At 65.0% G+C, this 453,944-nt stretch carries 409 protein-coding genes, 3 tRNA genes, 3 pseudogenes and 3 riboswitches (1 of these 418 running past the window's edge); of the genes and pseudogenes, 200 read left to right on the top strand and 215 right to left on the bottom strand.

Features of this window, described 5'->3' with window-relative positions:
- The first annotated feature begins 119 nt into the window (after positions 1-119).
- The 3 genes from C8C93_RS09415 to C8C93_RS09405 all read left to right on the top strand — a co-directional run bounded on the left by C8C93_RS09415 (position 120) and on the right by C8C93_RS09405 (position 4,763).
- Positions 120-1,049 carry an adenylate/guanylate cyclase domain-containing protein gene (locus tag C8C93_RS09415; RefSeq protein ID WP_199727006.1) on the top strand — a complete coding sequence of 310 codons (930 nt, stop codon included), beginning with the start codon at positions 120-122 and terminating at the stop codon, positions 1,047-1,049.
- A 118-nt stretch (positions 1,050-1,167) separates the two neighbouring features.
- Entirely contained in the window at positions 1,168-3,732 is a 2,565-nt protein-coding gene (locus C8C93_RS09410) for a penicillin acylase family protein (RefSeq protein WP_121506696.1), read from the top strand.
- A gap of 23 nt (positions 3,733-3,755) precedes the next feature.
- A complete protein-coding gene (locus C8C93_RS09405; RefSeq protein WP_121508721.1) occupies positions 3,756-4,763 on the top strand; it encodes an asparaginase in 1,008 nt (335 codons plus the stop codon).
- A gap of 70 nt (positions 4,764-4,833) precedes the next feature.
- On the opposite strand, the gene C8C93_RS09400 is transcribed toward C8C93_RS09405, so the two are convergent.
- On the bottom strand, positions 4,834-5,460 hold the full coding sequence (locus C8C93_RS09400; protein ID WP_121506695.1) for a hypothetical protein: 627 nt from the start codon (positions 5,458-5,460) through the stop codon (positions 4,834-4,836).
- A 195-nt stretch (positions 5,461-5,655) separates the two neighbouring features.
- Here C8C93_RS09400 and C8C93_RS09395 point away from each other — a divergent pair, with 195 nt between their 5' ends.
- Positions 5,656-6,387 (top strand): hypothetical protein, encoded by a 732-nt coding sequence (locus C8C93_RS09395; protein WP_121506694.1) that lies wholly within the window; start codon positions 5,656-5,658, stop codon positions 6,385-6,387.
- A gap of 215 nt (positions 6,388-6,602) precedes the next feature.
- On the opposite strand, the gene C8C93_RS09390 is transcribed toward C8C93_RS09395, so the two are convergent.
- The 5 genes from C8C93_RS09390 to C8C93_RS09370 all read right to left on the bottom strand — a co-directional run bounded on the left by C8C93_RS09390 (position 6,603) and on the right by C8C93_RS09370 (position 12,307).
- Positions 6,603-7,877, bottom strand: coding sequence for an acyl-CoA dehydrogenase family protein (locus tag C8C93_RS09390; RefSeq protein ID WP_055393845.1), 1,275 nt, complete (start codon positions 7,875-7,877; stop codon positions 6,603-6,605).
- A gap of 54 nt (positions 7,878-7,931) precedes the next feature.
- Positions 7,932-9,017, bottom strand: a complete 1,086-nt coding sequence (locus tag C8C93_RS09385; protein ID WP_121506693.1) for a phosphotransferase — start codon at positions 9,015-9,017, stop codon at positions 7,932-7,934.
- Between the two features lie 35 nt (positions 9,018-9,052).
- Entirely contained in the window at positions 9,053-9,772 is a 720-nt protein-coding gene (locus tag C8C93_RS09380; protein ID WP_055393849.1) for a Crp/Fnr family transcriptional regulator, read from the bottom strand.
- A 189-nt stretch (positions 9,773-9,961) separates the two neighbouring features.
- Positions 9,962-10,741: an oxepin-CoA hydrolase, alternative type gene (locus C8C93_RS09375; protein WP_055393851.1), complete on the bottom strand. Its 780-nt coding sequence runs from the start codon at positions 10,739-10,741 to the stop codon at positions 9,962-9,964.
- A 42-nt stretch (positions 10,742-10,783) separates the two neighbouring features.
- Complete coding sequence (locus C8C93_RS09370; protein WP_121506692.1) at positions 10,784-12,307, bottom strand: 3-hydroxyacyl-CoA dehydrogenase; 1,524 nt, start codon at positions 12,305-12,307, stop codon at positions 10,784-10,786.
- A 72-nt stretch (positions 12,308-12,379) separates the two neighbouring features.
- Here C8C93_RS09370 and C8C93_RS09365 point away from each other — a divergent pair, with 72 nt between their 5' ends.
- The gene (locus tag C8C93_RS09365; RefSeq protein ID WP_233559286.1) at positions 12,380-14,602 is read left to right on the top strand and encodes a hypothetical protein; all 2,223 of its coding nucleotides are present in this window, start codon (positions 12,380-12,382) and stop codon (positions 14,600-14,602) included.
- 41 nt (positions 14,603-14,643) lie between these two features.
- Here C8C93_RS09365 and C8C93_RS09360 read toward each other — a convergent pair whose 3' ends face one another.
- The 4 genes from C8C93_RS09360 to thiO form a co-directional block, all read right to left on the bottom strand.
- Complete coding sequence (locus C8C93_RS09360; protein ID WP_121506691.1) at positions 14,644-15,567, bottom strand: thiamine phosphate synthase; 924 nt, start codon at positions 15,565-15,567, stop codon at positions 14,644-14,646.
- Positions 15,560-16,372, bottom strand: coding sequence for a thiazole synthase (locus tag C8C93_RS09355; protein WP_121506690.1), 813 nt, complete (start codon positions 16,370-16,372; stop codon positions 15,560-15,562). The genes C8C93_RS09360 and C8C93_RS09355 overlap by 8 nt, the downstream gene beginning before the upstream one ends.
- A gap of 84 nt (positions 16,373-16,456) precedes the next feature.
- On the bottom strand, positions 16,457-16,654 hold the full coding sequence (gene thiS / locus C8C93_RS09350) for a sulfur carrier protein ThiS (RefSeq protein ID WP_121506689.1): 198 nt from the start codon (positions 16,652-16,654) through the stop codon (positions 16,457-16,459).
- Positions 16,651-17,781: a glycine oxidase ThiO gene (gene thiO, locus C8C93_RS09345; RefSeq protein WP_121506688.1), complete on the bottom strand. Its 1,131-nt coding sequence runs from the start codon at positions 17,779-17,781 to the stop codon at positions 16,651-16,653. Before thiO ends, thiS begins: the two co-directional genes overlap by 4 nt.
- A gap of 287 nt (positions 17,782-18,068) precedes the next feature.
- Here thiO and thiD point away from each other — a divergent pair, with 287 nt between their 5' ends.
- A complete protein-coding gene (thiD, locus tag C8C93_RS09340; RefSeq protein WP_121506687.1) occupies positions 18,069-18,917 on the top strand; it encodes a bifunctional hydroxymethylpyrimidine kinase/phosphomethylpyrimidine kinase in 849 nt (282 codons plus the stop codon).
- Positions 18,918-18,985: 68 nt separating this feature from the next.
- On the opposite strand, the gene C8C93_RS09335 is transcribed toward thiD, so the two are convergent.
- From C8C93_RS09335 to C8C93_RS09275, 13 genes are all read right to left on the bottom strand, one after another.
- Positions 18,986-20,266 (bottom strand): cytosine permease, encoded by a 1,281-nt coding sequence (locus C8C93_RS09335; protein WP_121506686.1) that lies wholly within the window; start codon positions 20,264-20,266, stop codon positions 18,986-18,988.
- A gap of 72 nt (positions 20,267-20,338) precedes the next feature.
- A riboswitch (TPP riboswitch) is annotated at positions 20,339-20,443 on the bottom strand.
- A gap of 37 nt (positions 20,444-20,480) precedes the next feature.
- Positions 20,481-21,362, bottom strand: a complete 882-nt coding sequence (locus C8C93_RS09330) for a helix-turn-helix domain-containing protein (RefSeq protein ID WP_121506685.1) — start codon at positions 21,360-21,362, stop codon at positions 20,481-20,483.
- A gap of 12 nt (positions 21,363-21,374) precedes the next feature.
- On the bottom strand, positions 21,375-21,734 hold the full coding sequence (locus C8C93_RS09325; RefSeq protein ID WP_121506684.1) for a nuclear transport factor 2 family protein: 360 nt from the start codon (positions 21,732-21,734) through the stop codon (positions 21,375-21,377).
- A gap of 129 nt (positions 21,735-21,863) precedes the next feature.
- Positions 21,864-22,919 carry an NAD(P)/FAD-dependent oxidoreductase gene (locus tag C8C93_RS09320; protein WP_121508719.1) on the bottom strand — a complete coding sequence of 352 codons (1,056 nt, stop codon included), beginning with the start codon at positions 22,917-22,919 and terminating at the stop codon, positions 21,864-21,866.
- A 124-nt stretch (positions 22,920-23,043) separates the two neighbouring features.
- On the bottom strand, positions 23,044-23,373 hold the full coding sequence (fdxA, locus tag C8C93_RS09315) for a ferredoxin FdxA (RefSeq protein WP_055393870.1): 330 nt from the start codon (positions 23,371-23,373) through the stop codon (positions 23,044-23,046).
- A gap of 114 nt (positions 23,374-23,487) precedes the next feature.
- Positions 23,488-24,852 carry a sulfate adenylyltransferase subunit 1 gene (locus C8C93_RS09310; RefSeq protein WP_121506683.1) on the bottom strand — a complete coding sequence of 455 codons (1,365 nt, stop codon included), beginning with the start codon at positions 24,850-24,852 and terminating at the stop codon, positions 23,488-23,490.
- Positions 24,852-25,805, bottom strand: a complete 954-nt coding sequence (cysD, locus tag C8C93_RS09305) for a sulfate adenylyltransferase subunit CysD (protein WP_121506682.1) — start codon at positions 25,803-25,805, stop codon at positions 24,852-24,854. Before cysD ends, C8C93_RS09310 begins: the two co-directional genes overlap by 1 nt.
- Positions 25,806-25,819: 14 nt before the next feature.
- Positions 25,820-26,443, bottom strand: a complete 624-nt coding sequence (locus C8C93_RS09300) for a phosphoadenosine phosphosulfate reductase family protein (protein ID WP_121506681.1) — start codon at positions 26,441-26,443, stop codon at positions 25,820-25,822.
- Between the two features lie 25 nt (positions 26,444-26,468).
- Complete coding sequence (locus C8C93_RS09295) at positions 26,469-26,858, bottom strand: DUF934 domain-containing protein (protein ID WP_121508718.1); 390 nt, start codon at positions 26,856-26,858, stop codon at positions 26,469-26,471.
- 198 nt (positions 26,859-27,056) lie between these two features.
- Positions 27,057-28,841, bottom strand: coding sequence for a nitrite/sulfite reductase (locus C8C93_RS09290; RefSeq protein ID WP_121506680.1), 1,785 nt, complete (start codon positions 28,839-28,841; stop codon positions 27,057-27,059).
- 29 nt (positions 28,842-28,870) lie between these two features.
- Positions 28,871-29,674, bottom strand: a complete 804-nt coding sequence (locus C8C93_RS09285) for a sulfite exporter TauE/SafE family protein (RefSeq protein WP_055393880.1) — start codon at positions 29,672-29,674, stop codon at positions 28,871-28,873.
- A gap of 113 nt (positions 29,675-29,787) precedes the next feature.
- Entirely contained in the window at positions 29,788-31,758 is a 1,971-nt protein-coding gene (gene mnmC / locus C8C93_RS09280; protein ID WP_121506679.1) for an FAD-dependent 5-carboxymethylaminomethyl-2-thiouridine(34) oxidoreductase MnmC, read from the bottom strand.
- A 31-nt stretch (positions 31,759-31,789) separates the two neighbouring features.
- Entirely contained in the window at positions 31,790-32,062 is a 273-nt protein-coding gene (locus C8C93_RS09275) for an oxidative damage protection protein (protein WP_015013765.1), read from the bottom strand.
- Positions 32,063-32,220: 158 nt separating this feature from the next.
- On the opposite strand from C8C93_RS09275, the gene C8C93_RS09270 reads away from it, so the two are divergent.
- The 8 genes from C8C93_RS09270 (at position 32,221) to C8C93_RS09235 (ending at position 39,625) form a co-directional block, all read left to right on the top strand.
- A complete protein-coding gene (locus tag C8C93_RS09270; protein WP_121506678.1) occupies positions 32,221-33,243 on the top strand; it encodes a sulfate ABC transporter substrate-binding protein in 1,023 nt (340 codons plus the stop codon).
- A gap of 186 nt (positions 33,244-33,429) precedes the next feature.
- Complete coding sequence (gene ssuE, locus C8C93_RS09265) at positions 33,430-34,020, top strand: NADPH-dependent FMN reductase (protein ID WP_121506677.1); 591 nt, start codon at positions 33,430-33,432, stop codon at positions 34,018-34,020.
- A gap of 174 nt (positions 34,021-34,194) precedes the next feature.
- Positions 34,195-35,163 carry a sulfonate ABC transporter substrate-binding protein gene (locus C8C93_RS09260; RefSeq protein ID WP_121506676.1) on the top strand — a complete coding sequence of 323 codons (969 nt, stop codon included), beginning with the start codon at positions 34,195-34,197 and terminating at the stop codon, positions 35,161-35,163.
- 24 nt (positions 35,164-35,187) lie between these two features.
- Positions 35,188-36,213, top strand: coding sequence for an aliphatic sulfonate ABC transporter substrate-binding protein (locus tag C8C93_RS09255; protein ID WP_121506675.1), 1,026 nt, complete (start codon positions 35,188-35,190; stop codon positions 36,211-36,213).
- Between the two features lie 43 nt (positions 36,214-36,256).
- On the top strand, positions 36,257-37,435 hold the full coding sequence (gene ssuD, locus C8C93_RS09250; protein ID WP_121506674.1) for an FMNH2-dependent alkanesulfonate monooxygenase: 1,179 nt from the start codon (positions 36,257-36,259) through the stop codon (positions 37,433-37,435).
- A gap of 24 nt (positions 37,436-37,459) precedes the next feature.
- Positions 37,460-38,323, top strand: a complete 864-nt coding sequence (gene ssuC / locus C8C93_RS09245; protein WP_121506673.1) for an aliphatic sulfonate ABC transporter permease SsuC — start codon at positions 37,460-37,462, stop codon at positions 38,321-38,323.
- A 187-nt stretch (positions 38,324-38,510) separates the two neighbouring features.
- Complete coding sequence (locus C8C93_RS09240; RefSeq protein WP_121506672.1) at positions 38,511-39,320, top strand: ATP-binding cassette domain-containing protein; 810 nt, start codon at positions 38,511-38,513, stop codon at positions 39,318-39,320.
- Between the two features lie 89 nt (positions 39,321-39,409).
- A complete protein-coding gene (locus tag C8C93_RS09235) occupies positions 39,410-39,625 on the top strand; it encodes a molybdopterin-binding protein (RefSeq protein WP_010461298.1) in 216 nt (71 codons plus the stop codon).
- Between the two features lie 231 nt (positions 39,626-39,856).
- Here the strand turns inward: C8C93_RS09235 and C8C93_RS09230 are convergent, their stop codons facing one another.
- On the bottom strand, positions 39,857-41,071 hold the full coding sequence (locus C8C93_RS09230) for an alpha-hydroxy acid oxidase (protein WP_121506671.1): 1,215 nt from the start codon (positions 41,069-41,071) through the stop codon (positions 39,857-39,859).
- Positions 41,072-41,163: 92 nt separating this feature from the next.
- Positions 41,164-41,970 carry an IclR family transcriptional regulator gene (locus C8C93_RS09225; RefSeq protein ID WP_121508717.1) on the bottom strand — a complete coding sequence of 269 codons (807 nt, stop codon included), beginning with the start codon at positions 41,968-41,970 and terminating at the stop codon, positions 41,164-41,166.
- A gap of 97 nt (positions 41,971-42,067) precedes the next feature.
- On the opposite strand from C8C93_RS09225, the gene C8C93_RS09220 reads away from it, so the two are divergent.
- The 3 genes from C8C93_RS09220 to C8C93_RS09210 all read left to right on the top strand — a co-directional run bounded on the left by C8C93_RS09220 (position 42,068) and on the right by C8C93_RS09210 (position 45,130).
- On the top strand, positions 42,068-43,042 hold the full coding sequence (locus C8C93_RS09220) for a tripartite tricarboxylate transporter substrate binding protein (RefSeq protein WP_121506670.1): 975 nt from the start codon (positions 42,068-42,070) through the stop codon (positions 43,040-43,042).
- 548 nt (positions 43,043-43,590) lie between these two features.
- A complete protein-coding gene (locus C8C93_RS09215; RefSeq protein ID WP_121506669.1) occupies positions 43,591-44,001 on the top strand; it encodes a GreA/GreB family elongation factor in 411 nt (136 codons plus the stop codon).
- 136 nt (positions 44,002-44,137) lie between these two features.
- Entirely contained in the window at positions 44,138-45,130 is a 993-nt protein-coding gene (locus C8C93_RS09210; protein ID WP_121506668.1) for a universal stress protein, read from the top strand.
- Here C8C93_RS09210 and C8C93_RS09205 read toward each other — a convergent pair.
- Complete coding sequence (locus C8C93_RS09205; RefSeq protein ID WP_121506667.1) at positions 45,099-46,433, bottom strand: PLP-dependent aminotransferase family protein; 1,335 nt, start codon at positions 46,431-46,433, stop codon at positions 45,099-45,101. The two genes, C8C93_RS09210 and C8C93_RS09205, sit on opposite strands and share 32 nt — an antisense overlap.
- Before the next feature lie 132 nt (positions 46,434-46,565).
- Between C8C93_RS09205 and C8C93_RS09200 the strand changes: the two genes are divergently transcribed.
- Complete coding sequence (locus tag C8C93_RS09200) at positions 46,566-47,177, top strand: DJ-1/PfpI family protein (RefSeq protein WP_121506666.1); 612 nt, start codon at positions 46,566-46,568, stop codon at positions 47,175-47,177.
- Between the two features lie 108 nt (positions 47,178-47,285).
- On the opposite strand, the gene C8C93_RS09195 is transcribed toward C8C93_RS09200, so the two are convergent.
- On the bottom strand, positions 47,286-48,890 hold the full coding sequence (locus C8C93_RS09195; RefSeq protein WP_121506665.1) for a methyl-accepting chemotaxis protein: 1,605 nt from the start codon (positions 48,888-48,890) through the stop codon (positions 47,286-47,288).
- Positions 48,891-49,208: 318 nt separating this feature from the next.
- On the opposite strand from C8C93_RS09195, the gene C8C93_RS09190 reads away from it, so the two are divergent.
- Positions 49,209-49,799 carry a hypothetical protein gene (locus C8C93_RS09190; RefSeq protein WP_147433746.1) on the top strand — a complete coding sequence of 197 codons (591 nt, stop codon included), beginning with the start codon at positions 49,209-49,211 and terminating at the stop codon, positions 49,797-49,799.
- Between the two features lie 59 nt (positions 49,800-49,858).
- On the top strand, positions 49,859-50,530 hold the full coding sequence (locus tag C8C93_RS09185) for a hypothetical protein (RefSeq protein WP_121506663.1): 672 nt from the start codon (positions 49,859-49,861) through the stop codon (positions 50,528-50,530).
- Between the two features lie 48 nt (positions 50,531-50,578).
- Here the strand turns inward: C8C93_RS09185 and C8C93_RS09180 are convergent, their stop codons facing one another.
- The 4 genes from C8C93_RS09180 to C8C93_RS09165 form a co-directional block, all read right to left on the bottom strand.
- Entirely contained in the window at positions 50,579-51,070 is a 492-nt protein-coding gene (locus C8C93_RS09180; protein WP_233559282.1) for a hypothetical protein, read from the bottom strand.
- A 167-nt stretch (positions 51,071-51,237) separates the two neighbouring features.
- Positions 51,238-51,897, bottom strand: a complete 660-nt coding sequence (locus tag C8C93_RS09175; RefSeq protein ID WP_121506661.1) for a YkgJ family cysteine cluster protein — start codon at positions 51,895-51,897, stop codon at positions 51,238-51,240.
- Positions 51,898-51,933: 36 nt separating this feature from the next.
- Positions 51,934-54,237 carry an ATP-dependent DNA helicase gene (locus C8C93_RS09170; protein ID WP_121506660.1) on the bottom strand — a complete coding sequence of 768 codons (2,304 nt, stop codon included), beginning with the start codon at positions 54,235-54,237 and terminating at the stop codon, positions 51,934-51,936.
- The gene (locus C8C93_RS09165) at positions 54,234-55,127 is read right to left on the bottom strand and encodes a hypothetical protein (protein ID WP_121506659.1); all 894 of its coding nucleotides are present in this window, start codon (positions 55,125-55,127) and stop codon (positions 54,234-54,236) included. Before C8C93_RS09165 ends, C8C93_RS09170 begins: the two co-directional genes overlap by 4 nt.
- A 376-nt stretch (positions 55,128-55,503) precedes the next feature.
- On the opposite strand from C8C93_RS09165, the gene C8C93_RS09160 reads away from it, so the two are divergent.
- Positions 55,504-55,776 (top strand): hypothetical protein, encoded by a 273-nt coding sequence (locus tag C8C93_RS09160; protein ID WP_121506658.1) that lies wholly within the window; start codon positions 55,504-55,506, stop codon positions 55,774-55,776.
- A gap of 286 nt (positions 55,777-56,062) precedes the next feature.
- Positions 56,063-56,335 carry a hypothetical protein gene (locus C8C93_RS24955; RefSeq protein WP_147433745.1) on the top strand — a complete coding sequence of 91 codons (273 nt, stop codon included), beginning with the start codon at positions 56,063-56,065 and terminating at the stop codon, positions 56,333-56,335.
- A gap of 111 nt (positions 56,336-56,446) precedes the next feature.
- On the opposite strand, the gene C8C93_RS09155 is transcribed toward C8C93_RS24955, so the two are convergent.
- Positions 56,447-57,358 carry a LysR family transcriptional regulator gene (locus C8C93_RS09155; RefSeq protein WP_121506657.1) on the bottom strand — a complete coding sequence of 304 codons (912 nt, stop codon included), beginning with the start codon at positions 57,356-57,358 and terminating at the stop codon, positions 56,447-56,449.
- Positions 57,359-57,517: 159 nt separating this feature from the next.
- Here C8C93_RS09155 and C8C93_RS09150 point away from each other — a divergent pair, with 159 nt between their 5' ends.
- The 5 genes from C8C93_RS09150 (at position 57,518) to C8C93_RS09135 (ending at position 60,981) form a co-directional block, all read left to right on the top strand.
- Positions 57,518-58,402 (top strand): NmrA/HSCARG family protein, encoded by an 885-nt coding sequence (locus tag C8C93_RS09150; protein WP_121506656.1) that lies wholly within the window; start codon positions 57,518-57,520, stop codon positions 58,400-58,402.
- A gap of 14 nt (positions 58,403-58,416) precedes the next feature.
- Positions 58,417-58,989 carry a flavodoxin family protein gene (locus C8C93_RS09145; RefSeq protein ID WP_056419935.1) on the top strand — a complete coding sequence of 191 codons (573 nt, stop codon included), beginning with the start codon at positions 58,417-58,419 and terminating at the stop codon, positions 58,987-58,989.
- Between the two features lie 169 nt (positions 58,990-59,158).
- Complete coding sequence (locus C8C93_RS09140) at positions 59,159-59,899, top strand: SDR family NAD(P)-dependent oxidoreductase (RefSeq protein ID WP_121506655.1); 741 nt, start codon at positions 59,159-59,161, stop codon at positions 59,897-59,899.
- A 124-nt stretch (positions 59,900-60,023) separates the two neighbouring features.
- On the top strand, positions 60,024-60,461 hold the full coding sequence (locus C8C93_RS24950; RefSeq protein WP_147433744.1) for a hypothetical protein: 438 nt from the start codon (positions 60,024-60,026) through the stop codon (positions 60,459-60,461).
- 259 nt (positions 60,462-60,720) lie between these two features.
- Positions 60,721-60,981 carry a hypothetical protein gene (locus C8C93_RS09135; RefSeq protein ID WP_121506654.1) on the top strand — a complete coding sequence of 87 codons (261 nt, stop codon included), beginning with the start codon at positions 60,721-60,723 and terminating at the stop codon, positions 60,979-60,981.
- A gap of 244 nt (positions 60,982-61,225) precedes the next feature.
- Here C8C93_RS09135 and dgoD read toward each other — a convergent pair whose 3' ends face one another.
- From dgoD to C8C93_RS09070, 13 genes are all read right to left on the bottom strand, one after another.
- The gene (dgoD, locus tag C8C93_RS09130) at positions 61,226-62,374 is read right to left on the bottom strand and encodes a galactonate dehydratase (RefSeq protein WP_121506653.1); all 1,149 of its coding nucleotides are present in this window, start codon (positions 62,372-62,374) and stop codon (positions 61,226-61,228) included.
- 55 nt (positions 62,375-62,429) lie between these two features.
- Positions 62,430-63,089, bottom strand: coding sequence for a 2-dehydro-3-deoxy-6-phosphogalactonate aldolase (locus C8C93_RS09125; RefSeq protein ID WP_121506652.1), 660 nt, complete (start codon positions 63,087-63,089; stop codon positions 62,430-62,432).
- A complete protein-coding gene (locus C8C93_RS09120; protein WP_121506651.1) occupies positions 63,086-64,135 on the bottom strand; it encodes a 2-dehydro-3-deoxygalactonokinase in 1,050 nt (349 codons plus the stop codon). The genes C8C93_RS09125 and C8C93_RS09120 overlap by 4 nt, the downstream gene beginning before the upstream one ends.
- Positions 64,136-64,146: 11 nt before the next feature.
- Complete coding sequence (locus C8C93_RS09115) at positions 64,147-65,085, bottom strand: dihydrodipicolinate synthase family protein (RefSeq protein WP_121506650.1); 939 nt, start codon at positions 65,083-65,085, stop codon at positions 64,147-64,149.
- 113 nt (positions 65,086-65,198) lie between these two features.
- Entirely contained in the window at positions 65,199-66,932 is a 1,734-nt protein-coding gene (locus C8C93_RS09110; protein ID WP_121506649.1) for an IlvD/Edd family dehydratase, read from the bottom strand.
- A 34-nt stretch (positions 66,933-66,966) separates the two neighbouring features.
- Entirely contained in the window at positions 66,967-68,001 is a 1,035-nt protein-coding gene (yjfF, locus tag C8C93_RS09105; protein WP_121506648.1) for a galactofuranose ABC transporter, permease protein YjfF, read from the bottom strand.
- The gene (locus tag C8C93_RS09100) at positions 67,998-69,047 is read right to left on the bottom strand and encodes an ABC transporter permease (RefSeq protein ID WP_121506647.1); all 1,050 of its coding nucleotides are present in this window, start codon (positions 69,045-69,047) and stop codon (positions 67,998-68,000) included. The genes yjfF and C8C93_RS09100 overlap by 4 nt, the downstream gene beginning before the upstream one ends.
- Positions 69,048-69,208: 161 nt before the next feature.
- Positions 69,209-70,750, bottom strand: coding sequence for a sugar ABC transporter ATP-binding protein (locus C8C93_RS09095; protein ID WP_121508716.1), 1,542 nt, complete (start codon positions 70,748-70,750; stop codon positions 69,209-69,211).
- 8 nt (positions 70,751-70,758) lie between these two features.
- Positions 70,759-71,988: a multiple monosaccharide ABC transporter permease gene (mmsB, locus tag C8C93_RS09090; protein ID WP_121506646.1), complete on the bottom strand. Its 1,230-nt coding sequence runs from the start codon at positions 71,986-71,988 to the stop codon at positions 70,759-70,761.
- Positions 71,989-72,047: 59 nt separating this feature from the next.
- Positions 72,048-73,643 carry a multiple monosaccharide ABC transporter ATP-binding protein gene (gene mmsA, locus C8C93_RS09085; RefSeq protein ID WP_121506645.1) on the bottom strand — a complete coding sequence of 532 codons (1,596 nt, stop codon included), beginning with the start codon at positions 73,641-73,643 and terminating at the stop codon, positions 72,048-72,050.
- Positions 73,644-73,753: 110 nt separating this feature from the next.
- The gene (gene chvE / locus C8C93_RS09080; protein WP_121506644.1) at positions 73,754-74,824 is read right to left on the bottom strand and encodes a multiple monosaccharide ABC transporter substrate-binding protein; all 1,071 of its coding nucleotides are present in this window, start codon (positions 74,822-74,824) and stop codon (positions 73,754-73,756) included.
- Positions 74,825-74,976: 152 nt separating this feature from the next.
- The gene (locus tag C8C93_RS09075; protein WP_121508715.1) at positions 74,977-75,942 is read right to left on the bottom strand and encodes an ABC transporter substrate-binding protein; all 966 of its coding nucleotides are present in this window, start codon (positions 75,940-75,942) and stop codon (positions 74,977-74,979) included.
- 78 nt (positions 75,943-76,020) lie between these two features.
- Positions 76,021-77,472, bottom strand: coding sequence for an aldehyde dehydrogenase family protein (locus C8C93_RS09070; RefSeq protein WP_121506643.1), 1,452 nt, complete (start codon positions 77,470-77,472; stop codon positions 76,021-76,023).
- Positions 77,473-77,604: 132 nt separating this feature from the next.
- On the opposite strand from C8C93_RS09070, the gene C8C93_RS09065 reads away from it, so the two are divergent.
- A complete protein-coding gene (locus C8C93_RS09065) occupies positions 77,605-78,567 on the top strand; it encodes a LysR substrate-binding domain-containing protein (RefSeq protein ID WP_108497702.1) in 963 nt (320 codons plus the stop codon).
- Positions 78,568-79,526: 959 nt separating this feature from the next.
- Here the strand turns inward: C8C93_RS09065 and C8C93_RS09055 are convergent.
- Positions 79,527-80,348 (bottom strand): SDR family NAD(P)-dependent oxidoreductase, encoded by an 822-nt coding sequence (locus C8C93_RS09055; RefSeq protein ID WP_121419873.1) that lies wholly within the window; start codon positions 80,346-80,348, stop codon positions 79,527-79,529.
- A gap of 119 nt (positions 80,349-80,467) precedes the next feature.
- Here C8C93_RS09055 and C8C93_RS09050 point away from each other — a divergent pair, with 119 nt between their 5' ends.
- Complete coding sequence (locus C8C93_RS09050) at positions 80,468-81,418, top strand: SMP-30/gluconolactonase/LRE family protein (RefSeq protein ID WP_121506641.1); 951 nt, start codon at positions 80,468-80,470, stop codon at positions 81,416-81,418.
- 187 nt (positions 81,419-81,605) lie between these two features.
- Positions 81,606-82,559 (top strand): aldose 1-epimerase, encoded by a 954-nt coding sequence (locus tag C8C93_RS09045; RefSeq protein WP_121506640.1) that lies wholly within the window; start codon positions 81,606-81,608, stop codon positions 82,557-82,559.
- Between the two features lie 97 nt (positions 82,560-82,656).
- Here C8C93_RS09045 and C8C93_RS09040 read toward each other — a convergent pair.
- From C8C93_RS09040 to C8C93_RS09025, 3 genes and pseudogenes are all read right to left on the bottom strand, one after another.
- Positions 82,657-82,881, bottom strand: a pseudogene (locus tag C8C93_RS09040) (DUF1801 domain-containing protein); the annotation flags it as partial.
- On the bottom strand, positions 82,872-83,363 hold the full coding sequence (locus C8C93_RS25230; protein ID WP_199727136.1) for a hypothetical protein: 492 nt from the start codon (positions 83,361-83,363) through the stop codon (positions 82,872-82,874). The gene C8C93_RS25230 and the pseudogene C8C93_RS09040, both read right to left, overlap by 10 nt.
- A 13-nt stretch (positions 83,364-83,376) precedes the next feature.
- Positions 83,377-83,913, bottom strand: a complete 537-nt coding sequence (locus C8C93_RS09025; RefSeq protein WP_121506639.1) for a GrpB family protein — start codon at positions 83,911-83,913, stop codon at positions 83,377-83,379.
- A 177-nt stretch (positions 83,914-84,090) separates the two neighbouring features.
- Between C8C93_RS09025 and C8C93_RS09020 the strand changes: the two genes are divergently transcribed.
- From C8C93_RS09020 to C8C93_RS09010, 3 genes are all read left to right on the top strand, one after another.
- Positions 84,091-85,956, top strand: coding sequence for a midcut-by-XrtH protein (locus tag C8C93_RS09020; RefSeq protein ID WP_121506638.1), 1,866 nt, complete (start codon positions 84,091-84,093; stop codon positions 85,954-85,956).
- Between the two features lie 350 nt (positions 85,957-86,306).
- Complete coding sequence (locus C8C93_RS09015) at positions 86,307-87,443, top strand: diguanylate cyclase (RefSeq protein ID WP_121506637.1); 1,137 nt, start codon at positions 86,307-86,309, stop codon at positions 87,441-87,443.
- A 181-nt stretch (positions 87,444-87,624) separates the two neighbouring features.
- Entirely contained in the window at positions 87,625-87,840 is a 216-nt protein-coding gene (locus C8C93_RS09010) for a hypothetical protein (protein ID WP_121506636.1), read from the top strand.
- Between the two features lie 1,222 nt (positions 87,841-89,062).
- Here C8C93_RS09010 and C8C93_RS09000 read toward each other — a convergent pair.
- Positions 89,063-90,019, bottom strand: a complete 957-nt coding sequence (locus C8C93_RS09000; RefSeq protein ID WP_121506634.1) for a LysR family transcriptional regulator — start codon at positions 90,017-90,019, stop codon at positions 89,063-89,065.
- Positions 90,020-90,116: 97 nt separating this feature from the next.
- Between C8C93_RS09000 and C8C93_RS08995 the strand changes: the two genes are divergently transcribed.
- A complete protein-coding gene (locus C8C93_RS08995; protein ID WP_199727004.1) occupies positions 90,117-91,361 on the top strand; it encodes an MFS transporter in 1,245 nt (414 codons plus the stop codon).
- 111 nt (positions 91,362-91,472) lie between these two features.
- Here C8C93_RS08995 and C8C93_RS08990 read toward each other — a convergent pair whose 3' ends face one another.
- Positions 91,473-92,069 (bottom strand): molybdopterin-dependent oxidoreductase, encoded by a 597-nt coding sequence (locus C8C93_RS08990; RefSeq protein WP_121506632.1) that lies wholly within the window; start codon positions 92,067-92,069, stop codon positions 91,473-91,475.
- Between the two features lie 231 nt (positions 92,070-92,300).
- On the opposite strand from C8C93_RS08990, the gene C8C93_RS08985 reads away from it, so the two are divergent.
- Positions 92,301-93,497, top strand: a complete 1,197-nt coding sequence (locus tag C8C93_RS08985; RefSeq protein WP_233559280.1) for an MFS transporter — start codon at positions 92,301-92,303, stop codon at positions 93,495-93,497.
- Between the two features lie 18 nt (positions 93,498-93,515).
- Here C8C93_RS08985 and arsB read toward each other — a convergent pair whose 3' ends face one another.
- From arsB to C8C93_RS08965, 4 genes are all read right to left on the bottom strand, one after another.
- Entirely contained in the window at positions 93,516-94,538 is a 1,023-nt protein-coding gene (gene arsB, locus C8C93_RS08980; RefSeq protein ID WP_055397562.1) for an ACR3 family arsenite efflux transporter, read from the bottom strand.
- A gap of 243 nt (positions 94,539-94,781) precedes the next feature.
- Positions 94,782-95,294: an arsenate reductase ArsC gene (locus C8C93_RS08975; protein ID WP_121506630.1), complete on the bottom strand. Its 513-nt coding sequence runs from the start codon at positions 95,292-95,294 to the stop codon at positions 94,782-94,784.
- Between the two features lie 13 nt (positions 95,295-95,307).
- Positions 95,308-95,823: an ArsI/CadI family heavy metal resistance metalloenzyme gene (locus C8C93_RS08970; protein ID WP_121506629.1), complete on the bottom strand. Its 516-nt coding sequence runs from the start codon at positions 95,821-95,823 to the stop codon at positions 95,308-95,310.
- A gap of 51 nt (positions 95,824-95,874) precedes the next feature.
- A complete protein-coding gene (locus tag C8C93_RS08965) occupies positions 95,875-96,201 on the bottom strand; it encodes a helix-turn-helix transcriptional regulator (protein ID WP_121506628.1) in 327 nt (108 codons plus the stop codon).
- Positions 96,202-96,496: 295 nt separating this feature from the next.
- Here C8C93_RS08965 and C8C93_RS08960 point away from each other — a divergent pair, with 295 nt between their 5' ends.
- Together C8C93_RS08960 and C8C93_RS08955 are read left to right on the top strand one after the other, a co-directional pair.
- Positions 96,497-97,552: a methionine ABC transporter ATP-binding protein gene (locus tag C8C93_RS08960; RefSeq protein WP_121419886.1), complete on the top strand. Its 1,056-nt coding sequence runs from the start codon at positions 96,497-96,499 to the stop codon at positions 97,550-97,552.
- Between the two features lie 14 nt (positions 97,553-97,566).
- Complete coding sequence (locus C8C93_RS08955) at positions 97,567-98,232, top strand: methionine ABC transporter permease (protein WP_055397552.1); 666 nt, start codon at positions 97,567-97,569, stop codon at positions 98,230-98,232.
- A 168-nt stretch (positions 98,233-98,400) separates the two neighbouring features.
- Here C8C93_RS08955 and C8C93_RS08950 read toward each other — a convergent pair whose 3' ends face one another.
- The 3 genes from C8C93_RS08950 to C8C93_RS08940 all read right to left on the bottom strand — a co-directional run bounded on the left by C8C93_RS08950 (position 98,401) and on the right by C8C93_RS08940 (position 101,451).
- Entirely contained in the window at positions 98,401-99,174 is a 774-nt protein-coding gene (locus C8C93_RS08950) for an N-acetyltransferase (RefSeq protein WP_121506627.1), read from the bottom strand.
- 55 nt (positions 99,175-99,229) lie between these two features.
- Positions 99,230-100,189: a tripartite tricarboxylate transporter substrate binding protein gene (locus C8C93_RS08945; protein ID WP_121508714.1), complete on the bottom strand. Its 960-nt coding sequence runs from the start codon at positions 100,187-100,189 to the stop codon at positions 99,230-99,232.
- Positions 100,190-100,359: 170 nt separating this feature from the next.
- Positions 100,360-101,451 carry a tartrate dehydrogenase gene (locus C8C93_RS08940; protein WP_121506626.1) on the bottom strand — a complete coding sequence of 364 codons (1,092 nt, stop codon included), beginning with the start codon at positions 101,449-101,451 and terminating at the stop codon, positions 100,360-100,362.
- A 166-nt stretch (positions 101,452-101,617) separates the two neighbouring features.
- Between C8C93_RS08940 and C8C93_RS08935 the strand changes: the two genes are divergently transcribed.
- Together C8C93_RS08935 and C8C93_RS08930 are read left to right on the top strand one after the other, a co-directional pair.
- Positions 101,618-102,601, top strand: a complete 984-nt coding sequence (locus C8C93_RS08935) for a LysR substrate-binding domain-containing protein (RefSeq protein ID WP_121506625.1) — start codon at positions 101,618-101,620, stop codon at positions 102,599-102,601.
- Positions 102,602-102,703: 102 nt separating this feature from the next.
- A complete protein-coding gene (locus C8C93_RS08930) occupies positions 102,704-103,291 on the top strand; it encodes a DUF1566 domain-containing protein (protein WP_121506624.1) in 588 nt (195 codons plus the stop codon).
- 39 nt (positions 103,292-103,330) lie between these two features.
- On the opposite strand, the gene C8C93_RS08925 is transcribed toward C8C93_RS08930, so the two are convergent.
- The 3 genes from C8C93_RS08925 to C8C93_RS08915 form a co-directional block, all read right to left on the bottom strand.
- Positions 103,331-103,732, bottom strand: a complete 402-nt coding sequence (locus C8C93_RS08925) for a carboxymuconolactone decarboxylase family protein (protein ID WP_121506623.1) — start codon at positions 103,730-103,732, stop codon at positions 103,331-103,333.
- Positions 103,659-104,138, bottom strand: a complete 480-nt coding sequence (locus tag C8C93_RS08920) for a MerR family transcriptional regulator (protein ID WP_055397539.1) — start codon at positions 104,136-104,138, stop codon at positions 103,659-103,661. Before C8C93_RS08920 ends, C8C93_RS08925 begins: the two co-directional genes overlap by 74 nt.
- A gap of 148 nt (positions 104,139-104,286) precedes the next feature.
- Positions 104,287-105,177 (bottom strand): LysR family transcriptional regulator, encoded by an 891-nt coding sequence (locus tag C8C93_RS08915; RefSeq protein ID WP_121506622.1) that lies wholly within the window; start codon positions 105,175-105,177, stop codon positions 104,287-104,289.
- A 96-nt stretch (positions 105,178-105,273) separates the two neighbouring features.
- Here C8C93_RS08915 and C8C93_RS08910 point away from each other — a divergent pair, with 96 nt between their 5' ends.
- The 4 genes from C8C93_RS08910 to C8C93_RS08895 all read left to right on the top strand — a co-directional run bounded on the left by C8C93_RS08910 (position 105,274) and on the right by C8C93_RS08895 (position 109,592).
- Positions 105,274-105,744, top strand: a complete 471-nt coding sequence (locus C8C93_RS08910; RefSeq protein ID WP_233559279.1) for a cyclophilin-like fold protein — start codon at positions 105,274-105,276, stop codon at positions 105,742-105,744.
- A gap of 253 nt (positions 105,745-105,997) precedes the next feature.
- A complete protein-coding gene (locus tag C8C93_RS08905; RefSeq protein ID WP_233559588.1) occupies positions 105,998-106,993 on the top strand; it encodes an alpha/beta hydrolase in 996 nt (331 codons plus the stop codon).
- 3 nt (positions 106,994-106,996) lie between these two features.
- Entirely contained in the window at positions 106,997-108,238 is a 1,242-nt protein-coding gene (locus tag C8C93_RS08900; protein ID WP_121506620.1) for an MFS transporter, read from the top strand.
- A 214-nt stretch (positions 108,239-108,452) separates the two neighbouring features.
- Positions 108,453-109,592, top strand: coding sequence for a zinc-binding dehydrogenase (locus C8C93_RS08895; protein WP_121506619.1), 1,140 nt, complete (start codon positions 108,453-108,455; stop codon positions 109,590-109,592).
- Between the two features lie 259 nt (positions 109,593-109,851).
- Here C8C93_RS08895 and C8C93_RS08890 read toward each other — a convergent pair whose 3' ends face one another.
- Together C8C93_RS08890 and C8C93_RS08885 are read right to left on the bottom strand one after the other, a co-directional pair.
- Positions 109,852-110,145, bottom strand: a complete 294-nt coding sequence (locus tag C8C93_RS08890) for a DUF4148 domain-containing protein (RefSeq protein ID WP_121506618.1) — start codon at positions 110,143-110,145, stop codon at positions 109,852-109,854.
- A 344-nt stretch (positions 110,146-110,489) separates the two neighbouring features.
- Positions 110,490-111,491 (bottom strand): IS1595-like element ISCsp2 family transposase, encoded by a 1,002-nt coding sequence (locus C8C93_RS08885; RefSeq protein WP_121506617.1) that lies wholly within the window; start codon positions 111,489-111,491, stop codon positions 110,490-110,492.
- Between the two features lie 79 nt (positions 111,492-111,570).
- Here C8C93_RS08885 and C8C93_RS08880 point away from each other — a divergent pair, with 79 nt between their 5' ends.
- From C8C93_RS08880 to C8C93_RS08865, 4 genes are all read left to right on the top strand, one after another.
- On the top strand, positions 111,571-111,879 hold the full coding sequence (locus C8C93_RS08880) for a hypothetical protein (RefSeq protein WP_055397526.1): 309 nt from the start codon (positions 111,571-111,573) through the stop codon (positions 111,877-111,879).
- A gap of 323 nt (positions 111,880-112,202) precedes the next feature.
- Positions 112,203-113,291: a DUF6817 domain-containing protein gene (locus C8C93_RS08875; RefSeq protein WP_121506616.1), complete on the top strand. Its 1,089-nt coding sequence runs from the start codon at positions 112,203-112,205 to the stop codon at positions 113,289-113,291.
- A 219-nt stretch (positions 113,292-113,510) separates the two neighbouring features.
- Positions 113,511-114,314, top strand: coding sequence for a MetQ/NlpA family ABC transporter substrate-binding protein (locus tag C8C93_RS08870; RefSeq protein WP_233559278.1), 804 nt, complete (start codon positions 113,511-113,513; stop codon positions 114,312-114,314).
- 300 nt (positions 114,315-114,614) lie between these two features.
- Positions 114,615-116,924 carry a bifunctional diguanylate cyclase/phosphodiesterase gene (locus C8C93_RS08865; RefSeq protein ID WP_121506614.1) on the top strand — a complete coding sequence of 770 codons (2,310 nt, stop codon included), beginning with the start codon at positions 114,615-114,617 and terminating at the stop codon, positions 116,922-116,924.
- Between the two features lie 356 nt (positions 116,925-117,280).
- On the opposite strand, the gene C8C93_RS08860 is transcribed toward C8C93_RS08865, so the two are convergent.
- Positions 117,281-117,928 carry an FMN-dependent NADH-azoreductase gene (locus C8C93_RS08860; protein ID WP_121508712.1) on the bottom strand — a complete coding sequence of 216 codons (648 nt, stop codon included), beginning with the start codon at positions 117,926-117,928 and terminating at the stop codon, positions 117,281-117,283.
- Between the two features lie 154 nt (positions 117,929-118,082).
- Here C8C93_RS08860 and C8C93_RS08855 point away from each other — a divergent pair, with 154 nt between their 5' ends.
- Together C8C93_RS08855 and C8C93_RS08850 are read left to right on the top strand one after the other, a co-directional pair.
- Entirely contained in the window at positions 118,083-119,030 is a 948-nt protein-coding gene (locus C8C93_RS08855; RefSeq protein WP_055397516.1) for a LysR family transcriptional regulator, read from the top strand.
- A gap of 138 nt (positions 119,031-119,168) precedes the next feature.
- Positions 119,169-120,038 (top strand): HDOD domain-containing protein, encoded by an 870-nt coding sequence (locus C8C93_RS08850; protein WP_055397514.1) that lies wholly within the window; start codon positions 119,169-119,171, stop codon positions 120,036-120,038.
- Positions 120,039-120,097: 59 nt separating this feature from the next.
- Here C8C93_RS08850 and C8C93_RS25565 read toward each other — a convergent pair whose 3' ends face one another.
- From C8C93_RS25565 to C8C93_RS08825, 5 genes are all read right to left on the bottom strand, one after another.
- Positions 120,098-121,264, bottom strand: a complete 1,167-nt coding sequence (locus C8C93_RS25565; protein ID WP_121506613.1) for an ankyrin repeat domain-containing protein — start codon at positions 121,262-121,264, stop codon at positions 120,098-120,100.
- On the bottom strand, positions 121,261-121,824 hold the full coding sequence (locus C8C93_RS08840) for a sigma-70 family RNA polymerase sigma factor (RefSeq protein ID WP_121506612.1): 564 nt from the start codon (positions 121,822-121,824) through the stop codon (positions 121,261-121,263). The genes C8C93_RS25565 and C8C93_RS08840 overlap by 4 nt, the downstream gene beginning before the upstream one ends.
- A gap of 89 nt (positions 121,825-121,913) precedes the next feature.
- A complete protein-coding gene (locus tag C8C93_RS08835; protein ID WP_121506611.1) occupies positions 121,914-122,681 on the bottom strand; it encodes a hypothetical protein in 768 nt (255 codons plus the stop codon).
- Positions 122,682-122,838: 157 nt separating this feature from the next.
- Complete coding sequence (locus C8C93_RS08830; protein WP_121506610.1) at positions 122,839-123,720, bottom strand: hypothetical protein; 882 nt, start codon at positions 123,718-123,720, stop codon at positions 122,839-122,841.
- Positions 123,721-123,865: 145 nt separating this feature from the next.
- Positions 123,866-125,518, bottom strand: coding sequence for a methyl-accepting chemotaxis protein (locus C8C93_RS08825; RefSeq protein ID WP_305000489.1), 1,653 nt, complete (start codon positions 125,516-125,518; stop codon positions 123,866-123,868).
- Positions 125,519-125,790: 272 nt separating this feature from the next.
- On the opposite strand from C8C93_RS08825, the gene C8C93_RS08820 reads away from it, so the two are divergent.
- The 6 genes from C8C93_RS08820 to C8C93_RS08795 all read left to right on the top strand — a co-directional run bounded on the left by C8C93_RS08820 (position 125,791) and on the right by C8C93_RS08795 (position 131,238).
- Positions 125,791-126,375, top strand: a complete 585-nt coding sequence (locus C8C93_RS08820; RefSeq protein WP_121506609.1) for an alpha/beta hydrolase — start codon at positions 125,791-125,793, stop codon at positions 126,373-126,375.
- Between the two features lie 231 nt (positions 126,376-126,606).
- Complete coding sequence (locus tag C8C93_RS08815; protein WP_029413810.1) at positions 126,607-127,611, top strand: sulfate ABC transporter substrate-binding protein; 1,005 nt, start codon at positions 126,607-126,609, stop codon at positions 127,609-127,611.
- Between the two features lie 37 nt (positions 127,612-127,648).
- On the top strand, positions 127,649-128,518 hold the full coding sequence (cysT, locus tag C8C93_RS08810) for a sulfate ABC transporter permease subunit CysT (RefSeq protein WP_121506608.1): 870 nt from the start codon (positions 127,649-127,651) through the stop codon (positions 128,516-128,518).
- Positions 128,515-129,417, top strand: coding sequence for a sulfate ABC transporter permease subunit CysW (cysW, locus tag C8C93_RS08805; RefSeq protein ID WP_121506607.1), 903 nt, complete (start codon positions 128,515-128,517; stop codon positions 129,415-129,417). The genes cysT and cysW overlap by 4 nt, the downstream gene beginning before the upstream one ends.
- Before the next feature lie 13 nt (positions 129,418-129,430).
- Positions 129,431-130,555 carry a sulfate/molybdate ABC transporter ATP-binding protein gene (locus C8C93_RS08800; RefSeq protein WP_121506606.1) on the top strand — a complete coding sequence of 375 codons (1,125 nt, stop codon included), beginning with the start codon at positions 129,431-129,433 and terminating at the stop codon, positions 130,553-130,555.
- 146 nt (positions 130,556-130,701) lie between these two features.
- Positions 130,702-131,238 carry a disulfide bond formation protein B gene (locus C8C93_RS08795; protein ID WP_121508711.1) on the top strand — a complete coding sequence of 179 codons (537 nt, stop codon included), beginning with the start codon at positions 130,702-130,704 and terminating at the stop codon, positions 131,236-131,238.
- 133 nt (positions 131,239-131,371) lie between these two features.
- Here the strand turns inward: C8C93_RS08795 and C8C93_RS08790 are convergent, their stop codons facing one another.
- The 3 genes from C8C93_RS08790 to C8C93_RS08780 are packed head-to-tail and all read right to left on the bottom strand — an operon-like array spanning position 131,372 to position 134,293.
- On the bottom strand, positions 131,372-132,580 hold the full coding sequence (locus C8C93_RS08790; RefSeq protein WP_121506605.1) for a GGDEF domain-containing protein: 1,209 nt from the start codon (positions 132,578-132,580) through the stop codon (positions 131,372-131,374).
- A gap of 1 nt (position 132,581) precedes the next feature.
- Complete coding sequence (locus tag C8C93_RS08785) at positions 132,582-133,244, bottom strand: glutathione S-transferase (RefSeq protein WP_233559587.1); 663 nt, start codon at positions 133,242-133,244, stop codon at positions 132,582-132,584.
- Positions 133,245-133,291: 47 nt separating this feature from the next.
- Complete coding sequence (locus C8C93_RS08780) at positions 133,292-134,293, bottom strand: rhodanese-related sulfurtransferase (RefSeq protein WP_121506603.1); 1,002 nt, start codon at positions 134,291-134,293, stop codon at positions 133,292-133,294.
- Between the two features lie 92 nt (positions 134,294-134,385).
- Between C8C93_RS08780 and C8C93_RS08775 the strand changes: the two genes are divergently transcribed.
- On the top strand, positions 134,386-136,017 hold the full coding sequence (locus tag C8C93_RS08775; protein WP_121506602.1) for an HD family phosphohydrolase: 1,632 nt from the start codon (positions 134,386-134,388) through the stop codon (positions 136,015-136,017).
- 75 nt (positions 136,018-136,092) lie between these two features.
- On the opposite strand, the gene C8C93_RS08770 is transcribed toward C8C93_RS08775, so the two are convergent.
- Positions 136,093-138,087 carry a histidine kinase gene (locus tag C8C93_RS08770; RefSeq protein ID WP_233559277.1) on the bottom strand — a complete coding sequence of 665 codons (1,995 nt, stop codon included), beginning with the start codon at positions 138,085-138,087 and terminating at the stop codon, positions 136,093-136,095.
- Positions 138,074-138,790 (bottom strand): DNA-binding response regulator, encoded by a 717-nt coding sequence (locus C8C93_RS08765; RefSeq protein ID WP_121506601.1) that lies wholly within the window; start codon positions 138,788-138,790, stop codon positions 138,074-138,076. Before C8C93_RS08765 ends, C8C93_RS08770 begins: the two co-directional genes overlap by 14 nt.
- A 167-nt stretch (positions 138,791-138,957) precedes the next feature.
- Between C8C93_RS08765 and C8C93_RS08760 the strand changes: the two genes are divergently transcribed.
- Together C8C93_RS08760 and C8C93_RS08755 are read left to right on the top strand one after the other, a co-directional pair.
- Positions 138,958-141,807 carry an IPTL-CTERM sorting domain-containing protein gene (locus C8C93_RS08760; protein WP_121506600.1) on the top strand — a complete coding sequence of 950 codons (2,850 nt, stop codon included), beginning with the start codon at positions 138,958-138,960 and terminating at the stop codon, positions 141,805-141,807.
- 90 nt (positions 141,808-141,897) lie between these two features.
- The gene (locus tag C8C93_RS08755; RefSeq protein WP_158603257.1) at positions 141,898-144,648 is read left to right on the top strand and encodes an IPTL-CTERM sorting domain-containing protein; all 2,751 of its coding nucleotides are present in this window, start codon (positions 141,898-141,900) and stop codon (positions 144,646-144,648) included.
- Between the two features lie 49 nt (positions 144,649-144,697).
- Here the strand turns inward: C8C93_RS08755 and C8C93_RS08750 are convergent, their stop codons facing one another.
- Complete coding sequence (locus C8C93_RS08750; RefSeq protein ID WP_121506598.1) at positions 144,698-145,567, bottom strand: LysR family transcriptional regulator; 870 nt, start codon at positions 145,565-145,567, stop codon at positions 144,698-144,700.
- A gap of 96 nt (positions 145,568-145,663) precedes the next feature.
- Here C8C93_RS08750 and bla point away from each other — a divergent pair, with 96 nt between their 5' ends.
- Together bla and C8C93_RS24945 are read left to right on the top strand one after the other, a co-directional pair.
- Positions 145,664-146,569, top strand: a complete 906-nt coding sequence (gene bla / locus C8C93_RS08745; RefSeq protein ID WP_121506597.1) for a class A beta-lactamase — start codon at positions 145,664-145,666, stop codon at positions 146,567-146,569.
- A 47-nt stretch (positions 146,570-146,616) separates the two neighbouring features.
- Positions 146,617-146,859 carry a hypothetical protein gene (locus C8C93_RS24945; RefSeq protein WP_147433229.1) on the top strand — a complete coding sequence of 81 codons (243 nt, stop codon included), beginning with the start codon at positions 146,617-146,619 and terminating at the stop codon, positions 146,857-146,859.
- 27 nt (positions 146,860-146,886) lie between these two features.
- On the opposite strand, the gene argA is transcribed toward C8C93_RS24945, so the two are convergent.
- The 3 genes from argA to C8C93_RS08730 form a co-directional block, all read right to left on the bottom strand.
- Positions 146,887-148,233: an amino-acid N-acetyltransferase gene (gene argA / locus C8C93_RS08740; protein WP_055397476.1), complete on the bottom strand. Its 1,347-nt coding sequence runs from the start codon at positions 148,231-148,233 to the stop codon at positions 146,887-146,889.
- A gap of 83 nt (positions 148,234-148,316) precedes the next feature.
- The gene (locus C8C93_RS08735) at positions 148,317-150,347 is read right to left on the bottom strand and encodes an AAA family ATPase (RefSeq protein ID WP_233559276.1); all 2,031 of its coding nucleotides are present in this window, start codon (positions 150,345-150,347) and stop codon (positions 148,317-148,319) included.
- A gap of 19 nt (positions 150,348-150,366) precedes the next feature.
- Positions 150,367-150,618: a hypothetical protein gene (locus tag C8C93_RS08730; protein ID WP_055397472.1), complete on the bottom strand. Its 252-nt coding sequence runs from the start codon at positions 150,616-150,618 to the stop codon at positions 150,367-150,369.
- A 162-nt stretch (positions 150,619-150,780) separates the two neighbouring features.
- Between C8C93_RS08730 and C8C93_RS25560 the strand changes: the two genes are divergently transcribed.
- Positions 150,781-150,912 (top strand): hypothetical protein, encoded by a 132-nt coding sequence (locus tag C8C93_RS25560; protein WP_255424281.1) that lies wholly within the window; start codon positions 150,781-150,783, stop codon positions 150,910-150,912.
- Positions 150,913-150,947: 35 nt separating this feature from the next.
- Here C8C93_RS25560 and C8C93_RS08725 read toward each other — a convergent pair whose 3' ends face one another.
- Positions 150,948-152,810, bottom strand: a complete 1,863-nt coding sequence (locus C8C93_RS08725) for a serine hydrolase (protein ID WP_121506596.1) — start codon at positions 152,808-152,810, stop codon at positions 150,948-150,950.
- 139 nt (positions 152,811-152,949) lie between these two features.
- Here C8C93_RS08725 and hrpA point away from each other — a divergent pair, with 139 nt between their 5' ends.
- Complete coding sequence (gene hrpA, locus C8C93_RS08720; protein WP_121508708.1) at positions 152,950-157,026, top strand: ATP-dependent RNA helicase HrpA; 4,077 nt, start codon at positions 152,950-152,952, stop codon at positions 157,024-157,026.
- Positions 157,027-157,049: 23 nt separating this feature from the next.
- Here hrpA and C8C93_RS08715 read toward each other — a convergent pair whose 3' ends face one another.
- Positions 157,050-157,406 carry a hypothetical protein gene (locus C8C93_RS08715; protein WP_121506595.1) on the bottom strand — a complete coding sequence of 119 codons (357 nt, stop codon included), beginning with the start codon at positions 157,404-157,406 and terminating at the stop codon, positions 157,050-157,052.
- Between the two features lie 232 nt (positions 157,407-157,638).
- Between C8C93_RS08715 and C8C93_RS08710 the strand changes: the two genes are divergently transcribed.
- Complete coding sequence (locus tag C8C93_RS08710) at positions 157,639-159,324, top strand: long-chain fatty acid--CoA ligase (RefSeq protein ID WP_121506594.1); 1,686 nt, start codon at positions 157,639-157,641, stop codon at positions 159,322-159,324.
- A gap of 103 nt (positions 159,325-159,427) precedes the next feature.
- On the opposite strand, the gene C8C93_RS08705 is transcribed toward C8C93_RS08710, so the two are convergent.
- Positions 159,428-159,802: a PilZ domain-containing protein gene (locus tag C8C93_RS08705; RefSeq protein ID WP_121506593.1), complete on the bottom strand. Its 375-nt coding sequence runs from the start codon at positions 159,800-159,802 to the stop codon at positions 159,428-159,430.
- Between the two features lie 224 nt (positions 159,803-160,026).
- Between C8C93_RS08705 and C8C93_RS08700 the strand changes: the two genes are divergently transcribed.
- The 4 genes from C8C93_RS08700 (at position 160,027) to C8C93_RS08685 (ending at position 165,125) form a co-directional block, all read left to right on the top strand.
- The gene (locus C8C93_RS08700; protein ID WP_233559274.1) at positions 160,027-162,891 is read left to right on the top strand and encodes an EAL domain-containing protein; all 2,865 of its coding nucleotides are present in this window, start codon (positions 160,027-160,029) and stop codon (positions 162,889-162,891) included.
- Positions 162,892-163,138: 247 nt separating this feature from the next.
- Positions 163,139-163,630: a hypothetical protein gene (locus tag C8C93_RS08695; RefSeq protein ID WP_228895041.1), complete on the top strand. Its 492-nt coding sequence runs from the start codon at positions 163,139-163,141 to the stop codon at positions 163,628-163,630.
- 143 nt (positions 163,631-163,773) lie between these two features.
- Positions 163,774-164,550 (top strand): 2OG-Fe dioxygenase family protein, encoded by a 777-nt coding sequence (locus C8C93_RS08690; RefSeq protein ID WP_121506591.1) that lies wholly within the window; start codon positions 163,774-163,776, stop codon positions 164,548-164,550.
- A 137-nt stretch (positions 164,551-164,687) separates the two neighbouring features.
- Complete coding sequence (locus C8C93_RS08685; protein WP_055397444.1) at positions 164,688-165,125, top strand: universal stress protein; 438 nt, start codon at positions 164,688-164,690, stop codon at positions 165,123-165,125.
- Between the two features lie 191 nt (positions 165,126-165,316).
- Here the strand turns inward: C8C93_RS08685 and C8C93_RS08680 are convergent, their stop codons facing one another.
- The 4 genes from C8C93_RS08680 to C8C93_RS08665 form a co-directional block, all read right to left on the bottom strand.
- Positions 165,317-166,300 (bottom strand): tripartite tricarboxylate transporter substrate binding protein, encoded by a 984-nt coding sequence (locus C8C93_RS08680; RefSeq protein ID WP_055397442.1) that lies wholly within the window; start codon positions 166,298-166,300, stop codon positions 165,317-165,319.
- A 176-nt stretch (positions 166,301-166,476) separates the two neighbouring features.
- On the bottom strand, positions 166,477-167,661 hold the full coding sequence (gene bktB / locus C8C93_RS08675) for a beta-ketothiolase BktB (RefSeq protein WP_055397440.1): 1,185 nt from the start codon (positions 167,659-167,661) through the stop codon (positions 166,477-166,479).
- Positions 167,662-167,754: 93 nt separating this feature from the next.
- Entirely contained in the window at positions 167,755-168,516 is a 762-nt protein-coding gene (locus C8C93_RS08670; RefSeq protein WP_121506590.1) for an SDR family NAD(P)-dependent oxidoreductase, read from the bottom strand.
- 39 nt (positions 168,517-168,555) lie between these two features.
- The gene (locus tag C8C93_RS08665; RefSeq protein WP_121506589.1) at positions 168,556-169,071 is read right to left on the bottom strand and encodes a MarR family winged helix-turn-helix transcriptional regulator; all 516 of its coding nucleotides are present in this window, start codon (positions 169,069-169,071) and stop codon (positions 168,556-168,558) included.
- 87 nt (positions 169,072-169,158) lie between these two features.
- Between C8C93_RS08665 and C8C93_RS08660 the strand changes: the two genes are divergently transcribed.
- Complete coding sequence (locus tag C8C93_RS08660; protein ID WP_121506588.1) at positions 169,159-170,043, top strand: EamA family transporter; 885 nt, start codon at positions 169,159-169,161, stop codon at positions 170,041-170,043.
- Between the two features lie 118 nt (positions 170,044-170,161).
- On the opposite strand, the gene C8C93_RS08655 is transcribed toward C8C93_RS08660, so the two are convergent.
- The 5 genes from C8C93_RS08655 to C8C93_RS08635 form a co-directional block, all read right to left on the bottom strand.
- On the bottom strand, positions 170,162-171,823 hold the full coding sequence (locus C8C93_RS08655; protein WP_121506587.1) for a methyl-accepting chemotaxis protein: 1,662 nt from the start codon (positions 171,821-171,823) through the stop codon (positions 170,162-170,164).
- Between the two features lie 85 nt (positions 171,824-171,908).
- Positions 171,909-172,982 (bottom strand): sulfotransferase, encoded by a 1,074-nt coding sequence (locus C8C93_RS08650; RefSeq protein WP_121506586.1) that lies wholly within the window; start codon positions 172,980-172,982, stop codon positions 171,909-171,911.
- Positions 172,979-174,004, bottom strand: a complete 1,026-nt coding sequence (locus tag C8C93_RS08645; RefSeq protein ID WP_233559272.1) for a hypothetical protein — start codon at positions 174,002-174,004, stop codon at positions 172,979-172,981. Before C8C93_RS08645 ends, C8C93_RS08650 begins: the two co-directional genes overlap by 4 nt.
- Before the next feature lie 27 nt (positions 174,005-174,031).
- Positions 174,032-174,712 (bottom strand): adenylyl-sulfate kinase, encoded by a 681-nt coding sequence (cysC, locus tag C8C93_RS08640; RefSeq protein ID WP_055397584.1) that lies wholly within the window; start codon positions 174,710-174,712, stop codon positions 174,032-174,034.
- 57 nt (positions 174,713-174,769) lie between these two features.
- Complete coding sequence (locus tag C8C93_RS08635; RefSeq protein ID WP_055397429.1) at positions 174,770-175,324, bottom strand: acyl-homoserine-lactone synthase; 555 nt, start codon at positions 175,322-175,324, stop codon at positions 174,770-174,772.
- A 219-nt stretch (positions 175,325-175,543) separates the two neighbouring features.
- On the opposite strand from C8C93_RS08635, the gene C8C93_RS08630 reads away from it, so the two are divergent.
- Both C8C93_RS08630 and C8C93_RS08625 read left to right on the top strand, forming a co-directional pair.
- Entirely contained in the window at positions 175,544-176,257 is a 714-nt protein-coding gene (locus tag C8C93_RS08630; protein WP_055397427.1) for an autoinducer binding domain-containing protein, read from the top strand.
- Between the two features lie 58 nt (positions 176,258-176,315).
- A complete protein-coding gene (locus C8C93_RS08625) occupies positions 176,316-176,759 on the top strand; it encodes a DUF4902 domain-containing protein (protein ID WP_055397425.1) in 444 nt (147 codons plus the stop codon).
- 65 nt (positions 176,760-176,824) lie between these two features.
- On the opposite strand, the gene C8C93_RS08620 is transcribed toward C8C93_RS08625, so the two are convergent.
- On the bottom strand, positions 176,825-177,511 hold the full coding sequence (locus C8C93_RS08620) for an RluA family pseudouridine synthase (protein WP_121506584.1): 687 nt from the start codon (positions 177,509-177,511) through the stop codon (positions 176,825-176,827).
- On the bottom strand, positions 177,498-179,723 hold the full coding sequence (locus tag C8C93_RS08615; RefSeq protein ID WP_121506583.1) for an ATP-binding protein: 2,226 nt from the start codon (positions 179,721-179,723) through the stop codon (positions 177,498-177,500). The genes C8C93_RS08620 and C8C93_RS08615 overlap by 14 nt, the downstream gene beginning before the upstream one ends.
- A gap of 307 nt (positions 179,724-180,030) precedes the next feature.
- On the opposite strand from C8C93_RS08615, the gene C8C93_RS08610 reads away from it, so the two are divergent.
- Positions 180,031-180,693, top strand: a complete 663-nt coding sequence (locus C8C93_RS08610; protein ID WP_121506582.1) for an NAD(P)H-dependent oxidoreductase — start codon at positions 180,031-180,033, stop codon at positions 180,691-180,693.
- Between the two features lie 63 nt (positions 180,694-180,756).
- On the opposite strand, the gene C8C93_RS08605 is transcribed toward C8C93_RS08610, so the two are convergent.
- The 4 genes from C8C93_RS08605 to C8C93_RS08590 form a co-directional block, all read right to left on the bottom strand.
- Positions 180,757-182,109, bottom strand: coding sequence for an MFS transporter (locus C8C93_RS08605; RefSeq protein ID WP_370108530.1), 1,353 nt, complete (start codon positions 182,107-182,109; stop codon positions 180,757-180,759).
- Positions 182,099-183,379 (bottom strand): acyltransferase family protein, encoded by a 1,281-nt coding sequence (locus tag C8C93_RS08600; RefSeq protein ID WP_121506580.1) that lies wholly within the window; start codon positions 183,377-183,379, stop codon positions 182,099-182,101. Before C8C93_RS08600 ends, C8C93_RS08605 begins: the two co-directional genes overlap by 11 nt.
- A gap of 72 nt (positions 183,380-183,451) precedes the next feature.
- Positions 183,452-184,492, bottom strand: coding sequence for a MerR family transcriptional regulator (locus C8C93_RS08595; RefSeq protein WP_121506579.1), 1,041 nt, complete (start codon positions 184,490-184,492; stop codon positions 183,452-183,454).
- A 4-nt stretch (positions 184,493-184,496) separates the two neighbouring features.
- The gene (locus C8C93_RS08590; RefSeq protein WP_370110807.1) at positions 184,497-184,898 is read right to left on the bottom strand and encodes an FKBP-type peptidyl-prolyl cis-trans isomerase; all 402 of its coding nucleotides are present in this window, start codon (positions 184,896-184,898) and stop codon (positions 184,497-184,499) included.
- Between the two features lie 232 nt (positions 184,899-185,130).
- On the opposite strand from C8C93_RS08590, the gene soxC reads away from it, so the two are divergent.
- A complete protein-coding gene (soxC, locus tag C8C93_RS08585) occupies positions 185,131-186,378 on the top strand; it encodes a sulfite dehydrogenase (RefSeq protein WP_121506577.1) in 1,248 nt (415 codons plus the stop codon).
- Complete coding sequence (locus C8C93_RS08580; protein ID WP_233559271.1) at positions 186,371-187,024, top strand: c-type cytochrome; 654 nt, start codon at positions 186,371-186,373, stop codon at positions 187,022-187,024. Before soxC ends, C8C93_RS08580 begins: the two co-directional genes overlap by 8 nt.
- A gap of 6 nt (positions 187,025-187,030) precedes the next feature.
- On the opposite strand, the gene C8C93_RS08575 is transcribed toward C8C93_RS08580, so the two are convergent.
- The 7 genes from C8C93_RS08575 to C8C93_RS08545 all read right to left on the bottom strand — a co-directional run bounded on the left by C8C93_RS08575 (position 187,031) and on the right by C8C93_RS08545 (position 195,420).
- Positions 187,031-187,642 (bottom strand): Crp/Fnr family transcriptional regulator, encoded by a 612-nt coding sequence (locus tag C8C93_RS08575; RefSeq protein ID WP_158603256.1) that lies wholly within the window; start codon positions 187,640-187,642, stop codon positions 187,031-187,033.
- A 23-nt stretch (positions 187,643-187,665) separates the two neighbouring features.
- Complete coding sequence (gene gcvP / locus C8C93_RS08570) at positions 187,666-190,557, bottom strand: aminomethyl-transferring glycine dehydrogenase (protein WP_121506575.1); 2,892 nt, start codon at positions 190,555-190,557, stop codon at positions 187,666-187,668.
- Between the two features lie 77 nt (positions 190,558-190,634).
- Positions 190,635-191,009 carry a glycine cleavage system protein GcvH gene (gene gcvH, locus C8C93_RS08565; RefSeq protein WP_121506574.1) on the bottom strand — a complete coding sequence of 125 codons (375 nt, stop codon included), beginning with the start codon at positions 191,007-191,009 and terminating at the stop codon, positions 190,635-190,637.
- Positions 191,010-191,094: 85 nt separating this feature from the next.
- Entirely contained in the window at positions 191,095-192,237 is a 1,143-nt protein-coding gene (gene gcvT, locus C8C93_RS08560) for a glycine cleavage system aminomethyltransferase GcvT (protein ID WP_121506573.1), read from the bottom strand.
- A 49-nt stretch (positions 192,238-192,286) separates the two neighbouring features.
- Positions 192,287-192,414, bottom strand: a riboswitch (glycine riboswitch).
- 13 nt (positions 192,415-192,427) lie between these two features.
- Positions 192,428-192,527, bottom strand: a riboswitch (glycine riboswitch).
- A gap of 5 nt (positions 192,528-192,532) precedes the next feature.
- Positions 192,533-193,810: a TRAP transporter large permease gene (locus tag C8C93_RS08555; RefSeq protein WP_121506572.1), complete on the bottom strand. Its 1,278-nt coding sequence runs from the start codon at positions 193,808-193,810 to the stop codon at positions 192,533-192,535.
- Positions 193,807-194,301 (bottom strand): TRAP transporter small permease, encoded by a 495-nt coding sequence (locus C8C93_RS08550; RefSeq protein WP_121506571.1) that lies wholly within the window; start codon positions 194,299-194,301, stop codon positions 193,807-193,809. Before C8C93_RS08550 ends, C8C93_RS08555 begins: the two co-directional genes overlap by 4 nt.
- 147 nt (positions 194,302-194,448) lie before the next feature.
- Positions 194,449-195,420 (bottom strand): TRAP transporter substrate-binding protein, encoded by a 972-nt coding sequence (locus C8C93_RS08545; protein ID WP_121506570.1) that lies wholly within the window; start codon positions 195,418-195,420, stop codon positions 194,449-194,451.
- 381 nt (positions 195,421-195,801) lie between these two features.
- On the opposite strand from C8C93_RS08545, the gene C8C93_RS08540 reads away from it, so the two are divergent.
- The 10 genes from C8C93_RS08540 (at position 195,802) to C8C93_RS08495 (ending at position 208,648) form a co-directional block, all read left to right on the top strand.
- Positions 195,802-196,260 carry an Lrp/AsnC family transcriptional regulator gene (locus tag C8C93_RS08540; protein ID WP_121506569.1) on the top strand — a complete coding sequence of 153 codons (459 nt, stop codon included), beginning with the start codon at positions 195,802-195,804 and terminating at the stop codon, positions 196,258-196,260.
- 264 nt (positions 196,261-196,524) lie between these two features.
- Positions 196,525-197,439 carry a LysR family transcriptional regulator gene (locus tag C8C93_RS08535; RefSeq protein ID WP_121419953.1) on the top strand — a complete coding sequence of 305 codons (915 nt, stop codon included), beginning with the start codon at positions 196,525-196,527 and terminating at the stop codon, positions 197,437-197,439.
- 319 nt (positions 197,440-197,758) lie between these two features.
- Positions 197,759-198,598, top strand: coding sequence for a putative hydro-lyase (locus tag C8C93_RS08530; protein ID WP_255577604.1), 840 nt, complete (start codon positions 197,759-197,761; stop codon positions 198,596-198,598).
- A 25-nt stretch (positions 198,599-198,623) separates the two neighbouring features.
- Positions 198,624-199,589: a TRAP transporter substrate-binding protein gene (locus C8C93_RS08525; protein ID WP_121506568.1), complete on the top strand. Its 966-nt coding sequence runs from the start codon at positions 198,624-198,626 to the stop codon at positions 199,587-199,589.
- 110 nt (positions 199,590-199,699) lie between these two features.
- Positions 199,700-200,209: a TRAP transporter small permease gene (locus tag C8C93_RS08520; RefSeq protein ID WP_121506567.1), complete on the top strand. Its 510-nt coding sequence runs from the start codon at positions 199,700-199,702 to the stop codon at positions 200,207-200,209.
- Between the two features lie 21 nt (positions 200,210-200,230).
- Complete coding sequence (locus tag C8C93_RS08515; protein WP_121506566.1) at positions 200,231-201,529, top strand: TRAP transporter large permease; 1,299 nt, start codon at positions 200,231-200,233, stop codon at positions 201,527-201,529.
- Positions 201,530-201,572: 43 nt separating this feature from the next.
- Complete coding sequence (locus tag C8C93_RS08510) at positions 201,573-202,538, top strand: TRAP transporter substrate-binding protein (protein WP_055402383.1); 966 nt, start codon at positions 201,573-201,575, stop codon at positions 202,536-202,538.
- A 34-nt stretch (positions 202,539-202,572) separates the two neighbouring features.
- Complete coding sequence (locus C8C93_RS08505; protein ID WP_055402385.1) at positions 202,573-203,145, top strand: hypothetical protein; 573 nt, start codon at positions 202,573-202,575, stop codon at positions 203,143-203,145.
- A 44-nt stretch (positions 203,146-203,189) separates the two neighbouring features.
- Complete coding sequence (locus C8C93_RS08500; protein WP_121506565.1) at positions 203,190-206,843, top strand: hydantoinase B/oxoprolinase family protein; 3,654 nt, start codon at positions 203,190-203,192, stop codon at positions 206,841-206,843.
- Positions 206,844-206,974: 131 nt separating this feature from the next.
- Positions 206,975-208,648 carry a methyl-accepting chemotaxis protein gene (locus C8C93_RS08495; RefSeq protein WP_121506564.1) on the top strand — a complete coding sequence of 558 codons (1,674 nt, stop codon included), beginning with the start codon at positions 206,975-206,977 and terminating at the stop codon, positions 208,646-208,648.
- 82 nt (positions 208,649-208,730) lie between these two features.
- Here the strand turns inward: C8C93_RS08495 and C8C93_RS08490 are convergent, their stop codons facing one another.
- Positions 208,731-210,431: an electron transfer flavoprotein-ubiquinone oxidoreductase gene (locus C8C93_RS08490; RefSeq protein ID WP_121506563.1), complete on the bottom strand. Its 1,701-nt coding sequence runs from the start codon at positions 210,429-210,431 to the stop codon at positions 208,731-208,733.
- 139 nt (positions 210,432-210,570) lie between these two features.
- On the opposite strand from C8C93_RS08490, the gene C8C93_RS08485 reads away from it, so the two are divergent.
- Positions 210,571-211,353: an SDR family oxidoreductase gene (locus C8C93_RS08485; RefSeq protein WP_055402392.1), complete on the top strand. Its 783-nt coding sequence runs from the start codon at positions 210,571-210,573 to the stop codon at positions 211,351-211,353.
- Positions 211,354-211,373: 20 nt separating this feature from the next.
- Positions 211,374-211,805 (top strand): thioesterase family protein, encoded by a 432-nt coding sequence (locus C8C93_RS08480; protein ID WP_121506562.1) that lies wholly within the window; start codon positions 211,374-211,376, stop codon positions 211,803-211,805.
- A 73-nt stretch (positions 211,806-211,878) separates the two neighbouring features.
- Here the strand turns inward: C8C93_RS08480 and C8C93_RS08475 are convergent, their stop codons facing one another.
- Both C8C93_RS08475 and C8C93_RS08470 read right to left on the bottom strand, forming a co-directional pair.
- Positions 211,879-212,451, bottom strand: coding sequence for a peroxidase-related enzyme (locus C8C93_RS08475; protein WP_121506561.1), 573 nt, complete (start codon positions 212,449-212,451; stop codon positions 211,879-211,881).
- Positions 212,452-212,496: 45 nt separating this feature from the next.
- Complete coding sequence (locus C8C93_RS08470) at positions 212,497-213,300, bottom strand: IclR family transcriptional regulator (RefSeq protein ID WP_370108519.1); 804 nt, start codon at positions 213,298-213,300, stop codon at positions 212,497-212,499.
- A gap of 146 nt (positions 213,301-213,446) precedes the next feature.
- On the opposite strand from C8C93_RS08470, the gene C8C93_RS08465 reads away from it, so the two are divergent.
- From C8C93_RS08465 to C8C93_RS08435, 7 genes are all read left to right on the top strand, one after another.
- Entirely contained in the window at positions 213,447-214,442 is a 996-nt protein-coding gene (locus C8C93_RS08465) for a tripartite tricarboxylate transporter substrate binding protein (protein ID WP_121422712.1), read from the top strand.
- A gap of 195 nt (positions 214,443-214,637) precedes the next feature.
- Complete coding sequence (locus C8C93_RS08460) at positions 214,638-215,324, top strand: RraA family protein (protein WP_121506560.1); 687 nt, start codon at positions 214,638-214,640, stop codon at positions 215,322-215,324.
- Complete coding sequence (locus C8C93_RS08455; protein WP_233559270.1) at positions 215,267-216,262, top strand: NAD(P)-dependent oxidoreductase; 996 nt, start codon at positions 215,267-215,269, stop codon at positions 216,260-216,262. The genes C8C93_RS08460 and C8C93_RS08455 overlap by 58 nt, the downstream gene beginning before the upstream one ends.
- 73 nt (positions 216,263-216,335) lie before the next feature.
- Entirely contained in the window at positions 216,336-217,334 is a 999-nt protein-coding gene (locus C8C93_RS08450; protein ID WP_121506558.1) for a tripartite tricarboxylate transporter substrate binding protein, read from the top strand.
- A 188-nt stretch (positions 217,335-217,522) separates the two neighbouring features.
- Positions 217,523-218,479, top strand: coding sequence for a tripartite tricarboxylate transporter substrate binding protein (locus tag C8C93_RS08445; protein WP_121506557.1), 957 nt, complete (start codon positions 217,523-217,525; stop codon positions 218,477-218,479).
- 3 nt (positions 218,480-218,482) lie between these two features.
- Positions 218,483-219,385 (top strand): amidohydrolase, encoded by a 903-nt coding sequence (locus tag C8C93_RS08440; RefSeq protein WP_121506556.1) that lies wholly within the window; start codon positions 218,483-218,485, stop codon positions 219,383-219,385.
- Positions 219,386-219,402: 17 nt separating this feature from the next.
- The gene (locus tag C8C93_RS08435; protein WP_121506555.1) at positions 219,403-220,326 is read left to right on the top strand and encodes an SMP-30/gluconolactonase/LRE family protein; all 924 of its coding nucleotides are present in this window, start codon (positions 219,403-219,405) and stop codon (positions 220,324-220,326) included.
- A 35-nt stretch (positions 220,327-220,361) separates the two neighbouring features.
- Here the strand turns inward: C8C93_RS08435 and C8C93_RS08430 are convergent, their stop codons facing one another.
- A complete protein-coding gene (locus tag C8C93_RS08430) occupies positions 220,362-221,486 on the bottom strand; it encodes an NADH:flavin oxidoreductase/NADH oxidase (protein ID WP_121506554.1) in 1,125 nt (374 codons plus the stop codon).
- 139 nt (positions 221,487-221,625) lie between these two features.
- Between C8C93_RS08430 and C8C93_RS08425 the strand changes: the two genes are divergently transcribed.
- From C8C93_RS08425 to C8C93_RS08415, 3 genes are all read left to right on the top strand, one after another.
- Positions 221,626-222,576 (top strand): LysR family transcriptional regulator, encoded by a 951-nt coding sequence (locus tag C8C93_RS08425; protein WP_121419967.1) that lies wholly within the window; start codon positions 221,626-221,628, stop codon positions 222,574-222,576.
- An 80-nt stretch (positions 222,577-222,656) separates the two neighbouring features.
- Positions 222,657-224,852: a catalase/peroxidase HPI gene (katG, locus tag C8C93_RS08420; protein ID WP_121506553.1), complete on the top strand. Its 2,196-nt coding sequence runs from the start codon at positions 222,657-222,659 to the stop codon at positions 224,850-224,852.
- A gap of 126 nt (positions 224,853-224,978) precedes the next feature.
- Positions 224,979-225,368 carry a carboxymuconolactone decarboxylase family protein gene (locus C8C93_RS08415; RefSeq protein WP_121508704.1) on the top strand — a complete coding sequence of 130 codons (390 nt, stop codon included), beginning with the start codon at positions 224,979-224,981 and terminating at the stop codon, positions 225,366-225,368.
- 3 nt (positions 225,369-225,371) lie between these two features.
- Here C8C93_RS08415 and C8C93_RS08410 read toward each other — a convergent pair whose 3' ends face one another.
- Positions 225,372-225,914 (bottom strand): PAS and helix-turn-helix domain-containing protein, encoded by a 543-nt coding sequence (locus C8C93_RS08410; protein ID WP_055402413.1) that lies wholly within the window; start codon positions 225,912-225,914, stop codon positions 225,372-225,374.
- Between the two features lie 89 nt (positions 225,915-226,003).
- Between C8C93_RS08410 and C8C93_RS08405 the strand changes: the two genes are divergently transcribed.
- Together C8C93_RS08405 and C8C93_RS08400 are read left to right on the top strand one after the other, a co-directional pair.
- Positions 226,004-226,711: a CoA transferase subunit A gene (locus tag C8C93_RS08405; RefSeq protein ID WP_055402415.1), complete on the top strand. Its 708-nt coding sequence runs from the start codon at positions 226,004-226,006 to the stop codon at positions 226,709-226,711.
- A gap of 64 nt (positions 226,712-226,775) precedes the next feature.
- Positions 226,776-227,417: a CoA transferase subunit B gene (locus tag C8C93_RS08400; protein ID WP_121506552.1), complete on the top strand. Its 642-nt coding sequence runs from the start codon at positions 226,776-226,778 to the stop codon at positions 227,415-227,417.
- A gap of 119 nt (positions 227,418-227,536) precedes the next feature.
- Here the strand turns inward: C8C93_RS08400 and C8C93_RS08395 are convergent, their stop codons facing one another.
- A complete protein-coding gene (locus C8C93_RS08395) occupies positions 227,537-227,830 on the bottom strand; it encodes a DUF4148 domain-containing protein (RefSeq protein ID WP_121419969.1) in 294 nt (97 codons plus the stop codon).
- 82 nt (positions 227,831-227,912) lie between these two features.
- Entirely contained in the window at positions 227,913-228,200 is a 288-nt protein-coding gene (locus tag C8C93_RS08390) for a DUF4148 domain-containing protein (RefSeq protein WP_121419970.1), read from the bottom strand.
- A 468-nt stretch (positions 228,201-228,668) separates the two neighbouring features.
- Between C8C93_RS08390 and C8C93_RS08385 the strand changes: the two genes are divergently transcribed.
- Positions 228,669-229,979, top strand: coding sequence for an HD-GYP domain-containing protein (locus C8C93_RS08385; protein ID WP_121506551.1), 1,311 nt, complete (start codon positions 228,669-228,671; stop codon positions 229,977-229,979).
- Between the two features lie 9 nt (positions 229,980-229,988).
- On the opposite strand, the gene C8C93_RS08380 is transcribed toward C8C93_RS08385, so the two are convergent.
- A complete protein-coding gene (locus tag C8C93_RS08380; RefSeq protein WP_121506550.1) occupies positions 229,989-230,594 on the bottom strand; it encodes an IPTL-CTERM sorting domain-containing protein in 606 nt (201 codons plus the stop codon).
- A gap of 187 nt (positions 230,595-230,781) precedes the next feature.
- On the opposite strand from C8C93_RS08380, the gene imuA reads away from it, so the two are divergent.
- The 3 genes from imuA to C8C93_RS08365 are packed head-to-tail and all read left to right on the top strand — an operon-like array spanning position 230,782 to position 236,462.
- A complete protein-coding gene (gene imuA, locus C8C93_RS08375) occupies positions 230,782-231,666 on the top strand; it encodes a translesion DNA synthesis-associated protein ImuA (RefSeq protein ID WP_121506549.1) in 885 nt (294 codons plus the stop codon).
- Complete coding sequence (locus tag C8C93_RS08370) at positions 231,629-233,182, top strand: DNA polymerase Y family protein (RefSeq protein WP_121506548.1); 1,554 nt, start codon at positions 231,629-231,631, stop codon at positions 233,180-233,182. The genes imuA and C8C93_RS08370 overlap by 38 nt, the downstream gene beginning before the upstream one ends.
- Before the next feature lie 16 nt (positions 233,183-233,198).
- Positions 233,199-236,462 (top strand): error-prone DNA polymerase, encoded by a 3,264-nt coding sequence (locus tag C8C93_RS08365; protein WP_121506547.1) that lies wholly within the window; start codon positions 233,199-233,201, stop codon positions 236,460-236,462.
- Between the two features lie 41 nt (positions 236,463-236,503).
- Here the strand turns inward: C8C93_RS08365 and C8C93_RS08360 are convergent, their stop codons facing one another.
- Together C8C93_RS08360 and C8C93_RS08355 are read right to left on the bottom strand one after the other, a co-directional pair.
- Positions 236,504-237,019 carry a M23 family metallopeptidase gene (locus C8C93_RS08360; protein ID WP_121506546.1) on the bottom strand — a complete coding sequence of 172 codons (516 nt, stop codon included), beginning with the start codon at positions 237,017-237,019 and terminating at the stop codon, positions 236,504-236,506.
- A gap of 43 nt (positions 237,020-237,062) precedes the next feature.
- Positions 237,063-239,354, bottom strand: coding sequence for an AsmA family protein (locus C8C93_RS08355; protein ID WP_233559269.1), 2,292 nt, complete (start codon positions 239,352-239,354; stop codon positions 237,063-237,065).
- 204 nt (positions 239,355-239,558) lie between these two features.
- Between C8C93_RS08355 and C8C93_RS08350 the strand changes: the two genes are divergently transcribed.
- Positions 239,559-240,476, top strand: coding sequence for a pseudouridine synthase (locus C8C93_RS08350; RefSeq protein ID WP_121506545.1), 918 nt, complete (start codon positions 239,559-239,561; stop codon positions 240,474-240,476).
- A 153-nt stretch (positions 240,477-240,629) separates the two neighbouring features.
- Positions 240,630-242,660, top strand: coding sequence for a methyl-accepting chemotaxis protein (locus C8C93_RS08345; protein ID WP_121506544.1), 2,031 nt, complete (start codon positions 240,630-240,632; stop codon positions 242,658-242,660).
- Between the two features lie 46 nt (positions 242,661-242,706).
- Here C8C93_RS08345 and C8C93_RS08340 read toward each other — a convergent pair whose 3' ends face one another.
- Complete coding sequence (locus C8C93_RS08340) at positions 242,707-243,069, bottom strand: hypothetical protein (protein WP_121506543.1); 363 nt, start codon at positions 243,067-243,069, stop codon at positions 242,707-242,709.
- Between the two features lie 232 nt (positions 243,070-243,301).
- Here C8C93_RS08340 and C8C93_RS08335 point away from each other — a divergent pair.
- Both C8C93_RS08335 and C8C93_RS08330 read left to right on the top strand, forming a co-directional pair.
- A tRNA-Gly gene (locus tag C8C93_RS08335) sits at positions 243,302-243,374 on the top strand.
- A 193-nt stretch (positions 243,375-243,567) separates the two neighbouring features.
- Positions 243,568-244,713, top strand: coding sequence for an ROK family protein (locus C8C93_RS08330; RefSeq protein ID WP_121506542.1), 1,146 nt, complete (start codon positions 243,568-243,570; stop codon positions 244,711-244,713).
- 68 nt (positions 244,714-244,781) lie between these two features.
- Here C8C93_RS08330 and C8C93_RS08325 read toward each other — a convergent pair whose 3' ends face one another.
- The 7 genes from C8C93_RS08325 to C8C93_RS08295 form a co-directional block, all read right to left on the bottom strand.
- Positions 244,782-246,272, bottom strand: a complete 1,491-nt coding sequence (locus tag C8C93_RS08325; protein ID WP_121506541.1) for an NAD-dependent succinate-semialdehyde dehydrogenase — start codon at positions 246,270-246,272, stop codon at positions 244,782-244,784.
- A gap of 277 nt (positions 246,273-246,549) precedes the next feature.
- The gene (locus tag C8C93_RS08320) at positions 246,550-247,371 is read right to left on the bottom strand and encodes an ABC transporter permease (RefSeq protein ID WP_121506540.1); all 822 of its coding nucleotides are present in this window, start codon (positions 247,369-247,371) and stop codon (positions 246,550-246,552) included.
- 21 nt (positions 247,372-247,392) lie between these two features.
- Positions 247,393-248,658, bottom strand: a complete 1,266-nt coding sequence (locus C8C93_RS08315; RefSeq protein ID WP_121506539.1) for an ABC transporter permease — start codon at positions 248,656-248,658, stop codon at positions 247,393-247,395.
- A 34-nt stretch (positions 248,659-248,692) separates the two neighbouring features.
- Positions 248,693-249,724 carry an ABC transporter substrate-binding protein gene (locus C8C93_RS08310; protein ID WP_010458579.1) on the bottom strand — a complete coding sequence of 344 codons (1,032 nt, stop codon included), beginning with the start codon at positions 249,722-249,724 and terminating at the stop codon, positions 248,693-248,695.
- Between the two features lie 66 nt (positions 249,725-249,790).
- Positions 249,791-250,891 carry an ABC transporter ATP-binding protein gene (locus C8C93_RS08305; protein ID WP_121506538.1) on the bottom strand — a complete coding sequence of 367 codons (1,101 nt, stop codon included), beginning with the start codon at positions 250,889-250,891 and terminating at the stop codon, positions 249,791-249,793.
- Between the two features lie 43 nt (positions 250,892-250,934).
- Entirely contained in the window at positions 250,935-252,227 is a 1,293-nt protein-coding gene (gene gabT / locus C8C93_RS08300) for a 4-aminobutyrate--2-oxoglutarate transaminase (RefSeq protein ID WP_121506537.1), read from the bottom strand.
- Positions 252,228-252,860: 633 nt separating this feature from the next.
- Positions 252,861-254,669, bottom strand: a complete 1,809-nt coding sequence (locus C8C93_RS08295; RefSeq protein ID WP_147433743.1) for a right-handed parallel beta-helix repeat-containing protein — start codon at positions 254,667-254,669, stop codon at positions 252,861-252,863.
- Between the two features lie 477 nt (positions 254,670-255,146).
- On the opposite strand from C8C93_RS08295, the gene C8C93_RS08290 reads away from it, so the two are divergent.
- Positions 255,147-256,565: a PLP-dependent aminotransferase family protein gene (locus C8C93_RS08290; RefSeq protein WP_121506535.1), complete on the top strand. Its 1,419-nt coding sequence runs from the start codon at positions 255,147-255,149 to the stop codon at positions 256,563-256,565.
- 155 nt (positions 256,566-256,720) lie between these two features.
- Here the strand turns inward: C8C93_RS08290 and C8C93_RS08285 are convergent, their stop codons facing one another.
- The 9 genes from C8C93_RS08285 to C8C93_RS08245 form a co-directional block, all read right to left on the bottom strand.
- Positions 256,721-257,395 carry a GntR family transcriptional regulator gene (locus tag C8C93_RS08285; protein ID WP_055398092.1) on the bottom strand — a complete coding sequence of 225 codons (675 nt, stop codon included), beginning with the start codon at positions 257,393-257,395 and terminating at the stop codon, positions 256,721-256,723.
- Between the two features lie 67 nt (positions 257,396-257,462).
- Entirely contained in the window at positions 257,463-258,482 is a 1,020-nt protein-coding gene (locus tag C8C93_RS08280) for a TRAP transporter substrate-binding protein (RefSeq protein WP_108498414.1), read from the bottom strand.
- Between the two features lie 58 nt (positions 258,483-258,540).
- Positions 258,541-259,806, bottom strand: a complete 1,266-nt coding sequence (locus C8C93_RS08275; RefSeq protein WP_056744573.1) for a TRAP transporter large permease — start codon at positions 259,804-259,806, stop codon at positions 258,541-258,543.
- Between the two features lie 37 nt (positions 259,807-259,843).
- Complete coding sequence (locus C8C93_RS08270) at positions 259,844-260,479, bottom strand: TRAP transporter small permease (RefSeq protein WP_121506534.1); 636 nt, start codon at positions 260,477-260,479, stop codon at positions 259,844-259,846.
- 148 nt (positions 260,480-260,627) lie between these two features.
- Positions 260,628-261,995, bottom strand: coding sequence for an FAD/NAD(P)-binding oxidoreductase (locus tag C8C93_RS08265; RefSeq protein WP_233559268.1), 1,368 nt, complete (start codon positions 261,993-261,995; stop codon positions 260,628-260,630).
- Positions 261,992-262,252 carry a 2Fe-2S iron-sulfur cluster-binding protein gene (locus C8C93_RS08260; RefSeq protein ID WP_199727090.1) on the bottom strand — a complete coding sequence of 87 codons (261 nt, stop codon included), beginning with the start codon at positions 262,250-262,252 and terminating at the stop codon, positions 261,992-261,994. The genes C8C93_RS08265 and C8C93_RS08260 overlap by 4 nt, the downstream gene beginning before the upstream one ends.
- A 23-nt stretch (positions 262,253-262,275) precedes the next feature.
- Positions 262,276-263,391, bottom strand: a complete 1,116-nt coding sequence (locus C8C93_RS08255) for an FAD-binding oxidoreductase (protein WP_121506533.1) — start codon at positions 263,389-263,391, stop codon at positions 262,276-262,278.
- 27 nt (positions 263,392-263,418) lie between these two features.
- A complete protein-coding gene (locus tag C8C93_RS08250; RefSeq protein ID WP_121506532.1) occupies positions 263,419-264,354 on the bottom strand; it encodes a 4-hydroxyproline epimerase in 936 nt (311 codons plus the stop codon).
- Positions 264,355-264,388: 34 nt separating this feature from the next.
- Positions 264,389-265,306: a dihydrodipicolinate synthase family protein gene (locus tag C8C93_RS08245; protein ID WP_010458555.1), complete on the bottom strand. Its 918-nt coding sequence runs from the start codon at positions 265,304-265,306 to the stop codon at positions 264,389-264,391.
- Between the two features lie 254 nt (positions 265,307-265,560).
- Here C8C93_RS08245 and alaS point away from each other — a divergent pair, with 254 nt between their 5' ends.
- Together alaS and C8C93_RS08235 are read left to right on the top strand one after the other, a co-directional pair.
- Complete coding sequence (gene alaS / locus C8C93_RS08240; protein WP_121506531.1) at positions 265,561-268,188, top strand: alanine--tRNA ligase; 2,628 nt, start codon at positions 265,561-265,563, stop codon at positions 268,186-268,188.
- Between the two features lie 100 nt (positions 268,189-268,288).
- Positions 268,289-271,282 (top strand): HD domain-containing phosphohydrolase, encoded by a 2,994-nt coding sequence (locus C8C93_RS08235; protein WP_121506530.1) that lies wholly within the window; start codon positions 268,289-268,291, stop codon positions 271,280-271,282.
- A gap of 52 nt (positions 271,283-271,334) precedes the next feature.
- Here C8C93_RS08235 and C8C93_RS08230 read toward each other — a convergent pair whose 3' ends face one another.
- The 5 genes from C8C93_RS08230 to C8C93_RS08210 all read right to left on the bottom strand — a co-directional run bounded on the left by C8C93_RS08230 (position 271,335) and on the right by C8C93_RS08210 (position 276,331).
- A complete protein-coding gene (locus C8C93_RS08230; protein WP_121506529.1) occupies positions 271,335-272,387 on the bottom strand; it encodes a GGDEF domain-containing protein in 1,053 nt (350 codons plus the stop codon).
- Positions 272,388-272,420: 33 nt separating this feature from the next.
- Positions 272,421-273,182 (bottom strand): tRNA (guanosine(46)-N7)-methyltransferase TrmB, encoded by a 762-nt coding sequence (gene trmB / locus C8C93_RS08225; RefSeq protein WP_055398104.1) that lies wholly within the window; start codon positions 273,180-273,182, stop codon positions 272,421-272,423.
- Positions 273,179-274,156 carry a tRNA glutamyl-Q(34) synthetase GluQRS gene (gene gluQRS, locus C8C93_RS08220; RefSeq protein ID WP_121506528.1) on the bottom strand — a complete coding sequence of 326 codons (978 nt, stop codon included), beginning with the start codon at positions 274,154-274,156 and terminating at the stop codon, positions 273,179-273,181. The genes trmB and gluQRS overlap by 4 nt, the downstream gene beginning before the upstream one ends.
- Positions 274,153-275,157: an FAD-dependent oxidoreductase gene (locus C8C93_RS08215; protein WP_233559585.1), complete on the bottom strand. Its 1,005-nt coding sequence runs from the start codon at positions 275,155-275,157 to the stop codon at positions 274,153-274,155. Before C8C93_RS08215 ends, gluQRS begins: the two co-directional genes overlap by 4 nt.
- 235 nt (positions 275,158-275,392) lie before the next feature.
- Positions 275,393-276,331, bottom strand: a complete 939-nt coding sequence (locus C8C93_RS08210; protein ID WP_055398106.1) for a LysR substrate-binding domain-containing protein — start codon at positions 276,329-276,331, stop codon at positions 275,393-275,395.
- 104 nt (positions 276,332-276,435) lie between these two features.
- Here C8C93_RS08210 and C8C93_RS08205 point away from each other — a divergent pair, with 104 nt between their 5' ends.
- The 4 genes from C8C93_RS08205 to C8C93_RS08190 all read left to right on the top strand — a co-directional run bounded on the left by C8C93_RS08205 (position 276,436) and on the right by C8C93_RS08190 (position 279,257).
- Positions 276,436-277,137: a pirin family protein gene (locus tag C8C93_RS08205; protein ID WP_121506527.1), complete on the top strand. Its 702-nt coding sequence runs from the start codon at positions 276,436-276,438 to the stop codon at positions 277,135-277,137.
- 47 nt (positions 277,138-277,184) lie between these two features.
- On the top strand, positions 277,185-277,598 hold the full coding sequence (locus C8C93_RS08200) for a DoxX family protein (protein ID WP_055398108.1): 414 nt from the start codon (positions 277,185-277,187) through the stop codon (positions 277,596-277,598).
- A gap of 110 nt (positions 277,599-277,708) precedes the next feature.
- The gene (locus tag C8C93_RS08195; protein ID WP_055398109.1) at positions 277,709-278,263 is read left to right on the top strand and encodes a flavodoxin family protein; all 555 of its coding nucleotides are present in this window, start codon (positions 277,709-277,711) and stop codon (positions 278,261-278,263) included.
- A 109-nt stretch (positions 278,264-278,372) separates the two neighbouring features.
- A complete protein-coding gene (locus C8C93_RS08190; RefSeq protein WP_121506526.1) occupies positions 278,373-279,257 on the top strand; it encodes a pirin family protein in 885 nt (294 codons plus the stop codon).
- Between the two features lie 81 nt (positions 279,258-279,338).
- Here the strand turns inward: C8C93_RS08190 and C8C93_RS08185 are convergent, their stop codons facing one another.
- The 4 genes from C8C93_RS08185 to C8C93_RS08170 form a co-directional block, all read right to left on the bottom strand.
- Entirely contained in the window at positions 279,339-280,106 is a 768-nt protein-coding gene (locus C8C93_RS08185; protein WP_121422718.1) for a sulfurtransferase, read from the bottom strand.
- A gap of 119 nt (positions 280,107-280,225) precedes the next feature.
- Entirely contained in the window at positions 280,226-281,080 is an 855-nt protein-coding gene (locus tag C8C93_RS08180; protein ID WP_121506525.1) for a MinD/ParA family protein, read from the bottom strand.
- Positions 281,081-281,090: 10 nt separating this feature from the next.
- Positions 281,091-281,864: a GGDEF domain-containing protein gene (locus tag C8C93_RS08175; RefSeq protein WP_055398112.1), complete on the bottom strand. Its 774-nt coding sequence runs from the start codon at positions 281,862-281,864 to the stop codon at positions 281,091-281,093.
- A 118-nt stretch (positions 281,865-281,982) separates the two neighbouring features.
- Positions 281,983-283,674: a SulP family inorganic anion transporter gene (locus tag C8C93_RS08170; protein WP_121506524.1), complete on the bottom strand. Its 1,692-nt coding sequence runs from the start codon at positions 283,672-283,674 to the stop codon at positions 281,983-281,985.
- A gap of 142 nt (positions 283,675-283,816) precedes the next feature.
- On the opposite strand from C8C93_RS08170, the gene C8C93_RS08165 reads away from it, so the two are divergent.
- The 4 genes from C8C93_RS08165 (at position 283,817) to C8C93_RS08150 (ending at position 286,830) form a co-directional block, all read left to right on the top strand.
- On the top strand, positions 283,817-284,308 hold the full coding sequence (locus C8C93_RS08165; protein ID WP_055398114.1) for a BON domain-containing protein: 492 nt from the start codon (positions 283,817-283,819) through the stop codon (positions 284,306-284,308).
- Between the two features lie 86 nt (positions 284,309-284,394).
- Positions 284,395-285,633, top strand: coding sequence for a PLP-dependent transferase (locus C8C93_RS08160; RefSeq protein WP_121506523.1), 1,239 nt, complete (start codon positions 284,395-284,397; stop codon positions 285,631-285,633).
- A 109-nt stretch (positions 285,634-285,742) separates the two neighbouring features.
- Complete coding sequence (locus C8C93_RS08155; RefSeq protein WP_233559267.1) at positions 285,743-286,591, top strand: DUF2189 domain-containing protein; 849 nt, start codon at positions 285,743-285,745, stop codon at positions 286,589-286,591.
- 47 nt (positions 286,592-286,638) lie between these two features.
- Positions 286,639-286,830 (top strand): hypothetical protein, encoded by a 192-nt coding sequence (locus tag C8C93_RS08150; RefSeq protein WP_121506522.1) that lies wholly within the window; start codon positions 286,639-286,641, stop codon positions 286,828-286,830.
- A 4-nt stretch (positions 286,831-286,834) separates the two neighbouring features.
- On the opposite strand, the gene C8C93_RS08145 is transcribed toward C8C93_RS08150, so the two are convergent.
- Positions 286,835-287,515 (bottom strand): arylesterase, encoded by a 681-nt coding sequence (locus C8C93_RS08145; RefSeq protein ID WP_121506521.1) that lies wholly within the window; start codon positions 287,513-287,515, stop codon positions 286,835-286,837.
- A 15-nt stretch (positions 287,516-287,530) separates the two neighbouring features.
- Between C8C93_RS08145 and C8C93_RS08140 the strand changes: the two genes are divergently transcribed.
- From C8C93_RS08140 to C8C93_RS08125, 4 genes are all read left to right on the top strand, one after another.
- Complete coding sequence (locus C8C93_RS08140; RefSeq protein WP_121506520.1) at positions 287,531-288,244, top strand: ABC transporter ATP-binding protein; 714 nt, start codon at positions 287,531-287,533, stop codon at positions 288,242-288,244.
- A gap of 142 nt (positions 288,245-288,386) precedes the next feature.
- The gene (gene rlmB, locus C8C93_RS08135) at positions 288,387-289,133 is read left to right on the top strand and encodes a 23S rRNA (guanosine(2251)-2'-O)-methyltransferase RlmB (protein ID WP_055398120.1); all 747 of its coding nucleotides are present in this window, start codon (positions 288,387-288,389) and stop codon (positions 289,131-289,133) included.
- A gap of 16 nt (positions 289,134-289,149) precedes the next feature.
- Entirely contained in the window at positions 289,150-289,890 is a 741-nt protein-coding gene (locus C8C93_RS08130; protein WP_121506519.1) for an NAD-dependent deacylase, read from the top strand.
- A gap of 140 nt (positions 289,891-290,030) precedes the next feature.
- Positions 290,031-291,197, top strand: a complete 1,167-nt coding sequence (locus tag C8C93_RS08125; protein ID WP_121506518.1) for an ABC transporter substrate-binding protein — start codon at positions 290,031-290,033, stop codon at positions 291,195-291,197.
- 86 nt (positions 291,198-291,283) lie between these two features.
- Here C8C93_RS08125 and C8C93_RS08120 read toward each other — a convergent pair whose 3' ends face one another.
- Both C8C93_RS08120 and C8C93_RS08115 read right to left on the bottom strand, forming a co-directional pair.
- Positions 291,284-293,041, bottom strand: coding sequence for a hybrid sensor histidine kinase/response regulator (locus tag C8C93_RS08120; protein ID WP_121420007.1), 1,758 nt, complete (start codon positions 293,039-293,041; stop codon positions 291,284-291,286).
- A complete protein-coding gene (locus tag C8C93_RS08115; RefSeq protein WP_158603255.1) occupies positions 293,028-293,678 on the bottom strand; it encodes a response regulator transcription factor in 651 nt (216 codons plus the stop codon). Before C8C93_RS08115 ends, C8C93_RS08120 begins: the two co-directional genes overlap by 14 nt.
- Before the next feature lie 194 nt (positions 293,679-293,872).
- Here C8C93_RS08115 and C8C93_RS08110 point away from each other — a divergent pair, with 194 nt between their 5' ends.
- The 6 genes from C8C93_RS08110 to C8C93_RS08085 all read left to right on the top strand — a co-directional run bounded on the left by C8C93_RS08110 (position 293,873) and on the right by C8C93_RS08085 (position 298,591).
- Positions 293,873-294,241, top strand: coding sequence for a hypothetical protein (locus tag C8C93_RS08110; protein ID WP_121506516.1), 369 nt, complete (start codon positions 293,873-293,875; stop codon positions 294,239-294,241).
- Between the two features lie 38 nt (positions 294,242-294,279).
- Positions 294,280-294,771 carry a hypothetical protein gene (locus tag C8C93_RS08105; protein ID WP_121506515.1) on the top strand — a complete coding sequence of 164 codons (492 nt, stop codon included), beginning with the start codon at positions 294,280-294,282 and terminating at the stop codon, positions 294,769-294,771.
- A gap of 28 nt (positions 294,772-294,799) precedes the next feature.
- Complete coding sequence (locus tag C8C93_RS08100) at positions 294,800-295,354, top strand: DUF3617 domain-containing protein (RefSeq protein WP_121506514.1); 555 nt, start codon at positions 294,800-294,802, stop codon at positions 295,352-295,354.
- A 5-nt stretch (positions 295,355-295,359) separates the two neighbouring features.
- Positions 295,360-296,202: a hypothetical protein gene (locus C8C93_RS08095; protein WP_147433742.1), complete on the top strand. Its 843-nt coding sequence runs from the start codon at positions 295,360-295,362 to the stop codon at positions 296,200-296,202.
- A gap of 33 nt (positions 296,203-296,235) precedes the next feature.
- Positions 296,236-297,276, top strand: coding sequence for a VWA domain-containing protein (locus tag C8C93_RS08090; protein WP_121506512.1), 1,041 nt, complete (start codon positions 296,236-296,238; stop codon positions 297,274-297,276).
- An 82-nt stretch (positions 297,277-297,358) separates the two neighbouring features.
- On the top strand, positions 297,359-298,591 hold the full coding sequence (locus tag C8C93_RS08085) for a Yip1 family protein (protein ID WP_121506511.1): 1,233 nt from the start codon (positions 297,359-297,361) through the stop codon (positions 298,589-298,591).
- Positions 298,592-298,753: 162 nt separating this feature from the next.
- Here C8C93_RS08085 and C8C93_RS08080 read toward each other — a convergent pair whose 3' ends face one another.
- Entirely contained in the window at positions 298,754-299,368 is a 615-nt protein-coding gene (locus C8C93_RS08080; RefSeq protein WP_121506510.1) for a chromate transporter, read from the bottom strand.
- Positions 299,365-299,964, bottom strand: a complete 600-nt coding sequence (locus C8C93_RS08075) for a chromate transporter (protein ID WP_121506509.1) — start codon at positions 299,962-299,964, stop codon at positions 299,365-299,367. The genes C8C93_RS08080 and C8C93_RS08075 overlap by 4 nt, the downstream gene beginning before the upstream one ends.
- Before the next feature lie 281 nt (positions 299,965-300,245).
- Here C8C93_RS08075 and C8C93_RS08070 point away from each other — a divergent pair, with 281 nt between their 5' ends.
- Positions 300,246-301,091 (top strand): fumarylacetoacetate hydrolase family protein, encoded by an 846-nt coding sequence (locus C8C93_RS08070; RefSeq protein WP_121506508.1) that lies wholly within the window; start codon positions 300,246-300,248, stop codon positions 301,089-301,091.
- 54 nt (positions 301,092-301,145) lie between these two features.
- Here the strand turns inward: C8C93_RS08070 and C8C93_RS08065 are convergent, their stop codons facing one another.
- Both C8C93_RS08065 and C8C93_RS08055 read right to left on the bottom strand, forming a co-directional pair.
- The gene (locus C8C93_RS08065; RefSeq protein ID WP_055401176.1) at positions 301,146-301,433 is read right to left on the bottom strand and encodes a DUF6150 family protein; all 288 of its coding nucleotides are present in this window, start codon (positions 301,431-301,433) and stop codon (positions 301,146-301,148) included.
- A gap of 465 nt (positions 301,434-301,898) precedes the next feature.
- On the bottom strand, positions 301,899-302,525 hold the full coding sequence (locus C8C93_RS08055) for a hypothetical protein (protein ID WP_121506507.1): 627 nt from the start codon (positions 302,523-302,525) through the stop codon (positions 301,899-301,901).
- Between the two features lie 182 nt (positions 302,526-302,707).
- Here C8C93_RS08055 and C8C93_RS08050 point away from each other — a divergent pair, with 182 nt between their 5' ends.
- A complete protein-coding gene (locus C8C93_RS08050) occupies positions 302,708-304,024 on the top strand; it encodes a sodium:proton antiporter (protein WP_121506506.1) in 1,317 nt (438 codons plus the stop codon).
- A gap of 271 nt (positions 304,025-304,295) precedes the next feature.
- On the opposite strand, the gene C8C93_RS08045 is transcribed toward C8C93_RS08050, so the two are convergent.
- From C8C93_RS08045 to C8C93_RS08015, 7 genes are all read right to left on the bottom strand, one after another.
- Positions 304,296-305,243, bottom strand: coding sequence for a phytanoyl-CoA dioxygenase family protein (locus C8C93_RS08045; protein WP_121506505.1), 948 nt, complete (start codon positions 305,241-305,243; stop codon positions 304,296-304,298).
- Positions 305,244-305,451: 208 nt separating this feature from the next.
- Positions 305,452-306,783, bottom strand: coding sequence for a type II toxin-antitoxin system HipA family toxin (locus C8C93_RS08040; RefSeq protein WP_121506504.1), 1,332 nt, complete (start codon positions 306,781-306,783; stop codon positions 305,452-305,454).
- Between the two features lie 43 nt (positions 306,784-306,826).
- Positions 306,827-307,129: a helix-turn-helix transcriptional regulator gene (locus C8C93_RS08035; RefSeq protein ID WP_121506503.1), complete on the bottom strand. Its 303-nt coding sequence runs from the start codon at positions 307,127-307,129 to the stop codon at positions 306,827-306,829.
- Between the two features lie 220 nt (positions 307,130-307,349).
- A complete protein-coding gene (locus C8C93_RS25635; RefSeq protein WP_121506502.1) occupies positions 307,350-307,457 on the bottom strand; it encodes a YXWGXW repeat-containing protein in 108 nt (35 codons plus the stop codon).
- Positions 307,458-307,480: 23 nt separating this feature from the next.
- On the bottom strand, positions 307,481-307,963 hold the full coding sequence (locus C8C93_RS08025) for a GreA/GreB family elongation factor (protein WP_121506501.1): 483 nt from the start codon (positions 307,961-307,963) through the stop codon (positions 307,481-307,483).
- Between the two features lie 733 nt (positions 307,964-308,696).
- The gene (locus C8C93_RS08020; protein WP_233559266.1) at positions 308,697-309,407 is read right to left on the bottom strand and encodes a hypothetical protein; all 711 of its coding nucleotides are present in this window, start codon (positions 309,405-309,407) and stop codon (positions 308,697-308,699) included.
- Between the two features lie 354 nt (positions 309,408-309,761).
- A complete protein-coding gene (locus C8C93_RS08015; RefSeq protein ID WP_121506499.1) occupies positions 309,762-310,724 on the bottom strand; it encodes a LysR substrate-binding domain-containing protein in 963 nt (320 codons plus the stop codon).
- Positions 310,725-310,820: 96 nt separating this feature from the next.
- Here C8C93_RS08015 and C8C93_RS08010 point away from each other — a divergent pair, with 96 nt between their 5' ends.
- The 4 genes and pseudogenes from C8C93_RS08010 to C8C93_RS07995 all read left to right on the top strand — a co-directional run bounded on the left by C8C93_RS08010 (position 310,821) and on the right by C8C93_RS07995 (position 316,001).
- A complete protein-coding gene (locus C8C93_RS08010; RefSeq protein WP_121506498.1) occupies positions 310,821-312,185 on the top strand; it encodes a D-serine ammonia-lyase in 1,365 nt (454 codons plus the stop codon).
- 59 nt (positions 312,186-312,244) lie between these two features.
- Positions 312,245-313,231: pseudogene (locus C8C93_RS08005) on the top strand (Bug family tripartite tricarboxylate transporter substrate binding protein).
- A gap of 43 nt (positions 313,232-313,274) precedes the next feature.
- On the top strand, positions 313,275-314,834 hold the full coding sequence (locus C8C93_RS08000) for an amidase (protein ID WP_121506497.1): 1,560 nt from the start codon (positions 313,275-313,277) through the stop codon (positions 314,832-314,834).
- Between the two features lie 21 nt (positions 314,835-314,855).
- Entirely contained in the window at positions 314,856-316,001 is a 1,146-nt protein-coding gene (locus C8C93_RS07995) for an FAD-binding oxidoreductase (protein ID WP_121506496.1), read from the top strand.
- A 33-nt stretch (positions 316,002-316,034) separates the two neighbouring features.
- On the opposite strand, the gene C8C93_RS07990 is transcribed toward C8C93_RS07995, so the two are convergent.
- The 3 genes from C8C93_RS07990 to C8C93_RS07980 form a co-directional block, all read right to left on the bottom strand.
- Positions 316,035-316,250 carry a putative motility protein gene (locus C8C93_RS07990; protein ID WP_121420030.1) on the bottom strand — a complete coding sequence of 72 codons (216 nt, stop codon included), beginning with the start codon at positions 316,248-316,250 and terminating at the stop codon, positions 316,035-316,037.
- 240 nt (positions 316,251-316,490) lie between these two features.
- Positions 316,491-317,906 (bottom strand): dihydrolipoyl dehydrogenase, encoded by a 1,416-nt coding sequence (locus C8C93_RS07985; protein ID WP_121506495.1) that lies wholly within the window; start codon positions 317,904-317,906, stop codon positions 316,491-316,493.
- Between the two features lie 209 nt (positions 317,907-318,115).
- The gene (locus tag C8C93_RS07980) at positions 318,116-318,709 is read right to left on the bottom strand and encodes a YigZ family protein (protein ID WP_121506494.1); all 594 of its coding nucleotides are present in this window, start codon (positions 318,707-318,709) and stop codon (positions 318,116-318,118) included.
- Between the two features lie 216 nt (positions 318,710-318,925).
- On the opposite strand from C8C93_RS07980, the gene C8C93_RS07975 reads away from it, so the two are divergent.
- On the top strand, positions 318,926-319,117 hold the full coding sequence (locus C8C93_RS07975) for a hypothetical protein (RefSeq protein WP_121506493.1): 192 nt from the start codon (positions 318,926-318,928) through the stop codon (positions 319,115-319,117).
- 84 nt (positions 319,118-319,201) lie between these two features.
- Here C8C93_RS07975 and C8C93_RS07970 read toward each other — a convergent pair whose 3' ends face one another.
- Positions 319,202-320,110 (bottom strand): proline dehydrogenase family protein, encoded by a 909-nt coding sequence (locus C8C93_RS07970; RefSeq protein WP_121508698.1) that lies wholly within the window; start codon positions 320,108-320,110, stop codon positions 319,202-319,204.
- Between the two features lie 256 nt (positions 320,111-320,366).
- On the bottom strand, positions 320,367-321,332 hold the full coding sequence (locus C8C93_RS07965; RefSeq protein WP_121506492.1) for a helix-turn-helix domain-containing GNAT family N-acetyltransferase: 966 nt from the start codon (positions 321,330-321,332) through the stop codon (positions 320,367-320,369).
- Positions 321,333-321,508: 176 nt separating this feature from the next.
- On the opposite strand from C8C93_RS07965, the gene C8C93_RS07960 reads away from it, so the two are divergent.
- Complete coding sequence (locus C8C93_RS07960) at positions 321,509-323,911, top strand: YgiQ family radical SAM protein (protein ID WP_121506491.1); 2,403 nt, start codon at positions 321,509-321,511, stop codon at positions 323,909-323,911.
- Positions 323,912-324,389: 478 nt separating this feature from the next.
- Here C8C93_RS07960 and C8C93_RS07950 read toward each other — a convergent pair whose 3' ends face one another.
- From C8C93_RS07950 to C8C93_RS07940, 3 genes are all read right to left on the bottom strand, one after another.
- A complete protein-coding gene (locus tag C8C93_RS07950) occupies positions 324,390-324,851 on the bottom strand; it encodes a hypothetical protein (protein WP_121420036.1) in 462 nt (153 codons plus the stop codon).
- Between the two features lie 196 nt (positions 324,852-325,047).
- On the bottom strand, positions 325,048-325,737 hold the full coding sequence (locus C8C93_RS07945) for a cold shock and DUF1294 domain-containing protein (protein ID WP_121506489.1): 690 nt from the start codon (positions 325,735-325,737) through the stop codon (positions 325,048-325,050).
- A 15-nt stretch (positions 325,738-325,752) separates the two neighbouring features.
- Positions 325,753-326,643 (bottom strand): CoA transferase, encoded by an 891-nt coding sequence (locus C8C93_RS07940; protein ID WP_121506488.1) that lies wholly within the window; start codon positions 326,641-326,643, stop codon positions 325,753-325,755.
- Between the two features lie 139 nt (positions 326,644-326,782).
- Between C8C93_RS07940 and ygiD the strand changes: the two genes are divergently transcribed.
- Complete coding sequence (gene ygiD / locus C8C93_RS07935; RefSeq protein ID WP_121506487.1) at positions 326,783-327,688, top strand: 4,5-DOPA dioxygenase extradiol; 906 nt, start codon at positions 326,783-326,785, stop codon at positions 327,686-327,688.
- A gap of 99 nt (positions 327,689-327,787) precedes the next feature.
- On the opposite strand, the gene C8C93_RS07930 is transcribed toward ygiD, so the two are convergent.
- Positions 327,788-328,390, bottom strand: a complete 603-nt coding sequence (locus C8C93_RS07930; protein ID WP_121506486.1) for a nucleotidyltransferase family protein — start codon at positions 328,388-328,390, stop codon at positions 327,788-327,790.
- Positions 328,383-329,579: an amino acid aminotransferase gene (locus C8C93_RS07925; protein ID WP_121506485.1), complete on the bottom strand. Its 1,197-nt coding sequence runs from the start codon at positions 329,577-329,579 to the stop codon at positions 328,383-328,385. The genes C8C93_RS07930 and C8C93_RS07925 overlap by 8 nt, the downstream gene beginning before the upstream one ends.
- A 105-nt stretch (positions 329,580-329,684) precedes the next feature.
- On the opposite strand from C8C93_RS07925, the gene uvrB reads away from it, so the two are divergent.
- The 16 genes and pseudogenes from uvrB to C8C93_RS07845 all read left to right on the top strand — a co-directional run bounded on the left by uvrB (position 329,685) and on the right by C8C93_RS07845 (position 342,135).
- Complete coding sequence (uvrB, locus tag C8C93_RS07920) at positions 329,685-331,775, top strand: excinuclease ABC subunit UvrB (protein ID WP_121506484.1); 2,091 nt, start codon at positions 329,685-329,687, stop codon at positions 331,773-331,775.
- A 242-nt stretch (positions 331,776-332,017) separates the two neighbouring features.
- Positions 332,018-332,554, top strand: coding sequence for a Fe-S cluster assembly transcriptional regulator IscR (gene iscR / locus C8C93_RS07915; protein WP_008904778.1), 537 nt, complete (start codon positions 332,018-332,020; stop codon positions 332,552-332,554).
- 110 nt (positions 332,555-332,664) lie between these two features.
- A complete protein-coding gene (locus tag C8C93_RS07910) occupies positions 332,665-333,885 on the top strand; it encodes an IscS subfamily cysteine desulfurase (protein WP_055395862.1) in 1,221 nt (406 codons plus the stop codon).
- A gap of 39 nt (positions 333,886-333,924) precedes the next feature.
- Complete coding sequence (gene iscU / locus C8C93_RS07905) at positions 333,925-334,329, top strand: Fe-S cluster assembly scaffold IscU (RefSeq protein ID WP_121420096.1); 405 nt, start codon at positions 333,925-333,927, stop codon at positions 334,327-334,329.
- Positions 334,330-334,355: 26 nt separating this feature from the next.
- Entirely contained in the window at positions 334,356-334,679 is a 324-nt protein-coding gene (iscA, locus tag C8C93_RS07900) for an iron-sulfur cluster assembly protein IscA (protein ID WP_008904781.1), read from the top strand.
- Positions 334,680-334,766: 87 nt separating this feature from the next.
- On the top strand, positions 334,767-335,285 hold the full coding sequence (hscB, locus tag C8C93_RS07895) for a Fe-S protein assembly co-chaperone HscB (RefSeq protein WP_121506483.1): 519 nt from the start codon (positions 334,767-334,769) through the stop codon (positions 335,283-335,285).
- Between the two features lie 80 nt (positions 335,286-335,365).
- Positions 335,366-337,236, top strand: a pseudogene (hscA, locus tag C8C93_RS07890) (Fe-S protein assembly chaperone HscA).
- 41 nt (positions 337,237-337,277) lie between these two features.
- Entirely contained in the window at positions 337,278-337,616 is a 339-nt protein-coding gene (gene fdx / locus C8C93_RS07885; RefSeq protein ID WP_055395870.1) for an ISC system 2Fe-2S type ferredoxin, read from the top strand.
- Positions 337,616-338,329: a DNA polymerase III subunit epsilon gene (gene dnaQ, locus C8C93_RS07880; RefSeq protein WP_121506482.1), complete on the top strand. Its 714-nt coding sequence runs from the start codon at positions 337,616-337,618 to the stop codon at positions 338,327-338,329. The genes fdx and dnaQ overlap by 1 nt, the downstream gene beginning before the upstream one ends.
- 37 nt (positions 338,330-338,366) lie before the next feature.
- Positions 338,367-338,441 (top strand) — tRNA-Val (locus C8C93_RS07875).
- 48 nt (positions 338,442-338,489) lie between these two features.
- Positions 338,490-338,564, top strand: a tRNA-Val gene (locus tag C8C93_RS07870).
- A 187-nt stretch (positions 338,565-338,751) separates the two neighbouring features.
- A complete protein-coding gene (locus C8C93_RS07865) occupies positions 338,752-339,789 on the top strand; it encodes a histone deacetylase family protein (RefSeq protein WP_121420100.1) in 1,038 nt (345 codons plus the stop codon).
- 29 nt (positions 339,790-339,818) lie between these two features.
- Positions 339,819-340,916: an NAD(P)/FAD-dependent oxidoreductase gene (locus C8C93_RS07860; RefSeq protein WP_121506481.1), complete on the top strand. Its 1,098-nt coding sequence runs from the start codon at positions 339,819-339,821 to the stop codon at positions 340,914-340,916.
- Between the two features lie 146 nt (positions 340,917-341,062).
- On the top strand, positions 341,063-341,365 hold the full coding sequence (locus tag C8C93_RS07855; protein ID WP_008904788.1) for a DUF883 family protein: 303 nt from the start codon (positions 341,063-341,065) through the stop codon (positions 341,363-341,365).
- A gap of 42 nt (positions 341,366-341,407) precedes the next feature.
- Positions 341,408-341,803 (top strand): phage holin family protein, encoded by a 396-nt coding sequence (locus C8C93_RS07850; protein WP_055395878.1) that lies wholly within the window; start codon positions 341,408-341,410, stop codon positions 341,801-341,803.
- Entirely contained in the window at positions 341,803-342,135 is a 333-nt protein-coding gene (locus tag C8C93_RS07845; RefSeq protein ID WP_121506480.1) for a hypothetical protein, read from the top strand. Before C8C93_RS07850 ends, C8C93_RS07845 begins: the two co-directional genes overlap by 1 nt.
- A 106-nt stretch (positions 342,136-342,241) precedes the next feature.
- Here C8C93_RS07845 and C8C93_RS07840 read toward each other — a convergent pair whose 3' ends face one another.
- Positions 342,242-343,294: a quinone-dependent dihydroorotate dehydrogenase gene (locus C8C93_RS07840; protein ID WP_121506479.1), complete on the bottom strand. Its 1,053-nt coding sequence runs from the start codon at positions 343,292-343,294 to the stop codon at positions 342,242-342,244.
- Positions 343,295-343,331: 37 nt separating this feature from the next.
- Here C8C93_RS07840 and rpiA point away from each other — a divergent pair, with 37 nt between their 5' ends.
- The gene (gene rpiA, locus C8C93_RS07835) at positions 343,332-344,021 is read left to right on the top strand and encodes a ribose-5-phosphate isomerase RpiA (RefSeq protein WP_121506478.1); all 690 of its coding nucleotides are present in this window, start codon (positions 343,332-343,334) and stop codon (positions 344,019-344,021) included.
- 88 nt (positions 344,022-344,109) lie between these two features.
- Here rpiA and C8C93_RS07830 read toward each other — a convergent pair whose 3' ends face one another.
- The 5 genes from C8C93_RS07830 to C8C93_RS07810 form a co-directional block, all read right to left on the bottom strand.
- Entirely contained in the window at positions 344,110-344,763 is a 654-nt protein-coding gene (locus C8C93_RS07830) for a DUF4124 domain-containing protein (protein ID WP_370108469.1), read from the bottom strand.
- A gap of 76 nt (positions 344,764-344,839) precedes the next feature.
- On the bottom strand, positions 344,840-346,909 hold the full coding sequence (locus tag C8C93_RS07825) for a M3 family metallopeptidase (RefSeq protein WP_121506477.1): 2,070 nt from the start codon (positions 346,907-346,909) through the stop codon (positions 344,840-344,842).
- 72 nt (positions 346,910-346,981) lie between these two features.
- Complete coding sequence (gene folD / locus C8C93_RS07820) at positions 346,982-347,836, bottom strand: bifunctional methylenetetrahydrofolate dehydrogenase/methenyltetrahydrofolate cyclohydrolase FolD (protein ID WP_121506476.1); 855 nt, start codon at positions 347,834-347,836, stop codon at positions 346,982-346,984.
- A 72-nt stretch (positions 347,837-347,908) separates the two neighbouring features.
- Positions 347,909-348,535: a response regulator transcription factor gene (locus C8C93_RS07815; protein WP_007848524.1), complete on the bottom strand. Its 627-nt coding sequence runs from the start codon at positions 348,533-348,535 to the stop codon at positions 347,909-347,911.
- On the bottom strand, positions 348,532-351,093 hold the full coding sequence (locus tag C8C93_RS07810) for a PAS domain S-box protein (protein ID WP_121506475.1): 2,562 nt from the start codon (positions 351,091-351,093) through the stop codon (positions 348,532-348,534). The genes C8C93_RS07815 and C8C93_RS07810 overlap by 4 nt, the downstream gene beginning before the upstream one ends.
- Positions 351,094-351,260: 167 nt before the next feature.
- On the opposite strand from C8C93_RS07810, the gene aceE reads away from it, so the two are divergent.
- From aceE to C8C93_RS07780, 6 genes are all read left to right on the top strand, one after another.
- Positions 351,261-353,984 carry a pyruvate dehydrogenase (acetyl-transferring), homodimeric type gene (aceE, locus tag C8C93_RS07805; protein ID WP_121506474.1) on the top strand — a complete coding sequence of 908 codons (2,724 nt, stop codon included), beginning with the start codon at positions 351,261-351,263 and terminating at the stop codon, positions 353,982-353,984.
- Between the two features lie 17 nt (positions 353,985-354,001).
- A complete protein-coding gene (gene aceF, locus C8C93_RS07800) occupies positions 354,002-355,687 on the top strand; it encodes a dihydrolipoyllysine-residue acetyltransferase (protein ID WP_121506473.1) in 1,686 nt (561 codons plus the stop codon).
- A 19-nt stretch (positions 355,688-355,706) separates the two neighbouring features.
- Complete coding sequence (gene lpdA, locus C8C93_RS07795) at positions 355,707-357,551, top strand: dihydrolipoyl dehydrogenase (RefSeq protein WP_121506472.1); 1,845 nt, start codon at positions 355,707-355,709, stop codon at positions 357,549-357,551.
- A gap of 183 nt (positions 357,552-357,734) precedes the next feature.
- Positions 357,735-360,563, top strand: a complete 2,829-nt coding sequence (locus tag C8C93_RS07790; protein WP_121506471.1) for an EAL domain-containing protein — start codon at positions 357,735-357,737, stop codon at positions 360,561-360,563.
- Positions 360,564-360,830: 267 nt separating this feature from the next.
- Positions 360,831-362,909, top strand: coding sequence for a hypothetical protein (locus tag C8C93_RS07785; RefSeq protein ID WP_147433741.1), 2,079 nt, complete (start codon positions 360,831-360,833; stop codon positions 362,907-362,909).
- Between the two features lie 197 nt (positions 362,910-363,106).
- Positions 363,107-364,528, top strand: coding sequence for an aspartate kinase (locus C8C93_RS07780; RefSeq protein WP_121506469.1), 1,422 nt, complete (start codon positions 363,107-363,109; stop codon positions 364,526-364,528).
- An 85-nt stretch (positions 364,529-364,613) separates the two neighbouring features.
- Here C8C93_RS07780 and C8C93_RS07775 read toward each other — a convergent pair whose 3' ends face one another.
- The 7 genes from C8C93_RS07775 to C8C93_RS07745 form a co-directional block, all read right to left on the bottom strand.
- Positions 364,614-365,969: a four-carbon acid sugar kinase family protein gene (locus C8C93_RS07775; RefSeq protein ID WP_121506468.1), complete on the bottom strand. Its 1,356-nt coding sequence runs from the start codon at positions 365,967-365,969 to the stop codon at positions 364,614-364,616.
- 3 nt (positions 365,970-365,972) lie between these two features.
- Entirely contained in the window at positions 365,973-367,253 is a 1,281-nt protein-coding gene (locus tag C8C93_RS07770; protein ID WP_121506467.1) for a ribulose-bisphosphate carboxylase large subunit family protein, read from the bottom strand.
- Between the two features lie 120 nt (positions 367,254-367,373).
- The gene (locus C8C93_RS07765) at positions 367,374-367,916 is read right to left on the bottom strand and encodes a VOC family protein (RefSeq protein ID WP_121420116.1); all 543 of its coding nucleotides are present in this window, start codon (positions 367,914-367,916) and stop codon (positions 367,374-367,376) included.
- Positions 367,917-368,011: 95 nt separating this feature from the next.
- Positions 368,012-368,806: a transporter substrate-binding domain-containing protein gene (locus tag C8C93_RS07760; protein WP_121506466.1), complete on the bottom strand. Its 795-nt coding sequence runs from the start codon at positions 368,804-368,806 to the stop codon at positions 368,012-368,014.
- A gap of 55 nt (positions 368,807-368,861) precedes the next feature.
- On the bottom strand, positions 368,862-369,644 hold the full coding sequence (locus C8C93_RS07755) for an amino acid ABC transporter ATP-binding protein (RefSeq protein WP_121506465.1): 783 nt from the start codon (positions 369,642-369,644) through the stop codon (positions 368,862-368,864).
- Positions 369,645-369,658: 14 nt separating this feature from the next.
- Complete coding sequence (locus tag C8C93_RS07750; RefSeq protein ID WP_121506464.1) at positions 369,659-370,348, bottom strand: amino acid ABC transporter permease; 690 nt, start codon at positions 370,346-370,348, stop codon at positions 369,659-369,661.
- Entirely contained in the window at positions 370,345-371,028 is a 684-nt protein-coding gene (locus tag C8C93_RS07745; protein ID WP_121506463.1) for an amino acid ABC transporter permease, read from the bottom strand. The genes C8C93_RS07750 and C8C93_RS07745 overlap by 4 nt, the downstream gene beginning before the upstream one ends.
- 270 nt (positions 371,029-371,298) lie before the next feature.
- Here C8C93_RS07745 and C8C93_RS07740 point away from each other — a divergent pair, with 270 nt between their 5' ends.
- The 4 genes from C8C93_RS07740 to C8C93_RS07725 all read left to right on the top strand — a co-directional run bounded on the left by C8C93_RS07740 (position 371,299) and on the right by C8C93_RS07725 (position 375,057).
- Positions 371,299-372,375, top strand: coding sequence for a LacI family DNA-binding transcriptional regulator (locus C8C93_RS07740; protein ID WP_121508696.1), 1,077 nt, complete (start codon positions 371,299-371,301; stop codon positions 372,373-372,375).
- 366 nt (positions 372,376-372,741) lie between these two features.
- Positions 372,742-373,506 (top strand): glucose 1-dehydrogenase, encoded by a 765-nt coding sequence (locus tag C8C93_RS07735; protein WP_121506462.1) that lies wholly within the window; start codon positions 372,742-372,744, stop codon positions 373,504-373,506.
- A gap of 5 nt (positions 373,507-373,511) precedes the next feature.
- On the top strand, positions 373,512-374,537 hold the full coding sequence (locus tag C8C93_RS07730; RefSeq protein ID WP_147433740.1) for an AraC family transcriptional regulator: 1,026 nt from the start codon (positions 373,512-373,514) through the stop codon (positions 374,535-374,537).
- Positions 374,538-374,547: 10 nt separating this feature from the next.
- The gene (locus C8C93_RS07725; RefSeq protein WP_121506460.1) at positions 374,548-375,057 is read left to right on the top strand and encodes a hypothetical protein; all 510 of its coding nucleotides are present in this window, start codon (positions 374,548-374,550) and stop codon (positions 375,055-375,057) included.
- Positions 375,058-375,630: 573 nt separating this feature from the next.
- On the opposite strand, the gene C8C93_RS07715 is transcribed toward C8C93_RS07725, so the two are convergent.
- The 3 genes from C8C93_RS07715 to C8C93_RS07705 form a co-directional block, all read right to left on the bottom strand.
- Complete coding sequence (locus C8C93_RS07715) at positions 375,631-375,984, bottom strand: hypothetical protein (protein ID WP_056061850.1); 354 nt, start codon at positions 375,982-375,984, stop codon at positions 375,631-375,633.
- A gap of 257 nt (positions 375,985-376,241) precedes the next feature.
- Positions 376,242-376,925 carry an NAD-dependent epimerase/dehydratase family protein gene (locus C8C93_RS07710; RefSeq protein ID WP_233559265.1) on the bottom strand — a complete coding sequence of 228 codons (684 nt, stop codon included), beginning with the start codon at positions 376,923-376,925 and terminating at the stop codon, positions 376,242-376,244.
- A gap of 51 nt (positions 376,926-376,976) precedes the next feature.
- A complete protein-coding gene (locus C8C93_RS07705; RefSeq protein WP_121506459.1) occupies positions 376,977-377,396 on the bottom strand; it encodes a RidA family protein in 420 nt (139 codons plus the stop codon).
- Positions 377,397-377,539: 143 nt separating this feature from the next.
- On the opposite strand from C8C93_RS07705, the gene C8C93_RS07700 reads away from it, so the two are divergent.
- Complete coding sequence (locus tag C8C93_RS07700; protein WP_121506458.1) at positions 377,540-378,487, top strand: LysR family transcriptional regulator; 948 nt, start codon at positions 377,540-377,542, stop codon at positions 378,485-378,487.
- A 30-nt stretch (positions 378,488-378,517) separates the two neighbouring features.
- Here the strand turns inward: C8C93_RS07700 and C8C93_RS07695 are convergent, their stop codons facing one another.
- On the bottom strand, positions 378,518-379,279 hold the full coding sequence (locus tag C8C93_RS07695) for a DeoR/GlpR family DNA-binding transcription regulator (RefSeq protein ID WP_121508695.1): 762 nt from the start codon (positions 379,277-379,279) through the stop codon (positions 378,518-378,520).
- A 93-nt stretch (positions 379,280-379,372) separates the two neighbouring features.
- On the opposite strand from C8C93_RS07695, the gene C8C93_RS25225 reads away from it, so the two are divergent.
- Together C8C93_RS25225 and nudK are read left to right on the top strand one after the other, a co-directional pair.
- Positions 379,373-379,537, top strand: coding sequence for a hypothetical protein (locus C8C93_RS25225; RefSeq protein WP_199727135.1), 165 nt, complete (start codon positions 379,373-379,375; stop codon positions 379,535-379,537).
- A 20-nt stretch (positions 379,538-379,557) separates the two neighbouring features.
- Entirely contained in the window at positions 379,558-380,154 is a 597-nt protein-coding gene (gene nudK / locus C8C93_RS07690; protein WP_233559584.1) for a GDP-mannose pyrophosphatase NudK, read from the top strand.
- Positions 380,155-380,230: 76 nt separating this feature from the next.
- On the opposite strand, the gene C8C93_RS07685 is transcribed toward nudK, so the two are convergent.
- Positions 380,231-380,482 (bottom strand): GlsB/YeaQ/YmgE family stress response membrane protein, encoded by a 252-nt coding sequence (locus tag C8C93_RS07685; RefSeq protein WP_055394624.1) that lies wholly within the window; start codon positions 380,480-380,482, stop codon positions 380,231-380,233.
- Positions 380,483-380,780: 298 nt separating this feature from the next.
- Here C8C93_RS07685 and C8C93_RS07680 point away from each other — a divergent pair, with 298 nt between their 5' ends.
- The 3 genes from C8C93_RS07680 (at position 380,781) to C8C93_RS07670 (ending at position 383,029) form a co-directional block, all read left to right on the top strand.
- Positions 380,781-381,734 (top strand): class I SAM-dependent methyltransferase, encoded by a 954-nt coding sequence (locus tag C8C93_RS07680; protein ID WP_121506456.1) that lies wholly within the window; start codon positions 380,781-380,783, stop codon positions 381,732-381,734.
- A gap of 172 nt (positions 381,735-381,906) precedes the next feature.
- Positions 381,907-382,428 (top strand): exosortase H, encoded by a 522-nt coding sequence (gene xrtH / locus C8C93_RS07675; RefSeq protein WP_121506455.1) that lies wholly within the window; start codon positions 381,907-381,909, stop codon positions 382,426-382,428.
- On the top strand, positions 382,418-383,029 hold the full coding sequence (locus C8C93_RS07670) for an exosortase H-associated membrane protein (RefSeq protein WP_055394618.1): 612 nt from the start codon (positions 382,418-382,420) through the stop codon (positions 383,027-383,029). Before xrtH ends, C8C93_RS07670 begins: the two co-directional genes overlap by 11 nt.
- A gap of 57 nt (positions 383,030-383,086) precedes the next feature.
- On the opposite strand, the gene C8C93_RS07665 is transcribed toward C8C93_RS07670, so the two are convergent.
- Positions 383,087-383,572, bottom strand: coding sequence for an EVE domain-containing protein (locus tag C8C93_RS07665; RefSeq protein WP_121508694.1), 486 nt, complete (start codon positions 383,570-383,572; stop codon positions 383,087-383,089).
- A gap of 374 nt (positions 383,573-383,946) precedes the next feature.
- On the opposite strand from C8C93_RS07665, the gene C8C93_RS07660 reads away from it, so the two are divergent.
- Positions 383,947-385,662, top strand: a complete 1,716-nt coding sequence (locus C8C93_RS07660; protein ID WP_233559263.1) for a DUF3592 domain-containing protein — start codon at positions 383,947-383,949, stop codon at positions 385,660-385,662.
- A 10-nt stretch (positions 385,663-385,672) separates the two neighbouring features.
- On the opposite strand, the gene alkB is transcribed toward C8C93_RS07660, so the two are convergent.
- From alkB to ada, 3 genes are all read right to left on the bottom strand, one after another.
- Complete coding sequence (alkB, locus tag C8C93_RS07655; RefSeq protein ID WP_121506453.1) at positions 385,673-386,326, bottom strand: DNA oxidative demethylase AlkB; 654 nt, start codon at positions 386,324-386,326, stop codon at positions 385,673-385,675.
- Positions 386,327-386,411: 85 nt separating this feature from the next.
- A complete protein-coding gene (locus tag C8C93_RS07650; protein WP_121506452.1) occupies positions 386,412-387,167 on the bottom strand; it encodes a 2OG-Fe(II) oxygenase in 756 nt (251 codons plus the stop codon).
- Positions 387,164-388,297, bottom strand: coding sequence for a bifunctional DNA-binding transcriptional regulator/O6-methylguanine-DNA methyltransferase Ada (gene ada / locus C8C93_RS07645; protein WP_121506451.1), 1,134 nt, complete (start codon positions 388,295-388,297; stop codon positions 387,164-387,166). Before ada ends, C8C93_RS07650 begins: the two co-directional genes overlap by 4 nt.
- A 366-nt stretch (positions 388,298-388,663) precedes the next feature.
- Here ada and C8C93_RS07640 point away from each other — a divergent pair, with 366 nt between their 5' ends.
- Positions 388,664-389,137 (top strand): hypothetical protein, encoded by a 474-nt coding sequence (locus C8C93_RS07640; RefSeq protein WP_121506450.1) that lies wholly within the window; start codon positions 388,664-388,666, stop codon positions 389,135-389,137.
- Positions 389,137-389,724 (top strand): DUF3592 domain-containing protein, encoded by a 588-nt coding sequence (locus C8C93_RS07635; RefSeq protein ID WP_121506449.1) that lies wholly within the window; start codon positions 389,137-389,139, stop codon positions 389,722-389,724. Before C8C93_RS07640 ends, C8C93_RS07635 begins: the two co-directional genes overlap by 1 nt.
- Before the next feature lie 95 nt (positions 389,725-389,819).
- Here C8C93_RS07635 and C8C93_RS07630 read toward each other — a convergent pair whose 3' ends face one another.
- From C8C93_RS07630 to C8C93_RS07600, 7 genes are all read right to left on the bottom strand, one after another.
- The gene (locus tag C8C93_RS07630) at positions 389,820-392,645 is read right to left on the bottom strand and encodes a DEAD/DEAH box helicase (protein WP_121506448.1); all 2,826 of its coding nucleotides are present in this window, start codon (positions 392,643-392,645) and stop codon (positions 389,820-389,822) included.
- Between the two features lie 42 nt (positions 392,646-392,687).
- Positions 392,688-393,410, bottom strand: a complete 723-nt coding sequence (locus C8C93_RS07625) for a hypothetical protein (protein ID WP_233559262.1) — start codon at positions 393,408-393,410, stop codon at positions 392,688-392,690.
- Positions 393,411-393,465: 55 nt separating this feature from the next.
- On the bottom strand, positions 393,466-394,794 hold the full coding sequence (locus C8C93_RS07620) for a HAMP domain-containing sensor histidine kinase (RefSeq protein WP_121506447.1): 1,329 nt from the start codon (positions 394,792-394,794) through the stop codon (positions 393,466-393,468).
- Between the two features lie 4 nt (positions 394,795-394,798).
- A complete protein-coding gene (locus tag C8C93_RS07615) occupies positions 394,799-395,488 on the bottom strand; it encodes a response regulator transcription factor (RefSeq protein WP_121506446.1) in 690 nt (229 codons plus the stop codon).
- A gap of 14 nt (positions 395,489-395,502) precedes the next feature.
- The gene (locus C8C93_RS07610) at positions 395,503-396,048 is read right to left on the bottom strand and encodes a cytochrome b/b6 domain-containing protein (protein ID WP_121506445.1); all 546 of its coding nucleotides are present in this window, start codon (positions 396,046-396,048) and stop codon (positions 395,503-395,505) included.
- Between the two features lie 50 nt (positions 396,049-396,098).
- Complete coding sequence (locus C8C93_RS07605) at positions 396,099-396,356, bottom strand: PepSY domain-containing protein (RefSeq protein WP_121506444.1); 258 nt, start codon at positions 396,354-396,356, stop codon at positions 396,099-396,101.
- 169 nt (positions 396,357-396,525) lie between these two features.
- Positions 396,526-397,440, bottom strand: coding sequence for a DMT family transporter (locus C8C93_RS07600; RefSeq protein WP_121506443.1), 915 nt, complete (start codon positions 397,438-397,440; stop codon positions 396,526-396,528).
- 136 nt (positions 397,441-397,576) lie between these two features.
- On the opposite strand from C8C93_RS07600, the gene C8C93_RS07595 reads away from it, so the two are divergent.
- Positions 397,577-398,020 (top strand): Lrp/AsnC family transcriptional regulator, encoded by a 444-nt coding sequence (locus C8C93_RS07595; protein WP_063460211.1) that lies wholly within the window; start codon positions 397,577-397,579, stop codon positions 398,018-398,020.
- 16 nt (positions 398,021-398,036) lie between these two features.
- Here the strand turns inward: C8C93_RS07595 and C8C93_RS07590 are convergent, their stop codons facing one another.
- Complete coding sequence (locus tag C8C93_RS07590) at positions 398,037-398,939, bottom strand: helix-turn-helix transcriptional regulator (protein ID WP_199727000.1); 903 nt, start codon at positions 398,937-398,939, stop codon at positions 398,037-398,039.
- Positions 398,940-399,088: 149 nt separating this feature from the next.
- On the opposite strand from C8C93_RS07590, the gene C8C93_RS07585 reads away from it, so the two are divergent.
- Complete coding sequence (locus C8C93_RS07585) at positions 399,089-399,565, top strand: DUF3237 domain-containing protein (protein ID WP_121506442.1); 477 nt, start codon at positions 399,089-399,091, stop codon at positions 399,563-399,565.
- A 56-nt stretch (positions 399,566-399,621) separates the two neighbouring features.
- The gene (locus C8C93_RS07580; RefSeq protein ID WP_121506441.1) at positions 399,622-400,623 is read left to right on the top strand and encodes a tripartite tricarboxylate transporter substrate binding protein; all 1,002 of its coding nucleotides are present in this window, start codon (positions 399,622-399,624) and stop codon (positions 400,621-400,623) included.
- 60 nt (positions 400,624-400,683) lie between these two features.
- On the opposite strand, the gene C8C93_RS07575 is transcribed toward C8C93_RS07580, so the two are convergent.
- Both C8C93_RS07575 and C8C93_RS07570 read right to left on the bottom strand, forming a co-directional pair.
- On the bottom strand, positions 400,684-401,187 hold the full coding sequence (locus C8C93_RS07575; protein ID WP_121506440.1) for a hypothetical protein: 504 nt from the start codon (positions 401,185-401,187) through the stop codon (positions 400,684-400,686).
- A gap of 75 nt (positions 401,188-401,262) precedes the next feature.
- The gene (locus C8C93_RS07570; RefSeq protein ID WP_055395928.1) at positions 401,263-401,514 is read right to left on the bottom strand and encodes a GlsB/YeaQ/YmgE family stress response membrane protein; all 252 of its coding nucleotides are present in this window, start codon (positions 401,512-401,514) and stop codon (positions 401,263-401,265) included.
- Between the two features lie 280 nt (positions 401,515-401,794).
- Between C8C93_RS07570 and C8C93_RS07565 the strand changes: the two genes are divergently transcribed.
- Positions 401,795-402,181, top strand: a complete 387-nt coding sequence (locus C8C93_RS07565) for a hypothetical protein (RefSeq protein ID WP_055395930.1) — start codon at positions 401,795-401,797, stop codon at positions 402,179-402,181.
- A gap of 20 nt (positions 402,182-402,201) precedes the next feature.
- Here C8C93_RS07565 and C8C93_RS07560 read toward each other — a convergent pair whose 3' ends face one another.
- On the bottom strand, positions 402,202-402,777 hold the full coding sequence (locus tag C8C93_RS07560; RefSeq protein ID WP_121506439.1) for a C40 family peptidase: 576 nt from the start codon (positions 402,775-402,777) through the stop codon (positions 402,202-402,204).
- Positions 402,778-402,980: 203 nt separating this feature from the next.
- Here C8C93_RS07560 and C8C93_RS07555 point away from each other — a divergent pair, with 203 nt between their 5' ends.
- The 6 genes from C8C93_RS07555 (at position 402,981) to C8C93_RS07530 (ending at position 409,633) form a co-directional block, all read left to right on the top strand.
- Positions 402,981-404,135 carry a PQQ-dependent sugar dehydrogenase gene (locus tag C8C93_RS07555; RefSeq protein ID WP_233559261.1) on the top strand — a complete coding sequence of 385 codons (1,155 nt, stop codon included), beginning with the start codon at positions 402,981-402,983 and terminating at the stop codon, positions 404,133-404,135.
- A gap of 145 nt (positions 404,136-404,280) precedes the next feature.
- Positions 404,281-405,897 (top strand): thymidine phosphorylase family protein, encoded by a 1,617-nt coding sequence (locus C8C93_RS07550; RefSeq protein ID WP_233559260.1) that lies wholly within the window; start codon positions 404,281-404,283, stop codon positions 405,895-405,897.
- Positions 405,898-405,899: 2 nt separating this feature from the next.
- Positions 405,900-406,814, top strand: coding sequence for a ribose-phosphate diphosphokinase (locus tag C8C93_RS07545; RefSeq protein ID WP_121506437.1), 915 nt, complete (start codon positions 405,900-405,902; stop codon positions 406,812-406,814).
- A gap of 87 nt (positions 406,815-406,901) precedes the next feature.
- Positions 406,902-407,507 (top strand): isochorismatase family protein, encoded by a 606-nt coding sequence (locus tag C8C93_RS07540; protein WP_055396123.1) that lies wholly within the window; start codon positions 406,902-406,904, stop codon positions 407,505-407,507.
- A gap of 112 nt (positions 407,508-407,619) precedes the next feature.
- Entirely contained in the window at positions 407,620-408,807 is a 1,188-nt protein-coding gene (locus C8C93_RS07535; RefSeq protein ID WP_121506436.1) for a hypothetical protein, read from the top strand.
- A gap of 196 nt (positions 408,808-409,003) precedes the next feature.
- The gene (locus tag C8C93_RS07530) at positions 409,004-409,633 is read left to right on the top strand and encodes a hypothetical protein (RefSeq protein WP_147433739.1); all 630 of its coding nucleotides are present in this window, start codon (positions 409,004-409,006) and stop codon (positions 409,631-409,633) included.
- A gap of 201 nt (positions 409,634-409,834) precedes the next feature.
- Here the strand turns inward: C8C93_RS07530 and C8C93_RS07525 are convergent, their stop codons facing one another.
- The 3 genes from C8C93_RS07525 to C8C93_RS07515 are packed head-to-tail and all read right to left on the bottom strand — an operon-like array spanning position 409,835 to position 413,127.
- Positions 409,835-410,761 carry a Fe-Mn family superoxide dismutase gene (locus C8C93_RS07525; protein WP_121506435.1) on the bottom strand — a complete coding sequence of 309 codons (927 nt, stop codon included), beginning with the start codon at positions 410,759-410,761 and terminating at the stop codon, positions 409,835-409,837.
- Between the two features lie 33 nt (positions 410,762-410,794).
- Entirely contained in the window at positions 410,795-412,162 is a 1,368-nt protein-coding gene (chrA, locus tag C8C93_RS07520; protein WP_121506434.1) for a chromate efflux transporter, read from the bottom strand.
- Positions 412,159-413,127, bottom strand: coding sequence for a chromate resistance protein ChrB domain-containing protein (locus C8C93_RS07515; protein ID WP_121506433.1), 969 nt, complete (start codon positions 413,125-413,127; stop codon positions 412,159-412,161). The genes chrA and C8C93_RS07515 overlap by 4 nt, the downstream gene beginning before the upstream one ends.
- A gap of 272 nt (positions 413,128-413,399) precedes the next feature.
- Here C8C93_RS07515 and C8C93_RS07510 point away from each other — a divergent pair, with 272 nt between their 5' ends.
- Positions 413,400-415,334: a propionate--CoA ligase gene (locus C8C93_RS07510; protein WP_255424302.1), complete on the top strand. Its 1,935-nt coding sequence runs from the start codon at positions 413,400-413,402 to the stop codon at positions 415,332-415,334.
- A 75-nt stretch (positions 415,335-415,409) separates the two neighbouring features.
- Here the strand turns inward: C8C93_RS07510 and C8C93_RS07505 are convergent, their stop codons facing one another.
- From C8C93_RS07505 to C8C93_RS07480, 5 genes are all read right to left on the bottom strand, one after another.
- Positions 415,410-415,664, bottom strand: a complete 255-nt coding sequence (locus C8C93_RS07505) for a hypothetical protein (RefSeq protein ID WP_147433738.1) — start codon at positions 415,662-415,664, stop codon at positions 415,410-415,412.
- 432 nt (positions 415,665-416,096) lie between these two features.
- Positions 416,097-419,915, bottom strand: coding sequence for an EAL domain-containing protein (locus C8C93_RS07495; RefSeq protein WP_121506429.1), 3,819 nt, complete (start codon positions 419,913-419,915; stop codon positions 416,097-416,099).
- Positions 419,916-420,069: 154 nt separating this feature from the next.
- Complete coding sequence (locus C8C93_RS07490) at positions 420,070-420,996, bottom strand: DMT family transporter (RefSeq protein WP_055401926.1); 927 nt, start codon at positions 420,994-420,996, stop codon at positions 420,070-420,072.
- Positions 420,993-421,550 (bottom strand): methylated-DNA--[protein]-cysteine S-methyltransferase, encoded by a 558-nt coding sequence (locus C8C93_RS07485; RefSeq protein WP_121506428.1) that lies wholly within the window; start codon positions 421,548-421,550, stop codon positions 420,993-420,995. Before C8C93_RS07485 ends, C8C93_RS07490 begins: the two co-directional genes overlap by 4 nt.
- Positions 421,551-421,615: 65 nt before the next feature.
- Positions 421,616-423,199: a DNA-3-methyladenine glycosylase 2 family protein gene (locus C8C93_RS07480; protein ID WP_199726999.1), complete on the bottom strand. Its 1,584-nt coding sequence runs from the start codon at positions 423,197-423,199 to the stop codon at positions 421,616-421,618.
- A 157-nt stretch (positions 423,200-423,356) separates the two neighbouring features.
- Here C8C93_RS07480 and C8C93_RS07475 point away from each other — a divergent pair, with 157 nt between their 5' ends.
- The 3 genes from C8C93_RS07475 to C8C93_RS07465 are packed head-to-tail and all read left to right on the top strand — an operon-like array spanning position 423,357 to position 426,942.
- Complete coding sequence (locus C8C93_RS07475) at positions 423,357-424,745, top strand: phosphomannomutase/phosphoglucomutase (RefSeq protein WP_121506426.1); 1,389 nt, start codon at positions 423,357-423,359, stop codon at positions 424,743-424,745.
- Positions 424,746-424,804: 59 nt separating this feature from the next.
- On the top strand, positions 424,805-425,581 hold the full coding sequence (locus C8C93_RS07470; RefSeq protein WP_121506425.1) for a carbon-nitrogen hydrolase family protein: 777 nt from the start codon (positions 424,805-424,807) through the stop codon (positions 425,579-425,581).
- 20 nt (positions 425,582-425,601) lie between these two features.
- Positions 425,602-426,942 carry a 3-deoxy-D-manno-octulosonic acid transferase gene (locus tag C8C93_RS07465; RefSeq protein ID WP_121506424.1) on the top strand — a complete coding sequence of 447 codons (1,341 nt, stop codon included), beginning with the start codon at positions 425,602-425,604 and terminating at the stop codon, positions 426,940-426,942.
- A 27-nt stretch (positions 426,943-426,969) separates the two neighbouring features.
- On the opposite strand, the gene C8C93_RS07460 is transcribed toward C8C93_RS07465, so the two are convergent.
- The 6 genes from C8C93_RS07460 to C8C93_RS07435 are packed head-to-tail and all read right to left on the bottom strand — an operon-like array spanning position 426,970 to position 434,620.
- A complete protein-coding gene (locus C8C93_RS07460; RefSeq protein WP_121506423.1) occupies positions 426,970-428,307 on the bottom strand; it encodes a TolC family outer membrane protein in 1,338 nt (445 codons plus the stop codon).
- A gap of 56 nt (positions 428,308-428,363) precedes the next feature.
- Entirely contained in the window at positions 428,364-428,705 is a 342-nt protein-coding gene (locus C8C93_RS07455) for a rhodanese-like domain-containing protein (RefSeq protein WP_121420154.1), read from the bottom strand.
- Positions 428,706-428,736: 31 nt separating this feature from the next.
- Complete coding sequence (locus C8C93_RS07450; protein ID WP_121506422.1) at positions 428,737-429,450, bottom strand: protein-L-isoaspartate O-methyltransferase; 714 nt, start codon at positions 429,448-429,450, stop codon at positions 428,737-428,739.
- Positions 429,451-429,485: 35 nt separating this feature from the next.
- The gene (locus tag C8C93_RS07445; RefSeq protein WP_121506421.1) at positions 429,486-432,677 is read right to left on the bottom strand and encodes an efflux RND transporter permease subunit; all 3,192 of its coding nucleotides are present in this window, start codon (positions 432,675-432,677) and stop codon (positions 429,486-429,488) included.
- A gap of 24 nt (positions 432,678-432,701) precedes the next feature.
- A complete protein-coding gene (locus C8C93_RS07440) occupies positions 432,702-433,889 on the bottom strand; it encodes an efflux RND transporter periplasmic adaptor subunit (protein ID WP_121506420.1) in 1,188 nt (395 codons plus the stop codon).
- A gap of 2 nt (positions 433,890-433,891) precedes the next feature.
- Entirely contained in the window at positions 433,892-434,620 is a 729-nt protein-coding gene (locus tag C8C93_RS07435; RefSeq protein ID WP_121506419.1) for a TetR/AcrR family transcriptional regulator, read from the bottom strand.
- A gap of 93 nt (positions 434,621-434,713) precedes the next feature.
- Between C8C93_RS07435 and msrA the strand changes: the two genes are divergently transcribed.
- Complete coding sequence (msrA, locus tag C8C93_RS07430; RefSeq protein ID WP_121506418.1) at positions 434,714-435,253, top strand: peptide-methionine (S)-S-oxide reductase MsrA; 540 nt, start codon at positions 434,714-434,716, stop codon at positions 435,251-435,253.
- Positions 435,254-435,288: 35 nt separating this feature from the next.
- Here the strand turns inward: msrA and C8C93_RS07425 are convergent, their stop codons facing one another.
- Positions 435,289-436,221 (bottom strand): SAM-dependent methyltransferase, encoded by a 933-nt coding sequence (locus C8C93_RS07425; protein ID WP_158603252.1) that lies wholly within the window; start codon positions 436,219-436,221, stop codon positions 435,289-435,291.
- Positions 436,222-436,420: 199 nt separating this feature from the next.
- Between C8C93_RS07425 and C8C93_RS07420 the strand changes: the two genes are divergently transcribed.
- The 9 genes from C8C93_RS07420 to C8C93_RS07380 all read left to right on the top strand — a co-directional run bounded on the left by C8C93_RS07420 (position 436,421) and on the right by C8C93_RS07380 (position 445,597).
- Positions 436,421-437,281, top strand: a complete 861-nt coding sequence (locus tag C8C93_RS07420) for a helix-turn-helix domain-containing protein (protein WP_121506416.1) — start codon at positions 436,421-436,423, stop codon at positions 437,279-437,281.
- 169 nt (positions 437,282-437,450) lie between these two features.
- Positions 437,451-437,876 carry a Fur family transcriptional regulator gene (locus tag C8C93_RS07415; protein ID WP_121508690.1) on the top strand — a complete coding sequence of 142 codons (426 nt, stop codon included), beginning with the start codon at positions 437,451-437,453 and terminating at the stop codon, positions 437,874-437,876.
- Positions 437,873-438,556: an ATP-binding cassette domain-containing protein gene (locus tag C8C93_RS07410; protein WP_121508689.1), complete on the top strand. Its 684-nt coding sequence runs from the start codon at positions 437,873-437,875 to the stop codon at positions 438,554-438,556. Before C8C93_RS07415 ends, C8C93_RS07410 begins: the two co-directional genes overlap by 4 nt.
- Entirely contained in the window at positions 438,553-439,791 is a 1,239-nt protein-coding gene (locus C8C93_RS07405) for an FtsX-like permease family protein (protein WP_121506415.1), read from the top strand. Before C8C93_RS07410 ends, C8C93_RS07405 begins: the two co-directional genes overlap by 4 nt.
- Before the next feature lie 59 nt (positions 439,792-439,850).
- Positions 439,851-440,102 carry a hypothetical protein gene (locus C8C93_RS07400; RefSeq protein WP_121506414.1) on the top strand — a complete coding sequence of 84 codons (252 nt, stop codon included), beginning with the start codon at positions 439,851-439,853 and terminating at the stop codon, positions 440,100-440,102.
- Between the two features lie 60 nt (positions 440,103-440,162).
- Positions 440,163-440,855: a DUF3299 domain-containing protein gene (locus C8C93_RS07395; RefSeq protein WP_370108430.1), complete on the top strand. Its 693-nt coding sequence runs from the start codon at positions 440,163-440,165 to the stop codon at positions 440,853-440,855.
- A gap of 45 nt (positions 440,856-440,900) precedes the next feature.
- A complete protein-coding gene (locus tag C8C93_RS07390) occupies positions 440,901-441,383 on the top strand; it encodes a hypothetical protein (protein ID WP_370108429.1) in 483 nt (160 codons plus the stop codon).
- Between the two features lie 281 nt (positions 441,384-441,664).
- Complete coding sequence (locus C8C93_RS07385) at positions 441,665-443,803, top strand: TonB-dependent receptor domain-containing protein (RefSeq protein ID WP_233559259.1); 2,139 nt, start codon at positions 441,665-441,667, stop codon at positions 443,801-443,803.
- 171 nt (positions 443,804-443,974) lie between these two features.
- Positions 443,975-445,597 carry a sensor domain-containing diguanylate cyclase gene (locus C8C93_RS07380; RefSeq protein ID WP_121506411.1) on the top strand — a complete coding sequence of 541 codons (1,623 nt, stop codon included), beginning with the start codon at positions 443,975-443,977 and terminating at the stop codon, positions 445,595-445,597.
- 306 nt (positions 445,598-445,903) lie between these two features.
- Here the strand turns inward: C8C93_RS07380 and C8C93_RS07375 are convergent, their stop codons facing one another.
- Positions 445,904-446,254, bottom strand: a complete 351-nt coding sequence (locus C8C93_RS07375) for an RNA-binding protein (protein WP_055401895.1) — start codon at positions 446,252-446,254, stop codon at positions 445,904-445,906.
- Between the two features lie 123 nt (positions 446,255-446,377).
- Entirely contained in the window at positions 446,378-446,587 is a 210-nt protein-coding gene (locus tag C8C93_RS07370; protein WP_055401919.1) for a hypothetical protein, read from the bottom strand.
- 423 nt (positions 446,588-447,010) lie between these two features.
- On the opposite strand from C8C93_RS07370, the gene C8C93_RS07365 reads away from it, so the two are divergent.
- The 5 genes from C8C93_RS07365 (at position 447,011) to C8C93_RS07345 (ending at position 452,236) form a co-directional block, all read left to right on the top strand.
- A complete protein-coding gene (locus C8C93_RS07365; RefSeq protein WP_121506410.1) occupies positions 447,011-447,580 on the top strand; it encodes a hypothetical protein in 570 nt (189 codons plus the stop codon).
- A gap of 128 nt (positions 447,581-447,708) precedes the next feature.
- The gene (locus C8C93_RS07360) at positions 447,709-448,434 is read left to right on the top strand and encodes a response regulator transcription factor (protein ID WP_055401899.1); all 726 of its coding nucleotides are present in this window, start codon (positions 447,709-447,711) and stop codon (positions 448,432-448,434) included.
- A complete protein-coding gene (locus tag C8C93_RS07355; protein WP_121420168.1) occupies positions 448,431-449,822 on the top strand; it encodes a HAMP domain-containing sensor histidine kinase in 1,392 nt (463 codons plus the stop codon). The genes C8C93_RS07360 and C8C93_RS07355 overlap by 4 nt, the downstream gene beginning before the upstream one ends.
- A 166-nt stretch (positions 449,823-449,988) precedes the next feature.
- Positions 449,989-451,083 carry an ABC transporter ATP-binding protein gene (locus C8C93_RS07350; protein ID WP_121506409.1) on the top strand — a complete coding sequence of 365 codons (1,095 nt, stop codon included), beginning with the start codon at positions 449,989-449,991 and terminating at the stop codon, positions 451,081-451,083.
- A gap of 196 nt (positions 451,084-451,279) precedes the next feature.
- A complete protein-coding gene (locus C8C93_RS07345; RefSeq protein ID WP_121506408.1) occupies positions 451,280-452,236 on the top strand; it encodes an AEC family transporter in 957 nt (318 codons plus the stop codon).
- A gap of 102 nt (positions 452,237-452,338) precedes the next feature.
- Here the strand turns inward: C8C93_RS07345 and C8C93_RS07340 are convergent, their stop codons facing one another.
- Together C8C93_RS07340 and C8C93_RS07335 are read right to left on the bottom strand one after the other, a co-directional pair.
- Positions 452,339-453,292 carry an alpha/beta fold hydrolase gene (locus C8C93_RS07340; RefSeq protein ID WP_121506407.1) on the bottom strand — a complete coding sequence of 318 codons (954 nt, stop codon included), beginning with the start codon at positions 453,290-453,292 and terminating at the stop codon, positions 452,339-452,341.
- Between the two features lie 37 nt (positions 453,293-453,329).
- Positions 453,330-453,944, bottom strand: partial view of an SDR family oxidoreductase gene (locus C8C93_RS07335; protein ID WP_233559258.1) — the 3' portion only. The gene runs 210 nt beyond the window's last position; the window shows 615 of its 825 coding nt (coding positions 211-825); its start codon lies off the right edge, out of view; it ends in the stop codon at positions 453,330-453,332.

The following is a 453,944-nucleotide window of genomic DNA, read 5'->3' as shown; positions in this document are numbered from 1 at the left end:
AACCGCGCCTTTCGCTGCGGCTGCGGCCTCAGGCAACACTTGTTGGCGCTTTGAAGGGTGCGCAGCCAGGGCGCTTGCACTAAACTGATTCACATGATGTTACCAACGGGCCCGCGTTCATGAGTGTGTTGTCGACGATGGTCTTTGCGGACATCTCAGGCAGCACTGCCTTGTATGAAGCGCTGGGCAACGAACGCGCTACCGAGGCCGTGACGCAGGTCACCCAGTGGATTGGTGACACCATCGAGGCCCACGGCGGCCGGGTGGTCAAGAAGCTCGGGGATGGGGTGCTGGGGGTCTTTGGCGATGCCTCCAGTGCGGTGTCTGCAATGGCCACCATGCTGCGCCAGCACAAGGTCCGCCTGGACCGCTGGCCCCACCCCTTGCGCATGGAGATCCGCGTGGGCGTGGCCAGCGGCGAAGTGGTGGATGTGGATGGCGATTGTTATGGCGACGCCGTCAACGTGGCTTCCCGGCTGTGCGAACGGGCCGGGCCCGCTGAAATCTGGGCTACCGAAACCACCGTGCTGCTTGCGGGCACGGCGCCCGATGTCTGGTACCGCAAGCTGGGCATGATGGACATTCGGGGCAAGGCCGAGTTGCTCATGCTCTACCACGTCGAATGGCGTGAGGACGAAGCGCCCGATTCCCTCACCATGCAGGCGGCACTGGTCAGCAACTTTGCACCGGTCGATTCCATCCTGGGGCAGATCCAGTTCTCCTGGCATGGGGTGGACCGCACCTTCACCTCGTCGGATGCCCCGGTCATGGTGGGGCGGGCCGAGCATGCCCAGCTGCGCATCAACGACCCGCGCGTGTCGCGCCTGCATGCGCGCATCGACTGGCGCAACAGCGGGTTCGTGCTGACCGACATGAGCAGCTTTGGAACCTGGGTGCGGTTCGAGGGCAGCGACTCGCCCGTGCGCTTGCGGCGCGATGCCTGCATCCTGCATGGCGCGGGGCACATTGCGCTGGGCGTTTCGTTCAACGAGCCCAGTGCGCCGGTCATGAGCTTTCATGTGGCGGGCGGCAGTGTGCACTTGAGCTGACACACGCAGAGCTGGCGGCTCCTTCTGCATTGCGGTGTGGCCGCAGCGCGGGCGCGGAGCCACCATGGCTTTGCGTGCACAACATCAACAACAAGACCAACGGCAGGAGACAAGAAACATGGCATGGATGAAGCGGACAGCCCTCGGGCTGGTGGCAGTGGCGCTGCTGGCAGGCGCGGGCGCGGCGGTGTATGTGCAGCGCAGCTTTGCGCAACTCGATGGTTCCCTGGCTGTGGCGGGGCTCAGCGAAGCAGTACAGGTGCGGCGCGATGGCGCCGATGTCACCCACATCCAGGCTCAGACCCCGCAGGATGCCTGGTTTGCAATGGGCTATGTACATGCGCAGGAACGCACCTGGCAGTTGGAATTCAACCGCCGGGTCATGCACGGCCAGCTGTCCGAGGTTTTTGGCCCTGCCACGGTCGAGACCGACAAGCTCATGCGCAGCCTGGACATCATGGGTGTGGCCCGGCGGCAGTACGCTGGGCTGCCGCTGTATGCCCAGGAGGCCTTGCAGGCCTACAGCAAGGGCATCCATGCCTTCCACCAGAAACGTCCCCAGGCCATGCCACCGGAGTTTCTGGTGCTGGGCGTGCAACCCGGAGGCGCCGCAGGCGCGGTGTGGGAGCCCGAGGACAGCGTGGGCTGGGCGCTGATGATGGCGCTGGACCTGGGTGGCAATTGGGGCACCGAGTTCGCACGCCTGTCGGTGGCGCGCACGCTGGACACCGACCGGCTGTGGCAACTGATGCCACCCTATCCGGGGGAGCCGCCCGCTGCGTCCGCAGACCTGGCGGCGCTGTATCGCCAGCTGGGGGTTTATCGTGCACCTGCCGCCGGTGCTGCAGCGGCTGCAGTGGCGCCTGCCAACCGCGAAGGTCCGTTGTCCCGGCAGATCAGCGCCGGCATGCTGGCCTGGGCCGACGAACTGACCCGCAACGCAGGCACCAACGAGGGCAAGGGCAGCAACAACTGGGTCATTGCGGGCACCCACACCGTGAGCGGCAAGCCGCTGCTGGCCAACGACCCGCACCTGGGCCTGTCGGCCCCCGCCATCTGGTACTTTGCGAGCTTGCAGGCCCCTGCGGGCAAGGCGTCTGACGGCACACCCTTGGGCCCCATTGATGCCGTAGGCGCCACCTTGCCTGGCATGCCCTTCGTGGTGCTGGGCCGCACCGACAAAGTGGCCTGGGGCTTTACCAACACCGGCCCCGATGTGCAGGACTTGTATCTGGAGCAGATCAACCCCGCCGACGCCACGCAGTACCGCACGCCCGACGGATGGGCCCCGTTCACGGTGCGCAACGAAACCATCCGCGTCAAGGGAGAGGCCGACCTGTTGCTGCAGCTGCGCAGCACGCGCCATGGCCCCGTGCTGAGCGACGTTCAGAAGTCGCACGCCGAGGTGCTGGACCTGGGCAAATATGTGATCGCGCTGCGCTGGAGCGCGCTGGACGATGACAACCAGACCGTGCTGGCGGGCTTCAAGACCAACCAGTCCAAGAGCGTGGATGAGCTCTTTGCGGGGCTGGCGCACTACCACTCGCCCATGCAAAGCGTGGTGGCTGCGGACGATCAGGGCAACATCCGCTTCAAGGCCGCAGGCCGTGTGCCGCTGCGCGATGCCGCCAACGACATTCGGGGCGTGGCGCCTTCGCCGGGCTGGGACGCGCGCTACGACTGGAAGGGCTGGCTGCCGTATGAGCAAACCCCGCAGGATGACGGTGTCAGCGGAGGGGCGGGCGTCCAGGGCGCCCGGGGCTGGATCGCCACGGCCAACCAGCGCGTGACGGCGCCAGGCTACCCCCACTTTCTGACGCAGGACTGGGCCTTGCCCTACCGCTACGAACGCATTGCGCAGCTCATCGAGGCCACGCCCAAGCACGACGCGGCCAGCATGCAGGCCATCCACCGCGACGTGACCTCGCTCGCCACGCGGCGCCTCCTGCCGCAACTGCAGCAGGCGCAGTCCACGCACCCGCTGGCCGCCGCTGCGCAGAAAGAGCTGCAGGGCTTTGACGGCGTGATGGACGCGGGCCGCGCCGCGCCGCTGATCTTTGTGGCCTGGACGGACGAACTGGCGCGCGGCCTCATCATTCCGCGCATTGGCGAAGACCGGTTCACCGCTACGTATGGCAAGCGCGACTACCGCGCGGCCATTGAAGGCATTCTGGAGCGCAACGACACCTGGTGGTGCCAACCCGCATCGTGTGCCGAGCAATCTGCCGCTGCTCTGGGCCGCGCGCTCGACCGCCTGCAGGCTGCGTATGGCGCGGACCCGGCCCAGTGGCGCTGGGGCGCGGCGCACCCGGCGCTCAGCGCGCACCGGCCCTTCGGCAACGTGCCCGCACTCGCGCGTTTCTTCGATGTGAGCGTGCCCTCGCACGGCGATTCGTACACCGTGAACGTGGGCCAGTACAACGCGGGCGAAGCCTCTGGCCCGTACGTGAACCGCCACGCCGCCTCGCTGCGCGCGGTGTACGACCTGGCCGATCTGGAACAGTCGCGCTTCATTTACCAAACCGGTCAGAGCGGGCTGGTGTTCTCGCCGCGCTACCGCGACATGAGCACCACCTGGGCCGAGACCGGCTATCGCGCGCTGCAGCGCCAGCCCGCGCGCTGGATGCACGAGCTCACACTCACGCCTTCCACTGCCGCCAGCAACGCCGCTACTGCGCAGTGATGCAGGCTGCAAGAAAGCACACCATGGGTTTTGTACCGTTGATCGAAGTCAACCGCGGCGGACTGGTCGAGTGCCAGCACTGGGGCGCAGTGGCCGTGGCCGACCGCGACGGCAGGGTATCGGCCCAGGTGGGTGACCCGTACACCGTCACTTTCACCCGCTCCACCATCAAGGCGTTCCAGGCGCTGCCTTTCATGCAGTCGGGCGGAGCCCGCGCGCTGGGCTGGGGGCAGGGCGAGCTGGCGCTGCTGTGCGCCAGCCACAACGGCGAGCCCATGCATGTGGCGCAGGCCGAGCGCATGCTGGCCAGCGTGGGCAAGGACTACCACGCGCTGCGCTGCGGGTGCCACCGGCCGCTGTTTGCCGAGCTGGGGCTCGCCTCGCTGCCACAAGGTTTTGTGCCAGACGAACGCCACAACAACTGCAGCGGCAAACACGCGGGCTTTGTCGCGCACTGCGTGCAACAAGGCTTGCCGCTGGACGATCACCTCGACCCAGCGCATCCGCTGCAGGTGGCCATTCGCGACCACGTTGCGCAAGCGGTGGGGCTGGCACCAGAACAGCTGGCCATGGGCATTGACGGCTGCTCGGCGCCCAACTACGCCATGCCGCTGGCCAGCCTGGCCCGGGGCTACGCTCGCCTGGCCGGTGGTGCACCGGACACGGACCTGGACCAGAGCCTTACCGAACTGGCCGATGCCATGGTCGCCCGGCCCGAGCTGGGCTCGGGCACCGGCCGGCACGACCTGGATTTCATGCGTGTGGGTGAGGGCGACTGGGTGTCCAAGACCGGCGCCGACGGCGTGCAGGTGGTGGGCAGCCGTAGCCGGGGCGAGGCCTTCGCGCTCAAGGTCATGGACGGCAACATGGTGGCGCAGGTGGCCGCCGCAGTGGAGGTCATGGACCAGCTCGGCTGGCTCGACGCCCGGCAGCGCGAGGCACTGGCGCCGCGCCGGTCGGGCCGTATCCTCAATGCCCGGGGCCTGGAGGTCGGCGGACGCAGGGCCGTGTTCCAGCTACGGCCTGTCTGAACCGGGCAGCCTGACGCCGCGCGGCGGCAGGCCGGATTCGAAAAAACAAGTAAAAAATGGCCCTAGCGCTTTATGGGTAAGCGCTAGCAGCTATAAAAAAAGCAGCAAATGGCTCTGTGTCCGGCAGCACATACACCACGCCGCGTGCCTGGCCGAACACAGGCGCGATGAACTGGTTGTAGAACGCCTCGGGTGCGTTCACGCAGCCGTAGCTGATGCGTTTGTCGCTCACGCCCCGGCTTGCCAGGCGTTGCTGGCGGCGCTCAGCGGCATGAACGCTGCGCACGCGGTGCAGCGAGACGGCGGATTCATAGTCGATCCACACAATGTCGTCGCCGCGCAGGTTTCGCCCGGGTTCTGTCACGAACCGGCCAGCGGGCGTGGTGCGCTCCTCCGGGCGGATCTGTGACAGTGGCCGCCGCCCAATGTCCGGCGCAGACCGGTCGCCCAGCGCAGCGCCCAGCAGCACCGGAGCACTGCTCAGCCACTGCCCCTGGGCCGAGAACACATGGATGCGGGCGGCGGGCTTGTCGATCACGGCAAAAGGCAGACCCTGGTGGTCGCCGGTTTCGGTGGCCCAGCGCACCAGCTGGCGGGCCGTGGCCGAGGTGTCCCTGGGCAATTCCGCTGCGGCCGCAGGCAAGGTCCCCAGTACACCCGCAGCAGCCATGGCGGTCAGGGCAAAACGGCGGTTCATAGTCAAAAGTGGCATGTCGTTCATCCAAGCGCCGTACCAGGCCCCCACCTGCCGAAACTGGCGCGCCCCAGGCCAGTCCACCGGGTGCGTCCCCCTCAGGGGGAAGGCGCCGCAGGCGACTCAGGGGGAATTTCAATTTTCGCCCAATAATGCCTGTACCCGCGACTCTTGCGAAGCCTTGCGCTTCGGCCTCTCATGTTTGACCGCCTCCGCAAAGCATTCGGTACTTCCGGCTCCCCGGGTTTGGACCTGGGCCGGCCTGCCACCAACCGGGACGTGGCCCGCTGGGCTGCGAAGCAGCAGCTGGCCATCGTTGCACATTCCACCGAGGGACATTTCGATCTGGGCGGTGACATCCACGGCCACCCGTGGCGGCTGGAATGCGGCGCACCCACACGCGACTATGTGACGGGCCTGGAGCTGCGCGGGCGCGCCGACGTGGGCGCCGACCCCGATGCCGCCGTGATGGTGATCAACCGTCCCTTGCAGGAAATTCTGGAAGGCACGGCCTACACCGCCATCACCGATACGCTGCAGACCGCGGTGAGCAGCAGCCTGCCCGAAGAAATGCGCTGGTTGTCCATGTACGAGGAAATGGCCTGGCCCGGCCTGCCCGTGTCATTCCGCGAGCATTTCGCGGTGGTGGCAGAGCGCATTGAGCTGGCCCAGCGCTGGATCCATGCGCCCGTGGTCTCGCAGCTGCTCAATGCCGTGGAGGGGGAAGGGGGCTCCGAACGGGCGAAATCGCCCATGGTGCTGATGCTGGCGCGTGGCAAGGTCTACCTGCGCATGGAACACACGCAGCGCAGCCTGGCCGAGATAGCGCATGCCAAGCAACTGCTGCTGGTGGCCGGGCAGGCGGCCCTGCAGAACCTGCCGCCCATGTCGGTGGCGGGGCCGGACGACGTGCCCAACATCACCCGGTAGCGTTCCAGCCAGCGCCTGCGCCAAAGAAAACGCACAACGGAGCCTGTGGCCCCGTTGTGTGTTCTGCAATATGTTCCCGCAGGCTATGACGCTGGCACGCTGCAAGCCAATGCCCTGCGCAAGGGTCGCCCAGCCGCGTTGGGTGCGGTTCCCTCCCGCGCGTAGTGCGAGAGAGGAGGGGAAAGGCCCAAGGGGCCTCTGGGGGTGATTTCCAGTCAGCTCCCCCGGGTGACGGGCACGGCCGCATCACGGCCGTAGGTGCCGTACTTGCCCAGCTCCCACTTGGCAATGGCGTTGCGATGCACCTCGTCCGGGCCGTCTGCAAAGCGCAGCGTGCGTGCACCGGCGTAGGCATAGGCCAGCGGGAAGTCATCGCTCATGCCGCCGCCGCCATGCACCTGCATGGCCCAGTCAATCACCTGGCAGGCCATGCTGGGTGCCACGACCTTGATCATGGCGATCTCGGTCTTGGCGACCTTGTTGCCAGCCACATCCATCAGCCAGGCGGCCTTGAGCGTGAGCAGGCGCGCCATGTCGATCTTGCAGCGCGCTTCGGCAATGCGCTCTTGCGTCACGGTCTGCTGGGCCACGGTTTTGCCAAAGGCCACGCGCGACGAAGCACGCTTGCACATCAGCTCCAGCGCGCGCTCGGCCAGGCCGATCAGGCGCATGCAGTGGTGGATGCGCCCGGGGCCGAGGCGGCCTTGAGCGATCTCGAAGCCACGGCCTTCCCCCAGCAGGATGTTGGAGACGGGCACGCGCACGTTCTCGAACGTCATCTCGACGTGGCCGTGGGGCGCATCGTCATAGCCCAGCACGTTCAGCGGGCGGACGATGGTGATGCCCTTGGCATCGGCGGGTACCAGCACCATGCTCTGCTGCGAATGGCGGGGTGCGTCGGGGTCTGTCTTGCCCATGGTGATGAACACTGCACAGCGCGGGTCGGCCGCGCCGGAGATCCACCATTTGCGGCCGTTGATCACGTACTCGTCGCCCTGGCGCTCGATGCGTGTCTCGATGTTGGTGGCGTCGCTCGATGCCACGTCGGGCTCGGTCATCGCAAAGGCCGAGCGGATCTTGCCGTCGAGCAGCGGCTTGAGCCAGCGGGCCTTGTTGGCATCGTCGCCGTAGCGGGCAATGGTTTCCATGTTGCCGGTGTCGGGTGCCGAGCAGTTGAACACCTCGCTGGCCCATGGCACGCGGCCCATGATTTCGGCCAGCGGTGCGTATTCCTGGTTGGTCAGGCCCGCGCCTTCGTAGCCCGAGGCGGCGGCGCTATCGACCGGCAAAAACAGGTTCCACAACCCGGCAGCCTGCGCCTTGGGCTTGAGGTTCTCGATAGTGTTCAGCGCGCTCCAGCGCTTGCCTGCGGCTGTGTTGGCGGCCAGTTCGTCTTTGTAGGCAGACTCGTTCGGATAGATGTGGTCATCCATGAACTGGAGCAGCTTGGCCTGCAGTTCCTTGGTTTTGGGCGAGTAGTCAAAGTCCATGGGTTTCTTCTCCGTTGGTAATCGAGGGGCGGCGCTTGTACTTGCGTCGTGTGTTTAGCCGCGCTGGGCAAACGACCAGGCCAGTTGGGCCATGGGCCGCGCGGTGTCGCCCGATGCCTTGGCCTGCGCGCTGGACGCCGTGCCAGCCTCCACCCGCTTGGCAATGCCTTGCAGGATGGCCGCGATGCGGAACATGTTGTAGGCGAGGTAGAAGTTCCAGTCGGCACGCAGTGCCTCGGGCGTTGTGATGCCGGTGCGCTCGCAGTACAGGCGGATATAGGTGTCTTCGTCGGGGATGCCCAGCGCGGCCAGGTCCAGCCCTGCGATGCCGCGCCCGAGCGAGGCGGGGATGTGCCAGCTCATGCAGTGGTAGCTGAAGTCCGCCAGCGGATGGCCCAGCGTGGACAACTCCCAGTCGAGCACGGCAATCACGCGCGGCTCGGTGGGATGGAACATCAGGTTGTCCAGGCGGTAGTCGCCGTGCACGATGGACACATGGCCCTCGTCCCGCGCGCTGGCGGGCATGTTGGCGGGCAACCACTCCATGAGGCGGTCCATCTCTTCGATGGGCTGCGTGATAGACGCCACGTATTGCTTGCTCCAACGGCCGATCTGGCGGTCAAAGTAGTTGCCGGGCTTGCCATAGCTGGCCAGGCCCCGGTCTGCAAATTTCACCGTGTGCAGTGCGGCAATCACGCGGTTCATCTCGTTGTAGATGTCGCCGCGCTCGGCTGGCGTCATGTCGGGCAGAGATTGATCCCACAGCACGCGGCCCTGCATGCACTCCATCACGTAGAAGGCGCGGCCGATGACGGATTCGTCCTCGCACAGCACAAACATGCGGGGCACGGGAACGTCGGTGCCATACAGGCCGCTCATCACCGCAAACTCTCGCTCGATGGCGTGGGCAGAAGGCAGCAGTTTGGCCACGGGGCCAGGCTTGGCCCGCATCACGTAGCTGGCACCGGGCGTTATGAGCTTGTAAGTGGGGTTGGACTGCCCCCCTTTGAACATTTCCACGGTCAGGGGGCCTACGAAGCCTTCCATGTTCCGTGCAAGCCACGCGGTCAGCGCTTCGGTATCAAAGGCGTGCTGATCGGAAACAGGACGGGTGCCGACGAAATGGTCAAAGTTGCTCATGGAGGAATGGGGGAGAGGTTCGGTCAGTCAACGAGTCAGTTGTCGGTTTCAGCAATGCGCATCAGGGCTTCGCGGTCACGCACCACCAGTCCGCCCGGCTCGATGCGAATGGCGTCCTCGCGCTCCATGGCCTTGAGTTCCTGGTTCACGCGTTGGCGCGATGCGCCCAAGAGCTGCGCCAGTTCTTCCTGCGCCAGTTGCAGGCTGATGCGCATCTCGCTGCCGTCCGACAGGCTGGGCACGCCGTAGCTGCGCACCAGGTGCACAAGCTGCTTGGCCAGGCGCGAGCGCAAGGGCAGGGTGTTGAGGTCTTCCACCAGCCCGAACAGCTGGCGAATGCGCCGCGCATGCAGTCGCAGCATGGCTTCGTACAGCTCGGTGTGCACCGCCAGAATCTTGCGGAAATCGGCCTTGGCCACACACAGGATCGTGGTGTCTCCATGCGCATAGGCGTCGTGTGTGCGCCGGTCCCCGTCGAAGATCGCCACGTCGCCGAACCAGATGCCCGGCTCCACATAGGTCAGCGTGATCTGCTTGCCCGAGATGGAGGTCGAGCTCACCCGCACCGCACCGCGCGCGCAGGCAATCCACTCCTCGGGCGGATCTCCGCGTGCGGCAATGAGGCCGCCGTCCTTGAAGCGTTTGACGTATGCACATCTGAGGATGTCGTGGCGTAGAGAAGGTGAGAGAGATGAAAACCAGCGACCTGAGTTGATCGCTTCACGTTCTTCGATAGTAAGAATCGGGTCGTCCATGGCCTGTCTTTTGGGTGACTAGAAACAGACCCATTGTCGCGTCAGGGACCTTCGTGCTGCGTCAGGGTTGTCACCTGCGTGTCTGCGCTGTGGGCGCCCAAAAGAAAACCCCCGGACGCTGCAGCGCAGCGGGCCGGGGGATGGTGCGTGGCGGTGGGTGCTCTGTGGGTACGGCACCCAGGTCCAATGCTATTCGTAGCGGGGCACGCGTTTCTCTAGGAAGGCAGAAATACCGGCCCCGCCGTTCGCATGGTGCAGGTTCTTCACGAAATGGTCGCGCTCATGGGCCAGGTGGTGTGTGAGCTGGGCATGGGGCGCTTCGTTGAGCAGCTCCTTGATGCTCGCGAGGGCGTTGGGTGCACGCGCGTTGAGCTGCTCGGCCAGTGCCAGGGCGGTCTCCAGCGCGCTGCCGGTTTCTGCAATGCGGTTGACCACCCCGAGAGCGTGCAGGCGTTCTGCGCTGATGCGGTCACCACACATGAGGATCTCGGTTGCCACCTGGCGGGGCAGGGCGTGCGACAGGCTCCAGCTGGCGCCGCCATCGGGCGACAGGGCCACATTGCTGTAGGCCATCACAAACACCGCGTTGCGGGCCGCCACGATGAAGTCGCAGGCCAATGCCAATGAAAAGCCCGCACCGGCCGCCGCGCCTTCCACGGCTGCAATCACAGGCTTGGGGTAGGTGCGGATGGTCTCGATCCAGTTGTGCAGGCCTTCAATGCTCTGTGCCTGTACCTCGGGGGCTTCCTGGCGGTTGGCCAGCAGGCGCTGCAGGTTGCCGCCCGAGCAGAACATGCCATCGGCCCCCGTGATGACCACGCTGCGAATGTCAGGGCTGCTTTCGGCCACACCCAGCGCCTCCACGCCCGCTGCGTACATCACCGGGTCGATGGCGTTGCGCCGCTCAGGGTTGCGAAGGGTCAGGATCAGGGTCTGGCCCTGGCTGGTGCTCTGGAGTTCTGCGGGCATGGTGGCCTTGGTTGGGGAGCGGCTCTTGCTCTGTTCGCGCGATCAGGGTTCTTCGACGTGGGTCAGGCTCAGGCCGATGGCGCCGCGCCTGCGCAGCCAGGGGCTCGGGCGGTAGCGTGTGTCGCCGTACACGGTCTGCATGTTGAACAACACTTCGAGGATGTTGGTCGGCCCCCAGCGGTCGCCCATGGCCAGGGGGCCCAGGGGGTAACCCAGGCCCAGTGTCACAGCGGTTTCCAGATCCTTGGGGGAGCAGATGCCTTGCTGGCAGATGTCGCTGGCGATGTTGACGATGGTGGCCACGACACGCTGCGTGACAAAGCCGCCGCTGTCGCGGATCACGCTCACGGCCTTGCCGTCGCGGGCAAACAGCGCATGCGCTGCGTTGCGGATGTCCACGCGGGTGGCGGGGTTGGTGGCCAACACGCGGCGCTTGGTAGCGGCGTCGTCTATCAGCATGTCGATGCCGATGGTGCGCGCCGGGTCCAGGCGCTCCACGACCGCCACGGTGGTGATGTCAAACCCCAACGGCGCGACCAGCGTGATGGCCTGGGGCGAGGGCGACTGGCCGGTTTCGATGGTGGCGCCCAGGTCCTTGAGCAGCTGGTACAGCTCCGCGCGGCGCGCGGCACGGGGCGAGACCCACACGGGGGGAATCTCTGCCACCACGGGCGGCGGCGCCTCTGCCGGTATCTGCGCCACGCCGTCCACGTAGCGGTAAAAGCCTTCGCCCACCTTCTTGCCCACCACGCCGCCTGCCAGGCGCTGCGCGGTGATCACACTGGGGCGAAAGCGCGGCTCGTCGTAGTACTGGCGGTAGATGGATTCCATCACCGGGTGGGAGACGTCCAGCGCCGTCAGGTCCATCAATTCAAAGGGGCCGAGCTTGAAGCCGACCTGGTCGCGCAGGATGCGGTCGATGGTGGCGAAGTCGGCCACGCCTTCGCCCACGATGCGCAGGGCCTCTGTGCCAAAGCCGCGCCCGGCGTGGTTCACGATGAAGCCGGGGGTGTCTTGTGCCTGAACGGGGGTGTGTCCCATTTCCCTCGCATACGTGGCCAGGGCGGTGCACACGGCTGCATCCGTCTTGAGCCCGGCAATCACTTCCACCACCTTCATGAGCGGCACGGGGTTGAAGAAGTGGAAACCTGCCAGGCGCTCGGGCCGCTGCAGGCCCGCGCCGATGGCGGTGACCGAGAGGGATGAGGTATTGGTGGCCAGCACCGCATCCGGGCGCACCACAGCTTCCAGTTCGGCGAACAGCGTCTTTTTCACATCCAGCCGCTCCACGATGGCTTCTACCACCAGGTCGCAGCCTGCCAAGTCGGCCACGACCTTGACGGGGTGCAGCCGCGCGGTCAGGTCACCGGCCTGCGCGGCATCGATGCGGCCTTTGGCCACCAGTTTGTTCCATTGCTCCTGAAGCGCCGCCTTGGCCGCATCGGCGGCGCCGGGGTTGGCATCGAGCAGAAAAACCTGGCTGCCAGCCTGTGCGGCGATTTGTGCAATGCCCCGACCCATGGCGCCGGTGCCCACGATAGCGATGTTGGGAAACTGAATTTTCATAGCGCCATTATGGCTCTGGCGTTGCGCGGGACTTATGTGCAAGAATGGGTTGCACCAAAAACAGAACATATTGTGAAAATCCGTAACGCCATTTTGGGGACCAGTCTGTGGGCGGTCGCTGCAGGCGCCTCGGCACTGTCCTTGGGCGGCAGCAGGGGCGTGGTGGTGTTGGGTGCCCCGGTAGATCTTTCCTTCGATATCCAGCCCGACCCAGGCATCGATCTGGCCTCTTCCTGCGTGACGGCCAAGCTGGTGGCCGGCGATACGGTGATTGGCGATGCCAAGGTGCGGGTAGTGCCATTGCCCGACATGCGGGGGCGGTCTCCGGCCGTGCGGGTGCAGGCCGCCATCGCGGTGGACGAACCGGTATTGATGGTCACCTTGTCGGCGGGGTGCACAGGCAAGGTCACGCGCACCTACACATTTTTTGCCGAGCTTCCATCCACGGTGGCACGGTCCGCATCGCCGGTCGACGTCTCGCGGCTACCTTCCCTTGCGGCCGGTGGGGTCGAAGCACCCCGTCCGGCCCAGGGTGCAGCAGGGCAGCGCGCTGCAGGGGCTGCCACTGCGCCTGTGGCGCCTTCTCCGTTGGCATCCGTGCCCTTGTCTTCCGAAAACCGGCCCGAGCCCGTACCCAGCACCCCGTCGGTGGCCAAGCCCGCCGCGCGGACGGCCCCGGTACGGCCCCCAGAGCGTCCGGTGGCGCGCCCCCAGGCCAGCGCTGAAAAAAACAAGCTGCCTACAGCCCCCAAGCCTGCTGACCGGGCTCGCTTGGTCGTCGAGCCACTCGACCTCTGGGTAGACCGTCCGCTGGCACTGCGCACCTCGCCTGAACTGCTGGTGATGCCATCAGACCAGCCCTCGGCCCAGCGTGCCCAGGCGGCAGCGCTCTGGAAAGCGATGAATGCCCAGCCCGAGGATGTCAACCAGGAGGCTGACCGGCTCAAGGCCCTGGAATCCGACGTTGCTGCCCTGCGGGCGCAGGCCGCCCGCGACCGGGCCAGCGCAGCGCAATTGCAGCAACAGCTGGAGCAGGCAGAGAGCGAGAGATTTCCTGCCACCGTGGTCTACGCGCTGGGCGGGTTGCTGCTGCTGGCACTGTTGCTCGCTGTGTGGGCCTGGGGGCGGATGCGCAGCGCCTCCGAAAAGGCGGTGCGCGCATGGCGCGATTCGGTGGCTGCGCTGGGTGGCCGAGATGCCGTGGTCGAGCATGGGGCTGCGCTGGGCCTGCCCCCCGACCCCAGCGATCACTGGCTGCCGTCCGATGAGTCCGCCGAAGCCCGGGAACCTTCCCCGGGCTCAGCTGCTGCCCCGCTGGTACCTCCTTTTGTGGCCACGGCCCCTTTGCCCAGTGCCCCGGTCCCCCTGAAGGCGACCGTTCCCCCGCCAGCACCTGCCGCTGTAGTCACGCAGCAACCCGCGCTGCACATCGTCAGCCCGGAAGAGCTTTTCGACATCCAGCAACAGGCCGAGTTTTTTATCTCGGTGGGGGAACACCAGCAGGCCATCGAAGTGCTGAAAACGCACATCGCTGAGCGCGGTGCCACTTCGCCGCTGGCGTATCTGGAGCTTTTGCGGCTGTACCACACGCTGAGCCGGGTGGAGGAGTTCACGCAACTGCGTACGCAGTTCATGCAATCGTTCAACGCGCAGGTGCCGGAATTTGCCAGCTTCCACCGCACGGGCCGCATGCTGTATCACTACACCGATGCGCTCGCTGACATCGAGGCTGAATGGACGTCTCCGTCCGTGCTGCAGCTGCTCGAAAAGCTGCTGTTCCGGCAGAACGGTGTCGGTTCGGTCGAGCCCTTTGACCTTGCGGCTTACGACGACCTGCTGCTGTTGCTCTCCATTGCGCAGACCACGCCAGCAAGTGCCCGAGGGGAGCCTGCGCCCCGCAAGCGCACCACACCGCTCGCCGCACCTCGGGACGAAACCCAGGTGCAGCAAGCGCCAGCCCCGAAGGTGCCTGCGACAACGGCGGCATTACCGCAGGACTCGCGCGCGGCCAGCCTGGAGTTCGACTTTGACGGGATGCCTCCCGCTACAGGGCAGCCATCTCAGGCATCGGGTGTCGCAGCGCCCTCCGCACTGGATGGCGACACGCGCGGTGCGCCGCTGGATCTGGACCTCGACCTTGATCTGTCAGAGCCGCCCCACCTCACCCTGAGCGATCTGCCGGCCGTGCCGGTGACCGCGCCCCCGGCCGCGGGTCAGGCCGTCGGTTTTGGCATGGACAACGACCTGGTCGAACTGCGGCTGGAACTGGAGCAGAAGAAAGGCGACCGCAAATAGGCCGATAGGCAGACAGGCCGATAGGCCAATGGATCGTCCCTTCAGCGGCTCGCGCGCTGGCTGTTTTGTTCCATAAGGCGCATCAAGTGCGTGGCGGTGGCTTCAGGGTCTGGGGCATTGACAAGGGCCCGCACCACCGCAATCGACCCCACGCCCGTGGCCTGCACCGGCGCAAACTGCTCGGCGCCGATGCCGCCAATGGCCACCTGGGGGTAGTGGCGCAGCAGGCGCGCATACACACCCAACCGGCCCACACCCTGCGGGGCCGTGGCCATCTTCTTGAGGGTGGTCGGAAATACGGCGCCCATGGCGATGTAGCTGGGGCCTACTGCATCGGCACGCACCATTTCTGCGTAGCCATGGGTGCTGACACCCAGGCGCAGGCCCGAAGCGCGCAGTGCTTGGAGTTCGTCGGAGGCCAAGGCATCCAGATCTTCCTGGCCCAGGTGAATGCCATAGGCACCCGCCTGGATGGCCGTGCGCCAATGGTCGTTGATAAACAGCAGCGCACCCGTGCCCTGCACGGCCTGTACGGCGGCGTGCACTTCCCGGTCAATGGCGGCAGCGTTGTCCGACTTGAAGCGAAGCTGCACGGTGGGCACGCCCGCACGCGCCATGCGGCCTACCCAGTCGGCGTCGGGCAACACGGCGTACAGGCCCAGGTGCTCAGGGCATGGGGTGAACGCCTGGGCACGTGGCACGGGTTGCAGGCCAAAATCCTCTGGCGCGTCGGGCCATTGCTCAGGCTGGAAGGTGCCGGTGCGCAGACTCTGTGCCAGCCAGGCCTGGGCCAGGCACTCCGCGTCGTGGGCAATAAAGCCCAGCGTGCTGCAGGCCTGCAGGGCTGCCAGGTAGGCGGCTTCCTGCCGCGTGGGTTTCGGGGCGGGCTCGGCGCCAAAGCCCGCGAAGGTGGCGGCGTGGTGCGCAAGAATGGCCTGCACCATGGCGCTGGTGTCGTCACGCATGTTGTTCATGGTGCCAGAAGGGGGTGCCGAGCACGGGCGTACTGGGCTGGGCCGCATCCTGCGCTGCCATGGCACCTGCCTGGCGCGCGGCGCGCCCGGCATTCACTGCGTCGGCGAAGGCACCGGCCATGGCCACAGGGTCTTGCGCCAGTGCGACCGCAGTATTGAGCAGCACGCCGTCATAGCCCCATTCCATTACCTGGCAGGCGTGGGATGGCAGGCCCAGCCCGGCATCCACCAGCATCGGCACGTTCAGCCGTTCACGCAGCGTTTGCAAGGCATAGGGGTTGACGGGGCCGCGCCCGGTGCCGATGGGTGCCGCCCAGGGCATCACAGCCTGACAGCCTACATCCACGAGGCGCTGACACAGCACCAGGTCTTCCGTGCAGTAGGGCAGCACCTGAAAGCCTTCCTTGATGAGATGTTCGGCCACGCCCACCAGGTTCAGGGTGTCGGGCTGCAGCGTGTAGTCGTCGCCAATCAGCTCCAGTTTGATCCAGGGGGTGCTGAACACCTCGCGCGCCATCTGTGCCGTGGTGATGGCCTCTTGCGCGCTGTGGCAGCCTGCCGTGTTGGGCAGCACAGGCACTTTGAGCTTGCGCAGCAGCTCCCAGAAGCTGCTGCCGCTTTCGGCCGGGTTGCTGCCCTGGCGGCGCAGCGATGCGGTGACCATGGCAGGCTTGGCGCGCAGCACGGCGGCTTCGAGCACTGCGGGGGATGGGTAGCGCGAGGTGCCCAGCAGCAGGCGGCTGGCGAACTGCTGGCCGTAGAGCACCAGGGGGTCTTGGGGCGTTGAAGTGGTCATGGTGTTTACTATGCTTTTGATAGCTGCTAGCGCTTGTCCATCAGGCGCTAGGTGCCAATTTGGCTTCAAGTTTCAGGCGGCGGATCAGCCCCCCGTCACGGGCGAGATGATTTCCACACGGTCGCCGGGCTGCAGGGCCTGAGCGGTGTAGCGGGTGTTGGGCACAAAGGTCGTGTTCACGGCCACGGCAAAAGGCGGGCGGGCCGCGATGGCGGCCACGGCGTCGGCCACGGTGGCGCCCTCGGGCAGTTCGTGCGGGATCTGGTTGATGGAAATGTTCATGCGAAAGCGGCGGCCGCGCTGGGTGGGGGCAGGGGGGCGGGCTCCAGGTCCAGCGCGAGGTCAAATCGTTGCGAAAGCTGCGATTTTCCTGCGTTCAGCACTTCCAGCGTCACATCCAGCATCGCGGGCGCGATCATGAAGCCGTGGCGGTACAGGCCGTTGATTTCCAGCACGCCCTTGCGCGGCTGGCGGATGGCGGGCAGGTTGTCGGGCAGCGTGGGGCGGCACTGCGTGGCCAATTCCAGGATGCGGCCCTCTGCAAAGCCGGGGTGCACGGCGTAGGCGGCGGAGAGCAGCTCCAGTGTGGAGCGCACACTGGCGGGCGAGAGGTCGTCCGATTCGATTTCGGTGGCGCCGATGACGAACAGATTGTCTTCTTTGGGCGCAATGTAGATGGGGTAGCGCGGGTGCACCAGCCGCGTTGGGCGCTGCAGCCTGACATCCGGCGCGTGGATGCGAACCACCTCGCCGCGCACGCCGCGCAGTGCACTCCACTGGCCCTTGGCGCCCAAGCCACGGCAGTCCAGCACCCAGTCGGGTTGGCCAGGGGCGCGGGGTGCAAAGGCCTCGGGCGACTGGGGGCTGTGCCAGTGCGTGCGCACCGACAGCCGCTGCATTTCCACCACCAGGGCGGCCAGCAGCTGCCGGTTGTCGAGCTGGCCTTCGCCGGGCAGGTACAGGCCCTGCGCAAAACGCTGCGCGAGGGTGGGTTCCGCCTGGGCCAGCGCGGCGCCGTCCAGCTTTTGCAGGGCGGGCAGCTCTGGCACCTGGTGCTGGTTGGCCTCCAGCTGGCGCGTGAGCCGCTGGGCTTCGGCCGCGTCCTGCCGGTGCCACACGATGAGCGTGCCGGCCTGCTGGAAGAACACGGGCTCGGCCAGCGCCGCCAGCAGCTGCGGCCAGCGGGTGAGGGCGTGGTGGCCCATACGCACCACGCCGGGCTCGGTGATGGCCGATTCGGCCAGCGGCGCCAGCATGGCCGCGGCCACGGTCGCGGCCGAATGTTCGGCGGCCGGGCTGCCCGCGTCGTAGATGTCCACACGGTGACCCTGGCGGGCCAGCTCCACCGCAAGCAGGCGGCCCATGAGGCCCGCGCCCAGAATCGCAAAAGAAGAGGGTTGAAGTGGCATAGGTCCGTCGGTGTGTCCGTGTTGGCTGGCAACCATGGACAAAACGGGGGCAGCGCCGCTCTTGGAAACTCCCCACGCCAGCATGACCTGGATCGGGTAGCGGGGCCACGTTGCAGGCAGTGCCATGCAGCGCTGCGTGCGAGCCCCAGGGTATTTCTCAGTCGCACACCGAAGAACCTGTTCAGGTTCTGAATGGAGGGACACCCCTGTTTCGTCCGGAAAAAATCAATTACAGCACAACCCTTGGCCGCTCTTTTTGCGCTAACGCATAGGCCATAATTTTTGCCATGACTTCATTGACCCCACCGACCTCCGCAGCGCGCCGCTATGTGCGCGTGCTTTCCATTGCCGGTTCTGACAGCGGCGGCGGGGCGGGCATCCAGGCCGACCTCAAGACCTTCAGCGCCATGGGCTGCTACGGCATGACAGCGATCACGGCCATCACGGCGCAGAACACCTGCGGCGTGACGGGCATCCACGGCATTCCGCCCGAGATGCTCAAGGCCCAGATCGACGCCGTGGTGCAGGACATTGGCGTGGATGCGGTCAAGATCGGCATGCTGCATTCGCCCGAGGTGGTGCGTGTGGTGGCCGATGCCATCCGCACCTACCAGCTACCGCACGTGGTGCTCGACCCCGTGATGGTGGCCACCAGTGGCGACCGGCTCATCGCTTCAGAAACCGTGAGCGTGCTGGTGCAGGAGCTGTTTCCGCTGGCCGAGGTGATCACCCCCAACCTGGACGAGGCCGGCTGGCTGCTGGGGCGCAGTATCAAGGGCGTGGAAACGCTGGACGAAGCCGCGCAGGCACTGTGCGCTCTGGGTGCACGTGCGGCGCTGCTCAAGGGCGGCCACCTGCCTGGAGACTGGGTGGTGGACGTTCTGGCCACCCGCAGCGGTGTGCGGCAGCGGCTGGAGTCTGCACGCATTGCCACGCCCAACGGGCACGGCACCGGCTGCACCCTGTCGTCGGCCATTGCGGCACACCTGGCGCAGGGCCTGCCCTTGCAGCAGGCGGTGGAGCGCGCGCGTGCCTACATTCTGGGCGCCATCGCCGCAGGGGCTGATGTGACCACTGGCCGCGGCCACGGCCCGCTCAACCACGGCTATGCGCCTGTGGCGCAGTTGGTGCTGTAGAAATTTAAGAGTTTTTGGCCGCTAGCGCTTATCTGGTAAGCGCTAGCAGCTCACAATTCGATAGCTATTCAACGGCCCCGTGGCCGTGTGGCCCAGGCCAGCAAAAAGCTGAACACCAATGCCGGCAGCGCCGAGCCCGCACCCGGCAGCACCTTGGGAGCCAGGTGGTAGACGGCAATCCCCACCAGCCAGATCGCCACGGGCGCCGCATTCACCTTGCGCGCCGCTGCCAGCAATGCAGGTGCATCGGTGCCAAACGCCAGCCGCCCCAGGATCACGCCAAACAGCGGCACAAACACCGAGCTGAGCAGCAGCAGGAAGGGCTCCAGGCTGTGCATGGGCAAGACCAGCGCAAGGCCAGTGCATACCGCAGCCATGGCGAGGCCCCACTTGCGCACGCCCCAGCGCGGCAGCAGGCTGTGGGCCGACACCGCACCCGAATAGGTGTCGCCATAGGCGTTGTCCACCTCGTCAATCAGGATCAGTGACAGCGCAATCAGCCCGCCCTGGGCCAGCAGCAGCGCCTGCACCAGATCCTTGCTGGGCAAGGTCAGCGCCACCAGCACACCCAGCGAGTAGCACCAGATGTTGGCCAGCGCGTAACCCAGCCAGGTGCCACGCAACGCGGAGCCGCCGTTCTTGCCGTGGCGCGCATAGTCGGCCACCAGTGGCAGCCACGAAATGGGCATGGCGATCACCAGATCCAGCGCAGGGAACACGCCCATGCCGCCCGCGCCCTGGCGGTTCCACAGCGCATCAAACCCCTGGGCCTGCGCCAGCGACAAAAACTGCCACGACAGCCATAGCAGCGACAACACCACGAGCGGCAGCGCCACGCGCGCAATCACCTTGCGCACCAGCTGCACCATCGATCCGCTGATCAGCAGCATCACCACGCCGCCCCACAGCAGCGTGGCCAGCACCGGCCAGTGCGCACCGGCCATGCTGCCCGACTGCTGACCGATGGCCACGGTGGCATCGCGCATCACCACCAGCTCGAACGTGCCCCAGCCCACCAGCTGCACGATGTTCAGGATGATGGGCAGGCTGGCAAAGGTGCGACCATACACGGCGTGCATCAGCCCGGCGCTGGCCAGGCCGCTGTCGCAGCCCAGCTTGGCCACCCAGCCCAGCAGGCCCGCGCCCACGATGGAACCGGCGACGATGGCAATCAGTGCCTCCTTGGTGCCCAGCGCGGGCATCAGGTACGCCCCCACCTGCATGACCAGCAGGCCCACGCCCAGGCTGAACCAGAGCGAGGCGTGGTCATGCCATTGGAAGACGCGGCGGTCGGGGGAGACGGGGGCCAGCGCTTCGTTGTGGGAGGGCGCGGCGGGCGATGAGGACATGGATGGCTCCGTGGCAGTACAGAGCAGGGGCGGCCCGCCAGCGCGCCCCAAAGTCATTTCATTCAGGGCTGGGCCAAAGCGGACGTGCTTCCCTGCGCGAGGATGATCTCAATCAGGTTCAAAGGGACTCTCTCAGTCGGTTCCGGCAGGCCGGTCTCGACACCCCTAGCGTTGGCGCCCCCGAAGGAGCGCGGTTGCCATTGTAGAGGGTGGGTCAGCGCCCGGCCTGGGTGAGGGGGATGGCGTAGTACATCACCGAGTCGCCGGACGTCGGGTGGTATTGCGTGCCGTAGATTTCCAGATCCGGTCCCAGGCTGTGCGACTGGCTGGCCGACAGCAGCCAGCTGGAGTAGATGTAGTTCACCGTCGCATCGACGTTCTGGGCAGGACCTCTGTGGGTGAAGCGTGCATAGGTGGACGCGGGGATTTCCATGGCCACCATGCCCGGTGGCAGTGCACCGGGGCCACTCACTTCGATGCAGGCCAGGTAGCGCAGCTCTTCCGTGTGCGGCCCCGCCGGGGCCACGACGCCATAGCAGACCCCGGGCACGGTGTTCGCAATCTCGTCCAACCGGGGCAGAAACTTCGCCCACAGAGGCGGCAGTTTCTGGCCCAGGTTGTTCTTTTCGGAATCGATGCCGTAGTAGTCGGTGGGCAGCCCGACCAACTGCATGGCGGGCTGCTGCTGGATTTCGGGTTCCAGCGAGATGTTCTGGTGAATGTGCGCGAGGTAGCTTTGGTCAAACCGGATCTTGCGCACGAACAGCGAGCGGTTGCCCATCTTGCGGTACTGCGACGGTGTGAGCCGAAAGCAATCACGGAACGCTCGCGTGAAACTCTCCTGCGTCACGTACCCCGATGCCAGCGCAATGTCGAGCACGCTCAGCCGCGTGTTGGTCAACTGCTCCAGCGCCCGCGAGAACCGGCGCGAGCGGATGTAGGTCTTGAGGGTTTCGTTGGTCAGCGCCTTGAAGATCCGCTGGAAGTGCCACTGGCTCATCCCGGCAGCCCGCGCCACCTCGGAAAGCTGGATATCGGATTCGAGATGGGCTTCGATGAAATCGATGCCCTCCTGGATTTGCCGGAGATAAAGCACGGTGGCGTCCGTTCAAGGGGTTTCAAAGAAACCGGTCATGGCAACCAGCCGGTTCTGGTCGTTGTACCGGCCGTAGCTCACGCCTTCACCGATCACCTGGCCGCTGCCATCCACCATGTTCCACTTGGCGATGCTTTGCTGGTTGTGGCTGGCGAAGTAGTGGGTCACAAAATGGCCGCCGGGCACCTGGCTGTGAAAGTTGTCCATGTAGGCCGTCAATTGGTCCCAGCCATGGGCGGTGGCCAGCGGGTCGTTGTAGGTGCAGGTCGGGTCGAGGGACTGAGAAAACAGGGCCTCCCTGTCTGCGGCCGAGTCGGTCTTCCACGACGCGGTGTAGGTGTCCCAGATGGATTGAAGGGGTTGTTGGCTCATGGTGTGCTCCTGATGGGCGGTGAATGGAGACGCCATCGTGCCGGGCGCTTGAGCGCCTTTTTGACATTTTGTGCTTATTTGTGGGCGCGTCGTTTGGGCACGAAACGACGGTGCCCCGACTCGCCTGGACTACGTGCTGGCGGAAGGCACAGACGCCGGAGCCACACCGAGCAGCTGGTGCAGCCTTGGGCTCGTGGTGGTGTACTGCAGCGCCACCTTGTCGCCCTTGAGCGCCTCGGCGGCGCCAAAAGCCGCCAGCGTGGCCTCGTGGAAACCGCACAGGATGAGCTTGCGTTTGCCGGGGTAGGTGTTGATGTCGCCCACGGCGTAGATTCCGGGCACGCTGGTGCGGAAGGCCTCGGTGTCCACCACCAGCTGTTTGCGGTCTATGGCCAGGCCCCAGTCGGCGATGGGGCCGAGGCGGGGCGAGATGCCGAGCACGGCCACCAGCAGGTCGATTGCCAGGGAGCGGGTGCTGCCATCGGCGTCCACGACCTGCAAGGCCGTCAGCCGATCACCTGTGGTGTCGATGCCGGTGATCTGCGCGGCCTCGACATGGATGCGGCCTGTGTCGCGCAGTTGCTGCAGACGCTGCAGCAGGGCGTCGGGCGCCTGGAACACGTCGCGGCGGTGCAGCAGGCTGACGCGGGCGGCCTGGCCTTGTTCGGCCAGTTCCACGGCGCGGGCCACAGCGGGCTCGTCGCCGCCGTGCACGACCACATGGCGCCCAGCCACACCCACGCTGGCGGGCAGGTTCTGGTAGTGGACCTGGGTGCCCACAAAGCGCTCGATGCCTTCCACCTTGAGCGTGCGCGGCACAAAGGCGCCCACGCCTGCGGCAATGAACACGCTGCGGGCCAGCAGTTGCGTTCCTTGCGAGGTTTCGACCAGCAGACGCCCATCGGCCTGCACGGTGAGTGCGGACACTAGCGTGTTCAGGTGCCACTGGGTCTTAAACGGCGCAATCTGCTGAAGCAGCAAAGCGGCCAGCTCACGCCCGGTGCAGACCGGGATGCCCGGGATGTCGTAGATGGGTTTGTCGCCGTACAGCTCGACGCACTGGCCGCCCGCATGGGGCAGGGCGTCGATCAGGTGGGCTGTGATGCCTTGCAGGCCCAGCTGGAAGACCTGGAACAGGCCCACGGGCCCCGCGCCGATGACGACAGCGTCGGTTTCTTGAATCATGCTCAAGCCACGCGCACAGCGCCCGAAACTGGCGCTGCCAAAGACCTGTTCCACCGTGGAACTGGCTTTGCCAGGCCACTGGTGGCGTCCCCCTTGGGGGATGGCGCGAAGCGACTCAGGGGGGTCACTTGACCAGTTCGTTGACCTTGCCCGGCTTGCCGTTCCATTCGTCGGCGTCGGGCAGCGCCGGCTTGCGCTTGGTGATGCTCTTCCAGCCGTCGGCAAAGGCCAGGTCGGCGTTGAGCTTGATGAAAGCAATCTGGTCGGCCGGCAGATCTTCTTCGGCAAAGATGGCGTTGGCCGGGCATTCGGGGATGCAGACGGCGCAGTCGATGCATTCATCGGGGTCGATGACAAGCATGTTCGGGCCTTCGCGGAAGCAGTCCACGGGGCACACGTCCACACAATCGGTGTACTTGCACTTGATGCAGTTTTCGGAGACGACGTGGGTCATGACAGGAGTTGTGTGGGTCGGTGAAAACCCTCAATTTTAGAAGCTTTCACCGACCTTTGGTTACAGGGTCCCTCACCCCGATGGGGTGACTGGGGTTACGGGCGCTGATCTAGATCAGTTCACCAGCACGGCACCGGCCGTTTTGTGGCTCGCGGTGTCCACCAGGATCAGCGATCCGAGCACCCGGGCTTTGCCAAAGGGGGCGGCCGGAATCGCCTCTTGCAGCAGCAGGTCGACATGGCCGATGGCATTGGGGTCGAGCTGGGTGGCGGCCTCTTCGGCCAGCGTGTTGATGTTGAGCTTGTGCACCACGGCCTTGACCTTGGCCTTGACCCAGCGGTGGCCGTGCAGCGCCCAGTACACGCGGCCTGCGACCAGGGGCTCGTCGTCCATCCAGGCCACCGTGGTGCGCAGCTCGCGGCTGGCGGGCCATGCAGGCACGCTGGCGGGCGTGTCGAAGTCGTCTTCGGCGGGGGTGGCGACGGCAGGCGCCGCCAGAATCCAGTCGCCCCGCGAGACATCCACCTCGCGGTCCAGGATGATGCCGGCACTGGTACCTGCGGGCACGTCCTTGGGGCGACGGGCATGGTCCAGCACTTGCGCCACGGTCGCCAGCTGGCCGCTGGGGAAGATCTGTACAGCGGTACCGGGCGCAAAGCTGCCCGCAGCCACGCGGCCCCAGAACACACGGCGGCCTTGCGAGGTGTCGGAGGACGACGAGAATTTCTCGACCCACTGCACCGGGAAGGCCGGCGCCAGCGCTGAGTCTGCGGGGGTGTTGGGCAGTGCTTCCAGCACTTGCAGCAGCGTGGGGCCGTCATAACCGCACCAGCCCGCATGGGCGTCCACCACGTTCCAGCCCTTGAGGGCCGACACCGGCACCATGGCGCGCACGGTGATACCTGCCGCTTGGGCAAAGGATTGCAACGCGCCCTGGATGTGCTGCCACGCCAGCGCGGGGTCTTCCACCGCGTCGAGCTTGTTGACGGCAAACACCAGCGAGTGCACGCGCAGCAGGTGGGCCAGCAGGCTGTGGCGGCGGGTTTGCGGCAGCAGGGCCAGGCCCGCGTTCTTCCAGTCGAGCTTGGTGGCATCGACCAGCACCACGGCGGCGTCGGCGCTGCTGGCGGCGGTGACCATGTTGCGGGTGTATTGCTCGTGGCCGGGTGCATCGCCAATGATGAACTTGCGCTCTTCGGTGGCGAAGTAGCGGTAGGCCACGTCGATGGTGATGCCCTGTTCGCGCTCGGCGCTCAGGCCGTCGGTCAGCAGGGCCAGGTCGGTCTCACCCTGGCGCTGCACCCCGGCCAAGTGGTCCTGCAGCACGGCTTTGCTGTCCACCAGCAGGCGGCCGATCAGCGTGCTCTTGCCGTCATCGACGGACCCGCAGGTGATGAACTTGAGCGCGGAAATATGGTCATTTTTGCCTGTAGCGCTTGTAGGGATTGCGCTGGAAGCTATCGAATTCATAGTTGTCATCAGAAATACCCGTCCTTCTTGCGCTTTTCCATCGAAGCATCGCTGGTCTTGTCGTCCATGCGGGTGGCACCGCGTTCGCTCACGTCGGCTGCCAGGGTCTCAATGACGATCTCGGCCGCGGTGGCGGCGGTGCTTTCCACCGGCGCGGTGCAGGTGATGTCGCCCACGGTGCGAAAGCGCACGTCGCGCGTCTCCACCACGTCGCCGTCGCGCGGCGGTGTCAGTTCGGTCACGGGCATCAGCAGACCCTTACGGTCCACCACCTGGCGCTTGTGGGTGTAGTAGATGCTGGGCAGAGCGATGTTTTCGCGGTCGATGTACTGCCACACGTCCAGCTCGGTCCAGTTGCTGATGGGGAACACGCGGAAGTGCTCGTTTGGCTGCAGGCGGGTGTTGAACAGTGTCCACAGCTCGGGGCGCTGTGCCTTGGGCTGCCATTGGCCAAAGCTGTCGCGGTGCGAAAAGATGCGCTCTTTGGCGCGGGCCTTTTCTTCGTCGCGGCGGGCGCCGCCGATCAGCGCGTCAAAGCGGAACTCTTCAATCGCTTCGAGCAGCGTGACCGACTGGTGCACGTTGCGCGACTCGCCCGGGTGGGCCAGGCGCACGGTGCCGCGCGCCATCGAGTCTTCCACGCTGCGCACGATGAGGTCGGCGCCCAGCTCCTTGGCGCGGAAGTCGCGGAAGTCCGTCACTTCAGGGAAGTTGTGGCCCGTGTCGATCATCAGCAGCGGGTAGGGGATGCGGCCCGCGCCAAAGGCTTTTTCGGCGCACTTGAGCATGACCAGCGAATCCTTGCCGCCCGAGAACAGCAGGGTGGGGCGCTCGAAGGCGGCGGCGACTTCGCGCAAGATGAAGATGGTTTCTTCTTCCAGCGCGTCCAGGTGGGAGTTGTTGAGGTGGTAGCTCATGTTGTTGGTTTTCTCAAGCAGCGCTGAGTCTGTGCGGGCGTTCATGGTCGGGCCTGGGGTCAGTGGGCCAGGTGCAGGCCACACTCGCGGTTGTCTTCGCCCTTGGTGGGGTCCACATAGTCGAAGTTGTTGGGCAGGCCGTGCTTCACGCAGTATTCGTGCAGCTCCTTGGACGACCAGTGCAGCAGCGGCGCGACCTTGATCAGGCCGTCGGGGTTGATGCTGACCGGGTCCATCTGTGCACGCACGGCGGTGTCGGTGGCGCGCAGTGCGGTAAACCACACCTTGGGGGCCGTTTCGCGCAGGGCGCGGGCAAAGGGCTCCAGCTTCACTTCTTCGGTAAAGGCTGCGTGGCGTGGGTCGTCCAGCGCGGGGGTGGCGCCTTCCACGGCTTCACGGTGCGCGCGTGAGCGGCGTGGCAGGTAGATCTGCAGCTTCAGGCCCAGTTGCTTTGTCACCTCGTCGGCAAAGCGGTAGGTGGCTTCGGTGTTGTAACCGTTGTCCATCCACACCACGGGCACGTCAGGGTTGACTTGCGTGACCATGTGCAGGATCACTGCCTCAAAGGGGCGGAAGTTGGTGGTGACGATGGCGGGCTGGCCCAGCCCCAGCGCCCAGGCCACCAGGTCTGGTGCGTTGCGGCCGAGGTCGGCGTTGATGCGTGCGAGATCGATTTGGCTCATGGTGCAGGGCTTGTGGGTTGGGTTCTCAGGCGGCGGCGCGGTGGGCAAACAGCGGCTGGGGATTGACGGCGTCGCCCTGGTAGAAGCCTGGGAACAGTTCAAACTGGCGCTGGGCATCGGCGGCATCCACCCCCTCGGCCAGCACCGCGCTGCTAAAGCCCGTGCGCTGCATTTGCACGAGTTGGTCGATCAGCACATCACCCGTGGCGCGGATTTCGCCAGCAAAGCCACGGCGGCGGCGCAGCAAAAAGGCCTGGCTGAACGCACGGCCATCGGTGAAGTTGGGGAAGTGCAGGTCCACGCGTTCCACGCCTTCCAGCGGCAGGGCTGTGGCGTCGGCATCGTTGGCCAACGCCACCACGCGGGCGTCGCCTTCCGCCGGGGGCTGGTGTTCGTGGGATGCAAGAAGTTTCAGGTTCATCATCGTTCGGATTTCGGTGGCAGGGCGGCTTCAGAGGCTGGGAGTTTTTTGCCAGTGCCCGAAAGGTGCGTCAAAACGCCGCTGATCGAGGCGCAAAGCACAGCCATAGCTCGGGCTATGGCGCGCATTTGCAACGACGAGCAGCGGTGTTTTGGCGTGCAAGGCGGGCATAGGAAAAAGACTCTCAGCCTCTTAGGCTGTGGCCAGGGTTTCGTCTTTGTGGCGGGCAAGCTTTGCGGCTTCCTTGAACGGGTCCAGGCCGGTGCGGCGCACGGTGTTCTGGAAGGTCTCGCCGCTTTCGCGCAGGTCGCGGTAGGTGCCGAGCACGGCCTCGATCACGTCGGGCACTTCGGCCGCCGAGAACGATGGGCCGATCACCTTGCCGGCCACGGCAGCGCCCGACAGGTCAGAGCCGTCGGAGCCGCCCAGCGTGACCTGGTACCACTCCTTGCCGTCTTTATCGACGCCCAGGATGCCGATATGGCCGCTGTGGTGGTGGCCGCAGCTGTTGATGCAGCCGCTGATGTGCAGGTCGATCTCGCCGATGTCGTCCAGCTCGTCCAGGTCCTGGTAGCGCTGGGTGATGGCCTCGGCAATGGGCAGCGAGCGGGCGTTGGCCAGCGCGCAAAAGTCGCCGCCGGGGCAGGCGATCATGTCGGTCAGCAGCTGCACGTTGGCGCTGGCCAGGCCCAGGGCCTTGGCTTCTTGCCAAAGGTCAAACAGGCGGCTGGCGTGCACCCAGGGCAGCAGCACGTTCTGGTCGTGCGTCACGCGGGCTTCTCCGGCGGAGTATTTGTCCACCAGGTCAGCCAGGGCGATCAGTTGTTCGCTGGTGGCATCACCTGGCGACTGGCCGGGGCGCTTGAACGACAGTGTCACGGCGCGCAGTTGCGGGTTTTGGTGCGGGTGCACATTGCGCTGCAGCCAGCGGCCGAACATCACGTGCTCTGCCGCCAGGGCGTCCAGCGATGCCTGCAGTGCTGCGGGGGGCACATCGGCAATGTTGGCCAGCTTCGGCGTCACAAAGCAGGCGGCCACGCGGTCAAACTCAGCCTGCGGAATGGTGTGGGGGCCACCGTCGATCTCGACGATCTGGCGGTACTCTTCTTCCACATCGTCGATGTACTGCTGGCCTTCGGCCTTGACCAAAATCTTGATGCGGGCCTTGTACTTGTTGTCGCGGCGGCCGTGCTCGTTGTACACGCGCACGATGGCCTCGATGTAATTCATGATCTGGTTCCAGGGCAGGAACTCGCGGATCACGGTGCCAATCACCGGCGTGCGCCCCATGCCACCGCCTACAAACACCTTGAAGCCGATCTCGCCAGCGTCGTTCTTGAGCAGGTGCAGGCCCACGTCGTGCCAGCCCGTGGCGGCGCGGTCGTCCTTGGCACCGCTGATGGCGATCTTGAACTTGCGTGGCAAAAAAGCGAACTCGGGGTGCAGCGTGGTCCACTGGCGGATGATTTCCGCATAGGGGCGCGGGTCCACGACCTCGTCCACGGCAATGCCGGCCAAGGCATCGGTGGTGGTGTTGCGGATGCAGTTGCCGCTGGTCTGGATGCCGTGCATGTCCACAGTGGCCAGCAGGTCCATCACATCCGCACTTTTGGACAGCGGAATCCAGTTGAACTGCACATTGGTGCGGGTGGTGAAGTGGGCGCAGTTCTTGGGCAGGAAGGTGGTGCCCAGCTTGCCCTGGCCTTCCATGGCGGCCTTGAAGACGGCCGCTTCGGGTTCGTCGTATTCGCGGGCGATCTGGGCCAGCACGCGCAACTGGCGGCTGGCGATTTCACCGTAAGGCACAGCCACGCGCAGCATGGGGGCGTAGCGCTGCACATACCAGCCGTTTTGCAGGCGCAGTGGGCGGAAGTTGTCTTCGGGCAGCTTGCCGGTCTGCCAGCGCGTGAGCTGGTCACGGAATTGCCGTGCCCGCTGTTGCACAAATTGTCGGTCGAATTCTGTGTATTGGTACATCGTGGTCAGTGCAGTTCAGTGCGTGCAACTCAAATCAAGATCAGTTTGAAGCCCGCCCAGGCGAGCAACAGCGAGAGGATGGAGCGAATCAGGCGCTCAGGCGTGCGGGTCACCAGGCGCGAACCCAGCCAGATGCCCGGCAGTGAGCCAGCCAGCAATTGTGCAAGCAAAGGCCAGTCCACCGAGCCCAGCGAGGCGTGTCCGAGGCCCGCCACCAGAGTCAGGGGCACGGCGTACGCAATGTCGGCGCCAATGATGCGCGGCAGGGGCAGCATGGGGTAGACCAGCAGCAGCACCGTGACGCCAATGGCGCCCGCGCCCACCGAGGTAAAGGTGACCAGCGTACCGATGACGGCACCCATCAGCACGGGCAGGCTCCAGTGGCGAGGGCGTGTGGGGTCGCCCGTGTGGCTCTTGCGGGCTGCGGCTTCGGCCGCCTGGCGCTGGGCAGAAAACGCCACCACCTTATAGAGCGTGGCCGCTGCCGTCAGCAGCAGGGCAAAACCCAGGGTGGTGGTCATCACACGCTGCGCGGTGCTGCTGGCCGGGCCCATCACCTTGAGCGCCCACAGCGCCAGCAACGCGGCCGGAATGCTGCCTGCGCAAAGCTGGCCCACCACTTTCCAGGGCACCAGGCGCTGGCGGGCCAGGCTGACGGTGCCGCCCATCTTGGTGAAGGCGGCAAAGAGCAGGTCGGTGCCCACGGCCATGTGGGGCTTGATGCCAAAGAAGAAAATCAGGATCGGCGTCATCAGCGAGCCACCGCCCACGCCGGTCAGGCCCACAATCAGCCCGACCGCAAAGCCCGCAAAAACAAACGCCAATTCATGCATGGGTGCGAATGTAGGGGAGAGGCTTATGGAAACAAACTATTGTTTCGCTCTGCTGATATGTCAATTTGCTTATAAGCAAGTGTGGGCGCGGCTTTTTAACGCGTTTTCAGCATTTACAGACGCTCCGTTCCCAGCGCCCTGGCCAGCTTGGCGTCCAGCGGCAGGGGTTCACCTTGCAGGCGGGCTGCCAGCAGCTCGCCACAGAGCAGCGCCAGCGTCAGCCCCCGCGCGCCCATGGCGGTGTTGACCCACAGGCCCGGAAGGTCCGTGGCGTCCACAGGGCCGACGATGGGCAGGCGATCCGGCGCGGTGCAGCGCACGGCGGCCCAGGTTTTCAGAGCAGGCGGCGCTGCCGGCCCCCCTTTGGGTTCTGACGCTGCGGTGGGGGGAGCGAGCGACCCTTGGTGGAACGCGGGCGCCAATTGCGGTGCAATTGCGGGCAGCAGTGCCTGCAACTTGCCCCAGTTGGTGGCATGGGCCGCCTGAACGTCGGCGACGCTGGGCGGCAGGGCCTGCACATCCCGCTCAAACGTGGAGCCCATTACCCAACCCCAGCCCTGGCGGCCACCCGCATCGCCGCCGAGCGGAAAGCGGGGCACCAGGTTGCCGTTGCCGTTGGCCGGAAACGGCAGCAGCAGCGCCGCAGGGTCTGTATGGTCCCCCCACGACACCTGCCCCCGAACCGGCTGCAAAGGCCAGCGGTGGTTGAGCAGCTCCAGACTGCCAGCGCCCGCCGCAATGACCACCGTGGGTGCCTCAGCCAGCACCTGGCCCTGGGCATCCAGCGCCTGCCAGACCGTGGTGGCCGGGTGGTCATCGGCGGCGCGGGGCTCTGCGCGTCGTAGCTGTGCCACCTGGCACCTCCCTTGCCAGCGTATGCCGGGCTGCGCCAGCAAGGCCGTGGCCAGGCGGGCAGGGCGCACCCAGCCTGCCTGGTGGTGCCAGCAGGCCGTGGCATCGGGCGGTAGCTGAGCGGCAGCCAGGGCGGCGGGGGACGCAGGCTCGCTCCAGGCGGCGCCTGGCCCTTGGTCCCAATCGGGCGACAGGCCGGGCGTGCCGTCGGTGCGATGCTCCAGCACCCCGCAATGGGCCCAGCCCATGCCCTCGCTCAGCAGCCAGCGGGCCTGCTCCAGCGTGGTGCGGATACCGCTGCGCGACAGGCGCGAGAGCACACTGTCATCCGGCGACACATGGGGCGCAAACACCCCGGCGGGCAGGGCCGATGCGCCTGCGGCGGGCTCGGGTGCCTGGTCCAGCACCGTGACCAGCCAGCCGCGCCGGGCCAGGCTGGCGGCGGCGGCGGCGCCTGCAATGCCCCCGCCGATCACGATGCAGGGGCCGGGTGGGGATGGGTCGGGTGTCGCCCCCGCTTGGCGCGTGGTGCGAGGCTCCCAGCGCGGGTTGTAGGTGGCGTGCAGGTTGTCGCGCTTGGGCGGCACGCCGGGCACGCGGTTCACTTCAAAGCCACATTGCGCCAAGCCATCGCGCACAGCGCGTGCGATGGTCCAGGTGGCGAGCTGTGTACCGCGACGGCAACAGCGCGCCACGGCCTTCAGAGTGTGCAGGTCCCAGCTTTCGGGGTTGCGCTGGGGGCTGAAGCCGTCGAGGTAGATGGAGTCCACCGTCAGGTTCTGCTGGCGCAGCATGGCCTGGGTGTCGCCCACATACAGGGTGAGCAGCACCCGGCCCTCGTCAAAACGCAGGCGGTGCACGCCCGGCAGCAGGCCCCACCACTGGCGGTGCAATGCCTCAGCCAGCGGCGCCAGTTCGGGGTGGACCGAGGTGGCGCGCAGCAGGTCGCCTGCACTCACGGGCCAGGCTTCGGTTGATACGAAATGCAGCAGCGTGGGACGCTGCAGGTCGGCCCGCCACGCGGCCCAGGTCACCAGGAAATTCAGGCCAAAGCCAAACCCTGTCTCCAGAATGCGCCACTGCGATTGCCCCGCCCATGCCTCGGGCAGGCCGCAGCCGTGCAGAAACACGCGGCGGGCCTGATCCAGGCCGCCGTTTTCACTGTGGTAGCGGTCGCCGAAGCGGGGGCTGTAGGGGGTGCCGTCCGGCAGCCAGTCAACGGGCTCGGACATGACAGGCTGAACTGTGCGTATGCAGGCAGCTTTATGCGCTGGGGGGGACGTAGCCCGCTGCGGCGTCTGCACCGCTGCCGAAGAAATGGTTCTCCATCTGGCGGGCCAGGTACTGGCGCGCGCGCGCATCGGCCAGGTTCAGGCGGTTTTCATTGACCAGCATGGTCTGGTGCTTGAGCCAGCCGGCCCAGGCTTCCTTGCTCACGCTTTCCCAGATGCGCTTGCCCAGTTCGCCGGGGTAGGGCGGAAAGTCGAGGCCTTCGGCTTCCTTGCCGAGCTTGATGCATTGAACGGTGCGTGCCATGGGAATTCCTTGCAGTGGGGGTGAGCGAAAAAGGCTTCGCTCAGATGATTTAGATATTAAGAACTGAAATCTCAGTAGTTCCAGTTTTGAAGAGGGCCTTCCAGAATGCGTTCCATCGGTGATTTGCACCGCAACACATTCACAAAAGAGGCCCTTCCATGAACTTTCGCCGCGACTTTATCAAGTTTCCCTTCGCCGCCGCCCTGGTGGGCAGTTTGGCCCTGACGGCATTGCCGTCGTTTGCACAGTCTGTGACGTTGCTCAATGTGTCGTACGACCCGACGCGCGAGCTGTACGTGGAGTTCAACCAGGCGTTTGCCAAGCACTGGAAGGCCAAGACCGGCCAGGACGTGACCATCAAGCAAAGCCATGGCGGCTCGGGCAAGCAGGCACGCTCCATCATCGACGGGCTGGACGCCGACGTGGCCACGCTGGCCCTGGCGGGCGACACCGATGCGCTGCACACCAATGGCGGCTGGATTCCGAAAGACTGGCAAAAGCGCCTGCCGCACAACAGCTCGCCCTACACCAGCACCATCGTGCTGGTGGTGCGCCAGGGCAACCCCAAGGGCATCAAGGACTGGGACGACCTTGTGCGCGCCGACGTGAAGGTGATCACGCCCAACCCCAAGACCTCGGGCGGCGCGCGCTGGAACTACCTGGCCGCGTGGGAGTTTGCCAAGCGCAAGTACGGTGGCGACGCCAAGGCCAAGGACTTCGTGGCCAAGCTGTATGGCAACGTGCCTGTGCTGGACACCGGCGCGCGCGGCTCCACCATCACCTTTGCGCAGCGCAATCAGGGTGACGTGCTGATTGCCTGGGAGAACGAGGCCTACCTGCTCGAAAAGGAGTTCGGCACCAAGTTCGACGTGATCGCGCCGTCGATCTCCATCCTGGCCGAACCCGCCGTGTCGGTGGTGGACAAGAACGTGGACAAGAAGGGCACCCGTGCCGTGGCCGAGGCCTATCTGCAGTACCTCTACACCGAAGAAGGCCAGGACATTGCGGGCAAGCACTTCTACCGCCCCGCCGTGTCTGACAAAGCCAAGGCCAAGTACGCCAAGCAGTTCCCCAAGCTGAACCTGTTCACCATCAACGACGCGTTCGGTGGCTGGGACAAGGCGGCCAAGGACCACTTTGCGGACAACGCGAGCTTTGACCAGATCTACACGCGCAAGTAAGTAAGCCAGCAAGCCCGCCCGCCTCTGTGCGCGGGTGGGCAGTGCCCCGATCTCCACGCAAGAAACCCAGCCCGGGCGGGCCGGGTAGGGCGCTGCACGTCCCTTTTATAAGAAAAAACAGCCTTCTGCGCGCGTCCATCAAGCGCTGATAGCTATCAAAACAGTAGTAATCAAGGAATCCACACTATGTCCGCCTTGCTCATCGCTGGCAGCCCTTCGGAGCGTTCCCGCTCCGCCGCCTTGCTCGACGCCGTGGCCCAGCGCCTTTCGGTGCGCGGTGCGCTGGTGGACCGCATCCACATCCGCGACCTCTCGCCCCAGGCGCTGCTGCTGGCCGACTTTGGCCACCCCACGGTGGTGCATGCCATCGACCAGGTGGCCGATGCCAGCGTGCTGGTGGTGGCCACCCCGGTCTACAAGGCGGCCTACAGCGGCGTGCTCAAGGTGTTTCTGGACCTGCTGCCGCAAACGGCCCTCAAGGGCAAGGTCGTGCTGCCCCTGGCCACGGGCGGCAGCCCGCACCACATGCTGGCGCTCGACTACGCGCTGCGGCCCGTGCTGCAGTCGCTGGGCGCCAAAAGCATCCTCCCGGGCATTTACGCCACCGATGCCCAGGTCACGCTGACGCCCGAGGGCAGCTACCACCTGCAGCCCGACATCGCCACGCGGCTGGACGACGCGGTAAATGTGCTCGTGACCGAAACCCTGCGCCCATCGCCCGCCCAGGCCACGCGGTTTGCGCCGGTTCCGTTCTCGCAGGTGCGATGTAGCGTCTGACAACGGCCTGGCGCTGCGGCCCTGCCGTGGTGCCAGCGCCTGCCTTCCTCCCCCTTCGTCCCTCTTTTTTGATTTTGTTGCTGCGCCGGGTGCGCGGGCAGGGCGGTGTGCCGCCTGCTGCCAACCCAGTCCGGTCGCCCATCCCACAACTGTTTTGAATCTGGAATCCGCACCATGAACGAACTGAACCGCTTCTCCCTGCAACGCCGCCAACTGCTGGCTGCGGTTGCTGCCACTACGGCAACGGTCGCAACGCCCCAGGCCTGGTCGCAAAGCGCTGGCCGCGTGCTGCGCGTGGGCCACCAAAAGGGCTGGCTCTCCATCCTGAAGGGCCGTGGCACGCTCGAAAAGCGCTTGGCCCCGCTGGGCGTGAAGGTGACCTGGACCGAGTTCAACGCGGGCCCCGTGCAGCTTGAAGCCCTCAATGTCGGCTCCATCGACTTCGGCGACGTGGGCGAAGCCCCGCCCATCTTTGCCCAGGCCGCTGGCGCGCCGCTGGTCTATGCCGGTGCCACCGTGCCGCGCCCTGCGCTGGAGGCCGTGATCGTTCCCGGCGGTTCGCCGATCCGCAGCGTGGCCGACCTCAAAGGCAAGCGCGTGGCCTACAACAAGGGCTCCAACGTGCAGTATTTCCTGGTCAAGCTGCTGGAGAAAAACGGCCTGAAGTACGGTGACGTGCAATCTGTCTTTTTGGCCCCCGCTGACGCGCGCGCCGCGTTCCAGAAGGGCGCTGTCGACGCCTGGATCATTTGGGACCCGTTCCTGGCTGCCGCGCAAAAGACGCTGGACGCGCGCCTGCTGGCCGACGCCACCGGCGTGGTCAACAACCGCGGCTACTACTTCACCTCGCGCGACTTCGCCACCAAAAACGCCGATGTGCTGCGCGTTGCCATCGAAGAGATCAACGCCATCGACACCTGGGCCTCCAAAGACAAGGAGGCCGCTGCCGCCGAGCTGTCGGCTGTGCTGGGGCTCGACAAATCCATAACCGACCTGTACCTGAGCCGCGCGCGCTACGGCACTGCGCCCGTCACCCGCGAGATCCTGGCCGAGCAGCAGGTCATTGCCGACACCTTCTTCGACCTCAAGCTCATCCCCAAAAAGCTCAACCTTCTGCACGCTGCGCCGGTTGACCTGCTGTAACCCGCGCTGCAAGGACACGTCGCCATGACACACCTCACCCCCGCCCTGAACGCAGAGCGCCGCCGCGCGCTGCAGCTGCTGGGCGTCACCGCGTTCAGCTGGGCGCTGGCCAGCCGCTACGCCCAGGCACAACCCAGCGCCGTGCAAGGCCCCGAGCTGCTGCGCATCGGCTACCAAAAGTCTGCCGTCAACCTCGTCATCCTCAAGCAGCAGGGCGTGCTGGAAAAGCGTTTCCCGGGCACGCGAATCAGCTGGCTGGAGTTTCCGGCCGGGCCGCAGTTGCTGGAGGCGCTGTCGGTGGGCAGCCTGGAGTTTGGCCTGACCGGCGACTCGCCCCCCGTGTTTGCCCAGGCCGCTGGCAAAGACTTGCTGTACGTGGGTGCCGAGCCGCCCAAGCCCGACAGCTCCGCGCTGCTGGTACTCAGGGATTCGCTCCTGCGCACCCTGGCCGACCTCAAGGGCCGCCGCATTGCCGTGCAAAAGGGCAGCAGCGCCCACTACCTGCTGGTGCGCGCAGTCGAAAAGGCAGGGCTGCAGTGGGCCGACATCCAGCCCGTGTACCTGGCTCCGGCCGACGCGCGCGCCGCGTTCGAGCGCAAAAGCGTGGACGCCTGGGCCATCTGGGACCCGTTCTACGCTGCCACCGAGCTGGCCATCCAGCCCCGCGTGCTGGCCACGGGGCGCGACCTGGCCAGCAGCAACAACTCCTTCTACCTGGCGGCCCGCCCCTTCGTGCAGGCCCATCCCCAGGTACTGCGCGTGCTGTTTGAAGAACTAAGCCGCGCCGACCGCTTGGCGCAAGAGGCGCGCAAGGACGCGATCAAGCTCATTGCCGACTTCAGCGGCCTGGACGCTGGCGTGGTGAGCCTGTTCATCCAGCGCCGTCCGTCGTCACCCGTGGGCCTGCTCAGCACCGCCACCGTGGCTGACCAGCAGCGTGTGGCCGATGCGTTTTTCAAGCTCGGCCTGATTCCCAAGCCTGTGAACGTGGCCGACATCGTGTGGCGACCTGCGGTTGCGCAACTGGCCGCTGCCACCTCCAAGCCCTGAGTCACATCCACCGCATCCAACCCATATCTACCCCGAGGCATTCATGAAAATTTTCTGGTTCATCCCCACCCACGGCGACAGCCGCTACCTGGGCACCGCCAAAGGCGCACGCCAGCTCAACCACGACTACCTCAAGCAGGTCGCGGTGGCGGCCGACAGCCTGGGCTACGAGGGTGTGCTCATCCCCACCGGCCGCTCGTGCGAAGACCCGTGGGTGGTGGCGGCCAGCCTGCTGCCCGTCACGCGCAACCTCAAGTTTCTGGTGGCCGTGCGCCCTGGCCTGCACCAGCCCGCGCTGGCTGCGCGCATGGCGGCCACGTTCGATCGCCTGTCCGGCGGGCGCCTGCTCATCAACCTGGTCACAGGCGGCGACCAGGCCGAGCTGGAGGGCGACGGCGTGTTCCTGGACCACGCCACGCGCTACGAACAGTCGGCCGAGTTCATCCGCATCTGGCGCGAGATTCTGGCGCGCAGCCACCGGGGCGAGAGCCTGGACTTTGAAGGCCAGCACCTCTCGGTGAAAGGGGCCAAGCTGCTCTTTCCGCCGCTGCAGCAGCCCCACCCGCCCGTGTACTTTGGCGGCTCGTCGCCCGCCGCACACGACCTGGCGGCCGAGCAGGTGGAAACCTATCTGACATGGGGCGAGCCACCGGCTGAAGTCGCCAAAAAAGTGGCAGACGTGCGCGCGCGCGCCGCCAAACATGGCCGCACCGTCAACTTCGGCATCCGCCTGCACGTCATCGTGCGCGAGACCGATGAGCAGGCCTGGGCCGCAGCCGAGGAACTCATCAGCCATGTGGATGACGACACCGTGGTGCGCGCCCAGGCCGTGTTTGCGCGCATGGACTCCGAAGGCCAGCGCCGCATGGCCGCCTTGCACGCTGGTGGTGCCAAGCGCAGCCGCAAGGACCTGGAAATCAGCCCCAACCTGTGGGCGGGCGTGGGCTTGGTGCGTGGCGGTGCAGGAACGGCCCTGGTGGGCGACCCCCAGACGGTGGCTGCTCGCATTGAGGAATACGCAGCGCTGGGGCTGGACACCTTTGTGCTGTCGGGCTATCCGCACCTGGACGAGGCCTACCGCTTTGCCGAGCTGGTGTTCCCGCTGCTGCCCCTGCCGCTGCGTAACCAGCTGGCCAGCGGCAATCCCTTGTTTGGCAACCCGCTGGGCCCGTTTGGCGAAACCGTGGCCAATGACTTTGTGCCGCGCGCGTCGCAAAGCTGACTTGTCCCCGAACCGGAACTCTCCATGACACACACCGCAAGAGAACTGCAGGTATCCCCGGTGGCCGACGCCGTGGACCTGCCCATCGAAGGGCCGTTTTTGCCCGCACCCGTGGCCCGCTTTCTCGCCAGCGTCGCACAGCGCCTGTTGCCCTGGGCCGTGCCCATCGGCCTCATCGCGCTGTGGCAAATCGCATCGTCGCAAGGCTGGTTGTCTACCCGTGTGCTGCCCGCACCGCTGGAGGTCGTCAAGGCCGCGTGGACGCTGGCCGCTTCGGGCGAGCTGTGGACCCACGTCCAGGTCAGCGCGGGCCGCGCGCTGGCCGGGCTGGCCGTTGGCGGCGGCCTGGGTCTGGCGCTGGGCCTGCTCACCGGCTCGGTCAAGCTGTTCGAAACGCTGCTCGACTCCACCATCCAGATGGTGCGCAACATCCCTGCGTTGGCGCTCATCCCGCTGGTGATCCTGTGGTTCGGCATCGACGAATCGGCCAAGCTGTTCCTCATCAGCGTGTCGGTGTTCTTCCCCATCTACCTCAACACCTTTCACGGCATCCGCAATGTGGATCCGGGGCTGATCGAGATGGGCCGCACCTATGGCCTTGGCCGCTGGCAGCTCTACCGGCAGATCATCCTGCCCGGGGCGCTCTCCAGCATCCTGGTGGGGCTGCGGTTCTCGCTGGGGTTGATGTGGGTGATCCTGATCGTGGCCGAAACCATCTCGGCGCAGGCGGGCATCGGCTACCTCACGATGAACGCGCGGGAGTTTCTACAGACCGACATCGTGCTCGTGGGCATCCTGCTGTATGCGCTGCTGGGCAAGTTGGCGGATGTGTTTGCCAAGGGGCTGGAGCGCTATTGGCTGAGGTGGCATCCCGGATACCAGGCGTGACACCCCCTGAGGCGCTGCGCGCCTTCCCCCCGCTCTCGCTTCGCGGGCAGGGGGACGACGCACTCGCTGCGGGGCGGCCCTTGCTCTGCGTCCCTCGCATGGGGCCACGCCCTCAGCAAGGTCCTGTGTCAGATTACTCACATTTTTATAGCTGAAAGCACTTGATATATAAGCGCGGGAGGCCATTTTGACCACTAATACATCTCCACAACCCCGAGGCGTGCGCCTGGAAGTGCGCGGCGTGGACAAACGCTACGGCACGCGCGACGTGCTCAAGAAGACCGAGCTGGTCATCGAACCCGGCCAGTTCGTCGCCATTGTGGGCCGCAGCGGCTGCGGCAAGAGCACGCTGCTGCGCCTGGTGGCGGGGCTTGAACCTGTCTCCGGCGGCGCGATCCGCCTCGATGGCCAGGACGTTGCAGGCCTGAGCGGCGACACCCGCATCATGTTTCAGGACTCGCGCCTCTTGCCCTGGAAACGCGTGCAGGACAACGTGGCCCTGGGCCTGCCGCCCGCGCAGCGTGGCGCAGCGACCGATGTGCTGGCCCGCGTGGGCCTGGGCGACCGGCTGGGCGAATGGCCCGCGCGCCTGTCCGGCGGTCAGCGCCAACGCGTGGCCCTGGCCCGTGCCCTGGTGCACGACCCGCGTCTGCTGCTGCTCGATGAACCATTGGGCGCGCTGGATGCGCTCACCCGCATAGAGATGCACCGCCTCATAGAAGGCCTGTGGCGCAGCAGCGGCTTCACCGCGCTGCTGGTCACCCACGACGTGCAAGAGGCCGTGGCCCTGGCCGACCGCGTGATCCTGATCGAGGACGGCCAGATCGCGCTGGACCAGCGCATCGAACTGCCGCGTCCGCGTTCACATGGCGACGCCGCGTTTGCCGCCATCGAGAAACGCATCCTCGACCGGGTGCTGCAAACACCCGAGGGGGAGCCTGCGCACGAGGTTTCCTGGCCCGGCGTGCCTGCGCATGGCTTGCGCTGGGCGGTCTGATTTCTCTCTCTCTCTCTCTCTCTCTCTTTTCGTTTGCTTGTTTTTCTTTCACTGACCTCTTTTTCAACGGACTATTCAAGGAGAACCCCATGTCCATTCAAGCCATCAACGTCCGCAACCAGTTCAAGGGCAAGGTCCGCGAAATCATCCGCGGCGACGTCGTCTCCGAGGTCGATGTCGAGACGCCATGGGGCGTCGTCACCTCGGTCATCACCACCCGCTCGGTGGACGACCTGGGCCTCGTCGTCGGCTCCGACGTGGTGGCGCTGGTCAAGTCCACAGAGGTATCGATTGCCAAGCTGTAAAGCACTCGTGTTGCGGAAAATTTGAATGAAGTAGGGCGCCGGCGCTGGGCGGGCAAGCGCTGGCAGCTTTGCATGAAAACGGGGGATGTCTTGGGGTAGTGCGCCCAGAGGCCGGTTTGTAGGGCTGTTTGGGCCGGCGGTCTGCAAATGGGAAAAAAGCGCGAGGTGCTGAAAGAGAGCGCGCGCAGTTTGTCTTCAGTTGGATTGCTATTGAATCCAAGCACGGTGGTGCTACACGGCAATCAACTGGTCGTCGCCCAATTCCTTCAGGTCCTTGACACCCAACAAAGCCATGTTCCTGTGTATCTCGTCGCGCAGCAGACCGATTGCATGGGCGACGCCTGCCTGGCCTCCCACGGCAGCGGCGTAGGCCATAGGACGTCCCACGAAAACGTGGTCCGCTCCCAATGCAAGCGCCTTGATGACGTCGGTACCCCGTCGAATACCACTGTCCAGCATCAGTGCCATGGACCCTTTGGCCTTTGCGGCCTCCGCAAGCACCAGAAGGGGCGGCACTGTTCCATCGAGCTGGCGGCCACCATGGTTGGACAGGATCACGCCATCGGCACCCACTTGCTCCGCGCGTTTAACGTCGTTTGCGGATATCAAACCCTTGATCACCAGCTTCCCTTGCCAGAGCTCGCGAATGAGCGCAAGGTGATCCCAGTTCAGGTGGTCGCGCAAGCCAAACTGCCGCACTACATTGCTGGAAATGATGGGGACGCCTCTGCCTGGGCCTGCGTTCTCGAAGTGCGGAATTCCATTCTTCACAAGAGTGCGGCCAAGCGTCCCGATCAACCAGCGTGGCCGCACCAGGCCATCCCAAGCCAGCCGCAGGCTGGGGCGCAAAGGCGTTGAAAAGCCGACACGGACATTGTTTTCGCGGTTCGCCAGCGTGGCTGTGTCCACGGTGATGACCAAGGTCTTGAACCCAGCGTTTGCGACGCGCTCGAGCAGACCTTCGATGTGCGCAGTCTCGCCAGGTATGTAGGCCTGGAACCAGGCGCAGGTGGGTGCTGCCTGCGCCACACGCTCCATACGCGTCAACGATGCGCCGCTGAGCACATAGGGGATACCTGCTGCTTCGGCCGCTCTCGCCATGGCAACGTCACCATCAAAGGAAAACAAGGCACACAGCCCCATTGGAGCGATGCCAAAGGGTGCTTTATAGGTTTGGCCCATGAGATGGCGAGATTGACTACGCAGAGAGACGTCTACCAAAACGTTCGTGCGAAACATCCATTTGCGATACGCCCCTGAATTGGCTTGCAGCGTCACGTTGTCTTCAACCCCACCTTGGAGATACCCGAAGATAGGGCGAGGCAGGACGCGGCGGGCAGCGGGCTCCAGGTCACCCAGAGAGAGAACGGTGCGCAATATGGGCGGCAGGTGTCGACGCGCATTTGGCGCGGGACCGAGCTGCTGTCGCGGTGGATATTTTGTCATGCGGATTCCTTCGGCGGCATGCGGTGCTGCAGGCCCGGGCGCATTGGAATCCAGTCGAAACGTATCGGCAATGCGTTACGCTGTGCGTAACATCACGGATGCCAGGTTGCCCTCAAGGCGGTTGCTGGAACTCCCCCCAACGCCAAACCAAGTTGTCGAGCGGCAGCCACCGTGATGGGTGCGAGTTTGCGCAGGGCCACAGGTGTCAGCCGCTCCACAGGGCCGGAAGTACTGACTGCTCCGAGCACCATGCCCTGGCCACCGCGCACCGCTGCGGCAACAGCAGCGGCGCCAGTGGAACGTTCGGCGCGGGCCCAGTGAAACCCTCTGCGCCGGATGCGTTCGTAGAGATCACCGGGCTCTCCCAGCGCCGCCAGAATCGCTCGCCCTGGGGCACCAAGCTCCAGAGGCAGCAATTCTCCTGAGCGCGGATGATCTGGCCTCGCATTCGGACCGTCACAACGCATCAGGCAACTGCGCAGATTGCCCTCATGCACATAGAACGAAGCGCTCTCTCCGGTCTCTGCTGCAAGCCGAACCAGGATGGGCTCGATGACCGAGCCGACGTCGAATTGGGCCTGGTAGCGTGATCCGATCCAGCCCGCGGCGGGGCCCAACCGCCAAGCGCCGTCTTCGCGCTGTACCAGGAAGCGTGAAAGCGCCAGTGTGCGAGCCAGCCTCAGCGCGGTCGGCTTGTGCATGCCAGTGCGTCGCGCCAACTCGGTCAGCGAGAGGAAGACTTCATCGCCGCCGTCGAACGCTTTCAGCAGTGACATGGCACGGACCACCGCATGAACATGTTCGCGCCCCGGTTCCTGGCTAATGTCCGCAGGACTCTTGGAACTAGGGCGGGCAGAGGAGGAGGCTGGGGGCGTTGAGGAGCGGGAACTTTTAGCCATAAACCGATGATAGTTGTTACGCATGGCGTAACGCGTTGTTGCCGCTTGGAAGTCGCATGATCATTCTGGCCCCGACAACCTATAAGGAGACAAGCCCATGGATATTCCTACGCACTTCAGCCGGCGTCGCGTTCTCGGCGCTGCCGCGTTTCTGCCGTTCGCTGCAAAGGCTCAGGACAACTACCCCAGCAAGCCTATCCGGATGATCATCCCGTTTGCCGCTGGTGGTGCAACCGATGTGCTGGGGCGCGATCTTGGTCAGGCAATGGCCCCCGCTCTCGGACAATCTTTCGTCGTCGAGAACATGGGTGGTGGAGCTGGCGTGCCGGCGCTCAACAACGTGTCGCGTGCAGCGCCCGATGGGTATACGGTCCTCTTCTGCGCCTCTGGGAACATCACCGCGCAACCACTGCTCTCCAAGAACCGCATCGATATCCTCAGCCAGGTTACGCCGGTCGGCATGATTGCCTCAGCGGCTCACGTGTTGGTGGTCAGTGACAAGGCGCCTTTCAAGTCCTTGCCGGAGTTGATCGCCTACGCGAAGGCCCATCCTGGCGAGGTCAACTTCGGATCTGCCGGCGTTGGAGGCCTGGCCCATTTGGGAACTGAACTGCTGGCTCGCAGCGCTGGCATCAAAGTCACCCACATTCCGTACAAAGGTGCCTCCGCTGCAAACAACGACTTGGTCGCCGGCCAGATTCATGCCATCTTCGGCACCATGCCGTCGTTTATGGCGATGATCGAGAAGGGGGCTTTGCACGCCGTTGGAATTACTGCAGCGAGCAACTCGCGGCCGCTGAAGGGGTTGCCGCTTATCTCGAAGACCGTGCCCGGGTTTTCTTACAGTTCGTGGAACGCAATCTTTGCACCAGCGCGTACCCCTGCTGGCGCCATCGACAAGCTCTACATCGCAATGCGGACGGCCGCGCAAAACCCTGGTTTGAAACACCGATTCGATGAGCAGGGGGTTGATGTCGCCCTCGCAGGACCTGACGAGTTGCAAAAAATGGTGCTCAAGGAGCGTGCAGTTTGGGAGAAGGTCATTCGGGACGCTCGCATCGAGGCGAACTGAGAACCTGGAGCTGCTATGGCACCCGTTCTCCGGGCTGAATGTGAGCCCAGTCGTACATAGGCAGTTCACCTGAGCCTGACGAAGAGGTTTTATTTTTACGGAGCGCGCCGTGGCTCCGACGGGCTCAGCGCGAACGGGGAAGGGGCGACCTGATGCATATTGTTTTCAAGGCTTAATCGCCATCTAGCGCTTGATGGGTAATGGATTATAGCTATCAAAAAATGAGCCTGGTACCACCCGTTATCTGGCAAGGACCCTGGGGCCATTGTGCCCAAAACAGCCCATGCGGCCTACACTCAACCCCATGACGACTCTCCTTCTTTGCACTTTTGCCGCCTTGGCTGCGCTGCTCCACGCAGCGGCTGTCGCGCGAGCGGCAGCAAAGAAGAATGTGCGTCGTCAGCTGACGCCAGCACATTCATAAGCCCGGCGGCACCCTCTCCCCCCATCCTCTTTCAGCGCAACCATCCACCGCCGGGCACCAGCCTCGCGCGGTAGCGGCCGTCTTGTTCACACGGGGCGACAGCCGCATTTGATGGAGTGCTTTCATGCATGAAGCTGTTGTTGTCGTTCACGGCGAGCGCACGCTCACCGACCTGGACTATTCGCGCCTGAGCAAGCTGGTGGGCCACCAGCTCCCCGCTGTTCTTGACGATCTGCTTGCCAACGCAGACATCACCAACTCGCGCGCCGTGTCGGCCAACGTGGTCACCATGTATTCCCGCGTGGAACTGGTGGACGTGCACACCCACCGGCGCCAGGTGCTCACCATTTGCTACCCGCAAGACGCAGAACCGGCTGCGGGTTTCATTTCGGTGCTGTCGCCCGTGGGCATCAGCCTGCTGGGCCTGAAGGTGGGGGATGTTGCCAAGTGGCACACGCCGCATGGCGAAGAGTGCGCGGCCGTTGTCGAAGGCATTCAGTTCCAGCCTGAGGCCACGGGCGACTACGTCACGTAGTCGTCTGCCCCGCAGCAACCCGTCTGCGGCCCACCAGGGGCCGCGCTCACCAGCATCACCGCCGCCAGCCCGGCGCCATCTCGCATTGGCGCTTCGGGATAGGTGCGCGCTGTGCAAAACAGAAGGACGTTCAACCATGACCCCTCGCTCCATCCTCGCCATCACTGATTTCTCTCTGCAGGGAGGCCATGCCATCGCGCGCGCTGCGCTGCTGTGCGCTGAGCACCTTGCAACTCTGAGGCTCGTCTATCTGGCCCCACCCGCTGAGGCACCCCCGCCGGACGCGGGCGTGCGCCTGTCGCACCACGCGCTGCAACTCAGGCAGCGCCACGGCATCCACGTTCACGCGGCAACGCGCATCGACTTCACCGCTGCGGATGTGGCGCGCGAGGCGGCGGGCGCCGACCTGGTGGTGTGGGGCACGGCGCCATTGCGTGGCCTGCGCGCCTGGTTCAGCGCGCATCCCGCCATCCAGATGCTGCGTGCCTGCCAGCGCCCTGTGATCGTGGTGCGCAATCCTGCCGACCAGCCTTACCAAACTTTGATGGTGGCGGTGGACTTCTCGCGGGTGTCGCACCGTCTGGTCGAGCTGGCCTTTGCGTTGCATCCCGCCGCGCGGGTTGAGCTGTTTCATGCGATCAGCACCGCCAACGAGGGCAAGCTGCGGTATGCCGAAGTGTCTGAACGCGCCATTCAGATCTACCGGGAGGAATGCCGCCGCCATGCGCAAGACCGGATGTTCACACTGACCGATTCGTACGACGCACGGCGCAACCGGCTCTCGTCTTCCATCGGCCGGGGCGATCCAGCCCGGCAGGTAGTGGTGCAACAGCAGAACACGGCAGCGGACCTCATCGTGGTGGGCAAGCACCCGGCGTCCAGGCTCTCTGACCTGCTGTTCGAGAGCGTGGCGCAACGCGTCGTGCGCGATGCGCTCGCGGATGTGCTGGTGGTGCCGAACGACTTTCAACCGGCGTCACGTGGCTCGGCGGTAAAGCGCCTGGCCACCGATCTGCCGGTGCGACGCGTCAAGGCGGGTTCGCCGCGTTTGCCGAGTTATCCCAACCCGGCCGCGCTACCGGACTCTTTGCGCCTGTTCACGAACAGTCCTGCACCACCACATCCTTGACCACGGCCAGCGCCCGGGCCAGGTCATCAAGCGCCACCGACCCTAGCGCGATGCGCAGCGCGTGGGGCACATGGGTGGTGGTGGCAAACCCCTCGGCGGTCGACACCGACACCCCGCGTTCTGCCAGGGTGGCGGCGATGCGGTCGGCCCGCTGGTCGTCGCCCAGCGGCAGCCAGATGAAGTAGGAGTTCGGGTGCCGTACCAATTTCAACCCCGCCAGCGCTCGGGTGGCAATGGCCTGGCGCTGCGCGGTGTCTGCGCGTTTGTCGGCCTCCAGCCGGGCCACGGTGCCGTCTTCGATCCAGCCGCAGGCGATGGCAGTGACGACCCCGGCGGTGTTCCAGGCGGTGGCACGCACGGCGCGCTCGATGGGGCCGATCAGTTCGCGCGATGTGGCCACAAAGCCAAACCGCAAGCCCGTGGCCACGTTCTTGGACAGGCTGGAGAGGTACACCGTGCGCTCGGGTGCCAGCGCCGCGATGGGGGGCGGCGCCTCGGGCGCAAGGTAGGCATAGGGTGCGTCTTCGATCACCAGCAGGTCGTGTGCACGCGCAATGCCCACCAGGCGCGTGCGGGCGCGGGCGCCCATCACGCAGCCCAGCGGGTTGTGCAGGGTGGGCATGGTGTAGATGGCACGCACGGGCCGGGTGTTGCACAGGTGCTGCAGGGCGTCCAGGTCGGTGCCAGCGGGGTCCACGGGTACCGGGGCCAGGTCCAGCCGCAGGCGTTCGGCCAGCACGCGAAAGCCGGGGTAGGTGAGGGCGTCCACCGCCACCACGTCGCCGGGGTTGAGCAGTCCCATGGCCGCCACGGCCATGCCGTGCTGCGCGCCGTTGACGATGAGCACCTGCTCGCCCGTCACTTGCAGCTGGCGCGTCTTCAGGTGCCCGGCCACGATGGCGCGTTCATGCGGCCGGCCGCCGTAGGGGTGGTAGTGCAGCAGCGATTCCAGGTCGCCGGAGGCGGCCAGCTTGCGCAGGGCATCCCGCAGCAGGTCTGCCTGGCCCGGCACGCTGGGGTTGTTGAACGAGAGGTCTGTGGCGCTGGGCGCGGGCGTGGTGAGGTCGGCGTCGGCACCGCGCGGGGAGGCGGGGTCACGCACAAAGGTGCCGCGCCCGGTTTCCCCCACCACCAGGCCGATGTCCTCCAGCTCGGCATACACGCGGCTGGCCGTGGCCAGCGCCAGGCCATGCCGCTGGGCCAGCGCGCGGTGGGTGGGCAGGCGTGTGCCGGGCCGCAGCTCCCCCGCGCGGATGTCCGACGCCAGTGCGTCCACCACCTGTTTGTACCGAACCTGGCCCATGGCGTTGTGCCCCTGTGTTGAAACGTATCTATGACAATGTGTTGATTGTACTGAATGCCGTCGATAGGATGCGCTTCGCCATTTCATGCTTCATTCACTCGCCTTTCCTCTACTGAACAGGACTCCACCGCCATGCGCATCGCCATCCTGACCTTCGACGGTTTCAATGAACTCGATTCCCTGATTGCCCTGGGCCTGCTCAACCGGGTGAAGAAACCGGGGTGGGAGGTGTCGCTGTGCTGCCCTACAGACCAGGTGCGTTCCATGAACGGCGTGACGGTGCAGGCCCAGTCGCTGCTGCCCTATGCGCGGTCGGCCGATGCCGTGCTGGTGGGCAGCGGCATGAAGACCCGCGAGGTGGTGCAGGACGCCGCCCTGATGGCGGAGCTCGACTTCAATCCGGCTCGCCAGTTGCTGGGCGCCCAGTGTTCGGGGGCTTTGATCCTGGCCAAGTTGGGACTGCTTGACGGCGTGCCGGCCTGCACCGACCTGACCACGAAACCCTGGGTGCAAGAGGCTGGTGTCACCGTGCTAAACCAGCCTTTCTTTGCCAAGGGAAACGTGGCCACGGCGGGCGGGTGCCTGTCGGCGCAGTACCTGGCCGCCTGGTTGATCGCGAGGCTGGCAGGGCCCGAGGCCGCCCGCGAGGTCATCCACTACTTTGCCCCGGTGGGCGAGAAGGAGGAATATGTGGCCCGCGCCCTGGGACATATCGAAAACCAGGGTGCCACAACGAGCTGCTGACCCGCGCGCGCACCTGCAAAAGGCATAACTCAGGCCTGCAGCGTGCTGCAAGCCCCTCGGTGGCGCTGATGCTGGGTGGCGGCTAGAGGCGCTGGGTAGGCGCAGTCTTTACGCCGCGCTCAGGGCCAAGGCCGGGACGCGGCCGCGCATCCCGCCACCGCCACCCCCATGGCCCGGCAGCGTGAATACCGCCACGGCGTTCACCAGATCCTGTGCCTGGGTGCGCATGTTGTTTGCGGCGGCGGCCATTTCTTCGACCAGCGCTGCGTTTTGCTGGGTGGCCTGGTCGATCTGGCTGACCGCTTCGCCGATCTGGGTGACGCCGGTGCTTTGTTCGCTGCTGGCGGCAGTGATCTCGCCCACGATGCCGGTGACGCTGCGGATGGCGTTGACCACTTCGGTCATGGTGGCACCGGCTTTGTCCACCTGTGCGGAGCCAAGTGCCACACGGTCCACGCTGGTGGAGATCAGGAGCTTGATTTCCTTGGCCGCGTCGGCCGAACGGCCGGCCAGGCTGCGCACCTCGCTGGCCACTACGGCAAAGCCCCGGCCTTGCTCGCCTGCCCGGGCGGCTTCCACGGCCGCGTTCAGCGCCAGGATATTCGTCTGAAAGGCAATGCCGTCGATCACGCCAATGATGTCGGCGATTTTCTGGGAGCTTTCGTGGATGCCCTTCATGGTCTGCACCACCTCGGCCACCATGGCACCACCTTCGGCCGCCACCGTGCTGGCGCTCAAGGCCAGCCGGTTGGCCTGAAGGGCATGGTCTGCGTTTTGTCGCACCGTGCTGCTCAGTTGCTCGGTGGAGGCGGCGGTTTGCTGTAGCGCGCTGGCCTGGTGTTCGGTGCGGCTGCTCAGGTCCAGATTGCCCTGGGCGATCTCGGTGCTGGCGTTGGCCACGCTGTCGGAGGTCTGGCGCACACTTGCCACCACGTTGGACAGGCTGGCCTGCATAGCCGCCAGGGCCTGCATCACGGCTGCCACCTCGTCCTTGCCGCTGGTGTCGATGGGCTGGCTCAAGTCGCCATGGGCCACCGCATCCGCCACTTGTCCGGCCCGCTGCAGCGGCCGCGTGATGCCACGCACCAGGGCCACACCAAAGAGTGCGGCAAACAGCACCCCGAGGGTGATCGAGCCAATCACGATCCAGCGGATGGTGCCAAACCGCTGCACGGCAGCGTCGTACTCGTCCCGGGCTTCCTTTTGGGTCAGGGCCAGCAGCGCGCCCATGTCGCTGCCTATGGGGTCGTACAGGTCGTCGAACTTGCGCACCACCAACACCCGCGCCGTGGCCACGTCGGCGTCCTTCAGCGCTGCCAGCGCGGGGGCCAGCCCCTCTTTCATGATCTTCTGGCGCTGCTCGCCAATGGCCTGGGTGTACTTCTGCCGCTCGGGGCTCATGGCGGTGGCCAGCAAAGCCTCCCAGGCCTGGTCGCTCTTGCCGATGTTGGCCTCTGCCTCTTCAATGGCCTTGGCCACTTTTTCCGGCGCTGGCGACAGCAGCGCGTTGGATACCAACTGCCGATTGCGGGTGGTCAGGTAGCGAAAGTCGGCCACTGCCCGCTGGGCCTGCATGCGGTTCTGGTACATCGACTCCATCGCCGCGTTGGACCTGGCGATGCCAAACAGGCCGATGGCCCCCAGCGCTACGAGCAGGGCAGAGAGCACGCCCACCAGCACCAGCAGTCTCGTGAATATCTTGAAATTTCTCATGCACGGTCCCTCTTGCCGTTTGTGTCATTGAATATTCAGAATACCGTGCGAGGCACCCCCGTTTGGCTTGGAACAGCGCCGAAAACGGTGGATTTCAGGGTAAATCGGGGTGTGTTTTTTGGACGCGTGCGATTGCCGTTTCGGCATCCCTGCGGTGCGCCTGAGGGCTGCTTTGCGCGTATTGCTTCACCGAGAACATTGGGTCCAGGCGGGGACGGCATACTCGCCGCTTTGACAGGCTGACCGCGCATGCGGTCCATCATTTGCGGAGAGGGCGGTGTTATGACGCGTTGGGCGGCGAGTGAAGTTTTGCGTTGTGTGCGATCACGCGTTGTTTCGGCGCGCGGGTTTGTGCTTTGGGGTGCGTTTTTCTCGCTGCTGGCCCCTTCCGCGAGCTTTGCGGGCTGCCTCCAACCTGCCTCCACGCATGCGTGGAAGTGGGGCCTGGGTGGCGGCGCGGCCTGGCTGCAATACACCGACGAGAAAAGCCAGAAACCCTATTTCTCCCTCCTGCGCAGCCCGGTGCGCGAATCGACGCAAATCATCTTGCACGATGCCTCTGCCGCAATCTCCAAGACGCAGGAAGTGCCTGGCTTCATTCCTTTCTCGTTTGAAGGGGGCTTTCACAAGGCAAATGGCGACCAGGTTACCGCCGTGGATGGCATCGGAGTACTCAAAAACTTTCCGGACGGCCGTGTGGGCCTAGTGACTGGCAACCTCGACCACGCCGACAACGGCGTTCAGTTGCTGCGCCGGGCGAGCTTGGCCATCCACGGGGCGTTTCGCTTTTATGTGGACGATACGTGCTACCAGATTCCGATGGGGGATGAGGCCTTGAAGGTGATGCAAGTGCTTTTCTTGCCCCACCCGCGCTTTAAGCAAGAGGCGTCCAAGCTGTTCTTGAAGTGATGACAGGACAGTAGTCTTCGGCATTTTTGAATTTTCCGTGCTGCGCAACTTCTTCGCACATGAATATCCAGAGGCTCCGAAAGAAATCTCGCAACGGTTCTCTGGAAGTCGAGGACTTGCTGCGCGCCGCTGTGGAGAAGCTGCCGGGCCTGGAGGCGGAACTGAAGGCGCTCGCGCTCGCAAACGGATGGGCATCAACAGCGGCACTGTCCGGTGACGCTACCCGCACGGTCCCATTTGCCAAGTGGGCCGAGGTGGCTGCCTGCTATGCATCCCAGGGTTTTACGGGCCTGCGAGAGCTTGCCGAGGACAACCAGAACATTCCGTTTGTTCTTGGCTTGGTAGAGGAGGTTAAAACCGTCGAATCGACCGCGTTTGTCCTTGAACTGTGCGAGCGAGCGCTGGGGCCGACGCTTTCCAAAGACGTGGCGTTTGACGTCGTGTCCAGCGTGAACGCGTTGTTCTCGTTCAAACACGCCGCACCTGTCAGTGACGAGCAGGCAGAGCGTTTTCAGCGTTTCTTGCTGGCTTTGTACCCGCAGGCAAAATCTGAGGTCCACCGGGCCAAGGTGCTGCTGGCGCTGCGTGGTGTGGGCGATCAAGATGCGGTTCAGTGCATCCAATCGGCCTCGGAGTTTGCGGAACCGTGGGCGGACACGAAGAAGGCAGCCCAGAGTGCGGTGCGAAAAAGGATCAAGGCGGCAATGCTCAAAACACCTTCCTGCGCATGATGGCACTTCGCAGGCAGCTATCAACGTGGTAGCTGACAACGCCGCCAATCAACGCGGCAAACACCCCGCAAACCCCTTCGGCCCCGCCGCATCCACATCCGCCAGCGCCAGGGCCTCCAGCCGGTCGTTTTGCCCCGGTACCTTGGTCAGCCGCTGTCCGTTCTGCCAGCGCCACTTCGTGCCGTCAAAGCTGTAGATGAAGGTGTGGGTGCGGTTGGAGAGCAGGTGCGCCGGGGTCAGGGTGATGGCCTGGGCGGCGGCTTCGGTGGTGGCGGTGGCCTGGGCCTCGTTGTCTTTGATGACGATCTTGCCCACGTAGGGGGTCACGGCTGATTCGGTGCGGGTGACCTCGGGCTGTACCAGGGCGGGGCTGTATCCGGTCTTGATCCATTCGCCGCTGCCCCCGGGGCGCACGTGGGGCTCGCGCGCAGCAAGGGCTTGGGTGCACGCTGCTGCCAGCGCGTCAAAACCTGTCTGCGCGGGGCCGCTGGCTTCGGGCTTTTTGCACCCCAGCAGGGGCAGGGTCAGCGTAGCGGCCATTAGAAGGAGAGCAGAGCGCAGGGGCGATGGCATGTTCATCAAGGCGATGGGGCGGTGGTGTGGAGGGCACGCGATGTGAAGGGGGAAAGCTCCCAGCCTCCTCTGTCGACGGTGGGGCATTGTGTGCCGCTGCGCAGGGTGGGGCTTGATGGAAGTCAATTCGCCAATCAATTCTGCGCGTCCTTCGGCATCAAGGCGGCTGCATCGCCCTGGTACCAGCGCGCCTGGGCGGTGGGGTCTTTCAGGGCGGCCAGCACGGCGGCGTTCAGCTCGTGGGCGCTGGCGGGCAGGGGCTGGTCGCGGTAGGCCAGGGCGGTGCCTGCCATCAGGGCCTCGGCATCCACCAGCAGGCGCAGGTTTTGGGGGATGATGGGGGATTGTTCTGCACAGTGCGGGGCCGACAGCGAATGTGCCTTGCGGCAGGCGGCGGGGCGCACGGGGTAGATGCTGCAGCGGTCATCCACCAGAAAGCTGCACGCCTGGCGCGTGGTGCTGGCCTGCGCAGTTGCCACATGCCGCTGCAGGGCACTGATGGCATCAGCCCGCACCGTAGCGGGCTGGGCACGCAGGTGCTGAGCGATGTGGAAGACCTCGGGCTCGGTGGCCTCAACCCGCAGGTGGCAGCAGTGGGCGCAACCGGCCTGGCAGGCAGGCTGGGGGCCGGTGGCACGGGCCTGTTCGGCCACGGTGTCCAGCCCCCGGTGCAGCTGTGCGATGAAGGCCACGGTGTCATCCGCGCCTTGTGACTGCGGCAGCGCCTGCGCCGCCCGCTGCCGCACGCGGGCGATGGATTGCAGGAAAGCGGAGCGCTCGTCGTCGGTCAGCATGGGCGGTTGGGGGGGAAGGTGGCTGTGCCCCGCACCTTAGCGCGTTTGCCACCACGCGGGCAGCAGGCTGCGCACCTGGGCCTGGGCAAAGCGCTCGTCCATCAGGTGCACCACGCCTTCGTCGCTGGGCGTGCGGATCACGCGGCCTGCAGCCTGCACCACCTTTTGCAGGCCGGGGTAGAGGTAGGTGTAGTCATAGCCCGCGCCAAACAGTGCCTGCATGCGCTCGCGGATCTGCTCGTTGACAGGGTTGACCTGCGGCAGGCCCAGTGTGGCCAGGAAGGCGCCAATGAGGCGCTTGCCTGGCAGGTCGATGCCCTCGGCAAATGCGCCGCCCAGCACGGCAAAGGCAATGCCCTGGCTGGTGTCGGTGAAGCGGGCCAGAAACTCGCGCTGCTCGCCTTCGAGCATGCGGCGCGACTGGCACCAGTGCGGCACATCGGGGTGCTGCTGCGCAAACAGCGCGGCGGCCTGCTGCAGGTAGTCATAGCTGCTGAAAAACGCCAGGTAGTTGCCGGGCCGCTCGCGAAACTGCTGCGCCATCAGCGCCGCAATCGGTGCCAGCGACGCCGCGCGGTGCGGGTAGCGTGTGGAGATGTGGCGCGCCACCTGCACCTGCAGCTGGTGCGCGGCAAAGGGCGATTCGACGTCCACCCACACATGGTCGTCGGGCAGGCCCAGCAGGTCGGCGTAGTAGCGCGCGGGCTGCAGCGTGGCCGAGAACAAGGTGCTGGTGTGTGCCGCTGCGAGGCGGGGTTGCAAGAAGGGCGCGGGCACCACGTTGCGGATGCAGACCACGGAATCGCCGGGTTTAGCGGCCCGCTGGTGGTGGCTTGACGAAGTTTGGGTGATGTCCACCATCGAATGCGCATCGAGCAGGTCGGCCATGCGCTGCAGGTGCAGGGCGTCGAAGTAGAAGGTCTGCAGCGCGCCGTCCGGCTCCGTGGGGTGGTCGGTGAAGTGTTCGGTGAGGGTAGTGGTGCACTGCTGCAGCGCGGCCAGCAGCTTGTCGGGGAAGGCTTCGAGCACCGTGTAAGGCACCGGGTGCGCCTTGTCCAGCGCCACCCAGGCGCGGCGCACCTTGTCCAGCGCCTTTTTCACCGGCGCATGCTGCGCGGCGGTGGGGCTGCTACGGGCCTGGGCCAAGGCGGCGGGGTGCAGCTCGGCGGTGAACATCTTGCGGCCGCGCTCCACCAGGTTGTGGGCTTCGTCCACCAGCAGCGCCGTGCGCCACTGGTTGGCCTGGGCCAGGCCGTGCAGCAGGCCGCCCTGGTCAAAGTAGTAGTTGTAGTCGCCCACCACCACATCGGCCCAGCGGGCCAGTTCCTGGCTCAGGTAGTAGGGGCAGACGTCATGCTGCACGGCTACGTCGCGCACACGGGCTTGTTGCAGGACGGGCGCGGGTTTGTCTGCACTGGTGGGGGCCACGGCGGCAGCGCGGGCGGCAGGCAGCCGGTCGTAAAAGCCCCGGGCCAGCGGGCAGGATTCGCCGTGGCAGGCCTTGTCGGGGTGTTCACAGGCCTTGTCTCGCGCCACCAGCTCCAGCACGCGCAGGGGCAGCGCCGGTGCGTTGTCGGCCAGGCGCGCCAGCGCATCCAGAGCCATCTGCCGCCCCGAGGTTTTGGCGGCCAGAAAGAACACCTTGTCGATGCGCTGCGCGGGCGCAGCCTTGAGCAGCGGAAACAGCGTGCCCATGGTCTTGCCAATGCCCGTGGGGGCCTGCGCCAACAGGCAACGGCCGGTGACAGCCGCCTTGTACACGGCCTCGGCCAGCGGGCGCTGGCCGGTGCGAAAGCCGCCAAAGGGAAACGCCAAGGTGGTCAGCGCCGCATCGCGCGCGGCACGATGGGCCACCTGCTGTTCCGCCCAGGCAATGAAGCGCTGGCACTGGGCCTCGAAGTGCTGGCGCAGGTCGTCGGCGCTACAGTGTTCGGTGAACACTGTCTCTTGCTGCGTGCCCACGTCCAGGTACACCAGGGCCACGTCGATGTGCGCCAGCTGCTCCTGCTCGCACAGCAGCCAGCCGTACACCTTGGCCTGCGCCCAGTGCAGATGGCGGTGCGACGTGGGCTGGCGGTCCAGCCGCCCTTTGAAGGTCTTGACCTCGTCGAGGCGTTGCTGCGCAGGGTCGTAGCCATCGGCCCGGCCGCGCACGCGCAGGCTTTGGTAACTGCCGCTCAGTGCCACCTCGGCGCGATAGCCTGCACCCCGGCGCGCTGCCGCCACGGCATGGCCTGCCATACCTTCCAGCGCGGTGGGCGCAGGCGTAAAGCGCAGGTCCAGGTCGCCCTGCTTGGCGGTGAACTCGCACAGCTCGCGCACCGCCACGGTATAGGTCATGGCGGGGTGGTCGGGGTGTCGGTGGCGGGAGGAGCAGGCTCGCCCAAATGGGTCTGGGCCATGTCGTCATCGCTGCGCAGCGGTGTGGCCTTGCACAGCGCCATCCACACAGAAAAGGGAAGGGTGCAGCGGTTGTGCCGCGCGGGGCGCAGCAGCTCAAAGCGCCCGTCCTCCACACTGCCATGCAGCACCCAGATGCCGAAGTGCTCGGGGATCTCATCAGGCTCGGCAATGCCTGCCGGGAAGACGTAGTAGCACTCCTCGCACAACCACTGATAGGCCTGCCGCTTGGCGTCGTGCCGCAGGTCCGACAGCAGGTCGGCCCGGCTCGCCTTCACCTCATGCACCATGGGCTGCAGATAGGCGGGCACCGAGGTGTTGCGCACCGAGAACAGATCGGGCCGGGCCATGCGCCACACATTGGCGGCGGCGCGGGCAGCGGGGGCGTGGTCATCGTCGGCCCACAGCGGTGCCATGGCGGGCGCGGTGTTGGCAGGTGCATCGGCCGTGGCCGCAGGCGGCACCACATCCCCCATCGGCACGGTGTCGATCACCGCGCGCAGCGACAGTTCGGTCCATACGATGCGCCCCGAAGCCAGCAACTGCGCTGCAAACTTCTGCCCCAGCCGGTCGTGCAGGCTCAGCGCCCGCACGCCGCGCTGGCGGGCTTGCGCCAGCGTGCGGATGCCTTCGTCGGTGAGGCGCAGAGTTTCGCAACCATCGGCCGCAATGTGCAGATTGATGAGGCCCGCAGCCAGCAGGTCAATCTCCAGCCCATCCTTGCACGGCCAGCCTGCCGAGCGCCAGATCTGCATCAGGCGCGTGCGGTGAAAGCGGGTGATCGGGGCGGAGCGTGGGGAGTCCGAAGTGGGGGAGGGCAGCACCGTCATGGCGGGGTGGGTGGACTGGCGTGACACTGATTTTAATCACAGTGTCTGGCGGGCTGCTTTTTTGGATGTAGGAAGGAGTGTGGTAAAGAAATTTGGGTCGAATTTGCCTCTTCCGCCCTATGGATAAGCGCTAGCAGCTATTGAAATGTGAGCATTCTCGCCATGACATTTCGAGGGGGAAGAAATGAGTCCTCCGGGGTTGTATGAGGACGCACTTGCCCGGCATGAGGCGAACAATCGGAAGTTGTTGTTATGTGGCCGTCTATGCAGCAGGTAAATCGGAAGAGGTGGCGAGAGGCTGCAACGCAGCGATTGCAGTCAACCGTGTTTTGAAGTCGAGCGCGTACTATCGGCCAGAAGGAGACATTGGAGGAGCATGGCTACAACACAGATCAATGACTTTATCGTTCGTCTGATGACCGGCCAGCGAACGACGTTGCGGCGACTGCATCCGTTGTTCAAACCGTTTGAGCCGTACCGCCGCCCAAGCCCAGGTACCGGCGGGGAAGTGCCATTTCCTGAGAGCGCCGAGGCGTTCCTTACCGCGACCGGCTACGGCGATATCGCTGAAGTACTGAGCTTCCGCGCAGAGTGGATGCACCTGATTGATCGTGGAAAGTTGGCTGGGTGTGTCATCTGCTCAGGATGACGGTGACAACCAATATGCTTGTCCAACGTCTGATAATAAGATCTATTTTATTCGCGCTGCTCACCTGAATACGTGCTCATGGCTGCTTCAATCGGTGATTTTCTAGAGGGGCTTGAACGTCGCCGCTTCGATCTCGAATGATGGAGAAACGGGCTTGAGTTGAAGCCGTGCAGCTGAGAGTGCATAACTGTAAGTTTTGGAGCCGCCTTCAGGGAAAGCTCACCATATACAAATGAGGGAAATAATGTCCAGCCATCTTCAATAAATAGAGGAGCTAACCGATTTAATGAGGAATGAGTGGCTTGATGTCAGGCTATGCATTGAGCTGCTTGGCTATGATCCGGCGGAAACACTGCTTGTCGCATTTGCGGAAAGCGAAGATGAAATGGAGTATTCAATAATTGTCACAAGAGATTGGCGAATATTTGAATGCTCCCGTAGTACAAATGAAATTGCCGAAATAAAATTCAGCAAAGTAGAAGAGCTTCCGAATTCAGAAGAAACTTTCAAGTTGACTCCAACGATTAAATTGGCGCTGAGCATTCAGGAGAATCTATAACAAACTGCTCGCGGCCATCTGCTGACCTTGACGAACGACTGATTTGAGGCAGGCAGCTCTCCCAAAACCCGGTCTCGGCAGTTAAAAAGTGTCTAGTCACCCCGAGGCAAATCAGATCGACAGTGTCTTCAACCTTTTGGGGATCTGTTCCGCGAGAAACGCCATCAGTGCCCGAACTGTTGGCGATTGATGGCGTTGCATGGGGTAGACAAGCTGGACTTTCAGCGCGGACATTTGCCAGCCCTCCAGCACTCTGACCAATTTACCTGATGCGACCAGCGGCGCTGCCTGGAACTCGGGCAGTACGGCGATTCCCAGTCCGTCCAATGTCGGCGCCAGCAAGGCGTCGGAAGGGCCGATGATCAAACGTGAGCGCAAAAGTCCTTTTGCGGTTCTGCTTCGCGAATGCAGCTTGATTTCTGCGGCTTCCCTCGACTGCAGCAGGCCAGCGTGAGCACTGAGTTCACCGGGATGCACCGGCAACCCATGTTGGTTCGCATAAGCGGGGCTTGCAAATAGAGCTGGACGTACGGTGCCTATGGCACGGGCCTTCAGACTGGAATCGGCAAGTTCGCCAATGCGCACCGCCAGATCAATGCCTTCTTCGACGATGTTGACGTGGCGGTTGCTGAGCTTGACATCCAGTTCCAAATGTTCGTGTTTGAACAGGTACTCAGTCACCAGCGGAAGCAGCACAACTTTGCCAAATGTCGCTGACGCAGCTAGGCGAACGCGACCACTTGGCGTTTGATCCTGAGAAAGAAGGTCATGGGTGACGGCGTTCAATTTATGGATCAGCGGACTTGTTCCGTCCAGCAGGCGTTGGCCAGCGTCGGTCAATGCGAAGGCTCGGGTATTGCGCTTGACGAGGCTGACCCCTGCTGCCGTTTCCATGCGCGCCAGGCGGCGCGACAAGGTTGATTTGGGAACCTCCAGTTGGCGAGAAGCCCCTGAGAGGCTCCCTGCCTCCGCGATCTTGATGAACCACTGGAGATCGTCGATCGAGTAGTTTTCATTGTTCATATTTCGGTACGCCGGTGTCTACACAACGAGTCTATTTGTGCAAGGTTAAACCATAAACAATTCAGCTTGTTGCCGGGTCGAACGAGCACACATGGATCGCTTCCTTGCCTGCCCGCAGACCCGCTTCACGAAACCATTGCACACTCTCAAGGAACTTAAATGACCATACTCGTTACGGGCAGCACGGGGCTTATCGGCTCACATGTGGTAGCGCTGCTAGCCGCGCAAGGCGCAGACGTTCATGCCCTCACCAGAACACCAGAAAAGCGACAGTTTCCACCCGGCGTTACGGCGGTCAAGGGTGACTTCCAGGACGTGGATTCGATGCGCGCTGCCATGGCTGGCGCAAGAACGCTTTTCTTGCTCAACACCGTGGCCGCAGACGAAGTGACCCAGGCACTGATTGCACTCAACCTGGCGCGCGAAGCAGGTATCGAGCGCATCGTTTACCTGTCTGTCATGCACAGCGACCGTTTCACCGAGGTTCCGCATTTCACTGGAAAGCACACGGTGGAACGCATGATCGAACAGTTCGGTATGCACGCGACCATTCTGCGTCCCGCTTACTTCATGCAGAACGACGATGCCTTGATTCAGTCCGATGTTCTGGAGCGGGGCGTGTACCCCATGCCTATCGGCAATGCAGGCATTTCCATGGTGGATGCGCGTGACGTGGCGATGATTGCCGCACAACATCTGCTGCGCCGAGACACAGCAAGCGAACCCTTGCCAACTGAGGTGTTGGATGTCGTGGGGCCAATCGCGTTGTCGGGTCAAACCGCCGCAGCTGTGTGGAGCGATGTGCTGGGCAAGACCGTCCGGTACGCGGGTGACGACATCGGACCTTTTGAAGCGCGGTTCCGTAGTTTTGCACCCGCCTGGATGGCGTATGACATGCGGCTGATGATGGCGCGCATGCAGATCGATGGAGAGGTGGGCTCCGCTGGTGCAGTCGAGCGCATGCAGCAAGAACTGGGCACGTCGTTGCGGAGCTACCGCGACTATGCGCTGGAAACGGCTGAGCGCTGGAGGGCTGCCCAATGACGGCGACACACCCCATGCCATCCATTGTGGTTGTCTACCATTCCGGCTACGGCCATACCCGTCGATTGGCACAGGCCGTTGCCCAAGGTGCGGAGGCCGCATTGCTGGAGATTGATGCGCAAGGTACTCTGCCTGAGTCCGCCTGGATGGGGCTGGCTGCCGCGGATTTGATTGTGCTGGGCTCACCCACTTACATGGGCAGCGCGAGTTGGCAGTTCAAGCGATTTGCCGATGACTCTTCCGCGGCTTGGATGGCCCAGAAATGGAAAGACAAACTCTTCGCAGGCTTCACCAACAGCGGAAGCATGAGCGGCGACAAGCTGTCCACCTTGCAGTACTTCATGACATTTGCCATGCAACACAGCGGCCTGTGGGTGGGCACCGGCATGATGCCCTCCAATACCAAGGCAGCTCTGCGCAACGACGTGAACTATGTCGGTTCATCTTCAGGCGCAATGGCCACAACACCGGTCGATGCGGGGGTTGACGAAATGTTGGAAGGCGATATCGAGACGGCCAGGCGTTTTGGCGAACGGCTTCGGGACGTTGCGAAGCGCTACTCGAATACGTCGCCTCACAAGGCGTAACAGGGCGCTCCTTTCAGGATCCGGGGCTTCAGCCGCAGGGCCAGCCCCATTCGGGAATCTCCGCATCGAGTTCCGGCCGGCAGGTCGGGACGGATTGCGTCTGTGCACGGCCCAACTCGGCTGCTCGCCAACATTAAGCACCGTTCGATACATAAATGGACTTGCAATCATGAACACACTTCTTGGAAAACGCGCTTTTGTCACTGGCGCAAGCCGTGGAATCGGAGCTGCGGTCGCGCGTCGCCTTGCGTCTGAAGGTGCCGATGTCGCAATTGGCTACGAGAAGTCCGCCACGGCAGCGGATGCGATTGCCAAGGCGATTCGCAGCACCGGACGCAATGCCGTCACGGTCCCGATGAGCGCAGCCGACCCGACTTCAGTGAAAGCAGCGGTCGATCGCGCAGCGGCAGAACTCGGAGGGCTCGACATCCTGGTCAACAACGCCGGGATCTTCCGCACGGGCTCCATCGAATCCGCCAGCCTCGCGGATATTGACGAGACCCTTTCTGTCAACCTGCGTGCGGTCGTCGTCGCCACGCAAGTGGCGCTCGCCTACATGAGCGATGGTGGCCGAATCATCAACACAGGCAGCAACCTAGCGACTCGTGTGCCGGGAGGCGGAATGACCTTGTATGCGGCAAGCAAGGCCGCATTGATCGGCCTCACCAAAGGGCTGGCACGCGACCTCGGCTCCCGCAGTATCACGGTCAATGTCATCCACCCGGGCTCAACCGACACGGACATGAATCCTGCGGACGGCGAGCATGCGCAGTTCCAGTTGCAGCGCATGGCGATTCCGCGTTACGCGGACCCCGACGAGTTGGCCGCTCTGTATGCCTTTGTTGCCAGTCCGCAGGCTAGGTCGATCAACGGAGCGGAACTTACGGTGGACGGCGCAGCCAACGCATAAATTTGGCCTCATCACGTTGTTGCAGCGAGCGGTCTTCTCGCTCGTTCGACGGCGTAGTAGCGATGAACTGCGCCGCCTCTTGACTTTGCCATCGCCAAGTTACGAGAATATTGGAGGTTATTTTATGATTAAGAATATATCGGCAATTATTTTATTGGCGGTCATTGTTTTTGGAGCCTATAGAGGTATTGCAACACTCAATACAAGTGCGAAAGAGATTGAAAAAATTGATGCTGAAGACATTGTTGATGCTTTGGTTGCCGAGTCAAATGGCAAAACACCAAAAATGATAAATGATGAAATGAGATTGGAAAACGTTAAAAAAAATGGACTTCAAATCACTTTCTTGAATACAGTAGTCTCTGCATCCTCTAATGAAGTGGGCCCAGAAGAAGTAAAATCAATCTATTTTCCAATGATGTCACAAAGCCTGTGTGGAAACGAAAATATGTTGATCGCTTTATCTAAAGGTGTCGTGTTTAGGTATGTATATCAAGGTAATGATGAAAAAAATATTACTGAATACACAATAGATCGTACATCATGTGGTGGAAACTCATAACAAGGCGCTCCAGCACCGCACACTTCTTGTGCTCGACAGTTTGTAAGTTGGTTTTTTGGGAAGCATTTTGCGCAGCAAAACCACAAAAACCAACTTACAAATGCGGCTGAGCTTGGCGATGTTCCCCGGCAGATCCTCAAGCTGCTTTTGGTCACGGGGTGAAGCGGTTGTGAAAGCAGCCGTCTTCGATCCCGGTCTTTTCTGGTAATGGCTGGTTGCCAACCTTGGTATCGCCTCCCGTCTTCTTGAAGGGGTTTTAGTGTCTTCCTCGTCCAGTGGCTCTACCTGCTCGGGCAACCCCGTGCAGTCGCCTTCCAAGCCAGCTGCAGACACTTCAAACTGGCCCGCCATCGCATCGCTGACGCTGGGCGTGGTCGGCCTAGTGATGGCCGAATTCCTGCCGATCAGCCTGCTGACGGCGATGGCCACCGACCTGGGCATCAGCGACGGCGCCGCCGGCCAAGCGATCACGGTCACAGCGCTGGTCGGAGCTGTCGGGGCGCCGTCATTGCACTGCTGACGAGGCGCCTGAGCTGCCGCGTCGTCATGCTGACGTTCACGGCGGTGCTGCTGTGTAACGCCATCGCCAAGCACGGCTCCACTTGGGATCCAAATCACCATTGCGCTTGACTTCCAAGACGGTTGCTCAGGGCAGACGACGGCTTGTGGCAACAGCAGTCACTGCAGCCTCGATCGACGAATGACTGAGATCAGCCTAAAGCCGCCCATTGCCACCGAATCCGCCGACGAAGATCCAAACCCCCTCACCACTCCGCAAAACTCCCATCCCGGTGCCGCCACACCGGGTTCCTCCACCGGTGCCCCTCCTGCGCCCGCTCGCGCACATAGTCTTCGTTCACCTCAATCCCTAGCCCCGGCCCGGTGGGGATGGCCACCATGCCATCCTGATACGCAAACACCTCGGGGTTGGACACATAGTCCATCAGGTCATTGGCCTGGTTGTAGTGGATGCCCAGGCTTTGCTCCTGGATAAAGGCGTTGTAGCAAACGGCGTCCAGCTGCAGGTTGGCCGCCAGGGCAATGGGCCCCAGCGGGCAGTGCAGGGCCAGGGCCACGTCGTAGGCCTCGGCCATGCTGGCGATCTTGCGGGTTTCGGTGATGCCACCGGCGTGTGAGGGGTCGGGCTGGATGATGTCCGCATAGCCGCCTTGCAGCACGCGCTTGAAGTCCCAGCGCGAGTACAGGCGCTCGCCCAGGGCGATGGGGGTGGATGAGATGCGGGCGATCTCCTTCAGCGCCTCTTCGTGTTCGCTCAGCACGGGCTCTTCGATGAACATGAGCTTGTAGGGCTCCAGCTCCTTGACCAGCACCTTGGCCATGGGCCGGTGCACGCGGCCGTGGAAGTCCACGCCAATCCCCACGTTCGGCCCCACGGCCTCGCGCACGGCGGCCACGTTTTGAATGCAGCGCTCCACCTTGTCGTAGCTGTCCACGTACTGCACCTCTTCGGTGCCGTTCATCTTCACGGCCGTGAAGCCGCGCGCCACGGCGGCCTGGGCAGCGGCGGCCGTCTCGCTGGGGCGGTCTCCGCCAATCCAGCTGTAGACCTTGATGTGGCTGCGCACATTGCCACCCAGCAGCTCGGACACGGGCACGCCCAGCGCCTTGCCCTTGATGTCCCACAGCGCCTGGTCGATGCCGGCCAGCGCGCTCATGTGCACGCCGCCGCCCCGGTAAAAGCCGCCCCGGTACAGCACGGTCCAGTGGTCCTCGATGTGGCGTGGGTCTTTGCCAACGAGGTAGTCGGCCAGCTCATCCACCGCAGCGGCCACGGTGTGCGCGCGGCCTTCCAGCACGGGCTCACCCCAGCCAGTGATGCCTTCGTCGGTTTCGATTTTGAGGAAGCACCAGCGCGGCGGGACGATGAACGTGGTGAGTCGGGTGATCTTCATGGGGCTGGACAGTCGGTTCAGAAATGCTGGGTTGTCTGGAGCGAGTAGGCGCGGTTCAGGCGGTGGCGGGCGCGGTGCCAAAGGACGCCTGCCACGCCCGCGCAAACGCTGCAGCCTTGTGCGCCACCTCGGGGGCCTGGTCACCGGGCCGGTACAGGGCCGAGCCCAGGCCAAAGCCGCTGGCGCCTGCTGCCGCATAGGGGGCAATGCTCTCGGGCACGATGCCGCCCACGGGTACCAGCGCCATGGGCGGTGTGATGACGGCGCGCCAGGCTTTGAGCACATGGGGCGGCAGCGCCTCGGCGGGGAACAGCTTGAGCATGTTGGCGCCCGCTGCCAGCGCGGCATAGGCCTCGGTCAGCGTGGCCACGCCGGGCGCGCAGGCCATGCCGGCGGCCCGTGCGGCCCGGATCACGTCGGGGTCGCTGTGGGGCATGACGATGATCTGCCCGCCCGCTGTGGCCACATCGGCCACGGCCTCGATGGAGAGCACGGTGCCTGCACCCACCAGGCAGTCGGCGGGCAGTGCATCGCGCAGCGCGCGGATGCTGGCCAGCGGCTCGGGCGAGTTGAGCGGCACTTCGATGATGCGAAACCCCGCGTCGTACAGCGCGTGGCCGATGGCCACCACCTCGTGCGGCTGCACGCCGCGCAGGATGGCGATGAGTCCGCAGCGCTGCAGGATGTGGAACAGGGCTTTGTCGATGGGGTTCATGCAGCCAGACTCCCGGCGGTGAAGGGGTGTGAGGAGGAGGGTGCTGGCGCAACGACCAGCCCTGCCGCCAGCGCGATCTGCCACAGCCCGATGGCCGTGGCTTGCGTGGCGATGGTGGGGGCGGCAAAGCCGTAGGTCTGCAGCGCGACGGCGTAGCGGCGGCACAGGTCGGGCTCGCCGCAGAGCACCAGCGTTGGTGGTGTTGTTGGGGTTTGATCCTGTGCGCGGCTCAGGCTCGCCACCTCGTGCCCGATCAGCAGGCCCGAGAGGTAGTCCGCTTGCGCGGTAGGCGCCAGCGCGCCGGTCAGCCCCAGCGTGCGGGTGCTGAAGATGTGCGAGAGCAGTCCCAGCGCGGCATCGCTGCCCCGCGCCACCTCCAGCCCGCGCGCAAAGGCATCGTCGTCGGGTGCCGCTGCGGCCTGCATGGTCTTGCCCAGAATGGTGTGTCCGCGCAGTGCGGCAAACACCTCGCCGGTCATGAAGGTGTGGAACTGCTCGATGCGGCCCCGGCGTGCCAGCACCCATTTGCTGTGGGTGCCGGGCAGGCCGATGAGCACGGGCGCATCCGCAGGCAGCGCAAGGCCTGCCAGCACCCCCAGCACCTGGGTTTCTTCGCCGCGCATCACGTTGGGCAGCGCACCCTGCTGCAACAGGCCCGGCACGATGTGCAGCGGCGGGCCGTCGCGCCGCTCCACCAGCGTCAGGCCCCGCGCCAGTGCATCGAGCGAGGTGGGCGTGGGCAGGTACTTGGCCTCGCGCCAGCCTTGGGCGCTGCCCGCCATGCCGCAGGCCAGCAGGGGCAGACCGGGTGTGGCGGCCAGCCAGTCGCCGCAGGTGTCTTGCAGTGCGCGTTCAAACGCGGCGCCGGGCTCGCCGTCTGCCACGCTTGCGGTGGCGGGGGGCAGGTTCATGATGCCCCAGGGGCGGTGCCGTGTCTCCAGCACCTCGCCATGCGCGCCCATGCGGAAGGCGCGCAATGCGCTGGTGCCCCAGTCCAGGGCAATCAGGCCTGCCTCGGCAGGCACCAGATAACGTGCAGGCACCATGGGAGTCCTGCTTAACGTGCCCAGCGCAGCACGAGCGGGTCCACCCGCCGCGCGATGTCGATCAGGCCGCGGCGCACTTCGGGGTGCATGGCCGGGAAGGGATGGCGGCCTGCCTCGCAGGTGATCACGCCGCCTTCCTTCATTAGTGCCTTGGCCGTGAGGATGCCGCCCTGGCGGTTTTCGTGGTTGATGAGGGGCAACCAGCGCTGGTAGAGCGCAAACGCCTGGTCCATGTCACCCTGGCGGTGGGCTTCGATGATGGGGCGAATGCCGTCGGGGAACGCACCGCCCGTCATCGCGCCCGTGGCGCCCGCATCCAGGTCGGCCAGCAGGGTGATGGCCTCTTCGCCGTCCCACGGGCCTTCTATGGCGTCTCCACCCAGGCGGATCAGCTCGCGCAGCTTGCTGGCGGCGCCGGGCACTTCGATCTTGAAGTAGGCCAGGTTTTCAATCTCTTGCGCCATGCGGGCCAGGAAGGGGGCCGAAAGCACGGTGCCGCTGGCGGGCGCGTCCTGCACCATGATCGGAATGCGGATCGCATCCGACACACGGGCGTAGAACTCGTAGATCTGTGCCTCGGGCACACGGAAGGTGGCACCGTGGTAAGGCGGCATGACCATCACCATGGCCGCGCCCATGTCCTGCGCGGCGCGGCTGCGCTCGGCGCACACGTGGGTGCCGTAGTGGGTGGTGGTGACGATGACTGGCACACGGCCTGCCACATGCTCCAGCGATGTGCGGGTGAGGACTTCGCGCTCGGTATCCGATAGCGAGAACTGCTCGGAGAAGTTGGCCAGGATGCAGACGCCATCCACACCGGCGTCGATCATGAAGTCGAGGCAGCGCTTCTGGCTGTCGAGGTCGAGCGTGCCGTCTTCGTGGAAGGTGGTGGGCACGACGGGGAAGATGCCTCGGTAGCGAGGGTTCTGGAGGGAATGGGGGGCAGGCATGGCGGGTATGGGCAAGAATTTGAGTTGAATATGCCTCTAGCGCTGTTTGAATAAGCGCTGGTAGCTATGGAATTTGTAGCGTTTGACTGCGGCGAGCGCCTCAGTGGGGCACATCAATGCGAGTGGCGGGGCACAGCAGCCCCCCGGCAGCCGACCAAGAAGTCAAAGTCACAGCCATCGTCCGCCTGAAGTACGTGGTCCACATACAGCCGCTGGTAGCCGCCGCGTCCGCCGTTGTCCGCGCCCGCCAACGCGGCCAGGCGCGCGGCCAGTTCCTCGTCGCTGATGTCCAGGTGCAACCGGCCGTTCTCGCAATCCAGCTCGATGTAGTCGCCGTCGCGCACAGCAGCCAGCGGGCCACCGGCTGCCGCCTCGGGCGCCACGTGCAGCACCACGGTGCCGTAGGCGGTGCCGCTCATGCGGGCGTCGGAGATGCGCACCATGTCCTTCACGCCCTGGCGCAGCAGCTTCGGGGGCAGGCCCATGTTGCCCACCTCGGCCATGCCGGGGTAGCCCTTGGGGCCGCAGTTCTTGAGCACCATCACGCAGCTGGCGTCGATGTCCAGGTTTTCATCGACGATGCGTTCCTTGTAGTGCTCCAGGTTCTCGAACACCACGGCGCGGCCCCGGTGCTTGAGCAGTTCGGGCGAGGCGGCGGAGGGCTTGAGCACCGCGCCACGCGGCGCCAGGTTGCCGCGCAGGATGCAGATGCCACCGTCGGCAATCAGCGGGTTGTTGATCGGGCGGATCACCTCGTCGTTGTATTGCGGGGCTTCGCGCACGTTGTCCCACAGGCTCTTGCCGTTGACGGTGAGCGCGTTGGGGTGGGGCAGCAGGCCGTTCTCGCCCAGGCGGCGCAGCACGGCGGGCAGGCCGCCCGCGTAGTAGAACTCTTCCATCAGGAAGCGGCCCGAGGGCTGCAGGTCTACCAGCGTGGGCGTGCCACGGCCAATGCGCGTCCAGTCCTCCAGGTCCAGCTGCACGCCGATGCGGCCTGCGATGGCCTTGAGGTGGATGACCGCGTTGGTCGAGCCGCCGATGGCGGCGTTGGTGCGGATGGCGTTCTCGAACGCTTCGCGCGTGAGGATCTTGGAGAGCGTGAGCCCTTCGTGCGCCATTTCAACGATCCGTTTGCCCGACATGTGGGCCAGTACATACCGGCGCGAGTCCACGGCCGGGATGGCTGCGTTGTGCGGCAGCGATGTGCCCAGCGATTCAGCCATGCAGGCCATGGTGCTGGCCGTGCCCATGGTGTTGCAGGTGCCGGCGGAGCGGGACATGCCTGCCTCAGCCGCAAAGAACTGATGTTCGTTGATCTCGCCCGCCTTCAGTGACTCGTGCAGGCGCCACACGGCGGTGCCCGAGCCGATGTCCTTGCCGTCGAGCTTGCCATTGAGCATGGGCCCGCCCGTGACCACGATGGCAGGCACATCGCAGCTGGCCGCGCCCATCAGCAGCGCGGGCGTGGTCTTGTCGCAGCCCACCAGCAGCACCACGGCGTCGATGGGGTTGCCGCGAATGGCCTCTTCCACGTCCATGCTGGCCAGGTTGCGGGTGAGCATGGCCGTGGGCCGCAGGTTGGATTCGCCGTTGGAGAACACCGGGAACTCCACCGGAAAGCCGCCCGCCTCATAGATGCCGCGTTTCACATGCTCGGCAATCTTGCGGAAGTGGGCGTTGCAGGGCGTGAGTTCGGACCAGGTGTTGCAGATGCCGATCACGGGGCGGCCGTCGAACGCGTGGTCGGGGATGCCCTGGTTCTTCATCCAGCTGCGGTACATGAAGCCGTTTTTGTCGGCCGTGCCGAACCATTCGGCGGAGCGGAGTTTGCGCTTGGGGGTGGTCATGGTGGGGTGCGAGAGAAAGAGGAGAAATGAAGAGTCAACGGGCCTTGCCCGAGCGGCGCGAAAGCAGCCGCTGCAGCAGACAGAAAGCGAACAGCAGCACACCAACGACGATGCGTGTCCACCAGGAGCTGAGCGTGCCGTCGAAGGAAATCAGGGTCTGAATGATTCCGAGCATGAGCACGCCAAACAGCGTGCCCGCCACATAGCCCACGCCACCGGTGAGCAGCGTGCCGCCAATGACCACGGCGGCAATCGCGTCCAGCTCCATGCCCACGGCATGCAGGCCATAGCCCGAGAGCATGTAGAACGTGAACACCACGCCCGCCAGCGCTGAGCAAAAGCCCGAGAGCGTGTAGACGCCAATGAGCGTGCGGCGCACCGGCAGGCCCATGAGCACGGCCGAGTGCTCGCTGCCGCCCACCGCATACACGCTGCGGCCAAACGGCGTGCAGTGCGCCACAAACAGGGCCACCAGCAGCACGGCGATGGCGATGAGCGCGCCCAGCGAGAGCGATGCGCCTTCCCACAGCGGCAGTCGCCACTGGGCCAGCTCCGAATAGCCCTCGTGCGTGATGCTGATCGAGTCGATGCTGATCAAGTAGCACAGCCCCCGCGCCAGGAACATGCCTGCCAGCGTGACGATGAAGGGCTGCAGCCGAAAGCGCTCGATGAGGAAACCCATGAACGCGCCAAATGCCGTGCCCATCAGCAGCACCAGCGGGATGGCGACCATGGGGTTCCAGCCCCGGTGCTCGACCAGCGCGGCCAGCACCATGGTGGTCAGCGCCACCACCGATCCCACCGAGAGGTCGATCCCGCCCGACAGGATCACGAACGTCATGCCCACCGCCACGATGATGAGGAAGGCGTTATCGATCAGCAGGTTGAGGAACACCTGGGCCGAGAAGAACCCGGTGTACAGCACCGAGCCCAGCGTGGCCATGGCCATGAACAGCGAGATGGTGGCGGCCAGCGGCAGGTACTTGGGGTTGAACCGCGCGCGCTCGGCGGCCTGTGGGGCAGGGTGGTTCACGGTGCCGAAGCCTGCGGTCTTGGGCACGGCGCTCATTGCAAAGCTCCCGCGCCGGGGCGGCGTGCCAGGGTGCCCACTTGCGCCCGGAACTCGGGCGACTGGAGCAGCATCACGATGAACACCACCACGGCCTTCACCACCAGGTTGATCTCGGGCGGCACGCCCAGCGAGTAGATGGCGTAGGTCAGCGTCTGGATGATGAGTGCGCCAATCACGCTGCCCACCAGGCTGAAACGGCCTCCGGTGAGGGCGGTGCCACCCAGCGTGACGGCCAGGATGGCGTCCAGCTCCAGCAGTTGCCCGGCGTTGTTGCCGTCTGCACTCTTCACGTTGGAGCTGATAAGCAAACCCGCAATGCCCGCGCACACGCCGCAGAACACATAGGCCGCCACGATAAGCCGCCCCGCCTGCACGCCCGCCACCCGCGCCGCCGTGGGGTTGATGCCCACTGCCTGGATGAACAGGCCCAGCGCCGTGCGCGTGATGGCGAGGTACAGCACCACGAAGACTGCGGCCACTACGAACACAGAGAACGGCAGCCCTGCCAGGTACCCACCGCCCATGAAGAAGTAGGGCGTGTAGTAGATGGTGATGATCTGCCCATCGGTGATGAGCTGGGCGATGCCCCTGCCTGCCACCATCAGGATCAGCGTGGCAATGATGGGTTGCATGCCCACCTTGGCGACCAGCACGCCGTTCCAAAGCCCGCACAGCAGTGCCACGCCGATGGCGCCCAGGATGGCGACCGGCAGCGGGAACCGGCTTTCGGTGCCCGACACCGATCCGCCGATCAGCCACGCTGCCACGGCCGCTGCAATGGCCACCGTCGCACCCACCGAAATATCGATGCCGCGCGTTGCGATCACAAGCGTCATGCCCAGCGAAACCAGCACCAGCGGTGCGGCGCGGTTCAGTATGTCGATGAGGCTGCCGTACAGGTGCCCGTCGCGCCATTCGATGTGGAGGAAGCTGCTGTTGAACACCGTGTTCACGATGAGCAGCAGTGCCAGCGTGATCAGGGGCCAGGCCAGACGGTGGCGCAGCAGCGCGGAAACAGCGAAGGTGGTGCTACGTTCAGACATACAGGTCATCCACGGCGCTGCGCCCGATACTGGCGCGGTCCAGGCGAGGGAAGCCAAGCAAGGGCCGCCCCGCAGCGAGGGCTGCGTCTCCCTGCCCGCATCGCGAAGCGATGTGAGAGCGGGGGGAAGCCGCGAAGCGGCTCAGGGGGGTGTTCTTTATTTCAAGCATGTTCGGCAGCAATCAGGTCGTAAACGGCGTCTTCGCTGCTGCCCGCAGGCAGCTCACCCACCTTTTTGCGGTCGCGGAGCACCACGATGCGGTGCGCCACGCGCACCACCTCGCTCATTTCGGAAGAGATGAACAGCACGGCCATGCCCGCCTGGGCCAGGCGCAGGATCTGCTCCATGATTTCCTGCTTGGCTGCCACATCGATGCCGCGCGTGGGTTCGTCCAAGATGAGCAGGCGCGGTTCGATGGCCATCCAGCGCGCGAGGATCGCTTTTTGCTGGTTGCCGCCCGAGAGCAGGCCGATGGGCTTGTCCACCGTCTCGGTCTTGATGCCCAGCAGCTTCACATAGCGTTCGGCCAGCGCCGTTTGTTCGGCGCGCGAGAGGAATTGGCCCACGCCCATGCGCGCCTGCAGCGCCAACGCAATGTTCTCGCGCACCGACAGCTCGGCCACGATGCCGTCGGTCTTGCGCTCTTCGGGGCACAGGGCCAGGCCATGGCGGATCGCATCCATGGGGTTGGCAAACTTCACCACCTGCCCGTCGATGCGCAGCGCGCCCCGGTCGGGCTGCTCCAGGCCAAACAGCAGACGCGCCAGCTCGGTGCGGCCCGAGCCCAGCAGCCCCGCCAGGCCCACTACCTCGCCGGCACGGATCTGCAGGTCCAGCGGCTGCAGTTGCGTGTCTTGCCCCAGGCCCTCGGTTTGCAGCAGCGTGGCTTGACGGCTGTCCACGGTGGGCGCTGGTGCGGGTTGCTCCGACGCCGCGGCCAGGTCGCGGCCCAGCATGGCGGCGATCAGCGCCTGTGGCCCCAGGTCTTTGGCCAGCCACTCGCCGACCCAGCTACCGTTGCGCAGCACGGTGATGCGGTCGGACACGGCATACACCTGGTTCAGGAAATGCGTCACAAAGACGATGGACAGCCCCTCGCTGCGCAGGCGCCGCAGCACCTCGAAGAGCTTTTGCACCTCGTCGTCGTCCAGGCTGGAGGTGGGCTCATCCAGAATCAGCACGCGCGATTCGATGCTCAGTGCGCGCGCAATCGCCACCAGCTGCTGCACGGCCACGGGGTAGTCCGACAGCAGGCGCGTCACGTCGATCTGCAGTCCGATGCGCGCCACCAGATCACGGGCGCGCTGGTGCAGCGTGGCCCAGTCGATGCGAAAGCCCTGCGCAATGCCGCAGCGCGGATAGCGGCCCGCAAAGATGTTCTCGGCCACCGAGAGGTTGGGGCAGAGGTTGACCTCTTGGTACACGGTGCTGATGCCCAGGCGCTGCGCGGCCAGCGGCGAATCGGGCCACACGGCTTCTCCGCCCAGCCGCATCTGCCCGCCGCTGGCCTCCAGCACGCCCGTCAGCACCTTGATCAGCGTGGACTTGCCCGCACCGTTTTGCCCCATCAGCGCATGGATCTCGCCGGGGTAGAGGTTGAGCCGCACATCGCGCAGCACGGGGATGCCCGCAAACTGCTTGTGGATGCCCGAGAGCTGCAGCACAGGCGCGGCAGCAGGGGCGTGAACGGTGGATGCGTCCATGGGGGTCATCACGCTTTGTTCTTGTTGTAAACGTCCACGAGCACGGCGGCCAGCAGCACGACGCCCTTGATGACCTGCTGGTAGTCGATGCCGATGCCCAGGATAGACATGCCGTTGTTCATCACGCCCATCACAAAGGCGCCGATGACCGCGCCCATCACCTTGCCCACGCCGCCCGATGCCGATGCGCCGCCGATGAAGCAGGCCGCAATCACGTCCAGCTCAAAACCCAGGCCCGCCTTGGGCGTGGCGGTGTTGAGCCGCGCCGCAAACACCAGCCCGGCCAGGGCGGCCAGCACGCCCATGTTGATGAAGGCATAAAGCGTGAGTCGCTCGGTCTTGATGCCCGAGAGCTTGGCCGCCTTCTCATTGCCGCCCATGGCGTAGATGCGCCGGCCGATGGTGGTGCGGCTGGTGACGAAGTCAAACAGCACGATGAGCAGCGCCATCACGATGAGCACGTTGGGCAGGCCCTTGTACGACGCCAGGAGGTAGCTGAAGTACACCAGCAGCCCGCCAAAAACGATGGTGCGGGCGATGAACAGACCCGCAGGCTCTGTCTGCACGCCGTGGCGCAGCCGGTTGGCACGCTGGCGCAGGCCGCCCACGGCCAGGGCTGCGGCTACGGCCGCGCCCAGCAGCAGCGAGGTCAGGCGCAGGCCTTCCACGCTGAACAGGTCGGGGATAAAGCCCGAGCTGAGCATCTGGAATGCCGAGGGGAACGGCCCCACCGACTGCCCCGCCAGCAGCGCCAGCGCCAGGCCCTTGAACACCAGCATGCCCGCCAGCGTGACGATGAACGACGGAATGCGCGAGAAGGCCACAAACCCGCCTTGAATGGCGCCGATGAGCCCGCCGCACAGCAGGCACACCAGCGTCGCGGGCACAAAGTGCCAGTTGTATTCGACCATCAGCACCGCAGCCAACGCGCCGATGAAGCCACACACCGAGCCCACCGACAGGTCGATGTGCCCGGCCACGATGACCAGCAGCATGCCCAGCGCCATGATGACGATGTAGCTGTTCTGCAGCACCAGGTTGGTCAGGTTCAAGGGCTGCATCAGCGTGCCCTCGGTCATGTACTGGAAGAAGCCCATGATGGCCACCAGCGTGATCAACATGCCGTATTCGCGCAGGTTGTGCTGCAGGTGCTGCAACAGCGATTTGTCGTGCCGCGCCGCTGCTGTCGGGCTGCCGTCGGCCAGCGTGCTGGCGGGGGGATGGGTGGTCTGGCTCATTTCGGTAATCAGTTCAATGCGTTGTGCGGTTCATCAGGCGCTGAAAAGGGGCGCTGCAGCTACGCGCGGCCGCCGTGCAAGGGCCGCCCCGCCGCACGGGCGGCGTCCCCCTTGGGGGGGATGGCGCGAAGCGCCTCAGAGGGGGCACTCACGATGGCTCGCATGATTCGTTCTTGGGATGCTTCGGCCGTCGGCATCTCGGCCACAAAGCGGCCTTCGTTCATCACATAGATGCGGTCCGTGATGCCCAGCAGCTCAGGCATTTCGGAGGAGATCACGATCACGCATTTGCCCTCGGCCGCCAGCTGGGCGATGAGGGTGTAGATCTCGTACTTGGCGCCCACGTCGATGCCGCGCGTGGGCTCGTCGAGGATGAGCACTTCGGGGCTGGTGAACAGCCATTTGCTCAGCACCACTTTTTGCTGGTTGCCGCCCGACAGGTTCAGCGTCTTCTGGTCCACGCCCGAGCAGCGGATGCGCAGCTTCTCGCGGTATTCCTGTGCCACGCGGTGTTCCTGGCCGCTGTCGATCACGCTGGCGAACGACACGCCCGGCAGGTTGGCCAGCGAGGTGTTGAACTGGATGTCTTCGTTCAGCACCAGGCCATTGCCCTTGCGGTCTTCGGTCACATAGGCCAGTCCGTGGCGTACGGCCTTTTCTACCGTGCTCACGTCGATGGGCTGGCCGTGCAGCCGCACTTCGCCGCTGATGCGCTGGCCCCACGAGCGGCCGAAGATGCTCATGGCCAGCTCGGTGCGGCCTGCGCCCATCAGGCCCGCAATGCCCACAATCTCGCCGCGCCGCACATTCAGGTCGATGCCTTTGAGGTGCTCGCGGTCGCTGCGCTGCGGGTGGTGGGCGCGCCAGTTGCGCACCTCAAAAACAATGTCGCCCACTTGTGGCTGGCGCTGGGGGTAGCGGTCGCTCATCTCGCGGCCCACCATGGCCTGGATCACGCGGTCCTCGCTCACTGCGCCTTCGCGGCAGTCCAACATCTGCACGGTGCTGCCGTCGCGCAGCACGGTGATCGAGTCGGCTACGCGCGAGATTTCGTTGAGCTTGTGCGAGATCAGGATGCAGGTAATGCCCTGGGCTTTCAGCTCCAGCAGCAGGTCCAGCAGGGCCTGGCTGTCGTTCTCGTTGAGGCTCGCGGTGGGCTCGTCCAGGATCAGCAGGCGCACCTTGCGTGACAGCGCCTTGGCAATTTCCACCAGCTGCTGCTTTCCCACACCCAGCTGGCCCACTGGTGTGTCAGGCGACTCGCGCAGGCCCACCTTGTTCAGCAGCGCCTGTGCGCGGCTGTGTGCGGCCATCCAGTCGATGACGCCGTGCCGCGCGGTTTCGTTGCCAAGAAAGATGTTCTCGGCAATCGACAGCAGCGGCACCAGCGCCAGCTCCTGGTGAATGATGATGATGCCCAGGTGCTCGCTGTCGCGGATGCCCGCAAATTCGCGCTCCTGCCCGTCGAACAGGATCTGGCCGCTGTAGCTGCCGTGCGGGTACACACCCGACAGCACCTTCATCAGCGTGGATTTTCCCGCCCCGTTTTCGCCGACGATGGCATGGATCTCCCCGGCCTGCACCTGCAGGTTGACCTGGTTCAGCGCTACCACGCCGGGAAAGGTTTTGCGGATGTTCCGCATTTCAAGAAGCATGGTCTCTCAGTCTGTTGGTGGGGCCTCTGGCCCCATCCCGGTTGCAGGCCGCCTTCGCTGCCCCGGTGGCATTCGCAGGCGGCAGGGCTACAGGCGGAAGCCGCTCAAGCTCACTTGATTTGCGACTCTTTGTAGTACCCGCTGCCGACCAAGATGGGGTTCCAGTTGGAGGCATCCACCGACACGGGCTTGAGCAGGTACGAGGGCACCACCTTCACGCCGTTGTTGTAGGTCTTGGTGTCGTTGATCTCGGGCTGCTTGCCCGAGAGCGTGGCGTCCACCATGTTGGCGGCTACTTTGGCCAGCTCTCGCGTGTCTTTGAACACGGTGGAAGACTGCTCGCCCTTGAGGATGGACTTGATGGAAGGCACCTCAGCGTCCTGCCCGCTGACCACGGGGCAGGGCTGCTGGGCGGTGCAGTAGCCCACGCCCTTGAGGGAGGACAGGATGCCGATGGAGATGCCGTCATAGGGCGAGAGCACCGCATGTACCTTGTCCTTGCCGTAGTAGGCCGACAGCAGGTTGTCCATGCGCGCCTGGGCCACCGAGCCATCCCAGCGCAGCGTGCCCACCTTGTTCATGCCGGTCTGCTTGCTGCGCACCACCAGCTTGCCGCTGTCGATGTAGGGTTGCAGCACGCTCATTGCGCCGTCGTAAAAGAAGAAGGCATTGTTGTCGTCGGGCGAGCCGCCGAACAGTTCGATGTTGAACGGGCCCTTGCCTTGCTTGAGGCCCAGCTTGTCCACGATGGAGGTGGCCTGCAGCACACCCACCTGGAAGTTGTCGAACGTGGCGTAGTAGTCCACGTTCTTCGATCCCTTGATGAGGCGGTCGTACGCAATGACCTTCACGCCCTTGTCCGCCGCGCTTTGCAGCACGCGCGACAGCGTGGTGCCGTCGATCGACGCGATCACCAGCACCTTGGCGCCCTTGGTGATCATGTTCTCGATCTGCGCGAGCTGGTTGGGGATGTCGTCTTCGGCGTACTGCAGGTCGGTCTTGTAGCCCCGGTCCTTGAGCACCTTGACCATGTTGTCGCCATCGGCAATCCAGCGCGACGAAGACTTGGTGGGCATCGAGATGCCGATGGTGCCCTTGTCCTGGGCCGATGCCACGGACGTGGCTCCGATGGCAGCCAGTGTCACGGTGGCCAACACGGCCTTGAAAATTGCACGCTTCATTTGGTTTTGTCTCCTGTTTAGTTTTGAATACCTACGCCATTGCAGCGGGCGGGTGGCTTTAAAACCGTTCGGGTTGAGCCTGCCTGCGCCTTGCGTGGCGCTTCGACAGGCTTAGCGTGAACGGGTGGGAGCGTTGTGAGCGCCGACCGGTCTCAGTACTTGCGGTTCGGGAATTCCTTGGCCGCCACTTCCATCGGGAAGATCCCTTCTTCCGTCACGATGCGCTTGGGCACGGCCTTGCCTGCCTTGATGTCCTTCACGGCGCTCATCAGCTGCGGGCCCAGCAGGGGGCTGCATTCCACGCTCACGTTGAGCTTGCCGGCGATCATGGCTTCGAAGGCGCCCTTCACTGCATCGATGGAGATGATCACGATGTCCTTGGCGGGCTTCATGCCGGCCTCTTCGATGGCCTGGATGGCGCCAATCGCCATGTCGTCGTTGTGCGCGTACAGCACATTGATCTTCTTGCCCTCGGCCTTCAGGAAGGCTTCCATCACTTCCTTGCCCTTGGCGCGGGTGAAGTCGCCGGTCTGGCTGCGGATGATCTTGAACTTGGGGTCGGCCTTGATGACTTCTTCAAAGCCCTTCTTGCGGTCGATGGCAGGGGCGGAGCCCACGGTGCCTTGCAGCTCGACGATGTTGACCTCGCCTTTCTGGTCCTTCATCTTCTCCACCAGCCAGCGGCCGGCCTTGCGGCCTTCTTCCACAAAGTCCGAGCCCATGAAGGTCACATACAGCGACGTGTCCTTGGTGTTCACTGCGCGGTCGGTCAGCACCACGGGGATCTTGGCGGCCTTGGCTTCGCGCAGCACGGGCTCCCAGCCCGACTCCACGACGGGCGAGAACGCGATCACATCCACCTTCTGCGCGATGAACGAGCGGATGGCCTTGATCTGGTTCTCCTGCTTCTGCTGCGCGTCCGAGAACTTCAGCTCGATGCCCGCCTCTTTGGCGGCCGACTTGATGGACTCGGTGTTGGCGGTGCGCCATTCGCTCTCGGCCCCCACCTGGCTGAAGCCCAGCACGAGGGGCTTTTGCGCCCAGGCGGCGCCGGGCAGCAAGGCGGCCACGGGCACGCTGGCCAAGGCGGCAGCAACGGTGCGGCGGTTCATTTTCATCATCTTGTCTCCTGTCTGTAATGGTTGGTTGACGATGGTTGCGGGATGGAAAGAAGGAACGCTCGAAAAGGGCAGGGCTCAAGCCAGCATGTAGCCGGTCTTGACGGTGGTGTAGAACTCGGCGGCGTAGCGCCCCTGCTCGCGGGCGCCGTAGCTCGATTCCTTGCGGCCGCCAAACGGCACATGGAAGTCCACGCCCGCCGTGGGCAGGTTCACCATGGTCATGCCCACGGCAGCGTGGCGCTTGAAGTGCATGGCGCGTTTGAGCGACGTGGTGCAGATGCCCGCACACAGGCCAAAGGGCGTGTCGTTGGCCAAGGCCAGTGCGTGCTCGTAGTCGTCAGCCCGCAGCACGCAGGCCACGGGGCCAAAGATTTCCTCGCGCGCCACGCGGTGCTCGGGGCGGGCCAGAAAGAGGGCAGGGCTCATGTAATGGCCTGGGGTGGGGCGCTCCAGGCGCTCGCCACCCCAGACATGCTCCGCCCCCTCATTGCGCGCAATGTCGATGTAGCCCAGGTTCTGCGCCAGCTGGTTGTCGTCCACCACCGGGCCCATCTCGGTGCCACGCTCCAGCGCGTGGCCCACTTTCAGGTTCACCAGCCGGTTGCGCAGGCGGGCCACAAAGGCGTCGTGCACCTCGGCCTCGACGATGAGACGGCTCGATGCGGTGCAGCGCTGGCCGGTGGAGAAATACGAGCCCTGCAGCGCGCAGTCCACCGCCTGGTCCAGGTCGGCGTCGGCCAGCACGATGAGCGGGTTCTTGCCGCCCATCTCCAGCTGCACCTTGGCGCGCCGCGCTGAGGCCGCGCGCAGGATGCGGTCGCCCGTGGCGACGGAGCCGGTAAAGCTCAGCGCGTTGACCAGCGGGTGGTCCACCAGCGTCTGGCCCACCTCGCGGCCGCTGCCCATGACGAGGTTGAAGGCACCGGCGGGCAGGCCGCTGCGGCTGATGATTTCGGCCAGCGCCCAGCCACAGGCGGGCACCAGTTCGGCGGGCTTGAAGACCACGGTGTTGCCGTAGGCCAGGGCCGGGGCGATCTTCCAGGCCGGGATGGCGAAGGGGAAGTTCCACGGCGCGATGATGCCCACCACGCCCACTGGTTCGCGAGTCACATCCACCTGCACGCCCTGGCGCACAGAGGCAAGCAGCTCGCCCTGGATGCGCAGCGCCTCGCCCGCAAAAAACTTGAAGATCTGCCCGCTGCGCGCCACCTCGGCCACGCCCTCGGGCAGGGTCTTGCCCTCTTCACGCGCCAGCAGCGCGCCCAGCTCGTCCTTGCGTGCCAGTAGCTCGCTGCCGATCATGTCCAGCACGTCGGCGCGGCGTTGGGGCGTGCTCTGGCTCCAGGTGGGCAGGGCGTCGGCTGCGGCGCGCACGGCCAGCTCGGTCTGGTTGCGGTCGGCGCGGGCGTATTCGGCCACCACCTCGCGAGTGTCCGACGGGTTGGTGCTGATGCCGGTGGTGGTGCCGATTTCCCACCGGCCGTTGATCAGGTGCCGGGGGCTGAGCTGGAGGTCGCCGAGCTTCATGGAGAGAGGCCTTTGTTGCAGTTGCGGCGAAGTCTATGGAAGGTTTCGATATCAATCCAATCGTTTTTTAGACAAAATACATATCGTTCTTTGCATTCTGGAAAACCCCTCCCTTTTCCCGTCGTCCCCTCCATGAGCACCTACAACCACTGGTTCATCCGCGCCCGCCTCAAGACGCGCCAACTGCTGCTGCTGGTGGCCCTGGCTGAGGAGGGCAACATCCACCGCGCCGCCCAGGTGCTCAGCATGACGCAGCCGGCCGCGTCCAAGCTGCTCAAGGATCTGGAGGACGTGCTGGAGGTGTCGCTGTTTGACCGCCTGCCACGCGGCATGCGCCCCACCTGGTATGGCGAGACCATGATTCGCCACGCGCGCATGGCCCTGGCCAACCTGAACCAGGCGCACGACGAGATCGGTGCGCTCAAGCGCGGGCACTACGGCCAGGTGGGCATCGGCGCCATCACCTCACCCGGCCTGAGCCTCCTGCCCGCCGCCGTGGCGCTGGTCAAACAGGAGCATCCCAGCCTGCGCATTTCGCTCGACATTGAAACCAGCCCCGTGTTGCTGGAGCGTCTGGAGCAGGGCAAGCTCGACATCGTGGTAGGCCGCCTGTACGAGGAGCACGACAAGGAGAACTTGCGCTACGAGTCGTTGACGGAAGAACTGGTCTGCGCCATGACACGCCCGGGCCACCCGTTGTCGAGCATGACCGGGTTGACGCTGCGCGATGTGGTGTCGGCCAGCTGGATCGTGCCGCCAGCGGGCAGCGTGCTGCGGCACCGGTTTGACCTGATGTTCCAGCAGGACGGGCTGGCGCCGCCGCTGCACACGGTGGAGACATCGGCCCTGCTGTTCATCACGCGCATGCTGCAGCAGAGCGACATGATTGCGGTGGTGGCGGAGGATGTGGCGCGCTATTACGCGGCGCATGGGATCGTGACGGTGTTGCCGTTGGCGATGCCGTGCCATATGGATGCGTTCGGAATCATTACGCGGTCGGACCGGCTGTTGTCGCCGGCGGCGAAGGTGATGATGAAGGCGTTGAAGCAGACGAGTCTGGTGCAGTATGGGAGGCGGTTGGAGGTGGGGGATTGATTTTTGGGGGTGAAATTGGCTGCTAGCGCTTGTTGGATAAGCGCTGGTAGCTATTGTTTTTGTAGTTTTGCCCTCCTGTTCGTTCAGGCTGAGCCTGCCGAAGCCTGGGCGCCATCCCACCCGTTCGGGCTGAGCTTGTCGAAGCCTTGGCGTGCTGGTTTGTGGGGCATGCTGGGGTTGAGGGCGGAGGCCGGGTCTCGGCCCGGCGGCCGAGGTACTTGTTCTTTGCTTCGCCAAAGAAAAGTACCCAAAAGAAAGGCGACCCCCAGTCTGCGACCCCTTCGCTGTGCGAAGGGGCAAACCTGCGTCGGGGCGGTTGCGGGGTGCGCCGCAGAACTCGCTGCGCGCCTGCGGCGCTCCGCTCGGACAACTGCGGCGAGTCAGATCACGAAGCATGGGCGCTCCGACGCCCATGCCACCCCACAACCGCCCCGCCGCAGGCGCAGCCAGCAGGGGGTTGGGCAGCCGAACCTCCAACAGCCGAACAGCCACACGGGCCATTGCTGCGCTCGGCCCCGCCTGCGCAGCGCGAGGCGCTTGCGCCCGCGAGACCGTGCCGAGCGCAGCGTAGCGAAGCTATGGCGCGTGTGCCGAAGGACACACGCGCTTCGTGAACTGACTCACCGCAGTTGTCCGAGCGGAGCGCCAAAGGCGCGCAGCGAGTTCTGCGGTGCACCCCGTGACCGAGCACCCCAGGTTGCCCCGGAGCGGGGCGCAGGGGTCGCAGACAGCAGGGTCGCCCTTTCTTTGGTTCCTTTCTTTCGGCGACGCGAAAGAAAGGAACTCGCCCGCCGGGGCGACATCCCGGCCTCCGCCCTCAACCCCGGCATGCCGTTCAAACCAGCACACCAAGGCTTCGACCAGCTCAGTCCCAACGGGTGGGAGTCATCAGGACTGCAAAAACAATAGCTGCTAGCGCATGATGGATAAGCGCCAGAGCCCAAAAAAACCTCATAACTTCAAACCCACCCCGCATCCACCTTGAACTCCTGCGCCGTACACATCGCCGCATCATCCGACGCCAAAAACAACACCATCCGCGCAATGTCATGCGGCCGCAGCTTGTCCGGCAAGCACTGGTTGCGTGCCAGCTCCTTCTCGCCCTCGGCGTCCAGCCACAGCTTGATCTGCCGCTCCGTCATCACCCAGCCCGGCGACACCGTGTTGATGCGGATCCGGTCCTGCCCCAGCGTCTTGGCCAGCCCGCGCGTGAGGCCGTTCACCGACGACTTGGCAATGGCATAGCAAGGGTAGCCCGTGCCCTTGCCCTGCCAGCCTGTGGAGCCCAGGTTGATCACCGAGCCCGCGCCCAGCCTGCGCATGCCGGGCACCACGGCCTGGATGGCGAAGAAGGCGGGGCGCTCGTTGATGGCCATGCGCTCGTCGTAGTACGCGGGCGTTACGGATTCGAGCGTGTGCCGGTCATCGCTGGCCACGTTGTTCACCAGCACCGCAAAGTCGCTGCCCAGCTCGGCCGCCGCTTCGGCCACACAGGCTTGCAGGGCGTTCACATCGCGCACATCACACACACGCCACCAGGGGCGGGGCAGGCCCGCGTCGGCAATGTGCTGGGCGAGGGCTTCGCTCGCGTTGCGCGCCACGTCCACAAATGCCACGCGGGCACCTTGCTCGGCAAACGCCGCAACGATGGCAGCGCCAATGCCGCTGCCGCCGCCCGTCACAAACACGGCACGGCCTTGCAGGCTGGGGAACTTCGCCAGGCCCTGGGGGGCGCCGGTGGCATCGGTCGAGGAAGAGGAGGGGGTAAAAACCTTTGACATATAAATATTGCAATCAATTAATTGAAAAAAATTTCATTTCAAGCATCAATTGGCGTTGATAAGATGCCGTTCGTCAAGTGCCTGGCGGCAGGCCGATACAAAAAAGACCGGAGACACGCATGCGCCCCTTGCTGGATACCCCCTTCTCTTCGCCCGAGGGCGCTGCCCGTTCCGCGCCCATCACCGGCGCCGTGCGCTGCGTGATCGCACTGGGCAACGCGCTGGGCGAAGGCGTGTTGTGGTCGGTGCGCGAGCAGGCCGTGTACTGGGTGGACATCCTGGGGCGCGAGCTGCACCGCTGGGACCCGGCCACCGGGGCCCACCAGCGCTGGACGTTTGACGAAGAGATCTCCGCCATTGCCGAACGCGCGCACGCCCCCGGCTTCATCGTCACGCTGCGCCGGGGTTTTGCGCTGTTCGACCCGGCCACCGACATGGCCCCGCGCTACCTGCACCAGCCCGAGCCCGACCGCGCGGGCAACCGCTTCAACGACGGCAAGTGCGATGCACAAGGGCGCTTCTGGGCGGGCTCCATGGACTTTGCGTGCGAGGCCCTCACGGGCGCGCTCTACCGCTATGACCCTGACGGCAGTTGCACCCGCCACGACGACGGCTTTGCCGTGACCAACGGCCCCACCTGGTCTGGCACGGGGCAGGGCGCGGCCATGTTTTTCAACGCCACCATCGAAGGCAACACCTACCGCTACGACAGCAATCTGGCCGCAGGCACCGTGTCCAACAGAACGTTGTGGAAGCATTGGCTACCCGAAGACGGCCTGCCCGATGGCATGACCACCGACGCGCAGGGCCGCCTGTGGATTGCGCACTGGGGCGGCTGGTGCGTGACCTGCCACGACCCGGTAACCGCCGCCGAACTGGGCCGCGTGCGCTTGCCAGTCAGCCAGGTCACCACCTGCGCGTTTGGCGGCGCAGACCTGCGCACACTGTTCATCAGCTCCGCGCGGGTAGGCCTCACGCCCGAGCAACTGGCGGCCGAGCCGCTGGCCGGGGCGCTGTTTGCGGTGGACACCGACAGCCTGGGCCTGCCCGCCCATCCATTTGGCGGCTGAGAGCGGCTCACAAAACCCTCCTGGCGTCGTTGCCGCGTCTTGTCGTACTACGCGTACTGCCTGCGATGCGGCGCCTGGCCAGAACCGCTTCGCTGGGTTTTGTTATCCGCTCCAAGCACCGAACGCAGCCCCGCGCGCTCTGCCAACCCGCAGTCCCTGTCAACACCCCAAAGAAAGCACACCGCCCATGACCGAGGCCGCATCCTCCCACCCCATCGTCTGGCTGCACCACGCGGGGCAGCACCTGGGCCTGGTGCCCACACTGGGCGGCAGCGTGGCAGCCTGGCAGATCGACGACCCGCAAGAGGCTGGCGCACGCATCGACCTGTGGCGCCCGTGGGACGGCGCCACGCCCGACCTGTACCAGCTCGCGTCGTTTGCCATGGTGCCCTGGTCCAACCGCATCAGCGGCGGCGGGTTTGAGCACGCGGGCCAGTTCCACCCCATGCGCCCCAACCGCGTGGGCGAGCCGTACCCTATTCACGGCGATGGCTGGCTGCAGCCCTGGCAACTTACCCAGCCCGCACCCGACACGCTGCAGATGCAACTTCGCTCCGAGCGCTTTGACGACAACCCCTACGAGTACGAATGTGTACAGACCTTCCGCCTGATGGACGGCGGCCTGGACCAGTTGGTGCAAGTGCGGCACCTGGGCGCGCAGCCGCTGCCCTACGGCCTGGGCCTGCACCCCTGGTTTCCGCGCACCCCCCGCACGCGCATCACGGCGCCGGTGCAGGGCGTGTGGCTGTGTGGCGACGACCCTTTGCCCACCCAGCACACGCAGCACTTCCCGCCCGGCTGGGACTTGAACAGCGGCGCTCCCGCCAATGGCGGCCTGATCGACAACGCCTACACCGGCTGGGGCGGCACGGCCCAGATCGACTGGCCCGAGCGGGGCCTGCGCTTGACCGCCCAGATGCCGGACTTTGCGCAAGACGGCGGTACCGACCAGCACTACTGCCTGATCTACCGACCGCCACAGGGCCCAGCATTCTGCTTTGAGCCCATCACACAACCCATCGACGCCTTCCATCAGCCCGGGCAGCCCGGCCTGCGCACGCTGGCGCAGGGGGAGTCGATGGCGCTGCGTGTGCAGTGGCGCTACAGCAGCGGCGTGAGTGAGGTGGATGCGGGGCAGTAGATTTTGATTGAAATTGGCCCTAGCGCTTAATGGTTATCGGTTGTTTGCTATCGAAATAATAGTTTTCAGACACGACTGACTCCGCGGCTGTCTGCACCTAACTGGCCGTGCGTGCACCCCGTGCCGATTTCGCCTTGGCCTTCGCACCCCCGGCATTCAGGGCCACCGCTGCGCGGATCAGCGCCTTGAAGGCCTCCGCGTCCACGGTGTCCCCTTCGTGGATGTCTATAGCACGCCGGGCGTTGCCGTCCAGACTGGCGTTGAAGAGCTTCGCCGGGTCTGGTAACGAAGCGCCCTTCAGAAAGGTCAGTTTTACCGCTGCAGTTCGGAGCCTGTTGACGGCCTCACAGGGGTCGCGCAGCGGTCTTTGCGGGATGGGGTGCAAGGCGCGGTGCGCAGCCCCAATAGCTTGGCTATTGGCAAGCGCCGCAACGCCGCAGACCGCCCGCAAAGACCACTGCCCGAAGGGTTGGAGCGAAATCGGGCGATTGGACGCCCCGGCTGCTTGCATGGGCATGAGCCCATGCGGCGCATCCGAAGCATCCACTCATCCCGATTGCGCTCCAACGCGATCCCCTGTGAGGCCGTCAACAGGCTCCAAGACTCGCCCGTGCACAGAATCCCGCCCAGCGACCACACGGGCGTGCCGTTCCACTTCCATTCCTCCAACACCTCGGGTGCCGCCTCATGGATCAGCTGCCGCATGCGGCCCAGTGCTTGCCCGCGCCAGTCGTTCAGGTCGGTGATGTGCTGGTCGATCAGCACCGACGCGGGCGGGCCTTCGGGGGTTTTTGCAGTGCTCATGGGGGCCTCCTGGTCAGTCAAGGTTGCAAGCACCGCCAGCAACCGATGCAGAGTCCGCGCAGCGGCCGGGTAGCCCCTGCGGGGCCAGAACGTTGGTGATGAAGCGTGATTTTTCCTCACGGTAGCGCTCCATGCCACAGGGCGCAAAACGCTGCTTGAGCAGGTTGTACTGCTCCACCAGGCGCGGGTCTGCACACAAGGCATCGCGAAAGTGCAGGAAGAACTCAAACTCTGATCCCTTGGCCACCACCTGCAATGCCGCGTCCGTGTCTGTGCGTGGCGACAGCAGCATGCACAACGTCGGCGTGCGCAAGGTGTCCTTTCTGGCCACGTAGCCTGCGCCCTGCAGCACCTGAACGGCCCGCGCGTGCTCTTGTGCCGTCACCAGCACGCAAATGTCCAAATCGCCCTTGGACACCGCACCAGGAATGGCGGAGGCACCAATGTGCTCCACCTGCGCATGGGGTAGGAGCCGGGCGATCTCTTGCACTACGGACAGATATACGGCACCAGCGGCTCCCTGGTACTCAGAGGGTTCCAACAACTTCATGGGTCAAGATGATGCCAGTCTGGTGGGGGCAGCGGCCCCTGGAAGAGCCTGGTTCAGGACGCTCGGGCTGTTGCTCTCGACCACGTCCACGCGTCGGCCGACCGTCCCGCGCAGAGGTTGTGATAATTTGCAACTCTCCAACCGCCACCCCAACCACTCCGCAGGGACGATTGACCAATGAAGAACACCCAACCTGGAAGCGCTGGTCCGTTTGCACCACTGGCCATGCTGATGCTGCTGTCAACGCTGCCCTTTGCCGCGTCGGCTCAAACGATCTCCAGCGGCGCCCCTGCCGTGGCCAACGTGCCGGTGGACAGCCCCTTGGCGCTGGGCGCCTTGCTGGTGGCTGTTGCGCTGGCCGGGTGGTGGTCGCTGCGCCGCAGTCACGGCGTGCGGCGTGTGGCTTCGCTGCTGCTGGTGGCCGCAGTGGTGGGCCTGGCGGGGCAGGGGTCAGGTTTGATGGCGCAGGTTGTCAGTGCCTTCACCCAACCTGCGGGCGAGACACTGCCCATTACCATCAGCCCCATCACGGCGGGTGGCTTCACGGGCTTTCAGCCTGCGGACTTCAGCAACAACTCCGGCGCTGCGCTGCGAATTGCCGCCATTGACCCGCCCGACCTGGCCCAGTGTTTTGCCACCAACCCGGCCAACACCTTGCTGCCCCCCGGGCCTCCCACGCCATCGCCCCATCCCGCCTGCGGCGTAGGGGCCATGCTGGCCAATGGTGCCACCTGCCGGGTGGATGTCGAGGCCATCTGCCGCAGCCTCTACGTCTCGGGCGCCACGCTGACCGCCATCAGCCCCAGCTCGGGCACCGCATCGGGTGGGGTCGGCGTCACGCTGACCGGCACCGGGCTCACCGGCGCCACCAGCGTCACGTTTGACGGTGTGCCCGCCACCTCTGTCAACGTGGCCAACGCCACCACCATCACTGCGGTCACGCCAGCGCACGCAGCGGGTGTCGTCAATGTGGCGGTTTTCACCCCGGCCGGGGCCGCTCAGCTGGCAAATGGCTATACCTACCTCACTGCCGCTGCGTTGACCAGCATAAGCCCCAGTTCTGGCACCGAATTGGGCGGGACCTCGGTGACGCTGACCGGAGCCGAGCTGACCGGTGCCACCAGTGTCACCTTTGGCGGTGTGCCTGCAACGTCTTTCACCGTGAACAGTGCTACCTCGATCACGGCCGTCACGCCTGCGCACGCAGTGGGTGCTGTGGACGTGGTGGTTACCACTCCGGCCGGGGCTGCCTCGCTGGTCAATGGCTATACCTACCTCACCGCAGTCGTGCCAAGCACCGTGACCGCCATCAGCCCCTCCTCTGGCACCGCATCGGGCGGGGTGGGCGTCACGCTGACCGGTACCGGGCTCACCGGCGCCACCAGCGTCACGTTTGATGGTGTGCCCGCCACCTCTGTCAACGTGGTCAACGCCACCACCATCACGGCCGTCACGCCAGCGCATGCAGCGGGCGTGGTGGACGTGGTGGTCACCACACCCTCCGGGGCGGCCCAGCTGACCAACGGCTATATCTACCTGGCCACCGCTGTGGGGCAAAGCAGCGGGGGAGGGGTGATCGCGGTGCTGGACGGCGGGTTGAGCAACCTGATTGCGGCCACGGCAGACAACAGCACCGGCATTGAATGGGGTGGTATGGGCGTCGCTGTAGGAGCCAGTGCCCAAAGCAATACCGACGGTGCCGGCAACACCGCAACTATCGAAGCGATTCTCGGCGCGGGTGTGTATGCCGCGCAGATGTGCAGCGCTTACGAGGTCGATTCACAAGGCAATACACCCTGCCAGGTGGGCAACACTTGCTACAACGACTGGTTCTTGCCCGCCCGCAACCAGTTGGCTTCGCTGTTCATCAACAGGGCGGCCGTAGGTGGATTTGCCAACGGTACGTATTGGAGCTCTACGGAATCCCCAGACGTACTCAGGTTCAATGCGTGGGGCTATGAATTCTCTGGTGGCGGCGGCATTTCCGCAGAAGTCAGGTCGATGTCCCTGCGGGCACGCTGCGTGCGTGCCTTTACGCCATGAAGGCCAGTGTCGAATGCACCGCTGGCGCGCTGGCCCGGAGGGCAGGGCGCAGCCGCAGAGTGAAATTTCTAAGTGAAATATGGCCCTGGAGCTTGATGGGTAAGCGCTAACAGCTATCAAATGAAGAGCGGGTGGCCGTGGCGCCGCAGAAACCGGAGTGGCCGCGCGGCCTGCCCAAGTCGCTGGCCCCGCCCCGGCAGAACGCCCACTTGGCATGGCCCCTGGTGCATCTGCTTGTCGCCCTTGCAGCCTGCCCACGCCGTCCGTCACCCGCTGCAGTGCGTGGGCTGCCTGTACGGGCGCCTTCGCGCCCACCCAACGGTGAGTGATTCAGGCAAACTGGCACCACCATGAACGTGATAGACCCGCGCACCGCCATCGTGTTGATCAGCGCCATGAGTGCGCTGATGGCGCTGGTGCTGTGGGCTCTCAAGCGCAGCTACCCGCCTAGCATTCAGGGTCTGGGCCAATGGGCGCAGGCGCTGTTGATCATTGTGGTGGGCGGCATCCTGGCGGCCTCGCGTGGGCAACTGCCTGAAATCCTCACCACGGCCGTGCCCAATTTCTTGCTGTGCTGGGGCGTGTATGGCCTGTATGCGGGCACCCAGCGTTTTTACGGCGTGCGCCCAGCCACCTGGCGCTGGCTGGCGGTAACTGTCGCCGTCACGCTGGGCACCCTTTGGTTCGCCCTGGGCGACCCCAGTTACACAGCCCGCCTGCGGCTTGTGACGGCACTCTTGGCCGTGATGTTTGCCATGCACGCCTGGTTCATCGTGCGGCAGGGCATGGGCAGCTTTTCGCGCTGGCTCACGGTCGGGGTGATCGTGTACATCGCCGTGATTCAGCTGGTGCGGCTTGCCACCACGTTCTTCCTGCCCATGGGCGACACCATCTTGAGCGGCACGCCGCAGCACGTGCTGTTCATCGCCAGTTTTTCCGTGTCCGTCCTGCTGTTTTCGGTGGGCGCCGTGCTGATGGCTGGCGACCGCCTGCGGGCCGAGCTGGAGCTGCTGGCCACCCGCGACTCGCTCACCAACACCCTGACCCGGCGCTACATGGACGAAGCCTGCGCCATCGAGCTGGAGCGCAGCCACCGCACCGGCCAGCCCCTGGCCATGCTGATGCTGGACCTGGACCATTTCAAAACCATCAACGACACCCACGGCCACCAGGCCGGCGACCGCGTGCTGGTGGAGTTTGCCGCCAAGGTACAGCGCTGCCTGCGCAGCAAGGACCTGCTGGGCCGCTTTGGTGGCGAAGAGTTTGCCCTGCTGCTGCCCAACACCCCCCTGGACGCCGCCCTGCAGGTGGCCGAACGCATCCGCGCCGCCTGCGTGCCCCAGGGCAACGAGGTGGGCTGCACCGTCAGCATCGGCGTCACCCTGAGCCTGCCGCAGAACGACTCGATGGACAAGCTGCTGGCGCGGGCGGATGCGGCGCTGTATGAAGCGAAGAACACGGGGCGGAATCGGGTGGTGGCGGGGTAAGAGGGCTCTCTGACGAAGGGTAGAGGTGGGGCGCTTTCGGCCCGAAACGGCCCATGGAGGAGATCCGGCAGATGATCGCCCAGCAGCGGTTGCTGTCATCCGCGCTTCGTCGTTGAACGCTTACTATCGGCCACAACCGGCCGCTGGTTGATGCCGTTCAACTCGACCAGAAGAAGCCGCTATGACCAAGTATCAAGTCGCAATAATTCTGCTCATATTTGCCGTTGTGCAGTTAGTCATGGCGGTAAAGATCGCCAGGCTAAGCAAGCGAAAGTCTTCAGAAAAATCTGCGCAACTCGATGTGGAAATTGACCTTCTGAATGCAATTAGCAAGCGTATTCAGGTGGCGGCTTTCAGCGCACTTCTTGTTTGGCTGGGAATTCAATACTTCGCATAGCGGCCAGGAGCAGCCCTTGGCGACAGATAAAGCGGACGCTCAACGTTAGGTCAGCCGAGCGGCGAGGCAGTGTCGACCGCATAGGAGTCAGGCCTTCGGCTTCCAAACAAGCGCTTCACAGGGGTCATCCACCCACCTGGCAAGACAATGACCAAACTCATTTATTGACGCGGGCTCAGACAGGACGCGCAACTCCGCTCGTGCGACGAATGGACTATTAACGTGCGAGGAAAGGTGCACCAGCATTGCAGAGTGCCCAACCTGGTCCACCACTTCTGCTCGCATCAAGAGGTGATATGGGTACTCACCTGATTCATCTCCGTATTCGAGGACTACAGTGTCATCAACAGAGGCGGGGAAAGCACTGAGATCAAGTGCAAAGTTCTTTACGTGTTGCGGAGTTACATAAACCTCCGCGAACCCAGAAAAGCCTTCACTCGATGCCCAGATCAGCAGATTTAGGACTCCGTCCTCGTTATACGGCTCCGATTTGATACAGATTTGATTCATCGAGTCGAATTTTGGAAGATTAAGGTGATGCATCTCGCCATGGAACCCGGCAAGCGTGCACTGAGCAACTATAGGTTGTCAGCGGGCAGGAACCGGCCCTCCAATCGCGGTGTCGTGCTGCGGCCAGCCCTCGTTTTGATTCAATGACCGCTTAGGGGATTTAGACATCACTGTCGGCTCAGGGCCCTGAGCGGACACTCGTCAGACGCTCTCTTACGGCGACAGCACTTGATCAAGTGCTCGAAGCATGTCTAAAAGGAGCGGCCATCTTCAGCTGGCGCGACCTAGGCGCAAAACTGCCCAGAACACAAGCGCCTCAGCCGCGCCCGCACCTGCGCCGAACAACGCCGCGTGAGCGGTCGCCTGTGTCACCGTGCACAAAGCCGTCCCAACGGCGGCACCGCTCAACAGAGCAGACCACCACGTTACCCGCCCCCAGCGTCGAACGACAAGGTAAAGGGGAATTCCTAGAGCGACCGTGACAATCAACGTGAACTGGTAGAAAACTATGACCCACGTGCCAATCATTTTCCAACTGCCATCTGTGAGGTCAGGGCTTGTCAGCGAGAGCAGGGCTGCAGGGACCAGGGGTGCAAGCAAAAAGCCAAGAATTGGCGCGTGGACCTGCTTCATACGAGAGCCCCAGATTTAGTCATCTGCATATCGGAAGGTATTTCTGGGAGACAGCTGCTGGCCGGCAGTCGTCGTCCGCTCAAGACACCACCCCCCGCATCCCCGCCAACCCCGGCATTGCCCCCCGCATCCCCTCCAAAAACAACCGCAACCGCGCCGGATAAAACCGCGCATGTGGATACACCAGATACACCGGTAGCGAGGGGGCCTGCCAGGTGGGCACCAAGTGCAGCAAGCCGCCTGCGCGCAGATCCGCATCTACGATCCACGCCGATGCAATACACGCGCCGAGCCCGGCCAGGGCGGCGCTGCGCAGGGCGTACAGGCTGTCGGTGGCCAGGCGGGGGGTGATGGCGAAGGTGCTGGCCTCGCTGCTGTGCTGGTGGGTCAAGGTGACTTCGCGCTGGTAGAAGGTGCTGAGCGCCAGCCAGGGTAGATCCTTCAGATCCTGCGCGTGTTGCGGTGTGGGCCGACTTGCCATGAGGGCGGGCGATGCCAGTACGATGCGCGGCACTTCGGCAAGGCGAATGGCGACCACCGAGGGGTCTTCCACCGCACCCACCTGGATGGCGCAGTCGATACCTTCTGCGATGAAGTCAGGGCGGCGGTCGTGCAGCATCCATTCCACCGAAACATCGGGGTAGCGGCGCAGGTAGTCCATCAGCGGGGGGATGAGCTGGTTTTGCCCGAAGGCGTGGGGCGCCAGCACGCGCAAGGTGCCGCGCGGGGTGTCGGCCGTGCCGCGCAGGTCGTCTTCCATGGCGCGCCAGTCTTCCAGCAGGGCTTTGGCGTGGGCAAAGCAGCGGTCGCCGTCTTCCGTCAGTTTCATCACATGGGTGGAGCGCTGCAGCAGCTTGACGCCCAGGCTGCGCTCCAGCGCCTGCAGGCGGCGGCTCACGGTGGGCTGGCTGGTGCCCAGTTGCTGGGCGGCGGCAGACAGGCTGCCGGCCTCGACGATGCGGACAAAGGTTTGCATCAGCTCGATGCGGTCGGCGCCGGGCGGCTGGGTCGGGAGGGCCGGGAGGGTGTTGGTCATACGCCAAGCGTATAATGAATCTGCAATTCAGCCTACTACCCAGCGCTGCGGTGGGCTAGAACAATCGCACCATTCCTTTCTAACCAATGGTGTTGTGATGTCTTCCATTCAAAATATGCATGCAAGGGGTGTGGCGGGGCGGGCCCCGATGGCGCTGGCTGAAGAGAGTGCGGCAGGCGCGGTGAGCGCGCCGCTGCTGTTGCTGCTGGCGACCACGGCAGGGCTGAGCGTGGCGTCGCTGTATTACAGCCAGCCCATGCTGGGCGTGCTGGGGCCCGACATGCAGGCCGACAGCCGCGTGGTGGGGCTGGTGCCCACGCTCACGCAGCTGGGGTATGCGCTGGGCATCTTGCTGCTGGCGCCGCTGGGTGACCGGTTTGACCGGCGCCGCATCATCGTCATCAAGTCCATCGCGCTGATGCTGGCCCTGCTGCTGAGCGGCCTGGCGCCCGGCATGGGCGCGCTGCTGGCGGCCAGCCTGGCCGTGGGCCTGGCGGCCACGGTGGCGCAAGACGTGGTGCCCGCCGCCGCCACGCTGGCCCCGGCCGCACAGCGCGGGCGCATGGTGGGCACGGTGATGACGGGGCTGCTGCTGGGCATTTTGCTGTCGCGCGTGGTCAGCGGCTTTGTGGCGCAGCAGTGGGGCTGGCGCACGGTGTACGTGACGGCGGCGGTGGCCATTGCGCTGCTGACGGTGGCCGTGTGGCGTGGGTTGCCGCGCTTTGCGCCCACCACGCAGATGGGCTACGGCGCGCTGATCGGCTCGATGTTGGCGCTGTGGCGCCAGCACGCGGCGCTGCGCCGTGCGGCCTGGGCGCAGGGGCTGCTGGCCGTGGGGTTCAGCGCGTTCTGGTCCACGCTGGCGGTGATGCTGCACAGCCAGTTCAACCTGGGTACGGCGGCAGCGGGGGCGTTTGGCCTGGCGGGTGCGGCGGGTGCCTTGGCTGCCCCGCTGGCCGGGCGCCTGGCCGACAAGCGCGGGCCCGAGGTGGTGACGCGCTATGGTGCCGGGCTGGCTGCTGCGTCGTTTGCGGTGATGGCGCTGGCACCGCTGCTGCCTGCGCAGGCCCAGCTGGGCTTGATTGTGGTCAGCGCCATCGGCTTTGACTTTGGCGTGCAGGCTACGCTGGTGGCGCACCAGACCATCGTGTACGGCATCGACCCTGCGGCGCGCAGCCGGCTGAATGCGCTGCTGTTCACGGGCATGTTCATCGGCATGTCGGCCGGTGCGGCGCTGGGTGCCTTGGTGCTGGCGCAGTGGGGCTGGCTGGGGGTGGTGGCGTTGGCTACCGCGGGGTCGCTGGCTGCACTGGCGGTGCGGATCGCGGGGCGGACACGGTGATTTGAATGGAAAATGCCTCTAGCGCTTGATAGGAAAGCGCTAGCAGCTATCAAAAAAAGAGCGGCCAGGAAGCCGCTCTTTCTTTTTTGCTGGGCTACCTTGCCGGTGGCCTCAGACCTTCTTCACTTCAATGTGATACAGCCCCCAGGGGCACAGGCCAAAGCGTTCCTTCACTGGCTTGTCCTTGAAGGAGGGCAGCACGTCCGCGTCGTACACGGCCCACTGCGGGCCCAGGCCGCCCAGGGCCATGGGCTGGCCGTCGATGTGGGTGGCGACGATCATGCGGTAGGCCTGCACGTCGGCCATGCTGATGGTCACGTTGTAGCCGTCCACCGCGCGCAGCACCAGCTGCACGGGGTTGCCAGCGGCCACACCGGCAGCGGCCAGCACGGTGGTGAGCAGGGGGCCTTTGAGCGTGTGGGGCTTGCTGTCGTATTCGAGCGTGGGTTTGATGGTGACGGCGGGCATGCGCTGCAGGGCGGCGGCGTCCAGCGCGTGGGCTTTGTCGAACTGGATGCCGTGTTTGCCCATCATCTGGTCGATGGTGGCATCGAGCGCGCCCCGGTTGGGCTGGGTGATGGCGCCGCTGATGGTGAGCAGGGCGGGGCTGGTGGATGTTTTGGCGGGTGGGGCGGCGTGGCTGCTGGTGGTGGCGGTCCACAGGCCTGCCAGGCCGACGCTGGCAGCCACAAAGTTTCTTTTGTTCATGCTCGGTTTCTCCTCGTGTGTTGCTTGGTTGGTTGATCGATGGATGGGGGCGCATCAATCCGGGGCGCATGGTAAGCGCAGGACTGGCGCTTGCCACCCAAAAAAGTGTCAGTACCTGTTTGCGTATGCCGCGTGTGCCGTGTGGCATGCATGCCCTGTGGCCTTCAACCCCCAGGGTGCATGGCGCACCCCGCCAGCGCGCAGACGCGAGCCGCACCACAATCGGCGCCCATGACTTCTTCTTCGACGATGCTGCGGCTGATCAGCCTGGCGGCCTTTTGCAGCATGGCGTCCATGCGCGTGTGCGACCCGATGCTGGTGGCACTGTCCCTTGAATACCAGATCACCACGGGCGACGCCTCGGCCGTGATTGCGGCGTTTGCCGTGGCCTATGGCGTGCTGCAGCTGGTGTATGGGCCGCTGGGCGACCGGGTGGGCAAGGTGCGCGTGATCATTGGCGCCACGGCGGCCTGTGCGGTGTTCAGCGCCATGACGGCGCTGGCGCCCAGCTTCAGCCTGCTGGTGGTGGCGCGCGCGGCCATGGGGGCGGCGGCGGCCGGGATCATTCCGCTGTCGATGGCCTGGATTGGCGATGAGGTGGCCTACGAGCAGCGGCAAGAGACATTGGCACGCCTGATGGTCGCCACGGTGACCGGGATGATGGCGGGCCAGTGGTTTGGCGGCTTTGCCACCGAAACGCTGGGCTGGCGTGCGGCGCTGGGTGTGCTGGCCGTGCTGTTCTTCACGGCCGCCACGCTGCTGCTGCGCCATGCGCGTGCCAGCGGGGCGCTGCGCCCGGTGATGGTGCCAGGCGCACCGGCGTTCTCGCTGGCCAACTACCTCGCGGGCACCCTGGCGCTGCTGCGCATCCCGCGCGTGCGCTGGGTGCTGACGGTGGTCACGATTGAGGGCGCGCTCGCGTTTGGCACGCTGGCCTTTGTGCCCGCGCGCATGGTCGATGGGTTTGGCCTGTCGGCCTCGGCCGCTGGCGGCGTGATGGTGCTGTATGGCGTGGGCGGGCTGATCTACAGCGTGTTTGCGCGGCGCTGGCTGGCGGCGCTGGGCGAGCGGGGGCTGGCCGTGCTGGGGGCCAGCTTCATTGCCATCGGCCTGCTCTTGCTGGCCTGGGCGCCTGCGGTGGGATGGGCCATGCTGGGCTGCTTTTTGGCGGGTATCGGCTTTTACATGTTGCACAACACGCTGCAAGTGCAGGCCACGCAGATGGCGCCCGAGGCGCGGGGCACGGCAGTGACGCTGTTTGCGTGCCTGCTGTTTCTGGGGCAGTCCACGGGCGTGCTGCTGGTGGCCTTCAGTGTGGACCGGGGATGGCTGCCGCCAGTGTTCACGGCGGCGGCGGTGGGGGTGTTTGTGCTGGGGCTGCTGATCTCGCGCCGGGTGCAGGCGCGTGGGGCGGTGGCAGGCGCGTGACCACCCCGCCAGTGGTTGTCAGCCCCGCGCCTCGTACCAGCCTTTGCTGCGGTTGACCACGGCCACCACCGCCAGCATCACGGGCACCTCGATCAGCACGCCCACCACCGTGGCCAGTGCCGCGCCGGAGTGAAAGCCAAACAGGCTGATCGCCGTGGCCACGGCCAGCTCGAAGAAGTTGGATGCGCCGATCAGTGCCGAGGGGCAGGCAATGTTGTGCTTTTCGCCCACGGCGCGGTTCAGGCCATAGGCCAGGGCTGAGTTGAACAGCACCTGGATGAGGATGGGCACGGCCAGCAGGGCGATGACCAGCGGCTGCTGCAGGATGGCTTCGCCCTGAAAGGCGAATAGCAGCACCAGCGTGGCCAGCAGCGCGGCGATGGACCAGGGGCCGGTGCGCGCCACGGCGGCGTCAAACGCGGCCTGGCCCTTGCGCAGCAGCCGCTTGCGCAGCCACTGGGCAATCACCACGGGGATCAGGATGTACAGCACCACCGAGGTGAGCAGGGTGTCCCACGGCACGGTGATGGCCGACAGACCGAGCAAAAAGGCCACCAGCGGCGCAAACGCCACGATCATGATGCTGTCGTTGAGCGCCACCTGCGACAGCGTGAACAGCGGGTCGCCCCCGGTGAGTCGGCTCCACACAAACACCATGGCCGTGCAGGGTGCGGCGGCCAGCAAAATGAGCCCGGCGATGTAGCTGTCGATCTGGTCGGCCGGCAGGTACGGCGCAAACCAGTGGCGGATGAACAGCCAGCCCAGCAGCGCCATCGAAAACGGCTTGACCAGCCAGTTGACGAACAGCGTCACGCCAATGCCGCGCACATGCTGGCGCACCTCGGCCAGCGCGCCAAAGTCCACCTTCAGCAGCATGGGGATGATCATCACCCAGATGAGCAGACCCACCGGCAGGTTGACGCGCGCCACCTCCAGCGCACCCACGGCGCGGGCCGCGCCGGGCAGCCACTGGCCCAGCGCAATGCCCACCACGATGCACAGCAGTACCCAGACGGTGAGGTAGCGCTCGAACACCGCCATGCCAGCGGCGGGGGAGGGGGGCAACGCGCTGGCAGCAGCGCGTTGCGAATGGCTTGGTGGCAGGGTCATTTCAGTGATCCCTTCAGTGATCCATTGCGCTGCGCGCCACCCGCGATGCATGAAACTGGCGCGGCCCAAACCCGTGCACCCGTGGAACTGGCTTTGCCAGGCCACCGGGTGCGTCCCCCTCCCGCGCAGCGAGAGAGGGGTGAAGGCGCGAAGCGACTCAGGGGGTGTTTCATCTTATTGCGCGGGCAGGTTGCGGGCCGAGGCTTGCAGCGCGGTGGCGGCGAGCTTGTCGTCGGGCAGGTTCACCAGAAGCTCCAGGCGCTGCTTGATGGCGTGCAGGGTTTTGCGGAAGGCCTCGGCCTTGTCGGCGTCCGATCCATCGCCCGCCGACGGGTCGGCATAGCCCCAGTGCGCCGTGGCCGGGTGGCCGGGCCAGAAGGGGCAGACCTCGCCCGCTGCGTTGTCGCACACGGTGATGATCAGGTCCATGTGCGGTGCGCCAGGGGCGGCGAATTCGTCCCAGCTTTTGCTGCGCAGCCCTTCGGTGGGGATGCCCGCGTGGGCCAGCGCCTGCAGGCCCAGCGGGTGGGGCTGCTGGTTGTCGCGCGGGCTGCTGCCGGCTGAATAGGCCTTGAAGCGGCCTTGGCCCATGGCGTTGAGCAGGGCCTCGGCCAGGATGCTGCGGGCGGAGTTGTGCGTGCACAAAAAGAGCACGTTCAAAGGAGGACGTTGTGGGGTGGCGTTCATCGTGGCTCCAGGCTCAGCAGCATTTGTTGGTGTTGTTGGCAGTGGGGCCGCAGCAGGCGGCCTGCCCAGGTGCGGTGGCCGATGGCGCGCCCGTGGGGCAGCAAGCGGCCTGGGCTGGCTGCTGCGTGGTCTTGGCAGGCTGCTGCGCAGCGGCTTCGTTGAACACGGGGATGTTGCCCAGCGTGTGGAAGTGTTCCCAGGCCACGCCCTGCGGGTCGGTGATCCAGTGCTTGTCGCTGCGGGCATAGCAGCAGGTGGTGGCGCCTTCGTCCAGCAGGGCCATGTCGGCACCCTGGGCGCGGGCCTTGAGCTCGGCCAGCTCGTCGGCCTCGTCCACCTGGAAGCCCAGGTGGTCCACGCCGGGCTTGTCGCCCCGGGTGGAGATGGCGAAGTTCACGCGCGGGTCTTCGAGCATCCATTTGGCGTAGTCGGTCTCGACACGTGCAGGCTCGGCCGCGAACAGCCTGGAATAGAACGCGATGCTCTTGGCAAGGTCATCGACATGCATGTGGACGTGGAATCGCTTCATGGTGGTTTCCTTTCGGCTGTGGGTCGTGGGGTGGATGTTGTTGGGGGGCGATCAGCACTGGCAGGCGGCGGTGGCCTCGTCGGTCAGGCAGGCAGCGCCCTGGCAGCAGTTCTCGGTCAGGTAGGCCAGCAGGTCGTTCATGGTGGCAAACGAGGCGCGGTAGATCAGGTTGCGGCCCTGGCGCTCCTGGCTCACCAGGCCCGCGTGGGTCAGCTCCTTGAGGTGGAACGACAGCGTGTTGGGCGCAATGCCCAACTGCTCGGACAGCCCGCCGGGCGTGAGCCCCTCCTGGCCCGCCACCACCAGGGCGCGGAACACCCGCAGGCGCACTTCCTGGGCCAGGGCGGCGAGGGATCGGATGACATCGTTTTCTTGCATGGTTCGATAATACAACAAAAGTTGAAATATAGAATTATCGCCTGAAGAAGTTTCTGGAGTCGTCAGGTAAATTCAAGAAAAAATGGCAGTCTGCGCTCTATGGTATTGCCCTGATAGCTATGAATTTCATAGTTACTGAAGTCTGTGTATCACGGTCTTCATAACTCGGCGATCTAATCACCCGATTTTTTAATCGTTTGTGAACTTACGATTCGCCGATACAGTCGCCCATCCTTTTCCAGACCCGCGCGGCAGCGGCCACTCACTGTGGGGCCGCTGCCGCGCACTGCTTTCCATGATCGATTTACGGGGTATCACCCAAACCTACCAGGGCCCACAAGGCCCCGTCGAAGCCCTGCGTGGCATCGACCTCACCATCCAGCCGGGCGAAGTGTTCGGCATCATCGGCAAGAGCGGCGCGGGCAAAAGCTCGCTGGTGCGCGTCATCAACCTGCTCAACCGGCCCACCACGGGCCAGGTCATCGTGGGCGGCCGTGACCTGACCCAGCTGAACGACGCGCAACTGCGCGAGGCCCGGCGCGAGATCGGCATGGTCTTCCAGCACTTCAACCTGCTGTCGTCGCGCACCGTGTTCGACAACGCCGCATTGCCGCTGGAACTGGCGGGCATGGACAAGGCCGCGATCCGCGAGCGCGTGAATCCGCTGCTGGAGCTGGTGGGCCTGGCCCACCTGGCCGACCGCTACCCCGCGCAGATCAGCGGTGGGCAAAAGCAGCGCGTGGGCATTGCGCGTGCGCTGGCCAGCCGGCCCAAGGTGCTGCTCTCCGACGAGGCAACCTCGGCGCTGGACCCGGAGACGACCCGCTCCATCCTCGACCTGCTGCGCCAGGTCAACCGCGAGCTGGGCCTCACGGTGGTGCTCATCACCCACCAGATGCAGGTCATCAAGCAGGTGGCCGACCGCGTGGCCGTGATCGAGGCGGGTCGCATCGTGGAGCAGGGCCGGGTGCTCGATGTGTTCACGCGCCCGCAGCAGGCCATCACCAAGAGCCTGATCGACGAAATCCTGCCGCAAGAGCTGCCTGCGAGCGTGCTTGACCATGTGCGCAAGCTCACCCGCCAGCTGGCCACCACGGCGCCCGGCCACGCGGGGCGGCTGCTGCGGCTGTCGTACTCGGGCGACAGCGCCTACCAGCCCATTCTGTCGCAGCTGATCCGCGAGTTTGGTGTGGACATGAGCATCCTGCATGGCCAGGTGGACGAGATCCAGGACGAGACCTTCGGCTCGCTGGCCGTGTACGCCAGCGGCGAGCCCATGCAGGTGCGCGGTGCGGTGGAGCACCTGCGCGCGGGCGGCGTGGCGGTGCAAGAAGTCACGATTGAAATCTGAGGGAGCCATAAGCCATGTTCGACCATTTCACTCCGGCCATGCTGGACCTCTTTGCCTCCTCGTTGTGGGAGACGCTCATCATGGTGGGCATCTCCGGCATCGTGGGTGGCCTCATCGGCGTGCCGCTGGGCGTGTTCCTGCGCCTCACAGACCATGGCGGCGTGCTGCAAAACGGCCCCGTCAACAAGCTCGTGGGCTGGCTGGTGAATGCCGTGCGCTCCACGCCTTTCATCATCCTGCTGGTGGCCATCATCCCCTTCACGCGCTTCATAACGGGCTCGTCCATCGGCACGGCCGCCGCCGTGGTGCCGCTGACGATTGCCGCCGCGCCTTTTGTGGCCCGCCTGGTCGAAGCTGCCTTGCGTGAGGTGGACCACGGCCTGGTCGAAGCCGCCCAGGCCATGGGTGCCACCACCAGTCAGATCGTGTGGAAGGTACTGCTGCCCGAGGCGCTGCCCGGCATCGTGGCGGGCCTGACCATCACCTTCGTGAGCCTGACCGGCTACTCGGCCATGGCCGGCGCGATTGGCGGCGGTGGTTTGGGTGACCTGGGCATCCGCTACGGCTACCAGCGCTTTCTGCCCGAGATCATGCTGGCCGTGGTGCTTGTGCTGATCTTCTTTGTGCAGGCCGTGCAGAGTCTGGGCGACTGGGCGGTGCGCAGGCTGAGCCACCGGTGAGTGGTGGATTGGTTGCTTCTTTTGCTACTTATTTGATAGCTTTAGAGGGTTGATGGATGCGCGCAGACGGCCATTTTTCTTTAAACTCTGGCCCCCGTCTCCGCACCCATAGCTGCCCTCACCTTCACTCCCTCTCCCGCAAGGGGAGGGGGAGCCTGAACAACCCCTTCAGTCCGGCACCCGGTAGTGGTAGCCGTACGCCGTCTTGAACCCCATCGACTGGTACAGCCCCAGCGCTGGCGTGTTCTGCGCGCGCACTTGCAAATAGGCGCTGGCTGCCCCGGCCTCGGCGGCCCAGTGCAGCAGGGCTGTGACCAGCGCACGCCCGCGCCCGCCGCCCCGGTGCTCGGGCGCCACGGCCAGGTCGTACAGGCCCACGGCGCCGCGCTCCAGCACCGCCAGCCCAAAGCCCACGGGCTTGCCTTGTGCGTCGTGCTGCAGTGCAAACGCGGCAGGGTGGGCAATGTGGTCCAGCATGCTGTTGTGCAGCGCGCGGTGGTGCGTTGGCACGCTGTTGGCGGCGGCAAAGCCCTCCAGCCAGGCGGCAGTGGGCGTGGTGCTGGTATGGGTGCTGCCATCGGGCTTGCCTACCGAACCCAGGGCCAGCGGCCGGTGCAGGACGAGTGACGGATCGAAATGCTGGTAGCCCGCCTCGGCCAGCTCCTGGTCGGCCTCGGGCGGGGCCAGGGGCGAGATGCGGAACACGGCGGGCAGCCCGTGCCGTGCGTACAGCGCTGCAGCCGCTTCGCGCACCCCGTCAAACGGCGCGCCGGGCAGCAGCGCGTTGACCGAATTGGCACGCTTGGTGTAGCCGCCCGACAGCCGGAACACCCAGCCCCGGTGGAACACCGTCTGGCGCGCGGGCCAGGCGTTGAAGGCGCGTTCTTCAAGGGCGCGGATCAGGGCTGCGGGGACGGTGGGCTCGATGGTGGTGGGCGTCATGGCTGGCGTTATACCAACCTGCCCCTCGGGCACACAGTCAGTCGTTTCGGTCGGTTCAGTCGGTGGTGATCTTATGGTCGGCCACCAGCTTGGCAAAGCGTGTGGTGTCGCTGGCTATCTGCTCGGCCATCTGCGCGGGTGTGTTGCCAATGGGCTCGGCGCCAATGTCCTGCATGCGCTTCTTGAAGTCGGGCGACTGGATCACCTTGACCATCTCGGCGTTCAGCCGGGCCACTACATCGGCGGGTGTGCGTGCCGGGGCCAGCACGCCAAACCAGGTGCCGATGTCAAAGCCCGCAAAACCGGCCTCCTGCAGCGTAGGCACATCCGGCAGCGACGAAGACCGCTTGGCCGTGGTCACGGCCAGCGCGCGCAGCTTGCCGGCCTTGATGTGGGGCAGCACGGGCGTGATGGTGTCGAACGACATGGATACCTGCCCGCCCAGCAGGTCGGTGGTGAGCGGCCCGCTGCCTTTGTAGGGCACGTGCAGCAGCGGCTGGCCGATGGCGGTGGAGAACTGCGTGCCGATCAGGTGCTGCGCCGTGCCCGCGCCGTTGGAACCATATGAAAACTTGTCGGGCGCTGCCTTGATCAGGGCCACGAGTTCCTTCACATCCTTGGCGGGCGTGGTGGCGCTCACGGCCAGCACGTTGGGCACCAGGGCCACGGTGGTGATGGGTGAAAAGCTCTTTTGAAAGTCGTAGCTGAGCTTTTTGTAGACGCTGGTGGCAATGGTGTGGTGCACCGCGCCCATCAGCAGCGTGTAGCCGTCGGGTGCGGCCTTGGCCACGTAGTCGGCACCAATGGTGGCGCCCGCGCCGCCCCGGTTTTCCACGATCACGGGCTGGCCCAGCGCGGTGCTGAGCTTTTCGCCCAGCGCTCGCGCCAGCACGTCGGTGGTGCCGCCCGCTGCAAACGGCACGACGAGGGTGACGGGTTTGCTGGGCCAGGCCTGTGCGTGGACAGTTTTGCCAGGCAGCAGGCAGGCGGCTGCGGCCAGCGCCGCCAGTGCCATCAGGTGTTGACGGCGCAGCGGGTGGGCGATGGCAGTGGGGCCGGGGGTAGGGCGATGCATGGTTTGTCTCCTAAAGAATGGGGGCGGCGGCTGTGTGGCCTTTGCGGCCTTGTGGTGTTGCCCGCCGTGTGGCGTCCAGGCCCGTTCTTGCGGGCCTTGAACGATTGCTATCAGGCGGCTTTGCGCTCGGTCTCTTTGCCGCTGATCAGCGCGCACACCGCATCGGTCACCTGCACCGTGGTGGCCGTGCCGCCCAGGTCGCGGGTGTGCAGGGCCGGGTTGGCGGTGACCTGTTCGATGGCCTGCATCACGGCGCGCGCAGCGTCCACCTCGCCCAGGTGCTCCAGCAGCATCACCACCGACCAGAATGTGCCGATGGGGTTGGCCAGGCCCTTGCCCATGATGTCGAACGCCGAGCCGTGGATGGGCTCGAACATGCTGGGGTAGCGGCGCTCGGGGTCGATGTTGCCGGTGGGTGCAATGCCCAGGCTGCCCGCCAGCGCGGCGGCCAGGTCGCTGAGGATGTCGGCATGCAGGTTGGTGGCCACGATGGTGTCGAGCGTGGCGGGGCGGTTGACCATGCGGGCCGTGGCGGCGTCCACCAGCTCCTTGTCCCATTTCACATCGGGGAACTCGGCCGCCACCTGCGCGGCAATCTCGTCCCACATCACCATGGCGTGGCGCTGGGCATTGCTCTTGGTTATGACGGTGAGTTGCTTGCGGGGGCGCGATTGCGCCAGGCGGAAGGCAAAGCGCAGGATGCGCTCCACGCCCACGCGGGTCATGATGGAGACATCAGTGGCCGCCTCGATGGGGTGGCCCTGGTGCACGCGGCCGCCCACGCCCGAGTATTCGCCCTCGGAGTTTTCGCGCACGATGACCCAGTCCAGGTCCTTGGGCGTGCAGCGCTTCAGGGGCGCGTCGATGCCCGGCAGGATGCGCGTGGGTCGTACGTTGGCGTACTGGTCGAAGCCCTGGCAGATTTTGAGGCGCAGGCCCCACAGCGTGATGTGGTCGGGGATGTCCGGGTCACCGGCGGAACCGAACAGGATGGCGTCCTTGCCGCGCAAGGCATCCAGCCCGTCGGCCGGCATCATCACGCCGTGCGCGCGGTACCAGTCTCCGCCCCAGCCAAAGTTTTCAAATTCGAACCGCAGGCCGGGGTGGCGGGCAGCCAGGGCTTCGAGCACGCGCTGGCCCGCGGGAATCACTTCCTTGCCGATGCCGTCTCCGGGGATGGTGGCGATTTGATAGGTTGTCATGCAGATGCCTGGGTGAAAAAGGGGCTGGGAATGCCCGTGCAGCAAGGCACAGGCGTGAAAGAGAGACACAGGAGAAACCAAACGGTAGAGGGACTGTAGGCCTGGACGCCTTCACAGAACGCCGCTAAAGTGAATCCATCGTTAACCTGAAGTTAAGGTCGCGCCGATGAGTTCCACCATCCAGCCCGCAGAACTGGGCTTCTTTTCTGCGCTGGCCGCCAGCCCCAGCCTGAGCGCCGCAGGGCGCGAAATGGGGGTCTCCACGGCGGCGGTCAGCAAACACCTCACGCAGATGGAAAAGCGCCTGGGCGTGGTGCTGGTCAACCGCACCACGCGCCGCATGAGCCTCACGCCCGAGGGCGAGCTGCTGCTGGAGCACGCGCGCCGCATCCTGCGCGAGATCGATGCGCTCGATGAACTCATCGTGCAGTCCAAGGCCAGCCCCAAGGGCCTGCTGCGCGTGAACGCCACGCTGGGCTTTGGCCGCATGCACATCGCCCCCGTGATCTCGGACTTTGTGCGCCAGTACCCCGAGGTGGATGTGCAGCTGCAACTGTCGGTGCACCCGCCGCCGATCACCGACGACGCCTACGACGTGTGCGTGCGTTTTGGTGAGCCGCCCGACGGCCGCGTGATTGCCCGCCGCATTGCCCCCAACCGGCGCGTGCTGTGCGCAGCGCCTGCCTACCTGGACCGCCATGGCAGGCCCCGCGTGCCGCGCGACCTGATGGAGCACCAGTGCATCGGCATCCGCCAGGGCGACGAGGCCTATGGCCTGTGGCGCCTGACCACCGGACGCGGCAGCAAGGCACACACCGAGTCGATCAAGATCACCGGCAACCTGACCACCAACGACGGCGAGATTGCCGTGCTGTGGGCCTTGCAGGGCCACGGCATCGTGATGCGCGCCGAGTGGGACGTGAACCGCCACCTGGCCCAGGGCCTGCTGGAGCCCGTGCTGCCGCACTACCAAACCCCGGCGGCCGACATCTATGCGGTCTACCCGCAGCGGCACCAGTTCTCCACCCGCGTGCAGGCGTTTGTGGGGTTTCTGGCCGAGGCGCTGGCAGCGTCGGGGGCACCGGCCGCTGTGCCCGCCAAGCCGACCAAGCCGGGCAAGTTGGGTAAAAGCGCAATGCAGGTTTCCTGATCTGCGGGGTGGCGCTGGTGTCGCTGTGCGGGTAGGGTGTCGCCATCCCAGTCCGTTTTGCCCGCCTTCTTCCGCTACCCTGCCAAGACCAGGCTTTTGCCCATGAAACCACTTTCGCAGCTTTTTGCCGCGCTGGCATGCGCCCTCACATCCCTGCCGGTGCTGGCTACCGACTCCACCGCAGCCCAAGACTGGTCTCTGTCGGCCGATGGCGCCTATGTACTTGATGTGCGCGCAGGCCTGGCCTGGCCGCGTTGTGTGGAAGGCATGCAGTGGACGGGCAAGACCTGCACCGGCAAGCCGTTGCTGCTGGACCGTGCCGAAGCCACCACCCTTGCCACCGACCGCTGGAAGGCCGAGGGCGTGGGTTGGCGCCTTCCCCGCGCGGCGGAACTGCAGCGGCTGGTGGACAAGTCGCTGTCTCCCCCGGGCCTCAACCCCATCCTGTTCCCGGCCGCGCCGGGCCAGTGGCACTGGTCATCCACCAGCAACGTGAGTGCGCCCACCGTCAACCCATACACCTACGGCAACATCGCGCAAGGCCGCGCGGGCGATGGGGGGCGCCAGGCCGCAATGATCAACGGCTGGGCCGTGAACCTGTCCACCGGCGAGGCGCGGGGCGATGCGGCGCGGGCCAGCAAGCTGCCCGTGCGGCTGGTACGGCCGCAGCCTGTGGGGCCGGGGAAGTAGCCGCAGACGTCGCGCGGAGCAGGTAGCGGCTCAGGCACCTCATGCTGCTACCGTTTCCGCATCGCCCGCCGCAAACACTTCGCGGGCAGCGGCCAGTCCGTTCAGCGCGGCGGGAAAGCCTGCGTAAACAGCCATCTGCATGAGGACTTCCACTATTTCTTCACGGGTGACGCCCACGTTCAGCGCCGCCTGCAAGTGCACCTTGAGCTGTGGTGTCGCGTTGCCCAGCGCAGTCAAAGCAGCGATCACTGCAATTTCGCGGCTGCGCAGGTCCAGTCCGGGTCGGGAATAGATGTCGCCAAACGGAAACTCGATCAGGTAGCGGGCGAAATCCGGGGCGATGTCGGCCAGGCTGGCGACGACGTGCTCACCGGCGTGGCCGTCGATTTCGCGCAGCTTGGCGAGGCCCTGGAGATAGCGGGGATTGGTTTCGGGGGACATGGGTGCTTCCTTGGCGGGGTGACGAGGGTGTGTGGCGAAGGGAAGCCTCCAGATCCCGGTAGTGCGCGATCTTGGCTTGCAGCGCCTGTGCGGCTTGCTGCATGGCGGTGATGGTTGCAAGCACCTGAGCAAGGTGATGCTCCAGCAGCTCGCGCCGTTCGGGGGCGGTGGTGTTCCCTTCGCTGCGCAGCCGCGCGAAGGCCTGCATCTGCCCGATGGGCATCTGGGTCTCGCGCAGGCGCAGCAGGAATCCGATCCATTCCATGTCCGAAGCCGCATAGCGGCGCTGGCCACCGGGTGCGCGCGCCACGGGCGCAATCAGCCCGGCGCGCTCGTAATAGCGCAGCGTGTGCGCGGTCAGGCCCGTGCGTTCGGCGACTTCGGCAATGGTGAGGAGGGATGCCATGGGAACGATTCTGAAAGTTGGAGTGCACTCTAAGTCAAGCACTGAATCGCTCCAACGTGACAAGGGGCGCAACAGGCCGCTGTCTAACTCTTGTTCGTATTCGCAGCCTCGTGATCTCTGGCCACCCGCGTGCTTGCAAGCAGTCTCTTCACCGCAGCTGCAACGCCTGCAGCACCAGCGAAAACGCAGGTGATGGCTGGCGCCGACTGGGGTAGTACAGGTGGTAGCCCGCGAACGGTGGGCACCAGTCTTCCAGCACCCGCACCAGGCGGCCATCTTCGATGTGGGTGGCCAGTTCGTCCTCGGGCAGCAGCGCAATGCCCAGCCCGGCCAACGCTGCATCGACCTGGGGCGGGGCGGTGTTGAAGATCAGCGGGCCATCTACCCGCACGTTGACCTGTTTGCCCTTGCGCGCAAAGTCCCACACGTACAGGCCGCCCGAGGTAGGCATGCGCTGGTTGATGCACCGGTGCGCCGTCAGGTCGTGCGGGGTTTTGGGAATGGGATGGGCGGCAAAGTAGCTGGGCGATGCGACCACGGCCATGCGAAGCGGCGGGCCGATGGGCATGGCAATCATGTCCTTGTCGATGGTGTTGCCCAGGCGCACCCCGGCGTCAAAACGGTCGGCCACGATGTCGCGAAAGCCGTAGTTCATGTCGAACTCCAGCGTGATGTCGGGGTTGTCGTGCAACAGCGGCATGAGCTTGGGCAGCAGCGTGGTGTGCATGACGTGGTCGCCGCAGGTGATGCGCACAGTGCCTGCGGGTTTGTCGCGCAGTGCGGTCAGCGCATCCAGCTCGGCCTCAATCTCGTCAAAGCGGTGACCGATGGCGTGCATCAGGCGTTCGCCCGCTGGTGTGGGCGAGACGCTGCGCGTGGTGCGTGTGAGCAGCCGGATCTGCAGGTGCTCTTCAAGGCCACGGATGGTCTGGCTCAGCGCGGACTGCGTGACGCCCAGAGTGGCTGCGGCCCGGGTGAAGCTGCCCTCGCGCGCCACGGTGACAAAGGCCAGCAGATCGTTCAGGTTGCGTCTCGCCATGTCTGATTCTCTGGATTGATTGGTTAGCCAGCCTTATAAACCCATTCGCCATTCATTATCTAGTCGGCGCAAGCAATGCTGGGCAAACTTCTTGCCATGGCACAACGCATCAGCACCCACCCCTTCCAACGCCGCGCCCTGGCGGGTGTCGCCTTGGCATTCACCCTGGCAGCCGGGGTGATGCCCGCCACCACCTTTGCACAGCAGGGCCCCATGGAAATTCATCTGCATATCGATGGTGCCATTGCCACCGCCACCCTGGACAACAACGCCGCAGCGCGCGATTTTGTGGCCCAACTGCCGCTGTCGCTGACGTTGCAGAACTACGCGGAGATCGAACGCATCGCCACCCTGCCGCGCAAGCTGTCGGTGGATGGGGCACCGGCGGGCATCACCCCCAAAACAGGTGACATCAACTACTACGCGCCCTGGGGCAATCTGGCGATTTTCGTGGGCGATGACGCCTATGCACGCGGCCTGGTGCGGCTGGGCAGAGTGGACACGGGCCTGCCCGCGTTGCAGCACCAGGGGCCTTTGAAGGTGCGTATCGAACGCGCCTGCGATTGACGCGCAGACAAAGCATTGGAGCGTCCCACGAAGGCGCGCCCTCGGCCCCCGCCTTCATTTCTTGATTTCTCGTCCTTCCCCAATTTCCTACCTCCCCAGGAGCACGAACATGCACAACACACTCTCCACCATCCACGCGCAGCACCCAATACCCGGCACAGCCCCCCTCACCTCGGACCGGCGCGACTTCCTCATCCGGGCGGGCTTCGGTGCGGCGGTATGGGGCGGGCTGTCTGCCGCGGGTGGTACTGCGATGGCAGCGGGGCCGCAGCCAGCGCCCGGCAAGCTCAGCGGCGCCGACAATTTCTACCAAAGCGACAAGGTGGCCGTGCGCAAGGTGACCTTCAAGAACCAGTACCGCATGGCGGTGGCTGGCAACCTGTTTGTGCCCAAGAACCTGGACCGCAGCAAGAAAAATCCGGCCATTCTGGTGGGCCACCCCATGGGCGCAGTCAAGGAACAAAGCGCCAACCTGTATGCCACCAAGATGGCAGAGCAGGGTTTTGTCGCGCTGTCGCTGGACCTGCCTTTCTGGGGTGAGAGCGAGGGCCAGCCGCGCAACGCGGTGGCGCCAGACATCTATGCCGAGGCTTTCAGCGCAGCGGTGGATTTTCTGGGCACGCAGGCGATGGTGGACCGCGAGCGCATTGGGGCCATTGGCGTGTGCGGCAGCGGCAGCTTTGTCATCAGCGCCGCCAAGATCGACCCGCGCATGAAGGCCATCGCCACCGTCAGCATGTACGACATGGGTGCTGCCAACCGTGATGCGCTGAACCACTCGCAGACTTTGGAGCAGCGCAAGCAGATCATTGCCGCCGCTGCCGAGCAGCGCTACGTGGAATTCACCGGCCGGGCCATCCAGTACACCGGTGGCACGGTGCACGAGCTGACGGCAGACACACACCCCATTCAGCGGGAGTTCTATGACTTCTACCGCACCCCGCGTGGCGAGGTCACGCCCAAGGGCGGCTCAGCCAAAACCACCACCCACCCCACGCTGACCAGCAACGTCAAGTTCATGAACTTCTACCCGTTCAATGACATCGAGACGATTTCTCCGCGCCCCATGCTCTTCATCACGGGTGACCAGGCGCATTCCAAGGAGTTCAGCGAAGACGCCTTCAAGCGCGCTGCCGAGCCGAAGGAGCTGCACATCGTCCCCGGTGCGGGTCATGTGGATCTGTATGACCGTGTGAACCTGATCCCATGGGGCAAGTTGACGGCGTTCTTTGGCAAACACCTGGCTTAAGCAATGACCACCCAGGTTTGCGACGCCCCGCCGCACCACGTCGGCGGTGTAGACGGGGCGGCGGCGCAGCCCGCGCGCTGGAGCGGCGTTTTTGCGATGACGCTCTGCGTGTTTGCGCTGATCGCGTCGGAGTTCATGCCAGTCAGCCTGCTCACACCCATGGCCGCAGACCTGGGTGTCAGTGAGGGTTGGGCCGGGCAGGGCATTGCGATATCGGGCGCCTTCGCCGTGCTCACCAGCCTGAGCATTGCAGCGCTGGCAGGCAGGATGGACCGCAAGACCCTGCTTCTGAGCCTTACGGCGCTGATGTGCTTATCTGGCGCGGTCATTGCACTGGCGCCGAACTACGCGGTGTACATGGTGGGGCGAGCGCTCATTGGGGTGGTGGTGGGAGGCTTTTGGTCGATGTCGGCCGCTACGGCCATGCGGCTGGTGCCCGCGCAGCAGGTGCCACGGGCCCTCGCCATCTTCAATGGTGGCAACGCGCTGGCCACGGTGGTGGCGGCGCCGCTCGGCAGCTATCTGGGGGCCGTGATTGGCTGGCGTGGGGCTTTCTTCTGCCTGGTGCCGGTGGCGCTGCTGGCCTTCATCTGGCAGTGGGTGAGCCTGCCGCCAATGCCTGCTGGGCCTCGGCGCTCTGGGACCTCTGGCCTTGTTTTCAGTCTGCTCCGGCGCCGGATGATTGCTGTGGGCATGCTGGCAGTAGGCTGCTTTTTCATGGGACAGTTTGTGCTGTTTACCTACCTGCGGCCATTTCTGGAAACCGTCACGCATGTGGGTGGGTTCACGTTGTCGTTCATTCTGCTGGTGATCGGGGTGGCGGGCTTTGTGGGCACCACACTCGTCGGCGCGGCGCTGGCCAGAGGCTTTTACCCAACGCTGTTCATGGCACCCGTCTTGATGGCGCTCATCGCCATCGCGCTGATCTGTCTGGGTGACCAGCTCACCGCTGTCACTGCCTTGCTGGGTGTGTGGGGCCTGGTGGCTACGGCCGCGCCGGTGGGCTGGTGGACATGGGTCGCCCGGTCGATGCCGAAAGACGCTGAAGCCGGAGGCGGTCTCATGGTGGCGGTGGTCCAACTGGCTATCGGCCTGGGCTCCACGGTGGGGGGCGTGCTATTTGACCGCAACGGATACCAGAGCACCTTTGTCGTCAGCGCTGTTTTGTTGCTGGTGGCCGCGTTGCTGGTCTTGCCGACCTGGCGCTCTGGCAGGGCCGAGGGCTGTGCTTTTGTCGGTAGTTGAAGGTTGAAGGAGATGGGGTGAACGCGTGCCTTGCGCGCCAGCAAACTGACGGCGTTGTGGGGTGCAAAACCGAGGGGACAGCAAAACCCGGCGTCCTGGTGAAAAATGGCGCGGCAGGTGGAGAGGCTGTGACCTGCTGGCACCCCAACCTCCCTCCACGTCGCGCCGCTTCATGCGCGCGGCCCCATTTCCATCATCCCACTGCGAGTCCTCCATGAACCCATCCATCCCTACCACCGCGCTGCAGCTGCGCTCGCTTGTACAAGCCAATGGCACCTTGCAGATCAGCCTGGAGCCGACACCCGTGCCCACGCCAGGGCCTGACGAAGTGTTGATTCAGGTACAGGCCACGCCCATCAACCCATCGGACATTGGCCTGCTGCTGGGCCCGGCTGATCTGTCCACCGTGCAGGTCGCGGGCACGGCCGAGCGGCCGGTGGCCACGGCCCGCATCCCCGAGCGCGCCATGCCCGGCATGGCGGCACGCCTGGGCCAGAGCATGCCCGTGGGCAACGAGGGCGCAGGTCTGGTGGTGGCTGCGGGTGCATCGCCCGCTGCGCAGGCGCTGCTGGGCCGCACGGTGGCAGTGATTGGTGGCGCCATGTATTCGCAGTACCGCGCCATGCCTGCAGCGCAGTGCCTGCCTCTGCCGCCCGGCACCACGGCGGCTGAGGGCGCGTCGTGTTTTGTCAATCCGCTGACTGCGCTGAGCATGGTCGAAACCATGAAGCGCGAAGGCCACACCGCGCTGGTGCACACCGCTGCGGCCAGCAACCTGGGCCAGATGCTGCTCAAGATTTGCCAGAAGGACGGTGTCGGCCTGGTCAACATCGTGCGCAAGCCCGAGCAGGCGGAACTGTTGCGCGAACTGGGCGCCCAGTACGTGTGCGACAGCAGTGCGCCCGATTTCATGGCCGAGCTGACCGACGCGCTGGCCGCCACGGGCGCCACCATTGCGTTTGATGCCACGGGCGGCGGCACGCTGGCGGGGCAGATCCTGCAGTGCATGGAGGCCGCCATCAACCGCAAGGCCAAGGAATACAGCCGCTACGGCTCGGCCGTGCACAAGCAGGTGTATCTGTACGGCCACCTGGACACGCGCCCGACCGAAGTGCACCGCACCTTTGGCATGGCCTGGGGCATGGGGGGATGGCTGCTGTTCCCGTTTCTGCAGAAGATTGGCGAAGAGGCCACCCAGGCGCTGCGCCAGCGCGTGGCGGCCGAGCTGAAGACCACCTTTGCCAGCCACTACGCGCGCACCGTGTCGCTGGCAGGCGCGCTGAGTGCCGAGTCCATTGCGTTCTACGGCCCGCGCAATACTGGGGCCAAGGTATTGATCGACCCGTCGCTGTAAGCGACGTTGCAGGGGCTCTTGCGGCGCCTTGAGGGACGGTCCATTACGGCAGGCGCCAGGCAAGCTCGGTAAGTGCCATGTAGCCAGCCGGCGCCGCGTGCGCCAACAAAAAGGGCTCCCAAAGGGAGCCCGATCTGCCTGCCCGCCCCTGCGGTTCAGTTAACACTCCCCATGGCAGCGCCACCCGCAAATGCAAAGTGCCACCACCATGGGAAGTCCCGCAACTGCTTCAACCAATCTCAAGCAGTTGGTCTGCCAATTACATGGCGCTGAATTCGCCGTGGGGGATCTGGCCGGTGCGCAGGGCTTCCGCAGCCTGGGCACGCACGGCAGCGCGGTCGGCGGTGGAGGTGTAGGTCACCACACGCGAACCAGCAGGTTCCTGGCTGCGCGTCTGGGCGACGGTTGCGGCTTCAGCGGCCACTTCAGCGCGGGTGCGGTTCGTTTCGAACTTCAGGGCGAATTGCGAGCTGTCGGCTTCGTCAGCATGGGCGCCAAAAGAAGCGAAAGCGGCAACGGCAGCGACGGAGAGGAAACGGGCGGTCTTGTTCATGATGAAAATCCTTGAAGGTTAAAAAGCGTCTCAAAAAAGCCGGGTCAAAAACCATTCCTGAACCGGGTTCGGTGAGTCGCCTTGCGGGTTCGGCTCATCGATGGGATGAACTGTACGCCGATGGTGTTCACGGAAAAACTACCTGGTCGCGAACTAACTGTTCCAGTATTGAGAACAATCCTTCCATCATCCCGCGCTCCCGGGTGATCTTTCAGGGCTCGAATTCTGCTGGAAACAACTGTATATTCATAAGGGGTATCCACTTAGCTCCAGTGGCACCCTGGATGCTGTGTTTTTATAAGGGGTATCTATTTAGCTCCAGCAGCCCCATTGATACTGTGATTTCATCCAGCAATGGTATCCGATTGGCTCTCCCCGGTGTTCTTGCTCACGACATCCCCATACGTCACTGGCGGCGTAACCACCGCTTGCTGCAGCAAGCGGTAAAACAGCATCCCGCGTGAGCTGGATGTGCGACGGTTGAAACGGAACACGAATTCATCGAGATAGGCGTCCAGGTGGTCTGGCTGTACAGAGCCATGATGTGTTCCCAGCACCCAGCGCTGTACCAGTGAGGCGACCCGGTGCACTCCCGCCATGGAGACATGGGCAGGTACGCCTGAGCCGAGCATGACGGTGCGCTGGTGGGTGTAACCCAGTTCTCCCAGAGCGCGGTATGCCGCCGAACCATCCGTGCGTACCTGGGCTCCAGGCTCGACCACCTCCTGCACAAAGGGGATTACGTGGGTGGCGGCGTCTCGGTCAATGCGGCGTAACCGGATGCGCCCAAACCCCTTGGGCTCCACGATCTCCACCGCCATGACCATCAACACTTTGGTGGTGTTGCTCTTGCGCCCTGCAGGGGTGGCGGGATTCTTGCGATCCGTGATGGACAGGTACGTTTCATCCACCTCCACAAGCCCCTTGAGCTTGTCCCGGCCCGGGCGAACCATGGCGCGCCGAAACCGGTGCAGCATGGTCCAGGCCGTCTGGTAACTCCCCAAGCCCAATACGCGCTGCAGCCCCAGGGCACTCACGCCTTGCTTCTGATTGGTCAGGTACCACGCCGCAGCCAGCCATACACGCAGCGGTGTGCGTGTCTTGTCAAAGATGGTCCCAGAGGTCACCGTGCCCTGGTACTGGCATGAGCGGCACATCAGGCGGGTGCGGCTGGCGCGGTACACATCACCTGCGTTGCCGCAACGCGGGCAGACGAAGCCTTGGGGCCAGCGAAGCTTCTCCAGGAACGCCTGGCAAGCCTCTTCGGTGGCAAACCAGTCAAGAAATTCGTTCCAGGTGCGGGGGTAGTCCCGTCCAGGAGTTGGCGTTAGCATCTGGGTTTCCATCCAGCTATTCTCACGTCACTGGAGCTAAATAGATACCCCTTATATTCATACAGTATCAAACCACAGGAGTAGCAGTGCCATGCAAGTCATCGAATCCACTTTCGTCGTCAACCTCCGCGACTATCCCGAGGAGCTTCCGCCCAAAGAGCGCATTGCCGCAGAAACCCGGTACGCCAGGGCCCTGGAAAAGCAGCTTGGCGGCCCTGAACAGGTAGCAGCTGCGCTGGACACCATGCAGAGCCTGGAGGAGTCGCCCCCCGAGGTGGTGTCCCCTGGCGATCTCACTTTGCTCAAGGCCTGGGGCAAGGCCAGCGTGGCAGCCCGGCAGGCCGGGTTCCGGGATTTGGGGGAAGGAGAGGGCGCGTACTTTGAAGTAAGGCTGGTCTGAGAGGCCGAGAGTCCTTCATCCATGCCCGCCTTGCACGCTAATACGCCCCGGCTCGTCGTTACAAATGCTCGCCATAGCCTGAGCTATGGCTGTGCTTTGCGCCTAGATCCGAGGCGTATTTGCGCGCCTTTCGGGCCCGGCTAAAAAACTCTCAGCCTCTGAGCCTGAAAGCCCGCAGCACGCAGTGGGGCTGACCGAGCCGTCGTGCAGGCGCGTGCTGGGTGTGAGGGCCGGGTCACCCCGGTGCTTGCACACCCGCCGTGTGGGCAGATACTGTGTGTACATTGCATTACCTGCACGATCAACGCCGGAGACACAACACCATGACCCTGCCGCTTCACCCCCTGGACCCTGACCTGTTTGCCCGCGCATTGCCGCTGCTGGACGACGAGTGGCTGACCCGCGACCCCGAACTGGCGCCCGTGTTGCCCACGGTGCTCGCGCGCAATGTGGGGCAGGACTGGCACAAGGCGGGCACGTTTCGCCACCACCTGGTGGGCGTGACGCGCACGCTGACGGTGTGGCAGCAGCCGCGCGATGTGCGCCTGCTGGGCCTGCTGCACAGTGTGTATGGCAATGCGTTTGTGGACCTGGTGAAGTTCGACCCCGCCAAGGAGCGCGCCCGTGTGCGCGAGATTGCGGGCGAGTCGGCCGAGCACCTGGTGTATTTGTTCTGTACCCAGTCGCGCACACAGTTTGTGCAAAAGGTGCTGGCCCATGCGCTGGAGGCGGACGGCAGCCTGGTGCTACAAAAAGACGGGAAGGACCACGTGCTTACACCCTACGAGGTGGCGGCTTTCATCATCGTGAGCATGGCCGACACCATCGAGCAGTGGTTCAGCTGGCAGGACGATATCTTCTCGCGCTTTCCGGACGTGCAGCACCGCAGCCAGAAGGTGCACTGGGCCGCATCGCTGTGGCCCGGGCCCATGCGGCCGTCGGGGCGCATGGTGCACCAGATCAATGGCCTGGCCAAGGCGCTGCAGCACCCGGGCCTGAAGGATGTGCTGCCCATGCCGCCGGTGTTTGCGCACTGCTCGCAGTACCTGTCGGCCGCCAACGAGGCGGCGGCCACGTCGCTGTACTGGTCGGTCATCCAGCAAGACCAGCCCCTGGTGGACCTGGACGTGGCCACCGGCGTGCTGGAAAGCGCCGTGCGCCACAACCCTTGGGTGGGCGAGCCGCAGATGGTGCTGGCCCAGCTGTATCTGTCCGCTGGCCGCAAGGACGACGCCAAGGTCGCCGCCGAAAGCGCGCTGCACCTGTTCAGCGCCTGGGGCAATGCGTGGGACAAGCGCGTGCAGTGGGACGCCTGGGTGGCCTGGACGCGCATCCTGCTGCAGGGCGCGACGGTGGAGGGCACCTGGCCCGAGCGGCTGGACAAGCTGAACAACGTGGCGCTCAGAGTGTGACCCCCTGAGGCGCTGCGCGCCTTCCCCCAAAGGGGGACGCCACCAGCGCGGCGGGGCGGCCCTTGCGCGGTGGCGCTGAGGGCGCGTGCGCCTTTTCAAAGTGCAGGGCGCCTGTTTTTTTATATGTGATTGGGTTGTAATGAAATGAAAAATTAGTTGTTCCAGTTTTATAGTGAAAACCCTAGGATGCGAGCCATCTCTCAACGAAAGGTTTTCCCTGTGAACAACAACAAGCGCCTTCTCCTGCAATCCGCCCTGGCTCTGGCCGCTGCTGCCGTTTTCTCGTCCGGCGCCATGGCCCAGGACAAGCCCATCAAGGTGGGCGTGACCGGCGGCCCCCACGCCCAGATCTTCGAGCAGGTGAAGAAGGTTGCCGAGAAGGACGGCCTGAGGATCCAGATCGTCGAGTTCAGCGACTACGTGCAGCCCAACGCCGCGCTGGCTGCGGGCGATCTTGATGCCAACAGCTACCAGCACAAGCCTTACCTCGATGCGCAGGTGGCCGACCGTGGCTACAAGCTGGTGTCGGTGGGCTACACCGTCAACTTCCCCATCGGCCTGTATTCCAAGAAGGTCAAGAAGCTCGAAGACCTGAAGGAAGGCGCCAAGTTCGGCATCCCCAACGACCCCACCAACGGCGGCCGCGTGCTGCTGGTGCTGCAGGACAAGGGCCTGATCAAGCTGCGTGAGGGCGCGGGCCTCAAGGCCACGCCGCTGGACGTGGTGAGCAACCCCAAGAAGCTCAAGTTTGTTGAACTCGACGCGGCCCAGCTGCCGCGCTCGCTGGACGACCTGGACGCCTCGGCCATCAACACCAACTTTGCGCTGTCGGCTGGCCTGAACCCTGGCAAGGACGCCATTGCACAAGAAAACGCCAAGAGCCCCTACGTCAACCTGATCGCCGTGCGCGATGCCGACAAGGACAAGCCCTGGGTGGCCAAGCTGGTGAAGGCCTACCACTCGGAAGAAGTGAAGAAGTTCATCCAGACCGAGTTCAAGGGCTCGGTGCTGCCAGGGTTTTAAGGCTTCACGCTGAGCGCACCCTGTAATGGGTGGGCGCTGCGGTGCCCTGGTTTGACTTTCTCCCGCGAGGGGAGCGGGAGCCCAAAAGCGCTGTCGAAGAACGGCAAATATTCAGATTCCATTGGCATCCAGCGCTTGTCCAGCAGGCGCTGGATGCTATTTTTTGGTAGCTATTGGCCGGCCCAGTGCCCCGGCTGCTTTGAGGGGAAACAGGCGGGCCACGCTTGCGTCCACAATGGGAGGGTTAACGTTCTGTAGCAATTACGCCCAGCACACCCCTTCCACCACGGCCCCCCACCCATGTCCTTCGCGGAACGAATCCTCTCAGCGGTCTGGTTGAGCGCAGCCACGCTGTTGTTCGCCGCGTCGCTGTGGGTGCCGGACGTCAGCGTGCGGGTGTTTCTGGACAACGCCTCGTGGACGCTGGCGTTTGGGCTGTCGGCCTTCTGGGCCTGGCGCGGCTGGGTGCAGGCGCCGCCCACCGACCGCGCGCTGCACGCCGGTCTGCTGGCCTTTGCCCTGCTGGTGGCTGTGGGGCAGATGGTGTGGAACGTGCAGGTGGCGCTGGACTGGAACCCGTTCCCCGCGCCTGCCGACCTGTTCTTTCTGGCCGGGGGCCCGCTGTGGGCGGCCACCGTCATCCGCGCCACGTTTGCCCGCCTCTCGCGTGACCGCGCCTACCCCGCGGCGCTGGACTTTGGCGGTGCCGTGCTGGCGCTGCTGGCCTTCACCCTGGTGATCTATCTGCCCTCGGGCGGGGTGGGGTCGGCGGCGGTGGGTACGGTACTGGTGCTGTACCCGGCAGGGTTCCTCACGGCGGCGGGAGTTACGGCGCTGGCCATTCCTACCGTGGGGGTGCGGGTGGCGCGCTCGCACCTGCTGGTCTTGATGGGCCTGCTGGGCTATGGCCTGAGCTGGATGCAGTGGAACCTGATGGTGATCAGCAGCACGGTGGAGCCGGGTGTCTGGTTCAACGCCAGCTTCAGCCTCTCGGCGCTCGCCCTGGGTTGGGGCGCGCGCTGGCTGCGCTTTGAGATGTCGGTGGATGCCGACTACCGCCGCCAGTGTGACCGGGCCATGAACTATGTGCCGCTGGTGTCGATGACGCTGGCGGCCATCACCCTGGTGCTGCTGTTTGTCGCGCCCGACGGGCGTGCCGGTGTGCAGGCGCTCATCTTGGTGTGCTGCCTGCTGGTGCTGCTGCTGGCCGCACTGCGCCAGACCATTGTGGTCAGCCTGCTCAACCGACTGCGCACGGCCGAGGCCGCCGTGCTGCGCAACGAAGAGCAGCTGTACCGGGTGGCGCACTTTGACGCGCTCACCGGCCTGCCCAACCGCCGCTACTTTGAAGACGCGCTGGAGCGCGCCGTGGCCGAGGCCGCGCGCGACACGCAGGGCACCAACCGCCGTGTGGCGCTGCTGCTGATTGACCTGGACCACTTCAAGAGCGTGAACGAAACCTACGGCCACCGCGTGGGCGATGCGCTGCTGAGTGAGGTGGCCCAGCGCATCACCCAGCTGCTGGCAGGGCAGGGCCTGGTGTCGCGGCTGGCCAATGACCAGTTCACCGTGATGCTGCTGCGCCCCGCCTCGCGCACCGAGCTGGCGCAACTGGCCGCATCGCTGGTTGAAGGGCTGGGGAGACCCTGGGAGCTGTCGGAGGTGGGGGCGCAGTACATGGGTGCCAGCCTAGGCATCAGCCTGTACCCGGACGACTCTGCCAACAGTGTGGAGCTGGTGCGCCACGCGCATTCGGCGCTGCACGCCACCAAAAGCGCAGGGCGCGGCTCGTACCGTTTCTACATCGAGGAGTTCACGCAGATCACGCGCAGTCGGCTGGAGCTGCGCCGCCGCCTGCACAGCGCGCTGCAGGGTGGCGAGTTCACGCTGGTGTACCAGCCCCAGCTCAACCAGCAGCGCCATACGGTGGGCGCCGAGGCGCTGCTGCGCTGGTCGGTAGACGGCAAGGCGGTGCCGCCGGACGAGTTCATTCCGCTGGCCGAGGAGAGTGGGCTCATCGTGCCGATGGGCCTGTGGGTGTTCGACACCGCCTGCCGCCAGGTGGCGCAGTGGCGCGCCGAGGGCTGGCAGGTGCCGGTGGTGTCGGTCAATGTCTCCACCATCCAGCTACGCGAACCAGGGTTCACCAAGACCTTGCTGGGCGTCACCGAGCGCGCGGGGGTGGAGCCTGCGGACCTGGTGCTGGAGATCACCGAGTCGCAGTTGCTGGACGAATCGCTCTACGCCATTGCGCTCGACCTGAAAAACGCGGGTTTTGCGCTGTCGATCGACGACTTTGGCACCGGGCACTCGTCGCTCATCAAGCTCAAGCGCCTGCCAGTGGGTGAGCTGAAGATCGACAAGGTGTTTGTGCGCGACATCGTGGTGGATGTGAACGACCGCGAGATCTGCGCCACCATCAATGCGCTGGCCCGCACGCTGGGCCTTTCGGTGGTGGCAGAAGGGGTGGAGACCGAGGAGCAGCTGCAGCTTTTGATCAAGATGGGCTGCGAGCGTTTTCAGGGCTGGCTGTTTGCCCCGGCGCTGCCGCCGGAGCAACTGGCCCGGCAGTGGCTGCAGCGGCAGTCGACAAGCCGCACAACCGTCTGAATGCGGATTTGCTATTTAATTTATAGCTATTAGCGCTTATCTAATAAGCGCTGGAGCCACTTTTCAGCATAAAAACAAAACCCGGCAGGGAGCCGGGTTTGTCAATGTTGGCGAGGCCTGGTGTCCTGAGTTGGAAGTTCGTTGATGAAATGAATTTCCAACTCAGGACACTAGGGATCCTCTGCACGAATCGAGCGGTAAGTGTGCGCTGCGGATCGGGAGGGGCTGCCAGGCGCAAAACGCGGCAATAGCTGTAGCTATTGCGAGGTTTTGCAACACCGCAGACCACCCGAGTCCGCAGATGCACACGGTGCGGTGATTCGTGCAGAGCGTCCCCAGGGCCCTGCAGTTGCCGTTCAGGCCGCTTGCGCTACGCTAGCCTGGTTGGCTGCGGCGCCGGTGTGGTTGGTGATTTCCACTTCGGCGGAAGCCAGGGCTGCGGCCTTGGCATCAGAGCCCATGGCCACGCCTTCAGCGCGCACAAACCGCACGTCGGTGATGCCGAAGAAGCCGAACACCACCTTCAAGTAGCTTTCCTGGTGCTCCATGGCCTGGCCGCCTTCGCTGGTGGAATACACGCCACCCCGGGTGGAGGCCACGATCACAGTCTTGCCTTTGGCCAGGCCTTCGGGCCCGTTGGCGGTGTACTGGAACGTGCGGCCGGGTTGGGCAAGCCGGTCGATCCAAGCCTTGAGCTGGGTGGGAATGCTGAAGTTGTACAGCGGTGCGCCAATCACCACCACGTCGGCTGCCAGAAACTGGCTGACCAGTTGCTCGGACACCGCGTTCTCGCGCTTTTGCGCTTCGCTCAAGCCTTCGGTCTGGCCAGTGCGCGGAGTCATTGCGTCCATTGTGAAGTGTGCGGGGGTGTTGGCTACCAGATCGAGGTAGGTCACCTCGGTGGCTGGATGGCTGGCTTTGTAGGCGGCCACGATCTGTGCCGTGAGCTGTCGCGAAACGGAGTTGGCACCGGTGATGGCGGAATCGACGTGAAGCAGTTGCATGAAAAACTCCTTGGGGTTCTGTGGATGGAGCCACAGCGTGTGGCCATGGGATGAATTGTGGTTGTTCATCCGTTTGTTGATAAGGTGGTTAATTTGAGATAGATTGTTCCATCCATCGAATGAATCGCGCGTGGCTACAACCCGCACTTCCACCATGCAAGACCTCAATGACATGCTGTATTTCGCCGAAGTGGTGGAGCGCGGTGGCTTTGCCGCTGCGGGCCGCGCCCTCGGCATCCCCAAGTCGCGCCTGTCGCGGCGCGTGTCCGACCTGGAGGCGCAGCTGGGTGTGCGTCTGCTGCAACGCACCACCCGCAAGCTGTCGCTGACCGAAGTGGGCGAGGCCTACTTGCGCCATTGCCAGGCCATGCGCGAGTCGGCCCAGGCTGCGGCCGACACTGTGGCCCAGGTGCAGACCACACCGCGCGGCACCATCCGCGTGAGTTGCCCGGTGACGCTGGCGCAGACCGTGGTGGCCGAGCTGATGCCCCGGTTTCTCGCCCAGTACCCCGAGGTGCGTATCGACATGCTGGTGAGCAACCGTGCGGTGAACCTGGTGGAGGAGGGCATCGACGTGGCGCTGCGCGTGCGCCCCTCGGTGGACGACAGCGGCAGCATGGTCGTCAAGCGGCTGGACCACACCACGCAGATCCTGGTGGCCAGCCCCGAGCTGCTGATCCGCCAGGGCACGCCAAAGACGCTGGACGATCTGGCCAAGCTTGACAGCATTGCCATGTCGGCACCCGAGGGCCGGTCCATCTGGAATCTCATCGGCCCTGGCGGCGTGCACCAGATGGTGCAGCACACGCCGCGCTATGTGGCCGATGACCTGCTCACACTCAAATACGCCGCCGTGGCGGGCACCGGCGTGTGCTGGATGCCCGACTACATGTGCCAGGAAGAAATGCGCGAGCGCAAGCTGGTGCGGGTGCTGCCTGACTGGGCGCCCGCGCCCGCCATCGTGCATGCGGTGTTCCCCTCGCGCCGTGGGCTGTCGCCCGCCGTGCGGCGGTTTCTGGACTACCTGGGCGAGGCCATGCCCGGGCGCAGCAGCCTGAGCACGCGGCAGGCCCTGCAGGGGCTCGACGGCGCGAATATCTGAGTTGCTGAGCGCAAAGACTGCGCTTGTACACGGGTTCAATGGGCGGCACGCTTTTTGGCCCCACAATGCAACGAATTGCAACTGTGCGGGCTGCCCCCGTCCCTGTGTTCAGCACACGCGGCGGCCCGGGGATTTTTTGTGACTGCTCCACACCCCATCGACCAAGACATCCGGCAGGCCCGTGTGCACCCCGCCGTGCGGGCCATCGTGGTTCCGCCGTGCCCCGAATCGTTGCTGCGCCTGCAGCAGATCATGGCCGAGCCCGAGCTGGATTCGGCGGCCCTGGAACAATTGGCGTCCTCCGACGTGGCCCTGGCCGCTGCCGTCATGCGGCTGGCCAACAGCCCGCTGTATGGCCTGGCCCAGCCGGTGCAGACCGTGGGCATGGCGCTCACGGTGTTGGGGCTGCAGCCTGCGGTGCAGTTGCTGTCGGCCTTCATCACGCGCAACGCGCTGCAGGTGCGGTCGCCGCTGCTGGAGCATTTCTGGGAAAGCTCGCAGCGCCGCGCCATCGCCTGCGAACACATCGGCCACCAGCTCTACAGCTTTGACCCGGGCCTGGGCTACAGCTTCGGTCTGTTCTGCCATGTGGGCATGCCGGTGTTGGTGAAGGCGGTGCGCGGCTATGCTGGCACCGTGACCGAGGCCCTGGCGCGCAAGGACCGCACCTTCACCCAGACCGAAAACGCCAGCCACCGCACCGACCACGCCGTGATGGGCGCCATCGTCGCGCGCACCTGGCACCTGCCAGGCGACGTAGCGCAAGCCATCTGGCTGCACCACGACTTTGCCTGCCTCGATGACGAGCGGTTTGACCCTACCGTACGCCACCTGGTGGCCCTGGGCCTGCTGGCCGAGTTTCTGGTCAACCAGCACGACAACCTGCCGCCTACGCGCGAATGGCAGCAGCATGGGCAGGCCTGCATGGACCACCTGCACGTAACGCAGGACGAGCTGGACCACTGGATCGACGCGCTGCACCCGGCGTTTGAGGCGGTGCGGTTCTGATGCCGATGCGCGGCTGATCAATCAGAAGACCGTTCAGGCTGAGTCCATCTCCGCCGCCCTCAGCGCACCGCCTCCAGCAACTCGGCCAGGCGCGTATGCCCCCGCTGCGCAGCCCACTGCGCCGCATTCAGGCCCTCGCGGTCCACCAGCCGGGGGTTGGCGCCCAGGGCCAGGAGCTTCTGGGCGGTGGTGGTGTGGCCGTTCATCGCTGCCAGCATCAAGGCGGTTCTGCCCTCGTTGTCGCGGGCGTCCACAGGCGTGCCCTGGCGGACGAGGCTTTCTATCTGCTGGGGGTTGCCCGCACGGGCAGCGTCCCACACGTTGCCTGGCAACGATGCCCCGAGGCGTTTTTGCATGGAGGCAGTGGCTGCTCCGTTGCTGTCGCGGGCCACAGAGTCGGCCAGCGGGCTGCGGGCGGCCGGGGCTGCAGCAGCGGCCGCTGCCTGGGGCTCGGGCGCGGCTGGTGGTGGGGGCTGTTTTGTGGGAGCTGTTGCCGCGTGCTCGCGCCTCTCGGCGTTGGGGGCGGCGACCGGGGAGGGCGATGCGGGGAACCCAGACATGGCTCCGGCTGCGCGGGGGGCGTGCAGGGTTTCAGTTTCTGCGGCTGCTGTGGAGGCAGACGCGGGGGCGGGGGCCACAGCCGTGGCAGGTGCTGGAGTCGGTGCCGGGGTTGGTGCTGGCGCGGTCTTGGCTAAGGGCTGCGCGGGGGGCGGTGCGTGCGCAGGCGAAGGTGCCGTGGTGGACTTGGGGGCCACGGCCCCGGTGGCCGGGCTGGTGGTGTTGCGGGCGCGCTCCTGCTCATGTGCGCTGTCGGGGGGGGCTGGCAATGTGGCCGACGGAGGCGGGGAGAGGGCCTCTGGTAGGGGCTTGGGTGCGGGGGCGGCCGAGGGCGCGGGGGCTGGGGCGGTTTGGGCTGCAGGTGCGGGCACCTCGGCCCGGCGGTGGCTGAATGCGGTGTCCCGCTCCTCGGGCGTGCCGCGTTCGAACTGCAGCATCAGCAAACCGGTCAGGCCCACCACGGCCACGGTGGCCAGGGCCGAGATCTTCCAGCGTGCCTGGTTGGCGGCGGGGGCTTCAGGCGTTGGAGCGGGGCCTGCAGTGTGGGCGGCCGCCACCATCTGTGCATGCGCGCGCACGGCCTCGCGCACATGCGCGCCGGGGCGGGCGCCTTCCTGCGCGCTGGCTTCGTGGTAGCGCCGGACCAGCTCGTCGTCCTGCAGGTTCATACAAACTCCTTGAGGTGCTGGCGCAGGCTGGCCCGCGCGTAGCGCAGGCGGCTCTTGGCGGTTTCGAAATTCACGCCGGTGGCCTCGGCAATCTCCTGCACGCCCAGGTCGCCTTCGGCCTGCAGCAGGAAGGCCTCGCGCTGCTCCAGCGGCAACTGTTCCACCGCCGCAATCAGCGCGGCCGCTTGTTCGCGCGACTGTAGTTGCCGCACGGGCCCAAAGCCCGAGTCGGCCACCAGTGTGTCGGCCAGCCTGCGCGCATCGTCGTCGCTCGCATCCAGGCTGGTGTGGTGCCTGGCGGTGCGCAGGTGGTCCACCAGCCGGTGGTGCGCCAGGGTGAACAGCCAGGTGCGGAACTTGGCTTTCACCTCGTAGCGGGCAGCATTGCGCGCCACGGCAAACCACACGTCCTGCAGCAGGTCATCGGCCACGGCCTGCACCTTGACGCTGCGAAACACAAACCGCCACACCGCCAGTTCGTGCCGCCCATACAGTACATCGAACGCGCCCAGGTCTCCTGCGGCGTAGCGCAACATCAGCGCTTCGTCGGAGTCCTCCATGGTGGCGGGGAATGGGGTGGATGGCACCCGCGCATTATGGGAGGGACTCATGCGCTCGCGGGCAGATCCGCTGGGGTTGCATTCAGGGCCTACCTCGGGTCTGGTACGTAAGACAGGTTGTCCGATTGCGGCACGGTTTGCGGTACCGGCGGGTGCGCACGCCGCTTTCGGATCACGCCTTTTGCAATCAGGTTTTTGCGGCTGTCGTAACGGATGCTGATGACCTCTTCGAGGAGGTGCGACACAACCGGGGTCTGGCGCTGCCCGTGCGGGGCTTCCTCGCTCAGACGGTCTTCGTTGCTAACTTTGTTGCGGCGTTGGCCGGACGGTTCAGGCCTCACCTGTGCAACGGGGTCGATGATCCGCTGGCGGAACAATGCAATCTGGATCAGGCCCACCTTGGTTGAGCGCGCAGTGAGGTCAGCGTGGGAGTTTGCAACGTTTGCGAACTCGAAGTAAGGCAACGTGCCGCTGGATTTGTACCAGCCGGCAATTCGATCGCGCGCATGGGGCAAGAACACATAGCCGCTCCGTCTCCACCCGTCGTTCTGACCGGTGAACTCATCGGTCTGACCGGTGAGTGCGTCGACGCCATCCACCATTAGCACGACATTCACCCTATCGCCGCTGCGATTGTGCAATGTGACCGCATACTGGGCCCCAGGTCGGCCAGCGACCCAGTATTGGCCCTTGGCGTAGTACATCGGCAGCCTGGCGCCTGTATTGGGGTTGACGATAGTGACTTGGGCCAGGCGGCCGATGGCCTGGGCGTGCAAGCTGGTCAGCGCGAGCAGTACGGCCAGCGCGGTGACGGTGGTATGGACGAGGGCAGGGAGTGTGGGGGAACCGGTTTTCATAGCGGCCCTTTGACGATGTTATTGGTGCTGAGTGAAACGAGGGGAATGACTGGGTCGGATCAGGGGCAGTCGGCCGCCGCGCACTGTGCGAGGCGCCCGTTCACCTGCGCGCGGGACGGCTGCGCATGGCCGGTCCGCTATCCCGGGCCCAGTCAAGTCAATTCGGGTCCGGCACATAGGACAGGTTGTCCGACTGCGGGAATGCCCGGGGCACCGGCATGCGCGCCGGCCGTTCGCGGATGATGCCGCTGGCCACCAGGTTCTCGCGGCTGTCGTAGCGGATGCTGATGATTTCATTGGGCTGCTCCTGCAGGCGCGTGAAGCTGGTGTGGGTGACGACCGATGTCTCGCGCTGGCCGTGCGCCGTGCCCAGCTTGGCCGACGGCATGGGGGCGGCCTTGGCCACACTGTCGGCAGATTGCGAGCGGGCAGAGGATTCGGCCGATGGCTCAGGGGCCGCCGGTGCAGCGGCAGCGGGTGACGCGGGTTCCTCCCGCAGGCGCCCGAGGCCGTGGTCGTTGTCACGGCGCTGGCTGTAGGGCTCGGGGGTGATGGCGGGGGCAGGCTGGGGCACCGGCGGCTGTTCGCGGAACAGTGCCACGCCAATCACGCCCACATGCGCCGGGCGGCCCGTGCGGGCGGCATACGAGTTGGCGATGTGGGAAAACTCGAAGGCCGCCACCTGGCTGTCGCTCTTGCGCCAGCCGGTGATCTGGTAACGCTCATAAGGAGAGAACACATAGCCGCGCTGGTCCCAGGCCGCAGTCTCGCCGCTGAGTACATTCACGCCGTCCACCGAAGGCACGGCCAGCACCCGCTCTCCCAGCCGGTTGCGCACCGTGATGGCATACCGCGCCCCGGGCCGCCCTGCCACCCAGTATTCGCCCCGGGCGTAGTGCACCGGCAGCGTGGCGCCGGTGTCACGGTCCACGATGGTGACATCAGCCAGGCGGCCAATGGCCCGGGCAGGAAGGTGGGCCAGGCCCAGCAATGCCGTCAGGGCGGCGAGGGCGGGCAGGGTGAGCGAACGGGGTTTCATGGCAGCTCCATCAAAAAAATGTGGTGGTGCTGTATGAAACGAACGGGGTGGGTCAATGGGGTTGAGAGGTGCCGAAAAAAATCAAAAATAGTTTTCAGCACCGCATCGCACCCAAGCTTGCGGGCCTACCGTTCGCACTGCGGTCTCAGTGAGCGAGTCGTCGCACGCTGGTGGTGGGCAGGGCATTGCCCCGGTGACTCGCTGTGGCGCGTGTGCCCATGCCTGCTGCAGCGCTGCCGCTGACCTGGAACACGGCCACCAGCTCTGCCAGGCGCTGGGCCTGCTGGCGCAGGTTCTCTGCGGCAGCGGTGCTTTCACCCACCAGCGCGCCGTTTTGCTGCGTCATCTGGTCCAGCTGGGTCACGGCCACGTTGACCTGCGAGATGCCGTCGCTCTGCTCGGCAGCGGCGGTGCTGATCTCGCCGATGATGCCGTTCACGCGCTGCACGCCTTGCACGATCTCGTTCATGGTGTCACCCGCGTTGGCCACGAGCTGGGTGCCCGAGTCCACTTTTTCGACGCTGGACTGGATCAGCGCCTTGATCTCCTTGGCGGCCTCGGCGCTGCGTTGCGCCAGGCTGCGCACCTCGGTGGCCACCACCGCAAAGCCGCGCCCCTGTTCACCTGCGCGCGCTGCTTCCACGGCAGCGTTCAGCGCCAGGATGTTGGTCTGGAACGCAATGCCGTCGATCACGCCGATGATGTCGGCGATCTTCTGGCTGCTGTGGTGGATGTCCTGCATGGTGCTCACCACCTGCTGCATCACCTCGCCGCCCTTGGTGGCGGTGCTGGCGGCGGTGGTGGCCAGTTGGTTGGCCTGGCGGGCCGAGTCGGCGCTCTGGCGCACGGTGGCGGTCAGCTCTTCCATACTGGCGGCGGTTTGCTCCAGGCTGCTGGCGGCTTGTTCGGTGCGGTGGCCCAGGTTCTGGTTGCCACTGCTGATGTCATCGCTGGTGGTGCGCAGCTGCGCAATGTTGTCGCGCACGGCCGAGACCAGTTCATGAAAGCGCTGTTGCATGTCGCGCACGGCCACCATCACGCTGCCGGTGTCGCCCGCCTTGACCTGCACGTGCGCCGTCAGATTGCCTTGCTGGATGGCCTGCACCACGGCGCGCACTTCGCTGGGCTCTGCCCCCAGCTCGCGGCCAATGCTGCGCGATACCAGCACTGTCACCGCCACGCTGATCAGCACGGCCAGCAGGGTGATGGACAGCATCACGCCGGTGAACTGGCTGGCGTCCTGGTTGGCCGTCTGGCTGTTCTTGATGATGCGGCCTTCCTCGTAGTCGATGAGCTTGTTGGCTGCGGCCAGCCATTGCTCGTACTGCGGTTTGGCCTCGGCCCAGAGCAGAGCTTCGGCGCCCGCGCGGTCGCCAGCCTGCATCAGTGCAACCACCTTGCTGGTGGTGGCCACCGTGCGTGCTTCGATGTCCTTGAGCGCTTGCACCATGGGGCCCACTTCGGGTGGGACCTCTTTTGCGGTTTTGAGCACGTTGTCGAGTTGCGTGGCGGACTGGGCATAAAAGTCGGCCAGCCGCGCGATGGATTCAATCTCTTTTTTGCGCGCCTCGTCGTTGGGCGCCAGCACCACATCCCGCACCGCGATGGAGCGGTCGTGGGCCGAACCCCGGAAATTGATGGCAGCGCGCTGGATGACAGCGTTTTGCGTGGCATTGGCGGTCAATGCGCCATCGATGCCCCGTGCAATGAGCACGCTGTAGACCGACATGCCGAGCAAAGCCACGATGACCAGGCCGAAGCCCGCCATCAGGCGCTGGCTGATTTTCCATGTGTGCATTGAAGGTGCCTCTTGAAGATGTCTTGGGGCGACGTTGCCCATACAAACCGCCAGGCGTCCCCGTTGGAGGGGCAGACCACGACAAGGTGTTTGCATTTAGTTACATTGTACTGATTGGTTGAAAATTAAACCGTTTGGTTTAATTTATCTACTCGATAGTCAATGCTTGTTTGTCTGGGCAGGAGTTGAGGCTTTTTTAGATGTTTTGGCGATTAAATAACAAGAATTAAGTCGTTTGGGTTTTAAGGTGCGGCTCGCAGAATGCAAGTGCTGTGACCCCTACCATCTCCATCATCATCGTCCCCGGCTGGCGCGACTCTGGCCCCGGACACTGGCAAAGCCTGTGGGCCGAGCGCCTGCCCAATGCGCGCCGCGTGGTGCAGGACGACTGGATCACGCCCACCCGGACGGCCTGGGTGGGGCAACTGGAAAAGACCGTTTTGGCCGCGCCGAACCCCGTGGTGATCGTGGCGCACAGCCTGGGCTGCATCGCTACCTCTCATATGGGCCCCGAGGCAGCGGCCCGCGTGTGTGGCGCGCTGCTGGTGGCCCCTGCAGACCCGGAGCGCCGCGCCATCCTGAGCGACTTTGCGCCCGTGCCCTACGCCGCGCTGCCCTACCGCAGCATTGTGGTGGCCAGCAGCAACGACCCTTTTTGCCCCATCCGCCTGGCGGGCGCCTATGCCAGGGCCTGGGGCAGCGAGTTCGTGCGCATGCAAAACGCCGGGCACATCAACATCGACTCGGGCCATGGCGAATGGCCCCTGGGCTGGGCATTGCTGCAATCGCTGGAAGGCGACCACGCCGTGCCGCAGCAGCCTGCCGCCCCAACACACGTATCGTCTGCAGCGGCCTGATTACTATAATTTTGATAGCTATTAGCGCTTGATATTAAAGCGCTAGCGGCTTGTTTGGCTTGAAGCGCCGCGTACGGGGTGGCTACCCGGGCAGGCATGCAATCGACCTGCGGCGGTCGATGAAAAATCCATATACCAATATACGATTAATTAACAAGAATATATTCTTTTGAGTTTTAAGGGCGCCTCCGCACAATGCGCCATCTCCAGTATTTTTTGGGCGACACCACCATGACTTCTTTGAAACTCAAGACCCTTCTTGCCTCCCTGGCCCTGGCCGCCAGCGGCATGGCTGCCGCACAGAATTCCCTGTTGAACGTGTCGTATGACGTGGCCCGCGAGTTCTACAAGGACTACAACGCCGCCTTTGCCGCGCACTACAAGAAGACCACTGGCCAGGACGTGAAGATCGACCAGTCGCACGCCGGCTCCAGCGCCCAGGCGCGTGCCGTGAACGACGGCCTGGCCGCCGACGTGGTGACCATGAACACCACCACCGACGTGCAGTTCCTGGCCGACAGCGGCGTGGTGGCCAAGGACTGGGCCAAGAAGTTTCCGCACGATGCATCGCCCACCACCTCGACCATGCTGTTCCTGGTGCGCAACGGCAACCCCAAAGGCATCAAGGACTGGGAAGACCTCATCAAGCCCGGCGTGCAGGTGATCGTGGTGAACCCCAAGACCGGCGGCAACGGCCGTTATGCCTATCTGGCTGCCTGGGGCGCCGTGCGTGAAAAGGGTGGCACCGAGGCGCAGGCCGCCGAGTTTGTGGGCAAGCTCTACAAGAACGTGCCCATCCTGGCCAAGGGTGGACGTGACGCCACGGCCACCTTCCTGCAACGCAACCAGGGCGATGTGCTGATCACGTTCGAATCCGAGGTGGTCTCCATCGACCGCGAATTCGGCGCCGGCAAGGTCGATGCGATCTACCCGTCGGTGAGCGTGGTGGCCGAGAACCCCGTGGCCGTGGTGGAGCGCACCGTGGCCAAGAAAGGCACCGCCCAGCTGGCCAAGGCCTACCTGGACTACCTGTACTCTGACGAAGCGCAGGAGATCGCGGCCAAGCATGCGATTCGTCCCCGCTCGGAAACCGTGCTCAAGAAGTACGCCGACACGTTCAAGCCGCTCAAGCAGTTCACGGTGGCCAAGTATTTCGGCTCGCTGACCGAAGCGCAGAAGGTGCACTTCAATGATGGCGGCCAGTTCGACAAGCTGTACACGCCAGGCGCCAAGTAAACAGGCTCAGCGCTTCTCCCGACTCACCACTGCATCTATGACCACTGCGACCGCTGTGGCCGCAGCCCCGGCCGGACGGCGCGCGCCCAAGCCCGTGCTGCCTGGTTTCGGGCTGTCACTGGGCTACACCCTTTTCTACTTGAGCATCATCGTGCTGATCCCGTTGTCGGCACTGATCTTCAAGACCTTCACTCTGACCTGGGAGCAGTTCTGGGCAGCCATCAGCGCACCGCGTGTGATGGCGTCGTACCGGCTGACCTTTGGCGCATCGTTCCTCGCGGCGCTGGTCAATCTAGTGTTTGGCCTGCTGATCGCGTGGGTGCTGGTGCGCTACAAGTTCCCGGGCAAGAAGATCGTCGATGCGCTGGTGGACCTTCCGTTTGCGCTGCCCACCGCCGTGGCGGGCATCTCGCTCACGGCCTTGCTGGCCGGCAATGGCTGGGTCGGCAGCATTCTGGAGCCCATGGGCATCCAGCTCGCGTTCAAGCCTGCGGGCATCGTGATTGCGCTGATCTTCATCGGGCTGCCGTTTGTGGTGCGTACCGTGCAGCCCGTGCTGGAAGACGCCGAGAAGGAGCTGGAAGAAGCCGCCACCTGCCTGGGCGCGACGCGCCTGCAGACCTTCACCAAGGTCATCCTGCCCTCCATCACGCCCGCACTGCTCACCGGCTTTGCCATGGCGTTTGCGCGGGCGGTGGGTGAATACGGCTCGGTCATCTTCATCGCGGGCAACATGCCCATGGTGTCCGAGATCACGCCCCTCATCATCATCGGCAAGCTGGAGCAATACGACTACGCAGGCGCCACGGCCGTGGCCGTAGTGATGCTGGTCATCTCCTTCATCCTGCTGCTCATCATCAACGCGCTGCAAGCCTGGCAGCGGCGCCACGCGGGGGCTCCAGCATGAGCGGCAACAACTCCCGAACCATTCGCCGCGCACAAGCCGGCACGACCGAAGCGCCCTGGGTGCGCTACACGCTCATCACGCTGGCGCTGGCCTTCATGCTGCTGTTCCTGGTGTTGCCACTGGCCGCCGTGTTTGCCGAGGCGCTGCGCAAGGGCTTTGGCGCTTACCTGGAAGGCCTGCGCGAACCCGACGCCTGGTCGGCCATCAAGCTCACGCTCATCACCGCGCTGATTGCGGTGCCGCTGAACCTCGTGTTTGGCGTGGCAGCGGCCTGGTGCATTGCCAAGTACGAGTTCAAGGGCAAGGCCTTTTTGACCACGCTGGTGGACCTGCCGTTCTCGGTGTCGCCCGTGGTGGCGGGCCTGATCTATGTGCTGATGTTTGGCGCGCAGGGCTGGTTTGGCCCGTGGTTGCAGGCGCACGACATCAAGATCATCTTTGCCGTGCCGGGCATCGTGCTGGCCACCGTGTTTGTGACCTTTCCGTTCATCGCCCGCGAGCTGATCCCGCTGATGCAGGCGCAGGGTAACGACGAGGAGCAGGCCGCCATCGTGCTGGGCGCGAGCGGCTGGCAGACCTTCTGGTATGTGACGCTGCCCAACATCAAGTGGGGCCTGCTGTACGGCGTGATCTTGTGCAATGCACGGGCCATGGGAGAGTTTGGCGCGGTGTCGGTGGTGTCGGGCCACATCCGGGGTCAGACCAACACCATCCCGCTGCACGTCGAGATTCTCTACAACGAGTACCAGTCGGTGGCCGCATTCGCTGCCGCTTCGCTGCTGGCTTTGCTGGCGCTGGTCACCCTGGTCATCAAGACGATTGCCGAACATCGCAACGAGCAGGCTTTGAAGGCCGCCGCCGAATTGCCGCCCGAGCGCCCCGCGCCCGCTGGCGTGTGAAGGAAAACAGAACATGAGCATTGAAATCCGTAACGTCAGCAAGCAGTTCGGCGACTTCCAGGCGCTGCGCGATGTGAGCCTGGACATCCAGTCCGGCGAACTCATTGCGCTGCTCGGCCCCTCGGGCTGCGGCAAGACCACGCTGTTGCGCATCATTGCCGGGCTGGAGACGGCCGATGTGGGCACCATCCATTTCAGCGGCGAAGACACCACCGACGTGCATGTGCGCGAGCGCAACGTGGGCTTCGTGTTCCAGCACTACGCGCTGTTCCGCCACATGACGGTGTTCGAGAACGTGGCCTTTGGCCTGCGCGTGAAGCCCCGCAGCGAGCGCCCGAGCGAGGCGCAGATCAAGAAAAAGGTCATGGACCTGCTCAAGTTGGTGCAACTGGACTGGCTGGCCGAGCGCTACCCCTCGCAGCTGTCCGGCGGCCAGCGCCAGCGCATTGCCCTGGCTCGCGCCCTGGCGGTGGAACCCAAGGTGCTGCTGCTGGACGAACCCTTTGGCGCGCTCGATGCCAAGGTGCGCAAGGAACTGCGCCGCTGGCTGCGACGCCTGCACGACGAGTTGCATGTGACCAGCATCTTCGTGACCCACGACCAGGAAGAAGCCCTGGAAGTGGCCGACCGCGTGGTGGTGATCAACCAGGGCCGCATTGAGCAAAGTGGCTCGCCCCAGCAGGTGTGGGACCAACCCGCCAGCCCGTTTGTCTACGGCTTTCTGGGCGACGTGAATCTGTTCCACGGCCGCGCCCATGAAGGCCTGGTGCACCTGGACGGCATGCAGCTCGACTCGCCCGAGCACCAGGCCGCCCAGAACGCCAAGGCCTTTGCCTACGTGCGTCCGCACGACCTGGACGTAGAGCGCTACTCCCCCGGCGCGGGCCTGGACGCCGAAGGCCGCCCCCGGGGCATCGTGGCCCAGCTCAGCCGCGCCATTGTGGTGGGGCCGATTGCGCGGCTGGAACTTATTCCGACCGACGATCACAAACCAGCGGACAATGCGTCCCCAGAATCCTTGATCGAAGCGCAGATCCCTGCGCAACAGTTCAAGGAAATGGGTTTCAGAGAGGGCGAAACGCTGGTGGTGACACCGCGCCGCGCCCGCGTGTTCTTGGATCACGCCGCTGGAATCTGACTCCCCCTGAGCCGCTGCGCGTCTTCCCCCTGAGGGGGCGCACCCGGTGGACTGGCGGAGCCAGATCCACGGGTGTACTGGCATGGGCCGCGCCCGTTTCGGAGGCGGCACCGTTTGCAATGGCTATTGGATGAGGGATAAGAATGATGGTGTTGAACTCGATCGATCAGGCCCCGCGCCGCGTGCTGGCACTGATCAGCGTGGCTTGTGTGGCGATGCTGGCTTTTGGCATGTACCTGCAGCATGTGGTGGGCCTGGAGCCTTGTCCCATGTGCATCGTGCAGCGCTATGCTCTCATTGGTGTAGCAATCTTCACAGGTCTGGCAAGCGCTAGGGGCTCAAAAGGCTGGTGGATGGGCTGGGGCGCGCTGGCCCTGATCGCATCCGGCTTCGGCGCCTTCGTGGCGGCCCGCCAGAGCTGGCTGCAGTGGTACCCACCCGAAGTCGCCACCTGCGGCCGCGACTTCTACGGCATGATCGAAAACTATCCCATCAGCCGCGCCATCCCCATGATCTTCCGGGGCTCCGGTGACTGCGCTGCGATTGACTGGACCTTCCTGGGCGGCTCGATAGCCAACTGGTCGTTTGTGTGTTTTGTGGGGTTTGCGGTGGTGCTGCTGGCGCTGTTGGTGCGCGGGTTCACCAGCGGCAATCGTCGGGGTTCCGGTTACTCGATGGCTTGATGCGCCGGGGTCGGCTCGCTTGTCGTAGCCCGTAACTTGCATCAGAAAAAAAGGCGCTCCTTGTGAGCGCCATTTTTTTTGCGTTGGCATGGCAGGTCTTCACGCTGAGAATCCAGGTTTCGGGAGCATTCGATCAGGTGGTCGCAGAGGCGCCAGCGCCTGGCAATGGTGCGATATCAGCGAATGCATGGGCCTTCTCGATCCGGTTGCGCCCAGCTGCCTTGCCCTGGTAAAGCGCGACATCGGCAGCCCGCAGGGCCTTCTCCAGTGCGTGGCCGCTGGCGAACCGGGGTGACACACCAATGGTGACGGTGCAATGCAGCGGTTCATCATGGCCGCTCACGTGAATGGCCTGATCTTCGACCGCTGCGCGCAGTCGTTCTGCCAACTGCACGACGCCGACATCATCGCTGTCGAGGCAGACAGCCACAAACTCTTCTCCTCCTATGCGGCCCCTCAGGTCGCCTCGGCGCACGGTGGTGCGCAGCACATCTGCAACATGGCGCAGCACGGTGTCACCAGCCTGGTGTCCGTAGGTGTCGTTGATGCGTTTGAAGTGGTCGACGTCCAGCAGCAGCAAGTAAGCGGGCGCGGCGTTGTGGAGGTTGAAGTGTTGCTCCAGCGCTTCTGAAAGCCCCCGGCGATTGAGCAGTTGCGTCATCGGATCGCGCGCCGCCATCTGGCTCAGATCATCGGTCAGGCGCCGGAACACCAGCCAAATCATGAAGGGTGGCACCACCGTCGCCAGGGACGACATATAGATGTAGAACACCATCTGAAAGCTGCTGTCCATGTGCAGCACTTCCAGCCCGCCCTGGAGTAGCCTTATGAACTTGATTGCGTTCAGAATGCAGATGCCACTGATCAGGAGCGCGAAAAATGCCATTTCGCGGTACAGGTGCTTGGCGAATGTGCGAACACCATAGAGTGCCGCGAGCGTCATGACCAGGAACAGCAGCGCAGACATCCCGGACAGCATGGCGTAGCGGGCGACCGGCCCCAAGCTCCACTGAATCAGTGCCTGTGCGGTGGAGTAGGCGAGTACAAATGCCGCCAGCGGCCGCCACAGCGGCGCGGGAAATCCAAAGAACCGCATGACCCCGAGGCCATAGGTGATCGGGGCCGCCAGGGTGAGGGTGTGGTTGACCACGCTCATCATGCTCCAGGCCGGGCCGCCTTCCACCAACTGCAGCACATAGGCAAGCCCCAGCAGCAAGTTGCCCATGGCAAAAAAATCCATGCCCATCTTCTTGCCCTGCAAGCGCTTGCTGATGAGCAAAAACATCACCGCGAAGCACAGCAGGTGAGCACACAGCATGCCGACGAGAACAGACCCCACCATGTCAGCGTCCTTCGGAGTCTGGCCGTGCGGTGGCGGCCCCAGGCGCGAGCCTCTTTGCCGGACGCGCAAACAGCACACCCTCTGTCCCATCCACCCATGCGGGTAGCTTGTGCATCACGCTGGCCAAAAGATCGCTGGCCTGCCACTGCGCCAGCCAGGCTTGCAGGCGGGGCCAGGGCTGTGCGGCCCACCAATCGGCATCAATGCCTGCAAACTGCCGTACAAAAGGCGCAATCGCCATATCGGCCAGGGCGGCATGGGTGCCGAACAGGTAGGGCTGATCTGGCCGGAGACGCGCCTCCAGCCCCCCCAGCCAGGCGACGGCGCGGGCGCGTTCTGCATTCGTGTCGGCATCGGGGTAGCGGCTGGGATATTTGCACCGGTCCAGCGCCTGCTTGAATGGGCCATCGCATTCGGCAATCAGCGCCAGCATGTCCTGCAGATTGCCGTGGCTGGGGATGAGCCAGCCCTCGGGGTCGTGCTGCGCCAGCGCCCACAGCATGATCTCCAGGCTCTGCTCCAGCACCTGGCCACTCGGCAGCACCAGCACGGGCACAGTGCCCTTGGGGGAGGCGTGCAGCAGGCCCTGTGGCTTGTTGCGCAACACCACCTCGCGCAGTTCGCAGGCCTGGCCACTGACAGCCAGCGCCAGCCGGGCGCGCATGGCGTAGGGGCAGCGGCGAAAGGAATAGAGGACGGGCAGGGCAGCGCTCACGCGGAGTCGTCCTCGCGATCATTTTTGTCGTCGCTGGAGCTGAATCGCGCTCGGGTGCCCGGTTGCCGCGCGCCGATATGCGCTTGCCCGCGCTGATCCGCCAGGTCCATCTGGCGTTGCCGTTCTGCCAGCGCGCGTTCCTGCTCGGGTGTGCGCGTGCCGTGGCAATACGGGCAGCTCACGCCGCGCACGTAATGCGGCGACTGCAGCTCGGCCTCGCCCAATGGCATGCGGCAAGAGCGGCACAGTTGGTGGTGCCCCGGAGCCAGGCCGTGGCCCACCGACACACGTTCGTCAAACACGAAGCAGTCGCCATGCCACAGGCTGTCTTCTTCGGGCACGGTTTCCAGGTATTTGAGGACGCCGCCTTCCAGGTGGTACACCTCGTCAAAGCCCTGCGATTTGAGGTAGGCGGTGGATTTCTCGCACCGTATGCCGCCCGTGCAGAACATGGCCACGCGCGGGTTACCCGCCAGCACGCCGCCGGGCTGCGACTGCTGCGCCACCCAGGCCGGGAACTCGGCAAAGCTCTTGGTGTGGGGGTTGATGGCGCGTTCAAACGTGCCGATACCCACTTCGTAGTCGTTGCGCGTGTCCACCACCACCACGCTGGGGTCGTCGATGAGTGCGTTCCAGTTCTCGGGCTTCACATAGGTGCCCGCGTTGCGAGCCGGGTTCAGGTCGGGCACGCCCAGGGTCACGATCTCGCGCTTGAGACGCACGCGCATGCGGTAGAACGGTTGGCGGTCGGTGGGCGCCTCTTTGTGCTGCAGGTTCGCAAAGCGGGCATCGCTGCGCAGCCAGTTGAGCACCGCCAGCACATCGGCGGGTGCGCCCGCAATGGTGCCGTTGATGCCCTCGGGCGCCAGCAGCAGCATGCCGCGCACGCCGCGCTCGTCGCACAGGGTCTGCAGGGGCGCGCGCAGTGTGGCGCAGTCGGGCAGATCGACAAACTGGTAAAGCGCAACAGTGAGAAAGCGGGGTGTGACCGAGTCCACGAAATGGGGGAGAGAGCGGAAAAGAAGGGGTGATGATAGCGGTCACTTTTCGTTACGATGCAGGCGTCTCCAACATGCGCCCAAGGTGTTTTATGGCCCAGGAACCCTCCCTCAACCTGTTTCGCCGCCTGGAGCAGCTCAACGGTATTGGGGCTGCGCTCTCCCGCGAGCGCAACATCGACCGCCTGCTGGAGAACATTCTGGAGGCTGCCAAGGCCATCACGGGCGCGGACGGCGGAACGCTCTACAGCGTGACGGAGGACGGGAAGTCGCTCAAGTTCGAGATACTGCGCACCGACTCGCTGGACATTCGCCTCGGTGGCACCACGGGCAAGCCCATTGATTTTCCGCACCTGCCGCTGCGCAACGCAGATGGCAGCCCCAACGATTCGCTGGTGGCCGCGTATGCCGCCATCCACGACCGCACGGTGAACATTGCCGATGCGTACAGCGCCGAGGGCTTTGATTTTTCAGGCACCCGCAGTTTCGATGCGCGCACGGGGTACCGCTCGCAGTCGTTTCTGACCGTGCCGATGAAGAATCACGACCATGAACTGATCGGCGTGCTGCAGCTCATCAACGCGCGGCACTGGGAGACCGGCGAGGTCACCACGTTCTCCGAGGCCGACCAGGGCCTGGCCGAGTCGCTGGCCTCGCAGGCTGCCATTGCCCTCACCAACCGTTTGCTCATCACGCAGCTGGAGCGCCTGTTCGAGTCGTTCGTGAACCTGATCAACCTGGCCATTGACGAAAAGTCGCCCTACACCGGTGGCCATTGCCAGCGGGTGCCCGCCCTTACCATGATGCTGGCCGAGGCGGTGAATGCCACCAATCAGGGGCCACTGGCGGGCTTTCGCATGAGTGACCGGGACCGCTACGAGCTCAAGATGGCCGGCCTGCTGCACGACTGCGGCAAGATCACCACGCCCGTGCACGTGGTGGACAAGGCCACCAAGCTGCAGACCCTGTACGACCGCATTGGGCTGGTGGACACACGGTTTGAAGTCTTGAAGCGCGATGCTGAGCTGGCCGCACTGCGCCGCCAACTGGCGCTGCGCCCGGTGGTGGATGCGCGTGCCGAGGGGCAGGAGCTGCAAGCCCTGCAGCACGAAATCCACACACTGGAAGAAGACCGCGAGTTTCTGCGCCGCTGCAACACCGGCACCGAAGCCATGCGCCCCGAGGACCAGCAGCGCGTGCGTGACATCGCCGCCATGCGGCACTGGCGCAACCCGCAGGGGGTGCAGACAAGCTTCCTTACGGCCGAGGAGGTGGAGAACCTCACCATCCGATCCGGCACCCTGAACCAGGCCGAGCGCGACACCATCAATTACCACATCGTTGCCACCATCAAGATGCTGGAGACGCTGCCCTGGCCACGACACCTCAAGAACGTGCCGGAGTATGCGGGCGGCCACCACGAGCGCATGGACGGCAAGGGTTACCCGCGCGGCCTTACGCGTGACCAGATGTCGCTGCAGGCCCGCATGATGGGCATAGCCGACATCTTCGAGGCGCTGACAGCGGCTGATCGGCCCTACAAGAGTGGTATGACCTTGTCAGAGGCGATAGCCATCATGTGCAGGATGCGCGACAACGGGCACATCGACCCGGACCTGTTCGAGGTGTTTGTGCGTGAGGGGGTGTACCTGCGCTACGCGCGGGACTTTCTGGAGCCCGGGCAGATGGACGTGGTGGACATCGCGGCGCTCGGCTTCTCCTGACTGAAATGCTACTGAGTGGATCGCTGCCAAGCCCAGTGCACTGGCCACTGACCGGGTTCGCAGGGTCGAGATGCCTCATGGCTTGTGCAGCGGCAGCCACAGCGTGAAGCGCGAACCGCAGTCCTCCCCCAGCGCCCCCCAGGTGTCCCACGAACATTGCGCGCCCAGCGCCAGTGCGCGGCTGCGCACGTTGGCCAGGCCCCTGCGCGCGGGCGGTAGCGCATCGGGTGGGGGCGCGGTGAAGGGGGTGCCGTTGTCCTGCACGCGCACCTGCACGCCGGGCACACCTCCGCGCACCGATTCAGCGGTGCCGAGCGTGATCTCCATCGCGCCGCTGTGCTTGAGGATGTTGGTCAGCACCTCCTGCAGGATGCGCAGCACATGCAGCGCGCTCTGCGAATCGAGCCAGGGCAGGGGCGGCACATCGTCCACCTGCCAGCGCAACGCCAGGCCAGCGCCCTCTAGACGGGGGCCCAGCCGGAAGCGCAGGCGCGCAAGCAGGGCCAGCAGGTCGGCGTCCACAGGCTCCAGCGAGTCGATGGACAGCTTCAGGTCGTCGATGCACTCGCGCAGCACCGGCGCCACGTCCAGGCGCGCGGCGGGCTCGTTCTCCACCAGCCGCAGCGCGCTCATCAGTGACGAGCCCACGCCGTCGTGCATCTCGCGCATCAGGCGCTGGCGCTCTTGGAGCAGCGTCTGTTCGCGCTCGGCGGCGCGCAGCCGCTCGTGGGTTTCGCGCAGTTGCTGTTCTTGCGCGGCCAGGCGCTCGGCCTGCACGGCATTGGCCAGCTCGGCCGCGCCCAGCGCGCGCTGGTAGCGCGTGAAGGCCACCCACAGGAACATGGTGAGCACGCCCATGTAGGCATAGGGGGTGAGGTAAATGTGCTCGATGCTGATGAGATACCGCTGCATCGCCAGGTCATGGAACGCCATCGGAAACGACAGCGCCACGGCGCCGCACAGTAGAACGTTGGCCCCCGTGCGGTGAGTCCACGCGCCGCGCGCCGCCACATACAGCACCACCACCCCCGGCGGGAACAGCGCCAGGCGCAGCAGCGGAAGCATCGCCTCGTGCCTGAGCCCCCACAACGGCAGCGCTGCAGCCGCCACCAGCCAGCAGTAGGCCATCAGCGCCCGTGCCAGCCGGGGCCTGTGCCAGCCCTGCATCTGCCGCAGCAGCAAGAAGGAACACACCGAGGAGCCCAGTGACCCCACCAGCGTGAGCCAGGAGAACCAGGCGTCGGGCACGGCCAGGCCTTCCTCGTCCACCAGATAGAACAGCGTCGCCAGCAGGTGCGCCACCGACAACAGGAAGAACAGCAAGTAGCCTGCTTCCTCGCGCCCCTCGCCATGGCCCCGCGCCCGCCGCATCAGCCACACCATCAGCGCCAGCACGCCCAGCACCAGGTAGGCGCCCCGCAGGTAGGTCACCAGGCCGGTCTGCAGCAGCTCGCGCAGCCGCCAGGCTGGCCGCAGCGCCTCAGCCGGTCCGGCCCACACCGAGGACAGCGCCCCGCCCACGCCCGGCAGGCTGGCCATGCGCACGTGCAACTGCGGCGCTGCACCCGCTTGGTCTAGGCCCTTCAGATCCAGCCATACCGGGCGGTTGAAGCCGTTCCACACGCGGCTGCCGCGCGTCTGCCATGCAAGGCGTCCGTTGGCATACACGGCCACCGTGCCCACCGTCTGCCAGCGCGGGATGTACAGGCGCATACCCTGCGGAGTGCCGTGCGGCAGCGCGTTGGCGGGCACGCGCAGGCGGTACCACTGCACTTCGGGCGGCGCGCTGGCCTGCTCGGCGCTGGACGCGGTGCTGCGCGGGCGAGCATGGGGCAGGGCCACGGCGGCCCAGGGCGTCGCGGCGTCCAGCACCGCATCGCCGGATGCGTGCAGCGAAGGCGGTGGCGCCCAGTCGCCGCTGGGCGAAGACCAGGTCTCGGCCTGCAACAGGTGCACGGCCTCTGCGGCGTGCGTGCACGGCACCAGCATCATCACCAGCAGCAGCACCAACGGCATTGCCAGCAGCCGCCAACGCCGCAGCACCCGGCGCGCCGCCTCAGTCGGCCGCATGGATCCAGCCCTGGCGCGCTGCGGCGCTCACGGCCTCGGCCTGCGTGGTGACCTGCAGCTTGGCATATACGCGTCGCACAAAGGTGCGCACGGTGTGGCGCGAGACGCCCATTGCGCGGGCGACCTCGTCCAGCGTATGGCCGCGCGCCACCAGGCGCAGCAGTTCGGCCTCGCGCGCGGACGGGGGTGCGCTTGCGCCCAGGCCTGCGCCCGGCGGCGGGGGCGGCGCCGCCGCCAGCGCGGGCTGCGTCTGGCGCAGCAGCAACAGCTTGCGCGCCACCATGGGGTTGATGGGGCTGCCGCCTGCGTGCAGGCTGCGCACTTCGTCCACCACGGCGGTGGCGGGCAAGTCTTTGAGCAAATAGCCCATGGCACCGGCGGCGATGGCACCCAGCACGTGCACCTCGTCGCCGAAGATGGTGCTGACCATGGCCGCCGCCTGCGGCCAGCGTGCCCGCAGCGCGGCCAGCACGTCCAGCCCGCTGCCGTCGGGCAGGCCCAGGTCGAGCAGCAGCACGTCCAGCGGCGCGGCGTCGTCCTGCGCCAGCGCGGCCATGGCCTCGGTGCGGCTGGCGGCCGTCCACGCCAGGCGCATGTCGCTGGCGCCTTGCAGCGCGTGGGCCAGGGCGGTGCGGCAGGCGGCGTCGTCCTCGACCACGGCGACGCGAACGGGGGTGGAGGCAATGGAAGAAGGCGGTGGCATGCACCGATGCTGCCACAGCCGCTGGGCACGGGCATGTCGCCCAAAAGGGGGACATACGAAACCGCCCCCTGTCCCTAGCATCCGGGTCACGCGCTGGCTTTGCTGGCTTTTTGCTATTGAAGTTATAGCTGTCAGCGCTTGATCAGAAAGCGCTAGAGGCTAAAAATATGCTCAAAAAAGTCCTTCACACCCCGCTCATGCACCGGGCCTGGTTGCGCGCGCGCAGCGCGGTGGCGCTGGGCGCGCTGGCCATGGTGCTGCTGCTGCAGGCCTGCAGCGTGGCCCAGCCGTCGTGGATCGAGGCGCCCCTGGTGGCCGACGGAAGCACCACCGGCGCGGGCTATGCGCCCCACGGCACCAGCCTGCCAGTGAGCGAGGGGGCCAGCGCGCAGTTGAAGTTCTCTTATGCCACCTTGCCAGACGGTGCGCTGACCAAGCTGAATGTGGACACCGACAACACGGTTGCCACCGTAGGCCATGACAGCTATACGCTCGACGCCGGCAAGGTGGTGCGCGCACGGCTGGTGCTGTATGTCGACAAGGTGACCACCCCGGGCTACATCGCCATCTTCGGTGCCTACCAGGCCGGGGGCGCAGACTGCTTTGCGCACGAGGGCACGGCTCCCGCCTGCGACCTGCAACTGGCCAGCGCCGTCGGTGGGCGTGCCACCGATGCGGACCGGCCGACGCAGCCCTTGCGCATTACCGAGCGCGGCTTCTACAGCTTCGACGTGACCGAGCTCGTCAAGCACCGGCTGGCGCAGGGTGTGGAATCGATGCTGCGCGTGGAAGCCGCGCAGGACACCGATGGTTCCTACGGCAGCTTCGAGTTCGCCAGCCGCGAGCAGCCGGTGGGCCAGGCGCGCGTGCTGCACCAGGCGCAATTGCTGATCACGCTGGAGGGTCTGGCGGGCATCAGCAGCAGACCCTATGCCTCCACCAGCGTGCGCCAGTCGTCCACCGACCCGACCGTCGCCGCGCAGGACTTCCGGCAGGACGAAAACCTGTGGCTTGGCGGCGCGGCAGGGGACCGCGCCTATGCACTGTTGCAGCCGCAGCCGCTCGAAGTCGGCTTTCCGCTGCGCCAGGTGCTGTTCAGTACGGGTTCGATGGCAGGCAAGCAGTCGCTGGTCATGCATGTGAACGGGCCGGTGCTGGACCAGACCACGCCGCAGCCGCAGGTGCAGGTCTACGGGCGACGCAGGTTCAACGTGAGCGGTCAGGTGGTGCGATCGTGGAACGACGGCTGGGCGGAGCCGCCGGGCGCGGACCTCATCGCCACGGCGGCACTGGACCGCAGCGCGCCTCGCCAGACTGTGGTCGCCGATACCACCGATCGCTATATCGACACGCTGGCCAGCGCGTACAACGGCAACCGCAACCAGGACTTTGCGGCGGCCGTCACCACCAACGTGCAATCGCCGATAACGCTGGACAGCAGCCGCAACACCCGCACCGGGCATGCGCCGCGTTTCATCACCGTCATCAAACCTGAGAAGGACGTGTGGCGGTCACCCTTCGACTTCGACAAGGACGACAGCACACATGCATTGAGCCTGTGCCTGCAGTACACGGGCAGCGCGGGCACGTGCCACAGCGCGCTGTCGCTGCGCGCCCGCCTCGGGCAGCCGTTCACCAGCTCGGGCCGTGTCATTGTCATCGGGCCCTGGGCCGACACCGCAGCGGGCGGCCATGTACCCTATGCGGCAGACATCGACCTTGCTCTGCCCCAAAGCGGCGCCAGCGCCCAAGTGCCCGCCGACCTGGGCCCCCAGAGCCTGTCGGGCGACATGGCCAGCTACATTGGCTACGGCATTCACGAAGCCAGGGCCAACCGCGTGGTGGGCACGTACCGCGGCATCGTGAGCATGGCGGGGCACAACCTGCGCACCGCCATCGACTTCGAGAACCTGCCGCTGCCCTTGCCGTCGCTGAGCGGTCCGGCCCGTGTGGAGACGGCGCCTGGCGCCACCGTGGTGGCGGTCGGTGCCGGTGCGCCGCAGCCCTTCGTGCTGGCCGTGGCCGACCCGGTGGGCCAGAACATCGACGACACCACGCGCTGGATCATCACCAGCAGCAACCCCGCCGACTCCCTACCCGGCGCCATTCAGCAAAGCGACGGCAGTGTGCCGTTCGCCGTCACGTTCTCGGGTGTGGGCCCGCGCACGCTGACCGTCACTAGCAGGGGCGACGCCGGCATCACCGCAACGTTCGCCGTCAACGTGCTGCATGGCGCGCAACTGGGCCAGTCCATCAGCTTCACCACAACACCTGCAGCGTTCGCCAAGGTGGGCGGGACCTATCTGGCGGCGGCCACGGGCGGCGGATCGGGTCTGCCGGTCACGTTCAGCTTCGACACGGCCGCATCCACGCCGGGTGCCTGCACGGTGGCGGCAAACGGCGCGGTGGCCTTTACCGGCGCCGGCACATGCTCCATCCAGGCCGACCAGGCGGGCAACGCTGTCTACGCCGCAGCCGCCCAGGCGCGGCAGAGCTTCACGATCGGCTCCGCGAGCTTCAGTGGTCCGACAGTGCCCTCGAGCGGCGGGGGCAGCTCAGGGCCGGCCAGCGCCAGCCTGTCGGGCGGCGGCGAGACCTGCCAATTCGATACGACGGCCACCCGCTTCACTGCCGCCACAGCTGCCCCGCCGGGGCAGGGTGCACCGCAAGGCATGTTCGCCTTCCGGCTCGTGGGCTGCACGCCGGGGGCCACCGTGACCATCACCACCCATTGGCCACAGCCCGTCACCGTGTTCGCCAAGTACGGCAAGGCCGCGAGCAATGCTGTCAGCGCCAGTTTCTTTGCGCCGTCCAATCTGGTCATCAGCGGCAGCACCGTGCACTTTAGCGTGACCGACGGCCAGCTAGGCGACGACGACTGGACGGCGAACGGTGTCATTTTGGACCCTGTGATGCCGCTGGCTGCCGCGCACAACATCCCCACGTTGAGTGAATGGGCCCTGTTGCTGCTCACTTTGCTGGTGGGCGCCCTGGCGTGGCGCCAAGCCAGGTTCTAAGGAAAATTGCGCTTTAGCGCTTATCTGGTCTAATTAATAAGCTATCAAATAATGAGCAAAAACGTCTTGATTCGTTGGATGCGAATGGGAATGGCATCGCTGATGCTCTCTGCAGCGCCGCTGGCCTGGGCGGCCACTTGGCAGGTAAACCGGGTGGACGACCCCGCCAGCGGCAGCGCGGCCCGCTGCGCGCCCGGCAATGCGCAAACATGCAGCCTGCGCGATGCGATCGCGGCCGCGCAGCATGGCGACACCGTAGCGTTCGACGGCGCGGTGTTTGCGGCGTCGCAGGTGCTGGCGGTGGGCAGGCCGCTGGTCATTGCCCGCGCCATCACGCTGCGCGGCCCCGGCGCCAGCCTGCTCACCCTCGACGGCCAGAACGCGGTGCACCTGCTGGAGGTGAATGCTGGCACGGCCAGCGCGGGGGTGCCAGTGAGCGGACCGGTGCATATCAGCGGACTGGCGTTCGCCAACGGCACGACGGCGGTGGACGGTGGCGTAAACATGAACGGAAACTCCGGCTCGGTGGGCGGTATCGCCAATTGGGGCACGCTCACGCTGGACGACGTGAAGGTCACGGGCATGTGGGCGGGCAACGTAGGCGCGGGCATCGGCAACGGGCCCGCGGGCAGGCTCACGATCGTGCGCAGCGAGGTCAGCGGCAATTCCACCGGCTGGCGCGGCGGCGGTATCTACAACTCACCCAACGGCGTGATCACCATCGACCGCAGCACCATCGCCAACAACACGGTGCGTGAAGGCGAATTTGGGCACAGCGGGGGTGGTGTGGCGTCGTATGGTGCGCTCACCATCGACCGCAGCACCCTCTCCGGCAACCAGGTGTTCTCGTCCGCATGCCATGGCAACGTGTGCGGCGGCGGCGGCATCGCGGCATCGGCGCTGACGATCAGCAACAGCACCATCTCGGGCAACCGCGCCCACAGCACCGTGGGCGGGGACGGCGGGGGCATCGCTCTGGCCGTCTTCAACGGGACGATCACCGTGCGCAACTGCACGTTCGCGGGCAACCGCAGCGGCGCCAAAGGCGGCGCATTCCGCTCGTCGGACGACTTCAGCATCAGCAACAGCACCTTCACCGGCAACACCAGCGATGGCGATGGCGGCGCCATCAGCGTAGGCTGGATCGGCGGCGCGAGCGTGGCACGCATCGACAACAGCACCATCGTGAACAACGTGGCAGGGGGCTTGGGTGGCGGCATCCACATCCCATCCTCGGGCAGCACGGTGCCGGTCGTGCAGTTGTTCAATTCCATCGTGTCCGGCAACGCCATCCAGAGTTACCTGACGGACGTCTATGGCAGCGACGTGGCGGATGACGACCTGGCCGTCGACCACTGGAACGTGATCCGCGCCCCAGCCTCAGGCGTGGGTGGCCTCTACCTGCAACCGCTGGGCGACTATGGTGGCCCCACGCAGACCATGCCGCCGGGAGGCCCTGCCAGCAGAGCCTGGGCCGCCTCCCGCTATGCCGCAGGCGAGCCCGCCACCGACCAGCGCGGCGTGGCCCGGCCCGCCACAGTGGGCGCGGCCGTCGACGCCGGGGCGGTGCAGGTCAGCACGACGCTGCCATCCATCACCGAGCTGGACCCCGCCAAGGGGCCGCCCGCTGGGGGCTACGCGGTCACCGTCAGGGGCTTCAACCTGTCGGGCGGCACGCTGAACTTTGACGGGACGCCAGTCAGCGCCACGGGCTCGATCACCCATGCGGACGGTTCGATGAGCCTGACCGCAGCCGCGCCGCCCGGCACGGCGGGCAGCACCGTGCGCGTGCGCTACACCGTGGGGGCAAACGCCAGCCCCGACGTGCCGGAAGACGACTTCACCTACACGTCGCAGGCCGTTAGCTTCACCACCATGCCGCCGAGCCCCGCAGTCGCGGGCAGCACCTACACCGTGGCGGCCACGGGCGGCGCGTCCGGCAACCCGGTGGTGTTCAGCACGGTGGGCCCTTGCACGGTGGCGGGCCAGGTGGTCAGCTTCAACGGCGCAGGCACCTGCACCATCCACGCCGACCAGGCGGGCGATGCGGTTTATCCCGCCGCGCCCCGGGTGTCGCAAAGCACAGCGGTGGTGCAGGCCGGCCAGGTGATCGCCTTCACCACCACGCCGCCCAGCCCCGCAGTGGCGGGCAGAACCTACACCGTGGCGGCCACGGGCGGCGCGTCCGGCAACCCCGTGGTGTTCACCACTGCGGGCGCTTGCACGGTGGCGGGCCAGGTGGTCAGCTTCAACGGCGCGGGTACTTGCACCATCTACGCCGACCAGGCAGGCAACGCCCACTACGCTGCCGCCGCGCGGCAGCAGCAAGCGTTTGCCATCGTGGCACTGCTCAAAACGTTCACTGGCACCACCTTGCCCGCCAGCGGCGCGGGCGGCCCGGCCAGCGCCAGCATTGGCAACGATGGCGGGGCGCTGTGCCAGTTCGATCCAGCCGCCACGGCCTTCGAGGCCGCCACGCCGCCCCCTGGCCGGGTGGCGCCGCAGGGCGCGTTCCGCTTCAGGCTGATCGGCTGCGACGCGGGTGCCACGGTGCGCGTGACCACCACCTGGCCGCAGCCGGTGGCGGACTTCGTCAAGCGCACCGGCAGCGGCCAGTTCATCGTGCCTGCGAGCGTGGGCCTGGGCAGCACCACCGTGGGCTTTGACGTGACCGATAACCAGCCTGGCGACGACGATGCTGCGCCCGGCGTGATCGCCGACCCGGTGATGCCGCTGGCCGCCGCCCTGCAAGCGATCCCCGCGCTGTCCCCCTGGGCCCTGCTGCTGCTGGGAGTGATGGCAGGGGCGCTGGGCATGGTGGCGCAGCGGCGCAGGGCTTGATTGCTCCTCAATTAATAGCTGTTAACGCTTATGGGTAAAGCGATGAAGCCTATTTTTGTTTAGTTTTCTGAGCTGTGGCGAGCCAGCCGTGAAAGGCGTGCATGGCCGCCGTCACGGGCCGGGATTGCAGCCGTGTGAGCCAGTAGGCGCCCCGGCGCAGTTCCAGCGCGAACGGTCGCACCAGGCGGCCCTGGCGCAGTTCGCGTTCGAACATGCACGCCGGGAGCAGCGCGGCGCCCGCGCCCTGGGCCGCCGCTTCGGCCAGGGTGAGCGACGAGTCGAACACCGCGCCGCGCACAACGGGGCAGGGCACGCCGGCCGCCTCGAACCAGGCGGACCATTCGTCGGTGCGGTAGCTTCGCAGCAGGGGCTGGCGCGCCAGGTCTGATGGCACCCGCAGGCTGTTGGCCAGGGCCGGGGTGCACATTACAGACATGGGCGCGTCCATGATGCGTTCGGCATGTGTGCCATGCCAGGCGCCGTCCCCAAAGCGGATCGCATAGTCCAGCCCTTCGCCCGCCATGTCCACCCGGTTGTTGTGCGTGAGCAGACGCAGGTCCACAAACGGGCAGGCCTGCTGAAAGTCGCGCAGTCGGGGCAGCAGCCAGCCCACGGCAAAGGTGCCCACGGCGCCCACGGTCAGCACTTCGCGCGGGCGGGTGTCGCCCAGTTTTTCCAGGGCACGCGCCAGGTGGGAGAACGATTCCGTCACCACTGGCAGCAGCGCCTGGCCTTCGTCCGTCAACGCCAGGCCACGCGGCAGGCGGCGAAACAGTGGCTTGCCCAGGCGGTCTTCGAGCTTGCGGATGTGCTGGCTGACCGCTGTCTGCGTGACGTGCAACTCCTGGGCCGCCCGCGTCAGGTTGAGGTGGCGCGCCGAGGCTTCGAACGCGCGCAGGGCATTGAGCGGGAGATGCATAAGTTTTTCTAGGGGCTGGCGGCAATTATTGTCGATGGTGCTTTGGGCTCAAGCTCTTTATCGTTCAGGCCTTGTCTTCACTCACCTCCAATTTTTATGCAAAGACGACAGTTTTCCTTGGGTTTGACGGCGGCTGCCACCATGCCTCTTTGGGGTTGCGCGGCCACCAGCAACGCAGCGAACCGCGACAAGACCACCCGCGAATGGAACGAGACCCTCGCCAACATCGAACGCACTGCCCAGGGCCGCTTGGGCGTGGCCATGCTGGACACGGGCTCGGGCCTGCAGTTGGGCTGGCGCCAGGACGAGCGCTTTGCCATGGCCAGCACCTTCAAGGCGGTGCTGGCGGGCTGGATGCTGGCGCTGGTGGACCAGGGCAAGGAGCGACTGGATGCCCGCGTGCACTACGCTGCGGGCGATGTGGTGGCGTATTCACCCGTCAGCGGCCCCCGTGCGGGCGATGGGGGCGGGTTGACGGTCGGCGAGCTGTGCTCCGCCACCGTGAGCCTGAGCGATAACACCGCCGCCAACGTGCTGCTGGCGCGCCACGGCGGCCCGGCGGGGTTCACGGCCTTTGTGCGGTCACTGGGCGACAGCGTCACACGGCTGGACCGCACCGAGCCCACGTTGAACGAAGCCAAGGTGGGCGACCCGCGCGACACGACCACGCCGCAGGCCATGCTGCAGACCCTGCAAAAGCTGGTGCTGGGCGATGTACTCACGCCCCCGTCGCGCGCGTGGCTGCAGCGCTGGCTGGTAGAGACGAGCACGGGCGACAAGCGCCTGCGCGCGGGTGTGCCGGGCTGGAAGGTGGGGGACAAGACGGGCACTGCCAGTGACAGCGGCACTGCGAATGACGTAGCGGTTTTGTGGCCTCCGGCTGGCGGCGCCCCGGTGCTGGTGACGTGTTACCTCACGCGGTCTACCGCCAAGCCCGAGCAGCGCGATGCGGCGATCGCCCAGGTGGCGCGGGCCGTGGCCACCGCGATCCAGAATGGGTAGCAGAGCGCACAGTAACATCGTCGCACTCAGATAGGGGCGAGAACACCATGACGCACGCAACAAAAGTACCTGGCAAATCTGCGTGGGTACTCATCACAGCCATTGGCGTCGTGTTTGTTGCTACGGGTATGTGGCTGGTGATTGCCCCTTGGGCGCCACCGTACGGTGGAAAGGCTGGCTTCGTGTTTCACTTGGCCTACCTCGCGGTCGGGCAGTACGGACCCGCGATGGTTTTTGCACTGCTTGGCCTGTTTGTGCTTTTTTGGGGGCTCAAGCAACTCCGCAGCTGATTTGCGCGGCCCCTCTATCCAGAGTGACTACAGCTTCTTGACCAGCACCTGGCTGCGCCGGTCCCAGTTGTACTTGCGCTTGCGCGCATCGGGCAGCCAGTCCGGGTCCACAGGCTGGAATCCGCGCTTGATGAACCAGTGCATGGTGCGGGTGGTGAGCACAAAGATACTGTCCAGCCCTTGCAGCCGCGCGCGTTGCTCGATGCGCTTGAGCAGCTTTTCTCCATCGCCCGTGCCCTGGCTTTGCGGTGACACCGTCACGGCGGCCATCTCGGCCGTCTTGGCCTCGGGGTAGGGGTAGAGCGCTGCGCAGCCAAAGATCACTCCATCGTGCTCGATGATGGTGTAGGTGGCAATGTCGCGTTCGATCTCGGTGCGGTCGCGCTTGACCAGCGTGCCGTCTTTCTCAAACGGCTCGATGAGCTGAAGGATGCCGCCCACGTCGTCAATCGTGGCCTCGCGCAGCTCTTCCAGCTTTTCGTCAATGACCATGGTGCCGATGCCATCGTGCACATACACCTCCAGCAACAGTGATCCATCCACCGCAAACGGCAGGATGTGGCTGCGCTCCACGCCGGCCTTGCAGGCCTTCACGCAGTGCTGCAGGTAAAAGCCCGTGTCCGTGGGCTGCTGTGCGGGTGGTAGCTGCGCCAGCAAGGCTTGCGCGGCGGCCAGCGGCAGCTCGGTGTCGATGGGGTTGTCGTCGCTCTCGGGCTCGGTGGGCGACATGCGGATGCCTTGCACCTCGGTCAAGAAGATCAGCTTGTCGGCCCGCAGCTCAATGGCCACGCTGGTGGCCACTTCTTCCATGCTCAGGTTGAAAGCCTCGCCCGTGGGCGAGAAGCCAAACGGCGACAGCAGCACCAGCGCACCCATGTCCAGCGTGCGCTGGATGCCCGCCACGTCTACCTTGCGCACCAGGCCCGAGTGCTGAAAATCCACCCCATCCACGATGCCCACGGGCCGCGCGGTCAGGAAGTTGCCCGAGATCACCCGCACGGTGGCACCCGCCATGGGCGTGTTGGGCAGCCCCTGGCTGAAGGCGGCCTCGATTTCATAACGCAACTGGCCCGCAGCCTCCTGCGCGCAATCGAGCGCCACCGAGTCGGTGATGCGGATGCCATGCGAATACTTGGCTGCATGCCCCTTGGCGGCCAGCTGTTCGTTCACCTGTGGGCGAAAACCGTGTACCAGAACAATCTTTACGCCCATGGCCTGGATCAGTGCCAGGTCTTGCGCAATGCTGTGCAGCTTGCCGGCCGCAATGGCCTCCCCCGTGAGCCCGATCACAAACGTCTGGTTGCGGAACTTGTGGATGTAAGGCGCCACCGAGCGGAACCAGGGGACGAAGGTGAAGTTGAAAACGGCGGACATGGCAGTGGAGAGCGGTGGGTGGCCTTGGAGCTACGGAAAAACTGGCAATGAAAGGCAGCTGAGCAGGGCCGCCAAGTCGCGCATCATAAGCATGCAGGGCTTTCGCTGTCTGGGGCAGTTGCAGCCTGGCCCCCGGTTTGTTGCCGAAACGCCGCCAGCCGGGCCGCAAAGGGCTCCAGGATCAAAGCTTCGTCAGGCCCCGTCTGGGCTGCCACCGCAATGGCCACGCCACTTTGAGCCATCAGCACCTGCATCTCGGGCTGGGCGATCATGCCGTGGTCCAGCAGGGCCTCTACCAGGCGGGTGAGGGCACCCCGGTACTGGCCCAGCAGGGCGCTGGCGCGCTGGTATTGGGACTGCAGCAGTTCCTCGATGGCGGCGTTGCTGGGTTCCACGTCGGTGTTGAGGTGGTTGTCCAGCTCCACCGTGACGTCGGTGCGGGACAGTCGCGTGCCAAATCCATGGTGGCGGATGAAGCGCGCAGCCTCGGCCGTGACCTGCTTGTAGTCCTGCTCCGCGCCGGTCGTGCAGGCCATTTCACCAAACACCAGCTCCTCGGCCACGCGGCCCGCCAGACCCACGCACATCATGTCGAGCGCGTTCTGCCTCGTTGTGACCTTCAGGCCCGCAAAGCTGTTGTAGCCGCCCTCGAACGAGGCGATGTTGATCTTCACCTCCTGCGGGGCTTGGCCGAACAGCAGGCAGTAGACCAGCCCGTGGCCTGCTTCGTGCACGGCCAGCAGTGCGCGGAAGTCGGCATTGGCGCGCTGCTTGAGGCGGTTGAGCTCCAGCGTCACCGCAAATTGCGCCTGCTGCTCAATGCCTTGGGCGCTAGCGCCCAGGACCACCAGATGGCGCTTGTCGGTCGCCAGCGTGATGCCAAAGTCCTGCGCCAGGGGCAGCTGCTGTTCCAGCACCCAGAGCGCGGCGTTGATCAAATTGGCGCTCAGGATGGCATGCACCGACGAGAACAGCGGCCGCGTGCCCTGGGCCGGAAACACCGCGTTGGCATACAGTTCATCGTGCACGTCCTGCCCGATGGCAAAGCGCACGCCGCACTGGGCGGCAATGTCGTCGCAATACCGCGCACACAGGTTGCGGATGAGCTGCTCGTAGGTGGCCTTGTTGAACGATGGGTAGATCACATGCTCGTTGCCCAGCCGGGCGATCTGCTCGGGCTTGAAGCGTTCGCTGAGCGCCTTCTTCACATCGATGAGGGAGAGCTTGCACGTGAGGCGGTGGAAGATGTCGGCATCGGTGTCGCAGTCTTCCACGCGCTGCGCGGTCTCGTGGTACATCTCGTCGAGGTTGCCGCAGACGAACACCAGCAGCTTGCTGTAGTCGGTCTCCCAGGACGAAAGCGACTGCTGGAACCGTGTGAACAGGGCCTGCACCTGTGCGGGAGGCCACTGCATGATCTCGGCAAGTGGCTCTTGCAGCTTCAGCATGCGCTTGAGTTCCTGCGCATCCCAGGCGTCGAGCTGAAAGCGGTAGGGCTTCTTGCCGGCGCGCCCCTCCTCGTTGTCGTCGGCCCGTTCGGCTTCGTAGTGCGCATCGGCCAGCTTGCGCTCGATGTTGGTCAGGGCGCTCAAAGCGGGCGGCAAGCGCCCGTCGGACAGCAGCGTCCATACATCCTGGTAGCGCTCCACCTTGACCTCCTCGCCCTTGGAGCTCACCGTGCGAAAGCGCTGGAACTCGTCCAGCACCAGCATGCCTGGTGCGCCCTCGTGGATGCCGGAGTCGCCCAGCATGCCCGAGATGGACGAGCTGCGGTAGCTCGCGCCGTGGCTGAAGCCGTCCATCTGCACTTCGACAAAGCGGTCGTAAAAGCCCAGCAGCTGCGCCAGGCGCCGCGTGAGCTGGGTCTTGCCCGTGCCCGTCAGGCCCCACAGGCAGACGATGACGGGGCGGGTGATGAGCTGGGGCAAAACGTACCAGGCGCGGATGGCATCGATCACGCGGTCGATCACGTCGTCGATGCCAAACAGCTCGGCCTTGAGCTGTGCTGCGGCATTTGCCAGCGCCTGCTGCCGCTCGGCCAGGAGCTCCCGGTGGGCAGCGCCCGGTGTGTGCCGCTCGCGCGGCGTGGTTTCTTGAAGGGTAGAAAGGTCCATGGTTTTCAATCGTTTTGTATCAGTCGCTTTCGGTGAAGCGGGATGTCTGGATCGCCTTGCGCAGGGCGACGTTGTCCGCGCGGCGCTGGGCCCCACGGGTTCGTATGTGCTTGCCTGCCGCACTGGACAGGCTGCGTTGGGCCAGCGCGACGGCCACAGGATTTCGGGGCGGGCCCGAGGCTTCGAGCTTCAACACCAGGGGCGCCTTCATGCGGCGCAGCTTCTTAAGCTCGCCCTGGGCGAAGGCCCGAGACAGTTTTTTGGCACTCATGTGCACTCCACAAACAAAAAACCCCGGCAATGGAGCCAGGGCTTGTGGGGCGCTGCAATGAAAGGTGCAGAAACGCGCTTGCCGTGGCTGGAATTGCTGTGAATGCACAGTCCAGCCGGGGCGGTGGACTGTGGTCAGGCGGGAGCGAACAAGGGAACAAACATGGTGGTGACCTCCAGTGTTTTCAGGGGCTGCCGTTGCGGCGGGCGCGGCCTGAAAGAAGCGCGAATTGTGGCGATGCCCCCGGTGCTTGGCAAGCCGAAGGCGCCGCAATCGGCTGAATTTGTCGCTTGAAAAGAACAGTGCGGTGGGGGTGAACAGCGCAATTTTCAGGCTTGGCGCCGGTAGATCCAGCCAGCAGCGTGCAGCCATTCCTCTTTGTCGCGTGTCTGCACGACCAGTTCCACCAGATCACGGCCCGCGTTGAGCGGCACCTGCACGGTCATGCCGGCCCGGTCCGCCGACAAGGGCAGCAGGAACTGGCTCTCGTCCCAGAACAGGTAGCCGGGCAGTTCGGGCAGCTCCCGAAGTCTGGAGGCCCCCACGCCAATGGCCAGCGGAATGGATGTGGGTGCTTCGTTGGTCAGCAGCCAGGTGCTGTCGAGCCGCGCAGTCCAGGGGGCGGCAAGGGGGCCGGGTGCGGGCGGCATTTGTTGGCCGATGGGCACTGTGATCCAGTAGTGCCCCGCCGTGGCGGCCTCGCGCGCAAGGAGATAGCGGCGGCCTTCGGACTGCTCCCAGCGGTAGTGGGTGCCAGGCTGGGTGTCTGACCACCACCAGCCATCGCTGCGCAGGCGAAGCCCGGTGCTCAGGTTTTTCCAGTCCTGCAGTTTTGGGTTCCACGACCACAGGTCAACCTGTTGGCGATCGGGCGAGACGGCTTTGATGGGCGCGGAATAGTTGCCATAGATGCCGAGCAGGGCATCCACCGCGCTGGAGGATGCGGTGGCCATGGCGGGGGCGGCGGTCGAGACCCGGGGCGGCAGCACACGCAGTTGCCCCGTCTCCTGCAAGGCGCGCAGCGCAATTCCCTCGGCAATCGGGCCCGGCTTGAAGCTGGCGGCGTTGCCGGTGATCATGACCGCCATGCCCGCCTGGGGCAGCACGCAGAAGTCGCTGGAATAAAACATGGTGCCGCCGCTCTTTTGCCACGCGAGCACGCCCGCAGCATTCAGGCCCGGGTGCCGCGCACTGTCCCAGCCCAGGCCCGACTGCCAGTCGGGGGTGAGGCTGGGGTGCATGCCCTGGTTCTGAATCCTGCCCATCTCGGCCACGCTGGTTTTCGACACGATGCGCTGGCCATCGTGCTCGCCGCCCTGGATGAGCATGGCGGCCAGCTTCATCATGTCGCCGGGTGTGGTGCACAGCCCGCCCGTGGCGTAGCCCATCACGAACTCCTGGCCCTGCGGCGCGTCGTTGATGCTGCCGGGGGCAAAGTTGCCCGGTGGCAACGGCTGCAGCGTGTAGCCTGATCGGGCCATGCCCAGCGGGTTGAGCAGGGCGGACTGTACAAACGCCGGGTAGGTTTGCCCGGTGACGGCCAGCACGATGCGCTCGATCAGCGTGAAACCGTCGTTGCAGTACACTGCCATGGCGCCGGGGGCGTGCTTGAGGTGCACATTGGCCATGGCTGTCTCCACCTCGGCGGCATAGCCCGGCAGCGGCGCAAAGGCAAACATGTTGTGCAGGTAGGTGCCGGGCAACCCCGAGGCATGGCTCAGCAGGTGCCGGACGGTGATGTCGCGGTAGCCCGGCGACAGCATCGCGAACTGCGGCAGGTAGCCCACCACCGGGGCATCCAACTGCACCAGCCTGCGGTCTACCAGCACCATGATGGCCAGCGCCGCGAGCACCTTGCTGACGGAGCCGACGTTAAAGCGTGTGTCGGGCGTGGCGGGCGTGGTGGCGTTTGCATCCAGCGCCCCGAAGGCCTCTTGCCAGACGATGTGGTCGTTGTGCAGCAGTGCCACGGAGGCCGCCCGCATCTTGCTGCTTTGCATGGCTTCGCGAATTTCCTTGCGACCCCAGGCAATGGTCGTTGTGAGGGTGGGGGACGCAGTGCTGCTGCCACCACAACCGGGCAGCAGCGAAGCCATCGCGCTGGTGCCCGCCCAGGTCAGCCAACCACGGCGCGATGCAGGAAAAAGGCGGGGCTGATCAACAAGGTTCTGGGCGGATGGCTGTCGGGGCATTCGGTATTCCTGGGGGCATTGGCCGCGGAGGCATCGCCAGTCGAGGCGCGATTGTGGAAGCCCCGCACCCGGGCTGGCAACCGCGCGCATGGCCCGTGTTGCACGCGGCCAACGCCCGGCTCGGATAATGCAGCCCTCCATGACCGAATCCGCGCCTCCCCACCCCTTGCCAACCGCCCCGCGCACTGCGCCGCTGCGCATCACCTTTCCTGAGTCCCTGCCCGTATCGGGCAAGCGCGAAGAGATCATGGAGGCCATCAAGAAGCACCAGGTCATCATCGTGTGCGGCGAAACGGGCTCAGGCAAGACCACGCAGTTGCCCAAGATTGCACTGGCGCTGGGCCGGGGCAAGTGCAACGCCAAGCCAGGCACCAAGGGCCAGCTCATCGGCCACACCCAGCCGCGCCGCATTGCGGCCAGCAGCGTGGCCAAGCGCATTGCCGAAGAGCTGAACACGCCGCTGGGTGATGTGGTGGGCTTCAAGGTGCGGTTCCAGGACCGCCTCTCCCGCGATGCCTCCGTCAAGCTCATGACCGACGGTATCTTGCTGGCCGAGACGCAGACCGACCCGCTGCTCAAGAACTACGACACCATCATCATTGACGAGGCGCACGAACGTAGCCTCAACATCGACTTCCTGCTGGGCTACATCCGTCAGATCCTGCCGCGCAGGCCTGATCTGAAGGTCATCGTTACCTCGGCCACGATTGATGCGGACCGGTTTGCCAAGCACTTTGAGTCGGCCAAGGGCCCGGCCCCCGTCATCATGGTGTCGGGCCGCACCTTCCCGGTGGAGCAGCGCTATCGCCCGTTTGAAGAAAGCCGCGACTACGGCCTGAACGAGGCCATTGCCGATGGCGTGGACGAACTCTGGCAAGGCAATGCGGCCGGTGACATCCTGGTGTTTTTGCCCGGCGAGCGCGAGATCCGCGAGGCCGCCGACCACCTGCGCAAGCACCTGTCGCACCAGCCCGTGATGCGCAACGCCGAGGTGCTGCCGCTGTTTGCGCGCCTATCCCAGGCGGAGCAGGACCGCATCTTTGACGGCCACACAGGCCGCCGCATCGTGCTGGCCACCAATGTGGCCGAGACTTCGCTCACCGTACCAGGCGTGCGGTACGTCATTGACGCAGGAACAGCGCGCGTGAAGCGCTATTCTTTCCGTAGCAAAGTCGAGCAGCTGCTGGTCGAGCCCGTCAGCCAGGCCGCCGCCAACCAGCGTGCTGGCCGCTGCGGCCGAGTGGCCAACGGCATCTGCATTCGCCTGTATGACGAGGCCGGTTTCAATGGCCGCCCCCGTTTTACCGACCCCGAAATCCTGCGGTCATCGCTGGCAGGCGTCATCCTGCGCATGAAGTCGCTGCACCTGGGCGACGTGACGCAGTTCCCCTTCATCGAGGCGCCTTCGGGCCGCGCGATTGCCGACGGCTACCAGCTGCTGGCCGAGCTGGGTGCGGTGGACGACGCCAACGAGCTGACCCCCATGGGCGTGGAACTGTCGCGCCTGCCGCTGGACCCGCGCGTGGGCCGCATGATCATCGAGGCGCGCGACCGCAAGGCGCTCGATGAAGTGCTGGTGATTGCCAGCGCCCTGAGCGTGCAGGACGTGCGCGACCGCCCCATGGAGGCGCAGCAGCAGGCCGACCAGGCGCACGCCAAGTTCGACGACGATAAGAGCGAGTTCAGCGGCTACCTCAAGCTGTGGAAGTGGATCAACGAAGCGCGGGGCGGAGCGCCCAGCCTGCCGTCGGCCCGTGCGCAAAAGGCCATGGCCGCGCAGAAGGCGCCTTCGCAGGCCTACTTGCCGGTGGCGCAGCGCAGTGGCGGGGGCAGTCCTGCCGCAGCGCCTGCTGTACCCGCCGCCGTCCCCGCTGCGACTCACAAACTCAGCAACCGCCAGTACGAGCAGCTGCTGCGCCAGAACTTCATCAGCATCCGCCGCCTGCGCGAGTGGCGCGACATCCACACCCAGCTGCTCACGGTGGTCACCGAGCACAAGTGGCAGATCAACACCCAGCCCGCCAGCTACGAGCAGCTTCACCTGTCGATGCTGGCCGGGCTGCTGGGCAACGTGGGCGCCAAGAGCGACGAAGAAGACTGGTACCTGGGCGCGCGCGGGATCAAGTTCTACAAACACCCCGGTGCGCACCTGAACAAGAAGCCCGGCCGCTGGATCGTGGCGTCGGAACTGGTGGAAACCACACGCCTGTTCGGTCGGGGCATCGCGGCCATCGAGCCGCAGTGGCTGGAGCAGATTGGCGGGCATGTGCTGCGCAAGCAACTGCTTGACCCGCACTGGGAGAAAAAGTCTGCGGAAGTGGTGGCGCTGGAGCGCGCCACGCTCTACGGCATCGTGGTCTACAACAACCGCCGCGTGAACTTCGGCAAGGTAGACCCCCATGCCGCGCGCGAGGTGTTCATCCGCGAGGCGCTGGTGGGTGGCAACTGGGAGACCAAGCTGCCTTTCCTGGCCGCCAACCAGAAGCTCATTGCCAAGGTCGAAGAGCTGGAGCACAAGTCGCGCCGCCAGGACGTGCTGGTGGACGACGAACTCATCTACGCCTTCTACGACCAGCAGCTGCCGCCCGAGGTATGCAGCGGCCACAGCTTTGAGGCGTGGTACCGCGAAGAAAGTAAAAAGCAGCCCGACCTGCTCAAGCTCACCCGCGAAGAACTGATGCGCCACGAGGCCGCAGGCATCACCACCAATGCCTTCCCACGCACCGTGCGCCTCGGTGGTGTGGACTGCGCCGCCAGCTACCTGCACGAGCCCGGCGATGCGCGCGACGGCATCACCGTGACCATTCCGCTCTTCGTGCTCAACCAGGTGAGCGACGAGCGCTGTGAATGGCTGGTGCCGGGCATGCTCAAGGACAAGGTCCAGGCGCTGCTCAAAAGCCTGCCGCAGCGCCCACGCAGCCGCTTTGTGCCGCTGCCCGAGTCCGCCACCCGCCTGGCCGCGCTGCTGGGCACGCCCGAACGTTTTGGCACCGGCAGCCTTACCGATGTGTTGCTCAAGCAGGTGCGCGACGAAACCTCGCTGGATGTGAAGCGGGCGGACTTCAAGCTCGACATGCTCAGCCCCCACCTGTTCATGAACTTCCGCGTGGTGGATGAGCACGGCCGCCAGCTGGGCCACGGCCGAAACCTGGGCGCGCTCAAGGCCGAATGGGGCGCCAAGGCGCGCGGCGCATTCCAGGCGCTGGCAGGGCTCAAGCTCGGTGGCGGGGCGGCAGAGAGTGAAAAAAATGAATCAAAAATGCCTCCAGCGCTTGATGGTAAAGCGCAAGCAGCTACTAAATCAGGAGTAAAGGGGGCAGCGCCCGCTACCGCGAAACCTGCGAGCGTCACCCCATCGCCCCCCGCAGGCCAGCGCTACACCACCTGGACGTTTGGCGAGCTGCCCGAACTGATGGAGATCAAAAAGGCCGGGCAGACGCTGATCGGCTTTCCGGCGCTCATCGACGGCGGCGACGCTGTGACCATCGAGGTTTTTGACGAGCCCGAAGTCGCCGCCGCCAAACACCGCGCGGGCCTGCGCCGCCTGTTTGCGCTGCAGATCAAGGACGCCCTCAAGTACCTGGAAAAAAACATCCCCGACCTGCAGAAGATGGCCGTGGCCTACATGCCCCTGGGTACACAAGAAGAGCTGCGCACCCAGATCATCGACGTGGCGCTGGACCGGGCCTTTTTGCTCGACCCGCTGCCCACCGACGAAGTTGCCTTCAAACGCCGCGTAGAAGAGGGCAGGGGGCGCCTCACGTTGATCGCCAATGAGGTGGCGCGCCTGGCCGCCACCATCCTCACCGAATACGCAGCCGCCGCCCGCAAGATCAAGGACACCAAAAACGCCCCCGAAGCCACAGCGGACGCACTGCAGCAGCTGCAGCGCCTGGTGCCCAAGAACTTCATTGCCGTGGCGCCGTGGACGCAACTGGCCCACTACGCCCGCTACCTCAAAGCCATCACGCTGCGGCTGGATAAATACCGCGCCGACCCCGCCCGCGACGCTGCCAAGCTGGCCGAGCTGCGCCCGCAAGAGCAGCGCTACTGGCGCCTGGTGTCCGAGCGCAAGGGGCAGGTGGATGCGCGCATGCAAGAGCTGCGCTGGCTGCTGGAGGAGCTGCGCGTGAGCTTCTTTGCGCAGGAGCTGCGCACGCCCCAGCCAGTGAGCGTGAAGCGGCTGGACAAGCTGTGGGCGCAGGTCAATAGCTGATGGCCGGGGTGGAGGCCTGCGCCTTACCCCCTGGTCCAGATCTTGATCGTCACGTACATCGTGTAGCCCAGGGCGAGCACCAACCACACCACAAAAAACAGGTTGGCCCAGTACTGGCCGGAATGCTCTGCCAGGGTGTAGACCTGCCCGGCGCAGCCCTTTCCAACGCAGGGAATTTCTCGCAGCACCACTGCGCGCAGGGCTTCGAACAAAAGGTAGCAACCCAAACCGGCAACGAGCAAGAAGCCGATGGGCCCGACAGGTGGTTTGGTGAACTCATCGTTCTCGTCGCGCAAGCCCTGGTTGAGCAACTTCTGTCCGTACCGGTAAAAGAAGTAACCGACCAGGAGCATCAGGGCGTAGTAGACGAGGGTCAGCATGTCGTCGAGTCTTGGTAGGTAGGAGGAACAAGCGGCGTGGCGACGATGGTAGCCGACGCATCTCGATCACAGCTGCCCCAGAAGCGCTGGCGCTGCGCCGCCAGCCTGTGGCCACTGCGCCGCGTGCGACCGGTACCTCTGCGTCACATGCGCGACGCAGCATCAGTGCCATCCCCAATGCCGTGGGGCACCATGCGAACTAGGCTGTGTTCTTCAAAGGAATCCCTGCTCCATGCGCGCTCACTACAAGTTCTGGCCCCGCCGGCTGCCCAAGTCCATCACCCTGCCGTCCACCTCGCTGTGGGACAACCTAGCCACCAATGCACGCCGCTACCCCGACAAGGCGGCGCTGGTGTTTTTTGGGACCACGGTCAGCTATCGGCAATTGATGGAAGGCGCGGAGCGCCTGGCTGCGCGGCTGGCCCAGCTGGGCGTGCAGCGCGGCGACCGTGTGGTGCTGTGCATGCAGAACTGCCCGCAGCTGGTGATGGCGCATTTCGCCATCCTGCGGGCCAATGCGGTGGTGGTGCCGGTCAACCCCATGAACCGGGCCGAAGAGCTCAAGCACTACATCACCGATCCCGACACCAAGGTGGCGATCACCACGGGTGACCTGGCCCCAGAGATGGTCAAGGCCAACAATGCGTTGGCCCCTGGCGAGCGGCTGGCGCATCTGGTGGTCACGCAGTTTTCGGATGCGTTCGACGTGAACGTGACCGGCATCGATGCGCCGCCCGAAGCATGGATGGACTGGCTTGGCACGCGCCACCCGCTGCCTGCACTGGAGGGCGGGCAGGCCCACGCCTGGACGGACGCCCTGGCCTGTGCGGACGCGCCACCCGCCCTGTCGGTAGGCCCGGCCGACCTGGCGCTGCTGCCCTACACCAGTGGCACCACAGGCCTGCCCAAGGGCTGTATGCACCTGCACAAAAGCATCATGCACAACACGGTGGCCGCCAGCCTGTGGGGCAATGGGTCAGCCGACAATGTGACGCTGGCGGTGGTGCCCATGTTCCACATCACCGGCATGGTGAGCGTGATGCACACGTCGATCTACTGCGGCGCCACGCTGGTCATCATGCCCCGGTGGGACCGCGACCTGGCTGGGCGCCTGATATCGCGCTACCAGGTCACCACCTGGACCAACATTCCCACCATGGTCATCGACCTGCTGGGCAGCCCGAACTTTGCCAGCTATGACCTGTCCAGCCTGGCCTATATCGGTGGGGGTGGGGCCGCCATGCCGCAGGCAGTGGCGCAGCGCTTGCTGGAGCAGTATGGCCTGCGGTATTCCGAGGGCTATGGCCTGACCGAGACAGCCGCTCCGTCGCACGCCAACCCGCCCGACCACCCCAAGCAGCAGTGCCTGGGCATTCCGTTCATGAGCACCGACGCGCGGGTGATCGACCCCGACACGCTGCAGGAGCTGCCGGTGGGCGAGCAGGGCGAGATCATCATCCATGGCCCCGAGGTGTTCGAGGGTTACTGGAAGCGGCCGGATGCCACGGCCTCGGCCTTCATCGAGTTCGAGGGCAAGCGGTTCTTCCGTTCGGGGGATCTGGGGCGCATGGACGAGGACGGCTATTTCTTTTTGACCGACCGGCTCAAGCGCATGATCAACGCGAGCGGTTTCAAGGTCTGGCCTGCCGAGGTGGAGGCGCTGATGTTCCGCCACCCGGCCATTCAGGAGGCCTGCATCATCGCCGCCAAAGACAGCTACCGGGGCGAGACGGTGAAGGCCGTGGTGGTGCTGCGCGCCACGCACCAGAACACGACCGAGCAGCAGATCATCGACTGGTGCCGCGAGAACATGGCGGTCTACAAGGTGCCGCGCATTGTGCAATTTGTGGCGGCGTTGCCCAAGAGTGGCAGTGGCAAGGTGATGTGGCGGGCGCTGCAGGAGCAGGAGGCTCAGTAGGGGCCGTAGCAGTGGCAGCAGCCGCTGTGGCCCGTTGGCGTGTGGCCAGGCAGGGAATCGGAATCAGGGGCTGCCATCGGCAGCCCTTTTTTCATGCCTCGGGTCAGTGGGATGGCGTAGCCAGCGTCAGCTCGCCCAGATCCCGCTCCAGCAAGGCGGGGTCGCCCAATTGCAGTTCGATCAGTCGGCGCAGGTGGGTCACGCTGTCCAGATCGATGCCCCGGCACAGCAGGCCGGTGTGCAGGCCTTCGGTATGTGCGACTTCGGTGGACATGGCGATGTGGTTGCCGGTTTCGGCCAGGGGAATGGTCAGCTGGCAGAGCATGCCCGGCTCCAGGTCGGCCTGCGCGGGCACCGTGATCAACGCGCCTTTGAGGGACAGGTCCAGCACATGCACGCTGAATGCGTCGGTGGATGTGGTCAGCAGGGCCGGTGCGTCAAAGCCGACGCGGACAAAGTGGCGGCGTTCGTGGGGCATCGCTGTCTCCTGGGCGAAGCGGGGGTGGGCACATGCTACTCCAAGCCCGGCGGTGGCAGATTGCATTTGGATGTTTTTGCAAGCTTTCGTTACCATGGGTCTTATTTCCCTGATTTCGATAGGGCCAAGCTGTGAGTCCATGCGTGTACCGGTTCGGGAGCCATTGCGTCGGCTGGCTGCGATGGGCAGTGCTGTTGGCGTTGCTGTGGGCATGTGGCGTTGCGATGGCGGCTCCGCGCGAGCTGCGCGTGGGGGTGTATTCCAACGAACCGAAGGTGTTTGTGAACGCGGAGGGCAAGCCCTCAGGCATCTTTGTGGACCTGCTGCAGCTGGTGGCCACCCGAGAGCAGTGGACACTGCGCTATGTGCCCTGCGATTGGCAGGACTGTCTGGATGCGCTGGCAGCCGGGCAGATTGACCTGATGCCCGACGTCGCCCGCACCAGCGAGCGCGAGCGGCTGTTCGACTTTCATGCCTCGCCTGTGCTGCACAGCTGGTCGCAGGTCTACCGCGCGCGGGGCAGTTCCATCCAGTCGATGTTCGACCTGGCGGGCAAGCGCGTGGCGGTGCTCAAGGGCTCGGTGCAGCGCGCAACCTTCCAGAGCATGATGGACAGTTTTGGCATCGCGGTGCTGCTGATCGACGCGTCCACACTGACAGAGGCTTTCGAATTTGTACAGAACGGCGATGCGGATGCGGTGATTGCCAACCACCTGTTCGGCAACTTTCATGCGGCCCAGTATGGGCTGGCGGATTCGGGCATCGTGTTCCAGCCCGCCACCTTGTACTTTGCCACCGGCCTCGGACGCAACGCCGATGTGCTGGATGCCATTGATCGATCAGTGCAGGACTGGCGCAGCGGTGCCGACACGCAATACACCCAGGTTCTACGCCGCTGGGGCGGGCAAGAGCAGGGCGCGCGCATTCCCCCCTGGGCGTGGTGGGGCGTGGCGGGGCTGGCGTTGTTCGGGCTGCTGGCCGCGCTCTCGGCCGTGGTGCTGCAGCGCAAGGTGCAGGAGCGCACACGCCACCTTCAGGTCAGCGAGCAGAAGCTGGCTGCCATCCTCGACAGCGTGGGCGCCTTCATCTACATCAAGGGGCGGGACTATCGCTACCAATATGCGAACCACCATATCCTGGAGCTGTTCGGGCGGCCCGCGAGCGAAGTGGTGGGGCAGGATGACACGGCTTTTTTTGACCAGGCCACTGCCGTACAGATCCAGGAGAACGACCGGCGCGTTCTGGAGCACGGCGAGCGGCTGGAGGTGGAAGAGGTCAATACCCACCTGGCCGATGGCGTGACCCGTGCCTACCTGTCGGTCAAGATTCCCCTTCGCCTGCCCGACGGCAGCATCCACGCGCTGTGCGGCATCTCCACCGACATCACCGAGCGCCGCCGGGCCGAGGAGTCGCTGCGGATCGCGGCGTCCGTGTTCGAGTCGTTCGAGGGCATGGTGGTTACGGGGCCGGACCAGCGCATCCTGAAGGCCAATCAGTCGTATGCACGCCTCACGGGGTATACGGTGGAGGAGCTGGTGGGCCAGACCCCCGCATTGCTGCAGTCTGGCCGCCACGATGCGCAGTTTTACGAAGGCCTGCACAGTGCGCTGCGCAGCACCGGTGCCTGGCAGGGCGAAGTGTGGAACCGGCGCAAGAACGGCGAGGTGTACCCCGCGTGGATCACGGTGACGGCTGTGCGTTCTGCACAAGGCGAGGTCACGCACTATGTGGGCACGCTGACCGACATCTCGCACCGCAAGGCGGCCGAGGAGGAGATCCGCCTGCTCGCGTTCTACGACCCGCTCACCGGTCTGCCCAACCGCCGCCTCATGAACGACCGCCTGCAGCACAGCCTGGCCACCTCGGCGCGCTCCGGTGCGGGCGGGGCGCTGCTGTTTGTGGACCTGGACAACTTCAAGGATCTGAACGATACGCAGGGCCACGAGTTTGGTGACCAGCTCTTGCGCCAGGTGGCGGCCCGCCTGGGCGGCTGTGTGCGCAGCGGCGACACCGTGGCGCGGCTGGGGGGCGACGAATTTGTGCTGCTGATCGAGGGGCTGAGCCCACAGGCCCACGAAGCCGCCGCCCAGGCAGAAACCGTGGGGCGCGCGGTGCTGCTCGCATTGGCGCAAGGCTATCCGCTCGGGGGGCACACGTACCACAGCTCGTGCAGCATCGGCGTGGCGCTGTATGCCGATGCGCAGGGCTCAGTGGACGAACTGCTCAAGCGGGGCGACATGGCCATGTACCAGGCCAAGGGTGCCGGGCGCAACACGATGCGGTTCTTTGATCCGCGCACACAGGCCGCCGTCACGGCGCGCACGGCCCTGGAGTCCGGGATGCGCGAGGCCTTGCGTGACGGCCAGTTCCTGCTGCACTACCAGGCCCAGATCAGCCAAGCCCACGGCATGGTGGGGGCCGAGGCGCTGGTGCGCTGGCAGCACCCGCAGCGGGGGCTGGTGTCGCCGGCCGAGTTCATTCCGGTGGCCGAGGCCTCGGGCCTCATCGTGCCGCTGGGGGCGTGGATATTGCGCACTGCCTGCCTGCAGCTGGTGGAGTGGGCCCAAGACCCCGCAACCGCGCACTGGACCTTGGCCGTGAACGTGAGTGCGCGCCAGTTCCGCCACCCGCACTTTGTGGACGAGGTGCTGGGGGTGCTTGAAGAGACGGGCGCCAATCCGCAGCGCTTGAAGCTGGAGCTGACCGAGACCCTGCTGCTTGACGACGTGGAGGACACGGTCGAGCGCATGACCACGCTGCGGGCGCTGGGCCTGGGGTTTTCGCTCGACGACTTCGGCACCGGGTATTCGTCCCTGAGCTACCTCAAGCGCCTGCCGCTGGACCAGCTCAAGATCGACCAGAGTTTTGTGCGCGACCTGCTCACCGACGCCAACGATGCCAGCATTGCCCGCACCATCGTCACCCTGGCCCAGAGCCTGGACCTGGGCGTGATTGCCGAAGGCGTGGAAACCTGCGAGCAGCGCGACATGCTGGCCAGCCTGGGCTGCCACATGTGGCAGGGCTACCTGTTTGGGCGGCCCGGACCTGCCAGCGCACTGCGGGAGGCGCCGGCAGGGGCGGTGGTGTAGGGCCGTCTGTTGTTGGAGGGTGCTTCTGTTTTGATAGCTGCTGGCGCTTGATAGGTAAGCGCCAGAAGCAAATTTTGCTTGTAAAATTGACCGCTGCGAGGCCGGCAAGGGGTTCTGTCGCCATTTCCTTACATCCTGTGCACCCTGCGCGGTGTAGGGTGTGGCAGGCCTTGTTACAAACCAGGGCCAGCCTACCGCAGCCGCCCAACGGGTGGCGGCTCCGGGTGGCAAAAACAAGGAGTCCCCCATGAAAAACACCACCATGACCACGATGCACTCACTCCGTCTTCTCCTGTCTGGCGCGATGGCCGCGCTGCTGCTGGCAGCCGCTGGCGGCGCCCACGCGCAGGCCTATGTCAACGCCACCGTGGGCGGCGAACTGGCGCCCGGCGTGTACGGTCGCATCAACATCGGCAATGCGCCACCGCCGCCGCTGATCTACGCCGAGCCGGTCATCATCCACCGCCCGGCAGTGGTGGTGCCACGGGCACCCATCTACCTGTATGTGCCGCCCGGCCATGCCAAGAACTGGGGCAAACACTGTGGCCGCTACAACGCCTGCAACCAGCCGGTGTATTTTGTGCAGGAGCCACCACCACGCCGTGGGCCTCCACCCCGTGCCCACGGCCGCGATGACCGCCGTTGGGACGACGACCACCGCCACGGTGGCAAGCACGACCGTGACCATGACCGGGGGCGCGGCCATGGCAACGGCAAGGGCCACGGCAACCGCGATTGAAGGCTAACGGCGAGCGGCTAACGACTGAGGGGGAAGGCCGATATCGCAGTGCTGCGGGGTGCCACGCAGGTGGCAGGCCCTGCCGCACCTTGCTTGAGCCACCGCAGAAGACCTGCGGCGCCAGCGGTTAAGCTCGGGCTTCTATGGCCCAAGTCACTTTTTCTCCTCCGTTCACGGCTCCCTCCGATGTGGCGAGCCAGCTTCGCCAGGCGGGCTACGCCGTTCTGTCGCCTGCCGATGTGGCCCGCTGGGTGGGCTGCGATCTTTCGTCGCTGATGGCCCTGAATGGCGACTGGGCGGCGTTGCCGCCCGATGATTTTCTGAAGGACGGTGGCCGCTACCGGCGCCGCCGCCATGCGTGTTTTGTGGTGCAGGGCGGGCAACTGCAGCAGGCACCGCACCGGGCGCACTGGCAACCTGTGGAATACAACGCGCTGCATGGCGGCATGGAGCGCTGGTTTGCGCCCATGGAGGCTGCCACCGTGGCCCAGCCGGTGTGGCAGCAGCTGCTGGCTGCGCTGGCCGGGGTGTCCGATGCCGTGTTTGCTCCGTCCGAGGCGCCCGTGCCCTGGTTCATCGAGGCGCACCAGTTCCGCATCGACACCACCGACGGCATTGGCCGGCCCACGCCCGAGGGAGCGCACCGCGATGGCGTGGACCTGGTGGCCGTCTTCCTGGTGGGGCGCGAGGGCGTCAAGGGCGGCGAGACGCGCGTGTTCGAGGCCGCAGGCCCGAGCGGCCAGCGCTTTACGCTGAGCGAGCCGTGGTCTTTGCTGCTGCTGGACGATGCCCGCATGATCCACGAGTCCACCCCCATTCAGCCGTTGGCCGAAGGCGGGTACCGCGACACCCTGGTGGTCACCTGCCGCCGCGGCAACTTTCAGGGGGCGGACGTGGTGGGGCAGACCCCGGCAGCCTGAACACAAGCGCCTGCAGCAGCGCATGTGTGCAGCCGATTTGATGCGAATCAAGATGCGGGGTATGGTGGCGGTTCACACTCTGGTTCAAGAAGTCGGGCCACAAGCTTGACTCACCCATCAACCCAAGGAGAAGCACCATGTTCAAGCACATTCTGGTTCCAGTCGATGGTTCCAACACCTCGATGCTGGCCGTGTCCAAGGCGGCCGGGCTGGCCAAGACCTTTGGCAGCGCCGTGACGGCGGTCTACGTGGTAGACCCCTATCCTTTCACCGGCGTGGGGGCCGATTTTGCGTATGGCCAGGCGCAGTACATCAATGCCGCTACCTCCGAAGCCAACGCGGCCCTGGAAGCCACGCGCAAAGCCATGGCCGAAGCCGGTGTGGCTGTGACCACCGTTGTGGGCGAAGGCCATGCCGTGCACGACGGCATCCTGCGCGCGCTGGAGAGCACGGGCGCCGACCTCATCGTGATGGGTTCACACGGCCGCCGAGGCCTTGAAAAGCTGGTGCTGGGCAGCGTCACGCAGCGCGTGCTGGGTGTGGTGCACATCCCGGTGCTGGTGGTGCGCGACTGAGGGCGTTGCTCCATAAAAAAAACGGCTCCTTACGGGGCCGTTTTTCATGGCAGTTCTCGATAACGCTGCGCATCCGCATCCCACAGCTCGCGGAACAGGCGCGCCCCCCGCCAGTGCACCCGTGGATCTGGCTCCGCCAGGCCACCGGGTGCGTCCCCCTTCAGGGGGAAGGCGCGAAGCGCCTCAGGGGGTCACTCAATCTTTGCGCCGGAGGCTTCCACGATGCCCTTCCACTTGGCGTAGTCGGTCTTGAGCAGGGTGCCAAACTGTGCGGGCGACATGGCTTCGGGCTCGGCGCCCTGGGCCTGGATGGCGGCCTTCATGTCGGGCGTGGCCAGCAGCTTGTTGATTTCGGCGTTCACGGTGGTCACCACGGCTGCGGGCGTACCGGCAGGGGCAAACACGCCGTACCAAGTGCTCACATCAAAGTCCTTGAAGCCCGACTCGGCCACGGTAGGCACTTCGGGCAGTGACGAGCTGCGCTTGGCCGACGTGACGGCCAGCGGGCGCAGCTTTCCTGCCTTGATCTGGCCCATGGCCGAGGGCAGGGACGAGACCAGCAGGTCCACGTTGCCCGCCAGCGCATCCATCAACGCGGGGTTCGATCCTTTGTACGGGATGTGGCTCAGCTTGACGCCTGCGGCCTTCTCGAACAGGTCACCCGCCAGGTGGATGGAGGTGCCGTTGCCGGGCGAGCCATAGGTGATGGTGCCCGGCGAGGCCTTGGCGGCGGCCACCACGTCGGCCAGCGTTTTGTACTTGGAGTTGACGCTGGTGGCGATGACCACGGGCGTGTAGGCCACGTGCGCGATGGCGGTCAGGTCCTTGGTGGGGTCCCAGGGCAGGTTTTTGTACAGCCAGGGGCCGATCACGAGGTTGTCCTTCTGGCCCATCACCAGGTCATAGCCCGTGGGCGCGGCCTTTACAGCTTCTCCAATGCCGATGGTGCCGCCCGCGCCGGCCTTGTTGTCGGCCACCACGGTCCACTTGGCGCTTTCGGTGAGCTTGGTGGCCACCAGACGCGAGAGGATGTCGGTGCCGCCGCCGGGCGGGAAGGGCACGATCAGGCGGATGGGCTTGGTGGGGTAGGCCGCAGCCGGTGCGGGTGCCTGGGCGTGCGCGGTGGTGCCCACGGCAAAAGCGATCGCGGTGAAGGAAAGCAGGGTGCGAATCATGGTGTGGTTTGTCTCCGTCGGTTCATGGAATGTGCAGGCGGTGGCTGGGCACACGCCACCTGGCTGATCTGGGTCAGCGGGCGCCAATGATCGCTGATGACCGGAGGCGCCCGCCTTGCCAATGGCGGGTGGCAGCATCGCGGGTGGCGATGGCAGTGTTCCCACCCGCAGGCAGGTCAGATGCGTTCAAAAATCGCTGCAATGCCCTGGCCGCCGCCGATGCACATCGTCACCAGCGCATAGCGGCCCTGGATGCGTTGCAGCTCGTGGATGGCCTTCACGGTGATGAGCGCGCCGGTGGCGCCAATAGGGTGGCCCAGCGAAATACCCGAGCCATTGGGGTTGACCTTGGCAGGGTCCAGGCCCAGGTCCTTGGTCACTGCGCAGGCCTGGGCGGCAAAGGCTTCGTTGGCTTCGATCACGTCCAGGTCGTTGACGGTGAGGCCCGCCTTTTTCAGCGCCAGCTGCGTGGCAGGCACGGGGCCGATGCCCATGTACTTGGGGTCTACACCTGCGTGGGCGTAGGCCACCAGGCGTGCCAGGGGCTTGGCGCCACGGGCCTTGGCGGCACCGGCTTCCATCAGCACCACGGCGGCGGCGGCGTCGTTGATGCCCGAGGCGTTGCCGGCCGTCACCGTGCCGTTTTCCTTGATGAACACGGGCTTGAGTTTGGCCAGGTCGTCCATCGTGGCGCCGGGGCGGAAGTGCTCGTCGGTGGCGTACAACACGTCGCCCTTCTTGCTCTTGAGCGTGACGGGGACGATCTGGTCTTTGAACACGCCGTTTTGCGTGGCGCGTTCGGCGCGGTTGTGGCTTTCCACCGCCAGCTTGTCCTGGTCTTCACGCGTGATGCCCCATTTGGCGGCAATGTTCTCGGCCGTCACACCCATGTGGATGTTGTGGAAGGGGTCGTGAAGTGCGCCGATCATCATGTCCACCATCTTGGTGTCGCCCATGCGGGCGCCCCAGCGCATGTTCAGGCTGGCAAAGGGCACGCGGCTCATGTTTTCAGCGCCGGCGCCAATCGCCACATCGGTGTCGCCCAGCAGGATGGACTGGCTGGCGTTGACGATGGCCTGCAGGCCCGAGCCACACAGGCGGTTCACGTTGAAAGCAGGCGTGCCTTCGCCGCAGCCACCATTGATGGCGGCCACGCGCGACAGGTACATGTCCTTGGGCTCGGTGTTGACCACATGGCCAAACACCACGTGGCCCACGTCCTTGCCTTCCACGTTGGCACGTGCAAGCGATTCGCGCACCACGAGTGCGCCCAGTTCGGTAGGAGGCACGTCCTTCAGGCTGCCGCCAAAGGTGCCAATGGCGGTGCGCACTGCGCTGACGACGACGACTTCACGGGTCATGGGGAGGTCCTTTCAGATGAATTTGAGGCTAAATTGGCCGCTAGCGCTTATCCAGAAAGCGCGAGCAGCTATAAAAACAGGAGTTTCGGGGCTTTAGGCATCTCTGACATCGGCCACCGGGTTGGTGCCAAAGTCTGCGCGTTCCAGCCAGGCGAGCACGCGGATAGCGGCGTCGGTGGGCGATGTGAGTTGGCCACCCGTCTTGAGGTTGGCGAAATTCTGGCGGTCCGGGAAGGCGGCCGGGTCGGCGCCGCGCAGCTGGACCTGCATATCGGTGTCGATCACACCAGGCGCCAGCGAGCATACCTTGGCACCATGGGGCTTGAGGGCCTCGTCCAGCGCCACGCAGCGCGTGAAGTGGTCCATGCCGGCCTTGGCCGCGCAGTAGGCGGCCTGCGAGGCCATGGCCCGGCGGCCCAGGCCCGAGGAGATGTTGAGCACCTTGCGGGGCACCGTCCAGCTGTCCGTTGCACCCAGGAAGGCGGCGGTCAGTTGCATGGGCGCCTCCAGCCCCACACGCAGGGCGGTGGCCAGGTCGTCCACATTGCTGTGTGACAGCGGTGCAATCTGCGGAATCATGCCCGCGTTGTTGATCAGCGTGGCGCTGGCAAATGCCTGCGGGCCTTGCGCCTGCAGCCAGGCCTGCAGCTTGTGGGCGGCCTGTTCGCCCTGCGACAGGTCTTGCTGCCACTGTTCAATGGTGACGTCTGCCGCTTTCGCTTCGATGGCCAGGTCGGCGTTGGTGCTGCGCGCGATGCAGACCAGGGTGTTGCCGCTCTTCAAAAGCTGCTGGGCCATGGCCAGGCCCATGCCGCGCGATGCGCCGGTGAGGATGGTGAGGTGGTTTTGGGGCATCCCGCCATGTTACTGCGCAGTACCCATGGCCGGGGGTAATTACTGGCCCGTGGGCGACTCCAGCGCCGCCAGCAGCAGTGCCAGCCGGGCGTCAAGTGCCGCGAGGTCGGCGGCCTTCAGTGGCGCCAGGATGCGGTGCTCGTTGGCCACATGGGCTTCCACGGCGCGGTCGATCAGTGCCAACCCCTCGGGCGTGAGCTGCACCAGCGAGCTGCGCGCGTCGTCGGGGTTGGGCACGCGGCTGATCCAGCCCTGGGCTTCGAGCTTGCCCATGCGGTGCGTCATGGTGCCCGAGGTGACCATGAGCGTGGAAAACAGCGTGGTCGGTGCCAGGCAGTGGGGAGCGCCGCTGCGGCGCAGCGTGGCCAGCACGTCGAACTCCCAATAGCTCAGGCCGAATTCGGCAAAGGTCTCGTCGAGCCTGCGCTGCAACAGCGCGGCGCAGCGCTTGATGCGGCCGATGGGGCCCATGGGGCTCACGTCCAGGTCGGGGCGCTCACGGTGCCACTGGGCCAGGATGGCGTCCACGGCGTCGGGTTGGCGTTGAGTGGCCATGGTGTTGGTGATGAAATTATCTTGAATTCAAGATTGTAGGGCACGGGTGTGGTAGGATTATTTATCTTGAATTGAAGATAGATTGCCATGCAAAACCACCGTACCTCTCCCTGGCTGGATGCGCTCACGACGGCTCTGGGCCCGGTGATCTGGGGCTCTACCTATATCGTCACCACCGAGCTGTTGCCGCCCGACCGGCCCTTCACGGCGGCGCTGCTGCGCACGCTGCCTGCAGGCCTGCTGCTGGTGTTGTGGTGCCGCCGTTGGCCGGCGTGGGGCGATTGGGTGGGGTGGCGGCGCCTGCTGGTGCTGTCGGCGCTGAACATCGGGGTCTTCCAGGCGCTGCTGTTTGTGGCGGCCTACCGGTTGCCGGGGGGCGTGGCGGCTGTGGTGGGCGCCATAGGTCCGCTGGTGGTGATGGGGCTGGTCTGGGCGCTGGACCATCGGCGTCCGCCCGGCCTGGCGTTGGCGGCGGGTGCCCTGGGCGTGCTGGGCATGGCGGCGCTGCTGCTGTCGCCGGGGGCGCGGTGGGACATGGTGGGCGTGGCTGCGGCGCTGGTGGGCACAGTGTGCATGGCAGCGGGCACGTTCTGGTCGCGGCGCTGGCGGTCGGACCTGCCGGTGCTGGCATTCACGGGCTGGCAGCTGCTGGCGGGCGGCATCATGCTGGCGCCCGTGGCCTGGGTGGTCGACCCGCCGCTGCCCGCGCTCTCGGCCACGCAGGTAGGCGGCTATGTCTACCTGAGTCTGGCGGGTGCCCTGTTGGCCTACGCGCTGTGGTTTCGTGGCATTGCGCGGTTGCCGTCGGTGGCCGTGTCGTCGCTAGGGCTGCTGAGCCCGGTCACGGCCGTGCTGCTGGGCTGGGTGTTGTTGGGGCAGGCCATGACAGGGGTGGCATTGGGGGGCATGCTGGTGGTGCTGGCCAGCATTTTGGCGGTGCAGTGGGCGATGTCGAGGCCGGTGCAAGGGTAGGCTCGTTGGTCGCGCCGGGATGCGGTCTTGTTTGCTATATTTTTTATAGCTAACAATGAGAACCATCAAGCGCCAGGGCCTCAAAAGGCCCTGAACCATCGCCTTGGCTTGCGGCGCCTCAGGCTGCAGCGATGGCGCGGGGCGCGCCGACACGCGCAACCGGTGCCAGGGCTGGGTGGGCCGTGTGGGCCGATGGTGTGGGCGCCCGGCTGGCGGCAGGCAGCGGGGGGCTGCTGCCTGCTGCATCCAACTGGAACACCGAGACCAGCTGGACGAGATCCAGGGCCTGGCTCTTCATGCTGCTGGCGGCGGCGGCCATTTCTTCGACGAGGGCTGCGTTCTGTTGCGTGGCCTGGTCCATCTGCATCACGGCTTCACCCACCTGGCCCACGCCGTCGCTCTGCTCGGCGCTGGCGGCACTGATCTCGCTCATGATGTCCGTCACACGCCGGATCGACTGGACGACATCCGTCATCGTCTGCCCGGCCTTGTCGACCAAGGCCGTGCCTTGGTCCACGCGGCTCACGCTGGCCGAGATGAGTTCCTTGATCTCCTTGGCAGCTTCGGCCGACCGGCCCGCCAGCCCCCGCACTTCGGTGGCCACCACGGCAAAGCCCCGGCCCTGCTCGCCCGCACGCGCGGCTTCCACGGCGGCGTTGAGTGCCAGGATGTTGGTCTGAAAGGCGATGCCGTCGATCACGCTGATGATGTCGGCAATTTTCTTGGAGCTGTCGTTGATGCCCTTCATGGTCTCCACCACCTGGGCCACCACTTCGCCACCCTGCACGGCCACGTCGTTGGCATTGCGGGCGAGCTTGTTGGCTTGCTGGGCGCTGTCGGAGTTCTGCTTCACGGTCGAGCCCAGCTCCTCCATGGAAGCAGCGGTTTGCTGCAGCGCGCTGGCCTGGCGTTCGGTGCGGGCCGAGAGGTCGTGGTTGCCCTGCGAGATTTCTGCACTGGCGGTGGAGACGCTTTCGGCGCTTTGCCGCACGTTGGCCACGATGTCGGCCAGCTTGGCACGCATGTGTGCCAGCTCGGTGAGCAACTGGCCCGGCTCGTCCTTGGCCCCCAGGGGGATGGGAGTGGCCAGGTCACCCGCCGCGATGGCCGTGGTGGCCTGGACGGCCTGCCGCACAGGGGCGGTGATGGAGCGGGTGGTCCACCAGGCCAGGAACAACCCCACCAGGATGGCCAGCCCGGTGCTGCCGCTCACCCAGGCGGTGCTGGCCTCGGCCTTGCGCGTGGTGTCCTTCAGGGTGCTGGCCACGCCTTCGTCCAGCGTGTGGGTCAGCTCTTGCAGCACGGCCGCGTAGCTCTGAAAGACGGGCGCCAGCACGGTATCGGCCTGCGCGGCCACGTCCTGTCCCGCCTCCTTGGCTTTGACGAGTTCGGTGCGCTTGACGCGGTAGGCATCGCGCGCGGCAATAGCCTGGTCGTAAAGCTGCATTTCCTTGCCGGACAACAGGTAGCTGTGCACCTCCTGCATGCGCTTGCTTTGCACCTCGACCACGGCAGACATGTCTTTCTTGAGCTTGCCGGCGTACTGGGCGTCGTTGGCTTTGAGGAAGGCTTCGGTGCGCAACCAGTTCATCTGGATGTCGGTCTGCCACTGGTGCACGATGCCCTGGCGCTTGAGTTCCGAGGTGGCAATGTGCTCGTTGCTGTGCTGCAGGGCGGTCACGCTCATGACGCCGAGTACAGCGATGACCATGGTGATCAGTAGCAGCAGTCCGAATGCCACTCCAAGTCGAATGCCCAGTTTCAGGTCTTTGATGCGCATGGCGGTTCCTTGAGGGTGCAGTGGCGAAGGTGTGTGAAGGGGCTGGGGTCGGGTGCCTGTGGACCAGGTTGGTTTGTCGCGCTGGTCAGGACAAGGCCGCTGCCCCGGTTTCCAGGGAGCTGGTGCTTTGCAGGCGCTGGCGCACGCGCTCCAGGTAGTCGGCCCGCACGCGGCGGGCCGCATAGTCGCGCGGCGCACTGCGCAGCAACTGCTCCCAGGCCTCGCCGCGCCGTTTTTCTGACTGCTGGTGGCACTGCGCCAGCACCACGGGCGTGGGGGGCAGGGCCTGGGCCTCGGTCATGCATTCGTAGCCGTAGTAGTGCATGGTTTCCCACGCCAGGCTTTCGATGGTCTCGATCTCGTGGGGCTGCAGCTGGGTCTTGAACTTGTCCTTGTTGGCTGGCAGGGGGGCAAAGCAGTTGGACTCCCACAGGGCGGACATGCGGGACAGGTCTTGCGCCTCTTGCGATGCTGCGATGTCCAGCATCTGCGGCAGGAACTCGATGCCGATGAACTGGCAGATGCGCCGCAGCGTGTGTTCCTGGTCGCCCAGGAAGTCTTCGTAGCGGATGGTGAGCACGCGGTCCGGGTAGCGCAATGCCAGTGCGCGGCCTGTGGCGTGGGCCTTGACCCAGGCCAGGGCGTTGAGTGTGGTGTCGAAGTCGTGAATGATCGCCCGGTTCATCGAAGCCACCTGCGCCCGGGGGTCGCGGACCACGTTCAGAAAACGCATTTCCGGAAACAGGGCCATCAGGTCGTGCGCGTAGTGGACGCTGTCGAGCGACTTGTCCATGGCCACGCTGGCCCCGTGCTGCTCCGCGCTGCGCAGCAGCAGTTCCCACACAATGCGGTGCACGCTGCGGGGTTCGTTCTCCAGAGCGTTGAAGATCTCCTCGGCGTCGAAATGCACCCCCGGCCACTTCACCATGCTGGATTGCTGCAGTCCCACCACGTCCTTGACCATCTGCCGGTACGCGCTGTCGTCGCGCAGGTCGCCATACAGCGGCACCAGGGGCATGAAGTCCACGATGTGCAGAGGGTAGGGGGAGTGGAACTGTGGGCTGGCGTTCAGGCGCAGGCGCAGTGCATGGCTGCCGCAGCGCCGCAGCGGAATCATCAACAGCGGAAGCGGGCGCGTAGTGTGGGTTGGCTGGTTCATGGTGTGTCTGACTCCAGGTGCGCGAAGAACTCGTTGATGAAGCGATCCATATCCTGGTCAGGCAGCCGGTCGATGCCGCCCGCGCCATGGCGACCGCCACCCGCCGGGTAGCGGCTGCAGAAGATGTCGGCACGGCTGGCGCTGGCGCTGCCGATGCGCAGGTTCACCAGAAAGTCGCCGTCCGAACGGGGCGTGAGCACGGCGACCGAACGCCCGTTGTTGCGCGCCACCAGCTGGTTGGCCAGGGTGCCGCACAGGCGCCGGGCCCATGCGCGGTCGGGCAGCACGTACACGGTGGCCCGGTCGTTGGCGGTGTAGGGGGCCAGGTCCTGCACGGCCTGCTGGTCGCTGGCATGGCCTTCTTGCAGGCGGCGGAATTCGTAGGCCTTGGCCATGAAGTCGAGCGGGCTTTCAAAGCGATGGAGTGACCGGTACAGCTGCACGGGGCAAAAGTGAAGGTCTTCGCGGCTTTCGCCATAGGCGTTGTAGTTGAGCAGGTAGCCCAGCTGCGCCAGCGCACCGCGTGTGGCCGCCGTGCAGCCATGTTCGCGCGCCATGCGGTCGGCCACGGCGTCCAGGTTGTCACCGTAGGCCGCCACGATGGCCCACTGGCGCAAAACGCCGCCCAGGTGGCGGTCTACCAGGATGCTGGTGCAGACGTCCAGGCCGGTGTCAATGTGGGCGGTGAGCTGCGGGTGGCGGAAAAGGGTTTTTGCGCTGTGGTGGTCGAAATACGTCACGCGGCCGCCGCCATTGAGAACCCGGCACACGCCCTGCGCGTTGCGGTCCCACGAGATGTCAAGAGCCGTCACCTGCAGCGGCCGCCCCGAGGGCAGCTGGTGGAACAGGGCAATGTCCCGCTTCACCCCGCTGATAAGAAAGCTGTCGCGGGGCTCTACCAGGCGCAGCTGGTGCAGGGCACACAGCCCGTCGGCATCACCGTTGAAGAGGTCATAGGCGTGCACCCCATGGGCCGTGGGGGCTGGCGCCGGGGCGGAGACTGGGGCGTGGTCGGTAGACATGGAAAGAAACGTGCAAAAAAGACAGCCCTAGCGGATGTACCCGCGCTGGCGCAGGAGCGCGAGCACCTGCGCGCAGGCATCGGGCAGGCTCAGGTGGGCGGTGTCGATGCTGAAATCAGGCGATTCGGGTGCCTCGTAGGGGGCGGAAACCCCTGTGAACTGTGGGATGTGCCCCGCTCGTGCCAGGGTGTACAAGCCTTTGGGGTCGCGGCCCTCGCACACGTTGAGCGGGGTGCTCACATGCACCTCCAGAAAGCGGTGTTCTCCGATGAGCGCACGGGCCATGGCACGGTCGCTGCGCTGGGGAGAGATGAGTGCGGTGAACACCATCAGCCCGGCGTCGTTCATGAGGGCGGCGACTTCGGCCACGCGCCGAATGTTTTCCGAGCGCTCGGCGGCGCTGAAACCGAGGTCGCGGTTGAGCCGGTGCCGCAGGTTGTCCCCGTCCAGCACAAAACTCGCAAACCCGAGCCCATGCAGTTCTTCCTCCAGCGCATAGGCCAGGGTGGACTTGCCCGCGCCGCTCAGGCCGGTGAGCCAGAGGGTGACGGGGCGCTGCTGCAGCAGGTCCTCGCGCAGGGGACCTGTCACCCGTCCGGCATGCGGGATCACCACCCGCAGGCCGTGGGGCGTCAGGCCTGGAGAGGCAGCCGCAGCCGCAGGGGTCGGGCCCTGGGCCGGGTGCTGGAGCGAGGAAGGCTGCGGCATGGTCATGTCAGGCAAGGGCTGTGGGCGGCGAGCGTGTCAGCAGGCGGGTTCGTGTTGTCACTTGCACCGAATGGAGCAGGCAAAAAGCGGATGGCCCTGGACCACGGTGGGCGGGCCCAGGCGATGCGATTCAAAACCCGTGCGGCGCAGTAGGCGCTCCACCCCCAGTGGCGAGACAGTGACCATGCGCTGGGCCCCGTGTGCCATGGCGCACCGGCTGGCCGCCTGCAGCAGGCCGGTGGTGATGGGCGAGGAGAACTGGTCGAGCGCAGAGCCCGTGGGACCTGAAAAATCCATGGATGCAAAGCGGGACAGCTCCCACACCTCCGGCGCGTCGGGGGCCGGGGCACCGTTGAGCAGTTGTGGAAACACCTCGGCCAGCAGGTAGGGGCGGGTGGTGGGTAGAAGCCGGGCGGTGCCGATGACCTCGCCGTCTTCGTTCTGGGCGATGACGTAGACGGTGTCGTCCCGGTCGAACTGGTCCAGCTCCAGGGCATCGCGGCAGTGCAGCTGCCAGCCCAGTTTTTCCACAAAAACGCGGTGCCGGTACCGGGCCATGCGGGTCATCAGTGGTGGACGCAGTTCCGCAGAGCAGCCAGAGGTGATGCGCATCGGAGATTCCCTCATGAGTTTTCCCCATTAGAAAATCACCCGAAAATATTTGTAACTACCAACTCTGGTAGGTGTTGCCTGACCCCGTCCCTCTCAAAATCAACTCGCCAAAGGGCTTCAATGCCGCCAGAATGTGGAAAAACGTAACGGCGGTTGATGGTGCGTAATTCGCATGCGGATGGTCAGTCTCTGTGGGGTGGTGCTCGGTGTTGGAGTCCTATGACAAGCTGGCAAGAAGATCTTTTGGGGGTGATGGACCGCGCGCAGTCTGAGCAAGAGGTTTTTTGCAAAATCGAGCTTGCTGCGCACGCCTTGGGGTTTGAGTACTGCGCCTATGGCCTGCGGGTACCCATGCCCCTGTCCAACCCAAAGACCATTTTCTTGAACAACTACCCGCCGGCCTGGCAGGAGCGGTATGTGCAGCAGGGCTATGTGCAGGTGGACCCCACGGTGCAGCATGGGTGCCGCAAGCAGACCCCGCTGGTCTGGTCGGACGACGTGTTTGCATCGGCCCAGGATTTCTGGGAGGACGCGCGATCGTTTGGCCTGCGCTTTGGATGGGCGCAATCGTGCATTGATGGGGGCGGGGTGCGCGGCATGCTGACGCTGGCGCGTTCGTCCGATGCCCTGACACCCGACGAGATTGCCCACAGCGAGATGAAGATGCGCTGGCTGGCGCACATTGCGCACCTGATCCTGTCGCGCATCTTTACGACACGCCAGGCCGAAGAGATGCAGCCGCATCTGACGGCCAGAGAAATCGAGGTGCTCAAATGGACCGCCGACGGCAAGACCTCTGCCGACATCTCCTCGCTGCTGGATGTGTCGGAAAACACCGTGAACTTCCACGTCAAGAATGCCGTGACCAAACTGCAAACCACCAACAAGACGGCTGCCACCGTGCGTGCCGCCATGCTGGGGTTGCTGGGCTGATGCAGCGGCCCGGGGGCGCTGTAGGCCCTTGCGCACAGCCCGACCGCACCAAGCTGGGATGGGCCGCAACCTGGGCGGCCTGTGGGGAGCGGGCGTGAACGCCATGCAGGTGTCGCCGGATGGCCTGCTGCGCCTGTCGATTGACGAGTTGCTGTCCCTGCCCATCCACCATCTGATGTCAGCGGTAGACCTGGACCTGGTGGTGCCGCGCACCGCAGTGTGCGGCTGCGAAACCACCATCAGCGGCTATACCGAATGGGTGAGCGCGTCCTGCCCCGTGGTTTCCATTGGCTGGGACTGGCACATCAGTCTCTGGACAGCGCAACGGCCCTTTGCCTGGGCACGGCTGGGCCAGCCCCGCAGCAACGTGATGCTGGTGTATTCCACGGGCAACGACACCGGGTGGCATAAGAACCTGGAACTGCTGTCCACGGTGGTGGACGCTTTGCCCTGGCAGGAGCAATTGAGCCATTCGGTGACGGCCCTGCTGCCCAGTCATTGAGTATGGTTTGCTATTAAAAATATAGCTGTAGATGACGCCCTTCAAGCGCTGGGTGGCAAAAATCTTCAAAAATCAGCTGCCAGCGCCCACCGCATGGCCTGCCCGGTGGCGGGGTGGGCCAAGGCCAGTTCCCCGGCATGCAGCAGCAGGCGTGGCGCCTGGGCCTGGGTGGCGGCATTAGCGTACAGCGCGTCTCCCAGGATCGGGTGGCCCAGGGCGGCCAGATGCACGCGCAGTTGGTGCGTGCGGCCAGTGACGGGTTCGAGCTCGACCCGCGTGGTTCCTGCCGCCGTGTTGTGGTCCAGCGGGCGCCAGCGGGTGTGGCTGGGCTTGCCGTGCTCTGCATCAATCACGCGCAGGGGGCGTCGCTCCCAGTCGGCAGCGATGGGCAGATGGATGTCTGCCCAGGAGCCGGTCGGTTCGGCCACCAGGCCTTGCACGATTGCGACGTAGCGCTTGTGAATCTGCCGCTGTTCGAACGCCAGGCTCAGGCGCCGTTGTGCATCGGCATGCCGGGCCATGAGCACCAGGCCTGAGGTGGCCTGGTCCAGCCGGTGCACGATGAGTGCGCCGGGCCAGTGCTGCTGAGCGCGGGCACTCAGGCAGTCTTGCTTGTCGGGGCCGCGCCCTGGTACGCACAGCAGGCCTGAGGGCTTGCAGAGCACGAGCAGATCGGCATCCTCATGCAGTGCCACCGGGGCGGGTAGGCCAGCAGTGTCCGCAGCCAGCGCGCTGGTTTCAGCCTGCGGCATGGCTGTCGCCGCCCACCAGGCGCTGCACGGTGGCGCAAAGCTCTTCCACGTCGTTGGGCTTGTGGATCAATGCCTGTGCGCCTTCGGCCAGCGCAGCCTGTTCGATTTCGGCCGTGACGTAGCCCGAGGCCAGGGCCACGGGCAGGTCGGGGCGGATCAGGCGGGCTTCGCGCACGAGGTCCACTCCACAGAAGCCGGGCATGTTGTAGTCGGTGACCAGCAGGTCAAAGGCCTGCGGGGCAGCGCGCAGCGCGGCCGTGGCCTCGTGCGGGTCGGTGTAGCCGCTGACCTCATAGCCCCGGCGGCGCAGCAGGCGCTGCACCAGAAACACCAGGGCCTGGTCATCGTCCACGTACATCACGTGGTGCTTCTTGCGCGGTGCGCTGCCGGGGGTATCGGTGGCGGGAGGCGTCGAGGGTGCGGAGGATGCTGGTGCGGCCTGCACCGCTTGAGTGGGCTGCGCATCTAGGGTGCTTTGCGCCGCGCTGTGGGCGACCGGAAAGTACAACGTGAACCGGCTGCCCTGGCCGGGGGCACTGTGCACGTCCACGCCGCCTTCATGTGTGCGCATCACGCCGTGCACAACCGCCAGGCCGAGGCCCGTGCCCTGGCCCACGGGTTTGGTGGTGAAGAAGGGCTCGAAGATGCGTTCCAGGGTGGCAGCGTCCATGCCGGGGCCACTGTCGCGCACGGTCAGTGCGACATAGTCCACGGGGGCCAGGCCCAGCCGTTCGCTCAGGCGCTGGTCGGGCTGCACGGCAGCGGCTTCCACATGGATGCTGCCGCGCTCGGTGCCTTGGCTCTGGATGGCGTGGACCGCATTGGTGCACAGGTTGAGCAGGGCCTGCTCGACCTGCGTGGCATCGGCCAGCACGGGGGGCAGGCCTGCTTGCAACTGCATGTGCAGCTCGATGGCGGGGGGCAGGGTGACGCGCAGCAGGCGTTCGGTGTCGTGCACCACTTCGGCCAACGACACTGCGGAGCGCTGCGGTGGCTCGTTGCGGCTGAAGGTGAGGATCTGGCGCACCAGGTCGCGCGCACGCCGACCGGCCTTGTCGATCTCCATCAGGCTTTCCAACACGGGCGAACCTGCTGCACAGTCGGCCTTGGCCAGTTCGACATTGCCCAGGATCGCGCCCAGGATGTTGTTGAAGTCGTGAGCAATGCCGCCCGCCATGGTGCCCACGGCCTGCATCTTGTGCGACTCGCGCAGCTGGGCTTCCAGCTCGCTGCGGTGCGCCTCGGCCTTTTTGCGCCCGGTCAGGTCGCGGGCGAACACGGTGGTGGTTTCGCCCTCGGCATGGCGCTCGAACGATACGCTCACTTCCACGGCCAGTTCCTTGCCGCTGGCGGTCAACGCCGTCATCTCGCCCAGCAGGGCCTGGGTGGTGAGCTGGGCAAACGCCAGCGCCTGCGCCGCATCGGGCAAAAAGCGGTCCAGCGTACTGCCCAGCGCGTCGCTGGCGCTGCACTGGAACAGCGCTGCCGCCGTAGGGTTGAACACGGTGATGCGCTGGTGCTGGTCCACGCAGATGATGGCGTCCAGCGCGGAGTTGATGATGGCCTCCAGCCGCTTCTCACTGGCGCGGATCTGTTCGTTGCGCTGCTGCAGGGTAATGGCGCTGTGCTGTAGCGCCTGGCGCTCGGCCAGCAGTGGGCCTTGGTCGATCACTGCGCACAGAAACTGCGACAGGGGGGGACCACTGCTTTGCGGGGCCTCAATGTGCGCGATGTGCAGGTCGCCCGTGATGGGCGTATCTGCATTGATCGAAAAAACGACCTCCTTGACCTCGCTGCGCCCCAGGTCCTGCGCCAGCGCGAAGGCCTCGCGCACGCGCCGGGCGTCCTGCGGGCGCACAAAGGGCATCAGTGCCGTGAGCGGGCGGTCGCGTTCGGTGGGCTGGAACGAGCGGTGCGCCATCGAGTTGGCCTGCACCACCATGTCGTGTTCGTCCACCACCATGAGGGCCAGCGGCACACTGGCAAACAGGGTCTCGAAGCGTTCGTAGGCGCTTTCCGCCACGGTCTGGCTGTAGCGCAGGACCTTGTTCTGGCTCTCCAGCTCTGCCTGGTAGGCGCGCAGCTCAGCCACCAGGCCCTCGGCTCCTGTGCTGGGGGGCGTGGCACGCGGGGTGGGAGTCCCGGGCGCGTGACCTGTGGGAGCGGGCTGCCGCCCCGCAGGGTCCAGAAACGACAGGTCGGGTTCACTCATGGGAGGGGCGCGGCCAGGGGTTTTGGCGCGAGGAAAGTGCGCGCGCTGCGCAATGCTGTGGGCCAGAAAGCATGGCCACGAGTGTACGCCCGCAAGCCTGCGGATCCTGCAGGCCCCGGGGGCTCGTACACGCAGAGACCGGGGTGAACGGCCTCAGCGCGTCTTTCAAGGGGCGATTGTTGATCAATTGCGAACAATCCTTTTCTCTCACGGGGCTTACCGAAGGAGATTCGGATCCCTACAGTTCCACCATCCCGCATTTTTTTAGATCCAACCCGATCGCTACTGACTGTCAGGAATTTTTGCCATGAACCCCATCGACGACACCTCCCTTGCCCAACCCCTGCTGAACAAACTGCAATGGCGCTATGCCGCCAAGAAGATGAACCCCGCCAAGGCGGTTCCGCAGGAGAAGGTGGAGCGCATTCTCGAAGCCGCGCGCCTGGCGCCCACCTCCAGTGGCCTGCAGCCCTTTGAAATCATCGTGGTGACCGATCCCGCTGTGCGCGCCAAGATCCAGCCCATCGCCTGGAACCAGGCCCAGATCACCGACGGCTCGCACCTGCTGGTATTTGCTGCATGGGACAACTACACGGCCGACCGCATCAACATGATGTTCGATCTGACCAATGACCAGCGTGGCTTCAAGAACGAAGGCTGGGAAAACTACCGCCAGATGCTGCTGAACAGCTACCCCCAGCGCGATGCCGAGGTGAACTTCCAGCACGCAGCCCGCCAAGCCTACATTGGCATGAGTGCCGCACTGATCGCCGCTGCGTTTGAAGAGGTGGACTCCACCCCCATGGAAGGTTTTGACCCCAACGCGCTCGATGAGATCCTGGGCCTGCGGGCACGTGGCCTGCGCAGCGTGTCGATCCTGCCGCTGGGTTACCGCGCCGATGAAGGCGACTGGCTGGTGAACCTGAAGAAGGTGCGCCGCCCCCGCGAGCAGTTCGTGACTGAAGTCTGAGGATCTCCTCCTAAGGCACAAAAAAGGCTGGACAGTGGTCCAGCCTTTTTTGCGTGGGGAGCCTCAGCGTGTGGCGGGTGCTGCATCCGTCACGCGGCGCATGGGCGTCAGTACAAAAGCCAGCGCGGCCAGCACCACCAGCGTACCTCCGCTGGCCGCAAACAGCTGGGTCAGCGTGATGCTTTTCATCACCCAGCCCGTGACGGCTGCGGAGATGGGGGCCAGGCCCATGAAGATAAACATGAACAGGCTCATCGCCCGGCCAATCAGGGCCGGCGGCACACGTTGCTGGATCCAGGTGAACACGCTCACCTGCATGAAGCCGCCGAGCAGGCCGATGACCAGCATCAGCGTTGCGCCCTGCCACACGGCCGTGATCAGCCCCAGAGGCATGAACAGTACACCGATGACGGCGTCGAACGCCAGGATGGTCATGCCCAGGCTGCCAAAACGCAGCCTCGGCAACATGCCCGACACCACCATGCCCAGGAGCGTGCCCGCGCCATGGGCGCCCACCATGGTGCCGAACGCGGCCGCGCCCAGCGCTGGCGTGCTGCTGGCCAGCACGGGGATGGCGATGTGGATGGGGCCCATGATGAACAGGGCGATGGCGCTCCAGTAGAGAAAGCAGGTGCGCAGCTCTCCATCGCGCCAGAAGTGAACCAGGCCCTGCACCACCGATGCCAGCACCGCCTGGGGTGCGGCAGCCGGGGCCGAGTTGCCTGCATGGGTCAGCACCTTGGACAGCGTCCAGGCGGACACCGCGAAGCTCAGGGCATCCAGCGCAAAGGCCAGACCGATGCCGGTGGCGTTGGCATGGGCCGGTGCACTGGCGACTTCTTTGACTGCGTCGCCCGCACCAAACAGCGCAATGAGCAGCCCTGCCAGCAGGGGCCCAAGGAACATGGTCAGCTGGCGCAGGCCCAGGCTGATGCCGTTGGCGGCCTGCAACTGCGAGCGCGCCACCACGTGCGGCATCATGGCCGTGCCAGCAGGAATGCTGAAGGCCGTGGCCAAGCCAATGCCCAGCGACAGCGCGTACACCATCCACAGCGTCAGGGTGCCTGCAAGCACCAGCCCCGCCAGCACGGCCAGCAGCACCAGGTTGATGTATTTGGTGATCATCAGCACCTGCTTGGGCGAGTGGCGGTCTACCAGTGCTCCGCCGATCAGGATGAACAGTGCGCGCGGCACGCTGATGAGGGCCAGCACGGTGCCCAGCACCAGGGTGTCGCCCGTCATCTGCAGCACCAGCCAGGGCAGTGCAATCAGCGTGAACTGGTCGCCCAGCATGGACAGGAAGGAGCCGCTCGTCATCCAGCGAAAGTTGGGGTCCTTGAACAGCGCGGCGCGTGGGTCTTGGGGTGCGCTCTTTGGGTGGGGGGGCGAAGGGTGATGGGGCATTTCAGGTCGCATGAACAGGGTCTCCAAAAGATTTGCGGGTGTGCCGGCGCCCGTTGAGCCACTGGCTCACGGCGGTGAATCGCACGCACAGGTGGTAGCTGGCCAGGCACAGGGCCGTGGTGGCCAGCACATTGAGAGCCATCTTGGCCAGGACGGGAATCGGCACCCCATACAGCAGCGCGCCAAAACCAATCGTCAGCGGCAGGTGCACGAGGTACACCCAGTACGAGCTGTCGGCCAGGTAGGCCAGCCAGGCACGGGGCTGTCCGACGTGGCGCAGAAAGAGCCCGATCAGCGCAAAGCTCCACAACCAGGACGCGGCGTTGTAAGCCAGTGCCATCCAGAACTGCAGGTGCCGGGTGGCAGAGACGGGCTCGGCCAGGATCTCGGTGAAGGCACCGGTGACCAGGACCAGAGCAAAGGCCGACGCCTCAGGCTGGGCCAGCACTTCCGACAAGAATGCAGTGATCAGGAAGCACACGAGCCCCAGGCCCGCCAGCACGGGCCAGTGCCTTGCGTAGCGCACCATCAAGTCCATGCGCTGCGTGTACAGGCACAGCCCGAATCCGTAGAACAGCCCGTTGTGGAGCCATTCCGCCAAGGGAGGCAGAAAGGAACCGCTGGGCGTGACGATTCCGTGGTCGTAGTGGGCGCCGATCCAGGCGAGTGGAAGGGTGAGCGCCACAACGCCCAGGGCCGAACCGCCCAGCCAGGCGGCGAAGCGCCCCAGGGCTTTTTGCACACCGCCGGGCAGCGCACGTGCCGCAGCCCACACCACAGGCGTGAACACGGCCAGCCACAGCAGCATCCACAGAAACCAAAGGTGCATGGTCGGTGGGCCTTTGGGTACGTTGGGGCCGTGGGGCAGCAGGCTGCGGTCCACGCCCCAGGTGCCATGGGCCATGCGGTGCAGGAACAACAGGCCCAGCAGGGCGCTGACCGCCAACAAGGGCGGCCAGAACACCACAAAAGGCAGGCCCAGGCGGCGCAGCCGGTTGCGCACCATGCCCGCCAGCCCTCGGTGCTGCACCAGTGCCGACACAAAAAAACCGGCCAGGATAAAAAACAGGGGCATGCGGAAGGCATGGATCACCGCCACCAGCAAGTCGGCCACCGGCGTGGACAAATCGTCGTGCCAGGGCAGGGGAGAGGGCCGGCTCATGTAAATGACCGAAACATGCAGCACGATGCCCAGCCACATCATGGCGGCGCGCAGATTGTCCAGGGCATGCAGCTTTCGGCCCGGGGCGGCGGATTCTGGGGTGTGAGTCGGTCCATTCATAGAGACCGACTGTGAAGCCTCACGTTGCGTGAGGGTCAAGCACTTTTCCGACTTTTTGGGGCGGTGCTGTTGTCAGCGGTGTGGGGATACCACAGCGGCCGCAGGTGCTGGCATTGCGTGCGCCAGCGCTGCCTGCAGATAGGTGCGCACGGGAGCACTCAGGGGCGAGCCTGCCTGCAGCAGCGGTTCATTGGCGGAGGCCATAAGCAGCTTTTGGCGCAACTCGGGGCTGCGCCGCGTGAGTGTGTCGAACAGTGCGTTCCAGCGCAAAGCGGCAGCCACCGCATCGGGGTGGTGGGGAGGAAGGGCGCGGGCCAGAAGCTGTTGAACGTCCTGCTCCAGCGCTGCCCAGTCGGTATGGGGCACATGGCCCAGTGTGCGCAGATCGTTGCGGGTCAGGTACTTTTCCAGCAGCGCCATGCGCAGCTTGATGGCCGTTTCGATGTACTCGATCATTTCACCCGGCGGTGCATGGTTGCGCCCCTGGGTGCTGGGTTCGGTGCGGAACATATGGCCCCAGCGCTCCAGCAGGTCCAGATCGCCCTTCATCCAGTGCAGCATGAGCGCCATCCAGCGGTAGGCCAGCGCCTGCACCTCGGGTGTGTCGGGTGCCAGTTGGCGGTCCATGGCGCTGCGCACCAGGTCTTTGACGATCAGCCAGTCAGCCTCAATGAGGTTCCAGTTCTGAAAGATGTGCTTGAGTTCGGCCGAGCTGAAATACTTGCCATAGGTCGTCATCAGCGCCAGGGCCTCCAGCCAGTTGCCCATGTCTGGCTCGGCACCGGCCATCAGGCCGTCCCTCAGCATGGTCAGGCGTCCGCGCAGTTCGGTGGCCTGCGCGATTTGCTGGTCCAGCGAGCGGATCTGCTGCCCGATGATGCGTTCGGGGGCCAGGCCGTCACCCGCCAGCAGCGCCCCGATGTCGCTGAGCGCCAGGCCCATCTGGCGCATGGTCTGGATGCCGTGCAGTCGCTGCACATCGGCCTGGCTGTAGAGGCGGTAGCCGGCCTCGGACCGGCCTGAAGGCTTGAGCAGCCCGATCTCGTCATAGTGGTGCAGCGTGCGCACCGTCAGGCCGGTGCGCCGCGCGAGATCACCGACCTTGAGCAGCATGGGGTCAGCGGCCGATGGAAATAAGTTCGATCTCGAAGTTGAGCGTGGCATTGGGTGGGATCACGCCACCGGCTCCCCGGGCGCCGTAAGCGATGGAGGGCGGGCAGGTCAGCTTGGCCTTGCCACCCGGCTTCATGCGTTGCACGCCTTCGGTCCAGCAGGGGATCACGCCGTTGAGCGGGAACGACGTCGGCTCGCCGCGCTTGTAGGAGCTGTCGAACTCCTTGCCGTCCAGAAACATGCCTTTGTAGTGCACCTTGACGGTGTCGGTGGCCTTGGGCGAATCGCCGTTGCCTTCCTTGAGCGATTCATAAACCAGGCCACTGGCCGTGGTGACGGGGCCTGCGGCCTGGGCAGAGGCAAAGGGGGCAGCCAGAAGGCCAATGAGCACAAGGGCGGAAGAAATGCGCACGGGGAGTCCTTGAAACAAAAAGAAAGGGGGAAAAGTCAGAACGCCATTTTGCTCGTCAGCAACGGTTGGGCTGCAAGCGGCGCGCCAGTGTAAAGGGCGTGGCGCCGTGGCTGGTGCCAATCCACTGTGGGCGCGTTAACCAACGTTAATGCGCAGCGGCATGCGGAGGGCAACACTGCAGCTGCGGCCAATGGGTGCCGAGTGCTTGTTTTTGCGGAGATGACGGATGCGTTCATTCAACGGCCACAGCGGACTGGCTCGGAGGACTTTTTTGGGGGGGCTTGCGACGGGGGGCGTGGGTATGGCGGTGGCGCAGGCAGCGCCGCCACGGCCACTGGCCGCCCGCTTGCCCGATGCGATGACCCGCCCCGGTGGGGCCGATCTGCCGTACGGCCTGCCCGCAGCACAGGAGGCGCAGGTGGAGCGGACTTTCTCCACTGCGGCAGGCTTTCCGGTGTGGCGCACGCCGTTGCAGCACCAGCGCGGCATCATCACCCCCAGCGGCCTGCACTTTGCCGTGCACCACAACGGCGTGCCCGACATTGCGCCGGAGCGCCACACACTGAAGGTGCATGGGCTGGTGCACAAACCGCTGCGCTTTGACTTGGAACGCCTGCTGCGCTACCCCATGGTCAGCCGCGTGCATTTTCTGGAATGCGCGGGCAACTCAGCCGCCAACGCGCTATCGCCCACGGCTCTGGACCAGACGCTGGGCGAGATTGCGGGCGAGGTGTCGTGTTCGGAGTGGACGGGCGTGCCGCTGGCCTATCTGCTGAACGAAGCGGGGGTGAAGGACAGTGCCCAGTGGGTGGTGGCCGAAGGCGCCGACGGTGGATCGCACAGCCGGAGCCTGCCGCTGAAGGCCTTGCTGGAGCACGGCATGGTGGCGCTGTGCCAGAACGGAGAGCGGCTGCGGCCTTCGCAGGGCTACCCCATGCGCCTGTTCATGCCGGGCTGGGAGGGCAACGTCAACGTGAAATGGCTGCACCGGCTCGAAGTGACCGACGCGCCCGCCTACACCAAGGACGAGTCGGGTCTGTACACGCAAGTGCTGGCCGATGGACGGATCGAGCGCTTCGCGTTCCACATGGAAGTGAAGTCGGTGATCACGCACCCCTCCGGCCAGCAGCGTTTGCCTGAGCCCCATGGGTTTTGCGAAATCGCTGGTCTGGCCTGGTCGGGCCGGGGGCGCATAGCGCGTGTGGATGTGTCCTTGGACGGAGGTCGCACCTGGGCTGCGGCGCAGCTGCACGGCCCGGTACTGGACCGGGCCTTTACGCGCTTCACGCTGCCCTGGCAGTGGAACGGCCGCAAGGCCGACCTGATGAGCCGCGCCACCGACGAGCATGGTCGTACACAGCCACTGCGCAGTGAATGGAAGCGGCGCTATGCCATGCACTCGTTCAACCACTACAACGCGGTGCAGGCCTGGCGCGTGCAGGCCGATGGCCGCGTGGAGAACGTCTATGCGTGAAGACCTGTGCAGCCAGTTGCTGCCCGCAGGACGCGCCACCCTGCGGCGGGGCGTGGCCGTGGCGATGGTGGTGGGACTGCTGAGTGCAGGCAGAGCCAGCGAGGTCCAGGCGCCGTCCGCTGCGGCTCCTGCACCAGCTGCGCCGCCACTTGTCATCGGCTTAGGCCAACCGCTCTCGCCTGCCGACATCGATCGCTATGCCATCACCGTCTTCCCCAACGGCCGCAATCTGCCACCCGGCCGGGGCAGCGTGGAGCAGGGCGCGCGGCTGTATGCCATGCACTGCGCCGCCTGCCACGGCGCACAGGGCATCGAAGGGCCTGCCGCACGGCTGGCGGGCACAGATGGTTTTATCGGCTGGAGCGACCCGCTGCGCCCCCTGCGCGTGCGCAAGTACCCGCTGCAGGTGTTGTCGGTGGGCGCGATGTGGCCTTATGCCACGACGGTGTTCGACTATGTGCGTCGGGGCATGCCGATGCACGCGCCCAAGAGCCTGACCGATGACGAGGTGTACGGCATCACCGCGCACCTGCTGCATCTGAACGGGCTGGTGGCAGGTGACGCCGTCATGGACAAGGAAAATTTGCCCCAGGTGGTGATGCCAGGGCGGGATCGCACGGTCAGTGCGTGGCCACAGGAACGCTGAAAATTCTCAAACGCCGCGTGACGCTTCCACCAAGCCCAGCCGTGCCCGGATGCGTGATAGCGATACCGGAGAGATGCCCAGGTAGCTGGCCACATGGTGCTGCGGCAGGTGGGGCGTCAAATCACCGTGTGTAGCGAGAAAAGATTGGTAGCGCACCTCGGGCGGGTGGCTCAACAACTCGGCTTCGCGCTGTGCGTGCTGCTGAAACACATAGCCCAGGGCCTCTTCCAGCAAGGGGCCGATGTGGGCAAAGCTGCGTTGCCACTGCTGCAAGGTGGCATAGGCCAGCTCCACAGCCTCTACGGGTGCCAGGGCCTCGATGGCATAAGGACTGGGCAGCGCCAGAGGCGGCAGGTTGCCAGCCACCCAGCTGCCGGTGCCGTGAAACGACCGGTTGCGTTCGGTACCTTGTTCGTTCAGGTAAAACAGCCGAACCACACCGCTGCGCACCTGCCAGCAGCGCGTGCTGGTCTCACCCGCGGGCTGCAGCAGCGTGCCTGCGCCGAACTGACGGCGGGGCAGGGCCTGCCACAGAGCGGCCAGGGCAGGTTCAGACCGGACCAGCGCCTCCAGCGCAGGCGGCTGGCAGACAGTGCAGGCGCTGGTGGTCGAGGTCACTGCGTACAGGCAATTCAGGCGTCTCAGGCGTAGTCAGACACCGGGATGCAGCTGCAGCTCAGATTGCGGTCACCCCATACGTTGTCCACGCGGCCAACAGGCGACCAGTACTTGGCCTGGCGCAGGGCGGCCACCGGGTAAGCGGCAGCTTCGCGGGCGTAAGGGCGAGCCCATTCGCTGCCCAGCAGACTCTCGGCCGTGTGCGGCGCGTTCTTCAGCGGGTTGTTGTCCTGCGGCCAGGCGCCGGATTCGATCTGGCGGATCTCTTCGCGGATGGCAATCATCGCGTCGATGAAGCGGTCGATCTCGAACAGCGTTTCGCTCTCAGTGGGCTCCACCATCAGCGTGTTGGGCACGGGGAAGCTCAGCGTGGGTGCGTGGAAGCCGTAGTCGATCAGGCGCTTGGCGACATCCTCAGCCATCACGCCGCTGGTGTCCTTGAGGCCGCGCAGGTCCAGGATGCACTCGTGCGCCACGTGGCCATTGGCACTCGCGTACAGCGTGGGGTAGTGATCCTTGAGGCGTGCACTGATGTAGTTGGCCGAGAGGATGGCGGTTTCGGTCGCGGCCTGCAGGCCTTCGGCGCCCATCATGCGGCAGTACATCCAGCTGATGGGCAGCACGGCGGCATTGCCCAGAGGCGCTGCCGACACGGCACCCACGCCGCCGGCCACACCGGCCGTGGCATGACCAGGCAGGTAGGGCACCAGATCGGCCACCACACACACGGGACCCACGCCGGGGCCGCCACCGCCGTGCGGAATGCAGAAGGTCTTGTGCAGATTCAGGTGGCTCACGTCGCCGCCGAACTCGCCAGGGGCGGCCACGCCGACCAGGGCGTTCATGTTGGCGCCGTCCACATACACCCGGCCGCCGTGGCTGTGCACCAGGGCGCACAGCTCCTTCACCTGCGTTTCGAACACGCCGTGCGTGCTGGGGTAGGTGATCATGATGCAGGCCAGGTTGGCACTGTGCTGTTCGCACTTGGCCTGCAGGTCGGCCATGTCCACGTTGCCGTTGGCGTCGCAGGCGGTCACTACCACCTGCATGCCCACCATCTGGGCGCTGGCGGGGTTGGTGCCGTGTGCGCTGCTGGGGATCAGGCAGATGTTGCGGTGGCCGTGGCCCTGGGCCTCGTGGTAGGCCTTGATGGCCAGCAGGCCCGCGTATTCGCCTTGCGATCCGGCGTTGGGCTGCAGGCTGATGCCTGCGTAGCCCGTGGCCTGGCACAGCCAGGCGCGCAGTTGTTCGTCCAGCTCCTTGTAGCCATGCAACTGGTCAGCGGGTGCGAAGGGGTGCACGTTGGCGAATTCGGGCCAGGTGATGGGGATCATCTCGCTCGTTGCATTGAGCTTCATGGTGCAGCTGCCCAGCGGGATCATGCTGCGGTCCAGCGCCAGGTCCTTGTCAGACAGCTGGCGGATGTAGCGCAGCATGCCGGTTTCGGAGTGGTGGGTGTTGAACACCGGATGAGTCAGGTACTTGCTGGCGCGGCGCAGTTCGGTGGGGATCAGCGGCTCTACACCCTTCTCGAAGGCGTCAAACGTGGGCAGCGCCTGGCCATCCGCGGCGAACACCTTCCACAGCAGCTCGATGTCGGCGCGTGTGGTGGTCTCATCCAGCGAGATGCACAGGTAGTTTTCGAAATAAATTCGCAGGTTGACGCCCATCTGTACTGCGCGAGCAGCTATTGATTTGGTAGCGCCATCGGTTTTGAGCGTCAACGTGTCGAAGCAGGCCTGCGGGCGCACCGGCGCGCCCAGTTGGGCGAGCCCCTTGGCCAGAATGGCGGTGTAGCTGGCCACGCGTTGCGCAATGCGCTGCAGGCCTTCGGGGCCGTGGTACACGGCGTACATGCTGGCGATCACGGCGGGCAGCACCTGCGCGGTGCAGATATTCGACGTGGCCTTTTCGCGGCGGATGTGCTGCTCGCGCGTTTGCAGGGCCAGGCGGTAGGCGGGCTTGCCATGTGTATCCACGCTCACGCCCACCAGGCGGCCGGGCAGGCTGCGCTTGAACTCGTCGCGGCAGGCCATGTAGGCAGCGTGCGGGCCACCCGCGCCCATGGGCATACCGAAGCGCTGCGTGGTGCCTACGACGATGTCGGCACCCCATTCACCGGGCGGGGTGATCAGCGTGAGGGCCAGGAGGTCGGCCGCTGCGATGAAGGCCGCCTGTTTGGCATGCGCCTTCTCCACATCAGCGCGCAGGTCATCAATGCGGCCGCTGGTAGCGGGGTACTGGGCGAGCACGGCGAAATACTCGCCATTCAGCGCTGCATCCCATTCGGCGGCGGAGTTGGCCAGCACCACTTCGATATTGAGGGGCTTGGCACGGGTCTGGATCACTTCGATGGTTTGCGGGTGGGCATCACCGGCCACCACAAACACATTGCTTTTGCTCTTGACGGAGCGCTTGGCCAGCGTCATCGCCTCAGAGGCGGCCGTGGCTTCGTCCAGCATCGATGCATTGGCAATCGGCATGCCGGTCAGATCGCAGACCATGGTCTGAAAATTGACCAGCGCCTCCATGCGGCCTTGCGAGATTTCGGCCTGGTACGGTGTGTAGGCCGTGTACCAGGCGGGGTTCTCCAGGATGTTGCGCAGGATGACGCCCGGTGTGTGGGTGCCGTAGTAGCCCTGGCCGATGAAGCTCTTCAGGACCTGGTTCTTCGATGCCATCGCCTTGAGTTCGGCCAGCGCCGCCGCTTCCGTGATCGGCAGGGGCAGGTCCATCGCGCTGCTGCGTGCAATGGAGCGCGGGACGATGGAGTCGATGAGGGCGCGGCGCGAGGCCTCGCCAATCACCGACAGCATGTGCGCTTCATCGGCCGCATCGATACCGATGTGGCGTGGCAGGAATTCGGTGGCGTTTTCAAGCGCTGCGAGTGTGGGCAGGGGGGCGAGGGTGGTCATCGGCGGCGGCGTGGGACAACAAGGAGGCACATTGGCCCGGCAGGGCGCCGGGCCTCGGGGAACAAAAGATCCGGAGATCAGGCGTTCTTGGCGAACTCTGCGTACGCAGGTTCGTCCATGAGCGCGTCGAATTGCATCATGTCGGTCACGTGGACCTTGAAGAACCAGCCAGCGCCCAGCGGGTCGGTGTTGGCCAGCGAGGGGTCGGCGCGCAGGGCTTCGTTCACCTCGACGATTTCGCCGGTGACGGGCATGTACACGTCGGCGGCGGCTTTGACGGACTCCACCACGCCGGCGACTTCACCCTGGGTGAAGGTCTTGCCGACTTCGGGCAGGTCCACAAACACCACATCGCCCAGCGCGTCCTGGGCGTGTACTGTGATGCCCACGGTGGCGGCTTCGTGGTCGGAGATGTCGATCCACTCGTGATCCTTGGAAAACTTGACGGTCATGGGGGCTCCAGAAAAAAAGGGAGGAAACAAACAAAAGTGCCGATGCCAGCCAAGACTGTAGCCGGGCTGGCGCAGTTTCAGACGGTCAGCCGCGGTAGTAGCGCGCGGGGGTAAAGGGCATGGCACGCACTTCCATGGGCACGGCCTTGCCGCGCACGATGGCGTTCATCCGCGTGCCGATGGCGGCGAAGGCGGGTGTGACATAGCCCATAGCCACGGGTTCGTTCACCGTGGGGCCCAGCAGGCCGCTGGTCACTTCGCCAATCTTCTGGCCGTCTTCGCTCTGCAATTCGGTGTGTTCGCGCACGGGCACACGCTCCAGTGCGACGAGGCCGACGCGCTTGCGCTGCAGGCTGGCGGGGTTGTCGATCTGCGCGAGCACCTTGTCTGCTCCGGGGAAACCCCCTGCGCGGGCGCCTCCCGTGCGACGCACCTTCTGGATGGCCCAGTTCAGCGCGGCTTCAGGCGGCGTGGTGGTGGTGTCGATGTCGTTGCCATACAGGCACAGGCCCGCTTCGAGCCGCAGCGAGTTGCGGGCGCCCAGGCCGATGGGTTTGACCTCGGGCTGAGCAAGCAGGGCGCGGGCCAGGGTGTCGGCCTGCGCAGCGGGCACCGAGATTTCAAAACCGTCTTCACCGGTGTAGCCGCTGCGGGTCACAAAACAGTCGCAGCCTGCAATGGAAAAATCGCCGCCCGTCATGAACACCAGCTTTTCCACGCCGGGCGCGAGGCGGGCGAGGGCGGTGACGGCCCGCGGGCCTTGCAGAGCGAGCAGGGCGTGGTCGGGCATGGGCACCACCTTGCAGCGCTGGCCGATGCGGGCCGTGATGTGCGCAATGTCGCCCACCTTGCAAGCACCGTTCACGATCACGAACAGCGTGGGCTCGCCATCCACCACGCCTTGGTTGAAGAACATCAGGTCATCGATGACCGTGCCTTCGTCAGTGAGCAGCAGCCCGTAGCGCTGTTTGCCCACGGGCAGGTCGATCACGTCCACCGGCATCAGGGTTTCAAACGCCGCTGCGGCGTCAGGGCCGACCAGCTTGAGCTGGCCCATGTGCGAGACGTCAAATAAGCCCGCCGCGCTGCGCGTGTGCTGGTGTTCGGCCATCAGGCCAGCGGGGTATTGCACGGGCATGGAGTAGCCGGCGAACGGCACCATGCGGGCGCCCAGCTCGATGTGCAGGGCGTTCAGGGGCGTGGTAAGCAGGGGGGCGGTGGCTGACATGGCGGAACTCCGGGGCAAATGAGGGCCGCAGCCACAAGGTGGCCACGGGATTTGCCCTGCTGTCCGCTTTACCTGAGAGATTCACCGCAGCGCCCTGGCTGGCCGTGCGGTTTGCTCCTTCGGTGGATGGCCTCGACACGCGGGTGCGGTGGGCCATCTCTCTCCAGCAAGGGAACGCCCGCATCACTGCGGGCGGTTGTCAGTCCTTTTGCCTGAGCGTTCGGCTGCTGCCTGCGCCTTCGGCGGTGCGGTGGCCTGTGGGGCTTGGCACTCTCTCCTGACCTAACGATTCTAACTACTTTGCGTAGACCAGATCTCGGAGAGCGAGTGAGATCGAGGGTATGTACGTGATGATCATCAGGCAAACCAGGATCACACAAACAAAAGGCAGTAAGTGCTTGATGATGCGGTCCAGCGAGATTCTGGCCACCGTGCAGGCCGCAAACAGATTCACTCCAAAAGGCGGGGTGATCATGCCCAGCGCCAGGTTCACCACCATGATCAGCCCGAAATGCACCGGGTCGATGCCGAAGTGCATGGCCACGGGCGCGAGGATGGGCGCCAGCACGATGATGGCGGCGCTGGTCTCGATGAACATACCGATCACGAACAGCGCCGCATTCACCCCCAGCAGGAACAAGGCAGGGGACTGCAGCACGGCTTCGAGCCAGCGGCCGATGGCATCGGGCACCCCGGCACGTGTGATGAGGAACGCAAACAGCCCGGCATTGGCAATGATGAACATGATCACCGCCGACGAGATGGCCGACTTGCGCAGGATGGCGAACAGGTCCTTGATGCGGATCTCGCGGTAGATCACCACCCCCACGATAAGCGCGTAGAACACGGCCACGGCCGATGCCTCGGTGGGGGTGAACACGCCGCCGTAGATGCCGCCCAGGATGATCACAGGCATGAGCAGCGCCCAGCCTGCCTGGAGCGTGGCCTTGCCAAACGGCATGCGGCCATCGCCGTCGTTCTTGCCCCAGCCCTTGTACTTGCAATACGCCCATACGAAGAGCATCAGCGCACCGCTGATCAGCAGGCCCGGGCCAAAGCCCGCGATGAACAGCTCGCCAATGGACACTTCGGCGCTCACGCCGTACAGGATCATCGGGATTGAGGGCGGAATGATCACACCCAGCTCGGCACTTGTGGCCTGCAGCGCAGCCGCATAGCTGGTGGGGTAGCCATGCTTGATGAGCGCGGGGATCAGGATGGCACCAATCGCAAACGTGGTGGCCACCGACGAGCCCGACACGGCCGCGAAGATCATGCAGGTGAGCACGCAGGTCATGGGCAGGCCGCCCTGCACGCCGCCCACGATGCTCTTGGCAAACTCCACCAGGCGGCGCGAGATGCCACCGGTCTCCATGAGGTTGCCCGCGAGGATGAAGAAGGGGATGGCCGCCAGCGGAAACTTGTTGATCGAGGCGAACATCTCCTTCACCGAGATCAGCATGTTGGCGTTGGATGCCTGGATGCCCAGGATGGAGGCGAGGCCGATGGACACGGCCACCGAAATGGTGAGTGCAAAGCAAATCACCATCGTTGAAATCATGACCATGCTCATTGGGCGGTCTCCAGTTCCATGCGCAGGGGGTCGATGAGATTGCCGATGATGCCGACAGTGCAGAACAGGCCGCCGACGGGCATGGCCAGGTAGGCCCAGAACATGGAGACGGATTCCAGCCCCGCCATGCTCTGCACGCCACCACGTTGAGCGTAGTCCCAGCCGTACCAGATGACGATGCCGATCAGCGCCAGGGCTGCCAACGCGACCACCCAGTCCAGCACCCGCCGCAGGGCGGGAGGGCTCCAGCGGTAAAGCACATCCACGCTGACCATCGCGCCCTGGCGGAACGCGCTGGGGATGGCCAGGAACACCATCCAGATCAGGCTGAAGCGGATCAGCACTTCCGTCCATTCGGCGGGCTGCTCCAGCACAAAGCGCATGAGGATCTGGAACATGCCCAGCGAGGCAGACAGGGCCAGCATGGCGCAGGCCCCCAGCATGGCGATGAACGTGGTCCATCGCTCAAAGGTGAGAAAAGCATTTTTCATGGGGCAGTGCCAGCCATGGGCAGTTGAAACAACAGGGGGGACAACACGGTAAGCAATCAGGCAAGAAACCCGGGGCGGGAGCAAAAACGCCCGATAGCGCTTGCGCTACGGGCGTTGGTTGCTACTACATCGATAGTAGCGCGGGCATCACTTGAAGTCGCGGATCTTGTCGAGCGTGGCCTTGCCGAACTGCTTTTCGAACTCGGCATTTACGGGGGCAAGCGCCGCCACAAACTTGGATTTGTCGGGGTTGTCCACCACCGTCATGCCCTTGGCGCGCAGGTCGGCCACACCCTTGGCATCGTCTTCATCCACGCGGGCCCGGTTGGCCTTGGTGCCTTCCTTGGCGGCGTCGATGAAGGCCTGTTTGTCCGCGGCCGACAGCTTCTCGAAAGCGCCCTTGTTCATCACGAAGATGGCGGGCGAATACACGTGGCCGGTCAGTGTCAGGTGCTTTTGCACCTGGTCAAACTTGGCCGAGATGATCACGGGCAGTGGGTTCTCTTGGCCGTCCACGGTGCCTTGTTGCAGGGCCGTGAACACTTCGGGGAAGGCCATGGGCGTGGTGATGATGCCAAAGCCCTTGTACGCGGCGATGTGCACGGGGTTCTCCATGGTGCGCATCTTCAGGCCCTTGAGATCCTCGGGCGTGTTCACCGAACGCTTGCTGTTGGTCATGTGGCGGAAGCCGTTTTCGGCCCAGGCCAGGGCTTTGAAGCCCTTGCTGTCGAACTTGGTCAGCATCTCCTGGCCGATGGGGCCGTCCAGCACCGCACGGGCATGCGCCTTGTCGCGGAACAGGAAAGGCACGTCCAGAATTTTGGTTTCAGGCACAAAGTTGGGGATGGGCCCTGTGGAGCTGAACGCCAGCTCTTGCGTGCCCAGCTGCACGGCTTCGATCGATTCGCGCTCGCCGCCCAGGGCGCCGTTGTAGAAGGTCTGCACCTTGTAGCGGCCGCTGGTGCGCTTTTCGACTTCCTTGGCAAACGTGTCGATGGCAATCCCCTGGTGGGAATTCTGGGCTGTCGAGATGCTGATGCGCATGGTGGTCTGCGCGGCAGCGGTGGCCACAAAGCCGAGCGCAAGGCTCAGGCCGACGACGAGTTTGGTCAGTTGCATGCTGTCTCCTGTTAATGGTGGGCTGGGTTGGTGGGGATGCACGGTTGCTCCTTGCAGAGCGGACCCCAGCCTCTGCCAAATTATGGCGGTGCAGCATCGGCGCAGGCATCGGGGTTTGTGCTGGTAAGCGTGCTTATTAACTACCCACCAGGGCGCTAGCCAAGGCGCTTCTGTTGGCCATGGGCGACGCCAAAAAATGCCAAGGGCCCCGTGCTGGCGGTAACCAGCCGGGGCCTTGTCAGTTTGTGCGCTCCGGTAAGAGCGCCTTGATGGAAGAAGTATGCGCGGGGCGGATGAGATGAATTTGCTGAATTCGCTTCAAATGGAGTGAATCGCAGAATATTTTTCTGTGTTGGCGAAGATTAGTGAATAATCCAGCCGATGGATCGACTGGATAGAAAAATTCTCGCTGTGCTGCAGGGCAACGCCCGCGCCAGCCTGCAAGAGATCGGGCAGGCCGTGGGCCTGAGCGCATCGCCCTGCTGGGGCCGCATCAAGAAGATGGAAGAGGCGGGTGTGATCCAGGGCTATACCGTGCGCATCAACCCGCAGTCGCTGGACCTGGCCGACACGGTGCTGGTGCAGGTCACGCTCGATAGCCATTCCGACAACACGCTCGAAAAATTTGGCGAAACACTTGCCAGCATTCCTGAGGTGATCGAGGCGCACCTGGTGTCGGGCGACTACGACTACCTGCTGCGCATCGTCGTGAAGGACACGCGCGATTACGAGCGCTTGCTGCGTGAGAAGCTCTACAAGATCAAAGGCATCCGGCACAGCCGCTCCAGCTTCGTGCTGCGCACGCTCAAAAAGGCCGATCTGCCCCTGTTTGTCGCATGAGTTTGAATGAAATTGGACTCTAGCGCTTATCTGTAAAGCGCCAATAGCTATTGTTTTTATAGTATTTGCATCCGGTCGCAATTCCATTGCGCAGGCATCGAGGAAACCCGGCGATGCTCTGTTTTTGCGGCTCAAAGGCTGTGGAGCACGTGGATCAACGGCAGAATGGCCACGCCTTTCGGCACTGGCTTGGGGGATGTTGCACCACCACGGTGCACCGCCAAGGAGCTTGCAACGTGCCAGCGAGGCCGGAGAACCACCACCATGAACCTGCGTTTTGTCGAAGCCTTTTACTGGGTGGCCTCCCTCAAGAGCGTGACGCGCGCAGCGGAAAAGCTCTTTCTGACGCAGTCGGCCATGTCAAGTCGCGTGGCGGCGCTGGAGGAAGAACTGGGCGTGCTGCTGCTGGACCGGCGCGACAAACATTTCAAGCTCACAGTGGCGGGCACGCGCTTTCTGACGTACGCCAAGCGGATGCTGGAGCTGCAGCGCCAGCTCAAGGCCGAGATGGGCTCGGGCGGCCCGCTGGAAGTGTCGATTCGACTGGGCGCCATTGAGTCGGTGCTCCACTCGTGGCTCATCCCCTGGGTGGAACAACTGCGCAAGGACAACCCGCTGCTGGAGCTGGAACTCACGGTCGAATCCACGCCGGTGCTGCTGGATCAGATCCGCCGGGGCACGCTGGATGCAGTGTTTGCGGCCTTGCCCGCATCGGCCGAAGGCATTCGCAGCCAGGCGCTGACGCCGATGGAGATGGTGTTCGTCGGCAACAGCAAGATCCACCGCAAGCGGCGCTATGCATCAGAAGACTTTGCCGGCACCGACATCCTGACCTTTCAGCGCGGTTCTCAGCCCCATGTGTACCTGCTGGACACGCTGCGCCAGGCGCAGGTGGAGCCGCGCTGCGTGCACACCATTTCCTCAATCTCTGCCATGGTGCAGCTGGTGCAGGGCGGTTTTGGCGTTGCCACGCTGCCGCGCCTGGCGGTGCAGAGGATGCTGGCATTCCCGGATCTTCGTGCGCTGGCCTGCGACATTGCGCTGCGTCCGCTGCCCATTCACGTGAGCTACCGCGAAGACCCGTCTTCGCCCGCAATGGAGGCGATCGTGCGTTCGGCGCTCAGCTTCATCGAAGCGCAGCAACCCCCAGCGCCCAAGCCCCGCAAGGCCCGCGCCTGAGCGCGGGGACCACGCACGCTCCTTTTTCCGCTGCGCGCACTGCGGCTGCAGTGTCTGCGTTTACGGCGCAGCCCCGAGAACTTCGCATTGAAGCGACATGCGCAGTTCGGTGCGACTGCGCTTGTGCAAATTCTCCTTTCGAGGACTCGGGTTAACCCTAAATAGAAGTCCAAGGGTTAACCCTGAGCACCAAATTGGTTTGCTTCGCCCCAATGAAGTGCATCGAAAAAATCGATGAGCTAAGAGAAATTTTTTGAATTTGCCAGCGCAGTTACACCCCAACACAATCCGTCCAACGTCATGCAATTGACTTTTCTCAATGCAAGGAAATACGGTGGACTTAGCTCAAGAAAATTCGCTCGCGGTGTTTGGCCCTGAGGGCACCAGCAATCCGAACCACGTCCGCGACACCATCCGCAAGGGCCTGTGGACATCGCACACCAGCGGTCTCGCAGACGGCCATGTGCAAGGCAACGTGGTCATCCTGCCCGAGGTGCTTGCCAGTGACTTTCTGCGGTTCTGCCAGCGCAATCCCAAGCCTTGCCCCGTGCTGGCGGTCAGCGAGCCCGGCCAGTTCACCCTGCCTTCGCTGGGCAAGGACATCGACATCCGCAGTGATGTGCCGCTGTACCGCATCTGGCGCCACGGTGAAATGTCGGAGGAGGTGGCGGACATTGCCAGCCTCTGGCGGCCGGACCTGGTCACCTTCATCCTGGGCTGTTCGTTTTCGTTCGAGTCCGCATTGATCGAGGCAGGCATCCGCCTGCGCCACATCGACGAAGGCAAGAACGTGGCCATGTTCCGCACCAACGTGCAAACCGAGCCGGCCGGCCCTTTTGGCGGCGCCATGGTGGTGACCATGCGTCCCATGCCCGCAGCGGATGTGATCCGTGCGGTGCAGGTCACCTCGCGTTTCCCCAATGTGCATGGAGCGCCTGTGCACATCGGTGACCCGGCCCTGATCGGTATCGCCGATCTGGCCCATCCCGACTACGGGGACGCCGTAGCGCTGATGCCGGGCGAAATCCCTGTTTTCTGGGCCTGCGGTGTCACCCCGCAATCGGCCATCTTGAATGCCCAGCCCGCGTTCTGCATCACGCATGCACCGGGCTGCATGCTGGTCACCGACCTTCTCAACCACCAGCTCGCCAGTTTCTGATCCGCTTTCAACAAGGAGTTCCACCATGAAGAAAATCACAATTTGTTTGTCCGCAGTCCTCAGCGTCTGCGCCGCCCAGGCCCAGATCAAGTGGGACCTGCCCACGGGTTATGGCGCCAACAGCTTCCAGACGCAGAACGTGCAGCAGTTCGCCAACGAGGTGGATCAGCTCACGGGCGGCAAGCTCAAGATCGTGTTGCACCCCGGTGGCTCGCTGTACAAGGCCAACGAAATCAAGCGTGCGGTGCAAACCGGCCAGGTGCCTTCGGCCGAGTTCATTCTCTCGGGCGCATCCAACGAGAACCCGCTGTTTGGTGTGGACTCGATTCCGTTCCTGGCCACGAGCTATGCCGATTCCAAGCGCCTGTATCTGGCCGCCAAGCCTGCCCAGGAGAAGCTGCTCGCGTCCCAAGGCGTGAAGGTTCTGTTCAGCGTGCCATGGCCCGGCCAGTCGCTCTACTCGCTCAAGCCCGTGAGTACGCCCGCGGACTTTGCTGGCACCAAGATGCGGGCCTACAACCCCGCCACCACGCGCATTGCGCAACTGCTCAAGGCGCAGCCGGTGACGATCCAGCTGTCGGAGCTGGGCCAGGCCCTGGCTACCAACACCGTGCAGAACTTCCTGACATCCAGCGCCAGCGGCGTGGAATCCAAGCTGTATGAGCAGGTGAAGCACTTCTATCCCGTCAGCGCATGGCTTCCGCGCAATGCCACCGTGGTGAACCAGAAGGCGTTCGATGCCCTCGACAAGCCTTTGCAGGACGCCGTGCTGAAGGCAGCGGCAGCCGCCGAAGAGCGCGGCTGGGCCACTAGCGAGCGCGTGGACAAGGAGTTCATCAAAGAGCTGGGCGCCAAAGGCATGACCGTGGCCGAGCCCAGCGACAGCATCAAGAAGGAACTGACAAGCATTGGCGAGTCCATGACGGCCGACTGGATCAAGTCTGCCGGGCCGGAGGGACAGGCCATCATCGACGCCTACCGCAAGAAGTAATCGTCGTTTTCCGGGCCCCCGCAGTGGGGCCGGGGTAGCACAGGCGCCTGCTGCCCAGTTCTTTCGTCGCCACTCCCCCTCATTTTTTTCAAGCGTTACCGGAGTACGCCATGGACAAACTCGTCCGAAATTTCTACAGGCTGCTGATGTTGCTGTCCGGCCTGTCCATGCTGGCTGCGTTCGCCGCAGTCACGCTGGGCGTGTTTGCCCGCGAGGTCATTCACGTCAACATCGACGGTCTCGACGCGTATGCAGGCTACGCCATCGCCGCAGCGCTGTTCTTTGCATTGCCCGGCACATTGCAAAACGGAGACCACATCCGGGTGACCCTGTTGCTCGACCGGCTGCCGTCACGCTGGCGCGGCGCCTTTGAATGGTTCTGCCTGTCCAGTGCACTGGTGCTCACGGTCTATATCGCCTGCTACGCAGTGCGCTCGGTGTGGATTTCCTACGTCACGCACGACATTTCGCCTGCGGCCGATGCCTCGCCGCTGTGGATTCCCCAGATCAGCATGGCCATGGGCTGCATCGGCTTTGCGCTGTCGTTTGCCCATGCGCTCATCCTGCGCTTTCAGGGCGTGGCCTTCATGGCCGTGTCTGAATCGGCCCGTTCCGAGTAACCCCTGGCAGGAGAAATCAACATGGACGTCATCATTGCCTTTGGCCTGATCGTGGTGCTCTTTGCAGTGCTCGGTTCGGGTTTGTGGATCGGCCTGTCACTGCTTGCGGTGGCGCTGGTCGGTATGGAGCTTTTCACCAGCCGCCCCGTGGGCGACAGCATGATGCTGACCATCTGGGGGTCTACCTCCAGCTGGACGCTCACGGCTTTGCCGCTATTCCTCTGGATGGGCGAGATACTGTTTCGCAGCAAGCTGTCGAGCAGCATGTTCAAAGGCCTGGCGCCCTGGCTGGACCGTCTGCCCGGCCGCCTGTTGCATGTGAACGTGGTGGGCTGCACCATCTTCGCAGCCATCTCGGGCTCATCGGCGGCCACTTGCGCGACCATCGGCAAGATCACGCTGCCCGAACTCAAGCAGCGTGGCTATCCCGAAGACATCTCGGTGGGCACACTGGCTGGCGCAGGCACGCTGGGCCTGCTGATCCCGCCGTCGATCATCATGATCGTCTATGGCGTGGCGGCCAATGTGTCGATCTCCAAGCTGTTCCTGGCTGGCGTGATCCCAGGCCTGCTGCTGGCAGCACTTTTCATGGGCTACATCGTCGTGTGGGCCTTGTTCAACAAGGACAAGGTGCCAGCGCCCGATGCCCGCCTGAGCTTTGTGCAGAAGCTCTATGCGTCGCGCCACCTGATCCCTGTGGTGTCGCTCATCGTGGTGGTGCTGGGCGCCATCTACAGCGGTATTGCCACCGCCACCGAGGCCGCGGCGCTGGGTGTGGGCGGGTCGCTGATTCTGGCGAAGATCGAGGGATCACTCGATTGGGCGCGCTTCAAGGACGGGCTGGTCGCTGCCTGCCGCGTGTACTGCATGATCGGCCTCATCCTGGCGGGCGCCGCGTTCCTCACACTGGCCATGGGCTTCATCGGCCTGCCACGCCACCTGGCCGAGTTCATCGGCGCCCTGCACCTGTCGCCCTTTGCGCTGATGCTGCTGCTCATCATGTTCTTCATCCTGCTGGGCTGCTTCCTGGATGGCATCTCCATGGTGGTGCTGACCATCGCGGTGCTGCTGCCCACGGTGGAAGCTGCAGGCTTTGACCTGGTGTGGTTCGGCATCTTCATCGTGTTGGTGGTGGAGATGGCGCAGATCACGCCGCCGGTGGGCTTCAACCTCTTTGTGCTGCAGGGCATGACGCGCCGCGAAGTTACCTGGATCGCCCGCACTGCACTGCCTTTGTTCGCATTGATGATCGTTGCGGTCATCCTGACGTATTTCGTGCCCGACGTCGTGCTCTGGCTGCCACGCCAGATGCAGGGCTGACCCCGCAGCACCCCTCACCGAAAAATCCGTACAGGAGCTCACCATGAAGACCATCGTGTTGTTGGCCGCGCTTGCCGTGGCCCCGGTGCTGCACGCCCAAACCCAGTGGAAGCTGGCCACGGGCTACCGGGCGGAGTCGTTCCACACGCGCAATATCGTCCAGTTTGCGCAGGACGTGGAGCGTGCTTCAGCCGGTGCATTGCGCATTGAAGTGCATGCCAACAACGCCTTGTTCAAACTGGCTGAGATTCCTCAGGCGGTGCAGGACGGCAAGGCCCAGGCGGGCGAAACCATCATGACGAGCCTGGTGCGCGAGATCCCTATGGCAGGTGGCGATTCCGTGCCTTTTGTGGTCCGCAGCTATGCCGACGCACGGCGCATGTGGGATGTGCAGCGACCGTTGATCGAAGTGCACATGGCGCGCAAGGGGCTCAAAGCCTTGTACGCCGTGCCGTGGCCTCCGCAGGGGCTGTTCACCACGGTCCCGGTGCGTTCGTCGGTGGATTTCAAGGGCACCCGCATGCGCACTTACAACCCGGGCACGGTGCGCATTGCCGAGCTGCTGGGCGCCACGCCCGTGGATGTGCCCATGGTCGAGGTCAATCAGGCCCTGGCGGCCGGAAAGCTGGATTCGATGATCACATCGGCCCTGACCGGGGTGGAAAACCAGGTCTGGGGCCAGATCAAGCAGTACTACGGTATCAACGCCTGGTTCCCCAAGAACATCGTCTTTGTGAACCAGCAGGCGTTTGACGCACTGCCCGCCCCGGTGCGCCAGGCCGTGAGCCAGGCTGCAGCAGACGCCGAAAAACGGGGCTGGGCGATGAGCGCCGCCGTGGCCGAGGAGTCGGTGATCGAACTGCAGCGCAAAGGCATCAAGGTCGAGCCCCCCACCGCGGTGCTGGACTCCGAACTCAAACGCCTGGGCGAACGCTTTTCCCGCGAATGGGTGCGGTCCGTGGGGAGCGAGGCCAACCAGCTCTTCATCCCGTACTACACGCAGCGCTAGGCCATTGCATTGTTGGCATCACCAAGGAATCACCATGCAAACCCCTTCCGACACCATCGAGATGTATCTGCTGGCCAAGGATGGCAACCGGCCTCACCTGATCGAGCGGGCCTTTGCCGGCGGCGCGCTGCTGCGCATGGACGTGCGGCAGGGCGACATGGACTTTCCGCCGGTGGCCCACGGCCGCGACGCCATTGCCGAAACCCTGGTACGCCGCTTTGGCCGCACTTATGAAAACGTGTACAGCTTCTGTCTGGCCGATCCTCCCGATCCTGCGTGCGCGGAGTTTCACTGCCCCTGGCTTGTGGCCATGACCGAAAAAGACAGCCGCGCGGTGCGCCTGGGTTGCGGCCAGTACCACTGGCGCTTTGCACCGGGCTCGCGCCTGGCGCAGGAGCTGAGCATTGTGGTGGACAGCATGCAAACCCTGCCGCCCTCGGACATCCATGTCGTGATGCCCTGGATCGCTGCACTGAGCCGCCCCTGGTGCGGAGCGGACAAGGCCATGGTCACAGCGCCCTCCATTCCTTCTGTGCGCGCGGTGCTGGAGGCACTGGCTCGCGCGCCGCGCTCCCCGGCCCGCTCCCCTCTGGCCCTGGCGGCCTGAGCGAGCACCGAACCCTTTCATTTCACTTTGCAAACCATCACACCATGACACAACTTGCACCCACCACCCACATTCCCCGCTGGCAGTTCTGGATTGACCGTGGGGGCACATTCACCGACATCGTGGCCAAGCGGCCTGATGGCTCGCTGACCACCCACAAGCTGCTGTCTGAAAACCCCGAGCAGTACAAGGACGCCGCCGTGGCGGGCATCCGCCACCTGCTGGGTTTGAAGCCTGGCGAGCCCGTCACACCCGCGCTGGTGGAGTGCGTGAAGATGGGCACCACCGTGGCCACCAACGCATTGCTGGAGCGCAAGGGCGAGCCCACGCTGCTGGTGACCACGCGCGGCTTTCGCGACGCGCTGCGTATTGCCTACCAGAACCGCCCCCGTTTGTTCGATCGCCACATCCAGTTGCCCGAGCTTTTGTACACCGAGGTGATCGAAGCGTGCGAACGGGTGGGCGCCCATGGCGATGTGCTGCAGGCACTGGACGAACCCAGCCTGCGCGGCGACCTGCTGGCCGCCTACGGACGTGGTCTGCGCAGCGTGGCCATTGTGTTCATGCACGGCTACCGCTACACCCAGCATGAACAGGCGGCTCAGCGCATCGCCAAAGAGGTGGGCTTCACGCAGATCAGCACCTCGCACGAAACCAGCCCCATGATGAAGTTCGTGAGCCGGGGCGACACCACCGTGGTGGATGCTTACCTCTCACCCATCTTGCGCCGCTATGTGGAGCAGGTCGCCAGCGAGATGCCGGGCGTCAAGCTGTTCTTCATGCAGTCTTCGGGGGGCCTCACCGATGCGGGTACCTTCCAGGGCAAGGATGCGATTCTGTCGGGGCCCGCAGGTGGCATCGTAGGCATGGCGCGCACGGCGGGCCTGGCCGGGCATGAAAAGGTCATCGGCTTTGACATGGGCGGAACGTCCACGGACGTGAGTCACTACGCCGGTGCGTTCGAGCGCGAGTTCGAAACCCACGTCGCCGGTGTGCGCATGCGCGCCCCCATGATGAGCATCCACACGGTGGCGGCTGGCGGCGGCTCGGTGCTGGCCTACGACGGTGCCCGCTTCCGAGTGGGCCCCGAGAGCGCAGGCGCCAACCCAGGCCCGGTGAGCTACCGCCGGGGCGGCCCGCTGGCCGTGACCGATGCCAACGTGATGGTGGGCAAGGTGCAGCCGCGTTACTTCCCCAGCGTGTTTGGCCCCGCCGCCAACGAAACACTGGACGCCGATGCGGTGCGCGCCCGTTTTGAGGAAATTGCTGCGCAGACCCAGCGCAAGCCCGAAGAAGTGGCCGAAGGCTTCATCCAGATCGCTGTGCAGCAGATGGCCAACGCCATCAAGAAGATCAGCGTGGCACGCGGCTACGACGTGACGCGCTACACGCTGCAGTGTTTTGGTGGCGCGGGCGGCCAGCATGCCTGCCTGGTGGCCGACGCTTTGGGCATGTCGCGTGTGTTTGTGCACCCGCTGGCGGGCGTGCTCAGTGCTTATGGCATGGGTCTGGCGGACCAGACGGTGATCCGCGAACAGGCGGTGGAGATGCCACTGGCCGCCGCATCGCTGCCGCTGATTGCGGAACGCCTGGACGCACTGGGCTCTGCGGCCCAGGCCGAGCTGGAGCGCCAGCAGGTCAGCGCCAACCCGGTGCAGGTGCGCCACAACGTGCACGTGCGCTACGAAGGCACCGATTCGGCCCTGGTGGTGCCGTTTGGCGACATGGCCAGCATCCAGGCCGCTTTCGAATCTGCCTATCGCCAGCGTTTTGCCTTCCTGATGGTAGGCAAGGGTCTGGTGGTGGAGGCCGTGTCGGTCGAGGCCATGATTGCGGGCGATGCCCCCGCCGAGCCGCGCCTTCCCGTGCATCCGCACCGCAAGCACCCACAGCGCGAGACGGTGAAGATGTACTCGGGCAGCGCATGGCACGATGCCGCCCTGGTGGTGCGCGAGGACCTGCACCCTGGCGACGTGATCCCAGGCCCGGCCATCATTGCCGAGAAGAACACCACCACCGTGGTGGAGCCCGGCTGGTCTGCGCGCCTCACGGACCTGGATCACCTGGTGCTGGACCGCGTCACCGCGCGCAAGGTGCAGTACGCCGCAGGCACCACGGTAGACCCGGTGCTGCTGGAGGTGTTCAACAACCTATTCATGAACATCGCTGAGCAGATGGGCCTGCAGCTGCAGAACACGGCCTACTCGGTCAACATCAAGGAGCGCCTGGACTTCAGCTGTGCGCTCTTCGATGCCACGGGCAACCTGATCGCCAACGCGCCGCACATGCCCGTGCACCTGGGTTCCATGGGTGAGAGCATCAAGACCGTGATCCGCGAGAACGCGGGGAAGATGCACCCGGGCGATGTGTACATGCTCAACGACCCGTACCATGGCGGCACCCATCTGCCTGATGTGACCGTGATCACCCCGGTGTATGTGGCCGAGGGCAAGGAGCCCACGTTTTATGTGGGCAGCCGGGGCCACCATGCCGACATCGGTGGCACCACGCCGGGCTCGATGCCACCGTTCTCCACGCGCATCGACGAAGAGGGTGTGCAGATCAACAACGTGAAGCTGGTGGACCGTGGCATCTTTCTGGAAGAAGAGGTGCGCAGCCTGCTGAAGACGGGTGGCGGCACCACGCCGTACCCCAGTCGCAACCCTCAGCAGAACCTGGCCGACCTGCGTGCCCAGATCGCTGCCAACGAGAAGGGTGTGCAGGAACTCTCGAAGATGGTGGGCCAGTTTGGCCTGGATGTCGTGCAGGCCTACATGCGCCATGTGCAGGACAACGCGGAAGAGTCGGTGCGCCGCGTGATCACGCAGCTCAAAGACGGGCAGTTCACCCTGAAGCTGGACAACGGCGCGCAGATCAGCGTGTCGGTCAAGGTCAATGTGGCCGAGCGCAGCGCGGTGATCGACTTTGCAGGCACCAGTGCGCAGCAGACCAACAACTTCAACGCCCCGCGTGCAGTGTCCATGGCGGCGGTGCTGTATGTGTTCCGCACGCTGGTCGACGATGACATTCCGCTCAATGCCGGGTGTTTGAAACCCCTGCAGGTCATCATCCCGCAGGGCTCCATGCTCAACCCCAATCCGCCGGCCTCGGTGGTGGCGGGCAATGTGGAGACCTCCACCTGCATCACCAATGCGCTGTTCGGCGCTTTGGGCGTGATGGCGGGCAGCCAGCCCACCATGAACAACTTCACCTTTGGCAATGCGCAGTACCAGTACTACGAAACCATTGCCGGTGGCAGCGGTGCCGGTGCGGTGTTCGATGCTTCGGGCCGCACGGTGCGCGGGTTTGACGGCACCAGCGTGGTCCAGACGCACATGACCAATTCGCGCCTGACCGACCCCGAGGTGCTGGAGTTCCGCTTCCCCGTGGTGCTCGACAGCTACGAGATCCAGCGCGGGTCTGGCGGGGCAGGCCGCTGGGCGGGTGGTGATGGTGGCGTGCGGCGCGTGCGCTTTCTGGAGGCGATGACGGCCAGCATTTTGTCCAACGGGCGCCTGAACCCCGCCTTTGGCATGGCAGGCGGCCAGCCCGGCCGGCCCGGTGCCAACCGCGTGCTGCGTGCCAATGGCCAGGTGGAAGAGCTGGGCCATATCGGCGCGGCGCTGATGGAGCCTGGCGATGTGTTCGAAATCGCTACCCCCGGCGGTGGCGGCTTTGGCGAATGTGTCACGTTGTGACGTGATGGGCCGCTGACCCCAGTGGGGCATGTGCTGTGTGTGATGTACCTGCGGGGACACACTGGGCACAGCGCTTGCCACCACTGGTTTCCACCCCCGCACGGTGCGGGAAATGAACCAGGAGAACGCTCATGAACTACTTGCCAGCCACTTCCGGGGCGCTTGGCGGCGCCACCTTCTCCGCCGCACCTGCACACGCGGATGTCAACCGTGCCACAACAGACTCTGCCGCCCAGAGCCCAGAGCCTGCGCGGCGCAGCCGCACCCTGAGCGTGGGGCAGAAGCTGGCGGCCAGCTTTGGCATTCTGGGCTTCGCGGTGGCCTTGCTCGGCGCCACCACCTGGCTGACGGGCCAGGGCACCAGCCGCCAGGCTACGCTGCTGACTGCAGAGCAGCTGCCCATTGAGCGCACGGTGCGGGACTGGAAAACGCAGTCTGTCTATATCGGCCAGATTGCATTGCGTGCCACGTTGTCGTCCGACGTGTTCCCGCTGGTGGCTGAGATGCGCAGCCAAATCGCCGCCGAAGACGCGATGCGCAAGCGCATTGAAGAAGCGATGGCCAAGGCGTCCTCCAGCGAGAGCGCCGGGCCGCTGTGGACCGAAGCCCAGGAGCAACGCCAGAAATATGCAGTGTTGCGGGATGCGCTGGTGCAAAACGCCCTCGAAGCCAAGATCATCAGCCAGAAGGAGTTGCAGGAACACGCTGCTGCGTTGACCCAGTACCTGCGCTCCATTGACCAGTTGCTCGCAGCCTCCGAGCAGTCATCCCTGAAAGCGGGTGACAGCATGATTACCGACGCGTCCCGTGCGCAATGGGTCAGTGCTGTGGCGGTGCTGGTGGTGGTGGCGTTGTCGGCGCTGTTTGGCTGGCTGCTGCGGCGCTCCATCGTGCTGCCGCTGCGCCAGGCCTGCGAAGCGGCGGACCTGGTGGCGCGGGGCGACCTGACGGTGCGCATGCAAACCCAGCGCACCGACGAGATTGGCCAGCTGCTCACGGCGCTGGACAAGATGGTCGAGTCGCTGCACTACGTGGTGACCGAGGTGCGTGACTCGGGCGAATCCATCCATGTGGCCAGTTCGGAGGTGGCAGCGGGCAACACTGACCTGAGCATGCGCACCGAGCATGCCGCCAGCAACCTGCAGCAGACGGCGGCCAGCATTGCGCAGCTGGCGCAGATGGTGGCCGCCAATGCCGACAGCACGCGCCAGGCCAATGCCCTGGCGCTGAACGCCACCGAAGTGGCCAGCAAAGGCGGCGAAGTGGTCAGCCAGGTGGTCAAGACCATGGAAGAGATCAACGCCAGCAGCAAGAAGATCGCCGACATCGTTGGCATCATTGATGGCATTGCGTTCCAGACGAATATCCTGGCACTGAACGCCGCCGTGGAGGCCGCCCGCGCGGGCGAACAGGGGCGCGGCTTTGCCGTGGTGGCCAGCGAAGTGCGGGGCCTCGCAGGGCGCAGTGCCAATGCGGCGCGTGAGATCAAGGCGCTGATCTCCACCAGCGTGGACAAGGTGAGTGATGGCGCCCGGCTGGTGGTGACCGCAGGTTCCACCATGGGCGACATCGTGCAGAGCGTGGAGCGGGTGACCACGCTGATGTCCGAGATCAACGAGGCCAGCAGCGAGCAGAGCACACAGATCGGCCAGGTGAGCCAGGCGGTCGACCAGCTCGACCACATGACGCAGCAAAACGCCGCGCTGGTGGAGCAGGGCGCTGCAGCGGCCCAGAGCCTCAAGGACCAGGCCAACCGGCTGGCGGGTGCGATGGGGCAGTTTCAACTCACGCGGGCAGCCGCGTGAGCGCCAGTGCCAGATAGATCAATAAAAAAGGGCCTGCAGCGCAGGCCCTTTAAGCACTAGGTGCTATGAATTTTGATGGTGCTCACATGCCTGCATAGTTCGGACCGCCGCCGCCTTCAGGGGTGACCCACACGATGTTCTGCGTGGGGTCCTTGATGTCGCAGGTCTTGCAGTGCACGCAATTTTGCGCATTGATCTGCAGGCGCTGGGCATCACCGCCTTTGGTGGTGTCGGGCACGAACTCGTAAACGCCCGCCGGGCAGTAGCGCGCCTCGGGGCCCGCGTACTTGGCCAGGTTGATGTTGACCGGCACACTCGCGTCCTTGAGCGTGAGGTGGGCGGGCTGGTTCTCTTCATGGTTGGTGTTGCTGATGAACACGCTGGAGAGGCGGTCGAACGTGAGCTTGCCATCGGGCTTGGGGTAGACGATGGGTTTGCACTCGGCCGCAGGCTTGAGGTACGCGTGGTCGGGCTTGTCGCGGTGCAACGTCCAGGGGATGTGGCCGCGCAGCACAAATTGTTCGAAACCGTTCATCAGCGTGGCCGTGGTCAGGCCGTACTTGAACCAGTTCTTGAAGTTGCGGTCCTTGTTCAGTTCGGTGTGCAGCCAGCTCTTTTCGAAGGCTTCGGGGTAGGCTGTCAGCTCGTCGTGCTGGCGGCCAGCCACCACGGCGTCGTAGGCGGCTTCAGCGGCCAGCATGCCGGTCTTGATGGCGGCGTGGCTGCCCTTGATGCGGCCCACGTTCAGGTAGCCCGCATTGCAGCCCACCAGTGCGCCACCCGGGAACACGGTCTTGGGCAGGGCGTTGATGCCGCTGGCGTTGATCGCGCGTGCGCCGTACGACAGTCGCTTGGCCGTGACTTCGCCCTTTTCGTTTTCGAAGTAGTAGCGGACGTTCGGGTGCGTCTTCCAGCGCTGGAATTCCTCGAAGGGGCTGAGGTAGGGGTTCTGATAGCCCAGGCCGGTCACAAAGCCCACGGCCACCTTGTTGCCCTCCAGGTGGTACAGGAAGGCGCCGCCGTAGGTGTCGTTCTCCATGGGCCAACCAGCGGTGTGCATCACAAAGCCGGGCTGGTGCTTCTTGGGGTCGATTTCCCAGAGTTCCTTCACGCCAATGCCAAAGCTCTGCGGGTCGCGGTCCTTGTCGAGGTGGAACTTGGCAATCAGCTGCTTGCCGAGGTGGCCGCGTGCGCCTTCGGCAAACACGGTGTATTTACCCAGCAGCTCCATACCGAGCTGGAAGTTTTCGGTGGGCTCGCCGTCCTTGCCGATGCCCAGATTGCCCGTGGCCACACCCTTGACGGAGCCGTTATCGTTGTAGAGGACCTCTGCGGCGGTAAAGCCGGGGAAGATTTCCACGCCCAGGGCCTCTGCCTGATCGCCCAGCCACTTGGTCAGGTTGCCCAGGCTGATGATGTAGTTGCCATGGTTCTGCGCAAACGGTGGCAGGAACATGTTGGGCACGCGAAAGCCCGATTTTTCAGACAGGAAGATGTAGGCGTCGTCGGTGACGGGCTGGTTCAGGGGCGCGCCGCGCTTTTTCCAGTCGGGGATCAGCTCGGTGAGGGCCTTGGGATCCATGATGGCGCCCGACAGGATGTGCGCACCGGGCTCGGAGCCTTTTTCGAGCACCACGACCGAGACGTCCTGGCCTTTTTCGGCCGCCAGTTGCTTCAGGCGGATCGCAGTGGCAAGGCCGCCAGGGCCGCCGCCAACGACCACCACGTCGTATTCCATGGATTCGCGGGGGCCGTATTGGGCGAGGATTTCTTCGTTGGTCATGGGCTTCTCGTCGGGCGTTTGATAATGGATTATTTTCTACAGAGCGCCGACCGCGCCCTGTCTGTCTGGCGACTGATTGTATTCACGGAATATGGACAATCGAACGACCGTTCTATTTTGATCAGTAGGGAGACTCTAAATGGCATACAGCATCGACTTGTCCGGCCGCGTGGCCTTCATCACGGGCGCCTCCAGCGGCCTGGGCGCGCAGTTTGCCCGCACGCTGGCCCGCGCGGGCGCAGGCGTCGTGTTGGCCAGCCGCCGGGTGGAAAAACTCAAGGAGCTGCGCGCGCGCATCGAAGGCGAGGGCGGTGACGCCCATGTGATCGAGCTGGACGTGACCGATCACGACTCCATCAAGTCCGCCGTGGCCCATGCCGAGACCGAAATGGGCTCCATCGACATTCTGGTGAACAACTCGGGCGTGAGCACCACGCAGCGCATCCAGGACGTGACGCCCGAGGACTACGATTTCATCTTCGACACCAATGTGAAGGGCGCCTTCTTTGTGGCGCAAGAGGTGGGCAAGCGCATGCTGGCCCGCTCCCGCGGTGCAGCGCCGGGCAGCTTCACCGGCGGTCGCATCATCAATATCGCTTCGATGGCGGGCCTCAAGGTGCTGCCGCAGATCGGTGCCTATTGCATGAGCAAGGCCGCCGTGGTGCAGATGACCAAGGCCATGGCCATCGAATGGGGCAGGTTCGGCATCAACGTGAATGCGATCTGCCCGGGCTACATCGACACGGAAATCAATCACCACCACTGGCAGACCGAGCAGGGCAAGAAGCTCATCGACATGCTGCCCCGCAAGCGCGTGGGCAACGCGCAAGACCTGGATGCGCTGCTGGTGATGCTGGCCAGCGACCAGAGCCATTTCATCAATGGTGCGGTGATTGCGGCCGATGACGGCTTTGGGGTCTGATCCCTCGGGTGTGCGAAGCCATGAAGATTGAAATCCCGGAAATCAAGAAGCTGGTTTTTGAAATGCGCTTCCCCGTGCGTTGGGGCGACATGGACGCCATGGGCCATGTCAACAACACGGTGTATTTCAGGTACCTGGAGACGGCGCGCATCGACTGGATGGTGTCGGTGGGCTGCAACCCCGATCCGCGCGGGCAGGGGCCGGTCATCGTCAATGCGTTCTGCAATTTCTACAAGCAGCTCGAATACCCGGCTGACGTGCTGCTCAAGCTCTACGTGAGCGACCCGGGCCGCACCACGTTTGAGACCTGGGGCACGATGGAGCGCGTGGACCAGCCCGGCGTGATTTGCGCGGCAGGTGGCGCCACCACCATCTGGGTGGACTTCCCGCAGCAGAAGGCAGCGCCCTTGCCGGACTGGATGCGGGCGCTGGTCTCTGCGGATAGAATTTGAATGAAATTGGGCTCTAGCGCTTATTGGATAAGCGCTAGTAGCTATTAGATTGATAGTAAATGCGCCAGGGCACTTACTTCTGCTTGGGCACCCGTCCCATCAAGTAAAACTCTGGGTTGGGCTGCATGCCCGCAAAGCTGGCCATGCGGTTGCTCAGGCCAAAGAATGCAGTGATGGCCGCGATGTCCCAGATGTCCTCGTCGTCAAAGCCGTGGGCGTGCAGCGCAGCGAAGTCGGCGTCCTCGATCTCGTGCGAGCGCTGGCAGACCTTCATCGCAAAGTCGAGCATCGTGCGTTCGCGTGGGCTGATGTCGGCCTTGCGGTAGTTCACGGCCACCTGGTCGGCGATGAGGGGTTTCTTTTCATAGATGCGCAGGATCGCGCCGTGCGCCACCACGCAATACAGGCACTGGTTGGCCGCGCTGGTGGTAGTGACGATCATCTCGCGCTCGCCCTTGGTCAGGCTGCCTTCTTCTTTCAGCATGAGTGCATCGTGGTACGCGAAGAACGCTCGCCACTCGGCCGGGCGGCGCGCAAATGCCAGGAACACGTTGGGGATGAAGCCCGCCTTCTCCTGCACTTCCACGATGCGTGCGCGGATGTCTTCGGGCAGGGTGTTCAGGTCGGGAAAAGGGTAGCGGCTCACGGCGGTCTCCTGTGGTTTTTGTGAGTTGAGGTTGCGGGGCAAGTATCACGGATGCCACTGGGTGGCTCGTACAGGGCTTTGTGCGGGCGCGGCCGAATTGCCCGCCAGCGCATACGACAACTGGGTGGCCGCAGCCATCACTGTCTGCGCCAGCGCTTCGAGCTTTTCGGCCGGCAGGCGCGAGGCTGGGCCCGAAATGCACACCGAGCCCATCAGCCGCCAGTGCATGCCAAACACCGGCGCCGACACCGTGGCCACGCCCTGTTCGCGCTCGCCAATCGACCAGTGGTAGCCCTTTTTGCGGATCTCTTCATAGGCCTTGCCCGGCTCGCCCGAAAACGCCAGGATCACACGGCCCGGCGATCCTTTGTCCAGCGGCAGGCCTTCGCCCATGCGTGCGTGGTGGCGCAGCGCCTGCGGGCCTTCCACACGCACAAGGCAGGTCCGCACATTGCCTTCGCGCACATAAAACGCGGCGCTTTCGCCCGTGGCAAGGGTCAGCTCGCGCAGCGCGGGCTCCAGCACGTTCTGCACGTCAAAACCGGCCTGGTAGCGCGCGCCCAGCCAGCCTGCCGCCGGGCCCAGGCGCCAGTCGCCATCCTCGCGCTGCACCATGAAACCCGACTGCGCCAGCGTGCGCGCCAGGCGCAGCACCGTGGTCTTGTGCAGGCCGCAGCGGCGGCTCAGCTCGGCCAGGGGCAGGCTGGATTCGCCCAGTGCAAAGGCTTCCAGCACCTGCAGGGCACGTGTGACGGCGATGACACCACCACCGGGTTCTGCATCTGCCGGAGCCATGGGACGGGGCGCGGGGGCGAGGGGTTGGGAGGGCTTGGCGGGGTGGTTGCTCATGGCGCAATTCGTTTCATGGTACGCAACTGCATTGTATGGGTTGAAACGTCTGCGTACAGTCGCACCCACGGCGCCGGACCAGAACACGCATCACAACAAAGGCCCTGCAGACCGGCGTGACGAACCACCACAACGGAGACAAATTCATGACCGCCTTCACTTCGCTTTCGCGCTCCCTGTGCGCTGCCTTCCTGGGCTTTGCGGCCGCAGCCGCACCTACCGGGGCCGCTCTGGCGCAGGCCGCTTACCCCAGCAAACCCATCCGCCTCATCGTGCCGTTCCCGCCCGGCGGCGGCACCGACATGATTGCCCGCACGGTGGCGCAAAAGCTCACGGACCAGAACAAGTGGAACGTCATCGTGGACAACCGCCCTGGCGCGGGCGGCAACCTGGGGGTGGACGCCGCCGCCAAGTCACCCGCCGACGGCTACACGCTCGTCATTGGCCAGACCAGCAACCTGGCCATCAACCCCACGCTGTACCCCAAGCTGCCGTACGACCCGCTCAAGGACCTGGTGCCCGTGGCGCTCGTCTCGTCCTCGCCCATCGTCATGGCTGCGCCCATCAACTCACCCTTCAAGAGCTACGCCGATGTGGTGGCGGCCGCCAAGGGCAAGCCCGATGCGCTGACGCTGGGCTATTCGGGCAACGGCACCGTGGCCCACCTGGCCGGGGAACTGGCCGAAAACGCCGCCGACATCAAGCTGCGCCACATCCCCTACAAGGGCGCGGCCCAGGCCATGACGGACCTGGTGGGCGGGCAGATCGACCTGTACATGTCGTCGGTGCCCACGCTGCTGGGCCAGGTGCGCAATGGCAAGCTCAAGGTCATCGCCATCACCTCGGCCAAGCGCTCGCCGCAATTGCCGGATGTGCCCACGCTGGCCGAGTCGGGCTACAAGGGCTTCGAGGCCGTGACCTGGTTCGGCATCCTGGCCCCTGCCGGTACGCCCACACCCATCCTGGCGCAGCTCAACAAGGCCATCAACGCGGCCCTGCAGCAGCCCGATGTGGCCGACAAGCTGCGCTCCGAAGGCGGCGATGTGCTGGGCGGCACCGCCGAGCAGTTCAGCGCGCTGCTCAAAGCCGAAGTGCCGCGCTGGGCCAAGATCGTCAAGGACTCGGGCGCCAGCCTGGACTGACGGGCTCACGCTGGGGGGGCGGTTTGTCCCGCGTATCTGCCCGCCCCACTTCTTCACCTTCGCATTTCGTCTGCACTTCGCCAGCCGCTGAGTCCGGGGCTGGTTGCGCTGCGGCATGGGCGCCTTGCACGCGCATCCCAGTCAGCCGCGCCCATTCGCTCCCCAGCATCTCCGCGTTCTTTCCAAGGATTCCCCATGAGCCAACTCCCTGAAATCATCCGCACCATCGAGCGCGTCAGCGCCGACGTCGTGAGCAAAGCGGCCACCTACCAGGCCGCTATCCTGGCCGACGTGGCGGGCCGCCGCGGCACCATGCACGGCCGCGTGGCGCCCGTGCACCAGAACATGAAGGTGGCGGGCCCTGCCTTCACCGTCGAAGTGCGCCCCGGCGACAACCTCATGATCCACGCCGCCATTGCCCTGGCTCAGCCGGGCGATGTGCTGGTGATCGACGGCAAGGGCGACCAGACCGCCGCGCTGATGGGCACGCTGATGCTCAGCGCCTGCAAGAAGCGCGGCCTGGCCGGCGTGGTCGTGGACGCCGCCATCCGCGACAAGCTGGAGATCCTGGAGCTGGACTTCCCCGTGTTCAGCGCGGGCTTCAACCCCGCTGGGCCCACCAAGTACGTGCCCGGCCGCATCAACCACCCCATCAGCGCCGGTGGCGCCACCGTGAACCCCGGTGATCTGGTGGTGGGCGACGCCGATGGCGTGGTCGTCATCGAGCGCGAAAAAGCCCCCGCCATGATGGCGCTGGCCGACAAGAAGGTGGCCGACGAAGCCGCCCGCCTCGAAGCCATTGCACGCGGCGACACCGCATCGAAATGGCTGCCCGCTGCCCTGCGCGCCGCCGGTGTACTCAAGGAAGGGGAGTCGCTGTGAACCCATCCATCATCGTCACCGGCGCCGATCTGGCGCAGCAAGCCCTGGACCTGCTCACGGGCTACGACATCGTCTACGCAGGCAAGACGCCTACCGAAGAAGACATGGTGGCCCTGTGCGGTGCGCACAACCCCGTGGCCATCATCGTGCGCTACGGCAAGGTGGGCGCTGCGGTGATGGACGCGGCCCCGGCGCTCAAGGTCATCTCCAAGCACGGCAGTGGCACCGACACCATCGACAAGGTGGCGGCCAAGGCCCGGGGCATTGAGGTGGTGGCCGCCGTAGGCGCCAACGCTGCGGCCGTGGCCGAGCAGGCGCTGGCGCTGCTGCTGGCCTGCGCCAAATCGGTGGTGCAGCTCGACGCGCGCATGCACGCGGGCCACTGGGACAAAGCCACGCACAAAAGCCTGGAGCTGGGTGGCCGCACCGTGGGCCTGGTGGGCCTGGGTGCCATCGGCCTGCGGTTTGCCAAGATGGCCGACGCCCTGGGCATGCGCGTGATCGGCTTTGACCCGTTTGCGAAGAACCTGCCGGACTATGTGCAGAGTGTGTGCCTGGAGACGATCTGGCGCGAAGCCGATGCCGTGTCTCTGCACTGCCCGCTGACTGACGAGAACCGGGGCATGCTGAACGCCACCACGCTGGCGCAGTGCAAGCGCGGCGTGATCGTGGTGAACACGGCGCGTGGCGGCCTGATCGACGAGGCCGCGCTGCTGGCGGCCGTGCGTTCGGGCCAGGTGATGGCGGCAGGGCTGGACAGTTTTGCGGTCGAGCCGATGACGGCGGGCCATCCCTTCCAGGGCGAGAAGCACTTCATCCTCAGCCCCCACATCGGCGGTGTGACCAGCGATGCCTACGTGAACATGGGCGTGGGCGCGGCGCAGAACCTGCTGGCCGTGCTGGCCCGGGTGCCTGGCGCAGCGATGGCTGCGGCCTGACGCCAGCCCCCTTCCTGAAAGCAAAGAGAAAAAAGGCACGGGGCAGGGCGCCCCGGCCCATGGAGACAAAGACATGCACACTATTTTGAGAAGAAAAACGGCCTCTGCGCTCGTCCATAAAGCGCTGATAGCTATTGTTTGTATAGCATCCGGTGCAGCAGGGGCGCAAACTGCGTTCCCCCACAAGCCCGTCAAACTGGTGGTGGGATTTGCCGCAGGCGGCCCCACCGACGTGGTGGCCCGTGCGTTTGCCGACCACGCCAGCCGCGCGCTGGGCCAGCCCTTTGTGGTGGACAACAAGCCCGGCGCCAACACCATCCTGGCCGCCCAGGCGGTGGCCAGCGCGCCCGCCGACGGCTACACGCTGCTGTTTGGCGCCACCAACCACACCATGATCCCGGGGCTGTACGCCGGGCGGGTGAAGTTCGATGCGGTGAAGTCGTTCAAGCCGCTGTGCACCGTGGCCACCAGCCCCACGGTGCTGGTGGTGGGGCAGGCCCTGCCCGTGAAGTCGCTGGCTGAGTACATGGCCCGTGCGCGCAAGGAGCCGGGGCGTCTGTCCGCAGGCACGGCGGGCGTGGGGAGCTCAGGCCACTTTGCCACCGAGATGTTTGCCCGCGCCAACAGCTTGCAGCTGAACCATGTGCCCTACAAGGGCGCCGCGCCAGTGGTCACGGACCTGGTGGGCGGCCAGCTCGACAGCTCGTTTGCCACGCTGGGCTCGGTGCTGCCGCAGATCAAGAGCGGCAAGCTCACCGCGCTGGCCGTGGCATCGCCCAAGCGGTCGTCGCTGCTGCCCGACGTGGCCACGTTTGCCGAGGCCGGTGGCGGCAAGTATTCGGCCGACGCCTGGTATGGCCTGCTGGCCCCGGCGGGGCTGGACGACGCCATTGCCCAGCAGCTGGAGCGCGTGGCCAGGGACTTTGTGCAAAGCCCTGCGGCCAACGACAAGTTGCGCGGCCTGGGGCTGGACGCCGATGCCACCTGCGGCGCTGCGTTTGCCAGCCAGGTCGGCCGCGAAGTGGCCGCCTATACGCAGATTGCACGCGAGCTTGATCTGAAAGTGGATTGACCCCCCTGAGGCGCTTTGCGCCTTCCCCCCTCTCTCTCGCCTCGCTGCGCGATGCGGGAAGGGGGACGCAGCCAGTGCGGCGGGGCGGCCCTTGCACGGCTGCCTGCGCTTTGTCAGCGCCAGTTTCGCAGGCCATGGGCCAGCGATACCTGTTTGTTCTTCATGGATTGAATAGATAAGGAGACTTCATGTTGCGTTTTCTCAAACCCTTGATCGCCGCCTGCGCCCTGGCTGCAGGCCTGGCCCACGCCGCCTTCCCCGAGCGGCCCATCACCCTCGTTGTGCCCTATGCCCCCGGTGGCGCGGCCGATGCTGTGGCCCGCGTGGTGGCCACCCGCCTGGGCGCCAAGCTGGGCGGCAGCGTGATTGTGGACAACAAGGCGGGCGCGAGTGGCACCATTGGCGCGAGTTTTGTGGCCAAGGCATCGGCGGATGGCTACACCATGCTGTACGACGCCACGCCGCACTCCATCAACCCGCACCTGTTCCCCAAGATGCCGTATGCCAGCACCGCGCTGCAGCCACTGTCGCTGGTGCTGCTGGCGCCCAATGTGCTCATCGTGAAGGCCGATGCGCCTTACAAGAATTTGGGCGAGCTGATCGCCAAGGCCAAGGCCCAGCCTGGCAAGATCAACTTTGCCTCGGGCGGCAGCGGCACGGTGCAGCGCCTGGCGGCGGAGCTGATGGCCCAGAAGCTGGGCCTCGATATGGTGCACGTGCCCTACAAGAGCGGTGGCCCCGCCATCACCGACGTGATTGCGGGCCAGGTGGACTTCATGTTCGGCACCGTGGCCGCCACCTACCCGCATGTGGCGGGCGGCAAGCTGCGCGCGCTGGCCGTGTCGGCGCCTGAGCGTTCCAAGCGCCTGCCCGATGTGCCCACCGTGGCCGAGGCGGCCATCCCCGGTTATGAGGCCTATGAGTGGAACGGCGTGTTCCTGCCTGCGGGCGTACCTGCCGACGTGGCCACCAAACTGCAGCAGGCCCTGCAAGAGGTGCTGAAGGAAGACGAAGTGAAGCAGCGCCTGGCCGACCTGGGCGCCCAGCCCATCGGTTCCACGCCTGCGGAGTTTGCCGCCTTCCTCAAGAAGGAAGACAGCAAGTGGGGCGGGGTGGTGAAGAAGGGCAATATCAAACTCGACTGAGCCATGCCTTTGCCCGCGCTGACCACGCCCGTGCCGCACTCGGTGGGTCTGAACCGCCCGCAACGCCCGCTGCCGCCCGGCGCGTGCGACAGCCACATGCACATCTTCGATGCACGTTTTGCACCGTCTGCCCACTGGCCGCGCACGCCGCCAGATGCGCCCGTGGCCGCCTACCGGCAGCTGCAGCAGCGCCTGGGTACGTCACGCGCCGTTGTGGTCACGCCCTCCACCTATGGCACCGACAACACCTGCACGCTCGATGCGCTCGACCAGTTGGGCGACAGCGCTCGTGGCGTGGCTGTGGTGGACCCCATCGTGAGCGATGCAGAGCTGGCCCGGCTGGCCGCGCGCCGCGTGTGCGGGCTGCGGGTCAACTTTGTCTCACCCCAATCGTGGGGCACCACCACGGCGCAGATGCTTAGCACGCTGGCGGGCAAGGTGGCACGGCATGCGGACTGCGGTGGCTGGCACATCCAGGTGTTCGCGCACCCGGAGCAGATCGTGGCGCTGGCGCCCGTGCTGCAGGCGCTGCCGGTGCCGCTGGTCATCGACCACCTGGGCCGCATCGATCCGGCCGAAGGACCATCGGCCCAAGCCTTTGGCGTGCTGCGCCGCTTGCTGGACGGGGGCAATACTTGGGTCAAGCTCTCGGGTGCCTACATGCGCTCTGCCGTGCAGGGCCCCAGCTACGCTGACACCCTGCCGCTGGGGCAAGCCCTGGTGCGGGCGGCCCCCAGTCACCTGGTGTGGGGCAGCGACTGGCCCCACACCACCGAGGCGCCGGGCAAGGTGAACGATGCCGACCTGGTGGACCTGCTGCGCGCCTGGGCGGGCTCGGATGCCGCGATGGACCGTATCCTGGTGGACAACCCGGCGCGGTTGTATGGTTTCAGCGCCACCTCCTGACAACGAAAGCCTCTTCCATGTTTCTGCTGCAATCCCCCGAGGTCCGCGAGCTGGCGTTTTTCAGCTCCATGCCCGACACCTTCCGCCGCCCCGAGCGCAGCGCCTGGGCCGATGCCAACCGGGGCGGCACTGTCACCGATTCGTTCCTCGAAGGCCCGGTGTTCGACGACGCGGGCAGCCTGTACGTGACCGACATCCCCTGGGGCCGCATCTTCCGCATCGACCCGCAGGGCCTGTGGACGCTGGTGGCCGAGTACGACGGCGAGCCCAATGGCATGAAGTTCATGGATGCGGGCACGCTGCTCATCACCGACTACAAGAACGGGTTGATGCGGCTCGATATCGCGACCGGCAGGGTCACGCCGTACCTGGAGCGCCGCAACAGCGAACGCTTCAAGGGCGTGAACGATTTGATCTTCGACGCCGACGGCAACCTGTACTTCACCGACCAGGGCCAGAGCGGCCTGCACGACCCGAGCGGGCGCCTGTACCGGCTGCGCCCCAATGGCCAGCTCGACTTGCTGCTGCACAACGTGCCCAGCCCCAACGGCGTGGCCCTGTCGCCCGACGGCCGCGTGCTGTACCTGGCCGCCACACGTGGCAATTGTGTGTGGCGCGTGCCGCTGCTGCCCGATGGCAGCGTGGCCAAGGTGGGGCAGTTCTTCACGTCCTATGGCCCGAGCGGCCCCGATGGGCTTGCGGTGGATGGGGCGGGGCGCCTGTTGGTGGCCAACCCGGGCCTGGGTTATGTGTGGGTGCTCAACCACCGGGCCGAGCCCGTGCTGGTGCTGCGGGGGCCGGCCGGAGCCTCCACCACCAATCTGGCTTATGGCGGGCAGGGAGGACAAACGGTGTTCGTGACCGATTCGACCCACGGCCACATCCTGCACGCACGGCTGGATGCGCCGGGGCTACCCCTGCACCGCTCGACCCCGGACTGAATGTCGGGCCAAAGGGCAAGGGCGTTTTCAGAGCTTTACTGGGCTGCAGCGACCTTTGCGGCGCCGCGATAGCGCGACAGCCAGTGCGCGTAGGGCGCGGGCAGCGTGTTCCATTCAGGCTTTTGCACGCCCAGCACCTGCGCCAGGTGGTATGTGTAGTGCGGATTGGACAGGTGGGCGCGGCCGATCATCACCAAATCCATCTGGCCGTCGGCCACTGCACGTTCAGCGATTTTCGGGTCATCGATGCCCCACGACGAGGCCACGGGCAGGTCGGCTTCGCTGCGCACGCGCTGTGCGACCGGGGCCAGGAAGGCGGGGGTTGCCCAGGGAATCTGCGTCTCGGCAATCACGAAGTTCGCGCTGACGTTGACCATATCCAAGCCACGTTCGCGCATCTGGCGCACCAGCTCAATGGACTCGGCCACGGTTTCCTCGTCGCGTCCGTCGTATTCGATGACTCCGAAGCGTGCCGTGAGTGGCAGGTGCGCCGGCCACACCTTGCGCACGGCCTCCACGGTTTCCAGCAGAAAGCGCGCGCGGTTGTCAAAGCTGCCGCCGTACTGGTCGGTGCGCTGGTTGCTGTGGGGCGAGAAGAAGCTCTGCGCTAGGTAGCCGTGGGCAAAGTGCAGTTCCAGCCACTCGAACCCTGCGGCCAGTGCGCGACGTGCGGCGGCCACAAAGTCGGCCTGCACGCGGGCAATGTCTTGCAGTGTCATGGCCTGGGGTACCCGGGGCAGACCGCCGCCGTAAGCAATGGCGGACGGTGCTATCGGCTGCCAGGCACGCGCGTCGTTCTCGGGAATGTGGTCATCGCCTTCCCAGGGGCGTTGGGCGCTGGCCTTGCGGCCTGCGTGGGCGATCTGGATGCCGGGCACGGCGCCAGCGGCCTTGATGCTGGCGGCGATGCGGCTCATGCCTTCGATCTGCTGGTCGTTCCAAAGGCCTGTGCAGGCCGGGGTGATTCGGCCTTCGGGCGATACGCCCGTGGCCTCGACGATCACCAGGCCTGCGCCGCCGCGAGCGAGACCGGCGTAATGCGCTTGGTGCCATTCATTGGTGAAGCCATCCACCGCGCTGTACTGACACATCGGCGGGATCGCGATGCGGTTGCGCAGGGTGACGCTTTTGAGCTGGAACGGTGTGAACAGGGCAGACATGCAGCTTGCTTTCTTGTCGGTTGATTAGAAAAGGAATTTCGGGCTGAGGGCGGGGGCAAAGACACCACGGCCACGCACAGTGAAGATGGTGGGTACGATGCAGCCATAAACCAAATCGATAGTTCTTATTTCTGAAATCATGGCAATTGATATCAGGGCCATGGACCTGAACCTGCTCAAGGCACTGGATGCCTTGCTCGACGAACGCAGCGTAACCCGCGCCGCCCAGCGCCTGTCGCTCACCCAGCCTGCGGTGAGCGGCATGCTGACCCGGCTGCGCGAGAGCTTTGATGACCCGCTTTTCGTGCGGACACAGCGTGGCATTGCGCCCACGCTGCGCGCACAGGAGCTGGCCGCGCCGGTCAAGGAACTGCTGGGTGGGATCGAGTCGCTGCTGCAACCTCAGGCCTTTGACCCTGCCACGGCGCAGATGACGGTGCAGCTTGCATCCACCGACTATGCGTTGCAGGCGGTGGTGGTGCCATTCCTGGCCATGCTGCGTCGCCGCGCGCCGGGCGTGCGCGTGGCCGTGGTGCCGGCCCAGCATCTGCCGGTGTACGAGCGGCTGGAGCGGGGCGATATCGATCTGGCCCTGATCAGCCCCGAGAACACGGCGCCAGACCTGTATGCCCGGCACCTGTTTGACGAGCGCTACGTGTGCGTGATGCGCGCCGGGCACCCGGATGCAAAGGGCGGCGCGCTGTCGCTGGACCGCTTCTGCGCGCTGGACCATGCGCTCATTTCGTACACGGGTGGCGGTTTCTGCGGCGTGACGGATGAGGTGTTGGCACGCTTGGGCCGATCACGGCGGGTGGTGCTGTCGATCACCAGCTTTCTGGTGCTGCCGGAGATCCTGCGCAATAGCGACCTGATCGCGGTGGTGCCCCAGCGGGTGGTAGCTGATGCTCGCGGGCTGGTGGTGCTGGAGCCACCAGTGGCCATACCTGGCTTCGTTAAAACTGCTGCCTGGCATGAACGCACCCACCGCTCGCCGGGGCACCGCTGGGTCCGCTCGGTGCTGTTCGATACGTGTGGGTGCAAGGAGGCCGGTAGTCCGCTGCATTTGCCGAAATTAGAAAAAAACTATTGAATTAATCAAAACTATTGCCTTTTCATAAGGAAATGCACTCCATAACATCGGCTGCTCACCAACGCCAACAGGAGTGCCTCATGACACAAGAGACCAACAAGTGCCCGTTTGACCACACCAAGGCTGCCGCGCCCAAGGGCCGCGGCAATGCCGACTGGTGGCCAGACCAGCTCAATATCCGTCCCCTGAACCAGAACTCCCCGCTCACCGATCCCATGGGCGACGGCTTCGACTACGCAAAAGAATTCAAGAGCCTGGACCTTGCTGCCGTAAAGGCCGACCTGCATGCGCTGATGACTGACTCGCAGGATTGGTGGCCCGCAGACTTTGGCCACTACGGGCCATTGTTTGTGCGCATGGCCTGGCACAGCGCCGGAACCTACCGCCTGGCGGACGGACGTGGCGGCGCAGGGGCAGGGCAGCAGCGGTTTGCGCCGCTCAATAGCTGGCCCGACAACGCCAATCTGGACAAGGCACGCCGCCTGCTCTGGCCCATCAAGCAGAAGTACGGCCGCAAGATCTCGTGGGCCGACCTGATGATCTTGACCGGCAACGTGGCACTGGAGTCCATGGGCTTCAAGACCTTCGGCTTTGCCGGTGGCCGCCCCGACGTGTGGGAACCCGATGAAAATGTGTACTGGGGCGCCGAGACCACATGGCTCGGCGGCGATAAGCGCTACAGCGGCGAGCGCGACCTGGCCAAGCCCCTGGCCGCAGTGCAGATGGGCCTGATCTACGTGAACCCCGAAGGCCCCAACGGCAATCCCGACCCCATCGCCGCCGCGCGCGATATCCGCGACACCTTTGCGCGTATGGCCATGGACGATGAAGAAACCGTGGCGCTCATCGCGGGTGGCCATACCTTTGGCAAGACCCATGGCGCGGGCGATGCCGCGCTGGTGGGCAAGGAGCCCGAAGGCGCGGGCATCGAGGAGCAGGGCCTGGGCTGGAAGAGCAGCCATGGTTCTGGCAAGGGCGGCGACACCATCACCAGCGGCCTGGAAGTCACCTGGACCACCACGCCCACCCAATGGAGCAACAACTTCTTCGAAAACCTGTTCGGCTTTGAGTGGGAGCTGACCAAGAGCCCGGCCGGTGCCCACCAGTGGACGGCCAAGGGTGCCGAGGCCACGATTCCACACGCGCACGATGCGTCGAAGAAGCTGGTACCCACGATGCTCACCACCGACCTGTCGCTGCGGTTTGATCCGGCTTACGAGAAGATCTCGCGCCGCTTCCTGGAGCACCCTGAGCAGTTTGCCGACGCATTTGCGCGCGCCTGGTTCAAGCTCACACACCGCGACATGGGGCCGCGTGCACGCTACCTGGGCCCTGAAGTGCCCGCCGAAGTGCTGGTCTGGCAAGACCCTGTTCCTGCAGTGGACCATGCTCTGGTCAACGAACAAGACATCACGGCACTCAAGGCCAAGGTGTTGGCGTCGGGCCTGTCGATCTCTGAGCTGGTATCGACGGCCTGGGCTTCTGCTTCAACTTTCCGGGGCGGCGACAAGCGCGGCGGAGCCAATGGGGCGCGCATTCGTCTGGCTCCGCAGAAGGACTGGGACGTAAACCAGCCTGCACAACTGGCCAAGGTGCTGGGCCACCTCGAAGCCATCCAGCGCGCGTTCAACGCCGAGCAGACGGGCGGCAAGAAAATCTCGCTGGCCGACCTCATCGTGCTGGCCGGTGGCGCCGCTGTGGAGGCTGCCGCGAAGCGAGGCGGGCAGGACGTGACCGTGCCTTTCACCCCCGGCCGCACCGACGCCTCGCAGGAGCAAACCGATGTGCCATCGTTCGAAGTGATGGAGCCCGTGGCCGATGGCTTTCGCAACTACGTGCGCCCCGGGCTGGAGGGCGCTGTGGCCGAACTGCTGATCGACCGCGCGAACCAGCTGACCTTGACTGCGCCAGAGATGACGGTGCTGGTCGGCGGTTTGCGGGTACTGGGCGCCAACGTGGGCCAGGCGCCTCACGGAGCTTTCACGCAGCGCCCCGAAACGTTGAGCAATGACTTCTTTGTGAACCTGCTCGACATGCGCACCCAATGGCAGAAGTCAGCGAGCGCAACCGGTGTGCTGGAAGGGGTGGACCGCAGCACAGGCGCCAAGAAATGGACCGGTACCGTGGTCGACCTCGTGTTTGGCTCGAATTCCGTGCTCCGTGCGCTGGCCGAGGTCTATGCCAGCAGCGATGCCCAGGCCGTGTTTGTGCAGGACTTCGCCCGCGCCTGGACCAAGGTGATGAACCTGGATCGCTTTGATCTCGCGGCAGCGTAAACCTGGGGCTCAGCACTTTGACAAAGCCACCTGCCTAGCCCTTCACGGGGTATGGCAGGTGGCTTTGTGTTTTTCGTGCAGGCGCTGCGGCTACGATGGCGGCCCCAACTGAACCGGAGAGCCCGCATGACACAACAACTCACATCCACCAAGGACTTCGACAAAGGTCTGGCCACACGCAAGCAGGTCATGGGCGAGGACTTTGTCGCCAATGCCTTTGGCAATGCCACGGCGTTCACCCAGCCGATCCAGGAGTTCATCACCCGCAATGCCTGGGGCGATGTTTGGCAGCGGCCGGGGCTGGACATGAAGACGCGCAGCTTGATCACGGTGGCGTTTCTTACCGCGCTGGGCAAGCAGCATGAGCTTAAGGGCCACGTGCGCGGCGCGCTCAACAACGGCGCTACAGCGGCAGAGATCCAGGAAGTGTTGCTGCACGCCAGCATCTACTGCGGCCTGCCGACGGCAGTCGAGGCTTTTCGCACAGCTGCTGACGTGATCGACGGCCCGAAGTAGGGCTCAACCAGCGAGCAATTTGTGTACTAGGTCGGCAGCGGTGGATGCGTTGTACTTGCGCATGAGGCGTGCCCGGTAAATCTCCACCGTGCGGTGGCTGATCTCCAGGGCCCGGCCGATTTCCTTGGAAGTCAGTCCCTCCAACAGGCGCGCGGCCACCTCGCGTTCGCGGCCTGTCAACTCGGCCTTCACGGGGCGTTGCGAACTCAGGTCTTCAAAGCTCCAGATGCCTGATTCATGCGGGGCATCTCGGTTGAGTGCACGGCCTGACACATGGCACCAGAAGACCTCACCGTTGGCACGCTTCATGATGCGGTTGTCGGCGTAGTGGCCCTTGGCGTTCAGAATAGGTTCCATGTGCGCCCCAAGGCGCTCGTATTCGTCGGCGCTTGGATAAAGTATCTGGAACGACTGACCGATGAGCACCTCGCGCGAGGCGCCGAACATCTCGCACACATGCCGGTTGCAATCGACCATGGTGCGGTTGCGCGACAGCACCAGGCCCACGGGGGCCATGTCAAAAGCGAGTCGGTAATCAACGTCCATTGGCAACGTCCATAGTGCAAGTCTTTACGGGATACTACTTAATCGGGTACGTAGTATCGTAGCGCATCCAAATTCACAAGGAGATCGTGGTGAACAAGTTATTCCCCTCCGCAGCTGAGGCCCTCAAGGGCGTGGTTGCAGACGGCCAGCTTATGGCTGTGGGTGGTTTCGGTTTGTGTGGCATCCCTGAAGCGCTGATCGACGCCTTGCGCGATTCCGGCGTCAAGAACCTCACCGTGATTTCCAACAACGCAGGTGTGGATGGCTTTGGCCTGGGCAAGCTGCTGGAAACCCGCCAGATCAAGAAGATGATTTCGTCCTACGTGGGCGAGAACAAGGAGTTCGAGCGCCAATACCTGGCCGGCGAGCTGGAGCTGGAGTTCACGCCCCAGGGCACGCTGGCCGAGAAGCTGCGTGCAGGCGGCGCGGGCATTCCTGCTTTCTTTACCAAGACCGGTGTGGGCACCATCGTGGCCGAGGGCAAGGAACTGCGCGAGTTCGACGGCGAAACCTATGTGATGGAACGCTCGCTCGTGCCTGAGGTGGCGCTGGTCAAGGCGCACCGCGCCGACAAGTCGGGCAACCTGCAGTTCCGTCTGACGGCCCGTAACTTCAATCCTGCCGCTGCCATGGCCGGCAAGGTCTGCATCGTTGAAGTGGAAGAGGTGGTGGAAACCGGTGCCATGGTGCCGGACCAGATCCATCTGCCCGGCATCTATGTGCACCGCATCGTGCACAACCCGAACCCGGAAAAGCGCATCGAAAAGCGCACCATCACTGAGAAGGCGGGCGTTTAAGCCTGCGTTTATCGAAAAGCGGGCGTGCAAGCCTGCCGTCACCGAACAAGCTGGAGAAATACATATGTCGTGGAGTCAAGACCAAATGGCGGCGCGTGCCGCCCATGAGCTCGAAGACGGCTTTTACGTGAATCTGGGTATTGGCATCCCTACGCTGGTGGCCAATTTCGTGCCCGCCGACAAGGAAGTGTGGCTGCAGTCCGAAAACGGCATGCTTGGCATCGGCCCGTTCCCCAACGATGATGAGGTGGATGCGGACCTGATCAACGCTGGCAAGCAGACCGTGACCACCATCAAGGGCTCGTCCATCTTTGGCAGCCATGACAGCTTTGCCATGATCCGTGGCGGCAAGATTAACCTGTCCATCCTGGGCGCCATGCAGGTCAGCGAAAAGGGCGATCTGGCCAACTGGATGATCCCCGGCAAGATGGTCAAGGGCATGGGCGGCGCGATGGACCTGGTGGCGGGTGTCAAGCGCGTGATCGTGCTCATGGAACACGTTGCCAAGAAGAAGGACGGCACCGAAGACCTGAAGATCCTGCCCCAGTGCACGCTGCCGCTGACGGGCGTGGGCGTGGTCGACCGCATCATCACCGACCTGGCGGTGATGGACGTCACCCCCCAAGGCCTGAAGGTGGTGGAACTGGCTCCGGGCGTGACGTTTGATGCCCTGCAAGCCAAAACGGGCGTGACGCTGATTCCTTGACCGTTGTTGGGGGCGTTCCTCAAACGCAAAAAAGGCCGAGGCTCCGTGAGGGGCCTCGGCCTTTTGCTTTCGGCATCAGGCTGCAGCCGTGACAACGACCGCAGCACCTGCCGTGCGAATTACATGGCGCTGAATTCGCCCGAAGGGATCTTGCCAGTGCGCAGGGCTTCAGCAGCCTGGGCGCGCACAGCAGCGCGGTCAGCCGTGGACGTGTAGGTCACCACACGCGAACCAGCGGGCTCGATGCTGCGGGTCTGGGCCACAGTGGCGGCTTCAGCGGCCACTTCGGCACGGGTGCGGTTCGTGTCGAACTTCAGGGCAAATTGCGAACCATCGGCTTCGTCAGCGTGGGCGCCGAAAGCAGTGAAAGCGGCAACAGCGGCGATAGAGAGGAAACGGACAGACTTGTTCATGGTGAAACTCCAGTGAAATTCAAAAAATAGGGACGAGGTACTTGGCAATACGAAAACGTGTGAACCGTGGATTCAACAAGAATCAACCACGCTCACCCGAAGGGATCTGGCCAGCGCGCAGGGCTTCTGCAGCCTGGGCACGCACGGCAGCGCGGTCAGCCGTGGACGTGTAGGTCAACACACGCGAGCCTGCCGGCTCGATGGAGCGGGTCTGGGCAACGCTGGCGGCTTCTGCTTGCACTTCAGCGCGGGTGCGGTTGGTTTCAAATTTGGTAGCGAATTGCGAAGCATCGGCTTCGTCAGCCTGTGCGCCGAAAGAGGCGAAAGCGGCAACGGCAGCGATGGAGAGGAAGCGGGCGGTGTTGTTCATGATGAAAATCCTTGGAAGTTAAAAAGCGTCTCAAAAAAGCCGGGTCAAAAAACCATTCCTGAACCGGGTTCGGTGAGTCGCCTTGCGGGTTCGGCTCATCGATGGGTTGAACTGTACGCGGGTGAAGTCCAAAGAAAAACCACCGAGTCGCAAACTAACTGTTCCAGTATTGGAAACAATGCCGCCAGAAAATTTCAGGGTTTACCCAAATTTTTAGCCTCAAAAGAAGGCTTGAACCGCTTTTGCATGCAATGAATGAAGCGTTTATTCGGAATGGTGCCCCATGGTTGCAGGACGGGCTGAATCGGGTAGTGAATGGCGTGCAGGGAAGTCTCCCGGCCTTGTGAAACACTGGGGGACGGCGACTGGGACTTGATCTGGCTCAAGACTGCGTGTGGCCCGGGTATTTTTCGTGGATGCCCCTCAGGCAGAACGCTCTATAGTCCCGAATAAGCTTTTGTTATCTGCATGACGGACACCCTTGCGCCTGCGGGCATCGACACTTCGGACAGCCCCCACTACTTGCGCGCGTTGACCGACATGGCTGACCGGCGCACGGTGGTTGCTGACGCAGCCATTTACACCGACAAAGGTATCAAGCTGGTCGAAAAAGGCGCGCGCATCGATAGCCGCCTGTATGACCGCCTGGTGCAGCACAAGCTGCGCGAGCCCATTGACCGCCATTTGTCCATCGAGAATCCCGTGGACGTACCCGCTTTGCTCGCGGCGGGGCAGGCCATGAGCGAACAGGAGGTGCTGCCCAACCTGCTGGCAGAAGCCCTCGGTTCGGCGGCCCGGCTGCTGGCGCCGTTGCGCTCGCTGCCCTTGCCTCCATCCATGGCCTGCAAGCTCACCGTGATGCGCGATCAGCGGCCCGGACTGTTTCAACACAGCCTGCAGATGATGACGGTGGCCGTGTTCCTGGGCATCAAAAGCGGTCTTGCTGAGCGCGACTGCGCCAATCTTGCGGCAGCAGCCTTGCTGCATGATCTGGGTGTGCTGCACATGGATCCGGCCTGGGACGATCCCGACCACAAGGTCGTTGGTGTTCAGCGCAAGCATCTGGTGGCGCACCCCATCACCGCCATGCTCATGATCCGCGATACCCAGGTCTATCCCCGGGCTGTGGATGTGGCGGTGCTGGAACACCATGAGCGCATGGATGGCAGCGGCTACCCGCGTGGCCTGGCCGGTGCGGACATCTCTGTCCTGGGCCGCATCCTGTTGCTGGCCGAGGTGGTGGCGGCGTTCTATGAAAAATACGACGACATGCCAGCGCAGCGCCTGTCGCTGGTGCTGCGGCTGAACCATCGCAAATTTCCATCGGCCCTGGTGGCGCACATCCTGCCCCTGCTGCAGGAAGAAGTCGCCCGGGAATCTGCCCTCATGCCGCTGGGCAACGATGCCTCGCGCCAGATCGACCTGCTGGCCGAAGCTTTTGAATGCTGGGATCAGCTCAAGACCGCACTGCCTCCCGAAACCAGTGTCAAGGCACTGCCGGGAAGCGCCTTTGTGTTCCTCGATGCGCGGCTGCTGGCTTTGCAAAAAGCCTTGCTGGAGGCCGGTTCACACCCTCGGCAGCAGGGTGAACTCATGACCCAGTTGCAGGGCGATGCCATTGGGATGGCTGAAGTGGCGCTGGTGGGGCGCGAGGCGCTGTGGCAGCTGCAAAGTATTGTGAATGCCAGCTATCGCCGCTGGCCGCAGCTGGCAGACCGCGCCACCCCTGCAGATGCAGCGGTGGCGGATTGGTGTGATTGGGCAGTGCGGAAGCTTTGAAAAGGGTGGTCAGCCCACCCGGCTTCGCAGCCAGAACCGATGGCGCATCGCCCAGCCAGCCATGAGCACCGCGAGGACCAGCAGCCCCCATTCAGACAGCGTCGGAATGGATGCTGGCGGCGCGATGCCGATGTGGGCCGTGAATGAATCCGCTGTCGGGCCCGTGCCCCAGGTCCAGAGATAGGTGCCCGGTGTGAGCCCCAGGCTGGCCAGCGAGGTCGCAGTCCAGGTGGCCGAGGACGTGAGCGCAGAGCCCGAGACGTAACCTGCCGGGGCGAAGACGAAACCGGGCATTGTGCTGTCCAGGCCCACCATGTCGCCAGATCCAGCATTCGCCCCGACAGGGCCTCCGCCTCCGAACGCTGGTGGGCCGGATATCCCCAGGTAGGCGTCCACGGTGCCAGCCGTGCCGGTGAAGACCAGCCCAGCCGAAGCAATGACCCCGGGGGACAGAGGCCCGCTGCCCGCAGGCGAGAGGGCCCCCAGATTCAGGCTGCCACTGCCACTGGCGACCACATTGCCACCGCTTTCAAAAAAGTAGAGCGTATAGGCCGCGAACGTGTTGCCGGACAGGAGCAGCAACAGGGCGAATGCTGCCGATTGGATTGTTTTCATTCAACGGACCCTCTCTTTTTTGTCCTGCCCATTGTAGGGAGCGTGGTGTGCGTTGGCCCAGTTTTATAGGGCCTGGGACGCGTTGCCTCCAAAAACCCCTCACCCCAAAGTCTTCTCCGCCAGTTGCCCCGCTGCTTGAAATACTGGTTATATTTACAGTATTCATATTGTTCTTCTCGTCTTCGCCATGCCTGCGCTACGCCACTCCCTGGGGGTTGTCGCGTCCGATCTGCCATTGACCGTGCCCGGTGTCTGGCATGCGGACGCATTGGGTGCGGGCCAGTTGCAGGTGCAGTCCACCGGTTATGGTCCTCTGGATGCGCAGTTGCCCGGTGGGGGCTGGCCGGTGGGGGCGTTGAGCGAGGTGCTGCAACCCCTGGCGGGCCTGCACGAATGGCAGCTGGTGCTGCCTGCCCTGGTACAGGCCACTGCCCCGCGCTCGGGGGCGGTGGTGGTGGTAGCGCCGCCTTGCGAGCCTTTTGGACCGGCGCTGCAGGCCCAGGGCTTGTCAGCCGAGCGGCTGTGTGTGGTGCGGGCCGATGCCGCCGCTGCGCTCTGGGCGGCAGAGCAGGCGTTGCGTTGCCGGGAGGTTCTGGCCGTGATGGCCTGGCTGCCGCAGGTGCAGTCCGCAGCCCTGCGCAGGCTGCAACTGGCAGCAGCGCAGCAACGTCAACTGCTATGGGTGTTTCGCCCGGCCAGTGCTGCGGCGCAGGCCTCACCAGCCTTGCTGCGGCTACAGGTGCAGGGGATGGCCATGCCGGGAGGTGTATGCACAGTCCCCGGGATGCAGGTGCAAATTCTCAAGCGCCGGGGGCCGCCCCTGGCGCAAGGGCTGGATCTGCCGGGCTGTCATCCCCGGCTGGCCCAGGTGCTGGCGGCCCAGGCCGGGCGCCGGCGTGCAGCGCAGGTGGATGCTGGTAGCACCTTGGTGGCAGGTCGCCTTGCTGCGGCAGCCAAGGCATCGGGGGCGTTGCCCATGCGCCCTTCATTGGAGCTGCTGGTGCCGTTGGGGGCGGGGCCAGAGGGGAGGGCGCATGCACTGGATCGCGCTGCCATTGCCCTGGTGCGATGAGGCATCCGCACCGCCTGCAGGGGCTGTGCCCACCGCTGCGGCAGGCTGGTGGGCCCTGCGTTTTACCCCGCGTGTGGCACTGGTGGATGCAGAGGCCGTGCTGCTGGAGGTGTCCACCACCGAGCGGCTGTGGGGCGGGCGCGAAGTGCTGCTGGCCCAGGTGCTGCAGGCCTGGGCCTGGGCCGGGGCATCTGCCAGGTGCTCCGCCCCCCCCGCTGCCCAGGTCGCTGGCGAGTGTGGGCCTGCAGGGGAAGGGACGGCGGCGGGCGCACAGCCGACGGGCGCACCCGTGAACTGGGGCAGTGGCCCCACCGCCCTGGTGGCGCAGGCCCGGCTGCGTATGGCGTTGGCGGGGCAGGCTCTCCCTGCACAGGGGCCGCTGAGCCTGCCTCTGCACACACTCACAGCCTTGCGCCCGCATGTGGCCAGCCTGGAGCGCATGGGCTGCCGCACCTGGGGGGCACTGCGGGCGCTGCCCCGCGCCGGGGTGTCGCGGCGTTTTGGTGCGGCGGTGCTGCGGGTGCTGGACCAGGCCCTGGGAGATGCCCCCGAGGCCCACGCCTGGCTGGAGCTGCCCGAGCAGTTTGTGCTGACGGGCGAGTTGCCTGCGCTGGCAGAGTCGGCCGATGCGTTGCTCTGGAGCGCCAGCCGCTGCCTCACGGCCTTGCAAGGCTGGCTGCAAGCGCGGCAGCAGGGCGTGCTGGGCCTGGAGCTGGCCTGGCGCCATGACCTGCGGCGCATCGATGGTGTGGTCATCGCCCCCACGCAGGCGCTGCAGGTGCGCACGGCGCAGGCCACGCAGGACATGGGGCATCTGCGGCGCCTGTTGTCTGAAAATCTGGCGCGCACCACGCTGGCCGCGCCGGTCAATCAGATCACGCTGCGTTTGCTGGAGGCGGCCCCGCTGCCACACCGCAGTGCGAGCCTGCTGCCGCCTGACCATCTGGGCGGCGCAGACCCTGCTGGCGCCCAGGGCGAGGCTTTACACCAGTTGCTGGAGCGCCTGTCAGCCCGCCTGGGAGCAGACCATGTGCAGGCCCCGGTGCTGCAGGCCGACCACCGCCCCGAATGCATGCAGCAGTGGCGCCCGGCGGCCGAGGTGCTGCGCGTGACGGCGGCGGCCGCAAAGCACGCTGCAGCCCGGAATGCCTCCGTCAGTGTTGCCAAGACGGCGCTGGATGCAGCCCCCGATGCCCTGCTGCTGCCCACCTGGCTGCTGAACCCGCCCCGGCGGCTGGCGGTGCAGGGCAACCGCCCCTGCCACCACGGCCTGCTGCGACTGCTGGCCGGGCCCCACCGCTTTGAAGCGGGCTGGTGGTCTGCGGCCGGGGAGGGCGCAGGCCCGGCCCCCGGTGAAGGTGCCCTGGCCTTGCGCGACTACTTTGTGGCGCACAACGATGTGGCGGGGCTGGTGTGGGTGTTCCGCGAGCGGCTGGCGCCGGTGCCGTCCGTGTCGGATGGTCCCCCTGTCGCCGTGCGGCCCCATCGCTGGTTCCTGCATGGGGTGTTTGGGTGATGTCTGCGGAGGCTCCATGGGCCTGACACCTTCCTCTGCATCGCCTGCACAAGCCACCGTGCTGCCGGGCTATGCCGAGCTGCACTGCCTGTCCAACTTCAGCTTCCAGCGTGGTGCATCGCATCCACAGGAACTCGTGAAGCGCGCGCTGGCGCTGGGCTACCAGGCCCTCGCGCTGACGGACGAATGCTCGGTGGCGGGTGTGGTGCGCGCTTGGGAGGCCGCCAAGGAATGTGGTTTGCACCTCATCGTGGGCAGCGAGTTTTTGTGGGGTGACGACCTGCGGCTGGTGGCCCTGGCGCGCGATGCCGAGGGCTGGGGCAATCTGTGTGAGTTCATCACCGCGGCCCGTGCGGTCGCATCCAAGGGGCAGTACCACGTGGGCCCTTGCAGCCCCTGGGGATTGCTGCAAGGGTGCGAATTGCTGCTGGCGCCTATCCGGCAACGCTTTGATGCTTCTGATTTGATAGCTTTTAGCGCTTGTCTATCCAGCGCTAGAGGCCAATTTGACTCATATTTTGATGGCCATATCTGGTTGGCGGTCGAACTGCACCTGGCCCCGGACGACAGCCTGTGGCTGGCCACGCTGCAGCGTGTGGGTGCGGCGCTGGGCTTGCCGCTGGTGGCAGCGGGCGATGTGCACATGCACGCCCGTTCGCGCAAGCCACTGCAGGATGTGATCACCGCCGTACGCCTGGGCCGCAGCGTGGGCGAATGCGGGTTTGCGCTGCAGCCCAATGCCGAGCGCCATCTGCGCCGGCGCGTGCGGCTGGCGGGCGTCTATCCGCCCGAGTTGCTGGACGCCACGCTCACCGTGGCGGGGCGCTGCACGTTCACCCTGGACGAAATCAAGTACCAGTACCCGCTGGAGACCGTGCCCGCTGGCATGACCCCCGCGCAGGCCCTGGCCTGGCTGGTGCAGGTGGGCGTGCAAGGCGTTTACCCGCAGGGCGCGCCACAGAAGGTGCAGGCGCAGATCCGCAAAGAGCTGGACCTTATCGCACACTGCCAGTACGAGATGTACTTCCTCACGGTGCACGACATCGTGCGCTACGCGCGCAGCCAGGGCATCCTGTGCCAGGGGCGTGGCTCGGCCGCGAATTCGGTGGTCTGCTACATGCTGGGCATCACGGCCGTGCCGCCCGAAAACTCACACCTGCTGTTCGAGCGCTTTATCAGCAAAGAGCGCAAGGAGCCGCCCGACATCGACGTGGACTTCGAGCACGACCGGCGCGAGGAGGTCATCCAGTACATCTACGAAAAATACGGCCGCGAGCGCGCCGCCATCGCGGCCGTGGTTACCACCTACCGCACGCGCAGCGCACTGCGCGATGTGGGCAAGGCGCTGGGCGTGGCGCCGTCCTTGGTCGATGCCTTTGCCAAGGACCACCACTGGTTTGACGAGCAGTTTGCCACCGACCGGTTGCAGGAACTGGCTGAAAGCCTGGGTGCACCGCTGCACCGGCACACGGCCCAGTTGTGGCTGGAGCTTGCGGCGGACCTCAAAGGCTTTCCGCGCCACCTGAGCCAGCATGTGGGCGGCTTTGTGCTCACGCAGGGCAAGCTCACGCGCCTGGTGCCCGTGGAGCCCGCGAGCATGGAGCACCGATCGGTCATCCAGTGGGACAAGGACGACCTGGACACCATGGGCCTGCTCAAGGTCGATGTGCTGGCCCTGGGTATGCTCAGCGCGCTGCGCCGCTGCCTGAATTTGCGCGAAGCCTTGCGCGGTGAGCGCTGGGACCTCCAGGGCATTCCGCGCGAAGACCCCGCCACCTACGACATGATCTGCGCCGCCGATACCGTGGGCGTGTTCCAGATCGAAAGCCGCGCGCAGATGAGCATGCTGCCGCGCCTGCGGCCGCGCGAGTTCTACGACCTGGTGGTGGAGGTGGCGATTGTGCGGCCCGGGCCTATTCAGGGCGGCATGGTGCACCCCTACCTGCAGGCGCGCGAACGCAGGCGCAGGGGCGAGCCACTGCAATTGGAGAAGCCTGAACTGGAAGCGGCCCTGGCGCGCACGCTGGGCGTGCCGATTTTTCAGGAGCAGGTGATGCAGATCGCCATGGTGGCGGCCGGGTTCTCTGCCGGCATGGCGGACGATCTGCGCCGGTCGATGGCGGCCTGGAAGCGCAAGGGCGGCGTGCACCGGTTCGAGCGCCCACTGGTCGGAGGCATGGAAGCGCGTGGTTACCGTACCGAGTTTGCCCAGGCCATCTTCCAGCAGATGCTGGGCTTTGGCGAATATGGCTTTCCTGAAAGCCACGCCCACAGCTTTGCCTTGCTGGCCTATGCCAGCAGCTGGCTCAAATGCCATGAGCCCGCGTGTTTTCTGGCCGCGCTGCTCAATTCGTTGCCCATGGGTTTTTACACCGCCTCGCAACTGGTGCAGGATGCGCGCCGCCACGGCGTGCGTGTGCTGCCCATCGACGTGACCTGCAGCGACATCGACTGCACGCTGGAGGGCACACCAGAGCCACTGAGACCGGCGCGGGGGCTGGGCGTGCCGCCACTGCCGCAGCCCGCTGTGCGTCTGGGCTTGCGGCTGGTGGGCAGCCTGCACAAAGATGCTGCCGAACGACTGGTAGAGGCCCGCGCTACAGGCCCTGCCTTTGCCAACACCGAAGACCTGGCCCTGCGCGCACAGCTGAGCCAGCAAGACCTACAGGCGCTCGCTGCAGCCGATGCGCTGGCGGGTCTGTCAGGCCACCGGCGCCAGCAGATGTGGGAGGCGGCCGCGCAGCACACGGCACCGCCCCTGCTGCGCGATGTGCCCGTGCACGAAGCGCCCCTGCAACTGCTCGCCGCGCCCGAGGGCGAAGAGATTCTTTTCGACTACGCCGCCACCGGCCTCACACTGCGCCGCCACCCGCTGGCCCTGCTGCGCCCGCGCCTTGCGCGCTGGCGCCTGCAGACCGCCCTGCAACTGAACACCGTGCCCCATGGCCGCAAGGTGCGCGCCTGCGGCATCGTCACTGTGCGCCAGCGCCCCGGCACGGCCAAAGGCACGATGTTCGTCACGCTGGAGGACGAGACGGGCCCCGTCAACGTGATCGTGTGGCCTGCGCTGGTGGAGACATGGCGCAATGCGCTGCTCAGGTCGCAATTGCTGGCGGTGGAAGGCGTGTGGCAGTGCAGCGTGCCCGAGGGGGAGGGGTCCGATGCGCCGTCGCCATCAGCGTCGGTAGTGCGCCACCTGGTGGCCCAGCGTTTCAAGGACTTGACACCGCTGCTCGGTCGCATGGCCCAGGCGCTGCAGGGTAGCCGGGACTTTCACTGACCTTCGGAGCGCTTCGGATCATCCTTCTGACTCCCTTGCGGTCACCGCTCCAGCAGATAAGCGTGGGGGTCGATGAAGAACGCTTTTTTGACGCCCTGCGTAGCGCCATCCACCTTCCACGGCGCGGGCAGCATTCGCACGATGGAATAGTGCAGGTGTGCCGGCTTGCCCTGTGCATTGCCGCTGGCGCCCAGCGTGCCAATCGCATCTCCAGACGCCACGAAGGAGAAGGCGCCTGTGCGGATCGAGTCCAGGTGCGCAAAGTAATGCAGCCGCCAGCGCGGCCCGAGCACCAGCACCACCTTGCCGCCTTTGGCGATTTCTCCTGTGAACAGCACGACGCCATCCGTAGTGCTCAGCACTGGCGTGCCGGTCTTGCCAAAGATGTCGATGCCCTTGTGCACACCCGAGCTGCCCCAGGGTTCGAACCAGAAGGACTTGGAATTCCAGTCTTTTGCGGAGGCCCCGGCCACAGGGATCTGGATGCGCTCTGGCAGTAACAGGCCCCCCACCAGCACGGCCAGCAGGGTGAGGCCCAGAATTTTTGCCATTTTCATGGCGCGATTATTCCGCGCTCGCAATCGTTGCAGTCGCTGTGAATCAGCGCGAAGGGTCTGCCTTGCTGGCGGCCTGCCGTGCAGGCTGCGAGGCCGTGCCGGCTGCCCCCTGGACTCCGGGCTTGACAGGCTGCTGGGCCAAGTTCAGCAGCGGCTTGCAATGGGTGTCGTCGTCTGCTGCCGGCACGGTGATGGGCACCAGGGCCAGCGCGGCGGGGGCCACCACGGCGGCCACCACCGCAGCGCCTGCGCGCAGCAGCAGCGGCCCCGCCTCGACGCCCACATCCGGGTTGCCAAACGTGCCCCTCACATACAGGGGTGAACGCAGCGAAAAGAACTTCCATTGCAAGGATTCGGGCTTGATGCGCAGGTCCAGTGCCTCGGTGCCCAGGTCGATGGTGCCCGTGGCCTCCACCACGGCATCGTCGGTACTCATTTTCACGACGCGGGCGGTTGCCAAGCCATCCACCACCATGAAGTCGGCCACCGCACAGCGCAGGTGCACTTCCTTGTTTTCGCCGAAGAGCTTGCCCACGACGATGCTGCCCACGTTGAGCGCGGCCAGGTCCAGCATCTGCTTGCTCAGCGTGCCCTCGCGCACATACAGGCGCATCTCGCCCGTGCCGTGGCCCAGAAGTACGGCCATGCTGTTGCCGGTGCTCTCCAGGGCAATGGCTCCGTCCATGCGGCCAAAACTTTTCTTCATGAGCTGCACCTTGGGGAACAGGGCCGACAACTGCAGTCCCTGCACGGTGCCGCGTATCTGGGCCTTGAGGGGGGCGCTGCGGCCATCGATGGTGACCTGCGATTCGATCTTGCCTTCTGCCACGCCAAACGTGAGGGGCGCCAGTCTGAGCTGCGCGTTTTCCATTACGGCGCGTGTGCTCAGGTCCTGCAGCGGCAGGCTCTCGGGGCGGATGATGTGGCGGCCCTTGAACACGATGTCCATGTCCATGGCATTCCACCGCTCGGCCGCAAATTGCGAATCCGGCAGCACCTTGCCACCCTGGCTGCGGGTGCGTTGCGTGTTGCCGGACACGCGGGTGCCCAGCGTCGGCCCCAGGTCTGCCAGGCGCAGCTGGTTCGATGTCATGGTGCCGGTGAGCCGGGGGCGCGGTTTGCCCGAGGTGTATTTCAGCGACCCCTGCAGATCACTCTGACCCACCTTGCCGCGAAAATCGTTGTACTCCCACACCGCGCGTTCGGGTTCCAGGCTCCCGGTCAGCCGTCCGCGCGTTTCAAACGCCGGGGTGTTGGGCAGCACCAGCCCGGTCAGGTCGTACAGATCGGCCATGCTGCCGCCTTGGAGGAACACCTGAAAATCCAGCCCCGAGAGCGCCCCGGGGTTGGCCAGCACCCCTTCAGCCGACAGTGCCACGCTGCCCGCGCTGGCATCAATCTGCAGCGGATAGTTCACCACCTTGTTGCGCAGGCTGATGACCTGGCCCGCGCGCCCCTGTCCCTTGATTTGGGCCTTGGCATAGCGGCCCTTCAGTTCAAAGCGCAGGCCATAGGGCATCGCCCCCTGGGAGGATGTGCCGGGGGCCGCGATCGCTGCCGTCGGGGCTGTGCCACTGGCGGCGCTGGCGGAAGCCTTGGCGACCGGGCTGCCGGGTGGGCTGGTGGGGGCAATGGGCTCCGTTGTGTCAACGCGCGCCTGCAGGTCCAGGTCTTTCATGCCATCGGCATAGGCCAACACGCCCTGCTTGAGCACGAGCCGGTCTACATCGAAGCTCCACCCGCTCCTGGGGCCGTCCTTGCGCTCAAAGGTCCAGTTGTTGGTGCCATCGGCGGTGCGGGCCAGCGCCACCTGGGGGCTGGTGAGTGCCACGGTGTCGATCGACAGGTGCCGCCCCAGCAGCGGCAGCAGGCGCACCGTGGCGGTGGCGCTGCCGATGCGGGCCATGGTGGGCGCTTCCGGCAGATCGGCGTTGTCCTTGGGAGGCGTTTTGCCATCGGCACGCTGGAAGGGGGGGATGAACCCCGCCGGCTGGTCCATCACCAGGCGCTCGGCCTGGACGGTGACGCCAGGTATCCATCGTCGCCATCCTTCCTCCAGGGGTTGGGGCCAGTGCCAGGCTGCCGACAATTCGCCCTCAATCGCAAAGTGCCTGCCCGTGGCTTCGCTGACTTTTTCGTTGACCCAGGGTTTTGCACGGTTCCAGTCGATCACGGCCAGCAAGGCGCCGAGCAGCACCAGCAGCGCGGCCACCACACCCAGGGCCACCAGCAACCACCGTGCTACACGTCGACCAACCCCCGAGGCGGGTGCGGGGTGGCCGGTGGACGCGGCAGGGCGGGGAAGATCGGCAGAAGGCGTGGTAGGTGACGGCATGAAGGGTGTATGGGTTATGGCCGCATGCCGCAGAACAGCCATGCTGCGCGGGACATGGGTGGGTGCCGCGTTTGCTCATGCGGCACCGGGCCTCCTGGGTTCATGCTAGCCCGCATTGGCGCGCCCAGTGGCAGTGCAGGCGCAACTGCCGCCCTTGTCCTACAGGCGGAAAACGGTGCTGCCGCGCCCTAAAATCCGCGCACCATGCACAACCCCCACCACCCCCACGCCCCGCCCATGCGCGATGGCGTGGGCCCAAGCTGCGTGGTGCTGCCCAGCCAGGGGCAGGGCAGCATGCTGGACTTTCTGGCGCAGCGTCTGCCCGTCGTGACCCGCGACGAATGGCTGCAGCGTATGCAGGCGGGGGATGTGGTGGACGAACGCGGGGAGCCCGTGTCGCCCGGGCGGCCGTTTGAAGGCAGCTTGCGCGTGTACTACTACCGCAGCCTGCCCGCAGAGCCCGCCTTGCCTTTCACAGAAACGGTGCTGTACCAGGACGAGCACCTCGTGGTGGCCGACAAGCCCCATTTCATGCCCGTGACACCGTCGGGACGCTATCTGCACAACACACTGCTGGTGCGCCTCAAGCGCCAGCTGGGGTTGCCTGAACTGTCGCCCCTGCACCGCATCGACCGAGACACGGCGGGGCTGGTGCTGCTGTCGGTGCAGCAGCGCACACGCGGGGCCTACCAGGCGCTGTTCCGTGACAAGCAGATCACCAAACTCTACGACGCGATTGCGCCGTGGCGCGAAGACCTCGTGTTTCCGCGCGAACACATGAGCCGCCTGGAGGAAAGCCCTCAGTTCTTTCGCATGCAGGAAGTGCCAGGCGAGCCTAACAGCCACACGCAGATGCAGATGCTGGAGGTAGCAAGGTCTGGCGCCTGGGCCCGGTACCGCCTCATGCCGATCACCGGCAAACGGCACCAACTGCGCGTACACATGGCAGCGTTGGGCCTGCCCCTGCGCAACGACCCGTTCTATCCTGTGGTCAACGATCCTCCCGAAGGAGACTACTCGCGGCCTCTGCAACTGCTGGCGCGGTCCCTGGAGTTTGCGGACCCGGTGTTGGGCGTGCCGCGGATGTTTGAGAGCAGGCAGCGGCTGAGTCTGGAAGATTAGGGTTTACCACTAGTAATCGCTATTTGCTCGTTGAGGGCTGGGTGGCCCTCATGAAAGCATGGCATTGCTTTGGGTTTTGTTTTTACACACAGATAAGGTAACTTGGTTACCTGTTCTGGGCAGAGGGCCCGGAAACTGCAGAAGAAAACAACAATGAGCCCCACCACCACACACCGTTCCGTCGCGTTCAAGCTGTCGCTTGCGGCGTTACTCAGCCTGCTGCTTGTGCTGCTCATCACCATGGGTATCGTCAGCGCCTTGCTCTGGCAAAACTTTGGACGGCTATCGCGCGGCGATGCCCAGCAATACGCAGCCCAGTTGCGCACCCTGGTGCAGACGTTTGACGAAACCGCGCAAGAGCAGGCCAAACGCGATTTCACCCTGTTCAAGGCCAATTTTCCGGGCAATTTTTCGCTCAGCGATGCGCCGGGGGCTGACGGCAAGCCCGAGGCCACGCTGGCATTTCAGGGGGTGCCGATCAATGGCGACTTTGAGGTGGTGGATCGGTTTTCCAAAGACAGCATGGGTGCCGTCGCCACCATCTTCGCGCGCACGGGCGACGACTTCATCCGTGTGACCACTTCGCTCAAGAAGCAGGACGGAGACCGCGCCTACAAGACCCTTCTGGATCGCAAGCACCCTGCCTACGAACTGATGAACGAAGGCAAAACCTTCATCGGCCGCGCCAATCTGTTTGGCCGGGAGTACATGACGGTGTATGAACCCATCCGCGAAGGCAACCGCACCATCGGCATCCTGTTCATCGGTTCGGACATCGGCCCCATTCTGGGCAAGCTCAACACCGTGATGGCGGGCCAGAAGCTGTTTGCCACGGGCGCTGTCTACGCGGTCAATATTTCAGCAGGCCCTGCACGGGGCAACGTTTTTGGTTTGACGGGCGCCAACGCAGCGCTCAAGGTCGATGAGAAAGTGGATGAGGCCAAGGCCTGGCTTGCTTCACTGTCGGGTATCGAGCAAACCGGCGATTTTGAATCGAGCTGGTCGCCGCGCCGCAGTGGCGACGGTGACACTGCCGCGCGTTATGTCGCGGTGGAGCGCTACAAGCCCTGGAACTGGGCCATAGTGGCCGAGGCGCCGGAGTCTGAAATGATGGGCGAGGCCCGCAGCGTGCTCACCTGGCTGTGGCTGGGTGTGCTGGTGGCGCTGGCACTGCTGACGGTGGTACTGGTGGTGGCCACACGCCGCCTCGTGGGTGCGCCCGTGCAGCAGCTGAGCACCGCGCTGGGTTACCTGGCGCAGGGCGACCTGACCCACGCAGTCACCCTGAAATCCCGCGACGAAATCGGCAGCCTGGCCCTGGCCATGGAAGGCTTTCGTGTCCGCCTGGCAGAAAGCCTGAGCACCGTGCGCACCAGTGCCGAAAGCGTGTCGTCGGCCAGCACCGAAATCGCCCAAGGCAACCAGGACCTGTCGGGTCGCACCGAAAGCCAGGCCAGCTCTCTGGAAGAAACGGCGGCCAGCATGGAGCAGCTGGGTGCCACCATTCGACACAACGCCGACAGCGCCAGCCAGGCCAACCAGCTGGCCGTGGGCGCCAGCCGTGTGGCCGCGCAAGGCGGTGAAGTGGTGTCCAAGGTGGTCAGCACCATGCAGGACATCAACACCAGCAGCCAGAAGATTGCCGACATCATTGGCGTCATCGACGGCATTGCTTTCCAGACCAACATCCTGGCCCTGAACGCTGCGGTTGAAGCCGCTCGTGCTGGCGAGCAAGGCAGGGGCTTTGCCGTGGTGGCTGCTGAAGTGCGCAACCTGGCTCAGCGCACCGCCGCCGAGGCCAAGGCCATCAAAGAACTGATCGGCGCCAGCAGCGCCATGGTGCAGCAGGGCTCGGTGCTGGCCGATCAGGCGGGCACCACGATGCAGGAAGTCGTGAGCTCTATCCAGCGCGTGGCCGACATGGTCTCTGAAATCAGCGCTGCCAGCAGCGAGCAGACCGCTGGTGTGGGCCAGGTGGGAGAGGCAGTGACGCAACTGGACCAGACTACTCAGCAGAATGCCGCCCTGGTGGAAGAAATGGCTGCTGCGGCCAGCAGCCTGCAGACGCAGGCACACCAGATGGTGTCTGCCATTGCGCAGTTCAATCTGGGTGGCGCCAGTGCCAGCCCCGGTTTGCCAAACCGGGCGCGTGGGGGCTCCCGCAACCCGGCAATCTCCGGCTGAACGCTCGCGCACTCGCGGGCGCTAGCGGAGCTTCGCCATGGCAGGATTAGCGAAACGGAATGGGCTTGCTCTTGGCTGGCGCGCTTTTTGGAAGCCGTGAATTGAAGAATTCAGCCAATGCCCGCTGGGTGTCGGGATGCAGCCGCCATGCGGTCCAGCCCAGGCCGATACTGCGCAGGTACACGGTGACGTGCGCGTCTTCCAGCGGGTACTGGATGGCGAGCGTGGGGTTGTCCTGCGACATCACCGGGACCCCGCTCCCATTGCCGTCCTGGGGGGCCGGGGTGACTTCAGGCGTCATCTGCGAGCGCAACATGGCCAACTCACGAATCAGATTTTCGATCTCTGGCGCTGTGAGCGTTTTGTTGATTGCCAGGGTGGCCTGCGTGCGGTCGTCGCTCAGTTGCATGGGGCTTTTCCTTCTTTCGCGGGTAGTTGTGAAGGCTCCATTGTGCTGCCTTCGGTCTGCATCCCGCCGAAGGGGCGCAAACATGGGACGCAAGCCTCTGGCCAAACCCGTTTCGGGCGCGCCGCCGCGTGGCTACAATACGGCTGCTGATGAAACTCTGGCGCGGCAACTGCCAACCCGGTGTTTTCACAGGCCTCACTGAAATACCGTTGTCCACCAACGGCTTACAGAAGGCGGGTGTAGTTCAATGGTAGAACGGCAGCTTCCCAAGCTTCATACGAGGGTTCGATTCCCTTCACCAGCCCCCTTCGGCTGATCATCCCCCCCCGTCCTTGCCTTTGCTGTTGTTTTGACCGCGCATGCTGCACGGATGACGGCATGGGCGCGCGCCCATCCGGTAGGGCATGTCAAGCCATTGGCTGACGCCACGCGGCCGCCACCCACGCCACCATGCTGGAACGGCCTCCTTTGGAGGAGCACTATCGAGTGAGGAAATGAATGGCTTCCAAAGACAAGAACTCAGCACAGAAACCCGCCGCCAGCAAGAAGCCAAGCACGGCGCTGGAAGGCAAGGACGCCAAGGCACAACGCGAGCTGGGCATCGTCGGGCCGCATGGCGACATGCGGCTGGCCTCGGTCATCATCGAAGGCTATAGCCTCGAGTTGAGCGACGGCGAAGGCTATGTGGGGGATGTCGCCAGCCGCACGGCCTTTCGCCACATGCTCGATGCCTGGCGCAAGCTGTATGCATCCATGGAGGGCAAGGACCCTATGGGCACCAAGCCCACGCGCGAACTCAGCAAACATAAGCTGGATTCGTTGCTGGAGAAAGACGGCGTGGCCGCCCAAGCCATCGAAGCCGCGTCGGAAGACTACGCGATGCAGCTGGCGCATGTGGTGCAGCGATTTCTGAAACACAAGACCTGGCGCGGCGTCGAGCGCATCATCACCGGCGGGGGCTTTCACCAGAGCGAGGTGGGTGGCCGCGCCATCGATTGCACCCGCAAGATCCTCAAGGCCGAAAAGGTGCCCGTGGAGCTGCGCACGCTGCGCCACCATGCGGACGAGGGCGGCCTGATTGGCTGGGTGCACCTGGCGCCCCCCGCGCTGCTGCAAAGCTACGACGCCATCCTGGCGGTGGACATTGGCGGCACCAATGTGCGCTGCGGCATTGTGCAAACCCATTTGCACCGCGCCCCCGATCTTTCGCTGGCCGAGGTGGTGCGCCGCGAGAAATGGGCCCATGCCAACGACGAACCCCGGCGCGACGAACTGGTCGAGGGCATCGCCATGCTGCTCGAAGGCCTGATCGCGTACGCCGAGAAAAAGAAGATCCGCCTGGCGCCCTACATCGGCGTGGCCTGCCCGGGGCTCATCGTGGAAGACGGCTCGCTGGCCGGGGGCACGCAGAACCTGCCGGGCAACTGGGAGAGCACCCGCTTTCACCTGCCTCGTGACCTGTGCGAGCGGCTACCGCACATCGGCGACGGCCGCACCCAGGTGTGCCTGCACAACGATGCCGTGGTGCAGGGCCTGTCTGAAATGCCCTTCATGCAGGACGTGGAGCGCTGGGCCGTGCTGACGGTGGGCACGGGGCTGGGCAACGCGAGCTACACCAACCGCCAGCCACCAAAATTTGAATGATTTTTGCTGCTAGCGCTTATTGGTAAAGCGCTAGCAGCTATAAAATAAGTAGCATTTTATGGGGCTGCTTATTTCTGAATGTCCCCCAGGCACAGGTACTTGATCTCCACGTAGTCGTCCATGCCGTAGTGCGAGCCTTCGCGGCCCAGGCCCGACTGCTTGACGCCGCCAAAGGGCACGTGCTCGGTGGCCAGAATGCCCACGTTGGCACCCACCATGCCATATTCCAGCGCCTCGGTCACGCGGAAGATACGGCCCACGTCGCGGCTGTAGAAGTAGCTGGCCAGGCCAAACTCGGTGTTGTTGGCCGCGTCGATGGCTTCCTGCTCGGTCTTGAACTTGAAGACCGGGGCAAAGGGGCCAAAGGTTTCCTCGCGCGCGCAGAGCATATCGGCCGTGGCGTTGGCGACCACCGTGGGCTCGAAGAACTGGCCGGAGCCAAGGCTGGTGAGGCGCTGGCCGCCGGCCACCACCTGGCCGCCCTTGGCCAGCGCGTCGTCCACGTGGCGCTGTACCTTGGTCAAGGCTGCTTCCTCGATCAGCGGGCCCTGGTTCACCCCGGCTTCAAAACCGTTGCCCACCTTGGCTGTCTTGACCTTGGCGGCGAACTTGGTCACGAACTCGTCGTACACACCTTCCTGCACATAAAACCGGTTGGTGCACACGCAGGTCTGGCCCGCGTTGCGGTACTTGCTGGCAAAGGCGCCTTCCACGGCGCTGTCGGTGTCGGCGTCGTCAAACACGAGGAAGGGCGCGTTGCCACCCAGTTCCAGCGACATCTTCTTGACCGTGGGGGCGGACTGCGCCATCAGGATGCGGCCCACTTCGGTGGAGCCCGTGAAGCTGATGTGGCGCACCACGTCGCTCGCGCACAGCACCTTGCCGATGGCGATGGAGTTGTCGCTGTCTGCGGGCAGGATGTTGAACACACCGGCCGGAATACCCGCGCGGATGGCCAGCTCGGCGGCGGCCAGGGCGGTGAGTGGTGTCAGCTCGGCCGGCTTGATGACCACGGGGCAGCCCGCAGCCAGTGCAGGCGCGACCTTGCGGGTGATCATGGCCAGCGGGAAGTTCCATGGCGTGATGGCCGCGCACACGCCGATGGGTTGCTTGAGCACCAGCAGGCGGCGGTTGTTGTCGAACTGGGGCAGGGTCTCGCCGTTGATGCGCTTGGCCTCTTCGGCAAACCATTCCACAAAACTCGCGCCGTAGGCCACTTCGCCCTTGGCTTCGGCCAGGGGCTTGCCTTGTTCGGCGGTCATGATGCGGCCCAGGTCGTCCTGATTGGCCATGAGCAGGTCGAACCACTTGCGCAAGATGATGCTGCGCTCCTTGGCGGTCTTGGTCTTCCAGGGGCCCCAGGCGGCGTTGGCGGCGGCAATCGCGGCCTCGGCGTCGGCCGGGCCCAGGTTGGCCACATCGGCCAGTTTGAGACCCGTGGCCGGGTCGTTCACATCAAAGCGGCTGCTACCTGCCACCCACTGGCCGTTGATGAGGCCGTCGGTCTTGAGCAAGGTGGGGTCGTTCAGCAGGGCGAGGGGGGAGGTCTTCATGTCCATGGGAGGCGTCCGGGTGAAGAAAAAATGGGCGGGTAGATTGGGGGAAAGGCTAGCACGCGTTGCCGTCGAGCTTGTCACCAATGTGGCATGGGCGGGGGGATTCAGGTTGGTTCTCACGGATGCGGCGCGTTTGCGCGCAGCGAATGCAACTGGCGCGGCACAGGCGAGGGTAGCCGCGCAAGGGCCGCCCCGCAGCGCTGGCTGCGTCCTCCTGCCCGCATTGCGCAGCGATGCGAGAGCGGGGGGAAGGCGCGAAGCGACTCAGGGGAGTGTTCCATCATGCCCTGCGACCGCGCAGCCACTCCAGCGCCAGCAGCAAGCTGGTGGTGAACAGGATGAGCAACGTGGCCACCGCGGCGATGGTGGGCGAGATGTTCTCGCGGATGCCGTTGAACATCTGGCGCGGCAGTGTGGACTGGTCGGCACCGGCCAGGAACAGCGTGACCACCACCTCGTCGAACGAGGTAGCAAACGCAAACAGCGCGCCGGAGATCACGCCCGGCGCAATCACCGGTAGCGTCACTCGAAAAAAGGTGTTGAAGGGCGTCTCACCGAGGCTCAGCGAGGCGCGCACGAGGTTGTGGTTGAAGCCTGCCAGAGTCGCCAGCACGGTGGTCAGCACAAAAGGTGCGCCCAGGGCGGCGTGCACGATGATGAGCCCGAAGTAGCTGTCGGCCAGGCCCAGCGGCGCAAAGTACAGGTAGGTGGCTACGCCCACCACAATGATCGGGACCACCATGGGCGCAATCAGGATGCTCATGAGCAGGCCCTTGAAGCGGAAGTCGGCCCGCGACAGACCCACCGCCGCCAGTGTGCCCAGGGCCGTGGCGATCAACGTGGCCGCAGGTGCCACGATGAAGCTGTTGCGCGTGGCGCGGGCCCACTCGGCGGATTCGAACAGGTTGCGGTACCACTTGAGCGACCAGCCGTGAATGGGGTAGGCCAGAAATGAACTCTCGGAGAACGACAGCGGCACCATCACCAGGATGGGGGTCAGCAGGAACACGAGCACTGCCACGCACAGGGCGCGCACCGCCCACCAGCCGAGCTTGTCGGCCAGTGTGGCGTACAGGGGGAATTGGGGCAAAAAATGACGCATGGTGAGTGTCTTTTGATGTGGTTAGCCCAGACTCAATTCGGCTTTGCCAAACCGGCGGTACACGCTGTACAGCACCAGCGTGGCGGCCAGCAGCAGGGCGCCCAGCGCGCAGGCCATGCCCCAGTTCACTTCCACATTGGTGTAGCGGGCGATGTAGTAGCTCAGCATCTGGTCATCGGCCCCGCCCAGCAGCGCGGGCGTTACGTAGTAGCCGATGGCCAGAATGAAAACCAGCAGCGCTCCAGCACCAATGCCCGGGTAGGTTTGGGGCACATACACCCGGAAGAACGCCGCGATGGGTGAGCTGCCCAGCGACACCGCAGCGCGCAGGTAGGTGGGGGGCACGCTTTTCATCACGCTGTACAGCGGCAGCACCATGAAAGGCAGCAGGATGTGCACCATGGCAATCACCACGCCCGTGCGGTTGAACAGCAGTGGCAAAGGCTCGGCAATGGCGCCCAGGCCCATCAACCCCCGGTTGACCAGCCCCTCGGACTGCAGCAGCACGATCCATGCGGCCACGCGCACCAGGATCGACGTCCAGAACGGCACAAGGACCAGAATCATCAGCACATTGGCCTGGCGTGCGGGCAGCGAGGCCAGCCACCAGGCCAGCGGGTAGCCCAGCAGCAGGCACAGCACCGTAACCACAAAGCTGATGTGAAAGGTGCGCAGCAGGATGCCGCCAAACGCGCGCTGCTCCTCGGGCATGCGTTCGACCTGGCCCAGCGCATCGCGCTGCAGGTCCACCGAGGCGAGCAGGTAGTCGGGCGTCCAGCGCGCCCCGTTTTTGGCGATGGCATGCCAGAAAGGCGCTTCGCCCCAGCGTGCATCCTTGTCGATCAGCTGGTCGCGGATGGACTCGGGCGTGCCCTGCAGGGGCAGGGCGCGGAAAGCGCCCATCACCATCGAACGCGCTCCGGGCACTTCCGAGTTCAGCCGGCGCGCCAGGGCGCCTGCATCAGAGCTGTCGGGCAGGCGGGCCAGGTCTTTGATCAGCGCGGCATAGGCAGCGGGGTTTGGTGCCTCGTGGCGGTCCCAGCCATGCAAGGCCTCGATGGTGGCGGGCAGCGTGTTGGCGACCTCGGGGTTCTCCACGCCGCGCTGCAGCAGCGCGGCAATGGGGACCAGCAGCGTGAGCAGCAAGAACACCAGCAAGGGCAGGGTCAGGGCAAAGGCCCGCCATTTGCGCCGCGCTTCGGCACGCGACAGCGCCTTGCGCAGTGCGCCGGGTGCGTGGGCGTCCAGCGCAAGCGCGGCGGGGGCGATGGCAGAAGAGGCTTGCATGGTGTCTTGCGCTCCGAGGGTGCGGGTTACTGACTTACTGGGTGGCCCAGGCGGCGAAGCGTTTCTCCAGCGCCTCGCCCTGGTCGGCCCAGAAGCTCACGCCGAACTGGATGGCTTCCTTGGCGTTGCTCGCCGAGGTAGGCAGGTCGTCGAGCACCTTCTTGTCCAGCTTGGCGAGGGCCGTGGTGTTGGCCGGGCCATAGGCGATGTTCTGCGCGTAAGCAGCCTGGTTGGCCGTCTGCATGGTGTAGGCGATGAACTTCACCGCCGCGTCCTTGTTCGGTGTGCCCTTGGGGATGGCCCAGTAGTCCAGGTCATAGATGCCGCCGGGCCAGTAGATCTTGAGATTGCGGCCTTCGCGGTTGGCCGCGTCGATGCGGCCGTTGAACACGGTGGTCAGCACCACGTCGCCCGCCACCAGGAACTGCGGCGCCTGGGCACCTGCTTCCCACCATTGAATGTTGGGCTTGAGTTCGGTCAGCTTCTTGAAGGCGCGGTCGGCACCGTCCTTCGTGGCCAGCACCTTGTAAACGTCGGCGGGCTTTACGCCATCGGCCATCAGCGCGAATTCGAGGTTGTAGCGCGCACCCTTGCGCATGCCGCGCTTGCCAGGGATCTTCTTGGTGTCCCAGAAGTCGGCCCAGCTCGTGGGGGCAGTCTTGAGCTTGTCGCCGTTGTAGGCCATGACGGTGGACCACACGAAGATGCCCACGGCGCAGTCGGACACCGCAGCGGGCAGCAGGTCGGACTTGCTCACGATCTTGCTGTAATCGAGTTTTTCATACAGGCCCTCGTCGCAGCCGCGTGCAGCGTCTGGCGACTCCAGCTCCACCACGTCCCAGGTCACCTTCTTGGCCTCGACCATGGCCTTGACCTTGGCCTGCTCGCCGTTGTATTCCACGGCCACGATCTTGTTGCCCAGCTTTTCATAGGGCTCGTAGAACGCCTTTTTCTGCGCGTTGGCGTTGGCGCCACCAAAGTTCACGACGGTCAGTTGCTGCTGCGCGAAGCTGGGCAGTGCCAGGCAGGCGGCCAGAGAGGCGCAGGCGATAAGACTCTTTTTCATGGTGCAGTTTTTCCTTAGGGTTGTGGAGGAACAGGGGACGGGAAAAGGGTGTGGCTGTGCCGGTGGTCAGACCGCGTAAATGCGCGTGGAGACCGGGGGGAACTCCAGCAGCACGGCATCACCCGGCTGTGGATGGGGGGTGCTAGCGGACGAAGCCAGCGCCACCTTCACCGTGGCGGGCTCTTGACCATGGCCCAGGTCGCACATCAGGCGCAGGTGGTCGCCGTAGTAGATGGCGCGCGCCACCGTGGCGGGAATGGCCGATGTTTTGGGGTACTCGGAATGCGCATGCAGCACGATGCGTTCGGGCCGAACACAGGCGTGTACGGCAGAGCCCAGTGCGGCCTGGTTCACGTTCACACCCGGCAACAGGTAGCCGCCTGGCAGTTGGATGGCGGTGTCGGCGCCCGCGCCTTGCAGGGTGCCCGAAAGCACCGTGTTGTCGCCCACAAAGCCGGCCACGAATCGGTTGGATGGCGCTTCGTACAGGGTTTCCACATCGGCGAGTTGCTGAATGACCCCTTCGTTGAACACCGCCACGCGGTCGCTCATGGTCAGGGCCTCGCCCTGGTCGTGGGTCACGTAGACAAAGGTCACGCCCAGCTGGCGGTGCAGTTCTTTCAGCTCGATCTGCATATGCTCGCGCAACTGCTTGTCCAGCGCGCCCAGGGGTTCATCCATCAGCACCAGCTGGGGGTTGAACACCAGGGCGCGGGCCAGCGCCACGCGCTGCTGCTGGCCGCCCGACAGGCGAGTGGGCAGGCGGTCGGCCATGCCGGTCAGGCGAACCATGTCCAGCGCCTTCTTCACACGCTCGGCCTGCTCGGCCTTGGGCACCTTGCGCACGGTGAGCGGGTAAGCCACGTTCTGACCCACGGTGAGGTGGGGGAACAGCGCGTAGTTCTGGAACACCATGCCAAAGTTGCGCTTGTGGGGCGGCGTGCCGGTGATCTGCTTGCCATCGAGCAGGATGTCGCCCGCAGTAGGGGACTCAAACCCCGCCAGCATCATCAGTGTGGTGGTCTTGCCCGAGCCCGAGGGCCCGAGCAGGCTCAGGAATTCACCGCGCTGGATGTCCAGGTCCAGCGAGCGCACCACCAGTTGTTCACCGTCGTACGTCTTTTGCACACCGCTGAAGCGGACCAGGGGCTCTGCTGATGGGTTCATGGTTGGGGGCACCTTGTAAGCAGAATGAAGGTCGGGTCGCATGTCAGCCCAGCGCGGCAAAGCTGTCGGCCAGGATGGCCAGGCCCTCTTCGAGCAGCTCGTTGGAGGCGGTCAGCGGCACCAGGATGCGGATCACGTTGCCATACGTGCCGCACGACAGCAGGATGAGCCCGCGCTTGGCGGCTTCGGCGACGACTTTCTTGGTCAGTGCGGCGTCGGGGCGGTGGACATCACCGTCTTCGAACAGCTCGATCGCCACCATGGCACCCAGGCCGCGCACATCGCCGATGGCGGGGACTGTGGCGGCCATTTCTTTCAGTGCCCTGACCAGCAGCGCACCCATGTCCTGGCTGCGGGCCAGCAGGTTTTCCTTTTCAAACGCATCGATCACCGCCAGCGCTGCGGCACAGGCCACGGGGCTGCCCGCATAGGTGCCACCCAGGCCACCGGCTGCAGGGGCGTCGATGACGTCGGCGCGGCCCACCACGCCAGACAGGGGGAAGCCGCCTGCCAGTGATTTGGCAGTGGTGATGAGGTCGGGCGCCACGGGCCATTGCTCGCATGCAAACCAAGTGCCGGTGCGGCCAGCGCCGGTCTGCACTTCGTCGGCGATCAGCAGGATGCCGTAGCGGTCTGCCAGGGCCTTGAGGCCGGTGACGAATTCGGGTGGCGCCACGTAGAAGCCGCCTTCGCCCTGCACGGGCTCAAGGATGAAGGCTGCCACACGCTCGGGCTCGATGTCGTTCTTGAAGATCAGCTCCACTGAATGCAGGGCCTGCTCCACGCTGACGCCATGCAGCGCGTTGGGGAACAGGGCGTGGTACATCTCGCCAGGGAAGGGGCCGAACCCGATCTTGTAAGGCGCGACCTTGCCGGTAAGGCCCAGCGTGAGGTTGGTGCGGCCGTGGTAGCCGCCCGTGAAGGCGATCACGCCAGGGCGCTTGGTGTAGGCGCGGGCGATCTTGATGGCGTTTTCCACGGCCTCGGCGCCCGTGGTGAGCAGCAGGCTCTTCTTGGCAAACGCGCCGGGGGCCAGGGTGTTCAGGCGCTCGCACACTTCCACGTAGGGCTCGTACGCCACCACCTGGAAGCAGGTGTGGGTGTACAGCTCCAGCTGGGCTTTGACTGCAGAGATCACTCCGGCGTGCAGGTGGCCGGTGTTGAGCACGGCGATGCCACCGGCAAAGTCGATGAAACGGCGGCCCTCCACATCCCACAGCTCGGCGTTAAGCGCCTTGTGTACGAAGAGTTCATGGGCCTGACCCACGCCCCGGGCCACAGCGGCATGGCGGCGGGTTAGGAGGGCGGCGTTGGTGAAGTGGCGGTCTTGCTGCATGGCGGTGGGCGGGTGGGTTGAACACGAAATGAAGGAATGGGCGAATTCTGGAATTCGCGCCACGGCCCGTCCATGTACACCGGCATGCTGTTTTGCGCGCACTGTGCAGGTCCTCGATCCTGTACAGGCAATCCCTGATTTGGTGTGCGCCAACACGGTGCACAATGCAGCCCCTTTTGCGTAGCCGTAGTGCAATCCCCCACGCTGATCTGCAGGAAAACCGGGCACTCGGGGGATTGAAGGGTCTTGTATCGGTATGCCGCGGCAGGCCGCTTGCCATCTTCCAAAACGGTGCGTAAGAACCTGTTCAAAATCTTTTCAGGGATCGCATTGGAGTGCCATCGTGATGGACGTGGAAGCTTCGGATGCGCCGCATGGGCTCATGCCCATGCAAGCAGCTGAGCCGTCCAATCGCCCGATTTCACTCCAACCCTGCGGGCAAGTGCCTTGCCGGGCGGTCTGCGGCGTTGCGGCGCTTGCTGATAGCCAAGCTATCAACTGCGCACCGCGCCTTGCATCCCATCCCGGCAAGGTACTTGTGCGACCCTGAAAAGATCTTGAACAGGTTCTAAGAACAAAAAAGGCCTCGCAGCGTGCTGCGAGGCCTCTGCCGGCCGAAACATGAACGCTCTGCTACCGGGCGCACACCCCGGTCGTTGCAGCCGCCCCGGTCACCATGGCGTTGTTCGTGACCACACTGTTCGGTGCAATCACGCGCACCACCGTGCTGCCCGCGTGGGGTGTGGGGAAACACGCAATGTTGTTACGCACCACAGCGTTTCCATCGGGTACATCGCCATTCTGGAATTCGGTGTGGCCCACATTGATGGCTGTCTGGAAGGTCGTCTGCGTATTGATGATGACGTTGCCTTCAATCACGATACCGGGTGCCGACTGCACTGCCATGCCCGTGTTGCCGGCGTTGATGAGTGTGTTGTTGCGCACCACGAAGTTGCGGAACCATTCGGCCGAGTCATACCCCTGCGTGATCGACATCTCCCAGCAGCCATCCGTCGCAGCATCCTGCTCAATCCGGTTGCCCTCAATCAGTACGCCGTCCATCTGGCCGTGGAAGGTCATGTTGCCCCCTTGGCAGATGCCATTGACCACCGAGTTGCGGATGTAGCGGTTGTTGCGCAAGGTGACGTTGGTTCCACTCAGTCCATGGCTGCCCGACAGGTAGGTGCCGTGGTTGAAGCCGCTGCCGCTGAAGTTGTTGGCCTCGATCAGGTTGCCTTCGATCACGCTGTTGCGGAACTGGCCCAGGATGCCCATGCTTCCGTTGTGATGGATGTGGTTGTTGCGGATCAGCACGTTGTTCACACCGTGGGGAGCGCGTGCCTGCGAGTGGATGGCAATCTGGAAGCCGGATATCTCCACGTTCTCAATCACGATGTCGCGGACATTGCCACTCAGCCAGAAGCCCCAGGCCGAGTTGTTGGAGCCGTGGATCCGCAAATTGCGGAACACGTAGCCGCCGTCGTTGGAGGTGTTGGCATAGCGCCCTCCCAGCTCAAAGGGCGCGATGGCATTGTTGTTGGTGTTGAGGAGGGGGGCGGGCCCTGCGCCATACGCATCGAAGGTGAGGGGCGCGTCTGCGCGGACGTTCATGTTCTCGAACGTGGTGACACCCACCACCCAGGCACCGCCGCGCGCAAAAAGCAGTGCTGTGCCCGCAGGCAGTGTGTTGACATTGATCCCCGTGAGGTTCTGCTTGGGTGCCGCCTGCGTGCCGGGGTTGGAATTGCTCCCTGGCACACAACCGGTGGCGGCGCCCGCCTGGCAGTCCGAGAAGTAGTAAGTTACGGAGCCACCGGGCGTCGGTGCTGGCGGAGGCGCCGGTGGAGCAGGCGGTGCCGGAGGCGTTGGCGGTGGGGCGGGCGGGGCGGGCGTTGGGACGGGGCTGCTGACGTAGCACGCCTTTTTCACCTGCCGCAGGGGGTCGCCAAAGGTGGCGTTGTTGCACATCACGTTGTTGGTGAATGCGCGCGCGGCAGTCCAGGTGGTGCCAGCTCCATAGACCACCTTGGCCGTACCGGTAAAGCTGCATTGCTGCCCCTCGACGGCACACAAGGTGTAGCCCGGTGGCGGTGCTGTTAGCACGGGATCGGGCGCAGGAGCTGGCGACGGTGCGCCGGCATAGCAAGCCTTTTGCACACCCCACAGGGGGTCGCCAAAGGTGGCGTTGCTGCAACTGACACCGTTGGTGAAACTGCGGGGGCTGGTCCAGGTCGTGCCTGCTCCATAGACCACGTTGGCTGCGCCGCTGAAGCTGCATTTCTGTCCCTCGACGGCGCACGGCTTGTAGCCTGCCGGTGGGGTGTGGGTCGCCTGCGCCAGTGCAGGGCCTGTGGCTGTGCCCAGGCATAGACCCAAGGCAATGGCCCATGGCCTGGGTTGAAAAATCCGTGAAGAGTTGAGTTCAGATGTTCGTGTCAGCATGGGTGTCCCTCGGTGTGTTGGGTATTGGTTTTCAAACCCGATTTGCGGTCACCGATGCCAATCGAGTTGGGGGGCAAGCCTATCGCTGGGGCATGGGTGTGTGCGCATCGCGGCGGCGGAAAAGGGACAGGCGGTGGATGCAATCCGATAGCCGCTGCATCGGACAAAAGACTGAATACCGCCCATCGGTTGGGCGCTACCGTTCACGGTCTGCGGGCCTTTTCGAGCGCGGCGTCATCAACGCGCAAGAATCCCACAGCCCTGCAAATCGCTGGAGACCGCTGCCCCAGGGTAGGTGGGGCTGACGGACAATAGGGCAACCCGGCCGGACCGAATGCGGGCTCAGCGGTGGTACCTCCAGGCACGCGTCGCTGTTGACGGGAGCACACTGTGCAGGTGCCCCGTCCTGTACAAGCAATCCCTGAGTTCGCGGGTGTTGGCCCGGTGCACAATTTGGCCCCTTTCCCTGTTCTTTTGATGCTCACTCTCAGCCCGGATCTTCAGACACCGCTGGTCAGCCAGATCGTTGATGGCCTGCGGGGTCTCATCGCTGGCCAGGTGCTCAAACCTGGTGCCAAGCTCCCCTCCATCCGCGCCTTTGCGGCAGCCCACGGCGTGAGCGTGTTCACCGTGGTCGAGGCCTACGACCGCCTGGTGGCGCAGGGCTGGCTGGTGTCGCGCGCCAATGCAGGTTTTTTTGTGAAGCGACGGGGCGATGAGGGCGCGTCGCCCGGTACTGGTGCGCCCGAGCGGCCGGTGCCCCGTTTTGATGCGCGCTGGTACCTCAAACAAATTTTTGAAAACCGCAACCTGCCCATGAAACCGGGCTGCGGCTGGTTACCTCACGACTGGCTGTTTGGCGATGCGGTCAAACGCAGCATGCGTCAGCTGTCGTCCGACGGGCCCGAGCTGGATGGCTATGGCCTGCCCCACGGCCACATGGCGCTGCGCATGGTGGTGGCCGAGTCGCTGGCCGAACACCATCTGGCGGTGGACGCCGACCAGGTGCTGCTGACCCAAGGCTCCAGCCAGGCACTGGACCTGGTGGCGCGCCGCATGGTCAAGCCTGGTGACGTGGTGCTGGTGGACGACCCGGGTTACCCCAACCTGCTGTTCATGCTGCGCTTTGCAGGAGCCCAGGTGGTGGGTGTGCCGCGCACCGCCACCGGCTACGACCTACCGGCGCTAGAGTCCCTGCTGGCCGAGCACAAACCCACGGTGTTTTTCACCCAACCGCGCCTGCAGAGCCCGACCTGTTCTGTGGCATCCGTGGCGCACCTGCACCGGCTGCTGCAACTGGCCGAGCAGCACCACTTCATGCTGGTGGAGAACGACATCTATGCCGACATGGACCCCGGTGTGCGCCCCTCGCTGGCCAGCCTGGACCAGCTCAACCGTGTGATCTACCTGGGCAGTTTCTCCAAGACGATTTCGCCCAACCTGCGCACCGGCTTTCTGGCGGCGCGGCGCGATCTGCTCGATGAGCTGGTGCAGCTCAAGATGATCTCGGGCCTGACCTCGTCAGAGATCACCGAGCGCATCACCTTTGGGGTGGTGACCGACGGGCGCTGGCGCAAGCACCTCAAGTCCCTGCGCGAGCGGCTGGCCGAGGCGCACCGCACGGTGGGGCGGCGCTTGCTGAACCTGGGGTTCGAGCTGTTTCACGAGCCCGAGGCGGGCATGTACCTGTGGGCGCGCCATCCTGATCTGCCCGACAGTGCCGAGCTGTCGAAGGAAGCCACGGGTGCGGGCATCATGCTCGGCCCCGGTCAGCTGTTTCTGGTGGAGCCGCGCCCCACGGGCTGGCTGCGGTTTAACGTGGCGTTCAGCCAGGACGAGCGCCTGTGGCGCTTTCTGGAGCAGCGCATTCTGCTGGGCCAGCAAGTGTCGGAATAGGCCTGCTGTTGCCGCTGCTGGGGTGAAAAATTTGAGCCTTTTTGGCCGCTAGCGCTTATTGGTAAAGCGCAATAAGCTATAAAAATTAGAGCAATTGCCCTTTGGAACTGAGGCTGTCCACGCGGTTGCAGGCGCTGTGTGCGTGGTGGCGCGTGCTACCGGTCAATGATGCGCCGCGCAAACCGCTCCAGATACTCCATCAACTGCTCCGCGCCGGCAATGGCCTGAGCTTCGTCGCCACTGGCAATGCCCTGCGCCAACTGCATGTGCGCGCGGGCGCCCTCTGACACCTCGCCTTCGTGCTGGTAGGCATACCAGAAACGGCGGCACTGCACGATGAGCGGTTGCACGCATTTGACGGCCGAGTGGTTCTGGCTGGCCTGGTGGGTGACGAGGTCCAGTTCATGGTCGGCCAGCATGTAGTCGTCCAGGTGTCCGCGCGCTGCGGCTTGCACCATGTTTTCGGCGCAGCGCACGATGGCCTGGCGCTGCGGCGCCGTGGCGCGGCGTGCGGCGTTGGAGGCCAGCAGGCGCTCCAGCACGCGGCGGGTCTGGATCACGTCCAGGTGGTCGGCCAGGTCGATGTGCGACACCAGCAGCCCGCGCCGGGGCTGCTGCACGATGAGCCCGATGGACACCATGCGCAGCAGCGCCTCGCGCACCGGCGTGCGGCCCAGGCCTGTGCTTTCGGCGATCTCGGCCTCCACCACGGGGCTGCCGGGCTGCAGCTGCAGCGTGGAGATCATGGTCTCGATGGCGTCGTAGGCCACGTCCGCCGCGCGCCGCTTGGGCGCGGGGTCTTGCTGGGGGGAGGGGCGGCGGAGTGTCATCGGGCGTGAAGGACGTTGCGGGAGGCCGCATCTTATGGGATGCGGCCCCGGTGACCCTTGCGGACTGTCAGAGGCTTGCGCCCGCCTTGCGCAGCTCGGCAATCTGCGGCGCCTTGGGCAGCCACAGCTTGTCGAACTCCTGGATGATGCCGTCGGGGTTGAAGGACGATGCCGTCTTGAAGGCGATGGACGTGCCCTTGAACTTCTCGATCAGCCCGGCCTCGGTGGTCACGATGTCGTTGATCTGCGCATCCAGCGACTGGGCCACCAGCTTGCGGATGATGTCCTTGTCCTTGGCATCCAGCCCTTGCCAGATGCGGCCGGAGACAAGCGGCGCGAACGGCATGAACAGGGCGTTCATCTGCAGCAGGGTCTTGGCCACCTTGTCGAAGCGCTGGTTCCACGAGAACTCGATGTCCGCCTCCAACCCATCCACCTGGCCGTTGCTCATGGCATCAAACACTTGCGGCGTGGGGATGGGCGTGGGGGCGGCGCCCAGCATTTGATAAAAGTCGCGGTACACCGGCGTGGGGTTGATGCGCAGCTTCATGCCCTTGATGTCGGTGGGCACGGCGATGTCCTTGGTGGAGAACACGGCACGCATGCCGGTGATGCCCCAGCCCAGGCCGATGGTACCGGTCTCGCGCGGCAGCACTTCGAGCAGTTTGGTGGCGGAGGGGTGTTTGACGAGTTTGGCCACGGCAGGCGTGGAGCGCACCAGGTACGGAGCATTGATCGCCGCGATGCTGGACACGCGCGAGCCGAGCTCGGCCGCCTGGATCCAGCCCATGTCGAGCGCGCCGGACTGCAGCTGCTGCATCATCGCCGCTTCGTTGCCCAGCTGGCCCGAGTGGAAGACCGTGACGCTCAGTCGGCCATCAGTTTCCTTCTTGAGTGCCTCGCCAAACTGCAGCGCGGCGCGGTTCCAGGAGTGGCCCGCAGGCGTGATCAGCCCCAGGCGAAATTCCTTGGCATCGGCTGCACGTACCAGCGCTGGAAAGCCCAGCCCCGTGACGGTGGCAGCGGCCACGGCGTGGCGCTGGATGAAATGGCGGCGGGTGACAGTGTGGGCGGGCGTGGTCGTCATGGTGAACTCCGTGTGAAAGAACCTTGGGAGGGGGACGGGGGATCTGTTGCTCGGCGGGCTACTTGAGCAAACCGAGCGACAGGCTGGGGAACAGCGACAACATCACCAGCGCCACGCAGCTGATGATGAAAAACGGCAGCGTGACGATGAACATCTTTCCGGGCTTGGCCCCGGTGACGGCCGACGCGACAAAGAAGCTCAGGCCCACGGGCGGAGTCATCAGCCCCAGCACCAGGTTGACGACGATCACCACACCAAAGTGGCGCGGGTCAATGTGATAGACCTCGGTGGCAATCGGCAGCAGGATGGGCGCGGTCATGATGAGACCGGGGATGCCGTCGATCACCGTGCCGATGACCAGCAGGATCACGTTGGTGAGCAGCAAAAAGGTGACCGGATCGTGTGCCACGGTCTGCACCCAGGCGGCCACCATCTGAGGCACCTTGCCGTAGATCAGCAACCACGAGAACACGGCCGCTGCCGCCACCAGAAACAGCACGATGGCGGAGTAAATGGCCGAGCGCAGCAGGATGGCCGGCATGGCGCTGAACCGGAACTCCTTGGTCACATAGCGACCCACCAGGGCCGAGGCCAGCGCGCCCACGGCGGCCGATTCTGTGGGGTTGGCCAGGCCACTCAGGATGGAGCCCACGATGATGATGGGGATCAGCAGCGTGGGGCTGGCCTGCACCACGGTGCGCGCGCGCTGGGCCAGCGTGCGCTTTTCGCTGCGCGGGTAGTTGTAGACAAAGCCCATGAGCGCGATCACGACAAAGAACAGCACGGTGAGCAGCACGCCGGGCAGGATGCCGGCAATCAGCATGTCGCCCACGGCCACCTGGGCCAGCACGCTGTAGACCACAAACATCACCGAGGGCGGGATGATGGGCCCGAGCATGCCGCCGTACACCGTGAGGCCCGCCGCAAAGGTCTTGTCGTAGCCCTGCTTTTCCATCTCTGGCACCATGACCTGCGACATGATGGCCACCTGCGCGGTGGCCGAGCCGATGATGGATGACACCAGCATGTTGGCCAGGATGTTCACGTAGGCCAGCCCCCCTTTGACGGAGCCGATGAAGGCCATGGACAGGTCCACCAGCCGCCGCGTGATGCCGCCGCTGTTCATGATCTCTCCGATCAGGATGAACAGCGGGATGGCGATGAGGCCATAGCTGTCCACCCCGCCGAACATCTGCATGGGGAACGACTGGAACAGCACCGGGCTGCCGATGCTGAGGATGTACACCGCGCCCGACAGGCACAGGCATACGCCGATGGGCACACCCACCATCAAGGCGGCGAGGAAGAACAGGGTGGTGATCATGGTCGGGCTCTGGTGGGTTTTGCGGGCGTAGGGGCGTTCAGTTCACGGCGTCGGCGTTGACTACGTCGAAGCCCGCGTGCTGCACACGCTCTGCGGCGCCCATGTCTTCGAACAGGTTGGCCAGTGCATGCACGCTGAAGGTGGCCGAGAAGATCGGCAGGATGAGTTGCAGCACCCAGGTGGGCCAGTTCAGCGTCTGGGTGCGCTCGGTGTAGATGAAGTTGAAGCTCTCGGCCGCAAACTCCTTGGCGTCAAAGCCGTAGCGCGCAATACCGATGGGGTCCATCCACACCCAGCACATCACCAGCATGGCCAGGCCAAACAGCAGCACGCCGGACGTGGCCAACACCTTGAATGCCTTGGCGCCCCGCGCGCCGAGGTGGTCGGTGAGCATGGTCACCGCAAAGTCCATGCGCAGCCGCGTCATGACCGAGGCGCCCACAAAGGTCAGCCAGACCACCGTGTAGACCGCCGCCTCGTCCACCCAGTAGATGGGCATGCCGGTGTAACGCGTGACCACGTTGAGCAGGATCAGCAGCACCAGCAACGTCATGAGGGCGGTGAGCAGATGCCGCTCCATGCGCAGAACCTGCGTGGACAGTGCCAGCACCCAGCGGACGGGAGCGTGCGGCGCCGGAGATTGCTGGGCGGGTGGACTGTTGGGTGTGGGCATGATGGGGTTCCTGGGGAGGAGGGCGCGGCGATGAAAGAAAAGCCCGTACTTTTTAATATCTAACAAATATATTTAAAAGCAAGATGAATGCCTGCTGGGTGCGGGTAAGCCCTGAAAGGAGGGACGGGGGAAAACGGCTGCGCGCCTGTCAGCCCGAGGGAGCTGCGGGCTCGCGCTGAGCACTGGTGGCGGGCGCGGGCGTGCAGGCGGCCAGCGTGCCAATGCGTGTGGGCGCCAGCAGATGCCGTGGGGGTGCAGGCGTCCAGCCAAACAGGTGCTGTGCGGCAGCGCCGCAAATGCGGCCCTGGCACGCGCCCATGCCGCAACGGGTGTGGAGCTTGGCATCGATCCAGCCGTTGCGATCGGCCAGTGCAGCGTAGGGCACGTCTTCGCAGCGGCACACCAGGGTGCCGGGCTGCGCCAGGGTTTTGAGTGCTCCGTTCAGTGGAAAAGAAGCCTGCAACGCCTGCGCAAAGCGCTCCCAGCGTGCCAGCTGCGGGCGCAGCGCCTGGGCCTGTTGCACCTGTCCCGCTGCCACATGTCCTGCCATGGCGCCCTGAACCAGTGCACGTTCGCTGCCGCCAAAGCCGGTGGCTTCACCTGCGGCGAATACACCGGGCACGCTGGTGCGCATCTGTGCATCGACAGCCAGGCCCTGGCCACCGCTCAACGGCCCGCCCAGCGCGCAGCCCAGCATCTGCCCCAGGTGGGTGTTGGGCACCAGCCCGAACCCGCAGGCCACGCGGTCGCAGGCCATGGTTTCTTCGGCGTGTTTGCCTTTGCGCAGCCTCACTGTTTGCACCTGCGTGGTGCCTTGGACTTCCAGCACATGGCTGCTGGCGCGCAACTGCGGGTGAAGCAGCGTGAGGGCTTGCAACGCCTTGGCAGGCCAGCGCGGCAGTTGCGCTGCAAAGCCAGCGAGCGCGCTCCACGGCGCCTGCTCCGCCACGCGCACCACGGTGGCACCCGCTTTGTTGGCGGTGGCGGCAGCGGCCAGCAGCAGAGGGCCTGTGCCTGCAATGACGATGCGCTGGCCGCGCACGTCAAGCCCTGCCTTGATGAGGGCCTGCAACGCGCCTGCACCCGTCACACCGGGCAACGTCCAGCCCGGGAAGGGCAGCAACAGCTCGCGGGCTCCGGTGCACAGCACGATGCGGTGGCTGTGCTGCGTCCAGCCCCGGTCAGCGTCTTCCAGCAGCAGGGCCGGGGCCTTGTCGCCGGGTTGGGAATCACCCAGGCCCACCACGCGGGTGCCAGGCAGCAGGCGGATGTTGGTGTGCCGGGCCAGCGCCGCGCGGTGCTGTTGCGCCAGGGCGGGCAAGACCACCTGGGGGCCATCGCGCCAGATTTGCCCGCCGGGCTGCGGGTTGTCATCCACGATGGTGATCGCGGCCCCGCTGGGTGCGGCAGCGAGGGCAGCGGCCAAACCTGCAGGGCCTGCGCCGATGATGAGGATGTCGCAGCGCTCGTGCGCCGAGTGTTGCTCGGTCATGGATGGGGTCACGGGCTGGTTCATGGCGTGGCGCTCCCGGGTGCTGTGCCGACATGGGTGTGAATCGACATGCCCTCGGTGCAGACCGTCTGGCACGCCAGGCGTGTGCGGCCGTGGATGCGGACTCTGCATTCGTGGCACACCCCCATGCCACATAGCGGTGCCCGCGCCGCGCCGGTGACCGAGGTGCGTGTAGTGCCTGGCGTTTGCTGCGCCAGCGCGGCGGCGACGCTGGTCCCTGCGGGCACCTGAAGGGGAGTGCCATTCATCACGATGTGCACCAGGGCGGGTGTTCTGGATGGGGTCATGGTGTGCTCAGGCCCGCAAAGCGGGCAGGTGCATAGGGCGTGGGGTCGATCGCCGGGGTGCCCCCTGCGATCTGGGCCGCCAGCAACCGCGCGGTGGCCGGGGCGGTGGTCACCCCCAATCCTTCATGTCCCACGGCCAGCCACAGGTGCGGGTGTTCGGGGTGCGCGCCAATCAGCGGCAGGCTGTCTGGCGTGGCGGCGCGAAAGCCGGTCCAGGTGCGGATGGCGTTGAGGTCGGCCAGGCCTGGCAGGTAGTCGAGTGCCCGTTGCAGCATGCGCGCCATCACGGCGTTGTTGACGGCGGGGTCGGTGGTGTCGAACTCGCGCGACGAGCCGATCAGCAACTGCCCTGTGGGCCGGGGCTGCACGTTGAAGGCCACGGAGGTACCGTCGCTGTGGTGCGCGCTGGTGATGTAGCCCAGCTCCACCAACTGGTGGTGCACGGTGCCTGGGTAGCGGTCGGTGATGACGAGGTGGCCCTTTTTGGGGCGCAGCGGCAGGCCGGGGCACAGCTGCGGGGCTTGGATGCCGCTGGCCAGCACGATGGCGCCTGCACTGCGCTGGCTTCCGTCGCGCAGGGTGACGGTGTGGCCGTCGATCTGCAGGGCTTCAGCCTGCTCCAACACAAGGTGTCCGTGGGCTGCGGCCTGGTCCAGCAGCCACTGGGCTGCGCGCGGGGCGTAGACCACGCTGTCGCCATTCACCTTGAGCGCGCCGGCCAGACCGGGGCGCAGCGCGGGTTCTGCGCGGGCGAGGGCTGCGGCATCCAGCATCTCGCAAGCTACGCCTTGTGCTTGCAAGGTGGAACGCTTGGCGTGCGCGGCCTGCAGCTCTTCCTCGTTGGCAGCCAGCCAGAGCGTTCCGCAGGCCGTGAAGGCGCAGCCGGCATCCATCTGCGGTGCCCAGGCGTGCCAGAGGTCGAGCGACGATTTGCTCAGCGCCAGCTCAGCCGGGTTGTCATCCATCACCACCAGATGGCCCATGCCTGCCGCCGTGGCACCGCCCAGGCGCGCATCGATGATTCGCACCGACAGGCCCGCCCGCGCCAGCGCATGGGCACAGGCCGCACCGACGATGCCAGCGCCGATCACAAGGACGTCGGTGGTTTGCATGGGGCCTGCGCTGTGGGAGAAGGCGGTTTACAGCCGGATGCCCCAGCCGAATGGGTCTGCATCTTCGATCAGCAGGGTCGCTTCCGCGCTCATGTAGGCGCGGCCACGCAGGGTTGGGATGAGCTTGCCATCGTCCTGCAGCGTGTAGCTGGCCTCGAACTGGCTGCCGATGATGCTGGCCTGGCGCCACACCTGGCTCGGCTGCAGCTTGCCATCGGCGGCGAGGCAGGCAATCTTGGCGCTGGTGCCGGTGCCGCAGGGCGAGCGGTCGTAAGCCTTGCCGGGACACAGCACATAGTTACGGCTGTCGGCCTGGTCATCGTCGGCAAACAGCTCGATGTGGTCAATCTCGCCGCCGTTGTCGCCCCGAATGCCCTGGTCTTTGAGGGCTTGCTGCACGGCGCAGCTGTAGGCCATCAACGCCTCCAGGTTGTCGCTGGCTACGCGCTGGCCGTGGTCGGAGATCAGGAAGAACCAGTTGCCGCCCCAGGCCACATCGCCCACCACGCGGCCATAGCCGGGCACGTCCACCGCCAGCTGATGGTGCAGGCGGTAGGCCGGCACGTTGCGCACGCTGACCGAACCATCGGTGTGGAGGGTGGTGGTGACGGTGCCCACCGGGGTTTCGATGCGGTGCTCGCCGGGCGTGATGCGGCCCAGGTAGGCGAGCGATGCGATCAGCCCGATGGTGCCGTGGCCACACATACCCAGGTAGCCGCTGTTGTTGAAGAAGATCACGCCCGCAGCATTGGCCGGGTCTTGCGGCGCACAGAGCAGCGCCCCCACTACCACGTCACTGCCCCGCGGTTCCAGCACGGTGGCGGCCCGCCAGGCATCGTGGCGCTCGGCCAGCAGCGCACGCCGCTCGGCCATGGTGCCAGTGCCCAGGTCGGGAAAACCGTCGATGACAAGCCGGGTGGGCTCGCCACCGGTGTGGGAGTCGATCACGTGGATGCGTTGCATGGTGCTGTGGTGGTGGAGTAGGGCGCTCAGTGTCTCAGGCGACAGACTGGTATTTTGTAGGGCGCGTGGCCAGGGCCTTGCGCACCACGCTCTCCACAAACGCACGTTCTTCGCCCACCAGGGGCAGGCGGGGGCGGCGCATGTGTTCGGTGCCCACACCCACCAGCGCATCGATGAGCTTAAGGTTCTGCACGAGCTTGTTGGACACATCCAGGTGCAGCATGGGCGTCATCCACTGGTAGAGCGGCAGCGCCTCGGCAAACTTGCCCGCTTTCATCAGGTCATACAGCGCCACGGTTTCGCGCGGGAAGGCGCAGCCCACGCCGGCCAGCAGGCCGTCGCAGCCCAGGGCCAGGCCTTCGTAAGCCAGGTCGTCCACGCCCAAAAAGAGCTGGTAGCGGTCGCCCACGGTGTTGCGCAGGTCGGTGATGCGGCGAATGTCGCCGGTGCTTTCCTTGATGGCGGCGATCCACTCGCAGTCGGCCAGCTCCACCATGTGCTCGGGTTTCAGGTCCACGCGGTAGGCCACAGGGTTGTTGTAGACCATCAGGGGGCGCTGGGCGGCGCCCGCCATGGCGCGCACATTGGCCATGGCCTCGCGGGCGTCGGCCACGTAGATCACCGAGGGCATGACCATGTAGCCGGCCACACCGAGCTTGTTACCGCCGTCGATGTAACGCAGGGCCTCGCGGGTGCTGGTTTCGGACACGTTGGCGAGCACTGGTACGCGGCCGTCAGCGGCTTCGAGGGCGATCTTGGCAACCTGGAGCTTTTCTTCCAGCGTGAGTGTGCTGGCTTCGCCGAGAGAACCGCAAGTGACCAGCCCGTGGATGCCGTTGCGGATCTGGAAGTCGATGTGGCGGGCTGTGCCCTCGGCGTCGATGGACTCGTCGGCGTGGAACTTGGTGGTGATGGCAGGGAAGATGCCTTGCCAGCGGGGTTGTGGGTTCACGAGGGGCTCCTTGGATCAGAGGGTGGGTTACGGTTATTAATATATTAACAAGATATTTAAAGCGCGCAAGCGGATTTTTTCGCATTCGTGGCGCATGGAGTGGAGGCGTCTATCCCCGCCCTGTCGCCCTCCCGCCACGGACCGCCAGACTGCAAACCTATAATGAAAGGTTGGTCCCCATAGGGGCAGCGACAGGCAGCGCGCAGGCGCAGGTCCTGCGGCCTGCCTGCTGCGTGCAACCACTCCACAACACCATGAGCACTCCCACTTTTTCTGTCGCTGACATCCGCAAGTCCTTCCTGGACTTCTTCGTCTCCAAGGGCCACACCGTGGTGGCATCGAGCCCCCTGGTGCCCGGCAACGATCCCACGCTGATGTTCACCAACTCGGGCATGGTGCAGTTCAAGGACGTGTTCCTGGGCACCGACAAGCGCTCGTACAACCGGGCGGTGTCCGTGCAGGCCTGCCTGCGTGCGGGCGGCAAGCACAACGACCTGGAAAACGTGGGCTACACCGCGCGCCACCACACCTTCTTTGAAATGCTAGGCAACTGGTCGTTTGGCGACTACTTCAAGCGCGAATCGCTCAAGTGGGCCTGGGAGCTGCTGACCGAGGTCTACAAGTTGCCGCCAGAGCGCCTGCTGGCCACGGTCTACCAGGAAGACGACGAGGCCTACGACATCTGGACCAAGGAAATCGGCTTGCCACCCGAGCGCGTGATCCGCATCGGCGACAACAAGGGCGGCCGCTACAAGTCCGACAACTTCTGGATGATGGCCGACACCGGCCCTTGCGGCCCCTGCAGCGAAATCTTCTACGACCATGGCCCGCACATTGCGGGTGGCCCTCCCGGCAGCCCCGATGAAGACGGCGACCGCTTCATCGAGATCTGGAACAACGTGTTCATGCAGTTCAACATGGATGAAACCGGCGCCGTCACGCCGCTGCCCGCGCCCTGCGTGGACACGGGCATGGGCCTGGAGCGCCTGGCCGCCATCCTGCAGCACGTGCACAGCAACTACGAGATCGACCTGTTCGACGCGCTCATCAAGGCCGCTGGCCGCGAGACCGGCGTGACGGACCTGAACAACAAGAGCCTGCGCGTGATCGCTGACCACATCCGCGCCACCGCGTTTTTGGTGAGCGATGGGGTGATCCCCAGCAACGAAGGCCGTGGCTACGTGCAGCGCCGCATCGTGCGCCGGGCTATCCGCCACGGCTACAAGCTGGGCAAGAAGACGCCGTTCTTCCACAAACTGGTGGCCGACCTGGTGCGCCTGATGGGTGACGCCTACCCATCCCTGCGCGAGCAGGAGCAGCGCATCACCGAGGTGCTCAAGGTGGAAGAAGAGCGCTTCTTCGAAACGCTGGCCAACGGCATGGAAATTCTGGACACGGCCCTAGACGGCGGCGCCAAGGTGCTGCCTGGCGACGTCGCGTTCAAGCTGCACGATACCTATGGCTTTCCGCTCGACCTGACCAACGACGTATGCCGCGAGCGCGACGTGGAAGTGGACGAAGCAGGCTTCAAGACGGCCATGGAAAAGCAGAAGGCCCAGGCCCGCGCTGCTGGCAAGTTCAAGATGGACAAGGCGCTGGAGTACAGCGGTGCCGCCAACCAGTTCACGGGCTACGAACACCTCGCAGAGACTGCAAAAATCGTAGCAATCTATGTAGACGGTACTGGCGCTGCAGCACTGAAAGCCGGCCAAAACGGCGTGGTGGTGCTGGACACGACCCCGTTCTACGCCGAAAGCGGCGGCCAAGTGGGTGACGAAGGCGTCATCACCAGCGGCTCGGCCCGTTTTGCGGTCGGCGACACGCTCAAGATCAAGGCCGATGTGTTTGGCCACCACGGCACGCTCGAAGAGGGCACGCTGAACGTGGGTGACACGGTGCAGGCCCAGGTGAACACCGCCGTGCGCGCTGCCACCATGCGCAACCACTCGGTCACGCACATCATGCACAAGGCCCTGCGCGAAGTGCTGGGCAGCCATGTGCAGCAAAAGGGCAGCCTGGTCAATGCCGACCGCACACGCTTCGACTTCACACACAACGGCGCCGTGACGGCGGCTGAAATCCGCGAGATCGAACGCCGTGTGAACGAAGAAATCCTGGCCAACCAGCCCACGCAAGCGCGCGTGATGGACATCGAGTCGGCCCAGAAGACCGGCGCCATGATGCTATTTGGCGAGAAGTACGGCGAAACCGTGCGCGTGCTCGACATCGGCACCAGCCGTGAACTGTGCGGCGGCACGCACGTGCAGCGCACGGGCGACATCGGCCTGTTCAAGGTGGTGGGCGAGGGCGGTGTGGCTGCTGGCATCCGCCGTATCGAGGCCGTGACGGGCGCCAACGCGCTTGCCTATCTGCAGAACCTGGAAGACACCGTGAACCAGGCCGCCAGCACCCTCAAGGCGCCGGTGGCCGAGCTCAACGGCCGCATCAGCCAGGCGCTGGACAATGCGCGTGCGCTGGAAAAGGAAGTGGCGGCCCTCAAGGGTAAGCTGGCCTCCAGCCAGGGCGACGAGTTGGTGAATCAGGCCGTGGATGTGAAGGGCCTCAAGGTTCTGGCTGCCGCGCTGCCGGGTGCCGACGCCAAGACCCTGCGCGACACCATGGACAAGCTCAAGGACAAGCTCAAGACCGCTGCCATCGTGCTGGCCGCCGTGGATGGCGACAAGGTGCAGATCGCTGCAGGCGTGACGGCCGACAGCGTGGGCAAGGTCAAGGCCGGCGAGCTGGTCAACTTTGTGGCCCAGCAAGTGGGTGGCAAAGGCGGCGGCAAGCCCGACATGGCCATGGCCGGCGGCACCGATGCCTCCAAGCTGCCAGCGGCGCTGGCTTCGGTGACAGGCTGGGTCACGCAACAACTGGGCTGATGTACCGGTCACCATAGCGGCACCAGCCGCTGTGGTGTGGCAGCCATTTCTGCCAAAAATAGGGTGACGGAAAACCGGCTTTCCCCCTACATTCAAGCGCATGGACCCCCTGCGCGAAAGTCCGCAAGAGCCGGTGCCCGCCCACGGCACCCGTTCCGGTTCGCCTGATTCGGGAGGGGCCGAACTGCCCTGGTGGCGGCGCATCACCGTTCCGTTCGAGGTGGTGATTGCCTCGGTGGTGGTATCTGCCATGCTGCTGCTCACGGTGCTCTTGGTCTACCAGGTAGGCACCAGCGCGCGGCAGGCCATCATCGCGGCGTCGGACGACAGTGCGCAGCACATCAGCCTGTTGATCAGCGAGCGGGTGCACCATATCGTCGACCCGGCAGATGCCACGCTGCGGCTGCTCGCGTTTGATCCCATTGCTTCGGCCACCACCCTCCAGGCGCGGCTGCGCCGCCTGCCGGTGTTTGTGAGCCTGCTGGAGCAGAACGCTTTGCTGTCGGCGGTCTTCATCGGGTATTCCGACGGGCAGTTTTTGCTCATGCGTCCGCTGCGCAACGCTGCGCTGCGGGCACGGCTTCACGCGCCTGCGGAGGCTGCATTCCTGGTGCAGTCGATGGCGCGGGAGCGCAGCGCGGCGGGTCTGATGGGCCTGGTGGGTCGCTGGAACTATTACGACGCACAGCTGCGTCTCATCGATTCCTCCGTGCGCCCCGGCTACCGCTATGACCCCCGGTCCCGCCCATGGTATGCCGAGGCGGCAGAAAAGAACACGCAGGTCCTCACTGCCCCCTATGTGTTTTTCACCACGCAGGAGGTCGGCGTTACGCTGAGCCAGCCCAGCGAAGACGGCCGTGCTGTGATCGGCCTGGACGTTGCGCTCACCGACCTGGGCCGCGAGATCGGCGAGCTGCGGCTGATGCCGCGCACCGAGATCGCTGTGGTGGACCAGGACCAGCGCGTGCTGGCCTACCCGGACATGTCCCGCGTGCTGGTGCGTGAGGACGGCGACCAGCCCAGCCTCAAGCTGCGCACACTCGACGGCCTGGGGGTGCCCAGCCTGCAGGCCCTGCACAGCTTGGACGTGAAAGAGGGGCCTTCGCGCCGCTTTGTGGCAGGTGGCGAGGAGTGGCTGGCCAAGGTCATGTCACTCAAGTCGCAGCGCTGGGAGGGGCTGCACATCCTGATGGCCATTCCCACCCGGGAGCTGCTGGCGGATGTGAACCAAAACTTGCAGCGCCAGGTATGGCTGTCCCTGGGGCTCATCGCGCTGATGCTGCCTTTTGGGTGGCTGGCCGGGAGGCGTGTGGGGCGCAGCCTGTCGGGGCTGGCCACGCAGGCGCAGGCCTTGGCACGGTTTGATTTCCGGCGGCCGACACAACACCACATGTCGCGCGTGCGCGAGGTGCGCGCACTGGGCCAGGTGATGGACCGCATGTCCGACACCATCCAGGAGTTCCTGCACATCACGCACCACATCAGCGCCGAGTCGCGCCTGGACCTCATGCTGTCGAGCGTGCTCTACGAGCTGGTGCGCGCCACCAGTTGCACGGGTGGTGCGGTGTACCTGGTAGAGGCACAGCGCGCGGGCCTGCTGCGCACGGCGAGGTATTGCGAAGATCCTGAGCACCAGTCGCTCTACCCGGAGCACCTGCCCATGGTGTTTTTCATCAACCCTGCCGAGCCGCAGGACGGCGACCAGCACCCTGATGACGACCAGGCCACGCCCCAGCGCGTGCTCCGTGTGCAGCTGCGCACGCGCGACGGCCAACCGCTGGGCCTGCTGGTGCTGCGCTACCGTGCGGACCAGCAGCAGGACGATGTCCACTTCCGGGCGTTTGTCGAGAAACTCTCGGGCACGTTGTCGGTCGCCATCGAGACGCGCAGTTTGATCGAAGGGCAAAAGAAGCTGTTCGATGCCGTCATCCGCCTGCTGGCCGACGCGATCGACGCCAAGAGCCCTTACACCGGCGGCCACTGCGAGCGGGTGCCCCAGTTGGCGGAATCCCTGATGCAGCGCCTGTGCGAGACCGAGGAAGGTCCATTTGCCCACGTCGCCATGACGGATGCCGAGCGCTACGAATTCCGCCTGGGCGCGTGGCTGCACGACTGTGGCAAGGTCACCAGCCCCGAGCACATCATCGACAAGGCGACCAAGCTGGAGGCGCTCTACAACCGCATCCATGAGGTGCGCATGCGCTTTGAGGTGCTGTGGCGCGACGCGGAACTGGACTACTGGAAGCAGCACGTGTCCGGCGTGGACCCGGTGCGGCTGCAGCGCGAGCTTTTGCAGCGGCGCGACCGCCTGCAGGAAGAATTTGCCTTTGTGGCCCGCAGCAATGTGGGCGGTGAGTTCATGGCCGATGCCGACATCAAGCGGCTAGCCACTATCGGGCGCCAGGTGTGGCAGCGGCATTTTGATGACCGGCTGGGCTTGTCAGCAGCCGAATTGGGGCGGCTGGCGAATGTGCCGACGCGCCCCTTGCCCGCCAATGAGCCCCTGCTGGCAGATCGGCCTGAACACATCGTGCCCTGGGGTGCCCGCAAACCGCCGGTGGAGGTTGGCAACCCGGCCAACCTGTGGAGCTTTGACATGGTGCTGCCACCGCAACAAGCCCACCTCGGCGAGCTGCACAATCTGTCGATCCAGCGCGGCACGCTCACTGCAGAAGACCGTTTCAAGATCAACGATCACATCGTGCAGACCATCGTCATGCTCAGCGGCCTGCCGTTCCCGCCGCATCTGGCGCGCGTACCGTCGATTGCGGGCTCGCACCATGAAAAACTGGACGGTACGGGCTACCCCCGGCGCCTGAAGGCTTCAGAACTGACGCTGGCAGACAGGGTGATGACACTGGCCGATATCTTCGAGGCCTTGACGGCGTCAGACCGGCCCTACAAGCCGCCCAAGACTCTGTCGGAATCGCTCAAGATCATGTGCCACATGGTGCGCGAACGCCATATCGATGCCGAGGTGTTCCGCTTCTTCCTGCGCAGCGGGGTCTGGCGTGAGTATGCGGAGCAGTTCTTGCCTGCTGCGCAGCGGGATGCAGTGGATGTGGAGGTGATCCTGGAGTCGCTGAGCCAATGAGCCAGTGCGCTGGAGGCGGGCAGTGGTGCCCTTTCGCTCCGCCTGGGTAGCTTCAGAACAGCTCGACGTCGTCGTTGGCCACCTTGGCGGCCAGCTGGCCGCTGGCCACCAGGTCGTCATAAAAGCAGACCTGGTTGCGGCCGTGCTCTTTGGCGTAATACAGTGCCTGGTCGGCCTGCCCCAGTATCTCCACGGGCGAACCCTGCATGGTGCTCACAAAACCCAGGCTCACCGTGACCTGGCCCACCTGCGGAAAGTTGTATTCCTGCACCGCAAGCCGGAAGCGGTTGAACACCTTGTGGGCGGTGCTCAGCGTGGTGGAGCGCAGCAGCACCACGAATTCTTCGCCGCCAAAGCGGAAGATGCGGTCGTGGCTGCGAAACGAGCTGCGCAGGATGTTGGCAATCAGGATCAGCACTTCGTCGCCATACAGGTGGCCAAAGCGGTCGTTGACCTGCTTGAAGTGATCGATATCCACCACCGCCAGCCATTGCTGCACGGGCTCGCCGGGCTGTGAGCCTTCTTCGGGGGGAAGAGATTCGGTAACAGTGCCCGGGCGGCCACTGGAAAGGCCATTGAGCGCATGGCGCGAGAACTGCTCGTCGAAGGTCTTGCGGTTGAACAGGCCGGTGAGGGCGTCGCGTTCGCTGTAGTCCAGCAGGCTCTGGTAGTTCTGGTAGACCTGGAATACGCCCTTGAGCACTTCCAGCTTGTGCGCCGAGAACGCGCGCGACTGCGTGATCTCCAGACAGGTGGTGACCTTGTCATGCATCCATACCGGCAGCCAGAGCACATGGCGCCCCCTGCGGGGCGATGCCAGGGCGCTGTCCCCCTGGCTGGCTACGCAATCGCGAAGCGCGGGGTATTTTTCCAGCGTTTCGCGGCGAGGGTCTGCGGCGGCTTCGGAATCGGTCGAAACGAGCTGTCCGTCCTCAACCCAGGAACGGGGACGTACATGGGCCACGCCGTCCACGGTGAAAAGCTCCAGCGCGCGCACTTCGACGATGCCGGTGAGTGCTTGCAGCGTGGACAGCACCGACACCTCCAGCCGCAAGTGGTCGCGGTGGCCAGTCATTTCCACCAGGTTCTGGAGAATGGGCTTCATTGGGATGTACGGTGGAGCACTAGGCACAGCTTGTCAATGTCGTCGCACGAACACAACATCCCACACGCCATGCCCCAGCCGCAGGCCCCGGTTCTCGAACTTGGTCAGGGGCCGGTAGTCGGGCTGCGGGGCAAAGTCCGTGGCGGTGTTCTGCAACAGGGGTTCGGCGCCCAGCACCTGCAGCATCTGCTCGGCATAGGGCTGCCAGTCGGTCGCGCAGTGCAGGTAGCCACCGGGCTTGAGGCGGGCCGCCAGCTTGGCCACCAGCGGGCCCTGAATCAGGCGGCGCTTGTTGTGTTTGGTCTTGTGCCAGGGGTCGGGAAAGAAGATGTGCACACCGTCCAGGCTGCCCTCGGGCAGCATGTGGTCGATGACCTCCACGGCGTCGTGCTGCAGGATGCGGATGTTGGTCAGCTCCTGTTCGCCAATGCGCTTGAGCAGTGCGCCCACACCCGGCTCATGCACCTCGCAGCACAGGAAGTTGTCATCGGGGCGCACGCGGGCGATGTGGGCCGTGGCCTCGCCCATGCCAAAACCAATTTCGAGAATCAGCGGTGCCGTGCGGCCAAAGGCCGAAGCGGCGTCGAGCGGCGCCGGGGCATACGGCAGGACAAAGCGGGGGCCGAAGTCTTCAAAGGCCTTGGCCTGGCCCGTGGTGGTGCGGCCAGCACGGCGCACAAAACTTTTGATGGTCTTGGGGTGGGTCACACCAGCGGGAACCCCGCCAGATGTCGTCGCGGGGGCTGCAGCGGGCGCAGCGGTGGGGGCGGAAGCGGTAGGGGTCAGTTCGGTCACGGTGCGCCATTGTAGTTTCGTCGCCACGCGGCGACCCACAGGGTCAGTGCGTCAGAGATGCAACGGCTGTGCGGGGCAGGCAGCGATGGCAGGCCCAGCACCCGCGCGGCATCGTTCAGAGCCTGCAGCGGGTGGGACAGGTCCAGCGCGCGGGCGCCGTTCTGCTTGGAGAGTTTTTCGCCGTTGTCGCCACACACCAGCGGGGTGTGCAGGTAGCGGGGCGTGGGCACGCCCAGGGCCTGCTGCAGCAAGATCTGGCGCGGGGTGTTGTCGGCCAGGTCTTCGCCGCGCACCACATCGGTGACGCCCTGGTCGGCGTCGTCCACCACCACGGCGAGCTGGTAGGCCCAGAGCCCATCGGCCCGGCGCAGGATGAAATCACCCACCGCTTGTTCCACGTCCTGCTGCTGCAGACCCAGGCGGCGGTCCTCCCACTGCAGGAGATGATTTGCTATTATTTTTGCAGCTACTAGCGCTTTGTCATCAAGCGCCAGGGCCTGTTTTTGCTTGAAATCTGTGACATTGAACCGCCATGCGCGCCCGGCGCGGCCCTGCAGCCCGTGGCGACAGGTGCCTGGGTAAGGCAGCGCGGCATGACGCTCACGCGTGTGGCCCTGGGCGGCATGGGCGTCTTCGATGTCCTTGCGCGAGCAGGCGCAGGGGTAGGCGTGGCCTTCGGCTACCAATTGGTCCAGCGCCCGCTGGTAGAGCGGGCTGCGGGTGGACTGCCATTGGGGGGGAGCGTCGGGCACCATGCCGCAGCTGGCCAGCTGTTGCAGGATGAGCCGGTCCGCCCCCGGCAAGCAGCGGGGTGTGTCCACATCTTCAATGCGAACAAGCCACTGGCCCCGGTGTGCCCGCGCGTCCAGCCAGCTGGCGAGGGCCGCTACCAGGGAGCCCGCATGCAGCGGCCCCGTGGGCGAAGGGGCAAACCGGCCCACGTAGCGCCGTGCAGCGCCCACCTCGGCCGTCATGCCACGGCAAGTGCCAGTTCCAGTCCCGACACGAAGGCGTCTTCAACCCGGTGCCCCAGGCACCAGTCACCGCATGCACCCAGGCCCATGGATTCGTCCCACAGGTGGCTCTTGCCCAGCGGGTGGGTGGTCTGGGCATAGCGCCAGCGGCGTGTGTCCGCATGGGCGGGGGCGGCACGAATGCCCGTGACTTCGGCAAAGGCCTTGATGAGCTTGGCCTGCACGCGGGCTTCGTCGTCTTCGAGGTGTTCGGCAGACCAGGCGGGGCTGGCCTGCACCGTCCAGCGTTCAACCACATTGCGGCCGGGCTTGGACGACTCGCGCGCCAGCCAGGCGATGCGGTGGTGTGTGCTGCGTGCCGCATTCCACTGCGGGCCCAGCGTGGTCAGGCCGGGGCGCACGGCCTGCGGGTAGGCCAGCATCAGTGTCCAGCAGGGGGCAATGGCCACCTTGGACAGGGCGTCGGTCAGCGGGGTGTCCACCGCCGAGCTGGCCAGCAGGGCCTGGGCGGGCACCGAAGGCTGGGCCAGCAGCACAGCGTCGAAACCGGCATAGACGTGCTGGCTGCCCGCAGGCCCTTCGGTGCGCAGTTGCCAGCCAGGGGCGTTCAACGAATCGGGCTCGATGGAGGTGACGCGGGTGTGGGTGATGAGCTGGCCGGCCTTGAGCAGCGGCTCGGCCCAGGCGCCCACCAGGGACTGCATGCCTGGGCTGGCCACCCAGTGTGCTTCGCGGTGGGGCAGGCCCGCAGCGGCCACGCGGCCTGCGGCGTCCAGCACCTGCACGGAATTGGCGCTCCAGCGCTTGCAGATGCCGGGCACGGTGTCGATGGCGCGGGCAAAACGCGGGTCGCGCACGGTGAAGTACTGGGCACCCGCATCAAAGTTGCCAAAAGGGGTGTCGATGGTGGCAGTGCGGCCGCCCGCCTGGGAGGATTTCTCGAACACCGTCACGCGGTGCCCGGCCTGCACCAGGGTGCGTGCACAGGCAATACCAGCCATGCCAGCGCCGATGATGGCGAAGTGGCGCTGGGGTTTGCCAGAGAAAGTGCTGGGGGCTGCGGGGGCTGCAACGGGGGGGGTTGCCAGTGCAGTGTTGCGTCGGAGCCGTTTGGCGGGAAGAGGATCGGGTTTGCTCATGGGAGGCCTTTCGGTGACGGTCGGCAAGCGAGATGCAATACAAAACCAACAGGAACCACTCTACACGCGGTATCACCCTGTCGGGACTTGATCGGGATCAGAAATGATGGTGGTTTTCCAGCAGAGCGCGGCGTGTGGTGGGGCTTTGCAGCTGGTTCAGCCACCATTGCAGCGCGCGGCCTGGTGCGGTGAAGCCCGGGCCGCCCCAGGCGTAGTGCACACGCACGTTGCGTTCCGGGCGGGCCACGCGGCGCTCGACCAGGCGGCCGGCCTCCAGGTAGGGGCGCACCATGGGCTCGGGCAGAAAACCGCCGCCCAGGCCACGCAGCTGCACGCGCACCTTGGCCTGCATGGTGTCCACCGTCAGTACGTCCTGCCCACCGAGCAGGCCCATGGTGGCGCCGCCACGTGTGGCCGAATCAGCCACGGCCACGGCCCGGTGTTCCAGCAAGGTGGCGTCTGAGATCGGTTCGGCAGCCGCCGCAAGCGGGTGGTGGGGCGCTACTACGTAGATGAACAAGACATCGCCCAGCGTGCCCTGCTGCAGGCCCGCCACGTTGTTGCCCGCCACGGATACGCCGATGGCCAGGTCGGCCCGGCCGGAGGTCAGCGCCTCCAGCGTGCCGGTCATGATGCCGTCGCGCAACTTCAGCCGCGTCGGGGGTTTCATGGCGTAAAACGCATCCACCAGCTCCAGCATGGTGTGGGGCGAAATGATGCCGTCGATGGACAGCGTGAGCTGCGGCTCCCAGCCCGTGGCCACGCGGCGCACGCGGTGGGCCACGGCGTCAATGTCCTGCAACAGGCGCGCGCCTTCGCGCAACAGCTCCACTCCGGCCTCCGTGGGGCGGGCCTGGCGTGCGCTGCGGTCGAACAACAGCACATCCAGTGCGTCTTCAATCTGCCGCACGCGGTAGGTGAGGGCGCTGGGCACCAGGCCCAATTGCCGGGCGGCGGCGGCAAAGCTGCCCGCTTCGGCGATCACCTGCAGCATGGTCAGTGCATCGGGCGTCAGGACATCGCGTGCGTTTTGCATGGTGGTGCCATGTTAATTCAGATTATTTGAACATTGCCATCAATTCATCTGCCCCTGCAGGGCGCACTGCAGTCCTACAGTCGAGTCTTGAAAGGAGCACTCACATGCTGACTGTTCGTAAATCGCAAGACCGGGGCCACGCCGACCATGGCTGGCTCAATTCCTTCCACAGCTTCTCGTTTGCCGGGTACTACGACCCTGCCCACATGGGCTTTGGCAACCTGCGGGTCATCAACGAAGACCGCATCGCACCGGGCACCGGGTTTGGCACCCATGGCCACCGCGACATGGAAATCATCAGCTATGTGCTGTCGGGCGAACTGGCCCACAAGGACAGCATGGGCAACATCAAGGGCATCCCGCCCGGCGACGTGCAGCGCATGAGCGCAGGCACCGGTGTGCAGCACAGCGAGTTCAACCACGCTGCAGGCCAGACCACGCACTTCCTGCAGATCTGGATCGAGCCCAATGTGCGTGGCATCCCGCCGAGCTACGAGCAAAAGACCTTTGCCGAGGCTGAAAAGCGCGGCGCCCTGCGCCTGGTGGCATCGCCCGACGGCGCCCAGGGCTCGGTCAAGATCCATGCCGATGCGGCCCTGTACGCAGGCTTGCTGGATGGCGCTGAATCCGCCACGCTGGCGCTGAACCCCGCCCGCAAGACCTATGTGCACCTGGTGCGCGGTGCACTCAGCGCCAATGGGCAAGCCCTGTCGGGCGGCGATGCGCTGCTGATGGAAAAGGAAACCACCTTGTCGTTGACCGATGGCCACGACGCCGAGGTGCTGGTGTTTGATCTGGCCGCCTGACATTCGACGTTCATTCTTCAACCCACTTTCACCCGGAGTTCTTCACCATGTTCACATCCCTGCAAAACCCCCTGGCTCTCGCATCGCGCCTGTTGCTGGCCGCCCTGTTTCTGCCTGCGGGCATCAGCAAACTCACCGGCTTTGCTGGCACTGTCGGTTACATCACGTCGGTAGGCCTGCCCATGCCCACCGTGGCCGCCGCCGTGGCCGCTGCGGTCGAGGTGCTGGGCAGCCTGGCGCTGATCTTCGGCTTTGGCACGCGTCTGGCAGCGCTCGCGCTGGCATTCTTCACGCTGGTGGCCAGCTTCTTCTTTCATGCGTTCTGGGACCTGCCCGCTGACAAGCAAATGATGCAGCAGCTAATGTTCTTCAAGAACGTGGGCGTGACCGGCGGCCTGCTGGCACTGGCAGCGTTTGGCGCAGGCGGCTGGAGCCTGGATGCGCGCCAGTCGGGCCGCTGAGCGATCCCCTCAAAAGGCCTGCTGACCGCAGGGCTGTGGTTTCCAGCATTCAATCCGTTCTTCCGCCGTTCTCGCTTTCCTTGTCCCCTCGTTTCAACAGGAGTTTTCTCATGGCACACATCGCAGTTGTTTACCACTCGGGTTACGGTCACACACAGCGCCTGGCGCAGGCCGTGGCAGAGGGCGCTGGCGCCCAGTTGATCGCCATCGATGCCGAGGGCAATCTGCCCGAAGGCGGCTGGGAAACGCTGGCCGCTGCCAGCGCCATCATCTTTGGCTCGCCCACTTACATGGCCGGCCCCAGCTGGCAGTTCAAGAAGTTTGCCGACGCCTCGTCCAAGCCCTGGTTCAGCCAGGCCTGGAAGGACAAGCTGTTCGCAGGCTTTACCAACAGCGCCAGCACCAATGGCGACAAGCAGATCACGCTGGACTACATGTTCCACCTGGCCATGCAGCACGGCGGCCTGTGGGTGGGCAACGGCATGATGCCCGCCAACTCCAAGGCCGCCACGCGCAACGATGTGAACTGGATCGGCTCGTTCAGTGGCGCCATGGCGCAGTCGCCATCGGACGCCTCGGCCGCCGAGATGTTCCCTGGCGACCTGGAAACCGGCAAGCAGTTTGGCCAGCGTGTGGCAGAGATGGCTGCCAAGCTGGGCAGCTGAACCGCTGAAGCTGGTAGGCTGGCGGCGTTGTTGTCCTGCCCTCAAGGAGCCCCCCCATGAATCACCTTTTTGACCTTGTCTCTACCGTTGAAGCGATGGGGGTGCTGTCATGAACGCTCCTCTGCGTCTGTCGGGCCAAGCCAAGGACCTGGGTGGTGGCTTCACGGTACGGCGCCTGCTGCCCGCCGTGCAGCGCCAGGCGGTGGGACCCTTCCTGTTTTTTGACCACTTCGGGCCGGTGACGGTGGAGCCCGATGCGGGCCACGATGTGCGGCCTCACCCCCACATCGGCCTGGCCACCGTGACCTACCTGTTCTCCGGCGCCATCATGCACCGCGACAGCCTGGGCTATGTGCAGCAGATTGAGCCCGGTGCCATCAACTGGATGACGGCGGGGCGCGGCATCGTGCATTCCGAGCGCCGCCCGGAGAGTCTCGCAAACCAGGCCTACGTGAACCATGGCATTCAGCTGTGGGCTGCTTTGCCGATGGTCCATGAAGAGGCCGATCCTTCGTTTGTGCACACGCCTGCCGCTGCCATTCCGCAGGTGCAGGTGGGAGATGCCACCGTGCGGGTGCTGATTGGGGAAGCCTTTGGGCAGACCTCTCCTGTTGCCACCTATTCCCGCACGCTGTACCTCGATGTGCAGTTGCCTGCGGGCGCCACACTGGAGATCCCCGCGCTCGTCCCGGAGATGGCGGTCTACACCGTGGACGCACCGGTCCAGCTCAACGGGGACACCGTGGCCCCACAGCTTCTGGCAGTGGTGGAACCAGGGCGGGCCACACACCTTGCTGCGGGTGACAGCGCCGTGCGCCTGATGGTGATTGGTGGCGATGCACTGGATGCGCCGCGCCACATGTGGTGGAACTTTGTCTCCAGCCGCAAGGACCGCATCGTGCAGGCTGCCGCTGACTGGGATGCCCAGGCCATGGGGCAGGTGCCGGGGGAGGTGGAGTGGATTCCGCTGCCAGAGCGCCGCTTCAAGGCCTGACTTGGCCAAATTGTTGGCTTTGAATGCCTGAAATTTCAAGCAAAATTGGCATCTAGCGCTTGATGGATGAGCGCTATAAGCTCACTTATTGATAGCGTTTTCGCTGTCGGTGGGTAAGGGGTCGGTAGACAGGTCTGCCGCCAGCACCCTGCGTTCATCGAACACAAAACAGCCGCCGTGGTAGTGCGCGCCATCGGTCAGTTCAAAGTATTTGAGGATGCCGCCTTCGAGCTGGTAGACATGCGAGAGGCCTTCTTCGCGCATCAGGATCGCGGCCTTCTCGCACCGGATGCCTCCGGTGCAGAAGCTCACCACGGTCTTGTCCTGCAGCTCGGTCTTGTGCGCGCGCAGGGCTGGCGGGAATTCGGTGAACTTGTCGATGCGCCAGTCGATGGCGTTGTCGAAGGTGCCAGCGTCCACCTCGAAGGCGTTGCGGGTGTCCAGCGTGACCACTTCGCGCCCCTCATCGTCATGGCCCTGCGCCAGCCAGCGTCGCAGGGTGGCCGGGTCCACCGAGGGCGCGCGGCCCTGGGCGGGGCGGATGGTGGGGTGGTCCATACGGATGATCTCGCGCTTGACCTTGACCAGCATCTTGCGAAACGGCACCGTGGCCGACCAGCTTTCCTTGGGCTCCAGATCGGCAAAACGGGCATCGGTGCGCAGCGCATCGACAAACCCGCGCACGGCCTCGGCCGCGCCCGCCAGAAAGAAGTTGATGCCTTCCTCGGCCAGAAGGATGGTGCCCTTGAGTCCCGCCGCCGTGGCGCGCGCATGCAGCAGCTCGCGAAGGGCCGCCGCATCGGGCAAAGGCACGAACTTGTAGCAGGAGATGTTCAGGACGGTGTCGATGGGGTTCACGGCAAATCAAATGAGCGCAGCGAGGGGCACGCTTTCACTTCGGTCAAGGCAACTCGCTGAGGCCAGCGGGGGCACCGCGCTGCTGCCGGGCTGTGGCGCCTGCGAGCGTCTCAGGCGGCCGGGGTCAGCAGCGTGGTTTCGATCTTGTTGGCCAATTGGGCAATCGCCAGGGCCGCAGGGCAGCCCGGGGTTTGCAGCAGCAACAACTGGCGGCGCATGACCGCGTCGCGTACCGAGGGATCGGCCGGGATGTCGCCCATGTGGATCAAGCGCATCGGGCGACCGGATTCAGTGGTGACAAAGCGGTCCAGCACCTGCTGCAGCTGGCTGGTGATGGCGCGGCCGTCGCCTGGACGCGCGGCCTGGTTGATGACCATGCGCACATGCTGGCGCTTTTGCTGCATGGCCAGCACCTTGATGGCGGCGTAGGCGTCGGTCAGCGAGGTGGGTTCGGGCGTGGCCACGATGAGCACCTCGGACGCCAGCGAAATGGAAAACAGCACCACGTCGGAAATGCCGGCGCCGGTGTCCAGCAGCACCACGTCGTACTGGGGCGTGAGTGCCTGGATCACGCTCAGGAATTGATTGCGCACCTCGGGCGTGAGGCGCGAATACTCGACCATGCCCGAGCCTGCCAGCAGCACGTTGAAGCCACCCGGGGCCTGGATCACGGCCTCTTCGAGCGTGGCCTTGCCGGTGAAGACGTCGTGCAGGGTGATCTTGGGGTGCAGGTTTAGCACCACGTCCAGGTTGGCCAGGCCCAGGTCGGCGTCGAGCACCAGCACGCGCTGGCCACGGCGGGTGAGGGCCGCAGCCAGGTTGGCCGACACAAAGGTCTTGCCAACCCCGCCTTTGCCGCTGGTGATGGCAATGATGCGGGCACCCGTTGCAGAGTGCGAGGGTGAGGCGGCGCCAGCAGGAGCCGCTGGCGATGTGGGTGGGGGAGGGGACAGCGCGTCGCTCATCTTCTAACTTTCAGTAGGCGCTGCCTGTTGGGTTGGGGTCCACCGGAGGCAGGTCGCCCCAACCCGAGGGGGTGTAGAGCGGGCCAAACAACAGGCTTTTCTCTTCGGCACTGACAGTGCTGTCGGGTTGCTCCTCAATGCTGACGCGGTTGCGGCCTGCCGCCTTGGCCTGATAGAGCTGGTGGTCGGCACGGTCGGTCCACAGCAAGGTGGTGGAGCGGATCCACTGCAGGGCAAAGGCGCCGCCAATGCTCACCGTGACATGGAGCTCCACCGAGCCCGAGACCTTGATGGGCGTGTTGGCAACGGCACGCCGGATACGTTCGGCCACCACGCTGCCAAAGCCGGCCTGGCATGCGGGGAGCACCACGGCGAACTCCTCGCCACCGTAGCGCGCCAGCGTGTCCATGGGGCGCACGCAGGCACTGAGCGTGCGCGCCACCGACTGCAGCACGATGTCGCCAGCCAGATGGCCATGCGTGTCGTTGACTTTCTTGAAATGGTCAATGTCGAGCATCAGCAGCAATGCTGCCTCTCCCGAGCGGGTGACGCGGTCGATTTCGCGCTCCAGCACGGCGCGGAAGTGCCGACGGTTGGCCAGACCGGTGAGCGGGTCTTTGAGGGAGAGTTCACACAGTCCGTCGATCAGGCCCTGCAGGTAGCGCGAGGGCACCTCGCGGTGCAACGCTGCTTCGCTGCCGCCAGCCTGAGCCACCAGCGCGTGGGCAGTATCCAGGCGAAGGTCGCGCAGATCTACCAGATGAGAGGCCGCAGAGTCAGACACAAATGGAGCAAAAAGAGTTTGTGCAGTGTACCAGTGCGCCAGCGGGAAGGGCCTCCGCCCCAGGTCTAGGTGAAACCCGCAGCGGTACTGGGAAAAGGGGGGGTGGAAGGCTCCTGCATCACACCCGTTCCACCGGCTGCGGAAGCTGCTGCAGCGCCACCAGTGCTTCGGCGTCGGTGCGGTACATCGCGAGGCCCGTTCCGGGCTCCAGCAAACCGGCCTGGCGCAGAACCTGCTCTACGGGAAGCTTGAGGCCGCTGAGGTGCAATGTGCCCCCCCGTGATTGCAGCAGGGCCAACAGCTGCGCGAAGGTTTCTACGCCCGTCACGTCGATCCGGTTGATGGGCTGGGCCATCAGGCACAGGTGCACCACATCGGGGTGGGTAGCCAGGTGCTCGGTAACGCGCCGCTCCAGGGCGCTGGCCGAGGCAAAGTCCAGCTCGGCATCCATGCGCAGCGCCAGCAGCCGGGGAGCCAGAGCGGGCAGGTGCCACAGGTGCCGGTCGCGCAGGCTGCCATCCGGGTGAAGGCCCACTTCAATGATGCGGGGGTGCAGCCGCTGGTACAGAAAGTGGCTCAGGTTCATCAGCAAACCCACCAGCACGCCCCAATACATGCGCGGGGCCGTGGCCAGCGTCAGTGCGAAGGTGATGCCGCCGATCACGGCCTCTACCCTTGACACCCGCCACAGGCGCAGCAGCATGCCGGGCTTGATGAGGCTGGTCACGGCGGTTACCACCACGGCAGCCAGTACCGACTGCGGCACGTGGTAAAGCGCCGGCGTGAGCCACAGCAGCACCACGAGTACCAGGGCAATGGCGAACAGCGTGGCCCAGCCGCTTTTGGCGCCCGCATAGAGGTTGATGGCCGAGCGCGAGAACGAGGCACTGGTCGCAAAGCTGCCAAACAGTCCGCTGCTGATTTTGGCCAGGCCCTGGCCGATGAGGTCCTGGTTCTCATTCCAGCGCTCACCGGACCGCTGGCTTTCTACCTTGGCGCTGGACGCCGTCTCCAGAAAACTCACCAGCGTGACGACCAGCACCGGCATCACCAGCGCAGAAAAGCTGGACCATGGCAGCGCACCGGGCCAGTACGGGGCCGGCAGGCCCGAGGGCAACGCGCCCACCACGGCTCCGCCAGCGTCGGCATAGTGCAGGGCCCAGCTCAGGGCGCCGGCCGCGCCCACCACCACAATGGCTGCAGGAAAATTCGGCCGCCAGCGGCGGGCCAGTATCAGCAGCGCCAGACTGCCCAGGCCAAACGCCGCCGCCGTGAGGTCAAACAGCCCGGTCGAAGGCGTTGACAGCAGGGCACCCCAGTCTGACCGCAACCCGGTGAGTGCGGCCAGCTGCGAGCCCAAAATCAGTAGCGCCGCTGCCTGGGTAAACCCGCTCAATACGGGGGACGTCACAAGATTGAGCAGCCAGCCAAACCGCGCCATCCCCATGACCAGCTGCAGCAGGCCCGACAGCAAAGCGATCCACGCTGCCATGGCCACCCATTGCGCGCTGCCCGGCTCGGCCAGGCCTGTGAGTGACGCGCCGATCAGCAGGCTGGTAAGCGCTGTCGGCCCCACGCCGAGCCGCGTCGATGCGCTGAACAACACCGCCACCAGTGCAGGAATCAGCGAGGCATAGATACCCGTCACCAGCGGCATGCCCGCCAGCGCTGCGTAGGCGACCCCCTGCGGCACCAGCATCAGGCCCACCGTCATGCCCGCCCAGAACTCGCCTTTGATCAGGGTGCGGTCTGGCCGGGGCCAGGACAAAAAGGGGAACCAACGGGTGAGTGACGCAGCGGAAAAAGCCATGGGTACATTGTCGCGCCTCGGCATCGGGCCACGTTTGCGCAATTTGCGGCATCGTCCTACAGGTGCCTAGGCTGCATCCGACCTAGTGCGCAGCTGCCTGCGTTTACAGTCTCGCCATGTTTCAACCGCAAGGAGTTTCCGCATGAACAATCTGAAGATTTCCCAGCGTCCTGCACACCGTATTGCAACCATCCTGGCCGTGAGCGCCCTGGCCTTGGGTCTGTCTGCCTGCGGCAAGAAGGAAGAGCCGACTGTGGGCCAGCGCCTGGATTCCGCTGTCGAAAAGACCGAGCAGGCCGCTGCCGAAGCCCGCGCCAAGGCCGAAAGCGCCATGGAGAACGCTCAGACGAAGGTCGAGCAGGGTGCTGCAAATGCAGAATCTTCGGCCAAGGATGCCGCCAACAAGGGCATGGTTTTTCTGAGTGACGCAGAAATCACCGCACAGATCAGCGCCAGCCTTGCCAAGGACCCCGACCTGAGCGCAGTGAAGATTGATGTCGATACAGCCAATGGCCGTGTGACGCTGAAAGGCCCCGCACCCTCCGCCGTGGCCCGTGAGCGCGCCGAAGGCATTGCCAAGGCCGTGAATGGCGTTAGTTCTGTGAACAATCAGCTGGTGGTCAGCGCGAGCTAAGCGCGCGGGCTGGCATCAGCCCCGGCGCCGCTACCAGCGCTTCACACCACGCGCCGCCCGGGTTCACGCCCTGGCGGCGCGCTACCATGGTCGGCATGAAAGAGCACGACACCGACCTCGCCACCCGCATCGTCCACCATGACTACGTTCCTCCTGCTGGTTTCGTAGCGCCCCAGCCGGGGGTGTACAAGGCCTCCACCGTCATCTTTCCCAACGTCGCGGCCATGCGCTCGCGCGAATGGAAGGACAAAAGCGGCTACACCTATGGGCTGCACGGCACGCCCACCACCTTCATCCTGGAAGAGCGCCTGTGTGCGCTGGAGGGTGGCCTGCAGTGCGTGCTGGTGCCCAGCGGCTTGGCTGCCATTGCCAACGTAGCCTTGGCCCTGCTTCAGCCCGGCGACGAAGTGCTGATCCCGGACAACGCATACGGCCCTGGCAAAGACCTTGCCAATGGTGAACTGGCGCGTTTTGGCATCACCCATGGGTTTTACGATCCGCTCGACCCAGCCGATCTGGCCGCCCGCATCACCCCTGCAACCCGGCTGGTGTGGCTGGAGGCTCCGGGCTCGGTCAGCATGGAGTTTCCGGACCTGTGCGAGCAGGTGCGCATCTGCCGCGCACACAGCGTGACCACCGCGCTGGACAACACCTGGGGCGCGGGTCTCGCGTTTGCTCCGTTTGACCTGACCGGCGACGGCAGCCTGGGCGTGGATATTTCGGCCCACGCGCTCACCAAGTACCCCAGTGGCGGTGGTGATGTGCTGATGGGCAGCGTCATGACGCGGGACCCGGGCCTGCACATGAAGATCAAGCTCACCCACATGCGGCTGGGCTTGGGGGTGGGGGCCAACGACGCAGAGGCTGTGCTGCGCGCACTGCCCAGCATCGGCCTGCGCTACCGCGCCCATGACGAAGCGGCCCGCACTCTGGCGCGGTGGCTGCAGCAGCAGCCCGCCATCGTGCAGGTGCTGCACCCCGCGCTGGAAGGCGCGCCCGGCCACACACATTGGAAGGCACTGTGTGGCGCCGGGCAGGGCGGGGCGGGGCTGGCAGCGGGCCTGTTCAGCGTGATGATTGATGCCCGCTACACCCAGAAGCAGGTGGATGCGTTCTGCGACGGCCTGCGGCTGTTCAAGCTGGGCTACAGCTGGGGCGGCCCCATGAGCCTGGTGGTGCCCTACAACATCGCGAGCATGCGCAGCCGCCCGCCCGCGCACTTGAAGCCGGGCACGCTGGTGCGGTTTTCGATCGGGCTGGAGGCGGTGGAAGACCTGCGGCGCGATCTGCAGCAGGCCCTGGAGCACGCCTTCCCGGCAGGCTGAGACCTGCTTTTTTGCGCGGGGTGGTAGTTTCCTCAGTGGCGCACCGCCGAGGGCTGGCTTAGTGTGAGTGTTCGCGGGTGTCCCGCTGCCACTTCCACGAACTGCCCGAATGACCGCCACCCCATCGGATTCCTCCAACCCCCTCCCTGCGTCTGCCGATCCGGCCCAGCAACCGGCGCCAGACACCTCGGTGGCCCAGCCCGTGAGCCTGCAGCGCCTGGGGTTGGCGGACCCGTTCCGTTGGCTGGCCAAGGGCTTGCAGGATGTGCGCGCGGCTCCCGGCATTGCCCTGTTTTATGGCGTTTGCTTCTGGTGCATGGCGCTGGTGCTGGGCTGGGTGTTCCGCACCCGGCCTGAATACACCATGTCCCTGGCGAGTGGCTGCCTGCTGGTAGGCCCCTTCTTGGCGATGGGACTGTACGACACCAGCCGTCGGCGCGAGGCGGGGCTCAAGCCCGAGCTGAGCGAATCGCTCACCTGCTGGGACAGCCACATGGGCAGCATGGGCATGCTGGTGCTGGTGCTTGTAGTGCTGGAGCTGCTGTGGGGGCGTGCATCGTTGGTGGTGTTTGCCGTGTTCTTCAACACCGGCATGCCGTCCACCACGGGCGTGCTGCAGGCGGTCTTCAGCCCGCAGAACTGGAGCTTTGTGGCGGTGTACCTCGTGGTGGGCGGCGTATTTGCAGCGCTGGTGTTCTCCACCTCCGTGGTGTCCATTCCCATGATTCTGGACCGAGACACCGATGCGCTTACGGCCGGTATCACCAGCATGCGCGTGGTGCTGGAGAATCCCCTGGTCATGCTGCTCTGGGGCGCACTTATCACCACCATCGTGGTGTTTTCCCTCTGGTTCTGGGGCATCGGGCTGCTGGTGGCCGGGCCGGTTCTGGGCTTTGCAAGCTGGCATGCGTACCGCGCATCGGTCATACCGCTCCAACGCCCCCCAGCGGGGGCTTGAAAAACCCATGCTGTTACAGTGAGTCTCAACTTCAGGAAGCAATTACCTTGGCAACACCCAACTACGGATACGAAAAACGCCAGCGCGAACTCGCCAAAAAGAAAAAAAAGGAAGAGAAGCTGAGGTCCAAAACACAGCGCAGGCCGGACGATCCGCAAGGCGACGACCGGCCCGCTGACGGCCAGCCCAGCGGCGATGCTGCGGCCCCGGACCAGCCCACAGGCGCTCCCGGCGCCTGAGCCCTCAGCGCAAGAGTTTTTTCAGTTCCGGCCACACATTGGCCAGCATCTGCGGATGCGCCTCGGCGCGAGGGTGGATGCGGTCAGGCTGGAACAGGCGGGTCGGATCGGGCCCGTCGGCCACCCCCTTCAGGAAGAAGGGCACCACGGCCACCTTCTGGGCCTTGGCCACTGTGGTGAACAGGCCCGCGAACTTGTTGGCGTAGTCGGTGCCATAGTTGGGTGGCACCTGCATGCCCACCAGCAGCACCTTGGCTCCGGCCTTTTGCGCCACCTGCGTCATAACCGTCAGATTCTCTTCCGTGTTCTTGAGCGGCAATCCCCGCAGGGCATCGTTGCCGCCCAGTTCAATCACCACATGGCTGGGCTTGTGCTGCGCCAGCAGCGCCGCCAGGCGCGAACGGCCGCCCGCAGTAGTCTCCCCACTCACGCTGGCGTTGACCACCGTAGCGGCCAGCTTTTCCTGGGTCAGCTGTTTTTCGAGCAAGGCCACCCAACCCGTGCCGCGTGCCAGGCCATATTCGGCGCTCAGAGAGTCTCCCAGCACCAGGATCACGGGCTGGCGAATCGGCGCGGCCGCTGTCTTGGACGTTGCCTGGGCCATGGCGCAGGGCGCCGAAAGCCCCACCAGAAGCCCGATAGAGGCGCGCAGGATAAAGTGGCGCCGTTGCTGATATCGAATCAAAGTAAAGAGCCTTTCATGTCCGAATCCTCTCCATTGCCCAAGACAGCTGCTGCCACACCCATCATTGCCGTGGAGCATGTCTTCAAATCGGTCACGGATTCCACCGGAACCCTCGACATTCTGCGGGATATCGATTTCCGCCTGGCCGCCAGGGAAACCGCCGCCATCGTGGGCGCGTCGGGCTCAGGCAAGAGCACCTTGCTGTCCATCATCGCGGGGCTGGACACCCCCAGCCGTGGCACGGTGCGGCTCGATGGCCACGACCTCTTTGCCATCGACGAGGATGAGCGCGCTGCGCTGCGGGCCCAGAAGGTGGGTTTTGTGTTCCAGAGCTTTCAGCTCATGGGCAACCTCACCGCGCTGGAGAACGTGATGCTGCCGCTGGAGCTGGCCAACCGCCCTGACGTTCGCAAAAATGCCCGCAAGGTCGCCGCCGACATGCTGGCCCGCGTGGGGCTGGGCCAGCGCCTCTCTCACTACCCCAAGGTGCTCTCGGGTGGCGAACAGCAGCGCGTGGCGCTGGCGCGGGCGTTTGTGGTGCAACCTGCCGTGCTGCTGGCCGATGAGCCTACGGGCAGCCTCGACTTTGCCACCGGCGAAACCATCATGAAGCTCATGTTCGACCTGAACCGCGAGCAGGGCACCACGCTGGTGTTGGTCACCCATGACCGCGCCATCGCCGAGCAGTGCGAGCGGCGTATCACCATCGAAGCCGGGCGGGTCGTGTAAGCGCTATTTGCCGCGCTGAGAGGGAGGCGGAAACCAGGTTTTTGAGTTTTTTTGGCCTCTAGCGCTTATTCATAAAGCGCTAGCAGCTATCAAATTGATAGTTTTCCAAAGCCGGTGCCCTGCGCCAGCAGATAATCCCCCCATGTCCAGCCCCAAAGTTCTCTTCGGCTTTCACGCCGTGGGCGTGCGTCTGAAGACCGCGCCGAAATCCATCATCGAGATTTACTACGAGGCCACGCGGCGCGATGCCCGTATGCGCCAGTTTCTCGACCGCGCCCGCGAGGCCGGTGCCCGCCTGATCGAAGCCGACAGCGTGCGCATCGCCAAGCTGGCTGGCAGCCATGGCCACCAGGGGGTGGCTGCGCGGGTAGAGCCCGTGAAGGTTGCCACCTCGTTGGATGAACTGCTGGAAGACCTGGAAGCCGCCGGCATTGAGCAGCCCCTGCTGCTCGTGCTGGACGGCGTGACCGACCCGCACAACCTGGGCGCCTGCCTGCGAGTGGCCGATGGAGCGGGCGCGCATGCCGTCATCGCCCCCAAGGACCACGCCGTGGGCATCAACGCCACCGTGGCCAAGGTGGCCAGCGGCGCAGCCGAAACCATGCCGTACTTCATGGTGACCAACCTCGCGCGCACCTTGAATGAGCTCAAGGAGCGCAACATCTGGTGCATCGGTACCAGCGACGACGCGCCCAAGACCATCTACCAGGTCGACCTGAAAGGCCCCGTGGCCCTGGTGCTGGGCGCCGAAGGCGACGGTATGCGCCAGCTCACGCGCAAGACCTGCGACGAGCTGGTCAGCATCCCGATGAAGGGCGCTGTGGAGAGCCTGAACGTATCGGTCGCCAGCGGCGTGTGCCTGTACGAGGCGCTGCGCCAGCGGTCTTGATGCAGCCCTGTAGGTGATGGAGGGTGCTTCGCTCGACGCCGTAAAAGCATGGGTGCAGCAGACGCGCCACATCGCCGTGCTGACCGGTGCAGGCATCAGCGCCGAATCCGGTGTGCCCACCTTCCGCGATGCCCAGACCGGTTATTGGGCGCAGTTCCGGCCTGAGGACATGGCCACGGAAGCCGGGTTTCGTGCCCTCCCGCAGCGCGTGTGGGACTGGTACCAGTACCGGCGTGACTTGCTCACCGGCGTGGCGCCCAACGCGGGGCATCAGGCGCTGGCAGTGTTTGCGCAGCAATACCCGGATCGGCTCACGCTCATCACCCAGAACGTGGACGGTCTGCACCAGCGCGCGGGCAGCGTCGGCGTGTTGTGCCTGCATGGGGACATCTTTGAAAACCGCTGGCTGGATGCGCCGCGCAACTGCTGCCACATCGATCACGCCGTGGCGGGCCATCCCCCGTACTGCGACCGCTGCGGCAACCTGCTGCGGCCCGGTGTGGTCTGGTTTGGCGAAGCCCTGCCTTTTGCCACCCTGGAGGCCGCACAACATGCGGCCCACACATGCGATCTGATGTTGGTCGTCGGCACGGCCGGGGCGGTGTACCCGGCGGCCGGTCTTGCGCACCAGGCGCGCGCTGCGGGTGCGCGGGTGGTGGTGGTCAATCCCGCACCGAGCGAGCTGGATGGCACCGCGCATGGCGTACTGCACGGCACGGCCGCCGAAGTTTTGCCGCAGCTGTTTGGCGCGGGCTAGCAATACCACGCCAGAACCCGTGGGCGATCTCGTCGGTGGCCAAGGTGCAACGGGGCGGCCGGGCTGTCGCAAAGCCGACACGTTAAATCGGCTCCTGCCTGTAGCCTCGCCCACCTTTGCACTATTTCGGGCGTATCAACATGAGCCGTAGACACTTTCTTTTGCGCGCCACCCAGGCCGTTGCTGCCACTGGCCTGCCTGCATGGGCCCACACGGCCCAGGCCGCCGAAGAAGCACTGACCGGTCGCACCATCAACCTGGGTTGCTCCATCGCCTTGACCGGCCCCTTGGGCCAGGCGGGCATCGAGCAGGTGGCCGGCATGAAGGCCGCGTTTGCGGAGGTGAATGCCGCTGGCGGTGTGTTTGGCCGCGAGATCCGTATGGAACCCAAGGACGACGGCTATGTGGCCGCTCGCACGCTGAAGAACGTGACCGAGATGGTGGATTCACAGTCGATCTTTGCGCTGATCTCTCCCCTTGGCACGGCCAACACTGCGGCCATCCTCCCGCTGATCGAATCCAAAGGCATCCCCACTGTGGGGCCTGTGACGGGCGCCACCTCACTGCGCAGCGCTGAAGCCCGCCATGTTTTCTTTTTGCGCCCTACATACCGTGAAGAAACCCAACGCCTGGTCAAGCAGGTAGTGGACATGGGCCTCAAACGCATTGCCGTGGTGTACCTGGACAACCCGTTTGGTAAAGAGGTGCTCAAGGACATGGCCAAGGCGCTGGACGACATCAAAGTCGAACGCGCCGGTGAATTTGCGCTGGCCGTCGATGGCAAGAACGGAGCCGAGCTGGCCGACAAGGTGGCCGCTGAGCGCCCGGGCGCCGTGCTGCTGGCCACCACGGGCACGGCCAACACCGCGTTTGTGCATGCCTTCCGTGCCAAGGCGCAGGGCGTGCCGCTGGCGGGCCTGTCGGTCACGGTGATCTCGTCCGAACTGCCCAAGCTCGCCGCCTCCACACGGGGACTGGCGCTGGTGCAGGTGTTTCCGGACGCGAATTCACAAAAATCGGTGGTGGTGCGCAAGTTCCAGAGCACCATGAAGGCCACCGGCGCCAACCCCGCCTTCATCAACAGCGGCAGCGCGCTTGAAGGCTGGCTCAACGGCCAGATCATGATCGAGGGCCTCAAAAATGCGGGCAAGGACCTCACACGCGACCGCCTGCGCGCGGGCCTGGCCAGCATCCGCGCGCTGTCGTTTGGCGACTTCAACGTAGGCTTTGGCAACAAGGCGCCCTACATTGGCTCCGACGCCATCTACTTGGCGGTGTATGCGGAGAACGGGCGTCGGTTGAGCTGAAAATACGCAAAATTGATAGCTGCTTGCGCTTATGCAGAAAGCGCTAGAGGCCAAAAAGGCTGAAATTTTCCAGCCCATGTCTTCGCTCAGGGCAGCTTGCTTTCGCGCAGATACCGCGCCAGCAGTGTGCGCAGGCGCAAGGGGCGCAAGGGCTTGCGTAGCACGGGAAACTCCTTGCCCGCCGAGCGCAGCAGCTGCACGTCCTCGCCCGTCAGGATGGCTGCCAGCTTCAGCCCGTGCTGGCACGCGCGGGCCTCGCGCAGTACGGCCAGGCCGTCGCGCGTGCCGGGCAGGCGCCAGTCGCTCAGCACCACGTCAAACGCATCACTGGCCTGCGTGAGTGCGGCGCAGGCTGCATCGCCGTCGCTGGCGGCCTGCACGGTGAGGCCCCAGCCGGTCAGCAGTTGCACCAGCGCATCGCGCACCAGGGCGTTGTCTTCCACGACCAGCACGCGGCCTTGCAGCGGCGCGGTGGCGGCAGCCGGAGGCTCTGGCGTGGTGCTTTCGCTACCACGCGAGGCTGGCGGCAGGCGCAGGGCAAAGACCGAGCCGCGCCCAGGTTGCGAACGCAGCTCCACCGGGTGCCCCAGCAAGTCTGCAATGCGCCGCACCGTGGGCAGGCCCAGGCCGTGGCCCTTGTCGGGGTCGCGGGCGGGGTTGTTCAGCTGCACGAACTCTTCAAAGATGGATTCGTGCGCCTCGGCGGCAATGCCGATGCCGGTGTCGGCCACGAACAGGCACAAGCTTTGCTCGGAGCGGCGCACGCCCATCAGCACGCCGCCGCGTTCGGTGTAGCGGATGGCGTTGGTCAGCAGGTTGGCGAGCACCCGTTCGAGCAGCGCCGGATCGCTGACGGCCCAGGCGGACGTTGGGTGCACGCGCATCTGCAGCCCCTTGTGGCGGGCGGCGGCCTCGTAGGTGCCTGCCAGGCGCTCCAGCAAGGGCTGCACGGCAAAGGGGCGGGGCTGGGGCGTGACCTGGCCGCTGTCCAGGCGCGTGAGGTCGAGCACCACTCCCAGCAGCCGATCGAGAGCGGACAGGCATTCGTCCAGCCGCGCTAGGGTGGCCGGATCGCTGCGCCCCTCTTGGCCACCTTGCAGCACGCTCATGTAGAGGTTCATGGCTTGCAGCGGCTGGCGCAAATCGTGGCTGGCTGCGGCGAAGAAGCGGGACTTGGCGGCGTTGGCCTCGCGCAGCGCCAGGGCTTGGCTTTGCAGTTCGTCCACCAAGGCGCTGTTTTCATGGCGCAGCGCAATCATGCGTTGTAGCGTGCGCGCATGCTGCCTGCCGTAGTACAGCAGGTAAGCCAGCAGCAACAGCATGCCCGCACCAAGAAAGCGCGTGCTGCCATCGGCCTCTAGCAGCGCCCGCACTGCAAACGGCGTGATCAGTGTGGGCAGAAAAATCCACATGACCCTGGGGTGGTGTGCATGTGCGCCGATGCTGCCCGCTGCCGTACCGCCCAGCACCAGCGCCCAGTAAAACGGCACCAGGCTGCTGTTGGCATGGAAGAAGAGCACGGACGATGCGCCCCAGTACGCAGCAAGGATGAAGGCATCGACTTCGACCCGGCGCGCCCTGCGCGCAGGGCTCAAGGGGGTAGGCTGCGGCTGGCGCACGGCGGCCCGCCAAAGAGGCCTCCACAGATGCACCAGTACCAGCCCTGCCAGCCATGCGGCGAGCACCTGCGTTGGATACCAGCCGTGCATGGCCAGGGCCAGCAGCGATGCGGCCACGATGTTCGATACCACCGAGCCGCGCAGCGCCCGCGACAGCGAGCCGATGCTGTCGGCAAAGACGCGATCCGGTGGTGCGGCGGCCCTGTCTTCTTCAGGTCGCTTCACGTACCACCGCCTGCGCCATCATCACTGCCTGCACCCGATTGGCAGCGCCCATCTTGGTGAAGATGGCGTTCAGGTGGTTCTTCACCGTGCCGGGCGATATGCCCATGGCGCGGGCGATCTCCTTGTTGCTGCCGCCCGAGGCCAGCATGTGCAGCACATCGATCTGCCGCGCCGTCAGGCCGTAGGGGCCGGTGGGCTGCTCCGCATCAGGTGGCTGCGCGGCGACGGCGAACGAGGGCTCGCCCTCGGCCAATTGGCGCAGTTGCGCCAGCAGGGCGGGCACTTCCAGCGTTTTGGGCAGGTAGGCCACCAGCCCAGCGTCCTGCGTGCGGCGTGCCAGCGTTGGGTCGTCCACGCCAGACATCAGGCCCACACCCATGCCGGGGTGCTGCGCCATCAGCAGCGCGGCGCAGCGCAGGCCGTCCATGCCGGGCAGGCGGTAGTCCAGCAGCACCAGATCGAACCCTTCGCTCTCCCCCTCGCCATGGCCCGCCAGCAGGTCGATGGCCTCGGCGGGCGAGCCCACGGCCTGCACGCGCAGCCCCGGCGCCTGGTGGCGCAGCGCGGCGGCCAGCCCGTCGCGGAACAGGGGGTGGTCGTCCACTAGCAGAAGGGCAAAGCCGTTGAGCGGGTCCAAGGCGGGGTCTCCATTTTTCGTGAAGTTTTTCACGTTGCAGAGGATAGCGTGCAGCCCAGGCCCTCTGCATGGGCCGAATGGCATATGGCCGCGCGCGTTTTGCGTGGGCACCATCCCGCCCCATGCGTGAAAGGAAAAGCACGAAACCAGCTTGCGCCGCTCTTCACGTCCCATCCACCCACCAGGAGAAAAGTGTGACCTCTTACAACACCCTCACCACCAGCGGTGCGGCACTGCTTGTCATGATGGCTCTGGCTGGCTGCGGCGACAAGACCGCAGAGCCCACCCAGACGGCCCAACAGGCCGCCGAAAAAGTCACCGGCAAGAAGAAAGTCAAGCTGAAGGGCAACACGCCCCTGGATGCCGCAGCCTATTCCGTCACCTCTGTGATGTCTGGCAAGTTCAAGGACTACCACATCACCGGCAACACCGTCCGGCTCGTCGTAAAGGACGGTGCAGCCCTGTCCGGCAGCGAATGCACCATCATCAACGCGGCCACGAAGGCGGATCACCCCAACGCCACCTTTGTCATCGACAGCGGCAGCGCAACCGTCACCTGCTGACCAGGATGCCATCCCGCCGCCTTCGTGAAAGCAAAGCCATGCTAGTGCACCGCACCCGCCTGCTGCTAGTCGCCGCCTGCCTGCCCCTGGCCGCGCTGGCGGAGCACGGCCAGTCTGCCGCCGAGCGCGCGCAGGAAACCCCGCCCGGCCCCTGGCAGGGCAACTGGCGTGTGACACGCGACGACCCACGCATCCGAACCCGCGCCGGGGCCGAGCTGGCGCGGCTGCACATCATCCAGCAGCAGGGCAGCCGCGTGCTGCAGTTGCAATGGGTGGCAGGGCGCGCCATGTGCGAAGACCCGGCGGGCGAACCCTGCGAATGGGCGGGCGCGGCGGGCGAATCGGCCCACGCCCGCGAGCTGAAGGGCGGTGGCCTCGCCGCGCCGCTGGCGGTGAGCGCCGACACCGACGACCCCTTCACCCTGCGCTTTGCGCGCCACCCCGCGACGGGCCAGGCGGCAGAGGGCACGCTGACCAGCGCGCGCGGCGACATCCGATGGCGCGTGCGTATCGAGCGCGACAGTCAATGAACACCACTACCGAAAGAGAGAGCCTGCCATGAAGACCGCAACCCTTGCCATCGCCACCGCCGCCTGCTTCGCCGCAGCAGCCCAGGCCCAGGACATCGCCCCCGGCCTGTGGGAGTTCAAGCACGACGTGCGCGTGCCCGGCCAGCCGGACATGGCTGCCCAGATGGCGCAGATGCGCGAGCAGATGAAAAACCTGCCGCCCGAGGCGCGCAAGATGATGGAGCAGCAGATGGCCGGCCACGGCATCGGCATGGGCGCGGACGGCGCTCTGCGCCTGTGCATCAGCCCCGAGAACGCGAAGCAGGACCCCATCCGCGAAGGCCACACCGAGGGCGACTGCACCTACACCCAGGTCAAGCGCAGCGGCAGCACCTGGACGGGCCGCCTTACCTGCAAGGAGCCGCCCAGCCAGGGCGACTTCACCACCACGCTGCACAGTGCCAGCCACTTCAGCACCAAGGCCGTGCTCACCAGCAAGCAGCATGGCCGCATGGACATGAGCACCGAGGCGCGCCGCCTGTCGGCCGACTGCGGCACGCTCAAGCCCCTGGCAACCCCCACCAAGCCCGCGGCCAAGCGGTGATGGCAATGCGCGCCCAATCTGCCCTTATTGGCATGTTCGCCCTGTGCGCCGCCGCCGCCAGCGCGCAATCGCTGGATCACCTGGCCTGTGCGGCAGGCGTGCATTGCAGCGGCATGCTGCAGTCCGAAGAGGCGCGCATCGCGCTGGGCATCGACGGCCAGGCCGAGGCTCAGCGTGCCTTCATCGACGCCAGCCGCGACTTTCCCGACCCTGTATGGCGCTGCGCAGCCGCAGGCGAATGCGCGGGCGGCATGACGCAGAACGAGGCCCGGGTGCTCATCCCCTTGCCTGAAGAAGCCTTTGCCGCAGCCGAGGTCATGCGCCGTGGGCAAGTGCAAAACGACCCGCCACCGCCCGCAAAAGCGCCTGCCGCTCCCCGGCCCGCAGGCAAGCCAGCGGCCAAGTCGCCCGGCATCGAGGTCGAGATCAACCAGCCTGGCCCCAAGGAGATTGACCTGCGAAAACCCCTACCCACGCCCGGCGGCGAAATCCAGCCGCAGGACGGCCCATGGCGCTTTGCCAACGGCAGCCCGCACACCAGCGGCAAGTGCTTGCCGGGCCTGACTGCAGCCCTTGCCGGGCAAATGCCCGCGCCGCAGTCCGGCCCCGTCACCTTTGCGCGCCCATTCAACGCCTCGCAAATCATCCGCAGCCCGCAGGTGGCGTGGCAGCGCATCGCGCCCAACCACTGGCGCGGCACGCTGGCCGCAAGCCAGGGCAAGCCGATGGAAATGGTTTGGGTTGTGCGCGTGCGCAGTGCCACGCACATGGAGGGCGAAAGCGTGGTGCGCGTCTCCGTGCCTTCGGCCTGCATCGTCAGCACGCCGTTCACCTTTGCGCGGCAGTAGCCGCGGTCACGCTTTCTTTTTGAAGAGGATTTCATGCCTGTCACCCACCGACTTGTCGCCACCGCACTGCTGGCCTGTGCCGCCAACGCCCCCGCCCACGCGCAAACCGTGCCGCAAGGCCCCGGCCAATCCATGCTGGTGCTCGACGCATCCGGCTCCATGTGGGGCCAGATCGCGGGCCGCGCCAAGATCGAGATCGCCCGCGAGGCCGTGGGCAGCATGCTCGCCACCTGGCCCGCCAGCCAGCAACTGGGGTTGATGGCCTATGGCCACCGCAGCAAGGGCGACTGCGCAGACATTCAGATGCTCAAGGCCCCGGGCACGGTCGACAAAGCCGGTTTTCAGCAGGCGGTGAACGCCTTGCAGCCCAAGGGCATGACGCCGATTTCCGCCTCGGTGCGGATGGCAGCAGAGCACCTGAAGTTCAGCGAACGCAAAGCCACGGTCATCCTGGTGAGTGATGGCGAGGAAACCTGCCACGCCGACCCCTGCGCCCTGGGCAAGGAACTGGAGAAGCTGGGCGTGGATTTCACCGCCCACGTCGTGGGCTTCGACATCGACAAGAACCCCAAGGCCAAGGCGCAATTGCAATGCCTGGCGAGCAGCACCGGCGGGCGCTACGTGGACGCCCGCGATGCCAATGAACTGAACCAGGCATTGCAGAAGGTGGCTTCCAGCCCCCCACCGCAGCAGCCCGACAAGCTGTCGGGAATGGTGGGCCGCGTCTATGACACGAGCTTTGGCCGCTTGACGGTGGAGAGCGCGGACAAGAACCGCTTGACCGGGCGCTACGCGGGCACGGCCGCCGACGGTTCCGACGCGGGCACGATCGAAGGCGCGCTCACCCCGGACTCCGGGGGCGGCAGCTTCAATTTCGAGGGCCATTGGTTCGCCAAGTCGGCAGGCCAACGCTGTGCCGCATCAAGAAATGGCACGCACTACTGGGGCAGGGCGACGCTCGTCTTCAATCGTGAAGGCACCAATTTTCAGGGCTTTTGGGACTATTGCGACGCTGGCGGAGCGGCAGAGGGGGCCTGGCATGGAGACGTTGTCGAGGTGCTGAAGAAGAACTAACGGCAACTCCTGATTTGATAGCTGCTTGCGCTTGTTCAGAAAGCGCTAGAGCCCGATTTGACCTATATTTTTTGGAAAACTCATGACCACACTTGCCGACAACACCGCCGCCCGTGGTGTGCTGGAGCGCGCACAGGCCATCTTGCTGCGCCCCCGCGAAACCTGGCCCACGATTGCGGGCGAGGACGACAGCATCGCCCGCGTCTACAAAAGCCATTTGATCTACCTGGCCGCGATTCCAGCCGTGGCGGGCTTCATCGGCCAGAGCCTGGTGGGTGTGGGCGCGTTCGGCATCACGGTGCGCGTGCCCATCGTGCAAGGGTTGGTGGGCATGGTGGTGGGCTATGCGCTCACGCTGGCGCTGATGTACGGCATGGCCCTGGTGGCTAGCGCGCTCGCACCCAAGTTTCAGGGCCAGGCGCACGTGCCGTCGGCCTTCAAGCTGCTGGCCTATGGCGCCACGGCGGGCATGGTGGGCGGGGTGTTCAGCCTGCTGCCTTCGCTGGCGATGTTGGGGCTGGTGGCGGCGCTGTACAGCATCTGTCTGATGTACCAGGGCGCGCCCGTGCTGATGAAGGTACCGCATGAAAAGGTCATGGGCTACACGGCGGCGCTGGTGGCATGCGCCGTGGTGCTGGGGCTGGTGGTGGGCGGGGCGTCCGCGCCGTTCATGCCGCGCGCAGGGGTGGGGCTGGGCGGCTTGACCGGTTCGGAGGGCGGCAACGTGAGCATCAGCGTGCCGGGCACGCAGATCAAGATCGATACCGCCAAGGTCGAGGCCGCCGCGCGCCGCATGGAGCAGGCCCAGGCGCGCGGCGACACGCAAGAGGCTGGCAAGGCCATGGGCGAGGCGCTGGGCGCCGCCTTGGGCGGGCAGGGCGGGGCGCCGATTGCGGTGGAAACCTTGAAGGCCCTGATGCCCGCCACGCTGGCCGGCATGCCGCGCACATCGGCGGACGCGCGCACCGAGGGCATGGCAGGCATGCAGTTCAGCAGCGTCACCGCGCAGTTTTCCGAAGGGGATCGGATGATCGAGCTGCGCGTGCTCGACATTGGCGCCATGCCCATGCTGGCCATGGCCGCGTGGCCGCGCGGCACGGTGGACCGCGAAACGGCCGATGAGGCCGAGCGCGTGTACCAGAAGGACGGCGTCTCCTACAAAGAGGAATACCGCAAGGATGGCAGCCAGTCGAGCTTTGCCATGCTGCTGCCCAACGGCGTGCTGTTGGACGCCAATGGCCATGTGCCGATGCCGGACTTGAAGGCCGCACTACAAGGTGTACCGATCGGACAACTGGCGGCGCTGAAGCGTTAAGGGTGCGCTGCATAACCCTTGCGAGACAGTGGTAGTGGGGGGCGGGATGGGCCGCAAGGCGCCTTTTTGCAGCCAATGGCCCAGCTATTGGCACGAAAAGCAACGAAGCGGACCGCCCGAGACCGCGCTATCACCGACCGCAGGGAGTTGTGCAGGAAATCTTTAAACCCAGCCCTGTGCCCCCAATGCCGCGCCTGCTCCCAGCATCCACAGCAGGTGCAGCCTGGTGCGCCACACCAGCACCACGGTCACGGCGCTGAGCAGCCACAGGGGCCACGCGGTGTCGAAGTTGCCGTGTGCGCGTGTCAGCACCCACGAGGTGGCCAGCAGCAGGCCAATGACCACCGGCGCCATGCCTTGCTTGAAGGCGCGCACGCCGCGCCGCTCGCGGTTGCGGTGGCCCCAGCGGGTGGCCGTCCAGGTCAGCAGGCTGCTGGGCAGCATCACGCCCAGCATGCACACCGCCATGCCCAGGGCGCCAAGCAGCCAGCCTGCAAGGCCTGGGCCGCCTGCGTTGATGCCCACATTCCAGCCCAGCAGGGCGATGAACAGCACGTTGGGGCCGGGTGCCGCCTGAGCAATGGCGATGGATGCGTTGAACTGCGGGTCGGTAAGCCAGGCGTTGCGCTCCACCAGGTAGCGGTGCATGTCGGGCGCGGTGGCAATGGCGCCGCCCACGGCCAGCAGTGACAGCGACAGGTAGTACAGGAACAGGTTGAACCAGTCGCCCGCGCTCAGGGCTGTCAAGGATGCGGTGAGGGTGGTGGCTGCATTCATGGCGCGAGCTTTCTCCACGTCAGCACGCAGGCCGCGCCACCGATCACCGGCAAAATCCAGAACAGCGGCCAGCGCAGCCACGCCATGGCCACGATGGTCAGCCCTGCAAACGCCACACACAGCGGGCGGCCCAAGGGGTGGTTTTTGATCGACACAAACAGCTTGATGCCCACCCCCGCAATCAGCCCTGCCGCCACGGCGCCCATGCCGCGCAGCGCACCGGCCACAGCCGGGTGGCTGGCAAACTGCGCATAGACCACGGCCAGGGCCAGCACCAGGATCAGCGGAAAGGTCAGCATGCCCGCCAGCGCCGCCAACGCGCCGCGCAGGCCGAAGTAGCGGTCGCCAATCATGATGCTGAGGTTGACCACGTTGGGGCCCGGCATGATCTGCGCCACGGCCCAGTCCTCGACAAACTCCTCGTTCGTCATCCAGCGCTTTTTCTCCACCAGCTCGCGCTGCACCACGGCCAGCACGCCGCCAAACCCTTGCAGGGCCAGCCAGGTGAAAGACCAGAACAGATCGGACGGGTTGCGGGGTTGGGGCCGAGATGGGGATTCCGGGGGCGGGGAGGGTAGATCGGTGGCAGTGGCCATGGAAAATTGAGTAAAAATGGCTGCTAGCGCTTATCTGGAAAGCGTTGGAAGCTATTAAATCAGGAGTATTTTGGGTGCGCGGCTGGCGCTGCGGTGCACCCCGCACCATGTTACGCGCGCCACACGGGCTGCGCAGGGGATGCGGCCCTCGTCTTGCGGCAAGGCAGGGCCGGTGATTGGCGTACACGCTGGGGGTTGCGTGCCGCTATGCTGCGTGTCGGCGCAGCGCGGCTCCTTGCTGCGACTGCCACCTTTCGCCGACCCCACCAGGATTTCCCGCCATGAAACTCATCCGTTACGGCCAGCCCGGCGCAGAACGCCCCGGACTGATCGACGCCACCGGCACGCTGCGCGACCTGTCCATGCTGCTGCCCGACATGGGCCCTGCCCAGCTCAACCCGCGCACGCTTTCTGCCCTGGCCGCCATCGACGCAAGCCGCCTGCCGCCCGTCTATGGCACACCGCGCCTGGGCAGCCCGGTGGCTGGGGTGGGCAAGATCGTGTGCGTGGGGCTCAACTATGCCGACCACGCGCGCGAGGCGGGCCTGCAGCCGCCCGCCGAGCCTGTGTTGTTCATGAAAGCCGTGACGGCGCTCAGCGGCCCCAACGACGATGTGCGCATTCCGCCCGGCGCCGTCAAGACCGACTGGGAGGTCGAGCTGGGCATCGTCATCGGCACCCGTGCGCGCCAGGTGGCCGAGGCCGATGCGCTGCAGCATTTGGCGGGCTATGTGCTGGCCAACGATGTGTCTGAACGCGCCTGGCAGATGGAGCGCGGCGGCCAGTGGGACAAGGGCAAGAGCTACGACACCTTTGCCCCGATCGGCCCGTGGCTGGCCACGGTTGACGAGGTCCCCGACCCGCACGCCATCGACCTGTGGCTGGAGGTCAACGGCCAGCGCGTGCAAAACGGCAGCACCCGCAACTTCATCTTTGGCGTGCCCACCGTGGTGTCGTACATCAGCCAGTTCATGACGCTGGAGCCCGGCGACGTGGTGCTGACCGGCACGCCCGCCGGTGTGGGGCTGGGGCAAAAGCCCGACCCCTGGTTCCTCAAGCCCGGTGATGTGATGCGCCTGGGCGCCACGGGCCTGGGTGAACAGGTGCAAAAGTGCGTGGGGGGATGAGTCGGGCGGTGGGCCTGGTGCGGTTCACACGGCGCAGCGCTCTTGGGGCCGGACCTATTTGCCCAGCTTGCCGATTAGCAGATGGTCCTTGGTTCGCCAGCCAGCCTGCTCCGGGGTGCTGACCCTGAAGATTTTCAGGTCCGCCTGGCTGGCGTGCTTGACGCGGTAGACCTTGAAGCTGGCCTGGTTGGCATAGGCCACAAAGAACCAGATCGCATCGCCGCTGGCCTGGGTGGCGTAGTGCACCTCGTGCCAGCACAGGTCGGCCTGGCTTTCATGCGCCACCTCGCAAATGTGGGCGTCGGCCTGGTTTTCGTATTTCACTTCCAGGATCTTGGCCATGGGCATCCTTTCGGGCGGTGGTTCGGGCGGGGGGCTTGTCCTTCTTAGAACCTGTTCAAGATCTTTTCGGGGTCGCACAAGGTCCTTGCAGGGATGGGATGCAAGGCGCGGTGCGCAGTGGATAGCCCGGCTATCCACAAGCGCTGCAACGCCGCAGACCGCCCGGCAAGGCGCTTGCCCGAAGGGTTGGAGTGAAATCGGGCGATTGGACGCCCCGGCTGCTTGCATGGGCATGAGCCCATGCGGTGCATCCGAAGCATCCACTCATCCCGATTGCACTCCAATGCGATCCCCGAAAAGATTTTGAACAGGTTCTAAGGGTATCCAGACTTTGGGCGCGCCAGCCCCCGGGTTGCCCTGTAGAGATGTAAGATATTGAGTAAAAACAGGGCCTGGCGCTTGATGGGAAAGCGCAAGCAGCTATCAAATTGGGAGTGCGAGGAGCAACCAGGGCCCGGTGGCGGGTCAGTTCTCCACCTGCACCGACTCTACAAACACCAGCTCGCAGGAATTGGCCCCGGAATCCGACCGGGTGAGCGAACTCGTCCAGCGCCAGCCGCTGGGGTGTGTCACCTCCACCAGCCTGCCGGTGATGCGGATGTAGGCCCCCGCACGGGCCTTTTTGAGCGCCCGCTCCACCACGGGCGTGGCTGCAATCATGTGCATGTTGGCTGACGACTCGATGATCTCCTGCAGCGGGATGGGCGGTTGGTCGCGCCAGGTGTAGCGGTACCAGCGGCCGCCCTGGGTGATGTTCAAGGCTTCGTACACCGCAGGGTCGGCCATGCGCTTCCAGCCCAGGGCCAGGTCCATCGGGGACAGCTCGGCCTCCTTGCCCACGTAATAGTCTTCGCGCGACAACACCCGTGCGCGCACGGCAAACGTGGCCAGTGGCTTGACCTGGTAGCCCCGGAACTCGAAAGCCGCCTGGCTGGTGGCCTCCTGCGCGGGGCTGTCGGCCATTGGCTGAGAGACAGCGGCCAGCCCGTGGTTTTGCAGCCGCTGGTCGGCGTAGTGCACCCTCAGCTTCTCGACCGCAAAAAACGCCACGAGCAGGGCCATGGCGATCTTGAGGAGGGTGGAGACGTTCATGGGCTTTCACCAAAGTCACGGAATTGTGCACAGATGCACCGCCAGGTAACGCCGAAAGGCGCTCCACCGATTGGCGACATCCGCTGACAGCCCGGGGGGCCGCACCCCCGCAGCGGTGGGCGCGGGTGGCGTGCACAGTGGCCGGATGCGCGTGCAACCTTTTCCCCCTCCAGTCCGTATCCATGACCGCTGAGCTGCTTCCCGCCCTGGGCTTTGTGCTGGTCGGCCTGCTGCTGGTGGTGATGACGCTGACCAGCTCCTTCATCGCGCGTGTGCCACTCAGCTCGGCCATCCTGTACCTGGCCGTGGGCGTCGGCATTGGGCCCTGGGGGCTGGGCCTGCTGGTATTGGACCCGGTGGGTGATGCCCCGCTGCTGGAGCGGCTGACCGAGATTGCCGTGCTCATCTCGCTGTTTACCGTGGGCCTGAAGCTGGATCTGCCCCTGCGCGACCGGCGCTGGCGCATTCCGGTGCAGCTGGCCACCGTGTCGATGCTGATCACCGTGGGCGCCATCACCGCCGTGGGCGTGTGGCTGCTGCACCTGCCGCTGGGCGCTGCCGTGCTGCTGGGGGCCATCCTGGCGCCCACCGATCCGGTGCTTGCGTCCGACGTGCAGGTGTCCGACCCGCAAGACCGCGACCGCTTGCGTTTTGGCCTGACCGGCGAGGGCGGGCTGAACGATGGGGCGGCGTTTCCGCTGGTGATGCTGGGCCTGGGCCTGATGTCGCTGCACGACCTGGGCGAGAGTGGCTGGCGCTGGTGGGCGGTGGACGTGCTCTGGGCCGTTGTGGGTGGCCTGTTGATTGGCTACCTGCTGGGCGTGGTTGTGGGCCGGGCCATTTTGTACCTGCGCATCCGCCACCGCGAGGCGCTGGGCCCGGACGAGTTCATGGTGCTGGGGCTCATCGCGCTGGCTTATGGCATGGCCTTGTTGTGCCATACCTACGGCTTTCTGGCGGTGTTTGCTGCCGGGTTGGCGCTGCGGCGTGCGGCGGCGGAACCAGCGGCGTCCGTGGCATCACCTGTTCAAGGCGACAACAACGATGGTGAAGCCCCCGTGGCCGCTCAGGCGCCGGGCCACATGATGGAGTCGGTCGAGCGCTTCAACGCCCAGCTGGAGCGCCTGGCCGAAGTGACCGTGGTGCTGGTGGTGGGTGCGCTGCTTTCGGTGGTGGACTTTGGCACCGAGGTGTTGTGGTTTGTGCCCGTGCTGCTGCTGGTGATCCGCCCGCTGGCGGTGTATGCAGGGCTGGTGGGCGCCAAGGTAGAGCGCTCGCAGCGCCGCCTGATCGCATGGTTTGGCATCCGGGGCATTGGCTCCATCTACTACCTCATGTACGCCATCACACACGACCTGCATCCGGTGATTGCGCAGCGCCTGCTGGCGATCACGCTGGCGGTGGTGGTGGCGTCGGTGCTGCTGCACGGGGTGTCGGTAACGCCGCTGATGCGGCGCTACGAGACCCGCAGGAAGACCAAGGCGCAGCGGCCACGGTGAGTTAGCAAGACCGGTTCAATCGAAAATGACCGCTAGCGCTTTATCTGTATGGTTTTGTTGCTATGAGTTTTGCGGTTTTTGAGGGAGGTGCGCCCCCCGCTCGCCGCACCTCAGAGGCTGAGAGTTTTTAGCCGTGCCCGAAAGGCGCGCGAAAACGCCTCGAATCTAGGCGCAAAGCACAGCCATAGCTCGGGCTATGGCGAGCATTTGCAACGACGAGCCGGGGCGTTTTCGCGTGCAAGGCGGGCATGGATAAAAGACTCTCAGCCTCTCAGACCCAGGTGTCGTGGCAAGGCACCTGGGCGGGGGCCAGGTTGATGTACTGCACCAGCCGGGGCTGCGTGCCCCGATTGGGGCTGGGGCCATGGGGCAGGGCCTGGTGCCAGATCACCAGATCGCCCGCGCCCGCGCCGATGGGTGTGGCACCCAGCGCATGCAGGTCTTGCTGGCGGGGCTCGACCCCAGCGGGTAGCTGGGCCAGCCAGTCGCCCACCCGGCGGTGAAAACCTGGCACCAGGGTGAGGGCACCTTGTTCGGGGGGCGTGTCGGTCAGGTACAGGATGCCCTGGGTGGCAAAGGGAATAGGCTGGTGCAGGCTCACATCCCAGTGCATGCCCTGGCCGCCGTAGGGGTAGCCGGGGCGTTCTGGAGGGTTGAAGCCACAGCGGTCAGTGCTGCGCCACAGGTCTGCCGTGCCCCACAGCTGCGCAAATGCCTTGTGGATGCGCAGGGAACGTCGGTTGACGTCGAATGCCGGGTGCTGAAACATCTGCACCATGGTGTTGCGCGGGGCGTGGGCGTACCACGACTCCACATCTGCGGGGTCGGCGCGCACGGCTTCCCACACAGCCTGTGCGGCGGCGGCGCTGTGCTCTGGCGTGGTGGCCTGGCGTACCACCACATAGCCATGCTCGTCCCAATGCGCCAGGTCGTCCGCATCCAGCACGGGCTCCATCGCATCGATCCGGGCCTGCAGCTGCAAGGCCGCTTCGGGCGTCGGGCCGCCATCCACAAGGGCTTGAATCCGCGCCACGGTGGCAGCATCGGGCGCGCCCGCCGTGCGCACGATCCAGTCCTCAAAGGCAGCGAACTCCGGGGCCTCGCGCAGCACGTATTGCATGGTCTGCTCCAGCCCCACACCCAGCGCGGCCAGCACGATCTGTGTGCGGTGGGCCTCCGCTTCGGCGCCCCTCAAACCCTGGCCCTGGCGTGCGGTCATCCAGCGTGACCAACAGCGTTTGAGGTGTGGGACCTGCAGGGCGCCCCTGTCCGCATCGGGCGGCAAGGAGCCAGACGCTGTTGGGGGCGTGGTGGTTGCGATCGGGGAGTGCATGGATGGAGCAAATCAAAAACGGTTCGGGGTCACAAGGCAGCGCCCGCGCCGAACCCTGCGCGCAGGCCTGCCGATTTTGCCGCGTGGCCCGCCATCACCGGGCCAGGGCCACATCGCCTGCAAGCCGCTGCGCCACCACATTGCGCACAGACGCCGGGGCGCTCTCCAGCAGGCTGGGCCATTCCGTTTTGGCCCGCGCCACCGTGTCGCGCAACAAGGCCAGGTGCCGGGGCACGCGCAGCAGCCCGGCCGATTTCATCAGGCCTTCCATGTCGTCCCAGGTCAGCGCCCGCAGGGTGTTGTCGATGGCGCGGTTCACTGCATATTGCTGGTCGGGCACGCCCTCAAAAAACGCGGCCACACACACCGGGTCGTACACCGGGGCCAGTTGCGGCACGCGGCCGTCGGGGTAGACCAGGGCCCAGTTTTTCAGGTGTGCATCGGTGTTTCCCATCAGGATGAAGGCCACCATGCGCGCCAGAAACTCGCGCGTGTCCAACACCGGCTGGCGGCTCAGGCGGTTGAGCACGCGCAGCATGGTGGCCCAGTCCTGCAGCGCGCCCTTGCCATGGGTTTTGCCGTATTTCTGGCGCGGCGTGTAGCCCAGCACCTGGTTGAACTCTTCCATGTGCACGCGGGCGCCGCCGGGTAGGTGGTCAAAACGCTGCACGGCCAGAATTTCGTTGAAGGGCACGGCATCGGGCAGGTCGGCCTCGGCCCGGGTGATGACGCGCACATCGGCGCAATGCAGGCCCAGCGCCTTGCACAACTGGTAGCCGGTGAACTCGTTGGTCACGAGGTCGGGGTGGGCTGTGGTGGGCAGCTTCAAGATCACGCTGCCCGCCGCGCCCTTGCGATGCACCGTGTAGCGGCGGCCGTCCTGCACCGCGCTGAACTTGGTCACCACGCCGGGCAGCGAGGCCGCGTCTTCCACCGGGTATTCCACAAACCCCGGCTCCAGCACATCGAGCCCCTGGGTCGTGTGCCAGTGCCGCACCACGTCCGGGATGCCGTCTTGCGCAGGCACGGGCTCCACCTCCAGCGCGCCCATCAGGTCGTGGCCTGCGGCGGCCAGCAGCTCGAACTCGTCATCGGGGCTACAGCCACGCTCGTGCGCAAGCCGCTCGCGGTTGTGGCCCTCGGGCAGCAGGTTCTGAAAATACACCGGCCAGCGCCCATCGGTGCGCACCAGCCGCGCATCCCGCGCCGACGCGAGGATCTGCTGCGTCGCGGCCTCGTCGGCACCCTGAAAGCTCAGCGACAGGGTGGGGCGCTGCGGGTTGCGGATGTAGCTCTCGTCAAACGACACGCGCAGGATGTCGCCGTATTGCGAGAGGTAGCCAATCGGCTCGCGACCGCCTGCCGCCCCGTCCGCCTTTGCCGGGCGGTGCAGGTACAGGCGCAGGTAGCGGATGGAGGTGCTCATGGAGTGTTGGCGGAATGGGTGCGCACGTGGTGACCGCTATTGGTCAGCGTCGCATGCCGTCCACCACGGATGGCGGCGCATCCACGCCCTCGGGCTGCCCCAGAAACTTGCCCCCCGACTGGATGAACGCCTCCAGGCTGGGCCGCAGGCTGCTGGGCACGGCAATGATGTCCATGCCCAGCACGCGGGCCATTTCAGCCAGGGTGGAATAGCGCGGGTCCAGGTCGCCGCCTTCGGTGCGCTGCACCGTCATGCGGCTAAGGCCTGCACGCTCGGCAAGCTGGGCCTGGGTCATCTGGTGGGCCTTGCGGGCGGCGGCAAGGGTAGGTATGAGGTCAGTAGACATGATGCTATTTATACTCTTAATATTTAAAAAGAGTATAAATTTTATCTTTTCGCAAAGTTTTTTGACCCAACGGGGGCGAGAAGTGGCGGGTATGCCGCTACAGGTCAGGCCCAGTCTGTGCCACTGTTCCGGCGGGACTGCCCGGAACGGGCGCATTGCAGCGGTTGCTGTCGGTGATGTCGGCCCTCTGAGTTCACGGTCTGGGCCACTCAGCGCTCATTCACGCGCATGCGACACCTCGGACCCAGTGGCCTGGTTCAAAGTTCGGCTGACCTTGCCAGCCAGCCGGTACGTTCACCACGCCCGAACCTCTATTGACATCGGCCAATTCGGCGTGGACTTACATGCAGCTTAATGAACCCGCAGCACCTCAAATTGCTGTCGGATTGAAGCGACCTGTATCGACACATCATCACCCTCGCATTTACCCAGCATGGCCCCGCCCAAAGGGGCCTCGCTGCTGATGACCTGAACGAGCTGTGCGCCGCTGACCAACTTCATGCTGCCCCCATCCGGGCCGAGGAAGAGCTGCTGCTCCTTGTCGTCAGAATCAACCAGGCAGACCAGCGCGCCGAGCTGGATACCTTTGCTGGCGTCGTAGGGGCGCGGGCGGAATTGGCGCCAATTGGCTATCGCCTGGCGGATGGCTTCGGCGCGGCGAGCTTGACCGGTGGCCAGGTAGGCGGCTTCGAGTCCTAATGTGTCGTATTTGTTTTCGGCGATGTTTTCTTCGTGAGTGGCCGTTTCATGGGCCGCCCGCATTGCCTGTTCTGCTTGCACCAGGTCTTCGGCGAGCCGTTCCAGCACCTGCTTCTGTAGCAAAAATTTATCCATGATGAAGGGTCGGCATCTCGAACAAGTGGGGGTAAGTCTTGATTGTGAAGGGCTCCACCAGCCCTCGACGCTCTTGTTGGCTGCCGTGACCTTCAGCTAAGTGCACGCTGCTACCGATGAGATCATTGATGGAGCCCATTGCCAGGTACGAAGGGATAGACTGAGCTATGCAAAGATTTCCCCTCAGCGTTGTTGCAGCCGTTCGTTGGTTGGCTTTGGCAATTTTTTGCTTCGGCATTGTCACTGTCGGCCAAATGCTGATTTTTTATCAGGTCACGCGTTGGGGGAAGTTTGTCTGTCCAGACGGGTGGTGGCGTTCGTCGCCCGGACTATGTGCTTTTCCACCCGTATCAATTTCGATCTGGTCGATTAGCTACGCTGCAGTTTCGATACTTCTTGTTTGCACTGGCGTGTTGCTCGCGCCCTCACATAAGCTGAAAGCTTGCGCGACCATGCTGATCGCGTTGATGAGTTGGCAAACCTACATCCTCATCGCCAAATCGTTTTCTTGGGTTGCTCTCGGGTCGCTGTGTGCAGTGGTTGGCATAGCAACATGCTTTGGCCTTGGCGCGCTGGCTTCGCGTAGCCCATCATTGCGGCGAACGTACGCAAATATTCCCGCTCCTCAGTAGATTAAGCATCCGTTGCCGGTAGCCCTGGACGGCTCGTATTGGTCAATAGCAACAGTCGTTGCAACGGGTGCAACGGGCCCATGTCCGACATTCGACAACCTTCATGTGAACTGGTCATAAAACACCTCAATCTGGCTGGTAGCGACCAAAGCTTGGAGCGGAAAGACCAGCCAAGGAGTTGCGACCTCCATGTCATTGAGGCGAACTAACAATTGATCTCGCACATCCGGTTTCACCTCCTGCCGCCAGTTCAGCACTTGGCCCCAGGTCGAACTCCCGTTCAAGTGCAAGGGAAACCGTGCGGACTGAACTGAAGCGCTATAGGCCGTTGGAAAGAGTCGCTTGTATGCCTGCAGGTTGTAGAGCCAAGAAACGCCGCGCACGGTTGTAGCGCGTGGCTCCGTGCGCTGAACATGCGATATCAGTTTTTGTAAATCGGCCCTCCTTGCGCTGGAATTCTCAATAGCAAGCGGACTGGAATTGATTCCATCTGGCACAACAAAGTGGATGCGCAAGGTACCGTATGCATCGGGCGGATCGTAAGAAAAACAGCCGAACGACCGTTTGACTTCGATGTAGGAAAGAGATTGTTGGAACTCGGCACATAAAGCGACTTGCTCGGCACGGTTGTCGACCGCGATTTTTACCCTGTTCAGAAAGAGTTTCCACCTACTTCCGCCAGCGTCCCCCCAAAGATTCAGCCTGCGTCGCAAGTTGGTACAGCGGTCAATGGCGACGTCGAGAGACACTGCCGCTTTCGCTGCGTAGTGCGTGGCAAATTTCAATTGCAGGGAGAAATAGTCTTCAAGCATGTATATGACGTTAGCACCGTCTTGCCAACTTCCACTTCTGGCCGGAAGCGGTGGTCCTCGTTATCTCAGACATTGCCGTCGCGACTGCTCGCGAGTGACATGCTGGGGCCTCCTGTCTCAAACTTTCGCCGTGAATGAGTGGGCCGCGTCACAGGACCAGTTGTCTCAGGATTCATTGGCCATGAACAGCCAAGAATCTGTCAAAAATAATAGCTGCTAGCGCTTGCTCAATAAGCGCTAGGGCCAAAAATATCGAATATGTAGCCGCAGTATTCGCCTCGACTCACTGGGTACAACCTGACACCTAGTTGCTGGGTAGTGCGCCGGTTGGGCGTCGTTACCTGGCCTACCCAGCTACTTGGCATCCTGCGGCGCTGGCAGCACCTGCGCCCGCTCCCCACAAAACCGCAACGCCTCATCCCCCAACCAATCCCGCACCAGTTGCATCGCCGGGCTGGGGTGGCTGGTGGTCACAAACGAATACGCCGCCCGCGACAACACGCTGCGCCCCAGCAGCGGAACCAAACGCCCGGCCTTCACGTCCTGCAGCACCAGCGCTGCGCGGCCCATGGCGATGCCTTGGCCAGCCAGGGCAGCGCCCAGGGCCAGTTGCGACAGGTTGAACTGCTGGCCGCCTGCCCAGGGCGGGGGTGTGGTGCCCACCTGCGCAAACCAGTGTTGCCACTCTTCATAGGTGTCGGCGCCCTCCCAGGCGCTGCCGTCGTGCAGCAGCCAGTCGCCGTGCAGGTCTTGCGGCTGGGTGATGGGCGGGTGGCGGGCCAGGAACTCGGGGCTGGCCACGGGGATGAGCCACTCGTCCAGAAACACGGTGGCGTTCAGGTCGCGGTAGCCGCCTAAATCGAACCGCACGGCGGCCTCGATGCCGTCGCGCACCATGCGGGTGCGGTCCAGCGTGTGGAATTCGCCAAACACGCGCAGGCCGGTGTGCGGGTGCTGGCGAAAGAAGTCGCCCATGCGGGGCGTGAGCCAGCTCATGGCAAACGAGGGTGAGCAACTCAAGGTGGCGGTGGCGGCCTCGGGAGGCTGGCGCATCTGGGCCAGCGTGCTTTCGATGGCGTCAAAACTTTCGCGCAGCACCACGGCCAGCCATTTGCCCTCGGGCGTGGGCACCAGCGCGCGCGGGGTGCGCAGGAAAAGCGGGCGGCGCAGCCAGTCTTCAAGCTGCTTGACCTGCTGGCTGACGGCGCCCTGGGTAATGCACAGCTCGGCCGCTGCCTTGGTAAAGCTGCCATGGCGGGCAGCTGCATCAAAACTGCGCAGCCAGGCGAGCAGGGAGGGGGAGAGGCGAATGTCCATTATTAATACTAATGCTGCGCTTACTATAAATGGCTTGTGACAGCGGCGTGACCGGCGAAGAATGCAGTCAAGACTTCAACGACTGAATGAATCTGTATGACGCCTGCTGAACGAACGCCTGCTGTGGATGCACTGTTGGCCAACCGTCTGCGCAATGCTCAGCCCGCGCTGTGGACCAACCCGGCCCGGCAGGCGCAACCCCCGGCTGCTTTGCGGGCACTGGGGCGCAGCATTAGTCTGGATGATACGCAGGCCGCCGCCGCCCGGTTGGCCCGGTTTGCCGGCCTGCTGGCCCAGGTGTTCCCGGAGCTGGCTAGCACGGCTGGCGTGGTGGAGTCACCGTTGCTGCCCGCCGCTGCGCTGCAACCCGCGCTGGGTGTGGCCGAGGGGCAGGGGCGCTTGTTCATCAAGGCCGATCACAGCTTGCCTGTGGCGGGTTCCATCAAGGCACGGGGTGGCATGCACGAGGTGCTGGAGTTTGCCGAGCGGCTGGCGCTGGAACATGGGCTTGTGCAAACCGGCGGTGATTACCGCGGGCTGGCCACCCCGGCGGCGCGCGAGGTGCTGGGCCGTTACCAGGTGGCGGTGGGCTCCACCGGCAACCTGGGGATGAGCATTGGCGTGGTGGCGTCGGCCTTGGGCTTCCAGGCCACGGTGCACATGTCGGCCGACGCCAAGGAATGGAAAAAAGACCGCCTGCGCCAGTGCGGGGTGCAGGTGGTGGAGCACACGGGCGACTACGAGCGCGCCGTGGCCGCAGGCCGCGCCGAGGCGGCCCGCAATCCCCTGTGCCACTTTGTGGACGACGAGCAATCGTTTTCGCTGCTGCTGGGCTACAGCGCGGCGGCGTTGCACCTGCAAAAGCAGTTGGCAGCGCAGGGCGTGGCGGTGGATGCCGAGCACCCGCTGATCGTGTACCTGCCCTGTGGGGTGGGCGGTGCGCCTGCGGGCATCACGTTTGGCCTGCGGCAGTTGCTGGGGCCGCATGTGCACTGCTTTTTTGCGGAGCCGGTGCAGTCGCCGTGTTTCATGGTGCAGATGCTGGCCGACACCACACCAGGGATGGACGACCACCCCTCGGTGTACGACTGGGGTCTGACCAACCGCACCGAGGCAGATGGCCTGGCCGTGCCGCGTGCATCGCTGCTGGCGGCCGAGCTGATGCAGCCGCTGCTGTCGGGCGTGTTTACCGTGGCCGATGACACCTTGTTTGCGCAGCTGGTGCTGGTGCTCGATGCCCTGGGCGAGCGCATCGAGCCCTCGGCTGCGGCAGGCTTCAGCGGCCCGGCCATGCTGACGGGCACTACCGCCGGGCAGGCCTGGCTGCGCAGCACCGGCGTGGATGCAACGCTGCACAACGCCACGCACCTGGTGTGGACCACGGGCGGCCTGCTGGTGCCCGACGCGCAGTACCAGGGCTTTGTGCAGCGCGGGCGGGCCGTGTTCGCGGCGCAAGGCTGATTGTTGTCATTCCCCGATTCGTCTATCCCCCAACCTTTGTCACCTTTGGAGAGCACCCCATGAACCGCAAGCAACTGCTTTTGTCGTCCGCCATCCTCTGTGCTTTGGGGGGCGCTGCATGGGGCCCTGCCGTGGCGCAAGAGGCTACGTTCCCTACCAAGCCCATCACGCTGGTGATTCCGTTCCCGCCCGGTGGCGCCACCGACGTGCTGGGCCGCCTCATTGGCAAGAAGCTGGGCGACAAGCTGGGCCAGAGCGTGGTGATCGACAACCGCGCGGGGGCGGGCACCACCATCGGCGCGGCCTATGTGGCCAAGGCCGCGCCGGACGGCTACACGCTGCTGATGAGCTCGGGCACCACCTTCACCGTGAACCCCGCCGTGCGCGCCAAGCTGCCGTACGACCCAGTCAAGAGTTTTGAGCCCATTGGCATCGCAGGGCGCACCAGCCTGATCCTGCTGGCCAACAAGGACGTGCCGGTCAGCGACGTGAAGCAGTTTGTGGCCATGGTGAAGGCTGCGCCTGACAAGTAATCCTATGGCTCGTATGGCGCGGGCACCACGTCGCAGTTTGCGGGCGAGATGTTCTTCCACGCGGCGGGCCTCAAGATCCAGCATGTGCCCTACAAGGGCAGCTCGCCCGCCATGGTGGACCTGATGGGCGGACAGATTCCGTTCACGGTCGATACCGTTTCGGCCGCGCTGCCGCAGCTGAAAGACGGCAAGATCAAGGCCATTGCCGTGACGGCGGGCAAGCGCTCGGCCCTGCTGCCCAAGGTGCCCACGCTGGCCGAAAGTGGCTACCCCGGCGTGGAGATGGACACCTGGCTGGCCATGGTGGCCCCACGCGGCTTGCCGCCCGCCGTCAAGGCTCGTCTGGAGCTGACGCTGGCGCAGGTGGTGGCAGACCCCGAAACCCGCGACAAACTGATCGCCGTGGGGTTTGAACCGACCTATGCTTCTGCCAAGGCGGTGAGCGAGTTGATCGACAAGGAACTGCCGTTGATGCGCGCCGTGGCGCAGCGGGCGGCCATCACGGCAGACTGACCGGTCCCCAGCAGGCAAGCAAGAAAAAGGAGACACATTCGATATGACGACTTCACACAGCACCCTGGTCGAGCTGACCGCCAACGAACTGCGCCATCACATCGGCACGCGGGAAGTCTCGCCCGTCGAGCTGCTCGACGCTTGCATTGAGCGCATCGAGGCCGTCAACCCGCATGTCAACGCCATCACCGCCACCTGCTACGACCGCGCCCGCACCGAGGCCAAGGCCGCCGAGCAGGCGGTGCTGCGTGGCGAACCGCTGGGCCTGCTGCACGGGCTACCACTGGGCGTGAAGGACCTCGAAGCCACGGCTGGGCTGCTGACTACCTACGGCTCGGAGATCTACCGCAGCAATATCCCGGCGGAGGACAACGTGCTGGTGGCGCGGCTGCGCGCGGCGGGCGCCATCGTCACCGGCAAGACCAACATCCCCGAGATGGGTGCGGGCGCGAACTCGCGCAACACGGTGTGGGGCGCCACCGGCAACCCGTTCAACCCGAACCTGAATGCCGGGGGCTCGTCGGGCGGATCGGCCGCTGCGCTGGCGTGCGACATGCTGCCGGTGTGCACGGGGTCGGACACGGGCGGCTCGCTGCGCATTCCGGCATCTATCTGCGGGGTGGTGGGCTTCAGGCCATCGCCCGGCGTGGTGCCCAGCTCTCGCAAGCTGCTGGGCTGGACGCCTATTTCGGTGGTGGGACCCATGGGCCGCACGGTGGAAGAAGCCTGCCTGCAACTGGCTGCCACGGCCGGCATGTCGGCGGGCGACCCGCTGAGCTACCCGCTGGACCCGATGAGCTTCTTGTTGCCCGAAACGGTGGACCTGAGCCGCCTGCGGGTGGCCTACACCGAAGACTTTGGCGCCTGCGCGGTGGACAACAGCATCCGCGCCGTGTTCCGCCAGAAGGTGCAGGCCATGAAGCACCTGTTTGCCCGCTGCGATGCCATCGACATCGACCTGGGCGACGTGCACCGCTGTTTTGACGTGCTGCGCGCCGAAGCCTTTGTGGCCAGCACGCGCGAGGCCTACGAGCGCGACCCCGCCAGCCTGGGGCCCAACACCCGCGCCAACTACGAAATGGGCGCTGCGATGACCCTGCTGGATAGCGCCTGGGCGCAGGCCGAGCAGACGCGAATCCTGGCGCGGTTCCAGAAGTTGTATGAGCAGTACGACGTGATCCTGGCGCCCACCACGCCCGTGTCGCCTTTTGCGTGGACCCAGCTGTTTGCCAGCCACATCAACGGCGAGCCGCAAGCCAACTACTACAGATGGCTGGCGCTGACCTATGTGACCACGTTGACCACGCACCCAGCGCTCAGTTTGCCGTGCGGGCTGGATGACGTGGGGATGCCGTTTGGCCTGCAGATCGTGGGGCGCTTCCGTGCCGACCGCCACACGCTGGGCGTGGGCCACGCGCTGGAGCAAGCATTCAAGGGCATCGTCGGGCTGGCCCGCCCACGGCCTGACATCGCCAAGCTGATGCAAACAAACGCCGCGCCCGCGCTGACCTCCATCGTGACCGGTGCGCCCGATCCGCGCGATGCGCGCAGCCTGCCGCGTGATGACCGTGCCACCTCGGCGGCGCAAGTGTCAGCGGTGTAATTCGAGCCAGGAGACAGAACCATGCAATCAGCGGACACCATCGTCATTGGCGCGGGCATTGCAGGTGCCTCGGTGGCTTGGCAGTTGGTACAGGAAAAAGCCGGTGGGGAGGGCGCCAGCGTGCTGCTGCTGGAGCGCGAATCGCAGCCCGGTTACCACACCACCGGCCGCTCGGCGGCCCTGTACATGGCCACCTACGGCACGCCCAACATCCAGGCGCTGACACGGGCGAGCCGTGCGTTTTACGATGCGCCCCCCCCGGAGTTCGGGGCTGACCCCATCCTCTCGCCCCGTGGCGTGGTCTACGTGGCCGGGCCGGACCAGCTCGACATGCTGAAACAGGCCTATGCAGAAGCCCACGCCATCTCCCCCAATGTGGAATGGGTGGAGCAGGCCGCACTGCTGGCCCAGCTGCCGTGCCTGAAGCCCGAAGCCGTGGCCGCAGGCATGAGCGAGCCCGAGGCGGCCGACATCGATGTGCACGCGCTGCACCAGGGCTACCTGCGTGGCCTGCGCCAGCGCGGCGGCCAGGTGCTGACGAATGCCGAGGTCACGGCCCTGCAGCGCGTTGGCGATAGCTGGAAGGTGACCCTGGCCGATGGCCGGGTGCTGCAGGCCAAAACCATTGTGAACGCCGCAGGCGCCTGGGCTGACGTGGTAGCGGGCCTGGCAGGCGTGCCGCCCATTGGCCTGGAGCCGCGCCGCCGCACCGCCTTCACCTTTGCCGTGCCCGAGGGCATGGATGCCACGCACTGGCCTGCGGTGATCGGCATCGACGAGAGTTTTTACTTCAAGCCCGATGCGGGCCAGCTGCTGGGCTCCCCCGCAAACGCGGACCCTACGCACCCGCACGACGTGGTGCCCGAAGAACTGGACGTGGCCACGGGGATTTATCACATCGAGGAAAAAACCACCTTCCAGATCCGCCGCCCCTCCCACACCTGGGCGGGCCTGCGCTCGTTCGTGCCCGATGGCGACATGGTGATTGGCTGGGACAACCATGTGCCCGGCTTCTTCTGGCTGGCCGGGCAGGGTGGGTATGGCATCCAGAGCGCGGCGGGTGCCTCGTTGTTGGCCCGGCAGTTGTTGCGCGGCGAGCCGCTGGCCGATGAGCTGGTGCGCGAGAAGGTGGATGTGGCAGGGCTGTCGCCTGCGCGGCTGAGGTAGTTCCGCGCCCCTTGATTTGGGTCGCCGAGCGGCTCAGGCGAACGTGTTGACCTGGGTGCCCAGCGTGCCAGAAGTTGCCAGCGCCGGCTGGGGCATGGACTGCTGCATGGCGTCCAGCATCGTGGCGGCCGACACGGCCTGCATGTCCAGCGCCTTCTTCAAGACCACCATGTTCAGCGCGTCCGAAGTCTTGGCACTGGCCAGCGCGGTGGCGGTGTTGACGATGCTGTTGGTGAGGGCGACGTCCATGGTGGTTCCTTGGGGTAATGGGTGGATATCGGCAATTTGGGAAGTGGGCTTGAGGGGTGTTACATCTCTGCCCTGTTAAGGATGACCTGCATAACCTTCGCGAGGCGGTGGTAGTGCGGATCGGGATAGGGCACAAGGCGTCTTTTTGCGGCCAAATAGCCGCGCTATTGGCAAGAAAAGCAACGCAGTGGACCGCCCGAGACCGCGTTATCACGGACCGCAGGGTCACCCTTAAGGCTCCTATTCCAACGCCGCCACCCCAATGGCCGTGCACGTCGCCAAATCAGACTCGCGCCCCTGGGGCAATTGCCGTGCTGTATCCCGCAGCGCAGTGCGCAAGCCTTCTTCCAGCGTAGGGTGGTAGAACGGCATACCCAGCAGATCGTGCACGGTGAGTTTTTGCTGAATGGCCAGCGCGAGCAGGTGGGCCATATGTTCGCCTTGTGGGGCGCACATTTCAGCGCCCAGCAGGCGGCCGGTGGCCTGGTCGGCGTGGATGCAGATGCGCCCGTGGTTTTGCTGCGCGGTGCGGGCGCGGCCCTGGTTGTCAAAGCTGGCTGTGCCGGTGACGGTGTGGGCGGGGTCCATGTCGGCAAAGCGCTGGCCCACGGTGGCGATGTTGGGGTCGCAGAACACGATGCCCAGCGGGGTGCGGCGCTGAAAGCGTGTGGGGGTGTCAGCCAGCGCGTTCATGCCCGCAATGTGGCCTTCGTCGGCGGCCTCGTGCAACTGGGGGGCATGGGTGTTGGCGTCTCCGGCCAGAAACACGGGCAAATCGCCTATTTGCTGGGTTTGTGGATTGACGGTGGGCATGCCGCGCTGGTCCAGGGGCACCCCCAGCGTCTCCAGGCCCAGGTACTGGATGTTGGGCACCCGGCCCATGGCCGCGATGACCTGGTCCACCACCACGCGGTTGTTGCCACTGGTGACTTCAATGCCGCCGGGTACTTCACGCAGCTGCGCTTCGGCCCCCATGTGCAGCACCATTTCCTGCTTGAGCAGCGCTGTCAGTTCGGCGTTGAGCACTGGATCGCTCAGGCCCGCCAGCGTATCGCCCGTGGTGAATGCGGCCACCTGCAAGCCCAGCCGCGCAAGGGCTTGCGAAATCTCCACCCCAATGGGGCCCATGCCAATCACGGCAATGCGAGGGCCGAGGGTGCTTTGCTCGAACAGGGTGTCGGTGGTGAGCATGCGGTCGCCAAACGCGAGCCATTCTTCCGGCACGCTGGGGCGTGACCCGGTGGCGATGATGATGCTGCGGGTGGCGTAGGCGGTGCCGTCAATGTCCACCGAGTGGGGGCCCAGCAGGGTGGCGCGCCCCGACATCTGTGCGCTGCCCAGTTCGCTGGTGGCTTTGAGGGCACCGGCCACAAAGTCGTCGCGCAGATCGCGCACGCGCTGCAGCACGGCGGGCAGGTCGGCGGTCAGCGCGCTAGCGCCCCGCAGGCCGAATTCTTCAAACGTATGGCGGCCGTGGAAGGCGTTGGCCGCCTCGATCAGTGCCTTGGAGGGCATGCAACCCACGCGGGCGCAGGTGGTGCCCCAGGGGCCTTCGTTGACGATGAGGTAGCGTTCCGTGCGCTTGCGCACTTCGCGCAGGGCGGCCAGACCGGCGGTGCCTGCGCCGATGATGATGGTGTCGAGCGGTTGGCTCATAGCGTCTCCTTAGCAGCCCGGTAAAGCTCTGAGTGTGGCGGCCTGCCGCTACAGCGCTTGTAGGCGTAAAGGCATTTGTTCCGAGTCGGCGCCAGGTCCGGCTGGGCTGCCCCTAGGAGGGTGGGCGACAGAAGGCATCGAAGCGAAACGCGCGAGACCGGTTTATCGCGGGTTGCAGCCGATGCTCCCTCTGCAGCCCACACTCCAGCTCAGGCGTCGGGCTCGGTCCAGCCCACGCGGCCTTGGCCGCTGTTGTTGATGCGCAGCACAAAGGCGGCGGCCTGGGCCTCGGGCAAGCGCAACTGCAGGGTGACGAGCGTGCCGTGCTGCACGTTGATCAGCTCCGCACCCGCGGCCTCGATCTCGCGGCGCAGCAGCCCCTCCAGCGCATAGGGCACATGGCACTGCAGGGTTTTCATGCGTTGCAGCGTGACCTTGGGCGCAGTCAGCAGGGCCTGGGCAATGGTGTCGGTGTAGGCTCGCACCAGTCCGCCTGCGCCCAGCTTGACGCCGCCAAAGTAGCGCACCACGGTGGCCAGCACGCCTTCCAGGTCCTGGTGGCGCAGCACGTCGAGCATGGGGCGGCCTGCCGTGCCACCAGGCTCGCCGTCGTCCACCGCCGCCGACTGGCCGCCCGCCAGCAGCGCCCAGCAGATGTGGGCGGCGCCGGGGTGCTGCTTCCACAGGGCATCCACCGTCGCCTGCGCACTGGCACGGTCGGCCATGGGTTGCACACAGCCGATGAAGCGGCTTTTCTTGATGATGATTTCGCTGTGCGCGGGCGCAGCCAGGGTCTGTGACATGGGGCGAAGAGTTTACGGCGTGGCGGATTCGGCCGATTTGTGGCGTGCACCGTGCCGTTTGTCGCGATAAGCGCGCCCTTCGTGACAAAACCGTGTTGTTTGTGCGTTCTGTCACACCTGCAAAAGGCGCTCGTTCCTACACTTGAGGCTTGTTGCTGTGGCCTAACCTGCTGCTACCGATTTGAAAGCACTCAGGCCATCAGAAAAGGAACTGCCATGTTTGCCGCACCATTTACCGCTCCCCTGCATGAAACCCTCGCCAGCCACGTTTTTGGTCGGTTGATGCCCCAGCGCGCGCAGCTAAGTGTGGCGGAGGCGGTCATGGCCCCAGTGCAGGCAGCACCCGTTGTGGAGGACGATGCGATCCCGGACTTGGCCCAGCGGGTGCGCGAAGTGGGGGAGTGGTAGCTGTCTCGCCTGCTGCCGGTGGTGGTATTGCCACCGCGTCACAAAAAAAATGGTCCTGAAGGACCATTTTTTTATGGGGTGTTTTCAGAGCCCGATCAGCGCTTTGGCGATATGCCCTGCGATTCGGGGAGACTCCTTCAGCCTCCGTGTGCTGTAGCCATACCAGTCCTTGCCAAAGGGCACATAGATGCGCACGTTGAAGCCCATGTCCCGCAGTTTGTCGCGCAGGGGTTCGCACACGCCCAGCAGCATCTGAAATTCAAATTGGCTTCGATCGATGTCATCGCGGCGCGCCCGTTCGACGATGCGCGCGATCAATGCAGCATCGTGCGTGGCAATGCCGACGAAGCTACCTGCTTCGAAACAACGCTCAACATGCTTCAGGAAGTGTTCGTTGATGGCACTGCGGTCGTTCCAGGCCTCGTGCACGAGGTGCGAGCGATCCTCCACGTATATGCCTTTGCAGATGCGCAAAGTGCTGGCTTCGCGCAAGAGCGGCTCAATGTCCTGGTAGGTGCGCAGTAGATACGCCTGTAGTGCCAGGCCGACGTTGTCAAAGCCTTCCCGCAAGCGTCCGAACAATTCGATTTCCTTTTGGGTACAGCGGGTGTCCTCCATATCCAGGCAAACGGAGTTCCGGTGGTGCTCTGCGGTGTCGAGAATGCTCAGGATGAGTTGTTCGCACGGCTGCGCATCCAGCAGCAGTCCGAGTGCGGAAGGCTTGATCGAAATGTTGGCCTGCAATCTCTGGCCGTGGACGGCGTGGAGCACTTCGATGTAGATGTTGGCAGTGGCCTGCGCCTGCTGCAGGGTCGAGATGGTTTCGCCCAGTACGTCGAGCGTCACGGAGAAGCCTTGCGCGTTGAGCTGTTGCACGCGCACGAGGGCTTCGGCGAGGGTATCGCCTGCGATGTAGCGGCGAGAAATTTTGCGGATCAGTGCGCGGGGCACCCAAGGGATGGCGCGCGCCACCAGTGTGTCGAGAAGTTGCATGTCGGTATCCAGGATGAGAACTGACGCCTTTCGTCTTCCGAGCTCCGTCATGGCAACGGAGCACTTGAAAAAGACGAAAAAAGCAAAGCGCTGGCCCGGGCAGGGGGCCAGCAAGGGCAGCGGTTGCCACCGTCTGTGCCAAAGGCGCAGTGGAGGCTCACGCTGCGGGCGTTCAGTACATCAATGGAGGCCAGGCGGCGCGTTGCATGCGTTCTTCTCTGGGTAGTTGTCGACGTGAGGTGCCAAGCCGGCGATGTTACAGCTTGAGCTCCCACGTCTCCCCCACCAGCTGCCGGCCAAAACCTTCATACGGCTCTGACTTGACCAGCTTGAATCCGCGTTTGGCATAAATGCCCCGTGCAGCAGCCAGGCAGCTGTTGGTCCACAGCACCATCTTCTTGTAGCCCTTGGCCCGCGCAAAGGCGATGCACTCGTCAGTCAGGCGCGCACCCAGACCCAGCCCGCGCGCCTTGGGCGACAGGATCAGCATGCGCAGCTGGGCCGTGGTGGCCGATTTGCGCACCACAAACACGGCGCCTACACGTTCGCCGTCCAGTTCGGCCACCCAGCACCGCTCCCACGCGGGCTGGAACTTGCGCAAAAACTGCGCGGCGATGTCGGCCACCAGGGCTTCAAAGCGGCTGTCCCAGCCGTATTCGCGCCAGTAGATCTCGCCGTGCTGTTGCACCACCCAGCCGATATCGCCGGGAACCGGGTCGCGCAACACGGCCATGCGCGTGGCCTTAGGCGCCGCGTTGGCGGGGTCCAGCAAGGCTTCGATGCGTTCCATGGCGTCCACCAGCTCCTGCTGGCGCGCGGGGGGCAGGGGGGTCAGCAGGGCTGCGGCCTCGTCGCGTGAGCGTTGTTGCAGCGGCTCGAACACCTCGCGCCCCGCGGGGGTGAGGGTCAGCATGCTCTGGCGGGCATCCTTGGCGCTGGCGCTGCGGGTGATCCAGCCGGATGCTTCAAAACGGCGCAGGATGCGGCTCAGGTAGCCGCCGTCCAGGCCCAGGTCGCGCGCCAGTTCGCTGGCAACGGGCGCCTCGCGGTGCGCCAGTTCGTACAGCACACGTACATCGGTGAGCGACAGGTTGCTGCCCAGATACGGGTCGAGCACGCCCACCCGTCGTGTAAAAAAGCGGTTGAAACGCCGCACTGCTTTCACGGCTGCGGAGGTGGGCTGGGATGTAGTGCTGGTCGTGGTAATGAATGCCTTAGTCATGCAATTGATTGACTTTGGCAAGTATATGCCTGATGTTCATCAAGACCTCCAACGCACAAGGGCAACGCGCAAGCAGCGACAAAAAGGGCTTGCCGCCGTAAAATCGCGGGTTAACCACCACAGCCGCGCCCCACGACGCCCTTGACGCACAAGGGCCGGCCGCGAAACTCCTCTGCATGAACGCCCCCGTTGACGTCTCCTTTTTTGCGCGCGCCGCAAAGCCATTGACCAGCTACCGTCCGTACTGGGCCAAGCGCTTTGGCACGGCCCCGTTCCTGCCGATGAGCCGCGCCGAGATGGACAAACTGGGCTGGGACAGCTGCGACATCATCCTGGTGACGGGCGATGCCTATGTGGACCACCCGAGCTTCGGCATGGCCGTGATCGGCCGCACGCTCGAAGCCCAGGGCTTTCGCGTAGGCATCATCGCCCAGCCCGACTGGCAAAGCGCCGAGCCCTTCAAGGTGCTGGGCAAGCCCAACCTGTTCTGGGGCGTGACGGCGGGCAACATGGATTCGATGATCAACCGGTACACCGCCGACCGGAAGATCCGCAGCGACGACGCCTACACCCCCGGCGACATCGGCGGCAAGCGCCCCGACCGCGCCGCCATCGTCTACAGCCAGCGCTGCCGCGAGGCGTTCAAGGACGTGCCCATCATTCTGGGCGGCATCGAAGGCAGCCTGCGCCGCATTGCGCACTACGACTACTGGAGCGACAAGGTGCGCCGCTCCATCGTGGTGGATGCAAAGTGTGACCTGCTGCTGTACGGCAACGCCGAGCGTGCGCTGGTTGAGGTTGCCCACCGCATCGCCGCACGCGAGCCGGTCGAGCAGATCACCGACGTGCGTGGCACGGCGTTTGTGCGCAGGCCCGACGATGAGACCGGCAAAGGCTGGTTCGAGATTGACTCCACCAGCGTGGACGAGCCTGGCCGCGTGGAGGCCCACGTCAACCCCTACATGACCACCAGTGAGCAGGCCGCCGCCCAGGGCAGCACCTGCAGCAAGGAGGATGCTCCTGATTCTGTAGCTGCTAGTGAAGGTGGAACAAGCGCTAGCGGCCAAAAAGACCCAAAATCTGCCGAGCCCAACCCCGCCATCCAGCCCATGCTGTTCGTGGCGAACCCGGCGCTCAAGGCCAAGCTCAAGGTGCCACCACGCGACAAAAGCGTGATCCGGCTGCCCAGCTACGAGCAGGTCAAAAGCGACCCCGTGCTGTATGCCCATGCCAACCGCGTGCTGCACCTGGAGACCAACCCCGGCAACGCCCGCGCGCTGGTGCAGGCGCATGGCGAGGGCGTGACCGCGCGCGACGTGTGGATCAACCCGCCGCCCATCCCGCTCACCACGGCGGAGATGGACTACGTGTTCGACCTGCCTTACGCCCGTGGCCCGCACCCGAGCTACGCCGACGAGAACGGCAGCCACGACGGCGCGACCAAGATCCCCGCGTGGGAGATGATCCGTTTTTCGATCAACATCATGCGCGGCTGCTTTGGCGGCTGCACCTTCTGCTCCATCACCGAGCACGAGGGCCGCATCATCCAGAGTCGAAGTGAAGATTCCATCATTCAGGAGATCGAGGACATCCGCGACAAGGTCAAGGGCTTCACCGGCACCATCAGCGACCTGGGCGGCCCCACGGCCAACATGTACCGCCTGGGCTGCAAGAGCCCCGAGATCGAAGCCGCCTGCCGCAAACCGAGTTGCGTGTACCCAGGCATCTGCTCCAACCTGGGCACCAACCACGATCCGCTGATCAAGATCTACCGCCGTGGCCGCGCGCTCAAAGGCATCAAGAAGATCCTCATCGGATCGGGCCTGCGCTACGACCTGGCCGTGAAAAGCCCCGAGTACGTGAAGGAGCTGGTGCAGCACCACGTGGGCGGCTACCTCAAGATCGCGCCCGAGCACACCGAGCAGGGCCCGCTCACCAAGATGATGAAGCCGGGCATCGGCAGCTATGACAAGTTCAAGCAGATGTTCGAGAAGTTCAGCGAAGAAGCGGGCAAGAAGCAGTTCCTGATCCCCTACTTCATTGCCGCGCACCCGGGCACCAGCGACGAGGACATGATGAACCTCGCCATTTGGCTGAAAAAGAATGGCTTCCGTGCCGACCAGGTGCAGACCTTCTACCCCAGCCCCATGGCCACGGCCACGGCCATGTACCACAGCAACAAGAACCCGCTGCGCAAGATCACGCGCGACAGCGAGGCTGTGGACATCGTGCGCGGCGACAAGCGCCGCCGCCTGCACAAGGCCTTCCTGCGCTACCACGACCCCAACAATTGGCCTCTGCTGCGCGAGGCGCTCAAGGCCATGGGCCGCGCCGACCTGATCGGCAATGGCAAGCACCACCTGATACCGACCTTCCAGCCGCTGACCGACGGAGGCTACCAGAGTGCGCGGCGCAAGAACTCGACGCCCGTGGGACAGAAGGCAGAAGCCGCCAAAGTGCTGCCTTCCCGGCCTGCCAAGCCAGGGCAGCCCCAAAAGGGCCGCATGCTGACCCAGCACACCGGCTTGCCGCCGCGTGTGACCGGGGCGGCCAAACCATCGGCACGCAAGCCCCGCTGACCATGCCTGCGCCCAGACGCATCTGTCTGGCCCGTGGGGTTTGCCAGATGTGTCGTGGGAGGCGGATCCACAAGGTACCTCCACCGGCGAATTTGGCGTGCAGATGCGCGCCCGCGACATGGCGCGCCTAGCGCTGCTGTACCTTCCCTGCGTGGATGCGAGTGGAATGGCCGCCAGCTGGTACCGCGCGAGTGGGTAGCCAGGGTGTTTGCGCCCACTGTGTCTATGGGTTGGCGGCTGCGCGCTATGCCGAACAGTGGTGGAGCATGCCGGAGCGGGGGGCACGGCCGTGGGGTTCCACCGGCAAATCCTGCTGGTGATGTCCCGGCATGGTATTGCGGCAGCGTTTACCGGGCGCAAGCACTGGGCCTTTGCGCCCCGGATGGATTTGCTGGATCGCGCGGCCAAAACCCCTTCTGCCGTTTTCAACCAGCGTTGCCAGCCCGGCCGTACCGCTGCTGCGCGATGAATGCAAGCTTCAGCCTTCTGCTGCGTGGGTGCCCACCACCACCGATTGCGGGCCGTCACCGGCGGGCTGTGAGATCAGGTCTTCGATGATGAAGGTACGGTAGTAGAAGGCGGTGACTGCACCTTGTGGGGCAATGGCTTCCACCAGGGTATCGGTGTTGTCTTTGTCTGCCATGGCGATCAGCATGCCGTGGTGGCCAGTGCCCGCCAAGTCGGCAATGCGGCGCACCATGTCGCCCTCGGCGCCCACCGAGGGCATTGGGGCATCTGCCGTGCCCAGGGTGCGGACGATCTCTTGCAAAATGACCTCGGGGCTGGCGTAGGCGGTGTCGCCCTGGTGGCCGGCGGCCTGCAGCGCGGTGGCGGCCTGGCGCACGCAGTCTTCGTCGGGGAAGAGTGCGAACACATGGCCGGTGGGGTAGAAAACGCCGCCCATGTTGGTCATGGTGGAATCAAGAATGAGGGGTTTCATGGGCTTCTCCCGAGGTGTTTCAGACCTTAGGGATTGAAACCCGTGGCTGTGGCGCACGGTGTAGGCCAGCGGGCAATCTGCGCGTCAGCCCCCTGTGTTGCGCGCGATGGGCTGCAAATTCTGAATCAAAATTGCCTCTGGTGCTTATGTATCAATCGCTAGCAGCTATCAAATTGATACTGCATTGGTGGCGCCGCTATGGCAGCCACCCGCCCACCCAGGCCCCGAGCGCCCCGCAATGCAACACCACGGTGACCCAGTAGACGGCGCGAAACTCCACCTTGCGGGATTTGTGCCGCAGCCATTGCTGCGCAAACCACGCACCCGGCCAGCCGCCTGCCAGGCTCAGCAGGTGCAGATGGCTCTCTTTGGTGCGCCACTGGCCGGTTTGTGCGGCGCTTTTGTCGATGGCGTAGACCAAGAACGTGAGGAGGTTGACGGCCAGGGCCGCCCCCAACACCCACCATGGGAGTCGGCCCGCCCAGAAGCCCCATGCCAGCAGCGCCACCCAGCCCAGCATCAACACCAGTGCAGGACTGGCAGGGTTGGGTGGGCCGCTGGACTCTGGGGGGCGCCGGCGGCGTTGAGGCTGGGATTGGGTCGCCCGCTGCGACGGTTTCTGTCGTCCCCGCTGAGGGGTTGATGTGGCCGCTGGGCGGGACGGGGATGCGCCCCCTTGCAGGGCCGCAGGCAGCACTGCCATGGCCCGTGGTCCTTTTCCGCCGACATGAATTTCCTCGTACACCACGGCGAGCCCTTCGCGCGGCGGGGTGGCGCCCCGGTAGTCCCGCACATGAAAGAACACATCGGCGGACGTGTCCGGGCTGCGGATGAAGCCGAAGGCGCGGGTAGCGTCCCAGCGGATGACGGTGCCTTGTTTCTGCATCAGTAAACGGAATTCTCAAACAAGGGTGTGCAAGGGAATGTCCTGCGCCACCGCGAGCGCATCGAGTTGCGCGCGGGTTTGCGTGCGCAGGAAGGCTGCCACGGCCGCGTGCGTGGCAGGGGCGCGCAGCACCTGCGGGTCGCCCGTGGCGGGCAGGCCTGCAGCGGCGCACAGGCTGGCGGCAAAGTGGGGTTCCAGCGCGGCCACGGCAACACGGCCATCGGCGCAGGGGTAGATGCGGTAACCCGCGTGGTTGCCGCCCACGTCGCCCTCGGGCGTGGTCAGGCCCCAGTCGCGCGGCTGGGCCAGCCAAGCGGCGGCGTCGGCCAGGGCGACTTCGATGCACACGCCGCCGCCCGTGTGGCCACGCTCCAGCAGGGCCTGCAGCACGGCTTCGCTGGCCATCAGGGCGCCGCCCATGTCGGCGTACAGGGTGGGGGGCATCTCGGTGCCGGTGACCAGCCCGGCATCGGCTAGGTAGGTGAGGTCATGGCCGGGTTCCTCGGCGCGCTCGGCCGCCGCGCCCACGATGCGCACCAGTGACAGGCGCGGGTATTGAGCCTGCAGCGCCTCCCAGCCCAGGCCCAGCTTGGTGAGCGCCGAGGGGCGGAAGGAGGTGATCAGCACATCGGTGCGGCCCAGCTCCTCATGCAGCGCGGCCTGGCCTTCGGGCGTTTTGAGGTGTGCATGCACCACGCGCACGCCCCGGTGCAGCGTGGCATAGGCTGCGGGGCTGTAGATGCCCATGGGGTCCGCACTGGGGTGGCCCGGGGCTGGAGGAGGTTCGAGCTTGGTGCAGTCGGCCCCCATGCGCGCGCAGCGCATCAGGGCGGCGGGGCCGGGCAGGTTGAGCGCGAGGCTCAGGACACGGACATTGCGCAGGGGCTGGGGCAGGGCGGTTGTCATGGGTGTGGGGTTGTCTCGGTGTTGTGGTTTTGAACGGAAGGAAAAGGCGCGGCGCTGGAACTTCAAGGGGCGCGCGGGCTCACTCCCCGCGTTATACATAATTTGTTACGCTCCCCCACCCATGCAACGCAGAACCTCTTTGGCCGCCCTCACGGGCCTGGCCGCCTTTCCGGGAGCTTTCATGACCACGTCCCTGAGCAGCGCCGCCACAGCGACCGCGCTGCAGGCGCTCAAGCCCTCGCCCCGCATGCCCGTGCTGTTTGTGGGCCACGGCAGCCCCATGAACGCCATCGAGGACAACGCCTGGCGCCGCAGCTGGCAGGCCATGGGCGCGGAGCTGATGGCACGCGCGGTGCAGCCGCAGCTCATCCTGTGTGTGTCGGCCCACTGGCTCACGCGTGGTGGCTGGCAGCTCACCGGCATGGCCAACCCCAAAACCATCCACGACTTTGGCGGCTTCCCCCAGGCGCTGTTTGACCAGCAGTACCCCGTGTCGGGCGCACCAGCGGTGGCGCGCAGCCTGGCCAAGGAGCTGAAATCTCCTGCCACCGGCGCCGCACTGGGCGTGGACGAAGGCGAATGGGGCCTGGACCATGGCACCTGGTCGGTGCTCAAGCCCATGTTCCCCCAGGCGCGTATCCCGGTGATACAGCTCAGCATGGACTACAGCCGCGCCCCGGCCGAGCACTATGCGCTGGGCCAGCAGCTCAAGGCCTTGCGCGAGCGGGGTGTGCTCATCGTGGGCAGCGGCAACATCGTGCACAACCTGCGCGCATCCCGCCGTGGCTCGGCCGCCAACGAAGCGTATGACTGGGCGGCCGAGTTCGACACCGTGGTTCAGGAGCAGATCAAGAAGGGCCAGTTGGGCGCCCTGCAGGACTTCCAGAAACTGGGTGCGGTGGCCCAGCAGGCGCACCCCACGCACGAGCACTATCTGCCGCTGCTGTACGCCGCAGGAGCTGTTTTGCCCAGCGAGATGCCGCGTTTCTTCAATACGGGTTACCAGTCGGCGTCGATCTCGATGCGCTCGGTGCTGTGGGGGTGATGCAGGATAGCGCCGATTGCTTCTGTTTTGATAGCTTCCAGCGCTTTTGCATCAAGCGCTAGGGATCAAAAAGACGTAAAAAATTGGCGGCTTTGCCGATCAGGCGGTGGCCCGGATCGTCAGCCACGGCCAGCGTTCTCGATAGCTTTCAGCCTTGGCCTGGAACAGCGGTAGATGCGGGCATGCGGGGTTGGGTTTGAGCAGTCCTGCGTACAGTTCTTCCAGCCCGTAGGGCGCGTACAGGGTGGACTCGTTGACGCTCCGGTTGTCAGCAGGTTGCAGCCCGACGCAGGTGCAGGGCACCAGAAAACGCTCGATCCCGTTGCGAGCTGATTGCAGTGGCGCATACGGGTAGCCAAACCAGCGTTCGTACCAGAGGTGCACGCGGGCCTGGTTTTTGGCTTCCACGGTGATGGGCAGGTCGGCGAAGAGGGCGGCGACTTGGGCTTGCACCTGCTGCTCTGCCGATTCGGACAAGTCGTTGCCGTCGAAGTAGAACAGGTCGTAGTCCTTGATGTTCGCCGTGGGCGCCACGCCGGAGTGCAGATTCCACACCGTCTGGAACAGGCAACCCGCCACCAACCAGGCGTCGGGCAAGCCCAGAAAAGGCAAACGCTCCAGAAGGGCCGCGTTGTGCGGGTTCTGGAGCGCTTCGCTCACAAAGCGGCGCGCGAGAGCCGCTTTCTCATCGTGCTCAGACAACCTTTGCAATGGCCTGGCAGACGTAGTCGATGTTCTTGCTGTTCAGGGCTGCCACACACATGCGGCCGGTGTCGGTACCGTACACGCCGAACTCATTGCGCAGGCGCACCATCTGGTCCTTGGACAGGCCGGAGTAGCTGAACATGCCGATCTGGGTGGTGATGAAGCTCATGTCTTGCTTCACACCCGCAGCCTTGAGACCGTCCACCAGCTTCTGGCGCATGGCCTTGATGCGCACGCGCATCTCGCCCAGTTCCTTCTCCCACATCGCGCGCAGCTCAGGGTTGTTCAGCACGGCAGCCACCACTGCGCCACCGTGGATGGGTGGGTTGGAGTAGTTGGTGCGGATCACGATCTTGAGCTGGCTCAGCACGCGCGAAGCTTCTTCCTTGTCGGCGCACAGCACGGACAGGCCGCCCACGCGCTCACCGTAGAGGCTGAAGCTCTTGCTGAACGAGGTAGAGACAAAGAAGTTGAGGCCTGCAGCCACGAACTTGCCGATCACGGCACCGTCTTCCGCGATGCCGTGGCCAAAGCCCTGGTAGGCCATGTCAAGGAAGGGCGTCAGGCCCTTGGCCTTGACGACGGCGATGACCTGGTCCCACTGCTCGGGGGTGATGTCGTAGCCCGTGGGGTTGTGACAGCAGGCGTGCAGCACAACGATGGTGCCGGGAGCTGCAGCGTTCAGGCTGGCGAGCATGCCTTCAAAGTTCACGCCACGCTTTTCCGCATCGTAGTACGCGTAGGTATCGACTTCAAAACCGGCGTTGGTGAACAGTGCGCGGTGGTTTTCCCAGCTGGGGTCGGAGATCAGCACCTTGGCATTGGGGCTGAGTTTCTTGAGGAAGTCAGCGCCGATCTTCAGGCCGCCCGTGCCGCCCACTGCTTGCACGGTTGCCACGCGGCCCGAGGTGACGGGTTCGCTGTCCGCGCCGAACACCAAAGCCTTCACGGCGTTGTCGTAAGCCACGATGCCGTCGATGGGCAGGTAGCCACGGGCCGTGGGGGTGGACATCATGGTCTTTTCTGCCGCCTGCACGCATTGCAGCAGGGGCAGCTTGCCGTTGTCGTCGAAATAAACGCCGACGCCCAGGTTGACCTTGTTGGGGTTGGTGTCGGCGTTGAATTGCTCGTTGAGGCCCAGGATGGGGTCGCGGGGGGCCATTTCGACGGCGGTGAACAGAGACATGAAAATCCTTGAAAGGTTGTCAGTAGCGAAGAATCCGGGCGTGGTGTACTGTGCCGGGTTCGGCCGATTTTAACGGCCTGCCTCTACCAATCGTTGACCGCACCTATGCCGGATCTCACAGAAGTCATAACGGAAAAGCAAGACGGCGAGTTCGTCCATTTCCCCAACTCCCCCTTCGAACTGTTCCAGCCGTACCCACCGGCCGGCGACCAGCCCGAGGCCATCAACAAGCTGGTGGAAGGTTTGAACGATGGGGAAACCTTCCAGACGCTGCTGGGTGTGACAGGCTCTGGAAAGACCTTCACCATGGCCAATGTGATCGCCCGCATGGGGCGCCCGGCCATCGTGTTCGCGCCCAACAAAACCTTGGCCGCGCAGCTGTACAGCGAGTTCCGCGAGTTCTTCCCCAAGAACGCCGTGGAGTATTTCGTGAGCTACTACGACTACTACCAGCCCGAGGCGTATGTGCCGCAGCGCGACCTGTTCATCGAGAAGGACAGCGCCATCAACGAGCACATCGAGCAGATGCGGCTTTCGTGCACCAAGAGCCTCATGGAGCGCACGGATGTGGTCATCGTGGCCACGGTGTCGGCCATCTACGGCATTGGCGAGCCCGAGAGTTACCACCGCATGGTGATGACGCTGCGCACCGGTGACAAGCTGGGCCAGCGCGACGTAATAGCACAGCTGATACGCATGCAATACCAGCGCAATGAGGCTGATTTTTCGCGCGGCAAGTTCCGCGTGCGGGGCGACACCATTGATGTGTTTCCGGCCGAGCATTCCGAGCTGGCCGTGCGCATCGAGCTGTTTGACGACGAGATCGAGAGCCTGCAGCTGTTTGACCCGCTCACGGGCCGGGTCAAACAGAAGATTCCGCGCTTCACGGTGTACCCGAGCAGCCACTACGTCACTCCACGCGACAAGGTGCTGGCAGCGGTGGAGACCATCAAGGTCGAACTGGCCGAGCGCCTCAAACAGTTGCTGGCCGACGGCAAGCTGGTGGAGGCGCAGCGGCTGGAGCAGCGCACGCGCTTTGACCTGGAGATGCTCAGCGAAGTAGGGCACTGCAAGGGCATCGAGAACTACACGCGCCACCTGTCGGGCGCCGCGCCCGGCGACCCGCCCAGCACGCTGACCGACTACATGCCCAAGAACGCTCTGATGTTCCTGGACGAAAGCCATCAGATGATCGGCCAGCTCAACGCCATGTACAGCGGCGACCGCTCGCGCAAGACCACGCTGGTCGAGTATGGCTTTCGCCTGCCCTCGGCGCTGGACAACAGACCGCTCAAATTCGAGGAGTTCGAACAGCGTATGCGGCAGGTGATCTTTGTCACCGCCACACCGGCGGACTACGAGCGCACGCACTCTGGCCAGATCGTCGACCAGGTGGTGCGCCCCACCGGACTGGTGGACCCCGAGGTGGAAGTGCGTCCCGCCACCCATCAGGTGGATGATGTGCTGCAAGAAATACGCATTCGTGTCGAAAAGCATGAGCGCGTACTCATTACTACATTGACCAAGCGCATGGCTGAACAGTTGACCGACTACCTGACGGACAACGGCGTGAAGGTGCGCTACCTGCACAGCGACGTGGACACGGTGGAGCGGGTGGAGATCATCCGCGACCTGCGCCTGGGCGCCTTTGACGTGCTGGTGGGCATCAACCTGCTGCGCGAAGGTCTGGATATTCCCGAAGTGTCCCTGGTGGCGATCCTGGATGCGGACAAGGAAGGCTTCCTGCGGGCCGAGCGCAGCCTGATCCAGACCATCGGCCGTGCGGCGCGGAACCTCAATGGCCGGGCCATCCTCTATGCGGACCGCATCACCGACTCCATGAAAAAAGCCATGGGCGAGACGGAACGTCGGCGCATCAAGCAGATCGCACACAACGAGGCCCACGGAATCACGCCGCGCAGCATTGTCAAGCGGGTAAGAGACCTGATTGACGGGGTTTACAGCGAAAAGGCCGGTAAGGACGCAGAACGGCTGGAGCAGGAAGCCCTGCAGCGCGCCAAGGTGGAGGACATGTCAGAAAAAGACGTGGCGCGCGAGATCAAACGGCTGGAAAAACTCATGCTGGAACACGCTCGCAATCTGGAGTTCGAGCAGGCCGCCCGGGTGCGCGACCAGCTCACGCGGCTCAAGGACCAGGCATTTGGTGCACATGGCAATGATTCGGTGGCCTTGTAATGGGCGAAAGAACAATCGGAAATAACTATCGGGTCAATTAAAAACTAGTTGGTTTTTTAACCCGACAGATTCGATAGGGATTTGTGTTATACTCGCACAAAATACTCAAGAAAACAGCCCAGCGATGAAGGGCTCCGTGGCAGGCGACTGTTCGGAGTAAGGGGCGGAGACGGTGCCTTGCTGACCAACAGTCAGTGCAGGCGGTTTCTACAACGAACAAGCCTTAGCACAAGGAGCTTGCGATGCGTCTCACAACCAAAGGCCGTTTTGCGGTCACCGCCATGATTGATCTGGCCCTGCGCCAGAACAATGGCCCAGTCACCCTCGCGGCCATCAGCCAGCGCCAGCAGATCTCGCTGTCGTACCTGGAGCAGCTTTTCGGCAAGCTTCGCCGCCATGAACTGGTCGAATCGACCCGTGGCCCCGGTGGCGGCTATACCCTGGCCCGCAAGGCGGGCGACATCACCGTGGCCGACATCATTGTCTCGGTGGACGAGCCCATTGACGCCACGCAGTGCGGTGGCAAGGAAAACTGCCTGGGCGAAGCTGGCCGCTGCATGACGCATGAGCTGTGGGCATCGCTCAACCAACGCATGGTCGAGTTTCTGGATTCCGTCACTCTGCAAAAGCTGGTGGACGAACAGATTGCCAAGGGCGTGCAGATCGAAGACAAGCCGGTGGTACGCCGTGCCATTTCGACGACCCCGGTGGTCAAGCCGATCCGCGTGAATGCTCCGAACTCCGTGTTCGCGCTGGGCAACGTTTTCGCCAAATCCTGATAGCCCAAGGGCTTGTGCCGACCCTGGGGTCGGCACCGCCCTGAACAGTTTTTGAACCAGTTTTTGTTTCTTATTGCGTTTGCCAGCCAGCAACCACTACTGAGCCAGCCATGGACATGACCCCGCACTTCCCCATCTATCTCGACTACGGCGCCACCACCCCCGTGGACCCCCGTGTGGTCGATACCATGATTCCCTGGTTGCGTGAACACTTCGGCAACCCGGCGTCGCGCAGTCATGCCTGGGGCTGGGAGGCTGAGGAAGCGGTTGAAAAGGCGCGGGTGCAGGTGGCAGACTTGATCGGTGCGGACCCGCGTGAAATCGTGTGGACCAGCGGCGCTACCGAATCCATCAACCTGGCCTTGAAGGGTGCAGCGCACTTCTACAAAGGCAAGGGCAAGCACCTCATTACGCTCAAGACCGAGCACAAGGCCGTGCTGGACACCATGCGTGAGCTGGAGCGCCAGGGTTTTGAAGCCACTTATCTGGATGTGCAGGAAGACGGTCTGGTCAACATGGATGCCCTGAAGGCCGCCATCCGCCCCGATACGGTACTGATCAGCATCCTGTTCGTGAACAACGAAATCGGCGTGATCCAGGACATCCCTGCTATCGGCGCGCTGTGCCGTGAAAAGGGCATCCTGCTGCACGTGGATGCCGCCCAGGCCACAGGCCGGGTCGAGATCGACATGAACGTGCTGCCCATCGACCTGATGAGCATGACCGCACACAAGACCTACGGACCCAAGGGCGTTGGCGCGCTGTATGTGCGCCGCAAGCCTCGTGTTCGGCTGGAAGCGCAGATGCACGGCGGTGGTCACGAGCGTGGCATGCGTTCGGGCACCTTGCCCACGCACCAGATCGTGGGCATGGGTGAAGCCTTTCGCATCGCCAAAGAAGAAATGGCCGAGAGCAATGCCAAGGCCCATGCCTTGCAGCAGCGCTTGCTCGATGGCTTGAAGGACATTGAACAGGTGTTCATCAACGGCAGCATGGAGCGCCGCGTGCCGCAGAACCTGAACATGAGCTTCAACTTCGTCGAAGGCGAATCGCTCATCATGGGCATCAAGGGCCTGGCGGTGTCGTCGGGTTCTGCCTGCACATCCGCCAGTCTGGAGCCCAGCTACGTGTTGCGCGCCCTGGGCCGCAGCGACGAGCTGGCACACAGTAGCCTGCGCATGACCATCGGCCGTTTCACGACCGAAGAAGAGATCGACTACGCCATCTCCACCATCCGCGAGAACGTGGCCCGCCTGCGCGAATTGAGCCCACTGTGGGAGATGTACAAGGACGGCATCGACATCAGCACCATCCAGTGGGCTGCGCACTGATTTACTGAAGATTTTGGAAGAATTGAAGAGGTACACATCATGGCTTACTCAGAAAAAGTGGTTGACCATTACGAAAACCCCCGCAATGTGGGTTCGTTCGACAAGGGCGACGATTCGGTGGGCACCGGTATGGTGGGCGCGCCCGCCTGCGGCGACGTGATGAAGCTGCAGATCAAGGTGAACCCCGAGACCGGCGTGATTGAAGACGCGCGCTTCAAGACCTACGGCTGTGGCTCGGCGATCGCCTCGTCTTCGCTGGTGACTGAATGGGTCAAGGGCAAGACGCTGGACGAAGCGGCAGCCCTCAAGAACAGCGAGATCGCTGAAGAGCTGGCCCTGCCGCCCGTCAAGATCCATTGCTCCATCCTGGCTGAAGATGCCATCAAGGCTGCTGTGCTCGACTACAAGACCAAGCACGCAGCCACTGCAACTGCCGCTGCCTGATTTGACAGATAAATAGATCGAGAGACATGGCCATTACGCTGACAGAAGCCGCTGCACGGCACGTCAACCGCTACTTGTCCCGCCGAGGCAAGGGTCTGGGAGTGCGCCTGGGAGTCAAGACGACCGGCTGCTCCGGGCTTGCCTACAAGCTCGAATATGTGGACGACAGCGAGCCTGAGGACATCGTGTTCGAGAACCACGGTGTCAAAGTGCTGATTGACCCCAAGAGCCTGGCCTACATCGACGGCACCGAGCTGGACTTTGTGCGCGAGGGTCTCAATGAAGGCTTCAAGTTCAACAACCCCAACGAGCGTGACCGCTGCGGTTGTGGGGAGAGTTTCCGCGTTTGATCACCAACTGCTTTCGCGCCGTCGAACCGCCATCGCGTCGCGTGCTGGCGGTTTTTTCTTGGATTTCCGCATTCAGCCTACTAGCGCATGAACCTGCAATCTGACGACTTTGAATTGTTTGGCCTTGCGCGCCGCTTTGCCCAGGAGCGCAGCGCCATCGATGCGCGCTGGAAGGAACTGCAGCGCGAAGCCCACCCCGACAAATTCGCGGCGCAGGGTGCGGCGGCGCAACGCGTGGCCATGCAGTGGTCCGTGCGCATCAACGAGGCTTACCAACGCCTGAAAGATCCAATGCGCCGTGCGGCCTACCTGTGCGAACTGCACGCAGCCCCCATCAATGCCGAGGACAACACGGCCATGCCCACTGCGTTTTTGATGCAGCAGATGGAGTGGCGCGAGGCTTTGGGAGATGCCCGCGCAGAGAGCGAACTCGACACCTTGGACGACGCTGTCGCGCAGGCCCGCAGCGCCGCGCTGGCGCAGTGCAAGCAACTCATCGACCAGCAGCAGGACTACGCGGGCGCGGCCCGCCAGGTCAGAGCCCTCATGTTCATTGCGCGATTTGCCGACGACATTGAACGACGCCGAGAGCAACTGGGACAATAGAGCGGTTTTGCCTTCCCCTTGGGGCCTCTATCGTTTGCTGATCTGACGGTAGGCTCCACCACGTTGAGACCCGAAATTTCATGGCGCTTTTGCAGATTTCCGAACCTGGCCAATCTCCCGACCCACACCAGCGGCGCATTGCCGTGGGCATTGACCTGGGCACGACCCATTCGTTGGTTGCCGCCGTGCGCAATGGCGTGGCAGAGTGCCTGCCCGACGCGCAGGGTAGGGTGCTGCTGCCCTCCGTTGTGCGCTACCTCGAAAACGGTGGTCGCCAGATCGGATATGACGCCGTGGCGGCGCAGGCCCAGGATGCGCGCAACACCATCGCCTCGGCCAAGCGCTTCATGGGGCGTGGCCTGAAAGACGTGGCGGAAGCGGGCAAGTTGCCCTACGACTTCGTGGTTGCTGCCGATAGTGACGAGGGCGGTATGGTCAGTCTCGCTACGGTGGATGGCAACAAGTCGCCCGTTGAGGTCAGCGCTGAGATCCTGGCCACGCTGCGCTACCGAGCCGAAGACACCTTCAACGACGATCTCTATGGCGCCGTCATCACCGTGCCGGCCTACTTTGACGACGCGCAGCGCCAAGCCACCAAGGATGCGGCCAAGCTTGCCGGTATTAACCTGCTGCGCCTTATCAACGAGCCCACCGCTGCCGCGATTGCCTATGGCCTGGACAACGCCAGCGAGGGGGTCTATGCCGTATACGACCTGGGCGGAGGCACCTTTGACATCTCGATCTTGCGCCTGACGCAGGGCGTGTTTGAAGTCATTTCCACGGGGGGTGACTCGGCTTTGGGGGGGATGACTACGATGCCGCGCTGGCTGACTGGGTCCTGCAACAGCTAGGGCTGCGGGCGACCACTGCAGCCGACAAATCCGCCGTGCGCATGGCTGCACGCGCCTGCAAGGAGGCCTTGACTGCTACTGATTTGGCAGCATTCAGCGCTTTACTATCAAGCGCTGAGGCCCGATTTGACGTCAAACGGTCGGACTTTGAAGCGATCACAGCCGACTTGACGGCACGCTCCATGGCCGCAGTGCGCCGTGCGCTGCGTGATGCCCATCTGGCACGGGACGAGGTGCAAGGCGTGGTGATGGTGGGTGGCTCCACCCGCATGCCGCAAGTGCAGCGCGCCGTTGAGGAGTTCTTCGGCAAGCCGCCGCTGACCAACCTCAATCCCGATGAAGTCGTAGCCTTGGGCGCCGCCATCCAGGCCAATCAGCTGGCGGGCAACAACACCTCAGGTGATCTGCTGCTGCTTGATGTGATTCCGCTGTCGCTGGGCATCGAAACCATGGGCGGGCTGGTGGAACGCATCGTGGCGCGTAACGAGACCATTCCCACCGCCAAGGCGCAGGACTTCACCACGTACAAGGATGGTCAGACCGCCTTGGCGATCCATGTGGTGCAGGGCGAACGCGACCTGGTGCAAGACTGCCGCAGCCTCGCGCGTTTTGAGCTGCGTGGCATCCCGCCCATGGCCGCAGGGGCTGCTCGCATCCGTGTGACCTTTACCGTCGACGCCGATGGACTTTTGAGTGTGAGTGCGAAGGAGCAGGGTAGCGGTGTGGAAGCGCGCATTGATGTGAAGCCGTCATATGGTCTCTCCGATGACCAGATTGCGCGCATGCTGCAGGACGGGTTTGCCACTGCCGCGCAGGACATGAAGGCTCGCGCCGTGGTCGAGGCGCGCGTGGATGCCGACCGTATGCTGATCGCCACCCAGAGTGCGTTGGATGCGGATGGCGATGTGCTCAGCCCCAAGGAGCGCGCCGCCATCGATGCCTTGATGGTGGCCCTGCGCCACCAGCGCGATGCCGATGATGCCGCTGTCATCGAAGCCGCGACCGATGCACTGGCCAAAGGCACCGAAGGTTTTGCGGCCCAGCGCATGAATCGCGGCATCCAGCAGGCATTGGCTGGCAAGAACGTCGCGAGCCTCTGAGCGTGCCCGGCGCATCCCTCTGAACAAGAAAAAGACACCCCATGCCCGTCATCAAAATCCTCCCCCATCCCGAATACTGCCCCGCAGGCACTGAAATCACGGCGCCTGCTGGCACCTCGATCTGCGAAGCGCTGCTGGACAACCACATCAATATCGAGCACGCCTGTGACATGAGCTGCGCCTGCACCACCTGCCACGTCATCGTGCGCCAGGGGCTGAGCTCGCTCAACCAGGCCGAGGAAGAGGAAGAAGACCTGCTGGACCGCGCCTGGGGCCTGGAGCCACAATCGCGCCTGTCGTGCCAGGCCATCCTTGCGCAAACCGATGTGACCGTGGAAATTCCCAAGTACACGATCAACCACGCGAAGGAAAACCACTGATGTCCCGGCAAATTGTTTTGGACACTGAGACGACCGGCCTTTCGGCCGAAGGTGGTGACCGCATCATTGAACTGGGTTGTGTGGAGCTGCTCAACCGCAAGCTGACCGGCAACAACCTGCACCTGTATTTCAACCCGGGCCGCGACAGCCACGAAGACGCGCTGAAGGTGCACGGCATCAGCAATGAGTTTTTGAAGGACAAGCCCAAGTTCGCCGAGGTGGTGGATGACATCCTGCAGTACCTGCAAGGCGCCGAGATCATCATCCACAACGCCGCATTCGATGTGGGCTTTCTGAACAAGGAGCTGGAACTGTTGGGGCGTCCCGCGTTTCGCACCTATGTGGAGAGCGTGACCGACACGCTGGCCATGGCCAAGGAGATGTACCCGGGCAAGCGCAATTCGCTCGACGCTCTGTGCGACCGCCTGGGTGTGGACAACTCGGGCCGCACGCTGCATGGCGCCTTGCTGGATGCCGAGCTGCTGGCCGATGTGTACATCAATCTCACGCGCGGCCAGGATGCCCTGCTGATTTCCGACGATGCGCAGGACAGTGGCGATGGCCTGAAGATCGCAGCCATCGACCTGCGCGGATTGAACTTGCCCATCCTGCGTGCCAGTGAGCAGGAACAGGTGGCCCACGCGGAGCTGCTGGCGCAGATCGACAAGGCCAGTGGTGGCAAAACAATTTGGAGAACTGTTCAGGGGGCCTGAAAAGCTGTGCCATAATAGAGGGCTGTCACAGAGACACGGGTGATTAGCTCAGCGGTAGAGCACTGCCTTCACACGGCAGGGGTCACATGTTCGATCCATGTATCACCCACCACGCTTTTTGACTTCTTGCGAATGCACTCTGTTTCAGGGTGCCTACGTCGGGTGATTAGCTCAGCGGTAGAGCACTGCCTTCACACGGCAGGGGTCACATGTTCGATCCATGTATCACCCACCAATTTAAAAACCCCTGCAGATTTTGGTCTGCAGGGGTTTTTTCATGGGCGTTTGCATAGGCGGCTGTTTCGCCTGCTGCACGCCGCAGAGAGGCTAAAGTGTCGGACTTGATTCCACGGCGGTTGCATTTCCTGGGACCGCACTCGCTGTCCTCTGGCCTCTTTGCCGCTATCGATACGCCCTGACCCATGATCACCTTCCACAATCCGTTTCACCAGGGTCACGCCCCCGTCCATGAATTTTTTCGCGGCGAACGCGTGCCGTGTTTTGAGAAGCCTGCACGCGTGAACTATGTCGAAGAGGCGCTGCGGGCGCGCGGCCATGGCCTGATGGCCCCGGATGTGGATAGCGCCCCCGTGTTGTCTCAGGTGCACGCGCCACGCTATTTGGCCTTTTTGCAGACCGCTTGGCAGCATTGGCTGGCCCTCGATCCTGCCAACGCTGGAGTGCAGCCATTCCCGTCGGTCTGGCCCGTGCGTACCTTGCGCAGTGATCTGGAGCCTGAGAACTTTGTGGCACGCCTGGGCCTGTACTCCATGGACAACGGCACCCCCATGGCGTCGGGTACCTGGGCTGCAGCCAAGGCGGGGGCCGATGCTGCCGCCAGCGCTGCGACCCTTGTGGCGCAAGGGGCCCGCGTGGCGTTTTGCTGCACACGGCCGCCCGGCCACCATGCCGGCCCCGACTTCATGGGCGGCTATTGTTTTCTCAACAATGCTGCCGTGGCCGCACAGGTGCTGCGCAACCAGGGTGCACAGCGTGTGGCGTTGCTTGATGTGGACTACCACCATGGCAACGGCACACAAAGCATCTTCTACGATCGGGCCGATGTGCTGTTCATCAGCATCCATGGCGATCCCCGCACCGAGTACCCGTTTTATCTGGGCCATGCGGACGAAACCGGGGTGGGCGAGGGCGCGGGATTCAATCTGAACCTGCCGCTGCCTGCAGGCACCAGTGCGACGACCTGGTTCGATGCGCTGGAAAGCGCCTGTGCGCGTATTGCCAGCCAGGGGGCCGACGCCCTGGTGGTCTCCCTCGGGCTCGATACCTTTGAAGGCGATCCCATCTCGAAGTTTGCGCTGGCGTCCGCCGATTTCACCCGGGTGGGTGAGCGCCTTGCACGGGCGGGCCTGCCCACCGTCTTTGTGCTGGAAGGTGGCTATGCGGCTGCAGAACTGGGCACCAACGCCGTCAATGTGCTCGACGGATTCGAGCAGGTTTGAGGATGCGGTGCCTATTGGAGGGCTGAGTGATGGCGGATGCTGTTGATTGTGTGGTGGTTGGTGCGGGTGTCGTGGGCCTTGCCGTCGCGCGGGCGCTGGCCCTGCAGGGCCGCGAAGTGATGGTGCTGGAGTCTGTCGATGCCATCGGAACGGGTATCAGCTCGCGCAACAGCGAGGTGATCCATGCCGGGATCTACTACCCTACCGATTCGTTGAAGGCCAAGCTGTGCGTGCGAGGCCGAGACATGCTGTATGCCTACTGCATTGAGCGCAATGTGCCTCACCGCCGCTGCGGCAAACTCCTGGTGGCAACCTCGACGGGCCAGTTGTCAAGTCTTGAGTCCATCCAGGCGCGGGCGCAAGCCAACGGCGTGCTGGATCTGCGCTGGCTGGGTCGCCATGAAGCCCAGGCCATGGAACCTGCGCTGGAATGTGTTGCCGCTTTGTTTTCGCCCAGTACCGGCATTGTGGACAGCCATGCCCTGATGCTCGCGCTGCAGGGCGATTTGGAGCATGCGGGGGGACTTGTTGCACTGAATTCGCCCCTGGCGCTTGCGGAATGTGCGCAAGATGCTATAAATTTGGAAGCATTCGACGGTACGCGCTTGCGAGCGCGCACGGTGGTCAATGCAGCAGGGCTGCACGCCCCCGCGCTGGCCCGCCGATTCGCAGGGCTGGGGGTGGATCATGTGCCCCATGCCCGCTATGCCAAAGGCAGCTATTTCACGCTGTCTGGCAAGGCACCCTTCAGCCGCTTGATCTACCCTGTGCCCGAGGCCGCAGGCCTGGGCGTGCACCTGACACTAGACCTGGGTGGGCAGGCCAAGTTCGGCCCCGACGTGCAGTGGGTGGATTCGCGAGATGACCTGTTGGTAGACCCCGCACGCGGATATGCGTTTTACGCCGAGGTCCGCAAGTACTGGCCCGCGCTGCGCGACGGGGCGCTGGCACCCGGCTATGCGGGCATGCGACCCAAGATCCATGGGCCGGATGAGCCGGCAGCGGACTTTGTGATCCAGGGGCCGTCAGTCCATGGCATCCCCGGTCTCGTGAACCTGTTTGGCATTGAGTCCCCGGGGTTGACAAGTTCTCTGGCGATTGCAGAACATGTGGCCGCACTCGTTTGATCTGGGGCAAGCCATTTGCAATCGGTAACCTCTTGAGACCCCGTCCTACGAAGGGGAACAGAGTGGATGACTAAGATGAACTGGTGTTCTGCACGGCTGTGCCGACAGGGCTGACTGATTTTTTTGTTGCTTAAAGAAAGGCTTGTATGACTGCTTCCGACACCACCACGACCCAGGGCGAACTGGAAAAGCTGGTTTCTGATCTGCGGGGGCTACTGGCCAACAAAGATCTCGACGCGGTTCCGGAAATCAAGCTGCTGCGCCAGCGTCTTGACGATGGCATGCACAACGTGCGCGAGTCTGCCGTGCGTGCGGCGCAAGATGCCGCCCGCCAGGCCAAAGAAGCGGCACTTGCGGCCGACCGCTATGCGCATGATGAGCCATGGCGCGTGGCCGGGGCCGCACTGGCGGTGGGCGCTCTGGTGGGCTTCCTGCTTGCACGCCGCTGATCCGGGCCGTCAGGGCTCGGTTGCACAACACGGGGGCTGCGCATGAACTGGCTTTCTCTTCTGGGGCTGGAGTCGCTGGTGGCCCGGTGGCGCGCCAATGTGATCGAAGGCGCCATTGCGGCCGAAGACCGGATGGACCTCGCCCGTCTGGAATGGCAGGATCAGAAACAACGCCTGCAGCAGATGCTGGTGTTGACCATCGTGGTGGCAGGGCTCACCGTGGTGGCCCTGATCATGCTTTCGTTGGCGGTGCTGGTTCATTTCTGGGATACCCCCCATCGCACGCTGGTGGCCTGGTTGGTCGCGGCCGTGTGGACTGTGGGATGGGCCGCGACGCTGATGTCGCTGGTTTCCGTGGTTCAGAAGGCGGGCAATGGCTTCGCCCTCACGCGCCGCGAACTCGCACAGGACTGGCGTGACATCAAGGAGCGTTTGTAATGGCGACGACCCCTTCATCTCCATCCCCCATGTCACAGCCTGTGTTTCCCCCGCCGACGGCTGCCCAGCAGCGGGTGCTGGACCGCATTGCCCTGCAACGCGAACGTCTTCGCGCTCGCAGGGCTGCGCGGGCCCAGTCGCTGGCCTTGGCGCAGCGTGACCCTGGGGCAGGCGGCATGGACGAATCCCTGGCGCTTCGCGCCGCAGGGTTTGCGCGGGAGCATCCCCTGGCTGTTGCGGCCATGGCAGGGGTTGCCTTGGTGGCAGGGCCGCGCCGCCTGATTCGTTGGACGGGTGTGCTGCTGCCCATGTTGATGCGGCTGCGGCGCTAGGCCGGTGCTGCACGCACCTGCGCAAGGCGGCCTGCCTCTCGCAAACACAAAGAGCCGCTGATCACAGCGGCTCTTTGTGTTTCCGGCTCAGCGGGGCGACCTGGACTCAACCCATGGCTTTGATGGCCTTTGCGGCCTTCACCACCAAAGCGGGGCCTTCGTAGATCAGTCCGGTATAGATCTGCACCACGTCGGCGCCCGCGCGGACTTTGCTGACGGCATCCTCTGCGCTCATGATGCCGCCCACACCAATGATGGGAAAGCGGCTGCCCAGTGCGGCCCGCAACTGGCGGATGACCTGGTTGCTGGCCTCCAAAACCGGCGCTCCGCTCAGGCCGCCGGTCTCTCCTGCATGGCGCAGGCCTTGCACGGCAGTGCGGCTGATGGTGGTATTGGTCGCGATCACGCCGTCCATCCCGTGGCGCTGCAGTGTGGCGGCGATCACGGACACCTGGGCTTCGTCGAGGTCGGGGGCAATCTTCACAAACACCGGCACGCGGCGGCCATGCTGTGTGGCCAGGGCCTCACGCCGCTCGGCGATGGCACCCAGCAGGGCGTCCAGGGCAGCGTCGCTTTGCAGAGCGCGCAGGTTCTGGGTGTTGGGTGAGCTGATGTTGACTGTGACGTAGTCAGCGTGGGCGTAGACGCCCTCCAGGCAGGTCAGGTAGTCGCTGGTGGCATTCTCGATGGGGGTGGTGGCGTTCTTTCCGATGTTGAGGCCCAGCAGAAGGGGATGTTTGCGGCTTTGGGTGCGAAATTGCGCCTGCTGCACGTTGTGCAGGAAGGCGTCCAGGCCCTCGTTGTTGAAGCCCAGGCGGTTGATCAGCGCCCGGGCTTCGGGCAGGCGGAACATGCGCGGCTTGGGGTTGCCGGGCTGCGCCTTGGGCGTCACCGTGCCCACTTCGACAAAGCCGAAGCCCATGGCACCCAGCGCGTCGATGCAGCGGGCGTTCTTGTCCAGGCCTGCCGCCATACCCACGCGGTTGGGAAAAGTCAGGCCTGCCAGTTCCACGGGGTCGTCCACGGTTTCGTTGCACCAGGCCCACTGCAGCGGAGTGCGCTGCCCGCGTGCCAGCATGTCCATGGTGAGTTCGTGGGCGGTCTCGGCATCCATGCCAAAGAGAAAGGGGCGGGTGAGGGCGTAGGGGATCAGGGACATGGAGGGATAATTCAAGGATTACCCCTGATTTTCTCCCATGACGACCACTCCTTCCCTAACCCAAGACGAACTCAAGACCCTGGTAGGCCAAGCCGCACTGCAATATGTGGTGCCTGGCGAGATTGTGGGCGTAGGCACCGGCTCCACCGTCAACAAGTTCATTGACGCACTGGCTACCATCAAGGACCAGATCAAGGGTGCTGTCTCCAGCTCGGTGGCCAGCACGGAGCGGCTCAAGGCGCTCGGTATTCCAGTGTTTGATGCCAACGAAGTGGCTTCGCTTGCGGTCTACATCGACGGTGCCGACGAGATCGATGGCAAAGGCCATATGGTCAAGGGCGGTGGCGCTGCGCTGACGCGCGAGAAGATCGTCGCGGCACTGGCCACGCGTTTTGTGTGTATTGCCGATGAATCCAAGCTGGTCCAGGCGCTGGGGCAGTTTCCCTTGCCGGTCGAGGTGATCCCCATGGCTGCCAACCACATTGCACGGCGTTTTGCGGCGATGGGGGGGCAGGCGCAGCTGCGGATGCGGGATGGGCAACCCCTGGTGACCGACAACGGTCAACACATCCTGGATGTCCGTGGGCTCTCGATCGCGGACCCGTTGGCGTTTGAATCCGACATCAACCAGTGGCCGGGGGTGGTGACGGTGGGGGTTTTTGCCCACCAGAAGGCGTCTGTCTGCCTGTTGGGCACCGCACAGGGTGTGAAAACGCTCACCTACTGAGCATGAACTCCTGAGCAGTTTTTCCGGCAAAGAAAAAGGGGCCTGAATAGGCCCCTTTGTTTTGGCCGCGCGTTCCCGCACTCCGAGATCAGAACCGGATACCTGCGGGATTGCTGGGTGATGGCCCATCATTGACAGGTGCGGGCGGGCGCGCCCTGGACGGTGCTGCGGGCGCTGGGGCCGAGGCCGCTGCTGCAGGTTCTGCCGCCTTGACGGCCACCAATGGCGTGGGCGCTGGCTGGCGGTAGTTTCGGGGCAGTGCTGATTGTTTCGGGTAACCCGCAGCGTCCAGATACTGTACCCATTCCCCTTCGGAAAAGCCTGCGAGCTGCTGGCCGCCGATGGTGCCGAAGGGCAGGCCGGTACCGCCACTCAACCTTTGAAACGCCGCTATGTCTTCGTTGCTGGACACGGTGCGCTCGGTGAACGGGACACCCCGTGACGTGAGCAGGTTGCGCGCAGAGGTGCAGGGCGGGCAGTCGTTGCCGGTGTAGAGAGTGACCGGAAAGCGGTTGGCAACCTGGCGCAGCTCGTAGGGCAGCGCGCCGTTGGCAATAGCGGGCGCCTCGTTGGCCGTGCGGGCGGGCTGCGCGTTGGCATTGGCGTCGGCGGGAGGTCGGTCCGAAAACGTCACTTTGCCATCCGGGCCGACGATGCGGTAGACGCCTTGTGCTTGCACGCTGGCGCAGGCCAGTGTCATCAGCAAAGTCGCCAACAGGGGGGCGGTCAGTGGCTTGTGCATGTTCATTCTCCTTGCTCCTTCTTTGTCGTCAGGCCTGGGTGCAACGTGTGCATTTCAGGCCGTGGGTTCGGTTCGCTCAGGCAGTCGATTCTTCCGCCATGCCCTGGTGGCGCAGCAGGGCTTCCAGGCTGGGCTCACGGCCCCGGAAGGCCTTGAACGATTCCATCGCAGGGCGGCTGCCACCGGCTTCCAGGATGGCCTGGCGGTAGCGGCGACCCGTTTCTATACTCGGCAGACCGTCGCTTCCAGCGGTTTCCTCGAAGGCTGCATAGGCGTCTGCGCTCAGTACCTCGGCCCATTTGTAGCTGTAGTAGCCAGCGGCATACCCGCCCGCAAAGATATGGCTGAAGGTGTGTGCCGTGCGGCTGAATGCCGGGGGCTGCAGCACGGCCACTTCGCGGCGCACCTGGTCCAGCAGGGGCATGATGTCCTGGGCCGGGTCGTGTTCGGTGTGCAGCAGCATGTCGAACAGCGAGAACTCAATCTGTCGCAGCGTCTGCATGCCGCTCTGGTAGTTCTTGGCGGCAATCATCTTGTCGAACAGCGCGCGGGGCAGGGGCTCGCCCGTGTCCACATGGGCCGTCATGTGCTTGAGCACATCCCATTCCCAGCAGAAGTTCTCCATGAACTGGCTGGGCAGCTCCACCGCGTCCCACTCCACGCCGCCAATGCCCGAGACGTCGCGCTCGTTCACCTGGGTGAGCATGTGGTGCAAGCCGTGGCCGAACTCGTGGAAGAGGGTGATCACGTCGTCGTGAGTGAGCAGCGGTGGCTTGCCGTCCACGCCGCTGGCGAAGTTGCACACCAGGTGCGCCACCGGGGTTTGCAGCACGCCCGTGTCGGGGCGCAGCCAGCGTGTGCGCACATCGTCCATCCATGCGCCGCCGCGTTTGCCGGTGCGTGCAGGTTGGTCGAGGTAGAACTGGCCCACCACCTGGGTGCCCTTATGGGCGCCCTCCGGGTGCGTGCGCTCAATGCGGTAGAACTCAACGGCTGGGTGCCAGACGGCGGCCGTGTCGCGCCTGATGGACACTTCGAACAGGGTTTCGATGATCTTGAACAGGCCTGCCAGCACCTTGGGCGCCGTGAAGTACTTCTTGACCTCCTGCTCGCTGAAGGCGTAGCGTGCTTCCTTGAGCTTTTCGGAAATGTAGGGCCAGTCCCAGGCCTGCGGATTGGCCAGGCCCAGGTGTTCGGCGGCAAACGCGCGCAGGTCGGCGATGTCCTTCTCGGCGTAAGGGCGGGCGCGTCGGGCCAGATCACGCAGGAAGGTGATCACCTGCGCCGGTGATTGGGCCATCTTGGGCACCACGGACACTTCCCCAAAATTGGCGTAGCCCAGCAGTTGGGCCTCTTCGCGGCGCAGTGCCAGGATTTCGCTGATCAGCGCTGTGTTGTCGAATTTGCGTGCATCGCCCTCAGCCTGGTCGGAGGCACGGGTCACATAGGCGCGGTAGAGCTTCTCGCGCAGGTCGCTGCGCGCGGCAAACTGCATGACCGGCAGGTAGCAGGGCATCTTCAAGGTGAGCTTGTAGCCTTCCTTGCCGTCTGCCTGTGCTGCGGCCAGCGCGGCCTGTTGGACATCGTCTGGAATGCCTTCCAGTTCTTCGGCCGTGGCGTAGTAAGCGTAGGCGTCCGTGGCATCGAGGGCGTTTTCGCTGAACTTCTGGCTCAGCTCGGCCTGGCGTTCCTGGATCTGCGCAAAACGCTCCTTGGCGGCACCGGTCAGCTCCGCGCCACTCAACACAAAGTTGCGCACTGCGTTCAGGTGTGCCTGCCGCTGCTCTGCAGTCAGGGTAGCGGGGTCGATGGCCTTGTACTTGGCGTACAGGCGTTCATCGGCACCCAGGCGCGTCCAGAACTCGGTGACCTTGGGCAAGGCGGCGTTGTAGGCAGCGCGCAGTTCAGGGGTGTCGGCCACGCTGTTGAGGTGGCTGATGCTGCCCCAGGCGGTGCCCAGCCGTTCGGTGGCCACATCCAGCACTTTCGCAATCGCATCCCAGCGGGCTGGAAAGTCGGGTGCGGTGACGATCTCCAGCGCGGCATTGGCACGCTCCAGCAGAACATCCACGGCAGGCGCCACGTCCTGCGGTGTGATGCGGTCGAAATGGGGGAGGTCCGAGAAGTCGAGAAGGGCGTTGCTCATGCGAAATCAGATGGCGCCATATGGCGCAGGTTCAAGTTGCAAAGCCGCCGACATCGACAGCACTGACCCAGGTCAGTGCCCTGCAGTGCGCTCAGCGGCTTCGATGGTATTCACCAGCAGCATGGTAATGGTCATGGGCCCGACCCCGCCAGGCACGGGGGTGATCCAGCCGGCCACTTCCTTGACACAGTCAAAGTCCACGTCGCCGCAGAGTTTGCCTTCGTCATTGCGATTCATGCCCACGTCAATCACCACCGCGCCAGGCTTGACCATGTCGGCGGTCAGCACATTGCGTTTGCCGACTGCGGCCACGATCACATCGGCCTGCAGGGTTTGAGCCTTGAGGTCCTGGGTGGCACTGTGGCAAATGGTGACGGTGGCGTTCTGGCCGAGCAGCATCAGCGCCATGGGTTTGCCCACGATGTTGCTGCGGCCGATGACCACGGCGTGTTTGCCCTTGAGGTCGTAGCCGATGCTTTCCAGCATCTTCATGCAGCCATAGGGTGTGCATGGCCAGAAGCCGGGCATGCCGGTCATCAGGGCCCCGGCGCTGGCGATGTGAAAGCCGTCCACATCCTTGGCGGGCGAGATGGCTTCGATCACCTTCTGCGCATCAATGTGTTTGGGCAGGGGCAACTGCACCAGGATGCCGTGAATGGCCGGATCGTTGTTGAGGGCCTCCACACGGGCCAGTAACGCGGCTTCGGTCATGTCGGCCTCGTACTTTTCGAGGACGGAGTACAAGCCGCTGTCTTCGCAAGCCTTGACCTTGTTACGCACATACACCTGGCTGGCAGGGTTGTCGCCCACCAAGACAACGGCCAGCCCGGGGGTGACGCCACGGGTTTTCAGGGAGGCGGCGCGTTGCGCCACGTCGGCGCGCAGTTGGCGGGAAAGGGCGTTGCCGTCGATGAGTTGGGCTGTCATGTCAGAGAATATGAGTCAAATTGGTCTCTAGCGCTTTATCAGCAAGCGCGAGAAGCTATCAAAATGTGAGTATCAACCCTTGGGGGCGTTTTGGCCGAGGGCGATCTTGAGCAGGTCGGCCACGGTGTTGGCGTTGAGCTTCTCCATGATGTTGGCACGGTGCGCCTCCACCGTCTTGATGCTGATGCCCAGGTCGTCGGCAATCTGCTTGTTCAGGCGACCGGCCACGATGCGTTCGAGCACCTGGGCTTCGCGGCTGGTCAGCTTGGACAGCAGGGCATCGCGGCTGGCGGCCTGCTGGTAGCCGGCGAAGGCTTCGCGGGCGTGGTCGAGCATGCGCTCGACGAGTCCGACCAGTTCTTCTTCGTCAAAAGGCTTCTGGATGAAATCCAGCGCGCCTTTCTTCATGGTGTTCACGGCCATGGGCACATCGCCGTGGCCTGTAATGAACACGATGGGCAGGGGGGACTTGCGCTCGATCAGTCGATCCTGAAGCTCCAGGCCCGTCATGCCGCCCATGCGGATGTCCACAATCAGGCAGGCGACTTCGCGGGGGTCGTAGCGTGAGAGAAAGGTCTCGGCCGAATCAAAGCAACGCACCCGGTAGTCCTTGCCTTCCAGCAGCCACTGCAGGGAATCGCGAACTGCCTCGTCGTCGTCCACAACGTAGACAGTGCCTTTTTTCGGAATCAAGCTCATGCAATTGTCCTTGGTTTTTGAATGTTTGCTACAGAATTTGTAGTGGCATCAGCAGGCTTGGCAAGCGGCAGCCAGAAGGAGAACTTGCAGCCCGTGACCTCGGATCCATTGTAGAGGTTCTCCGCAAGCATCCTGCCCTGGTGCGACTCGACGATGCTGCGGCACAGATTGAGGCCCATGCCCATGCCTTCTTCCTTGGTGGAGAAGAAGGCTTCGAAGAGGCGCTCCAGCACTTCGGGGGCCAGGCCCTTGCCGGTGTCCTGCACCGAAAATTCCACCACTTCGCGGTCTTCGACGTGTTTGGGCACCACGCGCAGTTCCACGCTGCGACCCGCCGGTGGACGGTTGGCGTGCTGGATGGCTTCGGCGCCGTTCTTCATCAGGTTGACCAGCACCTGCTCGATCAGGATGGTGTCCACCATCACGGGCGGCAGGCGGGCGGCCACATAGTGCGTCAGGCGCACGTTGTGTCGGCGCAGCTCGATGTCGGCCAGCTCCACGGCTTCGTTGACCATCGAATGCACGTCGGCCAGGGTGCGGTTGGGCTCGCTCTTCTTCACAAAGGCCCGGATGCGCTGGATGATCTGGCCCGCGCGCTGGGCCTGGTGGGCGGTCTTTTGCAGTGCCGTGAGCAGCGCTTCTTCGGTCAGCTGGCCACTCTGGATGCGCGAGACCATGCCACTGCAGTAATTGTTGATGGCCGTGAGCGGCTGGTTCAATTCGTGCGCCACGCTGGAGGCCATCTCGCCCATGGTGATGAGGCGGCTGACGGATTGGGCGCGCTCGGCCTGGCGCGCCGCCTGCTCCTCGGCCTGGCGGCGGGGGGTGATGTCGGTGGCAATCACCATCTGGGCCAGTCGGCCGTCCACCCAGTTGAGGTAGCGCGAACGTACTTCGAGCCACTTTCCCAGGTCGGGCAGGTAGATTTCGGCGTTCTCGGTGCGGGCACTGGTGAGTGGGTCGGTGGGCAGGCCCATGAGTCCGTCTTCGTCGTCCATGCCCGTATGCTCTGTGCCCGCCACGGGCACCACGCCCGCCTGCGCCACCAGTTGCAGGTGGCCGCCCGTCTGCGAGCCGAACCATTGGCGGTACAGCTTGTTCGCGAACAGCAGTTCTTCGCTGCCCAGCGGGGCCACCGACACCGAGGCGTCCAGCGATTCCAGCACGATGGTGAAGCGCTCGTGCGATGCGGAAAGCTGTTCGCGGATGCGGTTGGGCTCGGTGATGTCCGTCATCGACGTCATCCAGCCCGTCTGCTGGCCGTGCGCATCGATCAGGGGCGACACATACAGTCGCGCATCGAAGAGCGTGCCGCTTTTGCGCCGTACCCGCACCTGGAAGCCGCCCACGATCGTTTTACCGGACAGTTCGTCGCGCAGCTTGGCGTGCAAGGCTTCGTGGTCGGAGTCGGGCCAATAGGGGAAGGGTGCTTTCAGGCCCACCAATTCGGCCTCGCTCCAGCCAGTCATCTGGCAGAAGGCGGCGTTCACATAGGTGATGCGGCCTTCCATGTCCAGCGCACGCATGCCCGTCAGGATGGAGTTCTCCATCGCGCGGCGGAAGTTCGTCTCTGCGACCAGGGCCTGCTGGGCCTGCATGCGGCGGCGGGTGTGGCGCCAGGTGGCGATCAGCATCCAGGCCGTCATCGCGCTCAGCGTGCCCACCAGCCAGAACAGCCCACTGCCCACCACGCCCAGCGAGGTGCGGTAGGCCTGTGCCTTGAGCACCAGCCCGTTGCCCACCGGGGAGACGGGGACCTCGTATTCGTTGGCACGGGGTGACCAAGGAAGGAGCTGTGTGGCCGTGTTGCGCGGTCCCAGGGGGGTTCCGGCCAGCACCTGGTTCTTGCCATCGAGCAGCGTGACGGCGTAGCGCGCCAGCACCTCGGTCGGCGTGCCGTAGCGCAGCAGGCTGTCGATGGAGTATTCGCCCAGCACCACGCCGCTGAACTTGCCCTGGTTGTTCAAGGGCACTTGCAGCTGGAGCAGCGGGGTCGAATCGCCCGAGGTTGCGGCGGGCTGGGCATACACCGGCTGCTGCAGGTCGCGGGCCAGGCCAAAGGTGTCGGCCGTGTCGCCGGGTTTGAGCACTTCGCCGGCAATGCGCAGCTCGCTGCTGGCCAGCGTGGGGGCCGCATGGCTGGCGCGGATGCGGCGGCGCTCGTCGATCCAGGTGATCGCCTGCAGTTCGGGGTATTGGCTGATCAGGCTTTCGGCGCGGCTCACAAACTCTGTGCGTTCCAGCTCCTGGTTGGACAGGTCACGCGCAATGCGCATGAGCTGTTCTTGCCGCTCCAGCAGCCGCAGGCGCACACGCTGTTGCGCGTATTCCACGTCACGCCGTAGGGCTTCTTGTTCGCGCTCGGCCTCTTCGGCGCGCAAATACCAGAACGCCGCCACGATGGCGGCCAGAAACATCAGCACGGCAGCCAAGGGTGCCAGCGCCGCAAACCGGTCCTGCCGGGTAGGCGACAACCCGCGCCACCACTTGCGCCACCAGCGGGCAGGCGCTGCCACGACCATGGCTGTGGGGGAGGGGTGAGGGGGCAGGGAATCCATCCTTCAAGTGTAGGGGAGCAGCAGCCCGGAATCCGGGGTACGTGCAATGTGCGTTTGCAGCATTTTCTTGCAATATGAAATGCATGGGCACCATTTGAAATTTTAGAAAAATATGCGAAACTAGAGCCAACGTACTAAATTGCTGCCACACCTACAGGAGACAAAGCATGTCAGCTCAGCCCGACCCTCAGGCCGGAAACGGCAACGCGCCCGCCACCGATACCGACCAACAGGAAACCCGTGAGTGGATGGATGCGCTGTCCGCCGTCATCGACAAAGAGGGGGCCGAGCGCGCCCACTACCTGTTGGAGCAATTGCTGGAACACGCCCGCCAGAACAGCGTGGACCTGCCGTTCTCGGCCAATACCGGCTACGTGAACACCATAGAGCCCAGCCAGGAGGCACGCAGCCCCGGCAACCTTGAAATCGAACAGCGCCTGCGCGCCTACATGCGCTGGAACGCCATGGCCATGGTGGTCAAGGCCAACCGCCATCACCCGCCCGAAGGTGGCGATCTGGGCGGCCACATCGGCTCCTTTGCCTCGCTGGCCAGCATGTTTGGCGCGGGCTTCAACCATTTCTGGCACGCCGAGAGCGAAAATCACGGCGGTGACCTGCTTTACATCCAGGGCCACGTATCGCCCGGTATTTATGCCCGCGCCTACCTGGAAGGCCGCCTGAGCGAAGAGCAGTTGCTCAACTTCCGCCAGGAAGTGGACGGCAAGGGCCTGTCGAGCTACCCGCATCCCAAGCTCATGCCCGAGTTCTGGCAGTTCCCCACGGTGTCGATGGGCCTGGGCCCGCTGATGGCCATCTACCAGGCGCGTTTCCTCAAGTACCTGCACGCCCGCGGCATCGCCAATACCGAAAACCGCAAGGTCTGGGTGTTCTGCGGCGACGGTGAAATGGACGAGGTCGAATCCCTGGGCGCCATTGGCCTGGCCGCGCGCGAGAAGCTCGACAACCTGGTGTTTGTCATCAACTGCAACCTGCAGCGCCTGGACGGCCCCGTGCGTGGCAACGGCAAGATCATTCAAGAGCTCGAAGGCGAGTTCCGCGGCGCGGGCTGGAACGTCATCAAGCTCATCTGGGGCAAGGGCTGGGACGAGTTGCTCGCCAAAGACCATGATGGCGCGCTGCGCAAGCTCATGATGGAAACCAACGATGGCGACTACCAGGCCATGAAGGCCAACGACGGTGCCTACGTGCGCAAGAACTTCTTCGGGCGCGACCCGCGCACCCTGAAGATGGTCGAGCACATGACCGACGACGAGATCTGGAACCTGCAGCGCGGCGGCCACGATTCGCAAAAGGTCTATGCCGCATTCCATGCCGCCCAAAACCATGGCGGGCAGCCTTCCGTCCTGCTGGTCAAGACCGTCAAGGGCTTTGGCATGGGCAAGATTGGCGAAGCCAAGAACACGGTTCACCAGACCAAGAAGCTCAGCGACGAAGACATCAAGGCCTTCCGTGATCGCTTCAACATCCCGATCCCCGACAGCCAGCTTGCCGAACTGCCCTTCTACAAGCCCGCCGACGACACCCCGGAAATGAAGTACCTGCACGAGCGCCGCAAGGCCTTGGGCGGTTACCTGCCACACCGCCGCGTGAAGGCCGACGAGAGCTTCACCGTGCCTGCGCTGGACACCTTCAAGGCCATCCTGGAGGCTACGCCCGAAGGCCGCGAAATCTCCACCACGCAAGCCTACGTGCGCTTTCTCACGCAGCTGCTGCGCGACCAGGCCCTGGGCCCGCGCGTGGTGCCCATCCTGGTGGACGAAGCCCGTACCTTCGGCATGGAAGGCCTGTTCCGCCAGATCGGCATCTACAACCCCGCAGGCCAGCAGTACACCCCGGTCGATAAAGACCAGGTCATGTACTACAAGGAAGACAAGGCGGGCCAAATCCTGCAAGAGGGCATCAACGAAGCCGGTGGCATGAGCAGCTGGATCGCGGCGGCCACCAGCTACAGCACGAACAATCGGATCATGATCCCGTTCTACGTGTACTACTCGATGTTCGGCTTCCAGCGCATTGGCGACCTGGCCTGGGCGGCGGGTGACATGCAAGCCCGTGGCTTCCTGCTGGGCGGCACCTCGGGTCGCACCACGCTCAACGGCGAAGGCCTGCAGCACGAAGACGGCCACAGCCACATCCTGGCCAACACCATCCCCAACTGCGTGAGCTACGACCCGACCTTTGCGCACGAAGTCGCGGTGATCATGCACGACGGCATGAAGCGAATGGTCGAGCGCCAGGAAAACGTCTTCTACTACCTGACGCTGCTGAACGAAAACTACCCCATGCCCGGCCTGCAACCCGGCACCGAAGAGCAGATCATCAAGGGCATGTACCTGTGCAAACAGGCGCCCGCACTGCCCAAGGATGCGCCCACCGTGCAACTGCTGGGCAGCGGCACCATCTTGCGTGAATCGTTCTTTGCGCAAGAACTGCTTGAAAAGGACTGGGGCGTGGCCGCCTCGGTGTGGAGCTGCCCAAGCTTCAACGAACTGACCCGCGACGGCCAGAACGCCGAGCGCTGGAGCCTGCTGCACCCAACCGAAGAAGCCAAAGTGCCGTTCGTCACCCAGCAGCTGTCGGCATCGCAAGGCCCTGTGGTCGCATCCACCGACTACATGAAGGCCTATGCCGAGCAGATTCGTCCGTTCATCCCCAAGGGCCGCACCTACAAGGTGCTGGGCACCGACGGCTTTGGCCGCAGCGACTTCCGCAGCAAGCTGCGCGAGCATTTCGAGATCAACCGCCACTACATCGTGGTCGCTGCGCTCAAGGCGCTGAGCGAAGACGGCATGCTGCCCGCCACCAAGGTGGCTGAGGCGATCGCCAAGTACAACATCCAGGCCGACAAGGTCAACCCGCTGTACGCGTAAACCGAACGGAGACAACAATGGCATTGGTAGACATTCAAGTCCCGGACATCGGGGATTTCGACGAAGTGGGCGTGATCGAACTGCTGGTCAAGGTGGGCGACACGGTCAAGGCCGAGCAGTCGCTCATCACTGTCGAGTCTGACAAGGCATCGATGGAGATTCCGTCCAGCCACGCAGGCGTGGTCAAGGAACTCAAAATCGCCCTGGGCGACAAGGTCAAGCAGGGCTCTGTGATTGCCGTGGTCGAGTCGGCAGACGCGGTTGCCTCAGCCCCGGCTGCTGCGCCAGCCCCTGCCGCTGTTGCACCCGCGCCCGTTGCGGCCGCTGCGCCAGCACCGGTTGCACCCGCTGCAGCCCCTGCAACTGCAGGCCCGGTGGAAGTGCGCGTGCCCGACATTGGCGACTTCAAGGACGTGGCCGTCATTGAGTTGCTGGTCAAGGTGGGCGACACCATCAAGCTCGAACAATCGCTGTTCACCGTCGAATCCGACAAGGCCTCCATGGAGATTCCGTCGCCCGCCGCTGGCGTGGTCAAGGAGCTCAAGGTCAAGATTGGGGACACCGTCAACATCGGCGACTTGGTGGCCTTGCTGGAAGGGGTGGCGGGCAGTGCGCCTGCTGCCGCTGCAGCGCCCGCAGCGCCGGCGGCGGCTCCCGCTGCAGCGCCTGTTGCAGCCCCCGCACCGGTTGCAGCAGCCGTTGCACCGGTCGCCGCCACGGCCTCCGTGCCCGCCCACCAGCCTGGCACGCCCACAGCGGGCCTGCCGCACGCATCGCCCTCGGTGCGCAAGTTCGCCCGCGAGCTCGGTGTGCCCATCGATGAAGTCAAGGGCAGTGGCCCCAAGGGCCGCATCACGCAAGACGACGTGCAGAACTTCACCAAGCAGGTGATGGCTGGCGCAGCCCAGACCAAGGCGCAGGCTGCCAAGGCGCCTGCAGCATCCGGTGGCTCTGGCGGTTCCGGTGTGGGCCTGGATCTGCTGCCCTGGCCCAAGGTCGACTTCACCAAGTTCGGCCCCGTCGAGCGCAAGGACCTCTCGCGCATCAAGAAGATCAGCGGCGCCAACCTGCACCGCAACTGGGTCGTCATCCCGCACGTCACCAACCACGACGACGCGGACATCACCGACCTCGAAGCCTTCCGCGTGCAGTTCAACAAAGAGAACGAGAAGAGTGGCGTGAAGGTCACCATGCTCGCCTTCATGATCAAGGCCGCCGTGGCCGCGCTCAAGAAGTTCCCCGAGTTCAACAGCTCGCTCGACGGCGACCAGCTGGTGCTCAAGCAGTACTTCCACATCGGCTTTGCGGCCGACACGCCCAACGGCCTCGTTGTGCCCGTCATCCGCGACGCCGACAAGAAGGGCATCGTCCAGATCTCGCAAGAGATGGGCGACCTGGCAAAGAAGGCGCGCGACGGCAAGCTCGGCCCGGCCGACATGACCGGTGGCTGCTTCTCCATCAGCTCGCTGGGCGGCATTGGCGGGCGCTACTTCACGCCCATCATCAACGCGCCCGAAGTCGCCATCATGGGCGTGTGCAAGAGCAGCATCGAACCGAAATGGGACGGCAAGCAGTTCGCACCGCGCCTGATGCTGCCGCTGTCGCTCAGCTGGGACCACCGCGTGATCGATGGCGCGGCCGCCGCACGCTTCAACGTGTACTTTGCCTCGCTGCTGGCGGACTTCCGCCGCATCGTGATGTAACGAAAGGGCAAGACACACCATGGCAATCATCGACATCAAGGTGCCCGACATCGGCGACTTCGCCGAAGTGGCCATCATCGAAGTGCTGGTCAAACCCGGCGACACCATCAAGGCCGAGCAAAGCCTGATCACCGTGGAGTCCGACAAGGCCTCCATGGAGATCCCGTCCAGCCATGCTGGGGTTGTGAAGGAGCTGAAAGTGAAGCTGGGCGACAAGATCGCCGAAGGCTCGGTGGTGTTGACGCTGGAAGTGCAGGGCGCGGCAGCTCCAGCGCCTGCTACAGCCCCGGCACCCGCAGTTTCTGAGCAAAAAAAGGCCCCATCGCCCGCCCCACAAGCGCAAGCAGCTATCAATCCGGTAGCATCCAGCTTTGCAGGCACTGCCGATATGGACTGCGACGTGCTCGTGCTCGGCGGCGGCCCCGGCGGCTACTCGGCGGCCTTCCGCGCGGCCGATCTGGGCCTCAAGGTCATCATCGTCGAGCGCTACGCCACTCTGGGCGGCGTGTGCCTGAACGTTGGCTGCATCCCCTCCAAGGCGCTGCTGCACGTGGCAGCCGTCATGGACGAAGTGACCCACATGGCCGACCTGGGCGTGGACTTTGGCGCGCCCGCCGTCAACATCGACAAGCTGTGCGGCCACAAAGAGAAAGTCATCGGCAAGCTCACCGGCGGCCTGGCCGCCATGGCCAAGATGCGCAAGGTGACCACCGTGCGCGGCTACGGTGCTTTTGTCGGCGCCAACCACCTTGAAGTGGAAGAGACCACCGGCACCGGCCAGGAGAAGACGGGCACCAAGAAGATCATCGCCTTCAAGAAAGCCATCATCGCCGCCGGCAGCCAGGCCGTGCGCCTGCCCTTCATGCCCAACGATCCACGCGTGGTCGACTCCACCGGCGCCCTGGCGCTCAAGGAAGTGCCCAAGCGCATGCTGATTTTGGGCGGCGGCATCATCGGCCTCGAAATGGGCACGGTGTACAGCACGCTGGGCGCGCGCCTCGATGTGGTCGAAATGATGGACGGCCTGATGCAGGGCGCCGACCGCGATCTCGTCAAGATCTGGCAGAAGATGAATGCCAAGCGCTTCGACAACATCATGTTGAAGACGAAAACCGTGGGTGCCGAAGCCACGCCCGAAGGCATCAAGGTCACATTCGCACCCGCGGAAGAGGGCGGCACCGCCCCCGAGCCGCAGGTGTACGACCTGGTGCTGCAGGCTGTGGGCCGCACACCCAACGGCAAGAAGATTGCCGCCGAAAAGGCAGGCGTTGCCGTGACGGACCGTGGCTTCATCAACGTCGACATCCAGATGCGCACCAACGTGCCGCACATCTTCGCCATCGGCGACATCGTGGGCCAGCCCATGCTGGCGCACAAGGCGGTGCATGAGGCGCATGTGGCGGCAGAAGTGATTGCTGGTGAACTGCAGGGCAACAAGGAACTGGCCTCCGCCGCCTTCAACGCCCGCGTGATTCCGTCGGTGGCCTACACCGACCCCGAAGTGGCATGGGTGGGCCTTACCGAAGACCAGGCCAAGGCGCAAGGCATCAAGGTCAAGAAGGGCCTGTTCCCCTGGACGGCCTCCGGCCGCGCCATCGCCAACGGCCGCGACGAGGGCGTGACCAAGCTGCTGTTCGACGACTCGCCAGAGGCCCATGGCCACGGCAAGATTCTGGGCGGCGGCATGGTGGGCACCCATGCCGGCGACATGATCGGCGAGATCGCCCTGGCCATCGAGATGGGCGCCGACGCGGTGGACATCGGCAAGACCATCCACCCGCATCCCACGCTGGGCGAAAGTATCGGCATGGCGGCGGAGATTGCGCACGGCTCTTGCACGGATGTGCCGCCGCAGAAGAAATAAGTAGCCAGCTTCTCAGCTTCTAGCTAGTAGACAAAGCCCGAACCGGTAACGGTTCGGGCTTTTGCGCATTGCGCGCCCCAGCAATCGTTGCAAAATGTTGCTGATTGGTATTGACTGAAGCGATCGCTGGTCTCCCAGGCGGGCGTACGACGACCACCAGCAGATTGTTGATCTGGAAGCAGGATGCCCGTAACGCCAACCATCGCCGCTCAGCCTGACGATGACCCGAACCTTGCCTGGGTGCTGCTGGGTAAGGGGCTGGACCTGTATCAGGATGCCGTACTCATACTGGGCGAAGAGGGCCGCTTCGTCTATGTGAACGATGCCGCCACCCGCGCCCTGGAATACAGCCGCGAGGCGCTGCTGACGATGGGGCCGCCGGACATCGATCCGAACATTTCCAGGGAGCGGTGCCAGGAAATATTGCAAAGCCCGGAGGGCCAGGCTTTTGTCATCGACACGGTGCACAAGACCCAGAGCGGCAAACAGATTGCCGTGCAGGTGCACGGTGTGACGCTGCGGCGGGAGGGGCGCTTGTTTGCCGTCTCCATCGTTCGCGACACGTCGGAAGCCCAACGAATGCAGGAGGCCCTTCGGCAGCGCCAGCAGTATTGGCGCACCCTGCTGGACGAGTTCCCATTTTTTGTCTGGCTCAAGGACGAGCACAGCCGTTTGCTGGCAGCCAATATCGCGTACGCCAGAGTGGCGCGGGTGGCCTCCACGGCGGAACTGGAGGGCCGGACTGAATTCGATTTCTTCCCCAAGGATTTGGCGGAAACGTATGTGGCCGACGACAAGGCTGTCATGGCGGCGGGCGTGGCCCACTACGTGGAAGAGCTGTACGTCGATGAGCACGGGCAGCGGCGCTGGATGGAGGTGTGGAAGTCTCCGCTGCACCAGCATGGCAAGGTGGTGGGCACGGTGGGATATTCCAGAGATATCACGGACCGCAAGCACACCGAGAGTGAACTCCAGAAAGCGCTGGCCTTTGCCCAGGGGGTGATTGATGCCTTTCCGGACTTGTTGTTCGAAACCGACCGGGAAGGCCGTTACCTGAATATCTGGACGCGCAACCCCGAGTTATTGGCGGCCAGCCGGGAGGCTTTGCTGGGGCGGACGCTGCAGGAAGTGCTGTCTCCTGAAAGTGTGGCGATTGCCGAGATGGCGTTTGCGGAGGCAGAGCACAAAGGCGTGTCGTTGGGCCATGTCATATCGGTTGCGACCTCTCTGGGCCCGCGCTGGTTTGAACTGTCGGTATCGCAAATGCGCACCAGCGTGGATGCGCGCCCGCATTTCATTACGGTCTCCCGCGATGTAACGCAACGGCTGGAACTGCAGGATGAGCTGACCTTGCGGGAGCGTGAGTACCGTACCCTGGTCGAAAACTCTCCCGATATGATTGCCCGTTTTGATCTTCAGTTCGGCTGCCGGTATGCCAACCCGGTGTTGCTGAAGGCGGTGGGGCGGCTTGACACCGGCGCGCTGGGATGCTCGCCCCATGCGCTCTGGGGGCAAGAGGTTGGGGCAAAGTTGGCGCAACATCTGGTGCAGGTGGTGGACAGCAAGACGCCTGTCGAGTTGGAGCTGCAATGGTCCGATGCGCTGGGGCGCCGAATCTGCAGTTTGGTGAGTTTGACCCCCGAGTTGGACGACGACGCCAGCGTCTCGAGCGTGTTGCTGGTGGGGCGGGATATCGGTGAACTGAAGGCCTACCAGGACAAGGTCCAACAGATGGCTTTCTACGACGCGCTGACGGGGATGCCCAACCGCGTGCTGTTCCATGACCGGCTGGCGCAAATGCTGAAGGATGCGGCCTACCACCGCGCTCAGGCGGGTGTGATGGTGGTGGACCTGGACCGCTTCAAGCAGATCAACGACACCATGGGCCATGCGGCTGGAGACGCGTTGCTCAAGGAGGTCTCCCTGCGCCTGCGCGCCAGTGTGCGCACTTATGACACCGTAGCCAGGCTGGGAGGGGACGAGTTCGGCATGCTGTTGCCAAAGATCCATACCGGCAGCCATCTGGCGCGTGTGGCGGGGAAGGTGAAGACCGCCTTCAACCAGAGCTTTTGGCTGGAGGGGCAGGAAATTTTCGTCTCCTGCAGTGTCGGTATTGCGGTGTACCCGACGGACAGTGAGGCGGCAGAAGAGCTGCTCAAGTACGCAGATTCGGCGATGTACTCCGCCAAACGCTCCGGGCGAAACAGCTTCCGGTTTTACTCCAGGGATATGACCGAGCATGCCCAGCAGCGGCTGACCCTGGAGTTCGACCTGCGCCGAGCGCTCCAGCGCGGTGAACTGGCGCTGCACTACCAGCCCAAGGTGCTGCTGGCGTCCTGCGCAACGGTCGGCTGTGAAGCGCTTTTGCGCTGGACGCATCCTCGCCTGGGCCAGGTGTCTCCGGAGTTGTTCATCCCGGTGGCAGAAGACGCTGGCTTGATCAACCAGCTGGGCGCCTGGGTGTTGCGCGAATCCTGCTCGACCGCCGTCGCCTGGAATGCCGGGGCCACACAGCCACGCAAGGTGGCGGTCAATCTGTCGGCCCGCCAGATCCAGGCCTCCGGCCTGGTGGCGCAGGTGAAGGAAATCGTGTCCCAAACGCGTTGCAAGCCCCAGTGGCTGGAGTTTGAGATTACCGAGAGCCTGCTCCTTGACGAGGACGGTGTTGCAGTCAAGGCTCTGCAGGCCCTGCGCGACATGGGGGCCACCATCGCGATCGATGACTTCGGCACCGGGTATTCGGCGCTGTCCTATCTGGCCCGCTTCCCCATCGATACGCTCAAAATCGACAAATCGTTCATCCACTCCGCGACCACTGACCATTTCAGGGCCGAGCTCATCAAGGCCATCTTGTCGATCGCGCGCTGCTTGAACCAGGAGGTGGTGGCGGAAGGCGTGGAAACGCCCGAGCAGGCAGACTTCCTGGCGGCGGAAGGATGCCAGTTGGCTCAGGGCTTTCTGTTCAGCAAAGCGGTGCCACGAGAGCAGTTGCTGGGCATGTTTGGCGCCTGACAGGAGCCCGCTGGGCTGGCCACGATCCGCCCGCACCGCGCAGCTCTGCATGGGCTGCTGCAGGGGGCTTTTTTCGCCTGGAAGATGATCAAAGGCGCATTTGGCTCATTGTTACAGGTGGAAACTGACATGGGGTCGGGCGATTCAATCCAGTATTCTCGACAACACACTTGCTCCGGACTGGGCTCCCACGCCCAGTTGCCGTGAATACAGTGAAGAAGGCGCAAGCCAATTTTGGCTTGGCGCCCACAAACCAGGGAGTCGACTTTGAAATGGATGAACTTGGCCCGCTTAACCGGGCACGCGGTAACGTTTGCGAGTCTCGTCGCTTTGCAGGCTTGTGGCGGTTCCGGCGGAGGAGACAACGTCAGCCCACCACCGGCAGTGGCTGGAAAAATCGCCCTGTTTGCGGGTGACGTGGGGGGCGTTGGAAACCTGGATGGAGCTCGCGGCAACGCAACCTTCTATGGCATCCAAAGTCTGACGGTAGACCCTGCAGGCAATCTCATGGTGGCCGAGGTTGGCAACCACGCGGTGCGCAAAATTTCTTCTGACGGCACCGTGAGTACCGCTGCCGGTGGCGATATGGTCGCGGCATTCGCTGACGGGCAAGGGGTAGCCGCCAAGTTTCTGAATCCGCAATTTATTGCGGCGGACACCAAGGGCAACTGGTACGTTTCTGACAACGGAGAATACATACGCAAGGTGACGCCTCAAGGCGCGGTTACCACGCTGGCAAACGTCTCGACCAATGGGAACTGCCAGAGTTCATCGATGGTTTTCTGCCATGTTGGCAAACCTTTGGCGGTGGACGTTGCGGGTACGGTGTATTTCACCGCCAATAACCAGCTGCGCAAGCTGGGGGCAAACGGCCAAATGGAGACTTTGGTCAATGCCATCAGTTCGCGGGGGCTACCCACTCCGGCGTTTTCGTTTGTCTACCTGGCCTCTGGCCTGGTGGTGGATGCACAGGGGACGATCTATATCGCTGACCGTAACCAGCCTGTGATTCGCAAAGTCTCGCCTGCGGGCGAGATGACGATACTGGCCGGCTCGGAAGAGTCAAGCCAGGCTGTGGACGGGCAGGGTAGCGCTGCGCGTTTTGTGGAACTTCAAGCCATCACGATGGATGCCGTGGGCAACTTGTACGTGTTGGAAGGCAACGGTGCTATCCGTAAAGTTACGCCTGCTGGTTTGGTCTCCACTGTTCGGCAGCCAACACAGACATGGAGTTCAGGCTGGTCGTACAGCTTTACCGGGTTTGCACGGGATGCAGCTGGAAACTTCTACCTGTCTGCGCTCGGAGCTGGCGGAAATGCACCTGTTTTTGGGAATACTGCCATCCTGAAAATTGATGCTCAAGGTGTTGAAAGTGTTTATGCGGGCCACAAGGGACTGGAGGGTGAGGGGGATGGAATTGGCAGCGCTGCACAGTTCTCTGATCCGCGCAGCCCATCCATCGATGGGAATGGCAATCTGGTCGTACTCGACCGGTTCGTTAATCCCAACAGCCACTTGTCGGGCCACATTGACGACTCCTACTCTCTGCGCCGCATAAGCCCAGAAGGCGGCACAACGAGTATCGTTCGCATGGAATATCAAAATGCGATGAGCGGAGCGGCCGTAGATCGACGAGGCAATACCTATGTCGGCGGTGGGAAGCGCATTCGAGTGATTGCTCCCGACGGCACAGTCCAATCATTCTTTGAAGGCAGCGAGAGTCTTCCCGATGGATTGAAGGTGTTGGCGGTAGATAGCTCCGGTGCGGTGTATGTAGCCGCAGGCTCAACAGTACCGGCCGCAGGCCTGCCTATTTTTGTGCCGACAAGGCCGTATGGAGCAATTTACAAGATCAATTCGGACAAGACCGTGAGTCTGCTGGCTGGCAGGGCGGGCGTTCAGGGCCTGGTGGATGGCATGGGGGATTCCGCTCGGTTTTCTTCCATTGGCGGTGGCGCGCTGGACTCTGCAGGTAATCTGTATGTGGCGGATCCCGCCAATCATGTGGTCCGCAAAGTTACTCCAGCGGGCTTGGTCAGCACCATCGCCGGTCAACCCGGCGTTCTTGGCTACAACGATGGGGCGGCGGCGCAGGCTAAATTCTGGTTCCCCGTGGATGTCAAGATCGATGGTCAGGACAACTTGTATGTGGCTGATCGCAACAATGCTTTGGTGCGCAAGATCACTACCAGTGGTGTGGTGAGCACCGTGGTTGGCACGGTTGGAAAGTACGGTTTTGTACCTGGCGCCTTGCCGACTGTGATTCCTCCCCCGGAAGGCATTGCGCTGAAAGACTCCGCGCTCTTTATTACGACGCGCAATGGGGTGTTGAGGGCTGATCTGTAACACAGAAGAGGCTGGCGCTCATTCTGCTTGCGGGATAGCTGCTGGCAGCCCGCTGTAGCGAATTCAAGCCGCCTCCTTGGGGGCTGCGTCAAAGTGCCCGGACAAAAGTCGTGGAAAATAGAGGGTTTTCTGCCGCTACCTCTGGGGCAGAACATCCGCCCGGCCTCCCAATCACTTTTGCTCCTCTGAGCTTGTCCATGTCAGACGTCAACTCCTCCAAGATCTCTGTCGAGAAAATCGGCGGCACTTCCATGACCGCCTTTGGCGATGTGCTGCGCCACATCGTGCTGCACGACCCCAAGCGCATTAATGGCCGGATCTATGTCGTGTCCGCCTATTCGGGCGTGACGAACCAGCTGCTGGAGCACAAGAAGACGGGCGAGCGCGGCATCTATGCCCTGTTTGCAGAGGGCAAGGGCTACCAGGACGCCTTGACCCAACTGGCCGCCAGCCTCAAAAAGCTGAACGCGGGCTACGCCGACCTGGGCCTGCCGCTGGATGTGGCCGATGCCTTCATCGACCAGCGCATTGGCCAGGCGCGTGAATATCTGAACGCCATGCAGCACGTGCTGGCCAGCGGCTATCTGAGCCGCAAGGATGTGCTGCTGGCCGCGCGTGAAGTGCTGGCCTCCATTGGCGAGTCGCACAGCGCGTTCAACTCGGTCGAGATCCTCAAGGTCAATGGCGTCAACGCCATCCTGATGGACCTGGCCGGTTTTGACGACAACGAAGCCTGGACCATTGACGAGCGCATTGCGCAAAGCTTCAAGGGCCTGGACCTGAGCGACAAGGTGGTGGTGGCCACCGGCTATACCAAGGGCACCGAAGGCATCATGCGCGAGTTTGACCGCGGTTATTCCGAAGTCACCTTCAGCAAGATCGCCGTGGAAGTGCGCCCCGCCGAGGCCGTGATCCACAAGGAATTCCACCTCTCGTCCGCCGACCCCAACCTGGTGGGTCTGGAAAACGCCATCGTGGTGGGTGCTACCAACTACGACGTGGCCGACCAGCTGGCCGACGTGGGCATGGAAGCCATCCACCCCAAGGCTGCCAAGCCTATGGAACTGGCTGGCATTCCCATCCGCCTGAAGAACACGTTTGAGCCCGACCACCCCGGCACGCTGATCACCAAGGACTTCGTGGGCGAGCGCGCGCGCGTGGAGATCGTCACCGGTACCGACAAGGTCACGCTGATCGAGATCCACGACCCCAGCATGGTGGGCACGGTGGGCTTTGATGCGGGCCTGATGAACGTGTTCTGCAAGCACGACGTGAGCTACATCCTGAAGGCAACCAACGCCAACTCCATCGCCCATCTGGTGTGGGACAACCAGGTCACGCCCGAACTGGTGGCCGAGCTGCAGGAGGGCTACCAGGTCGTGACGATCAAGCCCAGCGCCATCGTGTGCACCATCGGCTCCAACATCGGCATCCCTGGTGTGCTGGCCAAGGCCGCACAGGCGCTGGCCGATGCGCGGGTCAACGTGAACTGCGTATCCCAGACCCTGCGTCAGGTGAACATGCAGTTCGTGATCGAGCGCGAGGATTACAAGACCGCGATCAAGGCGCTGAACCTGGCACTGTGCGTGAACTCAGGAACTCCGGTTCCACGCGTTTGAAGGAATAGCTGCAGGCTTGCCTGCCGCTAAGCCCTTCCATAAGGAGCCCGCCATGCGCGGGCTTTTTATCGCCTGGATGTCTCCTTCAGGCGGTGCCGAGCAGCCTCTCGAAGAGATCCGTCCCCCCCATCTGTCCGCCCTTGAGCATCAGCTCCAGCCCGTCGCGCGACGGGTTTGCGCTGTGCGCGCGGCTCAGCGTGACCCCTGGGCAGACCGTCGTTTGGTACGACAAGCCCCACAGCTGAAGCGCCTGCACGGCGTGGCTGGAGGTGTCGCCCCCCGCAATGCCAATGCGCCCCAGGGGCGTGCCGTTGTCGGCCTGCGCCTGCACGACGCGGGCTACCAGGGCCGCGCTGGCGGGGGCGACGGCTGCCAATGCGCCACCGGCGGGGGCATGGGCGCCGTCCGCAGGCCCGGTGTAGGCCAATACATGATGGCCTTGCTGCAGCCCGGCACATATCGTGCGCTGGGTGGCCTGGGCGTACGCTGCGTCGGTGCCCAGGCGCTGCGCGTCCACAGGGATGTGTTGGTAAGACGCTGCGGCCTGGACCTGGGCCGCAGTGATGGGTGACAGGCTGCCCGCCCAGGCGAACACAGGGCCAGTCGATGGCGCCAAGGCGGGAGCGGGGTGGCTTGCGTGGGCTCCCCAGCACGCGATCAGCGCTTGGGCCACGGAGCTGGGCCCCACGGCGAGCATGCGGGCGTGTTGTGCCTGTTGCCAAAGCAGGCGCCCCACGCTGGCCAACTGGTCTGCACTGGTCAGGTCCAGCAACGTGGGCACGAACGGCAAATCGGGCAGATCGGCCGGGCCGTTGTCCAGAAGCGCGCCCAAGGCGGCGGGCAAGGTTGCCGCGTTTTGCCCTGTATCCGCTTCAAACAACGGGTAATGCAACGCCGTGATGCCCTGCAATCCTTGTTGCGCCAGGTGCACCCGCAAGTCTGCCTCGGCCATGGGGGTCACTGGGTGGCGGTGCATCGTCGGGTGCCGGTCAATGCGGTAGACGGCTCCACCCGTCCCGGCAGCGGCAAACAGATTGCTGAACGCGCAGTATCGGCCCAGGCTGGGCTGGCCTCCGAGGATGGGCACCCAGCGGTTGTCCACGCTGGGATGCAGCGTCTGGATGGCACAGGCAATGTTGCCGACATGGGGTGCGCTGTCGAAGGTGGAACACACCTTGTAGTGCAGCACGGTGGGCGGAATCTGCCTGAAAAATTGGCCCACACCGGTCAGCTCGGCGCGCATGGCGTCGGGCGCCATGGCACGCGCGGCTCCGGCAATTCCGATGGCATCCAGCGGCCCGGCGGCCACCAACGCTTGCGCGCTGGGCACGCCCATGAACAGCATGGACCGCAGGCCCGCCTGGGCCAGCACGGCCAGCGTGTCGGTGGCGCCGGTGAAGTCGTCGCCGTACCAGCCGAACCGGGGGGCTGTGGTGGTCATGGTTCAGGGCTTCTTGCCGAAGAATTCGATGGCCCGGCGCAGCTCGGGGGCGTGGGTGGCGCGCTGGGCCAGAGTCTCGCCCTTTTGTACCGCGTCCCAGGCCTGCTGCAGGCTGGCCACGCCCGCAGCGGGGCCGTCCGGATGCGCCAGGATGCCACCACCGGACATGAACAGCAGGTCGTTGGACTGGATGCTGTCCCAGGTGGCGGGCACCGTGCCGGCCCACTGGCCGTTGGAGAAGGCGGGCAACACGCGGTCGTCCAGGCCTTCGCACAGCGGGGCCAGGGTGTCGTGGGCGGATTCGATCACTTCTTCATCGGTCTGCGAGAACTTGCCCTGCAGGCCGTGCACATGCATATGGTCCACCCCCGCCAGGCGCCACAGCGTCTGCCAGGCGTTGAACGAGAAGCCCAGCAGCGGGTGGCGCGACAGTGCGCCGTAGCCGTTGCGGTGGCCGTGCAGCGCCAGCGGGGTGTGGCGGCGCAGGGTTTGCACCGCCGAGTAGCCGCACCAGTTCAGGCTGACCATCACGCAGCTTCCGCCTTCGGCGGCAATCAGGTCGGCGTGGCGGCGCATGGCATCGGTCTCGTCGGTGATGTTGAAGGCCACCATCACCCGCTTGCCGGTTTTGTCCTGGTGGGCGCGCACCCGGCGCATCACGGCTTTGACGCGGTCGGCCAGCGGTGCGTGAACCGGGTTGGCGCAGACCTCGTCGTCCTTGATGAAATCCACACCCGCCGCACACAGACGGCCTGCCAGGTCGCCGGTTTCTTCGGCCGACAGCCCCACGTTGGGTTTGATGATGGTGCCGATCAGCGGGCGCCCCTGCACGCCGGTTAACGCGCGGGTGCCGCTGATGCCGTGGCGGGGCATGTCGAACTGCGCGCGGTAGGCGCTGGGCAGTTTCATCGACTCCAGCCGCAGGCCGGTGACCTCGCCCAGGTCGTACAGGTTGCCCGACACCGTGGCGGCCAGCGTGGGCAGGTTGGGGCCGATGTTGTCGCACGGAAAGCTCACGCGCAGCCGGGCGCGCTGCCAGGTCTGCGGCGTGTCGAACATGCCGCGCCGCTGCATCCAGCCGTTGGGCAGCGAAGGGGCGGGCGCCACGTCCAGCAGCTCGACCGATTCGACCGTGGCGCGGGCGCGTTCGCGGAGCGCGTCGGTCTCGCCCTCCACCCGGGTGAAGGTGCCGCACGATTGTTCGCCCGCCAGCACTTCGGCCACATGGGCGGGGTCCAGCGGGGTCTCGATCAGGTAGGTGGCTTCAAAGCGGTCTGGGGACATAGTCAAGGTGATACTACTGTTTTGATAGCTGCTAGCGCTTATGGGACAAGCGCTAGTGGCTAATTTGGCTTGAAACTCAGACCTTCTTCAGACCTTCTTCAGACCTTCTTCAGGCCTTCATCAGATCTTGGAGAGATCCGGGAACGGCCGCACCGGGTCCGTCGTCCCGTCCCACGTTTCCGACTCCGCACGGATCAGGTCGAACATGCGGCCCTTGGGGCCTGCCACTTCCGACAGCTCGATCACCGTGCCCGGGTGGTACTCGGTGTCGAAGTAGACAAAGCGGCCCTTTTCGCCCACTTCGCCGCTCATCACCGTCTTGAAGCCCTGGGCCGTCAGCCGCGCCAGGTCGGCGTCGTAGTCGCTCGTCCAGTACGCCACGTGCTGCAGCCCGGTGCGCCCGGCCTGCAGAAAGTCGCGGTACATCGACGGCACATCGTTGCGTGTCTGGATCAGCTCGACCTGCACATAGCCCGAGTTGGCCAGCGCCACCGAGTTGTGCGGCTCGTAGCGCTCACCCTTGTAAACGTAGTTCTTGATCGGGACCTTGGGGTTGTAGAACCAAGGGCCCACGCCCAGGGTCTTGCTCCAGTAGTCCATGGCGGCTTCGATGTCGTGGACGACATAGCCAAGTTGGCGGATGGCGCCGAAATGACGGCTCATAAAAATTTCCTTTGGTGGTGATGCGTCAGGGCAGGGCGCAGCCGGGCGGGGCCCACAGGCGCCGCCCAGGTTGCAGGCTTGGCTTGCTTGTTGGCTTACTTCGCGCCGTCGATGATTTCTTTGGGGATCGGCACGCCCGCGTACTTCACGTGGATGTCGTTGAGCTTGCCGTTGGCTAGGTTGGTCTTGATCCAGCCGTTCACGGCGGCCATCAGCTCGGGCTGGCCTTTGCGCATGGCCACACCCAGCTGGTACGACTGCAGGATGAACTTGGTCTCGAAATCGCGCGCCGGGTTCTTCTTGGCGATGGCCGCGATGATCGGCGGCGTGATGGCCACGATGTCGGCCTGGCCCGTGGCGGCGGCTGTGATGGACGCGGATTCATCGTCAAACCGCACCACCTTGGCCTGCGGCGCGCGCTCGGTCACGATCTTGTCTTGCGGGCCACCGCGCGTCACGGCCACGGTCTTGCCGGCCAAGTCTTCGATGCTGGTGAGCTTCAAACTCTTGGGCGCGCCCACTGCCGCCTGGATGGCGCCGTAGGGGATGGAGAAGTCCACCGCCTTCTGGCGCTCGGGCGTGATCGACAGCGACGAGATGATCAGGTCCACCTTGTTGGACAGCAGGTTGGGAATGCGCGCGGAGTTGGTCGTGTTCACGATCTCCAGCGTCAGGCCCAGGTCCTTGGCCAGCAGCTCGGCCGCTTCCACGTCGGAGCCCACGGGCTTCATCTTGTCGTCCACAAACCCGTAGAACGGCGCGCCAAAGTCAATGCCCACGCGCAGCTTGCCGGCGGACTTGATGTCGGCCAGCTCGGCCATGGCGGGTACGCACAGGGCGGCGGCGCCCACGGCCAGCAAGGTGCGGCGGAAGATGAGGGATACGGTCATGGTGGTTGTCTCCTGGTGGTTTTTGGATACGAAATCGAAAAGGTCAGGGCTTCAGTCAAAGCCCGTGAGAAAGAAAGTCGCGCAGCTCGGCGGTCTGCGGGTTCTTGAGCATGTCGCCCGGGCCCGTCTCCCACACCTTGCCTTCGTGCATGTAGATGATGGTGTCGGCCACACGGGCGGCAAACTCCATCTCGTGCGTGACCAGCACCATGGTCATGCCGCCCTGGGCCAGGGCTTCGATCACGCGCAGTACCTCGCCCGTGAGCTGCGGGTCCAGGGCAGACGTCACCTCGTCGAACAGCATCACCTGCGGCTCCATCGCCAGCGACCGGGCAATCGCCACGCGCTGCTGCTGCCCGCCTGACAGCTGCTCGGGGTAAGCCTGCGCCTTGTCCGCCAGGCCCACCTGCTGCAGCGTGCGGGCGGCAATCTCGCGCGCCTTGGCTGCGGGCATGTTCTTCACGGCCTTGGGGGCCAGCGTGATGTTCTGCTCCACCGTCAGGTGCGGGAACAGGTTGTAGCTCTGGAACACGATGCCCACGTCCTGGCGCAACTGGCGCAGGTCGATGGCCGGGTCATGCACCGCGTGGCCGCAGACATTGATGGTGCCGCTGTCGATGATCTCCAGCCGGTCAATGCAGCGCAGCGCCGTGCTCTTGCCCGAGCCGCTCTTGCCGATGATGGCCACCACCTGGCCCCGGGGAATGGCAAACGACACGCCCTTGAGCACCTGGTTGCTGCCAAAGCTTTTGTGCACGTCCTTTAGTTCAACGACGGGTTGCGCAGGCGAGGCCGCTGGCTGGGAGGGTTGCGCGGCAGCGTCTCGGGCGAGGTTCATGGTGTCTTCTCGTTTCATGCGGTGGTCACAGAGGGGGTGGCTGTGCCACGGGTGTTTCCAAACTGCTGGCGCTGCTCCAGCTTGCGGCTCCACACCGACAGCGGGTAGCACATCGCAAAGTAGACGATCGCGATCAGCAGGTACACGGTGAAAGGCTGAAAGATCGAGTTGTTGATGAGCTGCCCGGCACGCACCAGCTCGATAAACCCCACGATGGACGCCAGCGACGTGTTCTTGACGATCTGCACCATGAACCCCACCGTGGGCGGCGTGGCAATGCGCACTGCCTGCGGCAGCACCACCAGCCGCATGCGCTGCGTGCGCGACAGCGCCAGGCACTCGGCCGCCTCCCACTGCGTGCGCGGCACCGACTCGATACACCCGCGCCAGATCTCGCCCAGGTAGGCACTGACGTAAACAATCATCGCAATGCTGGCCGCCACGATGGCGGGCAGCTCCAGCCCAGCGATGGACAGGCCGAAGTAGCACAGGAACAGCACCACCAGCAGCGGCGTGCCCTGGATGATCTGAATCCACGCAATCGTCGCCCAGCGCACGGCTTTGATGGGGCTGACGCGGCACAGCGCAATCACGCCCCCGGCCAGGCCACCGCCCACAAACGCAATCAGCGACAGGCCGATGGTCCACAGCGCGCCAAACAGCAGGTACTGTAGGTGGTACGAATTCAATCCACCGTCAATCATTTGGCGCTCCCCAGTTTGCGTTGGCGCGTGAACACGATCTGCCCGAACACCCACAGCCCCAGCCGCATCAGCAGCGACAGCGCCAGGTACGCCACCGCCACCAGGATGTAAGCCTCAAACGGGCGGAAGGTTTCAGACTGCACCCGCGCCGCCACGGCCGTGAGTTCCTCCACCGAGATCTGCGAAGTGATGGACGAGGCCAGCATCAGCAGCACGAACTGGCTGGTGAGCGCGGGGTACACCTTCTCCATCGCCGGGCGCAGCACCACGTGCCAGTACACCTGCCGGCGTGTCAGGCCCAGGCACTCGGCCGCTTCGATCTGGCCCTTGTGGATCGAATCCATGCCCGCCCGCATGATTTCGCAGGTGTAGGCCGCCACGTTGATCACCAGCGTCAGCAGCGCAGCAGCAAACGCCGACACCTTGAAGCCCAGGCTGGCCAGGCCAAAGAACACCAGAAACACCTGCACCAGCAGCGGCGTGTTGCGCAGCACCTCCACATAGGCACCGCAGGCGCGCACCAGCCAGCGCTGGTCGCTGCGCCGGCCAATGGCCAGCAGCGTGCCGCCCACAAAACCAATCACGGTGGCCGGGAAGGACAGGAGGATGGTCATCCAAGCCCCTTCCAGAAACTGGGGCCAGTTGGCCAGCACGCTGGCAAAGTCGAACTCGTACGTCATGGGTGGGGCAGCCGTGCGCGTCAATCAGCGAGTGCTGGCGCGGCGGCCAAAAGCTGGCGGCTTGCCCTGTGGGCGCAGGCGAGCGTGAGCGGAAATACCAGACATGTCTTTGTCTCCTGCGTGATCGGCCTGGCAAGCGTGCCAGCCGTCACAACCTAGGGTTTGTACTGATGGATTCTGATGCCTTTCAGCATCGAACGCCGAGTGATAGTATCCGCAGAATCCATCAAATACCAGCAAGCTGGATGATGGTTTTTGATTGAATCGCACATGGCCCAAACCCCGCCCAATCCCAGCAACCCCAGCAGTCCCCGCAGCCCGCGCATCCCCGACATCGCCCAGCTGTCCGGCGTCTCCACCGCCACAGTCGACAGGGTGCTGAACCAGCGATCGGGCGTGCGCAACGCCACCGCGCAGCGGGTGCTGCAGGCCGCTGCCACCCTGGGCTACCTGCCGCAGGCCGAGCTGCACGCAGCGCTGCAGCCGCAGCCCCTGCGCCTGATGGTGCTGATCCCCGAGGGCAGCAACCGCTTCCTGCAAATGCTGGGCGACGTGATCGGCTACGCGCAAGACCACTGGGCGCCGTTCAACGTGCGCTGCCAGGCGGCGTACATCGAGAGCTTTAACCCCGACGCGCTGGCCAAAGCGCTGCTGCACTACGGCAAGCGCTGCGACGGCATCGCCTTCATGGCGCTGGAGCACCCCGTGGTGCGCGAGGCCGTGGCCCAGCTGGCAGAGCAGGGCGTGCCCACCGTTACGCTGATCTCAGACCTGTCTAACTCGCGCCGCGTGGCCTACGTGGGCCTGGACAACCGCGCCGCGGGCCGCACCGCCGCCTACCTGATCGCCCGCTTCATGGGCCCGCTGGCCCACAGCCGCAAGGCGCATGTGGCGATGATTGTTGGATCGCTGCGCTACCGCGCCCACGAGGAGCGCGAGGCGGGCTTTCTGCACCTGTTTGAAGAACAGTTCCCCCTGGTACAGGTGGTGGGCGTGCGCGAAGGCCAGGACGACGCCGAACGCAACTACCGCCAGGCCCGCGCGCTGCTGGAGCAGCACGACGACCTGGCAGGCATCTACAACATCGGCGGCGGGGCCGAAGGCATCGGCCGTGCGCTGAAAGAGGCGGGCGCAGACCGCAAGATAGTGTTCATCGGCCACGGGCTCACGCCGGATACGCGGGCGCTGTTGATCGACGGGACGATGGATGCGGTGATCACCCAAAACCCGCAAGGTGCGGTGATGAACTGCGTGCGGATTTTTGCCAACCTGCGGGATGGACGGGAGCCGACGAGTGGGGTGGAGACTACGCGGAGCCAGGTGATATTTCGGGAGAATTTGCCGTAGGGGCAATGCTGCACCGCGTTGGCGGCAGGCTAACAGGCGCGCGAAGGCTTGCTCTGTATTGGGAAACCTATGCTGAGCTGGCTCATTGACCGCACAAGGCTGGTTGCGGACGCTCGCTTCGTCGGCGCGGATGGGTACTATCGGCCACTACCGGTCAGTCGTTGACGCTGTCTAATTCAGCCAAAACCAGGCATTCGGAACTACTGTTTGGCTGGAAAATTCGGTCTTCCCCTCGACCGAGTAGTCAAACCCTGATTGGCGCGTGCGGCATGTCTTATGGCGTGATTGGCATATATTTGGCGCCGCTGAACTCCTAGACTTCTTACATCCCGAGAACTTCTCTCGGCCTATCAAAAGGAGTCTGAAATGTCCAATCAAGTAGCCCTGATTACTGGCGGCGCCACCGGCATCGGCAAGGCCGTTGCCCTCAAGCTTGTCGCCAAAGGCGTCACTGTCGTCATGAGCGGCCGTCGTGCGGAAGTCGGGCAAGCCGCCGTCGCCGAGGTTTCCGTTGCGGCCCGGGACGGTGCACAAGTTCGCTTTGTTCAAAACGATATAGCCGATGAAGCCGCAGTCAAGACGATGATTGACAGCATCGTGGCTGAGTTCGGTCGCTTAGACATGGCGGTCAATAACGCGGGCGTGTCCAACGAGACTGGCACTCTTGTGCAGTCGAGCAGCGACAACTACCGTGAGATGGTCGAGACCAACATCATGGGCGTGTACTTCAGCATGAAACACGAACTCGTTCAGATGGTCAAACAAGGTGGCGGCGCTATCGTCAACTTGGCGTCCATCGCCGGCCTGAATGGCATCGCCTGGAGTGCTCCGTACGCTTCGACCAAGCACGCAGTGGTGGGCCTGACCAAGTCGTCTGCTCTGGATCACGCGACTCAAGGCATCCGAATCAACGGTGTGGCTCCTGGCGCCATCAAGACTGACATCATCGCCGTCCAGCTCGGCGGAGGTGACCCCAACTACAACGAAACAAGCATCTCGGCGATGCACCCCATGAATCGCCTGGGCCGCCCCGAAGAAGTCGCCAACGCCATCTGCTGGCTGCTGTCGGAAGAAGCCAGCTTCGTCACCGGTCACATCCTCAACGTGGATGGCGGCTTCCAAGCAAAGTGAAGAACATGAGCAGCACCGCTCCAGACAAATTAAAGGTCCCATCCACTTTGTGGGAGGGCCTCAAGCGGGCCTCGGTCGACCGCGCAGAGGTCATTCGATGCGCAAACTTGCCTCTGAGTGTGCTGAAGGACGATGCGCCGATTACTACAGCGCAATTCTTCGCCTTGTGGCGTGCCATCGAAAAAGTTAGCCAAGACCCGGCCATCGGCCTTCGCATCGCAACGGGTTTGGACGGGGCCGTGATGCCTCTCCCTTTTGTAGCAGCCCAGCACGCTCGAACTTTCCGGGACGCTTTGAATCGGGTCGCTCGTTTTAAGCGACTGTGCGCACCCGAGGAAGTTACGGTCCAAGATTTTGCCAACCACAGCGCGCTTAGCATCAGTTGGCCACATGGTGGTTCAGATAGAGTTCCTCGCGCTTTAGTCGACGCGACCATGGTGTCGTTCGTGGAGTTGGGACGCAGAGGAACAGGCGAGCGCCTGATACCTCTGTCGCTAGAGCTTGCACGTTCGGCTGAAGCAAGGTTGGCACTTGAGAAATACTTCGGGTGCGACATCAAGTTCGATGCGACGGTCGACCGCATCGCGTTGCGTCGAGAAGACCTAGACAAGCTGTTTGCCACGTACAACAAGGACCTGCTCGATGTTCTCGCTCCGGAATTGGACAGACGTCTTGAACATCATGACGCGTCCGAGTCCTTGACCGAGCAGACAAAGTGGGTTTTGCGGCGTCGTTTGACTGCCGGTCGCCCGGACATTCGCTCCGTGGCCGCTGAACTTGCCATGAGCGAGCGTTCTTTGCAGCGCCGCCTGACTGATGAAGGTGTCAGCTTCCAAGCCCTGGTGACTCAGACCCGACATCAGATGGCTCTGCGGCATTTGGCCGACAACTCGCTCACACTCATCGAAGTAGCCTATTTGCTGGGCTACGAAGACCAGAATTCTTTCTTCCGCGCCTTTCGACAATGGGAGGCGCAAACCCCTTCCGATTGGCGCGCTGCACACGCTGCTGCGTGTCACGCGGGCAACTAAGTGAGTTCCTATGACCTCCACCGAAACCTATGCACCGCTGCAGGCTCTGATTCGTGAATATTTCAAAGGCGAGTACAACGAAATGATGCTCATCTTCGCGGGCTCAGCTGCGTTGACCTGCATTGCCGTTTGGCTCTGGGTTGGGACGCGCTCCGGTTTTGCCTTAGGGTTTGGCGTCACCGTCTTAGCAACTGCGATGCTGCTGTGTGGAACGGCAGCATCGCTGCTCGTACGGGACAAGGGCTTGGTCGAAGAACTGGCCTTGAGTATCGGCAAACCTCAACAGAGCCAGGTGTTAGCCAAAGAGCGAGCACGCATAGAGGTTGTGGTATCAAAGTATAGGTATTACCGCTACAGCGCGGCAGTGCTAGCGGCCTTGAGTGTGTTGGGCCTGCTGCTTACAAGCCGAGGCTGGGTGCACGGCGTCGTGACTGGATTGCTTCTGCTGGTGGTCGCACAGGTCGTCATCGACCACTTTTCTGAGCAAAGGGCCACCCAGTACCTCGCAGCGCTTCCGTGAACTGCGGGGGCTTCCCAAGAGGCCTGAGGAGTCGGTGGCCGCTTCGGAAACGACTTAAGTTTCGCTTCGGGCCCTGAGCTGTCCTTCAGCTCATGCACGCAAAGCGGTAATCTGATGGGGCCTACTACATGAATTTAACCGTCAGCTTCGCATGGAACTATTTGCGTTTTTAGATCTGCTGGAGGATGGGCCGTCGCCCAGAGTGCTGGCGCGACTGTCTTTTCTTTCGGCCGAAGAAGGTGGTCGCAGTGGGCCTTGTTGGGGGGTGTACAGACCGAATCACAACTTCGGTGGCCCAGATGACCGGCAGTTCTACATCGGGCAAGTTCAGGTCCCAGAGGGCGAAGTCGTTCACCCTGGAGAGACCCGAAATTTGGAGGTTTGGTTTCTTAACGGACCTGGTCTTGCTGAACTGCTGCAGGTCGGGCGCCAGTGGCGTGTCCAAGAAGGTAAAAACCTTGTGGCCAACGCTGAAATACTTGAGGTGCTCAGTGAGGGCTAGCCCCTTCAAAGCGCAGGTTACACATCAGATTTCGGAAACACCACTGGCTGCTTGTGGCCGAGCTTTGCCTTTCAACGACGGGCAGTAGCAGGCTCACTCCGAACGCGATCGTGAGGGAGGGCGAGAAGGTGTTGAATTGCATCGGTGATAGTCCACTGCTCGAACCCGGGGGTGATGAGGGAGCCGTCGGATGCGACCTCTGAAACGTTGAACCCTTCTTCAACGTCTTCGTAGTAGATGGCTACTTGCCCAAGCTGTGCCACGATAAATACCGATTCGTTCACACCTCCACGCATGACCGATGCGGTGCGAAATGGGACGCGCAAGCGGGCAAACTGTTCGGCGTGTTCTTGCAAACACTTGGCGAGCTGATCGGCCAATAGTCCCTCCAGCTCGTCACGAGAAATTGGAGTCCAGCGGTTCATAGCTTCTTGAATGAGGGCTCACGGAGGATTCTGACGGACTGGCGAACGGCCGGTTATGGCCGATAGTACGCGTTCAACGACGCAGCGTTGATGACAGCAACCGCTGCACAGCTGACATAGCGACTCGTAATTGCTACTGTATTTATAGCTGCTAGCGCTTTACCAATAAGCGCTAAGACCTATTTTTATTAATATTCTGTGTGAGCCAAATCCGTTCCCGCTAGCATCAGCTATCGCAAGGTCTGCCAGCGCACCACTCAGCCGCGGGTGCACAAAACGGTATCCCTGACCCGCGCTGTACTCGGCACCGCGTTCTGCCCGTCCAGCAGCAGAGTAGACAGTGCTCCCAGCAGGGCCCGCAACGGCAACCCCGGCCTGCGCAGCCAGACACGCCGACCAAACGCTGCAGCCAGCGCCCGCGCAAACGAGGCCTGCGTCACCGCCTCAGGCGCCACGGCATTGACGGGGCCTTGCAGGGTTTGGTGCGCCATCGCAAACCGCACCAACCCCACCGCGTCAGCCAAGTGAATCCACGGTGCACGCTGACGACCATGGCCCAGCACAGCGCCCAGGCCCAGCCGGGCGCTCAGTGCCTGCATCGGATACGCGCCCCCACCGCGCCCCAGCACCACGCCAAACCGCATGCGCACCACCCGCACGCCCAGGGCTTCGGCGCGCCGGGCCTCATGCTCAATGGCGGCGCACAAGTCGGACTGGAACTCGCCCGGGCGGGGCGGGGCGGTTTCGTCCAAGGGCTCCATCGACGCGTTGGGCGATGCACCGTAGAAGCCTACGGCCGATGCGCTGACCAGCACGCGCGGGGCCTTGTGCAGGCGCCGCATCAGTTGGACGACTGCCACGGTGGTATCGACGCGGCTGGCCAGCAGTTGGCGTCTGCGCGCCTGGGTCCACGGCATGCCCAGCACGCGGGCGCCTGCCAAGTGACGACAGCGTCGATGGTGGTGATGGAGCAACGCGCGTGCCGCCACATTTCAGCGTCTCACCCCCTCCGGCAGCTTCGCAATCACCTTGATCTCAAACTGAAAGCCATAGAGCCAGGTCACCCCAATGCCCGTGAGCGTGGGGTGCGGTGCGTTGCCCCAGTATTCGCCGATCACTCCCCAGGCTGCCTCGAAGTGCTTTTCTGGGTCCACCATGAACACCGTCGCATCGATCACGTCGTCAAACGTGCAGCCGGCGGCCTGCAGGATGGCGTTGAGGTTGTCGAACGCCAGCCGCACCTGGGCTTGGTAGTCGGGCTCCGGCGAGCCGTCGGGCCGGCTGCCCACCTGGCCCGAGACGAAGAGGAAACCGTTGGAGCGGATGGCGGGCGAGTAGCGGTTCTTTTCGTAGAGCGCTTGGCGCCCGGGTGGAAAAACCACGTCGCGAGGGGATGTGTGCGTCGATGCCATGGGAGTGTTTTCCTTTCGGTAGGCCGCAGGGGCCTTGGTTGTTGTTGAAAGGAATTTATCGGCGTGCCCCCGGCAGATAAACGGCCAAGCCTGTCCATCACTGTTTGTAAACTCCAAACAATCTTTGACGAGGCAGGAGCGCCATGGACCGGTTCGATGCAATGCAGGCGTTTGTGCGGGTGGTCGAATCGGGCAGCTTCACCAAGGCGGCCGACACCATGCACGTGAGCAAGACCACGGTGACGCAGCTGGTGCAGCAACTGGAGGCGCGGCTGCGCGTCAAGCTGCTGCACCGCACGACACGGCGGGTGCAGGTCACCGCCGATGGGGCCGTGTACTACGAGCGCGCCGTGCGCCTCTTGGCCGACATGGACGATGCCGAGACCAGCCTGTCGAGCGCGTCCGCCGCGCCCCGGGGCCGCTTGCGGGTGGATGTGCCCAGCCCGCTGGCCCGGCTGATCCTGGTGCCGGCCCTGCCGGAGTTTCATGCCGAGTACCCCGACATCCAGCTCGACATGGGCGTCAGCGACCGCATGGTGGATCTGATCGGCGACAACGTCGATTGCGTGGTGCGCGGGGGTGAGATTCAGGACCAGTCGTTGATTGCGCGGCATGTGGGCGACCTGCAGCTGGGCGTGTACGCAGCGCCCAGCTACCTGAGTCGTGCAGGCAGGCCTGTACACCCGCACGAGCTGGAGGATTCGCACCACCGCGTGGTGGGCTTTCTGTGGTCGAGCACGGGCAAGACGTTTCCGTACGCCATGCGGCGTGGCGCCGAGGACATTCAGGTGCAGGGCCGCTATGTATTGGCGGTCGACGACGGCAACGCCTACCTCGCGGCCGGGCTGGCTGGCATGGGCGTTCTTTGGCTTCCGCACTACATGGCCCGCCCGCACCTGGGCAGCGGCGAACTGGTGCCCCTGCTGGAAGACTGGGCGCTCGACCCCATGCCGCTGTACGTGGCCTACCCACCCAATCGCCATGTCAGCGCCAAGGCGCGGGTGTTCATCGACTGGGTAGCAGCTCTGATGGCAAAGCATGCGCCGCCGGTGCGCCCGCCGGGCAAGCGGCCCAGCGGGGCGGCGGACTGACCATCACCGCTGTACATGCCTTGGGCCGGATCAGGCCTGCGCGACGCGCACCGGCGCGCCCGCAGCCTTCAACGCATTGCGCACCCGGGCGGGCGTTGCGGCCGGCACCATCAGGCCCGCCAGCGCCTTGAGCGGCGCCACGGTGAACGCCGATGCGGCGCCCAGCTTGTCGGCAGACGCCAGCACCACCGTCTCGGCCGCGCGCTGGTGCAGGGCGCGTTTGACGGCGGCCTCCTCAAAATCGCCTGTGGTCAGGCCCGCTTCGGCGTGCACGCCGGTAACGCCCATCAGGTACAGGTCTGCACGCAGCTGGGCCGCGGCCTCGACCACGCTGGCACCCACGTTCACCATCGAGTGGCGGAAGAGCCGGCCCCCCAGCACCAGCACCTCGATCTCGGTGTGCCCCGCCAAAGCCACGGCCACGGCCGGGCTGTGCGTGACCACCGTGGCGCGCAGGTCCAGCTGCAGGTGTTGCACCACCTGCAGCGAGGTGGTGCCGCCGTCGAGGATCACCACCTGGCCAGGCTGCACCAGGGCCGCGCCGGCACGGCCCAGCGCGCGCTTGTCGTCGGTGGCGAGGTGCTCGCGCACCTGCAGGTTGCCCACGGCCTTTGATGCGGGCAGGGCGCCACCGTGCACGCGCTGCAGCTGGCCCTCGGCCGCCAGCTCGCGCAGGTCGCGCCGCACGGTGTCTTCCGAGATCCCGAGTTCCTCGCTGAGTGCCTTGGCCACGATCTGGCCGTCTTGCCGCAGGCGCTCCAGAATGAGTTGTTTGCGTTGGGTGGTGAGCATGGGCGTGAAGCGGGGCAACCGTGGATCAAAACCAGGGTTGCATGAATTTGCATGTTTGTGCATGATATTGCACGATTAAAAATTTGCAAGACCATGTCCACCCCCACCGACCCCAACACTCCGCTCTTGGTGCTTATTGCTGGCCCCTACCAATCGGGCGCCGACGGCGCCCCCGTGGTGCACCCCGTGAATGAATGGCCGTTGCGGCAGCACGCCTGCTTCGCCAAAGCCATTCCCGCAACGGAGCCAAGCCTGTGAGCCGCCCCGTGCCCGCACCGGTGCCCGCCAGTACCGAGCAGGTCAAGCTGCAGTCGGTGGAGGTGCTGTCCGACCATTGGTACACGCTGCGCAAGGTGACCTTTGACCTGCGCCGCCGCGACGGCCAGTGGCAAACGCTGAGCCGCGAGGCCTATGACCGCGGCAACGGCGCGGCCCTGCTGCTGTATGACCCGCGCCGTCGTACGGTGGTGCTCACACGCCAGTTCCGGCTGCCGGCGTTCCTCAACGGCAGTACCGACGGCATGTTGATCGAGACCTGCGCCGGCCTGCTGGACGGGGACGACCCCGAAACCTGCATCCGCCGCGAAGCCGAGGAAGAAACTGGCTACAGTGTGCGCCAGCCACGCAAGGTGTTCGAGGCCTACATGAGCCCCGGCTCGGTCACCGAAAAGCTCCACTTCTTTATCGCCGAATACGAGCCGCAGGACCGCATCCGCACCGGAGGTGGCCTCGCCCACGAGGGCGAGGACATCGAAGTGATCGAGATGCCACTGGCCGAAGCCCTGGCGGGCATTGGCAGCGGCGTGATCGAGGACGGCAAGACGGTGATGCTGCTGCAGCATGTGGCGTTGATGCTGCAGGAGGCGGCGGGATGAGGACATGCGGGCGGCGCAGGCGTTAAGGCCTGCGATGCCTATCGCGGTGTGCCGCCGGGCAATGCGCCGCCGCGCATCAGGCCTTCTTCTTCACCAGCCCGTAGATCACCAGCAGCACGATGGCGCCGATGATCGATGCGATCCAGCCGACGGACGCATTGGGCCCGTACCAGCCCATGGCCACGCCCACATAGCGCGCCAACAGCGACCCGGCGATGCCGAGAACGGTGGTCATGATCAAGCCCAATTTGTCATTGCCCGGCTTCAAGGCGCGCGCGAGCAATCCGACGATGAAGCCGACAACGATGGTTCCGAGAATGGAAAACATGGAATTCCTTTGTGATGATGGTCAAGCCGCACCGATGGCCCGGCAGCGACTGTAATTGCATTTCTGACCACGGTTTTCCACGCAGGATCCAGGTCGTTGCAGGGCAACGGCGCACCTTGAGAATGGCCTGCATGCTCCTGGCGAGGCGATGGTGGCGCGGATCGGCACGGCGCCTTGGTCCTTGCAGGCACGATAATGGATGGTGCTATTATTTCAGTAGCTAACAGTGCTTATATTTCAAGCGCCAGCGGCCATTTTTTCTCATACTCTCGTTTTTCCAACCCGCCCCCGTCCCTCCATGCAAGCTTTGCTCGCCGCCATCGCCGCCATGCCCCTGCCCGTTGAGGCCCAACGCGTCTTTCACGGGCGGGGCGGGCTGCATCCGGGTTCTGAGCAATGGTCGCTGGACGCCTACCCTCCGGTGTTCGTACTGACCAGTTTCGCACCCGCCACGGACGAAGACCTGGCCGCCATCGGCGCCGCGTTGCAGGCGCGCTGGGCGCAGATCGCACCGGCTGGCGAGCCGCTCAGCTGGGTCTTTCAGCACCGGGGCGAGGCCCTGCGCATGGAGGGCCGTAGCGAAACACGGCTGATGACCGGCGCCGTGCCCGACCCGCACATCGTGACGGAGGCTGGCGCGCGCTATCGCGTGCATGTGCTGCGCGGGCAAAACCACGGCCTGTTCCTGGACATGGCCGAGGGCCGCCGCTGGGTGCGCGACCACGCGGCCGCCCGCAGCACCGACCGCTACGGCCTGAAGGTGCTCAACCTGTTTGCCTATACCTGCGCTTTCTCGGTGGTGGCGCTGCAGGCGGGCGCCAGGCACGTGGTCAACGTGGACATGAGCCATGGCGCCATCGGCGTCGGGCAGCAAAACCACCAGCTCAACGGCATTACCACGGGCGCGGCGTTTTTGCCGCACGACATCTTCAGCAGCTGGGGCAAGATCACCCGCAGCGGGCCGTATGGCCTGGTCATCGTGGACCCGCCCAGCTACCAAAAGGGCAGCTTCGTGGCCACCAAGGACTACGCACGGCTGATGCGCCGCCTGCCCGACCTGCTGGCACCCGGCGGGCATGCACTGCTGTGTCTGAACGCGCCCGAGCTGGGCGTGGGCTTCCTGCAAGAGCAGATGCAGGAGCTGGCGCCTGAACTGCACTTTGTCGAACGGGTGGCCAACCCGGCTGTGTTTGCGGATGTGGACCCCGAGCGCGCCCTCAAGGTGCTGGTGTACGCCGCCCCGAACCTTTGAACAGGTTCTCAGGGCCGCTTGCGAGTGCCATTTGGGCTTTGTGGGTTATGGGTAGCTTCTGATATTCTTTGCGGCGCCTGTGTGAACCACAGGCCCACGTTCTCACGGCCTCGCCGCCTGGCGCATTCCTGGCGTGTTGGTGCGCGCTTCACCAGGTTCTTCTCCTCGACGTATGGTCCGATTTTTCTTGATTTTCATCGCCGTCTTGGCGGTCCTCTTTCGCATCGACATGCTCGATGAGGTGCAACGGGTCGCCATCGAGCCCTGGACCAGCCTGCTCGCCACCGCCAGCGCAGCGCTGATGACCCCGCTGGACTCGGATGTGGCGCACCATGGCCGCATCCTGATGAGCAAGGCCACGGGTTTTGCGGTGTCCATCGAGGCGGGCTGCAACGGCGTGGAGGCGGCCATCATCCTTATCGCCGGCATGATCGCGTTTCCTTCCAGCTGGAAACACAAGCTCGCCGGCATCGCCATTGGCATTGCGGCGGTGCAGGTCGTCAACCTGCTGCGCATCATCAGCCTGTACTACCTGGGCAAGTGGAACATGACCGTTTTCGAGTTTGCCCACCTGTACCTCTGGCAGGCGCTCATCATGCTGGATGTGCTGGTGGTCTGGATGCTCTGGATTCGCTGGATCGCCCGCCAGCAACCTCCCTCACCCCCTCAACCCCCCCTCGCCAATGCAGCTTAGTTCTGTCGGACGTTTCCTGCTGGTTGCCATCGCCAGCCTGCTGTGCCTGATGCCGCTGTGGTACTACCTGTCGCCACAACTGTCCAAGCCCGTGTTCTTCATGGCGGGCGAGGCGGCTTCCACTCTGTTCCATTGGGCACTGAGCTACACCCAGAAAGAGACCACGGCGTTGTTGAACACCACGCTCAAGGTGGTCTCCGTGCAAAACGGCCAGTTCAAGTCGGGCAAGCTTGCGCCTTTGGTGGACTACCGCTTGCTGGGCTACGGCATCGTGATCTTCTGGGCGCTGGTGCTGGCATCGTTTCCCCGTCACTGGGGGCGCAAGCTGCTCATAGGCTCCTTGGCTATGCTGCCGATCCAGGCACTCAACGTGGCCCTGCAGTGGTGCAACGATGTCTTCAACCGGGCGGGGCCTGAGGTGTTTGTGCAGACGGGACTGCCCGGGTGGGTGGCCGACGTGGTGGCGTTTCTGTACCACTTCAACCTGTTCATCTTTACCGCACTGGCCCCCGTGATGCTGTGGCTGTTGCTGGACCGGGAGTTCCTGGCCAAGCTCCACGCCCAGGCGCGTGCCGCCGTGGCCGTTCAGCGGCCACAGTAAAGCGGGGAGGCCCCCCAGGGCGGGCAGGGCGGGGGCAAAGCAGGGCAAGCCTGTGGCTCAGCCCAGCATTTCCATGATCGCTGCCCACTCGACGGGCTCCACGGGGGTGATCGACAGGCGGTTTCCGCGCTGCAGCACTCGCATCTGCGCCAGATCCGGGTGCTCCCGCAGCTGCGCCAAACCCACCAACCGTGTCTTGCGCTGCGCCTGCACATCCAGCAGCAGCCAGCGGGGTTTGTCGGCAGGGGATTTGGGGTCGTAGTACGGCGAGGCGGGGTCAAACTGCGTCGGGTCGGTTCGTGTGCCGCTCGCCACGCGCGCAAGGCCGGCAATGCCTGGTTCGGGGCAACTGGAGTGGTAGAACAAAACGCCATCGCCCACCTGCATGTCGTCGCGCATGAAGTTGCGGGCCTGGTAGTTGCGCACGCCCGTCCAGGGCACGGTGGCATTGGGCGCGGCCAGGGCGTCGTCGATGGAGCATTCCTCGGGCTCGGATTTCATGAGCCAGTAGCGCGCGGGGCGGGGTGTGGCAGAGACAGTCATGGCCGCCATTCTGGCAAAGGTGTGGTGGTGCGCATACAGGACAGGCCACGCATGTTTTACCAAGGTGCTTCTGTTTTTATAGCTAATTGCGCTTGATGGATAAGCGCTGGGTGCCATTTTGGTTTGTATTTCTGCGTCAGAACTGCAGCAGAACGGGCCTTGCAAAACCACATGGGCCCCTAGGAGTTGCAAAACGTACTGGCCCGCCGCCGCAGCAAGCCGCAGAATCAGCGCCGCCCGGGTTCCGGAAGAACAAAAGCCCTCGGCGAGGGGCGCACGCAGAGGGAGGGTGTATGGCCAACCAGGCACGGCGGCGCAACAAAAGCGCCAACCATCAGGCAGCGGCAAGCAACAGAAGCAGCTCCTGGTTTCTCATGCTGTTTGCGCTGCCGTTTTCCGCCGTGGGCATTGGCATGCTGCTGCTGGGTGTGCTGCCCACTCTGTACGACTGGTCGCGCATGCAGTTCTGGCATGAGGTGCCCGCACGGGTGGTTTCGGCCCAGCTGAACGCGCACCGGGGCAGCAAATCAGGCAGCACCTACAGCGTGTCGGCCCACTACCGTTATGAAGTGGCGGGCGTGGCGTATGACGGCCACCGGCCTGCCATCAACACCTTGGCCGACAACATTGGCAGCTTCCATGAGAACCTGGCCTGGCGCTTGGAGAGTGCGCAGCGCAGCGGTACGCCTGTGCCGGTGTGGGTGAACCCGTCGCGCCCGCAGGATTCGGTGGCCGACCGCAGCCTGCGCCTGGGTTTGCTGGGTTTTCAGATGATTTTTGTGGTGCTGTTTGGTGGCGCCGGGGTGGGCATGTTGATCTGGGGGTGGAGCCTTCGGCGCAGCGATGCACACAAGGCGGAGCGCTTGCAGACCCATGGCGACGAGCCTTGGCTGGCCAACAAGGCATGGGCCGACAACCGCATCCGCTCCAGCAAGCGCTGGGAGGTGTGGTTCGCCTGGGGCTTTGCCATCGTGTGGGGCGCCATTGCCTACCCCGCGGCGTTGTCTGCCATTCCCCGCGCCTGGCACAACGAGAACCACATCGTGCTGTGCGTGCTGGTGCTGATGGTTGCCGTGGGGCTGGGCCTGCTGGTGTGGGCCGTGCGCGCCACGCTGGATGCGCGGCGCCATGGCGAGGTGCGGCTGGTGATGGACCCGTTTCCTGGAGCCATCGGCGGGCATGTGGGCGCCACCGTGGACCTGCCCGGTGTGCCGTACCGGCCTGATCTGCGATTTGCCGTGACGCTGCGCTGTGCCTACCACTACCAGACGCGCACGGGAGGCGGCGACAACAGCAGCGAATCGCGTGAGCAGATCGTGTGGGAGGGCGAGGGTGCCGCACAGGTGCAACCCCAGGGACGGGGCAGCCGCGTGGCGTTCCGCCTGAGCGTGCCCAAGGGCCTGCCCGAGTCTGAACAAGCCGTAGGCACCAACGAGCACCACTGGACGGTGCTGCTGGAAAGCACCGATCCGGCGCTGAAGTTCTCGCGCCGGTTTGAGGTGCCCGTGTATGCCACGGGTGAAGAGTCCACCTGGCTCGCACACGACGCCGCCAAGCAACCGCAGATGCAAGCCCTGCGCGAGGCCGAGCTGGACGCGGTGAGCGACATCGAGCCCGTGGAAGGTGGCGTGCGGCTGTACCAGCCCTACGGCCGCCTGTGGCGGCAGAACCTGCTGTGGCTGGTGATGGGCGGGGGCTTCCTGGGCCTGGGCGTGATGGCGGGCTACATCGGCGCGCCTGTGTTGTTTCCGCTGGCGTTTGGTGGCGTGGGCGGCGCCATGCTGGTGTGGGGCTTCTATGCAGTGTCCAACAGCCTGACCGTGCAGCTGGACCGCCAGGGCCTGCGCACCGAACGCCGTCTGTTGGGCCTGATGCTGGCCTGGCGGCAGGTGCCTGCGCACGACATTGCCCGCCTCTCCATTCAGGAAAGTTACACGCTGCAAAGTGGTCACCAGCGCACCACGTTCTTTCGGGTGCAGGTAAATCTGCGCAACGGCAAGAGCGTGAGCATTGCAGACAGCCTCCAGGGCCGCCCTGTGGCGGAGCAGATGCTGAGCACCTTGGCCAAAGCCACGGGCTATGCCCGGTGAAGGGGTGGGTTCAGCGCGCCTTGCGAAACGTGAGGTTGATGCGGTAGCTGCCCGTCATCGGGTGATGGGCCTCAGGTAGCGGCAACACCCCATGAAACCGCAGCCGGGCCGGGCCGCCCCACACCACGACATCTCCATGCATCAGCGCAATGCGCCGTGCCTTGTCGGAGCGCTGTGCGCCGCCCCAAAGAAACACCGCCGGAATGCCCAGTGACACGGACACGATGGGGTGCGCGTAGTTGCCCTCGTCCCGGTCCTGGTGCAGCGACAGCCGGGTGCCGGGGGCATATCGGTTGATGAGGCAGGCGTCGGGCGCAAAGCCGGGGAAGCCCGCTGCTTGCGCCGCGTCAAATGCCAGCTGGCGCAATAGCGGCGGCATGGCGGGCCAGGGCTGGCCGCTGTCGGGGTCGAGGAGGTCGTAGCGGTAGCCGCTGCGGTCGCTCACCCAGCCGAGTCTTCCGCAGTTGGTCATGGCCACGGACATGCGCAGGCCCCCGGGGGTGATGAGGTGCCGGAAGGGGGCTTGTGCCGTCACCTGCTGCACCGCTTGCAGCAGGTCTGCCGCCTTCTCCAGCGCAAAGCCGCGCAGCACCATGGCGCCGGGCTCCAGCACCTCGGGCGGCTGGGCAGGCTGGGATGGGTCGTCGAAAAGGCTCAGGCTCATAACGGATGGCAATCCATGGCGGCTGTGTGGACCACAGCTGCCGTCGTCCCCGGAGGAGAAGGCGCGAAGCGGCACAGGGGGAACATCATCCAGCATCGTGAAAGATCACACCCAGCGTATGCCGCTGCCCGCTGCGCAAGCGGCTAACGCCATGTCGCATCTGCACGCGGTACGGCCCGCGCGTGCCCTGCACGGGGCGGTGGTGCACGGCAAACACCACGGCGTCGCCGCGCTGCAGCGGCACCACCTCGGCCCGCGACTGCATGCGCGGGCGCTGCTCGGTCAGCACGAATTCGCCGCCCGTGAAGTCGCGCCCGGGCTCTGACAGCAGCACCGCGACCTGCAGCGGAAACACATGCTCGCCATACAGGTCCTGGTGCAGACAGTTGTAGTCACCAGCGCCGTATTGCAGCAGCAGCGGGGTGGGGCGCACCTGGCCTGCGGCATGGCAGCGGGCAATGAAGTCGGCATGCCGCGTGGGGTAGCGCACATCGATGTCCATGGCGGTGTTCCACTGGTTGGCAATAGGTGCGAGGTGCGGGTACAGAGCCTCGCGCAGCCCGGCCACCACACCGGGCAGCGGGTAGCTGAAGTACCGGTATTCGCCCTGGCCAAAGCCGTGGCGCTGCATCACTACGCGGCTGCGGAAGGTGCTCTCATCCGCGTTGCCATACAGGCGGGCCAGCGTGGCGCATTCGGTGGCGCTGAGCAGTTGCGGCAGTACCGCGTTGCCTTGCTGGTGCAGGGCCTCCGTGGTTGTTGGCCAGTCGATGGCAACTGCACGCTGCGCCCAGTCGTCGTTCTTCAGACCGGGTTGGTGAGACAGCGGGACAGCGCTCATGCCACCTTCTCCGCCAGCGGTTGTGCGGGCTCTGGCGCTGCTTCGCGCGCCAGCAGCGCACGTTTGCGTTCCACGCCCCAACGGTAGCCCGACAACGCGCCATCACTTTTCACCACCCGGTGACAGGGTATGGCCACCGCCAGCGCATTCGCCACGCAGGCCTGCGCCACGGCGCGCACGGCGGTGGGGGCGCCTATGCGCTGGGCCACCTCGGCGTAGCTTGCAGTCTGCCCGGCGGGGATGGCCTGCAGGGCCTGCCACACGCGCTGCTGAAATGCCGTACCGCGCACGTCCAGCGGCAGGTTCAGCCCCAGGCCCGGGGCCTCGACAAAGGCCACCACCTGTGCCACCAGCGCTTCAAACGCGGTATCCCCGCCGATCAGGTGGGCCTGTGCAAAGCGGTCCTGCAGGTCGCGCACCAGGGCGTCGGCGTCGTCGCCCAGCAAGATGGCGCAGATGCCCCGGTCGCTCTGGGCGACCAGAATGGCGCCCAGCGAACACTGGCCGATAGCAAAGCGAATGTCTTGCGCAGCGCCCCCCGCGCGGTAGCGGCTGGGCGTCATGCCCAGGACCTGGGCCGATTGCTCGTAAAAGCGGCTGCTGGACTGGTAACCCGCGCTGTAGATCGCGTCCGTCACCGAGGCCGTGTGTGCGTTGTCGAGCGCACTGCGCAGGCGCTGCGCACGCTGGGCGGCGGCATACGCCTTGGGCGTGAGGCCCGTGGACTGCTTGAAGATGCGGTGCAGGTGCGACGGGCTCAGGCCCATCTGGGCGGCCAACGCATCCAGCGTGGGCGCCTCACCGGCGGCAGCGCCTTCGATGATGCGGCAGGCCTCTGTGACCAGCGCGGCGTGGTGCGACAACGCCGTGGGCTGCCGGGGCTTGCAGCGCTGGCAGGGGCGAAAGCCTGCGGCTTCTGCATCAGCGCAGCTGTCGTGAAACCGCACATTCTCCGGCCGGGGTGCACGCGCCGCGCAGCTGGGGCGGCAATACACGCCCGTGGTCTGCACCGAATACCAAAAGCTGCCGTCCGCCGCTGCGCTGCGCGCCGCCACCGCCGCCCAGCGCGGGTCGGCCTGGGTGGCTGCGGCCTGTGCGGCCTTGGTGGAGGGGGTGGCGCGGTGGGGCATGGAGACGGCGTAGGTAAATGGTCGGTCCGGGAGACTGGCGCTGCGCTGGGTGGCGTTCGGGTTCATGGTGGATGGCTCACAAGGGGGTTGCGATGCCATGCACTCTAGGGATGGGGTGCGCAGTGTGCACTCCGAAGCTTGCTTTTGAATTCTGCGCCACGGCACCGAGGTGGTTCTAGTGCTGAATTTGCTCTCAGTTCAATTGCTGTTGGCGCTTTCCCATCAAGCGCTAGAGGCCTAAAAGGCACAAATCTACTGGCTGTTGTGTGGGATTGATCGCGCCCCCATCTTTTAGACTGCACCCGGCTTGCCGCCCGCGCCCAGGCCAACCAGAACAAAGCCCACCATTCGGGAGGAGACCCATTTATGCCGCACACCCGCCACACACGCAGGGCGGGGTTCCGCAAGGCCCTGTTGCTTACCTTGTTTGTCGCCGCCGGGGGCGTGGGGACTACTGCAGGGGCCGCTGACCCACAGGCTGCACACCCTCTGGTGGGCCGCTGGAAGGTGGCCAGCATCAACGGCGCGCCGCCGCCCAAGTTCCTGGCTGGCCAGGTGCTGGTGATTCAGGCCGACGCGCAGGTCATCAACCTCGACCTGGGCGCGTCCGGTGGCGCCTCCACCTCGGAGGGCGCCGTGCAAAAAGCCCTGCGCGACGCGCTGATGCGCGGCACCTGGCGTGCCGACAAGGCGCGGCTGTATGTGTCGAACAGCCCACGCCGCGACACCGGCAGCGCCTACGCCATCACGCAACAAGGTACGTTGCTGAGCCTGGACCCGGACCCGTATTTCTCGAATAAGGACGTACCCTCCAAAGCCACCTACGAGCGCTTGCCGTGATGTCCCCCGCGTCCCCACGCCACGCGACGCAGCGGCGTGAAAAGCTGCCGGGAGGCATTTGGGTTCTGGCCTTGTTCGCCGTGCCCTTCGCCGCAGCGGGCATTGGCATTTTCTGGTTCATGGTGGCTTCGCCCGTGTTTGACTGGGCGCGCATGCAAACCTGGAGCCAGGTGCCTGCGGTGGTCGAATCGGCCAGGCTGCAAAGCCATCATCCCAGCAAGGGCGGCACCACGCACAGCGTGTCGGTGCGCTACCGGTATGTGGTGGAGGGCGTGACCTACACCGGGCAGCGCGCCGCCATTCACGAGCGGGCCGACAACATTGGCAGCTTTCAAGAAGAACTGGGCCGCCGTCTGCAGGGCTTGCAGCGCACTGGCAAAGCCGTGCCGGTGTGGGTCAATCCCCGCAACCCTGCCGAGTCGATTGTGGATCGCCGCCTGCGGCCGGGCCTCATCACCCTGGCACTGGTGTTGTCCTCGGTGTCGGCATGGTTTGGGCTGGCGGTGCTGGCAAAGATAGCCCGCGCCGTCTGGAACGGTGGCATGCCGGTTGTACCCGGCCCGCCGGGCTCTCGTCCTCCGCGCTGAAAGGTCGGCGCGCGGTACGCGCCCAAGTGCGTAATTTGCTATATTAAAGATAGCTGCTTGCGCTTGATAGATAAGCGCTAGGGGCCAAAAAACACTCAAACTTCTGGTGGCTGCAGCGGCCGGGGTCGGCGTTTGCCCGTGCCGCCCCAGCGCAGTGCGTCTTCGCCCGGAATGCCCAGCGGGTTGTTGACTGGCTCGCTCAAAGGCGCCAGCAGTGCGTGCAGGTCGGCCTCGCTGAACTTGACCGCGCCTTCAGCATCGTGGCCCAACACGCCCTGGGCCAGCGCGGCCTTGCGGGCCTGCAGCTCCAGCATGCGTTCTTCGATGCTGCCTTCCACCACCAGTTTGTAGACAAACACGGGCTGGTCCTGCCCGATGCGGTGGGCGCGCGCGGTGGCCTGCTCTTCGACGGCGGGGTTCCACCAGGGGTCGAGGTGGATCACGGTGTCGGCGGCGGTGAGGTTCAGGCCCAGACCACCGGCCTTGAGGCTGACGAGCAGGATGGGGGCGCTGGTGTCGTCCTGCGCCTGGAACTGCCGCACCACCGCGCCACGCTGGCGGGGTGGCGTCTGGCCGGTGAGGGTCAGGTAGGGCAGGGCCAGGGTGTCGAGCAGCTCGGCCGCCAAGCCCAGCATCTCGGTGAACTGCGAGAACACCAGGACGCGGCGGCCTTCCTCGACCAGGGCGGGCAGCATGTCGGCCAGCAGTTCTAGCTTGGCGCGCTCCATCGTGTGGGCCGTTTTCGTGGTTCCTTTGACAAGGCGCGGGTCGCAGCAGACCTGGCGCAGCTTGAGCAACGCGTCCAGGATGGTGATCTGCGCGCCGTCAAAGCTCTGGCGCTCCAGCGCACGGCGCACCTGTTTGTCGGCCGTGGTGCGCACGGCCTCGTACAGCTCGCGCTGTTTGCCTTGCAGCTCCACGCGCTGGATGACCTCGGTGCGCGGCGGCAGTTCGGTGGCCACGTCCTGCTTGCGGCGGCGCAGGATGAAGGGGCGCACGCGCTGCGACAGGAGCTGCGCGCGCAGGGTTTCACCGTTTTCCTCGATCGGCTTGCGCCAGCGGGCGTTGAAGCTGCGCACATCGCCCAGAAAGCCCGGCATCAGGAAGTCGAATTGGGCCCACAGCTCGCCCAGGTGGTTCTCCAGCGGCGTGCCCGTCAGGCACAGCAGGTGCGGCGCCTGCAGCTTGCGCAGGGCGCGGGCGCTGCGGCTGCCGGCGTTCTTCACCATCTGCGCCTCGTCCAGGATCAGCAGGTGGAACGGCTGTGCGGCCAGTGCCTCCACGTCGCGCCAGAGCAGCGGGTAGGTAGTCAGCACCAGGTCGTGGTCGGCCATCTGCAGGTAGCGCTGGCCACGGCTCGCGCCGTGCAGCGCCAGCACGCGGAGGTTGGGGGCCATGCGGGCGGCCTCGGCTTGCCAGTTGAAGAGCAGTGAGGTGGGCAGCACCACCAGGGCAGGGCGGGTCAGGCGCCCGGCCTCCTTTTCGGCCAGCACATGGGCCAGCGCCTGCGCGGTTTTGCCCAGGCCCATGTCGTCGGCCAATATGCCGCCCAGGCCCTGCGCGCGCAGGTACTGCAGCCAGGCCAGGCCCTCCAGTTGATAGGGGCGCAGCTGCACCCGGAGTCCCTGCGGCGCGGCCACCGGCTGCGGGGTGCCGATGGTGCGCAGGCGCTTGGCGAGCTGGGCCAAGCCCACGTCGCCCTGCAGCTGCCAGTCGTTGTTCCAGCCATTGACCGTACCCACGCGGTGAGCCAGCACCAGCCCGGCGCGCAGGGCTTCGATGCGGCGGGCCTCCCACGCGCCCAGGTGCAGCGGATCGCCATCCTTGCGCTGGTTACGGGTCGGGTCGGTCAGCAGATCGACCATGGCGCCCACGATGGCCTTGAGCGGCCCGGCGGGCGCGTCGATGCGTTTGCCGCCGGGTGCGCGCAGCGAAATGATGGCGATGTCGTCGATGGCGGCCATCTGCTGCGCGTTGAGCCAACGGGCGTCGCGGCGCAACAGGTCGGCCAGCAAGGGCGCCAGGTCCAGCGTTTCGCCGTCGATCTCTAGCCCCAAGCTGAGCAGCCAGGCGCCTTCGCGCTCGGGCAGTTGCAGCTTTTGCACGGGGCGTTCGCGCAGGGCCAGCGGGCCGTCCACTTCCTTGCCCAGCAGTTCGCCCGTGTCGGGGGCGATCAGCAGCTTCCAGCGCAACACGGGCACGCTTTCGTGCGCAAAGCCGGGCTGCACCACCACGCTCCAGCCCTCGGCGCGCAGTTGGGGAATCTGCTCGGCCCAGAAGTCGCCAAAGTGCGCCTCCTGCGCCAGCGTCCACACGGGGCCCAGCGTGGCGGCTACGGCGCGGTGGCGCCATTGCAGCTTGTTCGCATCGACGGGGATCAGGCCCAGATCCCACACGCGGTCCATGGCGTCGGCCTCGGCGCCCAGGTTGCGCTGCATGCGCACAACCGGGCCGCCGGTGTCGAACAGGTCTTGCACGGGGCCCGGGCGCGCGTTGAGGATGGAGGTGGGGGCAGGCGTCTGCCAGTGGGCGCCATCATCAGTGCGGTAGGTCCAGTCAATCTGCACAAGCGTCACGCTGTCGCCGCGCGGCCCCAGCTTGCCCTGGGGCGCCATGCCCAGCAGGCCGTCGCCCCGGCCCAGGGTCATGAGGGTGATGCGCGGGCGGAAGTGGCCGCTGGTTATGCCAGGGTTGTGGGCGCTTTCGGAGGCAGGGCGGTCGGGTTGAACAGACTTGTGGGCCGCGTCGTTGCGCAGCAGAGCCATTACGCGTGCGGCTTCCGCATCACTCAGGGGCGCTAGCGCCTGCAGATGGGCTGGCCCGGCCTGGGTGCGCAGGGCCTGCACCCAGGCCTGCACCAACGCCGCCCGGTCAGAGCGGGGCGGGATGGGTTCTGTGGGGCGGGCACCGGATGCAGGCATAGGCCGCCGATTGTGCCGTGCCGGCGGCGTCCCGGACTGCGCCTAGAACTCCCAGGCCATGCCCACCTGGCTGAACGTGCGGCCGTTGCCACGGCCCACGGCGGCGGATGCTTTGAGCCCGTCGGTGATGGCGTAGCGCAGGCCCACGGCCTTGTCCGGGCGCGACCTTTGTTCGCCGTACACCTCAGACGTGAGCTGCAGTTGTTCAGTAAGCGGAATCTCATAGCCCACGGCCCAGGTGGCCGCACGGTGGCGGGCGCCTTGTGCCCTGACGGTTTTGTGGCCGGCATTGAGGTGCAGCACCTGCGCATTGGCCAACCGGTAGCTGGCCAGCGCTGTGAGGGCGGTTTCGCGCTCGGTGAAACGCTGCGGGGTGGCGTGGTCGCGAACGCGGGTGTGGCCCATGTCGAACCTCGCACCCACCGACCAGCCCGTTTCGTTCTGGATGGGCACCCACTTCACACCCCAGCCATGCCCATGGAAGGTGGTGGATGCGCCCATGGCCGTGTCTTTGGCGCGTGCCAGCGAGACCTCCATTTCCAGCTGCGGCGCGATGCCAGCGCCAAAAAGCAGCTCGGCACCTCGGGTCTTGTCATCGCGGCCGAAGACACCTTCGAGCTTCATGGCGCCTTGGGTCAGCGTGCCCGCATCGTCGGTGTGCATGGGCGCTTCGGCGTGGGCGTGCAAGGCGCTTGCCAGGCTGGACAGTGCGATGCAAAGGGGCGCGATTTGCGAGGGTTTTGTGGCTTTGGGGGGGCGTCTCATGGGGTCTCTCTTTGTAGTGGGATTCGAATTATTGCGGGGCGGGTCAGGCGCATCGTCAGTCCGCAGAACGGGGCAGGGCGGCAGGCCATCGCAGCTCAATGCCAAAGCCCGAAGCACAGTCTGGGAGCACCGTGTGGCCCCCGTGCGCGCGCGCCACCAGGTCGGCCAGCACCAGCCCCAGGCCACGCATGGCGCTGCCTTCGCCATAGGCCTGCTGCTGCAGCGATTGCTGTAAACGGACTTTGGTGTGGGGCTGGCAGCCATCGCCATCGTCCTGCACGCGCAACACGGTGTCGGCGCCCTCCTGCAGCGCGGTGATGGTGACATGGTGGGCGTTGAAACGGTGCGAGTTGTCCAGCAGGTTCAGCAGGGCGGCGGCCAGCAGATCGGGGTCGGCGTCCACTGGGGTGGTTTGTTGGATGGAGATGGCCATGTCGTGAAACGCCAGCGCATCGATGAGCTGGCGCATGTCAACGTTTTGGCGCTGTGGCTCCATGCCGCTGCGAAACATCATCAGCAGCGCTTGCATGACCCGACCGAGCCTGCCCGCAGCGTCTCGCGCGCGCACCAGGCGCGGCCTTATCGACTCGGGCGCCTCTTTGATCGCCAGGGCCAGTTGCACGTCGATACCCGCCACCGGCGTGCGCAGGGCATGGGCCGCGTGCGAGGTGAACGCGCGTTCGCTGATGATCCGCTGTGCCAGCCGGTGCCCCAGGTCGCCAATGGCCTGCTCGATGGGATGCAGCTCCTGCCTCGGTGCGGCCTTGGGCGCGGTGTCGGGCCGAAGGGGGTCATAGTGCTGAACGCTTTGGCCCAGCGCTGCCAGCGGGCGAAGCTCCTGCCGAATCCGCCAGTTCATCAGCAGGGCCGACAGCAGGCCCATCGACAGCGCCGCCATCAGCGTGTACCAGACCACTTCACCGTGCACCTCGTCGCGCTCCGTGCGGCTTTGTGCCACCACCAGGAATTGCCCGGGGCGCTGGCTGAATACCGACGTGAAGGCGCGCCATTGCCCGTCTTGCGTCCAGGCGATCGCCTCGGTGGGGGCGGTTTGCAAGGCCAGCTCGGGGGCCTTGTGCGAGCGGCTTTTCACGCGGCCCGACGGCGCGTCCACCACCTGCCAGACCAGGTGTTCCTCATACGAAAAGTGTTTGGTGGCGCTTTGGCCGCTGGTGGCCAGATCGGGCTGGATGGCCATGACGCTGTGAAAAATCTCAGCAGCCTCTCGCAGTTCCTGGTCCATGAGTTCGCCCATTTCGTGGGCGATCACGTACCAGACGACCACGGAGGTCAACAGGCCGAACGCGATGGAGATAAACAGCAGCGATTGGACGAGCCGCCCCCGGATGGACGGCGGTTTTGTCTCGCCCGTGCGCATACCCATGTCGTTAGCCCGTAGAGGCCGTTAGAGCCGTCGGCGGGGCAAAGGGTGCAGGAATGCGGTAGCCCATGCCCCGCACCGTCTGGATCACGTCCTTGCCCAATTTGCTGCGCAGATTGAAAACGTGCACCTGCAGCGCGTTGCTGGCTAAGTCGCTGTCCAGCCCCAGCACCAGCGCCTCCAGATCCGACGCGGAAACTGTGCGCCCCGCGCGCAACACCAGCGCCTCCAGCACCGCCCATTCACGGGCGGTCAGCTCCACCCGCTGGCCGTGCAGCCGCACTTCTTTGTCGGCCAGCAGCACCTCCACCGCGCCAAATGCCTTGCTGGGAGTGCCGCCGGTCATCCGGCGGGACAGTGCACGCAGCCGGGCACACAACTCCTCGGGGGCAAAGGGCTTGACGAGAAAATCGTCAGCACCGCTGTCCAGCCCATGGATGCGGTCACTGAGCATGTCACGCGCGGTGAGCACCAGGGCCGGTGTCTTAGCCCCTTTGGCGCGCAGGCTGCGCAGCCAGCCGAGGGCGGAGCCATCGGGCAGGTTCCAGTCCAGCAGCCAGGCGTCGTAGGGCTCTGTGATCAAACCCCGCGCTTGCGCCAGGGTGGTGCACCAGTCCACCAGATAGCCGTCGTGCTGCAGAAAATCCCGCAAGCCTTCGCCCAGAGTGTGATCGTCTTCCAGCAGCAACAGTCGCATGCGAGTCTGGTCCGTCAAAAGTGCTGCTTGGTGCCGGTGACCATGGCCCGCACGAGGCGCACCCGCTCCAGCCGCCCCATCACGATGGCCGCCGCAGCGTGCAACCCTGCCGCCAGCAGCAGTCCGTTGGCCAGCACCTCGTGCAACTCCATCAGCCATTCTTCGCCGAAGAATGTGTCGGTGGTTTGCATCCACCCCGTTACGCCCAGGGCCAGAACGATGGCCATCAAGGCCAGCATCATCAGCGCCCCGAGGGGGTTGTGGCCCACGTAGACCGGATGCTCGCCATTGCGAAGTGCGCCCAGGTGCTTTGCCAGTCTGCGCGGGGTGGGGAAAAAGTCACTGAACCGCGCGTGGCGGCTGCCTACGAAGCCCCAGACCAGCCTCGCCAGCACCAGGGCGCTGGCGGTGTAGCCCACCCACTCGTGTGCTGTTTTTCCGGGCTCCAGAACAAACTGGTTCAGGACCACGCAGCTCACCAGGCTCCAGTGAAAAATACGGACAAACGGGTCCCACACCTTGGTGGCGGCAGGGGGGTGGTGAAGAGGAACGGGCTTCATGGGCGACTCGGGGTGCAGGCGAGGGGCAGGACGGGACGCTTCGCTCGGGCTTACTTACGCTCGATTTCAGCGCCAGTGGCGGGGTCGAAATAGATCTCCACCTTCTTGCCCGCCTTGTCCAGACCGTAGATTTCGTAGCACTTGCCTTTGCTGACCTTGAAGGTCCGGATCTGGTAGCCCTGCTTTTCGAGCCCGGCCTTGAAGTCGGCTTCTTTCATCCATTTTTCTTCTGGAACATTGCAGGTGGGGCCCGCAAATGCAGCGGTAGAACCAAGGGCGAGAACTAGGGCGGTGATATGCAGTTTCATGGTGAATGTTGGTGTCAGTGGGTTTGAACATGTGGACTGACTGCCCACAAACTGCATTGGACGCGGCCAAGATTAAGTGGACATGAAGCGCCGCCAGCGCCACGCCGGAGCAGATCCGGGGGCGCTGATTGGGGATGAAAAACGTGGCTGTTCCGCAGCCACCAATGGGCTACCGGGGCCTGGTGTTCCCAATCCCAGCAGGGGCAGGCGGCACGGCGGGGCCGCCCCGCGTGGCCTGCAGGTTCATCGCGGCGGCGGCCAGCAAGATGGCCGCTGCGCCCAGCCACTGCGCGGGCTGCAGCCGGTGGCCGAACGCCACAAAGTCCACGCCGATCGCCACCACTGGGTAGATGAACGACAGCGCCCCCTGCAAGTAGGTGGGCAGCTTTTGCACCGCGCCATACAGCAGGATGTACATGAGGCCCGTGTGCACCACGCCCAGGGTGACCAGCAGCAGCCAGGTGCTGGCGCCCTGCGGCGGGGTGCCCAGGCGGGCAAAAGGTGCGAGCATGAGCACGCCTACGGCCACCTGCACCAGCGCAATCAGGTGCGGCGGTGTGCCCGTGAGCCGCTTGGCAATGACCGAGGCCACGGCCCAGAAGAACGCCGCGCCCAGCGCCATGGCAATGCCCAGGGCGTAGTCGCCGCCCGGCAGGCTCACACCGGGCTTGGCCTGCACGATGAGCAGCATGCCCACAAAGGCCGTGGCCAGCCAGCCGAGTTTGGCAAGCGTGACGCGTTCGCCAAACAGCAGGGCACCAAAGATCACCAGCATGAACGGCTGCGTGTTGTAGACCGCTGTGGCGACGGAGATGGAGGCATGGGAGTAGGCGCCGAACAGCAGCAACCAGTTGGTGACGATGGCCACGCCGCCCAGTGCGGCCCAGCGCGCAATGCGCCAGGTCATGCCGCGCAGCAGCCCCATGGCCCAGCACACCAAGCCCAGGGCCACGGCGCCAAAGGCACAGCGCCAGAACACCACCTCCAGCGCGGGCAGGCCCGACTGCACGACAAACCAGCCGATGGTTCCTGAGATGACCATGGCGGCGCCCATCTCCAGCGTGCCCTGTGTTTTCTTGTCCATACCTGTGTGCCTGTTGCTCCGTGTGGTGATGGCAGAACTATAGAAAACAGAAGCTTCGCAAGGAATGCATTGCATTAGGTAATTTTTCAATCGCTCCTGATAATCTGAGGCATTTCTCTAATTTCACCTCTGCACCATGGACGCCATCGACCAAGCCATCCTGACCCAGCTGCACCAGGACGCGCGCACCTCGCTCAAGGAGCTGGGCGAGCGCGTAGGCCTGTCGTCGCCCAGCGTGTCCGAGCGCCTGCGGCGGCTCGAAGAGCGCGGGGTGGTGCGTGCGTTCACGGTAGACATCGAGCCGCGCGCGCTGGGCTACCAGCTGCAGGCCATCGTGCGGATTCGCCCCCTGCCGGGCCAACTGGCGGCGGTGGAGCAGCTGATCCGCGACACGCCCGAGTTCTGCGAGTGCGACAAGGTCACGGGCGACGACTGTTTTGTGGCCCGGGTGTTTGTGCGGTCCATCGAGCAGCTGGACGGGGTGCTGGACCGCATTGCCGACAAGGCGCAGACCAACACGGCCATCGTGAAGGCGCAGACCATCCGGCGACGGCCGCCGCCCTGGGTTCCAGGCGTCTGAAGAGGAAGGGCGCCGCTCAGCCGCCCAGCACCCGCGCAAACAGCTCGTTGCGGAAGTGGATACCCAGGCGCGCAAAGGCGCGATTGCGGTAGGTCTTGACGGTGGGCACGCTCAGGCCCAGGTCGCTGGCGATGCCTTCGTGCGTCATGCCCTGCAGCAGGCGCGCACACACGTCCAGCTCGCGGTCAGTCAGCTCGGCCTGCAGGCGCACCAGGCGCATGCGCAGCACGGGCAGGCCGTCGGCCGCCAGCGGGGCCAGGGCCGCATCGGCAGGCAGCGCCAAGGTGTGTACCGGGTCAGTGCTGCTGGCCTCGTGCCACAGCGTGGCCGGGGGCAGGTGCGTGTGCGACAAGTCGATGTGCTTGCGGGTCAGCGCCAGCAGCACCGGCGCGACGGACTCGAACGCGCTGATCTGCCGGTCGCTGAAGGCGTGCTGGTGCTGGTGGCGGTAGAAGTTGACCGCGAACACCGAGCCATCGCTTTCATACTCGACCACCGACACGCGCTCGGCCACGCCGTGGGCTTCGTACACCCGGGCGCGGTGTTCGCCCTCCACCTCGGTCGCGGTCACATGGCACAGGCGCGTTTCGGGCGCAGCCACGGGCACTTCGTCAAATGGGCGGCCCCAGGTGCGGTCGCTGCGGTAGGGGCCCGAGAGGTAGGCCCACCAGCAGTCCTGCGTGGTGTCGGGCACGCCCCGGCTGGCCGACATGAACAATGTGGGTTTGCAGCGGTGGCCCGTGCGGTACACCGACCAGGAAGCGGCGGGCAACACCGGTTCCAGGTCTTGCAGCAGGCCCGGCGCAAAGCCGTTGTCGCCCAGACGATGAACCATGCTGGCCAGCGTCTGGCTGGCAGCGCTGTGCAGCACCTGTCGGCCGGGCACAGTCTGGGAAGAGGAGGGAAGCCACTGCCGCATGGAAAAGTCGGAAATTGCGAGGTGATGGGGTGCGAAAACGTGGAGTGTGCGCTGAAACTGCCCCCGATGCGGCCACTGGGGCGCTCGGGTTATCCCGTCATCCTCTCGGATGACAGGCGCTGCTTGCAACGGGACTTACGCTAGGTCCCATGTCTGAAGTCATCCCCTTACCCGATCCGCAATTCCAGTTTTTTGCCGACCTTCGCGTGGAGGTAGGCGCCCCCCAGGAAGTCGGCCCCACCGTGCACGGCCTGCGCAGGCTGATCCCCATCCTGGGCGGCACCGCCACCGGCGATGGCTGGAGCGCGCGCGTGCTGCCGGGCGGCGCAGACTTCCAGCTCATCGTCAACGATCGGCTGTCGGAGCTGGATGCGCGCTACGTGCTGGAGACCGATGGTGGCGACCTTATTTATGTGCAAAACCGTGCCGTGCGCTCGGGCCCGGCCGAGCTGATTGCCCGCCTGGTGCGTGGCGAGCTGGTGGACCCGGCGCAGGTCTATTTCCGCTGCAGCCCGAGTTTCGAGACGGCGTCGCCCGCGCTGTCCTGGATGGCCGAGCGCATGTTTGTGGGCACGGGCGCGCGCTACCCAGACGCCGTGGCCATGCGTTTTTTTGAGCTGCGATAGCGTCCGGCCCTTTTTTATCTTTTGACCTTTCCCAACGTACAAGACTTGGAGACACCATGAAAAACACCACCCAACCCTTGCGCCGCGCCCTGGTGGCTGCATCCATCCTGGCCGGGCTCATGCCCTGGATGGGGGCCCAGGCGCAGGGGGCTGCGGCCTACCCCACCAAGCCGGTGCGCATCATCGTGGGCTTTCCGGCGGGCACGGGGCCCGATATCGTGGCGCGCCTGCTGGCGCAAAAGTTGTCGGAAGGCTGGGGCAACCTGGGCGTGATCGTGGACAACAAACCCGGCGCAGGCGGCCTCATTGCAGCGGGCGAAGCAGCCCGCGCCACACCGGACGGCTACACGATCATGCTGGGCGAGACGGGCCAGCTCAGCATCGCCCCGAGCAGCTACAACAAGCTGCCCTACGACCCAGCCAAGGACTTCGCCGCTGTGAGCCAAGTGGTCACGTCCGACTTTGTGCTGCTGGTCAACCCCCAAAAGGTGCCGGCACGCAACGTGAAGGAGTTTGTGGACTGGACCAAGCAGCAAAAGGGCCTGTTCCTGGCCACCTTCGGCGCGGGCACTCCGGGGCATTTTGGCGCCTTCATGTTTGGGGACGCGGTCAAGCTCAAGCCAGAGCCCGTGCACTACAAGAACACGTCGGATGCGCTGGGCGGCCTGTTCAGTGGCGACGTGCAGGGCGTGTTTGCCAGCGTGGGGCTGGCCGCGCCCAACGTGAAGGCTGGAAAGCTCGCCGCGCTGGGTACCACCGGGGCCACGCGCACGCCCACGCTGCCCGATGTGCCCACCATCAAGGAGCAGGGCTACGCCAATCTAGAGTTCTCATCGTGGTTTGGCATCGTTGCACCCGCCAAGACCCCCCCCGAGATCATTGCCAAGCTCAATGCAGACATTGTGCGGGCCGTGCAGTCGCCTGAAGGCAAGGCGAAGATGGAAGAGGCCGGGTTCCGCGTGACGGGCACCAGCCAGCAGGACTTTGCCCGCACCATTGCCGCCGACACGGTGACCTGGGGCAAAGCGGTGGCCGCCACGGGTTTCAAGGCCGATTGACGTGCCCAGACGCTAGGGCCACGCCATCTGCGGCGTAGCCCTCGCAGGTTCTCAGCAGGATTACCGAGATGCCTTGGGTGCGGGCAGCTGCAACTGTGCCTCCTGCACAACGCGAACGCAGTCCTTCAAGTGCTGCTCGCCCAGGTAACGCAGCGTGGCATAGCCAATGGTGGCAGCCACAGCCTGGCCCGCGAGAGGAACATATTTGGCGGCCTGTTTGGTCGTCAGGCGAAGACCCACGGTCTGCGTGGCGCGGATGACCAGCTCGCGCGTGATCAGCTTGCCGATCAGCACCGACCCCACAAGGCTCACCGCTTTTTGCACCTGCTCGCGCTTGTTCGGGTCGAGTAGGTCAATCTGCGCCGCCGACAGGCCGAACTCGGCATTGATCTGCGGTAGCAGGCGTGAGAGCAGTGCAGCGTCCACCGCCCAATCGAGCCCGGGCACGGGCACGGCACTGGCGGCGGCAGCCACCAGGGCACGCCGATGGAGCAATTTGCGGCTGCGTTGCACGGCGGCAGCCAAGGCGGGATTGCCAGCTGCCATCTGCAGGGAAGTGGGCATGGTTGGGTGGTATTGAATGAAATGTCGGTAAAAGAAGGAGCGGCTGCCAACAGTAGCAGTGAATCCATCATTTCATCAGTTTTTGCCCTTCACAAGGCTGTATACCGCCAGCAGCAGCATAGCGCCCACCACCGAAGCGATCCAGCCAGCGGCCTCGCCCTGCTGGTACCAGCCCATGGCCAGGCCCAGGTAGCTGGCCAGAAATGAACCCGCCACCCCGAGCAGTGCGGTCATGATCCACCCCAGCTTGTCATCCCCCGGCTTGAAGGCCCGGGCCAGAAGACCCACCACCAGACCGACCACCAGCGTTCCGATCAATGACACCATATTTGTTTCCCCTTGTGTTGTTACGACGGCGATGCGCTGACTCTAAAGAAGGCGGGAAAGTGGAGGTGTCGGACAACGCGCCCTGTGGGCGTCCCGTCTGGTGGCGCGCCGTCGCCTGTTCTCGCCGTGCATTCGCTCCGCGTGTCGGTGCCGTTGGATGACGCTGCAAGCGGTCGGTAGCGGGTTGTGGGTGCTGTCTGACATCCTGGTGCGGCGGGTGCTTGCCAAGCCAGCGTGCGCTGGGCCCTACATTCAAACGTCTGCACTTTAAGGAAGACTGATGACCCAAATCCCCAAAACCCGTTCTTTCTCCCTGGTGTTGATGGCCGCGCTGGCCCTGGGTGGCGCCGTGGCGCTGCCCACCACTGCGGCCGCACAAAATGGCGATGAGGCTTCGCTGGCGCGCGGTGCGGTCCCGGACACGACCCCTCAGCAACGCTACCAGACCGCCATCCGCGAGGCAGGCGGTGGCCTCAAGGTCAGCCTGGAGGAATGCCGCACCATGGCTGCGGCGGAGCGCAGAAGCTGTGAGTCCCAGGCCCGGGCACGCTATCAGGCCGACATGGCCACGGCCAAAGCCATGTTGCGCGACCCTTCGCTGGGCCCGGTGAATGTGGTGGGAGGCCCGATCCGCAGCACCGAAACGGTGTACGAGATCAAAAAGTAACGAGTGCCGCAGGCCGGCGGTTACTTGGCTTGCGCGGTATCGCCGTCGGCCGTACCCGCCACGCGGCGCGCGCCATTGAAGCGGCGGGCCCAGTAGGCCACGTCCATGTCTTCCACACGGATCTGGGCGCCGCTTCGGGGAGCATGGATGAACTTGTTGTCCCCCACGTAGATGCCCACGTGGCTGAAATTGCGGCGCATGGTGTTGAAGAACACCAGATCACCCGGCTGGAGCTCTTTTTTGTCGATGACCTGGGTGGCGGCAGCTTGCTGATCTGCACGGCGGGGCAGCAAAAGGCCCACGGTCTGTTCGTACATGGCACGCACGAAGCCGCTGCAGTCAAAGCCTGTTTCGGCACTGCTGCCACCACGCTTATAGGGCACGCCCAGAAACCCCATGGCGTTGACCACCAGGGAAGATGCTTGGTCGGCCACGGTGTGGGCCCGGTCCGCCACCTTGTGGCTCACGTCTTCCAGCCGCGTCAGCAGGCCTTTGTCCGTGATGAAACGGTCCATATCGTCAGGGTTTGCCGCTTGCGGCGCAGCCTGGGCGGTGGTGGCGCAGGCCAGGAGAAGTATGCAAAGCCATCGGGACATGGGGGCGAAGGGTAACACGCAACGCTTGCTTATCGAAAGTAATCACCTTTGCAAGCCGTTGATTTCGTTGAAGTAAATCAAAACCCCGGGTTTCCCCAGGGATCACAAGGCCCTGACAGCCCCTGCAGGCACACTCCGACGATGCACCTCGGGCGTCGCCCGGGGACGGGGGGTTTCCACCGCTTTTTCAGGAGCGCAGCCTTATGAAATTCAAGTCAAAAATGCCTCCAGCGCTTGCTGTAAAAGCGCAAGCAGCTATCTTTTTGGTAGTGGCGGGGGTTTCAGTCAGTGCTGACGCCCAGAACACCACACCGGCGGTGGCGCTGGTGCCCGTAGCCCAGGGCCTGGATCACCCTTGGGCGGTGGCCTTTTTGCCGCAGGGGCAGTTTCTGATCACTGAGCGGCCGGGGCGCATGCGGGTTGTCAGTGCCAGCGGGCAGGTCAGCCCCCCACTGGCCGGGGTGCCTGCTGTGGCAGCAAGCGGGCAGGGCGGCCTGCTGGATGTGGTGACGGACACTGCCTTTGCCCGCAACCGCCGCATCTTCTTTTGTTTTTCCGAGCCCGCAGCGGCGGGCGCACGCGGCAACAGCACGGCGCTGGCCCGGGCCACGCTGTCCGAGGATGCTCGCAGCCTGCAAGACGTCAAGGTGATCTTCAGCCAGCGGCCCAAGGTCGACAGCAGCCTGCATTTTGGCTGCCGCATCGTGCAGGCTGCGGACGGCAACCTGTTCCTGACTTTGGGTGACCGCTACCACCGCAAGGACGATGCCCAAAAGCTCGACAACCACCACGGCAAGATCATCCGCATCACCCCCGAAGGCGCCGTGCCGCCCGACAACCCGTTCGCCAAACAACCTGGCGCCTTGCCCGAGATCTGGAGCTACGGCCACCGCAACTCCCAGGGCGCAACGCTGGGGCCAGACGGCAAGCTGTGGATGCACGAGCACGGCCCGCAGGGTGGCGACGAAATCAACCAACCCCAGCCGGGCCGCAACTACGGTTGGCCGGTGATTACCTATGGCGAAAACTACGGCGGCGGCAAGCTGGGCGAAGGCACAGCCAAGGCGGGCATGGAGCAGCCGCTGCACTACTGGGTGCCGTCGATTGCGCCGTCGGGCATGGCTTTTCTGACCAGCACGCGCTATGGCGCAGCGTGGCAGGGGAGCCTGTTCATCGGTTCGCTCAAATTTGGCACCCTGCACCGCCTGGAGGTGGCGGGCGGCAAGGTACAGCGTGAGGAAAAACTGCGGCAAGGCAATGGCGAACGCATCCGCGATGTCCGCCAGGGGCCGGATGGCTTGCTGTATATGGTGACTGACAGCCCACAAGGGCGGTTGCTGCGGCTGCAGCCGAACTGACAAGCGTGAGAACGGGTGTGAAACCGCCGCAGGAGGCATGGCAGTCTTGACCTAGGTCATGACGGCTGAAAGATCTACGCTCCAGACGCCGTCGCGCGGGGTGTTCCCAGGGTCTCGGTGGTCACTTTGGAGTTAGGCTGACGCGATGCATTCCGAGCCGTCCTCTTCTTCCTCTCCTGCCTCTGATCCCGCAGAGCCATCCGCTTCGGCCGACGCGCCGCCCCGGTCTCAGCTGGCCCTGCGCCGCGTGGCCATCGACACCTGGCGCGAAAACGTCGCCTACCTGCACCGCGACTGCGCCGTGTATCGGGCCGAGGGCTTCCAGGCCCTGTCCAAGATCGAGGTGCGCGCCAATGGCCGCCGTATCCTGGCCACGGTCAACGTGGTGGACGACCCTGCCATCGTGGGTTGCAACGAGCTGGGCCTGTCGGAAGACGCGTTTGCCCAGCTGGGCGTGGACAACGGCCACACCGTGTCGGTCGCCCAGGCCGAGCCTCCCGAATCGATGGGCGCGCTGTTCCGCAAGATCGCCAGCGAGCGCCTCACCCGCGAGGACTTTGGCGCCATCGTGCGCGACATCGCCGACCACCGGTATTCCAAGATCGAACTCACCGCCTTTGTAGTGGCCTGCCACCGCAGCGAGCTGGACCGGGAGGAGGTGTTCTTCCTCACCGATGCCATGGTGGCCAGCGGCCGGCGCCTGGACTGGCACGAACCGCTGGTGGTGGACAAGCACTGCATTGGCGGGATACCGGGCAACCGCACCACCATGCTGGTTGTGCCCATCGTGGCGGCGCACGGCATGTTGTGCCCCAAGACGTCCTCGCGTGCCATCACCTCGCCTGCCGGTACGGCCGACACCATGGAGGTGCTGGCCAAGGTCGAGCTGCCGCTGGAGCAGCTGGCCGACATCGTGCGCGACTACCGGGGCTGCCTTGCCTGGGGCGGCACGGCCAACCTGTCGCCCGCCGACGATGTGCTGATCTCGGTGGAGCGGCCGCTGTCCATCGACTCCGCCGGGCAGATGGTGGCGTCCATCCTGTCCAAAAAGGTGGCGGCCGGTGCCACGCACCTCGTGCTCGACATCCCCATCGGCCCCACGGCCAAGGTGCGCTCCATGCCCGACGCACAGCGTCTGCGCCGCCTGTTTGAATATGTGGCGCGGCGCATGGGCCTGTCGCTCGACGTGGTCATCACCGATGGCCGCCAGCCCGTGGGCAACGGCGTGGGCCCGGTGCTGGAGGCGCGCGACGTGATGCGCGTGCTGCAGAACGATCCGCGCGCACCCGACGACCTGCGGCAGAAGGCGCTGCGCCTGGCTGGGCGCCTGATCGAGTGCGACCCTGATGTGCGCGGCGGCGACGGCTACGCGATTGCGCGCGACATTCTTGATTCCGGCCGGGCGCTGGCGCGCATGAACGCCATCATCGCCGCCCAGGGCAGCACAGGGTTTGACCACAACCACCCGGCACTGGGTGTACTGACACTGGACGTGGTGGCCCCCGCCAGCGGCGTTGTCGCGGGCATCGACAACTACCAGATCGCCCGCGTGGCCCGACTGGCCGGTGCGCCCAAGGTGCCCGGCGCCGGGGTGGACCTGATGCACAAGCTGGGCGACACCGTGGCTGCCGGGGACGTGCTGTACCGCGTGCACGCCAGCTACCCGGCCGACCTGGAGTTTGCGCGCCACGCATGCGAGCGTGACACCGGCTACCGCCTGGGGACCGCTGACGAGGTGCCCAAGGTTTTTGTGGAGTTCTGACAGTGACTGTTGCCCCCCACCCAGCGTGTCTGCTGTACTTTGCCGACGAAGAGGCCCCTGCGCTGCGCCTGGCGCAGGCAGCTGGCATGACTGCCCAGGCCGTCGAGCGCCACCGCTTCCCCGATGGTGAACTCAAGCTGCGTTTGCCCGTCAACGCGGCGGGCCGCCTGCCCCGGCGGGTGGTGCTGCTGCGCAGCCTGCACCAGCCCAATGAAAAGCTGGTGGAACTGCTGCTGGCCGCGCGCACGGCCCGCAGCCTGGGCGCGCAGCAGCTCACGCTGGTAGCGCCGTACCTGGCCTATATGCGGCAGGACATCGCCTTCCACCCTGGCGAGGCCGTGAGCCAGCAGGTGGTGGGCGGGTTTCTGGCGGGCCTGTTCGACGCGGTGATCACGGTGGACCCGCACCTGCACCGCATCGAGCGGCTGGAGCAGGCCATCCCTGTGCCGCAGGCAGTGGTGCTCAGCGGCGCCGAGCCACTGGCCGACCTGATCGCTGATCGGCGCCCCAATGCACTCCTGGTAGGCCCGGACGGCGAATCCGCCCAGTGGATCGCCCAGGCCGCCGCCCGCCACGGCTTTGACCATGCCGTCTGCACCAAGGTCCGCCATGGCGACCGCGATGTCGCCATCGAACTGCCCCCACTCAACGCACAGGGCCGGGCCGTGGTGCTGCTGGACGACATGGCCAGCACCGGCCGCACGCTGGCGCTGGCCGCGCGGTTGCTGCTGCAGGCGGGTGCCGCCTCGGTGGATGTGGCGGTGACGCACGCACTGTTTGCGGGCGATGCGCTGCAGGTGCTGCATGAAGCCGGGGTGGGGGAGGTGTGGAGCACGGACTGCATCCCGCACCCGAGCAACGCCGTGCCCATGGCCGGGCCGCTGGCCTCCGCGCTGCAGTCCGTCCTTCGCACCTGAAAACCCCGGCTCGGGCTGCGACAATGCGCCATTGCCTCACACGCTGCGCCCGCACAGCGATTCAACGAATACAGAAACGGTCCCACCATGCTGCTTGACGCCACCGAATCCCAACTCGTCCTGGTCGATTACCAGGAGCGCCTGATGCCCGCCATCTTTGAAGGCCCCGCCGTGCTGGCCAACGCACGCCGCCTGGCCGAAATCGCCCGCATGCTCGACGTACCCGTGTGGGGCACCGAGCAAAACCCCTCGCGACTGGGTGCCAACGACCCCGCGCTGCGCGCCTTGTGCCAGAAAACCCTGGCCAAGATGCACTTCAGCGCCGCCGAAGAAGGCCTGGGCGAATGGCTGCGCCCCCCGGCCAAGCCGCAGCAGGGCGGCAACGCGCGCAGCCTGCCCAAGCACCTTCAAAAACCCGCTCAACAGGAGCCCGAGCGCGGCACCATCGTCATTGCCGGGTGCGAAGCCCATGTCTGCCTGCTGCAGACCGCGCTTGATTTGCTGGAGGACGAGTTTGAGGTGTGGGTGGTGACCGACGCTTGCGGCTCGCGCACCGAACGCAACCGCGACGCCGCCTTCGACCGCCTGGCCGGCGCGGGCGCCGAGCTGGTGACCACCGAGATGGTGGCGTTTGAATGGCTGGGCACCTGCGAGCACCCGGCGTTCAAGGATGTGCTGGGCTTGATCAAGTAGCCAGTTTTTGAGTCTTTTTGCCCTCTGGCGCTTATCTATCAAGCGCTAGCAGCTATCAAAATAGTAGTATTCGTTAGGCACCGCCGAGGGCGCTGATCGCTCCCATTCGCCCATGTCCCCTGTCTTGATTGGTCTCGTTCTGCTCGTGGTGTTGCTGGTCCTGAATGTCCAGGCCACCCGCCAGATTGTGCGCACCGGTCTGCAAGGTTTTCGCAAAACGATGCTGACGGGCGGTGTGTGGGTGCCGCCGTTCCTGGGCGCCTGGCTGGTGAAGATCCACCTGCAGTCCGCCGCAGTGCCGGCGCCCGGTGAATCTGGTGCAGGGGAGGCCGAGCCAGCCCCTGAGCACCTTGAGGCGCCAGGCGTTGCGAGTTTTGACGTACGGGGGCATCTGCAAAACACACAGAATCTGCCGCAGCTGGATTGGCCCGCGCTGGACGCCTGGGCCCACGGCGCGGGCGATCGTGCACCGGCGGCCGTGGCCGACGCGCTGAACCAGGGCCGACGCGCCTGGCTGCTGCACCTGCGCGATGCGCTGGGCACGCACATGCGTCTGCACGAAGGGGCGGATTGCTTCATCCTGTCGCCGCTGGAACCGTCAGTGGCGCGCGCCACCGCGCGCTATGTGACCACCACACGTCAGCGCATCGACCGGCTGCTGGCGGGCATGGCGCATTTCCCCGTGGCCGAAAAAAGCATCTTGCTCGTGCTGGATGACGAGGACACCTACTACCACTACGTCGCGCAGTTCTATGGATCGGACGGTGAGTTTGCGCGCAGCGGCGGCATGTTCATCCACTTCGGCTGCCCGCATTTTGTGGTCGTGGCAGCCGACCTTGCGGCCATCGAGCCGGTGATTGCCCACGAGATGACGCACAGCGCGCTGGCCCACCTGCACCTGCCCACCTGGCTGGACGAGGGCCTGGCTGTCAACACCGAGCGCCGCCTGAAGGGCGCGCCACCAGCACAGCACACCCCCGCGCAACTGCACCATCTGCACCAACGCTTCTGGACGCCCGAGCGCATGCAGGAGTTCTGGGCGGGCACGTCGTTTCAGCGCACCGACGACGGCAACCTGCTGTCGTATGAGCTGGCGCGCATTCTGGTGGACCACATGGCGCGCGACTGGGCCGCGTTTACCGCTTTTGTGACCACAGCGCAGCGCCGCGATGCCGGGGCACAAGCGGCGGTCGAGGTGTTGTCCGTGGACCTGGGGAGCAGTGTGGGCGCCTTGCTGGACATTGTCGATAACGACGGCTGGGCGCCAGACCCTGCGCGTTGGGGTGGGGCAGCGGCGTGAGGTAGCACTGGTCAGCGGCGGTCATCGAATTGAAGACACCCGAGCGCCCAAAGCCTATGCTTGGGCAGCCCAACAAGGTGGTTTTTTCATGTACCGACGTTTTTATTCTTCGTCTTCCCCTGTTTTTTGGGGCAACTTGCGCCGCGCGGCGCCTGAAGGGGCGAGGCGGTCGTTCTTTACGTCGTGTGCATGGCTATTGGCGACGTTCACGGCGTTGGCGGCGCTCAGTGGCTGCAGTGCAGTCCCACAGGCCGCGGATCCCAACTCCGACGCCCCCGAGGCGGCGTTTGCCCCGCGTGGCCCATTCATCGACGCGCCGACATACGACGAAGCGCTGCAGCGCTGGCAGAGCCCAGAAGACATCAACGCCTGGATTGGCGCGCGGTTCCGGTACGACACAGACCGCGCGATGCAGCTGTCTGAAACCCAGCGCCAGGCCAGCGGGCGCATGCCCATCCTGGCGCCTGACGCCTTTTTTGCAGCCCCCCGCGGCGTGTGTGTGGACGTGGCCCGTTTTGCGCTGGAGACGCTGCGAACCCTGCAACCCGGCGTGCAGCCGCGCTACCTGATGATCGAGTTCGACCCCGTCTCTGTGCGCGGCAACACGCTGCGCCGACACTGGCTGGTGTCGTTCGAACGGGGCGGGCAGCATTATTTTTTTGCCGATTCCAAACGCCCAGGCCACATCGCCGGGCCGTACGCAAGCGTGCAGGCCTTTGTGGACGAATACGCGCACTACCGCGGGCGGCGCATTGTGGCTTTCAGCGAGCGGGAGTCCTATGAGCGCAGGCTGCGCACCCGGGCGGTTGCTGAACCGGCATCGTGAGATGGGTAGAGGTTTGGGCCGCCTCTGAGTGAGCCAAGGTATGGCGCATGGAATGGGCCCAAACCCCGATCATTGCGGCACACGGGGCCGCGATTAGAAATAGGAGTGTTTTTTGCCTCTAGCGCATATCCACCAAGCGCTGATAGCTATCATTTTTAGAGATACAACGAAGCTGTGGACGGGTGTCCAGTCAGTCCCGGCTCAACCCGTGGGCAATGTGAAGGCTTTGGCTTGCACCGGTTGGCCCGCCGCGATCCAGCCGTCGATGCCACCTTGCAGAAAACGCGCCTTGATGCCTGCGGCACGCAGGCGCAACGCGGCGGAACGGCTGACCTCGTGGCCATAGACGCAGTACACCACCACCTCTTCGTCGGTCGGCAGCTCACCGGCCCAGGCGTCGATGGCCACCGGGTCGCGCCAGGGGGCATCGGGCAGGATGGTGGTGGCGGCGTTGTAAACACCAGCGCGGCGCACATCGATGCGATGGCGTGCCTGATGCGCGTCTTGTACCGATGCCTCCAAGCCCTCGCTGGCGGCGTGGACCGCGCGCTGGTAGCGCTCGTACACGGCAGGCCAGTCGATATTGGCCATGAAGGCATCGACATACGCGCCCGCTGCAGCGCCGTGGTCGAGGTGGTAGGCATGTTCATACATGTCCAACGCGAGGATGGGCACCCCACCGGAAGCAGCCTGGGTGTGGTCGCTGGCCCACTGGTTGACGAGCGTGCCATCGCGCGGCTGGAACACCAGCAGCACCCATCCCGAGCCGCCGCCCAGTGCCTTGCCCATGGCGACAAACTCTTCACGCCAGCGCTCCGCGCTGCCGAAGCTGGCCGCCAGGGCCAGCAACATGCCGGGGGCAGGGGCGGCGCCACCGCCGCCCAGGCTGCCAAAGTACAGTTCGTGCAGCAGCATCGAATTGCTGGCGATCAGCTCCTCGCGCTTGAGTCCATTGACGACAAAGCCGGGCGTGGAGGCAAAGTCCAGCCCCGAGAGCTGCGCCCGGATGGCGTTGAGCCGCGCCACCGCACCGCCATAGTTGTTCTGGTGGTGGCTGCGCAGCAGCCTTTCGGACAGCCCGGGCAGCGTGGCCGGGTCAAGGGGAAGGGCTTGGGGGCGTGCTTGCATGGGGATACTCCCGGGAAGTGGATGACAACTGGTTCAGGCCAGCCAGGGTTTGAGGAAGGTCACTGCCAACCCCACGGCCGCGCACAGCCCCAGCAGCGGCATCACCCCCAGCTTGAAGCGGAACAGCGCCAGCAGTGCGCCCACGGCGATCACCGCCGACACGGCATCGAACGCCCCGCCAAAACCCTTGGGCCATAGCAGGTGGTAGGCAAAAAACAGCGCCAAGTTCAGGATCACACCCACCACTGCGGCGGTGATGGCCGACAGCGGGGCGGTGAAACCGAGCTTGCCGTGGGTGGCCTCTACCGCCGGGCCGCCCGCGAGGATGAAGATGAACGAGGGCAGAAAGGTCACGAACGTCACCACCGTGGCGGCGGCAGCAGCGCCTGCAAACAGCGCTTCCGGCCCCCACACCTGCTGCAGCCAGCCGCCCACGAAGCCGACGAAGGCCACCACCATGATCAGCGGGCCGGGCGTGGTCTCGCCCAGCGCCAGGCCGTCGATCATCTGCGGGCCGCTGAGCCACTGGTATTGCTCCACCGCGCCCTGGTAGACGTACGGCAGCACGGCATAAGCGCCGCCAAAGGTGACCAGCGCGGCCTTGGTAAAGAACCAGCCCATCTGCGTGAGCGTGCCTTGTACCCCCTGGGTGACGACCAGCGTTGCCATGGCCGCCAGCCACAGTGCCAGCCCGGTCGCCAGCACCCTGGCCAGATGGCTGCGCGAGAAGCGGGCGTGGGGGGGCGTGGGGGTGTCGTCGTCGATCAGTGCTGGGCCGTAGCCCTTGTGGCCGTCGGCATGGCCGCCTCCGAGGGCAAACACGCCAGGCCAGCGTTGTGCGCCAAAGTAGCCTATCAGCCCGGCCGTCAGGACAATGGCAGGGAAGGGCGTGTCGAACGCAAAGATGGCCACAAACGATGCGGCAGCGATGCCCCACATCCAGCGGTTCTTGAGAGCCCGCGTGCCAATGCGGTGCGCTGCGTGCAGCACCAGTGCGGTCACGGCGGGTTTGATGCCATAGAAGATGCCCGCCACCACCGGCACATCGCCAAACCGCAGGTACACCCACGACAGCGCGATCAGGATGAACAGCGAAGGCAGCACAAACAGCGCCCCGGCCACGATGCCGCCCCAGGTGCGGTGCATGAGCCAGCCGATGTAGGTGGCCAGCTGCTGCGCCTCGGGGCCGGGCAGCAGCATGCAGTAGTTGAGGGCGTGCAGAAATCGCTTTTCGCTGATCCAGCGGCGGCGCTCCACCAGCTCGGCATGCATGATCGCAATCTGGCCCGCAGGCCCGCCAAAGCTGATGAAACCGAGCTTGAGCCAGAACAGGAAGGCCTCGCCAAAGCTTACGGGGGTGGGGCGGTCCAGGGCGGAGGGGGTGGGCGCAGGGGTGGTCATGTTGCGGCGCTGGTCAGCGGAGCCTGGGAGGATGGAAGGGTGGTTGGCACGGCGTACAAGGCGTCGAACACCTGCGCGGCGGCCTGGGCGAGGGCGTCGTCATCCGCATGCACTTCGCGCAGGCCAGCCAGCACGGCCTCCAGCCCGGCGGCTTCGGGCACGGGCATGCCGCCGGTGTCCAGGTAGTGCACGGCGCGGGCCAGGCGCTGCAGGCGGGGGTCGACTTCGAGCCCGAAGCTGGCAATGAGCACCTCGAAGGTCACCAGGGCACCCACATGGGTGAACCGGGCGCCGTCAAAGTCAAAGCCCAGGACATCAGCAGGCGGCGATGCCGGATCGGCCAGCCATACGAACCGCGCGCCCGGGTCGATGAAGCGGCGGATCAGCCAGGCGCAGGCCAGGCGGTCCACCCAAGGCCGCGCCCGCGTGGCCCAGCGCTGGTTCTGGAACTGGACGGTGTGAAGGCGCGCGATGCCATGGGCGGGCAGGGCGGCGGGCTCCCCGCGTGAAAAGCAGGCGTCCAGGGCCTGCCGCAGGGTGGCCAGGTCGGCATCGGCCTGCGCGGCGGCGCCGCTGGGGTAGTAGTCGGTGCGGTGCAAGGCCTGCAGGGCGTCGGCAATGCCACGCAAGCGGCGGCGCGCTTCGGTTTCCGTGAGCTGTGCCAGCTCCGCCTGCAAGGCGGTGGCCGTGTCGCGCCACTGAGTGAAGGCTTCTGTGCGGTCGAACAACGCTTCGATCTCCTGGCGCTGTGCGCTGTCCGGCGCAGTAAGAGTCAGCAGCATGGCCGTCCCGCCGTGTTCTCGCACCTCGGTGGCAATGGGGGCCAGCAGGCCCGCGTGTTCTTCAGGCAACAGGTAGGCGCCGTCGCGCAGGGCGGCGCAACCCAGTGCCTTGAGATTGCGCCAGATGCGCAGCCGCACGGCGTTGGGCTGCGTCGGCAGCGTCATGATGAGGGTGGACCACATGGTATTGAAGTATATGCATTAAGTAGTGAAATAGTTATTTCTATTTCAGAAATCGTCATCACCAAAGATTCCTTGCATGCCGGGTGCTTCTGGTCATACAAGGGAGCGGAGCGGGCAAAAAGCATGCGGTACACAGGAACAGCGCCCAATGCAGGGCGGCAGTCGCTTTGTCCATGGAGATGTGGCCCCGTGTAAGTGGATTCAGGGCCGATGCCAAGCCCTGCGTCAGTTTGCCGCAAGCCCGTTATGAATAATTATGAATTCAAAACCTGCTGTCTTGGCAGGCCGAGAGAGATGCCGAGGAGACCCCCACAATGACCGCTTACGCTGATTTCTACCGCCAGTCCATCGACAACCGCGACGCCTTCTGGAGCGAACAGGCGCAGCTGATCGACTGGAAGACGCAGCCCCAGCAGGTGTGCGACTACAGCAACCCGCCCTTTGCCAAATGGTTTGTGGGCGGCACCACCAACCTGTGCCACAACGCAGTAGACCGGCACCTGGCCACGCGCGCCAGCCAGGCGGCGCTGGTGGCCATTTCGACCGAAACCGACACCGAGCGCAGCTACAGCTTTGCCGAGCTGCATGCCGAGGTGCAGCGCATGGCAGCCGTGTTGCAGAGCCTGGGGGTGAAGAAGGGCGACCGCGTGCTCATCTACATGCCCATGATTGCCGAAGCCGCCTTTGCCATGCTGGCCTGCGTGCGCATTGGTGCACTGCATTCCGTGGTGTTTGGCGGCTTTGCGTCGGGCTCACTGGCTTCGCGCATCGAAGACGCCGAACCCGTGGCTGTGGTCAGCGCCGATGCCGGGTCGCGCGGTGGCAAGGTGGTGCCTTACAAGCCATTGCTGGACGAGGCCATTGCGCTCTCCAAACACAAGCCCGCCGCCGTACTCATGGTCAACCGCGGCTTGGCCCCCATGCACCTGCAGCCGGGCCGCGACCATGAATGGGCGCCGCTGCGCGAGCAGCACCTGAACACCGTGGTGCCGTGCGAATGGGTGGAGTCCACCCACCCTAGCTACACGCTGTACACCAGCGGCACCACGGGCAAACCCAAGGGCGTGCAGCGCGACACCGGTGGCTACACCGTGGCGCTGGCCGCCAGCATGAAGCACATCTTTGATGCCAAAGCGGGTGACACCTACTTTGCTACCAGCGACATCGGCTGGGTGGTGGGTCACAGCTACATCGTCTACGGCCCGCTGATCGCGGGAATGACGACCATCATGTACGAAGGCTTGCCCACGCGACCCGATGCCGGTGTGTGGTGGAGCATTGTCGAAAAGTACCAGGTCACCCACATGTTCTCGGCACCCACGGCGGTGCGGGTGCTCAAGAAGCAGGACGCCAGCTGGCTCAGGAAGTACAACGTCTCCACCCTCAAGGCCCTGTGGCTGGCGGGCGAGCCGCTGGACGAGCCCACGGCCCAGTGGATCAGCGACGCGCTGCAGGTTCCCATCATCGATAACTACTGGCAGACCGAAACCGGCTGGCCCATCCTGACGCTGGCCAATGGCGTGGAGCAGCAGACCACACGCTTTGGCAGCCCCGGCAAGGCCATGTACGGCTACCACGTCAAGCTGATCGACGAGAGCAACGGCGAAGAGCTGACCGCCCCCAACCAGAAGGGCGTGGTCGCCATCGAAGGCCCGCTGCCCCCCGGCTGCATGCAGACCGTGTGGCGCGACGATGCACGTTTTGTGAACACCTATTGGAAGAGCATTCCCGGTCGGCTGATCTACAGTACCTTCGACTGGGGCATCCGCGACGCCGACGGCTACCACTTCATCCTGGGCCGCACGGACGACGTGATCAACGTGGCAGGCCACCGCCTGGGCACGCGCGAGATCGAGGAGAGCATTGCCTCCCACCCCAACATCGCCGAAGTGGCCGTGGTGGGCGTCGCCGACAGCCTGAAGGGCCAGGTCGCCATGGCATTTGCCGTGGCACGCGATGCGTCGGGCCTCACGGACGATGCAGCGCGCCTCAAGCTCGAAGGCGAAGTGATGAAGCAGGTGGACCACCAGCTCGGCGCGGTGGCCCGGCCGTCGCGTGTGTACTTCGTGACCGTGCTGCCCAAGACCCGCAGCGGCAAACTGCTGCGCCGCGCGCTCCAGGCCGTGGCCGAGCGGCGCGACCCGGGTGACTTGACGACGATGGAAGACCCGGCGGCGCTGCAACAGGTGAAGGACCTGGTGGGGTGACGAGCCTTTTCGACCCGCAGTGGGCTTCGTGCAAAGGCCGCCGTGCTGTTCGCGTGGGGCTTGGCACGCCAGGGCTCAGGAGATCACCAGGGTGAAGTAGCCAAACTCCATGTCGGTCGCTTCGGACACTGCTGTGACGGTGGCGTTGGGATTGGATGTGGTCACGCTGTCAGTCGTGATGCCATTGATGACGGCGTAGATGGAGTAGACATCGCTGATTTCCACCGTGACCTGCACGAATGAATCAGGCACTACGACGTCTTGCACTGGCACACCTTGGTGCGTGATCTGGAAGGTCACCGGGCCAAGGCTGGTTTTTTCGAATTGCATCTGGTTGGCAACGCTACTGGGTGTTGTCACCACTTCGAATTCGTAGGTTTGCTGGGCGCGCTGCTGCTTCACCTGCGCCAGAAAACGGGTCGCACCACTGACTGCTATCGGTGCGGAGGTATAGGTGTTGCCTTCCAGTATGGTGCTCTGGCCGTGATCTCGAAAGTTTCGGCCTCCGGGACGGATAGCGTCGCGCCGGGGGCGAGGCCCGGCAGGCGGGCGAGGGCCAGCCCACCCCGGTGAATCACGTACTGGGCGATGTACGAGGTGCTGTTGGTCAAAGTCAAAGCGCTCATGGGACCCCTCCGATAGTAAGAAAAGAACGGAGATTCATTTTTACAGCCTTGGCGGTTGCAACGCCCGGATTTTTTGCCATTGGCGCAGTGCGCTGGCACCGGGCCAGAGCGGGGCGAGACTCCGGCCGGAGCGCAATCACGCAGGCCGGTTTTTCTGCCATCCCACCGGCGGTTGCCACCCTGGCGTCCAGCCGATGAAATCCTGCAGCGGCATGGGCCGGGCGATGCAGTAGCCCTGGGCCTGCATGCAGCCCAGCTGCAGCAGCATCTGGCCTTGTTCGATGGTTTCCACGCCTTCGGCAATCACGCGGTAGCCGAAGGAGCGGGCCAGGCCGATGACCCCCTGCACGATGGCCAGGTCGCCGGGGTCGCCCATCATGCCGTGCACAAAACTCTGGTCGATCTTGAGCGTGTCCATGGGCAGGCGGCGCAGGTAGGTCAGCGACGAGTAGCCGGTGCCAAAGTCGTCCAGCGACACCGCCACCCCCAGCGCACGCAGCGCCGTCAGGGTTTGCGCCACGGCGGTCAGGTCGTAGAGGGCGGCGCTTTCGGTGATCTCGATTTCCACCAGGTGGCCGGGCACGCCTGGGTGGCGGGCGATGCACCGGGCCATCCAGTCGGCAAAGTCTGGGTTTTGCAGGTGCTGGGCGGCGATGTTGATGCTCAGCGGCAGGTGCAGTCCGTGTGCCTGCAGTTGCGCCAGCACGGTAAGTGCGGCTTCGACCACCCATTCTCCAAAGTCGATTTCCAGCTCGGTGCCCTCCAGCAGCGGCAAGAACTCGCCCGGCGGCACCAGCCCGCGTTCGGGGTGCTGCCAGCGCGCCAGCGCTTCGGCACCCACCACGGCCCCACTCCTCATGTCCACCTTGGGCTGCAGGTACAGCGTGAACTGCGCGGCGGCCAGGGCCTCGCGCAAGTGGCGGCCTTGTTCGCGCTGCAATTGCAGGGCGCGTTCCTGCGCAGCGTCGAACTGGTGGAACCGGTTGCGCCCGGCCTGCTTGGCGGCGTACATGGCCTGGTCGGCGTGGCGCAGCAGGGCGTCGGCGTCGGCGTCATCCTGCGGGAACACGGTGTAGCCGATGCTGGCAGTGACCACCACACGCTCGGTGTCGAGTGTGTAGGGCGCTGAGATGTTGTCCATCACCCGGTGCAGCATGCGCTCGCAGTCGCCCACGGATTCAAGGTCGGGCATGAGGATCACGAACTCGTCGCCGCCCAGGCGCGCCACCGTGTCCAGCGGGCGCAGCGCGCGTGTGAGGCGGCCACCCACCACCACCAGCAGGCGGTCGCCCGCGCCGTGGCCCAGGCGGTCGTTGACGGGCTTGAAGCCGTCCAGGTCCAGGTAGGCCACACCCAGTTGCCGACCGTTCTGACGCGCCTGGTCCATGCACTCCTGCAGCTTGCGGGCCAGCAGCACGCGGTTGGGAAGGCCCGTGAGGGCGTCAAACAGGGCCAGCCGCTGCAGCAGAACCTCTTGCTCGCGCTGGGGCGTGACGTCAATGGCCACGCCCAGCATGCGTGCGGGGCGGCCCGCCGCATCGAAGCCCACGATCTTGCCCAGGTTGCGCAGCCAGCGGGCGGGGTCGCCCTGCTGATTCACACGCCAGGTGGCGTCGAACGGGGTGCCGGGGTGGGTGGTGTGGCGGGCCAGTTCGCTGGTGATGCGGTCGATGTCGTCGGGGGCAATGCCGGCGGTCCACTGCGTGGAGGCCAGTGGGGTGTGGGGCGTGTCCAGGCCTCGCATGGCGTGCCAGCGGCTGTCGCCGGTGACGGTGCCTGTGTGCAAATTCCAGTCCCACAGGCCCAACGATGCCGCCGAGATGGTGAGCGAGAGCAGTTCCTCGCGTTCCCGCACCTGCTCTTCGTTGCGTTTGCGGTCGGTGATGTCGTGCACCGAGAACAGCCAGCACGGCTCGCCATCGAATTCGGTGGCGCGCATGGACTGCAGCACGGTGCGGGGTGGGCCGCCACGCACATTCAGGTTGACCTCGTAGCTGCTCAGGTGGCCCGAGCGCTCCACCTCCGCAATCAGCTTTTCGCGGTCGTGCGCGGTGAAAATTCCCAGCTCGACCGCAGTACGGCCGATGGCCTCCTCGCGCGGGATGCCCAGCATGTCCACCCAGGCGGGGTTGATGTCCACATAGCGTCCGTCGCGTCGGTGCGACAGGCCCATGGGGTAGGGCATGAGCTGAAAGATGCGCGAGAAACGCTCTTCGGACTGGCGCAGGCGCTGCTCGGCGCGCTTGGCCTCGTCGATGTCCTGCATCACGCCGCGTACGCGGGTCACGCGCCCGTTTTCGATCACCGGCTCGCCCATGGCGCGCACCCACACCAGCCGGCCGTCGGTGTGCAGCACCTCGATCTCCATGCTCCACTCGCGGCGCTCCAGAATGCTCAAGCGGAAGTTGGCGCGCAGCGTTTCGCGGTAGGCGGGCGCCACATGGCGGTCAATGTAGTCGTGGGGCAGCGGCGAACCGGGGGGCAGGCCGTGGATGTCAAAACACACGTCCGACCAGTAGACCAGGCCCTTGCCGCGCTCGTCCTCCCAGGCACCCAGCCGGGCCAGGCGGCCGGCCTGCTGCAGCAGGCCATTGAGGGCCCGCAGCTCGTCACTGGCGCGGTGGGCTTCGGTCATGTCATGGAAAACGAACACAAAACAGTTTTCGCCATCCACAAGCACGGAGCGTGCCGACATCAGTCCCGGGATGCGTCCGCCCTCGCGCTGCGCAACCAGCGGCAGGCGGTCCACCTTGCCGTCGCGGCGGAAGGTCTCCACCAGCCGCTTGCGTTCCTGTTCAGAGGCCCAGATGTTCAGCTCGGTCGATGTGCGGCCGATCACCTCCTCGCGCGGGCGCCCCAGCACCTCGCAGAATGCGGGGTTCACGTCGATGTAGCGGCCGTCCGAGATGCGCGAGATGCCTGCGGGGTCGGGCAGCGTCTGGTAGAAGGTCGTGTACTTGGCCTCGGACGAGCGCAGCGCATCTTCTGCCGCGCGGTGGGCGGTGATGTCCACGTCCATGCCGATGAGGCTGGTCGGCCGGTTCTGGGCGTCGCGCGTGGCCACCGTGCCGCGCGACATGAGCCAGTGCCAGCGGCCCTCGGTGTCCATCACCCTGAATTCGGCTTCGTAGCTGTCTTCCAGCCCGTCCATGGCCCGCGCCAGCCTGGCCGCATTGCGCTCGGCATCCTGCGGGTGGCGCCGGGCATACCAGCGCTGCCACAGGTCTGGCGCCTCCAGATCGGCGGCGGTGATGCCGAAGGTTTCGTAGAAGCTGCCGTGGCAGCGGAACTGGCGCTGCACCACATCCCACTCCCAGTGCCCGCCACCCATGGAGTCGAGCACCAAGCGCAGCCTGCGCTCTTGTTGTGCGAGGGCTTGCTGGATGTCGCTGCGTGAAAGCTCGGAGCGCGCCCCGTTGGCCAGCAGCAACCGGCCCACGCCCAGCATCAGCACCCCGGCGCCGTGGTGCCATGGCAGGCTTCGCGCCATGTCGGATGCACCGTCGGTAGCCCACAGGCTGCCAGACACGGCCAGGGGCAGGGTCAGCGTCAGGCCGATCAGTGCAGCCCATTTTGGCACCTGCAGGCGTGCCCCCACATGGCGCCACAACACCCCCGTGGCCACCGACACGCCCAGCACGGCAACGGCTGGCACCGCATCGGACATATCAGTGCGCACCGCTGCCACCAGGGCGATGAGCGCCGCAATGATGGCCGCCGGAAACCTGAAAAAGAGCGCCAGAAACGCCGCCACCGTGGGGTAGGCCACCACCCGCAGCTCGGGGGCGTTCCAGCGCAGCGCCTCAAAAGAAATCCAGGAAACGAGGCCGCCTGCCAACCCCAGCAGCAGCAAGGTGCGGCGCGACGGGTGCAAGGACTCGCGCGGCGGCAGCCAGGCAAGCACCAGCAGCAGCGACATCAGCGCTGTGGCGGCCAAAAGGGTGTTGTTACCCATGGAAAACCCCTGGGCAAGCCAATTGCGGCGGGGTAGCCGCAGGCCAGGAGTTGCAGGGGGAGCGGCCGGGGATGTGTGTGGCAGTACAGCGCCCGGTGCCGTTGACGGACTTGGTCAGATGGCAAAAGCCCGAAGAAAACCCCATGGGCCAAGTTTAGGGCCGTTCTGAGGCGGGCAGGGCGGGCCTGAGTGTCCTGATAAGTCCGGTTGACAACAATGTGCCGCACACGATGACCACGGCGCAGCCCACCATCCAGGGCGTGATGCGTTCGCCCAGGAAGACCGTGCCGTACAAAACCGCAAACACGGGGGTGATGAAGGTCACGGCCAGCGCCCGGCTGGGGCCGGCACTGGCGATCAGGCGAAAGTACAGGATGTAGGCAATGCCCGTGCACAGCACCGCAATGGCAATGATGGCGCCCCAGGCGCGCAGGCCTGGCATCTGCGCAGGCCAGAACCACAGCGTGGGCAGGGCCAGTCCCAGCGCCGCGCCCAGCTGGCTGCCGGTAGCGGTGGCCAGCGGTGGAATGCCCGTGAGGTAGCGCCGCGCAAAGCTGGCCGACAGGCCGTAGAAGCTCGAAGCCAACAGGCAGGCGGCAATGGCCCATTCGGCGCTGTCACTCTTGAACCCGGTGCCCGCTGGCGCACGCCAGGCCAGCAGCGCCACGCCCACAAAACCCAGTGCCAGGCCCGCCCAGCGCAGGCGGTTGATGCGGTCACCCAGCCACATCCAGGCCACCAGCGCGCCAAACAGCGGCACGGTGGCGTTGAGGATGGAGGTCAGGCCCGTGGCAATGTGCAGCACAGCCCAGGAAAACAGCGCAAATGGAATGGCCGAATTGATGACCCCCGCAAACAGGATGGGCCGCCAGTGCTGGCGCAGCGCAGGCCAGTGGCCCTGGCGCAGCATGATGGGCCACAGGAACACCGTGGCCAGCGCCACGCGCAGCCCGGCCGTGGGCAGAGGGCCGAAGTCGGACGCACCCAGCCGCATGAACAGAAAGGACGCGCCCCACAGCGCCGCCAGCAAGATGAATTCGCCGATCCAGGTGGAAACGGGCTGGTTGCCGGGGCTGTTCATGCATGTCCTTTGCGGAAAGCGTTGGGTGCGCTGGGGGAGGTGGAGGGCAGCGCATTTTCCAGCGTCAGCAAGACCGCTTTGCGATCAAGGCCACCGGCATAGCCCGTCAGGCTGCCGTCCGATCCCACCACGCGGTGGCAGGGCACCACCACGCTGATCGGGTTGCGCCCCACGGCGGCGCCCACTGCGCGCACGGCCAGGGGGCGGCCCAGCTGGCGGCTCAAGGCGCCGTAGCTGGTGGTGGCACCCCGGCCGATGGCCAGCAAGGCACGCCAAACAGCCTGCTGAAACGGCGTGCCACCCGAAAGGTCCAGCGGCAGGTCAAACCCCGCACGTTGCCCGGCGAAGTACTGCTGGAGCTGGTGGGCGGCTTCCTCCAGCACGGGGTGGCTTGCCGTGTCAGCCCAGGCCGTGGGGCCATGAAGCCGCTGGCTGGGCTCGTGGCGCTGGCCTTCAAACCAGACACCGACCAAGCCGGCGGGCGACGCCGCCAGGCGCACGGGCCCCAGCGCGGTGGAGGTGCGCATTTGCACGGTGTAGGGGTGAAATTGCATGGCTGAATGAACGATTGTTAGATGAAATTGGCCACCAGCGCTTGATGGATAAGCGCTAGCAGCTCCTACTTTGATAGTGATGGAACTGGTGGCACGGCACCCGCCGGGGTGCCCGCTGCCCAGGCGCGCAGCACCGCGTAACTGCGCCAGGGCCGCCAGGCCTGCGAGGCCTCGCCTGCGGCGCGGGCCGGGTTCTTGTGCCCCTGCACGCCCAAGGCCTTGTGCAGCGCCACATCCCCGGCCGGAAACGCATCGGGCCAGCGCAACACGCGCATGGCGATGTACTGGGCCGTCCAGTCGCCAATACCGGGCAGAGCGCACAGCGCGGCCCTGGTGCTGGCCACGTCGGCGCCCGCGTGCAAGGCCAGCGTGCCGCCATCCACGGCGCGGGCCAGCGCCACGATGGCAGCCTGGCGCTGGCGCACGATGCCCAGCTGGCCCAGGGTGTCGCCGTCGGCCGCTGCCAGCGTGGCAGCGGTGGGGAACAGGCGGTTCAGCCCGGGCCAGGGCGTTTCGATGGGCTCACCCAGCCTCTCCACCAGCCGCTGGCCCAGGGTGCGCGCAGCGGCCACGGTGATCTGCTGGCCCAGCACGGCGCGCACGGCCAGCTCAAAGCCGTCGAACGCACCGGGCACGCGCAGGCCGTCGCCCTGGGGGAAGTGCGGATGCAGCACGGCGTTGATGGCCGCGGGGTCGGCATCCAGGTCGAGCATGGCGCGCACGCGGCGGATCACGAGCGGCAACACGGGGTACAGGCTGTCGCTGGTCTGCAGCAGCACCTGGTGGCGGGCCCCGTCAAAGCGTGCGCTGAACCATCCCGTGGTTTCGCCGGGCAGGCCGGTGCAGGAAGCGCGCAGACGCACCGTGCGCCGCAGCGTGGTCTCCTCCGGCAGCACCCATTCCACACCGTGGAACTGCCGCCGTTCAAAAAAGGCCAGCAGTGCGGGCACATCAAACGGCGGGCGCCAAGCCAGGCGCAAGGTGCTGGTGGGTTGCGCCCCTGCGGTGGTGCCGCTGCGCCGCAGCTGTGTGGGGTTCAGGCCGTAGTGCCCCGAAAACGCCGCATTGAAGCGCCGCACGCTCGCAAAGCCGCTGGCCAGCGCCACCTGGGTAACGGGCATGGGGGTGTCGGTGAGCAGTTGTTTGGCGGTCAGCAGCCGGCGCGTCTGCAGGTATTGCAGCGGCGATACGCCCAGGGCCGCCTCAAAAATGCGGCGCAGGTGCCGGTCGCTCACGCCCAGGCGCTCGGCCAGCCGGGCCACGGTGGCGCTGCCTTCGCCGGGCGCGGACGGGGCGGGCCACAGGTCGGGCGCATCCAGCAGGCGCACTGCCTGCTGCACCAGGATGCCACTGGCGTCCTGCACCGACCACACCAGCGCCTGCGGCGCTAGCTCGGGCCGACAGCGCAGGCAGGGGCGAAAGCCCGCGTTCTCGGCCTGTGCGGCCAGCACAAAAAAGCGGCAGTTCTCGCGCCGGGGCGTGCGCACGGCGCACACGGGGCGGCAATAGATGCCGGTGGAGGTCACCGCCGTGAAAAAATGCCCGTCAAACCGTGCATCCCGCGCCAGCACCGCCAGGTAGCGGCCTTCGTCCAAGGCGGCGTCAGGGGCCTGGGCAACGGATGGGGTGGGGGGGGAGGGCGGATTCATGGGCTTGATCATAGGAGCCGGGGGTGTTTTCACTGGCCGTTTTCGGACATGTGCCTCAGCCCAACGCGAGGGTTTGCCCCCAGTACCCCCGGAGGGCGCGCCTACAATGCAGCGGACTTCCAAAAACAGCCCAACTCCCTACGCGAAAGGCCCCTGCGTGCAGCCCACACCCGCCATTTTCAAAGCCTACGATATCCGCGGCATTGTGCCGTCCACGCTCAACGAAGAAGTTGCGCTCGGCCTGGGCCGGGCCTTTGGCACGGCAGCCCGCGCCGAGGGGCAGACCACCGTGGCGGTGGGGCGCGACGGGCGCCTGTCGGGCCCGGCCATCTCGGGTGCGCTGATCCAGGGGCTGGTGGAGGCGGGCATTGAGGTGATCGATGTGGGCCTGGTGACCACGCCGCTGCTGTACTTTGCAGCCAGCACGCTGTGTGCCAGCGGCATCCAGGTCACCGGAAGCCACAACCCCAGGGACTACAACGGCTTCAAGATGGTGCTGAACGGCCGCGCCATCTATGGCGAAGAAATCCAGCAGCTTCGCCGCACCATGGAGCAGGAAACCTGGCAGCTGCTGCCCGGCGGCTCGGTGCGCCATGTGGACGTGCTGCCCGCGTACCGCGAACGCATCGTGGGCGATGTGAAACTGGCCCGCCCGATCAAGATCGTGGTGGACTGCGGCAACGGCATCGCGGGCGCCTCGGCGCCGGACATCTTCCGCGCCCTGGGCTGCGAAGTAATCGAGCTGTTCTCCGAGGTGGATGGCAACTTCCCCAACCACCACCCCGACCCGAGCAAGCCCGAGAACCTGCGTGATTTGATCGAGGCCCTGAAGGCCAGCGACGCCGAGCTGGGCCTGGCGTTTGATGGCGATGGCGACCGCCTAGGGATCGTGACCAAGGACGGCACCAACATCTTCCCCGACCGCCAGATGATGCTGTTTGCGCAAGACGTGCTCTCGCGCGTGCCCGGCGGCGAAATCATCTTCGACGTGAAGTGCACCCAGCGCCTGGCGCCTGCCATTGCGGCCGCTGGCGGCGTGCCGGTGATGTTCAAGACCGGCCACTCGCTCATCAAGGCCCGCATGAAGGAGACCCACTCCCCGTTGGGCGGCGAGATGAGCGGCCACATCTTCTTCAAGGAGCGCTGGTACGGCTTTGACGACGGCACCTACGCGGGCTGCCGCCTGCTGGAAATCCTGAGCAAGTCCAACGACCCGAGCGCCGTGCTCAACGCGCTGCCCACCAGTTTCTCCACCCCCGAGCTGAACGTGGCCTGCGCCGAGGGCGAACCCCACCGCCTCACGGCCGAGCTGCAGGCCCTGGCTGCAGAGACCTTTGCCGCGCCCTCGCAGATCAGCACCATCGATGGCCTGCGCGTGGACTGGCCCGACGGTTTTGGCCTGATCCGTGCCAGCAACACCACGCCGGTGCTGGTGCTGCGCTTTGAGGGCCACACCACCGAGGCCCTGGCCCGCATCGAAGCGGCCATGCTGGCCCTGCTGCACCGGGTCAAGCCCGATGCCCACGTGGGCGCCGCCAGCCACTGACGCCGTATCGTCGAACCCGCCGCGCCCCTCTTTCTGTATTTGTTGTTGAACCGCCCCGCATGAAACCGTCACTGTCCACCCCCTTGCGTGTTGCCGCTGCCCAGTCGCCCTCGGCGCCGGGTGATGTGGCGCGCAACGTGCAGACCCACCTGGCCTTTGTGCGGGCGGCGGTGCACGAACGTGTGCTGGTACTGGTGTTTCCCGAGCTGTCGCTCACGGGGTATGAACCGAACCTGCTGGCGGCCAACGTGCTGTCGGCCGACCATTCCGCTCTGGCTCCCTTGAGGCAGTCTGCCCAGCAACACGGCATCACCCTGGTGGTGGGCGCTCCGGCTGCGCCGGTTGTGGCGGGCGCCTTGCCCGCCATTGGCGCCTGGGTGCTCGGGGCCGACGGCAGTGTGGCGCTGTACCGCAAGCGCCACCTGCACCCGAGCGAGGAGCGGTTCGCCAGTGCTGGCACCGACGACGCCCAGGTGCTGTTGCTGGCCGGTGAACCCACGGCGCTGGCCGTGTGTGCCGACATCACCCATCCCGAACACGCAATGGCCGCCAGCAATGCGGGCGCCGCACTCTACGCGGCGGGCGTGCTGATTTCCGAGAAGGCCTATGGGGCCGAATCGGCCCTGCTGCAAGGCTATGCCCGCGACCACGACATGGCAGTGCTAGTGGCCAACTACAGCGGGCCCTCTGGCGGCTACGTGAGTGCGGGTCGCAGTGCCTTCTGGGCACCCGGTGGCCACTGCGTGGCAGCCGCGCCCGATGACAGCCCCAGCCTGGTGTGGGCGGCACGGGGCGACAGCGGCTGGACGGGCGGGGTGGTGGAGCTGGTCGGCTGATCCGCTGATCGAACCCCCGCATGAACGCTGCCCGCGCCCTGTATTCACTGGTGACCTGGTGCGCGCAGCCCCTGCTGCGCCGCAAGCTGCGCCGCCGCGCCGTGGCCGAACCTGGCTATGCCCATGCGGTGGGCGAGCGTTTTGGCCGCTATCCAGTGCCCATGGACAGCATGGTGTCGCACCACAGCGTTGATCCGATAGGCCAGTTTGTCTGGGTCCACGCCGTGTCGCTGGGCGAAACCCGCGCCGCCGCCATCTTGCTGGCCCAGTTGCGTGAGCAGCTTCCGGGCATGCGCCTGCTGCTCACCCACGGCACGGCCACCGGGCGGGCCGAGGGCGAAAAGCTTCTGCTGCCCGGCGACGTGCAAGTGTGGCAGCCCTGGGATACACCGGGCGCCGTGGCGCGCTTTCTGCGCACCTTTCGCCCGGCCGTCGGCATCCTCATGGAAACCGAGGTCTGGCCCAACCTGGTGGCGGGCTGCCAGCAGCGTGGCGTGCCGCTGGTGCTGGCCAATGCGCGGTTCAACGCCAAGTCGCTGCGCAAGGCCCAGCGGCTGGCAGCGCTGGCCCGGCCCGCCTATGGGGGGCTGACCGCTGCCTGGGCCCAGACCGAAGACGACGCCACCCGCCTGCGGGCCATCGGCGCCCCGGTGCGCGGCGTGTTTGGCAACCTCAAGTTTGACGTGGTACCCGACGCCCGCCAGATCGCCCAGGGTCGGGCCTGGCACGCCCACACCGGGCGCCCCGTGGTGCTGCTGGCCAGCAGCCGGGAGGGCGAGGAGGCAATGTGGCTCGAAAACTTCAAGCCAAAACAGGCCCCAGCGCTTGATGGACAAGCGCAAACAGCTATCAATAATATAGCAAATGACGTGCAATGGCTCATCGTACCGCGCCACCCTCAGCGGTTTGACGAGGTGCAACAGCTGCTCCAGCGCGCTGGGCTCACCGTATCGCGCCGCAGCCACTGGGCGGCAGAACCCGAGGCGGCCGATGTGTGGCTGGGGGATTCACTGGGCGAAATGGCGCTGTACTACGGCCTGGCCGATGTGGCCTTGCTGGGTGGCAGTTTTGCCCCCCTGGGCGGCCAGAACCTGATCGAGGCCGCCGCCTGCGGCTGCCCCGTGGTACTGGGGCCGCACACCTTCAACTTTGCCGAGGCCGCCGAGCTGGCCTGTGCGGCAGGTGCCGCGCAGCGCGTGCCCGACATGGCCGCAGGCATGGCGCTCGCGGCCCATTTGGCGACGGATGCCCCTGAACAGGCTGCGGCCAGCGAACGTGCCAGCCGTTTTGCCACAGCGCACCGGGGGGCGGCACGGGCTACGGCGCAGGCGGTGCAGGCCGTGCTGCAAGCCGCCGGGTAGCTCCGCGCGGCCCGTCCGCCAACCCCGTCAGGGCTTGATGAGCAAGGCGTTGATCGCCTCGATGTCCTGCTGCGTCAGCGTGCCCGCCGCCTGGCGCAACTTCAGCGTGCCGAGCAGCACGTTGTAGCGGGCCTGGGCCAGGTCGCGCTTGGTCTGGAAGAGCTGGCTTTGGGCATTGAGCACGTCGATGTTGATGCGCACGCCCACCTGGTAACCGAGCTTGTTGGCATCGAGCGCACTCTGGCTGGAGGCTTCGGCAGCTTCCAGCGCCTGCACCTGGCCCTGGCCGGATTGCACACCAAAGAAGGCGGCGCGGGTGGCCTGCGCGACGTTGCGGCGCGCGGTTTCAAGGTCGGCCGCGGCCTTCTCTTCGAGCGCCAGGGTTTCCTTCACGCGGTTTTGCACCGCAAATCCGGCAAACAGCGGGAGATTGAAGGCCACGCCCACGCTGGCGCTGTTGGTGCGGTTGTTCACGCCGGGCGCCGTGATGGTGCCATTCGGGTTGCGCGTGACGTTGTAGCCCACCTGCAGGTCCAGGGTGGGCAGGTGGCCGGTTTCGGCCTTTTTGGTTTCAAGGCGGGCAATGTCCAGCGCGATGGCGGCCTGGCGCACGCCGGGCTGCTGGTCGCGTGCGGTGTCCACCCAGGTGATCACGTTGTCGGGCTGCACCGTGGGCAGTTGCACGGGCAGCGCCAGCGGCTGGGGCTTGGTGCCGGTGATGCCCACCAGCTGGTCCAGTGCCAGGCGTTTCACGCGCAGGTCGTTTTCGGCCGCGATTTCCTGGGCCACCACCAGGTCGTAGCGGGCCTGGGCCTCGCGCGAATCGGTGACGGTGGTGGTGCCCACCTCGAAGTTGCGCTTGGCGGAGGCCAGTTGCTCCGACACGGCCGCTTTTTGCGCCTGCACGAAGGCCAGGGTGTCCTGCGCGGCCAGCACGTCAAAGTAGGCCTGGCTCACGCGCACCAGCAGGTCTTGAGTGGCGGCGTCCAGCTGCGCCTGGGCCACGTCAATGCCGCGCTGGCCTTGCTCCAGCGTGATGCGGTTGGCGGGCCGGTACAGCGGTTGCGAGGCCTGCACGCCCACCGTCTGCGTGGTCCCGGTGTTCTCCACAGGCGGGCGGCTCAGTTCCACATTGGCGCGGCTGAGCCCGGCCGTGAGCGCGGCGCTGGGCAGCAGGCCGGCGCGGGCCTGGTCGGCGCGGCGGGATGCTGCGTCGAGCTGGGCTCGGGCCGACTGCCAGGTCGTGTCATAGGTGCGTGCCGATTCCACCAGCTCCAGCAGGCTCTGGGCATGCGCCGGGGCGCTCAGCGCCGCGCCGAGCGCCAGGGACAGAAGTGACAGGGAGAGGGGCCGGTGCGGAGTCATGGGGGTCCTTCGGAAGAGTCTGCGGTTCGATGGGAGAGCGGGTGCCAGGGGCGTGATCAATAGCGGGGCACGGTGGGGTCGTTTTCGTGCGACCAGGCATCAATGCCACCGGTGATATTGGCCAACTGTTCAAACCCGTTGTGTTGCAGGAACGATGCCACCCGCAGGCTGCGTGCGCCGTGGTGGCACAGGCACGCAATGGGGCGGGCGGGGTCCAGCTCGGCCAGTCGCCCGGGCAATTCGCCCATGGGGATGGCCACCAGTTCAAACCCATCGGCGCGTACGCTGGCGGTCTGCAGCTCCCAGGGTTCGCGCACGTCCAGCACCAGGGGCTGGCTGCCTTCGGGTGCGGCGGCAAACCAGGCAGACAGCTGGGCGGGGCGGACGTGATCGATCATGCAGAACTCCGAAGAAAGCCGAACAACAGGGTCAGAACGTAAAGCCGGAAGGTTCCGGGAAGTTCACCAGGCGCGGGGCGATGGTGTCCCAGGGCGAGGTGGTCTCGAAACGGTCGCCGGTGCGGCGGGTCAGCGTGAAACGCATCACAGGCTCGCTCCCCACGATGGCACCCAGGCGGCCGCCGTCGCGCAGCAATGCGAGGAGGGCGGTGGGCACTTCAGCTACCGAGCCGCTGAGCACGATCACGTCGAAGGGGCCGTCGGGAATGGCGTCGCGGGCGCCGTCGCCCAGGCGCACATCGGCGTTTTGAACACCCGCGTCGCGCAGGTTCTCACGGGCCATTTCGGCGAGTTCGGGGTTGATTTCGAGCGACACCACGCGCTCGGCGCGGGCGGCCAGCAGGGCGGCCATGTAGCCCGAACCTGCGCCAATCTCCAGCACACGGTCCGTCGGCTTGATTTGCAGGTCTTGCAGGATGCGCGCCTCCACGCGGGGCTGCAGCATGCTCTGACCGCGGCGCACGGCCTCTTCGGCGTCTTTGCCCAGCAGGGGCACTTCGATGTCCATGAACGCCATGCTGCGGTAGGCCGGAGGAACAAAATCCTCGCGGCGAACAACAGCCAGCAGGTCCAGCACGTCCGCGTCCAGCACGTTCCAGGGGCGGATCTGCTGCTCGATCATGTTGTAGCGGGCCTGGGCAACCGGGTCGTGGGTGTTGGCAAGCGTGTTCAGGGGCAGGTTCATGGTGTTCTCTCCGGGGGTGGCGGTTGCCGTGACGATCAGGACAAACCCTCGATTTTAGAGGCCTTGGGAACCGCGCCGCCGCGTCCCATCTTGCGCAGTGCCCAGTTCGCCAAGTCGTCCATGTAGCAATACACCACCGGCACCACCACCAGGGTCAAGAGGGAAGAGGTAATGACCCCGCCAATCACAGCCTGGCCCATGGGCGCGCGCTGCTCCGACCCTTCGGACAACGCGAACGCCAGTGGCACCATGCCGAAGATCATGGCCAGAGTGGTCATCAGGATGGGGCGCAGCCGCACCCGGGCAGCCAGCAGCAAGGCGTCGGCACGGGGTAGGCCGGGCACGGTCTGGCCCTGGTCGTTCACGTGCTCCTCGCGGGCACGGATCGCAAAGTCCACCAGCAAGATGGCGTTCTTGGTGACCAGCCCCATCAGCATCACCACGCCAATGATGGAGAACATCGACAGCGTGGAGCGAAACATCAGCAGCGCCAGCACCACGCCAATCAGCGTAAGCGGCAGCGAGGTCATGAGCGCCAGCGGCTGCAAGAAGCTCTTGAACTGGCTCGCCAGGATCATGTAGATGAAGATGATGGCCATGGCCAGCGCCGAAATGGCATAGCCAAAGGACTCGGCCATGTTCTTGGTGGAGCCGCTGAACTGGTAGCGATAGCCGGGCGGGAAGCTCACTTCCTCCAGCGCCTTCTTGATGTCGTTCGACACTTCACCGGCCGAGCGCTTTGCCACGTTGGCGTTCACCGCCACTTCGCGGGTCAGGTCGCGGCGGTTGATCTGGTTGGCGCCGGTGGATTCGGTCACGCTGGCTACCTGGTTCAGGCGCACGATGCGCGTAGTGCCGTCGGTGGCCGCCAGGGCAAAGGGCAGGCGCTCCAGGTCGGCGGGCTGGGTGCGGGCTTCGGGGGCCAGGCGCACGTTCACATCGTAGGTCTGGTCATCGGGGGCACGCCAGTTGCCCACCGTGGTGCCTGCCACCAGGGTGCGCAGCGATGCTGCCATGGGCGCCACCGACAGGCCCAGGTCCGACGCCACGTCGCGCTTGACCTCCAGGGCGATCACCGGCTTGTTGGGCTTGGCGCTGGTGTCCAGGTCCACCAGCCCGGGAATGTCGCGAATTTTTTCGGTGACCACCTTGGTCAGGCGCTCCAGCTCCTGCAGGTCGGGGCCTTGCAGCGAGAACTCCACCTGCTTGTTGCCACCCACGGCGTCCAGCAGGCCCACGTGGGTGATGGTGATGCCGGGCACGGTCTTGAGGCGTTCCCGCAGCACGTCGGACATCTGGTCCACGCTGCGGCTGCGGTCCTTGCGGTCCACCAGGCGCACGTAGATGTTGGCGTAGATCTTGCCCTGGGCGCTGCCGGTGTTGATGGTGGCCAGTGTGTAGCGCACCTCCGGCATCTCGCGCAGGATGCCCTCCACCTGTTGTGCCTTGGCCTCGGTGGCCTCCAGCGACGAACCCACGGGGGTGTAGAAATTGAGCGAGGTTTCGGAGAAGTCGGCCTTGGGCACGAACTCGGTGCCCAGCAGCGGCACCATGAAGATGCTCAGCACAAAGATGGCCAGCGCAATCGCCATGGTGGTCAGCTTGTGCACCAGCGACCACCGCAGGATGCGCTGGTAGCCCTCGGCCAATGCATCGGTGGCACGGTCGAACCAGCCTGTGACGCGGCCAATGGTCTTGTCGTAGAAGGTGACGGGCTCGATCTTCTGGCCGTGGGCATGGATGCTCGGGTCGTGCCAGATGCTCGACAGCATGGGGTCAAGCGTGAAGCTCACAAACATCGAGATCATCACCGCCGCCACGATGGTGATGCCGAACTCGTGGAAAAACTTGCCGATGATGCCGCCCATGAAGCCAATGGGCATGAACACCGCCACGATGGACAGCGTGGTGGCCAGCACCGCCAGGCCAATCTCCTGCGTGCCATCCATGGCGGCTGCGTAGGCACCTTTGCCCATCTGCACGTGGCGCACGATGTTCTCGCGCACCACGATGGCATCGTCGATCAACAGGCCCACGCACAGGCTTAGCGCCATCAGCGTGATCATGTTGATGGTGAAGCCGAACATGTTCATGAACAGGAACGTGCCGATCAGCGCAATCGGCAGCGTCAGCCCGGTGATCACGGTGGAGCGCCAGGAGTTCAGGAACAGGAACACGATGAGCACCGTGAGGATGGCGCCCTCGATCAACGTCTGGCGCACGTTGTTCACCGCCACGCGGATCGGGCGGGCGCTGTCGCCAATGGTCTCCAGCCGCACGCCGGGAGGCAGCTGGTTCTTCAGCTCCACCACAGCGGCGTTCAGGCCGTCCACCACCTCGATGGTGTTTTCGCCCTGCGACTTCTGCACCGACAGCAGCAGCGTGCGCTGGCCGTTGTACAGGGCCAGACTCTCCACCTCCTGCGCGCCGTCGTTCACGCGGGCGACCTGGTCAAGCCGGACCGGCGCTCCGTTCTTGCGGGCCACGATGATCTTGCCGAAGTCCTCGGGCCGCTCCATGCGGGCGTCGATCTGCACCACGCGCTCCTGCGCGAGGGACCGGATGGAGCCCACGGGCAGGTCCTGGTTCTCGTTGCGCACGGCCTGCGCCACCTGGTCGGGGGTCACGCCAAACGCTTCGAGCGCCTGCGGGTTCAGGTAGATGTTGATCTCGCGCTTGGTGGCGCCCACCAGGTTCACGGCGCCCACGCCGCGCACGTTTTCCAGGCGTTTCTTCAGAATCTGCTCGGCCCAGGTGGTCAGCTCGACAGCGCTGCGACCGGATTTTTCGTCCGGCAGCACCGCCAGCGACCACACGGCGCGACTGGCCGGGTCAAAGCGCAGCACGCGAGGCTCCTTCACCTCGGTGCGCAGCAGGGGGCGCACAGTGGCCACCTTTTCGCGCACATCCTCGGCGGCCTTGCGGCCGTCGATGTGCAGCTGAAACTCGATGATGACAACGGCCGTGCCTTCGTAGCTGCGCGAGGTCAGGGCGTTGATGCCTGCAATCGAGTTGACGCCTTCCTCGATCTTCTTGGTGACTTCGCTCTCGACGATTTCCGGCGACGCACCGGGGTAGTCCACGGTGACCACCACCACCGGAAAGTCGATGTTGGGAAACTGATCAACCTTCAGGCGCTGGTAGGAGAACAGGCCCAGCACGACGATGGCGAGCATCACCATCGTGGCGAACACGGGGTTTTTAAGACTGACTTTGGTGAACCACATGGCGGGTCGGGGTAGTCAGGGTGATCAGGGAGCAGTGCGGGATGCCGCTGCCAATGCAGGTGCAGCAGCGGCTGTCGCAGCTGATGCGGCCACCGCCACGGCCGTGCCCTCGCGCAGCAGGCCGATCCGGCCCGCAATCACCACCGTGCCTTCGGGCACACCTTCGACCGCCACCAGGGTCTGGCCGCCCACCACCGCGCGGGTACCGGTCTTGACGGGTGCATAGACCACGCGGCCATCTTTCAAGGTTTGGAGGTAGGGGGCGGGCTTGTCGGTGCGCACGGCGTCCAGCGGCACGGCCAGCACATCGGCCCGCCCGGTATCGAGCGTTCCCTGCACAAACAAGCCTTGCCGCAGTGGCGTGGCGCCGGGGGCTTGCTCAACCCGCAGGTAGACGGGCACCGTGCGGCTGCCTGCCTGGGCGCTGGGGTTGATGCGCACTACGGTGGCAGGCACCGGGGCGGGAATGCCTTCAACGGTGAGCTGCGCCTTTTGGCCCACCTGCACCGCCACGGAATCCGCCGGGTTGAGCAGCGCTTCCAGCTCGAGCCGCGACAGGTCCACCACCTCGATGATGCGGGCGTCCACCGCCACGCGCTCGCCCGGCTGGGCCAGGCGCTGCGCCACCAGCCCGCTGATGGGGCTCTTGAGCACGGTGTCTTCCAGCGCCTTGCGGGCTACGTCGGCGGCGGCCACGGCAGCCTGGTGGCTCGCCTGCGCTGACTCCAGGCTGGCCTGCGAAGTGACCAGCGCCGTGGCCGAGATGAATCCCTGGTCCACCAGCGCGCGGTTGTTGGTGTACTGGCGCTGGTTGATATCCACCTGGGCTTTGGCGGCATCGGCCTGCTGCTGCGCCTGGCGCAGGCGGGCGTGGGCTTCGGTGGGGTCGATGCGGGCCACTTCCTGCCCGGCCTTCACGCTGTCGCCTTCGCGCACCGTCAGCCCCTGCAACTCACCGCCCACGCGCGCCTTGACCATGGCCGAGTCCACCGCCCGCAAGGCGCCCGATACGGGCACGCCCAGCGCCAGGTTCTGCCGCCGCACGGGCAGCACCTCGTCAGCCACCAGTTGCAAGGGGGCCTGGGCGCGTTGGGCCGTGGCTTCGGCCAGAGCCTTTTGCTGCACCTGCCGGGCCGCCATGGCCCGCCACACGCCCGCGCCGAGCAAGACAACGACGACGGCAGTCACCGTCCAGGGGATCCAGCGTTTCATGGTCAGGTGCCGCGCGGGGGCGGCGCAGAAGTAGAGGGTGAGGAGGGGGAGGGGGAGGGGGCGGAATGCTGCGCTGGGCGCACCAGCAGCCCGTTCAGCACGTTGTCGATCTGGGCATCGATGTACAACTCTGGCCGCAGGCCCAGCGAGTCTGGAATGCAGGCTCCCACCGAGTGTTTCCACATCATGAGGAAGATCATGGGCGCCAGAACCACATGCACGATGTAGTCCAGTGGCACGGGGCGGAACTCGCCGCGCTCGACGCCGCGCTCGACGATGCGGCGGATCAGCGCCTGCCCCGGCAGAATCACCTCCTGCTGGTAGAACTCGGTGATCTCCGGGAAATTCTGGGCCTCGCTGAACATCAGCTTGGTGATGCCTGAAGCCTTGGTGGCGCCGATGCGCTCCCACCACACCTGGTAGCAGTACCGCAGCAGATCGCTCGTCGTGCCGTCAAAGGATTCCAGTTCGTCACGCCACTCTGCAAAGCGGCCCGCGATGTTCTGGCGCACTACTGCCTTGAACAGCTCTTCTTTGCTGGGAAAATACAGAAACAGCGTGCCCTTGGACACCCCCGCTCGCGCCGCCACTTCATCCACGCGCGTGGCGGCAAACCCTTTTTCGACAAACAGGTCGAGCGCGGCCTCGAGCAGCTCACCCGGGCGGGCTTCCTTGCGGCGCTCGCGCTTGGTGCCAATGGGAGCAGAGGAGGGTAGGGACGTGGGAGGCAAAGGGAATTTCGTTAATGACTGACCGGTTAGTAATGTAGCAAGCGCGGGATGGGGCGTCAATTCATAATGGCCGGGTTTGAAGCGAGGATCCCCATGACTTTGCAAACCATCACCCTGGGCGGCGGCTGTTTCTGGTGCACTGAGGCGGTCTTCGACCGCGTGCGCGGCGTCACCGACGTGGAAAGCGGCTACACCAACGGCCACACGCTGAACCCCAGCTACGAACAGATCTGCCGGGGCGACACCGGCCATGCCGAGGTGGTGCGGCTGACCTTTGATGCCGACGAGATCAGCCTGCAGGAGGTGTTGGAAATCTTCTTCCACACCCACGACCCGACCACCCTCAACCGCCAGGGCAACGACGTGGGCACCCAGTACCGCAGCGGCATCTACTACGAAGACCCTGCGCACGGCGAGATTGCCAACGACATGATTCGCCAGATGTCGCAAGACAAGCTGTTTGGCGCGCCGATCACCACCGAGGTGAAGCCCCTGCAGAATTACAGCACCGCCGAGGCCTACCACCAGGATTACTTTGCGAACAACCCGAACGCGGGGTATTGCGCGTTTGTCGTGGGGCCGAAGGTGGAGAAGTTTCGCAAGACGTTTGCGCGGTATCTGAAGCCCGCATAGCGCCGCCCGGCCGGCGAAGGACATTGGCCGGCAGGTCACGCTCGCTGGGCCCCGCGTGGCCCGGCGACACGCACGCGCACGATTCCGCCCAGCAGTCCCCCCAGAGCGCGCTGCCAGAGCGTGGCTGGACGGTGTGCGAGCAAGGTGCTTCGGACCATGGCGGGTGTGATGACCTCGGCCGGTTCAAACCCGTGGTCGGCGAGCATGGCGTGCAATTGGGCATCGCCCAGCGTGCACCGCCAGGGTTCACCCATGCGGCGAAACCGCCGCCCCATCAGTGCCAGCCCCAGTTTGCGGCCCCACTGCGCGGCTGCGGGCCTGCGCACGTAGTCGAACACCAGCACGCTGCCCGGGGCCGACTGCGCTCCAATGCCCTGCAACGTGGCCTCGACCGCTGCCGGCGCCAGATACATCGTGACGCCCAGCCAGGCAAATACGGTGCGTTCGTGGCGCTCGAATCCGTGGGCCACCAGTTGCTCCATGAAATCCTGCCGTTCGAAGTCCAACGGCACATAGACAGCGCCCGGCGGCATCGCCAGTCCTGCCTGCGCTGCAAGGCCCTGTTTCCATGCCTGGGTGGCGGGGTGGTCCACTTCGAACACGCGCTGCAGACCCGGGGGCCACTGCTTGCGCAGGGCAAAAGTGTCCAGGCCCGCACCGAGCAGCACGTACTGCGTGGCGCCGTCTTCGACGGCCTCGCGCAGCGTGTCTTCGGCAATCCGGCTGCGGATCACCAAGGCGCCGCGCATGGCCTGGGAGAAGCTCCCTGCGTCTCTGCCGCGGCTGCCGGGGCCGTTTCCCTCCAGCGCCGCGCGCACCTGCACCGCTTGCGTGGGGCCCAGGATGTCCAGTGCCAGGGGGTCGTGAAAGATTTCCGCGCCGTCGAGCAGTTGGTGCCGGGCGCGGGCAATGCCACAGAGCAGGGCGGTGTGGCTGGGCCGGGCAGAGGCCAGGAGCGGTGCGCCCATGGCGACGTTAGCGCGGGACAGGGGGGCGGGGTGGATTGGTGGTGGTGGCTGCATGGTGGCCGCTATTCTGAGATGGGGTCACTACAGCCGTCTTGAACTTTTTCGCCAATCTTTTCGCCTGTATCTCCAAGGCTCTGTTTCCCTGACCCGGGTTTCCGGCAACTTGTACCCGCCCTGCGCCTGTTTACGATAAGCGCCCATGCGCATCCGTCTCCAGCTTCCCTTTGCCGCCGTGGCGCTGCCACCCGCATCGCTGGCGGGCAGCATTCGGGCGTATATCACCAAGGACACCTCGGGCTCGCCCCGCAAGGGAGAGAGCATCAACCGCTATCCGGCGTCCGTGTACTGCGGCATCGCGTGGTTCCTGGAGGGGAGCTCCGAGCGCGTGGAGCCCGGCCTGCCATCGCTGCAGCCCCTGCCGAGTACCTTGCTGCTCGGACCACAAACGCGGCCATGGGTGACACGCAACCCCGGCCCGGTTCGCACCTTTGGCGTGGTGTTCTACCCCCAGGCCTTCCACCGCCTTACCGGCCTGGACATCAGCACCCTGGTGGACGGCATGTTCCCCGTCCACGGCGTGCTGCCCCCCGACTGGATAGCCCTGTGTGAACAGGTGCGGCTTGCCCCGGACGACACCGCGCGAATGGCGCTGCTGGAGGCGTTCGTGGCCCGCCATGCCCACGCACTGCAGACCAGTGCGCCATCGGTGCGTGCCACCGCCACTCGCTGGCTGCATGAATTGCAGGTGCATGCCTCGGCCCAGGGCCTTGGGGGCAGCCTGCGCAGCCTGGAGCGCCATGCCCGCACCTGGGCGGGGCAATCGCTGCGGCGGCTGGGCTGGCTGTCGCGCGCCGAAACCACGCTCATGCAAGCGCGCCAGCGCAGTGAGGCCTCTGGGCAGGCCCCGCGCTGGCAGGATGTGGCGCTGGACGCAGGCTACGCCGACCAGTCGCATCTGTGCCGCGAGGCTCAGCGCGTGACCGGCGAGAGCCCCGCAGAACTGGCGCGGCGGGTGCAGAGCGAGGACGAAAGCTACTGGCTTTACCGCCTCTGGACCTGAAAGTGCTGCACTGGCGATCGTGACAGTGCCAATGCGGGGGTTGGGCAGGGAGCCTTGGGGCGTGGATGCATAATGCAACCCGATTGCGTTACTTGTTTCTATCCCTTGCGCCATGCCCGCCGCCACGTCTTCGTCTTCACACCGCGCGCCCTGGTCGCTGCCCTCTGGCATGCGCGCCACCCGCGCCACGCGGGCGCTGGCGGCGCTGTATGAAGCCCGGCCTGACGCGGCGCTCTCCGAGCCCGAGGTGGAGGCCGCCCTTGCCAGCGCTGGGGCTCCCGTCAACAAAGTCACCGTTTACCGCATGCTCGACCGCTTTGCCGCTGCTGGCCTGCTGCACAAGCAGGTGGACGCTGCCCGCGTGACCCGGTATGCACTGGCACCCCAAGGCGAAGAGGGCACAGCCCCCAGATTCGAATGCGACGACTGCCACCGCCAGTTCCGCCTCTCGCAGGGATCGGCCAAGGTGCAGACCGCCCTCAAGCAGGTGCTGCAGGCGCTGGCCACGGCCGGGCATGAGAGCCTGGCGGTGGACATTGCCGTGCACGGCCGATGTGCTGAATGCGCCCACCCGGCCGGGGGCGCTGCCGCATGATCCGCACCCGAGGCCTTTCCTACACCTATGCCACGGGCGGCGCCGCGCCGCTGCGCTTTCCGGATGTGGACCTGCGCCAGGGCGGCACGCTGCTGCTGCGCGGGCGCTCGGGCACCGGAAAATCCACCTGGCTGGCGCTGATGGCCGGCCTGCGCGGTGCCAGTGGCGGCGACCTGTTTGTGGCGGGCACCCAGCTGGGCACGCAGCGGGGGGCCGAGATCGATGTCTGGCGCGCGCGCAACATCGGCTTTCTGCCGCAAAAGCTGTACCTCAGCAGCGCACTCACCGTGGCGGACAACCTGGCGCTGGCGTACTTTGCAGCCGGGCTGCCGCGTGACGATGCGGCCATCCACCGCGCGCTCACCCAAGTGGGCGTGGCCGAACTGGCCGCCCGCAAGCCGCACCAGCTCTCCGGCGGGCAGGCGCAGCGCGTGGCTCTGGCGCGGGCCGTGCTGCTGGCGCCGCAGGTGCTGCTGGCCGACGAGCCCACGGCCAGCCTGGACGACGAGGCCGCCGCAGACGCGCTGGCGCTGCTGCAGCACAGCGCCGCCGCCTGCGATGCCAGCCTGGTGATTGCCACGCACGACCAGCGTGTGGTCCAAGCCCTGGCCGGTGTGCAAACGCTGGATTTGAATGAAATCGGCGCCCAGCGCTTGATGGATAAGCGCGAGCAGCTATGAATTCAGGAGTCTTCAAACTGGCGCGCCTGTCATGGCGCTACCTGTGGTCCCGGCCTTTGGCGGCTGTGCTGAACCTGCTGGTGCTGACGCTTGGCCTGGCCGCCATCACGCTGGTGCTGCTGGTGGCCACGCAGCTCGACAAGGCGTTTGAGCGTGATCTGAGCGGCATCGACCTGGTAGTGGGCGCCAAGGGCAGCCCGCTGCAGCTCATCCTGGCGGGCGTGTTCCACATCGACGTGCCTACGGGCAACATCCCCCTGCAAGAAGTGCAGGCGCTGCAGAAGAACCCGCTGGTGGCGCAGGTCATCCCGCTGAGCCTGGGCGACAGCTATCAGGGCTACCGCATCGTGGGCACCACGCCCGATTACGTGGCGCACTACGAGGCAACGTTTGCTGAGGGCGCGCTGTGGCAGCAACCCATGGACGCGGTGCTGGGCGCCAGCGTGGCGCGCGGCATTGTCAAAAGCAGCCATGCGGGCGCACCGCTGGTGGGCGCCACCTTCATCGGCAGCCACGGCCTGGGCGGGGGAGGGCACGCGCATGGCAACCACCCCTATCGCGTGAGCGGCGTGCTGGCGCCCTGCGGCTGCGTGCTCGACCGGCTGATCCTGACCAGCACCGAATCCGTCTGGATGGTGCACGAGACCGCTACGGCCACCGATGCCGAAGACCTGGAAATCTTGAAAGAAGAGCGCGAAGTGACCGTGGCCCTGGTGCGCTACCGCACGCCCATGGCCGCCATCACGCTGCCGCGCCAAATCAACAGCGACACCGCCATGCAGGCAGCGGCGCCCGCCATCGAGGTCACCCGCCTAATGCGCCTGCTGGGCGTAGGGGCCGACGTGCTGCGCGCCTTTGGCGGCGTGCTGCTGGCGGTGGCCGCGCTGAGCGTGTTCATCGCGCTGTGGAACGCCGTGCGCGAGCGCCGCGCCGACCTGGCCATGCTGCGCATGCTGGGCGCGCCCCCGGGCCGCGTGGCGGGGCTGGTGCTGTGGGAGGCCCTGTGGCTGGCCGCGATGGCGTCTGTGCTGGGCCTGCTGCTGGGCCACGGCCTGGCCCATGGCCTGGGTTGGGCACTGCAGGCGCAGGGGCTGCTGCCGGTCACCGGCCTCATCTGGCTGCCCGCCGAAGCGGGTGTGCCGCTGATGGCCGCCGGTGTGGCGGCGCTGGCGGCGCTGCTGCCCGCCATGCAGGCGTACCGCACGGACGTGGCCGACCTGTTAAGCCAGCCCTGATGCAGCCATCGAGTTCTGTCCTCTAAAAACCGTCCACCAACCAATCTGAAAGGCCTTCCATGAAAAAGCTCCTCACCGCACTCGCCCTGGCCCCCATGCTGCTCGTCGGCGCCCTGGCGCACGCCCAGGCCCACAACGACAAAGAGACCAAAGAAGACATCGCCCGCCACCGCGCCATGGCCGCCGCCCACGAGGCCGCCGCCAAGTGCCTCGAATCCGGCAAGGGCGAGGACGTCTGCCAGAAGGAACTCCAGACTGCCTGCAAGGGTCTGGCGATTGGCAAATACTGCGGCATGAAGCACGCGCACTGAGGCGATGGGCCTCCAGGCCCACTACCATTTCTGAAAACGCTACAGATCAGGTTTCCCGCCATGGCAATCCACCCCGCTCACCGTCATCCCGCAGCACAACCCGATGCCCGAGCCAGCCGCACCCGCACTGCCCGGCACGCCTGTGCGTGGTTGGCGCTGGCCTGGGCGGGGGCCGTACTCGCACAGTCGCCGACCGCTGCGCCCACGGGCAAACCAGCGCCGGGGGAGTTTGAACGCGCGACCGGAAAAACGCCCGGTGCCGCGCCCACCACCGCACCCGCGCTCTCATCCCCTTTGCCTGCGGGCGCGGGCACCGCCATGCCATCGGGCGTTGCGTCGGGCAGCGGGGCGGGCTACCACAGCCCCAACAGCCCCATTGCGCCGCTGCCCCAGCGCAATGACGTGGTGCCGTGGTCCGTGCTGACCGACCTGACCAAAAAGACCACCAAGGACGGCATCCTGCCCGTGTTCAACGACGCGCAAAAGGGCATGGACAAGACCACGCAGCGCATCCAGGGCTTCATGGTGCCGCTGGATGCCAAGCCCACGCAGACCCACTTTCTACTTACCTCCGTGCCAATGACCTGCTCGTTCTGCACGCCGGGCGGGCCAGAGAGCATGGTCGAGGTCAAGGCCAAGACCCCCGTGCGCTACTCGCTGGAACCGGTGGTGGTGGAGGGCAAGTTCACCGTGCTCCCCAACGACCAATATGGCCTGTACTACCGCGTGGTGGACGCGGTGCCCGTGAAGTAATTCCGCCGCCTTTTCCCCGATCCCGCTGCCTGCCTTGTTCCTCTTGTGACCCCGTTGTTTCCAACCCCACTGGCCGCCCTGTGGCGCCGCCTGCGCCAGCAACTGCCCACGCAGGCCGCCCTGGCGTGGCTGCTGCTGGCGCTGGTGGTGGTGCCCACGCTGGGGCGCCTGCACCAAGTGGAGCATGCGGAGGGGCTGGAGCAGATGCGTGCCGGTCACGCGGTGCAAGCTGCGCAGCAAGCCGACGCACACCACAGGCTCGCAGCCGCTTCGCTGGCAGCTGATGAGGACGCGGCCCCGTCCACCGAGGCAGACCACACCCACGGGCTGCTATCACTGCTCCTGGTCCCCCACGCGGCCGTGGACTGCCTTTTGCTCGACCAGCTCGCGCTGGGCGACGCACTGCACAGCGCCCCCCAGGCGCTGCCCACCCTGGTGCCCGCGCAGGCACCGCCGATACAACATGCTGGGCGTTCTACGGCCCCGCACGTTGCGCTATTCCAGGCGCGTGGCCCGCCCACGGCCTGACCGCAGCAAACCGCCTACGCGCCCACCGCATCGCGGGCCGGGCCGCCAACGCCTTGCCCGGCCTTGCAGGGCTGCGCTATCGCGCTTTGCCCATTTACTCCTGATTCCATAGCTGCTCGCGCTTGATAGACAAGCGCTGGCGGCCATTTTTAGTCAAATTTTCATGCCCAGGGCGAGGAAGCCATGTGTCTGCGTGCCGGCCCCGCCAGCACCGGTGCATGCACCACGCCCCTGCGCATGGGTTCCCGCACACGTTCAAGCACCCGTTGCCACACCGCACCATGACCCACACCACATCCCAACCTCGCCGCCCCGTCGTTGTTCTTCGCGCCTGTCCCACCCTCCACCCCGTGGCCCTGGCCGCCATGCTGGCGCTGACGGGCACCGGCGTGGCGCACGCGCAAGCCGCGCCGGTGGGCGCGCCTGCCGACAACAGCGCTGCGGCCCCCGCCAGCCTGCCGCCCGTCACCGTCTCGGCCAGCGGCCTGCAACTGGGCGCCAATGAGATGACCACGCCGGTCACCGTGCTGGAAGGCGATGAACTCGTGCGCCGCCGTGAGGCCACCCTGGGCGAAACGCTGAACAGTGAGCCCGGCATCACCAGCAGCCACTTCGGCGCCGGTGCCAGCCGCCCCATCATCCGGGGCATGGACGGCCCGCGCGTCAAGGTGCTGAGCGACGGCGCCGAGCTGCACGACGCCTCCACCATCAGCCCCGACCACGCCGTGGTGTCCGAGCCACTGCTGGCCACACAGATCGAAGTGCTGCGCGGCCCCTCGGCCCTGGTCTACGGCAACGGCGCCGTGGGCGGCGTGGTCAATGTGCTCGACGGCAAGATCCCCACTGCCGTCCCGCAAAAGGGCTACGAGGGCAGCGCCGAGCTGCGCGCCAACTCCGGCGCGCGTGAAAAAGCAGGTGCCTTCTCGCTGACCGGCGGCGCTGGCAACCTGGCCGTGCATGTGGAAGGCGTGGCGCGCGATGCGGGCGACTACCGAGTCGGCAAGGGCTGGGCGCCCGAGGGCGAACCCACCCGCAAGGTGCTGGGCAGCTTCAACCGCACCGACACCGGCAGCGTTGGCCTGTCGTGGGTGGGCGAGCGCGGCTACCTGGGCGCCGCCTACACCCGCCAGACCGCCAAATACGGCCTGCCGGGCCACAACCACAGCTTTGAAGGCTGCCACACGCACGGCGACCACCTGCACTGCGGCGCGCACGAAGAGGAGGAAGACGGCCACGACCACGGCGCCGAAGAACATGGCGACGTGCCGGTGGTTCAACTCGCCAGCGAACGCTTCGACATCCGCGGCGAGCTGCGCAACCCTTTCGCCGGCTTCTCGGCCTTACGCCTTCGCGCGGGCGTGACGGATTACGTGCACGACGAAGTCGAAGACGGTGCCATCAGCACCACCTTCAAGAACAAGGCCTACGACACCCGCATCGAGCTGCAGCACGCGCCCATTGCAGGCTTCAAGGGCGTCATCGGCCTGCAAACCTCGCAGCGCAAGTTCAGCGCCGAGGGCGAAGAAGCCTACGTGGAGCCCACCATCATCCGCAAGCTGGGCTTGTTCGCGCTGGAGGAATACCGCCTGGGCGACTGGCGCTTCGAAGCCGCCCTGCGCCACGACCGCCAGACGGCCGAAGCGCAAACCAGCGGCATCGAACGCAGCCACAACGGCACCTCGGCATCGCTGGGCGCGGTGTGGAAGTTCACGCCCGGCTACCAGGTCGGCACCTCGTTCACCCGCGCCAGCCGCGCCCCGTCGGCCGAAGAGCTGTATGCCAAGGGCCTGCACATGGCCACCAGCACGTATGAGCGCGGCAACGCCGACCTGAAGTCCGAGATCTCGCAGAACATCGACGTGAGCCTGAAGAAGACCAGCGGCGACACCACCTTTGGCGTCAGCATCTTCCGCAACCGCATCAACAACTACATCTACGGCCGCACGCTCGATGAAGTCGATGGCCTGCAACTGCTGCAATACAGCCAGGCCGACGCCACCTTCACCGGCATCGAAGGCCAGGTGCGCCAGCGTCTGAACCGCAACCTGGGCATCACGCTGTTCGGCGACACCGTGCGCGCCACGCTCGACGCAGGCGGCGGCCGCCTACCGCGCATCCCCGCCACCCGCGCGGGCATCCGCCTGGACGCCAACTGGCAAGCCTGGGAAGGCCAGGTCGAATGGGTCCAGGTGGCCCGCCAGAACCGCGTGGCCGAGTTTGAAACCGCCACGCCCGGCTACGGCATGCTGAACCTGGGCGTCAGCTACAACGGCCAGTTCAGCAGCGGAACGCCGTGGCAGGTGTACCTGAAGGCGAACAACCTGACGGACCGCCTGGCGTATGCGCACACCTCGTTCATCAAAAATGCCGCGCCGTTGATGGGCCGCAATCTGACGGTGGGGGTGAAGGTGGCGTTCTGACGGGTGAAGCCGTCGTGATGTGAGCGAGCCAGCGGCGGAGGAGGGCGTTACTGGCTTGCGCTGTTTGGCTGTCCGAAACCACTGAAACCAAGGGGGCTCAAATGCCCGGGACCCGTGCCATACTTGATCTCACGTGGTTGATTTCGCTCCCTTTTTTTGCAACAGCCCTGCATGCCTCCCACTCCCGCGCCGTCCGCAAAACTGCTGCAACTGTTACCCGAGGCGGTGGTGCAAACCGATGCGCTGTGGGAGATCACCTATCTGAACCCGGCGTGGCACAAGCTCACCGGCCATTCGGTGGCGGCGGCGCTTGGCAGGTCTTTGCTGGAGTTCGTGCATCCCGACGACGTCGGCACCATGCGTTCGGGCATGCCGGTGTTCCGCTTGCGATTTGCCGATGCGGACTATCGCTGGGTGCGTCTGCAGTTCCACCCGGAGACGGATGCGGCGGACCGGGTGATCAGCCGCCAGGGTGTCCTGATCGAGATCACCGAGGTCACCGAACAGGTGCTGGTGGAAGTTCGCCAGCGCTTTCTGCGCTTGCTGGAAACCATTGATGGCGTGGTGTGGGAGGCTGAAATCGGCGTGGGCAATACCTTCCTGAGCCCGCAGGTCGAACGCTTGTTCGGCTACTCCGTGGAGGAGTGGCGGGCTGACCCGGGCTTCTGGCGGGCGCACGTACACCCCGACGATCTGGAGGAGGCCCTGCGCATCGACGATGCCGCTTACAACGCCACGCACAGCCATGCCTACGAGATGAGTTATCGGCTGATTGCCAAGTCCGGCAAGGTCGTGTGGGTGCGCGATCTGTGCCGCGCGGTGGTCGAGCCGGGGCGGCCGAACCGCATGATCGGCCTGATGATCGACGTGACCCAGCAGAAGAACACCGAGCTCGAGTTGTTGCGCTCCGAAAACCGCTATTCGCTGGCGACGCGCGGATCCAATGACGGCATCTGGTATTGGGACTTGCGAACGGACGCGCTGCATGTGTCCGGGCGTTTTCTCCAGATCGTCGGACTGGGTAGCGCCGATCTTGTGCATGACGGAGGCTGGCGCTTTTTGGAGCAGCTCATCGATACCGAGGATCGCGAGCGCGTGCAGGAGGCCTACCGCAGGCACCTGTCGGGAAACAGCCCGAACTTTTCGGTGGACTTCCGCGCGTTCCACGGAGCAGGGCGGCTGGTGTGGGTCAATTGGCGCGGGCTCGCCGAGTTCGAAGAGGGTGTTCCCGTGCGCATGGCGGGATCGTTGAGCGATCTGGCCGAGCGTGGCAGTTCCTACGATGCGCTGACCAACTTGCCCGGCCGGCCGTTGTTCCGCGATCGCCTCGCGCAACTCATCGCGCTGCACCAGAACGAGGTGGTGAATGGAGGTGGCGTTCCGATACGCGATGGAGCCACGATGTTCGCCGTGCTGCTGCTGGATCTCAACGGGTTCAAGGCCGTCAATGACAGCTACGGGCACCATGTGGGTGACCAGCTCTTGCAACAGGTGGCGCGGCGGCTCGAATCCTGCGTGCGGGCTGTCGATCTGGTCGCCCGCATGGGTGGCGACGAGTTCAATGTGCTGTTGGAGTCCATCGATCCCGCTGAAGCCCGCCAACGCGCGGAGCAGATTGCCGCCGCCCTGGAGGTACCTTACGTCATTGGCAGGCACACCGTGATCAGTGGTGCGAGCATCGGATTGGCCAGCAGCGCATCCAGGCTGGCGACGGTCGACGACTACCTGCGCGCTGCAGACACCGCCATGTACCGGGCCAAAAGTCAGTCATTGGGCGTTTGCGTGTTTCAGTAAGGCGTGCCAGGGGCAATTGCCTGCGAGCGTCGCATGGCTTGCCTTCCTCGTCCCCTTCTGGTTTTCGGTGGTTTTGCTGGGGTGCTTCCAGTGCGCTTTTGCCTGGGACCACGGGGTGATTGCTGCCTGATGCCTGATGCCTCCATTGGATGCTGGCAATCGAACATGTTTTCGGACTTGTGCGCTTAGCCATCAAGCGCAAGCAGCTACTCTATTGATAGCAACTGAAACCCTGCGTATCCTATGGATGCGAGGCGAAAAAAAACCGGCTCCTCAGAACCGGTTTTTCACAGAGGGTTGCCTGGATCAGTAACGACCGCCGCCGAAGCCACCCGTGCCGTAGCCAACGTCCGAGCGTGTGCTCGCACTGTAGCCGCCGGCCTTGTAGCCACCGGCGCCGCCACCTTCTTCACGGGGGCGGGCCAGGTTCACGACGATCGAGCGGCCGTCAACGGACATGCCGTGCAGGGCGCTGATGGCGGCCTGGGCGACTTCGGCGGAGGCCATTTCCACAAAGCCGAAGCCCTTGGATCGGCCGGTTTCGCGGTCCATCATGACCTTGGCGGAGGAGACCCGGCCGAATTCGGAAAAGTTGCTTTCCAGGGTGGAATCGGTCACGGAGTAGGGCAGGTTGCCCACGTAGATTTTGCTGCTCATGGTTGAGCCTTTCTGAAATGTGGTGCGCAACGAAGGGCGTACCGTTGGGATGCAGCTGTGCGGATCGAGTGTCCGCAGCAACTGGGATGGGTGGATGGGATCTGCAGGTCGCAGATCAGGTCATCAGCACGTTGGGGGGTGCGGCATGCACGTTTGCAGCCAGCCCTGGGTGACTGCAAAGAGCCGGGCGGCTTCGCGCGAGGCAAAGGCTTTGTCAAAACGGAACACGCGGCAGTAGCTGCCGTTGCCCTGAGAACGATGGACCGAGAAGGAGGCGCGGAAGCGGCCGCAGTCGGTCGGATGTGTCGTGGGCGAAACGACGTACTTGCCCATGGAAATGGCGGTCTGTGAAATCTGGATCAATCAGGATCGCAGGCGTGGAAATCGACCTGCGTGAGCATCAAGGGACGCAGTGGGCTGCAGCTCTACAGACCCAATGAGCAACCACAAAGGTCGCAAAAGGCGGCCTGCCTGGGGCGGATTACCACCCTGAACAGGCGTTGCGGTGACTGCGCGCATCAAGAGCCGTGACTGCAACCGTTCAATTATATCTCAAATGGAATTTGTTTTTGCTTCAATATTCTAAAAAGTTTTAAAAGTGCTGCCTTGCCTGGCGGCACTGATCACCCGGCCCGTGAGGCATCCCCGGGCGCCTCCTGCAGCTACCATCTATGTAGCAAATGGCAACAATGCCCCCACTGGCTGGCACCAGCAAAACCTGGTGCAGCGTCTTCTATCAATCTTTCGATTGGTGGCATGGGTTCCGGTCCCGATCTCTCTGCGGTCGATGCGGGCGGGCTTTTTTCCTACCGGAGCAGCGTGCAGATGAAGGTTTTTCAGAAACATGCCGTCAGCCAGGGCGGGATCAGCCCCGGCGATGCAACCCACCTTGTGCTGGTGGGCGGGCTCCCCGGGGCGGGCAAGACCCATGCGGCCGAGCGCCTGCAGGCACTGGGATGGACGCTTTACGACGATTTTCAGAACAAGGCGGTGGGTGATTCGGCCCACTTCAAGGATTCCAGGCACTACGCAGACTTGGTGCTGAGCCTGCGTGCTGGCCGTCGCTGCGTGGTCAGCGACCTTCGCATGGTTCACAAACCCTATCGCAAGGGCGCGGCTGCGGCGCTGTTGCGAGATGCCGTACGGATCACCTCGGAGCTTCACCTATTTGAAAACGACCCGACGCAATGTATCCGGAACGTACGCAGTGCGGGGGATGCGCTGCGCGAAACCCTGCGCCTGAAGGAGATCAAGCATTGGACCCGCTATTTTTCAGCGCCGCCCGAGGCCGTGTTGCACCCTGTATGGCGGCCACCCTGTGACTAGCCCGGAAGATGTGCGCGCCCGTGAGGCCGATGCGGCACATCCTTCATGGCAGACGCTTTCGTCTTGCTTTCAAGGTCCTTGGGTATAACCACAGTGGCCGGGCTCAGCGCAGGCGGCATGATCGGGGCATGAAACTGCTGTTGGTCGAGGACGATTTTGATCTGGCCGGTGCCCTGAGCCGCAGCCTCGTGGCGCGCGGTTTTGAGGTGCTGTGCTGCGCCGACGGCAAAGAGGCCCTGGCGGCGGCGCGGCGCACGGCCTTTGATGTGATCACGCTGGACCTGTCTTTGCCGGGCCTGGACGGGCTGGAGGTGCTGCGACGCCTGCGCGATGGCGGCAGCACCACGCCCGTGCTGGCGCTCACGGCCCGGGCGGCCGTCACCGACCGCGTGGCAGGGCTGGAGGCTGGGGCGGACGACTACCTGGCCAAGCCGTTTGACCTGGACGAGCTGGTGGCGCGCCTGCGGGCCCTGACACGCCGTGTAGGACGCGACGGGCAGTTGCGCTGTGGTGCGCTCCACCGCGACCCGGCCAGTGGCGCGTTCTACAACGAGGCACTGCCGCTGGAGCTGTCGCAGCGTGAGGCGGAGCTGCTGCGCCTCTTGATGTCGCGCATCGACCGCGTGGTGAGCAAGGAAGAGCTGCGCACCCAGGTGTTTGCCAACACCGATGAGCAGGTGCAGGCCGATGCGGTGGAGGTGGTGGTGCACCGCCTGCGCAAGAAGCTGGTGGGCACCAATGCCGAGATCGTGACCCTGCGCGGCGTGGGCTACCTGCTGTGTGATGCCGACAGCATGGCCGCCCAAAAAGGCGACAAGGTCGACAAGGCCGAGAAGGGCGGGGCGCTCCGGTGAACACGCCGTGGTGGCAGCGCAGGCCCTGGCGCCCGCGCGGAGGATCGCTACAGCGGCTGCTTCTGGTGGGCCTGCTCGTGCCGCTGTGGGCGCTGGTGGCCCTGGTTGCCACGGTGCAGGTGGTGCAGCAGGTACGGCACAACGCAGCCGCGCAGGATGCCGTGCTGCACAGGGCGCTGACAACCTGGCCGACGGTGTTGCAGCCGCAGGCCGGTGCATCCGCCATGGAGCAAGCCCCTGCGGTCTGGTTCCGCGAAAGCAGCCTGGACGGCGAGCGCCTGGCGGGCAGCGCCGACCTGCCGCGTGTACCACCCTCTGAGCCCGTGCAAGGGCAGGGCAGCGTGCACTTTTACCTGGCGCAGGTGGGCGACCAACTGGTGCGCGTTGCCGCCACGCTGCACCAGCCGGCGGTGGCTGGGGGCGGGCAGGGCGCCGCCCCGCCGGTGGTGCGCCAGGTGGCGCGGCCGTTCAGCGAGCGCCTGCCCAGTGTGGCCCGCCTGATGGATGAAGGCGCGGGTTTGCGCCCAGTGGTTCTGCTGGCCCTGGCCATGACGGCGGTGGCGATGGTGCTGGCGCGCATCGCGTCGGGCTGGCTGCTGCACGCGGATGTGTCGCTCACTCCGCCAACCCAGCCGGGTGCAGGCGGCACCGGCCAGGGCTACGAAGGCCCGTCAGAGCTGGCGCCTGCCGTGCAGCATTTTGGTGAGCTGCAGCAAAGCCAGAGCCGATGGATCGAGGAGCAGCGGCGTTTTCTGGCCGACGCCACGCACCAGCTGCGCACCCCCATGGCGGTGCTGCGCACGCAGCTGCAGTCGGCCATTGCGGGCGATGTGCTGGTGGCCGATGCGCTGCAGCAGATGCTGCACACGGTAGACCGCGCCTCGGGCCTGGCCAACCAGCTGCTGAGCCTGAGCAAGGTGGAGCAGCTCCAGCGCATGGGCGAGCTGCCCAGCGTGGATTTGAACGCCATGGCCCGCGAGGCCGTGATGGAGCTGGCGCCACTGATCGCCGCCAAGCGGCTGGACTTTGCGCTGGAAGGCCCCGATACGCTGTGGGCCCCCGGCGACGCGGCGCTGCTGGGCGAGCTCATGCGCAACCTGCTGGCCAACGCCATCCACCACACGCCCGTGCATGGGCGGCTGGGGGTGCTGCTGCGCAACAGCACCGGGCGGCGCGAGCTGCTGGTGTGGGACGAAGGCCCTGGCATTGACGACGCCGTGCGACAGCGGTTGTTCCAGCCGTTTTCGGCAGGGCAGGGCGGGGTGGGGCTGGGGTTGTCGATCTGCCGGCAGATTGCCGAGGCGATGGGCGCCCAGGTCATGCTGTTCAACCGCATGGACGCAGGGCAGGTCATCGGTGTCGATGCCGTTGTTGCCTGGCATGAATAGGAAACCCCCTGTGTCGCCTGCGGCGCCTTCCCCCTGGGGGGACGCAGCCCTCGCTGCCGGGCGGCCCTTGCTCGGCTGCTCTGGCGCAGGGCGCGCCGGTCTCTTGGTTCAGGGGCCTGGCAGTGCTACGGGCGACTGAGATGGCAATAACCAGAACCTACGGACCATGACGAACACCGCTGCCCCCCACGGCATTGAGTTCCACAGCGTTTGCAAGCGCTACGGCCCGTCTGCCGACGCCCCGCTGGTGGTGGACCACATCAGCTTTGTGGTGCCCCGTGGCACGCTCACCACCATCCTGGGGCCATCGGGCTGCGGCAAGACGACCACGCTGCGGATGATTGCCGGGCTCGAATCGCCCACGGCGGGTCGCATCTTCATCGACGGGCAGGACGTGACAACCCTTGGCCCGGCGCAGCGCAATGTGAGCCTGGTGTTCCAGAGCTATGCACTGTTCCCGCACCTGAACGTGATCGACAACGTGTGCTACGGCCTGCACGGGCTGCACCTGCGCCCGCCGCAGGTGCGCGACAAGGCCCGCGCCATGCTCGACACCGTGGGCCTGCAGGGCCTGGACCTGCGCAGGCCCCATGAACTTTCGGGGGGGCAGCAGCAGCGCGTGGCCCTGGCCCGGGCGCTGGCGCTGGAGCCCGCCGTGCTGCTGTTTGACGAGCCGCTGTCCAACCTGGACGCCCGCTTGCGGCGCGCCATGCGCGAAGAGATCCGCGCCCTGCAGCAGCGCCTGCGCTTGACGGTGGTCTATGTAACCCACGACCAGAGCGAAGCCTTGGCGGTCAGCGACCAGATTGTGGTGATGGACAAAGGCACCATCGCCCAGTGCGGCGCGCCCAGCACGCTGTATGAGCAGCCCGCGTCCGAGTTTGTGGCGGGCTTCATGGGCGAGGCAATGCTGTTCGAGGGGCACATCCATGCGCTCAATCCGGCGGATGGGGAAAGCCCGGCGGCTGGCAGCCATGCCCGACTCGGCCCTTTGCGCGTGCCATCGCCAGCATCCCTCGCCCCCGGCCCGGTCAAGATCGCCGTGCGGCCCGAAGCCTGGGTCATAGGCCCCGCCACCTCCAGCGGGCTGGCCGCCCGGCTGACCAAACGCACCTACCTGGGCAGCGTCATGGAATACACCTTTGCGAGTGCGCTGGGCGAGATCTTTGTGGTTTCGCCCCAGGTGGAGCTGCCGCTGGATGTGGGCGCACCGGTGAGCCTGACGCTGGCAGACCACGGGGTGTCAGTGGTGGCGGGGTGAGATGCACTATGGCACGGACAATCCACCACGCACCAGCACACCGACTGCCGGGCATGAAATATTCAAGCAAAATGGGCACTGGCGCTTGATGGATAAGCGCAAGCAGCTACAAAAACAATAGTGACCAGCGGATGCCGGCGTGGTGGCCCGGCCACAATACGGGCCTCCACCACCGCACGGCCACCGGTTTTTCACCTTGAACTCTCCCGTTTTCACCTCGCTGATCCCCGTCATCCTGTTCATCGCCATCGGCTTTTACGTGGGGCGGCGCGGCTGGATTCGGGCCGCAGCCGTGAAGGACCTGGCCAACCTCGTGTTCATGGTGCTCACGCCCGCGCTGCTGTTTCGCACCATGAGCACGGTGCACATCGAAGACCTCAACTTCGGCCCCGTGGGGATCTACTTTGTGGCGTTTGGCGTGGTGTACACGGCCACGCTGGCGGTGCTGGGCTTTAACAGCCTGGGCGCGGCGCGGGCGCTGGCCAACACCTTCAGCAACACGCTGATGATCGGCGTGCCGCTGGTGGGCCTGGTGTTTGGCGATGCGGGGCTGGTTACGCTGTTCACGCTGATCTCGGTGCACTCGCTCATCCTGCTGACCGCCGCCACCGTGGTGTTTGAACTGGCCGCCGCGCGCGAGCATGCAGGCCGGGAGGGCTCCGCGCAGCAGCCCATGTGGCGCACCGTGCTGCAGGCCGTGCGCAACGGCATCGTGCACCCGGTGCCGCTGCCCATCATTGCGGGCCTGCTGTTTGCGCAGACCGGGCTGGTGGTGCCGCAGGTGGTTGACAAACCCCTGCTGCTGCTGGGCCAGGCGCTGGGGCCGATTGCGCTGCTGCTGGTGGGGGTGACGCTGGCGTTTACCAAGGTCGGCCACCACTTCAAGGCCGCCCTGCGCATTGCGCTGGTCAAGTGTGTCGTGCACCCCATCGTGCTGGCCACCCTGGGCTGGGCACTGGGCCTGTCGGGCATGCCGCTGGCGGTGATGATCGTGGCAGCATCGCTGCCGGTGGGGGCCAATGTGTTCCTGTTTGCGCAACGCTATGCGGTGGCCGAGGATGAGGTGACGGCCAGCGTGGCGGTGTCTACGGCGCTGGCGCTGGTGACGATGCCAGTGGTGATTTTGGCGGTGACACGGTGGGTGGTGACGTGAATTGGAGAGAACGACCTGCACGCCAGTTTTGCGCTGTCGCTACTCGGCCGGAGGATGTTCAGGCGTTTACGCCTTTAGCCACTCAGGCGGCCTATGCCACCCTCACTTTTGCGGCTGCAGGAAGTCTGTCAGGCCCTGGAACCACAGCACTTCAACAAAGTCACCACAGATGACAAGTTCCTCTGAACGCAGTGCATTCAGAAATGCGTCTTTGCTCTCCTTTGCAGACAGAACGGCAAATCCCTTGGCCGCATCTTTGAATATCAGGGTGAACTGTGGGCTTGTCGTCAGCCCGGCGGCAGAGCGCACCTTGCCGTTGCCAATGTGGAAGTGGCGGCCAGCCCCGTCCGATGTCTGGATCTGGAACTCCAAGGTCCTGTTTTTGACATAGCGGGCGCATTGCGCATCTTTGTGGATGGCCCGCTGCGGCAGCTTTGCCAGGTAGTACATGTTGGCCTCGATCTGTGCCTGGATCACTTGCGGCGAACTCGGCGGGTCTTGGTCCACCCGCTCGTGGCGGCGCTTCCAAAAATCTCGCCCAGCCTGGCGCGCGGCTTCTGAACGACCAAAGAAGAGAAACAGGAAGTCATCGAGCGTGGGCACCGGTCGCGGGGCCCGTTCCAGAACGCCCGGGTCCGAGTCCGGATTGCCCCCTCTGGGCCCGGTGCCCAGCAGCATGAGCTTGCGGACCAGGTCCGGATGGCGCCGCGTCAAATCCTGGGCCTGAAAGCCGCCGAGCGAAAACCCCAGCACATCGACCTTTTGAAGGCCCAGCGCCCGTAGCACGGCCGCAGCGTCGTCGGCCATATGTTCAATGCGCGTGCGGGGCTGGCCCGAGGACGACGCAACACCTCGGCCGTTGTACAGAATCACTTCGCGGCCTGCCGCAAGCCCATCCGTCATGAGCGGATCCCAGTGGTCCATGCCACCACGAAAGTGCTGGAGCATGAAAAGGGGTGGCTGGTCTGTCGCGGTGTTGCCCCAGCGGCGATAGGCGAACTGGTCGCCAGCCACCTCCACAAAGCGGGTGGGGGCGGTAAGGTGGGTGTCACTCATATCGGGATCCTTCGGTAGATGGGTGTTGTCTGCGATCTCAAGTCGCCACGCGTGTCGGCAACGCCAAACGAGGCGTCCCCAGCACATGGGTTACCACCCGCGACGCGAACCGCCGGGTCAAAAAGCGCACACCGAAGGTTGAGAGCTTGTTGAACAGGCCCGGGACCACCGTGCGCTTGCCGCGCAACATCGCGCGGATGGCAGCGTGCGCCACGAACTCCGCGCTTTTTGTTGACGCGTTGGCAATCCACGAGTAGTCACCCCCGCCGGATGCGGCGTGGAAGGCGGTTTCGGTGCCGCCAGGGCAAATGCAGGTCACCGACAGCGGCGTACCGCGGTGCTCGTCATGGAGGGCCTCGCTGAAGTTGCGGACAAATGCCTTCGACGCGGCGTACAGTGCCATGTTCGGTACCGACTGGTAGGCGCCGGTTGATGCGATGTTCAGCATGTGTGCGGGCGCGGTGCTTGCCTTGTGCGCGTCGATGAAGCACCGCGCGAGTTGGACGAGCGAGGTCATGTTGAGCTGAATGAGCTCGGCGTCGCGGGTCCAATCGACCTCGTCGAAACGGCGGAAGTAGCCGAACCCGGCGTTGTTGATCAGGATGTCGATCGATCCGTCTGCAGTGGCCGCATCCCACAGCGCGCGCGCGGC

This window comes from Acidovorax sp. 93, assembly GCF_003633835.1.
GTDB classification, from domain to species: Bacteria; Pseudomonadota; Gammaproteobacteria; order Burkholderiales; family Burkholderiaceae_C; genus Acidovorax; species Acidovorax facilis.
This window is presented reverse-complemented; position numbering and strand designations above follow the sequence as displayed.

Bases quoted from the DNA above. Each gene is read 5' to 3' on its own strand.
- C8C93_RS09415 (WP_199727006.1), top strand. From the start codon at position 120: ATGAGTGTGTTGTCGACGATGGTCTTTGCGGACATCTCAGGCAGCACT.
- C8C93_RS09410 (WP_121506696.1), top strand. From the start codon at position 1,168: ATGGCATGGATGAAGCGGACAGCCCTCGGGCTGGTGGCAGTGGCGCTG.
- C8C93_RS09405 (WP_121508721.1), top strand. From the start codon at position 3,756: ATGGGTTTTGTACCGTTGATCGAAGTCAACCGCGGCGGACTGGTCGAG.
- C8C93_RS09400 (WP_121506695.1), bottom strand. From the start codon at position 5,460: ATGAACCGCCGTTTTGCCCTGACCGCCATGGCTGCTGCGGGTGTACTG.
- C8C93_RS09395 (WP_121506694.1), top strand. From the start codon at position 5,656: ATGTTTGACCGCCTCCGCAAAGCATTCGGTACTTCCGGCTCCCCGGGT.
- C8C93_RS09390 (WP_055393845.1), bottom strand. From the start codon at position 7,877: ATGGACTTTGACTACTCGCCCAAAACCAAGGAACTGCAGGCCAAGCTG.
- C8C93_RS09385 (WP_121506693.1), bottom strand. From the start codon at position 9,017: ATGAGCAACTTTGACCATTTCGTCGGCACCCGTCCTGTTTCCGATCAG.
- C8C93_RS09380 (WP_055393849.1), bottom strand. From the start codon at position 9,772: ATGGACGACCCGATTCTTACTATCGAAGAACGTGAAGCGATCAACTCA.
- C8C93_RS09375 (WP_055393851.1), bottom strand. From the start codon at position 10,741: ATGCCCGCAGAACTCCAGAGCACCAGCCAGGGCCAGACCCTGATCCTG.
- C8C93_RS09370 (WP_121506692.1), bottom strand. From the start codon at position 12,307: ATGAAAATTCAGTTTCCCAACATCGCTATCGTGGGCACCGGCGCCATG.
- C8C93_RS09360 (WP_121506691.1), bottom strand. From the start codon at position 15,567: ATGCGTGACGACACCAGCGCCATGGTGCAGGCCATTCTTGCGCACCAC.
- C8C93_RS09355 (WP_121506690.1), bottom strand. From the start codon at position 16,372: ATGACCACTTCAACGCCCCAAGACCCCCTGGTGCTCTACGGCCAGCAG.
- thiS (WP_121506689.1), bottom strand. From the start codon at position 16,654: ATGAACATTTCCATCAACCAGATCCCGCACGAACTGCCCGAGGGCGCC.
- thiO (WP_121506688.1), bottom strand. From the start codon at position 17,781: ATGCCACTTCAACCCTCTTCTTTTGCGATTCTGGGCGCGGGCCTCATG.
- thiD (WP_121506687.1), top strand. From the start codon at position 18,069: ATGACTTCATTGACCCCACCGACCTCCGCAGCGCGCCGCTATGTGCGC.
- C8C93_RS09335 (WP_121506686.1), bottom strand. From the start codon at position 20,266: ATGTCCTCATCGCCCGCCGCGCCCTCCCACAACGAAGCGCTGGCCCCC.
- C8C93_RS09325 (WP_121506684.1), bottom strand. From the start codon at position 21,734: ATGAGCCAACAACCCCTTCAATCCATCTGGGACACCTACACCGCGTCG.
- C8C93_RS09320 (WP_121508719.1), bottom strand. From the start codon at position 22,919: ATGATTCAAGAAACCGACGCTGTCGTCATCGGCGCGGGGCCCGTGGGC.
- fdxA (WP_055393870.1), bottom strand. From the start codon at position 23,373: ATGACCCACGTCGTCTCCGAAAACTGCATCAAGTGCAAGTACACCGAT.
- C8C93_RS09310 (WP_121506683.1), bottom strand. From the start codon at position 24,852: ATGACAACTATGAATTCGATAGCTTCCAGCGCAATCCCTACAAGCGCT.
- cysD (WP_121506682.1), bottom strand. From the start codon at position 25,805: ATGAACGCCCGCACAGACTCAGCGCTGCTTGAGAAAACCAACAACATG.
- C8C93_RS09300 (WP_121506681.1), bottom strand. From the start codon at position 26,443: ATGAGCCAAATCGATCTCGCACGCATCAACGCCGACCTCGGCCGCAAC.
- C8C93_RS09290 (WP_121506680.1), bottom strand. From the start codon at position 28,841: ATGTACCAATACACAGAATTCGACCGACAATTTGTGCAACAGCGGGCA.
- C8C93_RS09285 (WP_055393880.1), bottom strand. From the start codon at position 29,674: ATGCATGAATTGGCGTTTGTTTTTGCGGGCTTTGCGGTCGGGCTGATT.
- mnmC (WP_121506679.1), bottom strand. From the start codon at position 31,758: ATGTCCGAGCCCGTTGACTGGCTGCCGGACGGCACCCCCTACAGCCCC.
- C8C93_RS09275 (WP_015013765.1), bottom strand. From the start codon at position 32,062: ATGGCACGCACCGTTCAATGCATCAAGCTCGGCAAGGAAGCCGAAGGC.
- C8C93_RS09270 (WP_121506678.1), top strand. From the start codon at position 32,221: ATGAACTTTCGCCGCGACTTTATCAAGTTTCCCTTCGCCGCCGCCCTG.
- ssuE (WP_121506677.1), top strand. From the start codon at position 33,430: ATGTCCGCCTTGCTCATCGCTGGCAGCCCTTCGGAGCGTTCCCGCTCC.
- C8C93_RS09260 (WP_121506676.1), top strand. From the start codon at position 34,195: ATGAACGAACTGAACCGCTTCTCCCTGCAACGCCGCCAACTGCTGGCT.
- C8C93_RS09255 (WP_121506675.1), top strand. From the start codon at position 35,188: ATGACACACCTCACCCCCGCCCTGAACGCAGAGCGCCGCCGCGCGCTG.
- ssuD (WP_121506674.1), top strand. From the start codon at position 36,257: ATGAAAATTTTCTGGTTCATCCCCACCCACGGCGACAGCCGCTACCTG.
- ssuC (WP_121506673.1), top strand. From the start codon at position 37,460: ATGACACACACCGCAAGAGAACTGCAGGTATCCCCGGTGGCCGACGCC.
- C8C93_RS09235 (WP_010461298.1), top strand. From the start codon at position 39,410: ATGTCCATTCAAGCCATCAACGTCCGCAACCAGTTCAAGGGCAAGGTC.
- C8C93_RS09230 (WP_121506671.1), bottom strand. From the start codon at position 41,071: ATGACAAAATATCCACCGCGACAGCAGCTCGGTCCCGCGCCAAATGCG.
- C8C93_RS09225 (WP_121508717.1), bottom strand. From the start codon at position 41,970: ATGGCTAAAAGTTCCCGCTCCTCAACGCCCCCAGCCTCCTCCTCTGCC.
- C8C93_RS09220 (WP_121506670.1), top strand. From the start codon at position 42,068: ATGGATATTCCTACGCACTTCAGCCGGCGTCGCGTTCTCGGCGCTGCC.
- C8C93_RS09215 (WP_121506669.1), top strand. From the start codon at position 43,591: ATGCATGAAGCTGTTGTTGTCGTTCACGGCGAGCGCACGCTCACCGAC.
- C8C93_RS09210 (WP_121506668.1), top strand. From the start codon at position 44,138: ATGACCCCTCGCTCCATCCTCGCCATCACTGATTTCTCTCTGCAGGGA.
- C8C93_RS09205 (WP_121506667.1), bottom strand. From the start codon at position 46,433: ATGGGCCAGGTTCGGTACAAACAGGTGGTGGACGCACTGGCGTCGGAC.
- C8C93_RS09200 (WP_121506666.1), top strand. From the start codon at position 46,566: ATGCGCATCGCCATCCTGACCTTCGACGGTTTCAATGAACTCGATTCC.
- C8C93_RS09195 (WP_121506665.1), bottom strand. From the start codon at position 48,890: ATGAGAAATTTCAAGATATTCACGAGACTGCTGGTGCTGGTGGGCGTG.
- C8C93_RS09185 (WP_121506663.1), top strand. From the start codon at position 49,859: ATGAATATCCAGAGGCTCCGAAAGAAATCTCGCAACGGTTCTCTGGAA.
- C8C93_RS09180 (WP_233559282.1), bottom strand. From the start codon at position 51,070: ATGGCCGCTACGCTGACCCTGCCCCTGCTGGGGTGCAAAAAGCCCGAA.
- C8C93_RS09175 (WP_121506661.1), bottom strand. From the start codon at position 51,897: ATGCTGACCGACGACGAGCGCTCCGCTTTCCTGCAATCCATCGCCCGC.
- C8C93_RS09170 (WP_121506660.1), bottom strand. From the start codon at position 54,237: ATGACCTATACCGTGGCGGTGCGCGAGCTGTGCGAGTTCACCGCCAAG.
- C8C93_RS09165 (WP_121506659.1), bottom strand. From the start codon at position 55,127: ATGACGGTGCTGCCCTCCCCCACTTCGGACTCCCCACGCTCCGCCCCG.
- C8C93_RS09160 (WP_121506658.1), top strand. From the start codon at position 55,504: ATGGCTACAACACAGATCAATGACTTTATCGTTCGTCTGATGACCGGC.
- C8C93_RS24955 (WP_147433745.1), top strand. From the start codon at position 56,063: ATGAGGAATGAGTGGCTTGATGTCAGGCTATGCATTGAGCTGCTTGGC.
- C8C93_RS09155 (WP_121506657.1), bottom strand. From the start codon at position 57,358: ATGAACAATGAAAACTACTCGATCGACGATCTCCAGTGGTTCATCAAG.
- C8C93_RS09150 (WP_121506656.1), top strand. From the start codon at position 57,518: ATGACCATACTCGTTACGGGCAGCACGGGGCTTATCGGCTCACATGTG.
- C8C93_RS09145 (WP_056419935.1), top strand. From the start codon at position 58,417: ATGCCATCCATTGTGGTTGTCTACCATTCCGGCTACGGCCATACCCGT.
- C8C93_RS09140 (WP_121506655.1), top strand. From the start codon at position 59,159: ATGAACACACTTCTTGGAAAACGCGCTTTTGTCACTGGCGCAAGCCGT.
- C8C93_RS24950 (WP_147433744.1), top strand. From the start codon at position 60,024: ATGATTAAGAATATATCGGCAATTATTTTATTGGCGGTCATTGTTTTT.
- dgoD (WP_121506653.1), bottom strand. From the start codon at position 62,374: ATGAAGATCACCCGACTCACCACGTTCATCGTCCCGCCGCGCTGGTGC.
- C8C93_RS09125 (WP_121506652.1), bottom strand. From the start codon at position 63,089: ATGAACCCCATCGACAAAGCCCTGTTCCACATCCTGCAGCGCTGCGGA.
- C8C93_RS09120 (WP_121506651.1), bottom strand. From the start codon at position 64,135: ATGGTGCCTGCACGTTATCTGGTGCCTGCCGAGGCAGGCCTGATTGCC.
- C8C93_RS09115 (WP_121506650.1), bottom strand. From the start codon at position 65,085: ATGCCTGCCCCCCATTCCCTCCAGAACCCTCGCTACCGAGGCATCTTC.
- C8C93_RS09110 (WP_121506649.1), bottom strand. From the start codon at position 66,932: ATGACCACCCCCAAGCGCAAACTCCGCTCCGCCGAATGGTTCGGCACG.
- yjfF (WP_121506648.1), bottom strand. From the start codon at position 68,001: ATGAGCGCCGTGCCCAAGACCGCAGGCTTCGGCACCGTGAACCACCCT.
- C8C93_RS09100 (WP_121506647.1), bottom strand. From the start codon at position 69,047: ATGTCTGAACGTAGCACCACCTTCGCTGTTTCCGCGCTGCTGCGCCAC.
- C8C93_RS09095 (WP_121508716.1), bottom strand. From the start codon at position 70,750: ATGGACGCATCCACCGTTCACGCCCCTGCTGCCGCGCCTGTGCTGCAG.
- mmsB (WP_121506646.1), bottom strand. From the start codon at position 71,988: ATGAGCCAGACCACCCATCCCCCCGCCAGCACGCTGGCCGACGGCAGC.
- mmsA (WP_121506645.1), bottom strand. From the start codon at position 73,643: ATGCTTCTTGAAATGCGGAACATCCGCAAAACCTTTCCCGGCGTGGTA.
- chvE (WP_121506644.1), bottom strand. From the start codon at position 74,824: ATGAAGCGTGCAATTTTCAAGGCCGTGTTGGCCACCGTGACACTGGCT.
- C8C93_RS09075 (WP_121508715.1), bottom strand. From the start codon at position 75,942: ATGAAAATGAACCGCCGCACCGTTGCTGCCGCCTTGGCCAGCGTGCCC.
- C8C93_RS09070 (WP_121506643.1), bottom strand. From the start codon at position 77,472: ATGAAGCTCGGCGACCTCCAGCTCAGCCCCCGGCACCTGATCAACGGC.
- C8C93_RS09065 (WP_108497702.1), top strand. From the start codon at position 77,605: ATGAGCACCTACAACCACTGGTTCATCCGCGCCCGCCTCAAGACGCGC.
- C8C93_RS09055 (WP_121419873.1), bottom strand. From the start codon at position 80,348: ATGTCAAAGGTTTTTACCCCCTCCTCTTCCTCGACCGATGCCACCGGC.
- C8C93_RS09050 (WP_121506641.1), top strand. From the start codon at position 80,468: ATGCGCCCCTTGCTGGATACCCCCTTCTCTTCGCCCGAGGGCGCTGCC.
- C8C93_RS09045 (WP_121506640.1), top strand. From the start codon at position 81,606: ATGACCGAGGCCGCATCCTCCCACCCCATCGTCTGGCTGCACCACGCG.
- C8C93_RS25230 (WP_199727136.1), bottom strand. From the start codon at position 83,363: ATGAGCACTGCAAAAACCCCCGAAGGCCCGCCCGCGTCGGTGCTGATC.
- C8C93_RS09025 (WP_121506639.1), bottom strand. From the start codon at position 83,913: ATGAAGTTGTTGGAACCCTCTGAGTACCAGGGAGCCGCTGGTGCCGTA.
- C8C93_RS09020 (WP_121506638.1), top strand. From the start codon at position 84,091: ATGAAGAACACCCAACCTGGAAGCGCTGGTCCGTTTGCACCACTGGCC.
- C8C93_RS09015 (WP_121506637.1), top strand. From the start codon at position 86,307: ATGAACGTGATAGACCCGCGCACCGCCATCGTGTTGATCAGCGCCATG.
- C8C93_RS09010 (WP_121506636.1), top strand. From the start codon at position 87,625: ATGACCAAGTATCAAGTCGCAATAATTCTGCTCATATTTGCCGTTGTG.
- C8C93_RS09000 (WP_121506634.1), bottom strand. From the start codon at position 90,019: ATGACCAACACCCTCCCGGCCCTCCCGACCCAGCCGCCCGGCGCCGAC.
- C8C93_RS08995 (WP_199727004.1), top strand. From the start codon at position 90,117: ATGTCTTCCATTCAAAATATGCATGCAAGGGGTGTGGCGGGGCGGGCC.
- C8C93_RS08990 (WP_121506632.1), bottom strand. From the start codon at position 92,069: ATGAACAAAAGAAACTTTGTGGCTGCCAGCGTCGGCCTGGCAGGCCTG.
- C8C93_RS08985 (WP_233559280.1), top strand. From the start codon at position 92,301: ATGACTTCTTCTTCGACGATGCTGCGGCTGATCAGCCTGGCGGCCTTT.
- arsB (WP_055397562.1), bottom strand. From the start codon at position 94,538: ATGGCGGTGTTCGAGCGCTACCTCACCGTCTGGGTACTGCTGTGCATC.
- C8C93_RS08975 (WP_121506630.1), bottom strand. From the start codon at position 95,294: ATGAACGCCACCCCACAACGTCCTCCTTTGAACGTGCTCTTTTTGTGC.
- C8C93_RS08970 (WP_121506629.1), bottom strand. From the start codon at position 95,823: ATGAAGCGATTCCACGTCCACATGCATGTCGATGACCTTGCCAAGAGC.
- C8C93_RS08965 (WP_121506628.1), bottom strand. From the start codon at position 96,201: ATGCAAGAAAACGATGTCATCCGATCCCTCGCCGCCCTGGCCCAGGAA.
- C8C93_RS08960 (WP_121419886.1), top strand. From the start codon at position 96,497: ATGATCGATTTACGGGGTATCACCCAAACCTACCAGGGCCCACAAGGC.
- C8C93_RS08955 (WP_055397552.1), top strand. From the start codon at position 97,567: ATGTTCGACCATTTCACTCCGGCCATGCTGGACCTCTTTGCCTCCTCG.
- C8C93_RS08950 (WP_121506627.1), bottom strand. From the start codon at position 99,174: ATGACGCCCACCACCATCGAGCCCACCGTCCCCGCAGCCCTGATCCGC.
- C8C93_RS08945 (WP_121508714.1), bottom strand. From the start codon at position 100,189: ATGGCACTGGCGGCGCTGGCCGCAGCCGCCTGCCTGCTGCCTGGCAAA.
- C8C93_RS08940 (WP_121506626.1), bottom strand. From the start codon at position 101,451: ATGACAACCTATCAAATCGCCACCATCCCCGGAGACGGCATCGGCAAG.
- C8C93_RS08935 (WP_121506625.1), top strand. From the start codon at position 101,618: ATGAGTTCCACCATCCAGCCCGCAGAACTGGGCTTCTTTTCTGCGCTG.
- C8C93_RS08930 (WP_121506624.1), top strand. From the start codon at position 102,704: ATGAAACCACTTTCGCAGCTTTTTGCCGCGCTGGCATGCGCCCTCACA.
- C8C93_RS08925 (WP_121506623.1), bottom strand. From the start codon at position 103,732: ATGTCCCCCGAAACCAATCCCCGCTATCTCCAGGGCCTCGCCAAGCTG.
- C8C93_RS08920 (WP_055397539.1), bottom strand. From the start codon at position 104,138: ATGGCATCCCTCCTCACCATTGCCGAAGTCGCCGAACGCACGGGCCTG.
- C8C93_RS08915 (WP_121506622.1), bottom strand. From the start codon at position 105,177: ATGGCGAGACGCAACCTGAACGATCTGCTGGCCTTTGTCACCGTGGCG.
- C8C93_RS08910 (WP_233559279.1), top strand. From the start codon at position 105,274: ATGGCACAACGCATCAGCACCCACCCCTTCCAACGCCGCGCCCTGGCG.
- C8C93_RS08905 (WP_233559588.1), top strand. From the start codon at position 105,998: ATGGCAGCGGGGCCGCAGCCAGCGCCCGGCAAGCTCAGCGGCGCCGAC.
- C8C93_RS08900 (WP_121506620.1), top strand. From the start codon at position 106,997: ATGACCACCCAGGTTTGCGACGCCCCGCCGCACCACGTCGGCGGTGTA.
- C8C93_RS08895 (WP_121506619.1), top strand. From the start codon at position 108,453: ATGAACCCATCCATCCCTACCACCGCGCTGCAGCTGCGCTCGCTTGTA.
- C8C93_RS08890 (WP_121506618.1), bottom strand. From the start codon at position 110,145: ATGAACAAGACCGCCCGTTTCCTCTCCGTCGCTGCCGTTGCCGCTTTC.
- C8C93_RS08885 (WP_121506617.1), bottom strand. From the start codon at position 111,491: ATGGAAACCCAGATGCTAACGCCAACTCCTGGACGGGACTACCCCCGC.
- C8C93_RS08880 (WP_055397526.1), top strand. From the start codon at position 111,571: ATGCAAGTCATCGAATCCACTTTCGTCGTCAACCTCCGCGACTATCCC.
- C8C93_RS08875 (WP_121506616.1), top strand. From the start codon at position 112,203: ATGACCCTGCCGCTTCACCCCCTGGACCCTGACCTGTTTGCCCGCGCA.
- C8C93_RS08865 (WP_121506614.1), top strand. From the start codon at position 114,615: ATGTCCTTCGCGGAACGAATCCTCTCAGCGGTCTGGTTGAGCGCAGCC.
- C8C93_RS08860 (WP_121508712.1), bottom strand. From the start codon at position 117,928: ATGCAACTGCTTCACGTCGATTCCGCCATCACCGGTGCCAACTCCGTT.
- C8C93_RS08855 (WP_055397516.1), top strand. From the start codon at position 118,083: ATGCAAGACCTCAATGACATGCTGTATTTCGCCGAAGTGGTGGAGCGC.
- C8C93_RS25565 (WP_121506613.1), bottom strand. From the start codon at position 121,264: ATGAACCTGCAGGACGACGAGCTGGTCCGGCGCTACCACGAAGCCAGC.
- C8C93_RS08840 (WP_121506612.1), bottom strand. From the start codon at position 121,824: ATGGAGGACTCCGACGAAGCGCTGATGTTGCGCTACGCCGCAGGAGAC.
- C8C93_RS08835 (WP_121506611.1), bottom strand. From the start codon at position 122,681: ATGAAAACCGGTTCCCCCACACTCCCTGCCCTCGTCCATACCACCGTC.
- C8C93_RS08830 (WP_121506610.1), bottom strand. From the start codon at position 123,720: ATGAAACCCCGTTCGCTCACCCTGCCCGCCCTCGCCGCCCTGACGGCA.
- C8C93_RS08825 (WP_305000489.1), bottom strand. From the start codon at position 125,518: ATGCACACATGGAAAATCAGCCAGCGCCTGATGGCGGGCTTCGGCCTG.
- C8C93_RS08815 (WP_029413810.1), top strand. From the start codon at position 126,607: ATGACTTCTTTGAAACTCAAGACCCTTCTTGCCTCCCTGGCCCTGGCC.
- cysT (WP_121506608.1), top strand. From the start codon at position 127,649: ATGACCACTGCGACCGCTGTGGCCGCAGCCCCGGCCGGACGGCGCGCG.
- cysW (WP_121506607.1), top strand. From the start codon at position 128,515: ATGAGCGGCAACAACTCCCGAACCATTCGCCGCGCACAAGCCGGCACG.
- C8C93_RS08800 (WP_121506606.1), top strand. From the start codon at position 129,431: ATGAGCATTGAAATCCGTAACGTCAGCAAGCAGTTCGGCGACTTCCAG.
- C8C93_RS08795 (WP_121508711.1), top strand. From the start codon at position 130,702: ATGGTGTTGAACTCGATCGATCAGGCCCCGCGCCGCGTGCTGGCACTG.
- C8C93_RS08790 (WP_121506605.1), bottom strand. From the start codon at position 132,580: ATGGTGGGGTCTGTTCTCGTCGGCATGCTGTGTGCTCACCTGCTGTGC.
- C8C93_RS08785 (WP_233559587.1), bottom strand. From the start codon at position 133,244: ATGCGCGCCCGGCTGGCGCTGGCTGTCAGTGGCCAGGCCTGCGAACTG.
- C8C93_RS08775 (WP_121506602.1), top strand. From the start codon at position 134,386: ATGGCCCAGGAACCCTCCCTCAACCTGTTTCGCCGCCTGGAGCAGCTC.
- C8C93_RS08770 (WP_233559277.1), bottom strand. From the start codon at position 138,087: ATGCGGCCGACTGAGGCGGCGCGCCGGGTGCTGCGGCGTTGGCGGCTG.
- C8C93_RS08765 (WP_121506601.1), bottom strand. From the start codon at position 138,790: ATGCCACCGCCTTCTTCCATTGCCTCCACCCCCGTTCGCGTCGCCGTG.
- C8C93_RS08760 (WP_121506600.1), top strand. From the start codon at position 138,958: ATGCTCAAAAAAGTCCTTCACACCCCGCTCATGCACCGGGCCTGGTTG.
- C8C93_RS08755 (WP_158603257.1), top strand. From the start codon at position 141,898: ATGGCATCGCTGATGCTCTCTGCAGCGCCGCTGGCCTGGGCGGCCACT.
- C8C93_RS08750 (WP_121506598.1), bottom strand. From the start codon at position 145,567: ATGCATCTCCCGCTCAATGCCCTGCGCGCGTTCGAAGCCTCGGCGCGC.
- bla (WP_121506597.1), top strand. From the start codon at position 145,664: ATGCAAAGACGACAGTTTTCCTTGGGTTTGACGGCGGCTGCCACCATG.
- C8C93_RS24945 (WP_147433229.1), top strand. From the start codon at position 146,617: ATGACGCACGCAACAAAAGTACCTGGCAAATCTGCGTGGGTACTCATC.
- argA (WP_055397476.1), bottom strand. From the start codon at position 148,233: ATGTCCGCCGTTTTCAACTTCACCTTCGTCCCCTGGTTCCGCTCGGTG.
- C8C93_RS08735 (WP_233559276.1), bottom strand. From the start codon at position 150,347: ATGGACCTTTCTACCCTTCAAGAAACCACGCCGCGCGAGCGGCACACA.
- C8C93_RS08730 (WP_055397472.1), bottom strand. From the start codon at position 150,618: ATGAGTGCCAAAAAACTGTCTCGGGCCTTCGCCCAGGGCGAGCTTAAG.
- C8C93_RS25560 (WP_255424281.1), top strand. From the start codon at position 150,781: ATGGTGGTGACCTCCAGTGTTTTCAGGGGCTGCCGTTGCGGCGGGCGC.
- C8C93_RS08725 (WP_121506596.1), bottom strand. From the start codon at position 152,810: ATGCCCCGACAGCCATCCGCCCAGAACCTTGTTGATCAGCCCCGCCTT.
- hrpA (WP_121508708.1), top strand. From the start codon at position 152,950: ATGACCGAATCCGCGCCTCCCCACCCCTTGCCAACCGCCCCGCGCACT.
- C8C93_RS08715 (WP_121506595.1), bottom strand. From the start codon at position 157,406: ATGCTGACCCTCGTCTACTACGCCCTGATGCTCCTGGTCGGTTACTTC.
- C8C93_RS08710 (WP_121506594.1), top strand. From the start codon at position 157,639: ATGCGCGCTCACTACAAGTTCTGGCCCCGCCGGCTGCCCAAGTCCATC.
- C8C93_RS08705 (WP_121506593.1), bottom strand. From the start codon at position 159,802: ATGCCCCACGAACGCCGCCACTTTGTCCGCGTCGGCTTTGACGCACCG.
- C8C93_RS08700 (WP_233559274.1), top strand. From the start codon at position 160,027: ATGGCGGCTCCGCGCGAGCTGCGCGTGGGGGTGTATTCCAACGAACCG.
- C8C93_RS08695 (WP_228895041.1), top strand. From the start codon at position 163,139: ATGAAAAACACCACCATGACCACGATGCACTCACTCCGTCTTCTCCTG.
- C8C93_RS08690 (WP_121506591.1), top strand. From the start codon at position 163,774: ATGGCCCAAGTCACTTTTTCTCCTCCGTTCACGGCTCCCTCCGATGTG.
- C8C93_RS08685 (WP_055397444.1), top strand. From the start codon at position 164,688: ATGTTCAAGCACATTCTGGTTCCAGTCGATGGTTCCAACACCTCGATG.
- C8C93_RS08680 (WP_055397442.1), bottom strand. From the start codon at position 166,300: ATGATTCGCACCCTGCTTTCCTTCACCGCGATCGCTTTTGCCGTGGGC.
- bktB (WP_055397440.1), bottom strand. From the start codon at position 167,661: ATGACCCGTGAAGTCGTCGTCGTCAGCGCAGTGCGCACCGCCATTGGC.
- C8C93_RS08670 (WP_121506590.1), bottom strand. From the start codon at position 168,516: ATGCCCCAAAACCACCTCACCATCCTCACCGGCGCATCGCGCGGCATG.
- C8C93_RS08665 (WP_121506589.1), bottom strand. From the start codon at position 169,071: ATGGCCACTCAACGCCAACCCGACGCCGTGGACGCCATCCTGGCCCAG.
- C8C93_RS08660 (WP_121506588.1), top strand. From the start codon at position 169,159: ATGCAAAACCACCGTACCTCTCCCTGGCTGGATGCGCTCACGACGGCT.
- C8C93_RS08655 (WP_121506587.1), bottom strand. From the start codon at position 171,823: ATGCGCATCAAAGACCTGAAACTGGGCATTCGACTTGGAGTGGCATTC.
- C8C93_RS08650 (WP_121506586.1), bottom strand. From the start codon at position 172,982: ATGAACCAGCCAACCCACACTACGCGCCCGCTTCCGCTGTTGATGATT.
- C8C93_RS08645 (WP_233559272.1), bottom strand. From the start codon at position 174,004: ATGTCTACCGACCACGCCCCAGTCTCCGCCCCGGCGCCAGCCCCCACG.
- cysC (WP_055397584.1), bottom strand. From the start codon at position 174,712: ATGCCGCAGCCTTCCTCGCTCCAGCACCCGGCCCAGGGCCCGACCCCT.
- C8C93_RS08635 (WP_055397429.1), bottom strand. From the start codon at position 175,324: ATGCGCATCACCTCTGGCTGCTCTGCGGAACTGCGTCCACCACTGATG.
- C8C93_RS08630 (WP_055397427.1), top strand. From the start codon at position 175,544: ATGACAAGCTGGCAAGAAGATCTTTTGGGGGTGATGGACCGCGCGCAG.
- C8C93_RS08625 (WP_055397425.1), top strand. From the start codon at position 176,316: ATGGGCCGCAACCTGGGCGGCCTGTGGGGAGCGGGCGTGAACGCCATG.
- C8C93_RS08620 (WP_121506584.1), bottom strand. From the start codon at position 177,511: ATGCCGCAGGCTGAAACCAGCGCGCTGGCTGCGGACACTGCTGGCCTA.
- C8C93_RS08615 (WP_121506583.1), bottom strand. From the start codon at position 179,723: ATGAGTGAACCCGACCTGTCGTTTCTGGACCCTGCGGGGCGGCAGCCC.
- C8C93_RS08610 (WP_121506582.1), top strand. From the start codon at position 180,031: ATGAACCCCATCGACGACACCTCCCTTGCCCAACCCCTGCTGAACAAA.
- C8C93_RS08605 (WP_370108530.1), bottom strand. From the start codon at position 182,109: ATGCGACCTGAAATGCCCCATCACCCTTCGCCCCCCCACCCAAAGAGC.
- C8C93_RS08600 (WP_121506580.1), bottom strand. From the start codon at position 183,379: ATGAATGGACCGACTCACACCCCAGAATCCGCCGCCCCGGGCCGAAAG.
- C8C93_RS08595 (WP_121506579.1), bottom strand. From the start codon at position 184,492: ATGCTGCTCAAGGTCGGTGATCTCGCGCGGCGCACCGGCCTGACGGTG.
- soxC (WP_121506577.1), top strand. From the start codon at position 185,131: ATGCGTTCATTCAACGGCCACAGCGGACTGGCTCGGAGGACTTTTTTG.
- C8C93_RS08580 (WP_233559271.1), top strand. From the start codon at position 186,371: ATGCGTGAAGACCTGTGCAGCCAGTTGCTGCCCGCAGGACGCGCCACC.
- gcvP (WP_121506575.1), bottom strand. From the start codon at position 190,557: ATGACCACCCTCGCCCCCCTGCCCACACTCGCAGCGCTTGAAAACGCC.
- gcvH (WP_121506574.1), bottom strand. From the start codon at position 191,009: ATGACCGTCAAGTTTTCCAAGGATCACGAGTGGATCGACATCTCCGAC.
- gcvT (WP_121506573.1), bottom strand. From the start codon at position 192,237: ATGTCAGCCACCGCCCCCCTGCTTACCACGCCCCTGAACGCCCTGCAC.
- C8C93_RS08555 (WP_121506572.1), bottom strand. From the start codon at position 193,810: ATGAGCATGGTCATGATTTCAACGATGGTGATTTGCTTTGCACTCACC.
- C8C93_RS08550 (WP_121506571.1), bottom strand. From the start codon at position 194,301: ATGAAAAATGCTTTTCTCACCTTTGAGCGATGGACCACGTTCATCGCC.
- C8C93_RS08545 (WP_121506570.1), bottom strand. From the start codon at position 195,420: ATGCAACTGACCAAACTCGTCGTCGGCCTGAGCCTTGCGCTCGGCTTT.
- C8C93_RS08540 (WP_121506569.1), top strand. From the start codon at position 195,802: ATGGATCGACTGGATAGAAAAATTCTCGCTGTGCTGCAGGGCAACGCC.
- C8C93_RS08535 (WP_121419953.1), top strand. From the start codon at position 196,525: ATGAACCTGCGTTTTGTCGAAGCCTTTTACTGGGTGGCCTCCCTCAAG.
- C8C93_RS08530 (WP_255577604.1), top strand. From the start codon at position 197,759: ATGCAAGGAAATACGGTGGACTTAGCTCAAGAAAATTCGCTCGCGGTG.
- C8C93_RS08525 (WP_121506568.1), top strand. From the start codon at position 198,624: ATGAAGAAAATCACAATTTGTTTGTCCGCAGTCCTCAGCGTCTGCGCC.
- C8C93_RS08520 (WP_121506567.1), top strand. From the start codon at position 199,700: ATGGACAAACTCGTCCGAAATTTCTACAGGCTGCTGATGTTGCTGTCC.
- C8C93_RS08515 (WP_121506566.1), top strand. From the start codon at position 200,231: ATGGACGTCATCATTGCCTTTGGCCTGATCGTGGTGCTCTTTGCAGTG.
- C8C93_RS08510 (WP_055402383.1), top strand. From the start codon at position 201,573: ATGAAGACCATCGTGTTGTTGGCCGCGCTTGCCGTGGCCCCGGTGCTG.
- C8C93_RS08505 (WP_055402385.1), top strand. From the start codon at position 202,573: ATGCAAACCCCTTCCGACACCATCGAGATGTATCTGCTGGCCAAGGAT.
- C8C93_RS08500 (WP_121506565.1), top strand. From the start codon at position 203,190: ATGACACAACTTGCACCCACCACCCACATTCCCCGCTGGCAGTTCTGG.
- C8C93_RS08495 (WP_121506564.1), top strand. From the start codon at position 206,975: ATGAACTACTTGCCAGCCACTTCCGGGGCGCTTGGCGGCGCCACCTTC.
- C8C93_RS08490 (WP_121506563.1), bottom strand. From the start codon at position 210,431: ATGACCAACGAAGAAATCCTCGCCCAATACGGCCCCCGCGAATCCATG.
- C8C93_RS08485 (WP_055402392.1), top strand. From the start codon at position 210,571: ATGGCATACAGCATCGACTTGTCCGGCCGCGTGGCCTTCATCACGGGC.
- C8C93_RS08480 (WP_121506562.1), top strand. From the start codon at position 211,374: ATGAAGATTGAAATCCCGGAAATCAAGAAGCTGGTTTTTGAAATGCGC.
- C8C93_RS08470 (WP_370108519.1), bottom strand. From the start codon at position 213,300: ATGAGCAACCACCCCGCCAAGCCCTCCCAACCCCTCGCCCCCGCGCCC.
- C8C93_RS08465 (WP_121422712.1), top strand. From the start codon at position 213,447: ATGACCGCCTTCACTTCGCTTTCGCGCTCCCTGTGCGCTGCCTTCCTG.
- C8C93_RS08460 (WP_121506560.1), top strand. From the start codon at position 214,638: ATGAGCCAACTCCCTGAAATCATCCGCACCATCGAGCGCGTCAGCGCC.
- C8C93_RS08455 (WP_233559270.1), top strand. From the start codon at position 215,267: ATGGCTGCCCGCTGCCCTGCGCGCCGCCGGTGTACTCAAGGAAGGGGA.
- C8C93_RS08450 (WP_121506558.1), top strand. From the start codon at position 216,336: ATGCACACTATTTTGAGAAGAAAAACGGCCTCTGCGCTCGTCCATAAA.
- C8C93_RS08445 (WP_121506557.1), top strand. From the start codon at position 217,523: ATGTTGCGTTTTCTCAAACCCTTGATCGCCGCCTGCGCCCTGGCTGCA.
- C8C93_RS08440 (WP_121506556.1), top strand. From the start codon at position 218,483: ATGCCTTTGCCCGCGCTGACCACGCCCGTGCCGCACTCGGTGGGTCTG.
- C8C93_RS08435 (WP_121506555.1), top strand. From the start codon at position 219,403: ATGTTTCTGCTGCAATCCCCCGAGGTCCGCGAGCTGGCGTTTTTCAGC.
- C8C93_RS08430 (WP_121506554.1), bottom strand. From the start codon at position 221,486: ATGTCTGCCCTGTTCACACCGTTCCAGCTCAAAAGCGTCACCCTGCGC.
- C8C93_RS08425 (WP_121419967.1), top strand. From the start codon at position 221,626: ATGGCAATTGATATCAGGGCCATGGACCTGAACCTGCTCAAGGCACTG.
- katG (WP_121506553.1), top strand. From the start codon at position 222,657: ATGACACAAGAGACCAACAAGTGCCCGTTTGACCACACCAAGGCTGCC.
- C8C93_RS08415 (WP_121508704.1), top strand. From the start codon at position 224,979: ATGACACAACAACTCACATCCACCAAGGACTTCGACAAAGGTCTGGCC.
- C8C93_RS08410 (WP_055402413.1), bottom strand. From the start codon at position 225,914: ATGGACGTTGATTACCGACTCGCTTTTGACATGGCCCCCGTGGGCCTG.
- C8C93_RS08400 (WP_121506552.1), top strand. From the start codon at position 226,776: ATGTCGTGGAGTCAAGACCAAATGGCGGCGCGTGCCGCCCATGAGCTC.
- C8C93_RS08395 (WP_121419969.1), bottom strand. From the start codon at position 227,830: ATGAACAAGTCTGTCCGTTTCCTCTCTATCGCCGCTGTTGCCGCTTTC.
- C8C93_RS08390 (WP_121419970.1), bottom strand. From the start codon at position 228,200: ATGAACAACACCGCCCGCTTCCTCTCCATCGCTGCCGTTGCCGCTTTC.
- C8C93_RS08385 (WP_121506551.1), top strand. From the start codon at position 228,669: ATGACGGACACCCTTGCGCCTGCGGGCATCGACACTTCGGACAGCCCC.
- C8C93_RS08380 (WP_121506550.1), bottom strand. From the start codon at position 230,594: ATGAAAACAATCCAATCGGCAGCATTCGCCCTGTTGCTGCTCCTGTCC.
- imuA (WP_121506549.1), top strand. From the start codon at position 230,782: ATGCCTGCGCTACGCCACTCCCTGGGGGTTGTCGCGTCCGATCTGCCA.
- C8C93_RS08370 (WP_121506548.1), top strand. From the start codon at position 231,629: ATGCACTGGATCGCGCTGCCATTGCCCTGGTGCGATGAGGCATCCGCA.
- C8C93_RS08365 (WP_121506547.1), top strand. From the start codon at position 233,199: ATGGGCCTGACACCTTCCTCTGCATCGCCTGCACAAGCCACCGTGCTG.
- C8C93_RS08360 (WP_121506546.1), bottom strand. From the start codon at position 237,019: ATGAAAATGGCAAAAATTCTGGGCCTCACCCTGCTGGCCGTGCTGGTG.
- C8C93_RS08355 (WP_233559269.1), bottom strand. From the start codon at position 239,354: ATGCCGTCACCTACCACGCCTTCTGCCGATCTTCCCCGCCCTGCCGCG.
- C8C93_RS08350 (WP_121506545.1), top strand. From the start codon at position 239,559: ATGCACAACCCCCACCACCCCCACGCCCCGCCCATGCGCGATGGCGTG.
- C8C93_RS08345 (WP_121506544.1), top strand. From the start codon at position 240,630: ATGAGCCCCACCACCACACACCGTTCCGTCGCGTTCAAGCTGTCGCTT.
- C8C93_RS08340 (WP_121506543.1), bottom strand. From the start codon at position 243,069: ATGCAACTGAGCGACGACCGCACGCAGGCCACCCTGGCAATCAACAAA.
- C8C93_RS08330 (WP_121506542.1), top strand. From the start codon at position 243,568: ATGGCTTCCAAAGACAAGAACTCAGCACAGAAACCCGCCGCCAGCAAG.
- C8C93_RS08325 (WP_121506541.1), bottom strand. From the start codon at position 246,272: ATGGACATGAAGACCTCCCCCCTCGCCCTGCTGAACGACCCCACCTTG.
- C8C93_RS08320 (WP_121506540.1), bottom strand. From the start codon at position 247,371: ATGCGTCATTTTTTGCCCCAATTCCCCCTGTACGCCACACTGGCCGAC.
- C8C93_RS08315 (WP_121506539.1), bottom strand. From the start codon at position 248,658: ATGCAAGCCTCTTCTGCCATCGCCCCCGCCGCGCTTGCGCTGGACGCC.
- C8C93_RS08310 (WP_010458579.1), bottom strand. From the start codon at position 249,724: ATGAAAAAGAGTCTTATCGCCTGCGCCTCTCTGGCCGCCTGCCTGGCA.
- C8C93_RS08305 (WP_121506538.1), bottom strand. From the start codon at position 250,891: ATGAACCCATCAGCAGAGCCCCTGGTCCGCTTCAGCGGTGTGCAAAAG.
- gabT (WP_121506537.1), bottom strand. From the start codon at position 252,227: ATGCAGCAAGACCGCCACTTCACCAACGCCGCCCTCCTAACCCGCCGC.
- C8C93_RS08295 (WP_147433743.1), bottom strand. From the start codon at position 254,669: ATGCTGACACGAACATCTGAACTCAACTCTTCACGGATTTTTCAACCC.
- C8C93_RS08290 (WP_121506535.1), top strand. From the start codon at position 255,147: ATGCTCACTCTCAGCCCGGATCTTCAGACACCGCTGGTCAGCCAGATC.
- C8C93_RS08285 (WP_055398092.1), bottom strand. From the start codon at position 257,395: ATGACACTCCGCCGCCCCTCCCCCCAGCAAGACCCCGCGCCCAAGCGG.
- C8C93_RS08280 (WP_108498414.1), bottom strand. From the start codon at position 258,482: ATGACGACCACGCCCGCCCACACTGTCACCCGCCGCCATTTCATCCAG.
- C8C93_RS08275 (WP_056744573.1), bottom strand. From the start codon at position 259,806: ATGATCACCACCCTGTTCTTCCTCGCCGCCTTGATGGTGGGTGTGCCC.
- C8C93_RS08270 (WP_121506534.1), bottom strand. From the start codon at position 260,479: ATGCCCACACCCAACAGTCCACCCGCCCAGCAATCTCCGGCGCCGCAC.
- C8C93_RS08265 (WP_233559268.1), bottom strand. From the start codon at position 261,995: ATGAACCAGCCCGTGACCCCATCCATGACCGAGCAACACTCGGCGCAC.
- C8C93_RS08255 (WP_121506533.1), bottom strand. From the start codon at position 263,391: ATGCAAACCACCGACGTCCTTGTGATCGGCGCTGGCATCGTCGGTGCG.
- C8C93_RS08250 (WP_121506532.1), bottom strand. From the start codon at position 264,354: ATGCAACGCATCCACGTGATCGACTCCCACACCGGTGGCGAGCCCACC.
- alaS (WP_121506531.1), top strand. From the start codon at position 265,561: ATGAGCACTCCCACTTTTTCTGTCGCTGACATCCGCAAGTCCTTCCTG.
- C8C93_RS08235 (WP_121506530.1), top strand. From the start codon at position 268,289: ATGGACCCCCTGCGCGAAAGTCCGCAAGAGCCGGTGCCCGCCCACGGC.
- C8C93_RS08230 (WP_121506529.1), bottom strand. From the start codon at position 272,387: ATGAAGCCCATTCTCCAGAACCTGGTGGAAATGACTGGCCACCGCGAC.
- gluQRS (WP_121506528.1), bottom strand. From the start codon at position 274,156: ATGACGGCCGAGGTGGGCGCTGCACGGCGCTACGTGGGCCGGTTTGCC.
- C8C93_RS08215 (WP_233559585.1), bottom strand. From the start codon at position 275,157: ATGGCTGGTATTGCCTGTGCACGCACCCTGGTGCAGGCCGGGCACCGC.
- C8C93_RS08210 (WP_055398106.1), bottom strand. From the start codon at position 276,331: ATGCAAAACGCACGCGATGTCCTGACGCCCGATGCACTGACCATGCTG.
- C8C93_RS08205 (WP_121506527.1), top strand. From the start codon at position 276,436: ATGCTGACTGTTCGTAAATCGCAAGACCGGGGCCACGCCGACCATGGC.
- C8C93_RS08200 (WP_055398108.1), top strand. From the start codon at position 277,185: ATGTTCACATCCCTGCAAAACCCCCTGGCTCTCGCATCGCGCCTGTTG.
- C8C93_RS08195 (WP_055398109.1), top strand. From the start codon at position 277,709: ATGGCACACATCGCAGTTGTTTACCACTCGGGTTACGGTCACACACAG.
- C8C93_RS08190 (WP_121506526.1), top strand. From the start codon at position 278,373: ATGAACGCTCCTCTGCGTCTGTCGGGCCAAGCCAAGGACCTGGGTGGT.
- C8C93_RS08180 (WP_121506525.1), bottom strand. From the start codon at position 281,080: ATGAGCGACGCGCTGTCCCCTCCCCCACCCACATCGCCAGCGGCTCCT.
- C8C93_RS08170 (WP_121506524.1), bottom strand. From the start codon at position 283,674: ATGGCTTTTTCCGCTGCGTCACTCACCCGTTGGTTCCCCTTTTTGTCC.
- C8C93_RS08165 (WP_055398114.1), top strand. From the start codon at position 283,817: ATGAACAATCTGAAGATTTCCCAGCGTCCTGCACACCGTATTGCAACC.
- C8C93_RS08160 (WP_121506523.1), top strand. From the start codon at position 284,395: ATGGTCGGCATGAAAGAGCACGACACCGACCTCGCCACCCGCATCGTC.
- C8C93_RS08155 (WP_233559267.1), top strand. From the start codon at position 285,743: ATGACCGCCACCCCATCGGATTCCTCCAACCCCCTCCCTGCGTCTGCC.
- C8C93_RS08140 (WP_121506520.1), top strand. From the start codon at position 287,531: ATGTCCGAATCCTCTCCATTGCCCAAGACAGCTGCTGCCACACCCATC.
- rlmB (WP_055398120.1), top strand. From the start codon at position 288,387: ATGTCCAGCCCCAAAGTTCTCTTCGGCTTTCACGCCGTGGGCGTGCGT.
- C8C93_RS08130 (WP_121506519.1), top strand. From the start codon at position 289,150: ATGGAGGGTGCTTCGCTCGACGCCGTAAAAGCATGGGTGCAGCAGACG.
- C8C93_RS08125 (WP_121506518.1), top strand. From the start codon at position 290,031: ATGAGCCGTAGACACTTTCTTTTGCGCGCCACCCAGGCCGTTGCTGCC.
- C8C93_RS08105 (WP_121506515.1), top strand. From the start codon at position 294,280: ATGCTAGTGCACCGCACCCGCCTGCTGCTAGTCGCCGCCTGCCTGCCC.
- C8C93_RS08100 (WP_121506514.1), top strand. From the start codon at position 294,800: ATGAAGACCGCAACCCTTGCCATCGCCACCGCCGCCTGCTTCGCCGCA.
- C8C93_RS08095 (WP_147433742.1), top strand. From the start codon at position 295,360: ATGCGCGCCCAATCTGCCCTTATTGGCATGTTCGCCCTGTGCGCCGCC.
- C8C93_RS08090 (WP_121506512.1), top strand. From the start codon at position 296,236: ATGCCTGTCACCCACCGACTTGTCGCCACCGCACTGCTGGCCTGTGCC.
- C8C93_RS08085 (WP_121506511.1), top strand. From the start codon at position 297,359: ATGACCACACTTGCCGACAACACCGCCGCCCGTGGTGTGCTGGAGCGC.
- C8C93_RS08080 (WP_121506510.1), bottom strand. From the start codon at position 299,368: ATGAATGCAGCCACCACCCTCACCGCATCCTTGACAGCCCTGAGCGCG.
- C8C93_RS08075 (WP_121506509.1), bottom strand. From the start codon at position 299,964: ATGGCCACTGCCACCGATCTACCCTCCCCGCCCCCGGAATCCCCATCT.
- C8C93_RS08070 (WP_121506508.1), top strand. From the start codon at position 300,246: ATGAAACTCATCCGTTACGGCCAGCCCGGCGCAGAACGCCCCGGACTG.
- C8C93_RS08065 (WP_055401176.1), bottom strand. From the start codon at position 301,433: ATGGCCAAGATCCTGGAAGTGAAATACGAAAACCAGGCCGACGCCCAC.
- C8C93_RS08055 (WP_121506507.1), bottom strand. From the start codon at position 302,525: ATGAACGTCTCCACCCTCCTCAAGATCGCCATGGCCCTGCTCGTGGCG.
- C8C93_RS08050 (WP_121506506.1), top strand. From the start codon at position 302,708: ATGACCGCTGAGCTGCTTCCCGCCCTGGGCTTTGTGCTGGTCGGCCTG.
- C8C93_RS08045 (WP_121506505.1), bottom strand. From the start codon at position 305,243: ATGACCGCACGCCAGGGCCAGGGTTTGAGGGGCGCCGAAGCGGAGGCC.
- C8C93_RS08040 (WP_121506504.1), bottom strand. From the start codon at position 306,783: ATGAGCACCTCCATCCGCTACCTGCGCCTGTACCTGCACCGCCCGGCA.
- C8C93_RS08035 (WP_121506503.1), bottom strand. From the start codon at position 307,129: ATGTCTACTGACCTCATACCTACCCTTGCCGCCGCCCGCAAGGCCCAC.
- C8C93_RS08025 (WP_121506501.1), bottom strand. From the start codon at position 307,963: ATGGATAAATTTTTGCTACAGAAGCAGGTGCTGGAACGGCTCGCCGAA.
- C8C93_RS08020 (WP_233559266.1), bottom strand. From the start codon at position 309,407: ATGCTTGAAGACTATTTCTCCCTGCAATTGAAATTTGCCACGCACTAC.
- C8C93_RS08015 (WP_121506499.1), bottom strand. From the start codon at position 310,724: ATGGACATTCGCCTCTCCCCCTCCCTGCTCGCCTGGCTGCGCAGTTTT.
- C8C93_RS08010 (WP_121506498.1), top strand. From the start codon at position 310,821: ATGACGCCTGCTGAACGAACGCCTGCTGTGGATGCACTGTTGGCCAAC.
- C8C93_RS08000 (WP_121506497.1), top strand. From the start codon at position 313,275: ATGACGACTTCACACAGCACCCTGGTCGAGCTGACCGCCAACGAACTG.
- C8C93_RS07995 (WP_121506496.1), top strand. From the start codon at position 314,856: ATGCAATCAGCGGACACCATCGTCATTGGCGCGGGCATTGCAGGTGCC.
- C8C93_RS07990 (WP_121420030.1), bottom strand. From the start codon at position 316,250: ATGGACGTCGCCCTCACCAACAGCATCGTCAACACCGCCACCGCGCTG.
- C8C93_RS07985 (WP_121506495.1), bottom strand. From the start codon at position 317,906: ATGAGCCAACCGCTCGACACCATCATCATCGGCGCAGGCACCGCCGGT.
- C8C93_RS07980 (WP_121506494.1), bottom strand. From the start codon at position 318,709: ATGTCACAGACCCTGGCTGCGCCCGCGCACAGCGAAATCATCATCAAG.
- C8C93_RS07975 (WP_121506493.1), top strand. From the start codon at position 318,926: ATGTTTGCCGCACCATTTACCGCTCCCCTGCATGAAACCCTCGCCAGC.
- C8C93_RS07970 (WP_121508698.1), bottom strand. From the start codon at position 320,110: ATGCAACTTCTCGACACACTGGTGGCGCGCGCCATCCCTTGGGTGCCC.
- C8C93_RS07965 (WP_121506492.1), bottom strand. From the start codon at position 321,332: ATGACTAAGGCATTCATTACCACGACCAGCACTACATCCCAGCCCACC.
- C8C93_RS07960 (WP_121506491.1), top strand. From the start codon at position 321,509: ATGAACGCCCCCGTTGACGTCTCCTTTTTTGCGCGCGCCGCAAAGCCA.
- C8C93_RS07950 (WP_121420036.1), bottom strand. From the start codon at position 324,851: ATGAAACCCCTCATTCTTGATTCCACCATGACCAACATGGGCGGCGTT.
- C8C93_RS07945 (WP_121506489.1), bottom strand. From the start codon at position 325,737: ATGCAGAAACAAGGCACCGTCATCCGCTGGGACGCTACCCGCGCCTTC.
- C8C93_RS07940 (WP_121506488.1), bottom strand. From the start codon at position 326,643: ATGACAACCGCCCTGCCCCAGCCCCTGCGCAATGTCCGTGTCCTGAGC.
- C8C93_RS07925 (WP_121506485.1), bottom strand. From the start codon at position 329,579: ATGTCTCTGTTCACCGCCGTCGAAATGGCCCCCCGCGACCCCATCCTG.
- uvrB (WP_121506484.1), top strand. From the start codon at position 329,685: ATGCCGGATCTCACAGAAGTCATAACGGAAAAGCAAGACGGCGAGTTC.
- iscR (WP_008904778.1), top strand. From the start codon at position 332,018: ATGCGTCTCACAACCAAAGGCCGTTTTGCGGTCACCGCCATGATTGAT.
- C8C93_RS07910 (WP_055395862.1), top strand. From the start codon at position 332,665: ATGGACATGACCCCGCACTTCCCCATCTATCTCGACTACGGCGCCACC.
- iscU (WP_121420096.1), top strand. From the start codon at position 333,925: ATGGCTTACTCAGAAAAAGTGGTTGACCATTACGAAAACCCCCGCAAT.
- iscA (WP_008904781.1), top strand. From the start codon at position 334,356: ATGGCCATTACGCTGACAGAAGCCGCTGCACGGCACGTCAACCGCTAC.
- hscB (WP_121506483.1), top strand. From the start codon at position 334,767: ATGAACCTGCAATCTGACGACTTTGAATTGTTTGGCCTTGCGCGCCGC.
- fdx (WP_055395870.1), top strand. From the start codon at position 337,278: ATGCCCGTCATCAAAATCCTCCCCCATCCCGAATACTGCCCCGCAGGC.
- dnaQ (WP_121506482.1), top strand. From the start codon at position 337,616: ATGTCCCGGCAAATTGTTTTGGACACTGAGACGACCGGCCTTTCGGCC.
- C8C93_RS07865 (WP_121420100.1), top strand. From the start codon at position 338,752: ATGATCACCTTCCACAATCCGTTTCACCAGGGTCACGCCCCCGTCCAT.
- C8C93_RS07860 (WP_121506481.1), top strand. From the start codon at position 339,819: ATGGCGGATGCTGTTGATTGTGTGGTGGTTGGTGCGGGTGTCGTGGGC.
- C8C93_RS07855 (WP_008904788.1), top strand. From the start codon at position 341,063: ATGACTGCTTCCGACACCACCACGACCCAGGGCGAACTGGAAAAGCTG.
- C8C93_RS07850 (WP_055395878.1), top strand. From the start codon at position 341,408: ATGAACTGGCTTTCTCTTCTGGGGCTGGAGTCGCTGGTGGCCCGGTGG.
- C8C93_RS07845 (WP_121506480.1), top strand. From the start codon at position 341,803: ATGGCGACGACCCCTTCATCTCCATCCCCCATGTCACAGCCTGTGTTT.
- C8C93_RS07840 (WP_121506479.1), bottom strand. From the start codon at position 343,294: ATGTCCCTGATCCCCTACGCCCTCACCCGCCCCTTTCTCTTTGGCATG.
- rpiA (WP_121506478.1), top strand. From the start codon at position 343,332: ATGACGACCACTCCTTCCCTAACCCAAGACGAACTCAAGACCCTGGTA.
- C8C93_RS07830 (WP_370108469.1), bottom strand. From the start codon at position 344,763: ATGCACAAGCCACTGACCGCCCCCCTGTTGGCGACTTTGCTGATGACA.
- C8C93_RS07825 (WP_121506477.1), bottom strand. From the start codon at position 346,909: ATGAGCAACGCCCTTCTCGACTTCTCGGACCTCCCCCATTTCGACCGC.
- folD (WP_121506476.1), bottom strand. From the start codon at position 347,836: ATGACAGCCCAACTCATCGACGGCAACGCCCTTTCCCGCCAACTGCGC.
- C8C93_RS07815 (WP_007848524.1), bottom strand. From the start codon at position 348,535: ATGAGCTTGATTCCGAAAAAAGGCACTGTCTACGTTGTGGACGACGAC.
- C8C93_RS07810 (WP_121506475.1), bottom strand. From the start codon at position 351,093: ATGGATTCCCTGCCCCCTCACCCCTCCCCCACAGCCATGGTCGTGGCA.
- aceE (WP_121506474.1), top strand. From the start codon at position 351,261: ATGTCAGCTCAGCCCGACCCTCAGGCCGGAAACGGCAACGCGCCCGCC.
- aceF (WP_121506473.1), top strand. From the start codon at position 354,002: ATGGCATTGGTAGACATTCAAGTCCCGGACATCGGGGATTTCGACGAA.
- lpdA (WP_121506472.1), top strand. From the start codon at position 355,707: ATGGCAATCATCGACATCAAGGTGCCCGACATCGGCGACTTCGCCGAA.
- C8C93_RS07790 (WP_121506471.1), top strand. From the start codon at position 357,735: ATGCCCGTAACGCCAACCATCGCCGCTCAGCCTGACGATGACCCGAAC.
- C8C93_RS07780 (WP_121506469.1), top strand. From the start codon at position 363,107: ATGTCAGACGTCAACTCCTCCAAGATCTCTGTCGAGAAAATCGGCGGC.
- C8C93_RS07775 (WP_121506468.1), bottom strand. From the start codon at position 365,969: ATGACCACCACAGCCCCCCGGTTCGGCTGGTACGGCGACGACTTCACC.
- C8C93_RS07770 (WP_121506467.1), bottom strand. From the start codon at position 367,253: ATGTCCCCAGACCGCTTTGAAGCCACCTACCTGATCGAGACCCCGCTG.
- C8C93_RS07765 (WP_121420116.1), bottom strand. From the start codon at position 367,916: ATGAGCCGTCATTTCGGCGCCATCCGCCAACTTGGCTATGTCGTCCAC.
- C8C93_RS07760 (WP_121506466.1), bottom strand. From the start codon at position 368,806: ATGACCGTATCCCTCATCTTCCGCCGCACCTTGCTGGCCGTGGGCGCC.
- C8C93_RS07755 (WP_121506465.1), bottom strand. From the start codon at position 369,644: ATGAACCTCGCCCGAGACGCTGCCGCGCAACCCTCCCAGCCAGCGGCC.
- C8C93_RS07750 (WP_121506464.1), bottom strand. From the start codon at position 370,348: ATGATTGACGGTGGATTGAATTCGTACCACCTACAGTACCTGCTGTTT.
- C8C93_RS07745 (WP_121506463.1), bottom strand. From the start codon at position 371,028: ATGACGTACGAGTTCGACTTTGCCAGCGTGCTGGCCAACTGGCCCCAG.
- C8C93_RS07740 (WP_121508696.1), top strand. From the start codon at position 371,299: ATGGCCCAAACCCCGCCCAATCCCAGCAACCCCAGCAGTCCCCGCAGC.
- C8C93_RS07735 (WP_121506462.1), top strand. From the start codon at position 372,742: ATGTCCAATCAAGTAGCCCTGATTACTGGCGGCGCCACCGGCATCGGC.
- C8C93_RS07730 (WP_147433740.1), top strand. From the start codon at position 373,512: ATGAGCAGCACCGCTCCAGACAAATTAAAGGTCCCATCCACTTTGTGG.
- C8C93_RS07725 (WP_121506460.1), top strand. From the start codon at position 374,548: ATGACCTCCACCGAAACCTATGCACCGCTGCAGGCTCTGATTCGTGAA.
- C8C93_RS07715 (WP_056061850.1), bottom strand. From the start codon at position 375,984: ATGAACCGCTGGACTCCAATTTCTCGTGACGAGCTGGAGGGACTATTG.
- C8C93_RS07705 (WP_121506459.1), bottom strand. From the start codon at position 377,396: ATGGCATCGACGCACACATCCCCTCGCGACGTGGTTTTTCCACCCGGG.
- C8C93_RS07700 (WP_121506458.1), top strand. From the start codon at position 377,540: ATGGACCGGTTCGATGCAATGCAGGCGTTTGTGCGGGTGGTCGAATCG.
- C8C93_RS07695 (WP_121508695.1), bottom strand. From the start codon at position 379,279: ATGCTCACCACCCAACGCAAACAACTCATTCTGGAGCGCCTGCGGCAA.
- C8C93_RS25225 (WP_199727135.1), top strand. From the start codon at position 379,373: ATGTCCACCCCCACCGACCCCAACACTCCGCTCTTGGTGCTTATTGCT.
- C8C93_RS07685 (WP_055394624.1), bottom strand. From the start codon at position 380,482: ATGTTTTCCATTCTCGGAACCATCGTTGTCGGCTTCATCGTCGGATTG.
- C8C93_RS07680 (WP_121506456.1), top strand. From the start codon at position 380,781: ATGCAAGCTTTGCTCGCCGCCATCGCCGCCATGCCCCTGCCCGTTGAG.
- xrtH (WP_121506455.1), top strand. From the start codon at position 381,907: ATGGTCCGATTTTTCTTGATTTTCATCGCCGTCTTGGCGGTCCTCTTT.
- C8C93_RS07670 (WP_055394618.1), top strand. From the start codon at position 382,418: ATGCAGCTTAGTTCTGTCGGACGTTTCCTGCTGGTTGCCATCGCCAGC.
- C8C93_RS07665 (WP_121508694.1), bottom strand. From the start codon at position 383,572: ATGACTGTCTCTGCCACACCCCGCCCCGCGCGCTACTGGCTCATGAAA.
- C8C93_RS07660 (WP_233559263.1), top strand. From the start codon at position 383,947: ATGCTGTTTGCGCTGCCGTTTTCCGCCGTGGGCATTGGCATGCTGCTG.
- alkB (WP_121506453.1), bottom strand. From the start codon at position 386,326: ATGAGCCTGAGCCTTTTCGACGACCCATCCCAGCCTGCCCAGCCGCCC.
- C8C93_RS07650 (WP_121506452.1), bottom strand. From the start codon at position 387,167: ATGAGCGCTGTCCCGCTGTCTCACCAACCCGGTCTGAAGAACGACGAC.
- ada (WP_121506451.1), bottom strand. From the start codon at position 388,297: ATGCCCCACCGCGCCACCCCCTCCACCAAGGCCGCACAGGCCGCAGCC.
- C8C93_RS07640 (WP_121506450.1), top strand. From the start codon at position 388,664: ATGCCGCACACCCGCCACACACGCAGGGCGGGGTTCCGCAAGGCCCTG.
- C8C93_RS07635 (WP_121506449.1), top strand. From the start codon at position 389,137: ATGTCCCCCGCGTCCCCACGCCACGCGACGCAGCGGCGTGAAAAGCTG.
- C8C93_RS07630 (WP_121506448.1), bottom strand. From the start codon at position 392,645: ATGCCTGCATCCGGTGCCCGCCCCACAGAACCCATCCCGCCCCGCTCT.
- C8C93_RS07625 (WP_233559262.1), bottom strand. From the start codon at position 393,410: ATGAGACGCCCCCCCAAAGCCACAAAACCCTCGCAAATCGCGCCCCTT.
- C8C93_RS07620 (WP_121506447.1), bottom strand. From the start codon at position 394,794: ATGGGTATGCGCACGGGCGAGACAAAACCGCCGTCCATCCGGGGGCGG.
- C8C93_RS07615 (WP_121506446.1), bottom strand. From the start codon at position 395,488: ATGCGACTGTTGCTGCTGGAAGACGATCACACTCTGGGCGAAGGCTTG.
- C8C93_RS07610 (WP_121506445.1), bottom strand. From the start codon at position 396,048: ATGAAGCCCGTTCCTCTTCACCACCCCCCTGCCGCCACCAAGGTGTGG.
- C8C93_RS07605 (WP_121506444.1), bottom strand. From the start codon at position 396,356: ATGAAACTGCATATCACCGCCCTAGTTCTCGCCCTTGGTTCTACCGCT.
- C8C93_RS07600 (WP_121506443.1), bottom strand. From the start codon at position 397,440: ATGGACAAGAAAACACAGGGCACGCTGGAGATGGGCGCCGCCATGGTC.
- C8C93_RS07595 (WP_063460211.1), top strand. From the start codon at position 397,577: ATGGACGCCATCGACCAAGCCATCCTGACCCAGCTGCACCAGGACGCG.
- C8C93_RS07590 (WP_199727000.1), bottom strand. From the start codon at position 398,939: ATGCGGCAGTGGCTTCCCTCCTCTTCCCAGACTGTGCCCGGCCGACAG.
- C8C93_RS07585 (WP_121506442.1), top strand. From the start codon at position 399,089: ATGTCTGAAGTCATCCCCTTACCCGATCCGCAATTCCAGTTTTTTGCC.
- C8C93_RS07580 (WP_121506441.1), top strand. From the start codon at position 399,622: ATGAAAAACACCACCCAACCCTTGCGCCGCGCCCTGGTGGCTGCATCC.
- C8C93_RS07575 (WP_121506440.1), bottom strand. From the start codon at position 401,187: ATGCCCACTTCCCTGCAGATGGCAGCTGGCAATCCCGCCTTGGCTGCC.
- C8C93_RS07570 (WP_055395928.1), bottom strand. From the start codon at position 401,514: ATGGTGTCATTGATCGGAACGCTGGTGGTCGGTCTGGTGGTGGGTCTT.
- C8C93_RS07565 (WP_055395930.1), top strand. From the start codon at position 401,795: ATGACCCAAATCCCCAAAACCCGTTCTTTCTCCCTGGTGTTGATGGCC.
- C8C93_RS07560 (WP_121506439.1), bottom strand. From the start codon at position 402,777: ATGTCCCGATGGCTTTGCATACTTCTCCTGGCCTGCGCCACCACCGCC.
- C8C93_RS07555 (WP_233559261.1), top strand. From the start codon at position 402,981: ATGAAATTCAAGTCAAAAATGCCTCCAGCGCTTGCTGTAAAAGCGCAA.
- C8C93_RS07550 (WP_233559260.1), top strand. From the start codon at position 404,281: ATGCATTCCGAGCCGTCCTCTTCTTCCTCTCCTGCCTCTGATCCCGCA.
- C8C93_RS07540 (WP_055396123.1), top strand. From the start codon at position 406,902: ATGCTGCTTGACGCCACCGAATCCCAACTCGTCCTGGTCGATTACCAG.
- C8C93_RS07535 (WP_121506436.1), top strand. From the start codon at position 407,620: ATGTCCCCTGTCTTGATTGGTCTCGTTCTGCTCGTGGTGTTGCTGGTC.
- C8C93_RS07525 (WP_121506435.1), bottom strand. From the start codon at position 410,761: ATGCAAGCACGCCCCCAAGCCCTTCCCCTTGACCCGGCCACGCTGCCC.
- chrA (WP_121506434.1), bottom strand. From the start codon at position 412,162: ATGACCACCCCTGCGCCCACCCCCTCCGCCCTGGACCGCCCCACCCCC.
- C8C93_RS07515 (WP_121506433.1), bottom strand. From the start codon at position 413,127: ATGTGGTCCACCCTCATCATGACGCTGCCGACGCAGCCCAACGCCGTG.
- C8C93_RS07505 (WP_147433738.1), bottom strand. From the start codon at position 415,664: ATGCAATTCGAAAAAACCAGCCTTGGCCCGGTGACCTTCCAGATCACG.
- C8C93_RS07495 (WP_121506429.1), bottom strand. From the start codon at position 419,915: ATGGGTAACAACACCCTTTTGGCCGCCACAGCGCTGATGTCGCTGCTG.
- C8C93_RS07490 (WP_055401926.1), bottom strand. From the start codon at position 420,996: ATGAACAGCCCCGGCAACCAGCCCGTTTCCACCTGGATCGGCGAATTC.
- C8C93_RS07485 (WP_121506428.1), bottom strand. From the start codon at position 421,550: ATGCAATTTCACCCCTACACCGTGCAAATGCGCACCTCCACCGCGCTG.
- C8C93_RS07480 (WP_199726999.1), bottom strand. From the start codon at position 423,199: ATGAATCCGCCCTCCCCCCCCACCCCATCCGTTGCCCAGGCCCCTGAC.
- C8C93_RS07470 (WP_121506425.1), top strand. From the start codon at position 424,805: ATGAAACCGTCACTGTCCACCCCCTTGCGTGTTGCCGCTGCCCAGTCG.
- C8C93_RS07465 (WP_121506424.1), top strand. From the start codon at position 425,602: ATGAACGCTGCCCGCGCCCTGTATTCACTGGTGACCTGGTGCGCGCAG.
- C8C93_RS07460 (WP_121506423.1), bottom strand. From the start codon at position 428,307: ATGACTCCGCACCGGCCCCTCTCCCTGTCACTTCTGTCCCTGGCGCTC.
- C8C93_RS07455 (WP_121420154.1), bottom strand. From the start codon at position 428,705: ATGATCGATCACGTCCGCCCCGCCCAGCTGTCTGCCTGGTTTGCCGCC.
- C8C93_RS07450 (WP_121506422.1), bottom strand. From the start codon at position 429,450: ATGAACCTGCCCCTGAACACGCTTGCCAACACCCACGACCCGGTTGCC.
- C8C93_RS07445 (WP_121506421.1), bottom strand. From the start codon at position 432,677: ATGTGGTTCACCAAAGTCAGTCTTAAAAACCCCGTGTTCGCCACGATG.
- C8C93_RS07440 (WP_121506420.1), bottom strand. From the start codon at position 433,889: ATGAAACGCTGGATCCCCTGGACGGTGACTGCCGTCGTCGTTGTCTTG.
- msrA (WP_121506418.1), top strand. From the start codon at position 434,714: ATGACTTTGCAAACCATCACCCTGGGCGGCGGCTGTTTCTGGTGCACT.
- C8C93_RS07425 (WP_158603252.1), bottom strand. From the start codon at position 436,221: ATGGGCGCACCGCTCCTGGCCTCTGCCCGGCCCAGCCACACCGCCCTG.
- C8C93_RS07420 (WP_121506416.1), top strand. From the start codon at position 436,421: ATGCGCATCCGTCTCCAGCTTCCCTTTGCCGCCGTGGCGCTGCCACCC.
- C8C93_RS07415 (WP_121508690.1), top strand. From the start codon at position 437,451: ATGCGCGCCACCCGCGCCACGCGGGCGCTGGCGGCGCTGTATGAAGCC.
- C8C93_RS07410 (WP_121508689.1), top strand. From the start codon at position 437,873: ATGATCCGCACCCGAGGCCTTTCCTACACCTATGCCACGGGCGGCGCC.
- C8C93_RS07405 (WP_121506415.1), top strand. From the start codon at position 438,553: ATGAATTCAGGAGTCTTCAAACTGGCGCGCCTGTCATGGCGCTACCTG.
- C8C93_RS07400 (WP_121506414.1), top strand. From the start codon at position 439,851: ATGAAAAAGCTCCTCACCGCACTCGCCCTGGCCCCCATGCTGCTCGTC.
- C8C93_RS07395 (WP_370108430.1), top strand. From the start codon at position 440,163: ATGGCAATCCACCCCGCTCACCGTCATCCCGCAGCACAACCCGATGCC.
- C8C93_RS07385 (WP_233559259.1), top strand. From the start codon at position 441,665: ATGACCCACACCACATCCCAACCTCGCCGCCCCGTCGTTGTTCTTCGC.
- C8C93_RS07380 (WP_121506411.1), top strand. From the start codon at position 443,975: ATGCCTCCCACTCCCGCGCCGTCCGCAAAACTGCTGCAACTGTTACCC.
- C8C93_RS07375 (WP_055401895.1), bottom strand. From the start codon at position 446,254: ATGAGCAGCAAAATCTACGTGGGCAACCTGCCCTACTCCGTGACCGAT.
- C8C93_RS07370 (WP_055401919.1), bottom strand. From the start codon at position 446,587: ATGGGCAAGTACGTCGTTTCGCCCACGACACATCCGACCGACTGCGGC.
- C8C93_RS07365 (WP_121506410.1), top strand. From the start codon at position 447,011: ATGGGTTCCGGTCCCGATCTCTCTGCGGTCGATGCGGGCGGGCTTTTT.
- C8C93_RS07360 (WP_055401899.1), top strand. From the start codon at position 447,709: ATGAAACTGCTGTTGGTCGAGGACGATTTTGATCTGGCCGGTGCCCTG.
- C8C93_RS07350 (WP_121506409.1), top strand. From the start codon at position 449,989: ATGACGAACACCGCTGCCCCCCACGGCATTGAGTTCCACAGCGTTTGC.
- C8C93_RS07340 (WP_121506407.1), bottom strand. From the start codon at position 453,292: ATGAGTGACACCCACCTTACCGCCCCCACCCGCTTTGTGGAGGTGGCT.